At 61.4% G+C, this 461,373-nt stretch carries 406 protein-coding genes and 26 pseudogenes (2 of these 432 cut by a window edge); 238 read left to right on the top strand and 194 right to left on the bottom strand.

Translation table 11 applies throughout. The annotated features are described in order from the left end of the window. On the bottom strand, positions 1–505 hold the start of the coding sequence (locus OKW26_RS21935) for an efflux RND transporter permease subunit (protein WP_429355152.1). 2,555 nt of this gene lie to the left of the window's left edge; only the first 505 of its 3,060 coding nucleotides appear in the window; it begins with the start codon at positions 503–505; its stop codon lies beyond the left edge, outside the window. Continuing rightward, positions 502–1,476: an efflux RND transporter periplasmic adaptor subunit gene (locus OKW26_RS21930; RefSeq protein WP_429355151.1), complete on the bottom strand. Its 975-nt coding sequence runs from the start codon at positions 1,474–1,476 to the stop codon at positions 502–504. The genes OKW26_RS21935 and OKW26_RS21930 overlap by 4 nt, the downstream gene beginning before the upstream one ends. 1,105 nt (positions 1,477–2,581) lie before the next feature. On the opposite strand from OKW26_RS21930, the gene OKW26_RS21925 reads away from it, so the two are divergent. The 4 genes from OKW26_RS21925 to OKW26_RS21910 all read left to right on the top strand — a co-directional run bounded on the left by OKW26_RS21925 (position 2,582) and on the right by OKW26_RS21910 (position 4,298). Beyond that, complete coding sequence (locus OKW26_RS21925; RefSeq protein ID WP_429355150.1) at positions 2,582–3,175, top strand: hypothetical protein; 594 nt, start codon at positions 2,582–2,584, stop codon at positions 3,173–3,175. A gap of 154 nt (positions 3,176–3,329) precedes the next feature. Next, entirely contained in the window at positions 3,330–3,575 is a 246-nt protein-coding gene (locus OKW26_RS21920) for a hypothetical protein (RefSeq protein ID WP_429355149.1), read from the top strand. After that, positions 3,575–4,171, top strand: coding sequence for an esterase/lipase family protein (locus OKW26_RS21915; RefSeq protein WP_429355148.1), 597 nt, complete (start codon positions 3,575–3,577; stop codon positions 4,169–4,171). Before OKW26_RS21920 ends, OKW26_RS21915 begins: the two co-directional genes overlap by 1 nt. After that, the gene (locus OKW26_RS21910) at positions 4,164–4,298 is read left to right on the top strand and encodes a hypothetical protein (RefSeq protein ID WP_429355147.1); all 135 of its coding nucleotides are present in this window, start codon (positions 4,164–4,166) and stop codon (positions 4,296–4,298) included. The genes OKW26_RS21915 and OKW26_RS21910 overlap by 8 nt, the downstream gene beginning before the upstream one ends. 2,147 nt (positions 4,299–6,445) lie before the next feature. On the opposite strand, the gene OKW26_RS21905 is transcribed toward OKW26_RS21910, so the two are convergent. The 3 genes from OKW26_RS21905 to OKW26_RS21895 are packed head-to-tail and all read right to left on the bottom strand — an operon-like array spanning position 6,446 to position 8,935. Further along, positions 6,446–7,420 (bottom strand): ParB/RepB/Spo0J family partition protein, encoded by a 975-nt coding sequence (locus tag OKW26_RS21905; RefSeq protein ID WP_184061763.1) that lies wholly within the window; start codon positions 7,418–7,420, stop codon positions 6,446–6,448. Beyond that, positions 7,417–8,628 carry a ParA family protein gene (locus OKW26_RS21900; RefSeq protein ID WP_184061762.1) on the bottom strand — a complete coding sequence of 404 codons (1,212 nt, stop codon included), beginning with the start codon at positions 8,626–8,628 and terminating at the stop codon, positions 7,417–7,419. Before OKW26_RS21900 ends, OKW26_RS21905 begins: the two co-directional genes overlap by 4 nt. Positions 8,629–8,659: 31 nt before the next feature. Then, positions 8,660–8,935 (bottom strand): hypothetical protein, encoded by a 276-nt coding sequence (locus tag OKW26_RS21895; protein WP_429355146.1) that lies wholly within the window; start codon positions 8,933–8,935, stop codon positions 8,660–8,662. 738 nt (positions 8,936–9,673) lie between these two features. Here OKW26_RS21895 and OKW26_RS21890 point away from each other — a divergent pair. Continuing rightward, positions 9,674–11,077 (top strand): replication initiation protein, encoded by a 1,404-nt coding sequence (locus OKW26_RS21890; protein WP_167368809.1) that lies wholly within the window; start codon positions 9,674–9,676, stop codon positions 11,075–11,077. Between the two features lie 65 nt (positions 11,078–11,142). Here OKW26_RS21890 and OKW26_RS21885 read toward each other — a convergent pair whose 3' ends face one another. Beyond that, the gene (locus tag OKW26_RS21885; protein ID WP_429355145.1) at positions 11,143–12,639 is read right to left on the bottom strand and encodes a GntP family permease; all 1,497 of its coding nucleotides are present in this window, start codon (positions 12,637–12,639) and stop codon (positions 11,143–11,145) included. Positions 12,640–12,641: 2 nt separating this feature from the next. Further along, positions 12,642–13,685, bottom strand: a complete 1,044-nt coding sequence (locus tag OKW26_RS21880) for a patatin-like phospholipase family protein (RefSeq protein ID WP_184061761.1) — start codon at positions 13,683–13,685, stop codon at positions 12,642–12,644. A gap of 521 nt (positions 13,686–14,206) precedes the next feature. Here OKW26_RS21880 and OKW26_RS21875 point away from each other — a divergent pair. The 7 genes from OKW26_RS21875 (at position 14,207) to OKW26_RS21845 (ending at position 20,795) form a co-directional block, all read left to right on the top strand. Then, positions 14,207–14,578 (top strand): GFA family protein, encoded by a 372-nt coding sequence (locus tag OKW26_RS21875; protein ID WP_429355144.1) that lies wholly within the window; start codon positions 14,207–14,209, stop codon positions 14,576–14,578. Then, the gene (locus OKW26_RS21870) at positions 14,575–14,697 is read left to right on the top strand and encodes a hypothetical protein (protein WP_429355143.1); all 123 of its coding nucleotides are present in this window, start codon (positions 14,575–14,577) and stop codon (positions 14,695–14,697) included. Before OKW26_RS21875 ends, OKW26_RS21870 begins: the two co-directional genes overlap by 4 nt. Positions 14,698–14,704: 7 nt before the next feature. Beyond that, positions 14,705–15,445, top strand: a complete 741-nt coding sequence (locus tag OKW26_RS21865) for a response regulator (RefSeq protein ID WP_429355142.1) — start codon at positions 14,705–14,707, stop codon at positions 15,443–15,445. Then, positions 15,442–16,785: an ATP-binding protein gene (locus OKW26_RS21860; protein WP_090810663.1), complete on the top strand. Its 1,344-nt coding sequence runs from the start codon at positions 15,442–15,444 to the stop codon at positions 16,783–16,785. Before OKW26_RS21865 ends, OKW26_RS21860 begins: the two co-directional genes overlap by 4 nt. A 527-nt stretch (positions 16,786–17,312) precedes the next feature. After that, positions 17,313–18,734: a basic amino acid/polyamine antiporter gene (locus tag OKW26_RS21855; protein ID WP_429355141.1), complete on the top strand. Its 1,422-nt coding sequence runs from the start codon at positions 17,313–17,315 to the stop codon at positions 18,732–18,734. 56 nt (positions 18,735–18,790) lie between these two features. Then, positions 18,791–20,050, top strand: coding sequence for an arginine deiminase (arcA, locus tag OKW26_RS21850; RefSeq protein ID WP_184061759.1), 1,260 nt, complete (start codon positions 18,791–18,793; stop codon positions 20,048–20,050). 409 nt (positions 20,051–20,459) lie between these two features. Beyond that, positions 20,460–20,795 (top strand): RcnB family protein, encoded by a 336-nt coding sequence (locus OKW26_RS21845; RefSeq protein ID WP_184061758.1) that lies wholly within the window; start codon positions 20,460–20,462, stop codon positions 20,793–20,795. A 98-nt stretch (positions 20,796–20,893) separates the two neighbouring features. Here the strand turns inward: OKW26_RS21845 and OKW26_RS21840 are convergent, their stop codons facing one another. The 4 genes from OKW26_RS21840 to OKW26_RS21825 all read right to left on the bottom strand — a co-directional run bounded on the left by OKW26_RS21840 (position 20,894) and on the right by OKW26_RS21825 (position 26,030). Next, positions 20,894–22,150 carry an MFS transporter gene (locus OKW26_RS21840; RefSeq protein WP_429355140.1) on the bottom strand — a complete coding sequence of 419 codons (1,257 nt, stop codon included), beginning with the start codon at positions 22,148–22,150 and terminating at the stop codon, positions 20,894–20,896. Next, on the bottom strand, positions 22,147–22,710 hold the full coding sequence (locus OKW26_RS21835) for a GAF domain-containing protein (protein ID WP_429355139.1): 564 nt from the start codon (positions 22,708–22,710) through the stop codon (positions 22,147–22,149). The genes OKW26_RS21840 and OKW26_RS21835 overlap by 4 nt, the downstream gene beginning before the upstream one ends. 38 nt (positions 22,711–22,748) lie before the next feature. Then, complete coding sequence (locus tag OKW26_RS21830; protein WP_429355138.1) at positions 22,749–24,176, bottom strand: MFS transporter; 1,428 nt, start codon at positions 24,174–24,176, stop codon at positions 22,749–22,751. A gap of 69 nt (positions 24,177–24,245) precedes the next feature. Continuing rightward, a complete protein-coding gene (locus OKW26_RS21825; protein WP_429355137.1) occupies positions 24,246–26,030 on the bottom strand; it encodes a gamma-glutamyltransferase family protein in 1,785 nt (594 codons plus the stop codon). Positions 26,031–26,250: 220 nt separating this feature from the next. Here OKW26_RS21825 and OKW26_RS21820 point away from each other — a divergent pair, with 220 nt between their 5' ends. Continuing rightward, a complete protein-coding gene (locus OKW26_RS21820) occupies positions 26,251–26,961 on the top strand; it encodes a FadR/GntR family transcriptional regulator (RefSeq protein ID WP_429355136.1) in 711 nt (236 codons plus the stop codon). A gap of 320 nt (positions 26,962–27,281) precedes the next feature. Here the strand turns inward: OKW26_RS21820 and OKW26_RS21815 are convergent, their stop codons facing one another. Genes OKW26_RS21815 through OKW26_RS21805 form a run of 3 tightly spaced genes read right to left on the bottom strand, consistent with a single transcriptional unit; the run spans position 27,282 to position 29,082 of the window. Beyond that, positions 27,282–28,388 (bottom strand): tyrosine-type recombinase/integrase, encoded by a 1,107-nt coding sequence (locus OKW26_RS21815; protein ID WP_429355135.1) that lies wholly within the window; start codon positions 28,386–28,388, stop codon positions 27,282–27,284. A gap of 2 nt (positions 28,389–28,390) precedes the next feature. Continuing rightward, positions 28,391–28,615 carry a DUF4224 domain-containing protein gene (locus OKW26_RS21810; RefSeq protein ID WP_429355134.1) on the bottom strand — a complete coding sequence of 75 codons (225 nt, stop codon included), beginning with the start codon at positions 28,613–28,615 and terminating at the stop codon, positions 28,391–28,393. A gap of 26 nt (positions 28,616–28,641) precedes the next feature. Continuing rightward, on the bottom strand, positions 28,642–29,082 hold the full coding sequence (locus tag OKW26_RS21805) for a hypothetical protein (RefSeq protein WP_429355133.1): 441 nt from the start codon (positions 29,080–29,082) through the stop codon (positions 28,642–28,644). 32 nt (positions 29,083–29,114) lie between these two features. Between OKW26_RS21805 and OKW26_RS21800 the strand changes: the two genes are divergently transcribed. Next, a complete protein-coding gene (locus OKW26_RS21800) occupies positions 29,115–29,282 on the top strand; it encodes a hypothetical protein (protein ID WP_429355132.1) in 168 nt (55 codons plus the stop codon). A gap of 254 nt (positions 29,283–29,536) precedes the next feature. Here the strand turns inward: OKW26_RS21800 and OKW26_RS21795 are convergent, their stop codons facing one another. From OKW26_RS21795 to OKW26_RS21775, 5 genes are all read right to left on the bottom strand, one after another. Then, a complete protein-coding gene (locus OKW26_RS21795; RefSeq protein ID WP_429355131.1) occupies positions 29,537–30,055 on the bottom strand; it encodes a DUF1643 domain-containing protein in 519 nt (172 codons plus the stop codon). Positions 30,056–30,267: 212 nt separating this feature from the next. Further along, on the bottom strand, positions 30,268–30,699 hold the full coding sequence (locus OKW26_RS21790; RefSeq protein ID WP_429355130.1) for an antirestriction protein: 432 nt from the start codon (positions 30,697–30,699) through the stop codon (positions 30,268–30,270). Positions 30,700–30,804: 105 nt separating this feature from the next. Further along, entirely contained in the window at positions 30,805–31,245 is a 441-nt protein-coding gene (locus OKW26_RS21785) for a DUF6573 family protein (protein ID WP_429355129.1), read from the bottom strand. A gap of 128 nt (positions 31,246–31,373) precedes the next feature. Further along, positions 31,374–32,045: a hypothetical protein gene (locus tag OKW26_RS21780; protein WP_429355128.1), complete on the bottom strand. Its 672-nt coding sequence runs from the start codon at positions 32,043–32,045 to the stop codon at positions 31,374–31,376. 657 nt (positions 32,046–32,702) lie between these two features. Beyond that, positions 32,703–33,416: a DUF3577 domain-containing protein gene (locus OKW26_RS21775; protein ID WP_429355127.1), complete on the bottom strand. Its 714-nt coding sequence runs from the start codon at positions 33,414–33,416 to the stop codon at positions 32,703–32,705. 219 nt (positions 33,417–33,635) lie between these two features. Here OKW26_RS21775 and OKW26_RS21770 point away from each other — a divergent pair, with 219 nt between their 5' ends. From OKW26_RS21770 to OKW26_RS21740, 7 genes are all read left to right on the top strand, one after another. After that, a complete protein-coding gene (locus OKW26_RS21770) occupies positions 33,636–34,181 on the top strand; it encodes a hypothetical protein (RefSeq protein WP_429355126.1) in 546 nt (181 codons plus the stop codon). Positions 34,182–34,678: 497 nt separating this feature from the next. Then, entirely contained in the window at positions 34,679–35,410 is a 732-nt protein-coding gene (locus OKW26_RS21765; RefSeq protein ID WP_429354294.1) for an IS6 family transposase, read from the top strand. 59 nt (positions 35,411–35,469) lie between these two features. Further along, a complete protein-coding gene (locus OKW26_RS21760) occupies positions 35,470–36,666 on the top strand; it encodes a hypothetical protein (RefSeq protein ID WP_429355125.1) in 1,197 nt (398 codons plus the stop codon). Further along, the gene (locus OKW26_RS21755) at positions 36,666–36,914 is read left to right on the top strand and encodes a hypothetical protein (protein WP_429355124.1); all 249 of its coding nucleotides are present in this window, start codon (positions 36,666–36,668) and stop codon (positions 36,912–36,914) included. The genes OKW26_RS21760 and OKW26_RS21755 overlap by 1 nt, the downstream gene beginning before the upstream one ends. A gap of 40 nt (positions 36,915–36,954) precedes the next feature. Next, entirely contained in the window at positions 36,955–37,959 is a 1,005-nt protein-coding gene (locus OKW26_RS21750) for a polymorphic toxin type 46 domain-containing protein (RefSeq protein ID WP_184058933.1), read from the top strand. Beyond that, entirely contained in the window at positions 37,863–38,117 is a 255-nt protein-coding gene (locus OKW26_RS21745; protein ID WP_184058931.1) for a polymorphic toxin type 46 domain-containing protein, read from the top strand. Before OKW26_RS21750 ends, OKW26_RS21745 begins: the two co-directional genes overlap by 97 nt. 13 nt (positions 38,118–38,130) lie before the next feature. Beyond that, complete coding sequence (locus OKW26_RS21740; RefSeq protein ID WP_184058929.1) at positions 38,131–38,406, top strand: immunity protein Tsi6 family protein; 276 nt, start codon at positions 38,131–38,133, stop codon at positions 38,404–38,406. On the opposite strand, the gene OKW26_RS21735 is transcribed toward OKW26_RS21740, so the two are convergent. Beyond that, positions 38,396–38,758 (bottom strand): hypothetical protein, encoded by a 363-nt coding sequence (locus OKW26_RS21735; RefSeq protein ID WP_184058927.1) that lies wholly within the window; start codon positions 38,756–38,758, stop codon positions 38,396–38,398. The genes OKW26_RS21740 and OKW26_RS21735 overlap by 11 nt on opposite strands. A 290-nt stretch (positions 38,759–39,048) precedes the next feature. Between OKW26_RS21735 and OKW26_RS21730 the strand changes: the two genes are divergently transcribed. After that, complete coding sequence (locus OKW26_RS21730; RefSeq protein WP_429355123.1) at positions 39,049–39,810, top strand: hypothetical protein; 762 nt, start codon at positions 39,049–39,051, stop codon at positions 39,808–39,810. Positions 39,811–39,816: 6 nt separating this feature from the next. Then, positions 39,817–40,092, top strand: coding sequence for a hypothetical protein (locus OKW26_RS21725; protein WP_429355122.1), 276 nt, complete (start codon positions 39,817–39,819; stop codon positions 40,090–40,092). On the opposite strand, the gene OKW26_RS21720 is transcribed toward OKW26_RS21725, so the two are convergent. Further along, positions 40,089–40,241 carry a hypothetical protein gene (locus tag OKW26_RS21720; protein WP_429355121.1) on the bottom strand — a complete coding sequence of 51 codons (153 nt, stop codon included), beginning with the start codon at positions 40,239–40,241 and terminating at the stop codon, positions 40,089–40,091. The genes OKW26_RS21725 and OKW26_RS21720 overlap by 4 nt on opposite strands. A gap of 87 nt (positions 40,242–40,328) precedes the next feature. Further along, complete coding sequence (locus tag OKW26_RS21715) at positions 40,329–41,288, bottom strand: MBL fold metallo-hydrolase (protein WP_429355120.1); 960 nt, start codon at positions 41,286–41,288, stop codon at positions 40,329–40,331. A 205-nt stretch (positions 41,289–41,493) separates the two neighbouring features. On the opposite strand from OKW26_RS21715, the gene OKW26_RS21710 reads away from it, so the two are divergent. Further along, on the top strand, positions 41,494–42,297 hold the full coding sequence (locus OKW26_RS21710) for an IclR family transcriptional regulator (RefSeq protein WP_429355119.1): 804 nt from the start codon (positions 41,494–41,496) through the stop codon (positions 42,295–42,297). 5 nt (positions 42,298–42,302) lie between these two features. After that, a complete protein-coding gene (locus tag OKW26_RS21705; RefSeq protein ID WP_184073859.1) occupies positions 42,303–43,157 on the top strand; it encodes an IclR family transcriptional regulator in 855 nt (284 codons plus the stop codon). Positions 43,158–43,167: 10 nt separating this feature from the next. Here OKW26_RS21705 and OKW26_RS21700 read toward each other — a convergent pair whose 3' ends face one another. Further along, entirely contained in the window at positions 43,168–43,359 is a 192-nt protein-coding gene (locus OKW26_RS21700; RefSeq protein WP_013094246.1) for a DUF2783 domain-containing protein, read from the bottom strand. Positions 43,360–43,364: 5 nt separating this feature from the next. Next, on the bottom strand, positions 43,365–45,050 hold the full coding sequence (locus tag OKW26_RS21695; protein WP_429355118.1) for an FAD-dependent oxidoreductase: 1,686 nt from the start codon (positions 45,048–45,050) through the stop codon (positions 43,365–43,367). Positions 45,051–45,328: 278 nt separating this feature from the next. Here OKW26_RS21695 and OKW26_RS21690 point away from each other — a divergent pair, with 278 nt between their 5' ends. Continuing rightward, positions 45,329–46,483, top strand: coding sequence for a virginiamycin B lyase family protein (locus tag OKW26_RS21690; protein WP_429355117.1), 1,155 nt, complete (start codon positions 45,329–45,331; stop codon positions 46,481–46,483). Positions 46,484–46,556: 73 nt separating this feature from the next. Here the strand turns inward: OKW26_RS21690 and OKW26_RS21685 are convergent, their stop codons facing one another. Next, positions 46,557–46,976, bottom strand: coding sequence for a DUF1810 domain-containing protein (locus OKW26_RS21685; protein WP_184058913.1), 420 nt, complete (start codon positions 46,974–46,976; stop codon positions 46,557–46,559). 160 nt (positions 46,977–47,136) lie between these two features. Here OKW26_RS21685 and OKW26_RS21680 point away from each other — a divergent pair, with 160 nt between their 5' ends. Both OKW26_RS21680 and OKW26_RS21675 read left to right on the top strand, forming a co-directional pair. Continuing rightward, the gene (locus OKW26_RS21680; RefSeq protein ID WP_184058911.1) at positions 47,137–47,607 is read left to right on the top strand and encodes a ribonuclease; all 471 of its coding nucleotides are present in this window, start codon (positions 47,137–47,139) and stop codon (positions 47,605–47,607) included. Positions 47,608–48,189: 582 nt separating this feature from the next. Then, positions 48,190–49,536 carry an NAD(P)/FAD-dependent oxidoreductase gene (locus tag OKW26_RS21675; RefSeq protein ID WP_429355271.1) on the top strand — a complete coding sequence of 449 codons (1,347 nt, stop codon included), beginning with the start codon at positions 48,190–48,192 and terminating at the stop codon, positions 49,534–49,536. A gap of 144 nt (positions 49,537–49,680) precedes the next feature. Here OKW26_RS21675 and OKW26_RS21670 read toward each other — a convergent pair. After that, positions 49,681–49,842, bottom strand: a pseudogene (locus tag OKW26_RS21670) (cupin domain-containing protein); the annotation flags it as partial. A gap of 2 nt (positions 49,843–49,844) precedes the next feature. Then, positions 49,845–50,435 (bottom strand): LysE family translocator, encoded by a 591-nt coding sequence (locus OKW26_RS21665; protein ID WP_184058905.1) that lies wholly within the window; start codon positions 50,433–50,435, stop codon positions 49,845–49,847. Between the two features lie 100 nt (positions 50,436–50,535). On the opposite strand from OKW26_RS21665, the gene OKW26_RS21660 reads away from it, so the two are divergent. After that, positions 50,536–51,426, top strand: a complete 891-nt coding sequence (locus OKW26_RS21660; protein ID WP_184058903.1) for a LysR substrate-binding domain-containing protein — start codon at positions 50,536–50,538, stop codon at positions 51,424–51,426. An 87-nt stretch (positions 51,427–51,513) separates the two neighbouring features. Here OKW26_RS21660 and OKW26_RS21655 read toward each other — a convergent pair whose 3' ends face one another. Further along, positions 51,514–52,404, bottom strand: coding sequence for a LysR family transcriptional regulator (locus tag OKW26_RS21655; protein WP_429355116.1), 891 nt, complete (start codon positions 52,402–52,404; stop codon positions 51,514–51,516). 121 nt (positions 52,405–52,525) lie between these two features. Here OKW26_RS21655 and OKW26_RS21650 point away from each other — a divergent pair, with 121 nt between their 5' ends. Beyond that, the gene (locus OKW26_RS21650) at positions 52,526–53,266 is read left to right on the top strand and encodes an SDR family NAD(P)-dependent oxidoreductase (RefSeq protein WP_429355115.1); all 741 of its coding nucleotides are present in this window, start codon (positions 52,526–52,528) and stop codon (positions 53,264–53,266) included. Positions 53,267–53,302: 36 nt separating this feature from the next. Here the strand turns inward: OKW26_RS21650 and OKW26_RS21645 are convergent, their stop codons facing one another. After that, positions 53,303–54,052: an SDR family oxidoreductase gene (locus OKW26_RS21645; RefSeq protein ID WP_429355114.1), complete on the bottom strand. Its 750-nt coding sequence runs from the start codon at positions 54,050–54,052 to the stop codon at positions 53,303–53,305. 99 nt (positions 54,053–54,151) lie between these two features. Between OKW26_RS21645 and OKW26_RS21640 the strand changes: the two genes are divergently transcribed. Further along, complete coding sequence (locus tag OKW26_RS21640; RefSeq protein WP_184010480.1) at positions 54,152–55,066, top strand: AraC family transcriptional regulator; 915 nt, start codon at positions 54,152–54,154, stop codon at positions 55,064–55,066. An 8-nt stretch (positions 55,067–55,074) separates the two neighbouring features. Further along, positions 55,075–55,506 (top strand): annotated as a pseudogene (locus tag OKW26_RS21635) (glycine cleavage T C-terminal barrel domain-containing protein); the annotation flags it as partial. A gap of 105 nt (positions 55,507–55,611) precedes the next feature. Here the strand turns inward: OKW26_RS21635 and OKW26_RS21630 are convergent. From OKW26_RS21630 to OKW26_RS21600, 7 genes and pseudogenes are all read right to left on the bottom strand, one after another. Then, the gene (locus tag OKW26_RS21630; RefSeq protein WP_429355270.1) at positions 55,612–55,812 is read right to left on the bottom strand and encodes a BON domain-containing protein; all 201 of its coding nucleotides are present in this window, start codon (positions 55,810–55,812) and stop codon (positions 55,612–55,614) included. Between the two features lie 31 nt (positions 55,813–55,843). Beyond that, complete coding sequence (locus OKW26_RS21625) at positions 55,844–56,173, bottom strand: hypothetical protein (RefSeq protein WP_429355279.1); 330 nt, start codon at positions 56,171–56,173, stop codon at positions 55,844–55,846. 75 nt (positions 56,174–56,248) lie between these two features. Continuing rightward, positions 56,249–57,661, bottom strand: coding sequence for a DUF5939 domain-containing protein (locus OKW26_RS21620; RefSeq protein WP_429355113.1), 1,413 nt, complete (start codon positions 57,659–57,661; stop codon positions 56,249–56,251). 151 nt (positions 57,662–57,812) lie between these two features. Beyond that, positions 57,813–61,118 (bottom strand): adenylate/guanylate cyclase domain-containing protein, encoded by a 3,306-nt coding sequence (locus OKW26_RS21615; protein ID WP_429355112.1) that lies wholly within the window; start codon positions 61,116–61,118, stop codon positions 57,813–57,815. 303 nt (positions 61,119–61,421) lie between these two features. Then, positions 61,422–62,369 carry a pseudouridine-5'-phosphate glycosidase gene (locus OKW26_RS21610; protein ID WP_429355269.1) on the bottom strand — a complete coding sequence of 316 codons (948 nt, stop codon included), beginning with the start codon at positions 62,367–62,369 and terminating at the stop codon, positions 61,422–61,424. Between the two features lie 62 nt (positions 62,370–62,431). Further along, positions 62,432–63,094, bottom strand: a complete 663-nt coding sequence (locus tag OKW26_RS21605; RefSeq protein WP_429355111.1) for a dihydrofolate reductase family protein — start codon at positions 63,092–63,094, stop codon at positions 62,432–62,434. A 170-nt stretch (positions 63,095–63,264) separates the two neighbouring features. After that, positions 63,265–64,356 (bottom strand): annotated as a pseudogene (locus OKW26_RS21600) (ISL3 family transposase); the annotation flags it as partial. A 386-nt stretch (positions 64,357–64,742) separates the two neighbouring features. Here OKW26_RS21600 and OKW26_RS21595 point away from each other — a divergent pair. From OKW26_RS21595 to OKW26_RS21565, 7 genes and pseudogenes are all read left to right on the top strand, one after another. Further along, the gene (locus tag OKW26_RS21595; protein WP_090811604.1) at positions 64,743–65,252 is read left to right on the top strand and encodes a DUF1269 domain-containing protein; all 510 of its coding nucleotides are present in this window, start codon (positions 64,743–64,745) and stop codon (positions 65,250–65,252) included. 146 nt (positions 65,253–65,398) lie between these two features. Continuing rightward, positions 65,399–66,526: an aminotransferase class V-fold PLP-dependent enzyme gene (locus tag OKW26_RS21590; RefSeq protein WP_429355110.1), complete on the top strand. Its 1,128-nt coding sequence runs from the start codon at positions 65,399–65,401 to the stop codon at positions 66,524–66,526. A 459-nt stretch (positions 66,527–66,985) separates the two neighbouring features. After that, positions 66,986–67,240 (top strand): hypothetical protein, encoded by a 255-nt coding sequence (locus tag OKW26_RS21585; protein ID WP_260321093.1) that lies wholly within the window; start codon positions 66,986–66,988, stop codon positions 67,238–67,240. Positions 67,241–67,931: 691 nt separating this feature from the next. After that, a complete protein-coding gene (locus tag OKW26_RS21580) occupies positions 67,932–68,270 on the top strand; it encodes a P-II family nitrogen regulator (RefSeq protein WP_187618616.1) in 339 nt (112 codons plus the stop codon). Positions 68,271–68,298: 28 nt separating this feature from the next. Further along, positions 68,299–69,724 (top strand): annotated as a pseudogene (locus tag OKW26_RS21575) (ammonium transporter). Positions 69,725–69,775: 51 nt separating this feature from the next. Then, positions 69,776–70,147: a hypothetical protein gene (locus OKW26_RS21570; protein WP_260321070.1), complete on the top strand. Its 372-nt coding sequence runs from the start codon at positions 69,776–69,778 to the stop codon at positions 70,145–70,147. Positions 70,148–70,282: 135 nt separating this feature from the next. Continuing rightward, positions 70,283–71,449, top strand: a complete 1,167-nt coding sequence (locus OKW26_RS21565; RefSeq protein WP_429355109.1) for a porin — start codon at positions 70,283–70,285, stop codon at positions 71,447–71,449. Between the two features lie 217 nt (positions 71,450–71,666). On the opposite strand, the gene OKW26_RS21560 is transcribed toward OKW26_RS21565, so the two are convergent. Next, a complete protein-coding gene (locus OKW26_RS21560; protein WP_429355108.1) occupies positions 71,667–73,460 on the bottom strand; it encodes a hypothetical protein in 1,794 nt (597 codons plus the stop codon). Between the two features lie 326 nt (positions 73,461–73,786). Further along, positions 73,787–75,556 (bottom strand): annotated as a pseudogene (locus tag OKW26_RS21555) (sigma-54-dependent Fis family transcriptional regulator); the annotation flags it as partial. A 117-nt stretch (positions 75,557–75,673) separates the two neighbouring features. Between OKW26_RS21555 and OKW26_RS21550 the strand changes: the two are divergent. The 6 genes from OKW26_RS21550 (at position 75,674) to OKW26_RS21525 (ending at position 82,775) form a co-directional block, all read left to right on the top strand. Beyond that, the gene (locus OKW26_RS21550) at positions 75,674–76,015 is read left to right on the top strand and encodes a hypothetical protein (RefSeq protein WP_429355107.1); all 342 of its coding nucleotides are present in this window, start codon (positions 75,674–75,676) and stop codon (positions 76,013–76,015) included. A gap of 35 nt (positions 76,016–76,050) precedes the next feature. After that, complete coding sequence (locus OKW26_RS21545) at positions 76,051–76,854, top strand: IS5 family transposase (RefSeq protein WP_143037180.1); 804 nt, start codon at positions 76,051–76,053, stop codon at positions 76,852–76,854. 137 nt (positions 76,855–76,991) lie between these two features. After that, complete coding sequence (locus OKW26_RS21540) at positions 76,992–78,614, top strand: hypothetical protein (RefSeq protein WP_429355106.1); 1,623 nt, start codon at positions 76,992–76,994, stop codon at positions 78,612–78,614. A gap of 4 nt (positions 78,615–78,618) precedes the next feature. Continuing rightward, positions 78,619–80,427, top strand: a complete 1,809-nt coding sequence (locus OKW26_RS21535) for a hypothetical protein (RefSeq protein WP_429355105.1) — start codon at positions 78,619–78,621, stop codon at positions 80,425–80,427. 359 nt (positions 80,428–80,786) lie between these two features. Continuing rightward, on the top strand, positions 80,787–81,266 hold the full coding sequence (locus OKW26_RS21530) for a hypothetical protein (protein WP_429355104.1): 480 nt from the start codon (positions 80,787–80,789) through the stop codon (positions 81,264–81,266). A 48-nt stretch (positions 81,267–81,314) separates the two neighbouring features. Beyond that, a complete protein-coding gene (locus OKW26_RS21525) occupies positions 81,315–82,775 on the top strand; it encodes a tyrosine-type recombinase/integrase (RefSeq protein ID WP_429355103.1) in 1,461 nt (486 codons plus the stop codon). Between the two features lie 663 nt (positions 82,776–83,438). On the opposite strand, the pseudogene OKW26_RS21520 reads toward OKW26_RS21525, so the two are convergent. Beyond that, positions 83,439–84,451, bottom strand: a pseudogene (locus OKW26_RS21520) (IS110 family transposase). Between the two features lie 225 nt (positions 84,452–84,676). Here OKW26_RS21520 and OKW26_RS21515 point away from each other — a divergent pair. Then, positions 84,677–86,617, top strand: coding sequence for a sigma-54-dependent Fis family transcriptional regulator (locus tag OKW26_RS21515; RefSeq protein WP_429355102.1), 1,941 nt, complete (start codon positions 84,677–84,679; stop codon positions 86,615–86,617). A 180-nt stretch (positions 86,618–86,797) separates the two neighbouring features. Here OKW26_RS21515 and OKW26_RS21510 read toward each other — a convergent pair whose 3' ends face one another. Then, positions 86,798–87,055 (bottom strand): hypothetical protein, encoded by a 258-nt coding sequence (locus tag OKW26_RS21510; protein WP_429355101.1) that lies wholly within the window; start codon positions 87,053–87,055, stop codon positions 86,798–86,800. A 622-nt stretch (positions 87,056–87,677) separates the two neighbouring features. On the opposite strand from OKW26_RS21510, the gene OKW26_RS21505 reads away from it, so the two are divergent. Both OKW26_RS21505 and OKW26_RS21500 read left to right on the top strand, forming a co-directional pair. Next, positions 87,678–87,824 carry a hypothetical protein gene (locus OKW26_RS21505; protein ID WP_429355100.1) on the top strand — a complete coding sequence of 49 codons (147 nt, stop codon included), beginning with the start codon at positions 87,678–87,680 and terminating at the stop codon, positions 87,822–87,824. 127 nt (positions 87,825–87,951) lie between these two features. Beyond that, entirely contained in the window at positions 87,952–89,010 is a 1,059-nt protein-coding gene (locus tag OKW26_RS21500; RefSeq protein ID WP_429355099.1) for a hypothetical protein, read from the top strand. Positions 89,011–89,358: 348 nt separating this feature from the next. Here the strand turns inward: OKW26_RS21500 and ltrA (OKW26_RS21495) are convergent, their stop codons facing one another. The 25 genes and pseudogenes from ltrA (OKW26_RS21495) to OKW26_RS21375 all read right to left on the bottom strand — a co-directional run bounded on the left by ltrA (OKW26_RS21495) (position 89,359) and on the right by OKW26_RS21375 (position 125,524). Next, positions 89,359–91,062, bottom strand: a complete 1,704-nt coding sequence (gene ltrA, locus OKW26_RS21495; protein ID WP_429354262.1) for a group II intron reverse transcriptase/maturase — start codon at positions 91,060–91,062, stop codon at positions 89,359–89,361. A gap of 940 nt (positions 91,063–92,002) precedes the next feature. Further along, positions 92,003–92,167: pseudogene (locus tag OKW26_RS21490) on the bottom strand (IS110 family transposase); the annotation flags it as partial. Positions 92,168–92,427: 260 nt separating this feature from the next. Then, a complete protein-coding gene (locus OKW26_RS21485) occupies positions 92,428–93,285 on the bottom strand; it encodes a hypothetical protein (RefSeq protein WP_429355098.1) in 858 nt (285 codons plus the stop codon). Further along, positions 93,282–96,143 (bottom strand): DUF4157 domain-containing protein, encoded by a 2,862-nt coding sequence (locus OKW26_RS21480; RefSeq protein ID WP_429355097.1) that lies wholly within the window; start codon positions 96,141–96,143, stop codon positions 93,282–93,284. The genes OKW26_RS21485 and OKW26_RS21480 overlap by 4 nt, the downstream gene beginning before the upstream one ends. Further along, positions 96,140–98,158: an ATP-binding protein gene (locus tag OKW26_RS21475; protein ID WP_429355096.1), complete on the bottom strand. Its 2,019-nt coding sequence runs from the start codon at positions 98,156–98,158 to the stop codon at positions 96,140–96,142. The genes OKW26_RS21480 and OKW26_RS21475 overlap by 4 nt, the downstream gene beginning before the upstream one ends. Then, positions 98,155–99,696, bottom strand: coding sequence for a hypothetical protein (locus OKW26_RS21470; protein WP_429355095.1), 1,542 nt, complete (start codon positions 99,694–99,696; stop codon positions 98,155–98,157). The genes OKW26_RS21475 and OKW26_RS21470 overlap by 4 nt, the downstream gene beginning before the upstream one ends. Before the next feature lie 4 nt (positions 99,697–99,700). Continuing rightward, a complete protein-coding gene (locus OKW26_RS21465) occupies positions 99,701–101,920 on the bottom strand; it encodes a tail fiber domain-containing protein (protein ID WP_429355094.1) in 2,220 nt (739 codons plus the stop codon). A 21-nt stretch (positions 101,921–101,941) separates the two neighbouring features. Then, entirely contained in the window at positions 101,942–103,768 is a 1,827-nt protein-coding gene (locus OKW26_RS21460; RefSeq protein WP_429355093.1) for a hypothetical protein, read from the bottom strand. 19 nt (positions 103,769–103,787) lie between these two features. Further along, entirely contained in the window at positions 103,788–106,211 is a 2,424-nt protein-coding gene (locus tag OKW26_RS21455) for a hypothetical protein (protein WP_429355092.1), read from the bottom strand. A gap of 12 nt (positions 106,212–106,223) precedes the next feature. Next, a complete protein-coding gene (locus OKW26_RS21450) occupies positions 106,224–108,362 on the bottom strand; it encodes a hypothetical protein (protein ID WP_429355091.1) in 2,139 nt (712 codons plus the stop codon). After that, complete coding sequence (locus OKW26_RS21445; protein WP_429355090.1) at positions 108,359–110,350, bottom strand: putative baseplate assembly protein; 1,992 nt, start codon at positions 110,348–110,350, stop codon at positions 108,359–108,361. The genes OKW26_RS21450 and OKW26_RS21445 overlap by 4 nt, the downstream gene beginning before the upstream one ends. Before the next feature lie 3 nt (positions 110,351–110,353). After that, on the bottom strand, positions 110,354–110,776 hold the full coding sequence (locus OKW26_RS21440; RefSeq protein ID WP_429355089.1) for a GPW/gp25 family protein: 423 nt from the start codon (positions 110,774–110,776) through the stop codon (positions 110,354–110,356). Beyond that, entirely contained in the window at positions 110,770–111,540 is a 771-nt protein-coding gene (locus tag OKW26_RS21435) for a hypothetical protein (protein ID WP_429355088.1), read from the bottom strand. Before OKW26_RS21435 ends, OKW26_RS21440 begins: the two co-directional genes overlap by 7 nt. Positions 111,541–111,550: 10 nt before the next feature. Further along, a complete protein-coding gene (locus OKW26_RS21430; RefSeq protein WP_429355087.1) occupies positions 111,551–112,090 on the bottom strand; it encodes a phage baseplate assembly protein V in 540 nt (179 codons plus the stop codon). Beyond that, on the bottom strand, positions 112,087–113,286 hold the full coding sequence (locus OKW26_RS21425; RefSeq protein ID WP_429355086.1) for a phage late control D family protein: 1,200 nt from the start codon (positions 113,284–113,286) through the stop codon (positions 112,087–112,089). The genes OKW26_RS21430 and OKW26_RS21425 overlap by 4 nt, the downstream gene beginning before the upstream one ends. Before the next feature lie 4 nt (positions 113,287–113,290). Then, on the bottom strand, positions 113,291–113,992 hold the full coding sequence (locus OKW26_RS21420; protein ID WP_429355085.1) for a LysM peptidoglycan-binding domain-containing protein: 702 nt from the start codon (positions 113,990–113,992) through the stop codon (positions 113,291–113,293). 1 nt (position 113,993) lies between these two features. Further along, positions 113,994–114,200 (bottom strand): hypothetical protein, encoded by a 207-nt coding sequence (locus OKW26_RS21415; RefSeq protein ID WP_429355084.1) that lies wholly within the window; start codon positions 114,198–114,200, stop codon positions 113,994–113,996. A gap of 10 nt (positions 114,201–114,210) precedes the next feature. After that, positions 114,211–114,804 carry a phage tail protein gene (locus tag OKW26_RS21410; RefSeq protein ID WP_429355083.1) on the bottom strand — a complete coding sequence of 198 codons (594 nt, stop codon included), beginning with the start codon at positions 114,802–114,804 and terminating at the stop codon, positions 114,211–114,213. Beyond that, entirely contained in the window at positions 114,804–116,804 is a 2,001-nt protein-coding gene (locus tag OKW26_RS21405) for a phage tail sheath family protein (RefSeq protein ID WP_429355082.1), read from the bottom strand. Before OKW26_RS21405 ends, OKW26_RS21410 begins: the two co-directional genes overlap by 1 nt. Beyond that, entirely contained in the window at positions 116,801–117,253 is a 453-nt protein-coding gene (locus tag OKW26_RS21400) for a phage tail protein (RefSeq protein ID WP_429355081.1), read from the bottom strand. The genes OKW26_RS21405 and OKW26_RS21400 overlap by 4 nt, the downstream gene beginning before the upstream one ends. A gap of 12 nt (positions 117,254–117,265) precedes the next feature. Beyond that, positions 117,266–120,697 (bottom strand): phage tail sheath subtilisin-like domain-containing protein, encoded by a 3,432-nt coding sequence (locus tag OKW26_RS21395; RefSeq protein WP_429355080.1) that lies wholly within the window; start codon positions 120,695–120,697, stop codon positions 117,266–117,268. A gap of 33 nt (positions 120,698–120,730) precedes the next feature. Next, entirely contained in the window at positions 120,731–121,885 is a 1,155-nt protein-coding gene (locus OKW26_RS21390) for a hypothetical protein (protein ID WP_429355079.1), read from the bottom strand. After that, entirely contained in the window at positions 121,882–122,508 is a 627-nt protein-coding gene (locus OKW26_RS21385) for a DUF4255 domain-containing protein (RefSeq protein ID WP_429355078.1), read from the bottom strand. The genes OKW26_RS21390 and OKW26_RS21385 overlap by 4 nt, the downstream gene beginning before the upstream one ends. Positions 122,509–123,154: 646 nt before the next feature. Next, a complete protein-coding gene (locus tag OKW26_RS21380) occupies positions 123,155–123,871 on the bottom strand; it encodes a LuxR C-terminal-related transcriptional regulator (protein WP_429355077.1) in 717 nt (238 codons plus the stop codon). A 525-nt stretch (positions 123,872–124,396) separates the two neighbouring features. Then, complete coding sequence (locus tag OKW26_RS21375; protein ID WP_429355076.1) at positions 124,397–125,524, bottom strand: pepsin-like aspartic protease; 1,128 nt, start codon at positions 125,522–125,524, stop codon at positions 124,397–124,399. Between the two features lie 1,400 nt (positions 125,525–126,924). On the opposite strand from OKW26_RS21375, the gene OKW26_RS21370 reads away from it, so the two are divergent. Next, positions 126,925–128,394, top strand: coding sequence for a tetratricopeptide repeat protein (locus OKW26_RS21370; RefSeq protein WP_429355075.1), 1,470 nt, complete (start codon positions 126,925–126,927; stop codon positions 128,392–128,394). Positions 128,395–128,436: 42 nt separating this feature from the next. Here OKW26_RS21370 and OKW26_RS21365 read toward each other — a convergent pair whose 3' ends face one another. After that, positions 128,437–128,568, bottom strand: coding sequence for a hypothetical protein (locus OKW26_RS21365; RefSeq protein ID WP_429355074.1), 132 nt, complete (start codon positions 128,566–128,568; stop codon positions 128,437–128,439). A gap of 299 nt (positions 128,569–128,867) precedes the next feature. Between OKW26_RS21365 and OKW26_RS21360 the strand changes: the two genes are divergently transcribed. The 6 genes from OKW26_RS21360 (at position 128,868) to OKW26_RS21335 (ending at position 137,300) form a co-directional block, all read left to right on the top strand. After that, positions 128,868–129,263: a GAF domain-containing protein gene (locus tag OKW26_RS21360; protein WP_429355073.1), complete on the top strand. Its 396-nt coding sequence runs from the start codon at positions 128,868–128,870 to the stop codon at positions 129,261–129,263. Positions 129,264–129,538: 275 nt separating this feature from the next. Further along, complete coding sequence (locus OKW26_RS21355) at positions 129,539–130,003, top strand: hypothetical protein (protein WP_429355072.1); 465 nt, start codon at positions 129,539–129,541, stop codon at positions 130,001–130,003. After that, entirely contained in the window at positions 130,003–131,826 is a 1,824-nt protein-coding gene (locus OKW26_RS21350) for an alpha-amylase family glycosyl hydrolase (RefSeq protein WP_429355071.1), read from the top strand. The genes OKW26_RS21355 and OKW26_RS21350 overlap by 1 nt, the downstream gene beginning before the upstream one ends. Positions 131,827–131,836: 10 nt before the next feature. Beyond that, positions 131,837–134,560 carry a lectin-like domain-containing protein gene (locus OKW26_RS21345; RefSeq protein WP_429355070.1) on the top strand — a complete coding sequence of 908 codons (2,724 nt, stop codon included), beginning with the start codon at positions 131,837–131,839 and terminating at the stop codon, positions 134,558–134,560. Positions 134,561–134,594: 34 nt separating this feature from the next. After that, positions 134,595–136,364 (top strand): hypothetical protein, encoded by a 1,770-nt coding sequence (locus tag OKW26_RS21340; RefSeq protein ID WP_429355069.1) that lies wholly within the window; start codon positions 134,595–134,597, stop codon positions 136,362–136,364. A gap of 156 nt (positions 136,365–136,520) precedes the next feature. Then, positions 136,521–137,300 (top strand): hypothetical protein, encoded by a 780-nt coding sequence (locus OKW26_RS21335; RefSeq protein WP_429355068.1) that lies wholly within the window; start codon positions 136,521–136,523, stop codon positions 137,298–137,300. 693 nt (positions 137,301–137,993) lie between these two features. On the opposite strand, the gene OKW26_RS21330 is transcribed toward OKW26_RS21335, so the two are convergent. Beyond that, positions 137,994–138,239 carry a helix-turn-helix domain-containing protein gene (locus tag OKW26_RS21330; protein ID WP_187620005.1) on the bottom strand — a complete coding sequence of 82 codons (246 nt, stop codon included), beginning with the start codon at positions 138,237–138,239 and terminating at the stop codon, positions 137,994–137,996. 465 nt (positions 138,240–138,704) lie between these two features. Here OKW26_RS21330 and OKW26_RS21325 point away from each other — a divergent pair, with 465 nt between their 5' ends. From OKW26_RS21325 to OKW26_RS21290, 8 genes are all read left to right on the top strand, one after another. Next, on the top strand, positions 138,705–139,019 hold the full coding sequence (locus OKW26_RS21325; RefSeq protein ID WP_429353502.1) for a hypothetical protein: 315 nt from the start codon (positions 138,705–138,707) through the stop codon (positions 139,017–139,019). A gap of 43 nt (positions 139,020–139,062) precedes the next feature. Continuing rightward, the gene (locus tag OKW26_RS21320; RefSeq protein ID WP_429355067.1) at positions 139,063–139,383 is read left to right on the top strand and encodes a hypothetical protein; all 321 of its coding nucleotides are present in this window, start codon (positions 139,063–139,065) and stop codon (positions 139,381–139,383) included. Positions 139,384–139,451: 68 nt separating this feature from the next. Then, entirely contained in the window at positions 139,452–139,976 is a 525-nt protein-coding gene (locus tag OKW26_RS21315) for a hypothetical protein (protein ID WP_429355066.1), read from the top strand. After that, positions 139,973–140,923: a helix-turn-helix domain-containing protein gene (locus OKW26_RS21310; protein ID WP_429355065.1), complete on the top strand. Its 951-nt coding sequence runs from the start codon at positions 139,973–139,975 to the stop codon at positions 140,921–140,923. The genes OKW26_RS21315 and OKW26_RS21310 overlap by 4 nt, the downstream gene beginning before the upstream one ends. After that, entirely contained in the window at positions 140,913–141,179 is a 267-nt protein-coding gene (locus OKW26_RS21305) for a hypothetical protein (protein WP_429355064.1), read from the top strand. Before OKW26_RS21310 ends, OKW26_RS21305 begins: the two co-directional genes overlap by 11 nt. A gap of 250 nt (positions 141,180–141,429) precedes the next feature. Further along, complete coding sequence (locus OKW26_RS21300; protein ID WP_429355063.1) at positions 141,430–141,867, top strand: hypothetical protein; 438 nt, start codon at positions 141,430–141,432, stop codon at positions 141,865–141,867. Positions 141,868–142,255: 388 nt separating this feature from the next. Next, positions 142,256–142,507: a hypothetical protein gene (locus tag OKW26_RS21295; protein ID WP_090806453.1), complete on the top strand. Its 252-nt coding sequence runs from the start codon at positions 142,256–142,258 to the stop codon at positions 142,505–142,507. Between the two features lie 3 nt (positions 142,508–142,510). Then, on the top strand, positions 142,511–142,849 hold the full coding sequence (locus OKW26_RS21290; RefSeq protein ID WP_429353577.1) for a hypothetical protein: 339 nt from the start codon (positions 142,511–142,513) through the stop codon (positions 142,847–142,849). 491 nt (positions 142,850–143,340) lie between these two features. Here the strand turns inward: OKW26_RS21290 and OKW26_RS21285 are convergent, their stop codons facing one another. Next, entirely contained in the window at positions 143,341–144,249 is a 909-nt protein-coding gene (locus OKW26_RS21285) for a haloalkane dehalogenase (RefSeq protein WP_429355062.1), read from the bottom strand. Beyond that, positions 144,246–144,836 carry a TetR/AcrR family transcriptional regulator gene (locus OKW26_RS21280; protein ID WP_184040704.1) on the bottom strand — a complete coding sequence of 197 codons (591 nt, stop codon included), beginning with the start codon at positions 144,834–144,836 and terminating at the stop codon, positions 144,246–144,248. Before OKW26_RS21280 ends, OKW26_RS21285 begins: the two co-directional genes overlap by 4 nt. A gap of 952 nt (positions 144,837–145,788) precedes the next feature. Here OKW26_RS21280 and OKW26_RS21275 point away from each other — a divergent pair. The 3 genes from OKW26_RS21275 to OKW26_RS21265 all read left to right on the top strand — a co-directional run bounded on the left by OKW26_RS21275 (position 145,789) and on the right by OKW26_RS21265 (position 149,884). Next, entirely contained in the window at positions 145,789–147,246 is a 1,458-nt protein-coding gene (locus tag OKW26_RS21275) for an NCS1 family nucleobase:cation symporter-1 (protein WP_184054383.1), read from the top strand. 364 nt (positions 147,247–147,610) lie between these two features. After that, complete coding sequence (locus tag OKW26_RS21270) at positions 147,611–148,366, top strand: methyltransferase domain-containing protein (RefSeq protein ID WP_429355061.1); 756 nt, start codon at positions 147,611–147,613, stop codon at positions 148,364–148,366. 930 nt (positions 148,367–149,296) lie between these two features. Further along, entirely contained in the window at positions 149,297–149,884 is a 588-nt protein-coding gene (locus OKW26_RS21265; protein WP_184012141.1) for a winged helix DNA-binding protein, read from the top strand. A gap of 71 nt (positions 149,885–149,955) precedes the next feature. Here OKW26_RS21265 and OKW26_RS21260 read toward each other — a convergent pair whose 3' ends face one another. The 9 genes from OKW26_RS21260 to OKW26_RS21220 form a co-directional block, all read right to left on the bottom strand. Beyond that, a complete protein-coding gene (locus OKW26_RS21260; protein ID WP_187615623.1) occupies positions 149,956–151,269 on the bottom strand; it encodes a Rieske 2Fe-2S domain-containing protein in 1,314 nt (437 codons plus the stop codon). Between the two features lie 119 nt (positions 151,270–151,388). Continuing rightward, entirely contained in the window at positions 151,389–152,744 is a 1,356-nt protein-coding gene (locus OKW26_RS21255) for a purine-cytosine permease family protein (RefSeq protein ID WP_429355060.1), read from the bottom strand. Positions 152,745–152,869: 125 nt separating this feature from the next. Next, complete coding sequence (locus tag OKW26_RS21250) at positions 152,870–153,049, bottom strand: Tar ligand binding domain-containing protein (protein ID WP_429355059.1); 180 nt, start codon at positions 153,047–153,049, stop codon at positions 152,870–152,872. Between the two features lie 88 nt (positions 153,050–153,137). Continuing rightward, positions 153,138–153,503 (bottom strand): BON domain-containing protein, encoded by a 366-nt coding sequence (locus OKW26_RS21245; protein WP_184023965.1) that lies wholly within the window; start codon positions 153,501–153,503, stop codon positions 153,138–153,140. A 40-nt stretch (positions 153,504–153,543) separates the two neighbouring features. Further along, positions 153,544–154,287 (bottom strand): SDR family NAD(P)-dependent oxidoreductase, encoded by a 744-nt coding sequence (locus OKW26_RS21240; protein WP_184023962.1) that lies wholly within the window; start codon positions 154,285–154,287, stop codon positions 153,544–153,546. A 20-nt stretch (positions 154,288–154,307) separates the two neighbouring features. Continuing rightward, positions 154,308–154,907 carry a bacteriohemerythrin gene (locus OKW26_RS21235; RefSeq protein ID WP_429355058.1) on the bottom strand — a complete coding sequence of 200 codons (600 nt, stop codon included), beginning with the start codon at positions 154,905–154,907 and terminating at the stop codon, positions 154,308–154,310. Next, positions 154,832–155,377, bottom strand: a complete 546-nt coding sequence (locus OKW26_RS21230; RefSeq protein WP_429355057.1) for a cupin domain-containing protein — start codon at positions 155,375–155,377, stop codon at positions 154,832–154,834. The genes OKW26_RS21235 and OKW26_RS21230 overlap by 76 nt, the downstream gene beginning before the upstream one ends. Before the next feature lie 28 nt (positions 155,378–155,405). Continuing rightward, a complete protein-coding gene (locus OKW26_RS21225; RefSeq protein WP_429355056.1) occupies positions 155,406–156,521 on the bottom strand; it encodes an alcohol dehydrogenase catalytic domain-containing protein in 1,116 nt (371 codons plus the stop codon). A gap of 101 nt (positions 156,522–156,622) precedes the next feature. Then, positions 156,623–157,696 (bottom strand): porin, encoded by a 1,074-nt coding sequence (locus tag OKW26_RS21220; RefSeq protein WP_429355055.1) that lies wholly within the window; start codon positions 157,694–157,696, stop codon positions 156,623–156,625. Between the two features lie 475 nt (positions 157,697–158,171). On the opposite strand from OKW26_RS21220, the gene OKW26_RS21215 reads away from it, so the two are divergent. From OKW26_RS21215 to OKW26_RS21200, 4 genes are read left to right on the top strand one after another with little or no spacing between them, the layout of a single operon-like run. Further along, positions 158,172–159,521 carry a Rieske 2Fe-2S domain-containing protein gene (locus OKW26_RS21215; protein ID WP_184012158.1) on the top strand — a complete coding sequence of 450 codons (1,350 nt, stop codon included), beginning with the start codon at positions 158,172–158,174 and terminating at the stop codon, positions 159,519–159,521. Positions 159,522–159,546: 25 nt separating this feature from the next. Then, on the top strand, positions 159,547–160,569 hold the full coding sequence (locus tag OKW26_RS21210) for an FAD-binding oxidoreductase (RefSeq protein ID WP_429355054.1): 1,023 nt from the start codon (positions 159,547–159,549) through the stop codon (positions 160,567–160,569). Positions 160,570–160,603: 34 nt separating this feature from the next. Continuing rightward, positions 160,604–161,929 (top strand): M20 family metallopeptidase, encoded by a 1,326-nt coding sequence (locus tag OKW26_RS21205; RefSeq protein WP_429355053.1) that lies wholly within the window; start codon positions 160,604–160,606, stop codon positions 161,927–161,929. A 19-nt stretch (positions 161,930–161,948) separates the two neighbouring features. Next, complete coding sequence (locus OKW26_RS21200; protein ID WP_429355052.1) at positions 161,949–163,346, top strand: amidase; 1,398 nt, start codon at positions 161,949–161,951, stop codon at positions 163,344–163,346. 22 nt (positions 163,347–163,368) lie between these two features. On the opposite strand, the gene OKW26_RS21195 is transcribed toward OKW26_RS21200, so the two are convergent. After that, a complete protein-coding gene (locus tag OKW26_RS21195) occupies positions 163,369–163,941 on the bottom strand; it encodes a winged helix DNA-binding protein (RefSeq protein ID WP_184012166.1) in 573 nt (190 codons plus the stop codon). A gap of 503 nt (positions 163,942–164,444) precedes the next feature. Between OKW26_RS21195 and OKW26_RS21190 the strand changes: the two genes are divergently transcribed. Next, entirely contained in the window at positions 164,445–165,041 is a 597-nt protein-coding gene (locus OKW26_RS21190) for a tyrosine-type recombinase/integrase (protein ID WP_429355051.1), read from the top strand. Here OKW26_RS21190 and OKW26_RS21185 read toward each other — a convergent pair. The 3 genes from OKW26_RS21185 to OKW26_RS21175 form a co-directional block, all read right to left on the bottom strand. After that, positions 165,022–166,245, bottom strand: a complete 1,224-nt coding sequence (locus OKW26_RS21185; RefSeq protein ID WP_429355050.1) for an ISL3 family transposase — start codon at positions 166,243–166,245, stop codon at positions 165,022–165,024. The genes OKW26_RS21190 and OKW26_RS21185 overlap by 20 nt on opposite strands. 586 nt (positions 166,246–166,831) lie before the next feature. After that, a complete protein-coding gene (locus OKW26_RS21180; protein ID WP_429355049.1) occupies positions 166,832–167,080 on the bottom strand; it encodes a hypothetical protein in 249 nt (82 codons plus the stop codon). Then, a complete protein-coding gene (locus OKW26_RS21175) occupies positions 167,081–167,320 on the bottom strand; it encodes a hypothetical protein (RefSeq protein WP_429355048.1) in 240 nt (79 codons plus the stop codon). It lies immediately after the preceding gene. A gap of 934 nt (positions 167,321–168,254) precedes the next feature. Between OKW26_RS21175 and OKW26_RS21170 the strand changes: the two genes are divergently transcribed. Beyond that, positions 168,255–168,968, top strand: coding sequence for an SDR family NAD(P)-dependent oxidoreductase (locus OKW26_RS21170; protein WP_429355268.1), 714 nt, complete (start codon positions 168,255–168,257; stop codon positions 168,966–168,968). A gap of 449 nt (positions 168,969–169,417) precedes the next feature. Here OKW26_RS21170 and OKW26_RS21165 read toward each other — a convergent pair whose 3' ends face one another. Beyond that, positions 169,418–171,769: a filamentous hemagglutinin N-terminal domain-containing protein gene (locus tag OKW26_RS21165; RefSeq protein ID WP_429353583.1), complete on the bottom strand. Its 2,352-nt coding sequence runs from the start codon at positions 171,767–171,769 to the stop codon at positions 169,418–169,420. Between the two features lie 533 nt (positions 171,770–172,302). Between OKW26_RS21165 and OKW26_RS21160 the strand changes: the two genes are divergently transcribed. After that, positions 172,303–173,463: an IS30 family transposase gene (locus OKW26_RS21160; RefSeq protein ID WP_429353579.1), complete on the top strand. Its 1,161-nt coding sequence runs from the start codon at positions 172,303–172,305 to the stop codon at positions 173,461–173,463. Positions 173,464–173,721: 258 nt separating this feature from the next. Here OKW26_RS21160 and OKW26_RS21155 read toward each other — a convergent pair whose 3' ends face one another. Further along, positions 173,722–174,225 carry a DUF1993 domain-containing protein gene (locus OKW26_RS21155; RefSeq protein ID WP_429355047.1) on the bottom strand — a complete coding sequence of 168 codons (504 nt, stop codon included), beginning with the start codon at positions 174,223–174,225 and terminating at the stop codon, positions 173,722–173,724. A 150-nt stretch (positions 174,226–174,375) separates the two neighbouring features. Between OKW26_RS21155 and OKW26_RS21150 the strand changes: the two genes are divergently transcribed. Continuing rightward, complete coding sequence (locus tag OKW26_RS21150; protein WP_429355046.1) at positions 174,376–175,278, top strand: LysR family transcriptional regulator; 903 nt, start codon at positions 174,376–174,378, stop codon at positions 175,276–175,278. A gap of 21 nt (positions 175,279–175,299) precedes the next feature. On the opposite strand, the gene OKW26_RS21145 is transcribed toward OKW26_RS21150, so the two are convergent. Further along, positions 175,300–175,818 carry a winged helix-turn-helix transcriptional regulator gene (locus OKW26_RS21145; RefSeq protein WP_429355045.1) on the bottom strand — a complete coding sequence of 173 codons (519 nt, stop codon included), beginning with the start codon at positions 175,816–175,818 and terminating at the stop codon, positions 175,300–175,302. 273 nt (positions 175,819–176,091) lie between these two features. Here OKW26_RS21145 and OKW26_RS21140 point away from each other — a divergent pair, with 273 nt between their 5' ends. The 6 genes from OKW26_RS21140 (at position 176,092) to OKW26_RS21115 (ending at position 185,166) form a co-directional block, all read left to right on the top strand. Next, positions 176,092–177,342, top strand: a complete 1,251-nt coding sequence (locus tag OKW26_RS21140; protein WP_429355044.1) for an efflux RND transporter periplasmic adaptor subunit — start codon at positions 176,092–176,094, stop codon at positions 177,340–177,342. After that, complete coding sequence (locus OKW26_RS21135; RefSeq protein WP_429355043.1) at positions 177,339–180,530, top strand: efflux RND transporter permease subunit; 3,192 nt, start codon at positions 177,339–177,341, stop codon at positions 180,528–180,530. The genes OKW26_RS21140 and OKW26_RS21135 overlap by 4 nt, the downstream gene beginning before the upstream one ends. Beyond that, a complete protein-coding gene (locus OKW26_RS21130) occupies positions 180,527–182,005 on the top strand; it encodes an efflux transporter outer membrane subunit (RefSeq protein ID WP_429355042.1) in 1,479 nt (492 codons plus the stop codon). Before OKW26_RS21135 ends, OKW26_RS21130 begins: the two co-directional genes overlap by 4 nt. Positions 182,006–182,199: 194 nt before the next feature. Continuing rightward, entirely contained in the window at positions 182,200–183,375 is a 1,176-nt protein-coding gene (locus tag OKW26_RS21125; protein ID WP_429355041.1) for an MFS transporter, read from the top strand. A gap of 108 nt (positions 183,376–183,483) precedes the next feature. Further along, positions 183,484–184,287: an isocitrate lyase/PEP mutase family protein gene (locus OKW26_RS21120; RefSeq protein WP_429355040.1), complete on the top strand. Its 804-nt coding sequence runs from the start codon at positions 183,484–183,486 to the stop codon at positions 184,285–184,287. Positions 184,288–184,428: 141 nt separating this feature from the next. After that, complete coding sequence (locus OKW26_RS21115) at positions 184,429–185,166, top strand: SDR family oxidoreductase (RefSeq protein WP_429355039.1); 738 nt, start codon at positions 184,429–184,431, stop codon at positions 185,164–185,166. A 385-nt stretch (positions 185,167–185,551) separates the two neighbouring features. Here OKW26_RS21115 and OKW26_RS21110 read toward each other — a convergent pair whose 3' ends face one another. The 4 genes from OKW26_RS21110 to OKW26_RS21095 all read right to left on the bottom strand — a co-directional run bounded on the left by OKW26_RS21110 (position 185,552) and on the right by OKW26_RS21095 (position 190,326). Beyond that, positions 185,552–186,712, bottom strand: a complete 1,161-nt coding sequence (locus OKW26_RS21110; protein WP_429355038.1) for an IS30 family transposase — start codon at positions 186,710–186,712, stop codon at positions 185,552–185,554. Between the two features lie 504 nt (positions 186,713–187,216). Further along, positions 187,217–189,310, bottom strand: coding sequence for a tetratricopeptide repeat protein (locus OKW26_RS21105; protein ID WP_429355037.1), 2,094 nt, complete (start codon positions 189,308–189,310; stop codon positions 187,217–187,219). Between the two features lie 4 nt (positions 189,311–189,314). Further along, entirely contained in the window at positions 189,315–189,746 is a 432-nt protein-coding gene (locus tag OKW26_RS21100) for a hypothetical protein (protein ID WP_429355036.1), read from the bottom strand. Between the two features lie 298 nt (positions 189,747–190,044). After that, positions 190,045–190,326: a hypothetical protein gene (locus tag OKW26_RS21095; RefSeq protein WP_429355035.1), complete on the bottom strand. Its 282-nt coding sequence runs from the start codon at positions 190,324–190,326 to the stop codon at positions 190,045–190,047. Positions 190,327–191,354: 1,028 nt separating this feature from the next. Between OKW26_RS21095 and OKW26_RS21090 the strand changes: the two genes are divergently transcribed. After that, positions 191,355–193,088 (top strand): hypothetical protein, encoded by a 1,734-nt coding sequence (locus OKW26_RS21090; protein ID WP_429355034.1) that lies wholly within the window; start codon positions 191,355–191,357, stop codon positions 193,086–193,088. Positions 193,089–193,303: 215 nt separating this feature from the next. Here the strand turns inward: OKW26_RS21090 and OKW26_RS21085 are convergent, their stop codons facing one another. Then, entirely contained in the window at positions 193,304–194,569 is a 1,266-nt protein-coding gene (locus OKW26_RS21085; RefSeq protein ID WP_429355267.1) for an IS256 family transposase, read from the bottom strand. A gap of 380 nt (positions 194,570–194,949) precedes the next feature. Next, positions 194,950–195,984, bottom strand: a complete 1,035-nt coding sequence (locus OKW26_RS21080; RefSeq protein WP_429355266.1) for an IS110 family transposase — start codon at positions 195,982–195,984, stop codon at positions 194,950–194,952. Between the two features lie 222 nt (positions 195,985–196,206). Between OKW26_RS21080 and OKW26_RS21075 the strand changes: the two genes are divergently transcribed. After that, positions 196,207–196,956 carry a type II toxin-antitoxin system death-on-curing family toxin gene (locus OKW26_RS21075; RefSeq protein WP_429355033.1) on the top strand — a complete coding sequence of 250 codons (750 nt, stop codon included), beginning with the start codon at positions 196,207–196,209 and terminating at the stop codon, positions 196,954–196,956. A gap of 294 nt (positions 196,957–197,250) precedes the next feature. After that, a complete protein-coding gene (locus OKW26_RS21070) occupies positions 197,251–198,411 on the top strand; it encodes an IS30 family transposase (protein WP_429353579.1) in 1,161 nt (386 codons plus the stop codon). Between the two features lie 946 nt (positions 198,412–199,357). Here the strand turns inward: OKW26_RS21070 and OKW26_RS21065 are convergent. Continuing rightward, entirely contained in the window at positions 199,358–199,540 is a 183-nt protein-coding gene (locus OKW26_RS21065; protein ID WP_429355278.1) for a hypothetical protein, read from the bottom strand. A gap of 439 nt (positions 199,541–199,979) precedes the next feature. On the opposite strand from OKW26_RS21065, the gene OKW26_RS21060 reads away from it, so the two are divergent. From OKW26_RS21060 to OKW26_RS21035, 6 genes are all read left to right on the top strand, one after another. Continuing rightward, a complete protein-coding gene (locus tag OKW26_RS21060; RefSeq protein ID WP_429355032.1) occupies positions 199,980–201,035 on the top strand; it encodes an ATP-NAD kinase family protein in 1,056 nt (351 codons plus the stop codon). An 82-nt stretch (positions 201,036–201,117) separates the two neighbouring features. Next, the gene (locus OKW26_RS21055) at positions 201,118–202,101 is read left to right on the top strand and encodes a thiamine pyrophosphate-dependent dehydrogenase E1 component subunit alpha (RefSeq protein ID WP_429355031.1); all 984 of its coding nucleotides are present in this window, start codon (positions 201,118–201,120) and stop codon (positions 202,099–202,101) included. 136 nt (positions 202,102–202,237) lie between these two features. Beyond that, positions 202,238–203,242, top strand: a complete 1,005-nt coding sequence (locus OKW26_RS21050) for an alpha-ketoacid dehydrogenase subunit beta (protein WP_429355030.1) — start codon at positions 202,238–202,240, stop codon at positions 203,240–203,242. 3 nt (positions 203,243–203,245) lie between these two features. After that, positions 203,246–204,355, top strand: coding sequence for an acetoin dehydrogenase dihydrolipoyllysine-residue acetyltransferase subunit (locus OKW26_RS21045; protein WP_429355029.1), 1,110 nt, complete (start codon positions 203,246–203,248; stop codon positions 204,353–204,355). A 5-nt stretch (positions 204,356–204,360) separates the two neighbouring features. Beyond that, a complete protein-coding gene (lipA, locus tag OKW26_RS21040; protein WP_429355028.1) occupies positions 204,361–205,329 on the top strand; it encodes a lipoyl synthase in 969 nt (322 codons plus the stop codon). 188 nt (positions 205,330–205,517) lie between these two features. Continuing rightward, complete coding sequence (locus tag OKW26_RS21035) at positions 205,518–206,921, top strand: DNA-binding protein (RefSeq protein WP_429355027.1); 1,404 nt, start codon at positions 205,518–205,520, stop codon at positions 206,919–206,921. 157 nt (positions 206,922–207,078) lie between these two features. Here the strand turns inward: OKW26_RS21035 and OKW26_RS21030 are convergent, their stop codons facing one another. The 4 genes from OKW26_RS21030 to OKW26_RS21015 all read right to left on the bottom strand — a co-directional run bounded on the left by OKW26_RS21030 (position 207,079) and on the right by OKW26_RS21015 (position 210,725). Next, the gene (locus tag OKW26_RS21030) at positions 207,079–208,122 is read right to left on the bottom strand and encodes a porin (protein ID WP_429355026.1); all 1,044 of its coding nucleotides are present in this window, start codon (positions 208,120–208,122) and stop codon (positions 207,079–207,081) included. Positions 208,123–208,271: 149 nt separating this feature from the next. Beyond that, positions 208,272–209,579: an MFS transporter gene (locus OKW26_RS21025; RefSeq protein WP_187611877.1), complete on the bottom strand. Its 1,308-nt coding sequence runs from the start codon at positions 209,577–209,579 to the stop codon at positions 208,272–208,274. Between the two features lie 246 nt (positions 209,580–209,825). After that, positions 209,826–210,419, bottom strand: coding sequence for a TetR/AcrR family transcriptional regulator (locus tag OKW26_RS21020; RefSeq protein WP_018422052.1), 594 nt, complete (start codon positions 210,417–210,419; stop codon positions 209,826–209,828). Between the two features lie 48 nt (positions 210,420–210,467). Then, complete coding sequence (locus OKW26_RS21015) at positions 210,468–210,725, bottom strand: TetR family transcriptional regulator (protein WP_429355025.1); 258 nt, start codon at positions 210,723–210,725, stop codon at positions 210,468–210,470. 216 nt (positions 210,726–210,941) lie between these two features. Between OKW26_RS21015 and OKW26_RS21010 the strand changes: the two genes are divergently transcribed. Genes OKW26_RS21010 through OKW26_RS20955 form a run of 12 tightly spaced genes read left to right on the top strand, consistent with a single transcriptional unit; the run spans position 210,942 to position 220,239 of the window. After that, positions 210,942–212,255: an aromatic ring-hydroxylating oxygenase subunit alpha gene (locus OKW26_RS21010; RefSeq protein WP_429355024.1), complete on the top strand. Its 1,314-nt coding sequence runs from the start codon at positions 210,942–210,944 to the stop codon at positions 212,253–212,255. Between the two features lie 13 nt (positions 212,256–212,268). Next, on the top strand, positions 212,269–212,676 hold the full coding sequence (locus OKW26_RS21005; RefSeq protein WP_184058835.1) for a hypothetical protein: 408 nt from the start codon (positions 212,269–212,271) through the stop codon (positions 212,674–212,676). Positions 212,677–212,728: 52 nt separating this feature from the next. Further along, entirely contained in the window at positions 212,729–213,133 is a 405-nt protein-coding gene (locus tag OKW26_RS21000) for a cupin domain-containing protein (RefSeq protein ID WP_429355023.1), read from the top strand. Between the two features lie 12 nt (positions 213,134–213,145). Beyond that, the gene (locus OKW26_RS20995) at positions 213,146–213,496 is read left to right on the top strand and encodes a cupin domain-containing protein (RefSeq protein WP_187611878.1); all 351 of its coding nucleotides are present in this window, start codon (positions 213,146–213,148) and stop codon (positions 213,494–213,496) included. Between the two features lie 9 nt (positions 213,497–213,505). Beyond that, the gene (locus OKW26_RS20990; protein ID WP_429355022.1) at positions 213,506–214,837 is read left to right on the top strand and encodes an NAD(P)/FAD-dependent oxidoreductase; all 1,332 of its coding nucleotides are present in this window, start codon (positions 213,506–213,508) and stop codon (positions 214,835–214,837) included. After that, entirely contained in the window at positions 214,834–215,478 is a 645-nt protein-coding gene (locus tag OKW26_RS20985; protein ID WP_429355021.1) for a nuclear transport factor 2 family protein, read from the top strand. Before OKW26_RS20990 ends, OKW26_RS20985 begins: the two co-directional genes overlap by 4 nt. Continuing rightward, a complete protein-coding gene (locus OKW26_RS20980; RefSeq protein WP_429355020.1) occupies positions 215,475–216,344 on the top strand; it encodes a dihydroorotate dehydrogenase electron transfer subunit in 870 nt (289 codons plus the stop codon). Before OKW26_RS20985 ends, OKW26_RS20980 begins: the two co-directional genes overlap by 4 nt. Then, positions 216,338–217,276, top strand: coding sequence for a dihydroorotate dehydrogenase (locus tag OKW26_RS20975; protein WP_429355019.1), 939 nt, complete (start codon positions 216,338–216,340; stop codon positions 217,274–217,276). Before OKW26_RS20980 ends, OKW26_RS20975 begins: the two co-directional genes overlap by 7 nt. Next, positions 217,273–217,698, top strand: coding sequence for a non-heme iron oxygenase ferredoxin subunit (locus OKW26_RS20970; protein ID WP_429355018.1), 426 nt, complete (start codon positions 217,273–217,275; stop codon positions 217,696–217,698). Before OKW26_RS20975 ends, OKW26_RS20970 begins: the two co-directional genes overlap by 4 nt. Positions 217,699–217,702: 4 nt before the next feature. Then, positions 217,703–218,779, top strand: coding sequence for an asparaginase (locus tag OKW26_RS20965; RefSeq protein WP_429355017.1), 1,077 nt, complete (start codon positions 217,703–217,705; stop codon positions 218,777–218,779). A 32-nt stretch (positions 218,780–218,811) separates the two neighbouring features. Continuing rightward, positions 218,812–219,513: a hypothetical protein gene (locus OKW26_RS20960; protein WP_429355016.1), complete on the top strand. Its 702-nt coding sequence runs from the start codon at positions 218,812–218,814 to the stop codon at positions 219,511–219,513. A gap of 21 nt (positions 219,514–219,534) precedes the next feature. Further along, a complete protein-coding gene (locus OKW26_RS20955) occupies positions 219,535–220,239 on the top strand; it encodes a maleate cis-trans isomerase family protein (RefSeq protein ID WP_429355015.1) in 705 nt (234 codons plus the stop codon). 67 nt (positions 220,240–220,306) lie between these two features. On the opposite strand, the pseudogene OKW26_RS20950 reads toward OKW26_RS20955, so the two are convergent. Then, positions 220,307–220,622: pseudogene (locus tag OKW26_RS20950) on the bottom strand (transposase); the annotation flags it as partial. 91 nt (positions 220,623–220,713) lie between these two features. On the opposite strand from OKW26_RS20950, the gene OKW26_RS20945 reads away from it, so the two are divergent. The 5 genes from OKW26_RS20945 (at position 220,714) to OKW26_RS20925 (ending at position 227,218) form a co-directional block, all read left to right on the top strand. After that, positions 220,714–221,628 (top strand): LysR substrate-binding domain-containing protein, encoded by a 915-nt coding sequence (locus OKW26_RS20945; protein WP_184058820.1) that lies wholly within the window; start codon positions 220,714–220,716, stop codon positions 221,626–221,628. A gap of 122 nt (positions 221,629–221,750) precedes the next feature. Then, the gene (locus OKW26_RS20940) at positions 221,751–223,046 is read left to right on the top strand and encodes a dicarboxylate/amino acid:cation symporter (RefSeq protein WP_090811568.1); all 1,296 of its coding nucleotides are present in this window, start codon (positions 221,751–221,753) and stop codon (positions 223,044–223,046) included. After that, on the top strand, positions 223,043–224,509 hold the full coding sequence (locus tag OKW26_RS20935) for an aspartate/glutamate racemase family protein (protein ID WP_429355014.1): 1,467 nt from the start codon (positions 223,043–223,045) through the stop codon (positions 224,507–224,509). The genes OKW26_RS20940 and OKW26_RS20935 overlap by 4 nt, the downstream gene beginning before the upstream one ends. A gap of 95 nt (positions 224,510–224,604) precedes the next feature. Continuing rightward, positions 224,605–226,023 carry an aspartate ammonia-lyase gene (gene aspA / locus OKW26_RS20930; RefSeq protein WP_429355013.1) on the top strand — a complete coding sequence of 473 codons (1,419 nt, stop codon included), beginning with the start codon at positions 224,605–224,607 and terminating at the stop codon, positions 226,021–226,023. Positions 226,024–226,096: 73 nt separating this feature from the next. Then, positions 226,097–227,218 (top strand): asparaginase, encoded by a 1,122-nt coding sequence (locus tag OKW26_RS20925; RefSeq protein ID WP_429355012.1) that lies wholly within the window; start codon positions 226,097–226,099, stop codon positions 227,216–227,218. Positions 227,219–227,254: 36 nt separating this feature from the next. Here the strand turns inward: OKW26_RS20925 and OKW26_RS20920 are convergent, their stop codons facing one another. Beyond that, positions 227,255–229,483 (bottom strand): SLC26A/SulP transporter family protein, encoded by a 2,229-nt coding sequence (locus tag OKW26_RS20920; RefSeq protein WP_429355011.1) that lies wholly within the window; start codon positions 229,481–229,483, stop codon positions 227,255–227,257. A 251-nt stretch (positions 229,484–229,734) separates the two neighbouring features. Here OKW26_RS20920 and OKW26_RS20915 point away from each other — a divergent pair, with 251 nt between their 5' ends. Then, on the top strand, positions 229,735–233,031 hold the full coding sequence (locus OKW26_RS20915; RefSeq protein ID WP_429355010.1) for an adenylate/guanylate cyclase domain-containing protein: 3,297 nt from the start codon (positions 229,735–229,737) through the stop codon (positions 233,029–233,031). A gap of 20 nt (positions 233,032–233,051) precedes the next feature. Here OKW26_RS20915 and OKW26_RS20910 read toward each other — a convergent pair whose 3' ends face one another. Then, positions 233,052–233,354, bottom strand: coding sequence for a hypothetical protein (locus OKW26_RS20910; RefSeq protein WP_429355009.1), 303 nt, complete (start codon positions 233,352–233,354; stop codon positions 233,052–233,054). Positions 233,355–233,644: 290 nt separating this feature from the next. On the opposite strand from OKW26_RS20910, the gene OKW26_RS20905 reads away from it, so the two are divergent. Further along, complete coding sequence (locus OKW26_RS20905; RefSeq protein WP_429355008.1) at positions 233,645–234,433, top strand: class I SAM-dependent methyltransferase; 789 nt, start codon at positions 233,645–233,647, stop codon at positions 234,431–234,433. A 34-nt stretch (positions 234,434–234,467) separates the two neighbouring features. Here the strand turns inward: OKW26_RS20905 and OKW26_RS20900 are convergent, their stop codons facing one another. From OKW26_RS20900 to OKW26_RS20850, 11 genes are all read right to left on the bottom strand, one after another. Then, entirely contained in the window at positions 234,468–236,039 is a 1,572-nt protein-coding gene (locus OKW26_RS20900) for an efflux transporter outer membrane subunit (RefSeq protein WP_429355007.1), read from the bottom strand. Beyond that, positions 236,030–239,272, bottom strand: coding sequence for an efflux RND transporter permease subunit (locus OKW26_RS20895; protein ID WP_429355006.1), 3,243 nt, complete (start codon positions 239,270–239,272; stop codon positions 236,030–236,032). The genes OKW26_RS20900 and OKW26_RS20895 overlap by 10 nt, the downstream gene beginning before the upstream one ends. After that, a complete protein-coding gene (locus tag OKW26_RS20890) occupies positions 239,269–240,375 on the bottom strand; it encodes an efflux RND transporter periplasmic adaptor subunit (protein ID WP_429355265.1) in 1,107 nt (368 codons plus the stop codon). The genes OKW26_RS20895 and OKW26_RS20890 overlap by 4 nt, the downstream gene beginning before the upstream one ends. 2 nt (positions 240,376–240,377) lie before the next feature. Further along, the gene (locus OKW26_RS20885; RefSeq protein WP_429355005.1) at positions 240,378–242,048 is read right to left on the bottom strand and encodes a fatty acyl-AMP ligase; all 1,671 of its coding nucleotides are present in this window, start codon (positions 242,046–242,048) and stop codon (positions 240,378–240,380) included. 32 nt (positions 242,049–242,080) lie between these two features. Beyond that, positions 242,081–243,070: a fatty acid desaturase gene (locus tag OKW26_RS20880; protein WP_429355004.1), complete on the bottom strand. Its 990-nt coding sequence runs from the start codon at positions 243,068–243,070 to the stop codon at positions 242,081–242,083. A gap of 51 nt (positions 243,071–243,121) precedes the next feature. Next, positions 243,122–245,866, bottom strand: coding sequence for a phosphoenolpyruvate synthase (locus tag OKW26_RS20875; RefSeq protein ID WP_429355003.1), 2,745 nt, complete (start codon positions 245,864–245,866; stop codon positions 243,122–243,124). Between the two features lie 15 nt (positions 245,867–245,881). Then, complete coding sequence (locus OKW26_RS20870; RefSeq protein ID WP_429355002.1) at positions 245,882–247,543, bottom strand: nucleotidyltransferase domain-containing protein; 1,662 nt, start codon at positions 247,541–247,543, stop codon at positions 245,882–245,884. Between the two features lie 18 nt (positions 247,544–247,561). Then, positions 247,562–248,644 (bottom strand): SDR family oxidoreductase, encoded by a 1,083-nt coding sequence (locus OKW26_RS20865; RefSeq protein WP_429355001.1) that lies wholly within the window; start codon positions 248,642–248,644, stop codon positions 247,562–247,564. A gap of 26 nt (positions 248,645–248,670) precedes the next feature. Further along, positions 248,671–249,465 carry a hypothetical protein gene (locus OKW26_RS20860; protein WP_429355000.1) on the bottom strand — a complete coding sequence of 265 codons (795 nt, stop codon included), beginning with the start codon at positions 249,463–249,465 and terminating at the stop codon, positions 248,671–248,673. Between the two features lie 107 nt (positions 249,466–249,572). Continuing rightward, positions 249,573–249,902, bottom strand: coding sequence for an acyl carrier protein (locus OKW26_RS20855; RefSeq protein ID WP_184058795.1), 330 nt, complete (start codon positions 249,900–249,902; stop codon positions 249,573–249,575). Positions 249,903–249,919: 17 nt separating this feature from the next. Continuing rightward, positions 249,920–250,690 carry a Coq4 family protein gene (locus tag OKW26_RS20850; protein ID WP_429354999.1) on the bottom strand — a complete coding sequence of 257 codons (771 nt, stop codon included), beginning with the start codon at positions 250,688–250,690 and terminating at the stop codon, positions 249,920–249,922. Positions 250,691–251,282: 592 nt separating this feature from the next. On the opposite strand from OKW26_RS20850, the gene OKW26_RS20845 reads away from it, so the two are divergent. The 5 genes from OKW26_RS20845 to OKW26_RS20825 all read left to right on the top strand — a co-directional run bounded on the left by OKW26_RS20845 (position 251,283) and on the right by OKW26_RS20825 (position 256,575). Next, on the top strand, positions 251,283–252,392 hold the full coding sequence (locus tag OKW26_RS20845; protein WP_429354998.1) for a hypothetical protein: 1,110 nt from the start codon (positions 251,283–251,285) through the stop codon (positions 252,390–252,392). 49 nt (positions 252,393–252,441) lie between these two features. Then, positions 252,442–253,974, top strand: coding sequence for a B12-binding domain-containing radical SAM protein (locus OKW26_RS20840; protein WP_429354997.1), 1,533 nt, complete (start codon positions 252,442–252,444; stop codon positions 253,972–253,974). Between the two features lie 68 nt (positions 253,975–254,042). Continuing rightward, a complete protein-coding gene (locus OKW26_RS20835) occupies positions 254,043–255,470 on the top strand; it encodes a tryptophanase (RefSeq protein ID WP_187611898.1) in 1,428 nt (475 codons plus the stop codon). Positions 255,471–255,479: 9 nt separating this feature from the next. After that, a complete protein-coding gene (locus tag OKW26_RS20830) occupies positions 255,480–256,232 on the top strand; it encodes a dTMP kinase (protein WP_429354996.1) in 753 nt (250 codons plus the stop codon). Between the two features lie 136 nt (positions 256,233–256,368). Continuing rightward, a complete protein-coding gene (locus OKW26_RS20825) occupies positions 256,369–256,575 on the top strand; it encodes a hypothetical protein (RefSeq protein ID WP_429355264.1) in 207 nt (68 codons plus the stop codon). Positions 256,576–256,706: 131 nt separating this feature from the next. Here OKW26_RS20825 and OKW26_RS20820 read toward each other — a convergent pair whose 3' ends face one another. After that, positions 256,707–257,180: an Lrp/AsnC family transcriptional regulator gene (locus OKW26_RS20820; RefSeq protein WP_090811524.1), complete on the bottom strand. Its 474-nt coding sequence runs from the start codon at positions 257,178–257,180 to the stop codon at positions 256,707–256,709. Between the two features lie 270 nt (positions 257,181–257,450). Here OKW26_RS20820 and hppD point away from each other — a divergent pair, with 270 nt between their 5' ends. The 3 genes from hppD to OKW26_RS20805 all read left to right on the top strand — a co-directional run bounded on the left by hppD (position 257,451) and on the right by OKW26_RS20805 (position 261,251). Continuing rightward, complete coding sequence (gene hppD / locus OKW26_RS20815; protein WP_184011854.1) at positions 257,451–258,524, top strand: 4-hydroxyphenylpyruvate dioxygenase; 1,074 nt, start codon at positions 257,451–257,453, stop codon at positions 258,522–258,524. A 94-nt stretch (positions 258,525–258,618) separates the two neighbouring features. Continuing rightward, positions 258,619–260,001, top strand: a complete 1,383-nt coding sequence (locus OKW26_RS20810; RefSeq protein WP_409259263.1) for an amino acid permease — start codon at positions 258,619–258,621, stop codon at positions 259,999–260,001. A gap of 44 nt (positions 260,002–260,045) precedes the next feature. Further along, the gene (locus OKW26_RS20805; RefSeq protein ID WP_429354995.1) at positions 260,046–261,251 is read left to right on the top strand and encodes an amino acid aminotransferase; all 1,206 of its coding nucleotides are present in this window, start codon (positions 260,046–260,048) and stop codon (positions 261,249–261,251) included. A gap of 142 nt (positions 261,252–261,393) precedes the next feature. Here OKW26_RS20805 and OKW26_RS20800 read toward each other — a convergent pair whose 3' ends face one another. Continuing rightward, on the bottom strand, positions 261,394–262,512 hold the full coding sequence (locus tag OKW26_RS20800) for a patatin-like phospholipase family protein (protein ID WP_184058783.1): 1,119 nt from the start codon (positions 262,510–262,512) through the stop codon (positions 261,394–261,396). 260 nt (positions 262,513–262,772) lie between these two features. On the opposite strand from OKW26_RS20800, the gene OKW26_RS20795 reads away from it, so the two are divergent. Both OKW26_RS20795 and OKW26_RS20790 read left to right on the top strand, forming a co-directional pair. Next, positions 262,773–264,806: an ATP-binding protein gene (locus tag OKW26_RS20795; RefSeq protein ID WP_429354994.1), complete on the top strand. Its 2,034-nt coding sequence runs from the start codon at positions 262,773–262,775 to the stop codon at positions 264,804–264,806. Between the two features lie 151 nt (positions 264,807–264,957). Further along, entirely contained in the window at positions 264,958–265,947 is a 990-nt protein-coding gene (locus tag OKW26_RS20790; RefSeq protein ID WP_429354993.1) for a zinc-dependent alcohol dehydrogenase family protein, read from the top strand. A gap of 251 nt (positions 265,948–266,198) precedes the next feature. On the opposite strand, the gene OKW26_RS20785 is transcribed toward OKW26_RS20790, so the two are convergent. From OKW26_RS20785 to OKW26_RS20770, 4 genes and pseudogenes are all read right to left on the bottom strand, one after another. After that, on the bottom strand, positions 266,199–267,230 hold the full coding sequence (locus tag OKW26_RS20785; protein ID WP_429354992.1) for an Acg family FMN-binding oxidoreductase: 1,032 nt from the start codon (positions 267,228–267,230) through the stop codon (positions 266,199–266,201). A gap of 142 nt (positions 267,231–267,372) precedes the next feature. After that, positions 267,373–268,020, bottom strand: coding sequence for a response regulator (locus OKW26_RS20780; RefSeq protein WP_429332420.1), 648 nt, complete (start codon positions 268,018–268,020; stop codon positions 267,373–267,375). A 439-nt stretch (positions 268,021–268,459) separates the two neighbouring features. Continuing rightward, on the bottom strand, positions 268,460–269,287 hold the full coding sequence (locus OKW26_RS20775) for a universal stress protein (protein WP_429354991.1): 828 nt from the start codon (positions 269,285–269,287) through the stop codon (positions 268,460–268,462). After that, positions 269,284–269,538: pseudogene (locus OKW26_RS20770) on the bottom strand (universal stress protein); the annotation flags it as partial. The gene OKW26_RS20775 and the pseudogene OKW26_RS20770, both read right to left, overlap by 4 nt. A gap of 368 nt (positions 269,539–269,906) precedes the next feature. Between OKW26_RS20770 and OKW26_RS20765 the strand changes: the two are divergent. The 3 genes from OKW26_RS20765 to OKW26_RS20755 all read left to right on the top strand — a co-directional run bounded on the left by OKW26_RS20765 (position 269,907) and on the right by OKW26_RS20755 (position 272,149). Continuing rightward, complete coding sequence (locus tag OKW26_RS20765) at positions 269,907–270,551, top strand: flavodoxin family protein (RefSeq protein ID WP_429354990.1); 645 nt, start codon at positions 269,907–269,909, stop codon at positions 270,549–270,551. 225 nt (positions 270,552–270,776) lie between these two features. Beyond that, complete coding sequence (locus OKW26_RS20760) at positions 270,777–271,658, top strand: F0F1 ATP synthase subunit gamma (RefSeq protein WP_429354989.1); 882 nt, start codon at positions 270,777–270,779, stop codon at positions 271,656–271,658. A gap of 209 nt (positions 271,659–271,867) precedes the next feature. Then, positions 271,868–272,149 (top strand): hypothetical protein, encoded by a 282-nt coding sequence (locus OKW26_RS20755; protein ID WP_429332408.1) that lies wholly within the window; start codon positions 271,868–271,870, stop codon positions 272,147–272,149. A gap of 111 nt (positions 272,150–272,260) precedes the next feature. Here OKW26_RS20755 and OKW26_RS20750 read toward each other — a convergent pair whose 3' ends face one another. Together OKW26_RS20750 and OKW26_RS20745 are read right to left on the bottom strand one after the other, a co-directional pair. After that, positions 272,261–273,922, bottom strand: a complete 1,662-nt coding sequence (locus tag OKW26_RS20750) for an AAA family ATPase (RefSeq protein ID WP_429354988.1) — start codon at positions 273,920–273,922, stop codon at positions 272,261–272,263. Continuing rightward, entirely contained in the window at positions 273,919–274,227 is a 309-nt protein-coding gene (locus OKW26_RS20745; protein WP_429354987.1) for a hypothetical protein, read from the bottom strand. The genes OKW26_RS20750 and OKW26_RS20745 overlap by 4 nt, the downstream gene beginning before the upstream one ends. 174 nt (positions 274,228–274,401) lie before the next feature. On the opposite strand from OKW26_RS20745, the gene OKW26_RS20740 reads away from it, so the two are divergent. Further along, entirely contained in the window at positions 274,402–275,352 is a 951-nt protein-coding gene (locus OKW26_RS20740; protein ID WP_429354986.1) for an acetyltransferase, read from the top strand. A 231-nt stretch (positions 275,353–275,583) separates the two neighbouring features. Further along, positions 275,584–276,261, top strand: a complete 678-nt coding sequence (locus tag OKW26_RS20735; protein ID WP_184059222.1) for a phosphoribosyltransferase — start codon at positions 275,584–275,586, stop codon at positions 276,259–276,261. Positions 276,262–276,322: 61 nt separating this feature from the next. On the opposite strand, the gene OKW26_RS20730 is transcribed toward OKW26_RS20735, so the two are convergent. Next, entirely contained in the window at positions 276,323–278,044 is a 1,722-nt protein-coding gene (locus OKW26_RS20730) for a ShlB/FhaC/HecB family hemolysin secretion/activation protein (RefSeq protein WP_429355263.1), read from the bottom strand. A gap of 415 nt (positions 278,045–278,459) precedes the next feature. On the opposite strand from OKW26_RS20730, the gene OKW26_RS20725 reads away from it, so the two are divergent. After that, positions 278,460–280,493: a glycoside hydrolase family 28 protein gene (locus tag OKW26_RS20725; RefSeq protein WP_429354985.1), complete on the top strand. Its 2,034-nt coding sequence runs from the start codon at positions 278,460–278,462 to the stop codon at positions 280,491–280,493. Between the two features lie 78 nt (positions 280,494–280,571). On the opposite strand, the pseudogene OKW26_RS20720 reads toward OKW26_RS20725, so the two are convergent. After that, positions 280,572–281,821 (bottom strand): annotated as a pseudogene (locus OKW26_RS20720) (putative bifunctional diguanylate cyclase/phosphodiesterase). A 536-nt stretch (positions 281,822–282,357) separates the two neighbouring features. On the opposite strand from OKW26_RS20720, the gene OKW26_RS20715 reads away from it, so the two are divergent. Further along, entirely contained in the window at positions 282,358–282,873 is a 516-nt protein-coding gene (locus tag OKW26_RS20715) for a cytochrome b (RefSeq protein ID WP_429354984.1), read from the top strand. Between the two features lie 193 nt (positions 282,874–283,066). Here OKW26_RS20715 and OKW26_RS20710 read toward each other — a convergent pair whose 3' ends face one another. The 5 genes from OKW26_RS20710 to OKW26_RS20690 form a co-directional block, all read right to left on the bottom strand. Beyond that, positions 283,067–283,261, bottom strand: a complete 195-nt coding sequence (locus tag OKW26_RS20710; protein WP_260321064.1) for a hypothetical protein — start codon at positions 283,259–283,261, stop codon at positions 283,067–283,069. A gap of 101 nt (positions 283,262–283,362) precedes the next feature. Further along, positions 283,363–283,893, bottom strand: coding sequence for a cytochrome b (locus OKW26_RS20705; RefSeq protein WP_429354983.1), 531 nt, complete (start codon positions 283,891–283,893; stop codon positions 283,363–283,365). 63 nt (positions 283,894–283,956) lie between these two features. Continuing rightward, a complete protein-coding gene (locus tag OKW26_RS20700; protein WP_184058742.1) occupies positions 283,957–284,394 on the bottom strand; it encodes a YeeE/YedE family protein in 438 nt (145 codons plus the stop codon). A gap of 1 nt (position 284,395) precedes the next feature. Beyond that, the gene (locus OKW26_RS20695) at positions 284,396–284,827 is read right to left on the bottom strand and encodes a YeeE/YedE family protein (protein ID WP_429354982.1); all 432 of its coding nucleotides are present in this window, start codon (positions 284,825–284,827) and stop codon (positions 284,396–284,398) included. A 44-nt stretch (positions 284,828–284,871) separates the two neighbouring features. Then, the gene (locus tag OKW26_RS20690) at positions 284,872–285,681 is read right to left on the bottom strand and encodes a sulfite exporter TauE/SafE family protein (RefSeq protein WP_429354981.1); all 810 of its coding nucleotides are present in this window, start codon (positions 285,679–285,681) and stop codon (positions 284,872–284,874) included. On the opposite strand from OKW26_RS20690, the gene OKW26_RS20685 reads away from it, so the two are divergent. Together OKW26_RS20685 and OKW26_RS20680 are read left to right on the top strand one after the other, a co-directional pair. Continuing rightward, entirely contained in the window at positions 285,664–285,813 is a 150-nt protein-coding gene (locus OKW26_RS20685) for a hypothetical protein (RefSeq protein ID WP_429355277.1), read from the top strand. The genes OKW26_RS20690 and OKW26_RS20685 overlap by 18 nt on opposite strands. Then, complete coding sequence (locus tag OKW26_RS20680) at positions 285,767–285,892, top strand: helix-turn-helix domain-containing protein (protein WP_429354980.1); 126 nt, start codon at positions 285,767–285,769, stop codon at positions 285,890–285,892. The genes OKW26_RS20685 and OKW26_RS20680 overlap by 47 nt, the downstream gene beginning before the upstream one ends. Positions 285,893–285,952: 60 nt before the next feature. On the opposite strand, the gene OKW26_RS20675 is transcribed toward OKW26_RS20680, so the two are convergent. Together OKW26_RS20675 and OKW26_RS20670 are read right to left on the bottom strand one after the other, a co-directional pair. Next, on the bottom strand, positions 285,953–287,680 hold the full coding sequence (locus OKW26_RS20675; protein ID WP_429354979.1) for a tannase/feruloyl esterase family alpha/beta hydrolase: 1,728 nt from the start codon (positions 287,678–287,680) through the stop codon (positions 285,953–285,955). A gap of 12 nt (positions 287,681–287,692) precedes the next feature. Next, positions 287,693–288,835, bottom strand: a complete 1,143-nt coding sequence (locus tag OKW26_RS20670) for a porin (protein WP_184058736.1) — start codon at positions 288,833–288,835, stop codon at positions 287,693–287,695. A gap of 369 nt (positions 288,836–289,204) precedes the next feature. Here OKW26_RS20670 and OKW26_RS20665 point away from each other — a divergent pair. The 9 genes and pseudogenes from OKW26_RS20665 to nirD form a co-directional block, all read left to right on the top strand. After that, positions 289,205–289,626 (top strand): annotated as a pseudogene (locus OKW26_RS20665) (AraC family transcriptional regulator); the annotation flags it as partial. Between the two features lie 898 nt (positions 289,627–290,524). Further along, a complete protein-coding gene (locus OKW26_RS20660; protein WP_429354978.1) occupies positions 290,525–291,028 on the top strand; it encodes an SUF system Fe-S cluster assembly regulator in 504 nt (167 codons plus the stop codon). Continuing rightward, positions 291,025–292,473 (top strand): Fe-S cluster assembly protein SufB, encoded by a 1,449-nt coding sequence (gene sufB / locus OKW26_RS20655; RefSeq protein WP_429354977.1) that lies wholly within the window; start codon positions 291,025–291,027, stop codon positions 292,471–292,473. Before OKW26_RS20660 ends, sufB begins: the two co-directional genes overlap by 4 nt. A 29-nt stretch (positions 292,474–292,502) precedes the next feature. Further along, positions 292,503–293,273, top strand: a complete 771-nt coding sequence (gene sufC / locus OKW26_RS20650; protein ID WP_429354976.1) for a Fe-S cluster assembly ATPase SufC — start codon at positions 292,503–292,505, stop codon at positions 293,271–293,273. A gap of 17 nt (positions 293,274–293,290) precedes the next feature. Then, positions 293,291–294,613: a Fe-S cluster assembly protein SufD gene (sufD, locus tag OKW26_RS20645; RefSeq protein WP_429354975.1), complete on the top strand. Its 1,323-nt coding sequence runs from the start codon at positions 293,291–293,293 to the stop codon at positions 294,611–294,613. Next, positions 294,610–295,863 (top strand): cysteine desulfurase, encoded by a 1,254-nt coding sequence (locus tag OKW26_RS20640; protein ID WP_090811483.1) that lies wholly within the window; start codon positions 294,610–294,612, stop codon positions 295,861–295,863. Before sufD ends, OKW26_RS20640 begins: the two co-directional genes overlap by 4 nt. Further along, on the top strand, positions 295,860–296,315 hold the full coding sequence (gene sufU / locus OKW26_RS20635; protein ID WP_184058729.1) for a Fe-S cluster assembly sulfur transfer protein SufU: 456 nt from the start codon (positions 295,860–295,862) through the stop codon (positions 296,313–296,315). The genes OKW26_RS20640 and sufU overlap by 4 nt, the downstream gene beginning before the upstream one ends. 8 nt (positions 296,316–296,323) lie before the next feature. Beyond that, positions 296,324–296,692 (top strand): SUF system Fe-S cluster assembly protein, encoded by a 369-nt coding sequence (locus OKW26_RS20630; RefSeq protein ID WP_090811480.1) that lies wholly within the window; start codon positions 296,324–296,326, stop codon positions 296,690–296,692. 1 nt (position 296,693) lies between these two features. Continuing rightward, positions 296,694–297,014: a nitrite reductase small subunit NirD gene (nirD, locus tag OKW26_RS20625; protein WP_090811477.1), complete on the top strand. Its 321-nt coding sequence runs from the start codon at positions 296,694–296,696 to the stop codon at positions 297,012–297,014. 63 nt (positions 297,015–297,077) lie between these two features. Here the strand turns inward: nirD and OKW26_RS20620 are convergent. From OKW26_RS20620 to OKW26_RS20610, 3 genes and pseudogenes are all read right to left on the bottom strand, one after another. Then, positions 297,078–297,288: pseudogene (locus tag OKW26_RS20620) on the bottom strand (DDE-type integrase/transposase/recombinase); the annotation flags it as partial. 112 nt (positions 297,289–297,400) lie between these two features. Beyond that, on the bottom strand, positions 297,401–297,742 hold the full coding sequence (locus OKW26_RS20615; protein WP_429354974.1) for a hypothetical protein: 342 nt from the start codon (positions 297,740–297,742) through the stop codon (positions 297,401–297,403). 3 nt (positions 297,743–297,745) lie between these two features. Further along, on the bottom strand, positions 297,746–298,543 hold the full coding sequence (locus tag OKW26_RS20610) for an alpha/beta hydrolase (RefSeq protein WP_429354973.1): 798 nt from the start codon (positions 298,541–298,543) through the stop codon (positions 297,746–297,748). A gap of 543 nt (positions 298,544–299,086) precedes the next feature. On the opposite strand from OKW26_RS20610, the gene OKW26_RS20605 reads away from it, so the two are divergent. After that, complete coding sequence (locus tag OKW26_RS20605) at positions 299,087–299,260, top strand: hypothetical protein (protein WP_429354972.1); 174 nt, start codon at positions 299,087–299,089, stop codon at positions 299,258–299,260. Positions 299,261–299,591: 331 nt separating this feature from the next. On the opposite strand, the gene OKW26_RS20600 is transcribed toward OKW26_RS20605, so the two are convergent. The 3 genes from OKW26_RS20600 to OKW26_RS20590 all read right to left on the bottom strand — a co-directional run bounded on the left by OKW26_RS20600 (position 299,592) and on the right by OKW26_RS20590 (position 301,606). Next, a complete protein-coding gene (locus tag OKW26_RS20600) occupies positions 299,592–300,728 on the bottom strand; it encodes an IS110 family transposase (protein ID WP_090812128.1) in 1,137 nt (378 codons plus the stop codon). A gap of 154 nt (positions 300,729–300,882) precedes the next feature. After that, positions 300,883–301,191 carry a hypothetical protein gene (locus tag OKW26_RS20595; RefSeq protein WP_187611929.1) on the bottom strand — a complete coding sequence of 103 codons (309 nt, stop codon included), beginning with the start codon at positions 301,189–301,191 and terminating at the stop codon, positions 300,883–300,885. 196 nt (positions 301,192–301,387) lie between these two features. Next, positions 301,388–301,606, bottom strand: a complete 219-nt coding sequence (locus OKW26_RS20590) for a hypothetical protein (RefSeq protein WP_090811471.1) — start codon at positions 301,604–301,606, stop codon at positions 301,388–301,390. A gap of 75 nt (positions 301,607–301,681) precedes the next feature. Between OKW26_RS20590 and OKW26_RS20585 the strand changes: the two are divergent. After that, positions 301,682–301,807: pseudogene (locus tag OKW26_RS20585) on the top strand (IS30 family transposase); the annotation flags it as partial. Positions 301,808–302,038: 231 nt separating this feature from the next. On the opposite strand, the gene OKW26_RS20580 reads toward OKW26_RS20585, so the two are convergent. Beyond that, the gene (locus OKW26_RS20580; protein ID WP_429354971.1) at positions 302,039–303,118 is read right to left on the bottom strand and encodes an alcohol dehydrogenase catalytic domain-containing protein; all 1,080 of its coding nucleotides are present in this window, start codon (positions 303,116–303,118) and stop codon (positions 302,039–302,041) included. A 116-nt stretch (positions 303,119–303,234) separates the two neighbouring features. Here OKW26_RS20580 and OKW26_RS20575 point away from each other — a divergent pair, with 116 nt between their 5' ends. The 6 genes and pseudogenes from OKW26_RS20575 (at position 303,235) to OKW26_RS20550 (ending at position 310,078) form a co-directional block, all read left to right on the top strand. Further along, positions 303,235–304,008 (top strand): helix-turn-helix transcriptional regulator, encoded by a 774-nt coding sequence (locus tag OKW26_RS20575; RefSeq protein WP_429290722.1) that lies wholly within the window; start codon positions 303,235–303,237, stop codon positions 304,006–304,008. Between the two features lie 427 nt (positions 304,009–304,435). After that, positions 304,436–307,462 (top strand): ankyrin repeat domain-containing protein, encoded by a 3,027-nt coding sequence (locus tag OKW26_RS20570; protein WP_429354970.1) that lies wholly within the window; start codon positions 304,436–304,438, stop codon positions 307,460–307,462. A gap of 94 nt (positions 307,463–307,556) precedes the next feature. Continuing rightward, positions 307,557–307,739 (top strand): annotated as a pseudogene (locus tag OKW26_RS20565) (LysR family transcriptional regulator); the annotation flags it as partial. A gap of 470 nt (positions 307,740–308,209) precedes the next feature. Then, the gene (locus tag OKW26_RS20560; protein ID WP_184058717.1) at positions 308,210–308,446 is read left to right on the top strand and encodes a hypothetical protein; all 237 of its coding nucleotides are present in this window, start codon (positions 308,210–308,212) and stop codon (positions 308,444–308,446) included. A gap of 310 nt (positions 308,447–308,756) precedes the next feature. Continuing rightward, a complete protein-coding gene (locus tag OKW26_RS20555) occupies positions 308,757–309,560 on the top strand; it encodes a transglutaminase-like domain-containing protein (RefSeq protein ID WP_090811454.1) in 804 nt (267 codons plus the stop codon). Between the two features lie 269 nt (positions 309,561–309,829). Continuing rightward, complete coding sequence (locus tag OKW26_RS20550) at positions 309,830–310,078, top strand: hypothetical protein (RefSeq protein WP_429354969.1); 249 nt, start codon at positions 309,830–309,832, stop codon at positions 310,076–310,078. Here OKW26_RS20550 and OKW26_RS20545 read toward each other — a convergent pair. Further along, a complete protein-coding gene (locus OKW26_RS20545) occupies positions 310,075–312,525 on the bottom strand; it encodes a glycoside hydrolase family 15 protein (protein WP_429354968.1) in 2,451 nt (816 codons plus the stop codon). The genes OKW26_RS20550 and OKW26_RS20545 overlap by 4 nt on opposite strands. Then, positions 312,509–312,982: a TOTE conflict system archaeo-eukaryotic primase domain-containing protein gene (locus OKW26_RS20540; protein WP_429354967.1), complete on the bottom strand. Its 474-nt coding sequence runs from the start codon at positions 312,980–312,982 to the stop codon at positions 312,509–312,511. The genes OKW26_RS20545 and OKW26_RS20540 overlap by 17 nt, the downstream gene beginning before the upstream one ends. An 831-nt stretch (positions 312,983–313,813) precedes the next feature. On the opposite strand from OKW26_RS20540, the gene OKW26_RS20535 reads away from it, so the two are divergent. Further along, positions 313,814–314,149, top strand: coding sequence for a type II toxin-antitoxin system CcdA family antitoxin (locus OKW26_RS20535; protein WP_429354966.1), 336 nt, complete (start codon positions 313,814–313,816; stop codon positions 314,147–314,149). Further along, positions 314,149–314,466 carry a CcdB family protein gene (locus OKW26_RS20530; RefSeq protein ID WP_429354965.1) on the top strand — a complete coding sequence of 106 codons (318 nt, stop codon included), beginning with the start codon at positions 314,149–314,151 and terminating at the stop codon, positions 314,464–314,466. Before OKW26_RS20535 ends, OKW26_RS20530 begins: the two co-directional genes overlap by 1 nt. A 340-nt stretch (positions 314,467–314,806) precedes the next feature. Here OKW26_RS20530 and OKW26_RS20525 read toward each other — a convergent pair. After that, positions 314,807–315,016 (bottom strand): annotated as a pseudogene (locus OKW26_RS20525) (helix-turn-helix domain-containing protein); the annotation flags it as partial. 91 nt (positions 315,017–315,107) lie between these two features. On the opposite strand from OKW26_RS20525, the pseudogene OKW26_RS20520 reads away from it, so the two are divergent. Beyond that, positions 315,108–315,564: pseudogene (locus tag OKW26_RS20520) on the top strand (IS66 family transposase); the annotation flags it as partial. A gap of 348 nt (positions 315,565–315,912) precedes the next feature. Here OKW26_RS20520 and OKW26_RS20515 read toward each other — a convergent pair. From OKW26_RS20515 to OKW26_RS20495, 5 genes and pseudogenes are all read right to left on the bottom strand, one after another. Further along, positions 315,913–316,371: pseudogene (locus tag OKW26_RS20515) on the bottom strand (transposase); the annotation flags it as partial. A gap of 501 nt (positions 316,372–316,872) precedes the next feature. Continuing rightward, positions 316,873–318,024, bottom strand: a complete 1,152-nt coding sequence (locus OKW26_RS20510; RefSeq protein WP_429354964.1) for a porin — start codon at positions 318,022–318,024, stop codon at positions 316,873–316,875. A 96-nt stretch (positions 318,025–318,120) separates the two neighbouring features. Beyond that, complete coding sequence (locus OKW26_RS20505; RefSeq protein WP_429354963.1) at positions 318,121–318,444, bottom strand: transporter substrate-binding domain-containing protein; 324 nt, start codon at positions 318,442–318,444, stop codon at positions 318,121–318,123. Further along, the gene (locus OKW26_RS20500; RefSeq protein WP_429354962.1) at positions 318,395–318,784 is read right to left on the bottom strand and encodes a transporter substrate-binding domain-containing protein; all 390 of its coding nucleotides are present in this window, start codon (positions 318,782–318,784) and stop codon (positions 318,395–318,397) included. Before OKW26_RS20500 ends, OKW26_RS20505 begins: the two co-directional genes overlap by 50 nt. Before the next feature lie 114 nt (positions 318,785–318,898). Continuing rightward, a complete protein-coding gene (locus OKW26_RS20495; RefSeq protein WP_429354961.1) occupies positions 318,899–319,972 on the bottom strand; it encodes an NAD/NADP octopine/nopaline dehydrogenase family protein in 1,074 nt (357 codons plus the stop codon). A gap of 134 nt (positions 319,973–320,106) precedes the next feature. Here OKW26_RS20495 and OKW26_RS20490 point away from each other — a divergent pair, with 134 nt between their 5' ends. Continuing rightward, the gene (locus tag OKW26_RS20490; protein WP_429355262.1) at positions 320,107–321,207 is read left to right on the top strand and encodes an IS5 family transposase; all 1,101 of its coding nucleotides are present in this window, start codon (positions 320,107–320,109) and stop codon (positions 321,205–321,207) included. A gap of 218 nt (positions 321,208–321,425) precedes the next feature. Here the strand turns inward: OKW26_RS20490 and OKW26_RS20485 are convergent, their stop codons facing one another. From OKW26_RS20485 to OKW26_RS20475, 3 genes are all read right to left on the bottom strand, one after another. Then, positions 321,426–321,644, bottom strand: a complete 219-nt coding sequence (locus OKW26_RS20485) for a hypothetical protein (protein ID WP_429354960.1) — start codon at positions 321,642–321,644, stop codon at positions 321,426–321,428. Between the two features lie 526 nt (positions 321,645–322,170). Beyond that, entirely contained in the window at positions 322,171–322,413 is a 243-nt protein-coding gene (locus tag OKW26_RS20480) for a DUF6429 family protein (protein WP_429354959.1), read from the bottom strand. A 76-nt stretch (positions 322,414–322,489) separates the two neighbouring features. Further along, positions 322,490–322,861 carry a helix-turn-helix domain-containing protein gene (locus OKW26_RS20475; RefSeq protein WP_429354958.1) on the bottom strand — a complete coding sequence of 124 codons (372 nt, stop codon included), beginning with the start codon at positions 322,859–322,861 and terminating at the stop codon, positions 322,490–322,492. Between the two features lie 377 nt (positions 322,862–323,238). Here OKW26_RS20475 and OKW26_RS20470 point away from each other — a divergent pair, with 377 nt between their 5' ends. Beyond that, positions 323,239–323,634 carry a hypothetical protein gene (locus tag OKW26_RS20470; protein WP_429354957.1) on the top strand — a complete coding sequence of 132 codons (396 nt, stop codon included), beginning with the start codon at positions 323,239–323,241 and terminating at the stop codon, positions 323,632–323,634. A 297-nt stretch (positions 323,635–323,931) separates the two neighbouring features. Here the strand turns inward: OKW26_RS20470 and OKW26_RS20465 are convergent, their stop codons facing one another. Continuing rightward, on the bottom strand, positions 323,932–325,311 hold the full coding sequence (locus OKW26_RS20465) for a hypothetical protein (RefSeq protein ID WP_429354956.1): 1,380 nt from the start codon (positions 325,309–325,311) through the stop codon (positions 323,932–323,934). 27 nt (positions 325,312–325,338) lie between these two features. On the opposite strand from OKW26_RS20465, the gene OKW26_RS20460 reads away from it, so the two are divergent. After that, on the top strand, positions 325,339–325,557 hold the full coding sequence (locus tag OKW26_RS20460) for a hypothetical protein (protein WP_090812170.1): 219 nt from the start codon (positions 325,339–325,341) through the stop codon (positions 325,555–325,557). Between the two features lie 160 nt (positions 325,558–325,717). Further along, a complete protein-coding gene (locus OKW26_RS20455) occupies positions 325,718–325,987 on the top strand; it encodes a hypothetical protein (protein WP_429354955.1) in 270 nt (89 codons plus the stop codon). Between the two features lie 232 nt (positions 325,988–326,219). Here OKW26_RS20455 and OKW26_RS20450 read toward each other — a convergent pair whose 3' ends face one another. Then, a complete protein-coding gene (locus tag OKW26_RS20450) occupies positions 326,220–326,900 on the bottom strand; it encodes a sel1 repeat family protein (RefSeq protein ID WP_429354954.1) in 681 nt (226 codons plus the stop codon). Between the two features lie 353 nt (positions 326,901–327,253). On the opposite strand from OKW26_RS20450, the gene OKW26_RS20445 reads away from it, so the two are divergent. The 8 genes from OKW26_RS20445 (at position 327,254) to OKW26_RS20410 (ending at position 336,671) form a co-directional block, all read left to right on the top strand. Beyond that, positions 327,254–327,601 carry a hypothetical protein gene (locus OKW26_RS20445; RefSeq protein WP_090812171.1) on the top strand — a complete coding sequence of 116 codons (348 nt, stop codon included), beginning with the start codon at positions 327,254–327,256 and terminating at the stop codon, positions 327,599–327,601. 58 nt (positions 327,602–327,659) lie between these two features. Further along, positions 327,660–327,938, top strand: a complete 279-nt coding sequence (locus OKW26_RS20440; protein WP_429354953.1) for a hypothetical protein — start codon at positions 327,660–327,662, stop codon at positions 327,936–327,938. A gap of 1,093 nt (positions 327,939–329,031) precedes the next feature. Further along, positions 329,032–329,778 carry an IS4 family transposase gene (locus tag OKW26_RS20435; protein WP_184058604.1) on the top strand — a complete coding sequence of 249 codons (747 nt, stop codon included), beginning with the start codon at positions 329,032–329,034 and terminating at the stop codon, positions 329,776–329,778. 763 nt (positions 329,779–330,541) lie between these two features. Then, positions 330,542–331,894, top strand: a complete 1,353-nt coding sequence (locus tag OKW26_RS20430; RefSeq protein WP_429354952.1) for a hypothetical protein — start codon at positions 330,542–330,544, stop codon at positions 331,892–331,894. A gap of 657 nt (positions 331,895–332,551) precedes the next feature. Beyond that, positions 332,552–333,703: an acyl-CoA dehydrogenase family protein gene (locus tag OKW26_RS20425; RefSeq protein WP_090812173.1), complete on the top strand. Its 1,152-nt coding sequence runs from the start codon at positions 332,552–332,554 to the stop codon at positions 333,701–333,703. A gap of 8 nt (positions 333,704–333,711) precedes the next feature. Next, positions 333,712–335,286: an acyl CoA:acetate/3-ketoacid CoA transferase gene (locus tag OKW26_RS20420; RefSeq protein ID WP_429354951.1), complete on the top strand. Its 1,575-nt coding sequence runs from the start codon at positions 333,712–333,714 to the stop codon at positions 335,284–335,286. Continuing rightward, on the top strand, positions 335,283–335,735 hold the full coding sequence (locus OKW26_RS20415; protein ID WP_429354950.1) for a MaoC family dehydratase: 453 nt from the start codon (positions 335,283–335,285) through the stop codon (positions 335,733–335,735). Before OKW26_RS20420 ends, OKW26_RS20415 begins: the two co-directional genes overlap by 4 nt. A gap of 90 nt (positions 335,736–335,825) precedes the next feature. Continuing rightward, the gene (locus OKW26_RS20410) at positions 335,826–336,671 is read left to right on the top strand and encodes an ABC transporter substrate-binding protein (protein WP_429354949.1); all 846 of its coding nucleotides are present in this window, start codon (positions 335,826–335,828) and stop codon (positions 336,669–336,671) included. Positions 336,672–336,719: 48 nt separating this feature from the next. On the opposite strand, the gene OKW26_RS20405 is transcribed toward OKW26_RS20410, so the two are convergent. From OKW26_RS20405 to OKW26_RS20380, 6 genes are all read right to left on the bottom strand, one after another. Continuing rightward, on the bottom strand, positions 336,720–337,040 hold the full coding sequence (locus tag OKW26_RS20405; protein ID WP_090812590.1) for a DUF4286 family protein: 321 nt from the start codon (positions 337,038–337,040) through the stop codon (positions 336,720–336,722). A gap of 10 nt (positions 337,041–337,050) precedes the next feature. Then, entirely contained in the window at positions 337,051–337,488 is a 438-nt protein-coding gene (locus tag OKW26_RS20400) for a MaoC family dehydratase (protein WP_090812177.1), read from the bottom strand. 12 nt (positions 337,489–337,500) lie between these two features. After that, on the bottom strand, positions 337,501–337,920 hold the full coding sequence (locus tag OKW26_RS20395) for a MaoC/PaaZ C-terminal domain-containing protein (protein WP_090812178.1): 420 nt from the start codon (positions 337,918–337,920) through the stop codon (positions 337,501–337,503). Between the two features lie 22 nt (positions 337,921–337,942). Further along, the gene (locus OKW26_RS20390; RefSeq protein WP_429354948.1) at positions 337,943–339,106 is read right to left on the bottom strand and encodes an acyl-CoA dehydrogenase family protein; all 1,164 of its coding nucleotides are present in this window, start codon (positions 339,104–339,106) and stop codon (positions 337,943–337,945) included. 13 nt (positions 339,107–339,119) lie between these two features. Beyond that, a complete protein-coding gene (locus OKW26_RS20385; protein ID WP_429354947.1) occupies positions 339,120–340,334 on the bottom strand; it encodes a CaiB/BaiF CoA transferase family protein in 1,215 nt (404 codons plus the stop codon). Positions 340,335–340,517: 183 nt separating this feature from the next. Then, positions 340,518–341,483: a LysR family transcriptional regulator gene (locus tag OKW26_RS20380; protein WP_429354946.1), complete on the bottom strand. Its 966-nt coding sequence runs from the start codon at positions 341,481–341,483 to the stop codon at positions 340,518–340,520. A 303-nt stretch (positions 341,484–341,786) separates the two neighbouring features. Between OKW26_RS20380 and OKW26_RS20375 the strand changes: the two genes are divergently transcribed. The 9 genes and pseudogenes from OKW26_RS20375 (at position 341,787) to OKW26_RS20335 (ending at position 349,847) form a co-directional block, all read left to right on the top strand. Beyond that, positions 341,787–342,635 (top strand): ABC transporter substrate-binding protein, encoded by an 849-nt coding sequence (locus tag OKW26_RS20375; RefSeq protein WP_090812182.1) that lies wholly within the window; start codon positions 341,787–341,789, stop codon positions 342,633–342,635. Between the two features lie 16 nt (positions 342,636–342,651). Beyond that, positions 342,652–343,329: an amino acid ABC transporter permease gene (locus OKW26_RS20370; RefSeq protein ID WP_090812183.1), complete on the top strand. Its 678-nt coding sequence runs from the start codon at positions 342,652–342,654 to the stop codon at positions 343,327–343,329. Between the two features lie 24 nt (positions 343,330–343,353). After that, entirely contained in the window at positions 343,354–344,289 is a 936-nt protein-coding gene (locus OKW26_RS20365; protein WP_090812184.1) for a dihydrodipicolinate synthase family protein, read from the top strand. After that, positions 344,286–345,077: an amino acid ABC transporter ATP-binding protein gene (locus OKW26_RS20360; protein ID WP_090812185.1), complete on the top strand. Its 792-nt coding sequence runs from the start codon at positions 344,286–344,288 to the stop codon at positions 345,075–345,077. Before OKW26_RS20365 ends, OKW26_RS20360 begins: the two co-directional genes overlap by 4 nt. Next, positions 345,050–345,628 (top strand): hypothetical protein, encoded by a 579-nt coding sequence (locus OKW26_RS20355; RefSeq protein ID WP_090812186.1) that lies wholly within the window; start codon positions 345,050–345,052, stop codon positions 345,626–345,628. The genes OKW26_RS20360 and OKW26_RS20355 overlap by 28 nt, the downstream gene beginning before the upstream one ends. A 27-nt stretch (positions 345,629–345,655) precedes the next feature. Then, the gene (locus tag OKW26_RS20350; protein WP_090812187.1) at positions 345,656–346,051 is read left to right on the top strand and encodes a hypothetical protein; all 396 of its coding nucleotides are present in this window, start codon (positions 345,656–345,658) and stop codon (positions 346,049–346,051) included. A gap of 225 nt (positions 346,052–346,276) precedes the next feature. Then, complete coding sequence (locus tag OKW26_RS20345) at positions 346,277–346,690, top strand: hypothetical protein (RefSeq protein WP_429354945.1); 414 nt, start codon at positions 346,277–346,279, stop codon at positions 346,688–346,690. 584 nt (positions 346,691–347,274) lie between these two features. Further along, a complete protein-coding gene (locus tag OKW26_RS20340) occupies positions 347,275–347,616 on the top strand; it encodes a hypothetical protein (protein ID WP_429354944.1) in 342 nt (113 codons plus the stop codon). 958 nt (positions 347,617–348,574) lie between these two features. After that, positions 348,575–349,847, top strand: a pseudogene (locus tag OKW26_RS20335) (IS110 family transposase). A 503-nt stretch (positions 349,848–350,350) separates the two neighbouring features. On the opposite strand, the gene OKW26_RS20330 reads toward OKW26_RS20335, so the two are convergent. From OKW26_RS20330 to OKW26_RS20320, 3 genes are all read right to left on the bottom strand, one after another. Beyond that, complete coding sequence (locus OKW26_RS20330) at positions 350,351–351,523, bottom strand: MFS transporter (RefSeq protein ID WP_429354943.1); 1,173 nt, start codon at positions 351,521–351,523, stop codon at positions 350,351–350,353. Between the two features lie 53 nt (positions 351,524–351,576). Then, the gene (locus tag OKW26_RS20325; protein ID WP_090812191.1) at positions 351,577–352,722 is read right to left on the bottom strand and encodes a mandelate racemase/muconate lactonizing enzyme family protein; all 1,146 of its coding nucleotides are present in this window, start codon (positions 352,720–352,722) and stop codon (positions 351,577–351,579) included. A 933-nt stretch (positions 352,723–353,655) separates the two neighbouring features. After that, entirely contained in the window at positions 353,656–353,967 is a 312-nt protein-coding gene (locus tag OKW26_RS20320) for a DUF3303 family protein (RefSeq protein ID WP_208524333.1), read from the bottom strand. Between the two features lie 146 nt (positions 353,968–354,113). Between OKW26_RS20320 and OKW26_RS20315 the strand changes: the two genes are divergently transcribed. After that, positions 354,114–355,090 (top strand): IS5 family transposase gene (locus tag OKW26_RS20315; protein ID WP_429354942.1). Its coding sequence is split into 2 segments (ribosomal slippage): positions 354,114–354,630 and positions 354,630–355,090, totalling 978 coding nucleotides; the frame shifts between segments, so codons are not numbered across the junction. 414 nt (positions 355,091–355,504) lie between these two features. On the opposite strand, the gene OKW26_RS20310 is transcribed toward OKW26_RS20315, so the two are convergent. Together OKW26_RS20310 and OKW26_RS20305 are read right to left on the bottom strand one after the other, a co-directional pair. Beyond that, on the bottom strand, positions 355,505–355,942 hold the full coding sequence (locus tag OKW26_RS20310) for a VOC family protein (protein WP_429354941.1): 438 nt from the start codon (positions 355,940–355,942) through the stop codon (positions 355,505–355,507). A 98-nt stretch (positions 355,943–356,040) separates the two neighbouring features. Then, positions 356,041–356,295 (bottom strand): dihydrofolate reductase family protein, encoded by a 255-nt coding sequence (locus tag OKW26_RS20305; RefSeq protein WP_429355261.1) that lies wholly within the window; start codon positions 356,293–356,295, stop codon positions 356,041–356,043. A gap of 10 nt (positions 356,296–356,305) precedes the next feature. Between OKW26_RS20305 and OKW26_RS20300 the strand changes: the two genes are divergently transcribed. The 17 genes from OKW26_RS20300 to OKW26_RS20220 all read left to right on the top strand — a co-directional run bounded on the left by OKW26_RS20300 (position 356,306) and on the right by OKW26_RS20220 (position 370,806). Continuing rightward, positions 356,306–357,027 (top strand): IS6 family transposase gene (locus tag OKW26_RS20300; protein ID WP_429354940.1). Its coding sequence is split into 2 segments (ribosomal slippage): positions 356,306–356,821 and positions 356,824–357,027, totalling 720 coding nucleotides; the frame shifts between segments, so codons are not numbered across the junction. A gap of 121 nt (positions 357,028–357,148) precedes the next feature. Further along, positions 357,149–358,195: a TRAP transporter substrate-binding protein DctP gene (gene dctP / locus OKW26_RS20295; RefSeq protein ID WP_429354939.1), complete on the top strand. Its 1,047-nt coding sequence runs from the start codon at positions 357,149–357,151 to the stop codon at positions 358,193–358,195. Between the two features lie 11 nt (positions 358,196–358,206). Continuing rightward, positions 358,207–358,473 (top strand): hypothetical protein, encoded by a 267-nt coding sequence (locus tag OKW26_RS20290; protein ID WP_429354938.1) that lies wholly within the window; start codon positions 358,207–358,209, stop codon positions 358,471–358,473. A 294-nt stretch (positions 358,474–358,767) separates the two neighbouring features. Then, a complete protein-coding gene (locus OKW26_RS20285) occupies positions 358,768–359,124 on the top strand; it encodes a hypothetical protein (RefSeq protein WP_429354937.1) in 357 nt (118 codons plus the stop codon). 169 nt (positions 359,125–359,293) lie between these two features. Then, positions 359,294–360,172, top strand: coding sequence for a ParA family protein (locus OKW26_RS20280; protein WP_429354936.1), 879 nt, complete (start codon positions 359,294–359,296; stop codon positions 360,170–360,172). After that, the gene (locus tag OKW26_RS20275; protein WP_429354935.1) at positions 360,169–361,971 is read left to right on the top strand and encodes a chromosome partitioning protein ParB; all 1,803 of its coding nucleotides are present in this window, start codon (positions 360,169–360,171) and stop codon (positions 361,969–361,971) included. The genes OKW26_RS20280 and OKW26_RS20275 overlap by 4 nt, the downstream gene beginning before the upstream one ends. A gap of 3 nt (positions 361,972–361,974) precedes the next feature. Continuing rightward, positions 361,975–362,625, top strand: coding sequence for a hypothetical protein (locus tag OKW26_RS20270; RefSeq protein ID WP_429354934.1), 651 nt, complete (start codon positions 361,975–361,977; stop codon positions 362,623–362,625). 29 nt (positions 362,626–362,654) lie between these two features. After that, complete coding sequence (locus OKW26_RS20265; protein WP_429354933.1) at positions 362,655–362,918, top strand: hypothetical protein; 264 nt, start codon at positions 362,655–362,657, stop codon at positions 362,916–362,918. Further along, entirely contained in the window at positions 362,915–363,349 is a 435-nt protein-coding gene (locus OKW26_RS20260; RefSeq protein ID WP_429354932.1) for a hypothetical protein, read from the top strand. The genes OKW26_RS20265 and OKW26_RS20260 overlap by 4 nt, the downstream gene beginning before the upstream one ends. Positions 363,350–363,380: 31 nt before the next feature. After that, positions 363,381–364,394 (top strand): hypothetical protein, encoded by a 1,014-nt coding sequence (locus tag OKW26_RS20255; RefSeq protein WP_429354931.1) that lies wholly within the window; start codon positions 363,381–363,383, stop codon positions 364,392–364,394. 97 nt (positions 364,395–364,491) lie between these two features. Continuing rightward, on the top strand, positions 364,492–365,445 hold the full coding sequence (locus OKW26_RS20250; RefSeq protein WP_429354930.1) for a hypothetical protein: 954 nt from the start codon (positions 364,492–364,494) through the stop codon (positions 365,443–365,445). Between the two features lie 156 nt (positions 365,446–365,601). After that, positions 365,602–366,666 carry a PFL_4669 family integrating conjugative element protein gene (locus OKW26_RS20245; protein ID WP_429354929.1) on the top strand — a complete coding sequence of 355 codons (1,065 nt, stop codon included), beginning with the start codon at positions 365,602–365,604 and terminating at the stop codon, positions 366,664–366,666. Between the two features lie 255 nt (positions 366,667–366,921). Next, positions 366,922–367,350 carry a Rha family transcriptional regulator gene (locus tag OKW26_RS20240; protein ID WP_429354928.1) on the top strand — a complete coding sequence of 143 codons (429 nt, stop codon included), beginning with the start codon at positions 366,922–366,924 and terminating at the stop codon, positions 367,348–367,350. A 364-nt stretch (positions 367,351–367,714) separates the two neighbouring features. Next, complete coding sequence (locus OKW26_RS20235; protein ID WP_429354927.1) at positions 367,715–368,188, top strand: hypothetical protein; 474 nt, start codon at positions 367,715–367,717, stop codon at positions 368,186–368,188. Between the two features lie 180 nt (positions 368,189–368,368). After that, a complete protein-coding gene (locus OKW26_RS20230) occupies positions 368,369–368,866 on the top strand; it encodes a single-stranded DNA-binding protein (protein ID WP_429354926.1) in 498 nt (165 codons plus the stop codon). A gap of 158 nt (positions 368,867–369,024) precedes the next feature. After that, positions 369,025–369,285, top strand: coding sequence for a hypothetical protein (locus OKW26_RS20225; RefSeq protein ID WP_429354925.1), 261 nt, complete (start codon positions 369,025–369,027; stop codon positions 369,283–369,285). Between the two features lie 327 nt (positions 369,286–369,612). Further along, positions 369,613–370,806: a conjugal transfer protein TraB gene (locus OKW26_RS20220; RefSeq protein ID WP_429354924.1), complete on the top strand. Its 1,194-nt coding sequence runs from the start codon at positions 369,613–369,615 to the stop codon at positions 370,804–370,806. Between the two features lie 471 nt (positions 370,807–371,277). Here the strand turns inward: OKW26_RS20220 and ltrA (OKW26_RS20215) are convergent, their stop codons facing one another. Beyond that, on the bottom strand, positions 371,278–372,981 hold the full coding sequence (gene ltrA, locus OKW26_RS20215) for a group II intron reverse transcriptase/maturase (protein WP_429354262.1): 1,704 nt from the start codon (positions 372,979–372,981) through the stop codon (positions 371,278–371,280). Positions 372,982–373,997: 1,016 nt separating this feature from the next. Here ltrA (OKW26_RS20215) and OKW26_RS20210 point away from each other — a divergent pair. From OKW26_RS20210 to OKW26_RS20185, 6 genes are all read left to right on the top strand, one after another. Further along, positions 373,998–374,825 (top strand): transposase, encoded by an 828-nt coding sequence (locus tag OKW26_RS20210; RefSeq protein WP_429354923.1) that lies wholly within the window; start codon positions 373,998–374,000, stop codon positions 374,823–374,825. A 431-nt stretch (positions 374,826–375,256) separates the two neighbouring features. Beyond that, positions 375,257–376,312: a 3-keto-5-aminohexanoate cleavage protein gene (locus OKW26_RS20205; protein WP_429354922.1), complete on the top strand. Its 1,056-nt coding sequence runs from the start codon at positions 375,257–375,259 to the stop codon at positions 376,310–376,312. 42 nt (positions 376,313–376,354) lie between these two features. Next, positions 376,355–377,176: an SDR family NAD(P)-dependent oxidoreductase gene (locus tag OKW26_RS20200; RefSeq protein ID WP_429354921.1), complete on the top strand. Its 822-nt coding sequence runs from the start codon at positions 376,355–376,357 to the stop codon at positions 377,174–377,176. A gap of 31 nt (positions 377,177–377,207) precedes the next feature. Further along, on the top strand, positions 377,208–377,978 hold the full coding sequence (locus OKW26_RS20195) for a carboxymuconolactone decarboxylase family protein (RefSeq protein ID WP_429354920.1): 771 nt from the start codon (positions 377,208–377,210) through the stop codon (positions 377,976–377,978). Positions 377,979–378,087: 109 nt separating this feature from the next. Beyond that, positions 378,088–379,422, top strand: coding sequence for an MFS transporter (locus OKW26_RS20190; protein WP_429354919.1), 1,335 nt, complete (start codon positions 378,088–378,090; stop codon positions 379,420–379,422). 284 nt (positions 379,423–379,706) lie between these two features. After that, positions 379,707–380,939, top strand: a complete 1,233-nt coding sequence (locus tag OKW26_RS20185; protein WP_429354918.1) for a porin — start codon at positions 379,707–379,709, stop codon at positions 380,937–380,939. 115 nt (positions 380,940–381,054) lie between these two features. On the opposite strand, the gene OKW26_RS20180 is transcribed toward OKW26_RS20185, so the two are convergent. After that, positions 381,055–381,345, bottom strand: a complete 291-nt coding sequence (locus tag OKW26_RS20180) for a hypothetical protein (protein WP_429354917.1) — start codon at positions 381,343–381,345, stop codon at positions 381,055–381,057. Between the two features lie 13 nt (positions 381,346–381,358). Next, positions 381,359–382,436 (bottom strand): annotated as a pseudogene (locus OKW26_RS20175) (IS630 family transposase). Between the two features lie 258 nt (positions 382,437–382,694). On the opposite strand from OKW26_RS20175, the pseudogene OKW26_RS20170 reads away from it, so the two are divergent. Next, positions 382,695–384,086, top strand: a pseudogene (locus OKW26_RS20170) (transposase); the annotation flags it as partial. Between the two features lie 55 nt (positions 384,087–384,141). On the opposite strand, the gene OKW26_RS20165 reads toward OKW26_RS20170, so the two are convergent. Next, entirely contained in the window at positions 384,142–385,182 is a 1,041-nt protein-coding gene (locus tag OKW26_RS20165; protein ID WP_429354916.1) for an AraC family transcriptional regulator, read from the bottom strand. A 405-nt stretch (positions 385,183–385,587) separates the two neighbouring features. Between OKW26_RS20165 and OKW26_RS20160 the strand changes: the two are divergent. After that, positions 385,588–385,811 (top strand): annotated as a pseudogene (locus tag OKW26_RS20160) (IS5/IS1182 family transposase); the annotation flags it as partial. A gap of 220 nt (positions 385,812–386,031) precedes the next feature. On the opposite strand, the gene OKW26_RS20155 reads toward OKW26_RS20160, so the two are convergent. The 10 genes and pseudogenes from OKW26_RS20155 to OKW26_RS20110 form a co-directional block, all read right to left on the bottom strand. Beyond that, positions 386,032–387,234 carry a DUF445 domain-containing protein gene (locus OKW26_RS20155; RefSeq protein WP_429355260.1) on the bottom strand — a complete coding sequence of 401 codons (1,203 nt, stop codon included), beginning with the start codon at positions 387,232–387,234 and terminating at the stop codon, positions 386,032–386,034. Between the two features lie 83 nt (positions 387,235–387,317). Further along, positions 387,318–388,160 carry a poly(3-hydroxyalkanoate) depolymerase gene (gene phaZ, locus OKW26_RS20150; RefSeq protein WP_429354915.1) on the bottom strand — a complete coding sequence of 281 codons (843 nt, stop codon included), beginning with the start codon at positions 388,158–388,160 and terminating at the stop codon, positions 387,318–387,320. 58 nt (positions 388,161–388,218) lie between these two features. Continuing rightward, entirely contained in the window at positions 388,219–388,641 is a 423-nt protein-coding gene (locus tag OKW26_RS20145; protein WP_429354914.1) for a phasin family protein, read from the bottom strand. 62 nt (positions 388,642–388,703) lie between these two features. Beyond that, positions 388,704–390,410, bottom strand: a complete 1,707-nt coding sequence (locus OKW26_RS20140; protein WP_429354913.1) for an alpha/beta fold hydrolase — start codon at positions 390,408–390,410, stop codon at positions 388,704–388,706. A gap of 42 nt (positions 390,411–390,452) precedes the next feature. Further along, positions 390,453–390,917, bottom strand: coding sequence for a MaoC family dehydratase (locus OKW26_RS20135; protein WP_429354912.1), 465 nt, complete (start codon positions 390,915–390,917; stop codon positions 390,453–390,455). 22 nt (positions 390,918–390,939) lie between these two features. Further along, on the bottom strand, positions 390,940–392,586 hold the full coding sequence (locus OKW26_RS20130) for a fatty acid--CoA ligase (protein WP_429354911.1): 1,647 nt from the start codon (positions 392,584–392,586) through the stop codon (positions 390,940–390,942). 312 nt (positions 392,587–392,898) lie between these two features. Further along, positions 392,899–393,810, bottom strand: coding sequence for a LysR family transcriptional regulator (locus tag OKW26_RS20125; RefSeq protein WP_429354910.1), 912 nt, complete (start codon positions 393,808–393,810; stop codon positions 392,899–392,901). Positions 393,811–393,989: 179 nt separating this feature from the next. Beyond that, positions 393,990–395,687 (bottom strand): electron transfer flavoprotein-ubiquinone oxidoreductase, encoded by a 1,698-nt coding sequence (locus OKW26_RS20120; RefSeq protein ID WP_429354909.1) that lies wholly within the window; start codon positions 395,685–395,687, stop codon positions 393,990–393,992. Positions 395,688–395,703: 16 nt separating this feature from the next. After that, positions 395,704–396,297: pseudogene (locus tag OKW26_RS20115) on the bottom strand (acyl-CoA dehydrogenase C-terminal domain-containing protein); the annotation flags it as partial. Further along, positions 396,297–396,680 (bottom strand): acyl-CoA dehydrogenase N-terminal domain-containing protein, encoded by a 384-nt coding sequence (locus OKW26_RS20110; protein ID WP_429354908.1) that lies wholly within the window; start codon positions 396,678–396,680, stop codon positions 396,297–396,299. The pseudogene OKW26_RS20115 and the gene OKW26_RS20110, both read right to left, overlap by 1 nt. A gap of 698 nt (positions 396,681–397,378) precedes the next feature. Here OKW26_RS20110 and OKW26_RS20105 point away from each other — a divergent pair. The 5 genes from OKW26_RS20105 to OKW26_RS20085 all read left to right on the top strand — a co-directional run bounded on the left by OKW26_RS20105 (position 397,379) and on the right by OKW26_RS20085 (position 404,405). Further along, entirely contained in the window at positions 397,379–399,499 is a 2,121-nt protein-coding gene (locus OKW26_RS20105; RefSeq protein WP_429354907.1) for a 3-hydroxyacyl-CoA dehydrogenase NAD-binding domain-containing protein, read from the top strand. Between the two features lie 42 nt (positions 399,500–399,541). After that, entirely contained in the window at positions 399,542–400,723 is a 1,182-nt protein-coding gene (locus OKW26_RS20100; RefSeq protein WP_429355259.1) for an acetyl-CoA C-acyltransferase, read from the top strand. A 12-nt stretch (positions 400,724–400,735) separates the two neighbouring features. Beyond that, positions 400,736–401,944, top strand: a complete 1,209-nt coding sequence (locus tag OKW26_RS20095) for an acyl-CoA dehydrogenase family protein (RefSeq protein WP_429354906.1) — start codon at positions 400,736–400,738, stop codon at positions 401,942–401,944. Between the two features lie 10 nt (positions 401,945–401,954). Further along, entirely contained in the window at positions 401,955–403,088 is a 1,134-nt protein-coding gene (locus tag OKW26_RS20090; RefSeq protein WP_429354905.1) for an acyl-CoA dehydrogenase family protein, read from the top strand. A gap of 108 nt (positions 403,089–403,196) precedes the next feature. Next, positions 403,197–404,405, top strand: a complete 1,209-nt coding sequence (locus OKW26_RS20085; protein ID WP_429354904.1) for a CaiB/BaiF CoA transferase family protein — start codon at positions 403,197–403,199, stop codon at positions 404,403–404,405. A gap of 37 nt (positions 404,406–404,442) precedes the next feature. On the opposite strand, the gene OKW26_RS20080 is transcribed toward OKW26_RS20085, so the two are convergent. Further along, positions 404,443–404,709 (bottom strand): ISAzo13-like element transposase-related protein, encoded by a 267-nt coding sequence (locus OKW26_RS20080; RefSeq protein ID WP_429354903.1) that lies wholly within the window; start codon positions 404,707–404,709, stop codon positions 404,443–404,445. Positions 404,710–404,727: 18 nt separating this feature from the next. On the opposite strand from OKW26_RS20080, the gene OKW26_RS20075 reads away from it, so the two are divergent. Beyond that, positions 404,728–405,438: an IS6 family transposase gene (locus OKW26_RS20075; protein WP_429355258.1), complete on the top strand. Its 711-nt coding sequence runs from the start codon at positions 404,728–404,730 to the stop codon at positions 405,436–405,438. A 296-nt stretch (positions 405,439–405,734) separates the two neighbouring features. On the opposite strand, the gene OKW26_RS20070 is transcribed toward OKW26_RS20075, so the two are convergent. Together OKW26_RS20070 and galU are read right to left on the bottom strand one after the other, a co-directional pair. Then, positions 405,735–407,309: a diguanylate cyclase gene (locus tag OKW26_RS20070; protein WP_429354902.1), complete on the bottom strand. Its 1,575-nt coding sequence runs from the start codon at positions 407,307–407,309 to the stop codon at positions 405,735–405,737. A gap of 239 nt (positions 407,310–407,548) precedes the next feature. Next, positions 407,549–408,436, bottom strand: coding sequence for a UTP--glucose-1-phosphate uridylyltransferase GalU (gene galU, locus OKW26_RS20065; RefSeq protein WP_429354901.1), 888 nt, complete (start codon positions 408,434–408,436; stop codon positions 407,549–407,551). 437 nt (positions 408,437–408,873) lie between these two features. Between galU and OKW26_RS20060 the strand changes: the two genes are divergently transcribed. The 5 genes and pseudogenes from OKW26_RS20060 to tnpC (OKW26_RS20040) all read left to right on the top strand — a co-directional run. Beyond that, positions 408,874–409,149 (top strand): hypothetical protein, encoded by a 276-nt coding sequence (locus tag OKW26_RS20060; RefSeq protein ID WP_429354900.1) that lies wholly within the window; start codon positions 408,874–408,876, stop codon positions 409,147–409,149. A gap of 126 nt (positions 409,150–409,275) precedes the next feature. Then, a complete protein-coding gene (locus OKW26_RS20055) occupies positions 409,276–410,301 on the top strand; it encodes an IS630 family transposase (protein WP_429354899.1) in 1,026 nt (341 codons plus the stop codon). Then, positions 410,298–410,885 carry a transposase gene (locus tag OKW26_RS20050; protein WP_429354898.1) on the top strand — a complete coding sequence of 196 codons (588 nt, stop codon included), beginning with the start codon at positions 410,298–410,300 and terminating at the stop codon, positions 410,883–410,885. Before OKW26_RS20055 ends, OKW26_RS20050 begins: the two co-directional genes overlap by 4 nt. Continuing rightward, entirely contained in the window at positions 410,861–411,217 is a 357-nt protein-coding gene (gene tnpB / locus OKW26_RS20045) for an IS66 family insertion sequence element accessory protein TnpB (protein ID WP_090812713.1), read from the top strand. Before OKW26_RS20050 ends, tnpB (OKW26_RS20045) begins: the two co-directional genes overlap by 25 nt. A gap of 30 nt (positions 411,218–411,247) precedes the next feature. Then, a pseudogene (tnpC, locus tag OKW26_RS20040) lies at positions 411,248–412,606 on the top strand (IS66 family transposase); the annotation flags it as partial. Positions 412,607–412,621: 15 nt separating this feature from the next. Here tnpC (OKW26_RS20040) and tnpC (OKW26_RS20035) read toward each other — a convergent pair. From tnpC (OKW26_RS20035) to OKW26_RS20020, 4 genes and pseudogenes are all read right to left on the bottom strand, one after another. Beyond that, positions 412,622–413,962: pseudogene (tnpC, locus tag OKW26_RS20035) on the bottom strand (IS66 family transposase); the annotation flags it as partial. Positions 413,963–414,054: 92 nt separating this feature from the next. After that, positions 414,055–414,411 (bottom strand): IS66 family insertion sequence element accessory protein TnpB, encoded by a 357-nt coding sequence (gene tnpB, locus OKW26_RS20030; protein ID WP_165572787.1) that lies wholly within the window; start codon positions 414,409–414,411, stop codon positions 414,055–414,057. After that, positions 414,408–414,863 carry an IS66-like element accessory protein TnpA gene (tnpA, locus tag OKW26_RS20025; protein WP_429354897.1) on the bottom strand — a complete coding sequence of 152 codons (456 nt, stop codon included), beginning with the start codon at positions 414,861–414,863 and terminating at the stop codon, positions 414,408–414,410. The genes tnpB (OKW26_RS20030) and tnpA overlap by 4 nt, the downstream gene beginning before the upstream one ends. Before the next feature lie 81 nt (positions 414,864–414,944). After that, positions 414,945–415,544 carry a hypothetical protein gene (locus OKW26_RS20020; RefSeq protein WP_429354896.1) on the bottom strand — a complete coding sequence of 200 codons (600 nt, stop codon included), beginning with the start codon at positions 415,542–415,544 and terminating at the stop codon, positions 414,945–414,947. A 593-nt stretch (positions 415,545–416,137) separates the two neighbouring features. Here OKW26_RS20020 and OKW26_RS20015 point away from each other — a divergent pair. The 4 genes from OKW26_RS20015 to OKW26_RS20000 all read left to right on the top strand — a co-directional run bounded on the left by OKW26_RS20015 (position 416,138) and on the right by OKW26_RS20000 (position 420,653). Next, positions 416,138–417,049, top strand: coding sequence for a hypothetical protein (locus OKW26_RS20015; protein WP_429354895.1), 912 nt, complete (start codon positions 416,138–416,140; stop codon positions 417,047–417,049). A 370-nt stretch (positions 417,050–417,419) separates the two neighbouring features. Next, a complete protein-coding gene (locus OKW26_RS20010) occupies positions 417,420–418,673 on the top strand; it encodes a site-specific integrase (RefSeq protein ID WP_429353039.1) in 1,254 nt (417 codons plus the stop codon). After that, the gene (locus tag OKW26_RS20005; protein WP_429353038.1) at positions 418,670–419,647 is read left to right on the top strand and encodes a tyrosine-type recombinase/integrase; all 978 of its coding nucleotides are present in this window, start codon (positions 418,670–418,672) and stop codon (positions 419,645–419,647) included. The genes OKW26_RS20010 and OKW26_RS20005 overlap by 4 nt, the downstream gene beginning before the upstream one ends. Next, entirely contained in the window at positions 419,640–420,653 is a 1,014-nt protein-coding gene (locus tag OKW26_RS20000) for a tyrosine-type recombinase/integrase (RefSeq protein ID WP_429353037.1), read from the top strand. Before OKW26_RS20005 ends, OKW26_RS20000 begins: the two co-directional genes overlap by 8 nt. 259 nt (positions 420,654–420,912) lie before the next feature. Here the strand turns inward: OKW26_RS20000 and OKW26_RS19995 are convergent, their stop codons facing one another. Beyond that, positions 420,913–421,845 (bottom strand): LysR family transcriptional regulator, encoded by a 933-nt coding sequence (locus OKW26_RS19995; RefSeq protein WP_429354894.1) that lies wholly within the window; start codon positions 421,843–421,845, stop codon positions 420,913–420,915. Positions 421,846–421,924: 79 nt separating this feature from the next. Here OKW26_RS19995 and OKW26_RS19990 point away from each other — a divergent pair, with 79 nt between their 5' ends. From OKW26_RS19990 to OKW26_RS19975, 4 genes are all read left to right on the top strand, one after another. Next, a complete protein-coding gene (locus tag OKW26_RS19990) occupies positions 421,925–422,173 on the top strand; it encodes a hypothetical protein (RefSeq protein WP_429354893.1) in 249 nt (82 codons plus the stop codon). Further along, the gene (locus OKW26_RS19985) at positions 422,140–423,453 is read left to right on the top strand and encodes a serine hydrolase domain-containing protein (RefSeq protein ID WP_429354892.1); all 1,314 of its coding nucleotides are present in this window, start codon (positions 422,140–422,142) and stop codon (positions 423,451–423,453) included. The genes OKW26_RS19990 and OKW26_RS19985 overlap by 34 nt, the downstream gene beginning before the upstream one ends. 63 nt (positions 423,454–423,516) lie before the next feature. Then, the gene (locus tag OKW26_RS19980) at positions 423,517–424,383 is read left to right on the top strand and encodes an NmrA family NAD(P)-binding protein (RefSeq protein WP_429354891.1); all 867 of its coding nucleotides are present in this window, start codon (positions 423,517–423,519) and stop codon (positions 424,381–424,383) included. Between the two features lie 81 nt (positions 424,384–424,464). Then, on the top strand, positions 424,465–425,484 hold the full coding sequence (locus OKW26_RS19975; RefSeq protein WP_429354890.1) for an aldo/keto reductase: 1,020 nt from the start codon (positions 424,465–424,467) through the stop codon (positions 425,482–425,484). A gap of 331 nt (positions 425,485–425,815) precedes the next feature. On the opposite strand, the gene OKW26_RS19970 is transcribed toward OKW26_RS19975, so the two are convergent. Further along, the gene (locus OKW26_RS19970) at positions 425,816–426,733 is read right to left on the bottom strand and encodes an AraC family transcriptional regulator (RefSeq protein ID WP_429354889.1); all 918 of its coding nucleotides are present in this window, start codon (positions 426,731–426,733) and stop codon (positions 425,816–425,818) included. A gap of 94 nt (positions 426,734–426,827) precedes the next feature. Between OKW26_RS19970 and OKW26_RS19965 the strand changes: the two genes are divergently transcribed. Both OKW26_RS19965 and OKW26_RS19960 read left to right on the top strand, forming a co-directional pair. Continuing rightward, entirely contained in the window at positions 426,828–427,577 is a 750-nt protein-coding gene (locus OKW26_RS19965; RefSeq protein ID WP_429353983.1) for an SDR family oxidoreductase, read from the top strand. A gap of 81 nt (positions 427,578–427,658) precedes the next feature. Next, positions 427,659–428,417, top strand: coding sequence for an SDR family NAD(P)-dependent oxidoreductase (locus OKW26_RS19960; RefSeq protein WP_429354888.1), 759 nt, complete (start codon positions 427,659–427,661; stop codon positions 428,415–428,417). Between the two features lie 702 nt (positions 428,418–429,119). Here the strand turns inward: OKW26_RS19960 and OKW26_RS19955 are convergent. Continuing rightward, positions 429,120–430,256 carry an IS110 family transposase gene (locus OKW26_RS19955; protein WP_429354887.1) on the bottom strand — a complete coding sequence of 379 codons (1,137 nt, stop codon included), beginning with the start codon at positions 430,254–430,256 and terminating at the stop codon, positions 429,120–429,122. Positions 430,257–430,482: 226 nt separating this feature from the next. On the opposite strand from OKW26_RS19955, the gene OKW26_RS19950 reads away from it, so the two are divergent. Together OKW26_RS19950 and OKW26_RS19945 are read left to right on the top strand one after the other, a co-directional pair. Continuing rightward, positions 430,483–431,547 (top strand): hypothetical protein, encoded by a 1,065-nt coding sequence (locus OKW26_RS19950; RefSeq protein WP_429354886.1) that lies wholly within the window; start codon positions 430,483–430,485, stop codon positions 431,545–431,547. Between the two features lie 164 nt (positions 431,548–431,711). After that, positions 431,712–432,803: pseudogene (locus OKW26_RS19945) on the top strand (ISL3 family transposase); the annotation flags it as partial. Positions 432,804–433,098: 295 nt separating this feature from the next. Here OKW26_RS19945 and OKW26_RS19940 read toward each other — a convergent pair. Beyond that, the gene (locus tag OKW26_RS19940; RefSeq protein ID WP_429354885.1) at positions 433,099–433,449 is read right to left on the bottom strand and encodes a VOC family protein; all 351 of its coding nucleotides are present in this window, start codon (positions 433,447–433,449) and stop codon (positions 433,099–433,101) included. Between the two features lie 290 nt (positions 433,450–433,739). On the opposite strand from OKW26_RS19940, the gene OKW26_RS19935 reads away from it, so the two are divergent. From OKW26_RS19935 to OKW26_RS19925, 3 genes are all read left to right on the top strand, one after another. Continuing rightward, complete coding sequence (locus tag OKW26_RS19935) at positions 433,740–434,129, top strand: VOC family protein (protein WP_429354884.1); 390 nt, start codon at positions 433,740–433,742, stop codon at positions 434,127–434,129. A gap of 340 nt (positions 434,130–434,469) precedes the next feature. Continuing rightward, positions 434,470–435,879, top strand: coding sequence for a cysteine--tRNA ligase (gene cysS / locus OKW26_RS19930; RefSeq protein WP_429354883.1), 1,410 nt, complete (start codon positions 434,470–434,472; stop codon positions 435,877–435,879). A gap of 299 nt (positions 435,880–436,178) precedes the next feature. Then, positions 436,179–436,982, top strand: a complete 804-nt coding sequence (locus OKW26_RS19925; protein WP_429354882.1) for a lipid II flippase Amj family protein — start codon at positions 436,179–436,181, stop codon at positions 436,980–436,982. A 240-nt stretch (positions 436,983–437,222) separates the two neighbouring features. Here the strand turns inward: OKW26_RS19925 and OKW26_RS19920 are convergent, their stop codons facing one another. Next, complete coding sequence (locus tag OKW26_RS19920) at positions 437,223–437,762, bottom strand: GNAT family N-acetyltransferase (RefSeq protein WP_429354881.1); 540 nt, start codon at positions 437,760–437,762, stop codon at positions 437,223–437,225. A gap of 371 nt (positions 437,763–438,133) precedes the next feature. On the opposite strand from OKW26_RS19920, the gene OKW26_RS19915 reads away from it, so the two are divergent. Continuing rightward, positions 438,134–438,733, top strand: coding sequence for a tyrosine-type recombinase/integrase (locus OKW26_RS19915; protein WP_429354880.1), 600 nt, complete (start codon positions 438,134–438,136; stop codon positions 438,731–438,733). A gap of 45 nt (positions 438,734–438,778) precedes the next feature. Here the strand turns inward: OKW26_RS19915 and OKW26_RS19910 are convergent, their stop codons facing one another. From OKW26_RS19910 to OKW26_RS19900, 3 genes are read right to left on the bottom strand one after another with little or no spacing between them, the layout of a single operon-like run. Next, the gene (locus OKW26_RS19910) at positions 438,779–439,777 is read right to left on the bottom strand and encodes a site-specific integrase (RefSeq protein WP_429354879.1); all 999 of its coding nucleotides are present in this window, start codon (positions 439,775–439,777) and stop codon (positions 438,779–438,781) included. Next, positions 439,774–440,712, bottom strand: a complete 939-nt coding sequence (locus tag OKW26_RS19905; protein ID WP_429354878.1) for a tyrosine-type recombinase/integrase — start codon at positions 440,710–440,712, stop codon at positions 439,774–439,776. The genes OKW26_RS19910 and OKW26_RS19905 overlap by 4 nt, the downstream gene beginning before the upstream one ends. Beyond that, the gene (locus OKW26_RS19900) at positions 440,709–441,956 is read right to left on the bottom strand and encodes a site-specific integrase (RefSeq protein ID WP_429354877.1); all 1,248 of its coding nucleotides are present in this window, start codon (positions 441,954–441,956) and stop codon (positions 440,709–440,711) included. Before OKW26_RS19900 ends, OKW26_RS19905 begins: the two co-directional genes overlap by 4 nt. Before the next feature lie 149 nt (positions 441,957–442,105). On the opposite strand from OKW26_RS19900, the pseudogene OKW26_RS19895 reads away from it, so the two are divergent. The 6 genes and pseudogenes from OKW26_RS19895 to OKW26_RS19870 all read left to right on the top strand — a co-directional run. Beyond that, positions 442,106–442,183: pseudogene (locus OKW26_RS19895) on the top strand (integrase); the annotation flags it as partial. A gap of 14 nt (positions 442,184–442,197) precedes the next feature. Then, entirely contained in the window at positions 442,198–442,779 is a 582-nt protein-coding gene (locus tag OKW26_RS19890; protein ID WP_429354876.1) for an NUDIX domain-containing protein, read from the top strand. Between the two features lie 127 nt (positions 442,780–442,906). Continuing rightward, a complete protein-coding gene (locus OKW26_RS19885) occupies positions 442,907–443,365 on the top strand; it encodes an NUDIX domain-containing protein (protein WP_429354875.1) in 459 nt (152 codons plus the stop codon). A 129-nt stretch (positions 443,366–443,494) separates the two neighbouring features. Further along, complete coding sequence (locus OKW26_RS19880; RefSeq protein ID WP_121321066.1) at positions 443,495–443,746, top strand: hypothetical protein; 252 nt, start codon at positions 443,495–443,497, stop codon at positions 443,744–443,746. Positions 443,747–443,974: 228 nt separating this feature from the next. Beyond that, positions 443,975–444,778 (top strand): IS5 family transposase, encoded by an 804-nt coding sequence (locus tag OKW26_RS19875; protein WP_143037180.1) that lies wholly within the window; start codon positions 443,975–443,977, stop codon positions 444,776–444,778. Between the two features lie 259 nt (positions 444,779–445,037). Then, on the top strand, positions 445,038–445,496 hold the full coding sequence (locus OKW26_RS19870; RefSeq protein WP_429354874.1) for a class I SAM-dependent methyltransferase: 459 nt from the start codon (positions 445,038–445,040) through the stop codon (positions 445,494–445,496). 178 nt (positions 445,497–445,674) lie between these two features. Here OKW26_RS19870 and OKW26_RS19865 read toward each other — a convergent pair whose 3' ends face one another. Continuing rightward, positions 445,675–445,974 (bottom strand): helix-turn-helix domain-containing protein, encoded by a 300-nt coding sequence (locus OKW26_RS19865; protein WP_429354873.1) that lies wholly within the window; start codon positions 445,972–445,974, stop codon positions 445,675–445,677. A 272-nt stretch (positions 445,975–446,246) separates the two neighbouring features. On the opposite strand from OKW26_RS19865, the gene OKW26_RS19860 reads away from it, so the two are divergent. The 11 genes from OKW26_RS19860 (at position 446,247) to OKW26_RS19810 (ending at position 454,873) form a co-directional block, all read left to right on the top strand. Further along, positions 446,247–446,681 carry a hypothetical protein gene (locus tag OKW26_RS19860; RefSeq protein WP_429354872.1) on the top strand — a complete coding sequence of 145 codons (435 nt, stop codon included), beginning with the start codon at positions 446,247–446,249 and terminating at the stop codon, positions 446,679–446,681. A 4-nt stretch (positions 446,682–446,685) separates the two neighbouring features. Continuing rightward, the gene (locus tag OKW26_RS19855) at positions 446,686–447,471 is read left to right on the top strand and encodes a metallophosphoesterase (protein ID WP_429354871.1); all 786 of its coding nucleotides are present in this window, start codon (positions 446,686–446,688) and stop codon (positions 447,469–447,471) included. 259 nt (positions 447,472–447,730) lie between these two features. Beyond that, positions 447,731–448,126: a hypothetical protein gene (locus tag OKW26_RS19850; RefSeq protein WP_429354870.1), complete on the top strand. Its 396-nt coding sequence runs from the start codon at positions 447,731–447,733 to the stop codon at positions 448,124–448,126. Positions 448,127–448,206: 80 nt separating this feature from the next. After that, positions 448,207–449,034, top strand: a complete 828-nt coding sequence (locus tag OKW26_RS19845) for a hypothetical protein (RefSeq protein WP_429354869.1) — start codon at positions 448,207–448,209, stop codon at positions 449,032–449,034. A gap of 61 nt (positions 449,035–449,095) precedes the next feature. Beyond that, positions 449,096–449,767 carry a hypothetical protein gene (locus OKW26_RS19840; RefSeq protein WP_429354868.1) on the top strand — a complete coding sequence of 224 codons (672 nt, stop codon included), beginning with the start codon at positions 449,096–449,098 and terminating at the stop codon, positions 449,765–449,767. Between the two features lie 37 nt (positions 449,768–449,804). Further along, the gene (locus OKW26_RS19835) at positions 449,805–450,191 is read left to right on the top strand and encodes a hypothetical protein (RefSeq protein ID WP_429354867.1); all 387 of its coding nucleotides are present in this window, start codon (positions 449,805–449,807) and stop codon (positions 450,189–450,191) included. A gap of 3 nt (positions 450,192–450,194) precedes the next feature. Beyond that, the gene (locus tag OKW26_RS19830) at positions 450,195–450,743 is read left to right on the top strand and encodes an antitoxin Xre/MbcA/ParS toxin-binding domain-containing protein (RefSeq protein WP_429354866.1); all 549 of its coding nucleotides are present in this window, start codon (positions 450,195–450,197) and stop codon (positions 450,741–450,743) included. 416 nt (positions 450,744–451,159) lie between these two features. Beyond that, positions 451,160–451,615: a GNAT family N-acetyltransferase gene (locus OKW26_RS19825; protein WP_429354865.1), complete on the top strand. Its 456-nt coding sequence runs from the start codon at positions 451,160–451,162 to the stop codon at positions 451,613–451,615. A gap of 615 nt (positions 451,616–452,230) precedes the next feature. Next, positions 452,231–452,707, top strand: a complete 477-nt coding sequence (locus OKW26_RS19820) for a hypothetical protein (RefSeq protein ID WP_429354864.1) — start codon at positions 452,231–452,233, stop codon at positions 452,705–452,707. 189 nt (positions 452,708–452,896) lie between these two features. Further along, positions 452,897–453,868 carry an ornithine cyclodeaminase family protein gene (locus OKW26_RS19815; protein ID WP_429354863.1) on the top strand — a complete coding sequence of 324 codons (972 nt, stop codon included), beginning with the start codon at positions 452,897–452,899 and terminating at the stop codon, positions 453,866–453,868. Between the two features lie 216 nt (positions 453,869–454,084). Then, positions 454,085–454,873 carry an aldolase gene (locus OKW26_RS19810; protein ID WP_429355257.1) on the top strand — a complete coding sequence of 263 codons (789 nt, stop codon included), beginning with the start codon at positions 454,085–454,087 and terminating at the stop codon, positions 454,871–454,873. 51 nt (positions 454,874–454,924) lie between these two features. On the opposite strand, the gene OKW26_RS19805 is transcribed toward OKW26_RS19810, so the two are convergent. The 6 genes from OKW26_RS19805 to OKW26_RS19780 form a co-directional block, all read right to left on the bottom strand. After that, the gene (locus tag OKW26_RS19805; RefSeq protein ID WP_429354862.1) at positions 454,925–455,917 is read right to left on the bottom strand and encodes a LysR family transcriptional regulator; all 993 of its coding nucleotides are present in this window, start codon (positions 455,915–455,917) and stop codon (positions 454,925–454,927) included. Between the two features lie 327 nt (positions 455,918–456,244). Continuing rightward, positions 456,245–457,093 carry an ureidoglycolate lyase gene (locus tag OKW26_RS19800; RefSeq protein WP_429354861.1) on the bottom strand — a complete coding sequence of 283 codons (849 nt, stop codon included), beginning with the start codon at positions 457,091–457,093 and terminating at the stop codon, positions 456,245–456,247. Between the two features lie 175 nt (positions 457,094–457,268). After that, positions 457,269–458,027, bottom strand: a complete 759-nt coding sequence (locus tag OKW26_RS19795) for an amino acid ABC transporter ATP-binding protein (protein WP_429354860.1) — start codon at positions 458,025–458,027, stop codon at positions 457,269–457,271. Between the two features lie 71 nt (positions 458,028–458,098). Continuing rightward, positions 458,099–459,235 (bottom strand): amino acid ABC transporter permease, encoded by a 1,137-nt coding sequence (locus OKW26_RS19790; RefSeq protein WP_429354859.1) that lies wholly within the window; start codon positions 459,233–459,235, stop codon positions 458,099–458,101. Then, positions 459,235–460,467, bottom strand: coding sequence for an ABC transporter permease subunit (locus OKW26_RS19785; RefSeq protein WP_429354858.1), 1,233 nt, complete (start codon positions 460,465–460,467; stop codon positions 459,235–459,237). The genes OKW26_RS19790 and OKW26_RS19785 overlap by 1 nt, the downstream gene beginning before the upstream one ends. Positions 460,468–460,590: 123 nt before the next feature. Beyond that, positions 460,591–461,373, bottom strand: the 3' portion of a protein-coding gene (locus OKW26_RS19780; RefSeq protein WP_429354857.1) for a transporter substrate-binding domain-containing protein. 279 nt of this gene lie beyond the right edge of the window; 783 of the gene's 1,062 nt are visible here — the last part of the coding sequence; its start codon lies off the right edge, out of view — the gene reads right to left on this strand; its stop codon occupies positions 460,591–460,593.

Here is a 461,373-nt window from a genome sequence, read left to right as displayed (position 1 = left end):
GTGTCAGCAGTTGGCGGCGCAGTTCGCGCGCGTACTCATACAGTTGCGCCTGCGTGTAGCCCTCGCCGGTCAGCGCGTAGAACATCCCGTAGACGTCGCCGAAACGGTCGACCACGAGTGACGGTCCCGCACCCGGCGGAAGCCGCGGCTGTGCATCCGATACCGACTTGCGCACCTCGTCCCACACCTGCGGCAATTGCGCCGACGTGTACTGGTCGCGAATCTCGACGCGGACTTCAGAGTAGCCCGGTGTCGAACGCGAGGTCAGCTTGTCGACCTGCGGCATCTGCTGGATCGCGCTTTCGAGCCGGTCCGTCACTTCCTGCTCGACTTCGTGCGCACTCGCGCCCGGATACAGCGTCACGACGACCGCGGTCTTGATCGTGAACTTCGGGTCTTCGAGCCGCCCGATGTTGTAGTACGCGAAGATCCCGCCCAACAGCGAGATGAGCGTCAGAACCCACGCGATCAGCGGCTTTTCGATAAGGGGGCGCGCGAGATTCATTGAGGCGCATCCATTGGACGGACCGCCATTCCCTCTTTCATGAACTGTGAGCCGCCGGCCACCACGCGGTCGCCCGCCGCAACCGCCCCCGCGACGACCACATCGTCATTGCGAATTTCGCGCACGCTGACCGGCACCGCATGCACACGGCCGGACGCGGCGTCGTAGCGCCACAGACTGCGCTGACCGTCCGCGCCGATCGACACCGCGGCGATCGGAATCGCGAAGTACCCTTTGTTGTCGTTTTGCGCGACCTGACGCGCCGTTTCGGAAATCTGTACGCGCAGCGCCATGCCGGGGAACAGCATCGCGCTTTGCGGTCCTTCGATCGAGAACACGAGCCGGTAGGCCGCCGAAGTCGGCGAGGTCTGCGTGGTCCGTTCGCGGAACACGAGCGGGAAGCGGTTCTGCGGCCGCCCGGGCAGCCACGCCTCGGCTCTCAGCGTCTTGTCGACGAATAGCCGTTCGGCAATGCTCTGAGGCAGATCGACGCCGACATCGGCACGGCCGATGTTTTCCAGATTGAACGCGGGCGCCCCAGCCTGCACGACCTGCTGGATCTCGATGTTGCGGCGAGCGATCCGGCCGTCGAATGGCGCGACGAGCTGGGTATTGCGCAGGTCGCGGCTCGCCAGGTCGCGTGCCGCGCGTGCGGCATCGGTGGAAGCCGACAACTGCTCATAAGCAGCCTGAGACAGAATGCCGTCCTTGCGCAGCACCGCCTGGCGCTTCAGGTTGTCGCTCAGCTGCTGATACTGCGCGTTCGCGCGTTGCAGTTGCAGCCTGTAGGGTTCCTCGTCGATCCGCGCGATCAGCTGCCCGCGTTTCACCGACGCGCCTTCGAGCACCGCGATCTGCACGACGCGGCCCGATACTTCGAAGGCGAGCGGCGAGATGCTGGTCTGCTCGACCCGCCCGGTAAAAATGCGAATGGCGGAAGCGTCGGCCGGTTCGACCCTGGTGAGCTGCACGGCTGGCCTCGTATCGCCACTCTGTGTTTCGGTCTGCCGTTGGCAGCCCGACAGTGAAACGACAAGCGCGCAGGTCAACGCGCACGACAATGCGCCGGTCAGTGCGATTCCGCCTGATCGGCGAGGCCGCGGTGCATCGGAGCGGTTTGCATTCATGACGTTCTCGGCTGACTGCTGGCGCAACCCATGTCGTAAGCCCAGCGGCAACGTAGCTCACGGGCCGGCGAATACGAGACCCTACAGGTTGCTCAGCAATTCATAGGGGCCCATAACAGTGGACCGATGGGTGCATCCGCTTCGACTTCCACGGCCAGGTCAGACTCGAGGAACAGCGGCATCCCTTCTGTCGGACCGGCAACGTCGTTCAAACCAGTCTATCGGCGACAATGGTGTTGTGGCCGTCGGGACTACAGCCGCGACCCATGTGTCGTCATTCCGGCTCCGTTCGTCAGGCATCCTGTCGAACTGCCAAACTGCTTCGCCATGCCGAAGCAAGACTGAGGAAATTGACGAACCCGCCCTGTATGGAATGCACGACGATTCCGCAAAACCTGAAGACGAATGAATATGCGGGCGGATTGCAGCGTTGAATCAGATCGCTTCGATTGAACCTTGCTGCAAAATTATTAAAGTTCCCAAACAATTCGCTGTCAAGAGCCTCACAGGCGCAGCACGATCGTATCGATTGCTTACCTTAAGCGGTATATCAAAGCCGTCATAGGCGTTCATGACTTCGCGCAGTTCACTGGTGGTTTGCCCGTGTCATGCGTGCGTCATTGCCCCTTTCAGTTCGTCACAGGCATCATGGCCGAACAATGCGCAAGCCGTCAATCGATTCGCGACTTGCTACGGTCATACCGACTCGTTCTATGGTTGCTTCGGCTTCTGTTGATGAAATATAAGCATGGCTATTCTGCTGTACTAGTCACGAAATGCCATGGGGAAAAGTACTATAGGTTTCAAGGAATTTTTGTTTCGCCGATGGGTGACGCAACTCTGCGTGAAAAGAAAGTTGGCAATTGCGACGTCGCGGGCCGCCGCCAGCGTTCATCGCTTGCATCGGCGTAGCGCGGCTGCCCTCTCGCACGAACCGGTTCGACGCATCATGACGCGCTCGCTCGCATCGTGGACATCGCGGTGCGCGGCACTCGCGCTGCTCACTGGCAGTCTTCTGTGCGGTTGCGCGATGGTCACCGTCAGCTCGCAAGGCCCGGAGCAGTACATCGCGATGCGCCGCGGCGACATTCTATCGACCGGCCGTCTGAGCGCCGCGACGCGAGACACCCTGCACATCGAGGCACTCGATGGGAACACCTGCCAACGTGAGCCGCTCGCTTGCATCAATACGATCTCGACCGTCGGCGGAATCAATACCGACCGGCGATTGTCGAGCCTCGCTGAACTGTCGTTGCAGATGGCCATCACCAACACCCGGCCAACGCCAGCGATTGGAGCGACGCGCAATTCGATCTGTGGCTCAGGGCCGCGCGATTCGCGTATGCATTTCTGTTCCTCGGTGAACGCACTGCTGGCGAACGTGCATTCGAAGATCGTCAGACCCAGGTCCGTGACTACTACAACTACGCGGTGCAGGAACTTGCCCACGCGCTGTTTCTGCGTGGCGCGCTCGCTACCGATGCCGGCAACGGCGTGCCGGGCACGCAGTACATCGCAGGCTGGTCCATTCATCCCGACCTGAGCCGAACCCGGCTACCCGAAGGCGTGCGCGAACCGCGCGAAGTCATCCCGGCGTCGCGGCTGTCGTTCGCGGGGATACGTAGCATTTATCGACGCGATGGTTTGGGGGCGAAAGGCCGGCGTCGCGCTTTTTCCGCGAGATGCCGTCGCCGAACATGACCGCGTCGATCTGGTTCAGCCAGGGCACGCTCGAACAGGTGCTTGCCTCGCATGAGGTCGTGCTGTCCGTCTATGATCCGTATCGCGAAGACAGTGTCGAGCGACACGGCCAGACTGTGCCACTTTCGGCCAACTTCAGCGCGGGCTACGGCATCTGGCTCGCGCGCTCGGGCTTCGCCGGGCAATCGTTGCGCACGCTGTTTGGACGCGCACACGGTATCGATACGCCCGCATCTACATGATGCAACCGTTCGATCCCAATCGACGGATCATTCTGATGCTGCACGGCCTCGCGAGCAGCCCCGAGGCATGGGTCAACGTCGCCAACGATATTCAGGGCGATGAAGTGCTTCGCCAGCATTTCCAGGTGTGGCAGGTCTACTACCCGACCAACGTGCCGATTCTGGTCAACCTCGCGCGCATCCGCCGCGCCACGCAACAGACGCTCGCGCACTTCGATCCGGACGGTACGGTGCCGGCGTCGCATGGCATGGTGTTGATTGGTCATAGCATGGGCGGCGTTCTGGCGCGGCTACTCGTGTCGACTTCCGGCGACGCGCTTTGGGCGACGTTCGAGGACAAGTACGTGCCTGAGGGCACCGATATCGATCGCGAGGACGAGCGGCTCGATCGGCTACTGAACTTCACGCCGATGCCGCAAATCGAGCGCGCTATATTTATCGCGGCCCCCATCGAGGCACGCCTTCGCGAGCAACCGGCAGTCGCGCTGGGCGGCCAACCTCGTGCGTCTGCCGCTTGCCCTGCTGAACGAGATCGAGAAAGTGATGCAGACGGCGACGAACATCGAACCGCAGGGACGGACCTTCCATGTGCCTAACAGCATCGAACAGCTGCGCGAAAACGGGCCGCTCGAAGATTCCGATGATGGCGTGGTCCCTTATCGCAGCGCGCATCTTGTGGGCGCGCTGTCGGAGAAGGTGATTGTTGCTGGACACAGTGTCTAGGAGACGCCGCGGGCGATCCTCGAGATTCGGCGGATCTTGCATGAGGATCTTGCGCAGATCGATCAGCGCGGGAGGTTTGCGGAGAGGCTCGGATAGCGAAGTGATGGCGGCGGGGCCAGCTGTCTTTTGCGGCGGCTCGGACTTGGGCTCGGACTTGACGAGCTTGCTGTTGCTGGGCTCTGTTCGAATCACTGGTACAGCGTTCCGAATCAAGCCAGCGTGATCGAGGCAGGCGCGGAAGATTGGTTCGAATGAGCAGTCAGGTCAGCGGAACGCTCGAAATTCTTTCGCTACAAATTACGTATTGAATGTTACGGATTGGCGGGGCACGTGTGTTCATTCTGGCGTGTTGTCGCCGTTTGGTGGGAGTGATGGGGTATCGTGCACCAATTTGACTGATTGGCGTGAAACAATGGCCTGCATTGACGAAAAAAGTCTTTTAAAACAATAGGTTGACACGCATAGAAGACGTTTCGCTATGTTTCACGCCGTGTCGGTTGGCGAGATTGGCCGAAGAATCGAAAATTCTCGCTCGTATTGGCTAAGAGTCACTCGTTTTTCGATATTTAGTTCGCAAAAGTTGACCGTATGTTCGGGCCCCGTATATTGTTAGGTTGCCGATGCGCGACTGCTGCATCTGCTGAAGTTCAAGTTGGCCACACGCGTGGCGACTGACAGTCGCTCGCATTGCGGATGCGCGATCGTCCTGCTAATCAATATCACAGGGCGGGCCGGGAGAGACTCTTTACGTTCGCGAGATTTGCGCGCTTGCCCTCACCTATCCTGCCGTCCATCGTCCGACGGATTTCTTGCGGATGATCTGAGAGCAGCGATGTTGATTTCGCGCTGAACGAGTGGTCTGACGCAGGCCCATCCGGGTGGCGTGAGATCCGATCGGACGGAGATCATTCGTTGCGGTCGAGTCACTCATTACTCCGGTGCTTGCCCAAAAATGATCGGCGCGGTTGCGATGCATCCCTTCGAATACTTCTATCTGGGTGTCTCCCCGGCGGGTGGGTAGATCGGTAGGCGTGACGACCGACATCAACTACCTTTAGAGTGTCCTCTCTTGACGACGGTGGGATGTTGGTTTAACGCGATTACGACCAATTCATCGCGGCCGGCAGGCGTTCGCGATTGACTTTCAGGTCGTCGATCGAACACCGTTTGCGGAACGGCGACTGCACCGTTTGAGAGAACGCGCGATACATGATTCGGGGTCCCTTAACGCGACGTTCCAGTAATAACTGGCTCCCGCCGGATCTTGACGCATGTCGTCTGTTCGCTGAGGCAAGCCCCATTCACAGCGCTTCCTTTGCGCGTTTGTTCGTGCCGCTTTCATTGCTAATCGTACGGAACAGCTTTTCCGGCAGAACGACTGCCGACTTTGCGGTCGATAAGCGGTGGCCTCAACGCTGCGCGCGTTCATTGCCTGAGGTACACCGGGAGAGTGAAGCATTCTTGCGGGACGTCGACGATCTTCGCCGAGGTTTGCTGCGGCCGACAGCGCCATCATGAACACAGCTGTTCATGGACAACCATGTGCAATGCACGTCGCGCACTAAGGGCCGCGGCCTTTCTCATTGAGAAGATTGGGACCGACGATAGCGGAGTCGAGTCGTCTCGGGGAAACGCGCTGATGCGGCGTTGGGTTGAGAATGACCGTGGATGGTCTGCCGGAATAGAGTTTACGTTTATAGGACAGAGGGCTGGCCCTTCATCCCGTCCGTCATATGTCGCCTGTGCGATTTTGTATGTGCTCCGGGTAATGTGACCGTCAACGAAGCAGCCGAACCCGGCTCAATGGATGCATCAGAAATCCCCAGTCATTGGCTGTCTCGCTCATGGCGAGCGGCTGCCCCGCCGCAGGTGCCTGCGAGATCGCTGCGAACGCAATACTGCGTGAATCGCTCCACGGGTCGTGCAAGGCACGAACGATGTGCGTTCAGCGCGGACGCGGCACGCTTTCATCGGCATCGGGGGTGCGTCGTCAAGAGTGTCTAGAGTCTAGACACCGGATGGCGCAAAGGTAGGGCTGCGGGGTGAGTGTCTAGACTCTAGACACTCTTCGAGGTGGACCGATTTGATTGACCCAAAAAAAAAGCCCGCACTAAGCGGGCCTTTTAACACTACAACCGAACCACCGATTAGCTCGTCTTCGGCTGCGATTGGAACATCTGTCCGATCAACTGTCGTATCTGAACTTCTTGCGCCTCGGTGATCACTCCGGTCTTGATCTTGATCGTGAAGTTACTCACATCCTTGGTGATGCTCCCAGCGTGCTCTCGTCCCGCGAAAAATTTCTCGATGCTGCGTCCGCTGGTACCACCCGACGTCGTCTGCCGGGTCGCCAGGGCGGTGATTGCCGCCGCGACCTTGCCCTGATCCATTTCGCCTCTCACCAACAGAGGCCAAATTTCGCGAGCGGCTTTAACGCCATCCTCGCCATGCTTTTTGATAGCCGCTGCAATTGCTTGCGCCGCAGTCCCGCCCAATAGTCGCGGTTGAATATCGAGATCTTTCTTGATGAAGTCCGGCAGATTGTCGAACGACAAGAACTGATACAGACCTGCCCGCGACAATCCCATCGCTTCCGCCAGTCGCTTGCGATTCGGGAACTCTGTTTCCGATCGACGAATCGCCACGCCGATTTCATAGTCAGCAAGGTCGTCGCGGCTAATGTTTTCGACCATTGCGAGCACGGCCATATCCGAGTCGGAGCAATCCGCGACCACGGCCTTGATCGTGTCCAGCCCCAACATTTTGTGCGCACGCCAGCGTCGTTCGCCGGCGACGATCTGATAGTCGTCCGCGACACGACGGACCACGATCGGCTGCATCAGTCCAACTTCGCGGATCGACTCCGCGAGCTCGGCTAACTTTGCTTCGTTGAACACGCGACGCGGCTGCCAAGGGTTCGGCAAGATGCCTGCAACCGCCAGTTGCGATGCGACGCCAGTCGATTCCAGTTCCTGCACGCGAAGTTGCGCAACGGCCAGCGCGCCGGCAAGGCCGGGCGCCGTTTGCGTGCGGTTGCTGCGCTTCACCTCGTCCTCGTTGATCGACGAAGTTTTGCGAATGCCCGAGGTCTTGGCCAGCAACTGTTCTCGCATATTGCTCATTGCGCGTTCCTCCATTTTTCCGAATAGATCTCGTCGATCCAGCGACAGTAGTCGACGAGAGGTTGCCGCACGCGTTGCAACGACTTGGCCGCGCTGTGATTGCTGCTGATGTCGAAGACGGTCGAGAACGCCAACGCCCCGGTGCTCATCACCGAGCTCGCCGGTACCTCGATCGAATGCAGCCAGTTTTCGTACGCGCTTTGCGCCCACGCGCGCACGATCGGCGCCGACGAGTTCCGCCCATAATCGACCCGCGACAATACCAGCGACACGAAGTCGTACTTCTTGTCCGTCTCGAATTTGATAAAGCTTTTGGACACGTCCGAGAAAAGTCGCCAGAACGACAGCGAGCTGATGAAGTCCAGGTTTTCCGGCACCATCGGCATCACCATGGCATCCGCGGCCATCAGCGCGTTCAGATTGAGGTACGACAGCGACGGCGACGTATCCATGAGAATGTAGTCGTACTTCTTGCGCAGCGGCTCGAGACCTTGACGAAGCACGGTCCAGAAGCGAAAACCCGGTCGCATCTTTTGCATCGCCGGCAGATGGAACTCTGCTCCAATCAGTTCCGTGTGCGCAGGAATCACGTCGATGCCATCCCAGTACGTCGACTGGACCCGCCCCTCGAGGCCACCTTCGCTGTCCTGGTCGTAGACGTACGGCAATACTGTGTCTTCAGGCGTCACGTCTTTTTCCGCGTACAGTCCGCACAGTTCCGAAAGCGACGCCTGCGGGTCGAGATCAACCACCAACACTTTGCGTCCCCGCAGCGACAGCCCCTGGGCGAGGCACATCGTCGTCGTCGTCTTGGCGGAGCCACCTTTGAGCTGCGCGGTGATAATGATCTTCCCGTCTGGCTCCTTCAGGCGCGTGACCAGCGGAGTCTGGTAGATGTCGGAAATCTTTTGTACCCAGATCCGCGCCTCCTCCAGCGTGAAGGTCCGGGTACGGCCCGTGCCTGCCGCCGTGCCCGAAGGCAGTTCTCCGTCGCCTTTTGTCGCGAGATACTGAACCTGCGAGTGTGAGACGTTGCACATCTCGGCAATCTCGCCGGTCTTGAAAACGGGAGCCGTTTTTCGAGGACGCGGAGCCAGAATCGTGTCACGCAGCTCATTAGTGAAAATGGTGACCTTTTCTGCGAACTCACTGATCTGCTCAAAGTGAACGGTTCGGTCTACGGCAGGAAGTTGGCTCGTTCTGACCATTCTGAGGTTTTTCCATAAAATTATAGAAACCTCAGAATACAGGAAATACTTGAAAATAGCTTTTTAAATTACTGTTTTTATGCGGATTTTCTGCAAATTTCTGTATTTCCAGACCGTTTTCGGTGGCGGAATCGCCGTGGAAACCAAACGAGCCTCGAAACACTGCGTCCTCGAAGGCACAAATGACCTCACCTTTCTTCGCAATCTGGTAGCGGAGTCGGCACTCCTGCTCGAGACTTAGGCACTTGGTGAGGTCATTTGTGCACTTTCTCATTTCCTGAAAGACCGGTCCGGCGATCTTTGGCACAACCGACCTCACCATTGTTAGATTTTCGCCACCTCCCTGCGAGAGCTCCCCGCACTTAGAACGCAAATGCACAATCAACCTCACCCACAGAAGCGGCGATACACCGGCGCCAGGCCGTCAGCCAGAGGTTCAGCTCATGGCCAAGGGTTGCCAATCACCGTAGCAGCACAACCAACCTCACCTTGGCAAAGCTCTTCCAAACCCGCTCAACGTTTCGCACAATCAACCTCACCATGCTGCATCGCGCAATCTTCAGCCGCATTTATGTGTGTGTGCCGGGTTGGTAGGTTTTTTTAAAACCGAGAACAAACTCACAAACCAACGCAACCAAACACTATTCAATCCGTTCAAGCACTTAAGTTCCAAAAGGTGAGGTGCGTTGTGTCGAAGGTGAGGTTCGCTGTGCTCAAAGGTGCGGTTGGTTGTGCAGCAAGGTGAGACCGATTCCCCACCAAGGTGCGGTTCGATATGTTTGCCGCTGCGTCAAATCACGAAGGTGAGGTGGGTTGTGCAGCTACTGGGAACGAGGTTGAAAAGGGCCGTCGCATAAGGCCTTGCAGCGCGAACGCCCGCCCGCAAGGTGAGGTTCTTTGTGAACATGGTGAGGTTCTGTGTGCCGAAACGCGGAAGGGACGCCGAAACGGCCTCCGCCGCGGTCGTTTGATGGTGAGGTTCTGTGTGTTGACAGCTCACCACCGCATGCTTACAGTCCCGGGAGCGAAAAAGTGGATGAAGAACATGGCCGCGGACAATCCGGAAGAGGGCAGGTCGAAAGCGACGTCACGCCAGATGGCGCTCGCGCTGTTCGAAGACATGTTCGATCAGGGATTGCGCATCAACGAGGCCAATCGCGAGATCGGTTATCAGCGCAACGATTTCTTCACCGAAATCGTCAATATGGGGCTGCCGGCGCGGCGCTTTCTCGATGCCGCGTACTTCATCGTCGCACAGGAGCCCGAGCAGCGCGATCAGTACGACGTCGAACTCAACTACTTCAAGTGGCTGATGCGTTACGACAGCCGCAACCTGAAGCACTTGCGCACGATCGCCGACGAAGCTCAGAACGCGAAAGTCCGCGTGACGAATACGCCCGCGGACCGCGATCCCAACGAAAACGATCTGTGGGTGCAGGTTCAGTTGATCGGCATGGTCGGTTTTCATCGCGGACGTATGCGTTTCGACGTCCATCCGCGGCTCGTGCCGCATATCCGCGATCCGCAGAAATCGCATTGGCTGAGCTTGCGCATTTCCACCGCGTTCACGCGCAGTCTAGCGCGCGCGATCTACGACAAAGTTTTGCCCAACGTGCCCGCGGGACGCACCGACTGGATCCAGCTCGAGGAAATGCGCAACTGGCCCGGCAAAATGGGCGCGAATGCCGCCATCTTCAAATACTTCAAGCGCGATTGGCTCGAGCCGGCGGTGCGCGAGATCAACGAAGTGTCGGACGTCGAGATGTCCTATGAGACGCGGACTGCATCCACGACGTCGAAGAAAATCGACCGCATCCGTTTCCTGCTCAAGCGCAAGGACACAGCCGACGCGGTACTCGCAAGCCTCGCCGACGCGAGCCATCTGTACAAGATTCTCACCGACGAATTCGGGCTCTCGACCAAGCAGTTCAGCGAGATTTCGGAGAACCGCGAACTCTGGACCGACGAACGTATCCAGCAGGCCGTCGAATACACGCGCTTCAGGGTCAAGCGCGGCCAGGTCAAGAAGAGCCCCGCGGGCTACCTGATGCGCGCGCTACGCGACAACTGGAAGATCTCCGACGCCGAGCGCACGATGGTCGACGTACAGGCCAAACTGCTCGCCGACGAAACGCAGGAACAGGCGGTCAAGACCGAAACGAGAAAGACCGTGGCGCACAGCATCGCGACGCGCGAAGAAGAGGTGCGCGCGCGCATGAACGAGGATTCGCGCAAGGGCCGCGACCATTTCAACGCCGCCGATGCGAAGACGCGCAAGGAACTGATGCATGCGTGGACGACGTCGCGCGAAGGCAAGCTGATGCTGCGTCGGATGAAGCTCGAACCGTCGACGGTCACCGAAGATGCGATTTTCGCGAATACCGAACTGGTCTGGTATCTGGGGCAGTTCGTGTTCGGCCGGATGAATGCGGCGCGCGCGGCGGCGTGAAGTGAGCCGGAAATCGGCTGTAAAGCAGCCCTTGCTACTTCAGACGCTCAGAACGCTCAGAACGCTCAGAACGACCCGAACAGCGAGCCCAGCACGATCACCACCACCAGCGCGAGTAACGCGCCGAGAATCCCGACGATCACGATGTCGCGATAGCTTTCGCGGTGGTTCGACCCACACACGGCAAGCAGCGTCACGACCGCGCCGTTATGCGGCAGGCTGTCGAGTGTGCCTGAGGAAATCACGGCGACCCGATGCAGCAGCGCCGGGTCGATGCCGTATTGCGCAGCCAGTTGCAGATAGGTGCTGCCGAGCGCGTCGAGCGCAATGGTGAGACCGCCCGAGGCCGAGCCGGTCAGCGCCGCGAGCAGATTGGTGGCGACCGCGAGCGATACGAGCGGACCACCGCCGATACCCAGCACCCATTCGCGCACGAGCGCGAACGCTGGCAGCGCGGCGATCACCGCGCCATAGCCGACCAGACTGCCGACGCTGAGCACCGGCAGCACCGATGCATTCGCGCCCGCATCGATCGTCTCACGCAGCGCTGGCAGGCGATGCCGATTGAGCAGCACGAGCACGACGATCGCGACGGTGAGCGCCACGCACACGCCCCACACACCGCCGACCGCCGCAAGCGACGTCTCGCCCCAACGGACCTCGGCCAGATAGTCGGCGTCGATGCGCGGCAGCACGATCACGTTCATCACGAAGTTCGTCAGCACGACGAGCACGAGCGGCGTGAGCGCGACGCCGAACGAGGGCAGACTCTCGCTGACATGCCCGCGCTTCGCTTCCTCCGGATCGAAACTCTGCGATACGCTTGCGCGCTCGCGCACGAGGTTGTCGCTGGCCGGCGCCCCGATCGATTTCACCGCCGCCTCGAGTCCGTCGAATCCTTCATTGGCCGCCTTCGCGCGCGATTGCTGCAAGGACAACCACCAGAGCCCGAACACCACCATCACGATACTTGCGATGATGCCAAGCCCAGGCGCCGCAAACGGCGTCGTACCAAAGAACGGCATCGGGATCGCGTTCTGGATAGCCGGTGTGCCGGGCAGCGCGGACATCGTGAACGTCGACGTGCCGAGCGCGATCGCGGCCGGCATCAGACGGCGCGGAATATTGGCGGCCTGGAAGAGGGCGGTGGCCATCGGCGCGAGCACGAAGAACGCCACGAAGAGGCTGACGCCGCCATAGGTGACGAGTGCGCCACCGATCACGACCGCGAGAATCGCCCGATGCGCGCCAAGCTTCTCCGTCATGTAACTGGCGATCGCCTTCACGGAGCCGCTGTCTTCCATCAGCTTGCCGAACAGCGCGCCGAGCAGGAACAACGGAAAGAACTGCGCGAGAAAGCGCGCGGCGCTGAGCATGAAGGTCTGGGTCCAATGCGCGAGAATCGGTTCGCCCGAAATCGCGGCGGCCAGCATCGCGGCGAACGGCGCGAGCAGCAGCACGGTCCAGCCGCGGTACGCGAAGCCGATCAGCAGCGCGAGACTCGCGAGCATGCCGAAAAGCCCTAGACCGATCGCGAGCGGTGACAGGGTGATGACTTCCATGGTCAGACTCCGTCGAGCAACGCGTCGAGATCCAGCGAGGAGCGCACGCCGATCGAATCGCCGTGCTCGGCGAGGAACGCTTCGGCGGCACGCCGGCCTTCGTCGCGCAGCATCGTCAGAAAGCTCCACTCGGCGTTCAGCTTCGACGAGTAGCCGAGTTCGGTCATCAGCTCGCTCGCGATCCGATGGATGCGCATCGCCGCCCAATGGCGGCCTTCGTCGCTGCCGGGGTCCGCCGCGCGGCGCAGCAGCGCGATCATGCGCAGCTCTTTTAGCAGCGGCGCGTTGAAGGCAACTTCGTTCAGGCGACTGATGATGTCGCGCGCGGTGCGCGGGGTTTCGTCCCGCACGACGGGATTGACCTGGATCAGCAGCGTGTCGCTCGACGTGCATTCGCGTACCAGCGGCGTCATGGTCGGATTACCGGCATAGCCGCCGTCCCAGTAGTCTTCACCGTCGATCTGCACGGCCTGAAACAGCGTGGGCAGGCAGCCGGAGGCGAGCAGCACGTCAGGCGTCAGGTCGCCATTGCGAAACACACGCGCCTGGCCCGTGCGCACGCGCGTCGCGGTGATGAACAGCTTGATCGGCGCGTCGCGCAGATGCGCGAAATCGATCGAGTCCTGCAGAATCTTCGCCAGCGGATGTACGCCGCGCGGGTTCAGGTCGTAGGGAGAAAACACGCGCGCCGCGAGGTCCATCGCGATGAAGAGCGGCGAGTAGTCGAGCGTCCAGCGGCCCATCAACACGTCGAACGGGGTACGGCGAAACGGGCTGTACACCGATGCTTCGAATACTCGCCGCCAGAAGGCTTCGAGCGCGGCGCGCGCGCCGGCCGCGCCGTCTGCCTGATAGCCGCTCACCAGCACCGCGGCGTTCATCGCGCCAGCCGACGTACCCGATATTCCTTCGATCCGCAGCCACGACTCTTCGAGCAAACGGTCGAGGACGCCCCATGTAAAAGCACCGTGCGATCCGCCGCCTTGCAATGCGAGGTCGATAAGGGCGGGTTCGCGGTGGGTGGGTTGGTTTTTTGTTGCAGCCAAGACGACTCCGGTAGTGAGGAGTGCTCCATTTCGCGAGCTGACGCCGCATGCACGGCGGACGAATGAACTGCTGGCCAATGCTGTGAACTACCGAATGAGGTGAGGCGTGTTTCAAAGGCGAAACATCGCACTGCACCATTGGTATTGGAAGTGGCCGGTGACTAAAAGTCAAGCGTATTCAACTTGATTCACGGAGCTTGCGAGCAACCGGCTCGTGGCCGTCATCGCCCGCTTGCTGGTCACGCGCGATTGTGCCTGGCAATGCCGGCCATTCAAGCGGAATATAGAAAAGCCGATTGGTCACGCCGAGGTCAAAAACAGCGTGTAAGGAGGCCGGCCGGCGCGCCCCGTCGTGCCGCTTAAATGCTAACTCGCGTGTATATCTTCGCTGTTTCGCCTTGCGCTAATCGCCGCGGCGTATTGCAATGTAATGTATCGTCTCGGCCGCCGGATACATTACGACATAATTCGACTGATGAACCGGGCTATAAAGCAGGCATCGTCAAATCACGGAGAGCATCATGAACGCCGGGTTGCTGCAAGGGTCCTGCCACTGCGGGGCCGTCAAGTTCGAAGTTCGCACCGAAATCGTTCCGGCTGGTCGTTGCAACTGCAGCCTGTGCCGCCGCAAGGGCGCGCTGATGACGCCGCTCTTTCCCGCCAGTCAGTTGAAGATTCTGAGTGGCGAGGATTCGCTGACGCTATACCTGTTCAACACGAAGGTCGCGAAACACTACTTCTGCAAGCATTGCGGCATCTATCCTTTTCATCAGACGCGCAAGGATCCGCAGCAATGGCGCGTCAATATTGGCTGCCTCGACGGGGTCGATCCTTACGCGCTCGAAGCCGGCGTGGCCGATGGCGCGAGTCTTTCCGTGCTGGAGGACGCATGAGACGCCTGTTTGCCATCGCTGTGTTCGTGGCGGGCGGCTTCGCGGCCGAACTCGCGCATCCGTTGCAGTGTTCATTGATCCAATCGAGCGGCGTGCAACTCAAACGCCGCAGCAGATAATCCGTCGATGGAAACCTCCGACCACGTACTGATCGTCGATGACGATCGCGGTATCCGTGAACTGCTCGCGGGATACCTCGAGAAAAACGGCGTGCGTGTCTCGCTCGCGGCCAATGGCCGCCAGATGCGCGCCGCGCTCGAGAACGGCGCGCCCGACCTGATCGTGCTCGACCTGATGCTGCCCGGCGAAGACGGCCTCGTGCTGTGCCGTGAGTTGCGCGCGGGCAAGTTCCGCACAGTGCCGATCCTGATGCTGACGGCGCGCAGCGAGGAAGCGGACCGGATCGTCGGCCTCGAAATGGGCGCCGACGATTACCTGATCAAACCGTTCGCCGCACGCGAGTTGCTCGCGCGAATCCGTTCGGTGCTGCGCCGCGCGCGCATGCTGCCGCCCGGCATGGAGGTGACGGAGTCGGCGCCGATGCTGTGCTTCGGCGACTGGCGGCTCGACACGACCGCGCGCCATCTGCTCGACGCGGACGGAACCGAGGTGGCGTTGAGCGGCGCGGAGTACCGTCTGTTGCGTGTGTTTCTCGATCATCCGCAGCGCGTGCTCACGCGCGATCAGTTGCTGAACCTCACCCAGGGACGCCAGGCCGATCCGTTCGACCGCTCGATCGATCTGATGGTGAGCCGCCTGCGTCAACGCCTGCGGGACGGCGCGCGCGAGCCGCGCTACATCAAGACGCTGCGCAGCGAGGGCTATGTGTTTTCAGCGGCCGTGACCGCGATCGGAGATCCGCAATGAGCGCATCTCCATCACCGTCGTTGCTGCGCTGGCCGCATTGGCCGCGCACGCTGTTCGCGCGGCTCGCGGTGATTTTGTTCGTCGGGCTCGCGCTTGCGCAGGCGCTGTCGTTCTGGCTCACGATGACCGAGCGCGACCAGACGATGACCAACATCATGATGGGCTACATCGAGCGCGAGGTGGCGAGCTCGGTCGCGCTGCTCGATCATCTGCCGCCCGACGAGCGCGCCCAGTGGCTGCCGCGGCTCGCGCGGCGCAGCTATGAGTTCGTGCTCGGCCCGGGCGTGCCAGGCACCCCGGTCGACGCGAGCCTGTCGGCACGCGTCGCGCAGTCGATCGGCGATGGCATCGGCACGCGTTATCCGTTGACCGTCAACGCAGTGCCGGGCGATCGCGAGCGTCTGCAGGTGCACCTGAAACTGAGCGACGGCACGCCGCTCACCATCGACCTGCGGCCGATGCCCGGCGCCCCGTTGTCGCGCTGGCTGCCGCTCGTGCTGACGCTGCAGCTGCTCGTGCTCGCGGCCTGCTGCTGGCTGGCGGTACGGCTCGCGACGCGCCCGCTCAATCAGCTCGCAGTCGCGGCCGACACGCTCGGCCCCGACCTGAAGGCCGCGCGTCTGCGCGAAGCCGGTCCGTCCGAAGTGGCGCGCGCCGCGCGCGCGTTCAACGCGATGCAGGACCGGATCGCCACGTACATGACCGAGCGCATGCAGATTCTCGCGGCGATTTCGCACGATTTGCAGACGCCGATCACGCGCATGCGTCTGCGTGTCGACACGATGGACAACGACAGCGAGGCCGCAAAGCTGCGCCAGGATCTGCAGGAAATGGAGGCGCTGGTCAAGGAAGGGGTCACCTATGCGCGCACGATGCATGGCACGACCGAGGTGCCGCGCCGCATCGATCCCGATGCGCTGTTCGACAGCCTGGTCTGCGATTACGTCGACGCGGGTCAGCAAGTGTCACTGCAGGGCCATTTCGGCCAGTCGCTGACGATGCGTCCGCAGGCGTTGAAGCGCATCGTCGGCAATCTGGTCGATAACGCGCTGAGGTACGGCGGCGCCGCGCAGATCGATATCGGGGCGTTGCACGATGGCGAGGCTACCGTGTCGGTGCTCGATCGCGGTCCCGGCATTCCGGTCGAGTCGCTGGAGACGGTGTTCGAGCCGTTCGTGCGGCTCGAAGGGTCGCGCAATCGTCAAACGGGCGGCACGGGGCTGGGGCTCGCGATCGCGCGGCAACTCGCGCTCGCGATGGATGCGACGCTCACGCTGCACAACCGCGTCGGCGGCGGTCTCGAAGCGCGGCTGACGTTGAGGAAGTTGCGCGAGTCATAGTTGGACCTCTTGCGGCGCGGAGACGCGGGCGATTCCGTCAGAAAAATTCACAAAGCCCGCCATTATGAAATCGTCATCGGGTTTGGACTATTAATGACCCCCGCGCGCCATTTCGAGCTGTGGCTCTGATGCTTCTCAGTAGTTCTGAACGACCACCGGTTCAGCTCGCTTCAGCGATTCCCCATCATTTGAGAAAACCGCGGCGGTGATGCGGCAGGTCGCATCATTGTTAAATCATCGATATTCAAAGCGGCTTATCGATGCGAGCGATTCAGATGCGTGGTGAATTGTTAATTCGCAAATTCAACCAGATTCGGCAACGCAGCATCGATGGATTCGATCGCATAGCGAGCCACAGTCCGTTACCTTGTCTTCGATAAATTGACAAACGCCAACGGACAGACCATTCTTTTCGTGTGGTGGTTGCAGAGTAGCGCGGCTGATCAACAGCAAGATTGGCCGAGAGACACGTTTCGTTCGAATCTGATTAAAGATCCTTGTTAAAAAGGTAACTAAAAGGAATCCGAATGGCGTCCACTCCACAAAAGATGTCAAAAATGCAACTCACCGGGATGGTGGTGGGCGGCATGGTCGGAGCCGGGATCTTTTCCCTGCCGCGCACTTTTGCCAATGCCACCGGTCCGGTGGGTGCCGTGATTGCCTGGCTGATTGCGGGCACGGGCATGTATATGCTGGCGCGCGTATTTCAGGCGCTGGCCGAACGCAAGCCCGAACTGGACGCCGGCGTGTTTGCGTATGCGAAAGCGGGCTTTGGCGATTATCCGGGCTTTCTCTCCGCATTTGGCTATTGGATCGGTAGCTGTATCGGCAACGTTTCTTACTGGGTGCTGATCAAGTCGACACTCGGCGCGTTTTTTCCCGTGTTCGGCGACGGCAATACGGTCGTCGCGATCGTCGTTGCATCGATCGGCATCTGGCTATTTCATTTCATGATCCTGAAGGGCGTGCAGCAGGCGGCCTTCATCAACAGTATCGTCACGGTCGCCAAGATCATTCCGATTCTGGTGTTCATCTTGATCCTGATCTTCGGCTTCCGGTTGGACCTGTTCCAGGCCAACCTCTACGGCGGAGGACTCGAAGGCAATATCCTCGAGCAGGTGCGGGCCACGATGCTGGTCACGGTGTTCGTGTTCATCGGTATCGAAGGGGCGAGCGTTTATTCCCGTTATGCGAAGAAGCGTTCCGATGTCGGCCAGTCGACGATTCTCGGCTTCGTCGTCGTGACCTCGCTGATGGTACTCGTGACGATGCTGCCTTACGCAGTGCTCCAGCGCGCCGACATCGCGGCCATGCGGCAGCCGTCGATGGCGGCGGTGCTCGAAGCGGTGGTCGGTCATTGGGGCGCGGTTTTCGTCAGCATAGGTTTGCTGATTTCGGTACTGGGCGCTTATCTCGCCTGGTCGCTGATCTGCGCCGAAGTGTTGTTCACGGCGGCAAAGACCGAAGACATGCCCGCCGTATTCGCGAGGGAAAACGCCAACAAGGTACCTGCCAATGCATTGTGGCTGACCAACATCGTGGTGCAGCTGCTCGTCATCAGCACCTACTTCTCGCGCGATGCGTTCGCGCTGATGCTGAATCTGACGAGCGCGATGTCGTTGATTCCGTACCTCTTCGTCGCGGCGTTCGGCTGCATGAACGCGAATCGCGGCGACGGTTACGACGTGCGCGCCGACGAGCGCCGGCGTGACTTCATCATGGCCGCAATCGCCTCGATCTATACGGTCTTCATGATCTGGGCGGGTGGCCTGAAATTCATTCTGCTTTCCGCCGTGCTGTATGCGCCAGGAACGGCGCTTTATATCTGGGCTCGGCGCGAGCAGAACAAGAATGTCTTCATCGTTTCCGACTGGATCATTTTTATCGTTGCGATCATTGGCGCGATCATCGGCATCTATGGCCTCGTAACCGGAAGGATCGCGATTTAGCTTTAATGAAATCCGATTGAACAGAGCGGGCCAACATTGGCATTCAGGAGATCATCATGGCGAACACGGACGCGAAAGCGGGTGAATTGGGTGTCTACTCGGAAGTCGGGCAGCTGCGCAAAGTGATGGTCTGCGCACCGGGGCTCGCGCATCAGCGTCTTACCCCGAGCAATTGCGATGAACTGCTGTTCGACGACGTACTGTGGGTCGAGAACGCGAAGCGCGACCACTTCGACTTCGTCACGAAGATGCGCGACCGCGGCGTCGAAGTGGTGGAGATGCACAATCTGCTCGCCGAAACGGTCGCGGTGCCCGAAGGCAAGAAGTGGATTCTCGACAACCAGGTGGTGCCGAATCAGGTCGGCCTCGGCTTTATCGATGAATTGAGAAGCTATCTGGAAGGGCTCGACAATCGCAAGCTGGCCGAAACGCTGATTGGCGGGCTATCCACTCACGACTTCCCGGAAGCGCACGGCGGCAAGGCGCTGGAGGTCGCGAAAGAAGCGGCGGGCGGCACCGAATATCTGCTGCCGCCGCTGCCGAACACGCTGTACACGCGTGACACGACGTGCTGGATCTATGGCGGCGTCACGCTGAATGCGCTGTACTGGCCGGCCCGCCACGAGGAGACGATCCTGACCACGGCGATCTACAAGTTCCACCCCGATTTCGCGGGCAAGGTCAACGTGTGGTGGGGCGACCCGACTCAGGACCACGGTCTCGCCACGCTGGAAGGCGGCGATGTGATGCCGATCGGCAAGGGCGTCGTGCTGATCGGCATGAGCGAGCGCACCTCGCGGCAGGCCATCAGTCAACTGGCTGCAATGCTGTTCAAGAAGGGCGCGGCCGAGCGCGTGATCGTCGCGGCGATGCCGAAGATTCGCGCGGCAATGCACCTCGATACCGTGTTCACGTTCGCCGATCGCGATTGCGTACTGGTCGCCCCGGACTTCATGGCGAAGACGCGCACCTATTCGTATCGGCCGAGCAGCCATCCGAGCGGCGTCGAGTTGCACGCCGAAAACAAGCCGTTCACCGACGTCGTCGCCGAGGCGCTCGGGCTGAAGCATCTGCGCGTGGTCGAGGCGGGCGGCAGCGACTATCAACGCGAGCGCACGCAGTGGGATAGCGGTGCGAACCTCGTGTGCGCGTCCCCGGGCGTCGTCTATGCATACGACCGCAACACGTACACGAACACGCTGTTGCGCAAGCAGGGCATCGAGGTGATTACGATCGTCGGTGCGGAGCTGGGCCGTGGACGTGGCGGCGGTCACTGCATGACCTGCCCGATCATCCGCGATGCGGTCGACTATTGATCAGTCAAGCGAATCAATCTGGCCAGTGACTGGCAAAGTGTCGCCCGCTCGCTGAAGTGGCGAGCGGGCGACAGCGCCGCGCGCGCGTCCGCCGCCTCCAGGAACGGCGCGATCCGTCCAGACGATCGACGCGATGAATCGAATCGCCCCGCTACTCGCCGGGTTGACGCACGCGGTCGTGGTGGGCAGGTCCGGCTTGAAGTCGAACTTCCTTTTACTATACTTTTTAACGACTTCGCGCCTGAATTATCGAATTTGATATCTCGCGATTTGCAAGGATTACATTCGATAGACCAGCGATCGCTGCAATGAAGTTGGAGTTAATGAATCTGCGAGTAGCTGGACCATCACTTTTCACGTCAATCGCGTGAATGCTCGGAGCTTTCATCCACCGCACGGAGGTTCGAATATGAATAATCGCTTTGTTGCGCAACTCGTCGCCTTGTCGTTTGCCGGTATGTCCGCGCTCGCGATTGCGGCTGGGCCCATGAAGGACCAGGGCGGCGGCCAGATGGCCGGTACGGGCCGTCAGCAAGTGATGCCGACGATTCCGCACCGTGACTGGCATAAAGGTCAACGTGTGCCGGCCGAATACCGTAACTACAACTTCATGATGGACGACTGGCGCGGACATGGCCTCAATGCGCCGCCGCGTGGGCACAAATGGCTGGGTGTCAATGGCGACTATGTGCTCGTAACGACGAACAACTGGACCATTTCAGACATTGTCGCCGGAACGCAGTAATGCTTCCTCGTGGTGCCCGGGCTATCCGGCGACCAGTTTTAGCGCCGGAACCTGGGCCATTCATCGACACGACATGATTTCGTCATTTTCGCATCGATTTAATGCTGCGTGTCGTATAGCCGGTCGGGAACGAACAATGCAGTCACGCCGCTCAAAAAGAACACCGCGCCGACCACGAGAAAGCCAAGTCCGATCGAGAACTGCGTCGCGATAAAACCGATGACGATCGGCGCCGCCCCCGAACAGAAGCGCCCGAGATTATACGAGCCGCCCACCGCGGTGCCGCGCACCGACGTCGCAAAACTCTCCGACATGAATGTGCCGATCGTGCCGAGTGGCACGCCGTACAGAAAGCCGAAGACAAGCATCAGCGTGGAAATGTTGTCGTGGGTGTGCCAGAAAATGATCACGGGCAGAAAGAGCGCCGCACCGATACAGCCGAGCACGTACACGCCGCGCCGGCTCCAGCGGTCACCGAGCCAGCCCGCGAAGATCTTGCCGATGAAGGCGACCACGTATGTGCCGATCATATAGCCGGTCAGCGAGCTGAACTTGATGTGCAATTCCTTCTCGAGATACGTCGGCAGCCAGTTGTTCAGGCCGTAAAAGCCGGACAGCACGAAGACTGACGCGAAGGTCCACAGGATGAACATCGTGCGCGCCTGGCGGTCGCGGAAAATCTGCGCGTAGCGATTGTCGACGAGCCGCGTTTTGCTCGCACGGTCGGCAGCCCGGCTCGCGAGCCATGCCGCCGGTTCGGGCACCGCGAACTTGATCGCGAATGCGAGCAGCACCGGCACGGCAGACACGTAGTACAGCGTGCGCCAGCCGTACTGCGGCAGGATCCAGTTGCTGAGTGCGATCACGACGATATAGCCGGCCGAAATGCCGGTTTGCAGCATGCCGAGTACCAGCGAGCGCCGTTCGGTCGGCACATATTCGGCTACGAGCGTGGTGACCAGCACCATGCAGCCAATGCCGAGCGAACTGATAAAGCGCACCGCCGCGAATTCGACGAAGCTGTGCGTGAACCCGAGCATCCCCGCGCCGAGCGAGAACAGCGCGAGCGCCCATGCGATGACCCGCACGCGGCCGAGACGATCGCTCGCCCAGCCGCCGACAATGCCGCCGATCGCCATGCCGAGCAAGGTCAGACTGCCGAGCGCGCCCGCTTCGACATTGGTCAGCCCGAAGTCGTCCTTGATGCGCGACAGGGTGAGGCCGTACATCATCACGTCGGCGCCATCGGCGATCAGCGCGAGGTAGGCGAGCACGAAGACCAGCACCCAGCGGCCTTGCGAGACGGCGGAATGGGTCTCCGCTCGATAGTTTTGCAGGTCGGATGGTGTTTTCATGAACGGGCGGCGCAAGCGGGGGATGCCGTATTCTGCTTGAGCAGAGCGGGGACGAGGAAGGCGCCGATCAGGAGGCCTATGCTTTCATGACGGCTGGTGTACCAGCCTTCCTTGTGGGTCAGGTTCATCGTACCGATGCACACGCCATCATAGGCGATCGGAATGTTGAGGATCGAGCCGAGACCGATACCTGTCATCACCGCATGATCGTCGAAGGCCTCGCGAATGCCTTGCGACGTGGCGGCACGAAACGGCTTCAGATCCTGAAGTATCTGTCGCGCCCACGCGGTGCCTTGCTTCTTTTTGCGGCCGCCCAGTGGATAGATGTCCGGCAGGTTCGTGTAGACCCGTTCGACCTCGTGACGCCGCGCATCGTAGGACATGATCGTGAACAGGCTTAGGCCTATCGCCTTTGCCGCCACCGCGTGAACCGCGCGGAACAGCTCGAGCGGTTGGTTCTTCAGGCGCATCGCCAGCGCGAGACCCTCGAGGTCTGCGATATCCACCATCTGCGTATCGTGCAGTGCGGGTTCGGTCAGGTTGCCTTGCATCATTTGCATCGCGTTTGCATCGGAAAGTGTGAAAAGTTGCAGTGCGTTTAGCCGTGCATGCGCGTGGAGTTCAGCTGGCCTCGCGCGTCGCGAGCCGCTTCGAGTTCGCTCGCCTCGATATCTTCGAGCGAGCGGTTGCGCGTTTCGATGCCGAGGAAGAACACCACGCATGCGCCGATCACCAGCACCGTCGTGGTCATCGCGAATACACCGAGGAAACCGGACAGCGGATAAACGAGGCCGACGAGGATCGGCGCGCTGACCGAGCCGATGCGGCCGAACGATGACGACGAGCCTGTGCCCGTCGTGCGTACCGCGGTGGGAAACACTTCCGGCGTGTAAGCGTAGACGCCGGCGAATGCGCCGTTCATGAAGAACGACAGCGCGATGCCCGCGGTCATGATCTGTATGCCGGTATGAGAAAACGCGAGCGTGATCGCGGCGATGCCGCCGAACAGCATGTAGGAAGCGACCACCGCCTTGCGGCCGATCTTTTCGTTGAGCCACGCCGCCGAGAAGTAACCGGGAATCTGCGCGCCATAGATTGCAATCGAATAGCCGAAGCTCTTCGTCATCGTCAGCCCTTCCTTGACGAGCAGGCTCGGGATCCACGCGAAGAACGAGTAGTACGCGAACGCGACCGAGAACCACATCAGCCAGCTGACCGCGGTCGTGCGCGCGAGTCGCGGCGACCATAGCGTGAGCACGTTGCGCCACGCGTTGCCGCGCGCCGGCGTCGAGGCCGGCGTGGGCACCGCGTGAAGCGCGTGGTTCGCAGTCACGGGCGCAAGCGCAATGCCACGCACGACGAACGCCGCTTCGATGCGGCCGACGATGCCGTTCGCTTCGGCCGCGCGGCCCTGGCTTTCGAGCCAGCGCGGCGATTCCGGCAGCGTCCGGCGCCACCACAGCAGCATGACGACGGGCAGCGACGTGATCACGGCCAGATAGCGCCAGCCGTCGACGAAGTTGCGCACCACCGCGAAGCCGAGAATCGACGAGGTCAGATAGCCGAACGACATGAAGCCGACCAGCGCGCCGCAGAAAATGCCGCGATAGCGGCGCGGCACGAACTCGGCGAGAAACGGCGCGATCACGACCGTCTCCGCGCCCGAACCGAAGCCCGCGACGACGCGCAGCGCGAAGAACGTGTGCCAGTCGTGCGCGGTCGCGCTCGCGAGAGACGCGACGCAATAGATGGCGAGCGCGCTCATCATGATGCGGCGCCGGCCGATCACGTCGGCGAGCACACCCGACAGGAACGCGCCGAAAAAGTAGCCGATATAGGTGCTGCTCGCGACGAGCCCGGTCTCAGCGCTCGTCAATTGCCACAGCTTGCTGACGACCGGCAGCAGGAACGCGAGCGACGACGAATCGAGCCCGTCGAACATGTACCCGAGCCCGCCGATCAGCAGCAGTCTGCGGTGAAAGCTCGACAGGGGAAGTCTTTCAAGACGGGCGGCGACGGCGGACACGGCAACTTCTCCTGAAGGAAATGGCGCGGCGAGGCCGCGCGTTCTGCGCTGATGGATGCTTCGGGCCGCTTATCGGCCGATTGCGTAGGCCTGCATCTGACGCGGTGTAGCGGCGCCTCGCATCAAACCGTTGCGGATCGCGACCGCGCAGACCCGGCCGAGCGCCCACGGTTCCGCGACGGTGAGGTCGTGGCCCCGCGCGTGCAGTTCGGCGAGCGTGCTGTCCGGAAAGCGCGACTCGGCCGACATCTTGCCGAGCTGCATCGCGCGCGGATAGAACGAGCCGGGGAAGTGCGCGGTCTGGAACGAGGGCGCATCGGCGGCGGCCTGGAAGTTCATGCCGCCATGCACGTGCTTGAGGAACAGCTGCAGCGACCACTGATCCTGCTGGTCGCCACCCGGCGTGCCGAAGGCCGCGTACGGTTTGCCGTCGCGCGTGACGAGCGTCGGCGACAGCGTGGTGCGCGGCCGGCGGCCCGGGCCGAGTGACGAAGGCAGGCCTTCTTCCATCCAGAACATCTGCGCGCGCGTGGTGACGTTGAAGCCAAGCCCCGGCACCGCCGGCGACGCCTGCAGCCAGCCGCCCGACGGCGTAGCCGACACCATGTTGCCCCAGCGGTCGACCACGTCGAGATGCACGGTATCGCCGCGCAATTCGGGCAGCGGCGCGAAGGTCGGCTCACCCTGGCCAAAGCCGCCGGCCTGCTCGCGCCCGGCATTCGCGACGATGCGCGCGGCGCGCTGCTCGCTGTCGCCGAGCAGCCCGGGGCGGAATTCGAACGACGCGCGGCGCGGATCGATGAGGCGGCGCCGGTCGTCGTTGTACGCGTCGCCGAGCAGCACGTCCATCGGCACATGCGAAAACGCCGGGTCGCCGTAGAACACTTCGCGATCGGCGAATGCGAGCTTCGAGCACTCGATCACCGTGTGCACGAAATCGGGCCCGAGGGGGTCCATCGCGCCGAGATCGAAACCCTTCAGCAGCGCGAGCTGTTGCAGGAACATCGGGCCCTGGCCCCACGGGCCGGTTTTGTGCACGCGCATGCCCGCGTAGTCGTAAGACACCGGGTCTTCGTAGGTTGGCTCCCAGCGCGCGAGATCGCCCGCATCGAGCAGACCGCTATTGCGCAGGCCCGAGGTGTCGAGCACGGCGGTCGAACGGAAGTACTGGTCGATCGCGTCGGCGACGAAGCCGCGATAGAAGACATCACGCGCGCGTTCGCACTGCTCGGCGCGATCGCTGCGCGTATTCGCCTCGCGCAGGATGCGCTTGTAGGTTTCGGCGATCGCGGGATTCGCGAACAACTGGTTCGGCATCGGCGCCTCGCCGTTGCGCAGCCATTGCTCGGCCGAGGTCGTCCATTCGGTGCGGAAGAAGTCCTGAATCGCGAGAATCGACGATGCCATGCGTGGCAGCACCGGATAGCCGTTTTCCGCGTAGCCGATCGCATAGCTCAGCACTTCTTCGAGCGGCAACTGGCCATAGTCGCGCAGCAGCGCCATCCACGCGCCGAATGCGCCCGGCACGACCGCGGGCAGCAGGCCCGTGCCCGGCACCACGTCGAGCCCCATCTTGCGCATCCGCTCGATCGTCATGCGCGCGGGCGTCACGCCTTGTCCGCACAGCACGCGCACGCGTTCTTCGCGCGCGCTGTAGAACACCACCGGCAGCTCGCCACCCGGACCGTTCAGATGCGGCTCGACGATCTGCAGGACGAAGCCGGCTGCTGCGGCGGCGTCGAACGCATTGCCGCCTTTTTCGAGGACCGCCATCGCCGATGCGCTCGCGAGCCAGTGCGTCGAGGCCACCATGCCGAAGGTGCCGATCAGTTCTGGACGGGTTGTAAACGACATGGGCGACTCCTTGGCGACGACGGTCCGAATGGAAGAACCAATATGGAGTGGTTCAATTGGAGAAAATGAAAGCGTAAAACTAACGAAGCCGGGTTGCACCCGGTGTTAACCATCAACATGCGACCCAGTATAGCGAATCAAAAATCACCGGGTGCTGGTCTGTCATGCCGCCGCGATTCTGGTATCGTTGGGACCAATGCAAATTGGTTCAGTGGACAACATGGACAAACCGGTACTGGATGCGCTGCTCGACTACATCGCCGATCATCAGTTGAAGGACGGCGACGCGCTGCCGCCCGAACGAAAGCTCGCCGAGGAACTGGACCTGAGCCGCCGCGACCTGCGCGCGGCGCTCGCTTCGCTCGAGGCGTCGGGGCGCGTGTGGCGCGGCGTCGGCCGCGGCACCTATCTGGGCGCGCGGCCGCTGAAGTTTGCGCCGACGCTGCGCGGCTTGCGCGCCGGCACCAGTCCCGCGGATATCGCCGAAATGCGGCTGCTGTTCGAGCCGGCGCTGGCCGCGCTGGCCGCGACGAAAGCGAGTGGCGACGACCTGCAGGAACTGGAGAAATGCGCACGCAAAAATGCCGCCGCGAAAAACGACGACGAGTGGCAGCAATGGGATCATCGCTTTCATTTGCTGATCGGACATGCCACGCGTAATCCCGCGTTGATTGCGTTGATGGAGGTGATCAACGGTATGCGGGTGAAGCCGGAGGTGCGCGAGAAAACGTCCGCGCAGGAGACGCGGCAGTTTTTCGCGCAACAGCATCAGGCGATCGTCAATGCGCTGAAAGCGCGCGATGCGGATGCGGCCGCGCAATGCATGCGCGAGCATCTGCTGAGCGTGCAGGGATTCGGTGGTTCAAATCCTCTTGCTCCGAGCAAGACTGATAAGGCTCTCCGGGCTCTGCCCGGAGAGCCTTTTGTCTAACTTGGGTTGTATTGTCTAACTTGGCAGTGACGATCCGGGATGTCCTTCAAAGATGTCACAGACGCCAAAGTGCTCGGCATGAGATTTTTTCGGCCGTATTCTGATGTACCAGCGGAAATGGAACTGCGCCTTGATTACTTGCTCGCGGTTCAGCCTGAAGTTGGCAGAGACTACCTACCAATCCACAAACTATTCGAACAGCATGTCCATAAAGACGTTAAGCACCATCATATCGTCGGGAAGATTCTGAGGGCGCTGCCAAAAAGGATGGACCGGGTAGTTTGGAAGGGCCAGGGCGGCGTTATCCGGACACTGCGTCGTTACGAGGATATCCGCAACATTGCTACCGGCTTGACCCGCTCGACCTCGCGCGACTTCGTGTAGTGCGCCGTCATTTCTGCCGTCGTATGTCCTGCGAGTGCCTGCGCTGCTTCGGCGCCGGCGACGCGCTGCTTGTCAGTTAGAGCCTTCGCACGCAGATCATGGAAGTGCATGCCGCGTAGGTAGATCGCGCTGGCTTCGGTGCTGTCTTCCTTGCACTTCCTGTCATACGATTCCCGGGCGCGCTGACAGGCGCGCTTCCATGCCGACCGCGCTCCGCTGTAAGTGAACCTGCTCCCGGCCTGCGTGCAGATCACCGGTCCGATTCCCTTGACCTTGCCGGCCTTCGCAGCATCGAGTGTCTCGCGCAGGTCCGGTGTCATCTCGATGAGCAGGCGCACCCCGCTACTGTTCACGGTTTTCGCTGGCTTGAAGTAAATGCCTTCGTCGGACACGTCCAGCCAGTTGAGCGCGAGCAGATCACTGATGCGCTGCGCGGTCTGATAGGCCAGGTCGATCAGGCAGACTATCACCGGACCCGAATCCGTCGGCTTGCCGTCTCGCCCAGTGAGCGCCGCGGCACGCACGGCCGCGAACTCGTCGTCGGTGATGTATCGGTCGCGCTTCTTTTCCTCGGCACCGGAAATTTCCGATACAGGATTCGTCTCGCGCAGCCCCTTGCGGATCGCATGCGCGAAGATTAGCGAGAACACTGCGCGATACTTGTTGCTCGAGTTGGGCTTCGTCTCGAAGTGCTTGTCGAGGAACCGGGCAATGTTCACGGGCTTCACGTCGCTGATCAGCCATTCGTCGTCGAACTCACTCTTGATGAAAAGGGCCATACGTCGGTATTCTCCGCGCGTAGAGAGTGCGTACTTGTCGAACTTCTTCAGCATCCAGTCGTCGATCAGAGCGGGCATCGTGTTAGTCGGCTGCTCGTTTGACCCGCGCGTGCACTTCGCGAGTTCGGTATACAGCGCAGAGAGGCCTTCGGTGACGCGGCAGAGCTTGTGCCACTTGCGCGCCGCGTCGACGAACCAGTACGACCCGTGCTTTTCGTAGACACGCGCGGGCAGGGGGGACGCCTTTTTTCTTCTTCCGATCATGGTTATCTAGCCTCCCGGTCAGACTTGAGCTTCGGTTCGCGACGGCGCTGCTGCTGCGCGGCCTGTGAGGCGATGCCTGTAATGTGGTGGCGCCAGACACGTACGCTGCCATCTGGTCGGCGATCCGCAGGAATACCTACACGCTGAAGTGCAGCAAGCTGGCGACACGGTTGACGGTAGCCAGTGGCCTCAACGATTTCAGCTTCAGACAGGGTAAGCGATTGCATGATATACCTCGGCTCACGCAATGCGCTCAATTCGGCCAGTACGCGGGCAGGCCGCTGGGAACGATCGGTTGTCCGGACTCAGCGTTTCCCGTTCCAGTGAGTGGAAACACAAAGGCGTAGACACCGACAATCGTTCTCAATTTGATCAGAACTGCGATCTGTCTCGCCGCGCCGAGCGGAACGACGGCACAGCTCAGCACGCCAAATCCGCTGGCGTTCTGAATGGCGGGGGTACGATAGTGATCGGTATGATGATCGTCCGCGCACGCGGCGGCGAGGTGCTGTTCCGCGAGTTGCCGATCCGCATGCTTGCGGCAGGAGTTGAAATTGCCATCGAGCGCGCAATCGCGTACTGGTGTGACGATGCGCGCCGGCGCGTGGATGCCGCGATCAGTGACTGGCGACGTCCGGTGTGAGCGCCGATCCGTGCCCCGCTGGGCGCAGCGCAAACTGTCCGTCTCACTCATAGTATTGTTCCTTTGAATGTCAGGAGACGGACATGTGGAAGTGCATCCGTTGTCACGTCGAGATCCCTTTCGATGATGTTGAGCCGAGTATCGACGACTTTGCTGTCTACTTCATCTGCCCGCACTGTGGTCAACGGAACAGGCTTGTGAACGTCGGCAAGCCGAATGGGCCGATCGTGCTGGAGCAGACAGGTGATTGAAGTCACTGCGGCGTTCTTGCGTGTTTCAAGGTGCTCGTGCGCCGGCCTCTTCCACCTTCGGTCTGCCTGACGCCCCTTGGATGGATGTACGTGCATGGACGCCCCGGTTGCCACCTGAGCTTGAGGAAGGACTACGGCTTGACGGACAGCGCACTGTGGGCGGAAATCGTCGAGACCGGATCGAACGCGGCCTTCAGCGGGCAGCACGAATTCGCACCTGAGCCACCCGTCGAGGCGAGTCTTCATGATGGGCTTCACATGAATTGCATGGTCTGAGCACAAGCCGCGATGTACAGCGGGTGTTTTGGGCTGCCGTCCAGATTCAGGCCGAGATGGAACAGTTTGCCGTCCATGCTGGTGATGCGAAGGAGGTGCAGCACATCAGGCGCGCGCGTCGACACGGCTTTGTGCGAGCCCCATGCACAGATGACCATTGATGCACGATCGACCACATCGAGGATCGAGCCATTGGCCGGATTGCGGGGGCCAAGCGGGTCAGGGTGCGTGAGGAGCTCGTCAGAGTTGGTCGCACGCAGCGGGAACAGGTTGGCAACTTCAAGCCGGCCGAAGTTGTTCGCGACGGCGCGTGCAAAGCATCGGGTGACAGTGGGGTCGTCGACAAGGTGATCGGTCGTCGACGGGTTCAGCATCAGGAACGCCAGCGTGGGACGTGAGGCGTTCCACTCACGCCAGAGGCGGTAGCGGTACGTGCCGCAGTCGCTCAGATGCGCGCCGCGTTCGACCATCTGATGCGTTTCGGTCATGCATTTCATCCTTCCACCTCCTTTTCCACTTCGGCTTGCCTCTCTGCGTGATTCAACATCGCCGTTGCCATGTGTGTGACGTCGTGGACCGTCTCGCAGCTTCCCGTAGTCCGGCTTCCAGCGGACGTCGTGTGCGACCCCGTTTGCATCATTGGTCCGGCGCCCCGGAGTGGGGCGCCCTTCCAGCAGCTACTAAAACAAGAAGGCAGATGGTCAATGCGTCAATCAATGGCGGCGAAAATCGATTGCGCTTCCACGTGTTGTGCGGCAAAGTCGCGCAGCTGGTAGAAGAGCTCACCGAAGTGCGCCTCGCGGGTCTGCCAGGCAAGGGCATTGAAGGCCATCAGACAGGCGACGATGCCGGCGGCGTCGCACGACATCTCGCCATCGAAGCCATTGCCGGCGCACTGGATGCGCAGTGGCTCCTGCAGGCGAGGGACCATGTAGAAGCCCCCGTTGGACAGTTCGAAGAAGTCCCAGAAACCGCCTGAATAGCCATCACAGACGGATTGCAGCGACTGGTAAACCAGTGCCTCGCCCGTCATCAACCGCCGCCCCAAATAGCGTGGCAGCGTGTTCATCCGCTTTGATTCAGGAACACGCACGGCTTTGATGACGGCGCTCGAGGTCATGACTTCAGAATCAGGTTGCATGATGTTCTCCAGCAAGAAATTCGCGGAGCATGTCCCCTGGCGGGGAGGCATCCCCGCGACCGGTAAATAAGGCAAGCGGTCGGTCCGTTGCCGACCCCGATGTGGCTAGTCCTGGTCGGGCAGCAGGATCGTTGCGACCGGCCGGTCAGTGGTCCCCGCATCGATGACGAGTTTCAGATGAACCTCGGAGGCCGGTGCTGCATTGGCATCGTCTGACTCGAGGCGCGCACTGAAATAGACTGTCCTGTCTTCGTGCCGATGCATGACTTCGGCGGCTGCGGACCGCAGAACGGACCACATGCGCCGCGCTGCAACGCATGATGAGCACGGGGCGTGAATGGCATCGTGACCCGCGTCGGTAAGACCGGCGAGGCATGCACCCAACCCCTCTTTCGAAATCGCAACAGGTGCCCTGAAGCCGGCCTCACAGGCGATGCGCGACAGGTCCAGCAGCCTGCCGTCACGCAGACGTTGCTCGCGTGATGTCAGTCCAAGGTCCGGAGACGGCGTAGCTGAAGCAGGGACATCGTAGTAATAGACAGACATGACATGCTCCTTGAACGGGTGAAGGGGCATGTGCTCCCCAGGGGATGCAATGCCCCGGGGGGGAAATATCGGAATGGCCGGCCGTTGTTCCGCGGTGTAGATAAGGTCAACCGCGGATGACACGTGACCTAACAGATGCGGAATCCACCGCACACTCGAAGGAATCCAGCGAACTCGCGGACGTTGTCCTCGTCGAACGGATAGTGCCTCTCGAAATCGGGCACTTCGCCCTTGCCATCGCAGGAGTTACACAACAAAGGTCCAGGTCCGATTGCAGGTGGCTCGGCGCGATGACCTGTAGCGCCGCACACCGTACAGGGTTGATACGGTAAAGAGAGGAGCCGCTGGTGATACAGCTCGGCGTACCTGTGTGTGTGACCCGAGCGGAGGGCAAGCTCCAGTCGTTCTGCAAGCGCACTGGCCCCATCGTCGTCCAGACCCCAGCCATTGTTTGAATGACCGAGGTTACCGGTTGGGATGATGTCGGCCGCGACCGTCTCGCAGTAGTGCCAGAGCGGATGCCACCACCAGACGTTATTGCGGAAGTAAGTGCCCTTGTCGGAACGAGGGGTGTTTCCAAAGACGTCCATACCCATTTTAAAAACTCCAGAAAAAGAGGGGACGTCCCCTGAGGGAAGCATGCCCTCGGGGTGAAAAAACTGGACGATCAGATCGATGGCCGCCTGGTACATGCGGTGACGATCTGAAACAGCCAGGTCAGAGAACATTCCGAATGCCGATCCGTCTGGCACGCAGCCGCGCAGAAACAACGCGCCGGAAAAGAACTGCGGATACCGCAAGTCTGGTCACAGTGACGTCGTAACCTGACGGATCCGCAGCCGGCGGATCAACGGTGAAATGTCCATTGGCAGGTGTCCGTACAGCAGGGCGCCTGCCAATGTCCCCTGGCCGCGGGCGCGCGACCAGGGGCGTTTAGCGCAGCGAGCGCAAACGGCACGGCGTTTCGAGGCCGCCGTTGGCCCGGGAGATCAGGGAAGTCGGGACACGAAGAGGGAAGCCACGGGAAGCCAGCTTGCCGCAGCGTGACCCGGTGGTCGCGCTGGAGCAAGCCGACTGACGACGCAGTTCAGCACGTATCGCCCCGTGATGGGCGGTGGCAGGGGAGGGAGAAGTCGCAGCCGGTTTCGCGGCTGCGACGGGCGTCCTGTGACTCCTCAGGAGAGAAAAGCGCAAAGGCGCCTGAGGCAGGGATCAAGAAACCGCATGTTGATGCCGGCGAACCGGCATCGCACCTGGCCTTTTTAAAGCGGACGAACCAGGGATCGAGGCGTGTTTTAGAAGGGCGAACACGCAAACGCCCGAAAAGCTGGAAAGACACCTACATCTCAATATAGAGGATAACGAATCAAAAACTTTCCTCCTGTTGCATGTGAAAACCCGAGCACCAACACACGGAATGACCCGCGCAAGGCAGGGGGGCTGACGACAACCCGACTTCAAGCTGCAGTGCCTGTCCGACGGACAGCACGTCGCAGGAAGCCGGCTCCGCGGCGAGACCCGGCAGGGTTTCCTGCCGGGCGTCGATCGCGGAGGTCGTCGTGCTGACGATCCGACCGCTGAACCTGTGTCATGTCGCGAGTGGCAGGGGCGACTGGGTCGTCGAAGCCAGCATCACCCATCGCCGGCGGATCCAGTTGCTGATGCCCGTCAGGAAAGACAACGTCGTCAGGGTGATCGGCCAGGTCTTCGGACGGGTTTTCGGTCTGGTCTTCATGACGCTCGTCCTGCCGTTCGTCCTGATACACGAACGCTCCATCGACCTTGATCCAGAACACCTTGAGCAGTCGGCCTTTCAGGACTGTGCCCATCTGGCCGGCACGGTCCCCCTGCCTGATCTCATAGGTGCTGATGTAGTGATCACCGGCCCGAAAGCCGACCAGCACCTTGACGTCGCGATCATTGGCGTCATTCATCACCGACAGGATCGCATCTTTGGCCTTTTCGCCAAAGACGATCAGATCGAGATTCAGGTAGACGATCCCGTTCTGAACCTCGGGATCTCCGTGGAACGCGGCAATCGAACAGGCCAGAAACGGCCTGGCCCGGGCGCGACCCTGCCCAGCCGAGGTGACTTCGCGCACGCGCGAAAGGTAACCGAGGCCGGTCAGATGAAGGTCGAAATACTTTCTGGGTTGCTCAGTCTGGTTCATGGCGATTCTCCTAGAGAAAAAGGGGAATCGCGAGCCCCGGGCGGGAATCGTTGATTCCCCAACCGGGCAGACAGGAAACTCCGGGTCTACATCAGACCTGCGGCCATCCAGACATGGGACGGAGCAAAGCCGCAAGGGTGTACTGCAAAGGGCGCTGGACAAGCTCCAGCGGGCTACATCAGTTCTTTGTGATAGTCAGGCTTTGCGAGAAATCAAGCGATGCGCGTGGCCCTGCGGTTTGCATTGCTTTGCGGGCAGGCTCCTGTCAGCGCAAATCTCTTTCACCATGCAGTCGAAATGTATTTGAAGGGCGCTCCTGTGCGTAAGATGGGGCCAGTGTCTCTGGATGAGGCACGCGGCCAGTTGCGCAACCTTGGACATAACATGACGCGCGTGTGGAAGAGATTCAAGCGGGTGTTTCCTGGCGCGTCGCTCGACAACTCCAACGGCGTGGTTAAAAATCTCCACGAATTCGAGAAACTGCGTTATCCCGACCCGAGTGTTCTCGATGAGGGAATGGAGATTCAATTCGCGCGGAGGAGTGGCGAAGTTGTTCCGGACACGTTGTCGCGGCACGAGCCGTGCCTTGAGGCTGTCGACGCTTTGGTACAGGCCGTGTACAACACGGCCTGCGTCAACCCGACCTTTCGCCCCTGGCCTGACGAGGCAAAAGGCAATCTTGCTACGCGAGTACATGGACCCTTTGTTCCAGTCCCGCGCTCATGTGTCGCCAATTCCGTCATAGCACCCGACGAGCGCATATAGCGCCGTGAATGCGTGCCCGCATTGCTCGCAGATATATTCCTGGTGGACCGTCATCGCTCCGATGGCGCACGCTCCCATAGTCGGATGCGGAGCGCCGCATGCGCGGCACATTACCACGCCTTCCTTGACAACCTCTTTCTGCCAATCGTCCGAGTTGAGCATGTCATCCTCCGAACTGCAGCGGGATGTATGACGTTCACGTGTAGACGACATCCCTGTTTCGTCGCTTCACTCGGCCGGTGACCGGGAGAGAAGTCTGAAGTCTGGCGTGTCGGGGCAGACGACGACGTGTCGATCACAGTATAGGCGCGTGAGGATGATTGCCGCGTAATTGGTGTCTGGCCGGGGGCGTCCACCGTCGATCTTGATGATCTCGGCCCGCTCCAGGTAGAACTCCATTGGGTCCGACTCGTCCATGACGGGATGCCGCATTTCTATACGGTACAACGGGTTTTGTCGCATTAACGCGGTCAAGTAAAATCCGTGGACCGCAACGCATGATAAGCATCATGGCAAAGACGCAAACGCCGCGCAAGACGCTGCCCGCTGGCATTGGCAAGGTACTGAAGCGGCTGCACTACCCGTTGGACGTGATCCTGCTGTGCGTGCGGTGGTACGTGGCGTACTCACTGAGCCTACGTAACCTCGAGGAAATGATGGCCGAGCGGGGTATCGAGGTGGATCATTCGAGCGTGCACCGGTGGGTTATTAAGCTGCTGCCGGTGCTTGAAAAAGCATTCCGCAAACGCAAACGGCCTGTGGGCAAGAGCTGGCGGGTCGATGAGACCTACGTCAAGGTCAAAGGCCAATGGAAATACTTGTACCGTGCCGTCGACAAGACAGGTAATACGGTGGATTTCCTGCTGCGCGCCCATCGGGACAAGGCCGCGGCGCGCCGCTACTTCGAGAAGGCGATTGAACAGAACGGCGAGCCCGAGACAATCACCGTGGACAGGAGTGGCGCGAATCTGGCTGCGCTTGAAGCGCTCAATGCCGAGCGTTTAACACCGATCAAGGTCCGTCAAAACAAATACCTGAACAACGTCGTCGAGCAGGATCACCGTGCCATCAAACGCATCATCAAACCGATGCTGGGGTTCAAGGATTTCCGCTGTGCGCGCATCATCCTGTCTGGCATAGAAATCGCACACATGATCCGCAAGGGGCAGATGTGTGACGATGGCGTCGCCCCGACTGCAGCCGAACAATTCTACTCGTTGGTAGCGTGAGTAGTACTACCGATATCACGCTTTGCTCAAGCTGTAATCGTTAGCGCGACAGAACCAGCATGAGTGCGCTGTACGGTGTCGGTGGCAACTACGATGACCTGGTTCGACAGACGACGCAGCAGAGCTATAACGTCAGCGCTGGCGATCAGTTTGCGGGGACGGCGGGCTGGAGCCTAGCGTTGCAGGGGCCAGCGGCATCGACTGGTGCCGCCAGTGCAGCAGGCGGCTATGTGAGCGGTACGCCGAGTCCGTACGGTGGTGCTGCGTTCAACGCGCAGCAGGCACGCATCGCCCGTATCGCAGAGATGCAGTTGCAGGCGGCGAACCCGGCCGATGTTCGACCGGGATGGGGCGAACTGAACGTTCTGGTTACGGGTGTTGGGTCGCGCGGAGAAGCTGGTGAAATTCGTGCCTTGCCGCTGAGCATGCGCGAGCGGCTGTCTGATCCGAGCGTGGCGGATACGCCGGGCGGTGCCATCCTTGGGTTTGCATATAGTGCCGCTGAAAAGGCTGGCGACGTTGCTGCACTGTTCTCCCAGTTCGGCCTGAATCCGGTCACTGGCGAGATGCGTAGCCCGGGGCAACTTCAGCGGACAAAGGAAGACCTGGTGATTAACGCCGGTACGCTCGGCGTTGGTGCATTCGAAAGTGGAGCGGTAACGCTTGCAAGGCAGCAGGGCCAGGCAATGTTGCGGTCGGCGGGCGAGAGCTTTGGGCCGCAGATTGAAGGTATGTTCGAACGCGCGGCGCCGGGGCTTCGGATGTATGCACTACCCGAGGACATGGCGATCAGTTCACGGGTTGGACCTCCTATCCCACGGCTCGATGTTAGCGACCAATTCTCAATCAATAGATATGGTGGGGGAGTTAGCATTGACTATCTCGACGCAGAATACGGGAGCCATGGGCTGAACGCATACATCGATCAAAGCCAGCGTCTCTCGTTTGAGATTCGTGCTAACGGCGATGTAGCGAAACTCGGCTCTGGCAAAGATATGTTTGCCAGTATGATGCTGAGATTGGATAGAGAAGGAATTGAGGTTAATGGCATTACCGGTACATGGGTATCAGGAACGGACAGTGTCAATGCCGCTGAGTATGCGCGGAACTTGGCTGCAGGGATGAGCAAGGAAAATGCTGCGCTCAATACATGGACTGGCAGGTTAGCGTCGAGTTATGGATATACGTCAGTAATCGTGCCAGATCCAGTCATTTCCAATACTCAATTTGCTTACTTTATGAAGCTTGGTCGATGATGGATGAGCTAATCAAAGGCGTAGTCGCTTCAGATCTCTTTGGAGAGATCTTGTCTTCCAATCCAACGTTTACTTCACGGGATTTATGTCGTTTACTAGTTGATCGCTTCCCGGAAATTGATGGTGCCGCAATCCAACTCATTCGCCGCTGGAAGGGCGTAGGACGAGTAGACGGGATTTCAGATGCGGATTTGAATATTGGAATCGCACACTTCCTCAAGGAAGCCGGGTACTTGAACACGGATTAAATACCGTTTCAAAGATGGGCGCAATGTTGGCGCCATTGCGATGGATGCGATCGCATCGACGATTGGCAATATGGTGGTGGACCGCGTCGCAGCGAGTGACACGACGGCGCTGAGCACGCAGCAGGCGATCGATGGCGTGACCGGTCAGATTCTGCCGGGTGGTCTTGGTGGAGTGGGCATCGGGTTCGTCGCACCCGCATACAGCAGCAATGCGCCGCTGTTCGGTGTGTATGGTGGGCTGGTTGATAACAGTGAGTCGTCATATAGCGCATCGTCGACGCTGTTTGGCCCATCGATGGGGTTGCCGGATCGGCAGCGACCGATCATGCTGGCGGATACGGGCGGCAATCCGGACAATACGTTGCTCGCGTGGGAGTATGCGAAGCAGGCGGCATCGGACAGCGTCAACTTCGTGATGGGTCTGGCCAACACACCAATCCAGTTTGTGAATGGCGGGTTTGAACTGGATCATGTGGCAGTGGGTGGGCTTGAAGCGGTTGGAGTCTTCCCGCCGGGTGCGGCTAGTGGCAAGACGCCTCAGATTCCGTATTTCCAGGCTGAGGATACGTTCGCGGCGCGCTCGGGTAATGCGACGGGATTTGCGTTGAGCATGTTCGGGATGACGGAGCAACTCGCCATGAAGGGGACGGGACTGCTTGATGCGATGTTACCTGGGCAGGCTGTGAGGGACATTACATCTGATGCAACAGCATTGCGGCGTGCTTATCTAAATGACAAGTTTGATCGCACAGGAAATTTGAATCTTGACATTAACATTCGAGGGCGCCAAGAAACGGCAACTAACTTCTTCGTGTCGCAGGGTGTACCGGAAACCAGTATTCCATCGTATATGATGGGTATTGACTTCACTAAATGCGTTGAAATGCAGACCATCGGTACTGGACGGTCATTATGGCAATACCAGACGCCAGGAGCTCCACAAGGTAATTGGTACTCGTTTGTTCGTCCGCTCAGCCGGCCGAGCTTGGCATCAGTCCACTTGGTTTTAATCGGACGACACAAACTGTTGAGCCGAAAATCCTGAACTCCTACAGGACCGCAGAGCCGGTAACTATGCTGCGCAGTACATCGGCGGCCGTAGACGATTTCTGGTCGGTCAAGGGGCAGTCGTACCCGGCCGTTGGTGGGGCACGCCAATTGTTCTCTACGCAGAAACCAGTGTTTGTGCTGGTTCCACGATGATTTGGGGAAAGGTATGACCGCAATAGAAACAGTAGAGAAAGCGTTGGCTCTTGCGAGAGCAAGGTTGAATGCAGCCTCTGGGTTCGAGATATTTGCTTCGACTGTGGCCCAGTTAGAGTATTTGCTGTCCGTTCTGAGAGGGGACGATAAAGATCGCACGCGCCTGAAAAAAATAGTTGTGGGGCACTTTGCTGCACGGGAGTTCGAAGAGAACGATCCTGAGCTGGCAAAAGCATTGCATGCTGCACAAGCGATTGCATATAAAGCAGCAAAGGGGCTTAAGGTTTAGGCAGATTGAGTATCCTCAAGATGGGAGTTGCCGTACCGATCAAAATGGGAATCACCGCGCTCATCAACGGCGGGCGTGCAGCACTCGCGAGCGAAATGCTCGGCGGTGATGCACCGATCTTCAGGTCAGGTGGCTTGCTTGGTTCGCAGATGTGGGCCTCTTTTGCAGGCACAGGAGCGATTAGCGCGGGCGTCAACGCGGAAGCGCAGTACTCCTTGACGGTGGATGTCGATCCCGTTGATGTTGGTGTCTTTCCCCGCATATCGACCTTGCAGTTCAGATCGCGGTTGCGGCTGGCAACTCGGTCAAAGAGATCGCGGAAGGATGGTCCAAGGTGAAACAGGTCGTTCACATGACAAGCCGAATGTCCGCGGCAGTGCGCAATGACATACAAAGCCAAATTCCGTCATTGCGGTATTGGTCTTCGGATCGGACACCGCACAATCCGGCCGAGGATGGCTTTATCTGTGAAGAATACCAAGTGGGTTTGTCGTTTCCGCGAGCGTAGGCATTAGCCGGGCCTGCGTTCGGGTACCGGTGGTTTCTCGAAGGTTGTTTCCTCTATCACCAGCTTCACGGGCAGCAGCTCGCGCAGCCGATCGAGCTTGAATTTGTAATATAAATCAAAGAAAAGGGAGTATCTTGAAGAAAATCCGTGCTGTCGCAATGTTTGCGAGTCTCGTTGTTCTTACCGGGTGTGCTCGCCCGCCGCTCACCCAGTCTGTGGAGCACGATGTTCTGACAACCATGCAACCCGTCGAAGTTCGGGTGGGTATCGCGCAACCAGAGTTGTATGCGGCGTTCGTCCCGTCGACCACGGGCTTGGCTGCGGCCGCGACCTGTGGGGTGATTCCCGGCATTGGCATTCTACTGGCCGCTGCCTGTGGCGGTGCTCTCGGCGCGGTGGACGCAGGTATCAATGCTTCGCGTGCTAAGAGCGCTGAGGAAACGATCCATCCTCTAAAGGACCAACTGGTCGAGCTAAATTTCGACCAGCAGATGCGCGAATCGATATTGAATGCGCTTCGAGAAGCGCCGGAGATGCAAGTCGAGCGCGTTGAAGTGACTAAGGATGTAAAGGACCAAGACTATAATGAATTGTTCATCGCCTCGCAGTCAGGCTCTGTGATGTTCGTGACTGTTGACTATCACCTATCGCCTGATTTTTCCACATTTGAGCTTTCGACACGCAGTCTGCTGTTTCCGCGTAGCTCCAAGGCTCGCGCCGCGGCCAAACTGCAGCCAATCGTTCAAGCGACGGCACCCGACAACGGACTAGCGGTTGCCCCGAAGAACTCAGTGTACCGGGCCAGTATCACGTACCGCGCCAAGCTAGTGACCTCTGGCAAAGATTCGACGCAGAACGTCGCGATATGGAATGACAACAATGGCCGTCTGCTGTGAGCAAGCATGCATGATGGTATTGCGCAGATGGGCCGTTTGGTGGCCGAGAGCCTGCAGCGCAAGTATGAGATCAACGGAAACGACACTCAGGTCAAGGACGATAACGGCATTGCCGCGAGTCAAGTATCGATGGGGAACACAGGGTCGCTGCTGCGCTATCCTGATGGGTCCCTGCAATTTAACGCCAACCTCGAGGTAGCGCTGGCGAACTTCGACGTAGTGCGACAAGCGGCGAGTGTATCTGAGGCATCGGCGCAAGCGGTTACTCCCAATGCGGATTAGAGGTCACGGTAGGCGTTGCGCACATCGTATCCATTGCATTTTCGAAAGAGAAACGGCACGACGCGCCACGCGACCTTCTTGAACACCGAATCGTCACTCGCGACGGGCGCGGCGCAGCCAATAGCGTTGCCATCGAGGGAATGCTGCATGTCGCGCTCCGCGTGCGGAGCGCGCCTTCATGGTCTAAACGGAAGTGAGGAAAGACCGAACGGCCTTTCCCCGAATGCACAGTACGATCAGTTCTGCAGCGCGTCCCACATTTCCTTGTCGCGCTGCGCGGTCCAGATGCGCGGATGGCTGATGCCACTCGCTTCGTCGTAGGCTCGCGACACGTCGAACGGCAGGCAATGCTCGTAGATGAAGACGTTGCCGAACTTCGGGTCCATGGACTTGCGCGTGAGCGCCATCGCGCCCTTCAGATCGAGCTTGTCCTTGAATGCGTCACGGCCCGCCTGCAACAGCATGGTGACGAAGTCTTTCGTGTAATCGAGGCCCTTGTTCACTTCCGCCGGCGACAGCAGCGCGGGGCCGCGACCCGGCACCAGCTTCTCCGCGTTCAGGGCGCGCAGTGCTTCGAGCGTCGTCGGCCATTGTTCGAGTTGCGCGTCGCCGCAATAGCAGGCCGCTTCATACTCGACCAGGTCGCCGGAGAACAACACCTTCTGCGACGGCAGCCAGACGACCGTGTCGCCCTTCGTGTGGCCCGAGCCGAGATGCGCGATGCGCACTTCGAGCTTGCCGAGAAAGAGCGTCATTTCCTTTTCGAAAACCAGCGTCGGCCATGTCAGACCGGGTACCGTTTCGACGCCTGCAAAAAGACGCGGGAAGCGTTCGATCTCCGACTTCATATCGGCTTCGCCGCGCTCGACGATCATTTCGTAGGTGCCGCGGCTGGCGATCACCTGCTGTGCCCCTTCCTTGAAGTACGCCGACGCACCCAGCACGCGCACCGCGTGATAGTGCGACAGCACGACGTATTTGATCGGCTTGTCGGTGACGCTGCGGATCTTCGCGATCAGGTCTTGCGCCATGGCCGGCGTGGCGGTGGTGTCGACGATCAGCACGCCGTCGTCGCCGATGATCACGCCGGAGTTGGGGTCGCCCTCGGCCGTATACGCATACGCGTTTTCCGACAATTGGGTCCACGTGATCTTCTTTTCTTCCAGATCGGCCTGGGATGCGAAAGCCTTCGCCATTTCTGTCTCCGTCTCACGACTCGTTGGGGGATGACTAATAGTCGTTGTCATGTTGTGATTTGTCAATGACAAAATACCTTGTCATTCACTAAGCTAGGGTAAACTCCGTTGGTTGGTCGGCACGGTCCGATCGGATACCATCTAGGCCTTCCACGGGCGACACCGGACGGGCCGAATCTCCTTCGGGTCAAGGGCGGACAACACGATGGCTGATACGACAAGCGAAAAGAAACAGCGGGGGATTCAGAGCGTCGAGGTTGGCGGACGTCTGCTGCAGGCGCTGGCGCGACAGCGCGAACCGCTCGGGCTGACCGAACTGGCCGGCGAGGCGCAACTGTCGTCGGCGCAGGCGCATACCTATCTCGTGAGCCTGACGCGCCTCGGCCTCGTCAAGCGCGATGCCCTGACCGGCAACTACGAGCCGGGGCCACTGTCGTTGCGGCTTGGCCTCATGCATATCGAACAGCAGCCGGTCTATCGCATCGCGGCTGCCCACGCGGCTTCGCTCGCGGAGCGGATCGGTCTTAGCGTGGCGATCTGCGTGGCGGGCGTGCAGGGCCCGACCATCGTCCGATACGAGCGCAGCGGTGCGCCGCTGCATGTCAATCTGCACATCGGCACGGTGATGTCGCTCGAAGCGACATCGACGGGCCGCGTATTCTGCGCGTTCTGCGCGCCCGAGCAGGTCGCGCAAATGGCGCGAAGCCAGGCGCATTCGGCGGACCCGACGCCGGCGCGCGGCCGCGCCGCCAAAGGGCCGACTAGCGCGGAGTGGCGCAAACGCTTCGATGAGATCCGCGCGCGCGGCATCGAGCGAGGTATCGATGCGCCGAGTCCGGGCATCAGCAGTCTGAGCGTGCCGGTGTTCGATGGCGATCAACGGATGCAACTCGCGTTGACGGCGATCGGCTCGTCGGGCTCGATCGAAGTCGGGTGGGACGGTGTGGTCGCGCGTCAGTTGCTCGAAACTTCCCGACGTATCACCGAAGCGCTGGTCACACCCAGCTGAGAATCATGCAGATCGAAACCCCGGACGCGTCCGACGCGAACACGCCCCAACTCAACGACACGAAAGCTCAGCGCGGAATCAGCGCGCTCGACAACACCGGCGAACTCCTGCTGGCACTCGTTGCCGCCGGCCGTCCGCTGTCGCTGCGCGATCTGGCCGCGGCCGCCGATATGCCCGCCGCCAAGGCGTTTCCGCATCTGGTGAGTCTGCTCAAGGTCGGCTTGCTGAGCCGCGACGACGCCGGTCTTTTCAGTGCGGGACCGCTCGGCATGGAGCTCGGCCTGATCGCGTTGCAGCGCATGTCGCCGATTCGCGATGCCGAACCGGAGATCGTCACGCTTGCGGCGGAGTCCGGCATGAGCGTCGCGGTGGCGATTCTTGGACCTTTGGGTCCTACGGTAATCCGTTTCGAAGAATCGGCGAGACCACAACACGTGAGCCTGCGCGTGGGCACCGTGATGTCGCTCGTCAACACGGCGATAGGGCGCGTGTTCGCCGCGCATCTTGCGGACGACGTACTGGTCGGGCTGTTGTCGCAGGAATCGATCAGACTCGCGGGCGCGCCGGTTGCGGAAGTGCTCGTGGCGCCGAAAAAGGGCCCGCCGTCGTTGGCCCCGGCCTATCTGGCACGTCGTGCGAAGGTTGTCAGCGACGGCATCGATGACGCACTCGATGCGCCGGTGCCGGGCATCGGCGCGTTGGCCGCGCCCGTGTTCGATCATACGGGCAGCGTCAGTCTGGTGGTCGCGGTGATCGGTCCGTCGGGCGGCTTTGATTTCAGCACGCACGGCACGACCGCACAGAGGCTGCTCGCCACGACACGACGGCTGTCGTGGCGGTTCGGCTGGATCGGGCGCTGAGCCTGGGTCGTCAATCCGCGCGCGCCAGCGCCAGCGCTTCGAGCAGCACGTCGGCATCGCCGATGTGGTTCGCGAGCAGCAGCACGAGCTTTGCGTTCATGAAATGGCTTTGCTCGTCGGTCAGTCCATTGTGCGCGTCGATGAGCTTTTCATAGAACGCATCGGGATCGGCCATATTCGTTTCGATGTTCAGCTTGGTCATGATGGTTATCCGTTGCAGGTTGCGCGATCCACGGCCTTGGCGACCGATGCGGTGTCGAGGGCGCGCCAGCGCGCGCAGACATGCTGGTCCGGACGCAGCAGATAAAAGGTGCCGGGCCCCGCATCGAAGCGATGCGTGACGATGCCTTCGACGTCCTCGATCACCGTGACGTGAGGCATCTCCGGCAGCGCGGTCGCGGCCGCGCCACGCGGCACGACGATCAACGAGTGAACCGGCACCGCGAGGCATGCGAGCGCGCGAAGCCGTTCGGCGCATCTCGTCAGGTCGTCTCCCTGGCCGCAGAATTGCACACCCGTGAAGCCGCCATGTCCGGTCTGATTCAGGAACCAGGCGTCTTCGCCAGCGAGCTTGACCGGCGCGTCGGTGCTGGCCGCGCCGGGCACCATCGCACTGGTGAATGCGTCGGCGTCGGGCGTGTTCAGGGGCGAGTCGCGCAGAACCGCCGGCACCGACAGACGGCCGCTGTTGACGATGCGCCGCGCGAACGGACACTGTTTCGCGAGCTTAAGCGTGGCATCGCGGAACATCCGCGAAACCGCGCTTTTCGGCGTGATGAAGTCGGTGGCGCGCGATGAGTTCAGGATGTTTTCGTCCGCCGCATACTCGCGCTCGGATGCATAGGTATCGAGCAGCGCCGGCGGCGCGTCGCCGTTGACGACGAGCCGCAGCTTCCAGGCGAGATTGTCGGCATCCTGCACGCCGCTATTCGCGCCGCGCGCGCCGAACGGCGACACGCCATGCGCCGAATCGCCCGCGAACAGCACGCGGCCATGTCGGAAACTGTCCATCCGCAAACACGAAAACGTGTAGACGCTGACCCATTCGAGCTCGAACCCGGCATCGTCTCCGAGCAGCGCTTTCACGCGCGGAATCACTTTTTCAGGCTGTTTTTCGGCGACCGGATCGGCGTCCCAGCCGAGCTGGAAATCGATGCGCCAGACGTTGTCGGGCTGCCTGTGCAGCAGTACGGATTGATTGCGATGGAAGGGCGGATCGAACCAGAACCAGCGTTCGGTCGGAAACGGCGCCTTCATTTTCACATCCGCGATCAGGAAGCGGTCCTTGAAGGTGCGGCCATGACTGTCGAGACCGAGCGCCTTGCGCACCGCGCTGCGCGCGCCGTCGGAGGCGACCACGTATTGCGCGCGCATCGGATAAATGCCGTCGGGCGTTTCGACCCGCAACTCGACATGGTCGTCTTGCTGGGTCACACCGATCACATTGCTTTTCCAGCGCATCTGCAGATTCGCGGTTCGCTTCGCCTCGTCTACCAGATAGCCCTCGACGTAGTACTGCTGCAGATTGATGAATGCTGGGCGCGCGTGGCCTGTCTCGGGCAGCAGGTTGAACGTATAGATCAGTTCATCCTGCAGGAACACCTTGCCGACGTTCCAGCTCACGCCTTTGTCGACCATCTGCTTGCCGCAGCCGAGCCGATCGAAAATTTCCAGCGTCCGCTTCGCAAAACAGATTGCGCGCGAACCGCTCGACAGCGTGTCGTCATTGTCGAGCAGTACGGTGCGAACGCCCTGCTGGGCCAGATCGATGGCCGCTGACAACCCGACCGGGCCAGCGCCGATCACCACGACCGGATAGGTGAGCGGTGCACCGGCATCGTGGTCGGCGGCTCGCTCGTAGTCGAACCGCATCGTTTGGTAGTCGATCTGCATGGCGTCTCCGGGTTCTGCGGGGTATCTTTCATTAATCTATAGCAAGCAGTATTGCTCCTTGCTAATATTGGCCATTCTATAAAGCTTTTTGAGCGATCGAATCTGTATTTACCCTGGTGCGGTTCCGTTGCCCGCAAGCCCGGCAACGAATATCCCGTCGAATCGCACTTTCGACAACGTCGAAGAAGCGCGCGCCGCCAAGCATTGAAACGTCGGGTTGACCTTGGCAAGTGGCATTCGTGATACGTTAGCTGGCACAAGCAGCGATGGAGACCACCATGCTGATTCCTCTGCTGTTACTTGTGGGGCTTCTTTGGTGGATGTTCGCGATCCATCCGGGGCATGCGGCGCTCGAGCGACTTCGTGCGATGATGGAATTTGCCCGCTTGGACTTCAAACATTTTCCGAAGCTTGCCCCGCAATCGACTGCCCGGTCTGCGATTGCCCTGGCTCTGTACGCCATCGCCTGCGCGATCAGCACAGACAACCTTGGCGTCGCGCAGGCTCAAGCACAGCCGCCGTCGTTCGAGAGCTTCGCCGTCCCGGCCGGCAGCGCACCGCATGACGTCGCACCGGCGCATGACGGCACCGTGTGGTACACCGCGCAGGCGCGGGGAGCGGTCGGGCGGCTGGACCCGCGCAGCGGCAAAACCGACATGATCGCGCTCGGCGCCGGATCGGCGCCACATGGCGTGATCGTCGGCCCCGATCGTGCGGCGTGGGTCACTGACGGCGGCCAGAACGCAATCGTGCGTATCGATCCGAAGACGCTCGCCGTCACGCGTTTTCCGCTACCCAAGGACCGGCCAGACGCCAATCTGAATACCGCCGTGTTCGACAAACAGGGGCATCTGTGGTTTACGGGGCAAAGTGGTATCTACGGCGAACTTGATCCGCAGCGATCGCGCATGCGCGTCTTTGATGCCCCACGCGGCGCCGGGCCCTACGGTATCTGCGTGACCCGCTCCGGGGATCTGTATTTCGCTTCGCTGGCGGGAAATTACGTAGGTCGCATCGACCCGACCACGGGCGCGGCACAGGTCATCGAGCCACCAACGTCGAATCAGGGCGCGCGCCGCGTCTGGGCCGATTCCAGGGGGCGCATCTGGGTCAGCGAGTGGAACGCCGGAAAAGTCGGCGTGTACGATCCTGGCACGCATCATTGGCGCGAATGGCGACTGCCCGGCAACGATCCGCACGCGTATGCAATATTCGTCGACGACCAGGACATCGTCTGGCTCAGCGAATGGAGCGCTAATGCGCTGGTGCGCTTCGATCCGCGTGCCGAGCGGTTCGACGTGTTGCGGCTGCCGCGTGACCACGCGAACGTGCGTCAGATGATGGGTCGTCCGGGCGAGGTCTGGCTGTCCGAATCCGGCACGGATCACCTGCTGCTCTTTCGATCACGTGCAGCTGATGTGAGCGGGCAGTGACCACGCACTGCACCGGGAGCGGAATTGCGCGGTCCGCTGCGCCCCGCGTGCGCGGGACCGCTACCAAAATGGTCTAGAGCAGCTGGAGGGTCCGCGGATCGGCTTCTCCGCCGAAATACTTGCGCAAAGCTTCGATGAATACGTCGTTGTCGTTCGTGGCGCGCGCGAACAAGGTGACCGACGAGCGAAACTTCAGGTCATCCGGATACCCGAATATTTCCTCGACGGAGCGGTCGCTGACGACGTTGACCAGGTGCGTCGTTTCGCGCAGCCGTGGGCCGAGTATCGGGTGGCGCAGATAGGCTTGCGCTTCGTCCAGCGACGAAAGCGCGAATCGCTGAGCCATTGCGCTGGTTCCGAGCCCCTCGATTTGAGGAAACACGAACCACATCCAGTGGCTTCGCTTGCGTCCGTGCCTCAGTTCATCGCATACCTGGTCGTAGACCGGCTCTTGTGCATCGAGGAAGCGCTGAAGATCATAGGGATCGTCCATTTCGTACTCCGCTGCAGGCGTGGAAACCATCGTTAAACCACGATTCTCGCGCGCATGCAGGCACGGGTCTACGATGGATCGTTGATTCGCTCCGTCATTAGCGATACCTTTACGTCTATCCAGGTCGTCGGGTGCTGGTCAACGAAGGGAGAACCGTTTCGTGAAGAGAGCCTGGGCTGTCTCCTGCATCGTCGCATTGAGCGCGATCTTCGGCGGATGCGGCAAGCAGGGACCGCAAAGCGCCACTGAGGCATCGGGCGCATCCGCGAGCTCGGCGCCGGTTCAGCCAGCACAGGGTGCGAGCAATGCAACCGCTGCATCAGGCGCCCAAGGAACGGGCGCGCTGGTCACCGTCACCAAGGCGCAGTTGCCGGCGGAGGCGGCCGAAACTCTGCGACTGATCAAAGCGGGCGGCCCCTTCCCGTTTAGCGATGACGGCGTCTTGTTTCGTAACAGTGCGGCTTTGCTGCCGAAGCATCCGCGCGGTTACTACCACACCTATACGGTTCGCACACCAGGCGCGACGGATCGGGGGCAGCGTCGGATCGTATGTGGTGGGCCGCGCAAGCAAACCGGCGAGTGCTATTACACCGACGATTACTACGCCAGCTTCAAGCGCATTGGAGAATAAAGACGGAATGAACTGCATCAGCGACGCTATCTGCGAACTGGCGGCGGCGTCGCAAGGCACCTTTTGCTAGCTGCGATGGCGCCTGTTTCAGCGAGTTCGGCGACGCAGTCATCGTGCCATTGAGGTCCACAACGATGAGATACCTGCCGACGGTATCAATCCATCGACCAAAAAAAGTCTGAACGTTGATGGCTTCATCCTGATCACCACAGATCTGGCGAAGAACGACCCCCAGCCATCAGCGCGGCACCTACGATCACCCCTTTGACGACCACGCCGAGTGGAAGGGCGCCGAACTGCGTTCAGCAGTACGTTCGAGCGCCTGGCCATCGCGGCGAGCCGACTGCGCCGAAGTGAAGTCGCGCGTCGGGTCTCGGGCATCGTGCGTGTGAACCTGGAGGGGTTTCCAGACAGTGCGAGTACGCCGTTGGCGGCGAGGTCAGTAGGAGATCTCTCAATCAGAAAACCTGAAGGCAGCCATCAGAACTATGAGATTTTCCTGCCGTCGGGCTTCTGCGATAGTTGTTCTCAACCGTTGTGTTGGATTTCCGTACCGCGCGTCGTCGTCCAGGGAGAATCTGCATGCATCGTTTTGTGATCGTGGGAGGAGGGGCGGGTGGCATCGAACTCGCAACGAGGCTAGGCGATCGTTATGGTGGTCGGCGAAGCGGGGCGCAACGTGCCTCCATTACGTTGGTCGACCGCAACCCGACGCATATCTGGAAGCCCCTGTTGCACGAGGTCGCAGCAGGAAGTCTGGACCCATTCGCACAGGAACTGGCGTACGCCGCGCAAGCCCAGTGGCACGGCTTCGAGTTCATCCATGGCGAACTTGTCGGACTGGATCGTGGCTCGAGGCAGGTCCTGCTTGCGCCACTGCTCGATGACGACGGAACCGAACTGGTACCGCCGCGCCGAATCGGGTACGACTCGTTGATTCTTGCCATCGGTAGTACAACGCACTACTTCGGCGTGCCGGGCGCGTCGGAAAATTCGCTCGCGCTTGACAACGTCGCTCAAGCGGAACGCTTCAGAAAGCGCCTGATTTCAGCTTGCATTCGCGCCGAACAACAACGAGACGCCGGTGAGCGGAGTGCATGTGGAGTGCCGGTCGATCACGCGCCTCGTGTTCAGGTCGCGATCGTTGGCGGGGGCGCTACGGGCGTGGAATTGTCCGCCGAATTGCGCAATACGGCGAAGGTACTTTCATCATACGGCTTGCATCGGCTCGACCCCACACACGACGTCGGGATCGTGCTCATTGAAGCTGGGCCGCGGATTCTGCCGGCGTTGAAAGAACGCGTGTCCACCGCAGCTGCCGGACTGCTGGGCAAACTCAATGTCAAGTTGATGGTCGACGAGCGGGTCGCGGAGGTCGCGCCCGGACTCATCCGCACGAAAAACGGCAAGACGATACGTGCGGATCTCACGGTGTGGGCCGCGGGCATCAAGGCACCCGCCGTGCTTTCAACGCTCGATGGGCTGACCGTCAATCATCTGGGGCAACTCAATGTGCGTCGCACGCTTCAAACGGATCTCGACGACCATATATTCGCATTCGGCGATTGCGCGGCCTGTCCATGGTTGGGTTTCGAGCGCAATGTTCCACCGCGCGCCCAGGCGGCTCATCAGCAGGCATCGTTTTTCGTCAAGGCACTTGCGCGACGCATCGAGGGGAAAAAGCTTCCGGAGTTTGCCTATCGCGATCTCGGCTCGCTAGTGTCGCTCGGGCACGCGAATGCGGTAGGGAGTCTGATGGGAGGTCTTATCGGCGGCAGCATGCTCGTGGACGGACTGCTTGCTCGCTTCATGTATTTGTCGCTGTATCGGATGCACGTTGCAGCGCTGCATGGCTATGCCCGCATGATCGTCAATGCCCTCGCGCATCGGCTCCGTCGAAGCACCGCGCCGCACGTCAAACTGCACTGAGCACGCCTTTCAGCGTCGACTCGAGCGGAGGCGCCATGCACGCTCGAAACGGCACCTCGGCCAGACGATGCCGACGTCTCCGGCGTCTCGAATGGATTCATCCAGCAAGGTCTCGATATCGGGGTGCTCGTGTTCTTCGGCAAGCTCCTCGTGCTCATGGTCGTGCCACACGAGCTGCCCGCGCACTTTCGCGACCTTCACGTACTGATCGTTGACCTGTGCGACAACTTTCGGCGACCCATGATCCGACACATCGGCGAACGCGGCTTCAAGGTCGAACGATTCGGCGAACGGATGGGAAGACATGCTTATCTCCAGGTCGGAATGAGGGATGCGGCGAGCAGCACACCCATCGCGAGATTGAGAATGCGCCAGTGGCGCGGCGTCCGAAACAGCCGCGCGAATAGCACACCGAGCGCACACCACAGCGCGAGCGACGCGCACGCAGTCACCCCGAACGCTGCACCGAGCAGCATCGCGAGGCGGTTCGGATTGTTTGCGAGCAGCGCGAAAGACGCCGCCGCGCCAACCGTCATCGCCCAGCCTTTCGGGTTGAGCCAGAGCAGCAGGAAACCGTTGACGAGCGAAACCGGCCGCACGGGGCCGTTGCTCGCGTTTGGCGGCCCGCTGCGCGCGATGCGCCACGCGAGCCACAGCAGATACGCCGAGCCGAGCGCCCTCACCGCCGTTTGCAGCGACGGCAGCGTCAGAAGCAGGCCGCCAAGCCCGAGCGCGGCGACCGCGGCGAGCAAGGCGAGGCCCATCGCGATGCCGAGCATCAGCGGTATCGAGCGTACGAAGCCGAAGCGTGCGCCTGAGGCGGCGGCGAGCGTGGTCGCGCCGCCGGGCGTCACGGTCGCGACGGCGACGAAGAGCAGAAGCGGCAGAATCGAGGTCATCGGTGCACATTCGGATCAGTGAATTCGCACTGTACGGATCGTCAAGGCATCGTGAAAGCTAATAATATTGATGCGGTACATTACGTCGCATAATGCATAGATGAGCCGAAACCTCGACCTCGATCTTATCCGCACCTTCGTTGCCGTCGCCGATAGCGGCAGCATGACGGTCGCCGCGAATCTGCTGCACATGACGCAAGGCGCCGTGAGCCAACAGGTGAAGCGCCTCGAAGATGTGCTGGATTGCCTTCTGTTCGTTCGCAAGACGCGCCGGCTGGAACTGTCGCACCAGGGCGAGCAGTTTCTCGTGAAGGCGCGCAAGCTGCTGCGGCTGAACGATGAAATCTGGGCCGACATGACCGGCCAGCCGTTGCGCGGCGCCTTGCGTGTGGGCGTGCCTTACGATCTCGTGACGCGGCTCGCGCCCGCGATGAAGGCGTTCGCCGACGCGCATCCGCACGTCGAAATTTCGTTGGTGTGCGCCGCGTCGCCAGAGCTGAGCGAAGCGGTGAATAGCGGTCGCGTGGACGTGTCGTTGGTCGAATATGTCGCAAGCGAAGCCGAAGGTGAAGTGGTCTGCATCGAGCCGCTGGTGTGGGTCAAGGGGCGCGGCAGTGATGCATGGCAGAAGCGGCCGTTGCCGCTGTCGATGGTAGACGATCGTTGTGCTTTCCGTCCGGTGGTGCTCGGCGCGCTCGCGGACGAGGGCATTGCCTGGCGCACGGTGTTCGAGAGCGGAAACATCGAGGCGACGGCCGCAACGGTGCGCGCGGGCCTCGCGATCACGGCCTGGCTCGCCTCCACGGTGCCGGCCGATCTGGAGACGCTGACGCCTCGAGTAACCGGCTTGCCCGCACTGCCTGCGTTCGCGATCTGTCTGCGCTTGCCCGCGACGGTTCAGCCAGCGGCACAGGAATTCGCACGCCACGTACGCGAGTCGATGTCGAGCGACGCTGGCACTCGACGCGCGCCGCTCGCGAACATTGCGTGACGGACGGCGTTTGAAGTGCACGCCGGAATCGACTGATTCAGACGCACGCAGTGCCGCCAGCCATCTTTTAGTTCACGGACGTCGCTCCTACAAGCGCTGCGGCAGCGCAGCCGCAAAATAGTCAGTCGCCCGGCGCACGCGCGCAGGCACGAAACGACGCCTCGGCCAGATGATGCTTACATCACGGGCGTCGCGAATGAAGTCGTCCAGCACGGTCACAATGTCGGGATGCTTGAGTTCGTCGGCGAGCGAGAGCTTCGCGAAGAGGCCGATTCCCACGCCCGCGAGCACGGCCGATCGTATTGTCTCGACGCTATTCGACGACAGGTTGCCTCGCACCGGTACGCTGAATCGGCCTCGTGGCCCATGAAACGGCCAGTTTGCCGACTCCATCAGACCGCCGTAGAGCAGGCAATTGTGATTGGCGAGTTCGGTAGGATCCTTCGGTACACCGTATTGCTCGAAATAGCGACGCGATCCGACGCAGACCAGCGGGGTGCTCGCAATCCGCTTCACGACCGAATCCGGATCGTTGACGGAGCCCACTCGAATCGCGAGATCGATTCGATCCTCGACCATATCGCGTACGAAATCCGACAACACGAGATCGACCCGCAGACCAGGATAGCGCGACAGCAGCTCGGGAATGAGCGGAACAACGTGCAGGCGACCGAACGTAGAGGCAGAGGCGATCCGGACCAGCCCCGAGACATCCAGCGTGCTGCTGGTCAGTTCGCTGTCGGCCACCTCAATCTCGTCCAGCAACGGCTTGGTGCGTTCGTAGTATTTCTGCCCCTGATCCGTCAGGGTCACGCTGCGTGTGCTTCGGTTGAATAGCAGCACGCCCAGGCGCTTTTCCAGCGCGCCGATCGACTTACTGATCGCGGACTGTGACTCGCCGGTTCTGCGCGCCGCGGCGGAAAAGCCACCCGCTTCAACCACGGCGAAGAAGGCGTTCAATTCGTGAAACCGATCCATTGTATTTCTCTCGTGCGATCTATTCTCTCGGTGAATGGATCTTATGATAAATCCGCCGATTATCATTCGCAGTGGCCGCAATTACGATGTCACTTCCATTCACGAACAGGCAGAAGCTTCAATGTCTACTCTCACAGGGAAGTTCGCGGTTATTAGCGGCGGAACGACCGGTATCGGCCTGGCGATCGCCAGGCGATTCGTCGCCGAAGGTGCTCACGTCTTTATCTTCGGTCGGCGCCAAGGCCAGCTCGACGAGGCCGTCAAACTGCTCGGACGCAACGTTACCGCGCTTCAGGCCGACGCCGCGAATCTCGATGACCTCGACCGTGTCGCTGCGGCAGTCAGGGACGAAAAAGGTGTCGTCGACATCATCGTGTCGAACGCGGGCTTTACCGAGCAGGCTTCGATCGACACCATCACGCCTGAGCATTTCGACAAGGCATTCAACCTCATGGCGCGCGGCCCGGTATTTCTGGTGCAGAAGCTGCTGCCGATGATGACAGGTGGTGGGTCGATCATCCTGGTTTCGTCGGCCATGCACGTCATGGGCATCCCTGGTCATACCGCCTACGCGGCGACCAAGGCCGCGTTGCGTTCCTATGCCCGCACCTGGGCCGCCGAATTCAAGGATCGCGGCATTCGCGTCAACATGCTTAGCCCCGGTGTCACCGACACCCCGATTCTCGACTCCCAGTCGGCGACACGCGAGGATCTGGTGAGCATGTACAAGAGCATGGTCCCGATTGGTCGACTCGCCCGCGCCGAGGAGATGGCCAGCGCGGCGCTCTTTCTCGCCTCCGAACAGAGTTCCTATATGACGGGCGCGGATTTGATGAATGACGGCGGCATCGGCCAGGTCTGAGTCCCGAGGCGCTCACCTCCGCGATTTTTACTCGTGCTATTTAGCGGCCGCGTTGTACCACTCGACAGCGTCCTCGCCGGCGGGGATGTTGAACGGGCTCGATGAATCGGTCGCTGCGAGCCAAACCGCTTCGGCGACATCCGATGCGTGCGTGACGGCCGTTTCTTTCTGCCAGTTTGCGAAAATCTGCTCCACGAGCGCGCCGTACGGCTCGGCGAATCCGTCTTTCATACGTGCCTGCGCGTTCTCGCCGAAGCGGGTGGAAGGCGCGCGTCCCGGCAGCACGACACGCACGCGCACATTGAACTGCTCCAGTTCGAGCGCGAGCGATTCGCTGAACGCGTTGACCGCGGACTTGCTCGCGGTGTAGACCGACAGCAAATGCAGCGGTCTGCAGGTGACGGTCGACGTCACATTGATGATCACACCTTCGCGGCGCTCGCGGAACTGCGGCAACACGGCCTGCGCCATCGCGATGGTACCGAGCGTATTGGTCTCGAAGATATCGCGCACGGTGTCCATCGGCGTTCCTTCGAGCGCGTTCAGAAAACCGATACCCGCATTGTTGACGAGCACGTCGATCCGACCGGCGGCATCGATGACGGCGCGAATGCTTTGCGGGTCCTTCACGTCGAGGGCGAGAATCGAAAGACGATCGGAGCGCGGCAAGACGTCTTCGCGTGGCGCGCGCATCGTGGCGATAACGCGCCAGTCGCGATCCAGAAAATAACGCGCGATTTCGAGGCCAAAGCCGGACGAGCAACCGGTAATCAAGACGGTCTTCATGTCGAATCCTGTGGTTGGTGACAGTCCCAACACAATAAGTCCTGACCACCCGGACTCGCTACAATTGAGCGTCCAGGTTTCATTCGAAATCGTCCGATCATGATCGACCCGCTCGCCGAAATCGTCACATTGCTGAAGCCGACGCCCACGTTCTCGAAAGTGCTGAGCGGCGCCGGGCGCTGGCGCGCGAGCCGCACGGAAGTCGGCCAGCCGTTCTATTGCGTGGTGCTCGAAGGTTCCTTCCGTCTATCCGTCAATGGTTGCGAGCCGCTCATTCTTCAGGCCGATGACTTCGTGCTCGTGCCCGAAGTCTTTAGCTTCACGATGACGAGCATCAACCCGCCCGACGATGACGACGTCTCCGATATCGCGCCCGCGGCACTGCCCGACGGCAGCTTTCGTTTCGGCGATGCGTCGGTCGCGCCAGAAGCCCAATGGCTTGCGGGCCTCTGCGCGTTCGGTTCGCCGGATGCGGCCTTGCTTGTCTCGCTCTTGCCCAAGCTCGCGCACGTGCGCGGTGAACCCAGGCTGGCGACGCTCGTCAAGCTCGTGAGGGAAGAATCGCGCGCGCAGCGGCCCGCGCGCGAGGTCGTGCTGGCGCGACTGCTCGAGGTGCTCTTCATTGAAGCGTTGCGAGCCACGGGGACGGGGGCGTCGCCCGGACTCGTCCGCGGCCTCGCCGACGCCCGTCTCGCGCTCGCCATCCGTCATATGCACGAGAGTCCGCACAAGCCCTGGACGATCGCACAACTCGCAAAAACCGCCGCGCTTTCACGGTCCTCTTTCTTCGATCGATTCAGCCGCGCAGTCGGCGTGGCACCGATGGAGTATCTGTTGTCGTGGCGCATGGCCGTCGCGAGGAGCCTGCTGCGCCGGAACGAAGTCAGCATCGCAGTGATCGCGGAACGTGTCGGTTACGGCTCGGCGAGCGCATTCAGCGTCGCGTTCACGCGTCATGTCGGTCTGCCGCCCACGCAGTATGCTCGAGACGCAGCGAATGTCGTCGCTCGATAGCGTCATAAAAAGGCTATCGGGCCTGGGGCCGCGAGCTTTCGCCGGATTGCAATCCGTTCGAGGCAGGCCTGGCGTTCGCCTGCAAGCTCGACCAGGACATCGCCTTCCGCGGTCGCGACGCCCTTCTGCGTCTGCGCGAGGCGCCGCTGCGCCGGCGTCTCGTTACCCTGACGGTCGACGGAGCCGAACATCTGATGCTGTGCGGTGGCGAAGCAATCTTGCGCGACGGCAAGCCGGTAGGGGCGGTAACCTCAGCCGCGTTTGGGCATACATTGCGATGTCCGGTTGCAATGGGTTTCGTGAACCGTGCCGATGGTGCCGCCGATGCCGCGTGGCTCACGCAAGGCCGCTATACGATCGACGTGGCGGGCGAACAGGTGAGGGCAATCGTGCATCTTAGGGCGCCGTACGATCCGCGATCGGAACGCGTGAAGGGCTAAATGCAGCGAGCTGAGGCGAGAACGACCCCGAAATCAGGTTTTCGCGCAACAGTCGCGCGTTGCGTCTTCGTGGAGCTTCCCGAAGTGATGAGATCAACATCGAGCCTATCCGGCCGATGCCGCGAGACGTTGCTCAATGCTTGCTGCATTGCTCTTTCGCACTGTCAATCTGTTCGTCACCGACTTGACTCCCAGCACTGATCTTGATGCATTGCCAGCGCGCGAGATCTGCCAGCTTTCCGGCACCGACCCGGTGAGCGTGACGACGCCGTGGCTCGCCCTGATGTGAATCTCTGAATCATCCATATCCGGTACACGCCTGAGGGCGCGGCGAACGTCACGAACTATCGAAGTATCCGGCCTGGGTCGAGGCGGCGAGCCCGAGGCCGCCACCCTTTGTGCGACCGCGGCGGACGTCGCGCTCATACCTTGTTGCGCGTTCGCATAGGCCGCGCCGCTCGCGATGGCCGCAATTATCATTGCGCCGATTATTCTGCTCGCATTGCTTATGTTCATGCTGGCTCCTTTGGGTTCTGTCAACCTTGCAAAGTCCGCTGTCCGTGTCGAACGATTTCTTTGACCAGCAGATCCAGGTCGCGAGCGTTTCCTCGGAACGCGGCTGAACGCCGTGCATAGGGAGCAAACCGGCTGCGTCGTTCTTCTCCATCTCGGCACCTGTCGGGTTCGACGTTGAGCAAACAGGAATAGCCCCAGGAGGAGGCAAGATCGGCGCCGTAAGCCGTCACCACTCGGACACGATGCGATACACGCTTGCCCTGCCCTGGAGGCCGCGAAGCGGAGCCTCAAATTCGACGACAGTGCGGCCACCAAGGAGGTCGCGGACCCCAGGCGCACTATAGAGCGCTTCCGAAATGCAAATCTCCCCGGCGTCGGCGAGAGACTGCACGCGCGCGGCGACGTTGACGGCCTGGCCGAAATAATCGAGATTGTCGTTCAGTGTCACCGCAATCGACGGCCCGCAATGTGCCCCGATCTTCAGGATGATCGCCGGTTCTCCACGTTCGCGATTGAAGCGCCCGATTTCCTCCACGATATTCAACGACGCGGAAACCGCGTCCGTTGGTCGACAAAAGACGGCCATCACAGCGTCGCCAATCGTCTTTACGATAGCGCCGGAATACCGTTGTGCGATCATCTCGAGCAAGGCGAAATGCTGTCTGACGAGGCCGTACGCATTCAGATCACCGATGCGTTCATACATGGCCGTCGAACCCTTGAGATCCGTGAAAACGAACGTCACTTGCCGAATCCCAAGGCCTTCCTTCTCGTCAACGTTCTCCGAGCGGAACAGGCGCCGGAAGGTCTGTCGCGCCACCAGCGCCCCGCCGGAGAGATACGGTTCGAATTCGAGCGGGGGCTTGATGGCCTGAGCGACGACCTCTGGAGGCCAATTGATCAAGAGCAGCGACCCGCGCGTGCTCCCGGTATTCCTTACTTGAATGACGACAGGACCAGGCGGCACAACGGAGAGCGCCGGGGCAAACCGTTGACCGTCATAACCGACCTGCAACAGTGTCGGCGAGGTGGCGGGCTCACCAGCGACCGGAACAATGAGAGCGGCTTGTGTCTCGACATTCACACCCGTCAAGGCACCGGGGCCAAGAACAGCCTGCAGGGTCGTCGTCGAACCTGGCGGCAGGAACGTGAGGCCGCGCACGAGCCCCCGCAAGAAGTCGAGAAATCGGACCTGCTGGCCGGCGAACCGACCGTCACCGTTAAATCGCAGTTTCCAGTGGAAATCTTCCACGGAAAGCGACTCGGGATCGTGGAACGTCAGCCTCCGAAGTTCGGGCGATATTGAAAACGTGACCTGGATGAAATCGTCGAGGTCGGTTTCGCCCGTAACGTCGCATAGCCCACAGACGTAATGGGTCTTGAGAGTGCGCAATGATCCGAAGCTGTGGAGGACCATTCCCGACTGCGGACAAAGAACGTCCCAGTTCATCTCGAACAATCCGTATCGCGCCGCATGAAGAAAGAGGTCAATGCATTCAGCCTCGCTTATGCCGCGATCTCGCGCAAACGCCAGCGGATTGACCCGGTAGACGGACAGCTCGTCGCCGCTCCTGATCAGAGTCTCGAGCTTGGAAATGACGCGCGGACTCCATGATCTCGCCTGCTCGATCGCGATCATTTTGCTCTCGAGAAGCCGATCGTCAATGTTCATCGTCGTGGTCAGGTCAACGGAAAACAGTCAGACACAACTGCCGTGTCATGTCGCTTTACCTTGGATTGCAAGATACGGTGATGGTTGGACGGCGTCAACAGGAGTGAGCGCGGCGACCCTATCCTCCTCTATCGGTCTCGCCCGCAAGCGCGGCCTCGATCGCCTGGAGCGCATAAAGGAAACCCAGGCTGCTGCCCTCCTGCCGTAGCCGCTGGAGTTCCTTTAGCGACGCCGGATCGCGATTGCCGGTTCCATACGAGACAAGCGCCCGTGCGCGCGCCACGAAAAATCCGGAAAAGGGCGATGGCTCGCGGCGTGCGTAGTCTTCAAGGGCCGCAGCATGGTGCGCGGCCGCATCCCAGCGTTTGCGGTCGATGCATGCATCTATCGCATCACGTCGAAACAGAAAGTGGTTGTGGCTCACCGCTCCGGCCGCGAGCAAAGCTTCGCCTTCCGCGAGCGCCTGTGCGAAGACAACGGGGTCGTCCGTCGTGCGCGCGAGCACGCCGAGATAAGCGGGGCCCAGGTAGTTCATGCCGGTCTCCCGGCTGATCGACAGCGCCGCTTCGATATCGGCGCGCGCTTCGCGCGGACGGCCGGCGACACGATGCAATTCCGCGCGAAACGCGAGCGCTTCACCTTCGAAGCGCCTTGATTTCAGCTCGCGCGCGCACTGTAGCGCAGGAGCGACGTGCTCCCACGCGCGATCCCACTCCGCGCGATCGTGCAGGCAGTGCCAGGCAGCGTGATGGGCGACGGCGAGTGCGCGGGGATGCCCCACCTTCTGCGCCGCGGCGACGCTGGCAAGCGCGGCGTCGAGTGCGCGCGCGGCTTCGCCGGTAAACCACGTCGTGATCGCCCGCATCGGAAGGTTGGCCACCTCGATCCGTCCGAAGCCATGGCATTGGCAGAGTTCGATGCAGCGGCTGAAGGCCGCGTGGGCGCTGATCATCCGGCCGCGCATGTACTCGCCATCGCCAAGGCCGCCGAGTGCGGCCGCCTCCTGTTCGGGATCGCACGCGTCGCGCGCGAGGGCAAGGCTGCGCCCGTGCTCACGCACGCAGCCGTCGATATCGCCGCGTGGAAAACACAGATTGCCGCGCAGGAAGTGAATGCGCGCCTTTTCGCGCAACAGGCCTTGGGAAGCTTCAGCGGCGTAGTCGAGGTCGGCCCATGCACCGTCGAGATCGTCGATGATCCGCTTCACCGTGGCCCGCCCGATCCATGCGCGGCAACGCTCCGCGTCCGTCGTCGCATATTCGAGGGCGATTTCGAATGCATGGAGTGCCGACTTCATGTCGCCGAGGTCATGCAGGACGTTGCCATGTAGACACTCGAGTGCGGCGCGGTCGCTACGTTGATCCGCGAGATCGAGACCTCGTTCGACAAGCCGGAGCGCGGCTTCATGGCGGTGCCCCGACGCCTGCGAGCGCGCTGCTTCGCAATAGGCGAGCGCTGCCCCGGGTTCTCCCGCGCGATCGAGATGTTCGGCTCGCAGGACGAGGTCGCGCTCGCCGTACCACTGTGCGGCGCGACGATGCAAATCGCGGCGCCGGCTTTTCAGCAGCCCGTCATAAATGGCGTCGCGAATCAGTGCGTGATGGAAGATGAATCCGGTGCCCTGACGTCGTAACAGCAGACCGATTACAAGCGGTTCCAGCGCAACGCCGGCATCAGCATCGGCGCCAGCGCCATCGACGAGAAAATCGACCGCCTCCTTCTCGAACAACTGGCCGAGCACCGAGGCAGCCTGCAGCACTGTCTTATCGGCGGGATCAAGCCGATCGAGCCGCGCCTGTACGAGGCTTCGCACCGACCCCGGCACGCCGGTCCCTTCGCCGTCCTGCGCATCGTTCAGCAACTGCTCGAGAAACAGCGGATTGCCCGCCGCCCGTTCGATGCAGCGTCCCGCCAGACCTGCCTGCGTCCCGGGAAACGATCTGGCCATCGCATGCGCGTCGCCGGCGCTCAGCGGACCCAGATCGATCAGCGAATACGGTCCGCCGGTCGCCACGCGCCACGGCTCTTCACTCGAATCGCCGTGCGTCCGCACTGTCAGCACGAGTACGGCCGGACATCCCGCCATGGTTTCCGATAGTCCGGCGAGGTCGCGAAGCGTCGATTCGTCCGACCAGTGAATATCCTCGACGACCAGTACCCGAGGTTGCTGGCGGCTCGCGCGTTGGACGAGCCGGGTCAGGGCGTTGCGTCGGCCGCGAACGCGCATTTCATTGTCCATGGCGTCGTAGACCGCCCGGTCCTCGAACCCCATCGGTAAATCGACCAGATCTTCGAGAAAGAGTGCGTCGCCAGCGTCGATCAAACCGCTGGCGAGCGCGTGCTCGACGCCAGTGGCACTCGCAGCTCCGTCAGTTGAGCCGTCGGCTGCCAACAGGCCGCGCACGAGAGACTGGATTGCGCCACGTCCGGTTGACGCACCGAAGTCGAGCACGAGACCAGTATGAGAAAGGAATCCTGACTCCCGCGCCTCGCGTTCGAATTCCTCGACCAGGCGTGTTTTGCCGATCCCGGCCTCACCGCGCAGCAGAACGGTGCGTCCGCCTCCGGTGTCGCGGCAGGAATGGAGCACGGATCGAAACTGCCGCATCTCATGATGCCGGCCGACGAACGGCCGGCCCGGGCGTGCGCGCCGAAGGCCGGCAATACACCACGCCGTGACCGCTTGCGCGAAGCCTTTGACCGACAGCGCGCCGCGTTCGACACAGTCCAGGCGGTCAGCCAGCGGGCGTCGCACGCTTTCCGAGATCAGGATCTTCCCCGGCTCAGCCGCATCGGTGAGACGCGAGGCGAGGTTGACCGTGTCGCCGGTGACTGTGTATTCCCTGTGAGTCGCGCTACCGGTGCCGCTTGCGACGACTTCGCCGCCGGCTATGCCGATATGCACGGAGACCGGGCGGCCGAGCGCACGCGACAGGTCGGGCATCCCGTCCCTGATCGCGAGTGCCGCCCGCACGGCGCGTTCGACATCATTGCCATGCGAGACCGGCGCGCCGAATACTGCCATGACGCAGTCGCCGACGTGCTTGTCGACGTGCCCGCCATGCTGCTCGATGGTGCGGTCAACCTGCTCGAAGTAGCGATCGAGCACGGCGAGTACTTCCTCCGCGTCGACTTCACGGCTCATCCGCGTGAAGCCACACAGATCGGCGAACAGGACGGCGACCTGCCGTCGTTCGCCTTTCGCCTCGCCTGGGCTCGCGGCGCTATGCCGGGGCCCGGTTCGCGCCCGCAATTCAGTCAAGGCATCGAGCAGTTTGCGGCGATGACCGACCGACGCAATACCCAGTTCTTTCAGATCGTCCGCGGTGAGATCGCGAAGCACGTCGGCGTCGATGGCGTTCTCGCGAAACACCGGTTCATACCGCTCCATTCCGAGGCTGTGCAGCCACACGGCGACGTCCACGCGCCCTCCTGAGAGGAAGGTGTCGAATCCGTCAAAGATAGCACGGGGCTGGCTTCGTGGAGCCCTGCGCCCCGGGCGGCGGCCGACGCATCGCTGCCGCCCATGGGCGCGGTTGTCGACCGGTGGAAAGCAGCGGAGAAGGTGCGTCTCGCGCATTGCCGATTGGACGCTTGGGACTTCGGCGAGGCAGATATCGACGAGCCAGCGCCTCATATAGCGGCCGGGCGAACAGCTTCGGCACTGGCTCGAAATGAGCGCGGTGGCCGTCAAGGAAATCACCAGCCGCGCGAAACGGCAGTGAGGCTACACCGCGCCTGCGCTGGGCTTTGAGCGTGCCAACGCTAGCGCCAGCCTTGCGCCGACCTCGGCGTTGTGTTTTACGAGCGCGATGTTTGTCGCCAGGCTGCGCCCGCCTGTCAACGCCTTGATGCGCGCCAGCAGGAAGGGGGTGACGGCCTTGCCGGTGATTCCTTGTGCAGCGGCCTCGTCGAGCGCCTGCTGGGTCAGCGCGTCGATCTCTTCGAACGACATCGCTGCGGCTTCCGGCACCGGAGTGCTCAACACCACACCGCCGTCGAGGCCCAGGTCCCACTTGGTGCGAATGAACCGTGCCTGTTCCTCCGCATCGTCCAGCCTGAAGTCCGCGCGAAAGCCGCTGTCACGCGTGTAGAACGCCGCAAAATTGTCCTGTTCGCAACTGAGCACCGGCACGCCGTGGGTTTCCAGGTATTCCAATGTGAGCCCGATGTCCAGGATGGACTTCGCACCGGCACAGATCACCGCCACCGAGGTCTTCGCCAGTTCCTGCAGGTCGGCCGAGATGTCAAAGGTTTCATGCGCGCCTCGGTGTACGCCGCCAATGCCTCCGGTGACGAAGACCTCGATGCCGGCCAACGCCGCACATATCATCGTGCCAGCCACGGTCGTGGCGCCCAGCCCGCCGCCGGCCAGCACGGCCGGCAGGTCGCGGCGGCTGACCTTATGTACGCGGTCCGATCGGCCGATCGTTTCCAGTTCGTCATCCGAAAGGCCGATATGGATTCGCTTATCGATCAGCGCAATAGTCGCCGGCTCGGCACCCGCGTCACGGATCAAGGCTTCCACTTCGCGCGCGGTGCGAACGTTCTCCGGGTAGGGCATGCCGTGGGCGATGATGGTCGATTCCAGCGCCACGAGCGGGCGACCGGAGGCCTGCGCAGCAGCTGCAGGCGCGCTCCAGGTCAACCAGGAGCGTGCAAGGTCAGCAACCATGTCGATCCTTTCGGTGGTGTGATTCACTGAAGTATGCGGTACAAGAGGCCTTCAGCGAGTGCTTAGGCGTCCGTGTGCCCTTGGCGCCTTAGGACGACATGCGTGGCCTTCTCCGACGCTACGAATTCAACGCATTCGTATCCCAGAGCCCGCAAGTCGACCCCTTCGAACAGCGATTCTCCCCGGCCGAGCAGGACCGGCGCGACGGCAATGTGCAGATCATCGATGAGGCCCTCGCGAAGATACTGCTGAATTGTGTCCGGCCCACCGCCAATCCGCACGTCCATTCCGGCAGCGGCCTCGCGTGCACGGTCGAGCGCCTCGCGAATGCCTCCGGTTATGAAGTGGAACGTCGTGCCGCCTGCCATCTCGATGGGGAGACGAGCGTGATGGGTCAAGATGAAGACTGGAACGTGATACGGTGGATTGTCTCCCCACCAGCCTTTCCAGTTTGTGTCCGGCCAGTCCCCACGAATGGGTCCGAACATGTTGCGCCCAAGAATCCAGGCCCCGACATTCTGAAAGCCGCGGGCGGCGAAATCATCGTCAACCCCGGTCGTACCGCCGTCCTTGCCGAACAAGGCTTGCTGGAACGTGTGTGTTGGGACTAGCCACTGATGCAGTTCCGTCCCGCCAATGCCGAGCGGATTGTTGATGTCTTGATTCGGGCCTGCACCGTATCCGTCGAGCGAAATGGTGAAGCCCGCAACGCGAACGCGTGTCATCGTTTGCCTCCGTTTAGACGCCTAACGTAATGTGGACCGCAAAGCTGCAAGGTTTGCCGGAACTACGCGAAATAGTCTGGCAGCAGATTTTTGCTCAACCCTATGTCTCCAGGAGAAGTTTTCCGAATTTGGGGTCTTCGCGGAAAAGAGTGATGAAAAATCTCCATTTTTCAGATTCGAGGCAGCATGCAAGTGAGGATCTTCAGGCGCAGATACTGCTCATCTCGCAATCCGTACGCGCGTCGTTGGATGACCCGAATCTTGTTATTGAGTCCCTCAACGAAGCCGAGCGGCACCTTGTTTTCTGGCTTGCAATAGGAAGCAATCCCCTCCCAATGACGCTCGACCATCGCGGCAAACTTCTCATAGGGCTTCAAACGCTGCCACCTCAGGCTGGATTTCCAGTTCTCGAAGAAGCGACGTGCCCAGCCTTCGCGCTCGTAGTCCCACAACTGCCCGAACGACTCCTTGAGCAGGTACGCGGTATTCAGCCGTCGGTTCGCTGCGAGAAGCGTCTTCAACGAGTTCCTGCCTTCCATCGACAGGTTTTCGCGATGACTAAGCAGAACGTACTTCTGGCCTTTGATGTAGCGCCGCTGCTCGCCTTGCAGGCGAGCGTATTCGCTCTTGCGCACTTCATCCAGGGCTTCGTTGAGCTGCTTTATGACGTGGAATTTGTCGTACAGGATGGCCGCATGCGGCACGCGTTCCTGCGCGACGTTGTAAAACGGCCGCCACATGTCCATCACGACAAGCCGGATGCCGCGGGCCTTTTTCTCGCCCCGCCAGTCATAGAACTGATGCATGCTGGCCTCCTTTCGATCTTCGCCACCGAACCAGATCGCACGGCCCCGTATCAGGTCGCTCACAACAATGCGGTACGTCTGTCCCCTGCCAATCGAAATCTCGTCGATGCCGATGACCTTCGGCCCAGGCGTGCCGAACCGCTCCAGTTGCGCCCGCATGTACTGCATCTCGAGGTCCTTGACCGTGTGCCAGTGCAATCGCAGTTCGTCGGCCACGTCCTTGATCGTGCTCTCGCGACAGCGACGACCGACGTACCACGCGAAGCGCTTCGTGTAGTGAGGGTTGTCCGCCAGAAAGCTCAGTCGTTCGCCTTTCACGCTGCCATCGCATCGACAGCGGACCCGACGAGCTTCGAGTTCCAGGTAAATCCGTACGTCGCCGTTCGGCAGATCTCGAACGCGACGCACCGTGCGATCGTGGATCGAGCACCGTCGACCACATCCCTTGCAGGCCGTTTTTTTGAGCGCCGAACCAGCGTGACTACGCGTGCCATGCGATCACCGAAGACACCGCGCAGCGCTTCGCAAGGACGGAATCCGTCGAACCGGTATGCGTCAGAAAGACGCTTGAGTTTGCGTGAAGTAGCCATCGCGAAATCATGCCCGATTTCGCGAGGCCATCAAGACGCGCGAACCCTTACCCAGATTGGCTCTCCGACGTTTTCATCATGAAAAACCATCACACTTTTCCGCGAAGATCCCGAATTTGTAAGCTGGCATACAGCGGCGACCAGCCATCCAAACACGGCACGCACCTGCTAAGAGCCAACTTTTGCCTGCCGCAGGCGTACGATGAACGGCATAGTCCCGTTTGAGGACGGCTTGATTGATGGAGGGTCGAGATGAGACGTCTTTATTTCCTCGCATCTGACACGTCGACGGCGAAGGCGATCGTAGACGACTTGCTGCGGACGCGGATCACATGGCGACATCTCCATGTTCTCGCGAATCACAGCGTCGCACTCGAACAGTTACCCGAGGCAACTTTGCTGCAGAGCAGCGACGTCGTGCACTCGCTCGAACGCGGCGTGGCGCTCGGCGGTGCGACCGGAGCGCTCGTCGGCCTCGTGGCGCTGGCGTTTCCTCCCGCGGAGCTCGCTATTGCGGGCGGAGCCGTCGTCGCATTGACGTTGGCGGGTGCCGGCTTCGGGGCCTGGACGGCCGCGATGATCGGCGTCGCCGAACCGAATGCACGACTCGAGCGCTTCCGGGACGCCATCCGTGACGGCCAGCTCCTGATCATGGCCGACGTGCCTGGATCGCGCGAACAGGAGATCGAGCAGATGGTCGCGCAGCATTTTCCGAAGGCCGATATCGAGGGCGCGGAGCCCACGACACCGATCTTCCCCTGAGAAGCAGTCGGGACGAGGCGAGCGGCGCCACCTTTGGCGCGACTGCGATCGAATAAGGGCGGGGACGTCTCGGCCGATACCGTTGCAGGCAGCTTTCGTTAGAATCTGTCTTCGATTCTTTTACTCGTCAATTACCGGAGGCGAAGGTGCCAGGTTTACTTCCCGATGTCGACCGCGATGGACTCCTCGAATATTCGGTCGTCTACACCGACCGATCGATCAATCACATGTCGCAGCTCTTTCAAGGAGTCGTACGCGATATTTCCGGCGCCCTGAAAAAAGTCTACAACGCGAAGTCGGCCGTTATCGTCCCGGGCAGCGGGACTTTCGGCATGGAAGCCGTCGCCCGCCAGTTCGCGACGAACAGGAAGTGTCTGGTCATCCGCAATGGCTGGTTCAGTTTCCGCTGGTCGCAGATTTTCGACATGGGCGACATTCCGTCTGAATCGGTGGTGTTGAAGGCGCGTCCGGTCGAACGAGGTAGGCAGGCCGCATATGCACCGGCTCCGATCGAAGAAGTCGTCGCTGCGATCAAGGAAAACAAGCCGGATCTGGTCTTTGCGCCGCATGTCGAAACCGCATCCGGGATGATGCTGCCTGATGCCTACTTGCGCGCGGTGTCCGACGCGGTGCATGCCGTCGGCGGCATGTTTGTACTGGATTGCATCGCCTCCGGTACGATCTGGGTGGACATGCAGGCCAGCGGCATCGATGTCCTGATCAGCGCACCGCAAAAAGGATGGAGCGCATCACCCTGCTGCGCAATGGTCATGCTCAGCCCTCTCGCCCGCGAAAGAATCGACGCAACGACCAGCACCAGTTTCGCTTGTGATCTCGGGAAATGGCTGCAGATCATGGAAGCCTACGAGAACGGCGGGTTCGCCTATCACGCCACGATGCCCACGGACAGTCTCGCGACGCTGCGCGACGTCATGAAGGAAACCGAGGCATATGGCTTCGAGAAAGTCAGAGCCGAGCAGCTTGAACTCGGCAAGCGCATTCGCTCGCTCATGAGTGACAAAGGTTTCAAAAGCGTGGCGGCTGAAGGTTTTCAGGCTCCTGGCGTCGTGGTCTGCTATACGGACGATGACGGCATACGATCCGGCAAGAAATTCGCCGATGCCGGCTTGCAGATCGCGGCCGGTGTTCCCCTTCAATGCGACGAGCCGGGAGACTTTAAAACCTTCCGCGTCGGATTATTTGGCCTGGACAAACTGCATGACGTCGAAGGTGTGGTCGCCAGGCTCGCCAAGGCGTTGGACAGTATTCTTTAGAGCGTTTTTCCAAAGCACGTGCGCGTGGCTCGCTTTCGCGACCGACCGCCGCACGGCGCCGCGGATGGTGCGACTGGCTGCGCACCATCCGGTTGCAAGTGGCTGTGCGACAGGTCTCCCGCGCGATACAGAAACCGTTCCAAAGAAGAATGATGGGCTGCGTGCAGGCGATACGGCAGCAGCGGGAAAAGGCTTCCCGCTCAGCCGCCATGCGCGCGCAGAAACCGGCCAATGCGGACATGCCAAGGTCGCTCTACCGCGACACCCCACGCGTGCCGCAGAACTTCGACAATGCGCAGCCGTTCAAGTACACACCGGACGCGATAAGCGACGATGTGCAGAGCATCGCGGCGCGCGGAGTGAGCGAAGCGCACGAGGCAGAATGCCACGCGCAGTACGAACGAGACATGGACGAATGCACTGCCTATCGGATGGCAATGGGTGGGCAGAGATTCATGGATGTGTGCTCGCAGAGAGCATTTCAGAACCATCAACGATGCAGAAGATATTGAAGGCAACTCCTATACGCTTGACGTTGAAAAGGTGCTGGCGGTTACCACGCGACAGTTTCCTTTAGAACTGCCGGTGGCCGACTACAACAATACGCTGGACGATGAGTTCGCGCGTCGGTTCGGCGGGGCGACGCTCAATCTTCTCGCTCTCTCAAATCCTGAACTCAGGCCGTTCATCAAGATTACCTCGGCTAACGACTGACTTGCTGAGTGGAAGCCCTCGACGGGATCATCGGGGGTGACGAATGCCTCGGGAAGTCAACCGAATGTTAGGTTCACTGAACAGTAGCCGACCCGATCCCGTGGACCGCTCGCGCCGCCTCGACGGCAATTTTCAAGTCGAAGCGGGTACCGCTTCGAAAATAGGCCGGTGTATAGCGTGTTCGGGGCTTTGCGAATGCTACGGAGTCACGGGATCGTGACAACAAACGCAAATCCTGTTTCCCTCCGGGTCGCGGAAGTACGCCCCGTACTTTGCACGTTATTACGGCGGAGTTGCGCTCGACCTCTTGAACGCTCCGCGAGCGTCGGGCGTGCGAGTGGAAACCTGGAAGCTTCGATTAATGAATATGTAATGACAAGCGGCAGAACCGTGCACGCATGCCCCCGATTGGACGGACGACGGGAAAACGCGCTCGCACATGGTGCCTGGGTACATCCAGTCCGTACGCCGAATTCCGCTAAGAAGCCTTCTGACAGGTCAACTGCCCAATCCCGCTCCGTTCCTCACAATATCCATCCGAGCGCCATAGGACCCGAAGCGCGGCTCCTCCGATAACTCCCCGCTCCAGTACCCGCCGTGCAAATGGCATGACAGTTGCTTTGAACGTCTCCGCGCTGAGCCACGGTCATTCGCGGCCAACATCGGGATCGACGGTCAACGGAGAGGCAAATTGAAACTAATCAGTGCGGTCATCAAGCCATTCAAGCTTGATGAGGCTCGAGAAGCCTTGTCATCGCTTGGCGTCTCTGGAATCACGGTTACGGAGGTCAAGGGTTTTGGGCGTCAGAAAGGGCACACCGAACTGTATCGGGGCGCGGAGTACGTCGTCGATTTCCTGCCGAAAGTGAAGATCGAGGTCGCCGTCCCGGACGACATCGTCGATCAGGCTATCGAGGCGATCGAGCGTGCGGCGCGTACCGGAAAGATTGGTGACGGGAAGATCTTCGTGACGTCGATCGAACAGGTGATCCGGATCCGCACCGGCGAGACCGGCGCCGACGCCCTATAAAAAAACACTGGGATAAGAGGAAAGAAAAATGCGCAAACTGTTGATGACGTTTGTTGATGGCCGGCTCATTGCTCGCCGGCGGGCTGGGCTCCGCATTCGCGCAAGACGCCTCGGCGCCCGCGGCCGCCTCCGTGCCGGTCGCGCAAGCGTCCGCGGCTCCAGCGGCACCGGCCGCGGCGGATGCCGCTGCATCGGCACCGGCCGCCCCAACCGCACCGTTCTCGGTCGATTCATCGAAGATCAACTCCGGCGACACCGCGTGGATGCTGACCTCCACCGCGCTCGTGCTGTTCATGACGATCCCGGGTCTCGCGCTGTTCTACGGCGGCATGGTCCGCAAGAAGAACGTGCTCGCGACGCTGATGCAAAGCTTCGCGATCACCTGTGTCGTGACGATCGTCTGGACCGTGGTCGGCTACAGCCTCGCGTTCACGCCGGGCAGCTCGTTCATCGGCGGCTTCTCGCGCGTGTTCATGACGGGCATGAACTACATCAAGGGCGACAAGGCCACGACGCTGACCGTCAGCCACCTCGCGCCGACGATCCCCGAGACGGTCTACTTCGTCTACCAGATGACCTTCGCGATCATCACGCCGGCGCTGATCACCGGTGCGTTCGCGGACCGCATGAAGTTCTCGGCGATGCTGGTGTTCATGACGCTGTGGTCGATCATCGTCTACTCGCCGATCGCGCACATGGTGTGGGAGCCGAGCGGCTGGCTGGCTAGCGCGGGCATCCTCGACTTCGCGGGCGGCACGGTGGTGCACATCAACGCCGGTATCGCGGGCCTGGTCTGCTGTCTGGTGCTCGGCAAGCGCGTCGGCTATGGCAAGGAAGCGATGGCGCCGCACAACCTGACGCTCACGCTGATCGGTGGCGCGATGCTGTGGGTCGGCTGGTTCGGCTTCAACGCGGGTTCGGCCGTGGCAGCGGACGGCCGTGCCGGCTTCGCGATGTTCGCGACGCAGGTGGCGACCGCCGCGGCGGCGCTCGCGTGGATGTTCGCCGAATGGGCAGCCAAGGGCAAGCCGTCGGTGCTCGGTATCGTGTCGGGCGCGGTCGCGGGTCTGGTGGCGATTACGCCGGCGTCGGGCTTCGTCGGCACGCTCGGCGCGCTCGTGATCGGTATCGTCGCGGGTGTGGTCTGCTTCTGGGCGGCCACGTGGCTCAAGCACAAGCTCGGTTACGACGATTCGCTCGACGCGTTCGGCGTGCACTGCGTGGGCGGGATCGTCGGTGCGCTGCTGACCGGCGTGTTCGCGGTCAAGGACATCGGCGGCGCGGACGGTGACGTGATGCTGCAACTCAAGGGTGTCGCGACGACGCTGATCTACAGCGGGGTGGTCTCGTTTGTTCTGCTCAAGGCAATCGACGCAGTGATGGGGTTGCGTGTCGCCGAGGAAGAAGAGCGCGAAGGACTGGACCTGGTGCTGCATGGCGAGGCGGTCGAATAACGGTTGCGCCGCGGATGGAGCGGGTACGACGGTCACTTTCCGTTCGCGGGGGTGGCCGCCGGTACTGCCGAAGCTCGCCCGGACGAGCGAGGAGGTCGTGCCGGGTTCGAGCAACCGGATTTCCGCCAGCCGATGAAAAAGAATAATCAGCAGCATGTCGTCGTACTGGTTGTTCTCATATCGCAAATCGCCTTTTTGGCAATGTTCGCATTCGCCGAACCTGTCGTCAGGCATAACAGATGGCTCGCCGCAGGATTCGGATTCGACTTTTTATTCGGGCTGATTCTGTCGGTCGGCTTTGTCGGGATGTGGCGCACGCGCGCCGTCGATTCAGATTTTCTCGGATTTCTTCTGGCCAATCCGGTTGATCTGGCGATCGTGATTGCGACCGCCGGTCAGCTAGTGGCCATTCTGCTTGTTTGATGCGCTTGGAAAGCACATTTCGATTTAGAAGCAGATCGGCGCGAGCTGACCATCCCAGGTGGAATGTCCCGGGATGGAACTCCAATTAAGAAAAAGCTGTTCTATTTTTCTGTAATCGCAAATGGGGCATAAGACATGAAAAAAACCTTGCTGGCAATTGGGGTCCTCGGCGCATTTTCGGTTTCCGCGTATGCGCAAAACAGCGTGACCCTGTACGGTCTTATCGACACGGGACTCATCTATACCAACAACCAGGCCGGTCATAGCAATTGGCAAATGGCGACCAGCTCCACGCAGAATACGGTGTTTGGCCTCAAGGGTACCGAAGATCTGGGAGGTGGTGTTCGTACGATCTTCAAACTCGAGCAGGGCTTCAATCTAAACAACGGTAGCCAGGCCTTTCCGGGTGACGCCTTCGGTTCTCAGGCCTGGGTCGGGTTGCAAAGCGACAATCTCGGCACCGTGACGTTGGGCCGCCAGTTCGATGTGCTGAACGACCAGCTCGGACCGATCACCGCGGGGAGCAACACGTGGGGTGGCAACCTCGCCGCACACCCGTTCGAGAACGACAACCTGGCGGCTGATTCGGTGGTCGTCAACAACTCGGTCAAGTATGTGAGCCCGACCTATGCCGGCGTGACGTTCGAAGGCATGTATTCGTTCAGCAACAAGGCGGGAGGATTCGCTGACAATCGCGCGTACGGCTTTAGCGTAGGTTATGCGCAGGGCCCGGTGAATCTTGCTGGCGGGTACCTGCAGTTCAATAACGCAGGCGGTGGCGTATCGGCCACGAATCCGAATGGGGCAATCGCGCAGGGCGACGGCAGCGCGAACTTCATCGCGGAGCGCCAGCGTATCTGGGGCGCCGGCGGCAATTACACGTTCGGCCCCGCAACTGTCGGATTCGTGTGGAGCCATACTCAGATCGACAACATGGCGGGCGTCATCTCGCTGGGCCTCGGCAGCTATCTGCCGCTTGGCGGTAATCTGCGATTGGACAATTACGAGTTGAACGCACACTACTCGGTGACGTCTGCGTGGAGCGTATCCGGTGCCTATACGTTCACTGACGGTGCTTACAACCAGGGGGCCACGAAGGCCTCTCCAAAATGGAATTCGGTCATGCTGCAGACCGACTATTCGTTGAGCAAGCGTACCGACGTGTACCTGGAAGGGGTCTATCAGCATGTTCATGACGCGCCGGCGGATTCCGTGCTCGCAGATGCGATGATCAATACCCTCTCGCCATCGTCGACGGGCACGCAGGTCGCGGTCACCGTGGGACTGCGACACCAGTTCTGATCTTCTGATTGCACGAATCGTGCGCTGTAGCGATGCGGCTGTGGGCATAACTTGATGCGCGGACACAGCCGCGTTGCAACAGAGGTCGCCTGACTCGCAACTCGTCGCCCCGGGCTAGGAGACCTATCGCGGTCTCGGCCGGGACGGGTTATCCGTCAACGTCTCACGCAGGTCGGATCGACCGTAGGCAGCGCGCGGACTCAGCGAGTGCGGACGCTCAGCTATCGGGATGGCTCGCGACAAAACTCGCGAACGCATTGTACGGAAGCCCAAGCGCCGTGCCGTTGATCATCAGACCGTAAGTTGCGTCCCCGCTATCGAGCTCGTAATACATGGCCGATTGAATGTTCTTCGTCTTTCTCGCCTGATAGTAAGTGAGCAGGCTCGACGTGATGTAGTTGGCCCGGTACGCCTCGGTCTTCTCCGGTCCTGTGTTCCATTCCGAGATCACGAAGGGGACGCCATATCGGGCCTTGCAATAGGTGGGCAAATCGAAGCCCGGGCCGGACCCGTCGGAGCCGATATCGAAGATGTCGCCGTACACCTCGTAGTTGTGCCACGTAGTCAAGTCCCACCTGACGGTCGGATGGCCGCTCGTGCCATCGGGCTGCTTGCCATCCCACAGAGCGTCGGATGCGCCGGTGTCCGCGACGCAAAAGTTGACGCCGCATTTAGCATCCGCCTGCACCGACTTGACCCCGTCGATCATGCCGCGCATCACGCCGCGCATCAGCGGCCAGTTCGCATTGTTGAAGTCGACGACGCTCGTTCCTGCGTTGGTGGAGTCGAGGATGATCCCGTTCGCGCGCGTCAGTTCGTTGCCGCATTCATACAGGGTCACGCCGTGGGGTTGCAACGCCGTCGCGACAGTTACCGCGCAATTGAAGCCGCGTGTGTAGGCGGTCGATTCGCTCGTGAACAGGTTGCCGTTACCGTCGTAGATGCCGGCATCGATCAGCACGAAAAGGGTCAAGCCCGCTGGCTGGAATGCTTGTGCCAACGCCACGACCGCGGCGAGTTGCGGTGCGTAGTCGGTACAGCTGAGCCGGTACGTCGAGCAGCCCAGGGCTTGCATGATCGACACGAGTTGCGATGTGGAATACAAATAATCGTAATGCCCGTTGATACCGTGAAACGAGCCGGCCGGCGCCGCGGTCGCGATGCGCGGATCGTTGCACGGCAACCATTCATCCGCATCGGCGCACACGTAGAACTGACCGCCGGTCGATTGTGCCCAGAACTTGCCGCCGTACCACAGCAGAAGCGCAGCATTCGACATCGTGCCGACGGCACTCCGATTGCGGTACACGACACCGTTCACGACGGTCCATATCGTGCCGACCTTGTCGATCAGATACGACGCGGGCGGGATCATGGTGCCGTCGGCGGAGGTGCCGCCCAAACGTGGGTCATTGCACGACTGCCATCCCGAACCATTCCATCCGTAAAATTGGCCGCCGGTTCCCTCGTGATAGATCGTACCCCCGTACCAGAGTATCAACGAGACGTTGTAGGTGTTGCCCGCCGCGACACCGTTCCTGTAGACAGATCCGCCGACCAGGGTCCACGACGCGTTCTGACTGTCGATAATCACCGTCGCCGGGGGGATGGTCGTGTTCTGTGGCGAAGCGTTCGATGTGTTGCCGGGTGACCCCGAGTTCGGGTCCGATGGAGCGCCAGAACTGTCGCCCGAGGTCGAGCCGGACGTACCGGTGGAGGCCGTTCCAGTCGAGGCGGTCGGCGACGAGCCGTTCGCCACCGTCGTCGTGCCGCCAGTCGAAGTCGTAATGCCGGAACTGGTCGTGCCCGTCGAGGTCGCGATACCGGAGGTTGCCGTGCCCGTAGAGGGTGCCGCCGTCGTGCTCGACGGGTTCGTGGAATTGCCCGTGGAAGAGCCGCCGGCATCCGCAGTACCGCTATCACCACCACCACCACCACCGCCGCACGCGCTCAATACGACGCTTCCGCCGAGCGCAGTGAGACAACCAAGAAATTGACGTCGCGCAATCATGACAATAGCGCGAGCTGCCGCGAGGCGGCCCGCAAGGAATCCGGAGAGAAGTTGGGGAGTCCTTCGGGTCGCGAGTGCGTCGCGTGAGCCGTTCAGGACATTCGATGCGCGGTCGTGGGTGGTCTCGCGTTGCGACCGATCACTGAGTCCGGCAAGTCATGCCTGTCTGTCGGCACAAACTGCGCATGGGAGCAGGGTTGTGCCGAAATAAAATCTTTTCGCTCGCGATAGACGAACCGCGAAAAGATTTCACTCTGCGGGTGAGGGCGTGGGAATCGGACGCTGTCTGCACAGCGGCAGACTCAGACGGGCGATCGCAATGCCGCTTATGTGCGATGCGGCCCGACGATGCCCAGCCGCGCGATGCGCCGGTACAGCGTCGCGCGCGATATGCCTAATGCCAGCGCGGCCGCGTTAGGCCGCCACTGGCAACGCGTGAGTGCCGCGACGATCCGTGCCCGCTCGTCGTCGGCGCTGGCCGGCGACGTTGAGTTCGCCGCGAGCGCCGGCGTGACGGCGGGCGCGAGTTGCGCCGCGAAGTCCGGCGATACGTGCCGCAACTCGACGCGAGCCGAATCGCAGACCGCGCACGCATATCGCAGCACGTTGCGCAGTTGCCGGATGTTGCCGGGCCACGAAAAAGCGGCAAGACGCCCGGCGAATTGCGGATCGAGCATCAGCACATGCGTGGCCGCCTGGGCTTCCTCGTTGAACACCGTATCGATCACATCGCGGATATCGGTGCGCTCGCGCAGCGGCGGTATCCGCAGCGTCGCGCCGCTCAGGCGATAGTAGAGATCTTCGCGGAACGATCCAGCTTCGACCATCTGCATCGGATCGCGGTGCGTCGCGCAGATCACGTCGATATCGACGCGCACCGGCGTATCGCCGCCAAGCGGCACCACTTCGCCCTCGGCGAGTACACGCAGCAGGCGTGTTTGCAGGCCGAGCGGCATGTCGCCGATTTCGTCGAGAAACAGCGTGCCGCCATGCGCGAGGGCGATCTTGCCGCGCGCGCCGCGACTGCGCGCGCCGGTGAACGCGCCAGGCGCATAACCGAACAGCTCGCTCTCGATCAGCGGCTCCGGAATCGCGCCGCAATTCACGGCGACGAACGGCCGCGTGCGCCGCGAACCCGAGTCGTGCACCGCGCGCGCGAACACCTCCTTGCCGACGCCGGTTTCGCCGAGCAGCAGAACCGGGAGCCGCTTGCCGGCGATCCGCAATGCGACTTGCGCGTTGCGCGCGATCCGTTCGTCCGAGCTGTGCAAAAAGCGGCTCATCGCGCCGATGCTGCTGTCCGCATGCGGATCGGCCGGCCGTGTCGCGAGGAGCGGGCGAGCCGCGCGTCTCATCGGCGCGCGAATGCGGGCATACAGCATCGCGCCGGTCGCGCGCAGCCGCAGCGCCACGATCATGTCGGTGCGCGCGACGTCGTGCAGACGGACCTCGGACGTGTCGAATATCTCGTCGATGTGACGCGGCCCGTCGAGCCCCGCGATGCTCTCGTGCGCCTTGCGGTTCGCGGCGGCGATGTTGCCGCATTCGTCGAATGCGATCAGTGCTTCGGGCTGTGCTTCGACGAAATGGCGGCTTTGATGGCCGAACAGGATCCAGTGCTGCGCGGTCTGATTCAGAAAGTAGCCATCCTCGATCAAACTCGCGCTTTGCCGCACCAGCTGAAAAACCAGCCCTTGGCTGTCGCGGTTGTCGGGCGATCGAATCGCCGATGCATCGAGCACGCCGATCAATTCGCCGGTCGGCGCGAAGATCGGCGAAGCGCTGCACGTGAGCGTCGTGAACGCGGCCCGGAAGTGATCGGTCTTGTGCACGGTGATCGGCGCGAGATCGGTGAGTACGTTCGCGATGCCGCAGGTGCCTTCTTCGCGCTCGGACCAGCACGAGCCGATATACAGCCCCGCATGCTTGAAATCGTTGCGCCGGTCGCGGTCGATCCGATAGTCGATCGTGACGCCGTGCGCGTCGGACAGCATCACGCAATAGTCGGCGACACGAATCATTTCGTGCAGCCGCGTCAGGCACTGGCCCGAGGCGCGCAGAAAGGCTTCCTCCTTGCCCTGGACTTCGCGCAGTTCGCGAGGGTTTTCCAGACTAAAAAAATGTCAAAACGAATCATTGAATGCCATCAAACAAGAACTATAGTCAAGTTAGGATTGCATGGACACGATAGTTGATCCTCGGATATTGACACGATGGGCAAGATCGATCTTGTTCTTGAAGATGGCGAATTGTTCGCGGCTTACCGAAAGGGAAACGGCGCACTGACCCGAAAGAACCTATCGGTTTATTTGCCGATTTATGAAAACTGTAGCCAGTTACTTCATTCGATGTGCCGCTTTGTAGCGCGCTTAAGTCGGCGCAGCGCGCCTGGGTATTTGCATGTGATCGTCGAATTAGGCAAAACGCTGCGTCGTTTGGCGGTCGAAAGCTTGCCGTGCTGCGAAGCCGAGTGGCAGGCGCTCGTACTGAACATATGCAGAGACGTTATCGTCAATCCCGTCTCAAGAGCTTCGCTCTATTCTAGAGCGTGTTAGGCACTTTCTGTCAGACCTGGTAACCTGGCGGGATGATAGAACGCAAGCCATACCCGACAGATGTTTCGGACGAGGAATGGAGCTTCGCCGCTCCGTATCTGACCTTGATGAACGAAGATGCACCGCAGCGCCGATACGAACTGCGCGAAATGTTCAACGCGCTTCGCTGGATGGCGCGCGCGGGTGCATCGTGGCGCATGCTGCCGACCAACTTTCCGCCGTGGGAAATGGTCTACCAGCAAACGCAGCGCTGGCTGAACGCGGGTTGTTTCGAGGCGATGGTCAACGATTTGCGCTCGGTGCTGCGCGTGGCGCAACAGCGTCAGGGCCAGCCCAGTGCGGTCATTCTGGATGGACGCACATTGCAGTCCACGTGTGAAAGCGGGCCGCGTGCGGGCTACGACGGTTACAAGCGCAAGCGGGGCAGCAAGGTTCACATGGCTGTCGACACGCTGGGGATGCTGCTCGCGGTGCACATTACGCCGGCCAACGAGCAGGAGCGCGCGCAGGTGGCCGAGCTTGCGCGTCAGGTTCAGCACGTCACCGGTCAGACGGTGAAACTTGCGTTTGCTGACCAGGGCTATACGGGCGACACTGCTGCACAGGCCGCACGTGATGAAGGCATTGAACTGCAGGTCATCAAGCTGCCTGAGGCGAAGAAGGGCTTCGTGCTGCTGCCCCGCCGCTGGGTGGTCGAGCGCAGTTTCGGCTGGCTCAACCGCTTCCGGCGGTTGGCACGCGACTACGAGCGCCTGCCCGAAACCCTGGCAGGCCTGCACTTCGTCGTCTTCGCCATGCTTATGCTCGTTCATGCTGCACCGATTATGAAAAGTGCCTAACACGCTCTAGGGCCGGGATTGTGCTGCCGAAGCTTGAACAATTACTGTCGCATGTTCAAACAGAGGATTTAATTCCGGCTGGCGTAAGGCTTCCTGGCGCGGGGAGGCTGTACGGCAAGATATGTAAGGAATCGACGGTGGGCCAGGTTATCGGCCAAAAGCGGCCGATTATCGTCCGAAATTACGATTCGAAGCTTTTGTGTAGCATTTCACTCTCCCGCACTGACGCAAATTATCTGGATGAAATCTGCCGCGAGTTGGCCGCCCGGCGTGTTGTGTTGAGAGAGGTTCTGCTGAGCTACTGGGAGTCATTAAGAGCGCATGTCAGTTATGGACAAGCGCTCATGGCTACGGTGGACAAACGCCAATTGCTTAAGCGACTTGCTAAGTATGAGAGATCCATTTCAGGTCTCTCCAAGTTCGACAAGAACGCGATCGCTTTCTGCACTCCAGATACAGAAGCGCATCTCGCCGAATTTTTGGTAATCGTTCACCATCGCTTCGGCGGACTGCCTTCGATTGAGCAGTCCCGCAAGGACAAAAGCATCCCCACAACCATTAAATCAACGTTTCAGCTTCCTACACCGCCGGAGTTGAGGTTGCCCGGCGAATGGCGGGGCAGGGCCGGTGCGTACAGGACTCAGATTCGCTGGATGCTCGGACGGCTGTTGCCGCGCGATATAGCTGTACTGTCCGCGTTGTTGATCATGGAGTCGCCGAAATTCACGCCTGAAGCGATAACGTCGGCAAAGCTTTTTGATGAAAACGGTCAACGATTCGTTGAATTCACGGATTCGGGTGAGCGATTTTCGGTGGCGAAGCACCGGGCGAAGTCAGTCAAGACGGCGACACTGAGCATACTTAGTCGCGCCATCATCAAGTTCGCATCCGAGTGCTCTCCCGATATTCGCAGCCAGTTGCGCGCCGCCGGCTCGCCTATAGCAGACCTGATGTTTATTCCATGTGTCAGCAGGGGCGGCGGCGTGGCGGTACAGCCGGCGCACGAACCAATCGTCACTTTTCTCTCGGGGTTAGGCGGGGAATCCGTGAAGCCGTGGCTGGGCGACGTATTTCCCAAACTCGTCGACGCAGGCTTGACACGCGGCACGGTCAGTTTCAGCAGGATACGTAATACCGAGGGGGTTTTGGAGTGGTATCGGACCGGGAGCATCGGCGACATGTCGCGCAAGCTTGGCAATACAGATCGCACATGCATCGATCACTATCTGCCGCCGGCGCTTCTGCAGGCGTGGAACACCCGGCTGATTAGGAGGTTCCAGAACCTGTGGATTTGCGTTTCCGCAGCGAGCGAAGACTGGTTGCTCGAGGTGACAGACTTTTCGACGGTCGAGGAACTGCACGCTTTTATCAATGACATGCTTGTCCAGCACGATAGGTTTAGCTCACCGCTGGCTGCCCAACTGCATGAGCGGTTTGGTGGAGAAAAACTTCATGCAAATATGGCCGGGTCCGGCAGCGAAAAGACGTGGCTTGCCGTCGCGATCTCAAAAAATTCGTTAGCGGCGCTTTACTTGTATCTCGATATTTCTCTGACGCTTGAGCTAACGGACGACGTGCTGAATTACGAGGATAATGTCACGCACACCACGCCGAGGCAGTTCATCGATCTGGCTCTCCTCCTGAGCCAACGGCTTCCGAACGAAAACAATCCAATATTTGTACAACTACATAATGAAGCACGGCAGATTGCGAGGTCATTGGTGACCAAAGTGCGTTGGCGGACCATCCTATTCAGGTAAGCTCATGGAGACTGTACACCTTGAATTGCCTCAGTTCTATAGTTCGGCGCATCGGGAAATCGCAACGAGCCTGCTTGCGGCCATCGATCAAACCAACCGTCCATATTCTTCCGATTGGACCGCTCCTTGGCTGCTGACGTCGATCAAGTCGCCGGACTGGATTGTCGGTGACGATGATAGCTGGCTTGGGGATGATGGCGTTTGGCACGAAGCAAGCGTGTACCACTGGGCGTATCGGCTTCCGGATGGAACGTGTCTAACTGATGACGCTAACGAGCGAATGCTAATCGCTGCACAGCGGGTTGCCTTCCTGTGGCGTACTCTTCCAGACGGTCTTTGCACGACAAGTTCCGTGTTGCTAGGCTGTCTTTATGGTCTATCCGTGTTTATCAGATGGCTATATCTGCATGCCCCGGTCTTCGCTCCTGCAGAGCACGTCTTCCAGCGAGTTGATCACGCATCGTTATGTGATTTTGCGACCAGGTTTGTGACCGGCGGCGTTCCTTGGGTGCTCGATTATCCGCAGCAGGTTTTGGTGAGATGGTTTGATCGTTCCCTCGGCATGAAGCCACCTCGAAGCATACTCAACAATCCGTTCAGTGTGAGCCCAGAGTATAAGAAAGCGATTGCCGGCTGGCTGATGGGCGTAGGTTACTATCGTCCCGCGGTGAGAGATGGGGAAATGTACATTGATCGACGGAGACTTGCGGATGAGATGCACTTTGAGTTGAACTCGATTAAGTCGCATGCGCGATTTTCCGCGTTCTTACGACAGTTTGAACCGACTGTTAAAAGTTCTTTGCTAAAAGGACGGGAGACGCGTAGGGAATTCCCGTCACACAGAACGCCGCTATTGTCGGAAGCGTCGAGGATGGGTACACAGGCCGAGAGCAATTACAGCAGGATGCTGACGGGTTTATTCCAGTTGCGAACCCATTTGCCGAGTATCATCCCCGATACGACGAATTTCCGATTCGGCGAAATTTCGCGAATTTTTCAGCGCGGTAATGCACCCACGCATACCCCTTGGATACCACTAAATATCGCACTCAAGCTGACCCAGGAAGCGCTGAGGTGGGTATTTGTTTATGGTAGTGACCTAGTCGAGGCTTACCTTGACACATGTCAGAAACTGATTTTGCAAGGCTATTTTCATACCGGGAACCTATGGCGGGCGGGTATTCCTAGACGAGAACGTTTTGTTAGAGGTCTTGTCTTTTCGAACTCTCTCGTTCCTATCAGGATCGATGGATGGGCGACAAAGACCATTAGTTCCAATGATGCCCCGGCGTTCGCGGAATTTCGACGTGCACCTGGCCTCAATGATGCGCTTGCAGTGCTCGTCGGGGCGGTGATAGTTTTGCTAAGTTTTCTGAAACCAATTCGCGTGTGCGAGATCCGTGACCTAGCACGTGACTGTGTGATGTATGCCGAAGGCGACGGCTACTGGCTCAGCCAGCGGGCTGCAAAGAAGCTCCTTGCCGGAAAACGTCCCACGGACGAGCGGCCGATTCCGCGGATAGTATGCGTAGCCCTGTCGTTGATGGATCGGCTAGGCGAGGGGCTACGAAAGATGACGGGCGATTGCCCTGAAGCGCTGCGAGGCAGGCTTTTCTATCTGCCCGACCGTGATGTCTCTGATGCGCTATACGTCGGGCCGTTAACGCCCGCGCGTGAAAGGAGCTATCTGGATCGATTTTGCGATTGGGGTCAACTTGCCGTGCGACAAGTATGGACGGCGCTGGTATGTTCGCACTCACGAGTGCAGGAAGAGCTTTCTTATCACGTTCTTCTGGTGCTTTCGCTACGCTAGCCTTGATGCGGCGAGATGGATAGCGGGCCACCGCGACTCTCGAGATGTTTACGCCTATATCGAGGCGAACTTCCCTGGAATGGAAATGCCGAACATCGAGTCACAATACGCCTCAGAGCAATTGTGGCTTCATGAACATGGGTCTGAAGTCGAGGTCGACAATGTAGAAGATCTATACCGTGATGTCTGCAGGCACTTTCGGGTCCGTTCGATCAGTCTCCTGGAGGAGAGTGAATTGAATAGTTGGCTGGAGCTTGCGTTTTCCCGTAAAAGCTATCAGATCGAGCCATACTCTGTGCGGGTCGACGGTCAGATCGCGGACACTCGGATCTGCTTTCGGATCGACACAAGGAGCGATGATGCGTGAAGTATCAGAAAGTGGCGTTCTCGCGCGCCTCACCCTACTTGAACGGGTACTCGACGCGCCGCGTCGAACGGACGAGGCGGTGATACAGGCATGCGGTACGCAACGAGGTCTGGCAGCCTTAACGCTGCCGGACGAGAAGATTAGGCCCATGTCGTTGAACTGCATGAAATCAGTCGCCGCATTTGCTATTGAGGATGGTGGATGGCCCCGGCTTGACCGATTGCGGCGCACGGTCCACACGATGCGAAAACAAGGCACGAGGAAGAATCGGATGGGTAAGGATAGTAAAGAACGTCGAACAGAGACTGAACTTCTTGCGGAGGCAGATCGAGGTCGCCTTCGATTGGCTAGGGCTTATACCGAATTGCTCGCGCTTGCTGACAAGTATGTGAAGGACGAAGGACGAGAACCGTTCGCGCGACATCAGGCCACCTGGCGTGAACAACTCGGCATGTCAGTCGTCGAGAGCTAGTCGAAGATGGAAACATGCCAACTTTTTCGCGTCGTCAGGGATGTATGGATGCCCGATGTCACGGTGCGAGATGCGGCGACGGCAAGCTATCAGCCATCCACACAGATCCACCAGGCCGTGCTAGCGGTTTGCTGGCCGGATGGCCGTCCGTGTTTTCAGGTGGAGATGTTCCTGCTTGACGTGGCGAGCCGCTATACGGTGCGGCGACTGGATGGCGGCTCGCTGCGCGTACTTGCATCGCAACTTAGTCTTCTTGTACGGTTTTGCTGGAAGAAGCGTTTGCAATTATGGTCGATGGACGACGGGCACATGCGGGAAGCTGTTGCAGGCCTGCAATCGGAGAGTCATCCGCGCCGGCCGGGCAAGCAGCGAAGGAACAGTAACACCGTCAATCAAATCATTGCGACATGGGTCGCCTTCTTTATGTGGTTGCAGACGCAACCGGGCTACCCTCCACGCATCGTCGGTCTCATAGAGGAACAACCACAGATTCAACTGGTGTGGAGGCGAAGTATCGATCGCTTCGGTCGCGTAAGGCAGGTGCTGCGCTACCGCTACGGACCTGCTTCCAGTACTCCGGAAGAAGTAAAAGGACCTATTTCAAGGGTGCTAAAGCAGCGGCTGTGGGAGGGGAGCGCGCGCATGTCCGACCCGTTAACGAAGGACGAGCGCTACCGGCACCGGTTTGATTCTGAGAAAGAATTTTTGGCTGAATGTGAATATCTCCTCAAGCGGCGACAATTAATACTGGATCTTTTGGAGTGTACTGGGGCACGGCCAGGCGAATTAGTTCGCTTGACCGCCCTCGCGCATCGCCGATGTTCGGAAAATCGACACATAGTGCTGACGACACTCAAACGCAGGAAACTGATCGACCCTCAGCGCAGCGTGCCTGCGGATGCAGGGACAGCAGTCCGTGTGGAACTTTTCATACACAAATATCGGCAACCTTTGCTTGCAAGGCTTCGTCGTCAGGGGCTAAAGCCTGAACCAAAAAATCATCTGTTCCTTACGGTAAAGGGAAGCCCCATGACGGAGGCCGCTCTCGAAAGGGAGTTTCGTAGAATCGTAGAGTACGCGGGGCTTGAAGATGAGCGCGCGTGTATGTCGATGTTTCGTCACCGTTACATAACGAACATGGTAAAGCTGCACCTTCTAGCGTTCCTTGAGAACAATCCCGACAAGCGCCGATTTTCGATGCAGTTGCAGGACTACCGTGGCATTCTCAAGAGCGTCGCAACTCTGACCGGACATGGAGATGAGTTAAGCCTTTTGAGATACATTGATTTGGGATGGGAGGAACTCGGCGTATTTGATTACGTGCCCGCTGCGCGAACTCTCATCAACGCAGTTGAACAGGGGATGAACCGGCTTGCTGGGTTGGCGACAGCCCTCCGACCCCGACGAGACCGAGTCGATTCATCAGCGCTCCGCTCCATGTTGGAAGAACTCGAGTCAATTCGCCGAGAGGTTAGTGACGCTTTGGATGCAGTCACGTCCACCTGTTGAATGGCCCGTTGTTAGCGGCAGTTAAGCTGGTCGTTGATATTTGTGTGGGCAATGTTGTCACTGCTTGTGTTGCGGCGTGTATTGGACTCTCTGCAGACAAGATGGAAGGTCCAGCGTGCCTGCGTCACAACCGTGAGACACATGCGATTCAGAAATCGAAACGTACACCATGGGCGGGCATTGAAGTCAACGCCAAAGGAATGGTGCCTCCGGATGATTGTCCAAAGGGACGCTTCGATTTTGTTGCAAATCGTTGACACCCATTAGCGGGCCCGGTGTCAAGTGAGCGAAGAATACCGTCGACTGCCGGAGCAGCCGATTCCAATTTCGCTGACCGTATGCAGTAGCCGAACGCACCCGTTTCTTCGATTCATGGCTGCGACGGATCGCGCCAGACACCCATCAGGTTCAAGCGATCGGCGTACATCGGCTGCCTGTCGCCCTGGTGGCTCTGCCACCCCAGAAGAACTTTGGTGCCGCAACGCGTCCATCGGATTCGCACAATACTCGTGGTTGCCAGACGTCCTGCACCAATCCAGAGCTGGTTCGTGTTGCAGGCGATCCGCTTTGCTGCCCCTCGGGGACGGCGGCACGACATCCCATTCAATTTCGGTGGCTTATCGGCAGTCAACGATCAGGGCTTGCCGGTCGCCGTCGCAACTCTTATGCGAAGCAGCGGGTCACATCAAATGGTTTTTGCTCCTTCAGCATGTGGAAACACGCGCGGGCGAGCTTGTGGGCCAAGGCCTTGCGTGCAACCACTGGATTCGTCCGGGCTTTCTTGCGCTCGTAGAACTGCCTGGCTTCGGCGCTAAAGTGCATCGCGAAGTTGGCCGCCTCGATGAATGCCCAGCCCAGGTATGGATTTCCGTTCCTGGTATTGCCTTCGCCTTTCTTCTTTCTGTTGCTCATGCGTTGGCTGTCCATGCAGCGCGCGTAGGAGGCGAAGTTGCCAGCGCTGGCGAAACGTTCGATGGTCCCGGTTTCCAGCACGATCACGGTGGCAAGCGTCTGGCCAATGCCGGGCACCGTGGTCAGCAGGGCATAGTCTGAGTGCGGTGCGACCTTTTCCTGGAGACGCTTTTCCACGATGGCGATCTGTGCGGAGAGTGTCGTGATGACCGCGACGTTCGCGCGGACCGCGAGAGCCATGTCGTCTGGGAGATGCAGCTGGCCGACAGTAGCCTGGTCCAGTTTTTGACCTGATTGCTCGTGATTCGCGTGCCGGATTGACGGGCCGTTGTATTCTCGACGGCATGGATGTGGCTGGTGCGGCTGCGCACCAGTTGTATGGGTCTGCGGGCGAGGTCTCGCGCCTCACGCTGCTTCACCGGTAGGATAGTGCCGGTAGGAAGGATGCCCAGGCGCAGCAGATGGGCCAGATAGCGCGCGTCGGTCTCGTCACGACTGTGCTTGAGCCCGTCGTATTTTTTGACGGCCGTGGTGTTGGCAAGATGGACCACGAAACCGGCCGCCCGCAGGCCGTCGACAAGCCAATACCAGTTGTAAGTGGATTCGACCACGACGCCGGCCAGTCCGGCTTGCCACGGTGCGAGGAACGCAAGAACCTTTGCCAGGTCGTTCGGCAGCCGCCTTTCGGCGACCACGCGGTCCGTTTCGTCGATCACGCTCACCACGCTGTTGTTCGAATGCAGGTCAATGCCGCTATAGTTCATCATGGCCTCCTTCCGGTTAAAGTGGTTTGGCAAACTCACTTTAACCCCGTCGCCCGTGAGGGCGGCGGTGGGTGGCCCGCTAGATGATTTTCAATTTTCGCGATGCACTAAACGACTTCTTGGGTCGTGACGGGACTCGCGGTGCTGCACTGCGGTATGAATTGCGCGAGCAAATGTGCTACAAGGACCCACAGCATTCGATGCCTAGTGCATTTGGAGTTGGACATGTCTTATGTTGGTCGAAGCCAGCATCCCGATCGCGTACGTGCAGCGATCGAAGGACGCGTTCCCGCGCCCACAAATTCTCCGCGATTGGTGGCATCGTGGCAGCGTTCGTTCGAGCAGTACAACCTTGATCCTGGCTCGGTCGTTGGTCCGCGTGTATTGACTGCGGCTGAGCTGCGCGAGGTTCAATACAAGGAAGAAGCGTTCCTGCGCGCATCGGGCCAGTGCCTCGCACGGCTGCACGACATGATCCGCATGGCCGACTACTGCGTGATGCTCACCGATGCACACGGCGTCACGATCGACTACCGGATCGACCGCGAGCGGCGCGGCGATTTCAAGCACGCAGGTCTTTATATCGGCTCGTGCTGGTCCGAGCGCGAAGAAGGCACCTGCGGCATCGCGAACGTACTCACCGATCTCGCGCCGATCACCGTGCACAAGACCGATCACTTTCGCGCGGCATTTACGACGCTCACGTGCAGTGCATCGCCGATCTTCGCGCCGACGGGCGAACTGATCGGCGTGCTTGATGCGTCTGCCGTGCAGTCGCCCGACAACCGCGACAGCCAGCGGCTCGTGTTCCAGCTGGTGCGGCAGAGCGCGGCGCTGATCGAGGACGGCTACTTCCTGAATCAGACCGCGCAGCACTGGATGATCTTCGGCCACGCGAGCCGCCATTTCGTCGAAGTGCAGCCGGAAGTTCTGATCGCGTTCGACGAATGCGGCAACATCGCCGCCGCGAACCGCAAGGCGCACGAGAGCATCGCGGGGCTCGACGGGCCGCGTCACGTCGACGAGATATTCGACACGTCCGAGGTCCGTCTGCACGACGTCGCGCGCACCGACATGAGCGTGGCGCTGCGGCTGCGCGCGACCGGCGCGATGCTGTATGCACGCATTCGCGCGCCGATGAGACGCGCGGCTCGCCCGCTCCTCGCGACACGGCCGGCCGATCCGCATGCGGACAGCAGCATCGGCGCGATGAGCCGCTTTTTGCACAGCTCGGACGAACGGATCGCGCGCAACGCGCAAGTCGCATTGCGGATCGCCGGCAAGCGGCTCCCGGTTCTGCTGCTCGGCGAAACCGGCGTCGGCAAGGAGGTGTTCGCGCGCGCGGTGCACGACTCGGGTTCGCGGCGCACGCGGCCGTTCGTCGCCGTGAATTGCGGCGCGATTCCGGAGCCGCTGATCGAGAGCGAGCTATTCGGTTATGCGCCTGGCGCGTTCACCGGCGCGCGCAGTCGCGGCGCGCGCGGCAAGATCGCCCTCGCGCATGGCGGCACGCTGTTTCTCGACGAAATCGGCGACATGCCGCTCGGCCTGCAAACACGCCTGCTGCGTGTACTCGCCGAGGGCGAAGTGGTGCCGCTTGGCGGCGATACGCCGGTGCGCGTCGATATCGACGTGATCTGCGCGACGCACCGCGATCCGATGCAGATGGTCGAAGCTGGATCGTTCCGCGAAGATCTCTACTATCGCCTGAGCGGCGCGACGCTGCGCATACCGCCGCTGCGCGAGCGCACCGATATCCGCGCTGTGATCGATACGGTGTTCAACGAGGAAGCCCAGGCGGCCACGCATGTGCTGATGCTCGATCCGCAATTCGCCGGGCGTCTTGCCGCTTTTTCGTGGCCCGGCAACATCCGGCAACTGCGCAACGTGCTGCGCTATGCGTGCGCGGTCTGCGATTCGGCTCGCGTCGAGTTGCGGCACGTGTCGCCGGACTTCGCGGCGCAACTCGCGCCCGCCGTCACGCCGGCGCTCGCGGCGAACTCCACGTCGCCGGCCAGCGCCGACGACGAGCGGGCACGGATCGTCGCGGCACTCACGCGTTGCCAGTGGCGGCCTAACGCCGCCGCGCTGGCATTAGGCATATCGCGCGCGACGCTGTACCGGCGCATCGCACGGCTGGGAATCGTCGGACCTCATCGGGTTTAACGGGCGCCGTCGCTTAAGACATAGCGGACCTCGAGCAGGTCAAGAAATCTTGGTACCGTCAGACGTCTAAATCGCAGCAGGCGCGCTCGCTGCGCCCAGCAGTGCCAGCGTGTGCCGCTGCTCCTTCACCACCGTGGCGAGCGCGGCTGTTTCCGCGGCGTCGTGCTGCCGGCCATTGCGCTATTCTGCCAGTTCGGTGAGCAGGCGGTCGCGCAGCGACTCAAAGGCCGCTAGGCGCTCGGCCGTACGCGCGAATTCTCCCTCAAGACGCACGCGTTCGGTCCGAAACGTCTCGCGCTGGTGCGCCGTTTCGCGCAGCAGCCGCTTCGAGAGACCGTCATAGCCGGCGCGTTCGGTGGCGAGTCCGATGGCGTGCTGGCGGGCGGGTTCCGCCGCCGCTGTCACGACGTCCTTCAGTTGCGCCCGCAGCGCTGCCACGGCGTCCTCGGCGGCGGCGGACCGTTTTCCGGGCGCCGCGTATCCGGCGGGGGGCGACGGCCAGCTCCGTGCTCGCGGTTTCCAGCACGCGCGATCGCTCCTCGAGGGCGCGGCATTCTAGTCGGCGCTCCAGCAGTTCCCCGTCGCGCGCGGCTAGCTGGGTTCGCAGATCGGCAAGCTCGGTGCGGAGGAGCTCCGTGCGCAGTTCGGCCTCGTGCCGCGCGGCGTCCACGGATTCCCTGGCCTGGTCCGCGTCCTGCCGCAGCCGCACGACATCCCCGAGCTGGGTCGCGACCGCGGCGTCCCACAGCGCGCGCATTCGCGCGATCGCGGGGCGGCACGTCCGGGATGGCGAAGCCGGTGAGTCCCGCGTGGACGACTTCGGCCTCGATGGCTGGGGCCTCCGGCTGAAGAGTCCTGCTCGAGGCGGGGAGGTCGGAAAAAAGCCGGCCGCGCGAAGCGCAGGGCGGGATTTCCACATTAGATTACACACAGGCCTGACGCAAGACAACCCGGTTTGGCGCGGTTAAAAATGTCGCTGCCGTGATAAACGCCCTTATCACGGCTAGTTGCGCAAAACACGGACCGGCCAGCAAAGAGCCGCGTCAGCGCGACGGGGCGATTGGATCAGTCGTGGGAAGATGGTAAGGCGGTGTCGTGCCAGATCTTCGGCATGGCCGGCGGCCGGGATGCAGGTCGTGCTTTCAACGGTATGGCGTACGCTGCGTTGCTGCTGGTGTACAACATCCCCGTCTTGATCATCCATTGATGTGTCCCTATAATCGGCATGCCATCGTAAATCGCTGAAGGCTCAGGGTGAATCCCGGCGCTTTGCTAAAGCGTAAGGCCTGGGAGAAACGCCGCAGCTTGCCGGCGGCAATCGATCGGGACACACCATGATGAAAGATGAAAAGGCAACGGCGAAGGTCGAACGCAAGGTCAGTGGGATTGAGCGCCTGCCGACGTCGTCGCGGCGCAAGGAGGTTTCCGACACGATTAAGGGGGCCGGAGTTTTTATCGCGGGCGCCGCCATGCTGGCCCTGATAGCCCCTTCAGCGGTTGTTCCAGGCACGTTCCCGCTGCTTATCAAGCTGTTTGTGTTGGGGTTGATCCTGAGGATCGCCTACATCCATTTTCCACAGAGGGCAGTGCTGCACCGGCTCGGGTCGAAAACGGCCGCCGTCTACCGTTCACTGGCGACGTTCCAGAAGCTGTATGTCAATGTGGGCATAGTCTCGGTAGCGTGCTTCCTGCTGGGTTGGCTGGGTGGACCGTCAATATTTCGTGCGACCCTTGTGTTGATGCTCGTCTTCTGGGGCACCGTCGCTGTCTATGACGTGCTGCGCTGGTACCGGGCCCTGTCGGATCAACTGCTCGGCAAGGCTGCCATCGGTCTCGCATTCGTCGCGGCCTCGAATCTGGCCTACGCGCTGGCAGGGCAGGAAATCGCATCGGTGGTTCACGTTGTTCCGACGGGTTTCACTCATGCCACGCTTTTTATCGCGCTCGCGATGATTCCGGTTCTACTGATCTTTGCCGGCGGCTTCGTGTCGTTCGCGTGCCTTCTTCTGTCGGCGCTGGTGGCGCTTCCGGCTGCGCTGGGCAGGCACATTCCCCAGTTGCTGCACTGGCTGCTTGCCGGAACGATGCCGAAATTGGAATTCCGTCACGCCTTGGTGACGCGGATTTTCCAGGTGCTGTTTTACGGTGTGCTCGGAACGCTTCTTTACACGCAGGGCGAGCGCGGTATGCCGTGGTACGACAGGGAGATGTCGCGCGCAGCAACATGGCTGGTTTTCAATTTCGACATGTTTGAGGCAGAGGAATGCAAGATTGCTAGTGGCGACAGGCTGATGCCCTTGGGAGACGCTAAATTCCTCGTTGCGAAGAAGTCTGCCGGCGGCGATATCACTTTTGGGCACCCCGTCAAATGTGACGATCTGCCGTCGCCCTGATGCAGCCGGACGGGAGAGCCTGGATGCGTGTGTGAATCTCGAGCGCGTGCAATGCCGGATTCCAGGTGCGGGGCGTCGCCCAAACCAAAGAATGTCAGGACTGCGTACAAGATGGGGCTGAATCCGGTTGGCCGCATTGACACCGATGTACCATCGTGAACAGGTTAGAGGAAGATGAACCGAAGGGCGAAGGACGAGTTTTCGAAGTCCTGTCATTTCCGCCACGCAGTGGATGTCGCGCTTCGGGAGGGAGGGGCGGGCCGGCGGTCGGGTAGCAGCGGTGCATTACTGCACCGCCGCCCCCTAAGAACCGTGCATGCGAGTTTCCCAGCACACGGCTCAAGCCTTTCAAAGCCCCATTGCCGAGGCCGGTTTCACTACTGAGAGTCCGAGGGCACGCGCGGCCCGATGGCAATCCGGGTGAAGCATCGTCAGGTTGCTGATCGTGTCCTTACCGCCATCGATCTTTCGCTCCAGGTGGTACAGCCGCCAGCCACTGGATTTCGTGATCATTTGACGACAGACCGGACAGGACCTCTGCTGATCGAGCCACAACCGGATCAGCCGCATCCGGCCCTTGAGCGAGTCCATCATCGTGAAGCCCAACCGCTCTTCGAAATAACTTTCCCACTGCGGGTCGAACGGGTTTGCGGCACCCTTGATCTTGCGGTGCCGCCGGATCGACGTGCCGTCAATGTCGTACAGCGTCAGAAGTTCACGCTTTCCATTGCTGAGCACTTTGTCCGTCGCCGTACCAAAGACCCATTGGCGGGCGCCAACGGTTCGAAAGTACTTCCGACGTACCCAGTGCGAGTTCTTCTGCGGGTGTCGGCGCTTCGCCCAACGCCATAGACATTCCCAAATCGCATGAGCAACCTTGTTAAAGGTGCGCTTCGCCACGACATGCCGATAATAATCCGCCCAACCGCGAATCTTTGGGTTGAGCAGGCGGATCAGACGATCGTGTCTTAGCGTTGCATTGCCTTTCACGACGTCCCGAAGCTTCCGCATGAAGCGCTGAACGCTCGTTTTGGCCGGCTTGATCAACAACTTGCCGTCGTACTTGCGAACGTTCATGCCCAGGAAATCGAACCCATCGTTGATATGCGTGATCCGGGTCTTCTCCCGTGACAGCGATAATCCCCGCTGTGCAAGAAACTGCACGACCAGCGGCATGACTTCATCCTCCAGCACTTCTCGCGTCGCGCCAGTGATAACAAAGTCATCTGCATATCGAACGACGTTAACCTTCGACGGATTCCGGCCGCCTCTGCAGAACTTCGCAAGAAGTGTTCGTTCTAACCCATCGAGAGTCATGTTCATCAACGTGGGCGAGATAATACCGCCCTGAGGCGTACCCGCTTCCGTCGAGTGAAAGACACTGTTGTGAAGGTAGCCAGCCTTCAACCACTTTCGCAGTATCGCTTTGTCCGTTGGGATGTGGGCGACCAACCAATCATGCGAAATTTCATCAAAGCAGCTCCGGATGTCGGCCTCCAGAATCCACTGCGCGCGATTGCTGCTGGCCAGTGAGATAAAGCACTGTTCTATCGCGTCGGCCGTGGAGCGGGCGGCTCTGAACCCATAAGAGTTCGGATCCGCCATGGTTTCTGCAACAGGTTCGAGTGCAAGCAGATGAAGCGCCTGTTGCGCTCTGTCGACCATGCAGGGAATTCCAAGAGGTCTCAGCCGTTTCCCGTCGGCTTTCGGGATATATATTCGTCTCAGCGGCAGAGGGCGGTAGCCCCGCCGCTTTAGAGACTTCACTGCCTGGAGTCGGGACCTCGGCGTAGACCATGTGAGGCCGTCTACGCCGGGAGTCCGTCTACCCTGATTCTCAGTCACCCGTCTGACGGCGAGTGCCTTGCCGCTGAACGAGTGGGTCAGCAACCACTGCAAAGCCTTCACCTTGCCGTACTTGCCGTCCTGTGTCGCCTTCACGATGCGAGCCTGCAGCCTTCGAATCTCACGATAGCATCGGGCCCAATCGACATCGTTCCAATGCATTGCGCGATCGGAGGACGCACCGGTGCCGGCTTGCTGCACTGTCATTTGCTTCTCCTCCTTTGAAGGTTCGTCAGACTCTTTCGTGACGAAAGACCATGCGGAAGTCTGCCCGCTTTCGCGTAGGATGATGTTGCCTTGCGGCGCAATCCCTATCCGTCCGATTACAGGACGGCGTTCGCTTTCTCCGCACTCCTGTTCCCGCACCTCCAACAGCTTTCCTCACGGTCGGCTTGCCCGACTGGGCAGAGATACGGGGTTTCCGTGTTCCGCATCGTTCGCAGGAATGGTTTAGGCTCTGCTTCTCCACCGGTAGCACCATGTCCGCGCTGCCCCATCTTATAAAGGGCAGACCTGCTACGTTCCCGTTTTGGGTGGGGCCTATCAGTGTCTTTGGCCCGTCTAAGTTAACGATGTTTATCAGCAGTTCAAATACTTTAACCATGCCATCCAGTCTAGCGCCCCCTCCGCATTGACACTCGCAGGGGCACCGTCGTCTCACGACCACGGCTTAGCTTGCGCCGGGCTACATTGTCTCGGTGGCTTCACACGGCGCCGTTACCAGCCCCGCATGCACCAATAGACTACGAGCGACGGAACGCCCGGTTTCCTCCCGCCAGACATCGACGGTAAAACAACGAACGAAGCGACCTCACGTCGCACATAAGAAAACTTATCTCGATAGATCGGTTATGTTTTTCTTTTCCCGGAAAAACTCGCCGCCGCTCACGCAAGTAATTCTATGGTCCGCCCCAGTTTTGCAACCCCTGATCCTTGGTGTCATGGAGGCTTGCTCAAATCTATCCGGCGTCTTTGTGGGGACTGCTCCCCGCGCCGCGATGGAGTTCGCGCCCGCGATCCCCATAAAGTTGGGCGGCTTAAGGAGCCTCTTTAGTTGCCGGGGTGTTCCGCAGGCCGGTGTGCCGTTCACGTTATCAGGTTTCAGTCGTCCCAAAAGCAGAGAGGTTGTTGGTAAGTCTGCGTTGGTTCAAGCCAGCGCTATCGCGAATCCCGGATCGAAGGTGGTATGACGGGCAACGACCACCCAGGCGGTGCGAGCCAATTTGTTGGCCAGCGCGCACATCACCACGTTCGAGTGGCGTCGCGTCAGAATCGCGCGGGTCCAGTCGGCGAGGCGGCCGGTGCGCTTATCTGGGTAATCGTCCTTTTGGTGCGAATTCTGGCGGTTAGAATCGAAAAAATCCGATTTATCAATGACTTGAAAATCGCTCGATTCGGCGAGGTTCGCATATTGCAAAGCCTTGTCATAGTCGGCTCGGTGTCCTGCTACCGCCATTTTTCGCACCAAAAGGACGAATACCCCGATTTGCGTCTCCACGACCGGATCGTGGAGCGTCTCGACCAATTGAATACGACCCTTGGTGGAACGGTAACGATTGTCGCCTGTCAGCCTTACCACCCGTCTCGCTCCCCGATCCGAGCGGCTAAGGAACGCTGGGCGATGGCGACGTGCGCTGCGACTTCGATAATCCAACCGACCAGCCGTTCTGAAATCTCCAGATCGTCAGGAGAGAAGTCCCAGACATGCACGGCTCTGTTGGACGGACCCAGTACGACGCTACCCACCGGCAATCCGTTGTTCAAACTGCCCAGTGTCAACGCGTCGTGTGCAGTCCACACATCGGCGACCGTTTCAACCCGGATTAAGCCCTCGCACGGCGAGAAGGCAAGGGTGAACTGCAGCCCGTCCGGCGTGTGAAAACGCTGACAAAGTCCACCTGACGTGGTTACTGAGCCTGAATAGCCCATTGCGTGCAGCGCCGCACTTACGCGCTCCATCGCCGATGAGACGTCGCTATCAGGCCAACCCTCCCGCAATCCCGTAGCGATCTCGCTTAGCGTTTCCCAATCGGGGGTGTCTACGAGCCTAATCAGAACGCCAACAGTATAAATTCCGCCCAGCAGGCGTCGTAGCAGGGTGCTGTGCGAGCGGCGTGCGAAAATGGGATAACCGGCTGTTGTTTGGTAGCAGCCACTCGTCTCGACATATTGCGCACTGCCGGTGCCCCAGGCTTGGTTAAGCCCCGACAGCGCCGAAACATTGGGAAGACCGACTACCAGACTAGGGACGGGGACGGTCATCACCAAGGCGCCATGTTTGATTATTGCGCCGACCGCAAGCTCCGGCCCTCGAGCTTCGGAATAGCCGAAACTCGCGGAAGGCAAGTTTGGCGCCGCGCTTGGATGGTACGCGATTTCCATGGCGTCGAGTTCGCGCGCCAGAAGCGTCGCCAGGTCAGCGCGTATCATTGCGTTTCCGGTCGTGTAGTGGCTTGCCCGCCGGCGCTGCCTCCGACCGCGCCGATCGGAGGTGCGGGGGTGGGGCTCAGGAGGCCGGCAGGCACCTGGTTCAAGGGTATCTCGAACTGTGGCAGGTTGGCTGCGCCAGTGGGTCCATTGACGGCGAACGGGATGCGCCACGCGCGGATGGCGACGCCGTTCGGATCTGTTTGTACGAAGTACACGCCATCGGGGATAGGATTACCGCTGGTGGTCATGCGGGGCGCACCGCTGTAGAAATTCATCTGCCGGTATCCCCCCCCGTTGGGTCGGATCAACCGTCTGACGATGAAGTTGCGAAGGTACAAACCCCACCAAGCCGGCTCCGGCGTGTAGTTGGCCGGATCAGCGTTCGAATCCGGCACGTTTGGCAGATCATTGGTATCAGCGTAATCCACGTTATGGCCAACAATCCAGGTCTGGCCGGTGTTATCAGTGAAGTCCGCAGTATTGAACGGCATGTTGCCACGGCTGCCGGGCGGATACGTTGCCCCCGTTGGGCGGGCGACTGCGGACGACTGCACCAGTTCCGGCCCGGCCAAAATATTGTAGTTGTTCTTTCCTGCAGCATCGGGCCCGTATATGCGAAGTGTCAGTGGCCGCCGGTTCGGACCGACCAGATTGATCGGTTCCCACACATCATTGATGCGCACCCATCCATAATTTTCGGGAAGCGGCGGAAGTTCGGTCGCAGCCAGGTCGTTGAAATCCGGGGGGGGGTTCCAGTCTGATTGCAGCGGCGAATAAGGGCCGGCCATCATCCAGCGCGGCATTACCGGCTCGCCGCTGAAAGGATTGAGAGGTTGACCGCCGCTGCGGTAGAGGCCCTGTATCGGCAGCATGCCAAACACAGCGCCACCGGCAGCCCCACCTGCTGCTCCTATTCCGATGCTGACGAAATATTGCAGCGTCGTCATCCGCCCGTCGGAAAAGGCCTGAACGTTGTTGAGCGCCGCTGCCACCGCGCCTGACGGTGCACCCAAGACAAACCCGCTTGCCGCTCCGAGCGCGATTTGCTGGCCTACTGTCGGCGCTGCTCCTGCGGTAATTCCGAGGTGAGGTGCTATGGCGCCGGACACCGCGGGAGCGACCAGTGCGCCCGCAGCACCGATACCGCCTTGCACTGCGCCGCTCTTGAAGCCACTGACGAACCTCTGGCTGGCCGGACGGTCCGCCTGCATGCCCGGCAATGCGACATCCAATGAGCCGCGCACCACGCCTCCAGCCATTGCGCCGCCACCGATTGCTGCGCCCACGCCTAGCGCTCCGCCTCCGGCCGCGGCAAAGGCAAGCGGGGCGACCACAGCACCCGCTAATCCCGCCTCGATGGCGAAACACGAATCGCGCACGACCTCGAGGTCAGCTGCGGTTCGTTCAGCGCCCGAAATTGTTCCCTGAATGTAGGTGCTCCAGGTTTTTTCGCCGGCGCGGTATTCCTCCATGACGTTTCGCAGACGCCGCGACGCATCGATGATTAACTGCTGGGTCGGCTCGCCCCGGGCCAAGTCCGCGACGATTCCGGTTGCACGATCACGTGGTCCTGCATATATGGCCTCGTCAGGGACCGAGACCCCACCCATCCAGTCGCTGATGCCACGAATTACGTTGTTGCTTTTTTCGATGTGCTCCCGGCGCGTCTGCAGGTAGACCTCGCATAGGCCGTTGAGGCGACCGGCCTCGCTGCTGAGGTGCCAGGCCATTCCCCGCAGCATGCCTACAAACTGTGCATCGAGGAGGTTATATGTTTGGCCCGCGATCGACAGTTGATGTACCTTCGCGTCGGGGCTAAGAGGGGCGCCGTCGGGAATCCCGGCGGTGCGCAGTAGCTGACCGGTATCCAGCGCCCTTTGAAACGATTGACGGGCCGCCTGGGTTAGCGTGCCCGGGGCGAGCCGGAGCACAGCGCCGGGTGGCAAAAAGTCGGCTGCGCCAGGGTTGGTGTCGCGCAGCGCGGCCGCCGCCTCGGCGGAACCATAAACGAATGCTGCTACCGCTGTGAGCTCGCGACCTGGCGGCGGGATGGAAATATAGGGGCGGTGGCGCTCGCCGCTGGTGTCGAGTCCCCAATAGACCGTCGGCGCGCCAGCGACCGACATTGGAAGCGGCTGTGCTCCGGCTATTGTGTCGCGTCTTATTGTATTGGAGGCTTGGGCTACGTGTGCCAACTCATGTGCAAGAAGCCACTTGCCTTCGCGCTCCAGAGGTCGATACTCGCCGTTCGCGAACGCGATGCTTGTCCCAACCGTGTACGCGCGCGCACCGAGACCTCGCGCCGCGTCAGCCGCAGCAGCGTCCGTGTGTACGCGCACGCCGCCCAGGTCGAGCCCGAGGCGCATCTCGAAGTCGCGCCGCACGCTGCGTGGCAGCGCTTCTCCGTTGCCCATGTGCAAAGCGGAGAGCGCCTGCGTGGCACCGTGTGTTGGACCTGACGCACCTTCGGACTTGCACGACAGCGCTTCGTTATCGCGCGCGTCGCTTGCACCTGTGTCGCGGCCATGATTTATCGCCGGCACCGATGATCCATCGACGATCGCATCGGCGACGCTATCGGCCTCGCATTCTTCCGGGTCACCCGGTTGGCTCAGCGCCAACTTGGGGTGAATTCCGTTCCCCTGAAGCCAATGTTGCATGGCGAGATTGCCGGCTGCTGCCCAAGTCTGGAGGGCGGACGGTCTCAAAAGGGTCTGTATTGCCTGGTTACCCAGTTCAGGTTGCAGAATGGACGCACGGTCGCTGGACGCGTGCTGCGAGCGCAACGGGACGTGGTCCTTCCTTTTTCCGGGCTCCGCCGCAACGCTTCTCGACGCAGCTTTGGTCAGCGTTTTCATCGCGCTGCCATCCTAGGCTGAGGAGAAGCCAACAGCCCCTGATACTGCCGGAAATCACTTTCAGCTGGCACCTTTCCCTGCTTTAGCAATTGGCGCGACACAGCCTGACAGAGCCTTGCCATGTCGATCGGCGCCTCATCGGCCACGGCCGCGAACGCTGCATCCAGCGCTGCTACGCGGATGTCGCCTCCGGCGAGGGCAAACTGCCGTGCAAGAAACGCAAGGTCTACGTCGTGCGCCACGCGCGCGCCGCTTGGAATCGCCGCGCGCCACAGTCGTTCGCGCAACGATGCGTCTGGCAACGGGAACTCGATCACGAAGTGCATCCGACGACTGAATGCAGGGTCCACATTGCTTGCCAGGTTCGATGCGAGAATCACGACGCCCTCGAATGCTTCGAGCCGCTGAAGAAGATAGGCGACTTCGATGTTGGCGTAGCGGTCGTGTGCGTCTTTGACTTCACTGCGCTTGCCGAACAGCGCGTCGGCTTCGTCGAAGAACAGGATCGCATTGCCATCGCGGGCGAGCGCGAAGACCCGGTCGAGTTGTTTCTCCGTCTCGCCGATGTATTTGCTGACCATCGACGACAGATCGATCCGCCAAAGGTCGAGCCCCGCTTCGCGCGCCAGAGCCTCCACGCTCATCGACTTGCCCGTGCCGGGGCTTCCGCTGAACAACGCCGTGATGCCCGGGCCGCCGTCGAAGCCCCACTCGGAGAAGACTCGTTCGCGATAACGGATCGCACCGCTCAGGCGCCGCAGCTGTTTCAAGGTCGTGGGCGGCAGCACCAGATTGTCCCAGCCGCGCGTCTGCTTCACGCGCTGCGCGAGGCCGCCAAATTCAACCGAGGCCTGACGTCGCGCAGATTCAAGCAGTGCGTTGGCGCTGGCGCTCCCGTGTTCGTCGGGCCGCAGGCCGAGGCCCAATCGCAGGCTCTGGGCCGCAACCTCGATTTGCCGGGCAGACAGACGGAAACGCTGCCCCACATCGGTCAGCGCGGCGGAGTCCGTCAGTAGCCCGGCTCTTTGCAGAGCTGAAGCCCACAACCCTTGTCTCGCCGGACCGTCAGGCGCCGCGAAATCGACTTCGATCAGCGGCATACGGGCCAGGTGGTGACGCCATGCCGCTTCGACCGGCACGGGCAAAAACACCGGAACCGGGATATCGCGCAGCGCCGGGGCGAGCATAGGCAATGCGATGGAATCGGCTTCGATCAACAGCAGTGCGTCGGCAAGCCGCGCCATGAGGGCGCCATCCCGGAGCAGCGCCGATGGGTCGTCATCGGCCGTTATGGTCAGCCGCACGACGCCACGATCGAGCCGACGTGCAAGCGCACCGACGGCGGCGCAGCCGGCGTCCGGCTGCGTCCCTGTCATCGCCACAACGGGAGCTTCGCCTGATGAGATCAACGCGCCCAGCGACGCAAGCGGACCGCAGTCATCTGCTGTTGATGGGGGTTCAAGTGCGAGGCCCCGCCTGCTCACGACCATCGCGCCGAGGAGATGCGCACACAGTGCAGGGTTGGCGGCGAACTCCCGGAGCGGCAGCGGCGCGCGCGACTCTTCTGTGGCCAGCGGCAGTAGCAGCGCTGGCCGGAACAATGGTCCGTCTGCGGCAAGCGCGGCGTGCGCCGTGTCGCCGAACATGCGTTGCGCGAGATCGATGGTGGGCCACCGCCGGCGTACGTCGTCATTCAGGTACGCATAGATCCGCGCGTAAGACGGATCAACGTCAGGCGCAAGCGCGAAGAGCAGCATATCGATCGCCATCGCGTCGAGACGGAAACGCGCGGCGATCGCGTCGATGGCCGAGTGTGGTTCACGGACCGGCAAGCTCGCCCAGTCGGATGACGCTGTGCCGTGTCGAGCGAGCAGCGCATCCACCTGCTCGTCGCTGATGAACAGGCCACGGATCTCATCGAGCGACAACTGATAGCGCGCCCGCAGCCGCACGATCTCACGGGCGAGAGCCACGTCAAGCCTGTGCAGGGGAAGTTGCTTGCGAGCGGCCGTCACGGCGATATCCTGCTGATCGCGATGACCGCGCCGCACGGGGTTGGCACGCTGCCTTCGGCGACCCGCGCGAGAGACAGCAGCACGTCGAGCGGCGGTCGGCTGAGTTGCGCGCTCCACCCGCAAGGGCCACGCTCGAACGCGGCCGTGATGCCGAGCAGCTGGTCCCAAAGGAAGGGTGCCGAGGGATCGCCGAACCCCGGCAAGCGCCGTGCGAATCGTTTTAACGCTGCGCGGGCAAGCCCGGCCAGGGTCCGCGTGGCTGTCCGGGAACCCGTCAGGGTACGCTGCGCCAACAGGAAGCGGATATTGCACGGATGGTCCAACGGCGCGAGAAGCGGTACCAGGCTCGCCCAGGCATCCGCCGAGATAGCGCCAAGGCGCGACGTCAATGCGGCCGCAGGCGCGTCCAGGTCGAGGCCAAACAACTGACGCCAGAGCAAATCGTCGAGCCAGTCGGCGAAACGTTCGCGCCCAGCGCATAAGCCAAGCGTCGCATAACCGATCAAGGCAGCAGTATCTTGCTGCGCGTCCGGCCAACCGGCTGTGATGTTTTCGATGTCGGTCATTCCGAGGTCCGGCAGCAGCAACAGCAGACCGCCGAACCGACTGAAGTAATACGCGTTGGCGGCCTCGGTCGAGCGGCTTGCCGAAAGTGCAGGCGCCAGAGCGCGGCGCGCATCGGCAAGTGAAATCGAGCGGGTCGCCGTCTCGGCGACCGATGTCAACAGGCTGCGGACCAACTCGTCGGGAAGTTCGTCCAGCTTGCCGCGCTTCACCGCATCGTGCCTCGCTTCATCCAGCCTGGCCCACAGGCGTGCCGCGGCGGCCAGCGCGGGGCCCGCCAAACCGGGGCGCTGTGCGAACCCGCCGACGAATAGCTCTGGCGCGGATGCACCTTCAGGCAGTGCCGCGACGGCGGTGGCAATCGTGCTAACGCAGTCCGCGAGGCTGGCTGCGGGCGCACCTGTGCGAGCGAAGCCGTCCAGCACCCGGTCGGCCTCGAGCGGCGTGAGGGTGCGCAGTACGACCGCTCGTCTGAGCGGCGATAGGCTGGCGAGCGCTTCCAGCCCGAGCCTTGCTTCGGCAAGAAGCGTCGTCCGGATCGCCTGGGGCTGCGAAAGAAAGCGCAAGCCGTCTGCGTCGCCCAGCCACCAATGATCCGCCGCGGATTTCGCCGCCAGCGCCTCCAGCAGCGCAGCCAGATAGATCTGACGGCTCGCGTAGCAAACGATGCCGCTGCTGCCGCCGCCAGAACCTCCGCTTGCCTCGGCCCGATGCAACTCACGCGTGATCGCACGCGCGAGCGACGCCCCGAAAGCCTGCGGATCGAACGCAGTGTCGAGCGTGATATCCAGATCCAGGCGGCGTATTCGCAGCACGGCATCGCTGGACCATGCGCTCATCGCGTGCTCCAGCGCTTGCGGCAAATAGCAGCGGGCCGCGTCGATGAGCCGCTGCTCCAGTTCGGCCGGCGCGGGATAATCGCGCGGCGCCAAGCCACGGATTCGCAGGCGCCTGATGGTGATGCTCGTCGACATGGCTTCAGGCGCCGCCGGACGGAGGGCTTGGAGCCGCCGTACCGCCGCCGCAAGCCTCCAGCATCCGGCTGAGGCGCGCGTTCTTGTCTTCCAGCGCCTCGACGCGTTCGGTGAGCTGACGCAGCGCTTCGATCACCACCGCCTCGAAGCCTTGCAGCGTGAGCAGCTTCGTGTCGCTGCTAGGATCCTGGCGAACCCAGCCGGGAAACACCGCTTCGACTTCGTCGGCGATCAGCCCCGTTTGACGCCCTGGCCGAAGCTGGGCCAGATCCTCGCGGGCCCATTCGAATTCGACGCCGCGCAACGCGAGCAGCTTCCCTAGTGCGTCCCCGAGAGGCGCGATGTCGCGCTTAAGCCGAGCATCGCTAGGATAGAACACGCCACCGACAGTCATGCTGCCCGTGACGGTCGCATCGCCACGGACGACCGTGTTGCCGTTGACGTCGAGCCGCGCGGCCGGCGTTGCCGTGCCAATCCCCACGTTGTCGTTATTCGGACCATCGAACGCCACGATGCTTCCGCCGCTCTGGAGGTGCAGCTTACCGTTGTTGTCGTCGAATACTTTCGAGCCGAGCATCTGAACGAAGGCGGCGCCCGTGTTCGTGATGGTGAGGCCGCCGCCAAGATTCAGGCTGCCCGCCACGTTCGCATCGCCGTTGACGTCGAGCAGCCGCACAGGATTCGTCGTGCCGATGCCGACGTTGTCGTTGCCATCGAAAGTCACGATATCGCCGCCGCTGCGAATGCGCAGGGTGCCGTCGCCCTGATCGATCAATGCTGAGCCAAGCAGCCGCAGGAATGCATTCCCCGTATTGACGGCAATCCCGCCGCCACGCACGTCGAGCGCGGTGTCGGGCTGCGGCGACGCGGTGCCGATCCCGACGTGCGTGAGGCCACTGCCGGGGTTGAGCTCGATGTCGGGGCCGAGTTCGATCGTGCCGACGCGTGCCGTCAGCAGCAAACTGCCGTCATTTTCCCCGCCGATCGTGCAGCCGTTCAGATGAAGGGTCGTCGGCCCGCCGTCGTGACCGAAGTCGCCATTCACATCGAGCGTGAGCCCCGCTCCCGGCACGGCGACGCCGATGCCGACCCGTGAGTCGGTCCCGACCGACAGCGCCGGCGGAGCAATCAGCGTCGCCGGGGTGGTTGCCGTCGCCGGTTGCGACGCCGCGACCAGCAACCGGTTCACCAGTCCGCCCGCGGGCGCTTGTCCAATCGACACTTCGAGGTTCTGAACCGTCGGTGTGGTCGTGTCGGCATTGCGGCGCAGGAATAGCGAACCCGCTGGCTCGGTGCCGTCGGCCGCGCGCAGACTGAGCATGCCGCCCCACAGGCGCGCATCGCCGAGGACGCGCATGTTGCCCTCGACCCACACCAGCTCGTTGCCGACGAGGCGGGTCGCATTGTTGGGATCGCTCTGGACATCGGACGCCTGGATGCTGTTTTTCGCAGCAAGATCGTCATCCGTGAGGCCGCTCTGCTGATCGGTCTGCCGGTCGCGCAGCCTGAGCACGCCGTCTGCGGCGAGCACGCTTTCCGCCACGCAGTTGGCAAAGCGTCGCGCCACCCGGCTCAAGGCGAGCTGCGCTTCCGTTCGCGGACTGAAGCTGCCGGGCGACCCCGCGACATAGCTGACGATGCCGACGGGTACCAGCCAGGCGGCGCTGTCGTCGGGAAAAAGCTGATGCGGCGCCGATCCGTCGAGCACAACGGCGGCCGCCGCGTCGAAGGCGATCAGCATGTCGCGTGGATCGGCCACCGTCACGCCGTTCAGCACGACGCCACCGGTTTGCTGCGTGACGTTTTGCGTGCCTGTGACGATCGCGTAACTATCGGCGATGCGGGTCGCCGGATCGCCTGTGCCACAGGTCTGGAAGCCGGGCGAAGTCATCTGGGTGTCGAGCGCGCTGTACTTGAGCCAGACGGGCTGATTTCCGGGAGGCAGGCCCGCGAACAGATCGAGGGTGACGGGCGCAGGGGAAATCACGACGATGGGACGGCCATACCCGTCCCAAGCGATGCCGGGTTCGATATACATCTGTGTCGCGCCCGTGGCGTCGGTGATCTCGACCAGCGCGAGACCGCTGGCGATGCCCCAGGTGCGCCCGGACAGCGCCTGGCGTGCGATCTTGTCGCGATCGTAGGTTACGGCGGCGTTGAGGTCGTCGGCGCCAATATATTGGCCGTTCGAGAAAGTAGGGCGCTGCGGCAGCGTATCGGACATGGTTGGTGTCTCCCGACCGTTTTAGCGTTCCTCGGGCTTGCGTAGCGCATCGAGCGCGCTTTGATGCGCTGCCACCGTGGCGCGCAGCGAATCGAGTTCGGCTTGCATCGAAGCTACTGTTTCGGAATCCTTCAGACCTCTGGCGGCGCTCAGCAGGGGGCCGAAGCTGTCCACCAGGGGGCGCGCGATTTCCGCTAGTACCTTGGCGTGCGGCGTCTGCGCCAGACGCTCGGCGCTGCCCTGCTGGCCGGAGGTGCCTGGATCGACGGGATCGAACAGCGCTTGTGCGAGGTCGGCGACGGTGAGGGGGGTCGCGCCGCGCGCCAGATTGGCCACGATGGCTTCCGAGATCGGGTTGCTCGCCTGATAGCTGCGCCCGGCAAAACTGATCGGCTCATCGAACGTCTGATCGCCACGCTGAATGTCGGCGCGTTGGACATCGTCCGCGTTGCCGCCGGCGGCAGACACGTTCGTGCGAAATCCGAGTTGCCTGGGAAGCCCGAACACGGCGCAGCAGATCTCCTGCATCAGTTGCCGGATCATCGGCACGAAGGGCAGCCAGCCGAGCCAGTATCCCAGCGTCTTCGTCGTGACGACGTGCTTGCGCAGCGGCGTCCAGTCGCACACCGACACGATCGTGCAATCGCTGCTCCTCACGCGGACACGGGCGAGCGGCACACGGGGATCCCCTGGCGGCAGACACGCGGGCAGCGCCGCCAGGCAAAAGCATCCGAGCAGGATTTCGATCATCACGAGCGCTTCGGTCTCGAACGCGGCAGTGAGATCGGTGGTAAAGGTATTGCTGCCGGGGTTGGGACAGTTCACGGCCTGCAGCTTCGCAATCGCCTCGCAGTCCATGCCGCCCTGCGTCGTCAGATAGTTGATCAGCGCGAGCCGCAAGTTGCAGCAGAATGCAGACCAGCCGGCCTGGTCCTGGGCGGGTGGGTTCGCCGGGGCGGTAGGGATGATCTTCGCGAGCGTCTGATAGCAGCAACTCAGCCGCGCGAACAGGTCGCCGCCGAGCGTGCCCGCAAGTCCCGCAATGCCGCGCACGGTGCCTTCGGGCGGCGGTGTGGTCTGCGGGGCCTGGAACACCTCATAACGGTACGCCTCGCAGGTCACGGTCGGCTCGCACTCGGGCGGCGCTCCCCGTCGCGGTCCGTTGGTGCTGACCGGCGACGTATTGGCGACGGTCTGCCCGCAGCAGCTTGCGGCCGACTGCGTGCCGCCGCAGCCACAGGATCCGGCGGCGCCGCCACAGGCGCAGGCGCTTGCCCCACTGCCGCAACCGCATTGCGAGGAACCCGTCAGCGGTGTGGTGCCGTGCGATGGCGCTTCCTGATATCGGATCGCGAGTATCCACTCCTGCTCCAGATCCTTGCAGATGGTCGTATCCCGATAAGGTGAGCAATCGGGCGACGTGGAGGGCATGCAGGCGTTGATCAGCTTGCAGATATCAACCGTGTTCTGCGCGCACACGATGATGTCGCTGCCGCACGGGTCGATCGCATAGCCCGGCGAGACGGTGACGGTGTTCTGACACGGGCTGCACACGACCTCCAGCCCGCATACGACGCCATGGCCGACCAGATAGCGATTGTGCAAGCGGTTCTTCGCGACGATGTACTCTTCCAGCCGGTTCAGGTCCTGTTCCGTCAGCAACTGTCCGGCGAAGAAGCGTGGTCTGCACAAGCATTCGAGGCCACCGCAATCGGGACAGGGCTGACAGCCCGGTCCAGCCGGATAAAGGCTGCTAGCCTGTGCTGCGGAAGCGCCGCTTGACGTGCTTGTCCATGCCCGGCCTCGTGTGTAGGCGGTGAAGGGTGCGTTGACCGAGTCCTGTGGCATCGCGGTCTCCTCTGTCGCTTCAGGATGAAAGTGTGAACCAGCTCTCGAACAGGCCGCCCGGGATTCCGTCCCCTGTCTTTGGTACGTTCGGCAGCCAGGGTGGCAGGTGATTCCCGTCCAGTCCAAGGTTGTTTTCGTCACGGATCAGATCGCCGTGGACCTGCACACGCAGCGTAGAGTTATTCGCTCTCTTCATGATTTCCCGAAGCCCGTTCACCTGGCTGTCGGTTAACGTCATGCCGACGGCATTGCAGGTTGACTGATTCGTCGTGCGATTTTTGGGCTCGATCTTGCAGAGCGTGTCAAGGTTCAACGCGGTGAGCGTCACTGCAAGTTGGCACCAGCAGGTCACCCGAAGTTGTTCGAGTTGCGTGCTCGTCTGGGGAACCAGAAGCATGATCGATTGATCATGCAGATCCGCCGTCTGGACTGGCGCGCTGAACGCGATGACAAGGCCGGGGGCGATCAGATCCTGTGGCGACAGCGAACCGTTATGCGGCCAACTCACGGCGCAAATGCCCGTCAGGTCGGTCCGTAAGCCGGACGGCCCTACGGGACCTTGAGGACCGACGGGACCTTGCGCTCCCGCGGGCCCCGCCGGTCCCGGCTGGCCTTGCGGGCCGGCCGGTCCCTGTGGCCCTGTGGTTCCCGTGGTCCCCGTGCCTCCTGCACCGGCGTGATCCATCATGCAGGCGAGCGCCTGGGTGATCGCCTGGGTCGAAGCGAGCACGGTGCGGGCGCTGTTGTCGATCCGTGCGATGCCGTTCGTGGCGTCCGTGGCGGGATCCGTCGGCGGATCCTGCACGTCCTCAAGTTTGCGGCCTACGGACCAGCCACGCACCAGCGCCAGCGTCAGGCAATCGGGCACGCCGCAAGCCGGGCACGCGTGTCCGCGCAATGCGTCACGGCAGTCGGCGCTGCCGATGTCCACCACGGCAACGCCGCCTGACTCGGCGACGGTGGGATCGCCACTGCATGGCACGAAGAGCCGACGCCCGGAATTCGTCAGCGCGGCGCGTCCAATGGTTGCTTCGAGCGGATATTCGGCGCTCACGGCGTTCGACGTTCCGCTCGCCAGCACAACAAGGTTCACCGCCTGCAAAGCTTTCGCACTGGCAACAATCGCCGTGCCTCCGCCGGAGTCGATGAGCGCAAACAGAGGCGCACTCGTGAGCGGCGCGCTTTGAACTTGCGCAGGATTGGCCGGGTCGACCAGATGAAGCGAATTGTTCGTGCGGTCGATGATCGCCAGCCGATCGGCACCGGAGCCTGTCGAAACGAGCGACACGCCGTCGGCCGAGATGCCGGCGATAGCAACGGGTGTTGCGTTCAGCGTCGCTTGCGTGAGGTCGACCTTGTCGACGGAAGCGGCTGCGGATTGGCCGAGCCATGCCGTATTGCCATCCGATGAGAAGGCGGCGGGACTGCGCGCCCCGCCGAGCGCGACGGTGGCCGACGGGGTCGAAGGGTCCGGCACGCCCGCCGGAAAGAGCCACAGATGACCGCTCGTGGTCGCCACCACCAGCAGGCGGCCATCGCTCGCGACGGTGAGCGCGATGCCTGGCTCCGCCGCCGCGCCGAGGGGTGCCTTGCGCGCAGGACCGGCAGCGATGCCTGTTCCGGCATCGGGCGTGAAGATCCATAGCTCGGGCGGGTCGGTGGGCGCGGCGGCATCTGGTGCGACGGCCGCATAGAGCGTGTGGCCATCGGGCGAGAGCGCGAGATCGAGCACCGCTCGACCGGTCGAGACGCTCGCCTCGGTCAGCAGATGCTGTGTGCCCACCTGATAGAGCGTTTCCGCCGGCGTTCCCGCAGCGACGAAAGCTCTTTGCCCGCTCTCGTCGAGCGCCACCGCGGTGGCGTGCGCAATGTCGATGCTTCGCGCACCCCACTCGAACCTCGCACCGTACGAATGGATGGGTGGCGCGTAGCCGGGAGGATGGACACGCACCTCGAGCGCATACGATTCGAGGATGCGGTTCGGCGCACATTGCAGGTCGTTGCAGCCGCATTCATCGTAGAGGACGGGGATTTCCTCGGTCGGGCATTCACGCCACGCAATGCAGAACTCCAGCACGTGCTCGTCCGTATCCTTCGCCTGGATCAGTGCCTTCACCTCCGGCGCGGACGTGAAATCCCAGGTCTCCTTTTCGGCGACGAGTATGTCGTGACCGCAGCAGTCGATCGCGGAGCCCGGTTCGACGATAACGAGATGGTCCTGGCAATTCGCGTTCGGATGCTCGCTGATCTTCAACCCGCAGACGATGCCGGTGCCATGCAGGCGCTGGTGATGCAAGCGGATCTTCTCGCGAAAAAACCACTGCTCATCCGAGAAATCGCGTTCGACCAACAGCTTGCCGGTGAAGTAGTGGTTCCGGGCGAGCGCACGGGGCTTGCATTCCTCGCAACCGCAGGAAGCGTACGCCTGGTGATTCGTGGTCATCGTGTTCTCCCCTCATGCGGCACGCGTTGCGTTGCGAAGCCGGCTCTCGCCGACGCGCGGCCCAGGGTCGGAGTTGGCGGCACGGCCCAGAACGGTGGCGCGGCCGAGACGGGCGCTGTCGAGCAGCGTGGCCTCCGGCCAGCAGCCGACCACGCTGTCGAAACCGATGCTGGCCTGAATGCCGATGCGCATCCTTGGCAGTACGAACCGCAGTTGCGCCTGCGACCATGCGGGCTTTTGCTGATCGATGAACCGCTGCACCGATGCCTTGGCTGCCGTGCTGCGGGCAAGCGCCCCCGGCACGAATACGGTGAACGCATAGGCCTCGGCGTTGAACGGGTCCGTGACGGCGGCGCGCGACGTGTCCAGCCGTGTCGCACCGAGTTGCGCCGTGTTGCCGAGCTGGCTGCGTCCCATGATCGTCTCGCCCCACAGCACGGCGGCGTCGCCGAGACGTCCAGCGCCGAGGAATAACCAACGGCGAATCTTCCAGTGTTCGAGGATCAGCGGCGGCGGGCGCCACAGCGGCGGCGGCGGGGCGCAGCGCGGCGCGCATGGCGCCGGGCGGCGCGCAAGCTTCAGCGAATCGAGTCCAAGGTAAAGAAGCAGCGCGCTTCGTATGCCCGGCAAAGTGCCGCCGCAGGGATAGAGTTTCGCTGCCTGCATCAGATATTGCCGGCGCCTGGGCGTCGGCCAGGTACGGTCGAATGTGACGCCGATCCAGCCGGCAAGCCAGCTCAGCATATCCGGCGCGCCGGCCGCTTTGGGCTCGGCGGGGGCCGAGCGCGGATCGAACAGGTCGGCCTGTCGATCGATCTGCGACTCGATCGAGCGGAAACCGCGATCGAATATCGCGAGCAGCCGGTCGGTGAAGTCCGCGGAAACAGCATCGGGGGCGAAGGCGGCGGGCAGATAGCGGCGCAGGCTGATGCGCGGATATTCGATCTTGAGTTCATCGAGGCGTGGCGTTGCCTGCTGGTTGCCCGCGAGCGTCGCACGGAGGCAGAGGAAACGGCCCGGCCCGCTCAGGATCAAGGCCTCCCGTGGATGACCCGTGCCGGACGGAACCGTGCTCCATGCCGTCTGCGGCAGCGCCGCGATCAGGTCGATCGGCTGCTCGACTTCCGAGGTGTAGGTTTGCAGCGAGAGCGAGGTCCCTCGCGGCAACCGGATTTCCGGCACGATGCGATGCCACTGGCAGCGCCCGATGCGGCTGTCGAGCGCCGTCGACAGCCAGACGCCGGAGGCCGCAAACGCGGGCGATGCCGTGGGGATGAGCGCGGCCGGCTTGCCGGTGGCGTCGAACCATCCCGCTCCCGGGCAGCGGCCGCTGAGATTGATATCGCCTGCTGCGTTGCTGATGAAACCCGGAATGGGCGCGAAGCAGTCGCGCACCTCGTCGACCTCACGGGCTTGCGCGATCTCTTCACCTTTGTCGTTGGAGATGCGCACGGCGGTGTCGCCGCTGACGTAGGTATAAATGCGGCCGAAGCGGTCCACCGCCATCGCCGTGACGGCCCCAAATCCTGGCCATCCTACGCGCCACATTCCACCGCGGTCGAACACATGGATTGCGCCGTTCGCGACGTCGGCGACGAAGGTCCGTCCGTCCGGCGCGACGGCCACCGCCGACGGACGCCACGGCTGAGCGAGCGCGCCCAGCGGCGGCAGCCACACGCTGCGCAAGGCAAAGCCATGGCTCGTGAACACGAGCACGCGTCCGGGGGCCGCGCCGGCGCCGGCGTCCAGCAGCAGGATGTCGCTTCCGCGTAGCGCAATCGCGACGGGCGCGAGCAGTTGCCGGGCGCCGTGTCCCAAGCCGGCCGTGCAGCGGATGTCGACGAACGAGCAGGTGCAATCGTCGAAGCGGCGTAGCGTTCCGTGTGCGACATCCAGCAGCCATACAGTGCCATCCGACGCCAGTGCGACATTGGGCGGTGGCGTCAGACCGCCAAAGCGGCCGGACGGGTCCGTGAGCGCCGAGGGACCACCCGGGACGCTGCGTAGCACGAGCGCGCAATCCACCGGCGAGACATCGACGTCGCTCCAGGGCGTGGCCAGGGGCCAGCCATCCCGTCCGCGCAGGATCATCCAGGTCGGGTCGTCTGGCGGACCCGGCGGAGGATTGCGAAACGGTGCGGTGTTGGTCATGCCATCGCTCCCATTGCAGTCGCATCCGTGGTGACGGTCGCAACGACGGATTGCACCGACAACAGCGCGCCTGCCGGTACGGCCACATCGGTGCAGGCGGGCGCCAGTGCGCCGTTCAGCGTGATCGCGAGGTCCGCGACGCGGATCACGTCGGCAACCTGCGCGGCGACGCGAAGCACATCGACGAAGTAAATCGTTCCGCCGAACGGCCAGCCAGTGCCGGGCGTCGCCGCGTCCACCGATCCACCCGCAAGCGGATCGAGATACGCGCTCAGCGCGGACTCCACGGCCTGCTCGACGGCGGCCGTGTCGGCGTCCGGCTGGGCCAGCAGCTGCAGCGTGATCGACACGGGCACATAGGTCGGCGCGATGACGTACAACTCGGTGGCAATCAGGCGGCGCTGATCGAGATACGCGCAGACGGTGCGAAGCAGGCCTGGGCTTGGCATCGGCGCGGGCGACACGACGTCTGGCACGACGACGACGCTGACAACCCCGGGCACCTGCATGCCCGGAAAGTCGGGATGATAGAGCGGCAACGCCTTTGCGCGGGCGATGGGGCCGGCCTGCCGCGCCAGCATTTCGTAGTCTTCCAGCGTCACGGCACGGTCCTGGCTCTTCAACGCCTCCGGCGCGCGATTCATCGCGCTCTGCAAGGTCTCCTCGTCGCTGCCGCCGTATGCGTCGAAGGGTATGCCGATGTTGCCGGCGTCGATGCCGGAAATGCTGGTCATCAACGTCAACGTGGCGCCTGCCTGCAGATTGGTGTTCGCGCCGCCGCCGAACTGGTAGCTGACGGCGACGATGCTGCCGGACGGATCATTGAGATTGGCGACGGGAATGTGGCCCTGCACGCCGTCCCCGAGGGTGATCGTGCCCGTGGTCGGGTCCAGCAGATAGACGTTGTCGTTCGGGCCGCTGGCGGAGAAGTCGTCGACCTGTGTCCACGGTTCGGGACCGCTGCCTTCGTCGATCTGCAGATCGAGCGTTCCATCGAGTACTGGCGTGCTGGACAGCGTGAAGGTCTGATTGGGCGTCCCGTCGCTCCCGCCGACGACTTCGCCCTGCACGGTTTGCGCCGCGATGGCGGCAACGGCATTCGCGCTCACGAGAGACAAGGCCGGTGCCGATTCGTAAAAGGTCTCGACGAGGCGTGCCCGCAGCCATGCGCGGGGTGCGTCGACCTTGCCTGGCATCGTCGATAGTACGATCTGCCCGGCCGGGGGCAACATCACCTGCACGAAGCCTGGGAGCGTGAAAGCGACGGTGGTGTCCGACAGTACCTTCAGCGATTGCCAGGCGGTGCCCGCCCAGAATTCCCATCCGATCCGCGCGGGCGCATAGACGGGCGAAGCGTCGCCGCCGCAGGGCGACGGCGACGGTACACCGCGACTCGTGGACGGCCAGATGGCGAAGGACACCGCGACCCCTGCGGGCAACGGCTGCTTCGGATTGAAGCCGAGCAGCAAGGCCGAGCCCGCAGCGGCGAACGGACCGAACGGCTGGAAGCCGTCGGCGGATGTGACGTTGTCTGCCGTCACGTCCGAGTAGTAAGTGCCGTCGAACGCGAGCACGGCATCGAGCGGCGCCTGCAGCGCTGTGATGGCGGCCTGCGTCTCGAAGACGATGGGCGACCCGCCGCTGGGCGCCGCCGCGCTCACCTGCGTTCCCATCGACACGGGCACGCTCGTTTGTGCGAAGCCGCTTTGCATCGGAAACACCAGCACGGTCTGTGCAGGCTTGGCGGGGGTCAGCTCGATACCGATCAATTGAAGAAACTTGATGTAGTTGAGCTGCGGCATCTGGCCGAGCCGGTAGATCATCAGCTCGGTCATCCATGCGAACAGTTCGACCAGCGCGAAGCCGGCATCGCCGGCGTTGAAATCGGTCCATTCCTGCGTGTAGCGCGGAATGCGCGTTTGCGCCTCGGCGACGATGTCGTCGAACGTGCGGTTGTCGATCACCGGCAGTTGCGCAGAGAGCGGCATGGTTCAGCTTCCTTCCGTGATGAAGAACGGATAAACCACGTTCGCCAACGCATTATTGGCGCGAATCTGGTAGTCGATGCGCAACAGCAGCAGGTTGCTCTCGCCGGCCGGGATTTCGCCGGACACGTCCAACACGTCGATCCGCGGTTCTTGCGCAACGAGCGCGCCGCGAAGCTCGTCGACGATCTGGCCGATGCTTTGCGGCGAAGCGGGCGAGAACACGAGGTCGTGGATGCCGCAGCCGTATTCCGGCCGCATCACGCGCTCATTGTTCGCGGTCGACACGATGAGCCAGACCGATTGCTCGATTTTCGCGTTGTCGGATGCGGTGGCGAGCGCCCCCTGCGGGGTCACGGCAAGCGGAAAGGCGAGGCCGATTCCGCGAAACGCACGCGGGTTGGGCGCGCTCGGCAGCTGGATCAGCATGGCAGCGCCTGCGCAACTTGCTTGATCACCGTTGCGGCGGTCCCGAGGTCGTCGAGGAGCGTCTGCATTGCCTGCAGATCGCTGGCGGGGACGGCTGAAGGGATCGTGACGTCGAGGTTGATGTTGCCGATCTCCATGAATGGCGAAGCGAGCGAGAGCAGCACCATGACGGGCTGAAGGGACTGCATCGCGCCTTCGGCCGAGGTCGTGGCGTTCTGCTGCGCGCATTGCAACGCTGCGAGCAGGTCGCGGTTGCCGGATGCTTCGGCGATGGAAATCTGCAGCTGCAGGCCGCCCAAAATTTTCAGGAGGCTTTCCAGTTCCTTGACCACACACAGCAGCATGGTCGAGATCAGCAGCAGGAGATCCTTGACGAAGGTGCAGATCGGAAGGCCGGGGATCGCGATGTTCAGACACTGCAGCAGGTCTTCCGCCGCTTTCGTGATCTGGGATACAGCCGTCAGGAGCTGGGTCGGGGATGTGAGGTTCTTGAGTATATTGACCACGACCCCGATGAACTTGAGAACGCGCAGCAGGCATTCCATGCTTCCCATCAGCGGCGCGAGTTGCAGCATCAGGCTGAAATTCATCGAGCAGTCGGTGGGGATGCCGCGCGTGAAGTCGGCCATACCCTGGATGGTTTCGCCCATCGGCAAGGTCACGTTCGGCATCGCGCTGAGGGTCGGCAACGACAGGTCGATGCACTCCGGCGGCGAGAGCGCCTGGGTCAGCTCATCAGGAAGAACGATGTCGATCGTAGCCATGTGCAGTGCCTCAGATCGGATTGTTCGACGGGGTGACGGGACGGATCCACGGCGGCACACCGTCGACCGGACGGCCGGTGAGGACAATGTTGTCGGCTTCGATCATCAGCGTCGACTGTGCGGTCACGCGCATCACACCGTTGGTCATGACGATGCGATTGCCATGCGCATCCTCGATGATGACCGCGCCCAGGTTGCCGCCATTCGGAGTCGAATCGACGAAGCGGATCTTGTGCCCGTTCGTCGAGCAGATCATGCGCTGGCGCGGGTCCGGCGACGGCGGCGCGGCGACGCCGTTCCACATCGCGCCCAGCACATACGCATGTTCGAAATGTCCGTGCTCGAAAGCGACCACGACCTCGTCGCCGATTTCCGGCATGAAGTACAGGCCCCGGCCGTTCCCCGCGTAAGGCGCGACCATCGAGGCCCAGGTGCTTTGCAGCGTGTCGTCGAGCCAGGGAAAAGACACCTGGACGCGGCCCTGATTCTGCCCATCCTTCACGTTGACCACCTTGCCGATCACGATGCCCTGCATACGGTTTTGCGTCATGGTGAGCCTCCTGCGGCACCGAGATCTTCGCGGCGGCAGTCGAATTCGGTGACATAGCCGCTCTCGCCCAACGTATGTGTCGTCTTCGTCACGAAGTAAGTGCCGGACAGCCGCGCGCCGATTCCCTGAATGTTGACGAGCGTCCCCGCCCTGAGCTTCGGCAGGCCGACTGTTTTGCCGTGCGCCGTCACGATTTCTTTCGACCGTTCGAGCATGATCGCGAGCGCGCGCTGTTTGGCCTCGGCTGCGGTGAAGACGGGCAAGTCGACCTTCTGCTCCTGCCGGTCCGGCACGAGGCTTAGCAGGCCGCTGTTCAGTTTCTTGACCTGCGGATCGTTCTGGCTGACTGTCACGACGATCGGCTTCTGGGTCTGCCGGTCCCAGCCGCGCACGGTCACGGATTTCCATTGATTGGCGGTCGCAAGCGACGGCTTGAACGACATCAGCCCCTTGCCCCATTCGAGCAGGTAATTGGTGGGCGTCGAACTCTGGCTCGGGCCAAAGGAGAGCTCCTGCGCATCTTCGTCGGCCTCGAGCGTATAGCCCTGGCCATGCGCAAGCTGAAGCAGGAAATCGACGTCGTACTGATTGTCCTGTGCAACATAGTCGATCGGCGATTCCGCTTTCGCAGCCTGATCGTTCGTGACGACCCTCCATGGGGGCGGCAGCCTTGGCTGGCCGCCGTTGCGCAACGTGTTGAAATTGAGCGCGATGGCGCTGGGTGTCTGGTTGGTCCACGAGGTCGTGAACTGCTTCGAGCGCAGCCCCTTCAGAATGTTGAAGCCGCGCACGGTCAGCACGGGCGGTCCGCTCTCGGGAAAGTTCGGCTCCATGGTCGTGAAGCCCGCGCGCACCATGCTTTGAAAATGGCCCGAGTAGCCGAGTGCGAGTTCCGCGCTTTTGCCGCCAGGATCGAACAGCGTGAAAAACTGTGTCGATTTCGTGCCGCCGCTCAGTTGCGCCGCCGTCTCCGAGCCGATGTATTTGCAACAACGCGCCGAGTCGTCCCAGTTGTTGACGGTCAGCTCGAATCCATCGATCTCGTTGATGTCGTCGTGATAGGTGACCTCCATGACGTCGCGCAGTACGCCCTTGGGCAAGCCGACACCATCGATCCTGAGCTCGAAACCGGGCGCATAGAAATTCCCGTTCGTCGAAATGACGCTTTCGTCATAGAGGCTCATGAAGGCACGCATGGGCTCAACTCGCGGGCAATGAAGGGATGGTCAGTTCCGTGCCGGGTTTGAGGCGGCGCGGATCGTCGATACCGTTGGCCAGAGCAATCGGCCGCCAGTTGGTCGGATCGAAATAGAAGTTCGACGCGACGAGCGCGAGCGTGTCGCCGCGAGCGAGAACGTAGCTGTGGGTCTTGTTCGGTGACGCGAGATTCAGCGCCTCGAGCTGGTCCTTCAACGACGTATATTCCCGCAGCGACAGCGAGATCTTCGCCCGCACGGGCACGCCGCCGCTGCTCCACAGCGTGAAGGTCTGCCGGATGTTGGTCACCACGCCCTTGAAGCTGGTCCGGCGCTGGTTGCCTAGCGCGGGCGGCAATTCGTTGCCGGGGAAATCTTCGCCCCAGCCGAACGTGACGATAGGCGGCGCGTGCTGATCGGGGACGATGCGCGACAGCGCGTAGATCGTGTCCGTCAATGTCGCCACGCTGACGGCGGTCGCGCCCATGCCCTGATCTGAGGTATCGAAGAAGAGTTCGAGCTTCAGCGTTTCCGCCTCGCCGCGTACGAACTGCTGCAGGGGCGCGGTCAGTCCCGGAATGGCGATCTCGGCAAGATGGACGTTCTTCTCGAGAACGATCTCAGTCGGGTTGTACTGGAGCGCCACGGTGTCCCGTCTGCCCGGTCCCCAGTCGATCTTCAGAGAGGCTTGGCCGGCACTGGGCATGTCACCACCCCGCCTGTCCGTTGTCTGCGGGCGCGTCGCCGATCCGAGCGTCGTCGCGCCTGCGTCGTTCGCGATCGCGTCGTTCGTCGGTCCCCGCCAGCACCGCCTGCACGAGGTGACGCACGAGTTTCGGGTCGAGCAACGAAGCGCTGTCCACGGTGCGCACCGTAGCGACGATTTCTTCGACGATGACGTCTGTGACGGGCATGACCGAGCTCCTAGAGGAGTGAGCCGAGCGCCGCGGCCGCGCCCACGATTGCAATGCCGAGCGAGCCGCCCGTCACCAACGTCAGCCCCTCATGCGCGATTTCGAGCTGCTCGATGACGACCTGACTTTGCTGCGCGTTCAGCGACGCGCCCGTCCATTTGATCGGCAGGCCGCGCCGCCAGCTCCACGCGAGGGCGGGCGCGCCCGACTCGTCCATCAGCGTGATGACCCCGTCCTTGCGGACACACTGGCCATCGAGAAACTGTTGCAGCCAGGTCCAGACGTCGGAGGTATCGGAGATCGGCCGTTGCGCGACCATGCCGCGCTTGAACACGAGGTTCGACCACTTGACGCGGCCGGGAAATCGGAGCGTGCCGCCGTTGACGCCGCCGGCGTCGTAGTTTTCGACATCCATGCTCGCTTCCAGACCGGATATCTCCGAGAATCCGGCGGTTGCCTGCGCACCCGTAAGACTGACCGAGATTCCGGCGAGCGCGCTGCTGGCGGCCGGCTGGCTGTCGGAGATCGACACCTGGAAATTGAATCCGAGCAAAGGGTCGGTGCGTTGCGGATCGAATCCGAACAGTTGCGAAAGGTCTGGCATCAGCCGCCCCCAGCGGTGACTACGCCGCGTTCCTGAATGTCGAGGGAATCGTCGCTCAGGCCCAGGCGCAGCAGGACGAACTCGAACGGCGTCGACGGCGCGAGCGCGATATGCGCGATGAGCTGCCCAGCCGACTGCGTCATCGGTGTGTTGTTGGTGTCGTCGCAAATGATCGCGAAAGCAGCGGCCGCGGTGGGCCCGACGAGCGCCCCCTGCGTATACAGCTGTTGGAGGAAGTGGCCGATTCCCGAGGAGATCGTCGAGCGTGTTTGCGGAGTGTTCGGCTCGAACACCACCCAGCGCATCGACCGTTGCAGCGCAGTGCGGATCATGCAGAGCAGGCGGCGAACGTTGATGAACCGGAAAGTCGGATCCGATGAGACGGTTCGCGCACCCATCACGCGCAAGGGCCTTCCCATGTCGCTGCGAATGACATTGACGCCGAGCGTATTCAGCACGCCGTGGGTCGATAAATCGACGGGAACGGTGACGTCCTGCGCCCACGCGAGAGCGGCGTTGGCGGGCGCTTTGTGCACGCCGATCGCGATATCCGTGGACGCGAAAAGACCGGCCACGTGCCCGGAAGGCGGCAACGCACGCGTCGGTGCCAGCCGCAACGGGTCGGGCGCGGCGAGCCACGGGAAGTACAGGCCGCCGTATTCGCTGTCGAAGTTGTCGCGCCAGGCCTGTATCGGCGCGACACCGACGCTCGCGTCCGAGGCGGCATCCCATGGCGGATCGAGCAACGCGACGCGATCGCCTAGCGCTTCGCATTGAGCAAGCATCGCGGCCTGCACGGCGAGAATCGCCGAATCGGGAAAGAGGGGTGGCAGCTCTTCGGGAACGATCGGCACGACGGGGATGGCGCGCGCCGGTACCGGGGGGCATAGCGGGCAAGGGTCGACGGACACCGGCTGCCGGATGAACACCGGGGGTTCCACTGGACGGATCAGAATATCGGGCGCAGCCAGCATCGCCACGTCGCAGGCACAGGCGAGGGCGGCGAGGCCGCGCGGCGCCGGTTCGCCTGTCAGGTCGACTGGACCATCAGGCGAGCCGCCGATGAAATCGTCTTGCGTCAGCACGGCGACGCCGTCACGTCCCCCGTCGAGTGGGATGACGGCACCGGAGACGACCGAGAGCGGAGACGGCACATCGCTCGCTCCGATTGCGGGGGGAATCATCGTCACCAGCGGCAACGCGCCTGGCGGCGTGTCGAACTTCGAATAGTCGATCGGCGCGAGCAGGACGCCAGCGTAGGTCTGTGCCTCCGGCACCAGCGACAGTCCCTGATTCAGCGTCGTGACGCTGCCGAGGCGATACACCAAGAGGTCATAAGTGAGACTTTCCGCGAGCAGCGGCACGCCGGGATCGAAACCCGTCACCGGATATTGGCGCAGGCCTCGTTGGGCGGGATCGGGATCGAGCCAGTACAGACGCTTGAGCGCCGCATCGACGCCCGCCAGCACGCGAATCTGCGCCGGCGCGCCGGCTTGAGTCAGCCGCACCAGTGACTGGGCAGCGAAACCCGACGTCGACGCGACGGCGGCAAAGCTCGGCAGCGAGCGGGTCTGATCCACGAGTACCTGTCCGGGGGTGCGCTCGACCAGCGCGACGCTGACTCCATTGCCCCACGCACCGGGGCTCGAAGCGGCGACGATCCACGGCTCGCCTCCCCCCAGCACGGATACCTCGGATGCGGCTGCCGCCGTTCCTTGCCCGGGATCGTCGGAAGCGACGCGTACGACGCGCGCGCGCCGGCCGCCGTTTTCGAAAAAGGCCCGTAAGCTATAGGCGAGGAAGCCCCCGCCGATATATCCGCCGAACACCGCCTGGAACTGCCGCATGTTCTCGATCGCGACCGCCACGCCGAGCGGACCGCGCTCGGCGATCCCGACGAAGCCGGCGATATCCGTGCGCAGCGCGACCTCGGTGGGCGGCCGATCGTTGCGTTGCAGATAAGCGCCAGGCGCGGCTGGATGTTGGATCGACAGAGTCATTTCGCCAGCTTGATCGTGAGGCTTTCCACCACGAGTTCGGCGGTTTCTATGGCGACCTCGTTGCCGGCCGCCTTGAAGTCCGTACCATGGATCTTGTTGAGGATCCCGCCCGTGAAGTGAAAAAAGATCACGTCCTTCTGGGTTTCGTCGCGCAGGACGATGCTGCCGCTGCGGCGTGCATTGGTTGCGCCCGTCGCCACAGCCGAGTACCAGTCCCACAGCGTGGTGTCCTTCGTGTATCCGCGCTTGAGCGTGATGACGCTATATTTGCGCAGCCCGACCAGCTTGCGCACGCTGTTCGCCGTATCTTTGCCTTCGCGGTAGTCGACTGAGTCGCCGTCGGCCGTCAGTCCACTCACTTCGCTAAACGAAGCGACGTTCGTATTGTCGATCTCGATGCGGAAGTTGAAGCTGCGAAAGGGATCGGTTCTCACCGCTGTCTGTGCCATGTCGCGCTCCTGTTACTGGCTGCTGGTGGCAACCGTCAATGCGATCTGGATGATCACGAATTCCGCGGGCTTGGCGGGCGCCACGCCGACCAGAGCGATCAGTCGTCCGGCATCTATATCGTCCGGCGTCATGGTCGTCTGATCGCAACGCACGAAATACGAGGTCTCCGGCGTCGCGCCGGCAAAGGCGCCCGATGTAAATACGGTGTACAGGAAGTTGTCGATCAGCCGCTCCATCGTCGCCCACAGTTGCGGCGTATTCGGCTCGAACACCACGTCCTGCAGTCCGACGATCAGCGATTGTTCGATGAAGATCAGCAGGCGCCGCACGGGCACGTATTTGTAGTTGTCGTCCGACGTGATGACGCGCGCGCCCCACACACGGATGCCACGTCCCTGCGGGCGGAAGTCGCGAATCGCGTTGATATTGAAAGGCGCAGGATTGAGCACATCCTGATCTCCCGCGGTCACGGTGCGCGTGAGTCCGGTAATGCCTTGCACGACCTCGTTGGCTGGCGCCTTGAAGACTCCGCGCGCAACATCGACCCGTGCATAGATGCCGACTACGTATCCGGACGGCGGCAACGGGAAATCCGGCACCACGGACAGATTGCTCGGCATCGGGGACGGGATCGTCAGCCACGGATAATAGATCGCCGCGTATTTGGTATCGAACGCCTGGCGCTGCGCCTGAATGTCGGCGATTGCCGCATCCGGATATTGCGGATCGAGCACGGCGAAGATCGATGCCAACGTCTCGCAGAAATCGATCAGCTTCGCCTGGATCGCGGGAGAGCCCTGGCCGGGAATGGCAACGAGGCTGACCTGTGGCGCGTTCCTGATCGCATAGATGCCGGTGCGATCCGCAGGCTCGACGGCGTCGGCGCCGATGTACATGCTGTCGTCCACGGTCGCGAGCGAGTCGTCGCCGCCAATGTCCAGCTTGTGTTGCGCGGGCTTGATCAATCCGTTCGGCAGCACATCGACCAGCGGCTCCGGTCCCAGACGTGGCGACCACAGCTGCGCCTGGGTGGTCGCGGTATCCTGGACGCGGATCAGGGAGGACGAGCCTTCCGGCCGGCGATCAGACAGCCGCAATGGGCCATCGATAGCGCCGATCACCGACTGGAAATACAGGGCGCTGCGAGAGTCCATCGACAGATTGCGAAACGTCTCAGTCAGGATCACCTGGCTATTTCTCGACGGCACGGCCGGATCGGGATGACGATACAGGTAGACCGTCAAGCGGAATTCGCGCGACCGTATCGTGATCTGCGAGCCAGGCGCGTTGATCGCCGTCTGTTGCAGGCCGCTCAGCGCAGTATCGAGCGTGATCGTCGTCGTCGCGAGATTGACGGACGCCACTTTCAGCGGCGCGGACGCATCGACCTGCGTGCCGTCGGGATTGAGCAGTTCCAGATAGGAACCCGGCTGAATGCCGGTGAGCGATGAGAGCTTCAGTTGCGTTGGCCCGATCAGTGCCGCCACCTGTGTGCTCGACACCAGACCGGGTGATTCGTCCTGCACGGCCAACGCAACACGGCGGCCCCACGCGCCCCTGTCCAGCGCCTGTACCTCGATCAATGGGCTGCGCGACACGACAGGCGAACCTGCCTGATGCGTGCGCTGCAAGGGCGGGGCGACGGTGATTGCGCTGAGTTTCTGTGGGGCCGTCGTAGAACCGACCGTGTTGTAGACGATGGTGCCGTCGGACAGCGTGATCTGGACCGTATCCCCCCCGTTCCAGCCAGCCGACCACGTGGTATAGGCGACACTGCTGCCTGCCGGGGTGTCAAGCAGGAGTTGGGTCGCGCGATTGGTGCCCGGGCCAGGCGGCAACGCTGCCGGTTGTACGGTAAACGAAACGAGTGCCACGGATGCGTTCTTGATGTAGCCATTCGCCAGCGGCGCCTCCAACGCGACGGGACCGGGGTCGGCGCCCACGGCGCGGGTGCCTTGCACCGCTGCCACCACCGCATATTCCTGTGCTGGCGCGGTGCCTATCAACAGCACACTGCCCGAGTCAATGCCGACCCTGCCGGTCAGCGACAGCAACGTTGAGGCGGACAGCGCGGCGCCGCTCAGCGTCGAGACGATCGTGACGGGATCGCCGGAGTTATGCGGCGTCTTGGTTGCGCTCGTCAACGTGACGTTGCCCCCATCGAGACCGGGTACATGCGGCAGGACCACATTCTGGACCGTGACGGTCTCCTGCGATCCGCTCGGACCGATCGACAGGGTGCTGCCGGCGTAGATGCCGACACGGCTGGTCAGCGCTAACGTAAGCGTGCCTGGATTGGTCGCGGGCGTGGCGCTCAGTGAGTTGGCGACGGCCTGGACCTGCGCAAGCTGGGTCATGGGCGGCAGGTCGATCGTGGACGGCTGCACGAATTCGAGCTTCGTCAGCAGGCCGATGGTGCGCACCTCGCGGTTGGCGGGGGTGGTTGGCTCGATGTCGATGAAGTCGCCGTATGTCAGTCCCGCGCCCGTGGCGTAGACAATCAGGTCGCCGCCAGAGGCCGCGACGTCGAGTTGATTGGCGGGCGCGGGGGTTGTGTTAGGTGTCAGGGCCGTCACAGACGTGGCGCCCGTAGCGGAGGAAAACGATAGTGTCAGCGGCTGTGTCAGCGTGATCGTGAAAGTCGTGGGTCCCGTCTGCGTGACGCCGGTCGGGGCCGGAACGACCACAACGGCAACGCCGTTCGCAGCGAACTCCAGCAAACTCGCCGAGAGGATGGCAACCGTTGCGGTGCTGCTCAGCAAAATGACGGTGTCTCCCGCAGCGGCATCGCCTGCCAGCGAATAAGAAGCGCCGCTCGCTTCGACCGCGCGCGGGTAGATCAGGAAATTCGCGCCCGCGGCGTGGCTTAGCTGAAGCGGCAAATCGAGCGGGTAGGCATCCCCGAGAGCACTGACGCCCGTTACTTGCAGATATTCGCTGTCGCTTCCGCTACCTACGCGGATGAAGGAAGGCGTCCCGGCGACGCTCTTCGGCGGGGTAGGGTCGAGCATGATTAGCGCGCCCGTCGCAGCGCTATTGCCGGTGCCGTCGCCCACGGCTGCGTTGCGAACCAGGATGCTGTCGTTCGGAGAAATGCCGCTGCGGTCGTAGAGCGATTCAAATGCGGCGGTGGCCTCGTCGGGCAGTACGCGGATCACGTAGGCCAGCTGTCCCTGGTTGTTGAAGAAACCCGCCACCGAATAAGGCAGATAGCAATGAAAACGCTTGGGATCGACGGGATCCGCAAACTCGTCGGGCACCATCAGGCCGCCGAAAGCGCGCGTGTAGTCGCCCTGACTCGAGCAAAGAATCGGCACATTGACCGGGCCGCGCTCGGCCATGCCGATGAACGCAGCGATCGACGTGCTGACGCCCAGGATCGGCGCCGGCCCTTCGAGTTCCTGGATGTACACGCCAGGCGACAGGTAGTTTGTGTCAGACATCGTAGCGCTCCGGCTGACGAGAAGAGGTGCGCATCATGGGAAGACAAAATCGACCGTCAGGTTGCCGACGCCCAGCGGCAGCATGACGTTGCACACGAGATCGACGGGTTCGGCAGCGTGGTGCACGTTTAGCTCGAGTTGTGCAACCCGATGCACGGGCGGTAGCGTCATGTAGCCGTTGGCATCGCTGTCACTGTTCATCAGGCTTGCGACGTGATATTCGGCGGCCGAACCGGAACCCGTGATCACGATGGGCATGCTGGCGGCCGACATACCGATCATCGTCGAGGGCAGCAGCGTCGTGTCACCGACCTTGGCCGCTATCGATAAAACATTGGCTGCGCCCGTCGCGCCGGGAAGCATCGGTTGCACGGTCGCGCCTGCCGCGTGTTGGCGTGTCAGCGCGAAGGCCAGCGTGATCACCGAAGGGAAAGTGGGACCCGCGCCCAGAGCGGCAATCGCCGTCACTTCGAGATATTCCGCACGGGCGGCATCTTCCGGATCGATTGCGATGATGCTGCCGATCGTGAGACCGACCTGATTGGAGAGGCGTACCGTCGTATCACCGATATTCGCGGGCTGCAAAAGCTGCTTGGTCTGGGATGGTGGCGCTGGCGTCAGCGGCTGCGCCGCGAACGTAGCGGCCGTGCCGCGATCGGCATAGAGGGGCGACGCGAGTGTGATCAGATTCGGCGCCGTGGCTGGATTGACCAAATCCGCCAATGTCAGCCAGATGCCCACGACGCTGACGGCTGCGCCCGCACGAACGACGCCCGTGCGCGACACGGTGCGGCCGCTGATTGTGACCGGCTCGCGATGCAAGGCGAACGTTCCGAGGTCGATCGGCGTGAAAGTGTCGGGATAGCCCGCTTCGGCCCCCATCGTCGCGTTGAAAGTCACAGGCAGGAACCCCGCGCCAGACAGCGTAAGTTGCAACGGCGCGCCGGTGATGAATCCAGGCAGAAACGCATGCAATGGCTGACCGACGAGTCCAGCGAGATCTCCGCTCGCTCGAGCTTGCAAACCGGGAGTGGGGGTGCTGGCCATCGGAGTGACTCGCGGTGGCTGTCCGGTGACTTCATCGCTTATCGACAGCCATAACATCGCTTGAAGCCAACTGGCGGCTGGCGGTGCAGGTTCAGCAGCGAGCCGCCAGCCAGACACGGTATCCAGCACCGGGAGGGTCATGGCTGCGCTCCCGGTGCGCCAATCGCGACTTGCGGCATCACGACCTTGACGGTAGGCGCAGAGATTGGATGAAGCGCCGACCCGATTACCACTACAGCAACTTCATATGAGATCGAAAGCTGGTACGAGCGCTCCAGTCCCTCCCAGATGCGGCTCGTCTCGTCGAGTCCCAGCGTTTCCAGACGAACCGCGAGTTCGATGGCCGTGCCCTCGTACGAGCCAGCGAGGTCCGAGCCGGAGATGAGCGGCTCGTCGTGGAAGGTCTGGAGCACGCTGCCGATAATCAGTTGTTCGGCTTCCGGCGCAGGCATCTTCGCGTTGCCGGTAATGATGGGCGTCATCAGATAATGCGCGCGCACAGGAAGCGGCTGGCGTCGGACAAGGTTCGTCGGGATGCGGCGCGGCGGCTCGTTGAGTAACTGTTCGTCGCGGATCAGACGATAGAGCCACATGGAAAGACCTGTGTCGCCTGCCGTCTCCATGCCGTCGGGCGTCGCCAACGATATGATCGCCGTGCCGCCCATCATCGGATCGAACATCTGTGCGAGACCCGGATCGGCGCGAAAGCGTCGCTGTAACACGGATTGCAGTGTCAGGCTGGCCGCACGGATGTGAGTAAACATTCAGCGCTCTCGTCCAGAATATCAAGGAATCGAAAACAGCCAGACTTTAATTGGCAACGCTCAGCCAGTGAGTTTTTGTCGTTCCAATTCCGCAATACAGTCAGTATCGCAGGGATCTGCAGGCGCGAATCGCGCGGAAAGGATCTAACGAAGGTTCAGAGCAAGTGATGGATCCTGGATGGGGATTCGCTTCCTTGAGAAGCGGTCGTCATCTTGCACAAGCCATTGCGGTAAGTTCACGCGCGGTGGAACCAGCGCGTGCGCAAAAGAATTGCGGCGTCCCGCGCTTCCACGAGTTGAACCGGCGCCGCCGTGGTGAATGCATAGTGTCTTCCTGTGGCAGAACCGCGTACCACGATCGCGCTGGTCACGACGGATCGAACGGCCACCGTCCCACCTGATTGAACCGGCGATGCTGGTGACCGTTCCTTCGGAACGGTTGTGGCGATTTGACGCGCGCGCTGCGGTGGAGCGGCATGCAAAGTCGAATGTTTCCGGCCACAGCAGCTCATTTCTGCTACCTCCTGCCGACTATCGGCTTCGTGAAGTACAGGCGGCCAAGCGGTTTGACCTGTGCAGCCGTCCTTACAGATGGCAACGGAAACCGCCTGATCCGGAAGCAGGATCTAGAAAGCGATCTAGTTCTTCACATACCGGGGAGGGCAGATCCATCATGCTTCGGGCGCACTTGGCGCGCACGAGCGGCAGCTTGGTCGCGCCGCGCGACCTGCAGCTTTTCAAGAATGTTGTGCACATGATTCTTCACCGTGGAAACCTCGATACTGAGGTGGCGAGCGATTTCCTTGTTGGACTTGCCCTCATCGATGAAGCCAACGATTTCGCGCTCTCGAACAGTGAGCTTTTCGGAATCTGGTTCTGCTTTCGGTACCCGAGTCAGCGCCGCGAGATGTCGGAATAAAGCCGCCGCGACGCGTGGCGAGCACAGAAGTTCACCCCGTCCCGTGTGCTCGATCGCATCGAACAGATCCTGGGTCGAGGCCTCGCACGGGACAAAGCTCGTGACGCCGGCCCGCGCGTAGGCCAGCACGTCATGATCCTGCACACGCGCAGCGAAGCCAAGAATTTGCAAGCCATGCACCGCGTCGGCGAGGCGGCGTGCGGCCAGCAACCCATCTTCGGTACCTACGTCGAGCAAAATCAGGGTCGGCTCGAAATGGCTCAGCGCCAGCAGGGCGGCCTCCGCATTCGCGACGGCCAGGACGCTGCGAACGCTCAGCCGCCGCTCAAGAATGGACGATAACTCGTCGCGCAACAGGCGAACGGGGCTCACGATCAGGATTCGCCCCGCGCCTTCTCCAGACGCTTCGGGCAACCCACGATACTGCTCAGAGGCTGTTGTCATTTGGCTACTCCCCATGCACACCACGAGTCATCGTCCGCTTGCTTTCGTTGACAGATACTGCTCGGACTGACTCTGGTGACGCTCGTCCGGAGAGGAAGTCCGAGTTACGTTCCTCTTGCCGGGTCGAGTTTTATCGGCAGCTGTACAGGATGCCTAACTAAGGTTCAGGTTTATCTTTCCTGACCGATTAACGGTCGAGAGTGAATGAAACCTTTGGCAAGCACGGCTGAAATTGGCTGGCCATCAGTTGCATCACTCGAAGCGTGCCGAAATAGGGCTTTATTTGCTGCGCAAGCCGGCTGAATGCCGTGCCGCATTACCTTGAACAAGACGGATAGATATAGGCTAGGCTAGACCAGATCACGTACATTTCAAGCACATTTTTTACCCAACTCATCTTTTATGAAAGGTGCATATGTGCGCAGCCGTCGTCATGGCGGCGCGGTCGCTGTTGCCTCGTCGTTAATACAATGATCGATACAGCGCATGCGTGATGGCACGCGCTTGGTCCATCAGCTATTTGAGCTATTTGGCTTCAGCAAATTTGATTACGCCCAGTCCGGCTGTGCCGTCAAAAATCGTGAAGTAACCATTCATGAGAGGCAGACCTAGAATTGCGCCACCGTCCTGCCGAACCGGCGATATGGCTGCCATCGCCTGTCCCACAGCTGGTGCGTCAATTTGCCAATAAATCTGTGGAGGCAACGAGAGCGTTACATTCTGGCCGCCACTGATTCCCTGGAGCGTGAACGAAATGGGCGGCCACTGCGAGAGGTCGAGACTCGTCACGGAAACTGGCTGACCACTCATCGATGTCTTGAGCAACTCCTGCTGATTGACCTGAAGTCGAGAAAGGATTCCATTGATGATCGTCGGGCCGAGCACAAGCGTATTTGTGCCGCTATCGACGATCGAGTTGGATGGCATACCCGGTTGGGGGCGTGCCGAAATAGGGAATTGTTCGGTTCCGACACCTACCGACAATAAATTGGTGCTATACCACGCGTCCGCGAGGACGGCAGCAATCTGGAAGTCGCCGCTGTAGAGATCGGTCGCTTCTTCTCCTCCACCAAGTATCAGTACTCCCTGGTTCAGAGGATCGTTATCTGGATCGACGCCTGCCTTGCAAAACGAGCGACGCGTAAGAAAGGCCATCTTTTCCTGAAGCACTCCCTCATTGGCCAACTGCATCAGGCATGGAATAACCGAAGATCGCGTACCGTGCTCAACCTGAGATTTCGAATATTTCTTTGGCCAGGTGCTTTCGGGTAGCGAGTAGGCATCATCGAGCGCCTGATAGGCGAGCCCCAAAATTCCGTCCGCCTCGCGGAACATGTTGGCCGACTCCTGGTAAGTCACTGCAACGGCGACGCTCGACCCCGTCACATTGCCGATCTTGACCGTGTCTTTAAGAACCGATCCCAACCAGTTGCTTCCGTCGCCGTACGCATCGAACTGAGCGAGGTTGGTCGCCGTCGTTCCATTGCCCAGTTGTGGAGAATACTTGTCGCCGTTGACGGCAAGAGCGCTGCTCCCCGTGTCGAGGATCACATTCAGTGTCCTGGCCGCACTGCCAGTGCCTACAGTTATGGCTCCCGTATAGTCGCCGTCCATGTTGATGTTTGTGATGGGAATCCGAACCGACTGTGACATTGCTGTTCTCCGCGTTAATCGGAAAAAACTAATCCCGACTCTTTCCGGGAATAAGGTCTTTACCTCGATGGGCGAGCAAACGCGTCTACGTGTTCTTCCGAATTGAAAATTAAATCATGCTGACCAGCAAGAACCGCTTTGCGCTGCGATGAACGAGCTCCGCCGCCTTGCATGGCAACCGCCATACGTTTCGGACGATGTTTCTGCCGTTCGTGACTCCTTCAATACAACAGCTGAGATCAGAGTATTGGCCAGAATGAAGGCAAATCGCTTGATACTACCGTGCCTATGGGGCGCCTCACCTGCACGATAAGGTGCATGACCAGACACATGGAATCAACGATGGCCACAGTGAGACTTGGCTGCCGCCGCCTGAGAATAACCAGGTGATGAGAGGAGGACGACCGTCGTGCGGTCGGCTGTTCCCCAATCTGGCGGCGAGAGATCTCGGACGAGGGCCGAATTGATGAGTAAGGAAACGCAGCACCAGGCGATCGATCTTCGCTCGGTGTCGGCAGACACGTGCGGAAGGATGGCACGAAAATCTGCGCAGCTGTGACTTCGTGAGTCGGCCGCACGTTAAAGTGGTACGGCAAAGCTAGTGTAGTCAACGATATTCGCCGGTGCATGGCGAATATCCGACAAAACGAAGGCGAATTCCGAAACCCGGGAGCCAGTGATGCCACTATCGTTGGTCGCGCATAACTCCGAAGCCTCTCCGACTGGCTAGCTCGCAATGGCGGATGATGCTCGCGAAGCGACGCAAAATCCCCTTGGAATCGACGTGCGCTTTCCTATACTTCGCGACATTCCCGAAGAAAAAACTTCAAAAATCAAATCCGGGTCGCCCGGCGTTTGCCTCACCGGGAACTCGAAATCGGCGCTTCATGGATCGCCGCGGTCGGGGTAAAACCCTCCGCATCGCTCGATGCTCGTCCTGTCAGGGCAAAAAAGGGTACCGACGCGATCGATCGCCCACGGAAAACGGAGGACCGCGAACCGGCAGTTGGCAGCACTCAATCGACGCGAGTATGCACTTTCGACGACACCTGTCCTCCGGCGAACAAAGATGGTCAGTGGATAGATCAGCGAGTGGGAGAGCAGGGGACAGTTGAATGCAAGAACGTTAATAAACGTTCTAGATCGAAGCCCACCTTCGCATCACGCACTTTAGATGTGCGATGAGAAAAGATAAGAGGACTGTCGAGGATAGCGGTCCATCAGCTGCGTAAGTTTTGACACGCGATTATCAAGGTGTGGGACTCTGGCTGGCTCAATTCGATCGACAGTGATTTCGAGTCACCTTGTGGATGCCATAGGGTCTGAGTTTTCACCGGAATCGCTGCGCGAAAGCACGGGCGACTGCTTGAGTCGGATCACGCGAATTGAAGGGTGCAGGGATGAAACTTCCAGAGGTTTTCCAACGGGGGGGCCGGTTCATCGCGAAGGCTGGCAGTATCTTCAAACGCGCCGTGCAGTCCAGCTATCTCGGCCTAGGCTACCTGGAGAAAGGATTCATTGCGATTGGTGTTATCGGAGCGGTAGGCGTTGGCCTGGTCTATGCGAGCTCTGGATTGCGCTCGATCACGATAGTTGAGCCGATCGCAACGCCGAGCGATCTTGCCGAAAGGGGGTTCACCGCGTCCACGAGTCAAAGCAGGTTTAGCGAAGACATGCTTTCAATGATCAATTCCGCGTCTTCTGTCATGCCCACGGAGATCCACGAGACGCTTGAGGAAGAAGGAACCAAGGATCTGCATCTAGAGGTTCCGGGAACGGGAATGTCGGTGCAGGACGTGGCGAGCGCGATCAAGGACATTTTGCGGCGTGACGGTCGCATTACCGCGGAAATCGTCCGGGACGGAAACGCGCTGCGGATTTTCGGACGGGTTTTTCGCCCCGGCGGCGAAGTCTATCTATTTGATGCTTACAGTGAGAGCGGTGACGTCGATGAGGTAATTTCCCGAGGAGCGAGGGCGGCGATGCAGATCTACAGTCCCTACATACTCGCTTCGGCGGTGTTCGGCCAAGCGCAAAAAGAGTGCGATGAAGGGACATCCTGTCAATACACGGATGCCGCAAACGAGTTTGACATGGTTCTGAAAGGCGGATCGCCCAAAGACCAGGAAAAGCTTGCTGCATGGGCACGTCTCGGCCTGTCGAAAATTGCGGAAAACAACCTCGATTACCTGACAGAGATCGAGCATGCGCGGCGGGCGGCGGTGCTACGTCGAAAGTTCTATTGGGCTTACTACAATTGGGGTATCGCTCTTGAGAACATGGGCTGTGATAATGAAGCTCTCGAAAAATATCGGCGCGTGACAGTCCAGCGAGATCGTTTCGCCGCGGGACACAATGCGCTCGGACGCGAATACCTCAAATACGCAAACCGCGAATACATACCGACAGATTCATCGTTGCGACTAAACACTCGGCCGGCCGAGTTGGCCCAGCGCGAGTTCGAAACGGCGATTCGATACGACCCTCGCTACGCGGAGGCGTATGTCAATTTGGGCGAAGCGCTGGAACTGGAGGGAAAACATACGGAAGCGCTGGATGAATTGCGCAGGGCAATCGCGCTGGATGGGGAATTTTCGAGCAAGGCCTTCAAACAGATCGCGAAGATCGAGACTGAACTCAAAGAACCGGAAAGGGCTGCAAGCGCGATGGCAGAGGCCATGATCAGCGAAAAGCGCCATCCCCAATGCCGCGGCGATCTGGAATCGCTCGACGCCGCTGCCTGGCATAGCTGCCTCGCTGATCTGTCCACGGATGAACTACCGAAATTCGGACGGCACGCGGCAAATTGGCCAACGGCGCACTTTGAAGCTGCGGATTGCAGGAAGTACGCAATCGAGAACTGGCCCTGAGTCAGCGAGTGGGTTGTTGAAGTGGCCAGGTGTCGCACTCTATTAGCCAATTTCAAGCAGCTCGACTGTATCGGCCAGGGTCTGCTGCAGGTTCTCGGGATAATCCGTGCGCTCGGTGAGAATCAGCACCTTGCGTCCCTGCTCAAACTGTTCCCGAATCGCTGTAGCGATCATGTCGTGCGCGACTCGTCAATGCTTCATAGCAAGTCCCTGCGTTCGGGGCAGCCGGAAAACGGTCGTGTTACGAAATTGGAAGCTCGCTTTCCAAACCCGCGCATGTCGCAACCCATTCGGATACCGAAAAAACGCACGATGGTTCGGATCCGCCGCCGAAACTTGCGCAACGACCGCCGTTAAAATAGGTTGCTCACATTTGAAAGCCAATCAATGCAAGTCGCTCCGGCTGCGCGTATTGCGCCAACTAGGGATTCTCGACACCCCCTACGGAAAAAATACTCGATCGACTTACTCGTATGCTCGCGCAGATGTTGAACGTTCCAATAGCGCTTGTCTCGCTGATCGACGAGCATCAGCAGTGGTTCAGGTCGCGAGTCGGACTGGACGTCCGCGAGACCCCGCGTGATATCGCCTTTTGCGCGCATGCACTGCTGGAAGAAGACTTGCTGGTGGTCGAGGATGCTCGCAAGGATCCGCGCTTTTTCGACAACCCGCTCGTCACAGGGCCGATCCATGCCGGAGTGCAACTGAGTTCATCCATCGGTCTCGCGATCGGCACGTTGTGCGCGATAGACACCGCGCCGCGCGTTGTCCTCCGACGCGCGCGCCGCAATGCGCGATCTGGCTTGCACGGTCGAACGCGAACTGATGCGCTCCATCAAGCGGACCTGGAATGCAGTCCGGTCACCTAAAAAAACATCCGCAACTATATTAACTAATCGACTTTGCCGCCTATTTGCACCAGAGTCCTCTGCGGACATTTATTTCATGAAGATTCGCGACATTTTCATGTGGGCGGCACCACAGGCGAGATTGACATTGAACGCAAAACGTCATTAACTTGAAGTCTGCCTCGAGGCGGTATCCCCTTACGCGGGACACGAAGCATAGCTCAAACCACATGTCATGCGCACCAATGGTGAGCTTTACTTCTCTTCTAATCGAAGCTCACCTTCTGAGGTGCATGATGAATGCCACGAGTGCGATGATGCTCGATGCTTTTCGGCTGGGTGGAGACAGTCTGTTGGTCGGTCTGGGTGTTGGATTTGTCGTGTGGCACTTGCACGAGCGTTTCGCGTGGTCCATCGCATTCGGAGCATGCGACGGGGCAGCGAGCCTGCTCGGCGCTGCGTGCCTGCATCATTCAATCGATATCCCGGACCTTGCGTACATTTTTCTGATTGTCTTGATGGTGCCATTAGTTTTGCGCGGCAAACGTTGGGCATTGTGGTTCGCGCCCCTGATCTTCTCATTCGATAACTTTTTCGCATACTCACCACGCGACGAAACTGTCTTCCTCGCGGTGTCGAGTGGCCTGCTCGCGTTCGTAGGAATGTACGGCGCCAGGGCGCTTTCAAGAGCCGTTGGCGTTGTTGTGCGAAAAATTTCCTCGCGACGGTCGATGCTCCTGTCAAAGCACAGGGACGCGTAATGGATCCGCAAATCCTCCTGCAAGGGTTTTATAAGCGCGGGAAGTTCGTTGCAGTCGCAGCGCCCTCAGACCCGCACGATCCGCATGACTCGCCGTGGTGGTGGGATCACTTAGCCGAGAGCGCGATGGACCTCGCGCAGGTGGGCATCACTTCGGTCTGGTTGCCACCAGCTACGAAGGCTGCCCAAGGCAGCCAGGAGGCAGCGCTCGGTTATAGCGTATTCGACGACTACGACATCGGCTCGAAAGATCAAAAGGGTGCGGTCCACACCCGCTATGGCACGCGCGAACAATTGACTCGGCTCGCCGCGATATTGCGAGCCAATGGGCTCAATGTCGTGCTTGATCTGCAACTCAATCATCGCAAAGGCGGCGCGGGCCTCGATGAGATGACGTTCGAATATCGCGACGCGTTCGGCAACAGATCAGGCGGGCGCTTCCCTAAAAACAGGCAATGCTTTCATTCTCGCTATCCCGACAGTCCCGTTCCCAAGAGCTTCGTCCCCGAGATTCCGCAAGACCCCGGGGTTCCGGATGGCATCTGGGAACTGCAGATGAACTCGAACGTGTACTTCGGCCCTGATCTCGCACATATCAACGGCAAGCCTGAGGGTTACGTCTCACAAGGCCTCCTCGCGGCGGTGGAATGGCAGACCCGAGCGGTCGACGCCCAAGCCTATCGGCTGGACCACGTACAAGGGATATCCGTGCTCTATCTGCAAGCGCTCTTGAATGGCAACATCGCAGCGGGTAAATTCGCCGTGGGCGAGTATCGGGACGGCGACCGGGACAAGATCAACGACTGGATCACATCCAACGACTGGATGCGCAATCGCTGCAGCGCGTTCGACTTCCCGCTCTACTTCAAACTGCTGGCGATGTCGAACGATGCGAACTTTGACATGTCGACGCTCGATCACGCCGGGCTCGCAGGCGTGAATCCTTTTCGCGCGGTGACGTTCGTCGAGAATCACGACACCGAATCGCGCCGCGACCTCGTTCCGCGCAATATCCAGCCCGAAGACAAGCCGCTTGCGTATGCGTATATCCTGACCTCCGAGGGACTGCCGTGTGTGTTCTTCAAGGACTACAGTACCGCGCCCGGATGCCTCGGCGACATTCTGCGCCCGGCGCTCGTCAACCTCATGTGGATTCACCAGAACATCGCCGCAGGTCCGACAGAACAGCGATGGAAAAGCCAGGACGTGTTCATGTTCGAGCGCACGGGTGGCCCCGGTCTGCTCGTAGGACTGAACCGCAGCAAGACGCAGGCGCAGCACCTGACGGGCGTCGTCACGAACTTCCGACCTAACACGACACTACATGACTACGCTGGCCATGAGCCCGACATCACGACCGATGGACGAGGGCGCGTGGATGTAACCATTCCTTCCGGCAACAACGGGCAGGGATACGTCTGCTATTCGGTCCCGTCCATCGGGTCACGGAGCGCACCGGCGCCGCAGGATTCTCATCAGGTCTTCGAAGTCGCGGCGGACCTCGATATTCCGTGCGCCGCTGCAGGCAAGATGAGCGACATCACACGCACTTACTGCGAGCACGATACGACGATCGACGGCGTGCTGAGCTTTCATGCCGATGGCTTGACGCCGGACACGACGCTTATGCTTTCGTTATACGGACCGTCCGGTGCAGCGGTCGCTTCCCGGCTTTTCAGGCAGGCCGACACGGGCGCTGTGCCCACCGTAACGGCGACCGAGAAGGGCTTTTACCGCTGGACCATCCAGGCAAACGATTCACGCGCCGACTTTACCTGCCCGTTTAGCCTTGCCGTGCGTTATCGCGCGCCCACGACTCTTTAGGATGGTCGATATGAACGTTCTCATGCAGCGTAATGATTCTGGCCGCTCGGGCGTGAACGCCGCAGAGGACATCCTTACCCCGGGAAATGTCAACGTCAACTCATTCGGACTGGTGCGAAATATTCCGATCGGGCTGGGCTCCATCTACGCCCAGCCGCTTTACGTGGCGCAATTGAGGTTTCCGAATGGTCAGGTTTGCGACACGGTCTTCGTGGCGACCATGGAAAACTACGTCCTGGCGCTCGACGCGGAATCGGGCGCAATTCTCGCGCAAACCCATGTTGACAATAAGCCCGCCGTTGAAACGCACACATGGTTCGGTGCTCAATATAACGACATCGTCAATGCACAAGGCGAGAAGCCGCCGACCATCGGCATCCTGAGCACGCCCGTGATCGATCTTGCGCGTAACGAGCTGTTCCTCGTGCTTTTCACCGTAGACGAGACGAAGGCCAATGCGCTCAATACGTCCGGGGACGAGCGCGCCGCCGCGTTCGAGTACATCCTTTATGCGCTCGACCTCACTACGTTGCAGACCAAACGTTCAGCGGTCATAGGGGGTTCGGTTTCAGGAACGGGCTATGCGTCCTCGGCGCGGGCTGCGGCCACGCCCGATTTCAAGGAAACGCGCATGTCGGTCAGGAACGGTACGGTGCAGGTCACGACGAAAATGGGCAGCAAGGGCGGCCCGCTGGCGATGGTCGCCATCACGGACGCGACGGGGATTCAGTCGCACGATCCGCGCGTTCGTTTCAACGCCATGACGCTGCTACAGCGCCCCGCGTTGCTGCTCGATAACGGCGTGATCTTTATCGCGTTCGGCTCGCGCGGAGACAACGATCCCTGGCATGGCTGGATCTTCGCGTACAACGAGACTGATTTCACTCGCATCGATCTCCTGTGCACCACGCCCAACGGTGCGCAAGGTGGTATCTGGCAGGCCGGGCAGGGGTTGCTCGCCGACGCGCAGCATAATGTGTACGCCGGCACGGGCAACGGCGATTCGAACCAGCCAAAGGGCGTACCTGGCACGCCGAATATGGGCGAAAGCTTTCTCAACCTGCGCGTCACTGACGGCCGTCTGGATGTGGTCGGCTGGTACAACGCCTTCAACGACCTCGACTACCGCGACGCTGCAGGTGGCGACGAAGTGGTGGATAAGGACGACGATCTCGGCGCGTCGGCGCCCGCGTTGCTTCCGGACGGGCGCATCGTCGGCGGCGGCAAGGACGGGTACTTCTACCTGATCGACTCCGACGAGCTCATTGGCGACGCCGCCGCACGTCAGGAACAACCCACTGCGGACCGTGTGGTCCTGCAGTACTTTCTCGCCTCCTTCAACTATGCCCGCGGCACGCGGGGTGTGGCCCAGAACGTCATTCCCGAACCGGACGCGGACGACGTCACCCATCACATTCACGGCTCGCCGGTCGTCTGGCATGGCGACAACAATCACACGCTGGTGTATGTCTGGGGCGAAAATGATGTCACGCGAACCTATCGCTATGCGCTGCGTCCGGCCGGGCAGCCGTTGGGCGGGGGCTTTGCGGACCAGGGCGCGATCGCGGTCGCTCCGCTGATCACGTCGGACTGGCGTCATGTGATACCGGTTCATGGCATCGAAACCGCGCGCGGCATGACCATCGCATCGAACGAATATCCCGGGCGCAATGGCATGCCGGGCGGGTTTCTGTCGCTTTCATGGAATGGCCGCGATCGTGCCAGCGCCATCCTGTGGGGAATCTTTCCGCCTTTCAAGAATGGAAACGTGTTTCGTGTCGAGGGTGAACTGATTGCGTACGATGCATCGAACTTCGATACGCAGTCGAACTTCTCGCGGCTGCAAGCGGTCTGGCGAAGCCGACAGGACCCGGACGTGCGTTTCAAGCTGCCGAAGTTCTGCTGTCCGACCGTCGCGGGCGGAAAGGTATTTGTGCCGTCCGGTGATGGCGCTGTACTGTCCGTCTACGGACTGCGCAACCACGGCGGCGGCTATGACCTGGCGCGCGATGGGCACACCGCAGGCTTTGGGGGCACCGGCGAACTAACGCTAAACGGCACGTCACGCGTGAGTGCCGACAAAAAGATCATCCTGACGGACAACCCCATTCAGCCGAACCCCGGCGCCGACTCCAACGACAGGGTGGGACAAGCATTCATCCCCACCTTCCAGAGCGGTAGCGCATTCTGCACGCAACCGGTCGACGTCACGGATCTGGCGACGCGCTTTACGTTCAGCATGAAGGGGGTGGACCCGATGAACATGGCCGATGGCCTGACCTTCACGATCCAGGCAGCGGGTCCGCGCGCGCTCGGCAGCCCCGGCAGCGGGCTCGGCTACGCGATCGATCCACTTGACACGAGCAACACCGGGGCGCGTATCGCACGCAGTCTCGCGATCACTTTCGACGTGGTGGTCAACAAGTTGAGCCTTTGGCGCGATGGCGCAAATGGCGGACCGTGGATCTACGATCTGGGCGCAAACGGCATCGCACTCAATAGCGCGCATCCGATGCGCGTGAGCCTGACGTTCTCGGGCGCCGCGAAGACGCTCACGCTAAGCATCGAAGACCTCGACAATCCCCAGGCGAAGGTGGGGCCCCTGACGCTTGAGAACATCGACCTCATCGGATTTCTCAAGCTTGGCACGCCTGCGTTGGCCTACATCGGCTTCACGGGTGGGACAGGCGCCAAGAGTGCCGAACAGACCATTCTCGACTGGAGCGTGCCATGATTTACATCACTGACGTTGTGCCGGGAGAGCATTGATGGGCGTCGCCCTTATTGCATGGGGACGATTCACGGAAGGCGGCAACAAGGTGACCGTCCCGTCGCCCACCAGCGATGCCGGTGCGCCGTGGCTTTGGGACTTCATCACGAATGAGGCGGCGACGCTCGCCCGCGCGGGCTTCACGGCAGTGCAACTGCCTCCGGCGAGCAAGGCGCAAGGCGGCGACGGCGCACGCTGCGACGGCTACGGCGTATTCGACATTCGCGACCTCGGCTCCAAGCCGCAACAGGGCAGCACGCCGACTCGCTACGGCGGCGTGGATGCATTGCGCCGGCTGATCGGCACCTGTCATGCCGTCGGCATGGATGTCTATCTCGACATCGTGTTGCATCAATTGATGGGCGAGAACGGCGGCCCGGGCGTGTTCCGTTATCTTGGCGCGGACCAGCGGACACTGAACGGGCGGGGAGCCATGCAGCCGGGATGTTTTAGGGGCGGCACAGGAAACCAGGACCCGATTCCGCCGTTTCGGCCCGAAGACGGCGTGCCGAGCCCGAGCGACGACTTCCCTTTCGGTCGCGAGAAGGTATATCAGAACTGTATTCCGCAGGACTACACCATTCAGGATGCAATCGACTATGGCGACTGGCTCTTCAGAACCACGGACGCGGACGGCATGCGCTTCGACGATGTGAAGGGCACATGGGCGCCGTTCGTTTCGCAATTCATGCGCTCGAAGACGATGGGGTCGAAGTTCGCGTACTCCGAGTTTTTCGACGGAAATCTGGCATGGGTCAACAGCTGGGTCACTCAGGCGCCCATGCAGTCCCGCTCGCTGGTCGAGGACTTTGCGCTGCATTGGGCGCTGCAGGCCGCATGCGACAGCGGCAACGTGGCGGGACTCAATGGTGCGGGATACACGAGCTGGAACCCATACCTCTCATGCAGCTTCGTAGAAAACCCGGACACCGATTCGTCGCCCGGCGAGTCGATCGTCGCGAACAAGCTGCTCGCGTATGCGTTCATTCTCTCGGCAGAAGGATACCCGTTCATCTACGGCAAGGATTACTTCGGAGGCGACGTGTGGAAGGGGGCATATGGTCTCAAGCCGTGGATCGACAATCTGATCTGGATTCACGAGAATCTCGCTTTCGGAGCAACGGTCACGCGTTACCTGCGTGACGTGGCGATCGTACTGAACCGGACGGGCTATCCTGGTCTGCTGACCGCGCTCAATTTCGACACGATGAATGCGTACGCCATCACGTGCGACACGTCGTTCGGACCGAATGTGCGTCTGAAAGACTATACGGGCAAACACGCGGACATCTGGACCGATGCACAGGGACGCGCGAGCTTCACGGTTCCATCGAACGGCTACCAGAGCGGCCGCAGCTATCTGTGCTTCTCGTTGCCAGGATACGCAGCCGGCTTCGAGCCGAAGCCCCGCTCGACGACGCAGAATTTTTCCGGCGCCGACGATCTCGACCTTCCGGCGATGCGAAACGGCGCAGCCAATGTGGCTCGCGTCTACGCGGGCCCCAACAGCAAAATGAGTGCGGTCCTCGCGCCAAACGGCAAAGCGTGGAAGCGGGGAGCATCGATCGTGCTGGAGGCCGTCGGGCAGGACGAGCGCGTGCTCGGACGCAAAACCATCACCTATGGTGAACCGAATACGGCGCTCGATGTCCACACGGCCCGTGGTGGCTGGCAAACATTCCGAACCACCGCTTCGGGTCTCGTTGGCGTCGCGCCGTTCGACCTCAGTGTCAGTTACATGGGTACGCCGGGGCTTTCGGACACTTGATGTTCACGTGTGCGTGTGGCGCGAAAAGCGCGACTCGGGTCAGACAGCAGCGTGCGTCCATCGAAGATTGTCGCGCTGGGCCGGCCCTTAGAGTCGCAAATGTCTCGACCTCGGATCTCCTACAATCATTCGCAGATGCCCGAAAGCGGCGCACTTATGGACATGATCAAAACAGTCCTGAACACGCCCCGGTTGCGGGAGGGGGCGATTGGCGCGTTGGGTATCGCGCTGGGCGCATTGCTTTGCGCTGCGATCGTACATGCGCCTGGCGCATCGTCGGATTGGGCCGCATGGGTGCAGGCCATCGGCTCGATCGCGGCAATCATCGGTGCGTTTGCGATTGCGAACCAGCAGGCAATCGACGCTAGGAAACAGACGCACGAGGCGATGGCTTCGCGAACGAGACATTTACGGCTCGTTCTCAGGGAGATTTTCGCCGCGACAATGGAGCAGATCGAAAACATCAGGGGGATGTGCAGCATGGAGCCGGAGAGGTTCGCACTCTCCAACCGGCATCCAGTCCATACGTTACCCGAACTATCGGCATCGCTACTCACGATTCCCCTAATTGAACTCGAGCTTGCGGATTCTGCCAAGGAAATCGCCATTTTGTTATCGGCAATGAAAACGATCGATGTGGAACTGACGCGGTTCCGTACCTGCAGCGCAAATGTCGGGTTCCGTAGCCGCAACGGAAAGCACCTCAGGCCCCGTAACCGCAGCAAAAGTGACCTGAGGTTCCGTAATCGCAGCGATATAGAGCTGAAAGATGCACATCAGTGGTGCATTGACAGAATCCGAGCGTCGCATGACCTTGCGCAATCTGCGCAAGCCCGCATGAACGCATTGCTGGATCGCGCAGCGGCAGCGCAACCGGGGGGCGCTGGACGAGAAACGAAGGTGCCAGATGATTTAGGGCCGACTGAATTTAGATGACATAGGGGCACGTACACCGGCTTGCCGGCGTGGCTGAGAAAGAGGGCGGGACATTCAACGGATCGGCCAGGCGCGCAGTCTTGCGGATCTCCACAGGCGCTTCGCCGTTGGTGCCGCATCCTGAAGCAGGTCCATGCGGCGGCGCAGAATCCGAACGGTGAGGTCGGCGAGCGGCGTGATACCGCGCGCACACGGGGCACCTACACGGCACAAAACGGTGCGGATCCACGCGCGATTTCTCCTCGATCTGCGGCTCCGAAGGTTTGCAGTGGGCAGGGATTGCTGGCCGCGCGACCGCCGTTCGGGTGCCTCTGATTATCAAAAGATTCTCCGGTTAGGGGCAGTTAAGCCTAGCGCGGGGAGGCTGCCGGCTCGAGCCGATGTAGCAGGACGGCGGGGGCGATGGTCCGATCAATGGGTATTCCTATCAAATTTGACATAAAAGAAAAGAGCGAATTTTATATTTAGTACGCTTAACTAAATAACACAGAGAGCATTCATGTAGAGATGGACGTAAGACATGACCTGAATGTTGTGGCCTGTAGATTTCCCGGCGAGCTTCTTCGCGGCAGCAGGATCGGTGCCGCGTCGTCACTAGCTACTTCTGACGATTGAGGCTCATTTGATGTCTACACGAGACGGGAGGTAAATAGGGCTTCGCTCTGAACTGCAATCGATCGATTCAATTTTGCCTCAAAGACCAGCGCTTTTGAAAAGTTTCGACGGTGGAATGTGTAGGGCGTCAGCAATTCGAATGAGGTTTAGAACAGATAGGTTGCGTTCCCCTCGCTCGATTCGCCCCATATGGCTGCGGTCAATTCCCGTCGCGTGCGCAAGGGCCTCCTGTGAGACACCGAATTCCTGCCGACGAGCGCGAACCGTCGCGCCTATGGCGGCTAGGTGTCCCGCATCGTCCATTTTGACCGATACCCTTTGCATCCCATGATGGTCGCGGTATGATGGCCGTTTGGCCACGGCATTTACGCCCCATTTTTGAGGGCGATGGTCTTTTTACTTTGGGTCACGTTTCTAATGTCGGGTTGAAAGCGTCCTCCGCCTCAGTCGGCAACGGCTGGCGCAGTGCGGGCGTGGCGGCGAGCGTAGACGCGGGATAAGTGAATAAGGTGGCGGGAATTTTGTCGGTCGTCTGTCTGTGGGTTCTTTTTCGTCGACTCTTGTCGCGAAGACCACATGCTCGGCGAGCAGTTCGTTGGTAATGAAAGCGTTTGAGGTCGTAGCTGTATGTTTGTAACAAGCGAAATTAACCGTGTGCCTGCGTTGAACGTGCCTTTCGGCGGCTTGCCAGGCAGGGGCGTATGGTCAGCGGTTCAGCAACTGTTACCGCGGGACGTCCTGATTCTCAGGGTGTCGCGGGCGCGCTCGCGGGCCGTCCCGACGATCGTGATGCTGGACCTGCCCGCAACCGCTGCGACGCTCGAGCAGTTCGTCGGAGGGGATGTCGTTCTGCGCGACGCGGCCGTACTGAGTACGCGGCTGGCACGGGAGGTCGGCCAGTGGACGCTCGAACCGCTTTGCGAGATCCGGGTGGGCGCAACCGAGTACGAACATCGCGGCCAGGGCAAGCAACTGCTCACGGTGACCCGGTTCACGACCGCTGCGGGGCGGACGTTGTCGGTGCCGTATGCGCTGGCGACACAGCCCGCGCGCGGCAGGCGGCTCTGGCGCGCGAAGGCGCCAGCCGCACCGGCTAGTGCCTAATCCTGGCTCGAAGGGCGATGCACCGGTGAGGAGAGGGGGCGCCGTGATAATCCGCCTTATCGCGGCCAGCGCACCACCGGCGCATCGGCTGCGGCTTCAAACAGGGATCGGCATGAGCAGACGCAGGCGGGCGATCGAGCTTCCAGACGAAACCGCCGAAGCGCTGCGCGCGCGGCTGCGGCGCTTCGTGCGTGCGAGCCGCGACGAGTCGACCGGGGCCGTCCCGCTCCCGTTTCCCGCACACGTGACGGTGCTCGCCGGGCCGCTGCGGCGGATCCGCGGCGCGCGCGAACCCCGCATGGTGTCGGGGCCGGAGGTGCGGGCCGGGTCAGACGCGCGCAGGGAGGACGGCGACGAACCCTGATCAGCCTCGGGCGGGTTCGCGCTGGATGACACAGGGTGAGCCGACGGCAAAATGACGAAGTAACGGACATGACGGATACACACTTTCACGGCGCAATGCGGTGGCCACTGCCGGCTGAACCCGAGCCGCAGGCCGGCTGGAACAACCGGTATTTCCTCGACACGGAATTCACCGACTTCCGGCAGTGCCAGCTGCTCAGTCTCGCCCTCGTGGGCGAGAACGGGTACGAGTTCTACGGCGAGCGGACCGATTTCGATCCGGCGTGGTGCAGCGACTTTGTCCGTGCCGTGGTACTGCCGCAGCTCGGCCAGTCCGAGGGGCGCGCGATGCCGTTCGCAGCGCTGCGCGAGGCACTGCGCGCATGGCTCGTGGCGGTGCCGGGCGACTCCGGGCCGGTGCTGTGCTACGACTACGAGACGGACCTGGCCCTGTTGCGGTTCCTGCTGGGCGGCCCGCTGCCGCGCGGCTGGCGGCTCGTGAACATCGCCGGCACGCGCAATCCGGAGCGGCGCGCCGCCTACTATGCCCGCCATGGCAGCGAGCACCATGCGCTGCATGACGCGCGCGCCAATGCCTATGCGTGCACCGGATGAAGTCGGGAGACCGCCGGCCGGGCCGTCGTCCGGTTTCCGGACGGGTGGACGCATTTCTTCGCTCAAACAGAAACAGCCTCATGAAGGGGATCAGGATGGCCGGGTCGCGTGAGTGGATGCCACGATCCGAGGTGCCGCGGATAGCCCAGCGCCTGCGGACTCGACGCAAGGCGTCAGGGATGACACAACGCGATCTCGCGGTGAGGGCGGGGGTTGCGAGAGTGACCCTGCAGCGCTGGGAGAAGGGAAGGTGGCCGCGCACCGTCGCCGCCGCCACCGTGGACGCGCTGGAGGCGGCCCTGCAGGTGCCGCCGGGCTGGCTGCTCGGTCCTGGGACGCAACCGTTGCCGGACCCCGGGTTGCCTGCGGCGGATGCCGCCGCCCGCGCAGACGGCGATCCCCAGTCACGGATCCCCACCGCCCGGTGCTGCGAGATCGGCCCCCACGCGCGGCGGCTGCGCAGTGAACTGGGCCTGTGCGTTGCGGAGGTGGCGCGCGCCTGTCACGTGTCCGATGCCACGCTGTTGCGGTGGGAACAGGGGACGTTTCCGAAGGCGCTCACCGTGGCGCGCCTTCGCGGCTGGGAGCGCGCCCTGCTGCTCGCGCCCGGGCAACTGCTGGCGCCGCCGGCGTCGCATCCCGGGGTAGGCGATGGCCGCTGGCGCGTGACGATCGGCACTGAAACGCTCGAGGCTGCCATCCATCGCGTCGCGGCGTGCCTCGCCACCCGCGGACGCAACCTGCTCCAACCGGAGCAGCCGCTCGATGCAAAGGCCGCGCGCGATGCCGACCTGCTGGCCCACCGCTATGGGGTGGGCGCGCATCGGCGGCCACTGGTCGACCTCGGCCGTCTCATACGGGATCGATCCGTCGCACGCCCGCCAGACCGTGGCGCGCATGGTCGCGCGGGCAGCCGGGTTCGCCTTCAGGATTCCGGTGCTCGATGACATGCTGGCGGTGGACGCGGCGGGCTTTTCGTTCACGACCGCCGTTGCCGATGGTCGCATGCGTGACCTGCTGGGGCCCTCGCTGTCCATGGAACGCGCTGCGGCATTCGCCGGCGAAATACTGTCCCGGCGGATCACCGGTGCGGAACCTGGCAAGGCGGTGGCCGGCACCCGCAGGCCGGCGAAAGCGGCGAACCTTTCGCTGGCCGCGGACGTCGTCTGTATTGCGATGGAACATCGCCTCGACAGGTCGTAAGCGGCCCAACGGGGTGTACGCAGCGTCGCGCCCGGGCGGCAGGGCGGGGTATCGCGGAAGGGAGCAGCGGGGGCTTCCACTCGACGGGTACTGGAAGTTCTGACGGATCGTTCTGCTGTCCGGGCGGAGCCACCGGGACGGCCTGATTTGCTGGGGGGCAGGCGATCGCGGCGCAGGTTCGGGACCCCGACGCGATGCGCGCCCGCGCAACTGCGGCACCGGATGAGACAAACACCAGAAGGACAAGCGAATGCTTCGGGTCACCATTGAATTGCTGCCCGGTGGACGGGAAGACGGAAAGCGGGTCATCGCGACGGCGGACATTGCGCGCGTGAGGTCCGGGGCTCTTGCGGACTACAGGGTGGCCCTGGACGATGCGGTGCTCCGGCAGGTCGGCGAGCGGGCCACGGTGCGCGGCTATCCGAGATGGGCGGGCAGCGTATGGGATCTCGTTGCGCGCTGTGTTGCCGCTGCGCTGAATCAGGGCCGCGAAGCCCTGCCACCGCGACCCGCGTCACCGAGGGTGACGGTTCACGTGAATGACGCAGGCTACCGTTACGTGCGTCTGGATGAGATTCCCGAGCCGGCCAGAACGTACTTTGATAGGAAACTGGCCGGTTCGGGCATTCCTGACCACGGCTGTGCCTTTGCGCACGACTGGTTCGACTTTCTCAACGGCCAGCGCTGATGCCAGAGCGGTGCGCCGTGCTTTGTAGCAAGTTGCAGCCTCGCGCACAACATGTCGATCAGATCGAACCAGCCGTCGCCGCACTCGACATCCGACAGGGAGAAAACCGTTGGGATGGCATCCAGATCATCAGCGACTGTCGGGTTGACGTCGAAGATGAGCGGGTATTTTGCCCGCAGGATGCCTGACAGTCAGATCCGCTGCTTCATCCGGAAGAAGGGATAAGGCCGGAGCACCCGCGAACCTTTCTGGCCAACCGGGATCGCATGATGAACAGTGAAATGAGAGGCGGCTGTCAGTGACGCCGCGGACCGCATCCAGTATCTGCAGCGATTGGCCGCCGACAATCAGGGCATCGGCTAAACGCTCGCAAAAGGGACAGGGATTCATGAGTACCAGGAACCACATCAGGTATCAGGCGAAAGAGGGTGATCAGCCCGGCTGGGATCTCTACACCGAGATTCTTGAGCCGGACGACGTCGTGTATCTCGAGCTCGACGGTGTAGCCGCTGAGGTCACGATGCTCGGCAACATGGAGCGCGGCCCGGGCGCGGTGCTGTTGCGCCTGCCGGTCGACACCGCGAAGCAGCTTGGTCTGGTGCCGCCCGACTGGGAAAACTCGGACTGGGGAAAAGGATAGGCCATGCGCGAATACCGGGACAGGACGGTGCAGGAGGTCGCGGCCTGCACATGCGACCGCTGCGGCCGGCGCATGACGCCCGTTGACGACCAGTGGGAGTGGTACGAAAAGATGTCGCTCGATTGGCGTGGCGGCTTTGGCTCGATTTTCGGCGACGGCGCCCATGTGAGCCTTGACCTTTGCCAGCAGTGTGTCCGCGATACGCTGGGGCGTTGGCTTCGCGTCGATCCGCCGTCCGGACCGGATGGCTCAATGCAAGCCCTGAAGGGCGTCGTGCCCCGACCCAATGCGCCGGTATCTGTCGACAGGATGAATCCCTGGGAATTTCACGAGCGCGACTAGAGGGCTTACCGCCCCATGCGGCTCCGCGCGTCGCTCAGACTGCCGATCATGGATTGCCGTTTCTCACGGGGCATCCCGAACTCACCGTCGCGACACTCAGGCGGCTCGTTACCTTCGGTTGAACAAGTTTGCCTTATCGCTGAACGAGTCTTGTCGACCGCATCGCCGCCGGTGCGACGTTGGGAGTTCAAGCGCAGGTAACAAGATGGACCGGTCGTTCATGACGGCGCCTCAGAGGCAGCAGCTCGGCCATTGCCGACGTTGGGGCGGTCTGGGTCGTGCGTCAGCAATGTCGCGGATTGCTGACGGTGGCGGCATCGAGCAACCCGACGGCAGCTTCCTGCATCAGCGAATTCACACTCCCGACCCGGAGCGCTCTCTCGCACTTTGGCGGCGAATGTCCGCTGAGCTTCCACGGACCGGACGCTCACAGACGACGGTCCTTATCCGCTCATCGGCTTTTCATTCCGGCCCGCGCATCAGAGGAATGCCTATAATGTCAGCCTTTGTTTTGGGCTGGAGCCTACTCCCAGTCCGACTAGCCACTCATTGATAGTGGCGCCGATGACCTCAGGATGATCCTCCTGCAAGTAGTGAATTCCAGCGCCAAGCTCAACTACTCTGCAGTCCTTAAGTTTTTTCGAAAAACTCTCGGCGACGGTCGGCGAGACCAGAGAGCCTGGATTTGCGGTGAAAAGCAGCTTCGGATAAGACGACTGTGCTAGAGCACGATGTGCGTTCTCCAAGGTTAAGTACACATCCGCCGGTTCTCCAGCGATCGGCAGTTCATTCGGGAAACGCCAGGTTGGTCGACGCGACTCGGGAGTTGGAAATGGTGCTCTGTAAACCGACATTTCCTCATCCGTCAGTTTTCGTACGGTTGCAGCGGGAAGAACCTGCTCTACGAATGCATTTCCTTCAAGAATCATTTTTTCACCCACGCCAGGCGTCCTGAACTTCTGAAAGGTTTCGCGTGCATCCGCGTGAAAATCCTCCCAGGTAGGCATTGGCCAGGTGAACTCCATAAAAGCAAGCCCACGGATAAACTCCGGCCTTCGGGCAGCCAGGTGAAATGCCAGTGCGGTTCCCCAGTCCTGCGCTATGACAAATGTTGACGAGATTCCAGCGTTATCGAGGAACGCATCCAGGTATCGAACATGATCCGCAAACCGATACGCAATGTCCGGTTTTCCCGATTGACCAAACCCGATGAGATCCGGCGCGATGCAGTACGCCACGGGTGAGACCAGGGGAATGATGTTCCGCCATATGTACGACGACGTTGGGTTTCCGTGCAGAAAAAGCGCGACCGGTGCTTCGGGATTTCCCGCTTCCCGATAGGCCATGGTGGAACCCAGCACATTCACTCGCGGCAATACAACGTCAGAAAGGACGATCATTTCTGCTCCTTGAATATGGTTTGGAAAACGATGTTCTTGAAGCGATCGAGGGCGGCAGGGCCGCGTTCCACCTTCATGCGAAGAATTGCGCCTTCCCAGGAAGCCAGGAGAAATTCGGCGAGATCCACCGGATCGAACGTTGAATCGATTTCACCGGCGGCTTGAGCCTCGGCGATGCACGAGGCAAATGGAGCACGCCATTCTTGGAATATCGCCTCGAGCCTTTCGCGCAAGAGCTCGCTTTGAGAGGCGGTCTCAAGACTGAAATCGCCGATCAGGCAACCGCGATTCCATTTGTCGTCTGCCAGCACGCGGCTGATGATGTCCAGATACCGCTTCAGTCGCTGCCGGGGAGTAAGTGACTTGTCGTTCAAAGCCTCTTTGACTAATCCCTTGGTGTGAGCAAAATAGCGGTCCAGCACTTCCTCCGCAAACGCCTCCTTGGAGCGGAAGTGATTGGTGAAGGAGCCGTGCGGAGCACCTGCCGCTGCGCAGATATCGCGCACACTCGCCCCTTCGTATCCCGACCGAAGCATCACCTGGAGGCCGGCAGCGAGAATGTCTTCGCGAAATGATGGTTTGCTCATAATAGGAATACAGTCGTACGTATTCCAGTACAATACAGTCGTGCGTATTTACGTGTCAAGTTCTAATTTAACCGCCCGGAGCCTGCCCATTGCATGTACCGTCGTCGCCTGGATGGAGCCGCATTAATTTGACCGGCAGCTACGCGTGGCACGGCTAGCGGGGCTTCCGGCCGTAGCAGACGATAGATCGGGCACGCCAAAGCCTTAGCAGTGGCAAGGATTCGTACAAATTGGCCGGATAAGCCGCACCTTCATCTCCAAGACGATTGGCTTATCGACGCCCGTTTGTCAGCCGTGGAACGGGCATTGCGAAATCCTGAGCTTCGTCTCAACCAGAGAGTCAGCCAGGGCTGAGGAGTGGCTTCCATTACGGGATCAAACGGCGGCTCGGCAACTCTTGAGCAGACATTCGCCAATGAATTGCGGAGGACCGTAGATGGCCGAACCCGGTCCGACAGCAAACTTCGGTGAGGGGGCTGAGCATCGCCGGTTGCGTTCGGCGGCACCCATCCACTTCTGCCATTTGAGATCGCATCTGAACTGACGAACGCCAGCTGTCGCCCGATGCGGGACCATCGGAGGTCAATCGAACACGGCATTTGAATCGGGCTGCCCTCACATCGAACCCTTCGACGAGGGGCCTCCGGCCATCTCCACATCAACGGCCCCACAGATTGCGAGCGGGACGCCGCAACGGTAAGCGTCGCGCAATTTTATTGATTTACGCGGTCATACGGACAACAACGACCAACTTGCGATTGCGCTCATTGTGCGTGGGATCGCAGGGTTGGTTTGCGCCGGCATGCACTCGATCAGGGTTAACCCATTCAGAGCTGTGCCGCAAAGTACATACAGTTCTTGCATACGAGCTTGCTTTAGACGCGGGGGCATCGCGGCCCAAGGTCGTCTGGCGGTGTTTCCTCAGTTCCACGAAATCCAAAGGAGATGACAGATGGAAATCCGCAACCCTTCCCCCGGCCTCTACAACGAAGATCTCGCACCTGCCAGGGTGCGCAACTGGGGTGCCTTCAGCATTTTCAACGTCTGGACCTCGGACGTGCACAGCCTCTGGGGCTACTACCTCGCCGCCAGCCTGTTCTTGCTGTGCGGCAGCTTTACCAACTTTGTGCTGGCGATCGGGCTCGGCTCACTCGTGATCTTCGCGCTGATGAATCTGATCGGCTACGCCGGCGAGAAGACCGGCGTGCCATACCCGGTGCTGGCGCGCGCCTCTTTCGGCGTGTGGGGCGCCAACTTCGCCGCGCTGGTGCGCGCCGTGGTGGCCTGCTTCTGGTACGGCGCGCAGACGGCAGCGGCTTCGAGCGCGATAGTCGCGCTGTTGATCCGCAGCACCAGCCTGATGGAGTTCCACAAGGGCACACACTTCCTCGGCCATTCGGTGCTGGAAGTGATCTGCTACTTCATCGTCTGGGCGCTGCAGCTGCTCATCATTCAGAAGGGCATGGAAACGGTGCGCAAATTCCAGGACCTGGCCGGCCCGGCGGTGTGGATCGCGATGCTGATCCTGGCGATCGGCCTGTGCGTCAAGGCCGGCGGCTTTTCGTTCGAGCATGGCATTCCGATGGACGCGCTGCTCGAGAAGACCAAGGACGCCGGCGTCAGCGGCGAGCCCGGGTCGTTCTGGGCGCTGATGGCCGTGGGCGCGACCTGGATCACCTACTTCGCGGCGCTGTACCTGAACTTTTGCGACTTCTCGCGCTATGCGAAAAACCGCGACGCAGTCAAGAAAGGAAATCTGTGGGGCCTGCCGGTCAACCTGATTGCGTTCTCGCTGGTCGCCGGCGTCACCACCATCGCCGCCTTCAGGGTGTACGGCGAAGTGCTGCTGCACCCCGAGCAGATATCAGCCAAGTTCGACAGCTGGATACTGGCACTCATCGCGGCGGTGACCTTCGCAGTCGCCACGCTAGGCATCAACGTGGTGGCCAATTTCGTCTCGGCGGCGTTCGACATCTCCAACACGTTCCCCAGGCAGATCAGCTTCAAGAAGGGCGGTTTCATCGCTGCAGCCATCGCGCTGGTGCTCTACCCGTTTGCGCCGTGGGAAGGCAACGCCGCGCACTTCGTCAACGCCATCGGCGCCACGATGGGCCCGCTGCTGGGGATCATCCTGGTGGACTACTATCTGGTGGCCAAGGGGAACATCAACGTCGCGGCGCTCTACCAGGAGCACGGCGAGTATCGCTACGAAGGCGGCTGGAACGTCAACGCGCTGGCCGCGGCGGCGGTCGGCAGCGTGTTTTCGACCTTCCTGCCCAACTTCACCAACCTGCTGCCGGCCTGGTGGAATACGTATGGCTGGTTCTTCGGCGTAGTGATCGGCGGCGGCATTTACCTGATCATGGCGACGCTGCGGCCGCGTACCGCGATCGCCCCTACCCGCGTTTAAGGGTCTTTCCATCCCGATCAGGTAGGGTCAAGCACCGGCGCGGCACCGTCGGGTGCCTCCCGGAAGCGGGCGGTCGGTCACGATAGCCGCGTGCGGCTCGCGAATCGTAGATTTGGCCGACGATCCGCCTGATGGCATCGTTCAAAGAGGGGCACTTTCGGCCAGGAACGGCCCTCCGGACGCAACGAAGTTTGGACGTTCAGGTGACCGTTGCTCCTCGGAGGCGGTCATTGAGCAGCGGTTCGCGAACGGGCGCTGCTCGCCCTCATGCGGAATCTGGTAGGCTGACGGCCGTCTTGCTGGCTGCCTTGGAGATACGCGCTGGCAGCGACCTCCTTCTTCGAACTGAAACGGACCGACCGCAATGACAATCGCCAAAGCTGATTTCACTTCACGTCTCGTCGTCGATGCGGGGATTCGCGCGGGAATGAAAGTTCTCGATGTCGGCTGCGGGTCCGGTGACGTAGCATTTCTTCTGGCACAGCTGGTCGGCGCGAGCGGCACTATCGTAGGCGTCGATCATGACCCGAGCGCGCTCGCCGTCGCTCGGCAGCGGACTGTTGCCGATGGGGCGGCCATACCGACGTTCGTCCAGTGCGAACTGCTCGAACTGCCCGAATCTCTTGGTCTATTCGACGCCATCGTCGGACGGCGGGTGCTGATGTATCAGGCGGACGCAGTGGAAGCGGTGCGCGTTCTTACACGAAACTTGCGTCCGGGTGGGATCATCCTGTTTCAGGAGCATGACACGACAATGGTGCCCGCGAGTCTCGACGCCTTTCCGCTGCACCGGCAGGTCACGGGTTGGATTCAGGGAATGATTGAGCGCGAGGGCGCCGATCTGCACGTCGGGTTCAATCTTCATCGCAACTTGACGCAAGCGGGTCTCGTGGTTGAAGAGGTCCGCGCTGAATGTCTGTTACAAACACCCGATCGCCCGTACGGCCTCGGCCACATCGTACGGGCATGTTTGCCGCGTATCGTGGCGCACGGGGTTGCGACGGCCGACGAGATCGGCATCGAAACGCTACAGGGACGATTGGACGCGGAGCGTGTCGAGTCCTCTGGAATCTATGTCGGCGACATGGCGTTCGGAGCGTGGGCGCACAAACCTTTGTAAACCCGAAACGGTGAAGGTCATCGGCTTTCTTCTGCGGCGGACGTCTGCTTCGGTATCGATAGCGGCAGGTGCGGGACTGTCGGCACGACAGGCCGCTTGGGGTCGAGAGTGTGAGTTCGCTGATGCGGAAAGCTGCCGTAGGGTTGCTCGATGCTGCCACCGTCAGGAGTCCGCCATATTGCCGACGTAGAAACCAGAGCGCGCCAATGTCGGCATTGGCCGGCAAGCGCGCGTCGCGCATCGGGCGGGTTTCGAAGTGGAGCAGCCGTTCAAGTGACAACTGCATAGCGCAGGCGAACGGCAGAAAGTGGCCGGCTGTACGCATTCGGCCGGGTTGACTGTAAGCTGCCATCCAAAAGACCCCGCGTAGGCCAGCGGCAGCGTTGCGGCACTGCAACTCAGCAGGTGCAGTCGGCCATGAACGGTTCCATCGAACTATTGCATCAACCGGTTGACTCCGCTTCGAGAAGCGGTCTTTCGAACGCCATCGTCCGGGAGAAATCCTTTCTCGCGAGACGTTGCGCGGCGCGACCGTACCTAGGTGATACGCAATACCGTGGAGTTGGACTACGCAAAGCGTTCGCGTTCGCGTGCGCCTGATCTGTGTCCGGAACTTTCCATGGACTTTCAGCTGCGCGGTGATGCGCCCGCCGGGCAAGAGCACGAAAATCAATCGCCAGATCCAGATCCAACCTGACATTCAGGTTACGCATCCAACGCCAAGGCACCCGGACTTCGGCAGATTATTTTCGAATATTGGTAGATTATCCAGTGTTCTTCAATATATTGTCGATTGACAATCGACTTCGTGCACCCACCGCGGCAGGTAGCCACCGACTTGAAACTGCCTCGCGATGCCGGTGCTGAACGGTGGCCCGACCAACCGGGCCGCACTCCCCTATCGACAAACTTTGATAAGCGAGTCAAGCAATGGAACCCAGGTTCTACCGATCGTGGCATCTCGCAAAATCCGACGCCGAGTTCAAGATCGCGGAGTTCGAGTGGTCACTGATTCGTTTTTACGAGTCCTTCACCCGCTTCGTTCTGGCAACAGGCGTCGTTACGATCACAGCGAACGTCGAACTCAAACATCAGGAGCACGTGATCCTTCACGTCATTCGTATGCAGGACCGTCCAAAGACCAGCGCAATGATCGGACGATTGATGAACCGCGACGATATTCCCAACATCCAGTACAGCCTGAGAAAGCTGGAAGCCGCCGGGTTGATCGAAAAGCTACAGGACACGAGCAGCAAGACCTACCTGTATTGTGCGAGCGATCTGGGGATCCGATTGACGGACGAGTACTACAAGGTCCGAAAAGAGATACTGGTCCAGCGCCTCGGGGAAATCAGCGACACAGAGGAGAAATTCGAGCGCTACGCGCGCTTCATGTCTCTGCTTACCGGGATCTACGATGAAGCTGCTCGCGACGCCGCCACCATCACACCGCAGACTGAAAAAAGTGTGACAGCCACCGAATCGGCGCAAAGCGTGACAAAGCAAAAGGAAGCCTGAATCGGGTCTTATTTGACGAAAATAACCCCTCCCCCGGCGCAAAGTCCGAGGAGAGAGGTAGCAGGGGCGGATCAGTCTTCGATCTGCTCGGTCTTGTAGGTCATCCGCTTGCCGTCCGCAGCGCGCTTGAAGCGCAGGCTGCTGTCCTTTCGCGCGCCCGGCACGCCGCGCCCCGGTTTCGCGATGCCGCGATTCCAGCGCGAAGCAACCTTGCGCCAGGTGATGGCCGAGATGTCCGTTGCGACCATCTGCTCGCTCTCCCATCCGGTGCCGTCACCGTAGAAGTCTTCCATCGACTCCCGTGCGTAGATATCGCAGTCGTTGAAGCCATGCAGTGCCAGCGGCTCATAGACACGCTCGTAGCGATATTTGTGCGCCTCCAGTTCCTCCGGCGTGTTGCAGATGCGCACGATCACCTCCCAATACTCATGCGTGTCGTCGGTAATCGGCACGAACCACTCCAGCTGGGTCATATGTTCGCCCGGCCAGTTCTCGACCGCCACGAGTCCAGGCAACACGATCGAAGTCCGATAGGGGCGGCCTACGAGTCCAGGCACTTTCAGTCCCAGTTCCTTGTTTTCCAGCACCGGTTGCCACTTGTCAGTGCCGAGCCACTGCAGCATGCCCTTGGGACCGTCAGGGTCTTCGAGGGTCTCGACGCAGTCTTCGCCGCTCGGCAGCAGGCCAAGCGGAAGGACCCATTCCATCGCGTGAATGATGCTGTTGTCCTTGTGCAGCAGCAGATGAGCGTTGTCGATGCCGTTCTCGCACGCAATGCGCCAGTTCGTGAAGCCGATGCGATGAATGCCCATCGCCACCGCGTTCTCGTCGAGCAGACTGGGCACGGCCGGCCACAGCGGATGCGGGTAGCGGTCGCTTTGCTTCGGAAAGCGCACCGGCAGATCCTGTTCGAGCGACGGAACGTCCTCAAGCGGGAAATCGTCGTCGCGCACGAAGACGAAGATCATGCCCGCGACTTCGTGCACCGGATAGCTCGTAATGCCGACCGTGCCGATCAGCTTGTCCTCGGGGTTCGCGATGATGGTCGCAAGCTTGCCCGTTTCAAGGTCGAACGTGAAGCCGTGATACCAGCACGATATCGTCTTCTTGTTGAAGCACATCGGCTTTTCGGAAAGGCGAACGCCACGGTGCAGACATTGATCCTTGAGCGCATGAACCTTGCCGTTCGCGCGCCTCAATACAATCGGAATCCCGCATATCTGCACGCCTTCCACCTGGTCCTCCGTCAGTTCGTGGCTGAAAAGCGCCGGATACCAGTGATTGACGAAGCCCCACGCAGCGTCCTTATAGGGCTGGTATTGACTCGATGTACCACTATTGCCGCCACTCACCGTGCGGCGGCGGACGATCGTCGGGTCTGACATTACTTCGCTCCATGATGAAATCGGGCGCCGCGGACTTGCCGTTCGCACGGCCCCGTTGACCAAATCAGTGCGTAGGCCAGCCTGCAATGCCTGGCCGTTATCGAAGCCAAATAGGTGAATTACGTCGTGACGGAGATGGAGCGCTTGCCATGCATCGACACCATCAGGTACGCGGCGACCGAAACCACAAACGTTGCCGGCGCGGAAAACGTATGGAGCGATTCCGGTCCGCTCATCACGCCAATGCCCGCCGCGACGCCGACAAACCACGAAATCAGTCCGCCGGAGTTGAAGATCGGCACGTTGCGCAATGTCGATTCGAGTGCGTCGTCGGAAGTCCGCTCCGACTTGTGCGACAGGATATGGGCGAGCGCCACCGCCACCCACGCGACGACGAACACTCCTTGATAGGCGAGTGCGAGGAGCAGTTTCGAGAAGATGCCGGACAGCATCAGCGCGTACACGATCACGCCGACGACGATCGTCCAGACAAATTTCGGCAGCTTCAGACCGAGGCCTGCTTCGAACAGTGCCTGCGTATTGATGGTCGCGAGATAGTAGTTGGCGGTGTTGATGCGAGTCTGCGTGACGACGAGGAAGCCGAGTCCCCAGAGTCCCATCAACTTGAGCAGCGCGAGCACGACCGATACCTCGGACAGCGCGCCTTGTCCGGGGATCGTGCTGACGAGATAAATCCCGATCACGCCGTTGACGATAAACGTAACAAACCAGAACGGCATGCCGAAGTTGATCACGCTGTGATAGCGGACGTCCTGCTTCTTGCCGAAGCGCGCGAAGTCGAAAGCGGCGAGCATGAACAGCCACACGCCCATGTAGTAGACGAAGCAGTCCCACCAGCCGTTCGACACGACTGCCCCCTTCGTCTCGCCGAAATGCATCCAGGCCGAGCTGTAGCCGTGCGTGGACGTCGCCACTACCACAGCCGCGATCAGGCCGGCCGCGTAGAACGGCAGAAGCACGCCGTTGAGCTTGTCGAGCCAGTTCTGCACGCTGCCGAAAACGAGCGGCACGCTATAGGCGACCACGATCAGGCAAGCCAGTGGATAGGAAACGGATGGAAAAAGACTGTTCAGCGCGACCGCGATAACGGAACTCTCGAAGACGGCATAGTAGATGACGGTTGCCGCGAATATCAGCGTTGCCAATGCGGCGCCCGCACTGCCGAACAGCACGCGGGAGAAAAGCGACACGGAAAGACCCGTGCGGATCGCATAGTTCGTCAGCACGTAGTTCACGGCCGAATAAACGACCACGGACATCACCATCCCGATCAGCGCATTGGTCGTGCCGTAATAAAGCGCCAGCGTCGCGCCGATGATCAGATACACCATCGCGCTGCAGAGCCCCCACCAGGCCATGGTGAGCGCGAACTTAGGCATGCGCGAACTCTCCGGCACCCTGATGGTCGAGACATCGACTTCATCTTGCTGCGTCAATTCAATCGTGCTAGGCATGACTCTCTCCAAACGTTCCGCCATTCGGCGGACAATTAGTTAGTAAAGCAAACTGAAGTACATGAGGCTGATTCAACTTCGCTTTGGCCCCTCCACCGAACGGCTTTCTCCAACGCCGTCAAGCGTCAACCCAAACCGCCGCCGGCGCTTCCACGCTGAATGTAGACACGACCCGGGCCCGCTTTCAACGACGCGTTCACCCGGCCAATACTGCTCAGGCCGAGCATGCCTGTCCCGGTCAGGAGCAGACACAGGAAAGCCATCGCGATGGTCAATCGCGACTTGATGGTGATGCCGTCAAACATGCACGTCCTTCTTTTGGCTGATTCCGTATTGATTCGTCGTCCCGGGCGCGATCGTTCAACGTCCAATTGCTCGCGCCGGGACGACGTCTCACTGTCCCACCGGTCGTATGGTCAACTGGTTGTTCACCGACACGACACCGGGCACACCTTGGGCCGTGCGCAACGCAAGCTGGAGTTGGGACTGCTCCGGCACCCACCCCTGCAAGGTGAGCGCGCCGTCGTTCGCGCGTACTGCAATGCCCGACGCGTTGAGGCCCTTGGTGTGAGCCAGCGCGCGGCGCACTTTCTTCTGCAGTTGCCGGTTCGCCGCGCGCGTCGCGCTTTTGCTCTGGTCCGAAGCCGCGCTCGCGGCCGGCGTCGAAGCCGTTCCACCGCCGCCCTGAGCATTCGCACCGAAGGCAATCAGCGCGATAAGCGCGCCGCCGATATACCGTGCTGCACGATTCGATCTCATCGTTCTTTCTCCTTGTGTCCCGTGAGCCTGAAATGGTCGTTCAGGTTGTCATGCCGCCGTCGACGGAAAGGGTGGTGCCAGTCACATAGGCCGCCTTGTCGGACAGCAGCCAGAGCACCGCGTCGGCGACTTCATGAGGCTGGCCGATGCGGCGCATCGGAATCATGTCATCGAGCAGGTGCACGTCGCCGTCGGTCGAGCGCATGTAGTTCGGCGTCTCGGTTGCGCCCGGACACACGGCGTTAATGCGGATACCGCTACCGGCATATTCCTTCGCGACCGCACGCGTGAGGCCGACTACCGCGTGCTTGCTTGCAACGTAGTGAGCGATGCCGTTCATGCCGCGTAAGCCGAAGATGGACGCGTTGTTGACGATCGCGCCGCCGCCCGCGCGCAGCATCGCTTCAACCTGATACTTGACGCCGTAATAGACGCCCTTGAAGTTCAGATCGATCACCCATTCCGATTCTTCGACCGGTGTCTGGTCGATGGGCTTAAAGTCCGCGTGGCCGCCCGCGTTATTGAATGCGAAATCGAGCCTGCCGAAGCGCGACTCGACGAACGCGACGAGCGCCTCGTTATCCTCGCGACGCGATACGTCGGCCGAGCGGATTTCCGCCCGTCCTCCGGCTCGCTGGATCTCGTCGCGCACGCTCGCAAGCTTTTCTTCACCGCGTCCAGCGAGCACGACGATCGCACCCTCGCGCGCCAGCGCAAGCGCCGCCGCGCGCCCCATGCCCGAGCCGCCGCCCGTTACGAGTCCCACCTTGTCCTTCATGATCATGTTTAGCTCCGTCACTTCGTTCAGGCCGCCTCAGCCACTTGCAGATCGCGTCGCAACACGACGGGTGCGCCGCCATACATCTTCTTGTTGATCCACGCCGACAATGCCGAATCCATATAGTCGGCGTGACCTGGAAACCAGTCGACCAATGCCTGTGCGAGACGCTTGACGTCCTGCAGGCCGACCTGGCCAATGGCTGCGAGTGCGTTCACCTTTTGCACGGCCTCCATCACCCGTTGGTGCTCGTCGAGATGGCATTCGGCGGCGGGAAAATCGGTCTTGTCCATCCATTCCTGCTCGACTGCGAAGTGGGACAGCAGATGCGCCTCCACCGCCTGCAAGCAGGCCAGCGCCGTATGCTGCGTACAACCGGCGAGCGCCGTCACCACTTCGACAAACTCTTCATGCGCGGCGTCGATCGGCGCGTGACCGAGCAACATCGCGTCGCTCCATTCCAGCGTTTCGGCGCGTGGTGCCCTGGGCGGCCCGTCGTGGGGATGTTCTGCTCGCTGACTCATCGTTTGCTCTCTCACTTCGTTTGCCGTTACCGCGCTGCCTGCGTCTCGGCGCCGATCAATACCGCCACCATCACCGCCGGCATCGTGCTGCGATTGCGCCATGCGTGGCGCGTGCCGTTCTGGATCACGATGTCGCCTGCCTTCAGATGGCGAATCTCACCGTCGTCGAGTTCGAGCCACAGTTCGCCGGAAACGATGATGTCGTAGTCGACCGACGCGGTACGGTGCATGCCTGAACCATCGGGTTCGAACGCCTGGGCGAGGCCAGGCAGATGCGCTTCGTATTCCGCGCCAGCCGCAACCGGGTCGAAGTCCGCGGAATCGAGCGAGCTGTCCGGCGGGAACTGCACGACGAGCAGGCGTGTGCCATGCGGATCGGGCACCACCGACTGGATGCCGACCGCCGGGTCCTTGCCGTCATGCGGCAGGGGCGCCACGCCCTGCAGCGTCGCCCATGCCAGCGTGGTCTGGAAGCCGGGTACGGCTGCGTAGTCGTGCGTATTGGCGACGGGGCCATCGGAGACGATGACCGACTTGCCGTCTTTCTCGCCTGTCACGACGCGTCTTACCATGATGTTCTCCTGTTCGATTCGGGCTGTTTCATTGAACGATGACGACGTTGACGAAGCCGCCAGCGCGTTTTTCTGCTTCCGAGAGTGCTTCGTCGGCCTGATCGAGCGTGTAGCGGTGGTGTTCGAACACACCGAGATCGAGCGTGCCGGCCGCAGCCATCTTCGCCAGGTCCTGGCCTTCGGCAACCGAGAACCATAGCGAGCCGATCACGCTGACCTGCGCGCACATCATCTCGTGCAGGTTCAGCGGCAGCGGGTCAGTCATCGCGCCAATTTCGACGAGCCGGCCACCACGCCTGAGTGCCGCCATGCTGTCGAGCGTGACCTGATGCGAGGCGCCCGGCGCGATCGCGTCGATGACCGCGTCGACGCCCACACCGTCTGTCTGCTCGCGGGCCCAGTCGGCCAGCGAGCCGGTGCCGTACGAAAACGTGCGGATACGCTGCGGATCGAGTGCACGCACACGGGCGAGCAGCGCCTCGTTGCGCGCGACGCACAGGATGCGAGTCGCGCCCATCGCGCGTGCGATCTGCACGGCGCCCAGACCCAGCGTGCCGCTTGCGCCCACGATCAGCACGGTCCGGCCCGCGCCGACGCCTGCCTTGCGCAGACCAGAATACGCGGTGCCGAGGTAGCCGAAACGCGCGGCCTGCTCGAAGCTCACTGCTTCAGGCAGCTTGACGAGGCCGTCGGCGGGCGCCGTTGCGAACTCGCTGAAACCGCCGTATGGGTATTGCCGGTACATCGCCTTCGATTGCGGGCCAAAGCCGAAGTAGCCCTGAAACGTGAAGGCCACGCAGTTGATCGACTGACCTGTCCGGCACGCGTCGCACGATCCGCACGAGCGGCCCGGATTGATATAGACACGATCGCCCGGCACGAGGCCGGTCACGGCGCTGCCCACCTCGGCAACCACGCCGGCCGCATCCAGCCCGTAGATAGCGGGCAGATCCGGCACGGTGAGGTAAGCACGCTCGCCGTAATTGCTCATTACGTTGCGCAGATTCGGCACGACGCCGGACGCCTTCACGTCGACGAGGACGTCGGTCGGCCGCAGCAGTTCAGGGCGCGGGATCGTGTCGAGCACGAAGCGGCCGCCGGGTTCGTGTACACGCATCGCGCGCATGGTGCAGTGGTTGCTCATGGTGGTATCTCCTGTATGTATTTGGTGGGTCGTGACTGGCTTGCGCGGTGCCACAGCCTCGGTGTGTCGAGCGACGGGTTCCGCGTGGTCAGGTCATATCGTCAGAACACGTGCTGAAGACCGATGTCGACCGCCGTCTGCCGGCCTCCCGACGAGGGTCCCGGCACAAGCGAAATCCAGGCGGGGCCGCCCGAGGCCTGCTGCAGCGCCAGCGCTGAGTAGATGCTCGTGCGTTTGGAGAGCGAATACAGGACCGACAACGTCTCCTGACTGGCCTTCTGGCCTTTCAGGACGTCGTTACCTTTCATGTACTGGTAAGCGAGATTCGTGTGCAGGAATGGGGAAACCGTCCACGTCACGTCGGCCTCGTAGACACCGACACGCGCGCCGTTCTGCGTGTTCTGCGTGCTCGTGTACATCGCGGCGAGCTCGGTCGGCCCCACGACCCACGAAGCGGCCAGACCCATGTTGCGGATACCGTCGTTGCCGTTGTTCAACTCGGGATATTTGATGTATGTGTACGCGCCATTCAGCGCGACGGCGCCGATGTGATAGTTCAGGCCGAAGCTCTGCCCGCTATCCTGACCGAACGAACCAGCCTGTCCGCCGAAGCTGTACTGCGCGCCCATCGAGAGGCCGCCGACTGTCGGGCTCATGTACTTGACCGAGTTCGCGATCGGAGCGCCGAGCGTGCGGTCGAAGTCGAACGAACCGTTGCCCGGTGGCCCTGGAATATTCAGGCCCGAAAACGAGCCTTGCCGCAGCCCCAGAGAATTGACGAACGGGAAGGCCGGGCCCCAGTGATCGACCACGAGCGAATAGAACATGAAGTCGATCTGATTGCCGGCGGTCAGGGTGCCCCAACGGTCGTCACGCAATCCCACATAGGTTTCGTGCCCGAACAGCCCGTTGGTGGATTCGCCGTTGTTCAGGCTGAACATGCCTTCGAGCTTGAATATAGCCTTCAGGCCATTGCCGAGATCTTCGGTTCCGCGAAAGCCGAACAAATTCGGCGCCATCGTGTCGGGGTCGGCCAGCCAGTTACTGTGACCGCCCACGTTCGACACATACATCACGCCCGTATCGATGATCCCGTAGATTTCGACGCTGCTTTGCGCATGGGCGTTAGCGACCAGCGCGAGGCCGATCAGTAGTGCAGACTTCTTTATTTTCACCGGGTTCTCCTCTTCCTTTCGTCAATAGCCTTTGCTGCGCCCGCTGACCGGGCGAGTTGCCAGGCGGCGGCTTTTCAGCACACGTTTCGTGTTGTTTCTTTTTCCCTGCGCGTCGCTCTGCTCGGGTACCGGGTTCTCGTCCGGGACGCATTCTGGGCGGGAGCATCGCTAGGGACAACCCTCGGAAGATCGCCCACAGCGGCACCCGCCTCCAACCAGCACATCGCCCGCTCAGCGCCTTCCCACGGGCGTTCGCCGATTTCTATCGCGTTATGTTCAATCGATTTACGATCAATGTACGACTGAAGATTGATTGAAAATTAATTGACTGTCAATTTATGTTTCCGTAGTCTTCACTCACAGCATCGGATGAGACGCGCACGGCGAAGCGCATCGAGCCGCGACAAGCTGTACAGAAATCAGCGCTCGTGAGCAGTCACGAGACGCGCCCCAGCCCACACATCAGGAGCACTCCATGAGCGACACGCCCATCGTCCGCCGGCGCAGCACCGGTCAGCGACTCAACGAGATCAGCGATGCCCGCGTCAACGACGCGAAAGTCCAGAGCCAGTACCAGCCGTACAAGGACGCGGCATGGGGCTTTATCAACCACTGGTATCCGGCGCTCTTCAGCCATGAATTGCCGGAAGATGCCGTAGAAGGCATCCAGATCTGCGGGGTTCAGATCGTGTTGCGCCGCGTGAAGGGCAAGCTCTACGCGCTGAAGGACCAGTGCATTCACCGCGGCGTGCGGCTCTCCGCCAAGCCGATGTGTCTTACCGAGGACACGATCAGCTGCTGGTATCACGGGTTCACGTTCGACCTGGAAAGCGGCAAGCTCGCGACCATCGCCGGCAATCCGGACGACAAGCTGATCGGCACGACAGGTATCACAACCTATCCGGTCGAGGAAGTCGCGGGCATGATCTTCGTCTTCGTGCGCGAAGACGACTATCCGGATGAAGACGTGCCACCGCTCGCGCACGACCTGCCCATCCGCTTCCCGGAGAACGACGAACGCTTCCCGCATCCGCTGTGGCCGTCCGCGCCGAGCCTGCTGGACAAGGACGTCGTCGCGTACGGCATGCACCGCACGGGTTTCGCGAACTGGCGCATTGCCTGCGAAAACGGCTTCGATAACGCGCACATCCTCGTGCACAAGGACAACGCGATCATTCACGCGAAGGACTGGGTGCTGCCGCTTGGCATCGTGCCGACCGCGGACGACTGCATCGCGCCGGTCGAAGACGAGAACGGTCCCAAGGGCCTCGTGCAATGGCTCTTCACGGAGAAGTGGAACCCCGTCCTCGAGAACGAGAGAGTCGACCTCAAGGTCGAGAACGTCAATGCCCGCCCGTACCGCACTTCCGTGTTCATGCCTGGCGTGCTGATGGTCGAGAACTGGCCGGAAGAGCATGTCGTCCAGTTCGAATGGTATGTGCCGATCACTGACGACACCTACGAGTACTGGGAAATCCTCGCGCGCGTGTGCCCGACCGACAAGGAGCGCAAGGACTTCAAGTATCGCTACGACTATCTGTTCAAGCCGCTGTGCCTGCATGGCTTCAACAACTGCGACCTGTACGCACGCGAAGCGATGCAGGATTTTTATGCCGATGGCACCGGCTGGGACAACGAACAACTCGTTGCAACCGACGTATCGCCGATCACCTGGCGCAAGATTGCTTCGCGCTGGAATCGTGGCATCGCCAAACCAGGCAATGGTATCGACGGCACCATCAAGGCGTCGAGCATCCGCATGAAGCGAACCGCAGACGGCAAACGTCCTTCGTACTTCGTCGAGAAGATCGAAGAGGATCATTAATCACAGCAGTACTGAAGGTATCCGTATGTCTTCCGTTAAAAACGTCACATTGAGCTTTCGCGACGGGAAAGCGACATCGGTTGCCGTGCAGCAGGGCGAGAGCGTGCTGGACGCTGCTCTCGCCGCAGGTATCCCGGTCATCCACCAGTGCCGGTCGGGATCCTGTTCGAGCTGTATGGCGAAGCTTGTCGAGGGCCGCGCCGGCATGCGCGCGGGTGCCAGCTCGACGCTTCTGCGCAGCGAATACGAGGCCGGCGACCGGCTGCTGTGCCTGACCGAACCTGAAACCAACTGCGCGTTCACGCTGAACTATGCGAGCGATGCGGCCAACGTGCAGGCGGTCAAGGCGCACGCATTCGTCGACAGCGTCGCGAAGGTGGCGTCGAACGTCGTGCGCCTGCGGCTCGAACTGGCCGAAGGCGCGTGGCTCGACTTCAAGCCGGGGCAGTTCATTCAGGTACGCGTGCCGGGGACGAATGTCACGCGCAGCTATTCGCCCGCCAGCACGGCGGCCGATTTGCCGAAGCTCGAACTACTGATTCGTGTGCTTGAAGATGGCGTGATGTCGAAGTGGCTGGAGCAGGAGGCGAAACCCGATGACGTTCTCGAAATCGAAGGCCCGTTCGGCAGTTTCTTCCTGCGTGAGAAGGTGCCTGCGCCGCACATCATGGTGGCGGGCGGGACCGGCCTCGCACCCATCCTGTCGATGATCGACGCCCTGCGTCGCCAGCCCGGACGCAAGCCGCCGATCCTGCTGAGCTTTGGCTGTGCAACGCCCGAGCAGCTTTTCTGCCTCGACGATCTGGAGCTGCGTCGGCAATGGCTGCCGAATCTCAAAACGCGCATCTCGGTAGACCACCACGCGAGCGGCGAACTACTCGCCGGCAATCCCGTCGATGCGATCGGCGAGGCCGACGTGACGCACGAAAGCGCCGTCGCCTATCTGTGCGGTCCGCCACGCATGATCGAGGCGGCCACGACAAAGCTCGTGAATCTCGGCCTGCGCCCGGAAAACATCTACGCCGAACAGTTCGCGCCGTCGAACTGACCACGTATCGCAACGCAATCTGGAGGTATCCATCGTGGTCAGCACCACGTCACTGCCCTTTTCTTCCGAGCAACAGGCCTGGTACGACCGGGCCTGCGCAAAGCTCGACGCGCGGCGGCTGCAACAGCTGCTGTTCAAACTCACGGACATTCACAGCCCGACCGGCGCCGCGCGCGACGCGAGCCAGTTCATGGTCGGGCATCTGGCGAGCGTCGGCCTGAGCGCAAGCTATCGACCCATGAACGAGCGCACCGGCAACGTCGTCGCCGAGAAACGCGGCAGCGGCGGCGGTGCCGCGCTGATGCTCTACGCGCCCATCGACACCCATCTCGAGGGCGACGAAAGCGACGACCCGTGGATCGGTCCGCCCGATTTCGCGGACCTCAAGCCGCGCGCACGTATGGAAGGTGACTGGGTCTACGGCCTTGGCGCGTCGAACCCCAAAGGGATGATCGCCACGCTGATCGAAGTCGCGACCGCTCTGATCGAGGCCGACGTGCCGCTGGTCGGCGACCTGATCGTCGCGATGGCCGATGGCGGCATGCCCGTCGATCTCGCCGCGCGCGACCACGCGGGCATGTCCGCAGGCGTCACGCACCTGTTGAGCCGAGGCGTAGCGCCCGACTTCGCGATCGTGATGAAGCCCTGGAACTGGGTCTATCACGAAGAACCCGGCATGGGTTGGTTCAAGCTGAAGGTCAAGGGCACACTCGGTTACGCGGGCGTGCCGCGCGACACGCCGGGCTTTCGCAGCTCGGTCGTGCCGGCCGCGCACGTGATACTCGAACTCGAGCAATGGCTGATCGAGTACGCCGAGCGCAATACGTCCGGCGCGGTCAAGCCGCACGGCTGGATCTCGGGCGTGCGGGCGGGCTGGCCTGAGCGGCCGGCGTTTCCTTCGGCCGTCACCGAGATTTTCTTCGACGTGCGCATCAATCCCCGTACCTCACCGGGCGAAGTGAAGGCGCAGTTCGCCGCATTCGTCGCGGCACTACGGGAGCGTCATCCCGATTTCGATCTCGACTGGGAAATGTATGGCTCCGTGCCCGGCGGCACGACGTCCCCGTCGAACTGGATCGTGCAGTCCGCGCGGCGCGGCTGGGAGCATATCGAGCAGCGTGCGCATCCGACGCCCGACCTGCTCGGCGGCCAGACCGACGGTGCCGCGCTGCGCCGCTTCGGCATTCCGACCGCGCGCATCGGCTGGCCATGGCCCGCCGAAGGCTCGCCGGTGCCGGTGGCCGAGGGGCTGGGCGGCATGGGCGCGACCTACATTCCCGACCTGATGCCTTGCGCGCACAAGATCATGTACGCCGTGATCGATACGCTCACGCGGCAGCGCGCAGAGCTCGGACTTTGAGTACGGAGGCAGATTGACCATGTCCCATTCCGGACTGCACTACATGGAGGTGCGCGAGTTGGCGCGCCTGATCGCCACGCGCGAGATCTCCCCCGTGGAAGTCACGACCGCGATGCTAGAACGCATCGAGCGGCTCGACCCCACGCTGCACAGCTACGCACTCGTAATGCGTGACGAGGCGCTCGCATCCGCGCGCGAAGCCGAACGAAAAGTGCTGAATGGTGAGGCGCTCGGGCCGCTGCACGGCGTACCGCTGGCGGTGAAGGACCTGTACTGGTGCGCGGGTTCGCCGACTGCCGCCGGCACCACCATTCATCGCAACTTCGTGCCGACCGAAGACGCGACCGCCGTCAAGCGGCTGCGCGATGCCGGCGCGATCGTGCTCGGCAAACTTCAGCTCACGGAGGGCGCATTCGCAACGCATCACCCCGAGATCGCCGAGCCGGTCAATCCGTGGCATCCGGGGCACTGGGCGGGCGCGTCGTCGAGTGGCTCCGGCGTCGCGACGGCGGCGGGGCTATGCTACGCGTCGCTCGGTACCGATACGGGCGGCTCGATCCGTTTTCCCTCTGCAGCCAACGGTCTCACCGGCATCAAGCCGACGTGGGGACGGGTGAGTCGTCACGGTGTGTTCGCACTCGGCGCCAGTCTCGATCATCCGGGCCCCATGGCGCGCAGTGCAGCTGATGCCTCGCTGCTGCTTGGTGCGATTGCCGGGCACGATCCACTCGACCCAACCTCGTTGCCCGAGGCCAGACTCGTGTTGCCGGACGACGCGCACGATCTGGGCGGACTGCGAATCGGCATCGATGCCGAGTGGAACAGCAATGGCACCGACGACGTCATCGTGCACGCGCTCGCGCGGGTTGTGGAAGTGGTGAAGTCGCTCGGCGCTCAGGTGGACGAAGTGCGCGTTCCCGATGTGCGCACGGTAGTCGACGAGTGGCAGGTCAACTGTGGTGTGGAAGTGGCGGTGGCCCATGCCGACACCTATCCGCGGCTCGCGGCGCACTATGGGCCAGCGCTTACGCGCCTGATCGAGATTGGTCGCGAAACCAGTGGGATGGCGTATCAGCAGGTCCTGTTGAACCGTGCCGCGCTACGCGGAAAGATCAACCGGCTCATGAGCGGGATCGATCTGCTGCTCGTGCCGATGCAGCCGTTCGCCGCGCCCACACATGAACAGCTTGGCGCGCTCGCGCAGGACCCGGAACTCAATGCGCGCCTGATCCAGTTCACGGCACCGTTCAACTCCACCGGCCATCCCGCGATCGCACTGCCATGCGGGCTCACGCAGGGCGGCCTGCCAATTGGCTTCCAGTTCGTTGCGGCTCATGGCGCCGAAGCCCTGCTGTGCCGCGCCGGCATGGCGTACCAGAAGGCTAGCGACTGGCACAGGTTGCATCCGGCGCTGTGACTTGCGCGGCCGCGGTTGCCGGTTAAGCGGACTTGCGCGAAGCCTTCGGCTTCGGCGGCGGCTCGTCGGTTTGGGGCGTGATGGTCGCCGAATCGCGAGCCGCTTCCTCGTAAATGCCGGTCAGGAGAGACATGAAGCGCGCGCCGCGCTCGAACTTCTCGTCGACGTCGCTGATCTCCTCGAAACGCTTGACCAGAATCTCCTGCCGGACCTTGTTGTATTCGTCGGTCAGCTTGACGCCAAGCTCGCTCGCCGTATACGAGTAGGTCTTGCTGTTCTTGTCCTTGAGCTTTTCGATCAGGCCGGCCGATTCCAGCTTGCGCAAGCTGTATTGAATGTTCGGGATGTCATCCCGATTCATCAGCCGCGCGATGGTCGCGCTGTTCTTCGGACGATCCTGCATGCGGATCACGTGCAGGATCACATGCTCCTGATACTTGATATCAACGTCGGCCGCGATCGTGATCATGCCCGTGGTCAGCACAAAACGCGAAAACGACTCGTAAAAGCGGATCAACGCCCACTCGAACTCCGTAGCCTTGTACTCCGTGTCCGATTTGGCCAGGTGCCAGCCGCGGTAAAACTTGGGTTCCATACTTGGCTCAACCTTCCATGGTTTCAACAGCCAGTGCCGCCCGGCAAGGCTGGGAACGCTCCAATACGCGTCAATGTGCTGCGTGCGGCTCCGACAGCGGGCCACGGCCAAACTGCCCGCCACCAGACGCGAAAGATTGGCTGTCGATCTTTTATCAACTACCAATTGGTTTTGAAGCGATAGTATACCAACCCTCGGTTCGGCATGCCGGGGCGTCCGTCGTTACGCGCCTGCATGGGGGGACTCACTGGAGCGGGCAGTTTCGCTGAATCGACCTGTGGATGACAGGAAAGCGCCCCATACCCGTCTGACCGGCACCCATGCTCGAATGTCGGCTCAGGCCGAAACGCCTCTGCCACTCATCTGGTCAAATTTCGATGTGAACCAGCCGTTGAGTCACGATGGTTGGGAATGCGCTGGCGGCAACAATCGGCACGATTGTGAACAGTGGCGAGAGCGTAGTTTCACAATGGAACTCCCATCGTTCCCTGTGGGAGTCTGCCATGAAGACCGAACAATCCCGTGAAGCGTGGAATAAAGGCAAGCTGGTCGGCCAGAAGCCACCGCTCAGACCCAAAGACGTCTGGGCCATCCGGATCCACCTTCAGAACGCTCATGCTGTCCGCGATCTTGCCTTGTTCAACCTCGCAATCGACAGTAAACTGCGTGGCTGCGATCTTGTCAGTCTGCGAGTTCGCGATGTCACTCACATCAATCAGGTCTTGCCGCGGGCGCAAGTCGTTCAGCGAAAGACCCAGCGTCCCGTCCAATTTGAGCTGAGTGAGCCGACCCGGTCGGCAGTCCGCGCGTGGCTTGACAAGGCCGTCCTGCGATCGGAGCAGTACCTCTTCCCGAGTCGACTGTCGGCGTCCCCGCATCTTTCCACCCGGCAGTATGCCCGGATGATAAGTCGATGGGTGAGCGCAGCTGGACTTGATCCGACAGTCTACGGCACCCATTCGATGCGCCGTACGAAGGCGACCTTGATTTACAAACGGACCAAGAATCTCAGAGCCGTCCAGTTGTTGCTCGGCCATAGCAAGATTGAGGCTATTTCAAAAGTGGAGTGGCTAATGCGGCTTACGAGGCATGTGGGTTGAAGGCCGAGAAGTCGAGCTTGCCTGCGATGAGGAACAGCACGGTTCGCATGGTTTTGAAGCTGGCGTATCCGCGCGCCTTGCGCTTGGCAGCTTGAAACAGGCCATTGAAGGCTTCAATGAAACCGTTGGTCTGGCGTGTCTGCGCCCAGGCAACGATGTCGTCGAAATGACGAAGGATCATGCGTGCGACCTCCTTCATGGGTTCAACCTTTGAACGCATGACGTTGCTACACCACCGGCGCAACATCTTGGAGACCACATGGATTTGCTTGCGATCGAGAATCTCGCGCAGCTGCTCGCGGTACATCCAGGCACGGGCCGTGCGGTTGGTGGTGTACTGGCTGATCAGCGCCTCGAGATCGGTCAGTTGCGCGAGATTGAGCCTGTCGGCATCCTTGAGCAACGACCAGCGCATGCCCTTCAGTGCGGGATCGGTCTTCTGCTGCTCGCGGCGCACACCATCGAGCGCTTTGGACGCGTGCGCAACTACATGAAACTTGTCGAACGTCACGCGCGCATCGGGCAGATGCTCGTCCACACCCTTAATGAAGGCGGGCGACATGTCGATGCTCACCGATTTGATCTGCGCAGGCGTTGCGTTGTGTTCCTCCAGGTGACTGGCAAAGCGCTCGACAACGCCTGCATCCTTGCCTGGCGTGACGAAGACCACACGCCTGGCGTCCATGTCGGCGACCAGTGAGACATAGTCATGCCCCCGTCGGCACGAGGTTTCGTCAATGGCCACCGCGGTGACGTCGGACAAGTCAGTCGCGGCCACGGCCAAATCCACGTACCGATCACAGATGGCCTTCACGCGATACCACGACAGATTCACCAGACGAGCCACCGCCGCAAATGTCATCTCCCGGCACAGCGTCAGCACGAGCGCTTCAAACAGCAGCGTAAAGCCATCCAGCTTGCCCATCCAGTCAGGCTCTGCGAGCCGCACCGAGCCGTCCGGCAGGCGCACACGCGGCACGCGCACCTCCAGATAACAGTCGAACTGGAAAAAGTTGAGGTGCCGCAGCCGTTTGATGACCGTGTCGTGCACCGGGTGTTCGCCCGGCACCCCGGGGTAGGCAAACCGGCTGCCTGCGACAAAGTCCACGGCAATCGTCAGTTCCGTGCCGAAATCGACGCCTTGCACATACCACGGTGCCTTGATTCCCAAGGCGGCTTCAAACAGCTGGGTTTGGTTCGTCATAGTTCGCTTGGTCTTGCAGGGCTGATTACCGCATTCTGCCGCAACCAGCCTTGCACCAGCTTATTTACCCCACGCGCGTCAAGTGTTCGCTACGCCGGGCTTGCGCCCGCACTTGACCCGGCAGTCCACCCACTCGAGATTCGAAAGAGGCAAGATTAAAGCACAATCAGGTATCTTGGCATTGAAGTCGATGACGCGCTGGAGATTTCCGAACAAACTGAACTCTAGTGCAGTCAGCGCTGGTCGCACGACGTAATGTTGCACGCGCATTCGTGCGGCCACTTTCTGTCGCGCCTTTTTCCAGCGAAGCGGGCAAGTTGTCGCCGCTCACCCATCCTGCGAAACCGTCACCCGAATGAATGGCGTGCATCGGAAATCCGCCCGAGGACCGTCGAGTACAGTTCGCCCAATGCCGACCATAGGGCGGGCTGGATTCTACGTCGGCAATGTGATGGATTGCCGACGGTAGCGGTATCGAGCAGCCGGGCGACAGCTTCCGGCATCGCGAACTCACACTTCCGACCCTCAGCGGACCTTCAGGTTTACCGATAGCGGCCGTTCCCACGAGGGTCATCGGCCACGCTGTTCACGCAGCAAAGACGCTTGCAGAGTTATCGACATACAGCGGAAATCCATGATCGGCACACCACTTCACTAATTGCGAATGCAACGCTTGCCAATATGGCAATGCCCACGCTGGTGCGGAGTCTTGCCAAGCTTGTTCCGAGGGGATATAGACAGATGGAACACCCATTGGCATCTCAAGCACCAACTTCCCGAGCGGGCAGATGCAAACCAATTCTTCTTTCCATCTAGATTGAAAGGAAAAGTCCATTTAATTATCAGCGATACCTACAGGAGCTGCTTCATCGCTGGAAATCCAAGCTCGGACAACGACATCGACAGTGGCTACCACGGTGGGCCAATCATCAGGGTCAAGCCCATGTGCATCGATGCCATTAAGTGCAGCGGCAGCAAGCCGCTCGGAGTGTGTAATCGACGTGTGAAAACGTTCTTGGATAAGCACCACTGTCCCTTTCAAGGTTTCCACGCTGTAACGCTCATTCATCAGCATTAGTCCGCTCGTTGACTAGATTCTATAGTTTGGCACAGCCACGATGGTCGCTCTCAAAGCATCGCGCTGGATCGAATTGTCAGCAATCTGAGGCAGCCTGTCGAGTGGCCGAAAGTGGCCGAGATGTGTGAAAACGCGTGTTGAATGAGGTTCTCGAAAAAATCGGCCCTTCAGATCGCGCTGTATTGGCTTGGCAGTGACGTGGGAAGGGTAAAGCGACACCCGAAAACCGAGTACTTTTGCGTTTTCACACAACTCGGCCGGCTTCTGCCTGACGGGACGCGAATCTTGGCTCAAATATATTTCCGATGGCAGCCGACGCCCCCAAACGCGTGCGCTGACGGGACAACTGGCCTGCCCCTGTGGGTCAATCGCGCGGGCACGGACCGTGCCACCCCGGCATAGCCACCGGCCGCTGGCTTCTGAAAATTCACGTTTTTGCTCTGGTCGCCTGCATCTATACTCAATGGGATACTCGGCGCGATCGCGAACTAGTCCAAATAGACGGGTCCGGAAGACCAAACCGTTTGGATTGGCGAGAACAGATTCGGCTGCTGACGTAGTGCAGCGCAGAGTTCCGACTGTCGCTCGCGTCCGGCTGGGCGGTGACGGGGGCCGGCAGCGCCATAGGAGGGCGACACTCAAGAGCTCTCGTCCCCGCGCAAAAGCTACTTCACGCTCATCAGCCCAGCAAACTTCCCTTCCCTTAGCGGATCGAGGAACTCTGGCCCTACACGAGTTCCGTTATGGACGTGCAATTGCGTCGCCTGAATCGCACGGCGCGCCTGAGGACTAACCGGACGCAACACCACCGTGAAGGCGCTTGCTGCTGCCGTTCAGCCCGGATGGAGGCGGGCGACCGGGAAGCGATGACCATCGGCCATGGCGGTGTCGGGCCACTTTAGATACAGCCAATCAACTTGTTTCGAGGTGGATAATGAGCAACTCACAGAAAGTAGTTATTGTCACTGGTGCATCGCACGGTATCGGTGCAGAACTGGTCAAGGCATTTCGTCAGCGCGACTATCGCGTCGTCGCGACGGCGCGCTCCATCAAGCCATCCGACGATCCCAACATGGTGACGGTTGCCGGCAATATCGGCGACCGTGAAGTCGCAAAGCGCGTCGTATCCGAAGCCATCAGGCGTTTCGAGCGCATTGACACGCTCGTTAACAACGCGGGCATTTTCATCGCCAAGCCGTTCACGCAATACACGGCTGAAGACTATGCCGCCGTCCTGAACGTGAACCTGAACGGCTTCTTTCATATTTCGCAACTCGCGATCGCGGAAATGGAGAAGAACAGGAGTGGTCACGTCGTGCAGGTCACGACGAGCCTCGTGGACCATGCGATTTCCGGTGTGCCGTCCGTACTCGCATCGCTGACGAAGGGCGGCCTGAATGCGGCCACCAAGTCGCTCGCGATCGAATACGCAAAGGCTGGCATCCGCGTGAACGCGGTGTCGCCGGGCCTTATCAAAACGCCAATGCACGCGCCGGAAAACCACGAGGCGCTGGGCGCGCTGCACCCCGTCGGACACATGGGCGAAATGAGCGATATAGCCGACGCTGTGCTGTATCTCGACTCCGCGCCATTCGTGACTGGCGAGATCCTGCACGTCGACGGCGGCCAGAGCGCTGGCCACTAAACACGACGAGGCACCGGCAACGGTGCCCCTTTGTGTATGCATGACTTCACTAAACGCCGTGCATAAGGTCACCATTCAGGTGAATAGCCCGGTCGCTCAGAATCGCTGAATTCACGGGACACCTCGGCCGGGCACGAATGGCGCTTCACGACCCTTCTCGGCCGCTCGGGCTGTCGCCGACTGAATGGCGGTTCGCAGAGTATATCGGCCTTCCAATTGATCGGTGTCAGGCGGATCGTTGGCCGGATGTGCTTCGCCAACGAACGTTCGCGATTCCCGGCCATGCGTACGGGTAGCAAGACGGCTTTCGGTCGTACGCTCTGCGTGAATCGGTGCATGTCATCCGCCGGGAAGAACGACCACGGCAGGGCGAAACTCGCGAAAAATCTGTCTGCCGCGTCTCGCGACGCGGCAGACGCTCATGCAAGCGTCGGTACGGTGGCTAAGGTTCAGTGCCCGGTGACTTGCCAGGTCAGAACGGGGTGCGTCGCTCCGGGCGGCATCGTCCATGCGCCGTTCGGCCCGAAGTCCCAGCCAACAAAACTGGCCGGGTCGCTCATCTGGGCCGTAGTGAGCCCGTTCGACGCTGGCAGGTTGCCGCCGCTCGACGACTGTCCGGTTGTCTGTACGTTCCAGTAAACGTCGCTCCCAATGATGCCACCGCAAGCGGGTGCGCAGATGCCGCCGGTCGTGGTCGAACCGCCGGTCGTGCCCGAACTCACGGGACCCGCAACGAAAGACTGAGTGATCGTTCCTTGGTTGATCGTTTCTCCGTGTCCCACGTACGTTGCGCTTTCATTGTCCAACACAAGTCCTCCCGCGGAGACGTAGGAACGTTCAGATCCGGTGACCGATCCGGTTGTGTATGACTCAGTGATCGTGCCTCCGTTAGTGAGGGCCAGCCCGGCGGCACTGCCCCCCTGGAGGGTTGCGCTGCTGCCCGAGCGCGCGATCAGCCCGTCGTTCTCAGCGACAAGTCCGGCGATCTCGGTGTATGAATTGCTGACCTGTGTGCCAAAGGCCCCGGAGGTAAAGACGTTGGCGATCGTTCCGTAGTTATAAAAGGCCAGTATCCCGGCGCCGAGGGGTAAGGTTTCAAAGGGAGCCGTGAGGCTCACGTTCGAGTTGACGTTCACGTCGCGCACGACACCGGTTGCGCCAATATCACCAAATATCGCGACATCGCTTGGCAAGACGTTGGAAATCGTATGCCACATACCGTCGAACTGGCCCGTGAACATAACCGGAATGAACATAACCGGACTCCCAGGGAAGGGAGGACCAGCGAGCGTTACGAACGCGAAATTGCTCCCATCGATGTCCTTGCCGAGTGCGTAATTGCCGGCCAGATTGTTCTGGATGTTCTGCAAGTCCGTGATCGAATTGACGAGTTGATAACCAGTTATCTGTGTCACGAGCCCGCTGTAAAGCGGTGCGCTCCATACCGGATTGGCGACAAGCGTGCCGGGGCTGTAACTACCGTTCATATCGTAGAGCGCGCTGACGATGCCCGTACTCTTCGACCAGTCGATCGTGCCGTTGTTGATGACGCTGCCACCGTTGTCAGTTCCCGACGCGTCGGCGCGCAACGTCAGGTTGCCCGCACCGGAGTTCGCGATGGTCGTACCCGTCGCTACCGAGACATCGTGGTACGCGGCAAGCGTGAGCGAAGCCGGACCGGACCAGCGCAGGCTCGACGCGACGCCGAGGTCGCCCGTTGCGCCGTTCGCGCCCGTCGTGGTCACGTCGACCGAAGTGCCCGCGTTCAGACTGCGCTGCAACGCATGCGCTGCGACATCATCGATGGTGAAAGCGGGCGTCGAGAGATTCCATTGGCCTGCATCGACCACCGCGTGCCTGCCGAACGCCAGTTGTGCCGCGTCGGTATCGACCGTCCCGCCGCTGCCGTCGGCGTTCCTGGCCGTGATCACGCCCGACCGCTCGACCCGGCCGCTGTCGGCGACGAGCCACACATGTCCGTCGCGGTTCGCCGTGCCCGTCGCGCGGATGCGCGCGCCACCGCCGGCGAGCGCATACACGTTGCCATCGGCGGCCTGGAGGCTGATCTGGGCGGCTGCGATGCGTCCCCCGTTGACGACCAAACCATCGCTGCCCGTCTGCACGAAAACCTGTCTGCTGCTGGTCGAGTCCTGCAACAGCACCTGACCGCCTGCCGCCAGTTCCACCGTGCCGGCAGGCGCTTTGATAGTGCCCGCGTTGACGACCGCCTGTCGCGCGATCAGGAACACATCGCCGCCGCTCGAACTGATTTTGCCCAGGTTGATCACGCTCGCATTGGAATCTCCCGACAGCGTGAGCGCGCCACCCTTCATGAACGCACAGTTGCAGACATCGAGTGTAGACGCGACGAATCGGCCTCCCGTGCTGATCACGCCCGATGGCCCCACGACGATGCCCTGCGGATTGATCACATACACGCTGCCTGTTGCGCCGAGTCTGCCGAGGATGGCCGACGGCGAGCCGCCCGTGACCCTGTTCAAGGTCGCGCCCGTGCCGTTGACGAACGTAACGCTGTTGTTCCCGCCGACCGAAAAGCTGTTCCAGTCGATCACACCGCGGGTCGAACCGGGTTGGGTGATCACGAGGCTGTTGCCCGCGCCCGCTATCGTGCCCGTGCCGGCGACGTAACGGCCGCCCTGCGGCAGGCTGCCCGCCGCGAACGCCACGGGTGTCAGGCAAAGTCCAGTCAGCGAAATGCCAATGGCGAGCCAGATGCGTCCGTTTGACTGTTGACGATGCGGTGCGCGTCGCGCGGACCGCGGTGGTTCTGCACGTGACATACAGCCCCCTTTCCGCATGCATGCGGAATGGCCGCCAACGACCCGCGGAGCCGACCGGAGACGCGTGAGTCGCCGTGTCTGAAGAATAGCAGTTGGCGTCGCGCATGCATGCCGATATCTCAGCGTTTGGCACCTTCTTATGGGGACTTTTGTGCCACTTCGCCAGGTCAGAACGCGGTAACCATAAGGGAAACAAGGGAAGGTCCAAACCAAGGCTGTAGATATACCGAACCCGAAGAAGGCGGACCAGGAAGATCAGTTGTGTTCCGGTGGCCAATGGCCGCTGGCGGCTGCAGAACCGACGTCTAAATGTCTGGTCAACAGTAGCGGCGAATGACACTTCCTGGCCGGCTGCCGCCCGACGCGGTCGGCCGAATCCAACCCACTTCTGCCGGTCACGCTGTCCGGGCTCAACGGCGGGTAACTGAGTGGTCCGGTCATCCGAGCCGATTCCCCGGTGGCAGCGGTTCGGGGCGGATTCAACCGGTCGATGCAACACACTGAAGACTGCGCAAGCAGCAGGAGTGTTGCAAATGAAGCAGAGACGCCGGATTTATTACAGTGAGACGCAGAAAGCGCTGATGTGGGAACGTTGGCGCAACGGCGAATCTCTGCAGAAGATCGCCCAGCTCTTTGATCGTAACCACTCGTCGGTTCAGGGGATTCTGGCTGAGACAGGCGGGATCCAGCCGCCACAAAGGCACCGCTCGGGATTGGCGTTGACGCTGGAGGAGCGCGAAGAGATCTCGCGAGGGCTTGTGGCTGACGATTCGATCCAGTCAATTGCAAAACGACTTTCGCGAGCGCCTTCCACCATCTGTCGTGAGATCAAACGTAACAGCGGACCAGACGGTTATCGGGCGACCTACGCCGATCAGCTTGCATGGGATCGGGCACAGCGTCCCAAAGCCTGTAAACTGGTTGAGCACCGGATGCTGGCGCAGATGGTTGCAGGCAAGCTCCAGTTACAGTGGTCACCGCAGCAGATTGCCGGATGGCTCAGGCGGGCGTATCCAGATGACGAGGACCACCACGTGTCTCACGAGACGATCTATCGCAGTCTCTTCATCCAGGCCCGTGGTGCCCTGAAGAAGGAGTTGCTGGTGCATTTACGGCGTACCCGTGCCATGCGCCGGTCGCGCCACCACACACAGAAGACGGACGATCACGGCAGGATTCGGGACACCGTATCAATCAGCGAACGCCCCGCGAGTGTTAAAGACCGCGCGGTACCCGGGCATTGGGAAGGTGATCTGCTGTGCGGCAGCGGAAGCAGCCAGATAGCAACGCTTGTCGAGCGTCAGACACGCTATGTCATGCTGGTCAGGATCCCCTGCAAGGATAGCGAAACGGTCATCAATGCACTCATCAAACATGCCAGCAAGTTGCCCCAGGAACTCTATAGATCGCTGACATGGGATCGGGGAACAGAGATGGCCGGGCACAAACGCTTCACCGTCGCCACTGATATCCAGGTCTACTTCTGCGACCCCCAGCATCCATGGCAACGTGGATCGAACGAAAATACAAACGGGCTGTTAAGGCAGTACTTCCCGAAAGGCACCGACCTGTCAGCGTATTCGCAGGCTAAACTCAATGCCGTGGCAAGACGATTGAACGAGCGTCCGAGAAAGACACTGGGCTACGAAACGCCTGCCGAACGGTTCCAGCAAACTATTGCATCGACCGGTTGAATCCGCCGGCCTGAGCCGTCATTCGAGCATCGGTGCCGGTCAGGCGGGTATGGGGCGCTTTCCTGTCATTCACAGGTCTGTGGTCGCGAATGACTCGTCCCACGGAAAGCGAACGAGTACTTGCGACCCGAAGCGGGCGGTCAGCTCTTGCAGTTCAAAGTCCGCTTTCGATTGGATTGTGTTGAAAAAGTCTTGTTTGGGTCGGAGACGCAGGAGTTAGCGGCAGGTTTTCGAGTTGCGACCAAGGAAGAGTGTTGCTCAAAGATCAACAGAATTGACCGGACCGATGAAATCCATTTTCCCGAGGTCGACCCCATTCGTGCGCAAGATCGCGTAAGCCATAGATACATGGAAGTAGACATTCGGAATCACGATCTGCAGCAAATAGTTTTCACCCGTTAGCTTACTGGGCACCCACGACACCTGGACGATTCGATTCGCGGCGTCCGCGTACTGGTCCACAGCTACACTTTCGGCGAAGTCGATCGTCTTGCGAATGCGTGCACGCGCTTCGTCGAGCGTGTGTTCATTGTCCTCATGCCGCGGTGGCTGCTGTCCGGAAAGCCACGCGGCTCCGCCCTTCAAATAGTCGCAAGCGCTTTGTATCTGATAGAGCAACCCGCCCATGTCTGGGGCAAGGCGAGTCGATAGCAGAACCGCGACATCGAACTTCTTCGCATGTGCAGTGCGCTCGGCCTTGTCGAGGTAGGTCTCCATTGCTCTTACTGCCTGAACGCATTGCGCGATAGCCTGTGCATACATTGGCGTCTCCCATGAGTTGTGTTTCCGTGAACCGGCGCCGCACAACCGCCGCGAAGCGCCCGGTCATTGTGCAGCGAGGGATGTTTGTATCTCATACAATACTGCGACCTGAACCTTACGTGAGCAAGCGCCTTGGACCGACTTGAAGCGATGGAAATGTTGCTGACTGCTGTGGACGGAGGCAGCCTCTCGGCAGCAGCGCGTCAACTGAAAATACCTGTTAGCACGCTCACTCGCAAGGTGGCCGATCTCGAGGAGCTGCTCGGAACCCGCTTGCTCATACGCACCACCCGAAAGCTGACCCTGACCGAAGCGGGGATGTCGTATGTGGCGGCGGCCCGGCGCATCCTCGATCTCGTGCGTGAACAGGAGCATGAAGCCACGGGTGAGTTTTCGACGGCGAGAGGAGAACTCGTGGTGACGGCACCTGTGCAGCTGGGTCGCCTGCATGTCTTGCCTGTCATCAACCAGTTCCTCGCGCAATACCCGGACATCACCGTTCGACTGCTGCTTTCAGACCGGAACATCGACCTCATCGATTCGCACGCCGATCTCGCAGTGCGGATCGGAGAGCTTCCGGACAGCAATATGATCGCCACGCGTATTGGTTCATTGCGGCCGATCGTCTGCGGGAGTCCGGACTTCCTGGCAAAGCATTCACTCCCGCGCGAACCCGACGACCTCGTGAAGTATTCGTGTGTCGTCTTCAACAGCCCGTATCTGTCGCCGTGGCGCTTCCGTCTTCCTGCGAGCAACAAGATCTATATGCTCGAAGTGAAAGCCCGGCTCGAGGTCACGTCGCCGGACGCTGCCGTCAGCGCCGCGATGGACAATGCCGGCATCACCTTCGTCTTCGAACACGATGCCGATGAAGCGGTTCGAAACGGACAACTCGAGATACTCCTGTCCGAGTTTGAAATCGATCCGGTGCCGGTTCATCTGGTGCATGTGTCCAGAAACCTGATGGCGATAAAGCTACGTCACTTCATCGACTTTGCGGCGCCCAAACTCAGAGAGTCGCTTTCCAGATTCGGCAAGCAAAAGCGGTCATAGCATCTTTCCCGCTTTCGCCACTTATGATTCATCATCCTGATTGCCGAGTACCCGGTCGTTCCGGTTCTCGATGACCTCTCGCGTCGCCTTCGTCGCGCCTGGCCCGGGCGCAAACCGCACGTCCTGGTATTTCAATGCTTGCCCGCTAGGTGCGCGAACCTCCACGGCTTCTACGCGATGCCCGCTTGCATGTTCCACCAGTTCGATCGGCGGTTTGCCATTTCGCGCTAGCCACTTGTCGCCCCATTGCATGAGTGCGACCAGCACCGGGTACAGGTCTGCCCCTTTCGAGGTCAACCGGTAACCGAACGTATTCGCGCGTTCTGCAAGGGGGAAACGTTCGAGAATCTCCAGCTCGATCAAGCGCTCAAGGCGCGCCGTCAGGATATTGCGGGCGATACCGAGCCCGCTCTGAAACTCGTCGAAGCGCCTGCTGCCCTGCGTGCATTCGCGAACGATCAGCAGCGTCCACCACTCGCCGACCTCGTCGAGGGCGCGAGCGACCGAACAGTCCATTCCATCGAAGCGTTTTCTGTACATGATGGACCATATCGTAGCGCAAGTTGCGTCATGCAACTTAATCAGTTTATGGGGAACAGCTTCCCGATTTCGGCCAGTAGTGTGACGCAACTGCGTTACCTATAGTTGCGTCACGAAACTTAGCCGGTAGATGTCACGGGACATACCCGGAACGCGGCCAGCTTCCGGATTATTGGCGCTGCCTTCCTGCAAGACAGCAAGGAAGGATCACCTCACGGGCGAGTCAAGGCATACGACGCCGTTGTCCAGCCTGTATCCATACTTAGGAATACGATGAACATTCAAATCGATCAGTCCGAGACACGGAGCGCTGCTCCGGAACGCTCGGCAAACGCCGGCGCCGTTCGATGGGTCGGTAAAGGCGTCGCGGCCGTTGTCGTCATCGCCGTGGCCGCGACGGCGTTTCGCCTGCATTCGTCGAGTTCGGCTCCTGTTGCCGTGCCGTCGCCGCCGTCCGTTGCAGTCAGTGCGCCATTGCAGCGCGATATCGAAGGCCGGCTCGCGTTCTTTGGCCAGTTCTCAGCGGTGAACCGCGTCGAATTGCGTGCGCAGGTCGGTGGCACGCTTACCCAGATCAACTTCAGGGACGGCGACATCGTGCATAAAGGCGATCTGCTCTTCGAGATCGACCCAGAACCGTATCAGATCAAACTGAGTGAAGCGACAGCCGAACTGGAATCCGCGAATGCCCGACTGGCACTCGCAACGCGGCAGCTCGCCCGCGCTCAGGAATTGCAGCGCTCGGAGGCAGGCACGGTCGAGAACGTCGATCAGAAAGTCGCCGAGCAGCGTGCGGCTCAAGCGGCCGTCGACAATGCAAATGCGCTGGTTCGCGACGCCAGGTTCGACCTGGATCGCTGCAAGATCACGGCACCGTTCACCGGCCGCATCGGCACGCACCAGGTGTCGACCGGCAATCTGGTGTCCGGCAGCCGCGCAGGTAGCGGCCCAACGACGCTGCTCGCGACCATCGTTTCGCTCGATCCGGTCCATCTGGATTTCGATATCAGCGAAAACGACTACGCCGCATTCCAGCGCTCGCGTGGAACGCAGAGAGGGCCGCTGGCCGACACGGTGAATATTTCGCCGACCGGCGATAGCGGTTTCACCCGCACCGGCACTCTTAATTTCATCGACAACGCGCTCGACCGGTCGAGCGGGACCATCCACGCGCGCGCAACCATTCCCAATAGCGATCTGTCGTTGACGCCCGGAGGCTTTGCCCGTGTCCGGCTCGCAACGACTGCACCGCAACCGACATTGCTCGTGCCCGACGCCGCCGTACTCGAGGACCAGACGGACCACATGGTCTACGTCGTTGGAGACGACAACGTGGCCACGCCGAGGAAGGTCGAGACAGGCGATCTCCGCGGCGGTCTGCGAATCATCCGCTCTGGATTGAAGCCGACTGATCGCGTCGTGATCGACGGCATTGCGGCTGTCCATCCCGGCGCGAAGATTTCCCCGCAAGCCGGAACGATAAGGTTCTCGACGGAGCAGGGTAACGAAGGAGCGGCATCATGAAACTGACTCACTTCTTTATCGAGCACCCACGTTTTGCAGCGGTGCTCAACATATTCGTGGTTCTGATCGGTCTGGCAACCATGATGTCGTTGCCCGTGGCCCAATATCCGAACATCGTTCCCACGACGATCCAGATTACGACGTCGTATCCGGGTGCGTCGGCCGATACCATTGCCCGCACCGTTGCAACGCCGCTTGAACAGTCCATCAACGGCGTCGAGAACATGGACTACATTTCGAGCCAGTCGACGGGTAACGGTCAGCTGACGATCACGGTGATCTTCAAGGTCGGCACGAACCCGGACACTGCGCTGCTGCTGACACGTAGCCGCGTCGAAGATACCTTGTCGCGCTTGCCGCAGGACGTGCAGCTGCAAGGCGTCCAGGTGAAGAAGACGATTCAGGCCCTTCTGCTCGGCGTACACGTCTACTCGCCCGACGGATCACGCAGTCCTGAGTACATGTCGAACTATATGCTCAAGATCCGCGACCAGATCGCGCGTCTGCCGGGCGTGTCGGACTTCCAGCTATTCGGCGAGCGGCAGTACGCAATGCGGATCTGGATCGATCCGGACAAGGCTGCGTCGTACAACATCAGCGCCACCGAAATTCTGGCGGCACTTCGCTCACAGAACGCGCCCTTGTCGGCGGGCGTCCTCAATCAACCGCCCGTTTCGAATAAAGGCACCGGTGCTTACCAGATCAACGTCGATGCGCTGGGTCGTCTCAAGACGCCCAAGCAGTTCGGCGATATCGTCGTCAAGTCTGACTCGCAGGGTCGTGTTACCCGGATTCGCGATATCGGTCGCGCGGAACTGGGCTCGGTCGATTACGGTTCCAAGGCTTATGCAGACCGCTACGCGTCGACGCCCTGGTTCGTGATTGCTACGCCCGATGCGAACGTCGTGCAGGTCGAGCATGCCGTCTGGAAAAAGATGGCGGAACTAAGGAAGAGCTTCCCGCCCGGCATCGACTACATCAAGATCTACGACCCCACGACGTTCGTCGGTCAGTCCATCGAAGAAGTCGCCAAAACGATCGCCATTGCCGTGCTACTGGTGGTGGGGGTGGTGTATCTGTTCCTTCAGAACTGGCACGCCACGATCATTCCGGTCGTCGCGATTCCGGTTTCGCTGGTCGGAACCTTCACGATCCTTTCGCTGTTCGGCGCGTCGATTAACAACCTTTCACTGTTCGGACTGGTCCTCGCCGTTGGGATCGTCGTGGACGATGCAATCGTAGTGGTCGAGAACGTCGAACGGAATATGGCGCGTGGCATGTCACCACGAGAAGCGGCGCATCAAACGATGAACGAGGTCTCGACCGCGATCATTGCCATCGCGCTCACGCTGTGCGCAGTGTTCGGTCCCACGGCCTTGATGTCCGGCATCTCCGGTCTTTTCTTCAAGCAGTTCGCGATTACGATTGCGGCATCCACCGTCATCTCGTGCTTCGTTTCTCTCACGCTGAGTCCCGCACTTTGTGCCGTGCTTCTCAAGCCTCATGCGATGGAGAAACCTCACGGCGGAGCCAGTATGCTCGGCCGCCTTCACCATGCAGTCTTTGGACGATTCAACCTGTCGTTCGAATGGTTGTCGTCCAGGTATGGAAAGCTGACCGGCCGTTTCGTCCGCGCGACGACTGTGATGCTGATCGTCTATGCAGGGCTGATTGCTGCGACTGCATTCCAGATGTCGAGGATGCCAACGGGTTTTATTCCGGATCAGGACATCGGATATCAGGCCGTCATTGCATTCCTTCCGCCAGGTTCGAGCCTCGAGCGCACCGACAAGGTGATCCGGGAGATCAACGACATCGTTCTGAATACGCCGGGAATGAAGGGTGTCACGCATACGTCGCCGGTGGCAGGTTTCGATGTGACGACGGGCACCACCGCGCCTAACGTGGGTACGCTTTTCTATGGACTTCCCTCGCTCTATGGGAAGCACGTCCCAGGCGTCAACGCAGCATCGATGCTGGTCACGCTGCGCAAGCGGGTCTCGGTCGTCAAGGATGCGGTCGTCGTCGTGGTCAATCCACCGCCGGTTCAGGGACTGGGTTCAGCGGGTGGCTTCAAGCTGATGCTCGAAGATCGCGGTGGCGTGGGTCCGCAGGCACTCGCAAAGGCCGCTAATGTTCTGGTCGCAGCGGCTAACAAGGACAAGGTATTCGGCGGCGTCTTTACGCTATACAACGCCGGAGCACCGTCCGTGTTCACGGATATCGATCGCCTGAAAGCAGAGAAAGTCGGTCTCACGCCAACCGATGTGTTTTCGACGATGAACCTCTATCTCGGCTCCCAGTACGTGAACGATTTCAACTTCATGGGCCGCACGTATCAGGTTCGGGTGCAGGGCGATCAGGCATTCCGTCAGACGCCGGAGGATATCGGCCGTCTCAAGGTCCGCAATGCGGCCGGTGAAATGGTGCCTGTCAGCAGTGTCGCGACATTCCAGAACGTGACCGAACCCTATCGGGTGCCTCGCTACAACATTCATCCCGCCGCAGAAATCATGGGCGCGGCCGGGCCAGGCTACTCATCGGGAGACGCGATCGAGCATATGGAACATCTCGCGGATCAGGTGCTTCCGAACGGGGTCTCCTATGAGTGGACCGACCTGGCTCATCAGCAAAAAGAGCAGACCATGTCGCCGCTCGTGATCTTCGCGGCGTCTGCGTTGTTCGTCTTTCTGGTCCTTGCCGCGCAGTATGAAAGTTGGAAAACACCGCTCGCGATCGTTCTGATCGTTCCGATGTGTCTTCTCGCAGCCGCGATTGGACTGAACGTTAGAGGGATGCCGATCGACATCCTCGCGCAAATCGGTTTTGTCGTCCTTGTGGGGCTCGCGGCGAAGAACGCGATCCTGATTGTCGAGTTCGCGAAGCAGCGCCAGGAGGAGGACGGTGTCGGTGCGGAGGACGCGGCGGTCCATGCAGCCCACGTGCGACTGCGCCCGATCCTGATGACGTCGTTCGCGTTTATTGCAGGGGTCGCGCCACTTGCCATCGCAAGCGGGGCAGGCTCGGAAATGCGGCAGTCGCTCGGCACGACGGTGTTCTTCGGCATGCTCGGCGTGACGCTCTTCGGGCTTGCGTTCACGCCTGCGTTTTATGCCTTCGTTCGCAAGCTTGGCATCAAGGACACGCCAGCGTTGCCCCGGCAACTCGGTAGAGGAGAAGTGAAATGAACACCGTCATATCCAGAACATCGAAAGCGATCATGGGCAGTCTGATCGTCAGCGCTTTCCTTGCGGGCTGTGCCGTCGGACCGGACTATGTCGCGCCCGACATCGAGATGACATCGTTCCACAACGCGAAGACAGTCGCTGACCGCCAGACGACGCTGCCGGCACCGAAACTCGATAGCTGGTGGACCGGGTTCGACGACCCAGAACTGGTCAAGCTGGTACAGCGCGCGCTGGCTCAAAACCTGAGTATTCAGGCTTCGATCGCACGGGTTGCGCAGTCGCGCGCTGCGGCTCAGGCAGCGGGTGCGCAACTGCTTCCTACCGTCGATGCCAACGCGTCGTATTCGGCAGAGCATCAGAGTGTCCAGAGTCCTCTAGGCACGCTCGCGAGCGCATTCCCCAATTACAGTCGCAACCAGAAGGAATATGTCGCGGGTGCGACTGCAAGCTGGGAAATCGATCTGGCCGGCGGCTTGAGGCGCACGCATGCAGCCGCCACTGACGAAGAACAGGCCGCCGAGGCTGCGCAACTTGGAACGCGCGTAACAGTGGCGGCCGACGCCGCGGACGCGTATCTGCAAATCAGAGGACTGCAGGCGGCACTGGCAGTCACGCAGGATCAGGTGGATACCGATGCACATCTGCTCGAACTCGTGAAAGCGCGCAAGCAGGCCGGTGCCGCCGACGCGCGCGAAGTCGCACAGGCGGAAGCCCTGTTGCGTCAGGCACGGGCCACTGTCCCGAGTTTACGGGTGACGCTCGAAGCTCAATTGAATCGCCTCGATGTGCTGATGGGCGCGCAGCCGGGCACCTATGCGGTGGAACTCGGCGCGCACGCTGGCGCGATTCCGGAGGTTCCCGCGATCGGACGTATGGATCAGCCCGTCGATGTGCTGCGACGTCGCCCTGACATCATTGCTGCAGAGCGTCATCTGGCCGCCTCGAACGAAGCGATCGGCGCGGCACTTTCCGAGTATTACCCGAAGATTTCGCTCGCCGGCGCATTGGGATTCGACAGCATCACCGGCAGCGGCTTCCTCAGTGCGAAGTCGTTCCAGCCTGTCGGGACAGGCGCGCTGCAATGGCGTCTTTTCGATTTCGGCAAGGTCGATGCCGAGGTCAGGAATGCGCGCGGATCGTATGCGGAAGCACTCGCGCAGTATCGCGAGGCAGCGCTCAAGGCGACTGAGGACGTCGAAGACGCCTTGATGACGCTTTCTCAAACGGAGATCCGTTTGCAGGAAATCCAGCAGGAGGTCGACTCGTTGATGAAGGCGCGCGATCTCTCGGAGAAGGCGTATCGCGCAGGTTCGATCACGCTGACCGATGTGCTCGATGCCGATCGACAGCTTCTCGATGCCCGCAACGATCTCGATGCGACGAAGGCAGACGCTGCCCGCGCTGCGGTGAGAACGTTCCGTTCGCTGGGAGGCGGATGGGACGCTCCTGAGCAGCACGTCGCCCAGACGAACTGACTCGTAGGGGCGCGTTTTGTGCGCCTACGTGCGCCTACTTGCCGCTTCGTGCCGCGTAGCAGCAATGTGCGCGGCAATCCACCTGTCCGTTTTGTGGGGAACAGCTTCCCACTTCCGCCTGGTAGTGCGGCCCGCGCGACTTACCTATAGTTTCGTCAAGCAACTCTACTCGCCATCTTTACGGAGAAGTCCCCATGGATCGCCGCCTTCTAACACTCGCACTTGGCATGTTCGCGCTTGGCACCGACAGCTTTGTCTTCGCGGGCATCCTGCCGGAAATTGCTCACTCGTTCGGCGTTAGCATCGGCGCTTCCGGCCAGCTGATCAGTGTCTATGCACTGAGCTACGCACTACTCGGTCCGACCATCGCGGCGCTGGCTGCCAACGTTGCGCGCAAGCGTCTGTTGCTCAGCGGTATCGGGCTGTTCGTCATCGCCAATCTCGGTACCATCGTTGCGCCAAACTTCGGCATCGCGTTGGCCACGCGGGCTTTTGCCGGTCTTGGTGCAGCAATGTTCTCACCGACTGCCAGCGGAACCGGTGCATCGCTCGTGCCGCCCGAGCGTCGCGGATATGCGTTGTCGATCATCGTTGCCGGCCTGACGACGGCGACTGCGCTAGGCTCGCCGATCGGTGCGGTGATCGGCGGGCTTGCGGGCTGGCACTGGACTTTGGTGATGGTCGCCGTGCTGGGCGCTGCTGCGTTCGCCGGTATCCTGGCGTTTTTGCCCGAAGTCCCGCTGCCGCCCGCCATCTCGCTCACCGGGCGTCTGTCTCCGGTCACGGATTCCCGCGTCGGACTCACGCTTGCCACGACGGTGCTGGCGCAGATCGGTACCTTCATCATGTTCAGCTACTTCTCCGTCGTGTTCGACCGTGCGACGGGTCACAGCGCAGTGTTGCTCGGCGGACTGCTGGTGCTATGGGGGCTTGCGGGCACCTGTTCGAATCTGCTGACCGGACGCATTCTCGACAGGATCGGCTCGCACAAGGTCGTCGTGATCAAACTCTCTATCGTCGCCATCGTCATCCTCACGATGCCGATCACCGGCGCACACCTTTCGAGTGCGGCAATCGCGGTCACGATCTGGGGAGCCTGTGCATGGGGTGTACTGGTGCCGCAACAGTTTCGACTCGCGAGCCTCAATCCGCCGATGACCTCCGTGCTGGTCGGTCTGAATACGTCGGCGACCTACGTGGGTGTGTCGATCGCGGGCGCCCTCGGTGCAGCCATGATTCCGCTCATCGGCACTCACAACCTGGGCTACCTCGCCAGCGTTCCGGTGGTCATCGCAATCGTCGTGTCCGGGCTTGCAACGCGTCGCATTGCGTCGTTCTCAAATACGGCGAAGCGCGTTGTCGCTGCGTGAGCGTTGCCAGTTAATCATTGATGCAATCGCCGGACGAAGACTGTGCACGATGCCGGTATTTGGGCTCTCTTCGCGCTGGCCTTACCTGATCCGCAAGGAGGAACAACAATGTCTCACGCAAGCACATTTCATCAGTTGCACCGCAATGCATCGCCGCTACGGTTACCGAATGTGTGGGACGCCGGGAGTGCACGTCTTGTCGAAGCGCTAGGCGCTCCGGCAATCGCGACGACCAGCGCAGGGTTCGCATGGGCACTGGGTTATCCGGACGGACGGGTTCTTCCCTTCGATGAGGTTGTAGCCACTGTTCGACGCATCATCCGCGTTCTGAAGGTGCCACTGTCAGTCGATATTGAAAACGGCTATTCCGACGACCCGAAAACGGTTGCGGACCATGTCATGCGGCTGGTGGAGCTAGGAATTGCCGGCATCAATATCGAGGACGGCCCGGACGCAGCGTCGCTTCTCGCTTCCAAGATCGAGGCGATCAAGCGTGCCGTTGCGAAGTCCGGTTCGGAACTCTTCATTAACGCACGCAGCGACGTTTTTCTGGCAAGCCTTGTCGAGAAATCGACGCAGCCGGAAGAGTCGATCGCACGAGGGAAGCTGTATACATCGGCGGGCGCGGATGGTCTTTTTCTTCCTGCACTTGTGCATACGTCCGATATCGAGACGATAGCCGGCTCGATCCGGATACCGCTTAACGTCATGGCGGTTCCCGGGCTTGCCGATGCCGCGACGCTCGGTAAGCAAGGGGTTCGTCGGCTCAGTGCGGGCAGCGGCATCTCGCAAGTCGTGCTCGGTAAAGCGAAGGCCATCGCACGCGAATTCCTGGAGAGTGGTCGCTCTGAATCGCTCGATGACACGCCTGTGCCGTATGCCGAGGTTCAGGCTCTTTTTCGCCGGGGCTGACAAACCCGTGAAGGGCAAGGGTGCGCTTGATCAGATGGCGCCTTGAAGCGTCGCGTTTTGCGGCGATGAAATTTGATTGTTAACACAGGCAGACGGCAATTTATAACCGTCTGTATCGTTTTACACACCAAGGAGATTGTAATGACGCTGAGTGGAAAACGCGCTCTGGTAACGGGAGCAAGCAGGGGAATCGGGGCTGAAATCGCGAAGGCCTTGGCAGCAGCCGGCGCAGATGTGGCGATCACCTATGAAAAATCGGCGGAGCAGGCCGCTAGTGTCGTGAAGGCGATCGAAGCGGAAGGCCGACGTGGCGTTGCCATCCAGGCCGACAGCGCAGATGCATCGGCGATTCAAGCGTCGCTGCAGAAGACGGTCGAAACGCTGGGCGGGCTCGACATCCTGGTCAACAATGCCGGCATTCTTCGAATGGGTAACGTAAGAGATATTTCGATCGAAGACATCGATGCGACCCTCAACGTCAACGTGCGTGCGCCGATCATAACTGCAAAGGCGGCGATTCCTCATCTCAAGACCGGCGGGCGGATCATTTCGATCGGAAGCTACTTTGCCGATCGGGTTCCGGCGTCGGTGCTCGGAGTATATGCGGGTTCAAAATCCGCGCTCGTGGCCTTCACCCAAGGCCTTGCGAGAGAGCTAGGGCCACTGGGTATTACGGCGAATCTGGTTCAGCCGGGTTCGATCGATACCGACATGAACCCGGTCGAAGGTCCGTTTGCATCGACATTGAAATCGCTGACGGCGACGGGCGACTATGGCAAAGGCGCGGACATCGCGCAGGCGGTGGTATTCCTCGCGAGTGCCAGCGCAAGCTACGTCACCGGCTCGACGCTGACCGTCGATGGTGGTGCCAACGCTTAAAAGAAATCTGCGTGGCCGTGGACGAGGCATGCGCGAGAGTAAAGACCTGTTCCGGAAGGCGCGTGCGGAGTGCCTCATAGGGATCGCGCGGCCCAAAGTACTGATGCGCGGATCACCACCAGTTACGCGCCAAATCCGTCCTACCGATTCTCGATCCAAGGCGACACTGTTTTAGTCGAGAGATTGGAGTCTTCTCAACTCGCATTGCCTCGGAGGCAAGATGTTCTGTGGAAAAACGAGCTGACAAGAGCGATGATCAGGCGTCAAGCGACAAACGTGGAGAACTATAGTTCTGCCCTCTCGGCCGCTTCTGCGAGTAATGAAAAATCGCATAGTCCTGCGTCTCATTGGCCATCGATTGATGGTCCGATAGTAACGGGCGGATTCAACCGGTCGATGCAATAGTTTGCTGGAACCGTTCGGCAGGCGTTTCGTAGCCCAGTGTCTTTCTCGGACGCTCGTTCAATCGTCTTGACACGGCATTGAGTTTAGCCTGCGAATACGCTGACAGGTCGGTGCCTTTCGGGAAGTACTGCCTTAACAGCCCGTTTGTATTTTCGTTCGATCCACGTTGCCATGGATGCTGGGGGTCGCAGAAGTAGACCTGGATATCAGTGGCGACGGTGAAGCGTTTGTGCCCGGCCATCTCTGTTCCCCGATCCCATGTCAGCGATCTATAGAGTTCCTGGGGCAACTTGCTGGCATGTTTGATGAGTGCATTGATGACCGTTTCGCTATCCTTGCAGGGGATCCTGACCAGCATGACATAGCGTGTCTGACGCTCGACAAGCGTTGCTATCTGGCTGCTTCCGCTGCCGCACAGCAGATCACCTTCCCAATGCCCGGGTACCGCGCGGTCTTTAACACTCGCGGGGCGTTCGCTGATTGATACGGTGTCCCGAATCCTGCCGTGATCGTCCGTCTTCTGTGTGTGGTGGCGCGACCGGCGCATGGCACGGGTACGCCGTAAATGCACCAGCAACTCCTTCTTCAGGGCACCACGGGCCTGGATGAAGAGACTGCGATAGATCGTCTCGTGAGACACGTGGTGGTCCTCGTCATCTGGATACGCCCGCCTGAGCCATCCGGCAATCTGCTGCGGTGACCACTGTAACTGGAGCTTGCCTGCAACCATCTGCGCCAGCATCCGGTGCTCAACCAGTTTACAGGCTTTGGGACGCTGTGCCCGATCCCATGCAAGCTGATCGGCGTAGGTCGCCCGATAACCGTCTGGTCCGCTGTTACGTTTGATCTCACGACAGATGGTGGAAGGCGCTCGCGAAAGTCGTTTTGCAATTGACTGGATCGAATCGTCAGCCACAAGCCCTCGCGAGATCTCTTCGCGCTCCTCCAGCGTCAACGCCAATCCCGAGCGGTGCCTTTGTGGCGGCTGGATCCCGCCTGTCTCAGCCAGAATCCCCTGAACCGACGAGTGGTTACGATCAAAGAGCTGGGCGATCTTCTGCAGAGATTCGCCGTTGCGCCAACGTTCCCACATCAGCGCTTTCTGCGTCTCACTGTAATAAATCCGGCGTCTCTGCTTCATTTGCAACACTCCTGCTGCTTGCGCAGTCTTCAGTGTGTTGCATCGACCGGTTGAATCCGCCAATCGAAAGCCGTCGCCTTCGATCGATGCACTGAGCGGCCGAGGAGGGTCGCTCACGGCCTTCCGGCGTCGTCGGTAACGCTCGTCGGTGTAGAGAACAACAATTGGGAAGACCAGGGGCAGCGAAACGCGAAGACTTTGATGCAGATCCTCGGCGGCAGCGCAATCCAGCCTTGAGCGCCATCAGGCAGCAGCCGGCCACAAACGGTTCTTCAGAGTCGCATGGCGAAAGTCTCCTGATGAGCGACCAGTCGCCATTTGGCAAAGCGACGGGGTGACTCACGGTTCGTCGGTCGAGCCAGCTCCGTTTCCACACGTTGTGTACGGCGGCCTAGATTCCAAAGGAGAGCTCGTGCCCCCGGATCCGTATGGTTCAAGCGAATCGCGCCAATTGGCGTATCTATTCCGGTCTCGAAGGATCTCCGTCCGCAGGGGGCGAATCTCTTACTGCGACGAGCGCTGGCGTTCTGCAATCAATCTACCAAGCGCGCCCAATGACTCGTTGAAGTAGATATCGAGTTGACCGACGCCGGCACTTTGGTACGCAGTACGCGACGAGTCGATCGCTTTCTGCGCTTCCTGCAGGCGGCCCGTGCCACTCTCCCTCTCGCCCAGCTTCCAGAGCGCTCTTCCCAGGCTGAACTGGATCGTCGCAAAGCCCAGCGGGTCTCGCTCGCGCGTGCGTTCAGTTAGCGCCGCGTGGTAGGCTCCCACCGCTGCTTCCAGGCGGGCGGGGTCATTCTCGCGTTCGCCCAGCTTCCAGAGCGCAGTTCCGAGACTGAACTGGGTCGTCGCCCAGCCCAGCGGGTTTCGCTCGTGCGTGCATTCAGTCAGCGCCGCGTGGTAGGCCGCCAGCGCATCCTCCAGGCGGCCCGTGTCGATCTCCCGCTCTCCCAGCCACAAGAGCGCATTTCCGAGGTTGTTCTGGGTCGTCGCCCAGTCCATCGGGACGCGCACGCACGTGCGTTCAGTTAGCGCCTCGTTGTAGGCCGCCACCGCATCCTCCACGCGGGCGGGGTCATTCTCGCGTTCGCCCAGCGTCGCGAGCGCGTTTCCCAGGTTGGACTGAATCATCGCCCAGCCCAGTGGGTCTCGCTCGCGCGAGTATTCAGTCAGCGCCTCGTGGTAGGCCGCCACTCCTTGCTGCATGCGGTCCGTGCTTCCCTCGCGCTCGCCTAGCCTCACGAGCGCAGTCCCGAGGCTGGACTGAATCGTCGCCCAGAATAGCGGGGCTCGCTCGCGGGTGCGTCCAGTAATCGCCTCATGGTAGGCCGCCAGCGCATCCTCCAGGCGGCCCGTGCCGCTCTCCCGCTCGCTCAGCCTTAAGAGAGCATTTCCGAGATTGTGCTGGGCCGTCGCCCAGAACAGCGGGTCTCGCTCGCTCGTGTATTCAGTCAGCGCCTCATGGAAGGCCGTCACCGCTTCCTCCAGGCGACCCGTGTCGCTCTCGCGCTCGCTGAGGCTCAAGAGCGCATTTCCGAGATTGTTCTGGGTCGTCGCCCAGTCCAGCGGGACGCGTTCGCGCGTGCGTACAGTCAGCGCCTCGTGGTAGGCCGCCACTGCATCCTCCAGGCGGCCCTTGCCGCTCTCCCGCGCCCCCAGTCGAAAGAGCGCATTTCCGAGGTTATTCTGGATCGTCGCCCAGCCCAGCGAGTCTCGTTCGCGCGTGCATTCAGTCAGCGCCTCGAGGTAGGCCACCACCCCTTCCTGTAGGTGGTCCGTGCCTCCCTCCCGCTCGCCTAGCTTCGCGAGCGCAGTTCCGAGGTTGTTCTGGATCTTCGCCCATTCCAGCGGGAAGCGCTCCCGCGGTGCGTCGGCGAGTGCCCGGCGGCTGCCCGCGATCGCAGCGGCTAGTGCATCGTTGTTTCCGGAACGATCTCCGTAGTCGAACAGTGTTGCTGCAACGTTCAACGCGTATGAGAAGCGCGGCGCGGGATCATCAATGGGCGCAAGCACGCGCAAGCCTTCAAGGAACCGCGCATAGGCGTCCGCGACGTTGCGTTGCCCCAAGGCAGCCCGGCCGAGTAAGGCGCAAGTCTCGGCCTCTGACTGCAGCCCGGCGACCCACTCCTCGTGTGCCTCTTGCGCCCTGCGACGTCGTTGCTCAGAGATCACGCTCTTTTTTGCGCGGATGTCGGTCAGTAGGCTTGTCGCATTGTCGAAGTCACCTGCATCTAAAGCAGCAACCGCGCGCTGTCTCAGTTCTGCGGTCTCGCCGTCCTCATTGCCTGTCAGCGCCTGGCGCATGGCGCCGTATTGCGTAGCGATGGCGATCAACGTGTCTGTCCAGCGCTCCGGCGGGACGTCGTCGTGGCCAGCGATGTGGAGCGTCACCCGCACCGCTTCGCGGGTCATGCCAAGTTGCTCGGCTAATTCTTTGAGCTGCGGTGCATATTGCTGGACAAGTCCATCGCGCTCAGCTTCGATGAGTTGCGAGACCTGTGCAGCGCTGAAGCCGACAGAAAGATGCTCTCCCTGCAACACGACAGAATTGTTGCCAACATCGCCGACCCGGAATAGCGGCAGCTCGGAGGGCATGGCGCTATTTCACAAACGAGTCAATGGCCGCCTTGGTGGCCGCCTCGGACACCGTGCCGATGGTCTTTTGAGCCGCCTCGCTTTTGAGGATGTCGCCGATCGCGTTGCCCACCCAGGACGCAGTGCTACCGAACCAAGACCTGGCGTCCATCAGCGCGCGACGGAGCACGCCAGGTGATTCCTGAGCCTTGGCAAGGCCTTCGGCAACTGCCGCCGTCTTGTCCTTCGCAAGCGCGCGGGTGTCCTCATCGAATGACGTGTCTTTGTCGATCTGCCCCAACAGTGCGGCGAATTGCTTGGTGAGCGTATCGCCTTCTGGCAAGCCGGCGAGCCCTTCGACCCAAGAGATGTTCTCGCCCTGTGCAACGCGGGCGCCCGCGCCGACATCGCCAATATGATAGCTACGGTCCGGTGCTGGGTTCGGCTCGTCGGCCATGGGAACCTCCGTCGCGGAGGAGGAATACCCCCGCCAATGCAAAGATACTCGCTTTTGTAGCGCGGCTCACTTGCAAGGGGCAGAACGGCCGCTTTGGAGCGGCGGATTCAACCGGTCGATGCAACACTCCTGCTGCTTGCGCAGTCTTCAGTGTGTTGCATCGACCGGTTGAATCCGCCCCCACGAACCGGCCATTCAATTCGCAATGTTGAAGTGTTGCTTGTCGGCTATAGCTAACGCCTACGCGGCGCATTCGATGAGACAGCGGACTCGCTCGGTGAATGATCGGCAACCAGCGTCATGGATAGATCGTGGCCACGCGCTTGCCGCGCAGGTACACGTCCATGTCATCAGTGACGCCCATTTCCTGCATCACCGTCACGATGCGCGAGATCGACACGTCGAGCGCATCGATCTCGATGTACGCCCGCTCGCCATCCCTCGGCCTGCACACCTCGACCCGCATCCGCGTGCGCAGGTTCGCGCCCACGTAGTCGCCCAGCTGCACCATGCGGCTCTCCATGCGCGTCGTGCGCTGGTTCACCTCCCGCAGCAGCTTCATTTCGTCCGTATCGCTCACATCAATCTCCTGTCAAATGTGCAGCTCCACGCCACACCGGACCACACGTCACGCTGCGTCACTACTGTCTCTTTACGCGCTAGCGGGACGGTTACTTGCATTCAACGTTCATGGCGTACCGGCCGTCACGCATGCGTTCCGGGTTACCGACCAGCGAATAACCTCTTGGACATAGATTCGCCGCGCGATTGAATGCGATTTTCTGGCTATTCTCGGCTAGGAATAGGTGCGATTTCCGTTCAGGCGACGCGTGGCACCGGAGACTGACAGGCTGCAAGCATATTAAGAACCAAGAAGGCGAGCTTTTTCATTTTATTTTGAGAACCCGAAGTTTGCGGTTGCTATGGAAATTTCGCGTACCTTTATTCTGGGTAGTGAAGGCTTGTGCTGAAAGTTAGTTGATAGCAGGCTGATTGAATGTTCGGCGGCCAACAATGCTCCACCTTAGAGGCTGATGGTAATGTGAGGAATTTAACCCGATGCGCACGCCACCTATAAGGCAACCGAGCAGATGGGCTACCAACTAACAGCGACAGTCGACGGGCATGCGCGCATGTCCGTTGGACTTTCAGCAGCAGACGCTGCGGTCACGCTGACCCGAAGGACAGTTCAGGGTCGGTTTGGCGCATTCGCCGACCGGACGGCGGGGACCAGGAGCCAGCGTTCGCCAGCAGGCAGGACCCGGCCAATTTCGGACGGTGACTGGTGCTTCCACGGTGACGTTCGGCCGTCGGCTCCGCCCAACAAACGAACCTTCGCGCACCCGTTCTGTCCGCGAGCTCGACGGCGGTTGCTGGAGATCGCTGTCGGGCAAGATCGAAAAATTGTTCGACCATCGTGTGTGGAATGTCGAACTGTGCGACTCGACCTGGCGCCAACCGCCCCTGTTATTGACATTAGGTTTTCTCTTATCTATTTTTCGGATTGCGCAACGATGATCATGCCGTATGATAGCGAGCGGATACGGTATTATCGTGTGACTAAAAATACACCGCAGCCTCATGCAATCATAAGCACAAGAGGTTTCTATGATCAAGCGAATCGACAATATTGAAATCACCAACGTCAGGGGCATTGCGCAGGCCAATTTTAAGGTCGAACTCTTCCCGAACAAACCCACACTTATAGTTGCCCCAAACGGTTTCGGGAAAAGTTCAATGACGGCCGCCTTCGCATCACTGAATTCAAAACGGCTTGAATTGCACAAAGACAACAGTCACAAGGGAAACGAAAACCTTGCGCCTAGTCTGAAGTTAAGCTACACAATGATGGATGGCTCAAAAAATGAAAAAGAGGCGAACTCCAAGAAGAATGAAATGGCGGCAGTGTTTGATATTCATGTGATTAATAGCCAGTTAATCTCAAAAGTTAAAAAATTAAAAATAAGTGGCGCCATGGTGGCTACCTCTGCCATCGAGGTTCTGCCAGTCGTCCTTATCAAAACTATCCCTCCGGTAGCTAAATTCGCATATTCGTACTCCACTGCGAAGAACGATTATGGAAAAAACGGAAAAATTCTTCCAAACATCTCTGCATTGTTGACGGACGACGCCTTAATGGCCAAGATTGGAGCAGAGGCCGATTTCTCAAAGCAAGGCCAAGTGGGATTTGCCAAGGCGCTCGCGACTTTCAAAGAAAAAATAAACGCTGGCACGGGTACCGTAGAAGCCCTTTTGGCAAGTGTCTCCCAGGCAGACCGTCAGGCTGTTCTGAGCGTGCCATACATACGGGGGATTTTTGACGCAATCAAAGGTTCCAAAACCACATTCACCACAGACGTTGAATACTTTCTCTCGGCTCTACAAATTTCCGACGTTCATGCTAAGGATAAGACGGCTTTTAAGAAGGCCGTTGAATATGCTAGTTACAATGTCGAGAAGTCGGCATATATTCAGATGTTCTCCTCCCTGAAGGGGACCTGGAAAAATATCGGCCCCAAGGAAACAAAGGAGGGGCTTATCGTTGAATTCCCAAAGGCAAATCAAATTTCCAATGGCGAGCGCGACATTATATGTTTCGTGGCTCAGCTTAAGAAAGCAAAACTTAAATTCAAAAAAAATAAATGTATACTGGTAATAGATGAAATATTTGATTATTTGGACGACGCAAATCTTGTGGCTTGTCAGTATTATATGACCGAGATGATTCGCGGTATGAAAGCAGAGGGTCGCCAAATCTTCCCGCTAATAATGACCCATTTGAATCCGGGTGTTTTCAGAAATTTTACATTTAGTGATCAGAAAGTATGCTATTTGAACAAAAGCTCGGCGACAGACAGAGGGGTCGAGAAGATAATTATCAAACGAGTCGAAAAATCCATCGAAGAACCAGTTTCTAAGTATTTTCTGCATTTTCACCCCGAGGACAAAGATCTTTCTGCAGAGTTTCAAGCGCTGGGACTGCCTGCGGCGCTAGCGAAATCCTCGCGGTTTGCCGAGCACTGCAAGAAGCACTTGGAACAGTACCTCGAGGGAAAAACTTACGATCCGCTTGCCGTTTGCTGTGACGTTCGCCGACGGATTGAGGAGCGAGCCTATGACATGCTCAACGCTGGGGACCAGATTCAATTTCTTTCAACCCACAAGACCACACCGAAACTAGAATTTATGCAATCTAAAGGGATCGATGTTCCCGAAGTGTATTTCCTACTAGGTGTCGTCTACAACGATGCGCTCCACCTGAGAGAAAATCAGGATAACTTTTCGGCGCTCGGATCCAAGCTCGAAAACCTAACAATCAAACACATGATCAGTGGTCTCTAAACCGCCATACTATCGAGAGAGGGAGCGCAATTACACCGCATCGAGGGCGTTGCGTCGCCGAGCCGTGCTGAGCGCCCCGATTGTGAATCCGATAGAGTTTTTGCGACGAAGCGGCCGTTTACGCTTCTCAGCAAATTGTTCTCTCTAGGGGCACTGCTTCACACCCAGGAGCTAACGTCAATAGTGGTGTATGAGCAGCATCGTGACTGTCGATTTCAAGCGGCGAATTTCTGCTGAACCGGTCGATCGTCTTGCACCGGTTCGCCGTCCTTGAAGGCAATACCCTCAAGCAACAGCTTGATCTTTTCCGGGCCGTTGATACGGCGCCAGGTTTTCTCGGCTTCCTCGATCAGCTTGAATGCCAGACCCAGGAAAGTTGGTCGCGACACGCAGTTACGCGTACGTGTCGTACGGTGGCGCACCGTCGCGAACGTCGATTCGATCGCGTTGGTCGTGCGCAGGTGCTGCCAATGTTCGGCAGGGAACTCGTAGAACGCCAGCAAGCTCTCTCGGTCCTTCTTCAACGTTTCGGTCGCCTTCGGATATTTCGCTGCATAGATCGACACGAAACGATCGAACGCGGCGTGGGCTTCGGCGCGTGTTGCGGCCATCCAGATCGATTGCATGTCGGCCTTCGCGCGCGCCTGTTGCGACTTGGGCAGCGCGTTGAGTACGTTGCCCATTTTGTGAAACCAACAGCGCTGACCACGCGTCGCCGGAAACACCTCTTCCAGCGCAGCCCAGAAGCCCATCGCGCCATCGCCAATCGCCAGCCGCGGACCCCCCTGCAGGCCACGCTTTTTCAGGTCGAGCAGCAACTCCAGCCACGATGCTTTCGTCTCGCGATATCCATCACCGATCGCCACGCGCTCTTTACTCCCGTCCGGCCTCACGCCGATGACCACCAGCAGACATTGACCGGCCGAGTTCTCGCTGCGCAGCCCTGTATGAATGCCGTCGACCCACCAATAGACGTAGTGCGACTCGGACATATCACGCCGGCTCCAGGCTACGTGCTCGTCAGCCCATTGCGCCTTCAGCCGGCTCACCACGTTCGCCGATAAGCCCTTGGCGTCATCGCCCAGCAGCACGCTCAGCGCTTCGCCCATGTCGCCCGTTGAGATGCCCTTCAGATACAGCCACGGCAGTGCCGCGCTTACACGGGGCGATTTCCTCACATACGGTGGCACAATCGCCGAATTGAACTTCACGCCTGATCCTGATCGATCGCGCACCTTCGGCACCTTCACCGGAACCGGCCCGGCGGCCGTCAACACCTCGCGTTCCGGCAAGTAGCCGTTGCGCACCACGGCGCGTTGCCCGTGCAAAATCTTGACGTTTGCGAACCGCTCCATCAGCTCTGCCAACTCCGCCTCAATCGCTTGTTGAATCACCTGCCGTGCTCCGTGGCGGATCAATTCGTCCAACCCCAGGCCGGCGCCCGATAGACCGAAGACTGCTTTTTCCGTAGACTTGCTCATGGTGGATGGTTTGTTTGTTTGCTCGTTTCCGACTTCGACAATCAGATTCTCAGCTGAAACCTCCACCGCCTTCAACCTCTCGCCGCAACTCCCCCGTACACCATGCATGGACGCCCCCGGCTTGCCAAGCTCTCGTTTGTAACGGAGGGCAGGTAATGATTGCGGCCATGCATCCGGACTTCGCTGTCCGGCGCGAGGCCGGCGGTCCCTGATGGAATGCGCTGGCCGGACTCTCATCACTTTCGCGTGCTCTTGCGCACACTGGTGTACCCAGAGTTTCCCGGCCACGGTCTAACCTGTCTCGCCATCACGTCATGATCGCCTGAGCAATCGGCTGTAGTCTCCTGCTGGTAGTTACGCGGCAAGCATGCGGCTGACAGTTACGCAGTCGCTGCAGGCGCATGGTAATCAGGGTGAAACTCGCGGCCGTGGACCAATAGCGCCCAGACGATCCGCGCGTTCTTGTTCGCGAGCGCGACGGCGGCGACGTTCGCGTTTCGCCGCTGCAGCAGGCTAGTCAGCCAGCCGCTCTTGCATTCCTTGCATTTGGCAACCTGCAGAAGGGAGCGCGCGCCGTGGATCAGCAATGTTCGCAGGTAGGTATCACCGCGCTTGCTGATTCCCAGCAGCACGTTCTTGCCACCGCTGGAGTTCTGCCGGGGTACCAGACCGAGCCACGCTGCAAGTTGCCGGCCGCTCCTGAAGCTCTTTGCGTCGCCGACAGATGCGACGAGCGCGCTCGCGGTAAGTGGCCCGATGCCGGGGACGCGCGCGAGCCGTCGACTCGTTTCGTCACTGCGGTGCCAGGCCTGAATCTGCGCCTCGAACTCCCGGACCTGCCTGTCAAGCTCCTTCAGATGGTCCATGAGGCGCTGGATGAGCAATCGAAACGAGCCAGTGAGTTCGTTCTCTGCATCTTCGATCAGTTCGGGTACCTGACGCCCGAGATGCCCGATTCCTTTGGGAACAACGATCCCGAATTCGGCGAGCAGGCCGCGGATCTGGTTGGCCTGCGCGGTGCGGGCGCGCACAAAACCCTGGCGCACGCGATGCAACGACAGCACCGATTGCTGCTCGATGCTCTTGACCGGCACGAAACGCACGTTCGGCCGCGCGACTGCCTCGCAGATTGCCTCGGCATCCGCCGCGTCATTCTTGTTCGTCTTGACGTACGGTTTGACAAACTGCGGTGCAATCAGTCGGACCGTATGGCCCATGGCCTGCAGCGTGCGAGCCCAATAGTGCGCGCTGGCGCACGCTTCCATCCCGATCACGCAGGCCGGGAGGTTGGCGAAGAACTCCGCAACGCGATTTCGCTTGAGCACTTTCTTCAGCACCGTTCGACCATGCTCATTTACACCATGGACGGCAAAAACGTTCTTCGCCAGATCGATGCCAACTGTCGTAATCTTCATGATGGGCGCTCCCCCTCGGTCAGGTGGTTGCTTCGACACATCCACTTTGGCACATTGATGCCGCTTCGGGTGGGGGCGTCCATCCCATTACTTCCGACTTTAGCTCCACACCCAGTCGTCGGCAGGGTTCGACAATCATTTACGGTTCTCTGAACCACTGACTGGCGTCTGCTCGAAAGTCTGCTTCACACTATCCGCCTCGCGCGCCTTACCGGAGTCGTTTTGGTCCAGTACCTATCAGCCGAAGACATTCTTTACATCCATGATGTCCTCGTCGTCGTGTTCGAAAACGACGGCGATCCAATCTCCCCTGCCGGGGCGCGCAATGAGGGAAGCTTGGTCGAGTCTGCCGCTAATCGACCGAAAACGGCACTGGGCTCAACCGAGAAATATCGCACAGTGGTGGCGAAGGCCGCCGCGTTGTTCCACTCGCTGGTAAAGAATCACGCGTTTCACAACGGGAACAAGCGCACGGCACTTGTTTCAATGATTCGCTTTCTCGATCTGAATAACATGCGAATCATTGCAACGGATCAGGACTTGTTCGATCTAGTTACAAATGCCGCCAAAGGAAATCTCCCCGGTAGCGACAATCAGTTGACTTCGGACAATTTGGTTGCTGGTATTGAAGAATGGCTCGCGAAGCGTTGTGTCAGGACTGTAAGGGCCTCCGGCGACGTACGCGTCAAGAACTTCCTAGAAAAAGTGAAGTTAGCTGGCGGACGCGTAAAGGAAAGTGCCGACAAACATGCGTGGATAGTGTACGGGCCACTTGGAAAGCCTGAGAATGTTCGCATCCCGAAAAGCACGTCAAAAATCTCTGGCATGGTCGCACGCATCTATTCTCGACGCATCGGCTTTACTGATGGAAAATCCGGGATATCTTTTGACGACCTATCGGCGGGCGTTCAGCCGGAGCAGAGGATCATTGGCGACCTCATAGAAGTACTAAGATGGTTGGCCCACACGTAGCTCGCTCACGTGGCGCCGCGTAAGGCGTGGAGGTTCGCAAATGGCGCTCGAGAAGCCGCTTGTGGCCGAGGGCAAGCCAACTGGCCGTACCCGAGAGCGGATTTCGCCGTCTTGCCGTAACCGCAAAACGACCGCCCTGCCCGAGGGCCTGCAGACGCCACGCAAAAAAGGAATGGCCGTTGCACGTTGGTAGCTGCCGTTGCGGCAAGGGTGGATTGAGTGGCCGCTCCGGTGGCGGATTCAACCGGTCGATGCAACACACTGAAGACTGCGCAAGCAGCAGGAGTGTTGCAAATGAAGCAGAGACGCCGGATTTATTACAGTGAGACGCAGAAAGCGCTGATGTGGGAACGTTGGCGCAACGGCGAATCTCTGCAGAAGATCGCCCAGCTCTTTGATCGTAACCACTCGTCGGTTCAGGGGATTCTGGCTGAGACAGGCGGGATCCAGCCGCCACAAAGGCACCGCTCGGGATTGGCGTTGACGCTGGAGGAGCGCGAAGAGATCTCGCGAGGGCTTGTGGCTGACGATTCGATCCAGTCAATTGCAAAACGACTTTCGCGAGCGCCTTCCACCATCTGTCGTGAGATCAAACGTAACAGCGGACCAGACGGTTATCGGGCGACCTACGCCGATCAGCTTGCATGGGATCGGGCACAGCGTCCCAAAGCCTGTAAACTGGTTGAGCACCGGATGCTGGCGCAGATGGTTGCAGGCAAGCTCCAGTTACAGTGGTCACCGCAGCAGATTGCCGGATGGCTCAGGCGGGCGTATCCAGATGACGAGGACCACCACGTGTCTCACGAGACGATCTATCGCAGTCTCTTCATCCAGGCCCGTGGTGCCCTGAAGAAGGAGTTGCTGGTGCATTTACGGCGTACCCGTGCCATGCGCCGGTCGCGCCACCACACACAGAAGACGGACGATCACGGCAGGATTCGGGACACCGTATCAATCAGCGAACGCCCCGCGAGTGTTAAAGACCGCGCGGTACCCGGGCATTGGGAAGGTGATCTGCTGTGCGGCAGCGGAAGCAGCCAGATAGCAACGCTTGTCGAGCGTCAGACACGCTATGTCATGCTGGTCAGGATCCCCTGCAAGGATAGCGAAACGGTCATCAATGCACTCATCAAACATGCCAGCAAGTTGCCCCAGGAACTCTATAGATCGCTGACATGGGATCGGGGAACAGAGATGGCCGGGCACAAACGCTTCACCGTCGCCACTGATATCCAGGTCTACTTCTGCGACCCCCAGCATCCATGGCAACGTGGATCGAACGAAAATACAAACGGGCTGTTAAGGCAGTACTTCCCGAAAGGCACCGACCTGTCAGCGTATTCGCAGGCTAAACTCAATGCCGTGGCAAGACGATTGAACGAGCGTCCGAGAAAGACACTGGGCTACGAAACGCCTGCCGAACGGTTCCAGCAAACTATTGCATCGACCGGTTGAATCCGCCGTCGTGTGCTGTCCTCGCGCAGGCGAAAAGCTGTCATTCGAAGTGACCGGTGGTCCAACGACTGCAGCGCAACCCATAGCGGCCCTTGGCCGGCGATCGGCCCAACGACCGCAATGGCCGAATTTTTGTCATTGAGCGGGAGTACCGGGTGACTGCCGGACTCTGATGCCCGGCGTCTGACCTCTCGCGTCGCGAGGGGCGGCAGTGGGTCCGGCGCCCGCCTGATCAGTCCGGAGAAGAACGGGATAACCGCGTCGTCCGTGCGTACCGGCGCCCCCAAAGAAATCTATGGTCAGCCTGACTTTTGCAAGCGAGGTGGTGTTGACGTAAATTGGGCTTGCGCAAATCTATCCGGGGTCGTTGTGGGAACAGGTTCCCGCCCCATGATGAGAGCCGCGCCGGGGGACGGGCAGGCTCCAGTTGCGACCGCGGCAGCCACGCGATGCGGCGTTATCACGGGAATCAACGGGCGAGACAGCCGCGGTGTGTTCCGTTACGGGCGCCACACAGGCGCTACACGACATGGCAATAGCGGTCCGACAGATCCGTTCGTGCGGCCGCTGGTGGCGCCACCGGCTTCGGCCCGGCGCGCCGTGGTCCTATCCATTTCCGATCTAGGGTTCGTCTGTCAGAGGGCCCGGTTTTCTTCCAGTTCATTGAACGCGCTGCCTACATGTGCAGTCACGCGCTTGCGAACCCGCGAACTGGCGCAGGCGTCGAACAAACCGTCAGCAGATGCTTTCAACGAACATCCGGCAACTTGCGAAGTGGCTGTCAAAAAGCAGGTCACCATATTTGGGGCGTACGCCCACCGCGCCGAACCGGCCGAGCCCCGAGATCAGTTGTAACAAATGTAATTTTCGAAGCCGCGGTGGATTCTGTTACAGAAAATGTAACAGAATCGAAAAACCACACCGCTACGTTTTGACCATTTGGGTTTCAGTCTGGAAAAGCGGACGTCAGCACGCGCGGGCCGATCACCGAACTGGGGTCGAGCCGGTACTGCTCGTACGAACGCTGCCACGACGACACGAGGCGCGACGAATTGGCAGGAGCCGGCAAGCGTCCTTCGATGGCCCCGCGTACGCGATCGACGTGCTGCGTTTGAGAAACATAGGGCATGGCCGGCTCCAGGCGAGCGACACCGAGTAGGGCGCGTCCCTGTCTTGTAGCACATCCACACTGAGCGATCACATTGCGGCGCAGCACGTCAGGGGCGTGAGACGAACGTCTCAGCGATGAGCGAGACGCTGGTCGCATCGAGCAAACCCTTGTCTGGCGCGGGACCGCGCAAGCGTCGCGACGTGCTGTGAGTCTCGCACCACGTCGCGGGACGGGCCCGTGAGACACAGTGAACTGCGCGGCGCAGGTCTGATGAAAGCAGCCGCGAACGTTCGACCTCCGCGTCCACCCCGTGAATACGGCGCTTTCGGCGCGTGCGCACGACGCACAAGCAACTGGCCCGACCTTTGCAGTATCGCTGGCAGACAAGCAAACGCGAAAGCAAGCGCGCTTCATCACGGCAAGTCCGCTTCGCTACTCGCGCACAGGAGACAAGCCCGTGTCATCACCCATCACCGTCGGCGTGATCGCGAACCCGGCATCGGGCCGTGATATTCGACGCCTCACCACGCACGCTTCGGTGTTTCCGACCGCCGAGAAGGCGAACATGGTCGTGCGCCTGCTCGCGGGCCTCGGCATGCTCGGCGTCGCTCGCGTGCTGACCTTGCGCGACCGGACCGGTGTCGCTGCACTGGTACTGCGTGCGCTTGAAACGCACGCGGCCGTGGCCGAGCCGCAGCCTTGGCCGACCGTCGAATTTCTCGAACTGCCGATCACGGACAGCGCGGCCGACACCCATGCGGGTGTCGCGCGGATGGTCGGGTTGGGTGTCGATCTGATCGCGGTGCTCGGCGGCGACGGCACGCATCGCGCGGTTGCCGCGCATTGCGGCGAGGTGCCGCTGCTGACGCTTTCGACGGGTACCAACAACGCGTTTCCGGAACTGCGTGAAGCGACGGTGGCGGGCCTCGCGGGCGCGCTCGCCGCTTCGGGGCTCGTGCCGCCCGAGGTCGCGCTGACGCGCAACAAGCGTCTCGTGGTCCGTTGCGTCGCGGGCCCGAACAAGGGGCGCGAGGAAATCGCGCTGGTCGATGTGTGCGTGAGCCGGCAGCGTTTCGTCGGTGCGCGAGCCGTCTGCGAGCCGGCTGATATCGAAGCGCTGTTTCTGACCTTCGCGGCGCCGGATGGTATCGGCCTGTCGTCGATCGGCGGCGCGTGGGCGCCGGTCGAGCGCGGCGCGCCGTACGGGCTGCATCTGACGTTCGCGCGCGCGGGCGAATCCGGCGTGCCGATCTTCGCGCCGCTCGCGCCGGGCCGTGTCGATCGGGTGACGATGCGCACCTGCGAGCGCTTCGAAGCGGGCTGCTGGACGCCGCTGCATACCGAACAAGGGACGCTCGCCTTCGACGGCGAGCGCGAGATCGAGCTCGAACGCGACGACCGCTACGAGATCGCGCTCGACTGGGCGGGACCGCTCACCGTCGATGTCGGCCGCACGCTGCGCTATTGCGCGTCGCGGCAGTTGATGCGTGAAGCGGCGGCGCGTCGGAGGTAATCAACTCAGGAGGAAGCGAACGCCTGAAGCACAGCTGGCTGAAGTAGCAGTGACCATCGAGATCATTCCCTGGAGACACACCATGTCTGTATCGACGCAGTTGAGCAAGGAAAAGCTGCTGGAAGCGTACCGGATGATGCGCACGATCCGCGAGTTCGAGGAGCGCCTGCACGTCGAATTCGCCACCGGCGAGATACCCGGCTTCGTGCATCTGTATGCCGGCGAGGAAGCGTCGGCGGTCGGCACGATGATGCATCTGAACGACGCGGACTATGTCGCCACCACGCACCGTGGTCATGGCCACTGCATCGCGAAGGGCGTCGACGTGCCCGGCATGATGGCCGAAATCTACGGCCGTAGCACCGGCGTGTGCCGCGGCAAGGGCGGCTCGATGCATATCGCCGATCTGTCGAAAGGGATGCTCGGCGCCAACGGGATCGTCGGCGCGGGTGGTCCGCTCGTGTGCGGCGCCGCACTCGCCGCGAAGCTCAGGAAGACCGGCGGCGTCGGCGTGTGCTTCTTCGGCGACGGTGCGTCGAACCAGGGCGTGATCTTCGAATCGATGAATCTCGCTTCCGTCTGGCGTCTGCCGGCGATCTTCGTCGCGGAGAACAACGGCTATGCGGAGGCGACCTCGTCGACGTGGTCGGTCGCGGCCGACAACATCGCCGACCGCGCGAGCGGCTTTGGCATGCCCGGCGTGATCGTCGACGGCTTCGATTTCTTCGCGGTGCACGAGGCGCTCGGCGCCGCGATCGAGCGGGCGCGCGGCGGCGGTGGCCCGACGCTCGTCGAAGTGAAGCTGTCGCGCTATTTCGGTCACTTCGAGGGCGATGCGCAAACGTATCGCGCGCCCGGCGAAGTGCAAAAGCTGCGCGACGAAAAGGACTGCCTGAAGCGTTTCGAGGAGCGCGTGGTGCGCGCCGAAATGCTCAGCGCGGACGAACTGCGCGGCGTCGATGCCAAGGTGAAGCAGCTGATCGACGGAGCGGTGACCGAAGCGAAGGCCGCGCCTCTGCCGACGGCCGCCGACCTGCTGACCGACGTCTACGTGTCCTATCCGTAACCCGCGGCGCGAAACCATTCAATCTTCAGCTTTACATGGGATCGGAATAAGTGCGTTGCATGGGACCAGAGTAAGCGCTAAAGCGCCAACTCTGTTCGACAGCTAAAGCGCTAACTCCGATCGACAGGAGACAGTCATGGCAAGGAAGATCACGTTTTCTCAGGCGATCAACGAAGCGCTGAGCCAGGAGATGGCGCGCGACGAAACCGTCATCGTGATGGGCGAGGACAACGCGGGTGGCGCTGGGTCCCCGGGCGAACAGGATGCGTGGGGCGGTGTGCTCGGCGTGACGAAAGGACTCTTTCACAAGTTTCCGGGGCGCGTGCTCGACACGCCGCTGTCCGAAGGCGGCTTCATCGGCGCCGCGGTCGGCGCGGCCGCATGCGGCATGCGGCCCGTCGCCGAGCTGATGTTCATCGATTTCATGGGCGTGTGCTTCGACCAGATCTTCAATCAGGCCGCGAAGTTTCGCTATATGTTCGGCGGCAAGGCGCTGACGCCAGTCGTGATCCGCACGATGCAGGGCGCTGGCCTGCGCGCGGCCGCGCAGCACTCGCAGATGCTGACGTCGATGTTCACCCATATCCCCGGCCTGAAAGTGGTGTGCCCGTCGACGCCGTACGACGCGAAGGGCCTGTTGATCCAGGCGATTCGCGACAACGACCCGGTCATCTTCTGCGAGCACAAGCTGCTGTATGGCCGCGAGGGCGACGTGCCGGAAGAGTCGTATGCGATTCCGTTCGGCGAAGCGAACGTGGTGCGCGAAGGCGACGACGCGACCATCGTGACCTATGGCCGGATGGTTCACCACGCGACGGATGCCGCCGAAAAGCTCGCGAAAGAGGGCATCCAGGTCGAGGTGATCGATTTGCGCACGACCTCCCCGCTCGACGAGGAAACGATCCTGGAAAGCGCCGAGCGCACCGGGCGCGTCGTCGTGGTCGACGAGGCGAATCCGCGCTGCTCGATCGCGACCGATATCGCCGCGCTGGTCGCGCAGCGCGCGTTCCATTCGCTGAAGGCGCCGATCGAACTCGTGACCGCGCCGCATACGCCCGCGCCTTTCGCAGGCGTGCTCGAAGATCTGTATATCCCGTCGGCCGAGAACATCGCCGTGGCCGTGCGGAAAGTAAGGAGCTGAGCAATGCCGATTCACATGATCACGATGCCCAAGTGGGGGCTGTCGATGGAGCAGGGCCAGGTCAACGGCTGGCTGAAGGAGGTCGGCGAAAAAGTCGCGAAGGGCGACGAGATACTCGATGTCGAGACCGACAAGATTTCGTCGGGCGTCGAGTGCGCTTTCGACGGCACGCTGCGCAGGCAGATCGCGCAGCAGGGCGACACGCTGCCGATCGGCGCGCTGCTCGGCGTCGTCGCCGACGAAGCGAGCTCCGAGGCCGATATCGATGCGGCGGTCGAGGCGTTCCAGCGCGACTTCGTGCCGGCCACCGCGGACACGGCGGAGGCGGGACCGCAGCCGCAAAAGGCGCAGATCGGCGGGCGCACCGTGCGTTACCTGAAGATCGGCGACGGCGGCACGCCCGCGGTGCTGATCCACGGTTTCGGCGGTGATCTGAACAACTGGCTCTTCAATCATGCGGATCTCGCCGCGCACCGCGCCGTGTGGGCGCTCGATCTGCCGGGGCATGGCGAGTCGGGCAAGGCGGTCGACACGGGCAGCCTCGACGAACTGGCCGACAGCGTAATCGCGTTTCTCGACGACCGGGGCATCGAGCGCGCGCATCTCGTCGGCCATTCGATGGGTGGCGCCGTGTCGATGACGGTCGCCGCGAAGGCGCCCGAACGCGTCGCCTCGCTGGCATTGATCGCGGGCGCGGGGCTCGGCGACGAGATCAATCGCGAGTACATCGAAGGATTCGTCGAGGGCAGCAGCCGCAACGCGCTGAAGCCGCATCTGGCGAAGCTTTTTGCCGACGGGTCGCTGGTCACGCGGCAACTGATCGAAGACATCGTCAAGTACAAGCGGCTCGAAGGCGTGAACGACGCGCTGCGCAAGATTGCCGCGTCCGCGTTCGAAGGTGGCGTGCAAAGCCGCGTCTATCGCGAGCGGCTCGACACGCTCGCGCCGCGCACGCTGGTGATCTGGGGCGCGCAGGACCAGATCATTCCGGCCGCGCACGCGCAGGGGCTGCCCGCTCAGGTGCGTGTGCACGTGATCGACGGCAAAGGACACATGGTGCAGATGGAGGCTGCATCGGAGGTGAACCGCCTGCTCAACGAGTTCTTCGGATAACCGCGATGGACGCCGCTCCTCATACCGACAGCCTCACGGCGCTTGGCCAGCATGGCAAGCGCAACCGCGACAAGCTCGCCCGCATTCCGGTGAAGATCGTGCCGGCGGACCATTCGACCGTATTGCCGAAGCCGCCCTGGCTGCACGCGCGGCCGATGATGAGCGAAACCGTCGCGGGCATGGCGGCGGTGCTGCGCGAGCACAGCTTGCATTCGGTCTGCGAGGAGGCGATGTGTCCGAACATCGGCGAGTGTTTCGCGCAGCGCACGGCGACATTCATGATCATGGGAGGGATCTGCACGCGGCGCTGTGCGTTCTGCGACGTCGCGCACGGACGGCCGCAAGCGCTCGACGACGACGAGCCCGCGCGGCTTGCCGACGCCGTCGCGGCGCTCGGGCTGCGCTACGTCGTGATTACATCGGTGGACCGCGACGATCTGCGCGACGGCGGCGCCGCGCACTTCGCGCGTTGTATTGCGCTCGTGCGCGAGCGCGTGCCGGGCATTCGCGTGGAAATCCTGACGCCGGATTTTCGCGGGCGAATCGACCTCGCGCTCGATGCTCTGTCCGTGGCGTGGCCAGACGTTTTTAATCACAACCTCGAGACGGTGCCGTCGCTGTACCGGGCGGCGCGGGCAGGCGCGGACTACCTCGGCTCGCTCGAACTGCTATCGCGCGCGAAATGCCAGAACGCGGCGGTGTTGACCAAATCCGGCCTGATGGCCGGGCTCGGCGAGACCGACAGCGAACTGCTCGCGACGATGCGCGATCTGCGTGCCCATGACGTCGACGTGCTGACGATCGGCCAGTATCTCGCGCCGTCGCGGTTTCACATGGCGGTGCGGCGATACGTGCCGCCCGCGACGTTCGACATGCTACGCGACGAAGGTTTGAAGAGGGGGTTCATGGAAGTGGTGTCGGGGCCGCTCGTGCGTTCGTCGTATCACGCGGATCGGATCGCCGGGAAGCTCTGAATGTATGTGTGCCGGACCTTTGGTGGCGCAATCCGATGAATACCTCCCCCTAACCTCGGCTTTTCGAACGATTGACCGCCGGGGAAGTACTCGACAATTCGTAGGTATGCGAGGCGAGTCCCAGCGCGGGGCCGCCTCCCGAACGACGAAACGGTATTCGTCACCACGTGCACTTTGTCGAGGCAGGCATGTCAAGCAACATTACGATCACGGACGAACTCGTCGCTGAAATCGCAAACCGGTTGGCCGAAGAAGGCGAGAAGGTGTCTCCGGTAGCCATCTGGTCCGAAGTCCATACAGGCTCGGTGGTCGCGGTGGCCGCGGCATTGCGCAAGTGGCGTGAAACGCGCGCCCCGCGGGTGCCGCAGGTCGTCGAACGTCCGGCTTTGCCGGAGACCGTGACGGACACCATGCGCGATGCGCTCGACCGGCTGTGGAGCTCAGCGCAGGACGAAGCGGAACGCGCGGTGGCGCGACGCCTCGCCGCGATGCGCCAGCGCGTCGAGGACGCCAGCAACGAGCGCGACGACGCGCTCGCGGAACTGCAAACCACCGTCCAGGAACTCGATGCGCTGCAAGTCCAACTGGATAAGATGACGAGCGCCTACGACGAGAAAGTCGACGCAGTAGCCGGGCTCGAAGAGGACATTGCGCTCGCCGTGCAACGGACCGACGCGGCGGAGAAGCGCGCGCAGGAACTTGCCGAGCGCGTTTCGCTCCTCGAAGCGGAACTGCAGAGCGCGGAACTGGCCGCGGAGCGCCGACCGGTTTCGCACGAGGAGACCGACGCCGCGGGCGAGGGCGAGGTGGCGAACGAGTCGGCTGGGTCAGTCGTCGAAACGCCGGCCGACGAAACGGAGCGTGCGGCGCTGGAAGCGGCGCATTCCGAAGCGGTCGCTCGTCTTCAAAGCGAGCTCGAAGCGATTCGCGCAGAGCTGCAGGCCGAGCAGGAAGCGCACGCGGCCCGCCGGGAAGAGGTCGCGGGCGCGCAGGCTGAACGGAATGCCGCCGCACTTGAATTGCAGAATGTCCAGACGCAGATCGCCAGCCTGACCGATGAGCGTGACGCGGGCGCCTCCGAAATAGCGAGACTGTCGGCCAGCTTGTCCGAAGCGCAGGAGCGTGCCGACGCGGAGCAGCAGCGCGCGGCCGAACTGGCCGAAAGCTCGGTGGCGAGCGAGAACGTCGCGGGTCTGGAGTCGGCGTCGCCGGTGACTGCCGACTCTCAGCAGCTCGAGGTATTGAAGGCGCAGATGACGCGCGACGCGGACGCGCATGCCGCCGCTATTGCCGAAGCGCGGGAGACCGTCAGGAAATGGTCCGACTACTCGAACGCACTGAAGCAGCAACTGGCTCAGGCGAATGAAAAAATGGTCGTCGTCCTTGCCCGCGGCGCGGGCGAAGCGACATTGAGCCGCCGGCTTGCCGCTGAACTGGGCCAGCTCAAGCCGGAGCATGAATTGCTGCGCAAGGAGATTCAGCAGCAGGTGCTCGTCGAAACGATCAGCGCTCAACTCGAGAAACAAGGCTACCGCTACGACGAGAAGACGGGTGCGGTGTCGAAGCTGAACATCGAAACCTCGCCAGCGTGACGGGATCGTTGATGGGGTGGCGGCAGCGCCGATCGATTTTCTCTGTGCGCCGGGAGCCGGTGCCGTCGCATCGCGATGCAACCGTTCTCCCAGGTCGTTACCGGTGCACCCATATGCGACTTGCTGTCGTCGATCGAAGCACCGGTCGCAAGCTCAGTCAGAAGAAGTGCTGCACGCCAATGCGCACCGACGCCTGATCGCTGCGCGACGACGGCGACAACGAGAGCAGCGCCGCTTGCGCGCCGCCACCCGCGTGCTGATAAGTCAGTTCGGCGTAAAGCATGGTGCGCACCGAAAGGTGATACAGGTTCGAGAGACCGGCGGTCGTGTAGGTCTTTCCGTCGAACCACGTGCGGTAGCCGCCGAGCAGCACGGTGTCGAATGGCGTGACGTTCCAGTCCACGCCTAACTCAGTTGTCGTAGCACGCGTTGAATCCGTATCGCTGGCGATTTTCACCGTATCGACGACAGCGTGAAACGCCCATTGGCGATTGGGTATATACGTGCCGGCCACACCGAAGATCTCGGTATTGCGCGCCTTGAATGGCGTGCCGCCGGTAAGGTCCTGACCGAGGAAACTGGCGTAGCCAAGCGACGTATTGAAGGCGTACGACTTGTCGCGGGTGTCGCTATATACCGCGCCCAGTTGCAGCGCCGAGGACTTGTAGAGGAGCGCGCCGCCTACATAGCGGCCCTGTCCCGTCGAAGGATCGGTGAAGCCGTACATCGCGCGCGCCGACACTCCATGCCACGGATTGCTTGCGTACTTCACAGTGTTGTTCACGGGGGTGACCGCATCGTTATCGATGTTGGCGGGGCGGTACAGCAAGTAGTTGTACTGGACAGCGCCGTTCGCGTTGGGCAGAAGCACATCGTCGGTCAGATCCCACTGCCTGCCGAGTGTGAGCGTGCCCCAACGGTTGTCGGAAAGCCCGACGAAGGCCTTGCGGCTGAACAGTACGCCCGAAGTCGCGAAAGCGCCCGTATTCGAGAAGAAACCGTTCTCCAGCTGGAATACGGCTTTCGATCCACCCCCTAGATCTTCCGAGCCTTTGAAGCCGAACTGGTCGGGCACGCTGATCGGCCCCATGACGACTTGCGAGCTTCCCTTCGCATTGGTCACGTAGCCAACGCCTTCATCGATGCTGCCGTACAGCGTGACGCTGCTTTGCGCATGTGCGGACGATGCTGTCACACCCATGCACAACATCAGACAACTCAACGAAACGTAAGAGGTACTGATTGCGGATGCGAAAGGATTAGGTAACGGTCTCATGCCGATGGCAGGTAGGGGAAAAGAAGGAGGAGGAGATCAGGTCGCAGGCCGGTTTGCACCGGCTCTGCGGCGTGTCACGCGTGGCGCGGCCTGCACAGAGCGATGGCGAGCGCGGCGACGAGGGCCGATGCGGCGAAGGCGATGAAATTCAGGCGCACGTCGAGATGCGACGCGGCGAACCACGCGCCGAGCATCGGCCCCGCCATCGCGCCGATCCGGCCTATGCCGACTGCCCAGCCCGTCGCGCTCGCTCGTGCGAACGGCCGGTAGAAGCTTGCGATATAGCCGAGCTGCACCATCGCCACCCCGATACTGCCCAGCCCGGCGAGCGCCACCAGCGCGTAGTTCGTGAACACGCCGCCCCTCACCGTCAGTCCGCAGATCGCGAGCGCGCCGATCACGTAGCCGCCGACGATCGTCTTGCGCGGGCCGAGCCGATCACCGACGCGGCCGATCAGAATGCCGCCGATCGCCGAGGAGAGCATGAAGACCGCCAGAAACGACAGGCTCGAGCCGAGGTCGTAGCCGAGCTTGCGCATCAGTTGCGGCAGCCAGGTGCCGAGCCCGTAGATCACGAGTACCGCGGCGACTTGCGCGAGCCACAGACAAAGCGTCGACCACCAGTTGCCGTGCGAGAACACCTCGCCGAACACGACGCGCAGCGAAGGCTTGGCCACCGCCTCGACGGGAATGCTGTCGAGCGACGCGATCGACAGGCCGAGCCGTTGCGCGAGCTCATCGGCCTCGCGTCGCTTGCCGCTCGCCATCAGATAGGCGAGCGACTCGGGCAGCAGCTTGATCAGCACGGGAAGGGCGAGCAGCGGCAACGCGCCTACCGCGACGACGAAGCGCCAGCCATGCGACGCGAGAAACGCCATCCCGATCACAGCGGAAACCAACGCTCCGATCGCGTAGCCTGAATACATGATGGCGAAATTGAGGTTGCGCCTGGGCGCCGGCGAGTATTCGACCGTGAGCGCCGCCGCCGCGGAAATGACGCCGCCGAGGCCGAGTCCACCGATGAAGCGCATCACGCTGAAAATGAACGGCGTGGGCGCAACGGCCGCACCCAGCATCGACAGCGAGAACAGCGCCACGCACGCAATCAGCAGACGTTTGCGGCCCATCAGGTCGGTCAGAACGCTGATGAAATACGAGCCGAACAGCGTGCCGAACAGCGCCGCGCTACTCATCGCGCCGACTTCGATCGGCGTGAGCTTCCACACCGGGTCGGCGAGCATCGACGGAACGATAGTGCCCATGACGCCGATGTCATAGCCTTCGGTCACGATCGTAAGGAAACAAAGGGCCAGCACGCGGCGGGTGGTGCGCGCGGGCGGGTCGAGTGCGAGTGCGAGAGGACTTTCGGAGATGGCCGCCATGGGATGACTTTTTCGAACGAACTACCGGAAAGATCAGGCAAGCACGATGCCAGTCCCTCGTGGATGACCTCGTGGCCGAAAGCGCGGATCACGTGTCTATCCGCGCTTTGTGCGGCTTGCCCGCCCGGCGCAGGCTGTTGTCTGCGCTCGAATACAGAATGACATTCTATTTTCGAGGCGTCAAAGATTTCAAAATAAATTTAGGCGTGGTTCGGGAAAATCCTGGGTCGAGGCCGCGTCGCCTGCTCAGCTTACGTCATGTCGCGGCGCCTCGCCCAATAGCAGCGTGGTCATGAGCGCGGTGATGCGCTGGATGTCGCGGTGATCGCCGATACGCTGATTGATCACGAAGCCGTCGAACGCCATCCAGATCACGTGAGCGAACAGGTCGCCGCCGAGGGCCGCGACGCGCTCGGCGGGCAGCGCGTCTTTGAGGAGCTGCGTGAGGAAATTCTCGACCGATACGAGCAGATTGTTCGGTTTCGCGAGACCCGCGGGCGCGCTCGCGAGTGCGTCGATCAACGAGTTCGCGAAGGCGTTGTCGGCGGCCGGGATGTCGTCCCAGATGCCCGCCAGGATGCGCTCGATCTTTCTGCGCGGACCGTTGAGCAACGCCACTTCGCTGCGCAGCCGATGCAATTGCTCGATCAGCCAGGGCTCGTAGATTTCATAAAGGATGACGAGCTTGGAGTCGAAGTAGACATACAGATTGGCGACCGTGGTGCCCGCGAGACGGGCGATTTCGGTCATCGTCGTGGCCGAATAACCCTTTTCACTGAAGGCGTTGAACGCGGCCGTCAAAATGGCTTCCCGCTTGACGGCTTTTTTGATTTGCGGCACTTGAGGGCTCTCTATCGGAAGGGGCGGTGGTCGGTTCGGGGCATTCTATCAAGCCTCCACGCCCACGCCGATGCGTGTCGGACGCTGCCGACCGCGACTTCCATTTCGTTCAGAAAAGCGCGCAACGGCACGGCTCGGCCGTGCCGTTGCGCGAGAGCTTCGATGAGCGCATTGGCGAAGTTCGCGTCGGCGCCTGGAATGTCGCGCCAAAGACCGATACACCTCATAGAGGATCGCGAGCTTCGAGTCGAAGTACACGTACAGATTCGCCGCGGTCATGCCGGCGGCCGAGGCGATCTGCGCCATCTTCGTCGCCGTGAAGCCTTGCTGCTGAAAGAGCCTGCGTGCGGCTTGCGCGATCAACTCATGCTTCCCGTGTTTCATTACATCGCACCTGTTCGGATTCGCGCGGACATGCCCCCGCGTTTCGCGAAATCAACAAAAGACACTTGACGATCAAAATTTTTCAAAACAGAATACCGTTCATTAATAAACGACATTCGTTTTTGAGGTGAAGCTATCGTGTCCACGACCTTGCTGTCTCCCGAAGTCCCCGCGCCGGCAGGCACGCTGACCGGCCGGTATCCCGAACTCGGCTCCGGTCCGATCCCGGTCGAGCCGTACATTTCGCCGCAGTACTACGAGCGCGAGAAGCAACACATCTTCAAGAAGACGTGGCTGCAGGTCGGTCGGGTGGAGGAGATTCCGAAGCCGGGCGACTACTTCGTGAAGGACCTCGCCGCGTGCGACACGTCGATCATCGTGGTGCGCAATCGTCAGGGCGAGATCCGCGCCATGCACAACGTGTGCGCGCACCGCATGAACGAAATCGTCTACGACAAGTGCGGCAACACCCGCAAATTCTTCTGCAAGTTTCATGGCTGGGCCTACGACCTCGACGGCAAACTCACGGGTGTGCCCGACGAGAAGTGCTTCTTCGGTCTCGATCGCGAGCAGTTCGGCCTCTCGCGTGTGGCGTGCGAAGTGTGGCAAGGCTTCATCTTCGTGAACATGGACCCGAATCCGCCGGTCTCGCTCGCGGATTACATGAGGCCGATGTTCGGCGACATCGAGGGCTATCCGTTCGATAAGCTCACCGCTGGCTTCGGCTGGCAAACGGTCGTCAACTGCAACTGGAAGCTCGCGCTCGACGCGTTCCAGGAGGCGTATCACGTCGCCTATGTGCACGGCAATTCGATCGCGGACGCGATCGACAAAAGCGACAACGAAAGCATGCCGCCGCTCGACGCGCTGTGCGGCGAATTTCATCGGCGGCTCTCGCTGGCGGGCAACCAGAAGTCCGTCTATGGCAACCCGAAGGCGGTGACCGAGGGCGGCGCCGCCGCGCAGAACGCGTTGTCCGAGCAGGGACATAAACGCCCGATCGCGGCGGCGGCATTGCGCGCGGGCATCGGCAGCGCGAAGCACGCGTTTGCGCTCGACGCGCTGCCGTCAGGCGTGAACTGGACCGGGAGCCCGAACTGGCTGTTCGACATGAACATCGTGTTCCCGGACTTTTACGTTTCGCTGCGTCCGAACTATTGCCAGGCGTACAACTTCCGTCCGATCTCGCACAACCAGACGCTTGTCGACGCACGCGTGTACTACCCCGAAATGACGACGCCCGGCGGCCGCTTCTTCCTCGAATACATGAAAGTCGCGCTGCGCGACGTGCTGCTCGAAGACTTCAGCACGCTCGAACGCACGCAACGCGCGGCCGAAACGGGCGCGAAAAAAGTGATGGTGTTGCAGGACAACGAACTGCTGGTGCGCCACGCGTATCACGTCGTCGAACGGATGCTGGCGCAAGGCGTCGCGGCCGGTGCGACGGTTTAACCAGGAATCGAACATGAGCACCGCAATGCCTACCCAGCCGGTCAATTTCGTCAGCAGAAAAGCGCCCGTCGCCCGCACATTGCCCGCGGGTTTCGAGTCGCTCGCGCCGTTCGTCGACATCTGGGCGCTCGAGACCGAAACCGCACGCAACGCGCAACGCCACGCGGTCGGCATGGAAGCCATTCTTGCGTTTCGCGACGCGATCCTGCCGCAGGTCGACGACGTCGTCGCATATCTGAACGGCTACGCGCTCGCGACGCTCGACGAGCATCCCGAAGCGATGACCTTGATGTACCTGCTGCTGTCGCTGGCCGAGATCGCGCCTGCAATCGAGTTCTATAACCAGCCGGCCGTCATCGACGGATACGAGTCCGCGCGTTTTCGCGCCGACGAGACTTTTGTCATGCGTCCGCTGCCCTGAGCGTTGACGCGATCGGCCGGTGCGTCCGGTCTGAACCTGAAGGAGACAGCAAATGGCGAAATGCCGCGTGTTTGGCATCGGTCACGGCCTGAAGACCGTCGTCGAAAACGGCCTGTACATGAAGACGATGATCGGCGCGACGATGAGTGTTGCGGTGATCAAGTTCGTCGAGCAGGAGGGTACGAATCTGCCCGCGAAGGCGCACGATCACGGCGAGGAAGCGTCGCTGCAGGTGCTCGGTTCGTGCTCGATCTTCGAGGTGCGGCCGGACACGCCCGACGTCGAGCGCACGCTCGCGCAAGGCGACGCGATGATCATTCCCGCAGGCCTCAGTCACTACGGCAAGAACTGCTACGGCGCGCAAGGCGTGAGCATGCGCTTGAACGTGGTGTCGCCGCCGCGCGCGGAATATGGCGCGCAGGACGACACGCCGTATTACCCGCTCGCCAATCGATGATGAGGGATGCAAATGAATAATCGCGCTGACAATCTGGCCGGCGACATCGCGCAATGCACGGCAGTTCAGGCAGGTGAGCGCTGGCGCGATCCGCACGCGGAGAGCCAAACGGTGCGCGCGCAAGGCGCGCTGTTGAGCACGGAGTTCGCGGTGTTCGAGCCGAGCGAAGTGCGCGACGAGGTAGCGGGAGCGCGCGGCGAGGAAGTCGTCGCGATTCTCGAAGGCCAGTTCGATATCGATGCGGCCGGCGAGCATTACCGGCTCGTCGCGGGCGAGGCGATCCTGATTCCGCCGCGCGAGCCGCGTCGCTTTACGTGCATCGGCGCCAAGGGCGTGCTGTATCGCGCCGGGACCAGTGTGTGAGATCGAATCATGAAGCACGATCCATTTGAACCGGATGACGTGAAGCACGTCGTCGTCGTCGGCGCGGGCCATGCTGGCGGACGCGTCGTGCAGCATCTCGTGTCGCTGGGCTTCGCGGGGCGCATCACGCTCGTAGGCGACGAGCGTCATCCGCCCTACGAGCGGCCCGCGCTCTCGAAGGAATGGCTGACAAGCGAAACCGAGCCGACGCTCGCGGCGTCGCCGCTCGTTCTGGCGCCCGCAGCGTTCTGGGAGCCGTCGGCGTTGCGCGATGCGCGCATCGACCGCCTGCACGAACGTGCGGTCGCGCTCGATGCGACTGAGCGCGTGCTGACACTCGCGAGCGGCACCCAGGTGCGGTTCGATCGCCTGGTCGTGGCGACGGGCGGCGCGCCGCGCGACGGCGCGATTCCCGGCGCGAACCGGCCCGGCGTACACCTGCTGCGCACGGTCGACGATAGCCTCGCGCTGCGCCGCGCGCTGCGCGAGAGCCGTGGCCTCGCCATCATCGGGGCAGGCGTGATCGGCATGGAAGTGGCGTCGTCGGCGCTCGAGCTCGGCGTGCCGGTGACGGTGCTGGAAGCGGGCGAGCGCGTGCTCGCCCGCTGCCTGTCCCCCGTGATGTCCGAGTGGCTGCTGCGCGAGCATCGTGCGCGCGGCGTGCGGGTGGAACTGGGGGTCGCCGTCGAGTCGATCGCGGACGCAGCGCAAGCGGCGCAACTTGCCACCGACGGCACGCGCTATGTCGTGCGTTGCAAACTCGTCGACACCGCGCAAACGCGATCACGCGAAGCCTTCGACGTCGCCGCCGACACGATCCTGATCGCGATCGGCGTCGATTGCGCGCCGGCGTTTCTCGCGGGCACGGGGCTCGCGGGACGCCAGGGAGTCGACGTCGACGAAACCTGCCGCAGTCCGCATGCGCCGTGGCTTTACGCGGTCGGCGACGTCGCGCATGTGCTCGATGGCGAGAGCGAGCGCGGTGGTCTGCGTCAGGAAACGTGGCGCAATGCCGAGAACCAGGCGCTCGCGGTCGCGCAGACCCTGATCGGCCGCGCGCAGGCGTATCGCGAAACGCCATGGATGTGGACCGATCAGCTCGGCAACAACATCCAGGTCGTCGGCCAGCCCGATCCGCGCGACGAGGTCGTGCTGCGCGGCGAACCGGGCGCTGGACCCTGCGCGGCGCTGAGCATGCGCGACGGTTGCATCGTCGCGGGTGTGCTCGTCAACGCGGGCCGTGAGCGGCGCTTCCTCGAAAAGCTTGTCGCCAGCGCGATGCCCGTGGACGTCGCGCGCCTCGCGGACCCCGGCACGTCGCTCAAGGAGCTTGCCGGATGAGCGCGATTTCGATGGGAATGGCCGACGCACGTACCCGCAACGACACGCCCACATACAGCGGCGCGCAGATGGCAGCGCTTGCGGCACGCGTCGAACGGCTCGAAGCGATCGAAGCGATTCGCGCACTCAAGGCGCACTACGGCGCGCTCGCCGACGCGAAGTACGGTGGCGACTACCGCAAGCTCGACCGCGAAGCGCTCGCGGACATCGCACGCCAGCAAGCGGCCTGCTTCACCGGCGATGCCGTCTGGGCGGGCGGCAACGGTTTCGGCGGCGACCTCGTCGGACGTGAAGCGATCGAGCGCTGGTTTCTCGATTCGCCGTGGCGCTTCGCGATGCACTACTACGTCAGCGAGACCCTCAAGGTGGATGTCGCGCGCGGCGTGGCGCAGGCGAACTGGCGGCTGATGCAGGTGGCGCTGCGCGAGGACGCGGACACGCGCGCAGGCGCGGTGTGGCTGGGCGCGGTCACGACCGAACAGTACCGGCGCGACGCGGCGAGCGACCTCTGGTTGATCAGTTACATGAAATTCGAAGCGCTCCACATGATGACCCTGGCGGATGGGCCGCTGCCGATCGCCAGCAATTTCGCGGACCTCGACGCGCTGCGCGTCGACCGCACCGAGGACAATCAGTCATGACAGAAGTCATTGCGTCGCCCTGCGCGACCCATACGGATTCTTGCCGCGGTACTGTCGCGCTCGATATCGCCGAGCACGCGTGCCGCGTGCTGCAGAACATACCCGTCAACGCGGAGTATCGTCACATGATCGTCGCCGCGCCGATCGGGGCCGCGCTCGCGCAACCGGGCCAGTTCTTCCATCTCGCGTGCCCGCCGGGCGCCGCGGGCACGTCGTTTCTGCGCCGGCCGATGAGCGTCTACGGCGCCGATCCGCTGCGGCACACCGTCGAGTTTCTCTACAAGGTGCAGGGTATCGGCACGCAAGGGCTGGCGACGTTGCGGCCAGGCGACACGCTCGATGCGCTCGGACCGCTCGGTCGTGGCTTCGAATTGCCTGAAGAGACGCGCCATGTCTTGCTGCTGGCGCGCGGGGTAGGCCTTGCGACGCTCGCGCCACTCGCGGCGCATGCCACCGCGCGGGGCGCGTGCGTGAGCGCCGTGCTAAGCGCGCGCAGCCAGGCCGTGGTGATGTCCGCCGAGCGTTTGCGCGTGGCGGGCGCGACGGTTCATATCGTCACCGACGAAGACGGCAGCAGCGATGCCGCGCGCGTCGCAGCGCAACTCGAAGCGCTGCACGCCGAAGCGCCGTTCGACTTCCTGTCCACCTGCGGCTCGAACCGGCTTCTGATGCTGCTCCAGAAGCTCGGCAAGTCGTGGGGCGTGGCGGGACAAACCGCGATCGAGCAGCATATGGGTTGCGGAATCGGCTCGTGCTATGCGTGCGTGCGTCCATTCCGCGCGCATGCCGATTCCGACCGTCTGACCTTCCGGCGCGTGTGCTGGGAGGGCCCCGTGTTCGATTTGCAGGAAACGACATCATGGTAGATCTGAGCGTCAAGGTGGGCGGACTCACGCTCGCCAATCCCGTCATGCCCGCGTCCGGCACTTTCGCGGACGGCAACGCGCGCGTGTTCGATCTCAATTGCCTCGGCGCGATCGTCACCAAGACGATCACCGCCGACATTCGCGAAGGCGTACCGCCGCCGCGGGTTGCCGAGTTCAAGGACGCGACGCTGTTTTCGATCGGTATTCCGAGCAAGGGCGCCGACTATTACATCAATACGACGGTGCCGTTCTACCAGCGCTATACGCCGCCGATCGTGGGCAGCATCTCCGCGAATTCGGCGGCCGAGTTCGGCGAGTTGGCGGAGCGCATCGGTACGAGCGGCATTGCGGCGATCGAGGCGAACGTGTCGTGTCCGAACCTGAAAAAGAACGGCAAGGCGTTCGGCATGGACCCCGAGGCGACGTATCAGGTCGTGCGCGCGATGAAGTCGAGCACCCGCGTCCCCGTGTGGGTCAAGATGACGCCGAACGCCGGCAACCTGGTCGAAGTCGCGCTCGCCGCGCAAGCCGCCGGCGCCGATGCACTGGTGTGCTGCAACGCGATTCTGGCGATGGCGATCGACGTGCGGACCTTCAGGCCGCGCGTCGCGAACGTGATGGGTGGCCTGACCGGCGCCGCGACCAGGCCGATTCTGCTGCGCATGGCCCACCAGTGCGCCGAGGCCGTCGAGATTCCCGTGATCGGCTGCGGCGGCATCAGCACGGCGGAAGACGCGATCGAGTTCATGCTCGCGGGCTGCGCAGCGGTTCAGGTCGGCACCGCCAACTTCATTACGCCGAACGCGATGCCGTGCGTGATCGACGGGCTGCGTGCGTTCTGCGAGCAGCGCGGTCTCGCGCGCGTCGCGGACCTGATCGGCGCGATGCAGCGTCATGACGTGATCAATCTGCAAAAGGACTATGCGCTATGAAGGTCATTCCTATTGCCTCGGTATGCGGGCGCACGGTTCACGCGCCTGCGCACGCGGCTGAGGCGGCGCTCGCGAGCGGCGGGGCGCCGGCGCTATCGATGGCCGCCGACGCGTGGCATCTGGTCGGCGAGCTCGATCGGTGTTTTGACGGAAACGATTGTCTGGGCGTGACGATCGACACCGTGAAGGTCGGCTTGTTTCGCGTCGCCGGCGAAATCCATGCGCTCGACGATATCTGCACGCACGGCAACGCGTTGCTGAGCGAGGGCCTGCTCGACGGTCACGAGATCGAATGTCCGTTGCACGCTGGCCTCGTCGACGTGCGCACGGGCAAGGGCACGACCGCGCCGATCGTGCGCGATACGCGGCGCCATGAGGTCCGGATCGACGGCGGCAATCTCTACGTTCGGCTGCGCCGCTGAGACGATGAGCTTTTTATCGACTGCAACCAAAACCGCGCGCGGGCCGAAAATCGCCGTGATCGGTACGGGCGGCACATTTGCGATGCACGCGCGTGGCCCGTTCGACTGGGTCGAGTATTCGGAAAGCGGCGTCGTGCATCCGCTCGACACCCTGCTCGCGACGCTCGGCGAGCTCGCGCCCGACGTCGAACTGCTACCCGTCACGTTTCGCAGCCTCGGCAGCGTGGCGATCCAGCCGGCGGACTGGGTGGAACTCGCTCGGCTGATACGGCACACGGCGCTCGCCGATCCGTCCATCACAGGGTTCATCGTGACCCACGGAACGGCGACGCTCGAAGAAACCGCGTGGTTCCTGCAACTCGTGCTCGACATCGCGCGGCCGGTGATCGTCACGGGAGCGCAGAGGCCCGCAAACACCGCGGGCAGCGACGTGCTCGCGAACCTGCGCGGCGCGATTGCGGCAGCGCGCGATCCGCTGAGCGCGGCACACGGCGTGCTGGTCGCGATGGACGGCTGGCTGTTCTCGCCGCGCGACGTGACCAAGGCGGCCAGTTTCGAACTGAACGCGTTCGAGTCGCCGGGCTACGGTCCGCTCGCGCGCATCGAACCCGACGCGCGTATTGCGTGGCGGCGCGGTGCGATTGCAACGCGTCGCGGTAGCGAATCCGCATGGTTCTCACGAGCGCTGCTTGAAGTGGATGCGCCATTCGCGCTGCCGCGCGTCGATATCGCGATCTCGTATGCGGGTGCCGACGGTGTGGCGATCGACGCGCTGGTCGCGGCAGGCAGCGCCGGCATCATCAGCGCGGGACTGGTGCCGGGACGGCCGGCGGCAGCCGAGGCGGCCGCATATCGCAAGGCGGTTGAGGCCGGTGTCGTGGTCGTGCAATCGAGCCGCGCGGCGCGTGGCGTGGTGCCGCCTCAGGCGTTTCTGGCACGCGACGGCGTAGTCGCGGGCGGCGATCTCGCGCCGCACAAGTTGCGCATTGCGTTGATGCTCGCACTCACGTTCGATGGCGATTCGCGAGCCGATTTCGCGCAACGGCGCGAACGCATTCAAACCATTCTGCTCGCGTTGTGAACGCTTCGGCACGCAAGGAGGCATTTCGAATCATGCAGTTCTCTTACCTCGTGACCTGGGTGCATCCGGACCCGGCGGCATGCATCAGCGCCGACGACCTCGAACGCATCGCCGCGATCGTCAACTCGACGCCCGCGCTGCGCCGCTCCCGCCTTTACACGCCGGAATCCGCCGACGATTACTACACGCGGGACGGCGCGTCGCCGATCTTCGCGATGCAACTCGACTACGACTCGGTGTTCGATCTCGAAGCGCCGATCGCGGCAGGCGGCCATTTGCAGGCGCTCGCCGCGGCCAATCTCGCGAGCCTCGCCGGATGCCGCGTTGAGCAGCAGGCGATGCTGCGCCGTCCGTTTCCGGTGGCCGATGCCGACGCGCGCGTGCCAGCAGGCAGCCTGCCATGCCAGTTCCTCGTGCACTACCCGGGCCACGCGCTCGACTTCGACGAATGGATCAACTACTACCTCAGGCATCATCCGCAGATCATGTTCGACTTTCCGGGCGTGCGCGAGATCGAGATTTTCACGCGCATCGACTGGCTCGACGCGATGCCATGGACACGCGTGCACTACATGCAGCGCAACAAGCTGATGTTCGACAGCGCACGGGCGATCACCGAGGCGATGCACTCGCCGGTGCGCCACGCGATGCGGCAGGACTTCGAACGATTTCCGCCGTTCGAGGGCAGCAACATCCATCATCCGATGGCGGCGCGCACGACCTTCTTCGACTAACGCGATTCGCAAGGGGCAAGCATGAGCATCGGCTTCGGTCATCTCGCGCGTATCGGGCATCTGTACCCGTCGGGTGGACTGTGCGACTTCGAGATTCAGGCGATGGCGCCCGACGGCGTGCAATTCGTCACGACGCGTTTGCCGTTTCGCGACACGTCGATCGAATCCGATCGCACGTTGATCGACGATATCGAACAGCACGCGCAACTGCTCGCCGACGCGAAGGTCGACCTGATCGCGACCAATTGCACGGCCGCAGGCGTCGTGAACGGACCTGACGCGATCAATGCACGGGTGACGGCAGCGACGAACATCGCGGCGGTCACGACGATCGAGGCCGTGCTCGCCGCGTGCGACGCGCTGGGCGCGAAGAAGCTGGGACTCGTGACGGCTTACGGCGAACGCGTCGTCGCGGCGGAGCAGGCATTTTTCGAGCAACGCGGGCTGAGTGTCGTCGCCGAAGCGAGCCGCGCGTGCCGCACGCCTTTCGAGCAGGGCACGGTGCAGCCCGAGGTCTGGTTCGACATCGCGACGCGACTACCGGGCGATTTTGACGCGTTGCTGATCAGTTGCGCGGGCATTCGGGTGAGCAGCGTGATCGCTTCGATCGAGACGGAAGTCGGACGCCCGGTGATCAGCAGCAATTCCGCGCTGTTGTGGTACTGCTTGAGGAAGCTGAACATCACTGCGAAGTCGCCGGGATATGGCGTTCTGTTAAGCGATTGAGACGGTCCCTTTCCTGGCCGCAGGCTTGCCAAACGCGCCGCCGTTCTATAAAACTTGCTAGACGGTGTCAGGAACTCCGAAGTACTGGGATTGCATGGACAAGCATAAGCATGGCGAAGACAACAAAATGCAGACCTGCGAGTGTTTCGGGCAAGCGTTCGTAGTCCCGTGCGAGGCGTCGAAAGCGGTAGAGCCCCATCCGAAGCTGCGCTCGACTACCCATCGGCCTGCGCAGGAGCTTCGCCCGGGTAACCCTGATCGGCAAAGGCCACTTTCACGGTTTCTCCCGTTGCCTGCTGCATCTGGCGCGCCAGGGCGCGATATCGGCCGCATCTGGCGCGTGGCGGAGCAACTCGAAGTACCTGTGCATGGCGCTTTGACCCAGGTCCGATAGTCAGCGTGCGGCACGGCCAGGCGTAGAATTGCGGGCGCGGCGGCGAGTCCATTCGTCGCCGGACCGGAGACCGATGGCTGATGGAAATCAAGTGGATCGAAGACTTCATCGCGCTCGCCCGCTATCAGAGCTTTTCCCGGGCGGCGGAGTTTCGCAACGTCACGCAGTCGGGTTTCAGCAGACGGATCCAGTCGCTCGAACAATGGGTCGGCGCCGATCTCGTCGATCGCAGCGGCTTTCCGCCGACCCTTACCCCGGCAGGGCAACTGTTTCGTGACGCGGCCGAAGACATCCTCGACAAGCTGTTCGACACGCGCGCCATCATTCGCACCGAACAGCGCATCGCCGGCACGAGCCTGCAGATCGCAGCCGGCCACACGATCGCGCTCAACTTCCTGCCCGCGTGGCTGCGCACGCTGTCCAAGCATGTCGGCGAAGTGCGCGCGCGCGTGATTCCGGCGAACGTGCACGATTCGATACTGATGCTGGTCAACGGCAACTGCGAGCTGATGTTCGCTTATCACCATCCGCAGCTGCCGTTGCATCTCGATCCGACCAGGTATGAATGCGTGACCGTGGGCGTCGATACTTTCATGCCGGTATGCAGGCCCAATCAGCGGCTTGCGCACGTGTACCGTCTGCCCGGCGTGATCGAACATCCGATGCCGTTCATCGCCTATACGGAGACGAGCTACTTTGGGCGCTGCTTCGCGTTGCTGATGGAGCAGAGCAAAGCGTCGCCCGCCTTGCAACTTCACTATGAATCCGACATGGCCGAGGTCGTGAAGAAGCTCGTGCTGGAAGGCGAGGGTGTCGCCTGGCTGCCGAAGAGCTCGATCGCCGCCGAACTCGACAGCGGCCAGCTTGTCGCCGCCGGCCGCTCCGAATGGCAACTGGAGCTGGAGTTGCGCGTGTATCGCGACCTCACGAACCGCACTGAACTGCTCGATACGCTGTGGCGGCATCTGCGGGCCTCGTCGGGGTCAGCCGAATAGCGCCGCTAGGGTTATCCCGCGTTATGCGAAACTTGCATAGCCGTATGCAACACTAGCATTCACGTCTTTTCTGCCGTCTCTAGAATTCCGTCCAGTCGCAAATAATCTCAGGACGGAGACACATGAAGAATCGGCTTACCCTCTACATCCTCGCCGGCATGCTGCTCGGCGTGGCCGTCGGTTATGTCTGCCATCGCACGGCGGCCGATGCCGCGCAGGCGAAGGAGATCGCCGGCTACTTTTCCATCGTCACCGATATCTTCCTGCGGCTCGTGAAGATGATCATTGCGCCGCTGGTGTTCGCCACGCTCGTGTCAGGTCTCGCCGGCATGGAAGGCACGAGCGACGTGCGCCGCATCGGTCTGCGCTCGATCGCGTGGTTCCTGTGCGCGTCGCTGTTCTCGCTCGCGCTCGGCCTCGTGCTCGCGAACCTGCTGCAACCGGGCGCCGGCTTGCACATGTCCCAGACGAGCGCTGACGTGGCCACCGGCCTCAACACGTCGAGCCTGAACTTCAAGGACTTCGTCACACACGCGTTCCCCACCAGCATCGTCGATGCGATGGCGCGCAACGATATCCTCCAGATCCTCGTCTTCTCGGTGATGTTCGGCATCGTGCTCAGCGTGATCAAGTCCGACCCGCGCGTCGCGCCGCTGATCGCGGGCGTCGAAGGGCTCGTGCCCACCATGCTGAAACTGACCGACTATGTGATGCGTCTCGCGCCCGTCGGTGTATTCGGCGCGCTGGCATCGGCGATCACGGTGCATGGCCTCGACGTGCTGACGACCTACGGCAAGCTCGTCGCCAGCTTCTATACGGGGCTCGCGCTGCTGTGGGCGGCGCTGATCCTCGCCGGCTACGCGTTTCTCGGCAAGCCGGTCTGGGCCTTGCTCAAGGCGATCCGCGAACCCGCGATGCTGGCGTTCTCCACCGCGAGCAGCGAGGCGGCGTATCCGCGCCTGACGGAGAAGCTGGAGGAATTCGGCGTCGACAAGAAAGTGGTCGGCTTCACGTTGCCGCTCGGCTATGCGTTCAATCTCGACGGCTCGATGATGTATCAGGCCTTCGCCGCGATCTTCATCGCGCAGGCGTTCGGCATCGACATGCCGATCGGCACGCAGATCGTGATGCTGCTCGTGCTGATGGTGAGCAGCAAAGGCATGGCGGGTGTCGCGCGCGGCTCGGTGGTGGTCGTCGCGGCCGTGGCGCCGATGTTCCATTTGCCGCCATCGGGCGTCGTGCTGGTGCTCGCGATCGACCAGATTCTCGACATGGGGCGCACGGCGACCAACGTGATCGGCAACAGCATCGCGACGGCAGCCATCGCGAAGTGGGAGGGCCAGCGCGTGACGCGGCAGGAACGCCGCACGGCGATGGCGACGGCTTCGTTCGGCCAGCTCGAAGGCGAGACGAAATGAGCGGCATCGACGCAACGGCTGCCACGAGCGCGCGCAAGTTCGGCGTGGTGGGCGGGCTCGGCCCGCTCGCGAGCGCGGACGTGTTCTTCAAACTGATCAAATCGACGCCGGCCACGCGCGACGCCGAGCACTTCGATGCGATCTTCGAGCAGCAGCCGTTTCGCAGCGCCGATGCCGACAGCGAGACGTTGACGCAGCGCAAGCTGTACATCTTCGATCTGATCAGCAGCTTCGAGAAGCGCGGCGTGACGACGGTCGTGCTGCCGTGCTTCCTGAGTCACACGTTCATCGACGAACTGAAAGCCAATTCGCCGCTGCAGATCGTCGACATGATCGATGCGGTGCGCAGCCACGTGCGCAGAAGATTTCCCGCGGTGCGCCGCGTGGGCGTGCTCGCGTCGGCGCATACGCGGCGCAGGCGCCTGTTCGAGAAGTACTTCGCGGCGCCCGAGTTCGAAGTGATCCACCCGCGCATCGGCGACGGCATCGATTTCGTCACCGAGGCCGTTTATGGCGAGGATGGCGTGAAGAGCGGCAATCTGCGTGGCCGTCCGGCCGAGTTGCTGCGGGCGGCGTGCGAGGACCTGATCGAACAGGGCGCCAACGTCATCGTGCCGGGGCTCACCGAGATCGCGCTGGTCGCGGACGAACTCGGTGCGTTGCGCGTGCCGCTCGTCGATTCGAACCTGGCTTATGCGCAGTACGTGGTGTCCGGCCAGTACCACACGCCCGAGACGATCTTCAAGGTCGGCGTGGTGGGCGGCGTGGGTCCGGCGGCCACCGTCGATTTCATTCACAAGATCGTGCGCGCGACGCCCGCGCGGCGCGATCAGGACCACCTCAAGCTGCTCGTCGAGCAGAACCCGCAGATCCCGGATCGCACGGAGAATCTGATCGGCGATGGACCCGACCCGACCATCTCGCTCTATGCGACCTGCAAGAAACTCGAAACGGGCGGCGCGGATCTGATCGCGATCCCGTGCAATACGGCGCATGCCTTCGTCGAGCGGATACAGCCTTATCTCGGCGTGCCGATCGTCAATATGCTGACGGTGACGGTGCGTTATCTGCGCGAGTCGTTTCCCGCGCTGCGCTCGGTCGGCGTGCTCGCGACTTGCGGCACGCTCGCGAGCGGCGTCTACGAAAAGGCGCTCGAATCGGACGGCTTGCGGCAGGTCGTCCCGGCACCCGCGCTGCAGGCGCGCGTGATGGACGCGATCTACGGCAAGGAAGGCGTGAAGGCCGGATTCACGGCGGGGCAGTGCCAGCAAGATCTCGCCGCGGCGATCGACGGGCTTATCGCCGACGGCGTCGAAGTAATCGTTCTCGGCTGCACGGAACTGCCGCTGCTGATTCGCGAGCCGTATGTGATCGGCGCGAACGGCGCGCGCGTGAGCGTGGTCGATCCGACCGACGTGCTCGCGAAGCAGTGTGTCGCCTGCGCGACAGCGCCGCCTCGATAACCCAACCGCATCACCCAGTCAATGCGACGGACCTGCACACGAGGTGTGCCGGATGACCCCGCTCGCCTGTCGATTTCAGAACCTGAGAGGTAATCATGCTTGCACCGACCGAACGTATCGAACACGACCTTCTCGGCGATCTCGCCGTGCCCGCGACCGCGTACTACGGCGTACACACGCTGCGCGCGCTGCAAAACTTTCCCATCACGGGTATTCCGATCTCCGTGTATCCGAACCTCGTCAACGCGCTGGCGAGTGTGAAAGAAGCCGCCGCGCTCGCGAATTACGATCTCGGCCTATTGAGCGCAGTGAAGATGCAGGCCATCGTGCACGCATGCAGGCAGGTGCGCTCAGGCACCGCGCACGAGCATTTCGTCGTCGACGTGATTCAGGGCGGCGCGGGCACGTCGACCAACATGAACGCGAACGAGGTCATCGCCAATCTCGCGCTCGAACATCTCGGGCAACAGCGCGGCGAATACGCGGTTCTCCATCCGAACGAGGACGTGAATCTCGGCCAGAGCACCAACGACGTCTATCCGACCGCGCTCAAGATCGCCACGTACGCGGGCATCATGCAACTGGTCGACGCGATGGGCGTGTTGCGCGCATCGTTCGAACGCAAGGCGGTGGAATTCGGCAACGACCTGAAGATGGGCCGCACGCAGCTTCAGGACGCCGTACCGATGACGCTCGGCCAGGAGTTCAGCACCTTCGCTGTGATGCTCGGCGAAGACGAAGAACGGCTGAAGGAAGCGGCCCAGCTCATCTGCGAGATCAATCTCGGCGCGACGGCGATCGGCACCGGCATCAACACACATCCCGAATACGCGCAGCTTGCATGCAGGCACTTGGGCGAAATAACCGGTATCGCGTTGACCACGTCGCCGAATCTGATCGAAGCGACGCAGGATGTCGGTTCGTTCGTGCAGCTCTCCGGCGTACTGAAGCGCGTCGCCGTAAAACTCTCCAAGACCTGCAACGATCTTCGCCTGCTTTCGAGCGGTCCTCGCGCGGGCCTCGGCGAAATCAACCTGCCGCCGGTGCAGGCGGGTTCGAGCATCATGCCGGGCAAGGTGAATCCGGTGATTCCGGAGGTCGTCAACCAGATCGCGTTCGAAGTCATCGGCAACGATGTGACGGTGAGCTTCGCCGCCGAAGCGGGGCAGCTCCAGCTCAACGCGTTCGAGCCGATCATCGCGCACAGCCTGTTCAAGAGCGTCGCCCATTTACGCGCAGGGTGCCTCACGCTCGCGTCGAAATGCGTCGACGGCATTACCGCGAATCACGAGCGGCTGCGCGCGATCGTCGAGAGCTCGATCGGCATCGTGACCGCGCTGAACCCGTACATCGGCTATACGCACTCGACCGAAGTCGCGAAGGAAGCGCTGGCGTCGGGCAAAAGCGTCGCGCAGATCGTGATCGACAAAGGGCTGTTGAGTCAGGCGCAGCTCGACGAGATTCTTCAACCCGCCATGCTGACGCAACCAAGAAAGATGTCGTCGGCGGCGTGAGCGACGAAGGTTGTTCCGCTCACAGGTCGCGTGCATACGCACGCGACTCTTTTAAACGATGGAGGAGAGAAAAATGAACGGCAACACGATCGATCGAAAAGCAAGGCGGCTGTGCGGTTCGGCGGCACTGCTGATCGCGGCACTTGCCGCGGGTACCTGCGCACAGGCTGCCGGCGCGCCATCGCAACAGGCAAGCGCCGTCACGGCAACGCCGCGTGTGCTGGTGCTGGCCACCGGCGGCACCATCTCGGGAACCGCCGATCCCCGTTCGGCGATCGGCTACAACTCGGGCAACGTGAAGGGGCAGGAACTGGTGCGCGGCGTGCCGGGCATCGAGAAGCTCGCGAGCATCAGCGCGGAGCAGATCTCGAACGTCGGCTCGCAGGACATGAACGACAAGATCTGGTTGCAGCTTGCGCGGCGGATCGACGAGGTCTTCGCGCGGAACGAGGCCGACGCCATCGTGATTACGCACGGCACCGACACGATCGAGGAAACGGCGTTCTTCCTGAGCAACGTGCTGCGCTCCGACAAGCCGGTGGTGCTGGTCGGCTCGATGCGACCGGGCGGTTCCGCGAGCGCCGACGGTCCCGGCAATCTGTACGAAGCCGTCGAAGTGGCGGCGAGCCCGCAGTCGCGTGGCCGAGGCGTGATGGTCGTGATGAACGACCAGATTCACGCGCCGCGCTGGATCACCAAGACCAATACCACGGCAGTACAGGCGTTCGCGTCGCCGAATGCCGGCGCGATCGGTTATGTCGATCCGGCGAGCGTGCGCTTCGTGATGCCGGCGGTGCAATCGACGCGCGCTGCGCTGAGCCTGCCCGCGAGCGGGCAATTGCCGCGCGTCGATATCGTCTACGCGCATAGCAACATGGATGGCCGCCAGATCGATCATGCGATCGCCGATGGCGCGAAGGGCATCGTCGTCGCCGGCGAAGGCGATGGTGACATGTCGAAGGAAGCCCTCGCGGCGCTCGACCGCGCGGCGGCAAAAGGCATCGTGGTGGTTCGCTCGACGCGCCTGGTGTCGGGGTTCGTGAACCGCAACGTCGAGGTGGACGACGACAAGCGCGGATTCGTCGCATCGCTCGATCTGAATCCGCAGAAGGCGCGATTGCTGACGCAATTGCTGGTGGCCAACGGCGTGACCGATCCCGTCAAGGTACAGCAGGCATTCAGCGGGACGTGGTGACGGGTTGGGGGCGCCGCCGGTCAGGGGCGCTGCCGCTTACAACGCCGCGCGTAGTGCCTCATCGGCAACGGCAAGACGCAACGCAATGGTCTTCACGAGAAACCGATGCAACTGTTGCGCCGTCGCCGGATCCTGCTGTTCGAGTTCGAGCAGCCGGGAGATCGACAGGCGGTACACGCGCGTCGGTGCCTCGGCAATCACATCCGCGCTGCGCTGTTGCTGCGTGTACACCGCCATTTCCCCCACGACCGTGCCCGGGCCGAACGAGCGCAGACGCGCCGAGCGGCCATCGCCGAGCGGCAGCGAGATCGCGACACGTCCTTGCTCGACGAAATACAGCGCGTCGCCCGGCTCGCGATGACGAAACAGCGCCTGCCCCGAAAGCAGATCCTGCACCTCCAGACACGCGATCAAGCCGTTCAACGCGCCGGCCGTGAAATGCGGCTCGAGCATCGCCCGCAGATCGCCGCCATGCGCGATCGCGAGCGAGTTCGACGCGAGCAGTTTGTCTTCGATCCATTCGAGACCCGCATCGAGCGTATCGAATTCATGGATCTTCAGATTGAGCGTGCCGGTCTTCACGAGCAGATCGCGCGAGCGCGGCGGCAGCGCGGTCAACACGAGGTCCACGCTTCTTGCTGCGCAGAGCTGCCTGAGTTTGACGAAGCTGATGGATACGGATGCATCCATGCCATGTGTCGCCGCAAAGTCGAGCACGACGAAGCGGACCTGCGACGGATTCCCGGCGCCGAATCGCTCGCGAAGGCGCTGCAGAATCGAATTGGCCGTGCCGAAGAAGAGAAACCCTTGCAGGCACATTCCGCATACCTGGGGGCCGATTGCGCGCAGAGCCTGGGTGTCTTCGATGCTGCGCTCAACATTCGAGGTCCGCGCGCGCAGGTCGAACTCCATGCGTATGCAGCCGACCCGACCGTAGAGCAGCGTGAACATCACACACGCTGCAACGACGCCCACCCCTACGCCGACGATCACGCCATACGCCGCGATAGTGCCGAGAATCACGGGCACGAGCAGATACTCATACCAGTTGAGCTTGGTCCAGGCGCCCGCGAGCCAATGCACGAGCAAGCGCAGCCCCATGAAGAGCTGAAGGCCGACCAGCACCGGCACCGGAAAGAGCGCCACGACGTCCGGCGAAGTGGCGAGCACGACCACGCACGCGAGCGAGGCGAACACGCCCGCCACCCGGCTCGTCGCGCCCACCCGCGCGTTGAGCATCGAGCGATTGAACGACTGGTAGCCGACCATCCCGCCCAGCAGTCCGCTCGCGAGATTGGCGAGGCCGGCGGCGCGCATCTCGCGATTGAGGTCGACGTCCTCCCCGGTGGCCGCGCCGATCGCCGTTGAATTCATCAGGATCGTCACGGCCGACACCGAGGTCACCACCAGACTCTCGGGAAGATGCGCGCCGACCGCCGACCAGTCGATGCCGCCCCGTCCGAGCCTCGCGGCCAGGTGCAACTCCGGCAGCCCGGATAGGTGCAGCTTGACGCGCGGCAGCAGCAGACCCATGCCGCGCGCGTCGTCGATCGACACTCCGGCAACCTGCAGCAGAACGTAGAAAAGCACGACGCCGAAGGCCAGCGTGAGCGGCAGCGCGGCAATGTGCTGCCACGTGCGCATCAATACCGTGGCCAGCACGCCGACGACCAGCGCCGGAACCCATGTGAGCCAGTGAAGGTGCGCGAGCAACGCGAGCGTGTGCCACTGCAGCGGCTGGCCCGTCAGCACGCGGAACGCCCCGGCGAGCAGCAGGTAGCCCGTGCCCGCGAGAAAGCCGCCGAGCACCGGATAGGGCAGGAACTGCAAGGAGCGGCTGCGCTTCGACGAGCCGATCGCATAGAGCACGACGCCCGTCATGAGCGAACAGAGCGCGATGGCGATCAGCACAGTGAGGATCAGCGTCTGCGGTGAACCGCCGTCCGCGCGCACGCTGCTGGCCACCCCCGCCGCCACGCCGGCGAGAAAGGCGGCGGCGTTGCTGTCGGGGCCGCCAATGTTGACGCGCATCGAACTCGTCAAGGCGATCACGAGCGCCGTGACGACGCAGCTCACGAGCGCGGTGGGCACGCCCAGCATCGCGTAGCGGGCAAGATCGGCGCTAAAGATCATCGTGCCGAGGCTCATCGCATAGCACAGCATGACGAGCGTCGAAACGGCGCCCGCCGCCACGTCGCCTGGCAGACCCGCCAAACGCGAGCGCAGCGGGATCTCGGAGACGGAAACGGTCTTGCCCGGCTTCACGTGGATTCCCGGTCGAATGCAAGGGCGCCGTGAGGCGCGCAAGCCAGTATCCTGCGCGGCTCGAACGGCTGTCAAACGCGATGCAGCGTGCTTATCGGACACCTACACTGGTTATTCATCGGCCCCGTACCTGGCGAACTCCACGCAAAGGCCATGCAGCTCCGGAGCCGTTCACACCGGCGGCCGGCAGGCGCGCTATTCGTCTGAGCTTTTGCCCGCGGGGGCCACGCATCGGAGGCGGGGCGACGAACATGGATATCGAGAAATGGCTGCGGGACCTCGGGCTCGAGCAGTACGCCCACGCGTTCGCGGCAAACGACATCGACATGTCGCTGCTCGGGCAACTGACCGACGTGGACCTGAAAGAGCTGGGGGTACAGTCGCTCGGCCACCGTAAGCGCATTCTGGCCGCGGCGGCAGGCGCCCTAACGGCGGCCGCGCCGCTACCGTCCCAGACCTCCGCCGACAACGAGGTGCCCGCGGACGAGCGCAGGCAGGTCACGATTCTGTTCGCCGATCTCTGCGGCTACACGATGCTGTCGCGCTCGCTCGATCCCGAAGACTTGCGCGCGCTGATCGGACGCTACACGGCGCTGGTCGACGGGATCGTGCTCGCCTATGGCGGCACGATCGACAAGCACATCGGCGACGCGGTGATGGCGCTGTTCGGCGCGCCCCGCTCGCACGAGACGGACACGCTGCGCGCCGCCCGTGCCGCTCTCGACATTCACGACGGCCTGGCGCGGCTGGCCGCGCAGACCGGGCGGCCGTTGCAGGCGCATATCGGCATGGCGAGTGGCGAGGTCATCGCGGGCGCGCTGGGCCGCGCCGACGCGCAGGACTACACCGTGCATGGCGATCCGGTGAACCTGGCCGCTCGGCTCGTGGCAGCCGCGGCCGCCGGCGAAACCTGGATATCCGACGACGCGGCGCGCACGCTCGGCGACGCCGCCAGTTGCGAAGCAATCGGCGAGCGGCGCTTCAAGGGCATCGACACGCCGGTGCGGGCATGGCGGCTCGTCGCGCTTGGCAGCGAGCCCGTCAGGACGAGCCGCAGCCGCTTCGTCGGACGCGAAGCCGAGCTCGAACAGTTTCACGGCATCCTTCATGCGTGCATGGCAAGGCGCGCAGGGCATGTCGTTCATGTGCGAGGCGAAGCCGGGATCGGCAAGACGCGGCTCGTCGACGAGATGCGCCGCCATGCGCAGGCACAGGGCTTCACGCTCCATCGGAGCCTCGTGCTCGATTTCGGCGTCGGCAAGGGCCAGGATCCGGTGCGAACCATCATTGGAAGCCTGCTCGGCTTACCGGCCGGTGCATCGAGTGAAGCGCGGCAGGTCGCCGCCGCGCAGGTCGCGGCCCAAGGTATCGTCAAGGCCGAGCAGATCGTGTTTCTGCACGACTTCCTCGATCTTCCGCAGGCCGCCGAATGGCAAACCATCTACGAGGCCATGGACCACGGCGCGCGCAAGCGCGGCAAGCAGGCGCTCGCCGTGAGGCTGACCGAGGACGCTTGCGCCCGTGCGGCGACGCTCATCGTCGTCGAAGACATGCATTGGGCCGATGCCGAACTCATCGGCTACCTGTCGGCGTTCGCGTCAGGCATTGCCAACGGCACGGGCCTGCTGGTCACGACTTCGCGCGTGGAAGGCGATCCGATCGATGCAGGCTGGCGCGCACGTTGCCGCGACACCCCGTTCGCCACGATCGATCTCGGACCGCTTCGCAAGGACGAGGCCCTGAGCCTGGCGGGCAATTTCATCGATGCGACCCAGCGCGTCGCGCTCGCCTGCATCGAGCGCGCGGGCGGCAATCCGTTGTTTCTCGAACAACTGCTGCGCAACGCTGAAGAAGGCAGCGGCGGCAACGTGCCCGCGTCGATCCGCAGTCTCGTGCTCGCGCGGATGGACCGGCTCGCGCCCCGTGACCGCCTGGCGTTCCAGGCGGCCGCCGTGATCGGCCAGCGTTTCGACCTCGCGCTGCTGCGAGAACTGGTGGACGATCCTGGCTACGTCTGCGACGGCCTGCTCGTCAATGCACTCGTGCTGCCGGAAGGCGAGGACTTCCTGTTCGCCCACGCATTGATCCAGGAGAGCGCTTACTCGACGTTGTTGCGCGCGCGCCGCCGTGAACTTCATCTGCGCGCGGCCGAATGGTTCGCACAGAGCGATGTCACGCTGTACGCCCAGCACCTCGACCGCGCCGAAGACGAGCACGCGCCGCACGCCTACCTGGGCGCGGCGGCCGCACAGCGTGCCGCCCATCGTTTCGAAGCCGCGCTGCGGCTGGCCGAGCGCGGCATCGAAATCGCGCAGTCAGAGGCAGACCGCCATGCACTGAGCTGCTGCAAGGGCGAACTTCAGCGCGACCTGGGCGACATCGCAGGATCGATCGTGACGTACCGCACTGCACTCGCCGCCGCCGCCACCGACGACGCCGCCCGATGCGATTGCCAACTCGGGCTCGCGGAAGGTCTGCGTGTCAGCGAGGGTCTCGACGAAGCACTCGGCTTACTCGCGCAAGCGCAAAAGATCGCGGAGCGAGACAACCGGCTGGCGGAGCTTGCAAGCCTCCACTATCTGCGCGGCAACATTCTCTTTCCGCTCGGCAAGATCGACGCCTGCAGCGCCGAGCATGAGCGCGGTCTTGGCTACGCGCGGCGCCTCGGTCTGCCCGAGGCAGAGGCTCGCGCGCTCGGCGGCCTGGCGGATGCGGCGTATGCGCAGGGGCGCATGCGGACCGCGTTCCATCATTTCAGCGAATGCGTCGCGATGAGCCGCGAACACGGGTTCGGCCGCATCGAGGTTGCCAATCTGTCGATGCAGGGTTTCAGCCGCATTTATCTGAACGACGCAGGTCAGGCTCGCGAGGACGCAAGCGCCGCCGCCCGCGCCGCCGAGTTGATCGGGCAGCCTCGCGCGCAATTGCTGGGGGAGACGCTGGGGGTGTTCGCCTGCCAGGAACTAGGCGATGCGCAGGCGGCCGGCAAGCATCTGGTGCAGGAAATGCGTGTGATCCGGCAATTGGGTGCGCGCCGCTTCGAAGCGCAGAATCTGGAGATGCAGGGGCGCCTGTTACTGGACGAAGGATGCCGTAGTGAAGCAGTGGTGGCGCTGCGCGAAGCACTCGCCATCTCACGCGAGGTAGGGACTCAGTTTTCCGGGCCAAAGGCCTTGAGCGCACTGAGCCGTGCGGTTGACGATAACGGCGAGCGTACGCGGCTACTGGCTGAAGGCGAGGCGCTGTTGCGCCTCGGCGCGGTCGGCCACAATCACCTGTGGTTTTACCGCGACGCCGTCGAAGCGATGCTGGGGGCGGGCGATCCTGCTGGCATGCTGCACTACGTGGACGCACTCGAGGCCTATACACAGCGCGAACCGTTGCCGTGGTCCGAGCTTTTCGCGGCGCGCGGCCGTGCGCTTGCACTCGCGCTTCAGGCGCCGCTCAGCGAAGCCACGCGACATGAACTCCTGCGACTGCGAGAGGCGCTGCAGCAGGCCGGCTTTCGCAATTACGTAAGCGCGGTCGAAGCGGCCCTTGCGGCTTGAGGCACGCGCGTAGCCGATCCTCAGCGTGGCGCGGAATCGTCGTCGGGCGGGTCCTTGTGGACGACCTCCATGTCGATGGTGCGGTCGTCGCCATACGCGACCGTCTGCCGGCGCAACGCGCGCATCTTCCACCACAGATACCCGACGACGATCGTGCCGACCGCGAACAGCACGGCGAACAGCACGATCGACAGCATCGCGGCCACCACGAACAAGATCGCGCTCAGGGCGACGGCCAGCAACCGGCCGAACCAGCCGGGGCCGCCGATCCGGATCCCTTTCTCATATGTCACCCGCCGCGGCGGCGGTCTGTCGTTTTGCATCGCTCGTCTCCCGGCCGCCGTCCGGCGGATGATGCGGGTAAATCCTCATGCGTGGTCATTATGCAGGATGCGAACCGCTAACGTCGTCGGCGCGGCTCAGCGTATAGTCGACTGACGTCGTTAAGAAGCCCACGCGTTGGCTCGTTTAACTTCGGTAGTAAGTTGCCGCTCGCGAAGGCTGACAGGCGTGGTGTTTAGCGTGCAGGCCTTCTCTGTCTACCCGGTTGCACACTGCCAGGGCACGTTATGAAATCCGCCGGTTTTCAGTTACCTCGGTTGCCCGCGTGATCATGCGGCGCCTGCATCTGCTCGAAATCGAAGACCAGCCGTGGTGCCCACGGGCGATCCGTGACGGCGGGACGGACTGGCTGCATTTCCTGGCGAATACCCTCAAGGGCTTCAACGTCATCGCGGACAAGCTGCGCGAAGCGATGCGGCGGGTCGGCAACGACCGGATCGTCGATCTATGTTCGGGCGGCGGCGGCCCGTGGCTGACGCTTGCACCGTTGCTCGCGCAGTCCGGACGCGTGACGGTGCAGCTGACCGACTTCTATCCCAATCGCGCCGCGTACGAGCGCGTATCCGCCGGGGCAGCCGGCCGCGTCACCTATGTGAGCGAACCGGTGGACGCGATGGACGTGCCATCGGGATTCGACGGTGTGCGCACGATGTTCAACGCTTTCCACCATTTTCGGCCGGACGATGCGCGGGCGATCCTCGCCGACGCGGTGATGAAGCGCCGCGCGATCGTCGTCGTCGAGGGTGCCGACCACCGGCTGCTCGGTGTCGTGTTCATCCTGGTGATGCCGCTGATGATGCTCGCGCTGACTCCGCTGATCCGACCGTTTCGCTGGTCGCGACTAGCGCTCACCTATGTGCTGCCGGCTATCCCGCTGCTGTGTCTGTTCGACGGCATCGTGTCGATGCTGCGCATCTACAACCCCGACGAATTGCGTGAGATGGTGGCGCGTATCCCGGACCAGCAGAGCTTCGAATGGGACATCGGCACGCTGCCGGTGCAGGGCTCGCCGATCGGTCTGACTTACCTTGTGGGCGTTCCGCGCGGACGCGCCGGCTGAACGCAAGCGGGCGCCGTCGGCAGCGGCGGGCCGATCACTTGCCGGCCAGATGGTCAGGTGTCTGGCTGCTGCCCGCCGGCAGTTCGCCCATCGCCTGAAACAGCGTCGCCGTATCGGCCAGGCGCCGGCCGATCAGGCGGATTTCTTCGAGCCTCGCTGCTTCGTACTGCTGCTCGCCGCCGCGGGCGGATGCAGCGGGCAGCGCGCCGAGCCGGTGACGCGACGTGGCATCGTCGAACGACTCGCGTGCCTCACGGGCAGCGCCGCTCGCGGCGTCGAGCGCCTGCGCGTCGTGTTCGAGCGACGCAAGCGTGTCCGCGACGTTTTCGAACGCCGCCAGCACGGTCTGCTTGTACTCGAATACGGCGGCCTCGTAGGTGTCGATTGCCGCGCGCCGCTGTGCGACGAGCGCGCCGCCATGAAAAAGCGCTTGCGACATCGTCGCGGCGATGCTCCAGATCGCGCCTGCGCCCGACAGCGCGAGCGGCCAGTTGAACCCCCCTTGTCCCATCGAAGCGTTCAGCGTCAGGCTCGGAAACAGCTGTGCCGTCGCGACGCCGACGTCGTCTGCGGCGGCCTTCAGCGCCGACTCGGCGGCCGCGATATCGGGCCGCGCGCGCAACAGATCCGATGGCAGCACGACGGGCAGGTCCTCCGGCAAGTGCAGGCTCGCCAGCTCGGGCTCGGGCGGCGCCGCCTCGGGCGTGCGGCCGAGCAGCACCGCAAGCGCATGTCTCGTCACCGTCAGCCGTTGCCGCAGATCGGCCACGCTGACCTCGAGCGCGGCGATGCCTTGCCGGGCAGTCGACACGTCGCCGCGCGTCAGCGATCCGAGTTCGTAATGCCGTTCGGTATCGTGAGCCTGATCGCCCGCAAGCGCGATCAATCGCTCGGTCGCGTCGATCTCGGCGCGCAACATCGCCGCCTCGATCGTCGCCGTGACGATGTTGGTGGCCAGTGCGCGGCGCGCGGCTTCGCGTTGATACGCGTCGATGTCGACACGCGCTGATCGGGCCGCGTTGGCTTTACGCACCGCGCCGAACAGATCGAACGTATATTGCGCCTGGACTACGCCGATGAACTCGTTGTAAAGCAGCGTATTCGGGCCACCGGGGACCGGAATGCCGAGATCGCGTCCGCGCGAGGCCTGCCCGACCAGATCGACCGACGGCAGCAGCGAGGCGCCGATCTGCGCCCGCAGTTGTTCGTGCGCGGCGGCAAGGTGCCTGTCGGCGGCAGCGAGGGTTGGGCTGTTGCGCAAACCTTCTTCGACGAGGTCATTCAACGCTGTCGATTCGAACAGCCGCCACCATTGCGGCACAGGTTGCGCGCCGGTGGTGAAGTGCTGCGCGACACCGAGCGCGGCGACCGTTTGCGCGGGCTGAGGCTCGACGCCGTAATGGGCGGGAGAGGGCATCGCGGGCGGCTCGCCGTTCGGACCGAACGAGCATGCGCCAAGCGCGATCGTCGCGGCCGCGCCGAACGCCGCGCGCCAACCATGGATCGCCGCTGCCCGCGTTCGACCCGGCGCGCCGGCGAAATGCGGCGCGCTCGCGAGCGCCGGCCCGTCGACGGGGTTGCAGTCTGTGCCCACGATCAGCTCCACGTAGATTCGATTGTCGGGGTCGCGGTTCGCACACCGCGTTCGAAGTGCCGCACCTTGAATGCGGTCGCGTACAGAGCGGGAACGAAGAACAGCGTCAACACCGTGGCGCCCGTGATGCCGCCCATCAGTGCGGTCGCCATCGGTCCGAAGAAGGCCGATTGCAGCAGCGGGATCAGCGCGAGCACGGCTGCCGCGGCGGTCAGCATGATCGGGCGGAAGCGCCGGACCGTGGCACCCACGATCGCATCGAAGCGCCCCTGGCCCGCGGCGATATTGCGTTCGATCTGATCGACCAGAATCACCGAGTTGCGCATGATGATGCCGGACATCGCAATGACGCCGAGCATCGCCACGAAGCCGAACGGCTTGCCGAACAGCAGCAGTGCGGCGACCACGCCGATGAGCCCGAGCGGCGCGGTGAGCACGACCATCAGCACGCGCGCGAAGCTGCGCAGTTGAGTCATCAGCAGCGTCAGCACCACGACGAGCATCAGCGGAAGCTGCGCGATCACCGACGCCTGCGCCTTGCCGCTGATCTCGCCCGCGCCGCCGGTCTCGATCCGGTAGCCGATCGGCAGCGATGCGCGTAGCGGCGCGAGCGTCCGATCGATCGCCTGGGTCACGTCGATATCCAACGCGTTGCCGCGCACGTCGGCCTGGACCGTGATCGTCGGTTGACGGTCGCGGTCCCAGATCACCGCGTATTCGAGTTCGTTGTTGAGGTGGGCGAGCGCGCCGAGCGGCACCGGGCCGTTCGGCGTCGGCATCGCGAGGTTCACGATCTCGTCGGGGTCGACCCGCTCGCGCTGGGGCGCACGCAGATCGACACTGATCAAGCGGTCGCGGACCCGGTACTGCGTGAACGTATAGCCCGACAGCGTCATTGCGAGGAAGCTCGCCACGTCTTCCGACGTGACGCCGAGCTCGCGCGCCTTCTGCTGGTCGATCTCGAAGCGCACCGAGCGTTCGCCGGGTTCGTCCCAGTCGAAATGGACGCCCGTTGTGCGGGCATCGGCTTTCATCGTCGCCGCGACCTTTTCCGCGATCTCCCGCACGGTGGCGAGGTCGCTTCCGCTGACACGAAACTGCACCGGATAGCCGACCGAGGGGCCCGTCTGGAGCGGCGAAACGCGTGCGCGCACGGCGGGAAAGCTGTTTTGCAGCGTGCTCGCGAGCCAGCGTTCGAGCTTTGCGCGATCGTCGACGGACTTCGCGGTGATCACGAGCTGCGCGAAGTTGGGCTGGGGCAACTGCACGTCGAGCGGCAGGTAGAAGCGCGGTGCGCCCGCGCCGACGAAGTCGACCAGATGATCGATCTCGGGCCGGCCGGCCAGCGTCTTTTCGAGGCGCGCGGCTTCGCGCAGCGTCGCTTCGAACGACGCGCCTTCGGGCAGCCGCATGTCGACGAGCAGTTCGGGCCGTTCGGAGCTCGGGAAGAACTGTTGCGGCACGAACGCGAAGCCGGCCAACGCGGCAACGAACAAGGCGGCCGTGACGCCGAGCACGACGAGGCGCCGCTTCACGCACCACGCGATGCAGTCGCGCAGGCGGTCATGAAAGCGGCTGGCGCGCGGCGCCGCCACCGGGGTCCGGCGCGTCTGCGCGTCGGCGCGCCGGCGGAGCTTGCGAAGCGCGCGCCGAGGCGTCTCGCGTGCGGTGTCCTTGCGTTCGGGTAGCAGGTGATAGCCGAGCAACGGAATCAGCATGACCGCCGCGAACCACGAAGCGATCAGCGCAATCGCGGACACCTGAAAGATCGAGCGCGTGTATTCGCCGGTGGCCGATTTCGCCAGCGCGATCGGCAGGAATCCCGCCACCGTGACGAGGGTTCCCGTCAGCATCGGAAATGCGGTACTGCTGTAGGCGAACGCCGCGGCCCTCGCGCGGCCCCAGCCCTGCTCGAGCTTCACGGCCATCATCTCGACCGCGATGATCGCATCGTCGACGAGCAGGCCCAGCGCGAGGACCAGCGTGCCGAGCGAGATCTTGTGCAGGCCGATGTCGAAACCGTTCATGCATAGCGCGGTGACCGCGAGCACGACCGGGATCGAGATCGCCACCACCACGCCGGCGCGCCAGCCCAGTGAGATGAGGCTCACGGCCAGCACGATCACAATGGCTTCGGCGGCGGCCCGCAGAAAACCGTTGACCGAATGCGAGACCGCGTGCGGCATGCTCGACACCTCGACGAGTTCGAGCCCCGCGGGCAGACGCGCACGCAATTCCGCTGTCTGCGCATCGAGCCGCTTGCCGAGCTGAATCACATCGCCGCCTGCCTGCATCGTGATGCCGATGGCGAGCACCGCGCGGCCGCCGGTGCGAACCTGCGAGACCGGCGGATCGTCGTAGCCGCGCCTGATCGAGGCAATGTCACCGAGACGAACCAGGCGGTGATTGATGTCGATCAGCGTGTCGCCCATCGCCTTCAGGTCGGTGAACTGGCCGCTTGGACGCACGTACACGCGGTCGAACGCGGTGGTCAGCGTGCCGCTCGGCGTGACCGCGTTTTGCGCGTTGATCGCCCGCGCGAGCTGTTGCGGCGTGATACTGAGCCGCGTCAATTGCGCGTTGGGAATCTCGATCGTGATGTGCTCGTCGGGGTCGCCGAAATAATCGACTTTCGCGACCCCGGGCACGCGCAGCAGCACGCCGCGCAGTTCGTCGGCATAGTCGTGCAATTGCGCCGGCGAGAACCCGTCGCCGGCGAGCGTATAGATGTTCGTGTAGACGTCGCCGAACTCGTCGTCGAAGTACGGCCCCCGCACGCCGGGCGGAAGCGTATCCGCGATGTCGGCCATCTTCTTGCGTACCTGGTACCACGTCTCGCGCACTTCGTTCACCGGCGCGGAGTCTTTCATCGTGAAGACGATCAGCGATTCGCCGGGACGCGAGTAGCTGCGCAGATAGTCGAGATGAGGCGTTTCCTGCAGCTTGCGGCCGATCCGGTCGGTCACCTGTTCCTCGACCTGGCGTGCGGTCGCGCCGGGCCAGAAGGTCCGGATCACCATCGCGCGGAACGTGAACGGCGGGTCCTCGGATTGTCCGAGCCGGGCATAGGCGAGCACACCGAACAGCGTTGCGAGCACGACGGCGAAGATGACCAGCGCCTGGTTACGGATCGCCCACGCGGACAGATTGAAGCGGCCGGTATCGTCCGCTGCCGGCCGCCGCGGTCCGCCCGCTCCGCCGGGTCCGCCCGCTCCGTCGGGCCCCTGGCCGAACGGCGCTCTCATGATGCGAAGTCCTCGGGATGCAACGGCGCTACCGCGCGCACGGTTTCGCCGGCGCTGACGGTATGCACCCCTTGCAGCACGACGCGCTCGCCGTCGTTGAGGCCTCGCGCGACCGAGATCGTGCGGTCGTCGTAGCGGCCAACCTGGACCCGGCGCAGTTCCAGCGCCTGGTCGCCCGGCCGAACGACCCAGACGGCCGGCGCGTTGCCGTCGTGAAAGAGCGCGCTCGCGGGCAGCGTGATCGGGTCGTCCGCTTGCGCCTCGCCGGCCGCGGCGGCGAACGTGACGGTGGCCGTCATGCCGAGGCGGACCTCGGGGCCTGGCGCATCGAGCGTCAGTTTCGCGCGATAGGTGCGGCTGCCGGGCTCCGCGGCCGGCGACAGCTCCCGCACGTGTGCCGTGAAGCGTCTGCCCGTGGCGGCCGGCAGCGAGACGCTGGCCGCGCTGCCGACCGCCAGCGCGTTCAGCAGACTCTCGGGCACGTCGCAGAGAATATCGACCTCGCCGGACCAGGCGAGATGGTAGACCGCTTGTCCCGCCGCGACGTTCTGCCCGGTATCTGCGTCTTCGGCGGTGATGACGCCGGCATGGTCCGCCGTGAGGACCGTGTACTGCGTCTGATTCGTCAGCAGCGCGAACTGTTGTAGCGCCTGATCGCGCTGCGCGGCGGCCGCCACATACGCATCCTGGGTCTGCTCGAGCTGCGCTGTCGAGATCAGCTGTTCCTGCGCCTGCGCACGGTCGCGATCGAGTTGCTGCTCGGCGAAAGTGAGCCGATGCTGCGCCGCCATCAATTGGGCCTGCGCGCCCGCGAGGCTGCGTTGCGCGTCGTCGGCATCGAGCCGCGCGATCGCCTGGCCGGCCGTGACCGTATCGCCGAGCCGCACCTTCCGCTCGATCAGCTTGCCCGCGATGCGAAACGACAGCGGCGTCGCATAGCGTGCGTTGACTTCGCCCGGCAGCGTCGCGAGCACGGGCTTGCTGTCCCGATGCACGACCACGGCGATGACCGGGCGCGGTAGCGTCACCTCGGCTTCTTTCGCCTGACAGGCGGCGAGCGTGAGCGCGCCCGACAGCGTCAGCATGATCTCGCGCCAGCGCATGCTCACGAGTGTTCCTCCAACTCGCCGGCTTCGAACTGTGCCTTGGTCCGGCGGCGCTGTACCTTGCCGCTCGAGGTCCGCGGCAAGCTGCCCGCCTGCACGATCGCAACGTGACCGACCTGCAGGCCCGCGCATTCGGCGACCTTCTGCGCGATCGCACGCCGCAGCGCCGTGGCCTCCGCCGGCTTGCCCTCGGCACAGACGACCAGTGTCTCGTCGCCGTCGCGCATCACGCTGAACGCGATGACACCGCGGCTTTGCACGCTCGGCAACTCGGCCACCGCCCATTCGATGTCCTGCGGATAGAGGTTCGAGCCGTGAATGACGATCAGGTCCTTGCTGCGGCCGCAGATATACAGCTGGTCGCCGGCGAGGTAGCCGAGATCGCCGGTCTGCAGCCAGCCGTCGCGGTACGCGTCGGCGCTCGCGTCGGCCTGGCCGTAATAGCCCACGGTGATGCTGGGCCCGCGCGTGACGATTTCGCCGACACAGCGTTCGGGCAACGCGCGCCCGGATTCGTCGACGATCCGCAACTCGTGGCCGGGAAAGCAATGGCCGCAGCCGACCAGTTCGATCGTCCGTAAGCCGTTGTCACGCGCAGCCGGTATCGCTCGACCAAGCCCCAGCGCGGCCGCATAGACGACGTCGGTGACGAGCGGCTGGCCGTGGTCGTGAAACGTGATCGCGAGTGTTGCTTCGGCCATCCCGTAGCACGGCAGCAGCGCTTCGGCACGAAAACCGGCCGGCTCGAAGCGCGCGCAGAACTGGCGCAGCGCTTGCGCGTTGATCGGCTCGGCACCGCAGCCGGCGACGCGCAGCCGCCGCAGATCGAGGCCTTCGAGGTCCTGGTCGCGGCTACGGCGAGCGGCGAGCGCGAACGCGAAGTTCGGCGCGAAGCTGATGGTGCCGCGGTATTTCGTGATCGCCTCCATCCAGAGGCCGGGCCGGCGCACGAACGCTTCGGTTGCCAGCAGCACGCACGGCAAGTCGCAGATCAGCGCGCCCAGCACGCTGATGAGCCCCATGTCGTGGTGCAGCGGCAGCCAGCTGACATAGACGTCCTGCTCGCGCAGATCGATGCCGCGGGGTCCGAGGAACGCTGTCGCATTCGCGACCAGATTGCGATGCGTGACCATCACGCCTTTCGGCAGCGACGTGCTGCCCGACGTGTATTGCAGGAAGCACAGGTCATCGGGATGCAGCGTGGGCAAATCGCACGCGGGAGGCTCGCCGTCGAGCAGCGCTTCAATGGTCACGATACGTTCGAGACCGGTGTCGACGGCGAGCACGTCCTCGATGGTCTCTCTTGTCGAGTTCGACGTGAGCAGCATCCGGGCGCCTGCCGAGCGCACGATGTGACTGACGGTTTCGGCGTAACGTGTGCGGGTCCTGAAGTTCAGGCTTCCGCGCGGAAATATCGGTACCGGGACGAGACCGGCGAACGAGGCGCCGAGGAAGCTCAGGATGAACGCTTCCGGGTCGAGGATCACGAGCGCGACGCGGTCGCCCTTGTTCAGCCCCAGCGCCACGAGCTTTTTCGCGTGGTTGCGCGCCTCGCGTTCGAGCGCCTCGTAAGGATAGTAGTGCTCGTCACCGTGCGTGGAGACGAAGCGAAGGCCTCGAGCGTCGCCGCGCGGCAGCGCTGCAACGGCATCGACTAGCGTCTGGTTCATGGTGACGGGGTCCCCTGTCAGGTAATCGAGATTCAGCGATCGAGCGCAGCAGCGGGCGTCCGGTCGCGGATCGGCTGCAGACGGCGACGCAGCAGCGCGATCACCTCGTCGTCGCTGCGCACCGGCGCGCCCGGCAAGCGCACGAAATGCGTGGCGAGCTTGCGGTGCTGGCGCGTGACGAGCAGCAGCCAGATCTGCGCGATGTCGATGCGATCGAACACGACCGCGTCCTCGCGACCGTACTTCTCGAGGTTCGCCGCGAATTCCTTCGTGAGCTCACTGAAGTGCGTGCCTTTGCGGACGTGGTGGTAGATGTGATAACCGGCGTTGAAGACGCGCGCATTGAAACGCGAGTCGATCGTATTGGTGCTGCTCGTGTACGGGTTGTCAGGCTGATCGGGGTCGATGAACGCGTGCTGGACCCAGTTGCCGATCATCATCATCAGCCGCACGAACACAAACGGAAACACGAACACGACGAGCGTCGCCCGCAGGTTCCAGTACGCGGCGGCGGCAACCGCCGCGTAGAACGCGACCTCACCCACGAGCAGTTGCCTGATCAGCTTCGTATTGCGCGAGCGCCACAGATAGACGGACAGATCGAGCGGCACCAGCGCGGCGAAGCGCAGGTAGTAGTGCAGAAAGTCGATGACGCTATCGCGCTGAAACCGCATCGTGGAGCTCAGGTCGCGTGGCAGGTTGTCGTCGATGTGATGCATGCCCATGTGATGGACATAGAACGTGCCCGGCGTCTGACCGAAGAACGGACACAGCACCCACTCGAGCAGGATCTCGAGCGCCCGGTACTGCTTCCTGAAGAGCCGCCGATGCAGCGTGCAGTGGTAGCTCATCGTGAAACGGTCGCCGAACGCGTTCCAGACGAGCACGTATGCAACGCCGAGCCACCAGGGAAAGCGGCCGAGCCCAAACAGCACGGCTGCGGCGGGAATGAATATCAGCGCGCACTGGAGGTAGAGCCGCAGATGCGGCAGGTCGCGACGATCGTTGAGCAGGCGGTACATGGTGGCTTCCTTCAGGGGCGGTTTCAGTGGTCAACGGGCGGTCAATTCATGTCAGGTCGGCTCGGGCAGTTCGATCACGCCGCTATGGCCATCGACCTTGAGCTGCATGCCCGACTGCACGCGCGTGGTGAGGCCCGGAATCTGGACGACGGTCGGGATGCCGATTTCGCGGGCGACGATCGCGGCGTGGGTCAACGGACTGCCACGCTCGATCAGCAGCCCGGTCGCCGACGCGAATACGGGCACCCAGCCGGGGTCGGTCCGATAGGTGACGAGGATGCCGCCGTCGAACTCGTTCGCTTCGCGCACCACCTTCGCCGGTCCTTCGGCGAAGCCCGGCGAGCAGGGCGTGCCGCGCAGCGTCGCGCCGGCCGCGTGGGCAGGCGCCGCGCGCAACGCGGCCAGGTTCGCCGGGTTGCTGAGCCAGGCCGCTACCGGGCCATGCGTGACGAAGCGTGGCGGCAGGTCAGCCATGTCGCGATAGCTGGCATCGTCGCGCTTGCGCTGCTCGATGAGCGGGCGCAGTTCGCGGTGGGAGACGGTGCCTTCGAAGCACCCGCGAATTTCCTCGAGGCGCAGATGGAAGATGTCGCGGCCCGTCGCCAGCACGCCGTCGGCGGCGAGACCCTCGCCGATTGCGCGGAACATCCGGCGCGCGACCCCGAACGCGCGCGAACGGCAAAAGCGCACGGTCTCGCGCGCCCGGATCGCGGCGCGCACGCGGCCGCGCGCGCGTGCAAAAATCCAGCGCTGCAGCGGATTGAGCCGCTCACGCAACAACGCGTCGATGTGCGCTTCGGTGGCGCTGCGATCGATCGACGCGGCACCATGCGCGAGCGCGGCCTTCAACATATCGAACAGCACGCCCGGGTCTTCGCGCAGATCGGGCTCTTCGAGCTTCAGTTCGTTGTTGCTGCGGTACGCGAAGTCGGCGAGGTAGCGCTCGATGTCGGCGACGATCTCGGGCGCGCCGCATCCGCGCAGCGCCGCATACGCAACGGCAGACGGCGTGCTGCGGATCAGCGCTTCGACCTGAGGCTTCGCCCGCACGGCTTGCGCAATCGCGCTCAGCCTGCGGACCGGCTCGATCGACTCGAGGTCGTCCATGCCGCCGATCACCGCCACTTCGAGCCAGTCGGGCGCACCGGGCATCCACCGCTTGATCAGCCGCCGGACGACGCCGTAACTGAGACCGATCGCCGACTCGAGCACGATCATCATGCCCCAGCGTGCTAGCAGCGCCTGCTCGAAGCGGCAGTAGTGCGCATAGACTGCGTCGGCGGGAAGCGAGCGATAGTCGGGCGCATTGAACTCGTCGTAGACCGGATAGAAAAACGCGCGGAAGCGCTCGACGTTGCGCTCGAGACGCGCGAAGTGCCACGCGAACTTCGTGCCGCTCAACGCCCGGATGCAGGCGAGTCCGGCGCGCGAGCCGGTCTTGTACGGCGCGATCAGCGCGGCGAAGCTCGCCAGATCGAGCGGCTCGTCGACGCCCATCTGGACTTCCATCATCTTGCGCCCGAGGTTTTGGAACGGCGCGAGCCCGGAAAGCTTGTACCAGTGCAGCAGGTTGTAGTACACGCGCCCGTTCAGGAACGCGAGCGTCGAGCCGAGGAAGCCATCCATCTCGCGCCGCTGCTTGTGCGGAATCGCGAGCAACCGGCAGAACTCGCGGAACACCTGCGCATAGACGTACTGCGCGAAGGTGAAGGTCAGTTGCGTCGTCACGCCGGGATAGTTCTCGACGATGTTGGAGTTGTCCCACAGCTGAAATTCGCCGGTCCGCGATGGGGCCGGTGCGATCGGCGTGGTCACGGGGCGCGCCTGCAGAATCCACAGCTGGTGCTCCGCGATACACCATTCGATATCGAGCGGCTCGCCGAGCTCGCTTTCGAGCGTGCGGGCCGCCGCCACGACGCGCTCGATCTCGTCGTTAGAGAGGGCCGCTGCGTCGCGCAGCGCGGCCGGCACCTCGCGGATGTGGCGGCCGTCATGACGCTCGCGTTTTTCACCGATCACCACCTGCCTGGGCTGTCCGGTGTGGCGATCCACGGTGATCGTGTCGGCGTCGACCGCGCCCGACACGAGTCCCTCGCCGAGCCCGTAGACGGCGCTCAGCACGAGCTCGTCGCGGCTGCCGTTGGCCGGGTTGATCGTGAACACGACGCCGCTCGTGTCCGCCTGAACGAGGCGCTGCAGGATCACGGCCATACCGGCGCCGGCGATATCGAGTCCGTGCTGATGCCGGTAGCGCAGCGAGCGCTCGGAATACGCGGAAGCCCAGCACCGGCGTACGTGTTCGAGCGTCGAGTCGAGCCCGCGGACGTCGAGGAACGTGTCGAACTGGCCTGCGAACGAGAAGCTGGCGCTGTCTTCTTCGATGCCGGACGAGCGCACCGCGAGCGGTCCGTCTCCAATGATGTCGTGCGCGCGTACGATGTCGGTGCGCAACGCGGCGCTGATGTCGCACGTCAGCATGGCCTCGCGGATCGCGCTCGCGATCGCGGCGGCGTTCGCAGGCGTGAAGTCGCGCAATAGCGCGGCGATGGTCTGATCGAGGCCGCCGTCGCGGCGGAACTCCGCGAAGCAGTCGGTGCCGAGAATCGCCCAGTTCGGCACCGCCACGCCGAGGTTCGCAAGCCGATGGAGCGATCGTCCCTTGTTGCCGGCGAGCCGCTCGATCGTTTCGGCCGGACTCGCCGCGGTCAGGATCAGGCGTGGCGATGCTGTCGGGGCGGCGCAGCTTTCGGCCGATTCGAATTCGCCGCATGCGCGCGTAATGGTGTCGAAAGTCATTGAGGTCCCCGTTGCTCAGGTGCTCGACGAAGCGAGCAGGTCTCTTGCTTCCTCGGCTGTACCGCGCCCGCCGTGAGCGGTCTGCGGGAAGCGCGCGTGCAGATGCGCGCCGAGGTTGATCCAGTCGTAGGCGGCGTGGATCGTTCCGCGCCAGCCCGACGCCGTATCGAAGCTCGCCGGAAACTGCGGGTCGCCGCCGAGGTCGCGCAGACGCTGCGCGAGTTCATCGGCGAGCGCGACGGAGCGCTGTGCATCGCGAGCCGATCCGATCGAGCACTGTTCGAGTTCGCGGATGCCGTCGATCAGCGCCGCATCGAGCGGCAGCAGCCGGATCGCGTCGAGCGTCGCTTCTTCCATCGTCGACTGCGGCGTCACGCCATGTGCGCCGAGCGTGACCATGCAGGCGGTCTGCATCATCCGTTGCAGCGCGTACTCGAGCACCTTCCATTGGCCGCGCTGGAGTGCGCCCTGGGCATCCTCTCGCGCGTTCTCGAGACCGATGTTGGCCCAGATCATCTCGAGACCCGCTTCGGCGAAGCGCCCGGCGGGCATCGGCAGCAACTGGGCACCGCTCGCGCGGCCGCCCGCGAGGCGCGCGCCGTCGATCGAAATCAACGGCGCGCGCGACACCGGCGTCGACGTCGCCTGCTGACGTGCGTGGATTTCTCCGCTGCCCTTCCAGCGCAGGCTGACGAGACCCAGCCGGCTGAAGTCCGCGATCAGCGCGCGCTGCCGGCTCGCCGTTTGCGCGTCGCCACGGCTGGCGATGGCCTTGCATGGCGTGTCGAAGGTGATCGCTCGCCAGGCCTCGGCCGCTTCGTCGTCGAGCGCAAAGACGTCGCTACCTCGCAGCACGTGGACCCGTTCGCCGATCTGCCAGGTCGTCGTGTCCTTGCCAGGGCCAATCAGCACGTTGTCGGCCATGAGGCTCACACCGTTGACGCCGAACTCGCGGATCAGCGCGACCCCCGCCGCGAGGAACCCGCTTTCGGCGCCATGCTCGCGCGGCGCGTGCAGCAGGCTCCACAGACGGCCGACGCGGCCGGCGTCGACGGCCGCGCGTTCGAGTTGCAGCGACAGCCATTTCGGGCTCATGTAGCACTCGCCGAGGCGCGCCACGTGACTCTTCGCCGCATGAAACGCGGCGGTCCTGATCCAGGCGCGTGCGTAGTCGGGCTCGCCGAGCGCGAACATCGCCACCGCATAACGGCCGGTCTGACGCGCGAAATCCTCGAACCACAGCGCCACCGCCTCGCACAGCGCCTCGCGGCCAAGCGCCGCTTGCAGCGTCTCGATCAACGCCGGGTTGTCGATCGGCAGCGCGCCGATAAAGCGCTGGCACCGTTCGAGCAGATTCCACGACAGACGCGCGACCGCGCGCCGGCCTTTGCCGAGCGCTGCGCGAACCTGCGCGAGTTCGCGGCGCAGCCGCGCCGGACTCAGCAACCTGACCTCGACGCGGCGGCCGTCGATGAATAGGATGTACGGCATCGTGGCTGGCTCCAGCCCGCTATCGACGATCGCGACGAAGTCGACGTCGGAGCGCTCGTTGCCAAAGCCTTCGGCGATCGAGCCTTCGAGAAACACGGCGCTCGGTGCCCGCTGTTCGAACTGGGTGCCGAGCGCGGCCCGCGCTTTTTGCCAGAGTTCGGCGAGCATCGGATCAGTCATCAACATGGTTAGGCTCCCTGAGCGTCAAGCCGTGCGCGGCACGAAGTAGCCCGCCGCGATCCCGTAACGAAAGATCCTGCGCAGCAGCGTTTTGCCCGTCGCGCGAGGCAGGGCCGGCAGGATCGCGGCGGTCGCGTCGCGTGCAAAGCGCACCTGGCGCGTCAGGTACGACTCGTACAGTTTCACGACCTCGTCGTAGTAACGGCGCTCGAGCGGTTTCATTGCGGCGGCGTCGAACACATGCCGCGGCACATAGCGAGGCACGTGAAACGAGGGAAACTCCGCGCAGACGTCATTGATTTCGCGCAGCGTCGTCGGCGTGCCCGAGGTCAGATGCAGCGTGCGTCCGCGCACGAGCGGAAACTTCGCCAGCGCTTCGACGACGCAGTCCGCGACCCAGTCGATCGGCACGATGTTCAGCGTCGCCCCGTAGTCGCCCGGCATCGTGCGCACGAGGCCCGCGGCCGTCAGGCGCACGACGGTGTACAGCGTGTCGAACTTGCGGATCACGCCGCTCGCCGAGTCGCCGACGATGATCGACGGGCGCAGCACCGCCGCCGGCAGACCGCTGCGCATCGCCGCTCGCACCGACTGTTCCGCGCGGTACTTGCTCTGCTCATACGGGTTGCCCAGACGCTGACCGAGTTCGAGATCGTCCTCGCAGAACACGCCGGGGCGCTCGCCGCAGACATAGGCGGTGCTCACGTAGAGCAGCGGAATCGGCGCGTCGCCGCTACCTTGCGCGAACTCGACGATGCGCTCGGTGCCGCGAAAGTTGATCGCGTCGTAGACCTCGGGCTTGCGCCCGAAGCTGGTTAGCGCGGCACAGTGGACGATCGCGCCCGTTGCCGCGCGCAGTGCCTCGTAGGTGTGCGGATCGAGCCCAAGCCGGGGCTCGGCGACGTCGCCCCGCACACATGCGAAGGTTCCGGCAGCGGGTGTGTGGCCGCCGTACGGTGTTGCCGCGAGCGGTGTGCCGTCGTTGCGGACAACCGGTCCGTCGGAGCGCAAGAATGCGACGACCGGGTACCCCATTGCCGTCAGCCGGGCGATCACTTCGGCGCCCAACAGACCTCGCGCACCGGTGACGAGAACGTGCTTATCCATCGTGGGTGACCATCCAGGGTTGCGTGTCATTTGAGGAGAAGCCCGGCCAGCAGTCCGAGCTCGACGGCGACGATGAAGCGCGTGCCAGCCCAGCGTGGCCGGCCCTGCCTGCTCGCGGGGCCCGGCCAGCTCGCGTTGAACCAGACGAGCCACACGAGCGGCAGCGTTGCGGCATAGATCGAATACGTTTGCGACAGGCTTGCCAGGCGCGAGAGCGACACGTTGATGCCGAGCGCCAGAATCAGCAGGGCATTCAGCGCGACCCGAATGGCGCGCGCAGACAGGAGATAGGGCTGCAGTGCGGTGGTGCCGACCTTGCGCGAGAACTTCCAGAATTCGTAGCCGGTCCACATCGAACCCGCTACGCACACCACGACGTAGAAGCTCAGTTCGCGCCCAGCAACGTCGCGCCACAAGAAAAAGCCGTACATGAAGATGGCGAAGGGCGCGCCCTCGAAAACGGGTAGGCACAGCAGCGGGTGGGTCGGGAGCAGCCGCTTGAAGACGAACGGCGCAGCGAAGGCCAGTGCGGTGGCGGCAGCGGCGGCCGTTCGCGCGTGCCCCATGCCGGCGTTCAGCGCAACGAGCAGGATCGCGCTTGCCGCGAGGCTGGCGATGAGGCGTGCGCGTCGCGCCGACAGCGCGTGCCCGGTGGGGTAGTCGCGTTCGAGGTCGTCGAGGTCGTCGATCAGGCGAAGCTGGACGAACAGCAAAAAAAACGACGCAAGACCGGCCAGCAAGCGCCAGCCCGGTTCAATGGCGACGCCGGCTATCCGTCCGTATAGCAGCAGCGAGCAGACGAACGCGCCGGCGATCGGCACCGCGTCGGCCGCCAGAGGCAAGCGGCCGAGCGTGTGACCGAACGCGGCTGCCGCAGTGGCGAGCCGGCCACGTCTCGCATGCGGGGTGACCAGCGAAAGGCGCGGGCTCATGTGCGCATCCCCTCATTGGCGTCTATACGGACCGCCGCGTGCCGGATGCACAGGTCCACTAGCGAGCCGACCGTGAAATACGCTTCGGCGCGTTCTTCGTTCAACGCTTCCAGAGGCAGACGCTCGATGCCAAACGCCTGCTCGATTGCGACCACGGCTTCGACGAGCGACAGCGAGTCGAGGCCAAGATCTGCGATCAGCGAACTGTCGAGGCGAATCTCCGTGTTGAAGTCACGCTGATGCTCGCGGCAGACGCGCAGTAACTGCGTGCGTACGACTCCGAATACGGTGTTGCGCGTCGACGCATTTTTCGATGTGCTGGCCATGCTGGATCCCTTTCCGTTCACGCGTTGCTCGACGCGGCGTAGCGCCACGGCAGTGTCTGGCCGCCGGCCAGGATGCCCTGTGGATGCGCGAGCGCGACAGGCTCGATCGCCAGCTCCAGGCGGACGGCTTCGAGTGGCCGCTGCAACGCTTCTTCCCAGCGGTAGGAAAGGGGAATGCGCGCGCGCTTGCCACGCAGCCACGCGCGGCGCAGAAAACGATGGACCCAGAAGTTCGGCCACCACGGCGCAGTCAACGCGGTGCCGAGCAGACCGACGATGCGCGCGCGCATCGGTTCGAGCCCGCAGTCGAATGCGAGAAGCGAGGTCTCGCCGGCCCAGTCCTGGCCATAGCCCGTCAACACGTGCAGCAGGTCATGAATGCAGCCGCTGCGCTCGATGAACCACTGACGGTCCGGGCCGGGGAGGATTTCTTCGAGGCCCGCGGCCAGCCGGCTCGCCTGCAGCAGACCATCGGCGCTGTAGCCGCTGTGCTCCATCATCGCCATGTAAGCGCGGCCAAACGATCCCGGCGGCAAGCGCAGCAGCGTGTCGGAATCCGCGAGCGTGCCGAGCAGTGACGGCTGCTCGGCAAGCAGCGCGCCGGCGCCGGGCTCGCCGAGAAAACGCTGGTACATCGCCTCCATCTGGCCGCCGTCGAGCGCGATCATCACTTCGTAGGCATGCTGAATATCGTCTACGTTCGCCCTCAACGCCTTGATCGCCCGCAAGGCGCGCGGCCAATCGATGTGGCGTCGCGCCAGCGCGTCGTCCTTCAAGGTTGCTGTCATCTGCGGCTCCCGGCAAAGATCAAGAGGGCGAGTCACGAGTGGCAATCGACCGGTGCCTCGCGATTCGGGTTCGGCTACGGCGAGAAGGAATCGAGGCAGGCCGGCCACCAACTGTGGATGCTTTTTGCAGGGTTCATGCCAGTCGTGCGTCGGCAGCACGAAGGTCGTCCTCATTCCCTGCAAGAACGGACCGAAGTGCCCAGATCTCAAAAGGCCGCGCGGGTTTCGCGCCGATTGAAGCGGAGTCTGCGATTTGCCGACGCCCGTTCGGGGCGAGCCCGTCGCAGCCTGCTGGATGTCGGTGCCGGGCCAACACGTGAAGCGCATCTGTTGGTCGCGGATCGACTGCGGGACATTCGATACCGGCCCGGTACGCATGCCGACGTCCAAACATCTAAACGTGCGCATGTATCGCGCTGCCCTTTGAAATCTGGCTGCCCGCTTGCGTCATTGCTTCTGACGAGGACTCACGTCGCGCTGCAAGAGCGTGCCTGGCACGAACCGTGCGCCAGGAGCGCGAACAATGAGTGGTGCGTATTGATGGTCGCGAAACGTATCGCTTGGGAATACTCACGAGGATGGAGGTAGAGCAATGAATCAGGCATGGAAGGCGAAAGCGGGGCAGTTCCTGCCGGGTGCGAATCTGACTGTGCTGCCGCACTGGGAGCGCGACGCGGTACCGAGCTACGATCGTGCCGAGGTCTCGGTGCCAGGGCGCCTTCACTTCGCGGTATTCGACTTTATGCAAATGGCGCCCGGCTTCGGTGGCGGCGGACTCGGCGTATCGACGAGCACGGTCGGACACCGGATCACCGTCACGAAGAGGACCAACGGTGAGGGCGGCTGCGACGTGCCGAGCGGGCGGCACATGCTCGAGTTGTTCAAGCGAGCCGTCGGTTACGCACGTGACGACATCCGCGTCGATCGGGTGCGCAGCATCCAGCACCAGCACAGCGGCTTCGGCTCGAATGTCTCGTTCAATACCGCGACGCTCGCCGGCTTGAACGCGTTGTTCGGCTCACCGTTTTCGCCGCACGACATGTGGGAAATGATCACCCGCAACTACGTCGAGACCGCGAAGGATGACGAGCACGTGTATTTCGGACTGGAGACCGGCGTTGGCGAAGCGTGCCTGTTCTTCGGCGGTCTGGTCTGGGTCGACGAGAAGCACGGCAACGGCCGTTTTCTCGGCAACCTGAGTTCGGAAAACCTGTGGGTGACCACCGCCGTTGGCAACTACGACACGCTATCGACCGAAGCGCTGCGCGCCCATGGCGAAGGCGCGGACATGTCCGGCACCACCGAGGCGGGCTTCGTGCCGACGCATTTTGTCGAGTGGCAGAAGCGCTACGGCATCGCGTGGCGCAACTTCATCGAGCAGAAGTTGCGGCCAGCACTGCATCGCAACGACCTGTTCGCGTTTCTGAAGCACGGCTGGGAACTCAACAGCATGAGCAACATGAAGGTGCTCGAAGGCATTTTCCGGACCGACGTGATGCGTGAGTTCGACGAGACGATGCAACGCGAGGGCGCGGTGTACGCGGGGATGAGCAGCGCGGGTCCGGGCTTCTATGCATTCTCCGACTGCGAGGACAAGGCGAAGCACCTCGCGGCGGTGATGATGCATCGGTTCAGCGATTTCATGAGCGAGATGACGGTGGCCCGCGCGGGCCAGAAGCTGTCCATCGACGTCGCCGTCTAGGCGCATTCCTGCGAGCCCTCGCGAACCTTTCCACCGAGACCGATCGAACATGGCCAAGCGCGTCACCTTCGTCAACACGAACCAGATCAAACCGGCGATTGCGCCGATTGCGTTCGACTACCTGTCGGCGCCGATGGAGCGAGCCGGGTTCGCGCTCGATTTGCTCGACCTGTGCTTCTCCGACGATTGCGAGGCGGCCATTGCCGCGCACTGCCGCACCGCCGCGCCGGATTACTGGGGGGTGACGCTGCGAAATACCGACGACGTCTATTTTTCCAGCGGCTACAGCTTTCTCGACAGAATCAGGGACATCGTCGCGTTGCTTCGGCGCGCGCGCGCGGTTCCGGTCGTGATGGGCGGCGCGGGCTACTCGGTGATGCCGGAAAAACTGCTTGCTTACCTCGACGCCGACTTCGGCATCGTCAGGGAAGGCGAATTCAGCCTTCCCGAGCTGCTGACCTGCCTCGAAGAAGGCAGGAGTTTCACGCACATACCCGGCGTGGTCTACCGCGATACGGCCGGGGTGCGCGCTACGCCGCTCGCCCCGAACGCATGCGGACCGCTGGCCAGCATCGGGCCTCACAAACGCGAGCTGGTCGACAACCCCCACTACTTCGCCAAAGGCGGCCAGATCGGCATCGAAACGAAGCGCGGTTGCAATCGCTCCTGCATCTATTGCGTCGAGCCGCTGATCAAAGGCCGCACGGTGCGCATGCGCGAACCCGATGATGTCGTCGCCGAGATGGCATCGCTCGAAGAACGCGGGGTCAACGTCTTTCACATCAACGACTCGGAATTCAATCTGAGCGTCGCGCATCCTCTTGCGCTGTGCGCGGCCATCATCCGGCACGGGCTCGCCGGCAAAATCCAGTGGTATGCGTACGGTATGCCGCGGCCCTTTCCCGATGAACTCGCGGCCGCGATGAAAGCAGCCGGTTGCGTCGGCATGAACTTCGGCGTCGACACCGCCAGCGAAACGATGCTGAAGATACTGCGCCGCACCTTTAGCGCCCACGACATCGAGCATGCGGTCAATACGGCGAAGCGCCACGGCCTCGAGCACATCATCGAGCTGCTGTTCGGCGCGCCTGGCGAGACGCAGGAAACCGCGCGCGAGACGATCGAGTTCATCAAGCGGGTCGATCCGGAGCGCGTTTCGGTGACGGTCGGGCTGAGGATTTTCCCCGGCACCGAACTGGAGCAGATGATTCGCCGCGAAGGCCTGCACGTCGGAAATCCGAATCTTCACGGCCATATCGAAGGCAACGACGATCTGCTGCATCCGGTGTTCTATCTGCCGACCGCATTGGGCCCGGACCCGCAGCAATTCATTGCCGAACTGATCGGCAATGATCGGCGGTTCTTCGGGACCAACGCGAGTCTGTTCAACTACAACGCGAACGACGCGCTGGTCGAAGCGATCGCGCAAGGCGAACGGGGCGCGTATTGGTCGATCCTGAACCGGATCGAGAAACGCTTCGAAGCGGCCCACGACGCTCGCGGTTGTCACCGCACGTCCGCGGCCGGCGGCGATGCGGATTGGGCACCGATCGAGGTTGTGACGATCGAGCAAAGTGCCTGATGCGGTGTGCGATGCCCGAAGCGGCCAGTCATCCAGTGGCCTGCGTACTTTCAACCCAGGAGGAGTGCATGCTTTTAGAAAACAGCCAGCCTGAGCCGTACAGGATCAAGATGGTCGAGCCGATCAGGCTGATCGACCGCGAGCAACGGCAGGCGCGGCTTGTCGCCGCCGGGTACAACGTCTTTCGCCTCGAAGCAGACGACGTCTACATCGATCTGATGACGGACAGCGGCACCTCCGCGATGAGCGCGAACCAGTGGGCCGGCATCATGACCGGCGACGAATCATATGCCGGTTCCCGCAGTTTCACGAAGTTGACGCAGGCCGTGCGGGACATGCTCGGCTTCGACTACGTATTGCCAACCCATCAGGGCCGGCCGGCCGAGCACTTCCTGTTCCGGACCCTCGTGCGCCCAGGCCAGGTGGTGCCATTCAACGCGCCGTTCGATTCGACCGAGGCACACGTATCGATTGCCGGCGGGACCGCGATACCGTGCGTCGCCGAAATCGGCTACCAGCCCGCTGTCGAGCACCCGTTCAAGGGCGACGTGGATGTGCAGAAGCTGCGCAACGTGATCGAAAGCGAAGGGCGCGACAATATTCCGCTGATCATGGTCTCGCTGACGAACAACGCGGGCGGCGGCCAGCCGGTATCGATGGCGAACCTGCGCGCGGTGAGGGCGTTGGCCGATGAGTTTGCGATTCCGGTCTACTTCGATGCGGCGCGCTGCGCGGAGAATGCTTACTTCATCCAGCAGCGCGAGAGCGGCTATGCGAACCGGTCCGTGGCGGAAATTCTGAAGGAGCAGTTTTCCTATGCCGAGGGCTGCACGTTCAGCTGCAAGAAGGATGCGCTGGTCAACATCGGCGGCTTGCTCGCGACACGGTCGCGCACGCTCTATGAGCAGGTCGTGCCGCTGCTCGTTCTGTACGAAGGTTTCGTCACCTACGGAGGGATGGCGGGCCGCGATCTCGAGGCGCTCGCGATCGGTCTGCGCGAGATGGTCGACGACCGATACCTGCAACACCGCGTAGGTCAGGTCGAACGGCTAGGGGACACACTGCTTGCCGGCGGCGTTCCGATACTGAGGCCGACCGGTGGACACGCGGTGTACGTCGATGCGGCCGCCTTCCTGCCCCACCTGCCGCGCTCGCAGTTCCCGGCCGAGGCGCTGGCTGCCGAGCTTTATCTGGAGGGCGGCGTGCGCGCCGTCGGTCTGGGCTCGTTGGCGTTCCTGAAAGAAGATCCGTCGACGGGCACTGTCAGCGCCCCGAGGCTGGAACTGCTGAGGCTGGCCATTCCTCGCCGCGTCTACACCGATAGCCACCTCGCGGCGGTTGCCGCCGCGTTGATCCGGGTCTACCAACGACGCGATGCGATCCGGGGAATGCGCATCGTCTCGGCACCGTCGATGCTCAAGCACTTCACCGCGGTCCTCGCGCCGATCGAGGCCCGTGACGAGATGCTGGCGGAGTCTCGGGAAGTTATGGTCTGAGGTGATTTCATGTCGAATGGTGTTTTCGAAACGCTCGAGCTCAAACCGCATGCTTATCCGGGGGTTCTGGTCACGTTGTGCGGTGTGGATGGGGCGGGGAAGTCGTCACTGATGGAAAGGCTCGAAAGCGCGTGCACGCGTGCGGGGTTCAACTGCGTGACGACGTTTACGCCGACCCGTCGGATCCGCAAAGATGCGCTGTTCCGGGACATGGTGGACAGCTACTGGCATACATCGAGCGCCGGTTCCGGACTCGACGTAAACCGACGGCGCGTCGACATGCTGGGCATTCTGCTGTCCATCATGGGAGACCTCGTCCAGCATCTGACCGACACGGTCATACCGGCACTGGAACGCGGCGACGTCGTTTTCTGCGACCGCTACGTGTTCACCTCTCAGGCTGAAATCGGCACGCGTTCCGATCCCGCTGAGACTGCGCCTGTGCTCCGCAGCATCGCCGGTCATTTGCTGCGTCCCGACGTTGCCTTTGGTCTGAACGTTTCCGGCGCGACTTCACACCGTCGCGTGCGGGCAAGGAACGACGAGAACGACCAGCCGCCGCCGATGAGCTTTCTGACGCGTCAGGTGGCGGCCTATCGCGCCGTGTTCGAGGTCAACGGCGTTGTCGCGCTGGATGCGGAGCGCGGTCTCGACGAGACGTTCTGTCAGGCACTCAGTCATCTCGTGGCTATCGACCGTATTGCGGGGCGGTTGGGCTCTCTCGGGGCGGAATGTCCTACACGAAGCGTGGCGGCATGCTGAGGCTTCGACCTGCGCCCGGGAAGCCGGATTCGGGCATCGAGGTATGCGACAAAATGCGCGTCGACACGTTTTGATGAGCATCTATCCTTCGAGGAAGGACCATGATGCATGGAACATCAGAGCCAGGGAGACAACGATGCTTAGCCCACATGAGATCGCAACGCTCATGCTTCTCGAGACAAACCCCCGTCCAGAAAATTTCGATCCCGGCGATCTCGACGCGTTGTGCGGGCGCCAACTTGTATTTCTGGAAAAGCTCGCGTCTGGATGCGCGCGAGGGCGTCTGACCGCGCAAGGACGCTCGGTATTGCGGTCGGTCGGGAGGGTGAACTCGGGAGGGTGAACTAGTGCCTCGCTCTGCATCGCCTGGGAGCTGTGACCTTCAGGAGCAAAATGATCGTTGAAGCGCACGCACGCATGCGGGGAATAGTGGGCAGCACCGGAATGTGACGGACGACGCTCGCGCTCAGCGGGCTAGGCCGCCAACGGGACAGCGCCCGTACATTTGATTTCATCGAGGCAAACGCTGGACTTGACTCCGCTCACGCCCGGAATGCGCATCAGCGTATCCAGCAGAAACTCCGACAGCGCTTTCAGGTCTTGCGCCACGACCTTGAGCATGTAATCGATATCACCTGTTACGACGAAGCATTCCTGAACCTGGGTGAGTTCCGAGATCATTCGCTTGAACTTCGACAGGTCGCGGACATGGCCTCGCTCCATCGTCACCTGGATGAAGGCCACTACGCCAAAGCCCAGCAGCTGCGCGTCGAGCCGCGTCTCGTAGCGTTTGATCACACCCATTTCCTCGAGCCGGCGATGCCGCCTCAGCGTTTGCGCGGGCGACAGTTTGATCGCCTCCGCAAGTTCGAGATTGGAGATGCGCCCCTGGGACTGAAGAATCTCCAGTAGACGCACGTCGATACGGTCGATGTCGATTGCCTGCACTTTTATTTCCTCGTTCTCCAGTGAAATGAAATATTAATGCACAAATCAGGGTTTGTCTGCGTCTGCAAGGAAATCCAATTGCGTCGATAAAAACTTACACTGAATCCAAATGGCGCTGCGACGACGCCGGAAAATGCGTTGAGAGAGTGGTCCGAGGACGCTGCCTGCGTGGCGATTGGAGAAATTTGCTTTCATTTTTCCGACACCCGGCACCACTCGGTGCCGGTTGCTCGCCACAAATCATTCACCCTCTGCTGAACCTGAGAGATCATGGCCGACCTGTTTGACAATCCAATGCAACTGATGGGCTTCGAATTCGTTGAATTTGCCTCGCCCGTACCCAATGTCCTTGAACCGCTGTTCGAGCAGATGGGCTTCACACTGGTGGCTCGCCACCGTTCGAAGGACGTGCTGCTTTACCGCCAGGGCGAAATCAACTTCATCGTCAATCGCGAGCGCAACAGTGCGGCCGCTTACTTTGCCGCCGAGCATGGCCCGAGTGCGTGCGGCATGGCATTTCGCGTGAAGGATTCGCACAAGGCCTACGCCCGCGCGCTGTCGCTAGGGGCTCAGCCGATCGAAATCGCAACCGGTCCAATGGAGCTGAGATTGCCGGCAATCAAAGGCATTGGCGGCGCACCGCTTTATCTGATCGACCGCTTCGAGGACGGCAAGTCGATCTACGACATCGATTTCGAGTTCATCGAAGGTGTCGAGCGGCGGCCGGCCGGTCATGGCTTGCGCCTCGTCGACCACCTCACGCACAACGTCTATCGCGGCCGCATGACGTATTGGGCCAACTTCTACGAGACGCTGTTCAACTTCCGTGAGCTACGCTACTTCGACATCGAGGGCGAATACACGGGTCTCACGTCGAAGGCGATGACGGCGCCGGACGGCAAGATCCGCATTCCATTGAACGAGGAATCTGGCAAGGGGAGCGGGCAGATCGAGGAATTCCTGATGGCCTTCAATGGCGAGGGCATTCAACACATCGCGTTCCTGACGGACGATCTGATAACGGTTATCGACAACCTGCAGATGGCAGGCGTGCCGCTGATGACGGGGCCCAACAGCTACTACTACGATGCGCTCGAGACGCGCTTGCCGGGCCACGGTCAACCGGTGGGCGAATTGCAATCGCGCGGCATCCTTCTCGACGGAACGACGGCAGACGGGTCGCCGCGCCTGCTGCTGCAGATTTTTTCCAAGCCGCTGCTTGGCCCTGTCTTTTTCGAATTCATCCAGCGCAAGGGTGATGAAGGTTTCGGCGAAGGCAATTTCAAGGCGCTGTTCGAGTCGCTCGAACGCGATCAGATCGAGCGGGGCACGCTGAAGGTTTGACGCGCGTACAACCCCGTTGATAGCTCTCGACCAGAGCAGGCGAAAAGCGAGGCGTGGCGTCCAGAACCAACCGCAGGACAGAGGAGACAACATCGTGGCACACCAGCAACAGGGCACGCTACAGCGCGGCCTGAAGAATCGTCACATTCAGTTGATCGCGCTAGGAGGCGCAATCGGCACCGGCCTCTTTCTCGGCATCGCGCAGACCATCAAGACGGCAGGGCCGTCCGTGTTGCTCGGGTACGCGATCGCGGGCATCGTCGCCTTCTTCATCATGCGGCAGCTCGGCGAAATGGTCGTCGACGAGCCGGTTGCGGGATCCTTCAGCTACTTCGCAGGCAAATACTGCGGCCAATTCTCCGGCTTCGTGTCCGGCTGGAACTATTGGGTGCTGTACGTTCTCGTGTCAATGGCAGAACTGTCGGCCGTTGGCATCTACATGCAGTACTGGTGGCCCGGTCTGCCCACGTGGGTCTCCGCGCTCGTCTGCTTCTGCGTCATCAACGCGATCAACCTCACCAGCGTGAAGTCGTACGGCGAGCTCGAGTTCTGGTTCTCGATCGTCAAGGTCGCGGCGATCGTCGGCATGATCGGCTTCGGCGGCTACCTGTTGATTTCGGGCCACGCAGGCCCTGACGCGGGCGTGGCCAATCTCTGGCGCCACGGCGGCTTCTTTCCGAACGGCGTGTCGGGCCTCGTGATGGCGATGGCTGTCATCATGTTCTCGTTCGGTGGACTGGAACTCGTCGGCATTACGGCCGCCGAGGCGGAAGATCCTTCGCACACCATCCCGCGCGCAACCAACCAGGTGATCTACCGGATCCTGATTTTCTACGTCGGCGCACTCGGCGTGCTGCTGTCGCTGTATCCGTGGGAAAAAGTCGTTACGGGCGGTAGTCCGTTCGTGCTGATCTTTCACGCGATGAATAGTAACTTCGTCGCCAACGTGCTCAATGCGGTGGTGCTCACCGCCGCGCTGTCGGTGTACAACAGCGGCGTCTACTGCAACAGCCGCATGCTTTATGGCCTCGCAGGCCAGGGCAATGCGCCGCGCGCTCTGCTGAAGGTGAACGCCCGCGGGATTCCGCTCGTCGCGCTGGGTGTTTCCGCCGTGGCGACGGCCACCTGCGTGGTGATCAACTACCTGATGCCCGGCAAGGCATTTGAACTGCTGATGGGGCTCGTCGTCTCGGCGCTCATCATCAACTGGGCGATGATCAGCATCATTCATTTGCGCTTTCGCAGCGCTAAAGCGCGAGCCGGTGAGACGACCGTATTCCGCAGCCTGGGCTATCCGCTTACCAACTATCTGTGTCTGGTGTTCCTTGGCGGCATCCTGGTGGTGATGTGGCTGATACCGGATCTGCGCATGTCGGTCTACCTGATCCCCGTTTGGCTCGTTGCGCTGGGCGTCGGCTATCGCTTGCGCAATCGACGCGCGGACGCCTCGGTACCGGTTGGTGTGCCGATGCGCTAGACACCCCGTTTCTGCAACCATTTGGCCTAATCCAGGGAATCAGCATGTTTGAACACATCGATGCCTATGCGGGCGACCCGATCCTCACCTTGAACGAGAACTTCGCGAAGGATTCGCGCGACCATAAGGTCAATCTGAGCATCGGCATCTATTACGACGATCAAGGCCGCTTACCGGTGATGCAAGCCGTACGCGAGGCCGAAGGACAACTGCTCGCCGAGCTCGGTCCAAAGCCGTACCTGCCGATGGCGGGCTTCGCCCACTACCGCGATGCCGTGCAATCGTTGGTGTTCGGCGACGACTCGCCGGCACGTACCGAGGGGCGCATCGCGACTGTGCAGACCTTGGGCGGCTCGGGCGCGCTCAAGGTCGGTGCGGATTTCATCAAGCGCTATTTTGCGGGCTCACGGGTATGGGTCAGCGATCCGACGTGGGAAAACCACCGTTTCATCTTCGAGCGCGCGGGATTCGAAGTCGACACGTACCCGTACTACGACGAATCGAGCGGCGGGCTCAAGTTCGAAGAGATGCTATCGGCCATCGACGCGCTGCCGGCGCGCAGCGTCGTCCTGTTGCACGCGTGCTGTCACAACCCGACGGGCGTCGATCTGAACGACGCGCAATGGGTGCAACTGATCGAGGTCATCAGGAAGCGGACCCTGCTGCCCTTCATCGACATGGCGTATCAGGGCTTCGGCGCGGGCATCGACGCGGACGCATTTGCGATTCGTGAACTCGTGCGCCAGAACGTGCCGGCGTTGGTGGCCAATTCATTCTCGAAGAACTTCTCGCTGTATGGCGAGCGGTGCGGCGGACTGTCGGTGATTTGCGAGTCGCCGGACGTTGCCGGGCGCGTATTGGGTCAATTGACGAGCGCTGTGCGCGCGAACTACAGCAATCCGCCGACGCACGGCGCAAAGATCGTAGCGCGCGTGCTGACAACACCGGCAATGCGGCAATCATGGCAACAAGAGCTTGCATCGATGTGCCGGCGCATCATGCGTATGCGTGCGGAGATCCATGAACGCCTGCGCGGCAAGGTGCCGGACACGATGCTCGCGCGCTACCTCGAGCAGCGCGGTATGTTCACGTACACCGGGTTGTCGGCAGACCAGGTCGACACGCTGCGCGAACGGCACGGCGTCTACTTGATCCGGTCCGGGCGCATGTGCGTCGCCGCGCTCAATGACAACAACGTTGCGACGGCTGCGGAGGCCATCGCGAGGGTCATCTCGCGGGCAGGCGATTGAGACTACTGCCGCAAGCGTGGAGCCGCGGCTGGACACGCGATCAGTCCGGCTAAGGTGCGCGCGATGGCGGATCGGTTCCAGACCGACGTCGAAGCCGTCGCTAACGCTCTCGATGCGGTGCACGGCATGGAAATCGTCCTTTTCAGTTTCGTCGCGCGCTCGCGTTGCCGCTGTGCTTGAGCGTCGGATCGAGCAACGAACCCTTGACATCGAGCGAAGACGCTTGCCCGAGTTTCGCGTAGTCGTTCTCGAGCCATACGTTCGCCACTTCGCGGCCACGCTCGAAGAGCGTTTTGAGCAATGACCAGGACGTGCTGCTCTTGGAAACAAAACCGAACTTCGCGAGAAAATCGTCGTCGCGAATCAGGTGAAACCTGACGGGCTTGAAGCGGCTTTTGCGCGCCGCTTCCTCCCCGACCGAGTCGAGCACACGGTTGACCGCTTCGATCGCGTTGATCTCCAGTACGACGGACGCGTTGAAACCGATTTCATTGAGCCGGTCGAGAATGCCGCGCGCGTCTTTAGGCGGCATGTCGTGGCGCACGAACGGATTCGCGAGAACGAGAATCAGGTCCTGGGCATGGGCGATCAACGGCGCCAAAGGCGGGTTACCCAGATAGCCGCCATCCCAGTACGGTATGCCGCCCACGCTGATGGTGCGAAACTCGCTCGGCAGGCATGCGGAAGCGCGCAATACGTCAATGGAAATCTCGGGGCGGGTGAATATTGCGCGTTGGTTGGTTCGTACGTCGGTTGCGCAAATGAACAGTTGCGGGCCATCGCGCGTGGTATTGAGCGCGGCGAGATCCTGTTCGGGGAGGGCGGAACGAATCACCGGCCCGAGCGGATCGCGGTAAAACGGATTGCCGTAAGGCGAAGCGACGAGTCCCACGGCCTCCAGCATGATGGCGGCGGGATTCCAGTCGATATTCCAGCCGCCGAATGGGCCGGGTTCGGAAAAGCCGAGGAGCGCGTTGCCCGCCAGCGCGCCGGCGCGCGATACCGCTTCCCAGAAGGCGCGCAGCATCTCGCGTGCTTTCGGTGCGCCGCTGGTTGCGAGACCCGCCGCGCACAGCGTCGCATTGATTCCGCCCGCGCTTGCGCCGCTGATCGCCGCGATATCGAGCGGGGTTGCCTGCGACGAAGCCTCCAGCAGACGGTCGAGCACACCCCACGTGAAGGCGCCGTGCGAACCGCCGCCTTGCAGGGCAAACGCGACCTTGGGGCCGTTCTGTCGCGTCGGGTTCCGGGGTTCCTCCATCGCCATGGCTCCTTCGCGTCTTCATCGCGTTCCCGGCAATCTTACGCGCACGCGAGGATACTTGCGTCGGAAACCTCGAGCTTTTAATTGGTTCGTCCTGTCCCGCATGCCATGGCGGATCGCCTTGGATGCTGCGATACTATTTATAAGCGCGCGCTGCGTAACCTGCTAAAACGGTCCATGAGAAAGAGGTTGACTGACACAAACCGGTGTGCCGGGACGGCATCGCGGGCTCACAGCTTTCGTCCGGGGGTACCTGGATGAAACGGCATCTCGATCTGGATTCCCGAGGCGCGATCACGCTAAACGGGCTGGCGCACAGGCTGGGGCGTGCCCGTGAGCAACTGATGCATCGCTGGATCGCCGAGACCTCGGAGCAGGCCGCGCACACCGATGCGGACAGCGGGCAGGAACTCATTGGCTGTTTCGCCTATATGCTGGCCGAAGTATGCGCCGCCCTGCTGGTCGCCGAGAGCGACGCGTCACTATCCGCGCATGTTGCTGTCGCGTACCCCGGCAGGTTCTGGCCAGAGAGTTGGCGGGTCACGGATCTGTTTCGCAACATCGATCTGATGCAGCGCTTTCTGAAAGACGAGATCCGCGCGTATTTCGGTCCGGTTGCGGCTTCCGTCGACGTTCACATACGGGCACACGACATCGTCGAGCGCACGTTTCGCGCGATGATCGAAAACGCCATCGAGGCGCAAATGCAACGTCAGGCGGCCGAGGTGGCGGCGGCGCAGGACAGCCTGCACACGGTGCTGACCGCGCTGAAGCTCACCGAGGAGCGGCTGCGTGTCGCGACGAGCGCGGCCGGCATCGGCATCTTCGAGTGGTGTGGCGCCTCGCGACAAGGCGTGTGGGAAAACCGCCAGATGTACGACATCACCGGGCAGCCCGAGGAGAGGGGGCCGTTGACGGAAACCGAGTTCATGACGTCGGTCGTTCATCCCGACGATGTCGAACTGCTGAAATGCCATTTTCAGTCGCGGCTGGTCTCCGGCGAGCCGGTGCATGTCGCGTTCCGGCTGCACCGCGTAACCGACCACGCGCTCAGGACCGTCGAAATGTTCGGGTATCTGCGTCCGCCCGTTCAGCAGGACGATTACACGTTCATTGGCAGCTTGTGCGACGTGACGGAGCGGACCGACGCAGAGGCGAAATTGCAGGACGCCGATCGCCGCAAGGACATCTTTCTGGCCACGCTCGCGCACGAGCTGCGCAACCCGTTGGCGCCCGTGCGCAACGCCGCGCATCTGCTGGGTCACGGCGCGGGAGCCGATCCCGCCAAACGTGAATGGCTGCGCAATGTGATCGAACGCCAGACCGGCCACCTGTCGCATCTGATCGACGACCTGCTCGATGTATCGAGGATCACCACCGGCAAGATCGAGTTGAAGCGCGAGGTCTTCGATATCAGGCTGGCACTCGACCACGCTCTCGAGATCACGATGCCGGCTGCGTTGCAGCGGCATCACGACATCGTGCGTCTGCCGCTCGCGCACCCGGTGTACGTCCACGGTGACCCGGCGCGGATCACCCAGACATTTTCCAATCTGCTGGATAACGCGATCAAATACACCGACGAGGGTGGCCGGATCGTCGTATGCGCGACGCTCGTCGGTCAGGAGGTATCCGTTACCGTGTCGGACACGGGCACGGGTATTTCGGGCGACGCACTGCCTCACGTGTTCGATCTGTTCGTACAGGGTTCCTGCCACGGCGAGCCGTCCAGGGGCGGTCTCGGGATCGGGCTCTCGGTGTGCAAGACGCTGACCGAGATGCACGGCGGGACCATTGTCGCCAGGAGCGAAGGCAAGAACAGAGGCAGTGAATTCGAAATACGTCTACCCGTTTGCCAGGGCAGCAACCAGCAGGCGAAGGACGGTGCCGAAGCAGGTCGACCGCCGTCCGATCCATTGCGTGTTCTGATCGTCGACGATAACAGCGATGCCGCGCTGTCGCTCGCAATGATTCTCGACGCGCACGATGTGCGCACCGCACACAGCGGGGAAGAAGCGCTTCAGATTGCCGCTGCCTTCGAGCCGCAGATCGTTTTCCTTGATCTTGGTCTGCCGGGAATCAGCGGCTATGAGGTTGCGCGTCGGCTGAGGGACCGTCAGGCGGCCGGCAAGCGCCTTGAAATCGTCGCCGTGTCGGGCTACGGACAGCCTGAGGACGTGGCTCGCTCAGCGGGAGCGGGGTGTGATAGTCATCTCGTCAAACCCGTCGATATCGAAGAACTGCTCGCGATCATCAGGCGAATGACCAGCGAAAATCCGTCCACCGCGTAGTTTTCGATCGACCCTCTTTGTGCGAGGCGGCGTTCTGGGGCGACGACGAAAAGCACTGTTAGGATTTCCCCGCTTATCAGTCGAATTCCCTCGCGGGAACGACGTGGCAATTTTCGCAATGCTCTACCATCAATCCATCCAGGAGGTAGTGATGTCACGGACTGTCAGGTTTGCCGAGGCCGGTGGGCCGGAAGTGCTGCGATTCGTCGACGAATCGGTCCGCGGCCCCGGCCGCGGTGAAGTTCGCATCAACGTGAAAGCGATCGGTCTCAATCGCGCGGAATCGATGTGGCGCACCGACCAGTACATCGAGCCAGTCCGCTTTCCGGCCGGACTCGGGTACGAGGCGGCCGGCATTGTCGACGTGGTGGGCGAGGGCGTCGGCGGTTTCGCGCCCGGAGACGAGGTCAATGTGATCCCGTCGTTCTCGATGAATCAGTACTTCACCTACGGCGAAGTCATCATCGTGCCGGACCATGCAGTCGTCAGGCATCCGAAATCTCTTTCCTTCGCCGAGGCCGCGTCGGTGTGGATGATGTTCGTCACCGCATATGGCGCGCTGATCGAAGATGCGAAGGTGGGCGCCGGCGACTATGTCGTCATACCGGCCGCTTCGAGCAGCGTTGGACTGGCAGCGATCCAGCTAGCGAATTACGCGGGGGCGACGTCGATCGCGGTCACGCGCCATGCTGGCAAGCGACAGCAGTTGCTCGACGCGGGTGCCGCACACGTGGTCGTCACGGACGAGTCGGACCTTGTCGAAGCGATCATGCGGATCACGGATGGAAAGGGGGCTCGCGTCGCGTTCGATCCAGTCGGCGGCCCGAACTTCGCGAAACTGATCTCGGCGCTGTCCTTCCAGGGGATCGCGTATCTGTACGGCGCGCTAGACGAACGTGCCACGACGCTGCCCGTGCTGCCGATGATCGCCAAAATGATTTCCGTGAAGGCGCACAACATCTGGCTGACGAGTGGCGACCCGACGCGCCGAAAGGCTGCGGTGGAGTTCGTGCTCAAGGGGCTCGAAAGCGGCTCGCTGAAGCCGGTCATCGATCGCACCTTTGGGTTCGACGAGATCGTCGACGCGCACCGCTACCTCGAAACCAACGGGCAGTTCGGAAAGATCGTGGTAACGGTGTAGCCCGCGAACCGACATTGAGGTGAGGCAACGCGCTGCTTTTCCGCTTGATATTGTCGCTGGCCGCGTTCGCTCGAGCGCGGCCATCGCGAAGTGCTGAGGTCCAGTTCATGCAGCATGTGGCGGCATTGAGGTAGCGCATAACATGGCGATCCTTCGGTCGGATCGCGCATGCCGGCGTCGGTCTGGCTGTCGCGCGACCTTCATCACGGGCCCATCGGTACCGTTTCCACGCGTGCCCGGACCCACGCTTGTCAGGACACCACATCGGCCAGCGGCCGCCTCGGCGCATGACTGACGCGCGGGCCGCGGCCGACGCGGAGCAGAAGCTGCGGAATCGCCTCCGTTCCCAGCAGCGTCCGGAGCCGCTCGCGCAGCGGGTCCACTTCGATCGGCTGGTTCAGGTAGGAAGCGGTCAGTCCCACGGATGCCGCGACCAGCAGCATCCGCTCGAGCGCCTGTCCCGCGGCGAGCCATGCCTCGCGGTCGTCGCGCATCGTGGCGATGCCGACCATCAGCGGCGAGCCTTGCACGAGGTGCTGATGCGTGGCGGGCTGTCCCGCGCCCACATCGAATACGCGGACGGCCAGGCCGACGAGCGGCGCCGCGAAGTCGAGCAATGCTCCGAGAGCGGTACCGTAGGCCGGCATGCCATCGTCGCGCCGGCGCGGGTGGATCCAGCTGGCGAGCTCGCGACGGAAGCGTGGGTCCGCGAACTGCGCGTGATCGGCGTCGGCGATCAGTTGCGCAAGCGCCTCGCGCGCGCTCGTTTGCTCCACGCAACAGGCAATCGCGCCCTCGTCGTCGCAGGCGTCGCTGAGCTTGCGTTGCAGTGCCGCCGGAACGGCTTCGTCGGCGAACGGCGCACGCGTCGTCACGCGCGCCGTCAGCGCGTCGAATAGTTCGTGCAAGTGCGGGTCGCGGAGCCCGTCGCGCGACACGCGCACGAGCGCCACGATGTCGGGGTCGGCTTCCGATGGAAACAGCGTGATCGCATAAGCGAGACCGAGACGGCACAGCGCCACGCGAAGATTGAGCAACGCCGCGCCGCAGCTCATCAGAAGTTCGCGATCGAAAGGATCGACCACGGGAAGCGCGCGCATGCGGTCGGCGCAGATCTGTACGGTCTCGCCGTCGACGATGAACCGCCACGGTTGCGTGTTGTGATTCGACGGCGCGAGCACCGCATAATGCAGCGCAAAGCGCAGCTGCTGTTCCAGTGGCGTGGAGGCGTGGAAGTGCGGTTCGCCGATTTCCCACGCGTCATGTTGGGCGGCATCGTTCATCTCGAAGTCTCCTTTCGGATCGTTCCCGCGAGCACGCGGTTCGTGTCGTCATCGTGTCGCCGGGTACCGTGGCAGGTTTGTGGCAGGTCGACGTTTCAGATGTCTCGCGTACGCTTTGCGCGGGTCTCGCAGCGGAGAAGCGCTACAGGTCGTTTTCGTCGTCGAACAGCTTATGGCGGATCGCATAGCGAACCAGCCCGTTCTCGTTCGGCATCTGCATTTTTTCGAGGATGCGCGTCTTGTGCGTGCTGATCGTCTTCACGCTGACGCATAGTTCGTTGGCGATCTCGGTGATGCTCTCGCCTTCGACAAGGCGCCGGAACACGTCGAATTCGCGATCGGACAGCCGCTGGTGCGGCAGCGCGTCGGCAGGCTCGTTCAGGTTCTGGGCAAAGCGTTCGGCCATCGCGAGGCTGACATAAACGCCCCCTGACGCGACTTTCGTCACCGCGCCGACCAGTTCCGCGCTCGCGCTTTCCTTGGTCAGATAGCCGGACGCGCCCGCCTTGAACGCTCGCACCGCGTATTGCTGCTCGGCGTGCATCGTCAGCACCAGAATCCGCAGGCCGGGTTTTTCCTCCTTGATCTGCTTGATCAGTTCAATGCCATTGCGCCCCGGCATCGACAGGTCGAGCACGAGCACGTGGGCCTGGGTCGCGCGAATCAGCGCGATCGTCGTCGCGCTGTCGCAAGCTTCGCCGGCCACTTCGAAGCCGCTCGCCTGCTGCAGGATATGGCGCAGTCCGTCGCGCACGAGCGTGTGGTCGTCGGCCAGCAACACCTTGATCATGGGGTGATCTCTCCCGGTTGCATCCATTGCCAGGGAAACCTGACCGCAATCGCGAAATCGGCGCTTTGCGCTGTATCGATCCGCATGGAGTCGCCGAGCATAGGCGTGTTCGCGCACGTCGATCAATCCGAACGGCATTTCGTGACCGCTGGCTCCAACCGTCTCGCGATCGGCGTCTCGTTCACGATCCATTGTCCGCTATCCGTGGCGGGCAGTCGGGCCGTTTGTGTGAGATGTCACTTCGGCCGTGTTTCGCCTTCGCATGGCGGCGACCTTATTCAGCGCTTCCTGAACGAGGCGGAAGGACGGTGTCGCGTTTCGCCGTGAATGGTTCGCATTGAGCGGACCGAGGCGGCGCGGGAGTTGATGCGCGGCGCGCAGGCGCGCGGCGTGTACCGCCCCACGCCGCGCAGCAGCGTTCGTTCGGCACGGCGTCCTGTCAATGCGCCATTAGCACGGGCACCGTCATCGATTCGAGCATCGTCCGCGTAACGCCGCCCCACACGCGCTCACGCGCACGCGAATGGCCATACGCGCCCATCACGAGCAGATCGGCATGTAGATCCGACACCCGGTTCAGCAGCGTCGCGCCCGCGCCGGCGATGCCGAGGCGCGGCGTCGTCGAGAACGACGCGCGCACGCCGTGCGCTTCGAGCCATGCCGCGACGTCGATCGCGCTGGGTCCCGCTTCATGGTCGTGCGTGGGCTCGACGACGGCGACGCCAACGAAGCGCGGCCGTTCGAGCAGCGGCATCGCGTCGGCGATCGCTCGCGAGGCTTCGCGGCTGCCGTCCCACGCGATCAGCACGTTCTCGCCGAGCGTCGGCACGGCGCCCGCGCGCGGGATCACGAGCGCGGGACGCCCCGCGCCGAGCACGACCTCGCCGACGAAATGCCGGTCGACGTAGCTGGCGGGATCTCGCGGGTCGGGCTGGCCGAGCACCAGCAGGTCGGCGTGCCGCGCGTGAAGCGTGGTCACGGCGACGGGGGAGCCCTCCGGGGCGCGCCATTGCGCTGCGCGGCCGGCGCGCTCGGCCGGGACGAGAAATGCATGCCGCGCCGTCTCGCGGCGATCGGTCGTCAGTGCGGCGCGTTGGGCAACGAAACCGTCGTCGGTGCCGAACAGCGGTTTCGCGAGGCCCTCGCACACGACATACAGATCGATCAGGTGGGCATCCCAACGCTGCGCAAGATCGAGCGCGAGCGCGACGCGAGTGTCGCAGCGGCGGCTGTCGTCGATGTGAACGAGCAGGGTCTTATAGCTCATGTCAGTTCCTTTTCGGCTGAGGCCGGGACGGAATGGTCGGCTGGTTCGACGCCTGCATGGGCCGGGATCGTCAGAACCGGGCAGCGGGCACTGCGCAGCACGCGCTCGGCGACGCTGCCGAGCATCAGTCGTTGAACACGACGGCGGCCGTGCGTGCCCATCACAATCGCGTCGGCGTGCCATTCGAGCGCCGCCGCGACGATGCGCTTCGCGACGTCTTCGCCAGGTGTCGAGGCTTCCACCGTGCGTGGCTTGTAGCTCATCGCCAAAGCGCCGTGACAGAACGTGGGGACACCGGCGTAAGCCCGTTGTCAAATGGAGTCTATGGGCCGGCCCGGCGCGACTATTGACGCAGATCAAGCGCGCCGATGCCGCACGCCAGTTGATGTAGGTCAAGCGCTGCCGGCTGCGCGCAAATACAGTGATAGCAGCGGACGTCGCGCCGTAGCGGTGCCTGCAGTTGCGTGCCGTCTGTGGAGGGCAACGATCACGGCCAGGGAATGTTCCGGTTAATCCGGGCTGAGTCGACACCCCGGCTCGGCGTGCGCGCTTCGCGCACGCAACGAGTGACGCCCAATTGGCGGACGGAGCGCCCAGTGTCTGCTGCCGGAGAAGGAACATGACCGAGCGTTGCAGGATTCTGATCGTTTACTACTCGCGAACCGGCACCACGCGACGTGTTGCCGAACTGCTCGCGTCCGAACTCGACGCCGACATCGAACCGATCCGCGAACGCGCCGGGCCACGATCGCGTGATCGCGCACGCGGCTACGTCAGATCGGTGATCGATGCGCTGTGCCATCGGCGCGCCGCCGTGATGCCGGCGCTGCTCGACGTCGCCGCGTACGACCTGGTCGTCGTCGGCGCGCCCGTCTGGGCAGGCGGCGCGTGCGCGCCGGTTCGGGCGTGGCTGGAATCGAACGGAGGACAGATCCGTCACCTGGCGCTGTTCTGCTGCGAGGGCGCGCGCGGCAGCGGATCGGCGCTGAAGCAGATGTCGGAGGCGGCGGGCAAGACGTCGCTTGCGGCCTGCGCTGATCAGCGGCAGCGATCTGTACCGCCGCAGGGACGCCAACAAACGCGAAGCGTTCGCGCAGAAGATCAGGCAAAGAATGGCGGCGCGGCGGGAGACGGAGTGGCTGGTGTAGCTCGGGCGGTCGCACGCGCGGTCGGGAAGGATGCAACTAAACCCGCAGCGAACCACGCAACGCGCCGAAGTCGGTGCGTGGATGACGGTGCACCGGCGTTGCGTCCGGTACCGTGAAAGCCGGCTTGTCGAGCTCCGGACGAATGACATTCGCGAGGTCGAAAGGGAAACGGTGACGCGCCGCGTCGTAGCGCCGTGCCGCTTCGTCATAGCGCTCGCGCGCGCAGGCGATGGAGCAGCTTGCATGCTGGGCGGGCCGCTATCGTGAGGGAGTTGCGGAGCCGCTCGTCGAGCGCGCGATGCACGAACGTGCGCGCGCGGCGCAAGCAGCAGGGAGTCCCGATGAGCAGCAAGCTCAGTGAGATCGAAAGCCGCACCGCTTCGGCGAGGCAACTCGAAACGGTGATTGGCGCGATGCGCGGCATCGCCGCCGCGCGCGAGCGCGAGGCGCAGGCGCGGCTCGCGGGCATCCGCTCGACGGCGGCGATCGTCGGCGAGGCGATCGGGATGGTGCTGGCTGCCGCATCGTCGGCACATGCGGCGCAATACGCGCCACCGGAAGGCACCGCGCGCATTCTGATCGTGCTATGCACCGAGCAGGGTTTCGTCGGCGGCTTCAACGAGCATCTGCTGGCGCGCGTCGAACGATTGAAGGCGGACGAGCCGGGCGAGATTTTCATCGTCGGCACGCGCGGCGTGATGCTCGCCCAGGAACGCGCATTGCATTACGGCTGGTCCGTGGGAATGGCCTCGCACGCGGAGGTCGTGATGCGCGTGGCCAGTCAGCTCGCGGACGCGGTGTTCGCGCGCTTTCGCGATCAGGCGTCGTCGCAGGTGTGGCTCGTGCACGCGACGCCCGGCCCCGGACTCGACGAGCGCATCGTGACGCGGCGGCTGGTGCCGTTCGATTTCACGCGCTTCAGGGTGGCGTCGCGCGGGCAGGCGCCGCTTTTGAACCTGCCGCTCGACGGCTTGCTGAGGGGCCTCACCGAGCGCTACGTGTACCTCGAACTGTGCGAAGGCCTGATGCAGTCATTCGCGGCGGAAAGCGCGGCGCGCGTCGGGGCGATGCTGGCGGCGAGCCGTCATGTGAAGGACCGGCTGCAGGAACTCACGCGCGACTATCGGATCGTCCGGCAGGACGAGATCACCGCCGAAATCGCCGAACTGGCCGCGACGGGCGCCTGCGTGCCGCCGGCTACGTCGGCACGGGGGCAGTCGTGAAGCGCGCCGCGTGCTGGCTCTGCTTGTCGCTGCCCGGTTCGGTGACGTGCGTTTGAGCCTCGGCGGTGGAGCACGGACCGTGTCGTCCGATCGTTCAACTGGGGTCAGCCGATTCCTACGACCGGCGACGACGGACTAACCCCGTTTCCGCCGTCGCTGATTTAGATAACGCCAGCCGTTGCCGATAATAGATTCGACGACACGCCGCGATGTCCGGCGCCAAGGTCGGCGAGTCCAGGGAGGCGGCAATGAACGACACCATCATCCCGCTGCGCGCACTGGTCGAGAAATGGCTTGCGCCGACCGGCACGACACCGGCGCACGTGGTGCGCACGGGCCGCCTGGCGATCACCCGGGCGCGGTATGTCTGGCTCGAGGGCGCGATTTCTTCGAGACCGCTGACGATCGTATTTTTCCGGCACGGCAAGGGTTCGTGGGACGTGTTTCCGCCCGTTGAACAGGCACCGGCAATGAGCGCGCGCTACTTCTAAGCGCCCACCGGTATCAACGGATCTGGTGAAGCATCGGCCAGCCGTGATCGACGCGGACGCGACCTCGGTCACGCGCGCAGATCAATGACCCCGCTTCGCGTCGGAACACGATCAGCGGGTCGCAAACGGCGCTGACTGCATCAGTGCAAGCACGGGTCGCCAGAACGCGGGGGAGTCGAACGCCGCCATCGGTACCGCGGTGTCGAATGACAAGGTCGACGCCTGTTCCGCCGGCGTCAGTGCGTCGGCGCTCGCGAGTTGACGCGCGAGCGTCGCGGTGTCGGCGTCGGATAGATCGCGCGGACCATGCCGGCGCGCTTCGATGCGTTGCGCGAGCACCGTTGGTTCGGCACGAAAGTCGAGAATGCGGGCCGGTACGCCAAGCCGTTGGGCGAGCGCGAAAAACGTGTCGCGGTGACGGAACTCGAGAAAGGTCGCGTCGACGATCGCGCTGTGGCCGCTTTGCAGCACGCGGTGCGCGAGTCGAAGAAGGTGGTCGTAGATCGCGTGACGTGCAGCTGGCGTGTAGTGTTCGGCGCCAAGCGAGGTTTGCGCGTCGGGCGCCGGCCGCGGACGCTTGCGTTCGGCATCGCTCGACACTCGCACCGCGCCGCACAGGTCCGCAAGGGCCCGGCTCGCGACCGATTTTCCCGAACCGGAGTAGCCATGACACAGCAGCAAAACGGGTCCCGGCTTCTGCGTTTGCGCCCGTGCCACCTCGAGGTAGCGCAGGGCCGGATCCGGGATGGCGACGCTGCGGCCCGCTACGTATCCCGCTTTCAGGCACGCGACCCACGCCCGCACCAGCGCGCGATAGGCGACGTACAAAGGCATCAGCGACAGCGCCGCATAATCGCCCGACGTTTCCAGCCAACGGTTCAACAGTCGATTGGCCAGACGGGGCTCCGCTCGCGCGCACAGGTCCATCACGAGAAACGCGACGTCCGCTGCGACGTCGATCCAGCGTAGCGCATCGTCGAAGTCGATACAGTCGAACATCGCGATTGCGCCGCGCCAGCGAACCACGTTGTCCAGATGCAGATCGCCATGGCAGCCCCGCACGAAACCCTCGGCGCGGCGCCGCTCGATCAGCGGCGCGAGTTGGTCGAGCTTTCGCGCGCACCACGCGGCAATGCCGGGCAGCGCGGGATGGCTGCAATTGGCCAGCAGCGCCGCGTTGATCGTTTCGATCTGCGTTCGCACCAGCGTGGCGCTCCCGTAGCGCGACGACGGCGCGTTGCGGGGCGCCCTCAGGTGATAGTCGGCGAGCCGCTTCGCCGCGCCGTCGATGTCGCGCGGCGTCAGTGCTCCCTTCGCCGCGAGACTCGAAAAGAGCATCGCCTCGTCGAAGCGGCGCATCTTGACCGCGTGATCGACTGTCACGCCGCCGTCCCCGAGTGTCAGCACGCCGGCATGGCGCGCAATCGGCAGCACGCCGGCGTAAATACCTTGCGCGAGTGGCCGGTTCAGACGGAGCTGGGCTTCGCAGCAGCGCTTGCGGGCCGCGGTGGCGGTAAAGTCCGCGAAACCCGGGGCGACGGGTTTGATGATCTTGTACGCGAAGCGCCCGGCGAGATACACGACGGATATGTGCGTTTCGACCCGGACGATCCTGCCCGCCGGATGACGGTACGTGCCCGGCCTGCGCAGCGTCGCGTCGAGTCCGCGCACGCTGCGGCGCGCGGCGCGGACCCGGTTGGCGAGATGCTGGATGCCGCGCATGCCTGCATTGGCGCGTGGTGAAGAAAGCTTGCGGCTCCGTGGCGAACTCATGCCGCACTCCACCTCGCGGGCAGCTGCGCGCCCATTTCTCCGTGGCGACCGCTCAAGTCGACCGAGCCCGCGACAACCAGACCGGAATTCGCGAAGAGCGGCACGCCGGGCGCGCGTTCGACGATCACGCTGCGGCCGCCGAAACCAGGCATGACCTTGACGGCCTCGGCGAGCGCATTGATGCCATCGAGCAGCCATTGCCGGGCGTCATGGTGAAGCACGAGCGTCTCATTCGGCACGGTTGACCTCCGCGTGGTGGGACGGCCGGCGCCCGCCTTGCGCGCGAGCCGGAATCGTCTACTCATTTAAGCCATCGGGTATGGTAACCGGCTTGATCTGTATCAACGAGGCGGTAGCCGGGCATCGCCAGTCGGTCGGCAACTGCCTGTACGCTTCCATACGAAATGGAGCGTGGGTCACCGATTGACCGCAGTCAAGCGGCGTGCGATCGTGGCAGCAACGCGCCGGTGGAGCAGCGGATGAAGCGATTCGATATTTTCAATGGCGATGCCGACGGCATCTGCGCGCTGCATCAGTTGCGGCTCGCCGAGCCTGCCGACACCATCCTGATCACGGGAGCCAAGCGCGAGATAACGCTTCTGCAACGCGCGAACGCGCAGCCGGGCGACAGCGTGACCGTGCTGGATATTTCGCTCGACTCGAACCGCGAGCCACTCATCGCGTTGCTGGATCTTGGTGTAAAGATCGACTATTTCGATCATCATTTCCCCGGTCCCATCCCCGCACACGCGCTGCTGACGACGCATATCGATACGTCACCGGATAGGTGCACTGCGCTGATCGTGGACCGCCATCTTCAAGGCCGGTACACGCGATGGGCGGTGGTCGCGGCCTATGGCGACAACCTGCATCGGGCCGCGCATCGGGCCGCCAGTGCGTGCGCGGTGAACTCGTCCGATGAGCGCAAACTGCGCGAACTCGGCGAAGCGATCAACTACAACGCCTACGGGGACAGCGTCGTCGATCTTGCCGTCGATCCTGTCGAGATGTATCGCGCCATTCAACCCTATTCGGATCCGCTCGAGTTCATTGCGTCGACCGGCGTGCTGCCCGAACTGCAGGCGCGACGAACGGAAGACCTCGAACTGGCCTTGGGACTCGCGGTAACGCGGCGGCTCGCCAATGGAACGCTGCACATTCTTCCCGACGCGGCGTGGGCGCGGCGCGTGCGAGGCGATTTCGCCAATCTCGTCGCGCGACGCGACCCGGCGCGAGCGCACGCGGTGCTGACGGCCGGCGCCGATGGCCGATACACGGCGAGCGTACGGGCTCCGCTCGATTGTCCGCGAGGCGCCGACGTCCTTTGCAGGAAGTTCGGAGGAAACGGCAGGGTCGCTGCCGCCGGTATCGACGGGCTCGATCGCGCGCGGCTCGACGAATTCGTGACAGCGTTCAGCGTTGCGTTTTGACGCGACGTTCGTGGAGCGGGTGACCGGTAATTCACCGCCGCATCGCAGTCGGCAGTGCGAATTCGCCAGGTGGCGCATCGAGCGCGAGGTAGCGGCCATGGAAGCATGCCCCTGTATCGGCATCGCCGGCGAGACCCGTGAAAACTTCTCCGTTCAGGAGGACGCTTGATGCGGCCGATTGATGGCATAGTGGGTCTGGCAACGCGCACCAACGTTGCGGGAGGAAAAGCGATGGGCAACCTGTTTCGCGACCGCGCCGACGCTGGCAGACAACTGGCCCACGCACTGCGCGACTATCAGGGTCGCGGCGATCTGGTGGTGCTGGCTCTGCCGCGCGGCGGCGTTCCTGTCGCGTTCGAAGTTGCACGGGCATTGCATGCGAAGCTCGACGTTCTCGTCGTCAGAAAGCTTGGGGCGCCGCAAGACGAGGAACTGGCGATGGGCGCCATCGCGACGGGGGGCGCCCTTCATCTGGAAAGGTCGGTGCTTCGCGAACTGCAAATCAGTGACGCCGAATTGGCCGACGTGATCGCGCGCGAAACAGCCGAACTCGCGCGCAGGGAACTGGCGTACCGTGGGGAATGCCCGCCGGTGCCAGTACAGGGCAAGACGGTGATCGTGGTCGACGACGGCATCGCGACGGGGGCGTCGATGCATGCGGCGCTCGACGCACTCCGCAGCAGACATCCCGCTCGGATCGTGGTGGCGATCCCGGTGTCGCAATCCGATGCGTGCACGGCATTCGAAGGAATCGCGCACGCGTTCGTGAGCGTGCTGCAGCCGGATTGGTTGATGGGGATCGGCGGGTTCTATGTGAATTTCGACCAGACGACCGATGAAGAAGTCCGCGCCTGTCTCGCCGCCGCGCGCGATTGGGAGCCCGAGCAGGGCTCGGACTCGGCCGGATGACGGCGCAACGAAGGCAGACACGGCGGCGGGCCGTGTCGAACATGGGGCATCTATCGACGGCTCACGTTCCGACCGACACGTACAAGAGCACGATCGGCGCCTTCGAACCGTTTGGTGTCGCCGAGCGTAATGGCGCGCCATAGGTGCAGCGCAAATCCACGAATCTCGACCATTGGACGCGCACGCCCGCGCCGACGCCCGCGAGCAGACCGGGGTTAGTTTCGGCTGGCTGGTCGATCGTGCTCCATACGCGGCCCGCATCGAAAAACACAAAGGGTTGCACGACTGCGTTGCTCGCGCCGAGCGAGATCGCAGGCGTGCGCACCTCGGTCTGAATGTTCCAGCCGCGATCGCCGAGCGTGACGTATGGGTCGTAGCCTCGCACACTGGACTCCCCGCCGAACCCCATCTCCTCGCTCGGTAATAACGTGTTCGGCGTCCACTGGAACGTTCCGTTCGTGATCAGCGTGAAGCCAGCCCCAAGCGCGGTGGCACGAGACGCTGTCAACTGCATATAGACGTAGCGGGCCGTCGCGCCCTGCCGCGCGGCGTTAAATGCCGAATCCTGATTGTTGCCATCCAGTCCGCCCGGACTGGCGACGAGTGTCGCCGCGGCGTGCGCCGTGCCAGCCTCGGTCGGTTTGCTGATGTCGTAAGACAACACGAACTGATGTATGTGCGTATTCGAGTTGAAAACCTGGGAGCCGCCAAATTCCAGATCGTTGTTGCTGCGCTTGAAGTCGTATCCGATCTGGATCAACTGTGTCGTGTCCGTGATGGTCGGCAGACGCAAGTCGTAGCGAAAGCTGAGCTGCGCAGAAATGCCCGTTTGCCCATACGTGTCGGGCAACCGTGGCGTGCTCTGCGCGTAGACGCCGAACAACTCGATACTGTCGAGCCAAGGCAGCGGCGCCGTATAGTTCAGCGCGTGCGCGGTGAAGCGGGCGCGGTTCGGGCGGCCTTCGATATTCGGATTGCCGCTGAAAAAATCGTTGCTGGCCGTGAATTGATAGGCGATCTGCTGATCGAGACCAAGCAGGTTGCCGTAGCCTATGCCTGCAAAGAACCGATCACGACCGAGCTCCGGCACGCCTTCATTGTCATAACCCGCGCTTACGCGAAGCGGCAGCCGGTCTTCGGTTTGCAACACGACGTCGGTCGTGTCGGCGGCCTCACCGGGCGCAAAAACAGCATCGACCCGTCGGTAAGGATTCGCGTTGAGCACCGCAAGTCCCTTCGAGACCGCCGATTGCAGGATCGGTCCGCCGGGCTCGAGCGGCATTTCACGTTCGAGAAGCCTGCTCGAAAAGTAGGTGTTGCCGCTGGCGTGAACCCGACCCAGTTTGAATTCGGCAATGGCGATACGCACGACACCCGAGCTCACGTCCTGTTCCGGCACGTAGACGTCGACGAGCGGCTTTCCCGCCGCCCGATAACGCGCGACCACGGCGCGGCGTATCTCGGCGAGGCGGCCGAAGGTCAGCGGCTTGTCGAGGTCCGTGGCGAAGCTCTGCAGGAAGGCGGCGTCGAGTACGGGCAATCCTTGCGCGACGATACGACCTTGCTGCCTCGGCGATGCCGCCGCGGACGCGCCGGCTGGTTCGAAGACGAGCCCGGCAAGCCGCTCGACAGCGATCCGTGCGGACTCGGCCTGCGCTTCCGGGGAGGAGGGTGACGACGCGCTTCGCGGCGCCTGCGGTGCGGGTTGCGGCGCGAGGTCGCGCCATGCCTGTGCCGCTACTGGTGAGGTCTGCATGATGCCCGCAATGCACGTTGCGATCATCAGGACAGCAGTGCAGGCGGCGGATCGCGATTTCATCGATCGCTTATATGCAAAGCGCTGTGCCTATTGGCAGGCTGGCCGCAGGCTGCGGCGACCGGCAGGCCGCCGCCCTCAACCCGATGTCGCGCATGCAATACGAGCCTTCCGTCGTTCATGGCGATACCTATTAACGGGTGTGGTGCATCGAATCCGGAGCCGCACGTCGAAATTATTCTAGTCGAAGCGCCCGCGCCAGTTTCCAAAAGCGATCCGAACCCTCTTCACACCTCGCGAATGCTATCGAGGAAACATTTAGTAAGGGTTTCCACGATATGTACTGACCCGCGTCTTGTCTTTACTCTTCTAGACTTGTCATACAACATGCGCGATGACGATTCTCTCGTGCGCCTACAACTATTTATCCGGAGGGGACTCCATGTCCAAGCTGTCGTGCGATCCTGATAAAAATGCGCCCGCAACGGGCGACACCTTGCGCATTTCGCGCCGTGGCTTCATTGGCCTCGGAGGCGCGCTCGCCGGCAGCGCACTCCTGCAGGCTTGCGGCGGCGGAGTTTCCGCTTCCGCGGCAGGCGGAAGCAGTAGTTCCACGCCAGCGACGGGAAGCACGCCGTCAACGGCTGCGGCCGACCCGATCTGGGGTCCCAACGGCTCAGCGACGAACATCATTAATGCGCTGCAGAAGATCACGCAGAGCGCGTTCCCGGCCGTCGATTTCCAGGTCGAGCAGTACGGTGCGCAACCGTGCGCGGTCATTGCCCAGGCCAACCCCTACACCGGCAGTTCATCGCCCCTGAGTACGGGGGCCGGCGCGACCAACGCACCGGGATCGTTCGATTCACGTCCCGCTTTCCTCGCGGCAATCGCGGCCTGCAGTGCAGCCGGTGGCGGCCGGGTCGTGGTGCCGGCGGGCACGTGGTATTGCGCGGGTCCCATCGTGCTGCAGAGCAACGTCAACTTCCATCTGAGTGCGAACTGCACGATCTATTTCAGCCCGAATCCCGCCGACTATGCGAAGGACGGTCCGGTCAACTGCGGCGCCAACGGCAATCTTTACTACAGCCGCTGGCAGGCGAACGACTGCCTGAACTTCGGCTCGCCCGTGTACGCGCGAAATGCGAACAACATCGCGGTGACTGGCGAAGGCCCGACCTCGGTGCTGAACGGTCAGGCGATGACGCCGTTCGCCGGAAGCGGAAACACCGGCACTTGCTGGTGGACCTACAAGGGTTCCAGCGGCGCATACGGCTGCGCGGGGTCGACCACGCCGTCCCAGGCCTATACGAATCCGAATAACGTCGATCTGATGGTGGTCGCCCCTACCATTCCGGCCGCGCTCTACGCGATGTTGACCAATCCGGCTACGCCGTGGCAGCAAGACCAGAACTACCTGCCGGCGCTCTCCGAAGCGGGCGTGCCGGTCGCGCAGCGAATCTTTGGTCTCGGCCACTATCTGCGGCCGTGTATGGTTGAGTTCATCGGTTGCACGAACGTGCTGATGGAAAACTACCGAACCAACAACACGCCGTTCTGGCAGCATCATCCGACGGACTGCACGAACGTCGTGATCCGTGGCGTGACAGCCGACAGTATCGGACCGAACAACGACGGCTTCGACCCCGACGCCTGCAACACGGTGCTGTGCGACAGCGTAACGTTCAACACCGGCGACGACTGCATCGCGATCAAGTCAGGCAAGGATCTCGACACGGAGTACGGACCCGCGCAGAACCATGTGATCCAGAACTGCATGATGAATAGCGGTCACGGCGGCATTACGCTCGGCAGCGAGATGGGTGGCGGTGTGCAGAACATCTACGCGCGCAATCTGACCATGCTCAATCAGTTCTGGGCAACGAATTCGCTGAACATCGCGATCCGTATCAAGACGAACATGAACCGTGGAGGCTACGTCAAGAACTTCTACGTGAATGGCGTCACGCTTCCGCATGGCGTGAGCCTGACGGGTGGAGGCTACGGCAGCAAGATGCTGACGGGCAGTCCGATCAACGGCACCGTGCCCATCGGTGTGGCCACCGCAACAGCCGCCAACCCGTCCGCGTCTCAAGGCGGCCTGATCACGTTCGATTGCGATTACCAGCCTGCCGCCGATGCGATTCGCACACGCCCCGCGCTCATTGACAACGTCAACATCACGAACGTCAATGCTTCGAACGTGACTTTGGGCAGTACAACCGGCTCCTGTTTCCAGGCCATCGTTGCACAAGGTCCAGTTGCGTTCGACTACAACGGTCCGGCGCCTGCGCCGAGCGTACCGGCAATCACGGGAGTGACGATTTCCAACTGCGACTTCGGCACGCCTGTGGCCGCAGGCCCCGCGAGCGCCAGCACGCCGGGTCCGATCTACCTCTACAACGTGCACGACATTACGTTGCAGAACGTGATCATCGCTGGGCAGACGCTCAATCAGACGCTGTCGGATCCGCGTTAAATACGACGCACCAAAGAGCGGCGAGGCGCCGCTCTTTGGCGTCGCACAGCTAAAGTGAAGTCGTCGCGCGGGGGGCTCTCAAGACGAGCCACATTGCAGCTCGCTCATTAGGCTCGCCGCGTAGGCCGGAATATTCGCCGCTGGCTGTGGCGCGGCGAAGTAGTATCCCTGAACGATCTCGCAGCCGGCCTCGGCAAGAAAAGCCAATTGTTCCGCTCGTTCGACGCCTTCCGCGACGACTTAGAAACGCGGATTGCGGGCGAGTGCGATGATCGCACCGATAATCGTCTCATCCACGAGACTGCTGCCAATGCCGCGGCTGAACGGCATGTCGATCTTCAGACGGTCCGCGTGAAAGCTGCGCAGGTAAGCCAGGCTCGAGTAACCGGCGCCGAAGTTGTCGATCGCTATGGACACGCCAATGTCGTGCAGGGCGCGCAGGGTGGGCAGGGCGCCCGGTGCAACCAGGCCTCCTTCGGTAATCTCCAGTTCGAGCCGGTCCGCGGCCAATTGTGACGCCGCAAGAGCACGACGCACGACGGCGCCGAAATCACTCGAAGTAAGCTGGCTGGGCGACACGTTGACCGACATGCGCAGCCCCGGCAGCACTTCCTCCCAGCGCTTTGCCTGTGCACAGGCAGTTTGCAGTACCCATTCTCCGATTGACGCAATCAAACCGATGTCTTCGGCCAGGGGTATAAACGTCGTTGGGCTGACCGTGCCGAAGTCCGCGTCGTGCCATCGGATGAGCGCCTCGACTCCAGTCAGCCGGTAGCTGCGTATGTCCACTTGCGGCTGGTACGCCAGTTCAAAGCCGTTCTGCTCGACGGCGTTGCGTAGCTTATGCGATAGCGCGATACGCTGAGTCGCCGCATGCGCGAGCGAAGGGGCAAATCGCTCGACGCCGTTACGCCCGCCTGCCTTGACGCGATACATCGCAAGGTCTGCATGTTTCAGCAAAGTTTCGCACTCAGTGCCGTCTTGCGGATAGCAGCTGACCCCGATGCTCATCCGGACCCGCAGTTGCATGTCGTCGATTTGCACTGGCTTGTCCAGCGCTTGCGCACGCGCGTCAACAGCGCGGAGAGTTCGTCATCGTCGGTTGAACCCTTCAACATCGTCACGAACTCGTCGCCGCCATATCGCTTCACCACGCCATCCGTTCCGACCGATGTCGACAACCGCCGCGCAACTTCTTGCAACAGGCGATCGCCTGCGCCATGGCCCAGGCTGTCGTTGATGTCCTTGAAATGATCGAGGTCGATGAACAGCAGCGCGAATTCGTGACCATCGAGAATCGCCGTGTCAATCAGCTCACGCAGCGTCACGCGGTTCGGCAAATCCGTCAGCCCATCGCGACGTGCCTGCCTGACCAGTAGATCGCGCGACTCAATGAGTTCCGTCAGGTCGCTCACCACGCTGATGTGATGCGTAACCTTTTCCGCCTCGTCACTCACCGGTGCCACGTACAGCTGATACCAGAACTCTGTTCCGCTCGCGCGCCGGCTGTTCGTCAGCGTGGTTGCCTCGCGTTTCTCGGCAACAGCGGTACTGATCTGTTTCCACAATCCAGGTGTTTCCGGCCGCGCGGAATGATCTGCGATCTGCGGGCGCTCGCCACGCGACCGGCTGCACACCGCGCCGCCTGGCTGGACGGAGAAGATTTGAAACGTGAGCCGCCAACAGCTTGAGATTTCACCAAGAGTTTGCGCGTAGAATCCATTCACGAATCCAATACGCCAGCGTCCGGCCAGCCATGTATGCCACGTCACGATACGATGCAGCTGCGTGTGTTATCCACTGGCTTGCCGTTGTCGCGGTCGTGCCTACCGTTCGTCGATGGGCACACATCGGGAGCGCTATAGTGAAAAGCTCTGCCACACGCTACGGTTCAATTGCCCAATTCCTCCACTGGTGCACGGCAATTGTCGTGCTCGTGACGTTCATGTATGGGCCCGGCGGATCTGAACAGCGCGTCTACTCTTCGGTGCACGAGTTCGACCGGCGACTGCACGAGACTTTGGGTTTGTGCGTGTTCGCGCTCACCCTCGTCCGCCTGCTGTGGCGAGCATACGACGCGCGTCCCGAGACACCTCCAATTTCTCGCTGGATAGCTGTGATGGCAACAACCGTTCGATGGATGCTGTATCTGCTTCTCCTCGCGCTTCCGCTTACCGCCATCTCGGGCGCGTGGCTCGAAGGGCATCCGTTGACGCTGATCGGCGGTTACGATATTCCGCCTTTACTCAGTAGTTCGCATGGAGCAGGCTCAGCCCTCGCATCGCTGCACGCGTGGCTCGGCGACGCCATTATGTGGCTTGCGGGGTTGCACGCATTCGCGGCTATTTTCATCATGCCTTCCTTAAAGACGACGTCCTGATCGCGATGCTTCCACGCTGGTTTCCGGCGGGACGGGCACGTACTGGCCGATAAGCCCCGAATGCCACGAGGCGAGATTGGGCGACGATGGTCCTTGAACACCCGTGGTTGGCCCGCCAGCTTCACCGAGAATCAGGTCGCTTGCGTTCCCCAATGATCCTGTCGACACAACGGAAATCAATGTTGTCCGATGCTCAGTGGCCGATCCTGTCGGTGATCTTGCCGGCGAGGAAGATGCTGGCTGAATCGAAAATCGGCAGACCGTCTTTGGGAGAGACGATATTGCCGCTAGCATCATGGTTGAGCCTCGTCCTGGTCACGTCGAGCATCGCCATCACGGCCACTGGAATCGTACGTTCACCGAAGGTATATCCGTTCAGCTTGAACATTCGACCGTACGGCATCAGTTCGGGAAACTGTCCGCCCGCGTGACATGCCACGCAGCTTTGCCCTGTTTGACGGGCAAATATAGGCAGCGCTCGAACTACCGCTAGATCTTCATGCGCTGCAGAACGCGGTCGCCGGCGACGAACTGATGAAACATCGCCGCTGCGATATGCAAGCAGATCACGCCGAATAGAATCCAAGCGAGGACGCCGTGAACATCGCCCATCGCATGTCCGAATGACGAACCCGGTGCCGACAGTGAGGGCAACGAAGCAAGTCCGGCGAGGCGGACCGTCCACGTGCGCGACGAAGCGTTGATCCAGCCGAGCAGCGGCACCAGCACGAGCAGCACATACAGCGCGAGGTGCGTGAGCTTCGAAGCGGCGCGAAACAGCGGCGGCAGGCTGTCCGGCGGCGACCGATGAGTCACGCGCCACAGCACCCGCAACACCATCGCTGCGAGCAGTGCGGTGCCGACGCCAAGGTGCCAGGCGATTTCGCCGTCCGGCACGGTATCGCGGTGCACGTCCGGCATCGTCCAGCCGATCACGAACTGCGCGGCAACCAGCCCGACGACGAGCCAATGGAGCAAACGTGCGACGATGTCATAGCGGTGTTCAGTGGAGACCTGCATGGGGGAGCCTGTGAGTTGGATTCAGTCGAAACAGATCGTACACGGCCGCGCCTTAAGGCCAGGTTAAGGGGCAGTCGCCAAGGCCGCCTGTCTGCGCCGTTCCAACCACTCGAAGACCGCCATCCCCGCGATCATCGCCGCCACGAACACCCACGCTTTCACCGACCCGAGTCCGAGCGCAACGAGCGCCGGGCCGGGACAGAACCCTGCAATTCCCCAACCGACGCCGAACGCGAGGCTGCCCACCATCAGCCTTCGCGTGACGTGCGTTGACGCGGGAATCTGCATCGGCAATCCGAGCAGCGACTTGCCGCGGCGCTTCGCGATCGCGAAGCCGATTGCTGCGACAGCCACCGCGCCGATCATCACGAACGCGAGCGACGGGTCCCAGCGTCCTGCGAAATCGAGGAAGCCCAGCACTTTGGCGGGGTTGGCCATGCCCGACAACAGCAGGCCGAAGCCGAACAGCAGCCCGCATACGAATGAAACGACTGTTGCCATCCTATGCTCCGAGAAGATGTCGCGTGATATAGACGGTGACGAAACCGGCCGCCATGAACGTCGCCGTCGCTACGAGCGAGCGCGTGGCGCCGCGTGAAATGCCACACACGCCGTGTCCGCTCGTGCAACCGCTGCCATAGCGGGTGCCGATGCCGACCAGAAAGCCGGCCGCGATCACGGCCGGCCACGACGCGTCGACGGTGATCGCGACGGGCGCACCGACCGCGCGCGCGATTACCGCGGCAGCGACCAGCCCGGCAACGAAGGCGACGCGCCATGCGCCGTCTTGCCTGGTCCAGCGCAGCAGGCCGCCGACTATCCCGCTGATTCCGGCGATGCGGCCCAGCAAAAGCACCATCGCCGCAGCCACGGCGCCGATCAGCAGGCCTCCGCACAAGGACGCGAGCGGGGTGAAATGGTCGAGATCGATCATCGTTCAGGTTGACTGTTGCGTGGGTTGGAGGGAAGCGGCAGCGCTTACATCAGCGCCGCTTTGACCAGCAGGCCGAGCGCCACGCAGACGAGGATGCTCGCAAAGCCCAGTTGCACCTGACGCGCGGCGATGTGATGCGATGCAAGCCGTCCGCTGAGCATACCGGCGGCGGTGGCGCCAGTGAACCACAACGCGACTTCGAGTGGAAGCGTTGCGCCGTGCGTGGCCGTCGCGAGAACGCCGCCACTGTCGACGAGTGCGATCACCATCAGCGAAGTCGCGACGATACCGTGCATCGACAGGTCCGTCAGCTTGCGCATCATCGGCACGATGATGACGCCGCCGCCGACACCGAGCATCCCCGTCATCAATCCCGTCAGCGAACCGGTGGCCGCGAGCGCGGCTGCGGTCGGCCAGGTCCAGCGAAAGCGGCCGGTCGCAGGGTCGATATGCGCGACGCAGATTGACGATTGTGCCTCGCGAGACGCGCGGCGCGCGAGCGTCTGACGCAACAGCCGGAACGCGACCACCAGCATGACCGCGGCAAACAGCGCGAGCAGCACGCGTTGCGGCAACGCATGCGCGAGACGCGCGCCGGCGGCGGTCGCGGGCACCCCCGCGGCGGCCATCAGCAGCGCGGCGCGATAACGGACGAGCCGCTTGCGCAATGCCTCGAGCGCGCCCACCGCTGCGCCGCCGGCCACCGCGACGAGCGCGACCGGCGTGGCCTGCTGCAGCGGCCAGCCCATGCTGAACACGAGCCCGGGCACGGCAAGAATGCTGCCGCCCGCGCCAGTCAGCCCGAGAATCGCGCCGACCAGCGCGCCGACGGTGGCGTGATCCGCGCCGAACACTTGCCGCAGGCGGTCCGCGACAGGACTTCCGGCGGTGGTCAGGATTCGCTGGCGGTGGGCGTGGGTTTGCCGCGCAAGCTGACCGATGCGGAACTCGCGCGCAGCGGCGCAATTCCGCGGAAAACGCAGTGAGCTTGCCGCGCAGCTGGGATTGAGCGAGCGCACGCTTTATCGCCGGCTCAAAGCGATCGCGGGCGGTGAGGGAGCCTAACGTTTCCTCGGCGTAGTGGGGGAGCGTTCACATCTTCTCCCCCCTCGCACGGTCAGTGGCTTAGCTGCAAGTGAAACTGCTTGCCGAGTTCACGTCTCCGCTGGTATAGCGGGCCACCTTCGGATACGCGCAGAGCGGACGCGTGCGCCCGGCACCCCAGCTAGTCGGCACCTCGCTATTCGGTATCGCGTTGGTCGTGTCGCGAGCCGTTGCGATGACCCGGTTCGGCGCTTGCCCTTGCTCGACCCATGCCACCATAGGCGTCAGCATGTCGAACTGATCGGCCGTCGGACCGCCGCTGCAGTGGTTCATTCCTGCTACCGTGAAGAGCCGGGCGAAATTGCTCGCGTCACCACCACTAGCCGTGGACAGGCGCTGATACCAGTCGGTCGTATCGTTCGACGAGAACACTGGATCGCTCGTCCCGTGATAGACGATCAACTTCGCGCCCCGGCTCCTCAGACCGCTCAAATCAGTCTCGTTCGGCGGGGTCATGAATGACCACGAAGTCTCGGAATAGACACCGCTCGTTGCGAAGATCTTCGGCGCGTCACTGTCCATGTTGAAGTTCAGAGCGTAGGCGCCGATGGAGCTGAGCAGCGAAGCGCTCTGCGGCGGCGACGTAAATACGAAGGCCGCCGCAGCCGGGTCAAGGCTGATCGAATTGCCTTGCTTCCACGCGGCCCAGCCTGATCCGTTGACACCGACGTCATACGGAAAGCTCGCATAGAGCGCAGTGCCAGCGCTATTTTTCGCCCCAGAAAAAATATTTCCAACGGCTTGCTTTTGAGCCGCCGTAAGACAGGTGCCGTCGCGCCCATTGCTCGAACATGTCGGTACGTCCGTGGCCAGGTCGAAGTTCGCCTGGCACGCTTTGATGTCTTGCACCATCCCGTCCGCTACACCATCCAGCGAATCGCACTTCGCGATGACCTTCGACGCGATGAGCTGCCTTTCAGCAGTCGTCAAGCCGGTGGTGATATCGGCAATTCCGGCCGACGTTTTGGCGGTCGCGACGGTAGCTAGCTGTTGTGCGCTCCACATCTGCCCGATCGCCGCCTTTGGCAAATGGAAGCCGGGATCGCCGGCAATGATGCCGTCGTAATCCGCGAAAGACCTGGCTGCCGCCACCATCGCATGACGGCCGCCGTTCGAGCAACCTTCGAAGTAGCTGCGGTCGGGGCCCTTGCCATAGGCCAACTTGATCACCTGCCTGGCCATTGGCGTGAGCGTAGCAACGGCGTTATAGCCATAATCGAGGCGCGCCTGAGGATCGAGACCAAACAGCGGGTTTTGCGACCCGGAATGACCTGCATCCGAACTGATCACGGCGAAGCCCATGTTTAGAGCGTTGTTCAGCGGGCCCCCGCCACTGAGCACCCCCGTCGCCGGTGTCACACTACCGTCGAGACCACCGTTGGCCTGATAGAAAAAGCGACCATTCCACGCGATGGGTAGCCGCATTTCAAAACCAATCGCATAAGTTTGGCCGTCAACGGCGCTCGTGCGTTGATTCATTTTCCCTTCGATCACGCAATGTTCGGGCACGGACTTTCCTGCCACCGTGAGCGTTCCGGCCGGCACGTCGGTAACGGACGTGAACGTCGTGGCCGCAAACGTCAGCCTGGCGGCGAGCGCGCTGCAGTTTCCTGACAGCGTCGCGGGTTGTGCTGCGGAAAGCCGAGGCAATTGTGTCGCACTGGTGGAGAGCGAGTCGGAACCGCCGCCGCAGGCCGCCAGCATCGCGGACACTGCCGATACACACATAGCAATTGAAGTTCGTTTCATTCTCGCCCCCTATCAGAACATGTGTTTAATGCCGACCATCACGCCCGTTTGACCCATGCCCGCGCCTGGCGTGGTCCCACCGCCGCCACCGCTGACCGAATAGCGCGCCTTCGCGCTGTTCGCCAGATACGCAGCCTGCGCATAGACCGACGAACGCTTGCTCAGAAGATAGGTGGTGCGTAACGTTCCCATCGTGGCGCGGGTATCGTGGTCGCTATTGATGATCCGAAACACTTCGCCATCGAGGAGGAACGCAGGCGTGACCATGTACGAAGCGCCGAGGAAGAACAGATCCGAACGGATATTCGGTACTGTCGGCGACTGGGTCACTACGCGGCGTCCAATCCAACCTGCGCCGATCTTCGCGCCTGCGTACTGCGCATAGGCGCTCAGTTGGGTACGGGCGTCCTTGTCCGCGGCGTTGATGAGAGGTGTCGGCGCAATTCCGTCGAAGAAGTTGGCGGCTGCGGTCGCGCCGCCGCGTTGCTCCTCGTACGACGCAGCCGCGCCGAAATATTGAGAGTCGTACTTGAGCATTGCGGACCAGTCGCGGCATTCCGTGGCGTGGCCTGGAACCGAGCCGGTACAGGTTCCTTGTCCCGGCGAGTTGCCGGTACCCGCAGCGTCCCGTCCGAATGAATAGCCCGCGCCCAGCGTAAAGCCCTTGTACGAGCCAAGATAGGTGATGGAGTTGTCGGCGCGTGCGTTGGGCACATAGGCATCCAGGGAGCCCATGCCGTAAATGTCCGGACCGATGATGTCGGCGCCCTGAACCGCAAGATAGGTCATCGTGTACTGACGGCCGAACGCGAGCGTTCCGTACGGGCTTTTCATGCCGACGAATGCCTGGCGTCCGAACAGCCTCCCGCCCTGTCCAGAACTGCCGTCGCGCACGTTAAAGCCGCTTTCGAGCGTGAAGACAGCGCTGTAGCCGCCGCCTAGATCTTCGTTGCCGCGCAGCCCCCAGCGTGATGGGAACTCTCCGGTAACGGATGGCATGCGAAAGACGCTGTCGCCCTTCGCGTTCGCGTGCGAGACATACTCGATCCCCGTGTCCACGATGCCATACAACGTGACGCTCGATTGCGCAAAGGCTCCAGTGCTCAGCGCGCATAGCGCACCGAACATGAGAACGTGAGTCGACTTCAATTGCATGGTGATGTCTCCAGACCAGTTGTATGTTTTTTTGTTGAACTGCGATTGAGGGATCTTCGGTTTCAGGCGATTGCAGCGATGAGCGTGACGGGGATGCTGGCGCCGATCACCGTTGATGCAATATCAGGCAAGCTGATATAAAGAACAAAATAAAGCGCGTCCTGGAAGACGCGCCTGTCCGTCGCTATAGTTCCGTATTTGATATCAGGTATCCTGACAACGCAAGCATGAAATGTTCGGTAGATACCCTATGCAGCGGGATGGATGCGAGCCGAGCATTGATTGGTGACGGCCGCCCTTCCGACGAGCAGCGCAAACTGTACGAGCTCGCCTACGCGCAGGTCCACTTCAATATGGACGCTCGCCGGCTCGCTGGTGTCGCCCACGCTGGCGCTGCGCATGCGGCGGGGCGAAGCTTGCCCGCAGGCCATCCTGCGTATCGAGCGCGATGTGCTCGAGCGTCATGCACAGCGTCATTTCGGCGACGCGGCGGGTGGGGCAATCGAATTCGAGCCAGAATTCGCACTGACGTCGGCACAGGGGTGTGCCTGATGCAGTTGCTGCCGATGCTCGCGGAAATCATGAGTACGGAGGCGCATCCGCTGCGCTATCCACTCGCATTTGAGCAGTTCGAGTCGACACTGCTGAACGCGCTTATCTACGGTCAACCGAACAGCGTACGAAGCGGCATGACGCGCGAGCGCAGACCGCTTGCGCCGTTTTATGTACGACGGGTGGAGGAATACATCCGTGCGCATTTGCAGGAGCCGCTAACGATCGAGCGGCTCGCGCTGACGGAGTGTGGGCTGACGATGCATCCTGAAAAGTCAAAGATCGTGTATTGCAAGGACAGAAGTCGCACCCAAACCTACCCGAATGTGACCTCCTGGAGTTGACCCGCTTTCGTGGACATCTATCCTTTGGAACAGGAGGTGTCCATCATGGGTAAACGCCTACTTCGTAAAATACTTTTTCTGAAAATGAAATAATCAGAATTTATCGGCGCAAAATTGTTAATTGCCTGTACGCCTTGAAGAGCAATCTCATGCGGGCACGGACGAAAGGGGCCGTCATCGTTAGCGCACGTAAACGTCCGAATCTTGACGGGCGATTATTCATCCGACAGCGACAACTGGCAACGGTGACCGTGGATTCCGGGCTTTCATGTATGCGCTGAACACGTAGGCCGAGGGCAATGGGCGCGTTCGACATTCAGTCCGCGCACCTGCCCAACACTCCACACAACCACAATCACCAGAAAGATCGGGCAGTAGCCCCACTGGGTCCGGATGCCACAACAGCCCAAAGTACTATGCGGCGGGCCTCTCCCGAGATAGGCGATGCACATCGCGCATCCTTCACGCGGATTCCGGCTTTTAAATCAGTTTTCGATATTCTGGATATCAAACAATTGATGTCTCGTCGGGCGAGTGGGTATTCGCGGTCGATGGAGCGTGGCTCGCCAGAGCGGTCCGTCACGAAGACCAATACACTGACAAGGTTATATATACAGGTCTAGAATGAAATTGGCGTTGGGCCGTTCGCGAAATACTTCTCCCGAAACGGAAAGCGATTCGCGACGTGGCCAGGAATCCCCACACAGGACAGTGTCGCTCACTCCAAACGTGCGGTTTTCGTTTCGATGTAATCTGGACCAAAAGGGTCCTGATTAAAACGGGAGATGTTCCGATGTTGCGCATGAGCAAACTTGCCGATTACGGCACGGTGATCATGACTGCGATGGCGCGCGATCCCGATGCCGTCCACAGCGCAAGCAGTATTGCGGCGGCGACCGGGGTCGCGATGCCTACGGTGTCAAAGGTGCTGAAAGTGCTGACGCGCGGTGGTGTCGTCGAGTCGCTGCGCGGCACAAACGGCGGCTACCTGCTGCCGCGGCCGCCTGCACGGATCACGCTGGCGGAGGTGATCGCCGTCGTCGACGGCCCGATCGGGATGACCGAATGCAGCACTACGCCAGGCCTGTGTATCCAGGAGGCGGCGTGCGCGGTGCGCGCCAACTGGCAGAAGGTCAATCGCCTGATTTACGAAGCGTTGCAGCAGGTCACGCTGGCGGACATGGCGGGCCCCACCTTGCGCGCGGTCGATATCAGCGCGATCCGCGCGCGTAGTATCTCCACCCATCGCGCGGGCGCGACGCCTGCGCGCAAGTCGATTGACGGAGGCCACGCATGAGCGCATCCACAACCGGTTTCGATGAACTGATCAGCCGCGAATATCAGCACGGTTTCGTGACTGATCTGCAGGCCGATGCGCTTCCGCGCGGGCTGAGCGAGGATGTGGTCCGGCTCATTTCGGTGAAGAAAGACGAGCCGGCGTTCATGCTCGAATGGCGACTCGCGGCCTATCGCCACTGGCTCACGATGACCGAGCCGCATTGGGCGACGGTCGAACACCCGGCGATCGATTACCAGAACATCATCTATTATTCCGCGCCGATGACGCAGAAGAATCGTCCGAAGAGTCTCGATGAAGTCGATCCGGAACTGCTGCGTACCTACGAAAAGCTGGGTGTGCCGCTGAGGGAGCGCGAACTGCTGGCGGGCGTAGCGGTGGATGCGGTATTCGACAGCGTGTCGGTAGCGACTACGTTCCGCGAAAAGCTGGCGGAACTCGGCATTGTGTTCTGTTCATTCTCGGATGCCATACAGCATCATCCCGAACTGGTGCGAAAGTATCTCGGCTCGGTCGTGCCGCACACCGATAATTTCTTCGCCGCGCTTAATTCCGCCGTGTTCAGCGATGGCTCGTTCTGCTACATCCCGCCGGGCGTGCGCTGCCCGATGGAACTGTCGACCTACTTTCGTATCAACGCCCAGAATACCGGGCAGTTCGAGCGCACGCTGATCGTCGCGGACAAAGGCGCGTACGTGAGCTATCTGGAAGGCTGCACCGCGCCGATGCGCGACGAAAACCAGCTGCATGCCGCTGTGGTCGAGCTGGTCGCGCTGGAAGGGGCGCAGATCCGCTATTCGACCGTGCAGAACTGGTATCCGGGCGATGCGTCGGGCAAGGGCGGCATCTACAACTTCGTGACCAAACGTGGCGACTGCCGCGAGGCCAATTCGAAGATTTCATGGACTCAGGTGGAAACCGGTTCGGCAATTACGTGGAAGTATCCGAGCGTGATCCTGCAGGGCGATAACTCGGTCGGTGAATTCTATTCGGTGGCACTGACCAACCACTATCAACAGGCCGATACCGGGACGAAGATGATTCACCTCGGCCGCAATACGCGCAGCACGATTCTGTCGAAAGGCATTTCGGCGGGCCGCGGAAAGAACGCGTATCGCGGCCTCGTGAAGGTCGGCCGTGCGGCGGAAGGCGCGCGCAACTACACGCAGTGCGATTCGCTTTTGCTCGGAAACCGTTGCAGCGCTCACACATTCCCCTACATCGAGGTCAAGAACCCGACCGCGAAGGTCGAACACGAAGCATCGACATCACGCATCGGCGAAGACCAGTTGTTCTATTGCCGGCAGCGTGGGTTGTCGCCGGAAGATGCGGTGTCGATGATCGTGAACGGCTTCTGCAAGGAGGTCTTCAAGGAGCTGCCGATGGAGTTTGCAGTCGAGGCACAAAAGCTGCTCGGCGTCAGCCTGGAAGGCGCCGTGGGATAACCCACAGCGATTCGCGAGGGATTCGGACCATGCTTGAAATCAGTAATCTGCAGGTCGAAGTCGACGGCAAGAAAATTCTGCGTGGCATCGATCTGGATGTAAGGGCCGGCGAGGTGCACGCGATCATGGGTCCAAACGGCTCGGGCAAGAGCACGCTTGCCCAGGTGCTGGCCGGGCGCGAGGACTTTGCTGTCACGGGCGGCGAGGTCTCGTATCTCGGCCGCGACCTGCTGGCGCTCGCACCCGAGGAGCGCGCACACCAAGGACTGTTTCTCGCGTTCCAGTATCCCGTCGAGATACCCGGCGTGAGCAACGTTTATCTGCTGAAGGCGGCGCTGAATGCGCAGCGGCGGTATCGTGGCGAGCCGGAGTTCGATGCGATGGAGTTTCTGCAACGGGTCAAGGAGAGGATGACGCTGATGCGGATGGACGAGAGTCTGCTGTATCGCGCCGTGAACGAAGGGTTTTCCGGCGGAGAGAAGAAACGCAACGAGATTCTGCAGATGGTCGTGCTGGAGCCCCGGCTCGCCATTCTCGACGAAACGGATTCCGGACTCGACATCGACGCATTGCAGATTGTCGCGCAGGGCGTCAACAGCATGCGCAGTCCAGAACGGGCGATCGTGCTCGTGACGCACTATCAGCGGCTATTGGACTACGTCGTGCCGGATCGCGTGCATGTGCTGGCGAATGGCCGGATCGTGAAGTCGGGGTCCCGTGAACTGGCGCTGGAGCTGGAGCGTAAAGGCTATGGTTGGATCGACGATGAAGCGGTGCAACCAGAAAATACAGCAAGCTAGGAAAGTGCGGGGCATCCATGAAAAACGAATCTCTTGACTATTTCCATCAGTTTGGGCAACTCGCGAAGACGTTGCCCGGCGTCGAGTTTCCATGGCTGCGTGCCGCGCGCCGAAGCGCGTTCGACCAGTTCGACGCGCTGGGTTTGCCGACCACGCGGCACGAGGACTGGAAATACACGAACGTGTCGGCGATTGGCAAGCGTCCCTGGCATTTCAAGGCACAACGCACGGACGATAGCGACGTGCGGCACGTCATCGATGAACTCAAGCTGGACCCTGCCGCGCATCGACTGGTCTTTGTCAACGGTCGGCATGTGCCGCGGCCGTCGAAACTGAATGGTTTGCCACACGGGGTATTTGTGGGCTCGCTCACCCGGGCGTTGAGAGAAATGCCACAACAACTGGAATCGGCATTCGCTTCGCAGGCGTATTCAGATGGCTTTGCCGCGCTAAATACGGCGTTTATGACGGATGGGTTTGCCATCGTGCTGCCGCCTGGCGAGGTCATCGAACAACCGCTGCAGATCCTGTTCCTGACCGACGAAGCGGGTCTTGCGGTGCAGCCGTTCAATGTCGTGCTTGCAGGAGCACGCTCGGGCTGCACGATCGTCGAGCATTTTGTAGGGCTGAGCGGCGACGCGTACTGGACCAATGCGGTTACCCGCATCGTCGCAGACGAGCAGGCGGACGTGCAGCACTACCGGTTGCAGCGAGAGGGCCCGAAGGCTTTTCATATTGCGTCGGTCGCCGCTGCGCAGCAACGGGGCAGCTGTTTTACCTCACATGCGTTCGCGTTCGGCGCCGCGTTGTCGCGCACTGGTATCGGCACAAGCCTGAACGCCGCGAACGCGCAAGCGACGTTGAACGGTCTCTATTTTGTCGGGGGCCGGCAGCACGTCGATCACCACACGCGCATCGATCACACAGAGCCGCATGGCACGAGTCGCGAACATTACCGCGGGGTGCTCGACGGCGCAGCGCGCGGCGTGTTCAACGGGCGCGTCATCGTGCATCGCGATGCACAGCAAACGGACACGCATCAGGCGAATCACAACCTGCTGCTGTCACGCGATGCGGAAATCGACACGAAGCCGCAACTCGAGATCTACGCCGACGACGTGAAATGCACACACGGCGCGACGGTCGGTCAACTGGACGACAACCAGCTGTTCTATTTACGTGCACGAGGTGTCGAAGAGCGCATGGCACGGGCGCTACTGACATACGCATTTGCGCGCGACATTGTCGAAGGTGTGCGCATCGATTCGCTGCGTGGCCGGCTCGAAAACCTGCTGTTCGCGCGCACCCCGGAAGGCGAGCGCATCAGGGAGTTGCTATGAAGCCGATCGAACAGATGCAGACGCCCGATCCGCGCAATGTCGAGCACTGGCGAGCCGATTTTCCGATTCTGGGCGAGCGCGTGCATGGCCGGCCATTGGTCTATCTCGACAATGGCGCCACTACGCAAAAGCCTGCCTCGGTCATCTACGCGGAAAACGCTTACTACCGGCATAGCAACGCGAATGTGCACCGCGGCGTGCATCTGCTGTCTCAGCGCGCGACCGATTCATTCGAGGCCGCACGCGCAAAGATCGCACGCTTCATCAATGCGCAGCGTCCGGAGGAGATCGTGTTCGTGCGTGGCACGACCGAAGCGATCAATCTCGTCGCCCAGAGCTATGCTCGCCCGCGGATCAAGCCCGGCGACGAAATCCTGATTAGCGCGATGGAGCACCATTCGAACATTGTGCCGTGGCAGCTCGTCTGCGAGCAGACGGGCGCGGCGCTGAAAGTCGTGCCGATCGACGATACGGGCGCACTCGATGCCGGCGCGTACGAGCGCTTGTTAAGCGAACGTACGCGGCTGGTCGCGATGACGCACTTGGCCAACGCGCTCGGCAGCATCAATCCGGTGGAGCGCATCGTTGCAGCGGCACACGCGCGGGGCGTGCCGGTGCTGCTGGATGGTGCACAGGCAATCACGCATCTGCCGGTCGACGTCCGCGCGATAGATTGCGATTTCTACGCGTTGTCGGGGCATAAGGTGTACGGACCGACTGGCATTGGCGTGCTATACGCCAAGGCCGCACTGCTTGAAGCGATGCCGCCATGGCAGGGCGGCGGCGACATGATCCGATCGGTAACGTTCGAGAAAACGGAATACAACGCGATTCCGTGGAAGTTCGAAGCGGGTACGCCGAACATTGCCGGCGCGATTGCGCTGGGCGCGGCGCTCGACTATGTCGACAGCATCGGCATGGAAGTCATCGCCGCGCACGAGAACGAACTGCTCGCCTATGCGACGGCCGCCCTGCGGGTGATACCGGGCTTGCGTTTTATCGGTAGCGCACGCGACAAGGCAGGCATTCTGTCGTTCGTGCTCGACGGCGTGCATGCCCATGATGTCGGCACGATTCTCGATCATCACGGCATCGCGGTGCGTGCGGGCCATCATTGCGCGATGCCGGTGATGCAGCGCTTCGGCGTACCGGCGACCGTGCGCGCGTCGCTCGCCCTCTACAACACCCACCAGGATATCGACGCGCTGATCGAAGGTCTCGGAAAGGTCAGGGAGATATTCGGAAAATGAGCGATCTGCGCGATCTGTATCAGGAAGTCATCTTCGACCACTACCGGCGGCCGCGTAACTGTCATGGACTGTCCGGCGCCAATCACACGGCTGAGGGCTATAACCCGCTGTGCGGCGACCGAATTACGCTTTATCTGCGAATCGAGGACGGCATCGTCAAAGAAGCGAGTTTCGAAGGCGCGGGCTGTGCAATTGCGACAGCATCAGCGTCGCTGATGACCGAGGCGCTGAAAGGCAAAACGGAAGCAGAGGCCGAAGCGCTGTTCGGGCGCTTTCACGACATGGTGACAACGCCCGCTGCAGGGCAGGCGACAGCCGCGCCGGAGATGGGCAAGCTGGCGGTGCTGTCCGGTGTACGTGAATTTCCCGAGCGTGTGAAGTGCGCGACGCTGGCCTGGCATACGCTCCACGCCGCGCTGCACGACGAAGATCGCCCCGTTTCGACAGAGTGAGGCAGACGATGAGCACATTCGACTGGCTGAAGCGCGCTGAGGCCGCACAACCCGGCAGTGGCACGACAACAGAAGGTCTTGAAGAACGCGTGATCGATGCACTTCGCACCGTGTTCGACCCGGAGATTCCGGTCAACATCTACGATCTGGGGCTTGTTTATGGTCTTGACGTGGACGAAGCCGAAGGCCGCGTTGGGATCCGCATGACGCTGACCGCGCCCGGCTGCCCGGTCGCGCAGACCTTCCCGGCGACGGTGGAGGATGCGGTGTTCTCGGCGAGCGGAGTGAACGACGTGCACGTTGAACTGGTGTGGGATCCGCCGTGGTCGAGAGACCGGATGTCGGATGCGGCGCGCCTGCAATTGGGGATGCTTTGACATGTCAGACTGGGTCGACGTCGCTGCGATCGGGGATTTTCCGGCCGGGTCTGTTCGCAGCGTCGAGGTCGACGGCGCGCAGGTTGCTGTGTTCAACGTCGACGGCACCTGTTATGCAATCGAGGATGTCTGCCCGCACGACGGCGGCATCCTGACTGGCGGTGTGGTCGAAGGCGACGTGGTCGTCTGTCCGCGCCACGGTGCACGATTTTGCATCAGGACCGGAAAGGTGCTGGCGCCGCCGGCATATGAGGATGTGGTGGCGTTTCCGGTGCGGATCGAGGCGGGCGTCGTTCAGGTGCGTGACGAGCGGTGGGATTGAGGTGCGCTGTCGACCGGCTCTCGTTCTCAGTAAGCGGCTCCGCTGGGCCGTTCGTCCGTTCGCGCGCGCGTGAGGCGGCATAGCCATCCAGTGAGATGGTCTTCGGCGGCTTGCCCTGATGTTTGAGAGCTTTCCTGAAAAAGGCTTTGGCCGCCTTCACGTCGCGCTTTGCACGTAGCATGAAGTCAACTGTCTGGCCGGCCCGATTCACCGCCCGGCAGAGCTACACCCACCTGCCGCGGATCTTCAGCTACGTTTCATCGACACGCCACGACGGCTCTCTATTCGTTCAGCAGGACACTCTAACCGATTCGCTTGCGCCGTTTGCACCATGTATGGACGACTTCCTGGGGTTCCGGCTCCGCAGAATCGTCGTGCTGTGATGGTCACCGCCCTGTCATTATCCGGAGGATTTTCTGCACGATGCGCTCATGCTGCTCCAGCGCCTCATCGAGCGTACTTGCTCCGTAGCTCCTGTTGTCTTGCGCCTGCATTCCGGCGACGCGCGTCACGAACAGCAAAGCCTCCCCGGTTTTCGGTTTGGACACACCACGGAAGCGGGTCGTGACCGTTACACCGTAGTCGTCCAGCAGTGTGCGGCGGAAGATCAGTTCGTTTTCCGTCATCCAGCGCGACCACGCGCCGTGGTCGAACACCTCGACAGGCCTGTTCTTCGCATCGAGAACATAGATGCGCTCCGAGCTAAACGAGACCGGTGGCGTCTTCATATTTCAATGCAAAGGCGTGAGAAGGAAGTCGGTCGCCTCCCGCCACCAGGTTTCGTCGACGTGGCCAATCCAGTCGTTATGGTCAGCCGCCTTCACCACCACGAGTTTTCTCGGTGCGGACAGCGAGTTGTAAAGCGCCTCGCCGTAGCGCGTAGGGACGATGCTGTCGCGTTCCGCAACCACGACGAGAATCGGGCGGTCGAACGATGCCAGATGGGTCACGCTGTCGTACTGGTCGCGCAGCAGCCACTTCACGGGCAGCCACGGATAGTGGTAAGCGGCGACGTGCTCGAGCCGATCCCATGGCGTGATGAGCATCATGCCTGCGATCTTGTCGCGTTCACGCGAGCCGGCCGCAGCGACCACGCCGGCCCCAAGCGATTCGCCGATGAGCAGCAGCGGCGCTCCATAGAGGCGATGTGCGAGCGCGATGGTTTGTTGAGCATCGTCGACCAGACTCGCTTCGCCTAATGCACCGGTGCGCGGCCCGTAGCCTGGATATTCGGCGAGAATCACGCGCAGCCCGAGCCGGGTGAGCGCTGCCGCATAGAACGAGCGGTGGCCGGCATGCCCCGCATTGCCATGGAAGACGATGACCGTGGCGCGCGCGGACCCGGCCGGCTCCGCCACGAGACCCCGGTACGCCTCAGGTGTCGGCCAGGCGCGCAGTCCGCCGGAGGTGACCTCCTCGATTGCGGCTTTCTGAGGGAAGTAGAGAAAACGATCCTGCAAGATGGCGACTCCGGCTAACACGATCATGTACGCGACGGCGAGGCCGACCATCATTCGGGTGAATTTCATCGTCTTGCGCTCGACCCACCGAACTTTTCGATAGCACACACCCAGTTTAGCGCGCGGTCGCCACCGCTCATATTCAGGCGTGTCGTCAGGATGTGGGCGTCTAAGTTATGGTACGGAGAGTATCTCCCTGCCTTGTATCCTCGATATTTTCCGAGCGACGCGACCAGGCGCGGGGTTGGTCCGTACGAAGCAGCCCAGAACAGACTGAAATCGAGCGCGACCGACGCTAGCCGTGCGAAACAATGCTACGTCCCGGCTCGTGCGCCCGCTTTTTGGCGCACCTCGCATCGGACGAATCCGGACCCCTTATCCTCAAAGCCGTCATCCGCATGGCTGGTTCTCCAGAAGACCTGCCTGATAACCGTCGCGTACACTTCGGCCATAGCGGTCGGTTGCCGATCGGGCAGCGTGCGGCGGCAGCAGGTCGCTTTGCTGACCTTCGCAAGCCGGTGCCGATGAATGTCTGCTAAGTCATGGATGGATGAGTCTTGCCGACCCAGAGCCGACTTCCGGCATGTCGAAGCATCAATGGCTCTTTGAAGAGTGAAGCGGACTTTCGTCGCGGAAAGGCTGCTGGTGGGTCATCGGCCTGAGCCGACGTTCGCCGATCAAATTGGTGCGGCTGTCGCGTATCGCGTTGCTGACTTTTACAAACTGGCGTCGGCGAATGTCAGCTTCTATGGGGACTTGTATGTCAAGCCGTTTTTGATCACGTGAAGGGCTTGGATTTCATGGTGGCTCCTGTAGGTTGTTGAGCGCGTGATGCCTTGGCGCGACATGGCTGTGCCATCCTGGTCCGGGGTCGGGGTGTGATGAGCGTTCGAGCCAGTGCCCGAACGAACTTCTATCCGTGCAGGGCGCCAACACCCTGCACCTCATGCAGCATGCGCGCAAGGCGCGCTGGCAAACCCCGGTTATGGGCGCGCCCCATCTCTGCGAGACGGTCACGGGGTGCCGTGACCCGCCGACGTTCCGGGCGCGTCGACCCTGGATCATGATGACGTGTTGCGTGCGAAGGCGTTGCGTGGTACCCGTGCTGCCCGGAATTTCAGGCAGCTGCCGGCTTGAGCGAGGCGCCGGCCGGAATCTCGCCGTGCTCGAGGTAGTGCCACAGCGCGATAGCCAGGCGCCGCGCCAACGCCACGATGCCCACGCGCCGCATGCGCTTGCCGCCGCCGGCAAAGCGCCGGTTGAACCACTGGGTCAGGAGGCTGTCGGGCTGCAGCTGCAGCCAGCGCCAGGCGAGTTCGACCAGCATCGTGCGCGCTCGCTTGTTGCCCGCCTTGCTGATGCCTTGCTCGATCTGACTGCCGCCACTGTCGTAGGGTGTCGGCGTGAGCCCCAGGCTGCCGGCCAGCTCGCGCCGGTTGGCGAAACGTCGCCAGCCAAACACTTCCTTGACCAGCACCCAGGCGCCCTTGGGGCCGATCGCGCGCAGCCGTGCCAGTTGCGCCACCAGCGGATGCTTGCCCTCGGCCAGTTCCTGGCGCCGCGCCGCTTCCAGCACCTTGAGCTGCTGCCTGACCAGCGCCAGCCGCGCGCTCTCGCGCTCGATCTCGCCGCGCAACACCGGCGGCACCTGCTCGCGATGGCGCTCCCACCACGCCGCCCAGTCGCGCCCGCCGACGATGACCGGCACACGCAGGTTGTGCAGCACCAGCAGGGAGCGGATGCGGTTCGTGTGGGCGGTACGCTCCTGGCTCAGCCGGGCCAGTTCACGGTGCGTGCGGCGCGCGTCTTCCTGCTCGGGCGTGGGCTCGTGCACCACCGACCAGATGCGCTCGCCAGCGTGGTGGCGCCTGAGCATCACCAGCAGCTTATCGCCGTCGAGCCGGTCGGTCTTGGCCCGTCTGGCGCGTCGGTTCACTTCGATGCTCGCCGGGTCGACCACGAGGTTGTCAATGCCTTGCCCGCTCAACCAGCGATGCAGCCACCAGCCATCGCGGCCGGCCTCATAGCACGAATGCACCGGGGCCTGCGGTTCGAGCTGGCAGCGCTCCTTGGCGCGGCGCACGCAGTCGAGCACCGCAGCCGTGTCGCCGGCGTGCACGCTGAAACGGCTCGGGCCGCGCCGGCCATCGCTGGCCGTCAACTTCCACGACTTGTCGCCGAGTTCGAAGCTCATGTAGAGCTGGACTTGGATCGCCGTATCATTGCCTTGTGGGACTGTCTGGGTCGCCGACATTTCCGTCTCCTTTGCACAGGGTTGGAAATTCCGTTTTAGCTAAACGGGTCTGGCTTGGGTAGTCCCACATAGCATCTCTCTGTCCATCAACGCGTCTTACCGACCCGTCCAGACCTTTCACAGTCCGATCGCCGACGGCCTCAAAGGTATGCCGTCAAAGGTGCGGCAAATCGTCAATGCATTTTTCGACATGATCGCCAGGGACATCCGTGTCGATCCCGGCGGTTCCGTCGGTGTGAGAGACAGACACAATTTTTGGCCCGAGATACCGTGTGCCACCAAGCGTAAAAAGGGACCAAACAACATCTCCCCGACGGATCGCGGCGACGACTTCGACCACCTCCACAATCGCAGGGGGGGACAGCCATTCACGCGTCGACGGATCGACGGGAGCCCAACGCACATGGGTAAACCTGTCGTTCGTCGGGTTGATGCGAACGGCGTCGATAGCAAAAGTTGTCACATCTACCTCCATCATCCTGACAAAGGGATGTGTGCATTATGCGCCGCTTCTTTTGCCGGGGATCAGCAGGATCGGTCGTGAGGGCCGTTGTCAGCCCTTGCTGCACGTATCGCTCTCGCCTGACGCGTGCCCCCGAACTGGATGTCTGGTGCGTGCGGCGAATACTCCGGGACAGCCCGGACCTGGATAGTGAAGCCTAAGCGGAGTTCTCGTCGCACCACTGAATCGCCCAACGCTGCGCCGCCTCAATGGCATCCGCGTCGGAGGGGTAATCGCCGAGGTCGCCCGAATACTTTACCTCGACGGCATCGCCACTCGCCGAGGCGCGCCGGTAGATCTTTGCGCGAGCGTAATAGCGGCCGCCTTCATCAAGAGGTGACGCGTCGATGTGGAATTGTTGGTAGTCGAAATGCATGGCTGTCTCCAAACGATTGCCCTAATCGTCGTCGCGTTGGACGAGGTGGACCTCGTTGTCACCGCCAAGGTCGCTCTGTCAGTGTATTCGCAGGCCAAACTCAACGCTGTGGCAAGACGACTGAACGAGCGTCCAAGAAAGACACTGGACTACGAGACGCCCGCCGAACGATTCCAGCAAACTATTGCATCCACCGGTTGAATCCGCCGGGCGGACCCGCCGTCTGAATGTCTGCGCGACGGAACGGACGAATGACGCTTGATGGCCGGCAGTACGCGTTCACACCAACCACGGGAAAGCTGCCGTTGAGAATTCCAACGTCACCTCTGTAAAACGTTCATCGAACTGGTGCTATCGGCCATGACCGGTCACTCGACATTGGGGGCTGAATCGTCGACAAAGTATGTCCGGCGTGAGGCGAGAGTCCGCCGTCTAAGGACGGATCACCGTCATCCTGTATGGGCCGCCGTTCGCAGCTGCGTGAGCCACCGCGTCGTTAGCGTCATCAAGGGGGAAGGTTGTGACGTCAAAGTGGCCGAGATCCAGCAGCCCGGCACGGATCAAGCCCGTCATGCGCGTCACTGCTGCGGGCGGATACATCCATTTGCCGCGTATCGTGATGTCGTTGCGCATGATCCACGCATAAGGCAGGTCAAGCCCTTCGCCGCCGAGCATGCCGACGCCACCCATCAGCACGACTCGTCCATAAGCGCGGACGGTCGTGACCGCCGCGCGCACCGTGGTCGTGCTAACCGACGGCGGCATCAGATCAATCACGCAATCGATCGGACAGGGCGCCGCCAGCCGCATCCGTTCGCGGTCCTCTTCTTCACGACCCGAAAGCTTCACGGTCCGGATGCGCTTGCCGAAGCGGCGTTCCAGATCCGCGAGGGCCTGTTCGTTGCGTCCCGGCGCGACCACGCAGCGCGCGCCCATCGCGAGGGCGACGGCGACGCACGCGCTGCCGAAGTTGCCTGTCGCGCCGCTCACGAGCAACGTCTCACCTGCCTGCAAACCAGCTGCGAGCAGTCCGCCGTAGGGCACCAGCATGACATTGAGCGCACACCACCGGGCGACATCGGCCGGATCGATCTCCCCGATGCGAACGGCGTTTTCCGTCGGCACTCGCACCTGTTTGGCGAAGGGGCCATCGTGAAAATGCCGTTGCAGACGTTTGCCGCCGTCCCCGCGCGCGCTCCAGCCCTGTAGTGCGATGTCGGGGATCAGGGCGTCGTCGCGCGAGCGCACGGTCGGATCGCAGAACACCCAGTCACCCGGCTTCAGGTGCGTGGCGTCCGGGCCAATAGCACGCACGCGACCAATCGCGCCGCAGCCGGGAACCATCGGCAGGTCAATTGGGTATCGGCGTTCGCCGCTGAAGACTTCGTTCGCGTAGGGCAGCACGGGGGCGGCGGCGACATCGACAATGACCTCGCCTGTGCCGATCAAGGGGGCCGGCATGTGTTCGATCTCGAGTGGCATGCCGAGCGTCTTCAGAATCGCAGCTTTCATTGTCGGTCTCCGGTCAGGGTGATTGGACGAGACCATTCTGGCAGGCGTAGCATTCGTAACAAGGCCTAGCACTATCCTAGGGCTTCAGCGTGCCTCCCAAGGCGAAAACGACAATCATGACGACATCGAGTCGAAACGAATTTGGCGATTTCCTGCGCTCACGCAGGGAAAAACTGAGTCCGGACGCGGTCGGACTCAACGACGATCGGCGCCGCCGCACACCGGGCCTGCGACGGGAGGAAGTGGCGGAACTGGCGGGCATCGGCGTGGACTGGTATGTGCGGCTCGAGCAGGGCCGAACCGTCAGGCCGTCCGATACCACCCTCGACGCGCTCGCTCGCGCCCTGCGCCTCGGCAAGGTCGAAACAGCACATTTGCGGGCGCTCGCGGGCAACGGCGATCGGGTCGCGTTCACGCGCGAGAGCGTCCCTCCGGCGATCGAACGTCTGGTCGCGCGCCTTGATGTGCCGGCGTACGTAACCGGCAGGCGCTGGGACATCCTGACGTGGAACACCGCCGCTGCGGACCTCCTGGGCTTCGACCGTTTCGCCGAAGCGGACCGCAACATCCTGGTCTTCATGTTTATCGAGCCGGAATCGCGGCGGCTCTTCGGGGCCACCTGGTCCGATGAAGCCCGTCGAATGATTGCGCTCTTTCGCGCGACCCACGATCTCCATGCCGACGATCCGGCGTTTATCGAACTGGTCGAGCGCGTGCGTTCCCGTAGCCGGGAGTTCGCGCGGTGGTGGGACGCGCATGACATCCGCAGCAGCGTGGCCGGCCAGAAAGTGCTCGCGCACCCGCAGCGAGGCACGCAGCGCTACGAATACACGACGTTTCAGGCGAACGATGACCCTGCACTAAAGTTGGCGATCTACACGCCTGTCTGAGCGGTCGTGCGGCGGGAAGCTTGGTGCATTCCGGGGATGGCTCAGCGAGATGCGTCCGCCTTGCTCCTTCCTTTGACGCCACTGCGCCTGGCGCCAGGCAAGCCCATGGGCGAATGCGAATTTGTTGCCAGGTCGTTGCGATATCTGAAAGCTGGTCGCGTACCAGCTAAACAGTTCCGCACATAGCTTGGACGACCGTTATGGAGAAAGGGGACCGGCCCTTGTGGGTCGACATGAGCCAAAGCGTATCGGGCAGTAGACGGCCCGAACCGGTCATTCAGCATGAGGAAATACCCTGTCGTAGGGCGTCCGGTCCAGGTCGGATAACTGCCGTTCAGGAATGACCGGAAAACTTGCTATAGAGGTTGGCAGGCCAGACGGCCATGAGAGAATTCTTTCTTGCTCTTGCACTTGTCCTCATCGCCTCATGAAGATTCTCGAATACACAGGCCTCGACACTTCACGCGTCAAGGCCAGCTACGACAAGGTGTCCGCGGCCATCGCCCGCCACGACTTCCGTGCTGCCCAAGTCAAGAAGCTCGCCAATCTGAGCCACGGCAAGTTCTACCGGGCGAAGCTGGATGACGCCGACCGGCTGTTGTTCTCGCTGGTGCGCCACGGGGATGAAGTCTGCGCACTGATGCTGGAAGTGATCGCCAATCACGCCTACGATAAGTCACGTTTCCTGCGCGGCGCGGCGATTGACGAGAGCAAAATTCCAGACATCAGCGCTGATGACGCCATCAGGGAGGCGCAAGCTCTACGCTACCTTCATCCCGAGCGTACCGGCATTCATCTGCTCGACAAACCGATCTCGTTTGATGACACGCAGGAGACCATTTACCGACAGCCACCTCCCCTGGTTGTCGTCGGCAGCGCTGGCAGCGGCAAGACCGCACTGACGCTTGAAAAGCTCAAGCATGCCGAAGGTGAGGTCCTCTACGTCACTCACTCCGCCTTCCTGGCGCAGAGCGCCCGCGACCTTTATTACGCCAACGGTTTCGAGCATGGCGCTCAGGATGCCGTATTTCTGTCCTACCGGGAGTTTGTCGAGTCGATCCGCGTTCCGGCAGGACGCGAGGCTAGCTGGCGCGACTTTGCGGGCTGGTACTCGCGTATACGGCAGAACTTCAAGGATGTCGATGCCCACCAGGCTTTCGAGGAGATTCGCGGCGTGATTGCCGCCGGGTCGGGCGGTGTCCTGTCGCGCGACGAGTATCAAGCACTGGGGGTGCGTCAATCGATCTTTCCCGTAGAACGGCGCGACCAACTCTACAATCTGTTTGAGAAGTATCGCGCCTGGTTGGCCGAGGCAAAGCTCTACGACCTGAATCTGGTCGCCCAGGACTGGCAAGCGCTGGCTGCGCCGCGCTACGACTTCGTGGTTATTGACGAGGTGCAGGACATCACCACCGTGCAACTCGCGCTCGTGCTGAAAACCATGAAGAAGCCTGGCCATTTCATGCTCTGCGGGGATTCCAATCAGATTGTCCATCCCAATTTCTTTTCCTGGAGCCAAGTCAAGAGCCTGTTCTGGAAGGACCCGAAACTGGCCGAGCGGCAGGAATTACGCGTGCTAATGGCCAACTTTCGCAACGGGCTGGAGGCCACTCGCGTCGCCAATCAGTTGCTCAAGATCAAGCAGCGGCGCTTCGGCTCCATCGACCGGGAGAGCAACTTCCTGGTCCAGGCCGTCGGCGGCGAAACCGGCCAGGTTACGCTGATACCCGACAAGGACGCCACCAAGCGGGAACTGGACCAGAAGATTCGCCAATCCGCCCAGTTCGCCGTCCTGGTAATGCGCGATGAGGACAAGGCCGACGCCCGCAAGCACTTTGCCACGCCGCTGTTGTTCTCGATCCACGAAGCCAAGGGTCTCGAATACGAGAACATCGTGCTCTACCGTTTCATCTCGGATCACCGGGGCGAGTTCAACGACATTGTCGAGGGCATCGCCAAGACCGATCTGGCGGTCGAGACACTGGATTACAAACGCGCTAAAGACAAGAGTGACAAGTCGCTCGAAGTCTATAAATTCTTCGTCAATGCCCTGTATGTAGCGCTGACGCGCGCCATCAAGAACATCTACATGATCGAATCGGACACAGGGCATGATCTGTTCGGGTTGCTGGATCTGATCGTCGGCCAGACCAGGATCGAGGCCAGGCAATCCACGCTCGAAGACTGGCAGAAGGAAGCACGCAAACTTGAACTGCAGGGCAAGCAGGAGCAGGCGGAGGCCATCCGCCGCACCATCTTGAAGCAGGTCCCGGTGCCGTGGCCGGTGTTCGATGAGGCCAAGGTCAGGGAACTGCTGATCAAGGTCTTCCGCGAGCAGTCTCCGGGCAACAAGGGCAAGCAGCAACTCTTTGACTATGCCACCTGCTTCGATGAACCGCAGCTCGCCGAGTGGCTGGCAGTCGAGGCGAAATTCGAGCAGGCACGAACCTTTGATCAGCAGCGCGCGGTGTTCGCCCGCAAGAGCTACGTCCCTTTCTTCGCCAACCGCTTCAAGGACATCCTCAGGCAGTGTGACCAGCATGGCGTCGATCATCGTCTGCCAATGAACCAGACGCCGCTGATGGCCGCAGCGGCTGCAGGAAATGTGGCGCTGGTGGAAGCCCTGCTGGAGCGCGGTGCCGACCGCGATGCCGTCGATCACTATGGTCACAATGCCCTGCACTGGGCTTTGCGTCAGGCATTTGGCGATGCAAAGTTCGCTGCTGGCCCGCTGGCGGCAATCTATGAATGCCTGGCTCCGCCCTGCATTGATGTCAGAGCGGGCGATCGCTTGGTCCGCATCGACCGGCATCTGTCTGAATACTTTCTGTTCCAGACCCTGTGGGTATTGTTCAAAGCACGATTCAGCAAGATACGAGGCAATACAGACAGCGCGTTCCAGACCCAAATCATCCTCGATGCCTGGCAACACTTACCCGCTAACATCGCGCGGCCAGAGCGCAATAAGCGCCAGCATCTTTCTGGCGTGCTGGCGAGGAACGAAATCGACAGAGACTATGCCTACAATAGATCCCTGTTCCTGCGCGTATCCACCGGGCGGTACCAGTTCAATCCCAAACTCGCTGTGCGTCGCCGCCAGGGCGAAGAAGAAAACTGGGTCCCGATCTACACCGCACTCAACCTCCCGTTGATTAGCGAGTTTGCCTACAACGACGGCTGGATCAGCACCTGGGACAATATCGACAAGCTTGTGGTCCTTGCTGGACTGCCTGAACGAACCACACCCATCGCGGCTGAACGCTTCGCCGAACGGCAAGCGGCCAAAATGAGGGAGCTGGACGAACGCAGAGCCAATCAACTTGCTGCCAAAGCACGCATTCGTGCAGCCGCCGAAGCCACCCAGAACAGAGCGCCACGATGGGGAACAAAGGAAGCTAAACGGCTTGAAATCGAACGTGTGAAACAAGAAATCGAAAGACGAAAGAAGGGTTGACTTGCCGATATTTCTTTTGGGGCGGCTTTCGGCCCATCAACTGTCGTTCGCTCAGCGATCCGGGCGGACATTCGAAGATCCGCTTCGCTCAGTTATCGCAGCCGGCAGGCTTACGCATTGGGGTGACCTGGATGGCCCTGACATCGCACTATGGGCGCTTTATCCTTCGCGGCGCTTGCTAAGCCCTCGCGTTTCCGCCTTTCTCGATCACATTAAGGAAGCATTCCCCCTGGGAAAACCCGAGGAATTGGCTGGATTTATAGGATCGGAACCGTGAGACCGGTGCGGACCACAGGTCGCTCTTACGTTGAGTGCTAACGGCTGCGCGCCACCGCGTATGACCATCTCGTGTCATCGGGAAGCGCGCGGCAAGGCATGGGCTTCCCAGGACCGGGCCATCGGGCACAAGTCGGCCATCAAGCCGCCCTTCACGGGGCAAGCGAAAGTCGGGAATTGCGAATTCAGGTACCAGCGGCTCACGGCCGAAGGGTCGGGGAATCTTGAAGCATCTGGTGCAGCCGGAAGGAACGCATCTCGCGGCACCCGGTCCCTTCCCGACGCTCGGCACGTCTGTCAGGACCATCAGTACTCGGCGCGCAGTTCAACCAATAGGCAATTGCCGTCTCGAACGCCTCCGCAAGCAGAATTACGACGCCGGTTATCGACCTCGTACGGGATCAGCGCCTGTAGCCGGATGAACCATGCAACGTTCGCGTGTTAGTCTCCGATAACGACATGGAGGCTTTCATGCAACGAGTGATCACCTATCGTGGCTTCGAGATTCACGTCGAGTTGACTCCGGCTGCGGAGGACACGTTCAACGTGACTGTCCAGATCAAAGGCGGTACCAACCTCGAAGTGCTCGGCGCGCGGGGGGGCCGGATCGCGCTGCGCAACGGCCCTTTTACTGAACGATGGGCCTACCTGGTTGGGGAAGTCGCCGGTCAAGCCGCAATCGACCTGCTGCTTGGCCCGACTGGCTGATTCCATTCCTGTTTCGCCGCCTCGACACACTCACTCGTCCCGCCGAGTACGGTCACTAGCTGCGTTCGACGTCGCACGCACGACGGTCGTCGCCGTTGAGAGCATTGGCGTCAGGCCCAATCTCTCACCGGGAGACGGCGTTCATTTCATTTCAACAGACCATAGGGCCGCTCAGGCCAGGTAGCGGCGATTGTTTTTGAATGCGAGCGTGACGCCCGGCGTCGTGGGATCATCTGTTGTGGCTGTCTCGGGCCGCACGCCTTTGAGTTGCCAGCCCCAACCTCCGGGATCAGACGAACAGGATAAATATATGAAGCTTCGCGTCGGATACGAACTGTCGTACGAGTGCTCACAACCGACGCCGATGATGCTGATGCTGAACACGCACTTTTCGCATGCAAAGGATATTGTCGAGGCAGATCTCCTCGTTACCGATCCGCCGGTGGCGACGAGGCAGTACCGCGACTTGTTCGGCAACTTGTGCACGCGGATAATCGCGCCCGCCGGGCGTGTTGGCTTGAGCACGACCGCGCTTCTGAATGTGCCAAATGCGATGGAAACGCGTCCGAAAGACGGTCGGGGCCATCCAGTCGAGCAGTTGCCCGACGATACGCTCGTTTTCCTACTGGGTAGCCGCTATTGTGAAACCGATTTGATGGTCGACGTCGCGTGGAAGGTTTTTGGACAGTGCGCGCCGGGCCGCGAGACTGTTCTCGCAATCTGCGACTTCGTGCACCGGCATATCGCATTTGATTACCGGCACGCGCGGCCGACCAAAACCGCAGCGGACGTTTACCGCGAACGAAGAGGCGTCTGCCGGGACTTCGCCCATCTGGGCATCACGCTATGCCGCGCCATGAATATTCCGGCTCGCTACTGCACCGGTTATATCAGCGATGTCGGTTTGCCCCCCGTCGCAGCGCCGATGGATTTCGCGGCGTGGTTTGAGGCCTACGTAGGGGGTAGCTGGCAAACCTTCGATCCGCGTAACAACGCACCACGCATCGGGCGCGTTTTGATGGCATACGGTCGCGACGCCGCCGATGTTGCGATAAGCAATGCGTTTGGGGCCGCCGTGCTAACGCACTTCAAGGTGCATTGCGATCAGGAATAACCGCGCACAATTGGCCATTGCTGAGCCGACGGGGAATTTTTGAATCCCCTCCCGGTAACGTAAGCATTTTGGACCGCGCTGGCCTAATTGATTGCGCGCCTGAGCGTCACCGCGTCGTTCACCCGTTCCACGCGTCAGTCGTTCGGTGGACTTTGGGCGACCGGATGCGCGGCGGAGTATGTCCAGCAAAGTTACTCGGCGAATGAGCGCTGTGCTCCTGGACGGAGACGGCGAGGCCCCTCGAAACGCTTGACGGACTGACTCAGGGCGTGAAGTGGTTTAACCGGCTGGCCAGCGCCCGCAACTTCATCGCGCACATCGGCGCGTTCTATCTGGCCCTCGACATCACCGAGCCCGCTTGGGACCTGCTGCTCGTCAAAGGGAATACCAAACAGTTCGATGACCCGCGTACCTACGTGCGTTTCTCCAGCGTCATGGAGATCATGGACGGCTTAGATGAAGTCGTGTGTTTCTCCATGACGGAAGCAATTGTCTGCCGTTGGCGACGCATCGCTTAGGATTGGAGGGCGACGGAAAAATTCTGCCCTTGCCACGTCTGACTCGAGGTCCAGAAGAAGGTGAATGCAAGCGATGAACCGGCCTGGGCTGCTTGCGTGACCAGATCGACGTAGTAGATGCCGAGCGCCGTTGCGGTGGCTTCGCTGTCCTCCGACGTGGCCCAGTCGTCGATCGTCCAGCGCAGGCGGAAAGGCGCAGCCAAAGGGATCCGAATTGTCGTGGCGGCCGGAATCGACGGCAGCGGGCGGTTGAAGTTCCAGATTTCGATATTGCTGCGAGCGCGCGGCGCCTGGCCGGGCTGAGACTGATAACGGTCGGCGACGACTTTCAGGTGGTTAAAGACCTGACCGTCCGAAGCGGAGCGAACGAGCTTGATGTATTCGGCGTGGGCCCACGCGAGCGGCATGGCAGAGCCAGTCGGCCCGCCAGTCACGAAGGGCGGGTTTGCCAGATCGGGCAGATCCCACACTTGCTCGGGAAGCAGAGCGCGCGTTCCGGCGAACGCCTCGAGAGCGCGGATGTAGGGGGTGGGGTCGCCACCGGCGGCCAATTCGTAATGGCCGCGTTCGCCAGTGAGCAGCGGCCAGGGGCGACCAACGCCGAAGGTAGCGCCGTCGTACCAGTCCTCACCGAGATTGCCTTGACCATAACCGTCGTGGTTGTATCGGTAAAAGGCAGGCCCCTGCGGCAGAATTTTTCTGATTACTGCATCGACTACCTTGACCGAGTTGACGATGATCGGATCGTTCGCGGCCCGAATGCCATAGCGCACCAGTTCGAGAAAACCCGCGTCCACGATGGTGTTTGCGTTGTAGTCTTTGTTCCAGACGGTTACTTGGGCGGTATCTGGATCTTCTGGAAAATTAAAGACGCCATTGACGTGCGTCGGCAAGATTCGAATGTAGTGCTGCGTCACGCCCGGAACCGGTGAGCCTTCCGCAGCGACGCACCATGTCTCTAGATGCGATTCCAGAAAATCCGCGTATTCGAGCAGGAACTGGGCGGTACTGGCGTCCGCCCATTTAGTAGCCGCACAGACTAGCGCCGCGATGTTCGATGCCAGTGTCGAAGGGGAGTATCCTTCGAGTTCTTCCCATCGTTCCTGCTGAGTCATGGGGCCGTTCTTGATCAATGCGCCTGCTGCGGCCAGCACCATGCCGGTGGGATCGAACTGACGCAGCAGACCGGCTTCGCTCAAGTGATAGGCCAGAATGATTGGAAAGGAATATTCGTCGAGCTGCGAGGCATTGTCCCGCCAAGGCTCGCCGTCAATGAAAAACTTTTGCGGAAAGCTACCATCCGCCAATTGCGACGCAGCGAGAAACATCAGCCCGCGTAGGGGCACATCCTGCGCGCCCGCGGCCAGCAGCGCGAGTGCGCTTTGGCACATGTCACGCGGCCAGACCATGTGGTAGCCGGCAGCGAGGTCCCGCACCGTCTGTCCCCACGGGATGCTCAATGAAGCCACCAGTGCGCCGTCGGCCGTCTTGTCCTCATGCGCGAGCAACACGTTGCGGCTCATGTTGAAAAGCGCATTGCCATCGCCCGTAATGTTCGACTTGGGCTGGAACGGGTCGCGAACAGCGTCGTTCCAGCCCTGGATGAACGCTTGCTTGTGGCTGTATGGGTCGGCGGGTCCGTCGAAGGGGTAGGCCAGCGCCTCGGATACGGCGGTCAGCGCCTTGTTGGGCGTGCTCTGCGTAATCGGCGTCGGTTCGTCGACGCAAAACGCCAGTGCCAGAACGAATTGATTCTGCCCTGCGCGGTTGATCTCTGCCGTCACGGCGACGTATCCGTCCTTTGCTGCGTCGTAGCTCCAGACCGGCAAGCGCTTGTTTGCGATGATGTCGGTCCAGCCACCGTTCACTCCCACGAAGCCGCAACTCGTCGTGCCGAAGCCGCAGTCGGCGCCCAGCGCGAGCCAGTAATGGTCACGCGTCGCGACCAGGCGATCGCCATTTGCGGTGCTGACGCGATGCGCGGTGTTGCCAGCGCCGTATCCCGCCATGTGAGGCGTCAACAAGGCATAGACGTGCAGTTTATTAAGGAAATCCTGGTCCCCCTGCAGGGTCGTGCGAACCAGCACGCAGGCCGAACCCTTCTCGGCGATCACGTCCTGCACGACGGTGTAGGGTTGCCCTTTCGCCTGGGATGTGAGCCGGCAGGATAAGGCGGGCGGCTCCGGCCATTCGCATCGATGGTCGAAGTCCTTCTGCGCGTCGTGATAGAAGGTCGACCCGTCGGTAATGATCAGCTGGAAGTCTCGTACCTGAGGGGTGTCGACATCCGGGAAGTAGATTTCCGTGAGGATGCCGCCTGCTGTCGTGTACCAGACCTGGCTCGACAGCGAGTACGCCGTTCCGACGGCGTCTTTGTCCGCGCGGCTCCAGTTCAGCGGATTGCCAGGTGCGCCCGGAGCCGGATTCGATTCAAGCAGATTTGCCATCGCATCTCACTCCATATCTTTGCTTCGATCGATCAGAAATCCACGTGATGAGCAGAAGAGCGGGCATGCTACGCATTGTAGCTATCGAGGATAGCGCTTTTGACGTGCATAGAGAGGCACACGTGAGGCCGCTCAACTGCCGGAACGCCATCGCATCGTCCCGCCAACTCTCGTCGTCGAAGTCGACGGCGAGCAGGTAACAGGTACCGTCCGCCATTAGCGGGTAAAGGCCCACGGTACGATCGCCGGAAAGATGCGCATAGAAGACCTGATCGTCCAGTGACAGCAGCACCCGATGCGTGCAGTCCGCGCAGCGGATGCGGGGCTTTTCGCAGATGCCCGCGCGCCACTCGTTCGCGCACACCGGCGCGTAACCGGATTTTCCGGAATTGCGGCTTTCCCACCGAAGCGGATAGACGTCAGTTCGGCCGCGGAAAAGCCTCCGGAAAAGTTGCACTTTCTGTAGTGGGGAAGTGGGGAAAGCGAGGAAGTGCCTGCATTTTGCACAGCCGGCGGGGCATTACGCGGGATCGCTTGCCCCGGGTTGCCTGGTACCGGGCACGATGGCTCGCAGCATGGCAGCGAGCCGGCTGTTTTCGGCCTGCAGACGGGCGAGTTCTGCCCGCAACTCTTCGCGCGTGAGATCGTCCCACTCTGGGCGTGACAGGTTGCCGTCGTTCGTCGCCTCGTCCGTTGCTGTCCGAGGGGTAAGACATGGGCGACCGGGCTCTTGGCCGTGTCAGCCGCGCGGCCAGGCGGGGTCATCAAGATTCGGCTGAGACCTGGCCGCGTAGTCCCTGCCCGCCATAGTAGACGCCGAGCATCGCGACCGTCTCGCCCAAAACGCGGTATGCGATCACAGCACGGCCGCGGGGAGGGTATCGAGCTCGCAGAGTGTGACGATATGGCGTCGACGTATTCGGCCGCCTTCCGTGGGGCGCCTGCGGTCGCGATTGCTGCCTCCAACTCGCCAGTTGATCGCATGCGTCCGGCGCAAAAACCACACAGCTTCAAGTGCGGCAGCGACCAGCCCGACCGAATCGCGCAACCGGGCCTCGATAGCACGTTCACGTAAAGCGAGTTCGGGCAGGCCGTCGTGGATGACTTCTGACTCCGTCGCGTTTCACCGCTCCGGACGCGCCTGCGGATTTCCTCGGCCATTTCGTTCGGAAGCGTGATGCTCATTTGCCGGGTGGTTCGCATGGCGGCGCTTCACATTCCTATAGGATTAAGCCTGCACCTTGTGCCGACAGGCGTTGCGCACGAAAGGGAGGGCTTGCCTGCGCATATGACCGCAGCCTTCTCGACGCGACGGCACCAACTGCCAGATGCGGGTTATTATGTGGATAAACATGCGCATTGTTCGCGCGGAGAATTCACCATGGCACATGCAGCAACAGGCGGGGCGCGCAAGGCGACGAATGTCACGCTGCCCGTGGACGTGTATGAACGGGCGAGAAGTCTCGGCATCAACTTTTCCCGCACCTGCGAGCAGGCCTTGCGCGAGGCGATTCAGGCCGAAGAAGGCCGGCGCTGGGCTGAGGAACACGCCGAGTTCATCAGGCACACGAACCAGTGGGTCGAAGAGAACGGACTTCCCTTGGCGCAATACCGGATGTTCTGATGGCGCGATTCGACGTCTATGCCAATAGCGGTAGAGGCCGCGCCAGTACACCGTATCTTGTCGACGTGCAAAGCGACTTTCTAGAAGGTCTGTCGATCCGCGTCGTCGTACCGCTGATTCAGGCTGATGCTTTTCCGCCCGGGAAGCTCCCGGCGGACTTCACGCCATCATTCGATATCGGCGGCATCCGGTGCATCCTGCATCCGGCGTTTGTCGCGGCCGTGCCCTTAAGCGAACTGGGGCCGAAGACCGGTTCGCTTGTCGAACACCGTGAGCGGATCACGGCCGCGCTGGATCGCCTCTTGGGCGCTTACTAATTATTCTGGACGGTAGACACGCCGGGGCAGGACATTCCCGCTATCTCAGGCGGGCATACCAGAGTCGCCGAGCTGCGCCGTCTAGCTTGTCGAGAAGTGTGGCAGCGTGCGACCACGGTATTTATGCAACGGGCTGTTGCACAAATGCCCAACGGCGAAAGGCTTGCGCGCGCATGTACGCATGTACTTGAGGCCGCTGGGCGAGAACCCGCGCATGTTGGGAAACACTGCATCGAGATCGCGCGCGAGCCGCTCGACGGCACTGGCATCCTCAGCCTGGTTCCTTCTGCAGGTCGAGGATGTCCCGTCTGATCTCCCTGTACAGTGTGACCAGCTCACCGTTTGCGCCGGCCATGGCGCGCCGACCTGACACGAGTCCTTGCGGTCCGTGTTCACGCAGCCGGCCGACAAGACGACGGATTTGCCGCGTCGTCAGCCCAAGTCGCTTCGCAGCCCGCCACGGTCTGAGCACGCCATCGGCAACATCCTGAATCACTTTGTACCTGTCCAGTTCGCGCATCGTCATCGTGATCCGTTCGGTCGCAGCCATCGCAGGCTCCAGCGCCGAGGTACGGGCCGCTGGTCAGCTTACGCGCCACGGAAGCGGACATTTGAACCTGGCCAGAATCGGACATTACTGGCTCTGGGTGTATGTGCGCGATGATCGGCCCAGTGGTTCCGTCGAAGCTCCGGCGGTCTGGTTTGCCTATACACCGGATCGTCGCGGCGAACATCCGCAGCGGCATCTTGCCAACTTCAAGGGCATGCTACAGGCAGACGCGTTCGCGGGATACGCGGAGCTGTACGTGGGCGGTCAGATTCAGGAGGCAGCATGCATGGCGCACGCACGTCGAAAGCTGCACGATCTGCACGCTGTCCGGCCATCGTCGATCACCGGCGAAGCACTAAAGCGTATTGGCGCACTCTATCGCATCGAAGAGCACATTCGAGGCAAGCCGCCAGAAGAGCGACGGCGCATCCGCCAGGCACACGCCGTTGCGCTGCTTGATGAAATGAAGCGGTGGGTTCGAGGCGACGCTTCTCACACTCTCAGCGAAATCGGACACCACCAAAGCGATCCAGTACTCGTTGAATCGCGACACCGCTGATGCAGAGATCGCCTATCAGCACGACCGCGATCGACACGATCAGCAGTTTTTTCACTTGCTCTCCTGTTTCGATTTTGGTCGGAATCCCATACCGTTTACATCGGGTAGGTCTTGATGTTGATATCGGCTGCAGAGCGATGACGTGCTGATCATCTCGCACCGACTATCCGTAGTACTTGGCATTCTCTAGCAGGCTGTTGAAATATCCGTCGTTGATGCACTCAGGTGCATTGCGACGGACGCTGAGTTCGCACTTCTGAAACGCGGAACACGTTTCCGGGCGTTCGAGGCTGCTAACGGTTTCACCATATCGATGTTATCCATTGCATCCGGGCCCTCAACGGGCAAGTGTGCGCATACGCGTCAAGTTGTAGCCGACCTGCGTCAGCACGAAGAGCTGGTCTACGCGTTCAAGTCCTCGATACATCGCCTGTCGAATTCGTCCGACTGTCTTGCCCCATCCGAACACCTGCTCAATCCGCTTACGTTTTTGCTGGCTGACCGCGTAACCCGACCAACGCGTGGTTTGCTCGTCAATCGCTGAGCCTCCTGGACGCCCATCGTTTTGCGCCACATGAGGCGTGACGCGATTTGCTCGACAGGTGGCGACAAAGCCGGCCGTGTCGTAGTTCTTATCTGCCCCGACCGTAATGCCGCCCGGGGCCACCTTCGCGGCGTCAGCAAGCATTTGCGCGGCGCAGTCGCGCTCGGCGGTGCCCGTCACCAGCGTCACCTGCGCGTTGACTACCAGGCCGTGCCGGTTGTCAGTCAGTACATGGCCCATGTAGCAAATGATCCTTTGTGACAGAGCAATCTGCGCATGACCACGACCAGATACTGATATGACTTTCGCAGTCGAGTACCGCAAAGGTGACGACGCGAGCGACAGGACGCGCCGCTCAAGCTCGTCTTCTTCCAGATGTTCGACCGACGCCCAGCCCAGTCCTGCCGCTGTGGCAAGCTGAAGATACTGCGTGATCGTCCCCAGACCGACGCTGAGGGCGCCCTTGCAGCCGGCGCCGTAGGGCGACGCGTCGAACAGCGCCTGCACCTTGGGGGCCTGCAGAAATATTCGAAGGACATCACCCTCTTTCTGGCGCCCCACATCAACGCGCTGATGCGACGAGCGCGCGCCTACATGTGCAAGTGCAAACATCACTCGCAGGAGATCACCGCGGAGGGCCGGCATGTGGGTGCGCTTGTGAGGACGCTCTCCGCTTCTGTAGGAACTAAGGCGCCGCCCAACAGGTTCGCTCGGAACGTGGACGAACGTCAATCGAGCGATATCTGGCCCGGTTTAGAATTTATGACGCAGGCCGACGCGTGCAACCACCTGATTGCGATTCGACGATACGTCATCGGCCACCGGCACAAAGGCGAAGTCGAGGGCGCTGCCAGTACGGTCACCACCGACGTGCTGATACGCACTCTGTACATAGACGTCCGTGCGCTTTGACAGTGAGTAATCAGCCATCAGCCCCGCAGTTTCGTAATTCGGCTTTAACTTTCCAGTGGTGGCGTTGAAACCGCTCAGGGTGTACGTATACATCGCCCCGACGAAGAAGGCTGGCGTGAACTGGTACTTGCCGTTGATTTCGAAATTCTGGTAACGCAGGTTGGAAAGCGTGCCCGAGGCTGGCGTAATCTTGCCGACGTATCCCGAAGACACCGGATTGGCGACGAAGGTATTCGAATACGAGATGCCCACGTTGGCCGAACCAAACGTGTAGGTTGCCCCCGCGCCGAAGATGCGCAGTTTGTTCCCCAGAAAATTTTCATCCGCAGCGGGATTGTTCCCGATTGCACCACCGGCGGTGGACGACTGCTTGTTCGCCTGCAGATAGGCGGCTTCCAGCAGCAAGCCGCCTATGACGTATTGGACGCCCATGCTGTACGCGCGATTGTTGGCGAAGTTGGTGTCGTTGCTAAAGCTGTACGTGCCGCCAAATTTAAAGCCAGCAATCTCGGGGCTTGTGTACTTGACAGTATTGTTGACACGGAAGGTGTTGTCCGTGTTGTCGTTGTCGTACGGATGGGAGAACATGCCCCCGCCCCATGTGCCATTCGCCGTCGTTTGAGCCAGATAGTTGACGACGGAGTCGTACTGTCGACCGAGAGTAACCGTTCCGTATTGGTTGGATGCGACGCCGACCCACGCCTGTCGCCCAAACATCAGGCCGCCCTGACCGAGCTTGCCATTATTGACATTAAAGCCGCTCTCCAGCTGGAAAACTGCCTTGAGACCGCCGCCGAGATCCTCCGCTCCCTTCAAGCCCCAACGACTCCCTTGGACCGTACCGCTCTGGAGCTCGAACAGCTTGTTGCCACCGACGTTATTCGTATAGTTGATCCCTTCATCGATCAGACCGTAGAGTGTCACCGTACTTTGGGCCATTGCGGGAGCTGCGGCGGCTGACATCACGAAAGCTGCAAGAAGTTTGATTTTCATTGAGGTCTCCAAACCTTATATTGTGTGTCTCGATGCTTTTTTATGCGCAACCCTGGGTCGGGCACGCGGTCTGTTTTGCTGGGCAGTTGACGTCGATTAACCGCCGTAAATGTCGAACGTGAAGTACTTCTTTGCAATTCGGTCATACGTCCCGTCCTTGCGGAGACTGTCGATCGCATCGTTGATTGCTTCGAGCAGGGCTCTGTCACCCTTTCTCACACCGATGCTGACGCCGGGACCGAAGATGGCGGCGTCGTGGATGGCCGGACCTCGCGCGAAACCGAAATCACGACCCTGCGCAGTATTCAGGAATCCCGACTCAGCCGTCGGCCCCGAAACCAGTGCCGCATCGAGCCGCCCACCCGCGAGGTCATTCCACACCTGGGGCTTGCGAAGGGTAGGGCGCAATGTCAACTCCATTCGTCCAATGCTTCCGTGCATAGGTTTCCTGTGTGCTTCCCTGCAAGACTCCGATATGCTTTTCGTTGAGCGATTCGGGCATTGCCACCAGAGCCGAGCCGCCCCTTACAACCAGCGCTTCGAAGTTGGCGTATATCTTGTGGCTGAAACCGACTGCCTTCGCGAAAATTGCATTACCCAGATCGATGTCAAATCCAACGAGCTCGCCACTCGGGGTTTTCGACTCAAATGGCGGGTAAGCGCTGTCGACTCCGAACTTAAGTTCCTTTCCATCGTACGCGAATGCCGCAAATGGAATGGACGTTGCCCACAAGGCGACCAGTAGCGTTTTAATCTTCATTTTGGTTTCTCATAAACTCCAGGTCTGGATTTGCGGCATAGTACTTCTGCTTTTATTGCGTCGGTGGCGTCGGACTCGGACGCCCATCGAGCGCATCGCCGGATGTAATGGCATCTAGGTTGGAACGGCATAGCCGTCGACTACAAGCCTCTTGAGGGTGTCGATTTGAAGCGGTCCAATCTCGGGAAGAATGTCGTTGTCCGCCACAAAGTCCCGACCGTAACAAGCGCCGAGAATTACCACGCCGCCCTCGTGCAAGGGTGCTCTCACCCCAGCCAGTTCGGCGAGTCGAAGCGTCGGTACCAATCCGAACGGCACGTCTTCGAGCACGTAGCGTGTGGCGATGTCTCTCGGGCCGAGCGGATCACTCCCTTGCCGGACCAGTTGCTCCGATATTGCCGAAAGTGAGTCACCAACCACGCCAAAAGACAGCCTGCAATGATCAAAGGTCGTTCTCACTGACTTTCCGAATGCTGCTGCAATGGTAAGTCTCTCTTGGTCTAGAGCCTCAAGGAGCCTCCCGACTGTTGGTGTCAGATTGGAGTTTTGGCTCCAGCTTTCGCCCTTCTCAATACGGGTCAAGTTGGCTAGCGCAATACCCATGTGATCTTGCGGATTAACGTTGCTGAGCGTCAGCGTCAGCAGGTCGTCCTTCAGTGCGAACCGGTCTCCGAAGAGTGAAACGCAAGTGGTATGAATCCGGTGGATGTGGCGGGTTGGAAATGCGGCCATGTCGACCTTGGCGCGGATCGTGCCTACCGTGATAGCTCTCGCAGACTGAGTCTTGCACGTTAGCACCGTGGTGCTCCAAGCTGCTATGGGGATGACGAGCCCCCGCGCCGCAAGGCGCTGGGAAATGTAGAGAGCCGCGAATGAAAGATGAGCGCTGATGATTACGCTATGGTGTGCGCGGATATAAGGGATGATGCTGTCGAGGACGAATCGGTATCCGTAGGCCGGCAATGCCAAAATAATGACATCGGCGTCGCCAACATCTTCCGCTTTCCCGCAGACTTCCAAGTAGAACTGCCCCTCGACCGCTCCCTTCACGTGAAGGGGGAGTCCAGCAACGAAGTCTGCAGTCCGGGCTCCCGATGGAGACCAAACTTTCGGTTTATGTCCATTCTGTATGAGATACGCCGCATAACCCAAAGCGATTGCGCCGGCTCCCACGATTGTCACTTGCATGTACCTTCTACCTTGGAATAGTTTACTGGCCCTGCACGACCTAGCAGGCTGTTGAAATACCTCGTTTCTCCGTCATCCGGGACCAAGGGGCAAACGTTGAAGGTAATGTCGTGAATGTGAGCGGGATGAAACGGATGCGCGGTGCCGATGGTTTTACGGAGTCGATGTTCACGGTGTTGAAGCTGGATGATTTTGTGCCGAAAGACCATCCGTTGCGTCCGATTCGCACGTGGCTCAACGATGCGCTCAAACGCATGGACGACGTGTTTGCCCGGATGTACGAGGCTGATGCGAAAGGTGGGCGGCCGAGCATTGCACCGGAGAAGCTGGTGCGAGCGTTACTGCTTCAGGTGCTGTACTCGATTCGCAGCGAGCGCATGTTGATGGAACAGATTTCCTACAACATGCTCTTTCGCTGGTTCGTCGGCTTGTCGATGGATGGGACGGTGTGGGACCACTCGACATTCAGCAAGAACCGCGACCGACTGCTTGAACACGATGTGCTGGTATTGCTCTTCAACGAGACGGTTGAGACTGCGCGCGAGCGTGGGCATCTGTCGGGTGAGCACTTTAGCGTTGACGGCACGCTGATTCAGGCATGGGCGGGACACAAGAGCTTTGTGCCGAAGGCAAGTCCGGACGAAGACGATACGCCGCCCGACGAACCGCCGGCGCCCGATGACAACTGGCACGGTCAGAAGCGCAGTAACGCGACGCATCAGTCCACGACCGACGAGCAGGCGCGCCTGTTTCGCAAGAGCAAAGGAACCGGTGCGATGCTTTGCTACATGGGCCATGTACTGACTGACAATCGGCACGGCCTGGTAGTCAACGCGCAGGTGACGCTGGCGACGGGCACCGCCGAGCGCGACTGCGCCGCGCAAATGCTTGCTGACGCCGCGAAGGTGGCCCCGGGCGGCATTACGGTCGGGGCAGACAAGAACTACGACACGGCCGGCTTTGTTGCCACCTGTCGAGCAAATCGCGTCACGCCTCATGTCGCGCAAAACGATGGGCGTCCAGGAGGCTCAGCGATTGACGAGCGAACCACGCGTTGGCCGGGTTACGCGGTCAGCCAGCAAAAACGTAAGCGGATTGAGCAGGTGTTCGGATGGGGCAAGACAGTCGGACGAATTCGACAGGCGATGTATCGAGGACTTGAACGCGTGGACCAGCTCTTCGTGCTGACGCAGGTCGGCTACAACCTGACGCGTATGCGCACACTTGCCCGTTGAGGGCCGGGATGCAGTGGATAACATCGATATGGTGAAACCGTTAGCAGCCTCGAACGCCCGGAAACGCGTTCCGCGTTTCAGAAGTGCGAACTCAGCATCCGTCGCAATGCACCTGAGTGCATCAACGACGGATATTTCAACAGCCTGCTAGGACCGATCCGCCAAAGACCGCGACTCCAAACCGCTCTCAGACCCCGACCGATCGGGACGGCTTCGATTCAATCGACACTATCCACCCACGCGCGTGCCCATTGAATACCCGCCAGTTCCGCCTCTTCCTCTGTGTCGAATTCGCCGAGTACACCGGACGCTTCAAGGACCTTGTTGTCTTTCGTGATGGTGGCGCTTGCGGCGTAGCGTTCGGGGTGCAGGATTTCCTTCTGCTGCAGAATGGCACGACCCCATAGCATGTATCCCTGATGTTGTTCGCTTTGCATCAGCGTTCGATCTCGACGTATGCGCGACGCCCATCCACGCGAAGTACGTTACCCTCAGGCGTAACCTGACGCGGAATGTGGTCATAGCGTGGCTCCCCCGTACGGTGCCCGACCGCGGCGACAGATGCCTTTGGGCCGGGCGCTGCCGCAACGATGCGGTGCTGCAGCTGGCTACGTCCGGTGCGCATGCTCGCGCCCCGATGCTTCGGCGCCTTGCGGACCGGTTGGACCCGCCGCGTATCGCCTTGTGCCTCAGGCGGATTCCAAACTTCAATGTACCGGGCGCCGGCAAACGCGGGAAAAGCGATTGCCAGAAGGACCATGCCGTACCTGATTACTACCGTGGTCATTCCTTCTCCGATTCTAAGACGCTGCCATTGGACACGTAGTGCGTGCTCGCCCACGCAGGCCCACGGGGAACCCGTTCCGATGTCCGCCAATTTTCTCACGGCTGGATTACACGGCTGCGCTCCTGCGTCGCAATTCCCGTTCAGTCGCCACTGTCATTAGTTTGAAGTTCGTTACATTAGCCGTTCGGGCGCTCCGGGATAACGAAATGCTGCCGGAACAGGCGCTCGGACTCACATAACCCTTCCTCGGTAAAGACCACTGACTTCGTCTTGTTGACCGGGTCGCAGATGAGGCCCTTTTCGTAAAGGCGATTCAGCACGTCCCAGTCGAAGCCCTTCCAGGCGCGGCACTGATCGTGCAGCGTCAGGTATAGAAGTGCCAAGGCGACTTCGTCGATTGCGTCGGTATCGATGTTCATGACATACATCCCGCGGCCTTCTGAACCCGCACACGAAACCGCTCGGGACTACCCAGGATCTCGTCGGCCGACTTGCTCAGATGAACGGTTGGGGGTGAGCGTTGTAGACGTCAAGGTAGTGGCGGATTGCATCTTGGAGCTGGCGCGTCGAACCATGCGTGGCGCGACGAAGGTACCTTTCGGTAAGCGTAGCGAACCAGCGTTCGACCTCGTTGAGCCACCGCAATAACCCCGTCGACACCCGTGTTTCCATTGTCCTGGGTGCACCGGGGCTGGACGCGTGAAGCAGTCCGTCCACACGGTCAGCGACAAATCGCGCACGCCATCTAGAGACGGTTTTCTGGGCAAGTTGCGGTTTCGCCGCGACCGTGCTGTTGTCCACCCCTTCAGCACAGGCCAGCACAATGCACGCGCGCAACCCCAACGCGTGTGCTGTCCTGCGCCGCATCATCAGCGCCTTGTTGCTCGAATTCCGATTTGCTCAGCACGAGTTCCGCTTCTGGGCCGGCCGCTCATCGCCGCCTCCCCGTATCCGTGCCACACATAGCACGTTAGTACGCGGCGAAAATAATTCAATGAATTTGTAAATCACCACATTACGCCAGCGTCGTCGCCCGGATGAGATCTGCTCCGGTAGCACGGAGTATCGCGCATAGACGACGGAAGGTGAGGGGTTCGCGACGCCAGAATCGCCGATCGCGGAGAAGACCTCGTTAGAACAGTCGCACTGTCACACATACGTTTCCAGACGACATGAGTTCAAGGCGAGGCGGAGCAGGGGTTTCGCGCCCACGAAAACACCTCACAAAAGCGATGTTATTGCCGATGGACCAGGCGTCGGTTCGGGAGCAATCGTTGGTCTCCCATCTTGCGCTTGTTGCCTGCCGCGACGGTCATGTCAACGGCCACCTGTTCAATGAGCTAATGCGAACCGTGTACCTCGCATGGTTTCTCCAGCAGGACGGTTACGGAAACGAACCGGTCCGGCGTTTCAAGACCGCGGAACATGCCGTGGAGGCCGCACTGGAACTGGCCCATGCGGCAAACGAGTGGGTGCTCCCTGAAGATGCTGTTCCCGTTTTTGAGGGCCTGCTGGCTTTGCACGATGCGCAGCTCGCCACCGTTTCCCTGCACAAAATAATCAGCGCAGAGCGCCGCCTCAGGCAATTCCTCGCCGGCACTACTAGTTCGCCTGTTCCAGACGTAGATCCAACCTCATAATAGCCTTTGGCGGCGGCACCAAAAGATTGTAGGTATAAATTCAGGATAACTGATCGTTAATGGTCGTCTTCATCCCGGAGTGCGGTCGAGGAGAGGGCACAAAGTTCCGACCTGGCGTGCGGACCCTGCAGATAGAAAACAGGGTCCGGTCGACAAGCTACGGCAATTTTTCGACCATTGAGCTACGGTGCACCGTAGCTCAGGAACCGGGGCGATCATTCGCCCGCACCGTTGCCGGGCTCGGCCGATGTGCTTCCTGCGTCATTGCAGATCAGCTCATGGCACGCTACTACCGCCTCATAACAGCACTGCCTGCTGCAAAAGCTCCAGCGCTTTGAGTTCGTCCAATCGGCCCGTGCGTGCCTTGCCTGCCAGCGTCTTGAGCAATGCCTCCGCGATCGGTGCAATGCCGTGAAGATGGTCCAGGCTCGTCACGGACGGGGATAGCGACTCGCGCAATTGCGGAGGTGTTGCGGGGGCCGCGAGCGACTCAGCGGTTGCCGCCGTGGCTGCCGCCGGTTCACCATCACTTTCGCCAGATTTGCGACCGGCAGGCTCGTCAGGAGCATCAGCGACATGATGCGGCTGGCTGACGACGATCGTCGCTTTCTCTGAGGCATCGGCAGAACCGGACGCGCGGTCTTTCGCCCCGGTCCGAACGTCCGCCCGCGAGCGCCTCGCGTTCGCCGTCGCATCGGCGGGGTTCGCCGATGCGCGATCTTCCGTTGCGGCCGCGAGTGGCTCCTTCTGTTCAACGGATGCACGGCCGCGCGCGGCGGGCGTGAGCAAACGCGACACCGACTGCGGGATGTCGGCTTCCGAACGCGGCGTGTCCAGCCAGCCAGCTGGCAAACCAAGTCGTTCGGTGAAACGGTTTGCTTCAACACTGTCGAGCCGTTTTTTGCCATACAGCCGGTGGGCCATGTTGGATCCGCTCATCTTCATGACCACACCGAGTCTTGCTTTCGATCCGTTACGAGCCGTCAAAACAAGGAGGTTCGCGCGTCGAATTTTCTCTACGTCACCGCTGTCGTCTAACGCCAGTGGTCGCTGTTGGTTTCCCCCGACAGATGTCCTGGGTTTCGAAGGTAAACCTTTTCGCGGCGCACGTGGGGCAGGCGATTCGGCCATCTGGCTTCGACTGTTTCTGACGGCCCTGGGCGAGTCGCCCGTTGCTTTTTTCGGCATCTGCGCTTTCCCCGACAAACTGTCTTCAGGATATGGTTGCTGGCCGCCGTGAACGGCGGAAGGCGGCATGGGTGTTTGCGACACTGCCTCGGGTTCGTCGTCGGTCCGGACGAAATCGAGCGGTGATTTCAGGCGGGCGATGGTTTCGGGCGCAAGCGCAGGATTGGGCTGGTCAAAGAAACCGTGAGGCAATCCAAGCGTGGTTTCCATGTGAAAGGCGGTCTCGGGCGTGAACCTTTCACCCTTCGTCAGCTCGGCCACTCGCGCCATGTTCGATCCCAGTCCCAGCGCGATATTCTCCGCGCCTACCGTATCCACCAGAAACTGGAACGATCGTGTCTTGAAAATGGAGGCAGTGTGGGCAGAGTCCCGGGCAGGTGCATTGACGTACGGCGGTTTCGGCCGGTTCGGCTGGGACTGTTTGACGTGACGAGGTTGGCGCTGGCCGCTGTCCCGAGATCCCGCATATCGTCCGCGGGTTTGACTCATATAGTAGGGCTCCATGCGATCACTGGTGTGCTGAGTGCGATTATAGATGACGTGATGCTGGCATTGGATGCCGAACGACGCGATAGCGCGAAAACAGACGGGGGGAATCCGGCCATAGTGTGGTACTGGTTAACGTCCGCGCTCTCCGGTCGCGATCCGGTGATGCTGGCCTGCGAAGCAATGCACAGTCAGCCTTTTGCCGGTCACACGAAATCGTCAGATATCAGGCAGGCGATGGAAGACTGATGCGCCGGCTCTCTCTCGTTCAACGCAAAGCGCGGCCGGCGGTTGATGCGTCGGTGGTTAGCGAACCGGGGCTGGTCAGTCTGCCCCTCGAAAGTCCGGCCGAACATCTGCTGGCCAGAATGATTCGGTTTGCCAGGCATTTCTCGCGAACGTGCCATCAGTGATGCACGAGATCTGCCGATCTCCGAAGCACCGGGGCAGCGCATACACCACCTTGCCGATTCGCATCGCCGGTATCGATCAATCGATCAATCGGGAAAGCCTGCTCGCCGGTCGGCGCGGTTATTTTCTCGCTTTGCATTTCGCGAGGACCTGCATTCAGACAATGCGGGTCCTCGTATCACGAAGAACGGAGAGTTTCTGTGCTGCAATGTCGGCGCTAGCCATTGATGACAGCGTCCATCGAGTGGCGGATGTCGCCAATGCCTGACGCAAGTCCCAAGGGAAGAGGTCGCGATAGTGACACTTAGTGACGCTGCCTGCGTCATCACGAATGCGCCCGACAGAACGTGAGGTGCTGACTACGTATGGATCTGACCGCTTCGATCCGGGGACTGACACACGCGGCACCACTTTGCCTGCCGGCGTATCTGCGGCCAGCTCAACGCGGCTTCACCTCTTAACCTCGTCCTCCGAGTCGTCCGGCGGGCGGTAGGGCACCTTCACCGTAGCGCTGCCAGACGGCGTTGGCAACGCATGTCACCCCCGCCGCGCCGATAGCTCTGTATAGCCTTCGTGCGGTCCTGGGTAACGCTCTTCTCTTCGGCACCCCACGCGCCCTCCCAGTAAAGCCCGAGATTGTATCCTGAGGCCTTGTGGCCCAGCGTGATGGCCTGCTCGTAGAGCGTGAGCGCGCGGCTCGTATCGACCGGCATGCCCCGCCCAAGGCGTGCGCTATCGGCCAGCGCTGCAGCGGCCATGCCGCGAAGATGGCCGTCCGCGGTCTCATCCTTCATCACGTCTTCGAAGATCGCATTACCTCTCTCAAGGTCCGCCTCGCCTCCGGTTGGTGTGACGAGAGAAATGGCCATTGCCATCCGCCAGGCGGGATGCCGGTTAGCACCAATGCACTCAAGCAACCAGCGGCCGAGATGCGGCGCACGACTGAGCGTGCTGGTGAGAAGAGCATTGGCGATCGCGGCGAGCGACTCGGGCGACAGAAACCCGGTCTTGTTTGCCGCAATGACGTGACGGGAAAACTTCTCGACATCCAGAGTAGGGTCAGCGAGGCGCAACTGATGCCATTCACGCTCGATCGTTCCTACCCAGCTTTGCATTTGCATGGTGAGCAACACGTTGGTGAGGAATGCACCTGATTCTAGCTCACCTTTCGTGGAATGCAACTTTCTGAGTTCGTGCGTCCCGTTTGCATGCGTTCGCCAGATGGAGGGTTGCCACCGTTTCCCCGTCTCAGTCAGATGACGATTCTGAGCAAAGCTTCAATCTTTGTGCTGTGATCCAGCGGGGCGGTGAGTCGTGCACAGAGTTACGAAGCGTTGGCAGGCACTGGTGCCTCCTGCAACATCAAGGCGGTGGCGCAGACCGTAGTGGATTACCAGGCATGGATGGCGACGGTATTCATATCGCGACTTGTGGCAAGATCCGAACCGGATGGCAGAGACGGGTTCGCGAGCCCATAGGCAAGTCTGTTTGCCAGCCTGCTTCGCACGACGTTGGAGAAGGAGACTGTCCCACGATGGCTGATGCATTTGAACTCGTTGCCCTGGCGTTGCCCGGCGACGTCGCCCCCGAGTCACTGCCCGCCATCGTCCGCCAGTTCGTCGCGGATTGCTGGATGAGCCGCAGCCAGTTGATCGCCCGCGCCCGGCGCCTTGCGCTGCGGCCGTCGCTGCGCGCCTATCGCCCGAGCGCGCCGGGAGACATCGGACACTTTGCGCTCACACTTATGGCGGGCGCGCAGACCGTGTCCCTGATCGCGCATTTACGCCGCGTCGCACAGCGGCGCGCATCCGCACGCAATCGCAACGCGGCCACCGCCTCGCGACCGCCCGCGCGCGATCCGCGTCAGACGTCGCTGTTCTGAAAGGGCGCCGAACTCGACGACCTTCATCGAATGGGGTGCCACGCAGGTGCGCGAGTTCATGAGCACGATCGAGGCCACGACGCAAAAAATCTACGGCGGGCTTCTGCGCGATGCCGCGCACGGTCGCGTGCCGCTGGCGGCGAGGCACGTCGACGATCAGACTGGGGACGCCGTCCGCAACTTGTCGGAAGACAATTGGTTGCCGGGATTCGACGCTAGTCGGGAGGATCACCCTGGCTCCACACTCCCCATGCGGATGACCCCTGTTTCAAGCTTCATCCTGTCTTCACGAAAAGAGGCTCTTTTGCCCGTCTGTTTGCGTAAAAGCGGGTTCTAGCATGGGCGTATTCTTTCACACGTCACGAAACAACAGGCGTGATCGGGGTAGCGAGGAGAAGAGCGCGGCCCCGCGGCTTCGATATTGCCGCGGGGAATGCGTCGACTATTCGCCCAGCCACGAAACCGAGCAACCTCGTTGGTGCACGGTAGCGGACCTTTCCATGCTTCATCGGTTACGCAAACAAACGCACCCGGGTAAGGGTGGCAAAGCCGGTGACGGAAGACCGCCGGATGGCCGTAACTCTTTGTCAGCAGCGTGTGCACGTCCTCTCACGGACGGTCCCCGGCAACAGGGGTGCGCACGCCGATTGACAACGGTTCTGGTCTCTCAGATCTCTCGAAGTGCGCGCCACCTCCCGGCTAGTCGGTCGAACAACAAGTAATCGAGGAGCGACCATCAACCAGATGTTAAGTCAGCACTGCAGATGATGCTACGGAGTCGCTGGCAAATTTCGATCCGGCGAGTGGCATCCAACGCGTTGGCGCCTCACTACCTCGCGCAGCGGAAGCTACGGTTCATTCGATACCCACGAGAGCGCACCGCGCTTTTCATTAGCCGTGTTGATCGCATTGATTGCAGCGGACGACGTTTCTATCCCATTCTGTGCGGTGTGCAGCTTATGACACCTGGCCAGGTGATGACATCGGCTTCGCAACGGATAGGCCAGCTCGCATCTACCTGGGGGACCAGTTCGGCCGGCAAGTGGACACGTCCGTTAGAAGCGCACTCCAGCGTGCTGCCGGTGTTGGATGCCGAGGGTCTGTCGTGCGTGGTCTCAGCTCTGCGGCAAGGCAAACGTTGGCGAACTGCATCCCGACGATGTAGCCGCATGGCGCGAGGCTGAGGATGAGTGTCCCGTTTCCGCGCGCTGTCGAGTCGCTATGATAAGGCGTCGGTGCCGAGGACACCGACGTCGTGTTGTCGGCCATTCCCGACATTCAGGTATCGCATCTGTCAGGCAGCTACGAGTCGCTTTGCCGACGTTCGCACTTCGGCGGCGGCCAGCGTCTGCTGCCACTGCAACCGAATGCGTACTTGCGACCCACAACCGACGTTCGCCGGTACAGCGCGCCGGCGGCAGCTTTAAAAACTGTATCGGCCATTCGGTCGTTCCTTCGGGATCTGCAAAGGCGCGTATCCGCAGATCCGCTTTGTGGCGCTGGCCGAATGTGCGACGCACGCGCTGTGTGAGGTCCAGATGGGCGGGGTGCGCGAGAACAGCGAACAGGCGCTCACGCGGCAGCTGTTTCCGGCGTTCTCGAGCGAGATGCTGGTGCTGGCCGATCGCCTATTCTATGGGTATGACATGTGGCGCGACGCGGTGGCCACGGGAGCGAAGCTGCTGTGGCGGGTGAAGTCGAATGTGCGACTGCGGTGCGAGGTGCCGCTGGTAGACGGTTCGTACCTGAGTACCGTATATGCCAGCGACACCGACCGGCGACACCAGCGCAACGGCATGCAGGTGCGGGTCATCGAGTACCGCCTGGAAGGTGTGCCTGACGCCGAGCCGCAGTATTGTCTGGTCACCAATCTGCTGGACCCGGTAGTAGGACCTGCCGTCGAACTGGCGGCGCTGTATCACCGGCGCTGGAAAATAGAAGAAATGTTCGATGAGATCAAGACGCATCTGTGTGATGGGAAGAAGGTGCTGCGCAGCAAGACGCCTGATCTGGTACGTCAGGAGTTCTATGCGTTAATGCTCGCGCATGCGGCGATCCGCCGCCTGATGTACGAGGCTGCCCAGGACAGCGGGCAGCGACCTGAAGACCTGTCGTTTGTCCATGCCCTGCGTGTGCTAAACCGACGCCTGCCTGAGGCGGCGGCAATTTCCCCCTGAGCAGTGGCAAAGCTGGAAACAGAGTCTGCTGCGCGAACTCGCCAGCGGGCCCGTGGTGCAAAGCCGCGGCAAACGTAATCCCCGCGGTGTGAAGCGAAAGATGTCGAATTTCCGGATACGCAGACGATCGGAGCCGCTGAATCAGCGAATTTCACCGAAGGTGATCATCAAGTGAACAGTATTGGGCCTTGAGCGCGAACCGGCCGTGCGCCGATTCGGTGGACTCCGTGTGTTCGCTGGGGTAGCGGCGATTGCGGCAAGGACAGTCGCGAATGCACCGGCCCGCAAAGTGGTCATTCTGGAATCAACCATCCGGTTTCTTCAGTTGAATAGGCGAGAGTGAACGGCCTTACGCGAATGGGTCTGCGATCGCGGCGTCCGCTGCGGCGCCAATGACTCTCGCGGGCACGGTGGCCGATGCGTGAATGGGCGCACAGGCGGGTGGTTTCTCATGGAGCCCTGCGCAGCATGCACATCGATTGTCGATCGTTGTTGACCTTGTCAATCGCGGCGGCAGGACATACGCTTATCGCTAGTATGAAGAAGAGACGAATGAGAACGTCTTACGAGCGATGGCAGCAGGGAAAGGTTGACGTCTGACGCGGCATCCTGCGCAATTCCAGGTGCGCCGAAAAACAAAAATAAATGTAGAGAATCCCGTTCTCTCCTCGCGCAATGGCGCGACAAAGTACCAACCGAAAGAAAAATAATAATCTGCTCAGCTCGGCATCCCGTATCGAAAGCGCAATCGCGTGAGGGCACGATGAGTAAAAACTCATTTGAGAATCGGAACGAGACTTCACCTAAGAGCCGAGGAAGCGGACGGAACCTTGATCGGCTGATTCAACACTCTACTATTTCCCGCACCATGAGCGTACCTGACTATTGGCAACACCTGAAATGGACGAACGGCTGGGACAAGCAACAACCCACGGTCGTTGCGATCTCGGAACGCAAGGATGACAGCGGATCGCGAAAGATCAAGAACGGCACCAAGCACCGTCGTGCGAAGCCCCTGTCAGAAGTGGAATTGATAGCGGCGGTCGCTGATCGAGGGTCGTATGACACGGCGTTCCTCGATCCCGGCAGCGACCTGTTCCGCCGGATCGCTGAGTATCTGTGCGCCAACGCCGCTGCGCGGACCCTCGCACCGCCACAGGGGGAGCGCACACGCATGGTTCGGGCCCAGAACAAGATCGACGAGCTGATCCAAAAACCCGCTCTGTCGGACAATGAAAAGCTTGTGCTCAAAACCAACCTGAATACGCTGCGAGAAGACCCCTCATTCATCAAGGCCAACTATGGCACGTATTACACGAAGTACGGCATCCCGCAGAGTAAGCAGGCGCCACCAAAATCCGGCAACGTCGAGATTACCAAAATCCGGGTGATCCGCCATCAGGCACTGTGGGATCAATACGAGGCGGCGGCGGCGCGCATCAGGGACGACATCGCCAAAACACAGGATATCTACGACAAGGTCAACGCCGAAGCGGTAGAACTCAGGATGGGCACCTACATAACCCCGCCTCGGGCGCTCTCGACCGGCGGCAAGGTATTTGGACGTAGCGCGGTCAAATTTACCACGCAGTCAGACGAAGGGATCAGCGCTTCATCGACCGAACGGCTGCCCGTGCTGGACCGCAGCATCGGAGAGGTGCTGTTGATGCACGGAACGCTGCCCAACGTCATCAAGATCATTGTCGATAAAGGATTCGATCCTAACTTCAACAAGGGAGCACCATCGGGGAACGTCACGAAGTACGGCGCGCTGGGGCAGGGTACCTATTTCGGCGACTCGTTTGCGAAGGTGCAGACCTATACCGGCTGCCCAATCTGCAATGCGTTGAAATGCGATTGCACCGACCAGGACGATAAACCGGTGGACCGGATGCTGATTCTCGCGCGATGTCTACTGGGAATTCCTACGAAGGCCCGCACGCATGACAGCCACCGCACACAAGACACCTCCACGGTCAAGGCGGGCAAACATTCGGTGATCGGGCAGGAAAGGGGCTTCACCAAGAGCTGGACCTTCTTTGGCAGCAGTGAGTTCATGCTGAAACAGGCCGATCAGATGTACCCGGAATTCGTGGTTTACTGGCATCGGGTTTAGATCGGCCTAGACCCCTCAAGCCGTGCACGCTTACGTAGTTCAGTACGCACAGTTAGACTGGGTGGGCCTGCTGGCTTTGTAGCCTTAGGCGAGGTCGTTATTAAAACGGTGGCTCCAGCGTCGAACCCTGCGGTATTGATAACGGTCGCAGGGACAGGGGTAATGGTTCCGTCAATGTCGCATAAGGCCGGGTGCTCAAGGAGCGGGACCGCGACGCGAGGGTCCGTTGTCTGATGTGGTTCGGTCATCCGAATGTCCGCGCGAGTATGTTGGTCAGCGGCCGCTTGTGGCCGGTTTGACCCGTTCGACAATGACATCACAAAGCTGACGCTGGCGTTGACCGATGGGTTTGAACGGTGACTTACGGAGACGTCGGCGAGCGAGTACAGTCGGCCAATTCCAGCCGTTCGCGGTCACTGAGAAGTGTCGTTCAGACGACGGCGTTACCGCTAGCAGCGGCCCTTGGCAGTCCCACGGCGCGACGGATTGCAACGGAGGCGCCAGGAGACGAAACAAGTTCGGATTCGCATTATTTCAAGTCTATAAGAGCAGTGAATACTCAACGTCACGTTTGCGATAACCGTCGTTTTTTGCTCCACCCATACTGCTATCGAATGCTCGTCATCACGACGAGGTCGCAAAGCAACGACGGGACCCATGCAACTATTTCTTTCCGAAGAGCAGACTTCGCTGCGCGATACCACGCGCCGTTTCGCCGAGCGCGAAGTGCTGAAACGCGCCGCCGCGATCGATCGAGAAGACCGCTTCGATCGCACCTTGTATCGGCAAATGGCCGAACTCGGCCTGTTCGGCATCAGCCTGCCCGAAGCGGGCGGCGGCGCGGGTCTCGATACCGTGTCCGTCTGCATCGCAATGGAAGAGCTGGCGCGCTGCTCCGGCAGCATCGGCAACGCGTTCGCCATTCCCGTGGAAGCGGCGCTCTTCCTGTATCAGCACGGCAGCGAGGCTCAGAAGGAACGCATCGCGGGATTGCTTGACGGCAGCATCGTCGCGGCGACCGCCGTGTCGGAACCCGACCACGGTTCCGATGTCGCCAGTCTCAAGACGACCGCGCGTCGCACGGCGGACGGCTACGTGCTCAACGGGGTCAAGGCGTGGGTCACGCTCGGCGGCGCCGCGGATTTCGTCCTGGTGTTCGCGCGCACGCCGATCGAAAAAGGCCAGGACGGGCATCATGCGATCAGTTGCTTTCTCGTCGATATGAACCTGCCCGGCATCAGGCGCGGTAAGTCTGAGGAACTGCTCGGCATGCACGGTCTGGAAGACTGCCAGATCGCGTTCGATAACGTGAAGCTCGCAGCCGATGCGCTCGTCGGCGTAGAACATCGCGCGTTCAAAATGGCGATGGCGAACTTCAACTTCAGCCGCCTACTGATGTCCGCGATGGCGCTCGGCATGGCGCAGGCCGCGTTCGAAGACGCGCAGGCGTACGCATCGACGCGGCGTCAGTTCGGCAGCCCGATCGCATCGTTTCAGGCGATCCAGTTCATGCTCGCCGATATGTCTACGGATATTGCGGCGTCGCGTCTCCTGATCCATCACGCGGCGCGCGTGCATGACGCGGGCTTGGCCATCGCGAAGGAAGCGGCGCACGCGAAGCTCTTCACCACCGACATGGCCATGCGCCACGTCTCCAACGCGCTGCAAATCCACGGCGGCAACGGCTACTCGCGCGAATATCGCGTCGAGCGTCTGTTCCGCGACGTGCGCCTCGCGCAGATTTTCGAAGGCACGAATCAGATCCAGCGCCTCATCATCGCGCGGCAGATCGAGAAAGAACGGACATAAGGCGCATTATGATCAAGTGCATAACGGCAAAGGAAGCCGCCGCGCTGATCCGCGACGGCGACATGCTGATGACGGGCGGCAACGGCGGATCGGGCGTGCCCGAAGCGATCTTCGAAGCGATCGAGGCGCGTCATCTGTCGGGCGACGGTCCGCGCGATCTCACGCTCTTTCATGTGACGGGCGTCGGCGCGGTGCACGAGAAAGGCTTGTGCCGGCTGGCGTATCCGGAGCTGGTCAGGCGCGTGATCGGCGGCAACTATGGCATGCAGATGCCGTTCATGCGGCTGATCCGCGCGAACCGCATCGAGGCGTACAACTTTCCGCAAGGCGTGATGGCGCAGATGTGCCGCGCGATGGCGGGCCGTCAGCCGGGTCTCGTGTCGCACGTCGGCCTGCGTACGTATGTCGATCCGCGCCAGGACGGTGGACGCATGAATGATTGCACGACGGAACCGCTCGTCGACCTGCTGCATGTCGCGGGCGGCGAGTATCTGTTCTATCGCGCGCCGGGCGTGCCGAATGTCGCGATCATTCGCGGCACCTCTGCGGATGAAGACGGCTACGTCAGCATGGAGCACGAAGCCACGACGCGCGAAGACCTGTCGATCGCGCAGGCGGTGCATAACGCGGGCGGCATCGTCATCTGTCAGGTGAAGCGCATCGTGCAGCGCGGCAGCGTCAATCCGCACATGATCAAGATCCCCGGCTTCCTGATTGATTACTTCGTCGTCGAGCCGGAGCAGCTGCAGACCTACACGACGCGTTACGACCCCGCGCGAAGTGGTGAGACGCGTCTGCCGGCATCGCGCATCGTGCCTGATGCACTAACCGCGCGACGCGTGATCGCGCGGCGTGCCGCCTTCGAGCTGCGGCTGAACGATGTCGTGAATCTCGGCGTCGGCGTCTCCGCGATGATCCCCAACGTCGCCGCCGAAGAAGGCATCTCCGACATGATGACGCTGACGGTCGAATCGGGTGTCGTCGGCGGAGTGCCGGGCCATACGCGTGAGTTCGGCACGGCGGTGAATCCGCGCATGATCCTTGACCAGGCCTATCAGTTCGATTTCTACGATGGCGGCGGCCTCACGTGCGCGTTCCTGTCGTTTGCACAGGTCGATGCGCGCGGCAATGTCAACGTCACACGCTTCGGCGAGCGCGCGGACGGCTCGGGCGGTTTCATCGACATCACGCAGAACAGCAAGCGGCTTGTGTTCAACGGCTCCCTGACGGGCGGCGAGCTTGATATCGGCGTGAGCGATGGCGAGCTGCAAATTCGCCGCGACGGCGCCTTCGACAAGTTCTTGCCGCGCGTCGATCAGGTCAGCTTCTCCGGCGAACTCGCGCGCGAACGCGGCCAGCACGTCAAGTTCGTGACGGACCGCGCGGTCTTCGATCTCGAAGCGGACGGACTCGTGCTGAAGGAAATCGCGCCGGGTGCGCGGCTGAAGGAAGACGTGCTCGATCGCATCGCGTTCGATGTGCGCGTGAGCGAAGACCTCAAACGGATGGACGCACGCATCTTCCGTCCCGGCCCGATGAATCTGCGCGACACGCTGATCGCACGCGAGGCATCGCCACGATGAAAACCGATCTCTATTTCGAAGACGTCGTGATTGACGAAGTGATGACCAGCCCCGCGCGCACCATCACGCCCGACGATATCGCGGCGTTCTGCGCGCTGACCGAGGATTTTCACCCGCTGCACACGGACGCAGAGTATGCGAAAAGCCGCGGCTTCTCCGGGCTGATCGCGCACGGGCTTTATGGCCTTGCGTTGATGGAAGGGCTCAAGACATCGATGAAGCTCTACGAGAACACGTCGATCGCGTCGCTCGGCTGGGACGCGGTGCGCTTCAGGCAACCGGTACTCGCGGGCGACACGGTGCGCGTGAGCTTCAACGTCATCGACAAGCGGCTCAGTTCGAAGCCGGGGCGCGGCGTGCTGACCGAAGCCGTGCGGCTCCTCAATCAGTGCGATGAAGTCGTGATCGATGCACGGCACGCCGCGCTGGTTCTCTCGCGCGATGCGTAAGCACGCGCGCCCCGACGCCTTCTCCCGCGCGCGACACGAAGACACGCGCGGAATGACGCATTCAAACGATCGCAAACAGGGATACGAAAAATGATCAGGCAACTCTTACTAGGCACGGCCATGCTAGGCGTGCTTTCGTGTTCGATGAACACGGCGAACGCGGCATCGGCCGCCTGCACGCCGAAGCTCGCGGCGTCGCATCTCGTCGCCTCGGGCAAGTTTCAGATGGCGATCAATCCGACCTTGCCGCCGCAGCAATACGTCGACGACAAAGGCCAGCTTCAGGGCCTGAACGTCGAACTCGGCCGCGCGATTGCGGAGAAGCTCTGTCTCGAACCGGTGTTCGTGCGCATGGACATGCCGCCGATGATTCCCGGCCTGCGCACCGGCCAGTTCGATGCGATTAACACCGGTCTGTTCTGGACCGAAGAGCGTTCCAAGATGCTGTACATGGTGCCATACGGACAACAGGCGCTAAGCATCTACACGCTGCCCGGCAGCACGTTCCAGCCAAAGAGTTTCGCGGACCTGTCGGGACATTCTGTGGGCGTGGAATTGTCGACGTATCAGGAGCGCAAGGCGCGCGAGGTCAACGCGAAGCTCGTCGCGGACGGCAAGAAGAGCATCGATTTCCGCACCTTCATGACCGTCACCGATACATCGGCGGCACTGCGCGCGCGTCAGCTCGAAGCGGGCATCAATATCGACGAGACGGCGACATCGCTCGCGGATCGCGGTATTGTGAAAATCTGGACCCATGGACTCGAAGGCACCGACATCACGTTCGCGATGCGCGACAAGGCGACCGCCGAAGCCGTCGCGCGGGCGCTTGCGGAACTCAAAAGCGATGGCACCTACGACAAGCTCTTCAGCAAGTTTCACATGACGCCCTTGAAGGCCGCGAGCTTCGGGATTCGCGGGCCGGGTCCGCAATAAAGCTGCATGAGTCAGGGCCGTTCTCGAAAGCGAACGGCCCTTTCTGCTTTAGATCGGCGCGAGACGCAGGCGCATGAAATTGCTCACGTGCGCTTCGAACTCCATGAAGCCCTTCACCGCGAGAAACTCGGGCGTTTCGTACGCCCAGTCGCCCGCGATCGTATAGACGGCGGCATAACGCGGACCATCGTCGATGGCGATGTAGCGCGCGCCCGTCAGCCAGCCGGGACAGCCGAGAATCGCCGGAAGATGCACGTCGACGTACCAGCGGTTGAACGCTTCGTCGTGCTCGGGCGCCACATCGATGCGCACGATATGAATGAACGGCCCGCTTGAATTCACGGGCAAACGGTCGGCGGAAAATTTCATCGAGTTCATCTCAAGCGGCGACGGGTTTCGGGCGCGGAAATTTCAGCGTCGCTTCGGCCTTCAGCACTTCGTTGCCTTCTTCGTTTGTGGCGCTCGCTTTCCAGACGGCGGTGCGCGTGTCGGGCTGCATTGCATCGATCCAGATGCGAAAGCGCAGCGTATCGCCGTAAAAGACCGGACCCGTGAACCAGAAGCGGTCTTCGATCGACACGCCCAGCGTGCCGACCAGTTCCGCCGTCAGCACGCTCGTGCAGATGCCCGCCACCAGAATGCCCGGCGCGAGCCGCTGGCCGAAGCGCGTCTTGCCCGCATAACCTTCGTCGACGTGAACCGGCCCGAAGTCGCCCGTCGCGGCGATGTACATGGCGCCATCGGCTTCGGTGATGGTCTTGCAGATGCTCACTTCGTCGCCGACGGAAAGCGAATCGAATGGCTTGATGTCGTACATGGCGCGCTCCGCTCAGACCAATGCAGCCGATGCCACCAGCGGCACCATGGTCGCGTGGCCGCGAATGGCGCGTGCGCCGCCGTCGAGCGTGCAGGTCACGTCGAAGCGGATCGCCTGCGGATCGGCTTCGGTGACGGTCGCGGACGCCTCGATCGTGCTGCCGACCGCAACGGGTGCATCGAAGCGCATGTCGAGCGCGCCGATGCGCCACGCCGGTCCCGCCAGCCGGTTCAATGCCGAGGTCGCGAGTGACAGCACGGCCAGTTCGAAGCTCAGCATGTTGGGAAAGCCTGCCGCGCGCGCGGCGGCGGCATCGACATGAAGCGGCGCGAGATTGCCGCTGATGCCGGTAAACATCGCCTGCTCCGCGACGGTCATGGTCTTGCGAAACGATAGGCTGGCGCCGCGTTCGGGAATGGTCTCGGTCTGCATGAAAAGGTCCTAAAATAAGGGCTTAAAGCGTGAGGCCGCGCTTGATGACGCTGCGCGCGATGAGCATGCGATGAATCTCCGACGTGCCGTCGTAGATGCGCGTGACACGGCTGTCGCGATAGATGCGTTCGAGCGGCATTTCCTTCGTGTAGCCCATGCCGCCGAATACCTGAATGCCGCGATCCGCAACCCGTCCGATCATCTCCGATGCATAGAGCTTGACCATCGAAAGCTTGTCGCGCACGTCGTGGCCCTGATCGAGTTCCCACGCGGTGTTCATCACCATCATGCGGGTCGCGAAGATTTCAGTTGCGCTGTCGGCGATCATCTGCTGCACCATCTGGAAGTCGCCGATGGGCTGACCAAACTGCCTCCGCTCCGCAGCGTGATTGCGCATGAGTTCGAGCACGCGCTGCGCCATGCCGCACGCGCGCGCGCCGATATGCGCGAGACGGATCGACGACACGCTCTCCATGATGAGCTTGAACCCGCCGCCGATTTCGCCCAGCACGTTCGCGCGCGGAATGCGGCAGTTCTCGAACACGAGTTCGGCGTGACCATAGCCGCGATGCCCCATCATCGGCTGCTTGCCGGTGACTTCGAAGCCCGGCGTGCCCTTGTCCACGAGAAGCAGCGTGATGCCGCCGCGCGCGCGTTTCTCCTTGTCGGTGACGGCCATCACGATCACGTAATCGGCGATATCGCCGTCGCTGATGAAATGCTTGCGCCCGTCGATCACCCACTCGTCGCCGTCGAGCCGTGCGGTGGTGGAAATCGCCGCCGCGTCCGATCCCGCGCCGGGCTCGGTGATCGCCATCGCGCAGATCTTTTCGCCGCGCACCGTGGGCAGCAGATACTTGTCGCGCTGATCGCCCTGGCAGGCCATCAGCATCGGATACACCTGTCCGAAGATGCGGCGGATCAACGCGTCCGACGTCCTGCCCAACTCTTCCTCGACCAGGCACATATCGACGTTCGACAGACCGCCGCCGCCGACTTCGTCGGGCATGTTCATCGCGAAGAGGCCGAGTGTCTGCGCCTTGTGGCGCACGATGCGCAGCTTCCCGGGGGGCACGATGCCGGTCGCCTCGGTTTCGGCTTCGAGCGGCTGCACTTCGTTGGTCACGAACTTGCGCACCGTATCGACGAGTAACTGCGTTTCGGAGGGAATGGAGAAATCGATCATGACGTGCGTGCTTTTAGTGAGCGGTTGAAGAGGGCGTGTCGGCGGAACGCACGACGCCTTTCGCCTTGAAGGAGTCGATCTGTTCGCGCGTATAGCCGAGTTCGTCGAGGATTTCGTCGGTCTGCGCGCCTAGCGCCTGCGGCACGCGCGCGACGCCCGGCGCCTGTCCGTCGTAACGCGCGGGATGCATAACGAACGTGACCGCTTCGCCCGTCCCGCTCTCGGCGTTCTGGAACGTGCCGAGATGCTGAAGCTGTGGATCGGCCTGAAGGTCGTCATAGTCCTGAACGGGCGCGTGCCACACGTCGCTGTCGCGCAGGATGTCGAGCCATTCGGCAGTCGTCTTCTGCGCGATGCGGCGCGCAACCGCACGCGTGATCTCCTCTCGATGCGAGAAGCCCATGTCGTTCGTGAACGCATCCAGCGCGGGATCGTCGAGTACGCGTTTGAGCGCGTCGGGCGTTGCCATCGAAATGGCCATGTGACCGTCGGCGGTCGCGTGGATGCCGTACGCGCCCTGGCTGAACCAGTTCGCGAGTCCTTCCGCGCCGCGCGGCGAATCGCTGCGCGCGCCGTTGAGCCACGCGGTCAGCGATTCCGTTTGCAGATCGATCGCCGCCTGCAACAGACTCACTTCGACGAGACGCCCATCGCCCGTGCGTTCGCGGTTGAACAGCGCGGCGAGGATGCTCATCACATAGATCGTGGCCGCGTGTTGATCGACGATGACCGGGCCGACCGGCGTCGGTGGACCATCGGCGCGGCCAGTCCGCGCAGCCAGTCCCGACAGCGCCTGTAGCAGCAGATCCTGCCCAGGGCGTGCGGCATACGGACCCGAGCCGCCGTAGCCGCTCGCGCTCGCATAGATCACGCGCGGATTCGCCTCGCGCACTTGCTCGTAGCCCAGACCGAGCCGCGCCATCGCGCCGGGGCGGAAGTTCTCCATTACCACATCGGCGCGCGCGACGAGTTCACGCGCAAGCGCGCGTCCCGCTTCGCTTTTCATGTCGATGGACAGGCTGCGCTTGTTGCGTCCCGTCGTCAGGTGATTGACGCTTTGTCCGCCGACGAAGCGATTCGCGACCGCCCAATTGCGATGAAACGCGCCATCGATCGGCTCCACGGCGATGACGTCCGCGCCGAGATCGGCAAGCATCTGCGCGGCCATCGGTCCCGCATGAAAGTGATTGAAGCTGATGACACGAACGCCGTCGAGAAGTTTGAGCATGGCTATTCCGAAGGAAATTAACCGTTGCATCGGAGTCCTTTGAGCAGGCATCCGATGCAACGATCGAGGTCACATTCAGAATAACAATCGAGAAATGTTCGCTGCGCGCGCGGCGCTATTAAATGGATGCGACCGACTATAAGCCGGTCTCATTGTCTTGATCTACGATGCTTCGCGTGGCCGCTAAGACGCTTCGCGCGTCCCTTGACGCACCGCGGTGAATGCGGCGGCCGCGCGTTGCGCCTTGACGGCCTCGCGCGCATGATCGACGAAGCTCTGCGTGAGACGCTGACGCGGGCGGTCCTTCGGCGTCAGCGCGCAAAGCGTGACGGGCATGCCCGTCTTCAGCGGACGCACGACGACGCTGCCGGGCGGCTGCGCGAGCGCCGACAGTTCATCGACGACGGCAACGCCCAGCCCTTCGCTGACGAGCCTGCACGCGATGTTGGCAAAGCGCACTTCGATCTCGGGCACGAAGTAGTCGCCCGCCGCCTCGAAGGCGCGCTCGACGATCAGCCCGAGCGGACTGCCCGCGGGCGGGCCGATCACCCGCCGGCCCTTGAGGTCGGATGGCGCGACGACATCGAGCATGTCGATGGCATCGCCGGGCGGCGCGGCGCACATCACCGAGAATTCGGCCAGCAACTCGCTGACGAGGCTCGGGCGTGTGGGCGGCATCATCGAGAGGCCGACATCGGCCATGCCGGAGTCGAGGCTTTCGAGCAGCGCGTCCATGCGCATGGTTTCGAGGTGAATCTTCACGCGCGGATGATCGGCGCAAAAGCGCGCGAGCACTTTGGGCACGAGCCATTCGGACAGTTCCGCCGTGGCGAAAATGCGGATCACCCCCGCGCGGCCAGTGCGCAAATCCCACGCTTTCTGCTGAATGGCCTGATGCACGAGGAAGAGCGGTTCGGCGTCGTCGAACAGCATCTTCGCTTCTGACGTGGGAATGAGCCGGTTGCTGATGCGATCGAACAGCGCGAAGCCCAGCTTGGCTTCGGCCAGGCGGATGGCGTTGCTGACGGCGGGCTGCGACATGCCCAGCTCGTCGGCGGCGCCCGTCGTGGTCCGGTAGCGCATCACGGCGCGCAAGACTTCAAGCTGACGCAGGTTGATCAAGACCCGCGCGGTGCCGCCCCTGTTCATGATCGTCCCGTTTCGTCTCGTCTCGTATGTTCGCCATCGTTCCGATCGTCCCGATCGTGTGAGTCCGCCGGGCGACGTCTCCATCTTAAGTCGCCATATTAATGCGCGCACGCGCGTAAAAAAAACGTTTCTGCGACGCCGCAAGCGGCCGTCGCGGAGCCTTCGCCGTATAACGCGCCGTTATAGTTGGCCATTTTTTTTCACTGGCGCGTCCCATTGCGGCCACCGTAATGTCTCGTTACCGGGAGCCGCATCGTGCTGCTTACGCCGTGTTCATCGTCGTTCCGTCATTTCGGAGGTTCCATGTTTACAAGCCGCCCGGCGAAGGTGCTCGCCGCCGTCACGACCCTCTGCGCGGCGTGGTTCGCCGCGACCGGATCCGCCCATGCATGCACTTCCACGATTCCCTCGGGGACGCTGGTGAACCCGGGACACATACTGCTCTCGACGAACCCGACGCTGCCGCCCTTGCAATTCGTCGATGGCGACGGCGAGCTGAAAGGCATGAACATCGAACTTGGCCGTGAGCTCGCCAGGCGTCTGTGCGTGCAGGTCGACTTCATGCGCATGGATTTCCCTGCGATGATTCCCGCGCTCAAGGCAGGCCGCTTCGATGGCATCAACACGGGCATGTTCTGGACCGAAGAGCGTTCGCGCACGATGTACACGGTGCCGTATGCGCTTTCGACCATCGATATCGTCGCGAATCCGGACAGCAAGCTTACGCTCAAGGATGCGAAGGACCTGCGCGGACTCGCGATCGGCGTCGAGGCGGATTCGTATCAGGAGCGCTGGCTGCGCGAGCGGTCGAAGGAAAGCGAGAAGGAAGGCGGCAAGCCCATCACCATTCGCGCGTTCGCGACGGCGAGCGAAGTGATCGCGGCATTGCGCGCCGGTCAGTTCGATGCCGCCGCGCTGCCGAGCTACGCGGCGGGCGCCATCGTCAAGCGCAAGCAGGCCCGCATGGCGCTGCCCGGCCTCGGGGATGCGCAGACCACGCTCGCGTTCCGCCAGCGCGCGGTGGCCGAAGCCGTCGCACATGCGCTCGACGACATGCGCGCCGACGGCAGCTACGCCCGTCTGCTCGACAGCTACGGCATGACCAAGCTGCCCGATGCGCACATCACGGTGCGCGGAACCGGACCGGCATGAGCGGGCTGACTGAGCGATGAACCTGTTCAACGTACACGACTTCTTCGGCTATCTCGTCAACGGCTTCCTTCTGCGCGGCGTGTTCGTCACGCTCGGGCTGACGGTGGCGACGGTGATCGGCGGCATGGTGCTCGGCATGCTGATCGCGATGCTGCGCATGTCGGCGAGCAAGCCTTTGATCGGCATTGCGCGCTTCTATATCTGGGTGTTTCGCGGCACGCCGTTGCTGATTCAGCTCGTGATCATCTATACGGGTTTGCCGCAGTTGGGCGTGCGACTGTCGGTGATCGAGTCGTCGCTGCTGGCGCTGATTCTTAATGAAGCGGCCTATCTCGCCGAGATTATCCGCAGCGGTTTCATGGGCGTTGCGCGCGGCCAGTACGAAGCGGCGCAGGCGCTCGGACTGCCGCGCTGGCTCGTGATGTGGAAAGTCACGCTGCCGCAGGCGTTCCGCCTGATGATCCCGTCGTTCGGCAATTCGGTGAACGGGTTGCTGAAATCGACATCGATCACCTCTGTCATTTCGATGGAAGAACTCATGCGCCGCAGCCAGATGCTGATGCAGGAGAAATTCGAAGTGCTCGAAGTGTTCGGCGCGGCGGCGATCTTCTATCTGCTGATGACGACCGGCTGGGGTTTGATTCAGCGCGGCCTCGAAAAGCATTTCGGCGCTGGCCATGAGACCAGCCGATGACACCGCACGCATGAGGACCCACAGATGACGAAGACGATGCATTCTCCCGGCGACGTGGTGGTCGCAACCGTGCTGCCGTTCCACGAGGACCAGTCGATCGACTGGAAGAGCTACGAGCGCGTGCTGCGCTACTGCGGCCTCGCCGACGGCATTTCCGCGGTGTTCGTGAACGGTCACGCGGGCGAAGGCGGCGCGCTCGACCGCAAGGAGCGCATCGACGTGCTGCGCTTCACACGCGAAATGCTCGGCGATGGGCGTCCGCTGGTCGCGGGCATCATCGCGACTTCGACGCGCGAGGCGATCGACGAAGCGCTCGCCGCCCGCAATGCCGGCGCGAGCATGCTGACCGTTTTCCCGCCCGCGACGTTCGTGAACGCGAGCACGGCAATGGTCGTCGCGTACGTTCGCGCAATTGGCGAGGCATCGGGGCTGCCGCTTGCGATCTTTCAGTATCCGCTGGCGTCGGGCTACGGCTATTCGACCGCGACGCTCGTCGAGCTGGCGCGTCTGCCGTTCGTCGTCGCGATCAAGGAAGGCAGCGATTCGATGCGCGCCTACGAAGAAACTCGCGCGGCGGTGAAGGCGGTGCGTGCCGACCTGAAGATACTCGCATCGAATTTCGACTGGTTTCTCGCGCAGATTGCGGTGGGCAGCGACGGCATTCTGTCCGGACTCGCGAGTCTCGTGCCGCAGGACCTCGTCGCGTTGTGGCGCGCGGGCGAAGCCGAAGACCTCGCCGCGATGCGCCGCGCCGGCGAGCGCATGCTGCCACTCGTGCGCGCAATCTATGCCGCGCCGCGCAACGAAATGTATGCGCGCATCAAGGTCGCACTGGCGATGATGAACGTCATCGAATGCGAACGCGCGCGCGAGCCGTTTCTGCCCGTCTCGGCGGAGATGCGCGACGTCATTCGAAACGCGCTGGTGCAATCGGGCCTGATCAAAGGAGCAACGCCATGAGCGATGCCGTCATTCAACTCAACGACCACATGGTCGAATTCCGCGGCGTGCACACGTACTACGGCACGTATCACGCGTTGAACGACATCAACCTGCAAGTGGCACGCGGCGAGCGCATTGTGATTTGCGGGCCTTCCGGGTCGGGCAAATCGACGCTTATCCGCTGCATCAACCAGCTGGAGAAGCATCAGGAAGGCACCTTGATCGTCGATGGCATCGAACTCACGTCTGATACGCGCAACCTCGCTGCGATTCGGCGCGAAGTCGGCATGGTGTTTCAGCAGTTCAACCTGTTTCCGCACATGTCGGTGCTCGACAACCTGATTCTCGCGCCGATGTGGCTGCGCAAGCTCTCGAAGCACGATGCTACCGAACTCGCGATGCACTATCTGGGGCGTGTGAAGATTCCCGAGCACGCGCATAAGTATCCGGCGCAATTGTCGGGCGGCCAGCAGCAGCGCGTGGCCATTGCGCGGGCGCTGTGCATGAAGCCGCGCCTGATGCTGTTCGACGAGCCGACCTCCGCGCTCGATCCCGAGATGATCAAGGAAGTCCTCGACGTGATGGTGAGCCTTGCGCAGGACGGCATGACGATGATCTGCGTGACGCACGAGATGGCCTTCGCGCGCACGGTGGCGGATCGCATCGTGTTCATGGATCGCGGGCAAATTGCGGAGATCGCGCCGCCGGAGACGTTCTTTCATCGTCCGCAATGTGCTCGCGCGCAGAGTTTTCTTCAGCAAGTGGCCCGATCGCCGGAATGGGCCGAATCGGCGAAGGCGTGCTGATCGGCCGATGCGTGCGCGGCTTGCAGTTTCCGTTCGCCATCGAGGCGCACGTCATCGACCGCATGCATGCGCTCGCGTGCCGTCCCGGCGAAGCGCCGGTGCCGATGCCGATCCGCGGCATGCGCTACGTGCCCGCGCTGCGCCGCTTCGACTATCTGATGCAGCAGCGCACCGGCGCGCGTCAGGCGCTGTGCCGCATACTTCCCGCCGATGCCACCGCCGCGAGCATCGCGCAACTGCTCGCGCTCGAAGTGTTCGGGCGGCCGGATGCGGAATGGAATCGCGTGCAGGCAGCGCGGGCGCTGGACATCGATCCGCACGAACTGAGCGTGAAGCTGTTTCGCGAAGGCAGCGCGCTGACGGAGATCGTGCGCACGCAGCGTCTGATGCGCGCGTTCGTCGAGATCGCGGCGGGACGCATGTCCGCGCTTGCGTCGATGAATCACGCGGGCTTCGGTTCGGCCGCGCGTTTGCGTGCGTTCTTTCACGCGCGCTTCGGCTTTTGCGTCGATGCGCTCATCGTTACGCCGCGGCCTTCTCGCTCGCGGTGACATCCCTGAATCGGTATCGAACCCGCCATGCCTTATCTGGAAATTTTCGCGCGCCGCGAGCGTGCATCGAACGATGCGCGACTGAGCGCCTTCGTCAGCGAGGTGACGCGGTGCGTCTCATTGATCTTCGACGTAGATAGCACCGCAATCACGCTGTTTTTCTTACGGTTGGATGACGACGCCTATGCGCACGATGGTGCTCTCGCCACGGATCTGCCTCCTGGCGATGGTCGGGCTCAACGGGTGTTCGTCAAGGTGCATGCGTATGCGCGATCGGTCGAGCTGCGACGCGCGCTCGCGGCGGCCTTGACGCCGCTACTCGCAGCTTACTTCGATGTACCTCTGAAGCGCGTGGCCGTGTACTTCTTCGAGCGCAGCGCCGATGAAGTTGCGCACGGCGGCAAATTGTCCGCCGACAGCTGATCGCCCGGCCGAAGAAAGCGTACCACTTGCACTTCGTGAACGAACGCAGGCTGGTCAGCGCCGGCTAGCTCTGCGCCGTTCTGCATCAGCTGCAAAACCTTCGGCGACTACTGCGACATCACATGGACCAATCTGCCGCCGCCGCGTTGCCGATGACAGAAATTCCGTTCCGTTTGATGCGATAAGGGTCGACCGTCCAGCGCGCTCTTCGCGTAAGCGAACTGCTTGAAAGCTGGCTCGCCGAACGTGCAGCGGGTCATCGCGACGGCGAACATCGCGCGCGTGAGTGACGGCGCACTCGCGGACTACAGGGTGGCCCTGGACGATGCGGTGCTCCGGCAGGTCGGCGAGCGGGCCACGGTGCGCGGCTATCCGAGATGGGCGGGCAGCGTATGGGATCTCGTTGCGCGCTGTGTTGCCGCTGCGCTGAACCCGGGACGCGAAGCATTACCGCCGCGACCCGCGTCACCGCAGGTGACGGTTCACGTGAATGGCGCAGGCTACCGTTACGTGCGTCTGGATGAGATTCCGGAGCCGGCCAGAACGTACTTCGACAGGAAACTGGCCGGTTCGGGCATTCCTGACCACGGCTGTGCTTTCGCGCACGACTGGTTCGACTTTCTCAACGGCCAGCGCTGATGCCAGAGCGGTGCGCCGTGCTTTGTAGCAAGTTGCAGCCTCGCACAACATGTCGATCAGATCGAACCAGCCGTCGCCGCACTCGAAACCCGACAGGGAGAAAACCGTTGGGACGGTATCCAGATCATCAGCGACTGTCGGGTTGACGTCGAAGATGAGCGGGTATTTTGCCCGCAGGATGCCTGACAGTTCCTCACGCACCGTTCTCTCGCTCCCATTCCTGTACCGCCATTGCAGCAACGGGATCGATTGTCCCATAGTGAAAGGCTCTCCGGAACCCGAGTGCGGTGCACGGTCAGTGATGAGTGATGGTGGCGTTCTGGAATGCGCTGTAAATTTTATAAGCGTCAAGCAGCACGGCCGCTCGGCCAACCTGCTTCTCGCCAGACACCCTATACGCCGGGCATCGGAGATTGCGACAATGGCGCTCCCTGGAGCATATTGCGGTTATCGACTCGAGTCTGTCATGGCCGCATTCAGATCGGCTGCTCCATCGGGAAGAAGGAATAAGGCCGGAGCACCTCGCGAACCTGTCTGGCCAACCGGGATCGCATGATGAACAGTGAAATGAGAGGCGGCTGTCAGTGACGCCGCGGACTGCATCCAGTATCTGCAGCGATTGGCCGCCGACAATCAGGGCATCGGCGAAACGCTCGCAAAAGGGACAGGGATTCACGAGTACCAGGAACCACATCAGGTATCAGGCGAAAGAGGGTGATCAGCCCGGCTGGGATCTCTACACCGAGATTCTTGAGCCGGACGACGTCGTGTATCTCGAGCTCGACGGTGTAGCCGCTGAAGTCACGATGCTCGGCAACATGGAGCGAGGCCCGGGCACGGTGCTGTTGCGCCTGCCGGTCGACACTGCGAAGCAGCTTGGTCTCGTGCCGCCGGACTGGGAAAACTCGGACTGGGGAAAAGGGTAGGTCATGCGCAAATACCGGGGCAGGACAGTGCGGTAGGTCGCGGCCTGCACATGCGACCGCTGCGGCCGGCGCATGACGCCGATGACGACCAGTGGAAGTGGTACAAAACGTGTCGCTCGACTGGCGTGGCGGCTTTGGCTCGATTTTCGGCGACAGCGCCCATATGAGCGTTGACGTTTGCCAGCAGTGCGCCCGCAATACGCCGGGGCCATGGCTGCGTGTCGATCCGCCGTCCGCACCGGATGGCTCAATCAAGCCCTGAAGGCTGTCGTGCCCGGACTCGAAGCGCCGATATCTGTCGACAGGATGAACCTCTGTGGTTTCCACGAGAGCGACTCCCGATGCGGGTCTGCGCGTCGCTCAGACTGCCGATCATGGCTCGGCGCATGTCGCGCCGCATCCCGAACTCACCGTAGACACACCGGGGCGGCTGGCTGCCTTCGGTTGAACAAGTTATCGCTATCGCTGAATGGGTCTTCTTGACCGCATTGCCGCCGGTCGCGCAGTTGGGAGTTCAAGCGCAGATAACAAGATGGTCCGATCGTTCATGACGGCGCCTCAGAGACAGCAGTTCGGCCTTTGCCGCCATTCGGGCGGGCTGGGTTCTACGTCGGCAATGTGAAGGATTGCCGACGGTCGCGGCGTCGAGCAGCTGGGCTGCAGATTCCGGCATCGCGAACTCACACTCCCGACCCTGTATAGATAGTCCGTTCCGCTTTCACTGATACTGGTAGCACTGGCAGCTTGCTGCCAGCGCAAGCGGAACATGCACCCGCGGGCTACGAATATCTCGACCCAAACGCCTGGACGTTTGCGGCTTTAGCTTCGAGTCCGCGGGTGCGCTTGCGCTCGTCAACGAATACTCAGGGTTCGCCGTCGCACCGGCTCACTATATTGGCTTCGCAGAGCGCAAGCATGCATGTCCCTGCCAGACAATCTATCACTTGCAGAGGTTCACATGTCGCCTCTATCGGATCAGCAGTTTGCAGCGTATGTTGGCATCGACTGGGCGGATACGAAACACGATATCTGCCTGCAGGCTGCCGACGACACCAGGCGAGAGTTCAGTTGTGTTCCTCATCAGGTCGCATGCATTGATGAGTGGGCAAAGGGATTGCATCAGCGCTTTGACGGCATGATCGCAGTTGCCCTCGAGCTGGCAAGGGGACCAATCGTTTCCGCGCTTCAGAAGTATGATTTCCTGGTCCTCTTTCCGATTAATCCATCGACGCTCGCAAAATACCGCGAGGCGTTCAAACCGAGTCGGGCCAAAGACGATCCCACCGATGCCGAGCTGGCACTCGATCTGCTGCTTCGCCATCCCGAACGGTTCGCTCCACTGAGGCCGCAAAGCGCGGGCATGCGTTGTCTGACGAGCCTCATCGAGCAGCGCCGTGAAATGGTCGGCGACAAGACGCGATTCACTAACCGCCTATGCAATACGCTCAAGCAGTATTATCCGCAGGCACTGGAATGGTTCGCGCACATCGACACGGTACTGTTCTGCGACTTCATCGCGCGCTGGCCGACGCTTTCATCCGTCAAACGCGCCCACCGCAGTACCCTTGAGGCGTTCTTCCATGCGCACAATTGCCGCCGCCCCAGGGTGATCGAAATGCGTCTGGAGTCCATCCGCTCGGCCATCCCTCTGACCGAGGATCCCGGCATCCTCTCACCCTGCCGGCTGCACGCGCTGGCGCTGGTGTGCACAACTGCGAACGGCTCTCGCTGGGATCGATGTGTTCGACAGGGAGATTGCGACGGTCGCGCGAACGCTACCTGACTTCGCCCTGTTTGAATGCCTGCCGGGAGCGGGCCCACATCTGACACCGCGGCTGCTTGCCGCATTCGGCGAGCAGCGTGAGCGCTTCAGGCACGCTGCTGAACTGCAGAAGTATTCCGGCATTGCGCCGGTCACTGAGCGCAGTGGCAAGAAATGCTGGGTGCACTGGCGCTGGCAATGTCCGACGTTCCTGCGCCAGACATTCGTGGAATGGGCCGGCCAGACCATCAACAAATCGTTCTGGGCGGGCGCTTACTACCGGCAACAGCGAGCGAAGGGCAGTTCGTATCAGTCCGCCGTCAGGGCTTTGGCATTCAAGTGGATACGGATCCTCTACCGCTGCTGGCAAACACGGACACTGTACGACGAGAGTGTCTATCTGAATGCATTGAGGAAGCGCGGCTCGCCTCTCCTCGGAAGCCTCGCACTTCCCCCTCGAAATACTTGACGGACGGACTCAGGGCGTGAAGCCGACGTCCACCGTCTCTCTACCCGAATGTCCGTTCATCAAGGGTTAAGCAGTCGATCGAATGTCAAGATCCACGGACGGAATTGGTCTGCTCGTAGGCGCAGCAGATGTTGCAGCGGACGAAGCTAACGTTCCGACAGCGGGTGCCGACAAGCGCCCTGGTGACGAACTGACGGCGAATGCCCAAGTGGATCTGTTCTTGTATTGGTTAAGAGCGGTATGACTGACTGGGCGTCTGTACGCGACAGGCATCTGCATCCGGCACGCCGGGGATTGCAGCTGATGCCGGCGGCTCCCTCGGCGATTTATTGTTGCGGCCACGTGCACCGCGGTTAGACGTGCGGCGAGCTACGTCTAGACCGGTGCGCCGCGCAAGCGTGCGACTTGCGTCTGCCGTACGCAGAGCCACAGCACGATCATTCCGACGCAACCGAGTGCACTCGCGAGCACGAACGCTGACGAGTAGCCTGCGCCATACTGAATCAGGAAACCGGTGATGCTGGGCGACAGCACGCCGGCCAAGTTCGCCAGTAAGTGAACAAAGAGTGAACAAAGCCGCCGGTCGCACCGATACGCTCGCTCGGCACGATATCCTGAAGTAGCGACCAGCACGCCTGCGGCGTCATGAAAGCGAAGAGGCTCGCAATCGCGATGAGGGTCACAGCGGGCACGAGCGAACTCACTCGCGAGACGAGCAGCACGCTGAGCGCCGCAACGCCAAGACCCAGCATGATGACGGTCTTCCGAGCAAACAGCACGTCGCCGGTTTTTTTGTAAAGACCGTCAGAGAGCATCCCGCCCAGCACGAAGCCTGCGGTAGCGGCTAGCCAGGGCAGAATGCCGACGATGCTCATGTGCTTAATGTCGAGATGCTGATAGTCCGTAAAGTAACTCGGCAGCCACGAGAGGAAGAAGTACAGTACGTAGTTGAAGGCGAAGAACGCGACGGCCACGCCAAGCACCGGCAGCGATACCAGGTAGTGCATGACGCCTCCCGCGTTCGATGCAGCGGTCTCACCGTCGACCTGCACGCTCGCCTGTCGATCGGCGAGAATATGCGCCACTTCCTGGCGCGAGACCGCCGGGTGGTCCTTCGGATGATCGCGGAAGCAACGCCACCACACCGCGATCCACGCAAAACCCATGATGGCAATGGCAATGAAGGAGATTCGCCAGCCAAACCGGAGAGCGACAAGACCGACGATGGGCGCGGCGATCGCGGCGCCGAGCGGCTGCCCCGCGTTTGTCAATCCGACGGCCCTCCCCGCCTCACTACGCGGAAACCAGTTCGATATCGACTTGTTCGTGGTGGTGCCCATCGGTCCTTCGGCCACGCCGAATGCGACGCGCGCTACCATCAAGCTCGCGAAGCTGCCGACGAAAGCCGTCGCGCCGCAAAAGACCGACCAGAAACCCGCCGCCAGCGCGAAGACCTTGCGCGGCCCGTACTTGTCCGCCGCCCATCCGCCGACGAAACAGAACACGCAGTAGCCGATAAAGAAGCTGCTGAACAGGATGCCCAGCTGTGCATCGTTGATATGCAGCTCTGCCTTGACGAGCGGCGCGACGATCGACAGCGCTGCTCGATCGAGATAGTTCAACATGCCCGCGAAAAACAATAAAGCAGCAACTGCCCAGCGGTACTGAAAACGCATATTTCCTCCGGCTACAGCTCGTTGTCTATTCAGAAAGTCCGCGACGCATACGGTTACGCGACCGTGGCCGTATCGACGGCATGTCGGTTCAGGACGTCCGTGTCCGGCTGGAAGCCCAAGCCAGGCACAGCCGGCAGCGTGAAAGATGGTCCGAAGTCGTGTTGCGGATAAAGGCGGGTGGACCACTGAAGCCACGGGACTTCGAGCGCGACATCCCCGGGCAGAGTCGCGACAATGTGCGCCGTCGCGAGCAGGCCGGCTCCATAGTAGAAACAATGCGGTATGACGCGGACTCCGTTGTCGGCCGCGAGCCGAATGACATCGCGCATTCCGCTGATGCCGCCGATCTTGGCGACGCTCGGCTGCGCGATGTCGATCGCGCGGTGCTCGAAATACTGCCGAAAGCCCGCCACGCCGGAGGCGTTCTCGCCCGCGGCGATCGGAACACCGGCGCTACGTACCTGGGCAAGCCCAGCGGCATCATCAGGTGGCCACACCGGCTCTTCAATCCAGCCGAGCCCAGTTGCCTTCAGCGCGCTCACCCGCTTCTTCGCCTCTTCCACCGACCAAGGACAATTGACGTCTACCATCAAAGCGACTTCGTCGGGCAATGCGCCGCGAGCGGCCTCGATTGCGGCGCGCTGCGTCTCGTGCAGCTTCATCGCCCTGAAGCCCGCCTGATGTGCGCGCCGCACCTGCAACGCCACTTCCTCGGGATCGTTGTCGTAGCAAACAAGGCTTGCATAAACATCGACGGTATCGCGCATAGCGCCAAGCAACCGGTGCAACGGCTTTCCTGCCGCCTGGGCGCAAAGATCCCACATCGCAATGTCGATCGCAGATAGCGCGTAGAGCATTGGTCCGGTGCGCCCAAAAGCGTGAAACGCCTGATGCGCCGCTTCGACGCGTCCCGCGAAACTATCGGGATTCCCGCCGATCTCCGCCCCGATGAAGAAGCGGGCGACCGGCCCTGCTAGCGCGGCAAAAGTCGCAGGATTGCAGAGATGTCCAAACGCCTCGCCCCAACCTACCGAGCCGTCATCGGCAATGACTTTGACGAGCAGCGTCTCCATTTTCTGTAACGTCCGCGACGCGGCGTTGTACGCATCGGCAGGTCCATCGGCCCTCTGTGGGGATGCCATGCGTCCCGCGCTGAACGGCATGGCCACTCTGATGACTTCGATACGGCTGATTCGCATGTCGTCGCCTCTAATGTTCGTTGCCCGCTTCCAATGCAAACCGCCGATGGAAACGTCAGTTATCATATGACATTGCGCCGCTTGCCACCTCCGGAGTTTCCCTTACATTACGCGCCAAAGCGCCTGCGATGTGAGGCACCGAGGCATCACGGGATTAGTAGGAGGCACTGTGAAAGTAGCACGTCGTATGACAGTTACTTTCAAGGCGGTGAAAACGGGCGCGGGCATTTGCCAGTTCAAACCCGTCGCTGCGGCCTTGCGACAGGGACACTTTTTGTCACAGACGTTGACGTACGGCGAATGGGTCATCAGGAATCACTTAGCCATTCGGCACCTGGCGAGCCAACGTCTCCTGACGAGGCAGTCATGCCGTCTGAATGTCCTGCGCGAGCGAATGGCCAACGTGCCTTTCTGGCCGACTGCTGACTCATAAGCCTGCGTGTCGTCCAGTTGAAGCGTACTTCAGCCGGACGTCAGAGTCCGGCGGGGAACGCGTCAGATTAAGGGTATTTCCAACGTAAATTGACACCCTCGCTGCAAAGTCTCAGGACCAAATCTGACAGTTTCGCCGTTGACGTACGCAAACGTCCGAATCTTGACGGTACCCCGATTACGAAACGGCCGCCTTTGCCGATCGGCGCGGCTATGACGGCATCGGGCTATGACTGCATCGCCATGGTGCGGGGGATGGTGGAGCGCGGCCGGCAGATCCTCGGCCAGCTCGAGAAGCGCCTAGAACGCGCCAAGGAGGCCGTGCGTCTTCGCCATGAACCTCAACTACGACCCGACGTCGTGCCCGAGATCGTCGAGGCCGACTCGATCTTGCGCGGCGACCATCAGAAGCTGGCTCCTTTCCGGTGCTATGCCCGCTTATGGCTCGAGCGCGACTACGACGCGGCGGCCGGCAAGGGCGAGGTCATCGTCCAGGGGGACTCAGCCGTAGCGGCGGATCGTTTCCTGCACGCCCGCCAGACCTTTGCGCAGGTCATCGGCATTCATGACCGGCACGAGTTCGATCTTGGCGTTCAAACCAAAGAAGAGCCGCTCGGCGGTATCGGCAATCTGCGATGATTCCGCCATGTTCACGATGAAGAAGCCGCCCCGGTCGCCATTCTCGGCGTGGAAATAAGCGGCTTCGGGCTTCAGATCCTCGGTTAGCTGTTGGAAGACTTTTTCTAATTTGCCGGCGCGGATGGCGGAGTTGCCGGCATCAGCGGAAAACGAGAACTTCACCATAACACGCATGACTTACCTCCCTGACGGTTGCCGGGTCGCCCGGCGGCGGGCGCCCTCGGTGGATCATTCTGAGCCTAAGGCAGCGCTGATTAAGTCCACCGATCCGGCACCTCAAGCATTATAGAGCTCGGATTGAACGAAGAAGGCGAAACAGGATGAAGCAGCAGACGCTGGCGATGGCAGCCGATCAAGGTGCGGGTTTCGAGACGCACCGCAAACGCACGCGGCGCGACGAGTTTCTCGACACGATGAATGCGATCGTGCCATGGCCGCAGTTGTGCGCGGTGATCGAGCCGCATTATCCGAAGCGCGGCAATGGCCGCCCGCCAATTGGTCTGGAGCGCATGCTGAGGATTCATTTCGTGCAGCACTGGTTCAATCTGGCCGACTTTGCTTGCGAAGAGGCGCTCTACGACAGCGCGAACCTGCGTCGCTTTGCCGGAATTGACCTGGGTTGTGAAGCCGTACCGGACGCGACGACGCTGCTCAAATTCCGGCGCCTGCTGGAGACGCACAAACTGGGCGAGCAATTGTTTGCCGAAGTCGGTCGGGTGCTGCAGGCCAGCGGCATGAAGCTCAAAAGCGGCACCATCGTGGACGCGACGATCATCGGCGCGCCGAGCTCGACGAAGAACGAGCAGAAGGCGCGCGACCCCGAGATGCATCAGACCGCAAGGGCAAGCAATGGTACTTCGGTGCCGAGCTGCACATCGGTGTGGACAGCCAGAGCGGCCTGGCGCACAGCGCGGTGCTCACGCCGGCCAACGTGCATGACAAACACCCGCTACCGCAATTGCTGCACGGGAACGAGCGGCGCGTCTACGGCGATAGCGCCTATGCGAGCCAGAAGGAACTGATCCGCAGCAAGGCGCCCAGGGCGCGCGACTTTACCAATCAGCGCACGCGCCGTGCGGGCGGCGAAGTTGGCGAGGTGCAGCGTAGCAAGAACCGCAACAAGTCGAAGATTCGCGCCCGGGTGGAACATGTCTTCGCGGTGGTGAAGCGACTGTGGGGATTTACGAAGGTGCGCTATCGCGGGCTCGCAAAGAACGCCAACCGGGCGTTCGTCGCGCTCGCGCTGGCGAACGTCTACCTCTCACGAAAGAAACTGATGGCACCGGTACGCCCATAGTGGGCGAAAGGCGGGCAAAGTGCCCGCCAAACAGGCCTGCGAGGGCCGAAAAGCAATGGCTTCGGCTCGGCCTCATCACTTGGCGACGTTCAAGTCGCTGACCCGTCGCCGACTTAGTGGCTTGTTCAGCTAAGCCCTAAGCTCACCCGCCCGCAACCTGGATCGGCGGCAACCCCAGGCGGGGGATTTCGATCGCGGGGCAGCGGTTCATCACCTAAACGGACTTTTCGTACGCTAAGCGCGCTACGCTGGGCGTCTCGAACGTCTCTGCGCGACCCAAACCGGCCAGTGGCGAGCGTCCGCTATCAGGTAGGCTGGCCACCAACGCCTGAATTAAGCGGCGTGCCGAAGGCACGTCCGCTTGAATGAATGAATTATTAGGCGCCAATGTGACCATGCTCATCAGGTAGTCGGCTACCGGAGTTCTTGGGCAAGCCCGATGAGAATTCCTTCGGCATCACGAATGTAGCAGAGACGGTAGATGTTTTCGTAATTGACAACTTCATCGACCACCGACGCACCGAGCTTTCTGAGCCGGGCGAGGGTGTCGTCGATGTCCTCGACGGTGAACATGACGCGGAGGTATCCCAACGAGTTAACTGGAGCTCTGCGGTGATCGGACGAAATGGCAGGTGAGTCGAAGCGCGAGAGATCGAGGCGGCTGTGGCCGTCGGGGGTGCGCATCATTGCGACTTCAACGCGCTGACCATGCACTCCGGTGACGCGGCCGGCCCATTCGCCTTCAATGGGCATGCGGCCTTCGAGGGTAAGGCCAAGTTCGATAAAGAACTCAATGGCGGCATCGAGGTCGTTCACCACGATGCCGACGTTGTCCATCCGCTTGACTGCCACGATGTCTCCTTTGGCGCCTAATGCCTGAATTAAGCCGACCCGCGAAGTGGGTTCGGCGTTAATTAATTGTTAGCCCGCTTTTGCGAATGTGCCAATGGCTACCTTCTTGGCTCATACCGAATTGCCACCACCCCAGAGTCGAACTCCAGTCGGCTTACGAGCTTCAAGTCGACACGCTTCGATAGCCCCGCAAACAACGTCGGCCCGTGGCCTACTAGCCTGGGTTGCACTACGAACTCGTACTCATCGATCAATCCCAGCTCCGCCAACGCCAGCGGAAGCTTCACGCCTCCCACGAACAGCGGTTTTGTCGCATTAACGCGGTCAAGTAAAATCCGTGGACCGCAACGCATGATAAGCATCATGGCAAAGACGCAAACGCCGCGCAAGACGCTGCCCGCTGGCATTGGCAAGGTACTGAAGCGGCTGCACTACCCGTTGGACGTGATCCTGCTGTGCGTGCGGTGGTACGTGGCGTACTCACTGAGCCTACGTAACCTCGAGGAAATGATGGCCGAGCGGGGTATCGAGGTGGATCATTCGAGCGTGCACCGGTGGGTTATTAAGCTGCTGCCGGTGCTTGAAAAAGCATTCCGCAAACGCAAACGGCCTGTGGGCAAGAGCTGGCGGGTCGATGAGACCTACGTCAAGGTCAAAGGCCAATGGAAATACTTGTACCGTGCCGTCGACAAGACAGGTAATACGGTGGATTTCCTGCTGCGCGCCCATCGGGACAAGGCCGCGGCGCGCCGCTACTTCGAGAAGGCGATTGAACAGAACGGCGAGCCCGAGACAATCACCGTGGACAGGAGTGGCGCGAATCTGGCTGCGCTTGAAGCGCTCAATGCCGAGCGTTTAACACCGATCAAGGTCCGTCAAAAAACAAATACCTGAACAACGTCGTCGAGCAGGATCACCGTGCCATCAAACGCATCATCAAACCGATGCTGGGGTTCAAGGATTTCCGCTGTGCGCGCATCATCCTGTCTGGCATAGAAATCGCACACATGATCCGCAAGGGGCAGATGTGTGACGATGGCGTCGCCCCGACTGCAGCCGAACAATTCTACTCGTTGGTAGCGTGAGTAGTACTACCGATATCACGCTTTGCTCAAGCTGTAATCGTTAGCGCGACAGAACCGATCAGGGGCAGGTTACGTGAGGTTGTACGGCTTTTCCGCTGTTGGATGAATCGGTGGGCAGGACATGTTTTACGTTCGATATCCTGTTTTTCGTGCAGTCTGGTCTTGCGTACTGGCGGGCTGTGTCGTCGTCTTTTTGCTTCCCGGTGACCCGACAGGCGTGCAAGCGGTGCAGGTCTGGTACATCGCGACGCCTTACCCGCGCGATACCGTTTCCGGCTGCGGGATTGAACGCTTCGCGGAGCGCGTCGGGCAGCTGGACGGCGGGCGGATACAGATGCGCTCCGAGTTTCTCTCGGGTCGGTCGTCCGACGTGGTGCACTCGATCCAGTCTGGCCGGCTTGCTGTGGGCGACACACTCGCCAGCTCGCTCGTCGCGCTCGATCCGGCCTTTGAACTTTCCATGCTGCCATTCGAGGTGCGTTCGCTTGATGAGGCGAAGCGGCTCGCATTTCTCGCGCGGCCTGCCTATCAAAATGCCTTGATGCAACACGGTCTGCATCTGCTGTACGTTTCGCCGTGGCCGCCGTCGGGACTGTGGTCACGCAAGCCCGTCAATACGTTCGGCGACCTGTCAGGTTTGCGGATCCGTACGTACGACGATGCGTCGGCGGCTTTCCTGTCGTCGATTGGATCACGGGCGGTATCGCTCTCCGTCAGCGAAATCATTCCACGGCTTCAAGCCGGGTCACTCGATGGAGTCCTGTCATCGGGCGATGGCGAGGTGGGCAGGTTGCTGCGCAGAACGCTACAGCACTTCGTGGCCATCGACTATGCGTTTCCGCTGTCCTTCGCGCTGATGAGCGAGGCCCGTTATGACGCGCTTCCGCGAAGCGTGCGCGAGAGGATCGACGCGGCTGCGGCGGAGACCGAACAGCAGCAGTGGCTTTCGATGCCAGCGCGGATCGCGCGCAACCGTGATGACATGCAACGCAGCGGCGTGGCCGTCGCAATGTCGGGTGCTGGTGAACTGAGTGAGGGGCTGCGAAGGCGCGGTGAGGCATGGGTTGCGGCATGGCAGGCACGGGTGTCGCCCGAATACGCCGGCATTGTCAGGCAGTTGCGTGAGACGGATTCCGGGGCCGTTTCCGCGGAGCGGCGGGGTTTGTAGGAGAGCGTGTCATGTTCATCCAGCGCCCCCGTAGCGGAATGTTCGAGCGACTGGTGCTTGTCGCTGCGTATGTGCTGGCGGTTGTTGTAGGTGAGCGTGCGGCTGCTGCACCCGGTGAAGGTTGGGGTTTTATGCAAAACGGGTTTGTCGAGGCGATCAAACTGCGCGTCATCTTCCGCGACGAGGTGTGCATGTTTACGAACGTTTTTGTGGGCGACGGGGCGACCCGGGTTGCAGCGAGCTGCACCAAGGTCATGGGCAACGGAGGGAAGCCATGACGAAGAACGCCTATCGCGTGAGTGCCACTCCGGACCCATTGTTCCAGGACGGTGTTGTTCGGAGCCATGATTCCAGCGCGTCGAGTTGCCATCATCGAAGCGCGGCTTGCCGTTTGGGGTGGAAACAGGGTGCGTTGGCCGCCCTCATCCGCCGCCAGCGCAAGACACGCGTAGCGGCACGGGAGACCAGTACATTCGCAACGTGTGGCTGGGATATTGCATAGCAAATTCCAACTCTCATATTGCAAAACATTGATTGTGCAATGCGAATTCTTGGTATAGAGTTGCATTTGCATGAAATTGCAAACAAAAGGCGCTTGGGTCTTGGAAACTGTTTGTTGCCGTGGCATTACTTCGCTCTTTGAACAGCGAGAAGAGGAAGAAATGCTCACGTTGTCGACGCGGGAGCTGGCGGTCCTGTTTGATGCCCAGCGTGAATGCGAAATTTATCTGGTCGAGATGGTTACGGGGGCAGAGTCACAGTGGGAGATGGAGGTGAAGTTACCGGGGCAGGACAAGGTCTATCGGGTTCAGACGTTCCGCGGTCAATTCAAAACATGGAAGCACCTGAATAGTGCGGTCTCGTTCATCAAGGAGACTTGTCCGCAAGCAGAAATGTTCCATGTTGTACTTGCCAAGGCATCTCCGTAACTCTTAGGGCAGGCTGGATCCCGTGAAAGCGGGTCTCTGTTGTATTAATTTCGTACTGCAAAATTTAATTTGGAGTGGATAAGTGGATTCCTGATGCCGCGGATTCAACGGTGCTGGCGAGTATGAAATTTGTGCGATGCCAGCACCTGTGCTCAGAGAGAAAAGCGCAATGCCGACTGTCATATCGTTCGTTTCGACCAAGGGTGGGGTAGGTAAGACTACTCTCGCTGCCAATCTTGCGGGCATCCTCGCGGACTACGGGATGCGCGTGCTGGCGATCGATGGTGACATCCAGCCAAGCCTCTCGAAATTTTATCCACTGATCGAGCCGGCGTCCTGCGGCCTGAGCGCGGTCATCACGCGCGGCGGTAGCGTTCACGCCGACAGCATCAGTCGGACGGCAATTGCCAACCTCGATCTGATCTATTCAGACGCGCCCGACGGATCGCTGCAGAACTGGCTCAAGGACCGGGAAGACCGGCTGATGATCATGCGTCGTGCGATGGCGGGCCCGCTGGTCCAGCCATACAACGTCGTGGTCATCGATACCCAGGGCGCCGTCGGCGAGCTCCAGAAGACGGCGGCGATGGCCGCCGATTACATGATCTCGCCGATCAAGCCCGATACGCTCAGCGCGGGGGAGTTCTCGAGCGGCACGCTGGGGATGCTGGACGACCTGAACCGTCTCGCCGACTTTGGCGAAAAATTCCGCTCTGGTGACCTGTATGCGTTGATCAACGCTCAGGAACGTAACAACAACGCCCGCGTGCTGACCACGGTCATCCGCCAGAAATTTGCAGGCCACAGAAAGGTTCGGGTGCTCGATACGGTGGTGCCATCTGCCGCTGCCTATGCGGCCGCGGCGACCGCACAGCGGCCGGTCCACCGTTACGATCGCCGGCCGTCATTTGCAAATTCAGCGTGGCACGTCATGCATCAACTCGTGTGGGAGTTGTTTCCGAGCCTGAAGGATATTTATGTCGATGACGTAATCGCCGATGACGACGACGGGGCCGCGCTCAGTTCCGCCGAGGAAGGTCTCACATGACTACCATGGTGCGTCCGACAATGACAGCGGCTGAAATCCAGCAACTGGCGCAAATGAACCGCGAGCGGGCAGCGGCGCAGCGGCTTGATGTGAAGGCGCCGGTTGCCGGTACGTCGGGCCCCACACTGGTCTCGACCATCCGGCTCAAGGTGACCGATGTGGCGGTCTACGAACGTAATCCACGTCAGGCAAGCCATGAACGGATCATCGAACTGAAGGACTCGATCCGCGTCAATGGCATCGAACAGATCGTCACCGTCACCCGTCGACCGAAACAGGAAAAGTATGTCGTCGCGAAAGGCGGCAACACCCGTCTTCTGGCTGCTCAGGCGCTCTATGAAGAGACGCACGCCCCCGAGTTCCTGTATCGCGATTTTCTGTACATGGAGTATCCGGGCGAGGCCAGGCTCCTCGCCGCGCATCTGCGTGAAAACGATCAGCGAGCCGATCTGTGTTTCTGGGACAAGGCGAATGGCTATCTTGCGCTCAAGCTTGACTTGGAAGGCGAGTTCGGCAGAACGCTGTCGCTGCGCGAGTTTTCGAAGATGCTCGCCGATGATGGAACGCAGATTGGTCACACGCTACTCGCGCTGTTCAGATTCGCGGTGGAACGGCTAAGCGGATTGGGACCGGCAACTGCATCTCTCAGCGGTCGCGATGTTTCCGGCCGTATCCAGCCCAGGATCGGTGCCATTACACGGCTGGTCCAGAAGTTCGGTCACGACGAAAGCTGGATTCAGCATCAGGTGCTTGATCCGGAACTCGAGGCTGTCCGCGTGGATTTCGAGCAATCCGGGGTCCTTGATGTCGACCGCATGGTCGAGGCACTCCATGTGCGATGCGCCGAGCGACTTGATGTATCGCGCACGGGCCTCGACTCGATGCTGCTTCTGCTGGACAAGGTCCCCGACGCGAGCGCCGATGTGTTGCGTGCGTCGGACATTCAGGCGCGGCAATCGAAGCCGCCGCGAGCGGCCGGTGCATCCCGGTCTTCGATGAGCAATGACGATGCTCCGAGCGACAGGAGCGGAGGCGGCGAGGCCGCGGGCACGCCCGAGGCCAGGAACACAGGTCACGACAGCAATGAAGAATCCGACGGCGGCGATGACAGTGACTCGGGGCCGCCTGAGGGATCACTAGCTTTTCCTGAGGTAAGCCGCCTGAGGTCGACATTGCTGAGGGCAATGGGGGCGCCAAAAGCAGACGCCGGCGAACTCCGCGAAGGCATGACCCAGGGGTCAATGGAAAATCCGGCATCGGTGTCGGACATCCCGCCACGGATCGAAACCGGGATGGCATCCGGGTGCTTCTGGCAGGCGCTCACGCGTTTCGCCGAAATTTGCGGCCTGGACGGATGTCTGCGCGAGACGTCCGCGCTGCCCTATGGCTTCATGGTCGAGCCACCTTCGCTGGAGCCTCATGAACCTGCGCTGGATCGCCAGGCGATCGAGAGCGTGGCTGGCCGTTGCCGCTATCACGGCTGGTGGTGGCTGGTGAGCCTTTCACAGCAGAATTCTCCTGCCGGCGTGGCCGTCGTTCCCGACGGTGCATTCAGCAGAATGATCGAAACCGATGATACCTGGCAGGAGGCCTGTGATACGTGGATCGGTGAGCAGCTACTGACCGATCGCTTCTACCTGATGTTCTTCGCGATTCTCGACCCCGGCAATGAAGCGGGTGGCCTGTACCTCGACCTGATGGTGGCGGCGCGGGCCTTTCGCGAGTCGCACCCCGAGCGCTTTGTACGCCGGTTCTGGCTGGCGCAGGGCGTCGATGAACGCGTCGTGCAAGTGGGGTGAATGATGGATGAACATTTGACTCCTATTTCCGCTTCGAATGTGCAGCGCATGGCGCTGCTCGAGCTGATCGCGCGGACCCGTGCGGACAAAGCCAGCGATCCCGATTCGCTGCGCATCCAGCTCTGGGATGACATGAGTATGCTGCCGCCGTCGGTACGAAGCGTGTTGAGTGACCATCGCGCCGAGCAGTTGATCCCGCGGCTGATCGCATCCAACGCAATGCGCCTGAGGTTCGAGATGAATACTCTTGCGCACGCATGTGAGCAGATCGAGCGCCAGTGGTGGGAAGAGGCGTTGCTGCACTATTTCGTCGGGTCTCAGGCCAGCACGACGATGATCCAGGCGCTGTTCAAAGGTGTCACGCGTTCGCGGATCGAACGCATGCGGCGCGATCTCAACGCCCCACCGCCGACCAAGCCATGCGCGCTAAGCGTCGATGAGGCCACCCGGGTTTTTGATATCTGGAGCGATCTGTTGGGCGCGTCACTGGATCCGCGCGAACGATATGTCGAATTGCATCAGCGCTGTGCGGGCCGCTACACCCTTGCGACGCTTTTTGCTGCGCTGAACCTCGGCGAAGTACCAGCCGGACGGAACAGGGCCCGCGACCGAACCGGGCCTCGTCACGCCGGTGCGAACCACGCTTCTGACTGAGCTTTTTGAATCATGAGGAGGGCGGTGATATGAACGTTCTCGACAAGGCGCGGGAGGCCGGCATGGCCGTGTTTCTTGACGCATGCATCGGACAGAAGCAGTTTCACAGTGTGACGGGCTCCTGCGACGCGCTGGAGCGTTTTGCCGCAGCGTGCTGGACCCCAACACTTGATCGCGCAACGCTACAACGATGGGCCGAGTTGTGTGAGCGGGGTCATGGTCATGACGTCGCAACCGCAATTCGCAGCCTGCTCGAAGAACAGCCGGGTGATACAGCAGGGAGACTGCCATGACCTGGGACATGCGCCTCGATCCATTTGGCAACCTGCTGCCCGGGGCATCCTACGATGACTCGCCGGGCATGGATCCGGCCGAGCAGGAATTCCTGCTCTCGATGTTCGACACGCCGATCACGATTCACCGTTCTTTTGTCGAAGTGTGCGGGAACCTCGGCGCAGCCGCGCTCCTTACCGACCTGTCGACGCTCGGGCATGAATCCGGCCGCGAATGGATCGAAGTGCCGCAGCAAGACTGGATTCAGCGCCTGGGTCTATCCCGCAAACAGCAGGCGACCGCGCGCAGACATCTGGTCGCGAGGGGCCTGCTGGATGAGCGGCTTGTCGGAGTTCCGCCGCGCCTGCATTTTCGCATCGTATGGCCGGCTCTTGAGGCAGCGCTCAGGGAGCAGGCGGTGCGTCGTACGACACAGCGTATAGGTCACTAAGGGAAGCACCTGACGTCCTCCATCCATCGCCATGACCACCACCTATCATCGGGACTTCGATCGCCTCTGTGCGCTCCTGAAGGAGCGATGTCCGATTGCGTTCTCGATGCGTCTGGCGCAGATCACAGGACATCCGAAGGACGCGGTGCTGCTTTCACAACTTGTCTACTGGACGCGGCATGGGCGCGACGTGGTGGCCCGCCAGGGCTGGATTCACAAGACGCGCGAACAGTGGTTCGAGGAAACGGGTCTGTCGCGCGAAGAACAGGAGAACGCGCGCCGTCGCTTGCGCCGACTCAACCTCGCGCAGGAATGGCGGGGCGGTCGTCCGGCACGTCTGTATTTCCGGATTCACACAGGCACGCTGTCGGCTGTGCTGTCCCATGCGCATCGGCTCGAGCAGCCAGTGCATCTGTCGCTCGACTTCATGCGGGGCAACGAACACGCAATGCACGCGCTGTTCGGACCAAGCGTCGCGTTTCATCGGGTGCTCGCCGAGGTGACCGGGAGCGTCAACGCGGCGCTGATGCTTTCGCGCATGATCCAGTTGCAACGCCACATCCTCGATACAGATGGTCAGTGGTTCAGTCTTACTGCAAGTGATTGGGCACGGGATTGTGGGCTGAAACGCAGGCAGTTCGAGAATGCAAAGCACAAACTGCGCCAACTCGGGCTGGTTGAGGAGTTTGTCTCACATGAGCGGCACAGGCGGGTATTCAGTCGCGTCCACCCTGTGCGCCTGCTCGAACTGCAGCGGCCGATCATCCCGCGCCTGTCGTCTGCCGCTAACGTAACCACGTCCGCTTCTGGCAGCGGACAGACCGCCTCAACCCATAATGCGGCGAGTATTGTCCAGACGCTGGACAGGCGGAATGATGTGCGGCTTTCCCGGACTCTGGAACACATCGACGATTCTGTCCGGACGCTGGACACGCGGAAGTTTGTGCGAATGGTTGCAGTGCACGAAGCCAGCCGCCAATCCCGTTCGGAAGCTGACCCGGCAGGAAAGTGTATGGCCGTCTCGGACTCTGGAACACATCCATGATTCTGTCCAGACGCTGGACAGACAATATGGACTGCGAACATGTGCGATATTCGACAATTGCAGCGGTGCTGTCCAGACACCGGAAAGGCAGAATGGTGTGCCGCCGTGTCCGGCTCATGACCATGTCCGTGATGTTGTCCAGACGCTGGACACGCAATATGGTGGATGGCCAATCCCGGTTCACGAAGGCAGCAGCGATTCTGTCAAGACGCTTGACACGCACTACTGCACGCTGCCGTCCCCGGTTCACGACTCGTTCAACGCTCCTGTCCAGACGCTGGACAGGCAAAATCGTGTGCGGGCAATCCCGATTCACGACCGGATCGATGTACAAAAGTCCCTCACCAATTTCTCCCAACCGCAGAAATTGGACGGGGAGAAACGCACATTGCAGTCGGCGGGTTTCGTACATGGTAGTCGGCGGGAAACGTACATTGCCAACGCGCGCGCGTATACGACTACAAGTACGAATACACCTACGACTACAACGCATCACGCTGGCAGAACGGGCGGCGAACCTCTGTTACCCATCGACTTCGCCGGTGACGCCGAACCCGCTGTGGTGGTGGGGCGAGAAAAGAATGCGATTGCCGAACGGCAACCCTTGCGCCAAGCCGATGACCGCGACGAACGTGATAGCCCGGTTATCACTTTCGAACCCCCGAGTCTGATATGGCCCGGTTGCGTGCATGCCGCCGAACGACAGCCCATTTCGCAGCATCTGGCCCGTGTTCCCCAGGAAGCTCGCCAGATCATGCTCGACGAGATGGCTGCCTGCCACCGGCAGCACCCCGTGAAGTGGCCGGTCGCCTACGTCGGTAGCCTGGTCAAGCGCTATCAGGCGGGTGATTTCATTCCGGCCAAGGCGCATCTCGAACGCGAATATCGCCGACTCGCGGCCGCCCGACAACTGGCGCTTCGGGAGCGGGAAGAGCAGTTCACCGGCCAGCTGCCACCCGCGTCCTCGCCTGAAACTGCCCGACACAACCTGGCCGCGCTTCGCGATGCACTGCGCCGGCAATGGGGGCAATCAGGAGGGAAACATGACTAGCCTGCTTCAAACACAGCGTCAGGAAAATCCGCCCTGGCGGAGTCTGCCGCTACCGCGACAGAACCATCGATCCCAGAGCGATTACGGGGGCGGCACGGTCGACTGTTGCTGGTCAATGCCGCAACCGTTCAACCTTTTCACTCCCAGGAGTAGCTGATGGTCATCCTACGCCGAACCCAGGTCGATGCTGCGATCGATGCATTTGCCAGGACATCCTCCTCGCCGTTCGCCGACGGCTACGACCTTGATGGCGAACGTACGATCCTGGTGGACCTCATCTCCGATGGCGATCCCGATCCCGCCGATCCACTGTTCGCCCGCTACCAGTTGTACATGGAGCGCGAGCAGTCGCTGCAAAACATGCAGGACCTGCACACGATGCGCCAGGAGGCCGATGCGCTTGTTACCGTCTCGAATGCCCTCAAAATCAGGCAGATCGGCGGCCTGTCGAGCGATGGCGGCGACCGGATGAACCTGCATACGCGCGATGCGATGCGTATGTTCCTTGGTCGCTCCGTCAAACCGGGTGAACAGGGTTATTCGATGGCGGGCGGCAAACGCGTCGCCGCCGCCTTACGTGCACTGTGGTCGCTGTCAGCAAACGACAATCCGTACGCCGACTGGAAACTCATAGAAATCAGCGAGCGTATCACTGGCCTGCGCCATGCGATCGCTCTCGAGCAACGCAATATCCTTGCAAGACTTGATGCGATGAAACAGAAGGGACTCGACTACACGATCCTGCAATCGCGCGAGCCGGCCAGCCTTGTACTCGGCTTTGCGTCACCCTACGGCTACATGATCGCGACACTGCTGGTCGAACTCGATTACCTGGTGCGGGTCGTCAAGTCCGCCGTATTGCGCGACCTGATTACATCGCACAGCGGTTTTCATCGGGTCTCACTGGCCAAACATAAGTGTCTGTCGGTGTTCCACTTCGCCGTCACCTGTCAGCAGATCCTGACGCGACCCGAACTGATCAAGCTGTCACGCATCGACTTCCTGCCGGTCGGTGACAATACAGCTAAGCAGCGTGTCGAGGCGGTCAGGGCGCTGCTTGGGCCGGTGCCGAAAGACGTCTTCATCGGGCAGGTCCAGCCGAGACATAGCAGGCGGCGTGTGAAACAGCTCTCGGACGCGGAACTGCGACTGCTCGACAGCGTGCCGCTGTCCGACGATGCGGAAGAAGCGAACTCTGTGGCAAAGCCGCTGCTCCAATGAGGTGGTCCATGCGACAACGTCTTTTCAACATCGCGATCGATGCGGCAATCCACTGAGGCAATAACGCGGATACTGCGGCAGTCCTTCCGGTTCAGCGACGCGCCGACTGCGGCATCGCTCCTGGCGCAAGAGGGTGGTCACTGCAGCAACCAGTCTGATTGAGTGGATGATCTGAGCGCAACCTTGATCGTTGCATAAAGCCTTTAAGGGTAAGGGGACGCGGTGAATGCGGCATATTCTAGGACGGAACGCAAAATGGAACAGGCTCAGGTTCTCAAACCACGCGTCACGCTAATCGATGGTCAGGTCATGACGACCTCGCTAGTGATCACTGAACATTTTGGCAAACGACATGGCGATGTGCTCAAGGCGATTCGCAACGCGTTGCGGGAAGTACCGCGCGCTCTCGGTGCCCGCAATTTTGCGGAGACCTCGTATCGGGATCGTTCGAATCGGCTCAGACCGATGTATCGACTGACCCGCGACGGCTTCGCCTACAGCGCGATGAGTTTCACTGGCAAGGGCGCCGCACGCTGGAAGGTCGCCTACCTCGACACCTTCAACGCGATGGAGGCACGGCTGCGACAGTCGTCCATCTGTACCGAAAACGGCAATACCGCGCAACGCGAACACGGGACCATCAGCAATCCAATCCAACGCGGGCAGCCGCCGCTGTCCCCGTGACCATTTCCGGAAGCATATTACGCGTTGGGAAAAGCCTATGGATCGAGGTTATTTGCGACCTATCTCCTTTCGATGAAAGCGCATCAGCGTGTGTTGCGCGCCAGTTACCGCGAGATCAGTAAGGCGCTGGACAGGGCATTGAGCCGCGGGAGAGTGAGAGATTCGGCGTCGCCTGGCGGCCCAATAACTGCTGTGCCACGAGCCTGGTCAACCCATGGGCGAGCCGGGTCAGTTCCTGCTATTGCTCGATACGTTGAGTCAACGACTGGCCGATTCGCGAGCCCATCCGCACGTCGGCCTGGCAGAGAGCGATGACCATCGGCCGTTTCTGTTGCATTAAATTGTCCAGGTGCGAGTCGATTGAATGGACAGTCGAGACTTGAGCGTTGCAGAGCGCATTACCGGACTGCGAGCGTCGGAGCTGAAAGAACTCAGCGGCCGGGCAGCATTCCGCCGCCTGATACATCACCACCGGCAGATCGTGGAACTGACGGCGTTGGAAATGCGTTTACTGGCCCGGGAGACTGCCGCAGCCAACCTGCCTGTGACCCTGAAATTCTTTTCGGACCGACTCAGGAGCGGGGCAACACGGCAGCGTCTGTTCTGGCATATCCGGGGTGATCCAGGCATTGCCCGGTTCGAGCGGGTGAGGCTGCAATTCCCGAAGGTTCCAGCGCCCCTGCACCTCTACCTGGAACAGTGCCACGTCCGTGCACAGGAATTGAATGCGATTGAAGCCGTCTTCCGTTATTCGGCATGCCAGATCGAGATGTACCTGAAACATGGCACCGTGAAGCTTGCCGGCGGCGCACCGGGACGACGTCGAGCCGGAAGGTAGAGGATCGCCATAAGCCGGTGAACGCAGTACCGAAGGGGGCCTCGTCGGAAGCCTCTGAAATCAAAAGATAGCAGGACAGCGCGTTTGTAGCACCGGGGTATCCCGTCGTCAGGCAAGGTCGAGCATCAATCGGCCGGCATCTGTCGACTGATCTCAGCTTGTTTACGAACGGAGTCCGCAATGGGTATCTACGCAGAGCTGGTCGGTAACGTCCTGTCGTCGCCGATCATGAAAAAGGTCAATACGCCGAACGGCGCAAAGCGCATCGTCGAGCTTCGCGTCATGTCGGCGTCGTACCGGCGCCTCGAAGACGGTTCTCTGGAACAGAAAGCCGGGAGGACATTTCCGGTGGACGTGACGATCTGGAATGAGCGCCACACCGACCGAGTGATGGAGCACATCAGGACGGGTGCCAGTGTCGTCGTCAAGGGCGACCTGTACGTCAATCCGTGGATCACGCGCGAGAGCGAAGCATCGGCCGGCGTGCATATCGACGCGGAGTCGATAGCGCTCAACCTCGTGCGGGTCGATCAGGTGATCTTTCAGGCGCGGCAACGGCGTAGCGGTGATGAAGGTGACAGCGCGGACGCCGACCCGCCCCCGGACGAACCCGTCGTACCCACTGAATTCGATCGGCCTGGAGAGAAGAGGGACACGACATCCGGCTCAGCAGGCTAATAAATCCACGCGCTGTTACTGGCATGCACAACGGGTCATCGACGTCTCCTAAGCCGACATCGATGACCGGCGGCAGAGTTTTGTCTAACCGGCAGGCGGAACACGCACGACGTCACAGGGGCGCGTTAATTAGCGCGCACCACGATTTGGAGCGCACCATGCAGCAGATCACCTCATGTTTCAGATACCCGGATGCGGGCGAACTCAAGATGCTCGAGGGTCTGGTGGCCGATACGGTGTCGGCAGCGGTTGTCACGGGTCGGTCGCACGAACAGTTTCACGGCTGGGAAGTGCAAGCGTGGACCAGCGAAAGTCGGCTCGTGCGGCGCGCCCACCTACGCATCCTCTATCGCAATGCGTTGTGGCAGCAGTCGGACTGGATTCTCGATTGGCCCAGACCGAACGCAACCGTGCATTGAGGCGTTTCCATGGACTGCTCGTCTACGGCGCGTCCCGCGCGTCCTGATGAGCGGTTCCGGGAACGGGTTCCGGCCCGAAGGCTGGAGCTGGACCGCTCTCCGAGGCGCTGCGTCGACGTTGAACTGTCCGGTGAGGGCACGTCTTCTCTCATGACAAAGCTCCGGGGTCACGGTGAGGTTGGCGACGATCTCGACAGTGACAGATGCGCGCGGCCGCCTGAAGTCGCCACCCTCCCACTGAGCAAACGCTTGTGCTCCGGTTGTCGATCTGGTGATGATTTCCGGTCCCGGTGGCGCAACGGTTTGTGGTGTGGCCTCTACGGCGCAATGGGCGTCGTCGTCGCGTTGCTCGTCTGGTATCCCGGTCACTGGCTGATCGCGCTGCTTGTCCTGCCTATCATCTGGTCTTCTACGTGTAGCCGGTGGTCGGCATTGTCACTGTGGGCGGGCTACTATCTGACCGGTGCGCGCGATATTCCTCTCGTGTGTCAGCGCTTCTTTGTGGGTTACGGCGAGCTGCCAGCGCATGCGGCGCTTGCGCTTGGCGTTGCGTTCTGGCTGGCGCAGGCGCTTCTGTTGTCTGCACCATGGGTTACGTTGACGCCGACGACTGATGCGGCACGGCGCGCATGGAGGGCTGTACTCGCCACCTTGCTCGTGTCGGTTCCGCCGCTGGGTATCATCGGCTGGCTTTCGCCCGTCCATGTGGCCAGTGCCCTGTACCCAGGCTGGCAACTAGCGGGTGTCACGATGGGATTGTGCGCGCTGGCCTCGGCCGCGTGTGTCCGACAGTCAAAAGTTGCGTTGGCTGTCGCGATTCTGTTGGCGGCAGCTGCCGTCGTTGCCCATGTCATGGTTCAAGATACCGAGGTGCCGGCTGGATGGATGTCGGTCAATACGTTCTTCGGACGGCTCGACCAGAAAGACTATGCTGCACTCTACGCCCGTACTGAGGCAGCGCAGGAAGCGGCCAGGCGGCAATTCGAGGATGGTGCAACGGTGGTTGTCTTGCCGGAGGAAGTGATCGGGATATGGCGACCCGCCATGCAATACTGGTGGGACGGTTATCTGAATCAGCTGGTCAGGACCAACCGGACTCTGATCTTGGGGGTGGACCTGGCGGATCATGATTCCGCACGCGAACTCCCGCGAAATGAAGATCGTTTCCTGAGATACACCGACAGCGCTGTAATTGTCGGTGTGGAAGGCGGGCGGTTTGATAGCCGTCAGCCAGTACCAGCCGGATTGTGGCGCCCATGGGAGCAGGTGAGTGCGAGCCGGGGCGGTGTGACGCAGCGATACCTGGATATCGGAGGCCGGCGGGCGTCTTTCTCGATCTGCTATGAAGACTTCCTGTGGTGGCCGCATTGGCGTCTGCTGGTTGACAGACCCGATGTCCTCGTCGGGATGTCCAACGACTGGTTCAGTGCTGATCTCGCACTAGCGAACATTCAATGGCAAAGTGTGCAGTCGATTGTGAAGCTTGCCGGCGTGCCCTTGCTAAGAGCCGTGAATCGATGACCCTGAGCATGTCGCGGTACGTCAACACGTCGATGCCGACGCTTTTGGTGTGACCTCACGTAAGGCCGTAACGCTTGCCGGCGGCAGATGCGTCGGAGGAGGCCGCCTACCGACTGGCCGTCCGTTTTCCTGTGCGAGAGGTAGTGCTCGACTGCGCCGCGCGCCGCGAGCCCCGCGTGTCAGGCGCGTAGCGCGGCGAGCGACGCGACGTCGGGCACGGCAGCGTACTGTTCCCCTGCCCGACAAGACGACAAGGAGGCAGGTTTGAAGGGCACAGCTTAGGTCGCAGATGGTGTCCTCGCGATAAGGGTATTTGAGACGGCGCGGCAGCTTGGCTCACTGATCACTAGCGGCGGGACCAAGTTATGCAGCCAAATCTTGCTCTTGCGGTCGGGTAGCAGCGGTGCATTACTGCACCGCCGCCCCCTAAGAACCGTGCATGCGAGTTTCCCAGCACACGGCTCAAGCCTTTCAAAGCCCCATTGCCGAGGCCGGTTTCACTACTGAGAGTCCGAGGGCACGCGCGGCCCGATGGCAATCCGGGTGAAGCATCGTCAGGTTGCTGATCGTGTCCTTACCGCCATCGATCTTTCGCTCCAGGTGGTACAGCCGCCAGCCACTGGATTTCGTGATCATTTGACGACAGACCGGACAGGACCTCTGCTGATCGAGCCACAACCGGATCAGCCGCATCCGGCCCTTGAGCGAGTCCATCATCGTGAAGCCCAACCGCTCTTCGAAATAACTTTCCCACTGCGGGTCGAACGGGTTTGCGGCACCCTTGATCTTGCGGTGCCGCCGGATCGACGTGCCGTCAATGTCGTACAGCGTCAGAAGTTCACGCTTTCCATTGCTGAGCACTTTGTCCGTCGCCGTACCAAAGACCCATTGGCGGGCGCCAACGGTTCGAAAGTACTTCCGACGTACCCAGTGCGAGTTCTTCTGCGGGTGTCGGCGCTTCGCCCAACGCCATAGACATTCCCAAATCGCATGAGCAACCTTGTTAAAGGTGCGCTTCGCCACGACATGCCGATAATAATCCGCCCAACCGCGAATCTTTGGGTTGAGCAGGCGGATCAGACGATCGTGTCTTAGCGTTGCATTGCCTTTCACGACGTCCCGAAGCTTCCGCATGAAGCGCTGAACGCTCGTTTTGGCCGGCTTGATCAACAACTTGCCGTCGTACTTGCGAACGTTCATGCCCAGGAAATCGAACCCATCGTTGATATGCGTGATCCGGGTCTTCTCCCGTGACAGCGATAATCCCCGCTGTGCAAGAAACTGCACGACCAGCGGCATGACTTCATCCTCCAGCACTTCTCGCGTCGCGCCAGTGATAACAAAGTCATCTGCATATCGAACGACGTTAACCTTCGACGGATTCCGGCCGCCTCTGCAGAACTTCGCAAGAAGTGTTCGTTCTAACCCATCGAGAGTCATGTTCATCAACGTGGGCGAGATAATACCGCCCTGAGGCGTACCCGCTTCCGTCGAGTGAAAGACACTGTTGTGAAGGTAGCCAGCCTTCAACCACTTTCGCAGTATCGCTTTGTCCGTTGGGATGTGGGCGACCAACCAATCATGCGAAATTTCATCAAAGCAGCTCCGGATGTCGGCCTCCAGAATCCACTGCGCGCGATTGCTGCTGGCCAGTGAGATAAAGCACTGTTCTATCGCGTCGGCCGTGGAGCGGGCGGCTCTGAACCCATAAGAGTTCGGATCCGCCATGGTTTCTGCAACAGGTTCGAGTGCAAGCAGATGAAGCGCCTGTTGCGCTCTGTCGACCATGCAGGGAATTCCAAGAGGTCTCAGCCGTTTCCCGTCGGCTTTCGGGATATATATTCGTCTCAGCGGCAGAGGGCGGTAGCCCCGCCGCTTTAGAGACTTCACTGCCTGGAGTCGGGACCTCGGCGTAGACCATGTGAGGCCGTCTACGCCGGGAGTCCGTCTACCCTGATTCTCAGTCACCCGTCTGACGGCGAGTGCCTTGCCGCTGAACGAGTGGGTCAGCAACCACTGCAAAGCCTTCACCTTGCCGTACTTGCCGTCCTGTGTCGCCTTCACGATGCGAGCCTGCAGCCTTCGAATCTCACGATAGCATCGGGCCCAATCGACATCGTTCCAATGCATTGCGCGATCGGAGGACGCACCGGTGCCGGCTTGCTGCACTGTCATTTGCTTCTCCTCCTTTGAAGGTTCGTCAGACTCTTTCGTGACGAAAGACCATGCGGAAGTCTGCCCGCTTTCGCGTAGGATGATGTTGCCTTGCGGCGCAATCCCTATCCGTCCGATTACAGGACGGCGTTCGCTTTCTCCGCACTCCTGTTCCCGCACCTCCAACAGCTTTCCTCACGGTCGGCTTGCCCGACTGGGCAGAGATACGGGGTTTCCGTGTTCCGCATCGTTCGCAGGAATGGTTTAGGCTCTGCTTCTCCACCGGTAGCACCATGTCCGCGCTGCCCCATCTTATAAAGGGCAGACCTGCTACGTTCCCGTTTTGGGTGGGGCCTATCAGTGTCTTTGGCCCGTCTAAGTTAACGATGTTTATCAGCAGTTCAAATACTTTAACCATGCCATCCAGTCTAGCGCCCCCTCCGCATTGACACTCGCAGGGGCACCGTCGTCTCACGACCACGGCTTAGCTTGCGCCGGGCTACATTGTCTCGGTGGCTTCACACGGCGCCGTTACCAGCCCCGCATGCACCAATAGACTACGAGCGACGGAACGCCCGGTTTCCTCCCGCCAGACATCGACGGTAAAACAACGAACGAAGCGACCTCACGTCGCACAAAAGAAAACTTATCTTAATAGCGCGCGATGTCTGCCTGATTTTGGAGCAGCCGAGGTTTCGTGAAACCGCCCAAGGGGAACGTCATTCGCAAGCGCTGCGTTGCTCGGCCTTGCAATCAAATGGCCCGGAGCGGAAGTCGAAATCAGAGGGTTGATAGTGACCACTTTCCCTGTCATTTGCGGACATTAATCAACTTGGCAACGGAATCCGATGGCGCTATCAAATCTGAAGTGCAACACCGTTTCTTACAACTGGTTGCGGGTTTTTTCAAGCCGGCGGAATCGGTTGAAAGGCCACCCGGGCTTGGGTTCTACCCGCCTGGCACGAATCGGCTAGAATCCCGATGCTTTGAAGGTCGAAATGGCCGAAAGTCAGTCGTAGCAAGAGATTCCAACGAAATTGAGCGTCGACAAGTTCGAGCAATTTGTCTGGCTGCATCTGAGCAAGGGCCGTCGCGGACCCGCGCGAAAGCTCAGCGCGCATGCGATTTTCAACTACCTTCTGAAGGCGCTCTATCTCGGCTGCCAGTGGAAGGAGTTGCCCATCGAGAAGGATTGGCATGGCCGTCCCGAGATTCATTACACCCGCATTTATCGCGCCTTCCGGCGCTGGGAATCGGACGGATGCCTTGATGCCATTTTCGAGGCTTCGGTGTTCAGGCTTCATGGCGATCACCGCCTGGACACGCGCATCATCCATGGCGATGGCACCACAACCGCCGCGAAGAAAGGCGGCGACAATCTCGGCTTCAGCGGCCACAAGAAGCTCAAGGGCTGCAAGGTCGTTGCCCTGTGTGACCGGAATTGCAACGTCATCGCGCCGTTCGTCAGAACACCGGGCAATCGGAATGAATCGCCGCTGTTACGAGAAGCGCTGCCGCGGCTCACGAGCATCGCCCGTGCGGTGGGGCTGGATCTGCGGGGCACGGTCATGAGCCTGGATGGCGTGTACGATTGCCGGCCCAACCGCAAAGCCATTTTCAATCGCGGCATGGTGCCTAACATCAACGCTAATTCGCGCGCCAGAAAAGGACCGAAGCGCGGGCGCAAGCCGCTGTTCGATCCGGCCATCTTTGAAGAACGGTTCAGGACAATCGAGCGGGTGTTCGCGTGGGAAGATAAGTTCCGGCGCCTGCTGCTGCGCTTCGAGCGACTCAGCCACCTACACTACGCATTGAAAACCCTCGCGTACACGATGATCAATCTTCGGCACTACTGCCGAAGCTGATCACTTGCTTCGAGACCTTTGTTTTCATCGCCGGCCATCGCGCCGTGGTCACGCTCGCCCGCACCATGCCGATACCTTCGCACAACAACACACATGGTCGCATCGCAGGCCTAGCCGCCGCGATTCCTTCCCATCCCATGGGCTTGTCCAACCGCGCTGCGCCGAGCCTGCTTGAAACGCGCAACCAGTTGTTTGCTTGTCCCGCTTGCCTTACTGCGACAGAACCTCTGCGCCTGCCCCCAAGCAGCAATCGCCGTCTCTGCGGACCCCGAAGGCCCGGTCTCCGGAAGGGTAAATCCTGATGGCAATAGTAACAAAATGACAAGTTTTGGTGACAATATGATAAATCGACAGTTGCGCGTTTCCTTAAAGTTCAATGGACGGACCAGCCTAATCACGGCCGGTCATCCCTACCTTGCCGGAGATGCCTTGTGAATTTTCTCGACGATAGCCTTTTCCCCGAAGTTCAAGAAAAACTCGTGATTCAGGTGGCGCCGTTCGGCCCTCAGTGGATTCCGAGCGACTCGGACGACATCCCCGTGAACATGGACGCCCAGATCCAGAAGGCGGTGGACTGCTACAACGCCGGCGCCACGGTGCTGCACGTGCATGTGCGCGAGGAAGACGGTAAGGGCTCCAAGCGCATGTCCAAGTTCAACGAGAGTCTCGCCCGGCTGCGCGAGGCGGTGCCCGATATGGTCCTACAGGTGGGCGGCTCGATTTCCTTCGCGCCGGAAGGCGAGGGGCAGGAAGCCCAGTGGCTCGACTACGACACGCGGCACATGCTGGCGGAGCTCGATCCGAAGCCTGATCAGGTCACGATCGCGATCAACACCAGCCAGATGAACATCTGTGAGTTGCTCACGCCGGACGACGTGATGGGCACCATTCTCGAGAAGCCTGAATACTTCAATGCCTATTCGGAAATGGTCGTCGATGCGAAGCCGTCGTTCTTCATCGAACACCTGCGCCGCCTGCAGGCGGCCGGCATTCAGCCTCACTTCATGCTGGGTCACGTGCACCAACTCGAGAGCGTCGAGCGCCTGATCCGCCGTGGTCTCTACACCGGTCCGCTGGTGCTCAATTATGTTGCGATCGGCGGCGGCGCAGCGGGTCTACACCCGGCCGATCTGATTGAATTCGTTCGCCGGACCCCCGACGGCGCGGTGCTGACGATCGAAAGCGCGATGCGCGCGGTGCTGCCGATGAACGCGATGGCCATCGCGATGGGCCTGCACGTGCGTGTGGGGATCGAGGACAACCTGTGGGGCCGCAAGGGCGAGCGCATGACGTCGGTACAGCAGATCGAGCAGACCGTGCGGATCGCGCGCGAACTGGGCCGCGATATCGCGACCGGGACGGACGCGAAGCGCATCTATCAGATCGGGGAGCAGTACAAGAGCGCCGACGAAACGATCGCCGCCCTCGGTATGGCACCGAATCGCAAATCCGCGCAGCGCGGCTTTACGGTGCCTGGCCACGCCTGACACCCGGGCGCGCGTTTCCTCATCAGTCTGATCGAAATGAACATGAAACTACGTAACAGAATTGCCTTGGTAACGGGCGTAGGCCCCGGTCTCGGACTCGGGTGTGCGGTAGCACTCGCCGCCGAGGGCGCGACGGTCGTCGTATGCGACGTGGACGAGAAGGCGCTGGCGACAGCCCGCGCCGCCGTCGAGGCATTCGGTGCTGAATGTCTTGCGGTGCGGTGCGACGTATCCTCCAGTGCGGACGTCAAGAGCATGTTCGCGCAGATAGTCGCGCGTTTCGGCACCTTGCATATCCTGGTCAACAACGCCGCGCTGACTCCTAATCGCGCCATTGATACCGAGCGCCGCAACAAACTGTACGCGTACATGCAGACGCCCATGCCGCGCCAGTCACTGGGCTTCACCAGCGAGATCAGCGATGAAGAGTGGCATCGCTACTGGGGCGTGAACGTGCACGGCGTGTTCTATTGCACGCGCGAAGCATTAAAGCTGATGGAACCGCAACGCGACGGGAAAATCATCAACATCGCGTCGATTGCCGGGATCTCGACCAGAAGCGCACATAGCCCGCACTACTGCGCCACCAAGGGCGCGGTGATCGCCTTCACCAGGTCTGTCGCATTCGAAGTGGCCGGCGCCAATATCTTCGTTAACGCCATGGCACCCGGCGGCGTGGCTACCCCGGCATTTAATGAATACCTCGACAGAATTGGCGAAGACGGCCGAAATCGTCTGTGGCAGGGCTGTCCGCTGGGCCGCTTCGGCACGGTGGAAGAGTATGCATCGACGGTCGTCTATCTGGCGGGCGAGCATTACCTGGTTGGCCAGATCATCAGCCCCAACGGCGGCACGGTAATCTAAGGCCCAAATACCTTCCAGTACAACAGTCCAAATGAACGCAAGACAACCTACACCCAATTTCGACACGATGCGTGCAGCGGGCCTCGCTGACTCTAAGCTCGATCCGCTCGCGCAGTGGGACCCGGCATGGACCGAGTCCTTTATGGCGCTTAGCCAGAGCGCACAGACGAGCGACGTCCTCGATCCGAAGCTGGTCGCGCTAATTCGCCTGAACATCGACGTGACGGCGACGCATCTGTACGGTCCCGGTGTTCGCCGCCACGTGCGCGCCGCGCTGCGCCTTGGGGTGAAGCGTGCGCAAATTATGGAGGTGTTCAAGCTCGCAAGCGTGGTCGGCATTCACGCCTGCGCGCTGGGGGTACCGATCCTCGCCGAAGAACTGGCCCATGCAGGTATTGCCGACGATGCCACGCCCGCCCCGGCCACGCCCGTATGCGACAAGGTCCGCGCGAGCGGCATGTTCAATCCGCTATGGGAGACGATCTATCGCTGGGATCCACAGTATCTGGAGAATTTCCTCGCGATGGGGTTGGGGTTGTGGACCGACAACATCCTGCCGCCGCTGTGGATCGAATTTCTCTGTATCGCGGGGGATGCCGCCATTACTCATCTGTATGCGCACGGCACCCGCCGGCACATCAGGGCAGCGCTCGAACTGGGCGCGACCCGCGAGCAGATTCTCGAGGTGCTGAAGATCGTCAGTCTGCAAGGCATCGAAGCCTGTGAACTCGGCGTTCCGCTGCTGCAAGCCGAATGCGAAGAGTTCGAACGGGCTCGAACGAAATCTTCTTCGACCACATAGCCGTGCACTGTCTGCCGACGTGTCGTATAAGGCACGCGCGCAGAACCTGTAACAACCTGATGCCCAGCGCCCGAGCGTTGCGGCATCGAATGCAGTACGTGGAGACACCATGAGTCACGCCGTATCGCAGGCAGAGGTCATCATCGACACACGCGCGTCGCCCGAGGTCCGGCAGACGTACCGCAAAATTGCCTGGCACCTGCTGCCGTTCCTGTTTCTGGCGTATGCCGTCAACTCGATCGACCGGATCAATATCTCGTTTGCCAAATTACGCATGGCGCACGACCTTGGCCTGAGCGATGGAGCGTACGCGTTCGGTGCGACCGCGTTTTTCATCGGCTACATCCTGTTCGAGATTCCGGGCAACCTGTACATGCAACGGGTGGGTGCGCGCGCCACGCTGACCCGCATCATGGTCCTGTGGGGCGTGGTCACCGCGCTGACGAGCTTCGTTAATACACCAACGCAACTGTATATCGCCCGCTTTGCGCTCGGCGTCGCCGAGGCAGGCTTTTTCCCCGGCGTCATCCTTTACCTTACATACTGGTTTCCGTCATGGAAACGCGGCCGTGTGACTGCGATCTTTTTCATGGCGGGATTTGTCGCGGGGATGGTCAGCGGGCCGCTTGCGGGTGCAATCATGACCGGTCTTGAAGGCTGGCAGGGCATGAAGGGCTGGCAGATGCTTTTCGTACTCGAAGGTCTTCCCGCTGTCGCGCTTGGCGCATTCGCCTGGTTCTGGCTCGACGATAGCCCTGCGCGCGTCACGTGGCTCACCGATCGACAAAAGGCCATCGTTGTCGAGAATCTTCGCCTGGATCAGTCCTCACGAGTTACCGAAAGCAAGTCATTTAGACAAGTCATACGAGACCCGCGCGCCTATCTCCCCGGCATTGTGTTCTTCACGCTCTATTCCGGGACCAACACGGTGGCGTACTGGATGCCCTCGTTGCTGCAAAGCGTGGGAATCACAGACTTGCGCCGCATTGGCGTGATCGCGAGTTGCCCGTACATGCTCGCCATGGCGGCGATGTATCTGCTCGGGCGCAGTTCTGACAGACACCTCGAGCGCCGCTGGCACCTGGCGGCGACCATGCTGACAGCCGCGGCCTCGTTCTGGATGATGCATGTACTGCAAGCCAACGTCCTGCTCTCGACGGTGTTCATGACCATCGGCGCGGCTGCGTGCCTGGCGGCGGTACCGCTCTTCTGGACGATTCCACCCGCGTTTTTCAGCGCGAGCGCGGCAGCGGGGGGCATCGCGTTCGTCAGTAGCATCGGCTCCCTGGCCGCGGTGCTCAGCCCGGTCACTGTTGGCGCCGTGAAGGCGCATACGGGCAGCCTGTATGTCGCGTTCGACGTGATCGGCGGCATGTTGCTGATCGGCACCGTCATCCTGCTGGTTGGCATACCGGCGACCCGGCTTCACGAACGCCAAACGTAAAGCCGCGCACCAACAAGACCCGCGATACCACGACGCACTGTGACCGCCTCTGTCCGTCTCGCACGGGCAGGGCGGCGGCCGATCTGTAACCAGGGTAGCAGGTCGGGACTATGCTCCACATCGCCTGATATAACGCGACGTCACAGGATTAGTACTGCAGATTTGTTGATTAAAGAACGTGATCAAAAGAGAAGGATCGCGACGTCGTGTGGCCGAAGAACGCGACGCGAGCGTTCCCGAGGCAGTTGTAGGTTTAGCAAAAAAATTGACAACAAGGAGACGGTATGAAGTTGAAACTGGTAGCCGCAGCCGCGGTGGCCGTAATCGGGAATGCTGCGTATGCGGACTCGTCAGTGACGCTGTACGGCGTCCTTGACTCGGGCCTTCTGTATCAGAGCACCTCGGCGGCAGTCGTCAGTGCCAACCCATCGACGTTGACGGGGCTTCCGCCGGGTACGAAATTGCCTCCGGCTGCGGCGGCATCGGTAGCAAACGCCCTGAAGAATCTTGGAGCAGTCTATCGCTTCAAGGACGGCGGCATCTACTCAAGTATCTGGGGCATGAAGGGAACCGAGGATCTCGGTGGTGGCTACGCCGCAAACTTCAGGCTGCAAGGCACGTTCGACACCGGCACCGGAAAGTCTGGCCAGTCCGATACGGCTGGCGTTCCAGGCTTCTTCAACCAGATCTCGACAGTTGGCGTGAGCGGACCGTTCGGCTCGATCGACGCGGGTCGCCAGCTAGCGCCGATGATCTACGCGATGGGGGAGACGGACGCTCGCCACGCACAGTATTTCGGCAGTATCCTCGGTGCCTGGATCGGCCTGAACTCAGCAGCGGGCTGGCCTGGAACCAGCACTAACGGGCCAGTTGGCGCACTGTACGACAGCAACGCAATTGTCTACAGGTCTCCAAAGTTTTACGGTGTGAGCGCCGATCTGGAATACGCGCCGGGCGGCGTCGGGGGGCATTTTCAAGGGGGCACGCGCGAGTCGGCGGTGCTGAAATATTCGGGTTACGGTTTGCGGCTCTCCGCGGTTTACTACAACGCGCACGATACGAATCCCTTCACAACAGTCACGTCGACGACAGCCGTGCCAGCTACCGGCCTGAACAACAACCGCTACTGGTACCTGGGCGCCCTCTACACAATAAAGGACTTCACCGTTTCGGCGTCGTACAGCAACGGCGCGAATCCCGCTCCCAGAAGCGCGACGAATCCGAATGGCGGCATCAGTCTGGACCTGTATTCGGTCGGCCTCGGTTACCGGTTTACGCCTGCGTTCAAGATCTCGAGCGGCCTTTATTACATCAAGGACAGAAACAATTCGAAAAACACCTCACTTGAGGCGGCGGGCGGCGTCGAATACAGCCTTTCCAAGGCCACCCTGGTCTATGCTCAGGTGGGTTGGGTCAACAACCACGGAGATATGACTCAAGGCATTACCTACGGGGCGCTGGTTGCGCCTGGCATGGGTACGGCGGCGGTCAATATCGGTCTGCGTCACAACTTCTGATCGACTGAGAAACTGTGGCTCGTGTGACAGTCCCGGGCGAGCCGGCTTTCTGACCGAGGCGTCAGTGCGCGTCTTCGACAGAGCTAGTACAGCATCCTGTAAATGTCTTTAATAATTATCGTGCTGCAAATAAGGCCGTAGGAGTGACGACGACCTCGGCCATTTCGTCGAGTGAGCCTGTGCCCGGCAGCGGTTCCCATCGGCCGGTGCGGCTGCGAAAGGCGGCACTGTAACGATTGCGGGCGAGCTCGGTAAGGCGCGCCACAACAGTCGGTTCCTCATCATCGAGACGTTTGATGAGCAGGTGCCGCCCGTAGGCTTGTGTGACGATCTGCTCATGGCCGAGCAAGCTGCGCAGTTGACGCTGAAGTTCAGTCGCGTAATGTTTAGTGGGTATGGCTGGCATGTCTGTCGCTCGATTACGATGTGCCCGTTTGCAACGGATAGCCCCGGAAAGTCCATTTGAAGGGGCGTGCTGCCTGATTATGCTCGTGCATAAACTGCTCGGTGCGCTCGCGCAGATGCGCCGTGCTGGTATGGCTGGCGTGGCATAGCACTCGGCGCGTGTAGCGGGTAAACCGCAGTTCGATCTGATTGACCCAGCTCGCGTGCAGCGGGGTGAAGTGGAAGTGAAACCGCTCATCATGCCGCTCGTTGAACGGCTGCCAGACGGCCTGAGCGCGATGCGTATTGAGGTTGTCCCAAATCACGTGCACCTGTTTGCCCGGGTGCGCAGCCGCCACGCGCTTCATGAAGGCGACCAGGTCGTCCTGGCTGCGCCGCTCGTGGCGGTCTGCCAGCACCTGACCGGTATGCACATCAAGCGCGGCAATCAGCGCCTGAGTGCCGTGCCGGATATATTCAGACTTCCGACGACGCAGCCGTCCCGGTGCCGGCGTGCACCCCGGATGCTTGCGCTCGACGGCAGCCCGTCTTCTCGTCGATGCTGAGCACCACCGCGTTTTTGGGCGCCTTGCGGTACAGCTTGCAAATCACATTGACCTTCTCGCGAAAGACCGGGTCGGGAGTGTGTAGCCATTGCTGGACCCGGTGCGGTCGAACGTCGCCAGCCTGCCGAATGCGCTGCACATGGCTGCGGCTGATCTGCTCGACAATGCCACGCTCGATCGCGCGCGCCACTGTCTCGTCCAGTGTCGGCATAACCCCTCCCACGGGTTCGTGTGCTTCACATGCCAACGCAATCAACTGCAGTCGCGTTTCTTGCGTGATGCGTGGCGGACGGCCGCTACGCTCACCCTCGCGCAGGCCCTGCGCACCGTGCTGTGCGATGCGCTTGCGCCACGTGCAGACCGTCCGCACCGATACGCGCAGCTCTCGAGCAATCACCGTATTCGGGTGTCCTTCGTGCGCCCACAGCGCGATGCGTGCCCGCCTCACCTCGCACTGAGTCGCGGCCTTCCGATCGATTAGCGACAGGAGTTCTTCTCGTTCTTCCTTCGCCAACTTCACTGGCGTTGCATGACGACCTTGGCTCATCCCGAAATGATAGCCAAGACAATTATTTACTCGTGAGTGACGAGTTCGCGCCTGTTTTTCACGGGTTCGCGCTGGCGTTCGTCAGTGCCAATCCGCCCATCAGCAAGCTAATCCGCTTCGTCTAGTTTCCTCCCATCACCAATCTCGTCTTCAGGCGGTGACGCCTCGATGCGGCTTTCGGCTTGAGCAGGCCGTTTGCACACCCGATACACGCATCCATGTGATACTTCGTAGTACATAATAATTTAAAGGACGATCATGGCGCTCTGGACTGCATGGTGGGACGCGATCTGGCTGTTGCGCCCCGCGTTCTCCCGCCTGCGCAGCTTCATGTGGTTCGCCACTGTCGTGGCTGGATTGACGGTGCGCACCGACTTGCTTGGCGTGAGCAGCATCGTGCGAGCCCTCAAGCTGCGACCGGCCCTCTACGGAAAGCTGCTCGGCAGCCTGCACAGCGATGCCGTCCAGCTCGACAGGCTCACGGCGCTGTGGACCCAGATCGTGCTGCGGCTGTTCCCTGACCCGCTACGCGTCAATGGCCGACCGGTCCTCGTCGGGGACGGCATCAAGGTGGCCAGGAGCGGCAGGAAGATGCCTGGCGTCAAGCTGCTGCATCAACAGTCCGACTCAAACACCAAGCCCGAATACATCATGGGACACTCGATGCAGGCGGCGAGCCCGCTCGTGCGGGCCGCCAACAGCGTCTTCGCCGTACCGCTGGCTGTGCGCATTCACGAAGGCCTGGTGTGGACCAATCGCGATCGACGTACCTTGCTCGACAAGATGATCTCGCTACTGGGTATCGCCTCAGTGCAGGAGCCGTTCTACTTCGTGGCCGATGCCTTCTACGCCGCGGGCAAGATCGTCAAAGGCCTTCGCGAGAACGACAACCACCTGGTCACGCGCGTGAAGACAAACGCGGTTGCCTGTGCCCCGTTCGTGCACGAAGGCGCGCGCAAACGCGGGCGTCCCAGGCGCTATGGCGAGAAGGTCAAACTCAGATCGCTACTGGATGATCCCCAGGCCATGCAATGCGCCCCCAGCCCGGTTTATGGGGAGCACAATGTCACCATCCACTATCGGGTCTGCGATCTGCTGTGGCCGGCGTGCGGCCAGCTGGTTCGCTTCGTCGCCGTGATTCACCCCGGCAGGGGTTCATGCCTGCTGATGTGCACCGACCTCAATCTCGACGCCATCGAGATCATTCGCCTGTATGGATTGCGCTTCAAGATCGAGTACAGTTTCAAACAGGCGGTGCACCGGATCGGCACATTCGCGTACCACTTCTGGATGCAGGACATGAAGCCGCTTGCCCGCCGTAGCGGCGATCAATACATGCATCGCGAGTCGCTCGATTACCGCAACGCCGTCAAGCGAAAGATCCACGCTTATCACGTTTTCATGCAAGCCAGCATCGTCTGCCAGGGACTGCTCCAGTATCTGGCCGCCGTGTTTCCGTCGCTCGTCTGGAACTCGTTTGGATCCTGGTTGCGCACCATCCGCCCCGGCATCCCGCCATCGGAGCTCGTCGTCGCCAACGCACTACGCCAGTGCCTACCGGAATTTCTCGTGAATAGCACCGGAACCCATTTCTTCGCAAAATTCATCGCCGAAAGGCAGGACCCCGAGACATTCGAGATGTTCCGACTGGGAACATCGCCGAAAATGGGCCCGAATTCGGCACTCACGAGATTATTTAATAAAGCTATTTACGGGATGTTGTACTAGTCTGTGCGCGGGCCTCGGTCCTGCGCCATTCGCTGGGTGTTCGGCCATGCCAACGCCGGAAGGCACGGGTGAAGTTACCCTGATTCTCGTACCCCAGGCGCGTCGCGATATCGGCGATCAGCAGATCAGTTTGTGCCAGCAACTGGTTTGCCAGATTGCGTCTAGCAGCTTCGAGCAATGACTCGTAGCTCGTGCCCTGTTTGTCAAGATGGCGATACAGGGTGAAGCGGTGTATCGCAAAGAACTCAGCTACTTTCTGCGACGTGCAGCCGTGCGGCAACAACTTTTCGATTACTTCTCTCACACGCGAACTAAAATCCTCGCCCTGGCGAGCTTGCAACTCGCTCATGTGCTGGTGAAGGAAGCGTCCCAGTTGCTGGTCGTGACTCGACCTCGGCTGATCGAGCAACGACTGTGGAAACAGGACCTCGTATTGAGCCTGCCCGAACCAGACCGGCGCCTGGAAATATTGCTCGTACAAGGCGCTCGTTTTCGGCTTTCGAAACGCGACCCGAACGAGCGTCGGCCGCCACGACCGGCCGAGGATGATTTCTAGAATCCGGACATTGGCCGCCAGGTAAGCTGTGAGCAAATGCTGCGCGCCAGGAATGTTCGAGTCGATCGAAACTGACATGCAGGCGTAGCCTTCGTCTTCCGTCATGCGCACATGCAGGCCGCGATACCAGAGCCCGCAGAAACGAATGAGGCTTTCGATCGCCTCCCGTACCGTTGGCGCATTGAGGACAAGAAAGCGCAACGGCCCCGCGTTGTCGAGTGTTGCCCTTTGCCCGAGGAGCAATCCTACGTGTTCGCAGTGAATCTTTTTCGCTGCGGCTTCGAGGATGCGGCCATGCGTTACGGTAGATAGGGGACTCAAGCGTGAAGCCAATGCTTCGCGGGTCACGCCGAAAGATTCCAGAAGTTGCCACGGGTCGGCGCCGTGCTCGATCATGACAAACGGCAACGAACCGAGCGCACCGACCGGGATCGACTTTTCCGCTGTTGATGCGCGCTTCATGTTTCTGGCTCTAGCAAAAAATCCTTTCACGGACGGGTATGCGATCTTTTTGAAGTCCAGATATTTTACCTCCACTTAGCCAGCTATTTGGCGGTTCGTTGATGATTTCCGTCGGCGAAGCAGCGGTGTTTTTTTGCAAGTCGTCGGCTTTGGAATGTGTTCGAGCGCAGGATCGTTGCGATCGAAGCGCCTGGCAAGCCTCTCATGCCTGCGAACGGAGATTACGCTAGCAAATCACGGTCATCCGGTATGAACAGCCCCCGTCCTCCAGAGTAACGCACGCGTGAAAGCCGGGACCTTGCCGCGAATCGAAGTTAAGGCGCAATCGGCCGACATGTATTTTTGCTCATCCGGGCATCGCGTTTAACGTGAATGGATGAGCCAGTCCACTGAGAGAGCCCATAGATGAGTCGCTTTATGCCCGTTGATCGTCAGACGGACTATCTGTGTGTACCGACTATCTGTTGGAGCCGTCGGTTGAGGACCGGTTGCCGGAAGACCATCTGGCGTGATTCGTCGCGGAAGTCATCGAGCAGATGGACGTCTCGGAGGTGAGTGGGAAGTACGCGGGTCGAGGCATGGCGGCGCATCAACCCGAGGTGCTACTGGGTTTGCTGGTGTACGGGTACCGGCCGATGGGAGCCGCTGCCGGGCACAGGTTGTCTTGATGGAATGCCCGAGGTCGTCGTGACACTCTTGTAGCCTTACTTGCAGCTCGATAATTATTAAATCTATTCGAAGGGACGTCGTACCAGGTTGCGTCAACGGAGATAGACTGATTGCGGTGCAGCGTTTCTTGATCGGGAGGCAGATCGACGCTATGTGCGCATGGTCAACACAAGGGAGGGATCACCGGGCCACGAGAAGGACCGCAGCGTGAAGCAAGACGCCGACCGTGCCACCGACAAATGTGCCGTTTATCCGAATGTATTGCAGGTCGCGCCCGATTTCCGCTTCGATCTTTCGACTGACTTCTCCGGCGCCCCAGCTTTTCACTACTTCGGTAATCAGCGCCGCGACCTGGTGTTGAGCGCGCGGTACCAATGTTTGGGCGAGATTCAGCAACCATGCGTTCAGCTTAAGCTGAACCGTGGCGTCGTCCTTCAAGGCTTCGGAGAGTGATATGAGAGCACCCGCGATCGCGTGCCGGACAAACGAACGTTCGCGATCGACGTCTGCCGTCACGCGCGTGCGAAGTTGGTTCCACAGCACACGGTAGCAGCCCTCATTCTTGAGATGCCGGACGCAGTCACGCATCAATGTCCGGCCGACGCGCTGGTACCTGCCGGATGTTTTCAATTTGACCGCCAGGTCTCTAATCGCGCCATCGAACTGACGACGAAGTTCATGCTGAGGATTTGCAACGACTTCATGAAGTAAGGCGACAATACCTTCAACGAATTTATCGACGATGTAGCTGTCCAGGCGCGCGGGCGTATATCTCGATGCCGCGCTGAATCTCGCCTTGAGCACACCTTCGTTGACCAGAAGCCACTGTTTCAGCGCCCGCAGTGCTCGGTCCAGTAGCGGCTGATGACGATTATTTTGGGTGACGATCTTCAGAACATTGCCAGCGAGGCTAGACGCATCAAGCGTGCGCAGTTGCGGGACGAGTACGCGTTCTAAGAATCGCGCCACTTTCCTGGCGTCGAGCTCCTTCAGCAAGCCGGGGAGAGTGTCGGAGACAGATTCAGCGATGCTTTGGCTATTGTCCGAATTGGCCAGCCACGCGGCTATTGCCTTCGCCGTGTTGCACGCCCGCAGCTTGCCGATCGCGACCTCTGGCGTCAGAAAATGCTCTTGGACGAAGTTGCCAAGTCCCTCGCCGATTCGCTCATGGCTGCGCGGGATGATTGCCGTATGCGGGATTCGAAGGCCAAGCGGATGGCGAAACAGCACCACCACCGCGTACCAGTCAGCTATCGCGCCAACTGTTCCGGCCTCGGCAAATGCCCGCACCCAGTGTAACCAGGGGTAGGCGGCCTGGCAGGCAGCGCACGCTAACAACAGCACCAGCATGACGGCGAGCAGACAGGTCGCTGTGGTACGCATGCGGTTCAATGCCGCATGCCTCGCATTAGCTCGGAAAGCGGACGTTGCTCGTCGGTTACTGGTCCAGTCGTCCTCCAAGGGCATCAGGACGATTCCTGTCGCAGAAATGCCCGCACCGTTGGCGCGACGTCTTTAACGCGTGCGACCAGAAACAGGTGACCGTCGTCGATCACATGGAGTGTCGCATTACGAATGCGAGCGGCGAGGATTTTAGCGTTACTCAGCGGCACGATCGGGTCGTCGTTACCGTGCATGACGAGAGTTTGCTGGCGCAGGGTTCCGAGCCAGGGGAGGCTACTCCAGCCCCACGCAGCCAGCAACTGATAGACGTACCCACGGCCTCGCGGCGGCCGAATATGGCGGCTGTGTTCCGCGAGCAAGGTGGGATCGTACCGGTAGGCTCCGCCGTAAATTTCGGCACCGATCCTCTGAAGATACGTCGGATCGGTGTATCGGCGTGGCCGGATCAGCTTTGACAGCACGGAGAGCTTGGCTGGCACCATGATGACGCCCGGCGAGGTGGCCGCCAGCACTAGACGGCGGCAACGAACTGGATACAGGTGGGCGAACTGCTGCGCGAGGGCGCCGCCCCAGGAAATACCCAGCACATCGACTTGCTCGACATAACCTAGCTGCGAGAGAAGCTTGTCGGCAAGCACCGCAAGGGTCGAGAAGCGGTAGGGCACGACCGGCGCGGGCGAGCCGCCCACACCGGGGATGTCGAAAATAATGACCTCCACATCCCCGAGGGCGTCCGCGAACGGCTCGACAAGTTCGAGATTGGCACCGATACCATTAAACATAAGCAGCGGCGGGGTTGCGCTGTTGCCTGGCCGAACGCCGACACGCAAAGTCTGACCATCGACGTCGACGGTGCGGATGTGCATTCTGTGACCAGACTCAGCGCGTGTATCGGTTACTTTCATCAACGTGTCCTCGAGACAGTTACCCTACAAAGGCTGTATCGCCCAACGGAATACAAAACTATTTTTTGACTTGCAAGAGTGCTTTCATCTCCTCGACGTTCTCCGCGACGCGCCTGCTAACGATGGCAAGGCTATCGGAGTGAGCCTTATAAAGGGTGTCTGCCATCTCAAGGAAGTTCGTCAGGGTGAGGCGCAAGGCTGGCGGAACGAGTTCATGGGTGTCCGCAACAGGCTTGCTCTGTGTCGCTGTCGATCGCGCCATAAGCGATTGCAATCCGGTCGTCGTCGTGCTCAGAATGGCGGCCTGTTTCTCCCCGAGCGACTGAAAGCACCCGAGCGCCTTCATGTTGGCGGCCGTCAGCGCCTCGATGTCCTTGCGGCGAGATTCTAGAATCGCAGCCAGGTCAACGTGGGGAAGCTTGAGCAGGTCGATCACCTTGGCGTATTGCGAGAAAAAGCTATTGGAAGTGGTTGATTCCATAAAATCTCCAAACAAACTGCGTTAAAGAAAACAGTGGCACCCTCAGCTTGCGAGACGCGAGCTCATGCTTCAGTGACATACATTCCGGGCGCGCTGCCGCATACCTGCAGTCGCTCACTGCCGAGTGACTTCGGTGCCGCTCGGCTTTTACCGGAACGCTCCGCGAGCCACTCTCGCCAGTGGGTCCACCAGGAATCCGGTGCCGTTTGCGCGCCGGCCAGCCATTCGTCAGGGTTCGGCGGCAGTTCGGGGTTAAGAAAGAACTTCGCCTTTGGATTGCCGGGCGGGTTGATCAGGCTCTGGATGTGGCCGCTCGAACTGAGGACGAACTGCGTGTTGCCGCCGAAACACCGCGCCGACTCGTAGACGGCCTTCCAGGGCGTGATGTGATCGGTGACGCCGGCCACCACGTACTTGTCGCATGTCACCTCAGTCAGGTCGATGGGCGTACCCAGGACAGTGAGTGCGCGCGGTTTCGCGAACAGGTTCCCGGAAAAGACGTCGATCAACTGGCCGTGGAGCCTGGCCGGCAACCGGGTCGTGTCGTTATTCCAATAGAGGATGTCGAAGACCGGAGGCGGATTGCCCATTAGGTAATTGTTGACCCAATAGTTCCATACCAGGTCGTTGGGCCGCATCCACGCGAACACACGGCCCATGTCGTCGCCTGCCAGCACGCCCTTGGTCATACTGCTGTGCTTGGCTGCCGAAATTGTTTCCGGCGTGGCAAAGAGACCGAGTTGCGACTCGTTCGTAATGCCGAAGACCGAGACCATCAGCGTTGCAGCGTTCACCCAACTCTCTCCGCGACTCGCCAGATGGCCGAGCAGGGCCGAGATCGTCATCGCGCCAGAACATGCGCCGTGCAGATTCACGTCCTCGCAGCCCGTAATGTCCCGGACTGCCTGAATGGCATCGATCAGCGCGGCGACATAAGTGTCCAGATCCCAGTCACGTTGCTCAGAGGTAGGATTGCGCCAACTCACCGCAAACACCTGAAACTCGTTGTTGACCAGATACTCGACGAAGCTCTTGCCTTTGGATAGATCGAAGATGTAGAACTTGTTGATCTGTGGCGGCACGATCAGTTGCGGGCGTGCATAGACCTTTCGCGTGGCTGGCGTGTACTGGATAAGTTCCAGCACCTCGTTGCAGAACACCACCGCGCCCGCGGAGGTTGCCAAATTCCTACCGACTTCGAACGCACTCTTGTCAACTTGAGCGGGCATGCCTTGGTTGCTCCACGTGTCCGCTAAAAGGTTCTGGAAGCCTGCCAACAGGCTTGTCCCGCCGGAGTCGGAGACCTTCCTGAGCGCCGCCGGGTTCCCGAGGAGCGAGTTCGTCGGCGCCATTGCGTCGGTGAAGGCCGAGATGACAAACTGTGCGCGCTCTTTGCTCCGGTGGTCCAGGGCTGAGCGGTCGACGAAGCCCGTCAACGCGTTGCGCCAGGCGAGATAGCTTTGCAGCGACATGCGATACAACGGGTTGTCACGCCAGGCAGAATCGGTAAAGCGCTTGTCGCCCTTGGGCGGCGCAGATGCCGCCGTGCCAGAGAGCACCGAGAACAACGCGCTTGCCAGCGACGCTTTCTGCTCGAGCAGAAGGGCGGGATGCTGAAACGCCTGCACGCCGATCTGCTGAGCGGTGGCGAGAATGTCCTGCGCACGCAGCCCGACGAACGGGTTGGGCCCCAGCACCGTTTCAGCGGCGCCTGCCGAAAGGTCCTCGGGCGTGCTATTCGTTGACGTGTCCTGTTTGGTTATAACCATCGTACTGTTCCCAACGCAACTTCTTCAATGAGGTTCGGTGCTTCACGCCACCAGCATCGCCAGGGATTCCGCGATCAGCGCCGGCTTATTCTCGCCGTCGATCTCCAGCGTGTTTTCGGTTTTCAGGAGTACCCGACCACCGCCTTTGTTTTCCGCCGACAGCAACACCACGCGGTTGCGAACCCGTGCTCCGGCTTTCACCGGCGCGACAAAGCGCGTCTTGTCCAGTCCGTAGTTCACCCCGGCCTTGGCATCCACGGGAATCAGTCCCATCTCGATGGTCAGCGCCGCCAGCAACGACAAGCTCAGATATCCGTGCGCGACCGTGCCGCCGTACGGACTCTCACGCCCCGCGCGCTCCTCGTCGACGTGGATCCATTGGTTGTCGCCCGTGCAGTGCGCGAACGCGTTGATGCGCGCCTGGTCGACAACGACCCATTCCGAAACGCCGAGCTCACGGCCGACAAAATCGCCGAGTGTTGCCACGCTATATCCCGGGATCTTCATAGTGTCACCTCCTGGTTATCAATCAGACGAACTGTTCGCGCAGTCGCTTTTTGTTGATCTTGCCGACGCTCGTTTTCTCCAGCGAATCGACGATCCTGACGATCTGTGGTACCGCATACTTGGAGATCACCCCTTGGTCACTGAACGCGAGAACGTGCTTCGTAATTTCGTCCTCGGCGAGAGGGGGGGTGTGGTCTTCTGCAAGCACCACGAGCGCCGCCGGGCGTTCGCCCCACTTCGAATCCTTGATCCCTATCACTGCCACCTCGGCTACGCCCGGGTGCTGAGAGATCAGGCTTTCGATTTCGAGGGAGGAGACCCACTCGCCGCCAGACTTGATTACATCCTTGAGACGATCGGTGATTTGCAGATAGCCCGCAGCGTCGATGTTGGCAATGTCCTGGGTATGTAGATAGCCGCCATCCCACAGTTGCGCTGAGGCCTCCGGGTTTTTCAGATAACCCTGAGTCAGCCAGGGCGCACGCGCGACGATCTCGCCCGCTGTATGGCCGTCGTGCGGAAGGTCGTTCATATGCTCGTCGACCACGCGCAGTTCAACCAGCGGTAGCGGCAGGCCAGTTGTGCAGCGTAAGCGCAGCTCTTCTGCGGCATCGCGTGGAGCGCCGCCAGGTTTGAGTTGCGCGAGGCTGAGAGCTGGGCAGGTCTCGGACATACCGTAACCCGCGAAAATATCGATGCCCCGGTCGAGCGCTGCTCGCGCTAATCCGTGCGGCAAGGCACCCCCGCCGATCACAACCTTCCAACTGCTTAGATCGATGGATTTGGCCGAGGGCGAACTGAGCAACATGTGAAGGATAGTGCCGACGCAATGCGAGAACGTAACGCTTTCATCGCGCACCAGCTCCAGGAGCCGGTCGGGTACGTAGCGGCCCGGATAGACCTGCTTCACTCCGAGCATGGTGGCGATGTAGGGCATACCCCAAGCGTGCACGTGAAACATCGGCGTGAGCGGCATGTAGACGTCGCCGCGATGAAAACGCTGACCGGTTACGGGGCTCGCCAGCGCACCCATCATCGTGATGGTGTGCAGGACCAGTTGCCGATGGGTGAAATAGACGCCCTTCGGCAATCCGGTGGTACCCGTCGTGTAGAACGTGGTGGCGCAAGTGTTCTCATCGAAATCCGGGAAATCGAAACCGGTAGGGCTCGCGGCGAGCATGGTCTCGTATTCGGCGCAGATCGGAATCGTGTGCGCGCATGGCGCGCCGTCGTCGTCGATCCAGATGAATGTGTGCACCGTTTCGAACTGGTCCTTGATCGCATCGATCACCGGCAAGAAATCCGTATGGACCAGCAGCACCTGCGCGCCCGCATGGTTGATCGTGTACAGAATCTCCGCTTGCGACAACCGTACATTGACCGTCTGCAACACCGCTCCCATCATCGGCACGGCAAAGTAACATTCGAGGTAGCGATGGCTGTCCCAGTCCATCATCGCTACCGTGCTGCCGTGCTTCAGCCCCAGCGCGCTCAGACCGTTCGCAAGCTGCGCAATGCGTTCGCGCAGCATCGAGTAAGTTAGCCTTTTCTTGCCGCGATAGACGATTTCCTGATCGGGCGCATGCGCGAGCGGGGTGTGCAGCAAGTGTTTGATCAACAACGGGTAGGCATAGGCCGAAGACGTCGTATCCGTTACATGGTTTTGCATGGCTTGTTCCTTCAACTGCGTTACTTGATACCTGCCGGCGTGCACAATCGATCCTCGACCACTGTCGGTAGGGTTCTGACAGCCGTGGTGGCTTGTTGACCACACGGAGGTCTTCCCCCGGTGACGTAGCGGTGCCGCGCGGTTAGAGCATGACGACGTCAGCGGACCTTTCTGGGTTGACTGTCTCAGCCAAATTTGTAGCCATCCGGTCTTCGCGTGGACTCATTGTCGAGCACCCAAACCGTTTTGACAATTCCACTGGGAATTGACGAACTGTTGAACGACGATTGACAGGTATCCTGAATATGATCGTCACATCCATGCCTGGGAGAGCGAGCCGATGGCGTCGCGCAGGTAGTCGACCACGGCTTGCGTCGCTGGTGCCGGATATCGATTTGGCAGCGTCATGATGTACAACGAGTCTTGCTGGCCAACCACATGGTAGTCAGGCAAAACGGACAGCGTTGTGTGATTGGTTGGTGCATGCGATACGTAGGCCGGCATAAGCCCAACCCCGATGCCGTGAGACACTGCGTCGGCTAAAAATGAATAGTCCGATGACTGTAAAGCCGGTTGAAGCGTGACCGTTTGGCTATCGGTGGCATCCAACTTGTGCGTGAGCTTGAGCGCGACACGGCGGCCCGGATAAGGCGACGCAATGAGGGTGTGTCGTTCGAGGTCGGCGGGGCAGTTGATCGGACCGTGCTGCTCAAGATAGCCGACCGACGCATACAGCCTCCAGTCGATCGTGCATATATGCCGCGCCACATAATCGAGCGGCGGAGTGGAGGTGATTCGTAGCGCCACGTCAACTTCAGAAGAGATCAAATTATCGACGCGGTTGTTGAAGCTGACGGTGAGCGCGATCTTGGGCTGCGCCCGAGCAAATTCAAGCAACATCGCGCCAACGAAGATTCTTCCGAAGCCGGTCGGTATGCTTATTCGCACCCGTCCCTGAAGGGTGTGTCCGAGACCGTCCATTGATGCGCGCGCAGCGGCCAAGTCGTCGAGCATGCGCTGGCCGCACTCGTACAAGGTCTGTCCGGCTTGCGTCAGTTCAAGGCTGCGTGTGGAACGGCGCAGCAGCTGCGTGCCAGTTTTGGATTCGAGAACTTTCAGTCGCTGGCTGATATTCGAACGTGTCATGCCGAGCTTGCGCGCGGCTGCGCTAAGGCTGTGCGAATCGACGATCGCGACGAAGAGACTAATGAGATTCAGATCCATTGGAGCGATTGTCGACTCGGAATTGTGGGGATTGCTATGGCGGCCGCTGATTTGTGTCACTCGTACTGAATGCGTTTCATCAGTGTCGACGATCTCGATGGACGGACGGCCGTGGTCAAGCAAAACTCAACCGTTGCAAGAAACCGGAAGAATAGGTTTCGCGGATATGGGGACTCCGATTACATGTTCGGATAATTCGGACCACCACCACCTTCGGGCGCCACCCAAACGACGTTCTGCGTTGGGTCCTTGATGTCGCAAGTCTTGCAGTGCACGCAGTTCTGAGCGTTGATCTGTAGGCGATTGCCGCCCTCGTCCGTTGACACGAACTCGTACACGCCAGCCGGGCAGTAGCGGCTCTCTGGGCCGGCATACGTTGAGAGATTCACATTTACCGGCACCGACGGGTCTTTCAGCGTCAGGTGCACGGGCTGATTCTCTTCGTGATTCGTGTTCGAGATGAAGACCGACGACAACCTGTCGAACGTCAGCTTCCCGTCCGGCTTCGGGTACACGATCGGCTTGCATTGCGATGCGGGCTTGAGCATCTCGTGGTCCCAGTGCCGGTGATGCAGCGACCATGGCACGTTGCCGCCGAGCAGCTTTTGCTCGATGCCGACCATCACCGTGCCCAGGTACAGGCCCTTGCTCATCCACTGCTTGAAGTTGCGGGCGCGATGAAGCTCGGCGTGCAGCCACGATTGTTTGAACGCTTGCGGATATGCCGTGAGTTCGTCGGATTGGCGCCCAGAGTTCAACGCATCGAACGCGGCGTCAGCGGCGAGCATGCCGGTCTTGATTGCCGCGTGGCTGCCCTTGATCCGCGAGGCGTTCAGAAAACCCGCGTCGTCGCCGACGAGCGCTCCGCCCGGAAACACCAGTTTCGGCAGCGACATAAGGCCCCCGGCGATGATCGCACGTGCGCCGTATGAAAGTCGCTTTCCGCCTTCGAGGAAAGCGCGGACCGACGGATGCGTCTTGTAACGTTGGAACTCCTCAAATGGCGACAAGTACGGGTTAGTGTAGCCAAGGCCGACTACGAAGCCGACCATCACCTGGTTGTTGTCGATGTGATAGAGGAACGAGCCGCCGTAGGTGTCGTTTTGCAACGGCCATCCAGCCGTGTGGATCACCAGGCCAGGCTTGTGCTTGGCGGGGTCGATTTCCCACAGCTCCTTGATGCCAAGTCCGTAGACCTGCGGATCGGTGTTTTCGCGAAGCTTGAATCGGTCGGAAAGCTGGCGCCCCAGATGCCCGCGTGCGCCTTCGCAGAAGAGCGTATATTTCGCGTGCAGTTCCATGCCGAGCTGGAAATTCTCGGTCGGCTGTCCGTCGCGGCCGACACCCATGTTGCCGGTGGCGACGCCCTTGACCGAGCCATCGTCGTGGTAGAGCACTTCCGCGGCCGCAAAGCCCGGGAAAATCTCGACGCCGAGCGCTTCCGCCTGCTGGCCGAGCCAGCGGGTGACCTTCGCGAGGCTGATCACGTAGTTGCCGTGGTTCTTGAAATTCTTCGGCAGCGCCCAGTTCGGCACGGCCGTGGCGCCAGTTTCGGACAGGAACAGGAAGCGGTCCTCGGTGACGGGCACGTCAAGCGGCGCGCCTTGCTCTTTCCAGTCGGGAATCAGCTCGTTGAGCGCGCGCGGATCCATCACGGCGCCGGAGAGCACGTGCGCACCGATCTCAGAGCCCTTTTCCAGCACGCAGACAGCGATCTCGGTTCCTTTTTCATTAGCAAGCTGCGTGAGTCGGATCGCCGCTGACAGGCCAGCCGGGCCGCCGCCAACAATCACGACGTCATATTCCATCGATTCGCGGGGACCATACGGACTCGCGGATGACTCGTCGAGGTTAATGCATTGGTTGGTTACGTCCATGTCTACAATCGTTCCTTCAGAACTGCGATTCGCTCAACGCGAGGATGCCTTCCTCACCGCTTGCGCTGGTAATCGACGCTTCAATGCCCGGTGCCTGCGACAAAACGTGATCGGCGAAGAAGTGTGCGGTTGCGATCTTGGCGCCGTAGAACAACGGATCGTCGGCGCGCAGTTGCTTTGCGGCGATCAACGCGCGTGCCAGCTGCCAGCCCGTTAGCACGATGCCTGCGACCTTCAGATATGGCACGCTGCCCGCGAATACAGCATTCGGATCGCGCTTCGCGTTCTGCAGGATGAACTCGACGACGCGCGCCAGCGCCGCGCGTCCCGCTTTTAGGCGGCGATGCATCGCGTCGAACGCAGCGCCATCGTGCTGTTCGAGTTCGGCGAGCGTCGCGTCGACCTGCGCGAGGATCGCGCGCGCGGCCGCGCCGCCGTCGCGCAGCGTCTTGCGGCCGATCAGGTCGTTAGCCTGTATCGCGGTCGTGCCTTCGTAGATCGTCAGAATGCGTGCGTCGCGGTAATGCTGCGCAGCGCCCGTTTCCTCGATGAAGCCCATGCCGCCATGTACCTGCACGCCGAGGCTCGTGACGTCGATCGACATCTCCGTCACGGTGCGGCGATCAGCTTTCGCAAGCCCTGGCCACCGAATTCAGCTGGATGCACAACGCCTTGCCAGCCGCCCTCGCCGAACTGGCGGAACGCTTCCTTGAAGCCGGGCGTGGTCGTGACAACGCCCCCCAACCATGCGCTCGGGTTCCTGTCGCCCTCGAAGTTCCGTGGGGCGAGCATCTCGCTGTTGAACTTCGCGGCTTCACCGAGCACGGCCTGCGCAGTGTCGATGCTTGCTTCCTCGAAACCGGGTAGTTTGGCAATTTCTGCAATGTCAGCGAGTTCGTTGATTACGAACAGCATGTCCTTAAGCGGTGCGGTATAACTCATTTCGCCACGAAAATTGATCTGCAATGGATGTTTAGAGCTTTCGGGCCGCATTGCTGCCGACGATTTGCTCTGCTGCAGTCCAACTTTAGAGAAATTGCCCCATACGAATTGATCATCGTGTCACCGATGTTTATCATTTCGGCACTCGATGCACTGGGGATTACCCGATTGGCTCGGCGGGTACGGTTCGATGTCACCCTCGTTCGGACAATGGTTTTCGGTGTGGATCATGACGCCGGAAGGGCGACAGATCACCGCCCGCGATCTCGAATTCGGCGAATGCTCGGAGGTCAGGCTGAAGCGACTCACGCAGTCGCACGAAGGGCGCAGCGGCACGCGACCGAGCTTGTGCTATTGCGTCCCCCTGGGGGGGCTTGCGACAAGGCGCACCTAATCGACCTCTGAACACCTGGTAAAGGCCACATCGAAGTCAACGCAATCGGCAAACGCGCGACCGATCTCAGGCAACAAGCAACAGATGCTCGCTCAAGACGAGTCCGCAGTTGGATAACAGCACGCGATTTGAGGGTGCGCGCGATGCGCCGCCCCGACAATGCGGCGCCGTTGAGCATGAGCGCAAGACACGCCTATTTCGCATAGCAAACCAACCGCTACGGGCGTCCTCGAGAGCTCAGTCAAATTTCGATTAACAGTTCGTCAACTCTCACTGGGATTGTCAACGAGGTAGTTGGGCTCGACAATCGGCCCCATGCAAAAAGCCATTCGGCTTAATACCCGGAGACAAGACAGTGAATCCCGAAGTGTCCGTTGACGTTGTCACGCGCGAATTGCGTGGCGATATTCTTGTCGTGACCCTCGACAACCCGCCGGTCAACGCTCTGGGCGTGCACGTCCGGCGTGGCCTGCTCGCCGCGATCAAAGCTGCCGAGGTTGATACTGCCATTGCGGCCGTCCTGATTGTCGGCGCGGGACGCAACTTCATCGGCGGCGCCGATATTCGTGAATTCGGCAAGCTGCCTATGCCGCCTTCACTGACCAATGTCTGCAACCTCATCGAATCGTGCTCCAAACCGGTCGTTGCCTCAATTCGCGGCGCGGCACTCGGCGGCGGGCTCGAAGTCGCGCTCGCGGCGCATTACCGGCTGGCCGTCTCCGGCGCGAAGCTCGGGCTGCCCGAAGTGACGCTCGGCCTGTTGCCCGGGGCGGGCGGCACGCAACGCGCGCCGCGCCTTATCGGCGCCGCCGCCGCGCTCGATCTGCTCCTGAGCGGCCGCCACGTTGGCGCCGACGAAGCGACCAAGCTCGGCCTCGTCGACCGCGTCGGCGCATCGGGTGACGCGCTCGCCGACGGCCTCGCCTACGCACGCGAACTGCTCGCCGCGCACGCGCCGGTGCGCCGCACACGCGACGCCGCCGGTCTCGGCGACCGCAAGGCAAGCCGTGCCGCCATCGAAGCGGCACGGGAGCAGACGTCGAAGAAATCGCGCGGTCTCTTCGCGCCGCTGAAAATCGTCGACGCGGTACAGGCCGCGCTCGAACTTTCCTTCGACGACGGCCTGGGCCACGAGCACCAGCTTTTCTTGCAATGCATAGACAGCCCGCAGCACGCCGGCCTGATCCACGCGTTCTTTGCCGAGCGCGAAGTGCTGAAGGCGCCGGAAATCCGCACGGCGAAGCCGCGCGCAATCGCGAGCGTCGGCGTGATCGGCGGCGGCACGATGGGCGCGGGCATCGCGGTGGCCACGCTCGACGCCGGCCTGCCGGTGACAATGATCGAGCGCGACGACGCGTCGCTCGCGCGCGGCCGCGCGCATATCGAGAAGGTCTATGACGGACAGATCGCGAAGGGCCGCATGACGCCGGACGGGAAAGCAACCGTGATGAGCCGCCTTTCCGGCGGCACGTCCTACGACGCGCTCGTCAGCGTCGACGTGGCGATCGAAGCGGTTTTCGAAGATCTCGACGTGAAAAAGGCCGTATTCGCGGAACTCGATCGCGTCTGCAAGCCGGGCGCGGTGCTCGCGACCAACACCTCGTATCTCGATATCGATGCGATCGCCGCCAGCGTCTCGCGTCCCGCCGACGTGATCGGCCTGCACTTCTTCTCGCCCGCGAACCTGATGAAGCTGCTCGAAACCGTCGTGCCGGAGAAGGTTGGCGCGGATGTCGTCGCGAGCGCGTTCGAGTTCGCGAAGAAGCTGCACAAGGTGCCGGTGCACGCGGGCGTGTGCGACGGTTTCATCGGCAATCGCGTGCTCGCGGTGTACCGCACGGCTGCCGATCACATGATGGAAGACGGCGCGTCGCCGTATCAGATCGACCGCGCGGTGCGCGAGTTCGGCTTCCCGATGGGGCCGTTGCAGGTCGTGGACCTCGCGGGCGGCGACATCGGCTGGGCAACCCGCAAGCGCCGCGCCGCCACGCGCGATCCGAACGCGCGCTACGTGCAGATCGCCGACCGGCTCTGCGAGCGCGGCTGGTTCGGGCAGAAGACCGGGCGCGGCTTTTATCTGTATCCGGACGGCGCGAGAAGCGGCACGCCGGACCCGGAAGTCGAGGCGATCGTCGACGCGGAGCGCGAGCGCGCGGGCGTCACGCCGCGCGAATTCACCGACGGCGAAATCATCCGACGCTACATGGCCGCGATGATCAACGAAGGCGCGAACGTCGTGCACGAAGGCATCGCGCTGCGGCCGCTCGATGTGGACGTCGTGTTTCTCTACGGCTACGGCTTCCCGCGCCATCGCGGCGGCCCGATGAAATATGCCGATACCGAAGGCCTCGCGAACGTGCTCGCCGACATCCGCGCGTTCGCGAAGGAAGATCCGCAGTTCTGGCAGCCGTCGCCGCTGATCGTCGATCTGGTCGAACGCGGCGCCGATTTTGCCAGCCTGAATTACTCCGCCTGAATCCACATCTCTCCCGTTTCGGGAATCGAGGAACCCATGACCATGCGCGAAGCCGTCATCGTCTCAACCGCCCGTACGCCCATGACCAAGGCGCATCGCGGCGAATTCAACATCACCCCCGGTCCGACGCTCGCGTCGTTTGCGGTGCGCGCCGCCGTGGAGCGCTCGGGCATCGACCCGCAACTGATCGAGGACGCGATCCTCGGGTGCGGCTATCCGGAAGGCATCACCGGCCGCAATGTCGCGCGCCAGGCGGTGGTCCGCGCGGGATTGCCGCTCGGAATCGCCGGCACCACCGTCAACCGGTTCTGCGCGTCGGGCCTGCAAGCGATCTCGTTCGCCGCCGGCCGCATTGTGGTCGACGGTGCGCCGGCGATGATCGCGGGCGGCGTGGAAAGCATCTCCGGCATCCGCTCGCGTGATGACGGCGCGAGCGGGCTGGACCCGTGGATCGTCGAGCACAAGCCCGCGCTCTATCTCGCGATGATCGACACCGCCGATATCGTCGCGCAACGCTACGGCATCAGCCGAGAGGCCCAGGACCGCTTCTCGGCGGAAAGCCAGCGCCGCACGGAAGAGGCGCAGCTTGCCGGACGTTTCGCCGACGAGATCGTGTCCGTCAGGACGACGATGGCCGTCACCGACAAGGAAACGGGCGCGGTTAGCCAGCGCGAGGCGACAATCGCTGCCGACACCTGCAACCGGCGGGGCACGACTTACGATGCCCTCGCGAAGCTCGCCGCGGTGAAGGGGCCGGAGAAGTTCGTGACGGCGGGCAACGCGTCGCAACTCTCCGACGGCGCCTCCGCCTGCGTGATGATGGAAGCGAAGGACGCCGAGCGCGCCAACCTCACGCCGCTCGGCGCGTTCCGCGGCCTCGCGCTGGCAGGCTGCGAGCCGGACGAGATGGGCATCGGCCCGGTTTTCGCAGTGCCGAAGCTGCTCGCCCGCCACGGGCTGACGATGGACGATATCGGCCTGTGGGAACTGAACGAAGCGTTCGCCTCGCAGGCGATCTACTGCCAGCAGAGGCTCGGCATTCCGTCCGAGCGTCTGAACGTGAACGGCGGCGCGATTTCGATCGGCCATCCGTTCGGCATGACCGGCTCGCGCCTGGCTGGACACGTCCTGATCGAAGGCCGTCGACGCGGGGTGAGGTACGCCGTCGTCACGATGTGTATCGCCGGCGGCATGGGTGCCGCGGGTCTCTTCGAAATCTACTAAAGAAGCTAAGTCATGGATCTCAACTTCACCCCCGAAGAAGAAGCGTTTCGCGAGCGCGTCATGCGCTTCCTGCAAGAAAAACTCCCTCAGCGCCTGTCGGACAAGGTCAACCACGGCCACCAGCTGACCCGCGCCGACATGGCCGAGTGGCACGCGATCCTGAACGAACAGGGCTGGCTCGCGAACCACTGGCCGGAGCAGCACGGCGGCCCGGGCTGGAACGCCGTGCAGAAGTTCATCTTCGAAAACGAATGCGCGCTCGCCGCCGCGCCGCGCATCGTGCCGTTCGGCGTGAACATGCTCGGGCCGGTGCTCATCAAGTACGGCAGCGAGGCGCAGAAGCGCTACTGGTTGCCGCGCATTCTCGACGGTTCCGACTGGTGGTGCCAGGGTTACTCGGAGCCGGGCGCCGGGTCGGACCTGGCGGCGGTGAAGACCACCGCCGTGCGCGGTTCGGATGAAAACGGTGCCTACTACATCGTCAACGGCCAGAAGACCTGGACGACGCTCGGCCAGCACGCGAACATGATCTTCTGCCTCGTGCGCACCGCCTCCGACGTTCGCAAGCAAGAGGGCATCAGCTTCCTGCTCGTGGACATGAACACGCCGGGCGTCGAAGTGCGCCCGATCATTACTCTCGAAGGCGAACACGAGATCAACGAAGTGTTCTTCACCGACGTGCGCGTGCCGGCGGCCAATCTGGTGGGTGAGGAGAACAAGGGCTGGACTTACGCGAAGTATTTGCTGACATACGAGCGCACCAACATCGCGGGCGTCGGGTTCTCGGTCGCGGCGCTCGCGCGCTTGCAGCGTGTCGCGGCGAAGGTCACGCGCAACGGCCGTCCGCTCGCCGACGATCCGCTCTTCGCGGCGCGGCTCGCTCGCGTCGAGATCGACCTGGAGAACATGAAGACGACCAACCTGCGCGTGATCGCGGCGGTCGTGGGCGGCGGCGTGCCGGGGGCGGAAAGCTCGATGCTCAAGATTCGCGGCACGGAGATCCGCCAGGAGATCTCGTCGCTGATGCGCCGCGCGATGGGACCGTACGCGCAGCCATTCATCGAAGAAGCGCTGATCGAAGGCCATGACGAGGCGCCAGTCGGCCCCGAAGAAGCCGCGAGTGCCGCCGCGACGTATTTCAACAACCGCAAGCTGTCGATCTTCGGCGGCTCCAACGAAATCCAGAAGAACATCATCTCCAAGATGATCCTGGGACTGTAAGGGGGATCACATGAACTTCCAGCACACCGAAGACCGCCGCATGCTGGCGGATACGCTGAACCGCTTCGTCAGCGAGCAGTATGGTTTCGAGACCCGCGACCGTCTCGCGCGCTCCACCGACGGTTTCAGCCGAGAGATGTGGGGCCGCTTCGCCGAACTGGGCATCATCGGCGCGCTATTCGGCGAGGCGGACGGCGGCTTTGGCGGCGAGGCTTTCGATATCGCCGTCGTGTTCGAAAGTCTCGGACGCGGACTCGTGGTCGAGCCGTTTCTCGGCGCGCTGGTGGTCGGCCGGGCGGTGGCGCTCGCAGGCAGCGACACGCAGAAAGAGCTCATTGCGCAGCTGATCGAAGGGGGCGCCGTCACGGCGCTCGCGCATGACGAGCCGGGTTCGCATTACGAACTCGCGCAGGTAGCGACGCGCGCCGTGCGCCGTGCGGACGGCGGCTGGACCTTGACCGGTGCTAAGGCCGTCGTACAGCAGGGGGAAGCCGCCAGCGTCTTCCTCGTCTCCGCGCGCACAAGCGGCGACGACGACACCGACGACGGCATCTCGCTCTTCCTCGTTCCGCGCGAGGCTGCGGGCCTCTCCTTGCGCGGCTATCGCAACATCGACGGAGGCCGCGCGGCCGAAGTCGTCCTGAACGAAGTACGCCTCGAAGGCGAAGCCCTTCTCGGCAAGCAGGACGCCGGGTTCGCTACGCTCGAACGCAGCATCGGGTGCGGCGTGCTCGCGCTCTGCGCGGAAGCGCTCGGCGCGATGGACGTCGCAAAGGACTTCACGCTCGAATACCTGCGCACGCGCAAGCAGTTCGGCGTCGCGATCGGCAGCTTCCAGGCCCTGCAGCATCGCATGGCGGACCTGCTGCTCGAGATCGAACAGGCGCGCTCGGCGCTCATCAACGCGGCCGCCGCGCTCGGCTCGGACCGCATCGCGCGCGAGCGCGCGCTGTCGGCAGCGAAAGCCAGCATCGGACGCATCGGCGCGCGGGTCGCGGAAGAGTGCATCCAGTTACACGGCGGCATCGGCATGACGTGGGAATTGCCGCTCGCGCACTACGCGAAGCGGCTCGTGATGATCGACCATCAGTTCGGCGACGAAGACCACCACCTCGAACGCTATATCGCGCTCGGCCGGAGCTGATGCAATGAACGAAGCGATTCTCACCCATTGCGTTGGCAAGGAAGCAGTGCTGTTGCTGTCGATCAACCACGCGGGTGCGTGCAACCCGCCCGACAATCTGGAACTGCCATGTCAAAGCTAAGCCCCTCACTGCCGCTTGCGGGCGTTCGTGTCCTTGATCTTTCCCGGATTCTGGCGGGTCCATGGTGCGCCATGGTGCTCGGCGATCTCGGCGCAGAAGTGATCAAGGTCGAGCATCCTGAGCGCGGCGACGACACGCGCGATTGGGGATTGCGCGTCGGCTCGACGGAGACGGCCTATTTCAATAGCGTCAACCGCAATAAGCGTTCGGTTAGCCTTGACCTGCAGACCGTCGAGGGCCAGCAGATCGCACGCGACCTGGCACAGCAATGCGACGTCGTGATCCAGAACTTTAAGTTCGGTGGAGCGGAAAAGCTTGGCCTTGGCTATGAGCAATTGAAACAGGACCGCGCGGATCTGATCTACTGCTCAATCTCGGGTTACGACCGCGCGGGTCCTGAGGCCGCGCGTCCCGGCTACGATTTGGTTGTTCAGGGCGAGGCAGGACTGATGGCGCTCAACGGTGAAGCGCAGCAGCCGCCGCTCAAGTTCGGCGTGGCCGCCGTCGACATGTTCACTGGCATGTACTCCGCACAGGCGGTGCTAGCGGCGCTATTCGAGCGCCAGAAGACCGGCAACGGGCGCCACATCGAAATGGCGCTCTTCGATTGTGGCCTGATGATCACGGCGTACTACGGACTGGAAGCGTTGATTATGGGCGAAGACCCACCGCGTTATGGTAACGCGCATCCGTCGATCGTTCCATATGGCGTGTTCGACGCTTACGACGGGCCGCTCGTCATCACGGTCGGCAATAACAGCCAGTTTGTGCGCTTTTGCCGCGAGGTGATTGATCGGCCCGACCTGGCCGAGGACAACAGGTTCCAGACGAACATTGGTCGCGCCGCGAATCGGGCGGTGCTGGTGCCCGAGCTGAACAGTGAGATCGGACGAAGAAAGCGTCAGGAGCTGCTTGAGCGTCTGATCCAGGCCGGTATTCCATGTGGCGAAGTGCTCGGCCTTCACGAGGCGCTGAACTCGAAGCGAGCGACAGATGCCGGTCTCGTGACGATGCAGGCGCATTCGGAGGTTGGCAGTACGCATGTGCTCGCGCCGCCCTACCGCTTCGATGGTGCACGTTTGCCGGTGCGAAGGGCACCGCCGACACTGGGCGAAGGCACGAACGACGTTTTTCGGACGTTGCTGGGGTTGTCCGAGGAGCAACTCTCGAAGTTGAAGGCCGGAGGCATAATTTGAGGTTTTGTCGCAGTAAGAATCTGTCAAAAAATTACTTTTACAACCTGGCGCGCAATGCTCTGGGCTGCTTCCGCGGCGTGAAAGTGCTGGTCGGGGCGATGGAGTAGTTCCAGTCGCCGTGGAATTTGTCTGGTGTCAGTCGCACGGCAGCCAACGCTGCGTCGTCGATCTTGATGCCCGTTGGGTACTGCCGCGTGTCGAGTGCCGCGCGCACGTGCAGCGCCTTACTCGTGGTCGTGCTGGCGATGGTTCTGGTGCAAGTAGTGAAGTTGACTCGGTTAGACTGGGGCCTTCGCAACCTCATCCTTCGATAATGCGCAAGCTGAAAAGCGTGGACGATCTGTTCTCGGGTCGTCACTTCAACCGCGAGGTGATCATTCAGTGCGTGCGCTGGTACCTGCGCTACAAGCTCAGCCTGCGTGATCTGGTTGAGATGATGGCCGAGCGCGGTTTGTCGTTGGTGCACACCACGATTATGCGTTGGGTGAAGCGCTTCACGCCGGAGTTCATCAAGCGCTGGAATCGTTTTGGCATGCCCGCAGGGCGGTCATGGCGTGTTGACGAAACCTACCTGAAGGTTCGTGGCAAATGGGTTTATCTGTACCGTGCGGTAGATCGAGCCGGCCAGACGGTGGACTTCATGCTCAGAGCGAAGCGCGACGTGGCCTCGGCCAAAGCCTTTTTCAGCAAGGCAATCAAACATCAGGGCCAACCGCCGGAGACGATCACGCTCGATCGGTATGCCGCCTCACACCGGGCGGTGCGTGAGATGAAGACCGATGGCCTGCTGCCAGGTGACACGAAGATCCGGTCCTCAAAGTACCTGAACAATCTGATCGAGCAGGACCATCGAAACATCAAGTCCAGAACGAACGTAATGCTCGGCTTCAAACGATTCAGGAATGCCGTGACCACAATTTCAGGCATCGAACTGATGCATCGCATTCGCAAGGGACAGTTCCACGTCTCCATACTCGGGCTCAAAGATACCTCTGCCCTCGCTGCCTGGAATGCTGTCCTGTCCTATCGATGAGGTATCCATATCAATAGGAAAAATGTCGGTCTGACCAATTATTTGCACCAGAGCCTCCGATAATTGGCCGGTGATGGCCGGCAGTACGCGTTCACACAATCCGCCGGAAAGTTGCCGTCGACGATTCCAAGGTCCGGTCTATAGAAGTTCAGCGAACTGGTGCAATCGGCCAACTCCAGCCGGTCGCCCGTGCCTCGATGCGGACGTTCGAGCGTCGCTTGGGCCCGGAGAGCGGTCTTTCACGCGTCGGCCGCGCGAGTCATGTCGTCGGTCTTACCAGCGCCCCCCATCGCGGACTACGGAAGGGAACTCAAGGACGATGATATGTCCGGCAACGCTGACGCCTTTACCTGGTTTCGACCGGCCGACTTGGCGACGTACATTTGTTCATCCGCGGCGGCGACCAGGTCAGCCCAATCCCGGCCTTCTGCAGAGATGCATGTCGCACAGCCGACACTTACGGTGACGGCTCCATGCTCGCTTTGCCCGTGCGCGAGACGCATGCCCTGGACCTTTCGCCGGATCTTCTCTGCCACCTTGACTGCCTCATCTGCAGATGTGTCGGGCAGCACCACCGCAAACTCCTCACCGCCGTATCGTGCGACCACATCGATTGACCGCCGGGCGACCGACGCGATGCACTCAGCGACTGCGGCGAGCACTTCATCACCGGCGGCATGGCCGTACAGGTCGTTAAATCGCTTGAAGTAGTCGATGTCAATAAAGAGCGCCGACATGAGATGGCCTTTACGCAATGCGCGTCGCCACTCCTGGTCGAGCCGGGTGTCCAGCGTGCGGCGGTTGCTCAGCCCGGTCAATGGGTCCGTGGAAGCAAGTCGAACCAGTTCACTCTGCGCCCTCACCTTGTCGCGTAACACGAACGCGAACAACCACGAAATGATGACCACAATGGCCCCAAACGCCATGGTCAGCGCACCGGCCACGATAGTGCGCCTTCGCCAGTCTGCGAGCACAGAATCTACCGCTGGCGCGACGATAGCAATGAGCGGGGTGCCTGGCACATGTGCAAAGGTATACAGGCGCGTGACGCCATCTACCCCAGACGTGGCAACGTACGAACCGGTCATGCGCGCGGCCATTGCCCGGGCTATCGGCAGCTGTGGGGCGGTGGCCTCGATCTCGTTCCCGGGAATCGGCTTTCTGGCGAGCGACGTTCCGTCGCCGAGGACAATATAGGCCGAACCCGACTCTCCTGTATCGATCCTGTCGAGCACCTGTTGGAAGTATCCGATTTGAATCGCCAGGAGCGCGACGCCAGCAAAAGAGCCGTCTGGCGAATCGATGCGCCGTGACAGGCCAATTACCGGTACTCCGCCACTCAGCCGGGAGCGGTACGGATGAGAAATGAACAGGCCCGCTGTCGGACTGCGCTTATGAGCGACAAAATAGTCCCGATCGCCAAGCCAGATGGATGGGTCGACGCCACCGCGCTGCGACGCGATCACATGCCCGTTTGAATCCAGCACGTAGGCGCCGTTCAGATATGCCGCCTCAGTCGCACGGTCAAACAACACCCTCTGCCTCAAGTCGGGCGGAAGCTTCCAGGTGTTAGCCCGTTGGGCGCCGTCCGCCATGGCGCCCAAGGAAAGGTTATAGCTTTCGACATTCCTTTTCAGATCGTCAGAGATAACCGACACCAGATTAGCTGACGTTTCGTGCGCAGGACGGAGCGTATCGCCTCGGCCGCCGTACAATGTCAGAAAAGTCACAGTGGCCATGGCCGTGGCGACGATCGTCCCCGCCATGCCCACGAGAATCGGATGATTGCCGACAGCGAACGAAATAGCCGCTCCGAAAGCGCGCAGCGCCTTGCGCACACGTCGGCGCAAGGAAAAAACCTGATGCGGCACGTGCGCCCCCTCTATGTCGATTTATCGCCAAGTTCGTAGCGGGCCCCTTCGGGCCATTGCGCCGGCTCGCCAGACTCAACGGACAGGCAAAAATACAGGCTCATGCCTACTGCGTCGATCCGACCGTTTCGACACTCAATTTTCGCGTCGAACCGACATTCATGAGGCACTCCTCAGGTTGCCAGTCATCCGAACTGCGGGCGAACGTCCACTGTCCAGACAAGGCTTTCTTTCATTGCCTAAAGCGCCCGATTCGCGCCGCAGACCCGTTCGCGCAGCCATGCACCGAAGTCCTCTTTCACTTCCCGATGGCGCAACGCAAGTTCAACCGTTGCCTTCACGTAGCCAAGCTTGCTGCCACAGTCGAAGCGGGTGCCGTGGAACTGATAGGCGAGCACCTGCTCGTCCCTGAGCATCGACTGGATTGCATCGGTTAGCTGAATCTCGCCGTTCGCGCCCGGCTGTTGCGACCGCAAATTCTCGAAGATGCCCGGCATGAGTACATAGCGACCCGCCACGCCGAGGCTTGAAGATGCCGTGTCTGGTGAAGGCTTCTCCACAATTCCGGACACGCTGATGACCCGATCGTCCCAATACCGGCCAGCGACCACGCCGTAAGCCATCGAATCGCGCGCCTCGATCTCCTCGACCGCGACGATCGAGCAGTCGTAGTGACTGAAGAGTCGCACCATTTGCGTGAGGACCGGCGGCTCGCCATCAAGCAGATCATCGGCAAGTACAACCGCAAACGGCTCGTCTCCCACCAGCTTCTCAGCACAAAGGACCGCGTGACCGAGTCCGAGCGGCTCCGGTTGCCGCACATAAACACATTCCACGTGACTCGGCTTGATGCCTTGCACCAGATCGAGCAAGGACTGTTCGCCCCTTGCCTTTAGCACGTGTTCAATTTCGTATGATTTATCGAAATGATCTTCGATGACCCGCTTACCGCGGCCGGTCACGAAAATCAGTTGGGTGATGCCAGCTGCGATCGCTTCCTCGACCGCATACTGGATCAGCGGTTTGTCGACGACCGACAGCATCTCCGTTGGAGCGGCTTTCGTGGCAGGAAGAAAGTGTGTGCCGAGGCCCGCGACAGGAAACACAGCCTTGTGCACGCTGAGCATGTTCGCACCTGTCCGACGAAATGATGGTGGCTTTCAAAGTGTAGTGTATCGGTGCAAATCTCGGGTCTGACTCGGGACGTTTTGTCAGGTATGAATGGTTCACGCGCTTCGTTCGGCGGTCCAGCCTTCGACCGAATAGCACAGAAAGCTACAAGGGGGTCACCTTGGGCAATCGTCTGCTTCACCTTGGAAGCGGCCGCCAGAGCCACGCTGCGTTGAACGACGGCAACGGGTCGCGCAGAGACGTTCGAGACGCCCAGCGTAGCGCGCTTAGCGTACGAAAAGTCCGTTTAGGTGATGAACCGCTGCCCCGCGATCGAAATCCCCCGCCTGGGGTTGCCGCCGATCCAGGTTGCGGGCGGGTCAGCTTAGGCTCAGAATGATCCGCCGAGGGTGCCCGTCGCCGGGCGACCCGGCAACCGTCAGGGAGGTCAGTCATGCGTGTTATGGTGAAGTTCTCGTTTTCCGCTGATGCCGGCAACTCCGCCATCCGCGCCGGCAAATTAGAAAAAGTCTTCCAACAGCTAACCGAGGATCTGAAGCCCGAAGCCGCTTATTTCCACGCCGAGAATGGCGACCGGGGCGGCTTCTTCATCGTGAACATGGCGGAAACATCGCAGATTGCCGATACCGCCGAGCGGCTCTTCTTTGGTTTGAACGTAAGCGATCCATTTTCGGCATCTAGCCGCTGGGGACAGGAGCGAGGAGCATAGGTGTCCACCTATCCGGAGGTGGACACCTATGGCTGACAAAGATCCAGAGTTACTAACCAGTGCGTAAGTAAGCGAACATAAATCGACGCCATGGTCTAAGCTTTAAGGGGTTTAGGGAGAGGCGAGATGCGAGAGGACGACGGCCGGCAGCTTTCACATGCAACGCTGGAAGAGATCCGCATTCGGGCGGTCAAGCGTGTCGAAGCTGGCGAGTCGCCGGAGGACGTGATCCGCACGCTGGGATTCTCAAGAGCGCGTATTTACGAGTGGTTGGCGGCCTGGCGCGAAGGGGGCATCGAGGCGTTACGAGCCAAGGCAATCCCTGGTCGACCGATGAAGCTGCCGTCCGAGGCTATCCGCTTCGTCTATCAGACGGTCACAACGAAGAACCCAATGCAGATGAAGTTTGAGTTTGCATTGTGGACGCGAGACATGGTGCGGGAGTTGATTCGCGATCATTTCAACGTCAGGCTCTCCGAGGTGTCTGTCGGTCGACTGCTGCGCAAGCTCGGGCTTTCACCCCAGCGGCCGCTTGCGCGTGCTTACCAACGCGACCCTGAACTGGTCGAGTCATGGATGCGGAACGAATACCCGGCCATTGTCGGGCAGGCCAAACGCTGCGGGGCACAGATATTCTTCGTCGACGAATCGACGGTGCGATCGGACTATCACAGCGGCACGACCTGGGCACCGGTCGGTCAAACACCGGTAGTCGAAGTCACTGGCGCGCGCTTCAAGGTGAACCTGATCTCAGCGATCAGCCCGCGTGGTCAACTTCGTTTCATGTGTTTCGAAGGCAGCTTCACGATCCCCGTGTACGTCGACTTCGTCAAACGGCTGATGCTCACCGCTAATGCGCCTGTCTTCCTGATTGCCGATGGTCATCCGGTACATCGTTGCAAAGCGATCCGGCAGCTTGCCGCAGAATCAGATGGGCGCCTTTGTCTGTTCTTCCTTCCTGCTTACTCGCCAGATCTGAACCCGGACGAGTTGGTATGGGGTTGTCTCAAACATCACAGGATCGGCAAGCTTGCCATCAAAGGTCCGGGGCATCTCAAGCAGCGTGTTCGAGCGGTTCTGCGCTCGCTGCAGAAGATTCCGGCCTTGGTCCGATCCATGTTTCAACATCCGTCAGTCCGCTACGCGGCTTGACCCATGTTCGGTTACTTTGTTTCGGCTTAGTAAGAGTAGTTCGACGCAGCAGCGACGGTCGCCGTCGTTACGACGATAAAGGCAAGCGTGCGCTCGTTGAGGAAGCGCTGCGTTCTGGCGTGTCGGTTGCCCGCCTGGCGCAGGAGCACGGGATCAACGCCAACCTGCTACGCAAGTGGATCACGAAGTACCTGCTGGAGCGCGAGAAAGGCATCTCGCCGGCATCGCAGGATGATGCTACCGGCGAACAGGAACGTCCGCATGCCCCGGAGGAAATCGTACTGGAGGGCGCGCTCGCGGTGATTGATGGCGCGCCCATTGACATCCCAGGTTCGCGCAAACGCTCCCCACCTGTCGCCTCGCCCACGGCATTCGTGCCTGTCGTTGCAGCACCACCAGCACTGCCAATCGCACCGCCGTCACCATCACCATCACCATCGCCATCGCCATCGCTGACGCTCGCACTGCATGTGCGACTGTCCAACGGCGTCGAGTTTGATCTCGGCGAGGCGAGCATCGACGAACTGACCACCGTGGTCCAGATGCTGGGGAGGATGCCGTGTTCCGGTTCGACGAAGGCCTGAAGGTCTACCTGCATCGGGAACCCGTCGACTTCCGGTATGGCATGAACAGCCTGTCGATTCTCGTGGAGCAGGCCATGCATTTGAACCCGATGGATTCCTCGCTCTATGTGTTTACCAACCGGAGATGCGATCGCATCAAGATCCTGGGCTGGCAGGGCAACGGTTTCTGGCTCATGCTCAAGAGACTCGAGGCAAACGATCGCTTCGTGTGGCCTGACAGCGCGAACCGGGTCGCGACACTGAGCGTCGAGCAGTTGCACTGGCTTATCGAGGGCATCGACATTGCCGCAGTCCAGCGACATCCCAGTCGAAATTATGCACGCGTGAGCTGAACACGTCACCGGCGTGCCGGTCTAAGCGGTATGCCGATCAACGTGATCATCGACGCCGACGAACTCAAGGCACTGCTCGCGATGCGAGAGGCCTATGGTTCGCTTCAGCGCGATCATGAGGAGGTTCGCAGCGCACTGCGCCTCGTGACAGCTGAGCGCGATCTCGCCGAGGAACGACTGCGCGCTTACCGTCGCGAACTGTTTGGCGCGAAAAGCGAAGCGCGCGCCTCGGACCAGTTCGGCCTGTTCAACGAAGCCGAAGCGCTCGGCGCGAACGCCACTCCCGCGCAGGAAGATACCCCCGGAACCGAGGTCGCGGCCCACAAGCGCAAGAAGCGCGGCCACCGCAAGCCTCTCGATCCCAATCTGCCGCGTGATGTCGTGCGACACGAACTCCCTGAGGCAGAGCGCTTCTGCGATCACGACGGACACGCGCTCGTCGAGATCGGCGTCGAGATCAGTGAGCAGCTCAATGTCATTCCCGAGCAGTTGCGAGTCACCCAGCATCAGCGTATCAAGTACGCCTGCCCATGTTGCGATCTCGGCATCAAGGTTACGCCGGCACCGCCCCGTATCATCCCGCGTGGGCTGCTGAGTGAATCGGCGCTCGCGTGGATCGCCACCGGCAAGTACCAGTTCGGCATGCCGCTCTATCGCCAGGCCGGTCTGCTGCGTCGCTTCGGCGGCGACATCTCGTCGAACACGATTGCCGCGAGCATCGTCCGCGTCGGTCTTGCGACGCAACCCGTCATCAACCTGATGCGCGATGCGCTGCTCGATGCCGAACTGATCTACGGCGACGAGACGACGTTCCAGGTCCTGAAGGAGCAAGGGCGAAAGCCGCAAACGAAAAGCTATCTGTGGGCGCAGATGACCGGTTCGGGCATCCCCATCCGTTGCTTCACCTATACGCCAGGTCGTGGCGCCAGGCTGGCTGACCGGCTGTTTGCCGGTGTCCGTAAAGGTGCCGCCCTGATGACCGATGGATACGAACCCTACAACGGCATCGCTGAACAGTACCAGCTCGTGCACCTCGGATGCTGGACGCACGCAAGACGGTACTTTGTGAAGGCGGAAGACAATGTCCCCAAAGCAGCGCGCCCGCCCGATCTGCTCGCGACACGCTTCATCAGCCTGATCGGAAAACTGTTCGCGGCCGAAGCGCGAAGCCAGACGTGGACGGCTGGGCGACGACAGCGATTGCGACGACGATACAGCGCGTGCGTACTCGATGTTATCGAAAAGCTGATGCTTGAGCACTCGCCTGGCGTCGTCCCCAACAGTCTGCTCGGCAAGGCGCTGACCTATCTGCACGGGCAGTGGCCGAAGCTGATCCGTTACGTTGAAGACGGCAACTGGCCCATATCGAACAATCCCTGTCATGCCGCTAGCGGCATGACAAGGGTTGTTGTCGACGGCGGCACGCCCGTCGCTCACGTAGCGGCAGAGATACGTCCACTGGTTGCGTGTATATGAGATTGCCTTGCCCAGCAGGCTTTCTGGCAGAACCTGCGGCGCCTGTTCGTCCAGCCACTTTCTGAACGCTTCAAGTAGTGGCACGCTGTGCTGCTGGCGCAGCCGGTATGTGTAGTCAACGCGCGTCTCGCCTTCGGGCATATCGGCTTTGGCCAGCGCCTCGACCTGATACAGCGCCTTGAAGTATTCCAATGCCTGCCCGGCCCGGCCGCCGGGCTTTTTCATGCCCTTGAGCGCGTCGACGAAGGCCCGACGGGCGTGAGCCAGGCAGCCGAAGTGGGTTGGTCCTTCGAGCGTACGCCAGGCGGCGTATCCGTCCGTCATCAGCAGATCTTCATAGCCGGCGAGGAATGCCTGAGGATATGCCTGCCCCCGCCCCGGCTGATAGTCGAACAGTACGACCGGCTCCGCACAGTCTTCGGTACTGCGGTAGACCCACATATACGATGTGCTCTGCGCGGTCTTGCCGGGCTCCTTGAGCACCTGCACCGTTGTCTCGTCGCCATGGATCAACGGCTGCGACAGCAGCGTCTTGCGCAATGCCTCATAGAGCCGGCGGTAATGCAGTTCAGCGGGCCGGATGATCCAGTTTGCCAGCGTGCCACGTCCGACTTCGATGTCTGCGCGCGCCAGTGCGTGAGCCATCCGGTATAGCGGTGTCCCGTCGACATACTTGCCGGCAGTAACGGTGGCGATCATCGCCGCACTGGCATTGCTGCCCGGCAATGGCTGCGCTGGCATCGGTGCGGTGATCACCGGCGTGCGTACGGCATGGCGTTCGCAGTGGCGGCACGCGTACTTGAAGCGCACGTGCTGCAGCACGGACGCCTTCACCTCGATATGCAACTGTTCGCTGACCTCTTCGCCCATGCGGTGAAGTGCGTGTGCGCAGCATGGACAGATCTTCTGTTCTTCGGGCAGGTCGTATTCGATGCGCTGACGTGGCAGGTGCGCCGGCAGTGGTTTGCGTCCGGGCCTGTTCCGTGCCGCCCCGGGTACATCTGGCAGGCCAGTATCGGGCAGCGCGAACGTGCCTTCGGCATCGCCGGCGTCATCGTCGTCGTGGTCGGTGGCGGCGATCTGTTCGGCCTCGTCGAAGACACGATCCCCGAGCTTCTCGCTACTCGGCGCGAAGCGCTTGCTCTGCGCCAGGCGGAACTGCTCCTCCAACTGGGCAATCCGTTCGCCCAGCTGCCGGTTGCGTGCCTCGAGTTCACGGATATAGGCCTGGGCGGCCGACGGCAATCGGGAGAAGTCGTCTTCGTTCATGCTCCCAGGATAGCGAATGATTGCGCGCGACGGGTTTACGGGAATTTGTAACCGTCCACCCGCCCGTTGTTTTTACTGGGAACGCCCGGCGTTCAGCTCGCGTGACGGTACCGCCGTGCCGGATGGCGGCGCACTGCGTCAACGTCAATGCCCTCAAGGAGCCAATGCAGCTGTTCGGTCGTCAACTCGATCACAGCCTGTTGCCGACGTGGCCAGACGAAGTGGTCCTGCTCGAGGCGCCGCAGCATCAGCCAGAAGCCGGTGCGCTCGTAGAACAGTAACTTGACCCGGTTGCGTCTGCGATTGTGGAAGGCAAACACGGCACGTGCAAATGGGTCGAGTTGCATGGACTGCTCGACCAGTGCCACGAGGCTATTGATACCGGCACGGAAATCGATCGGCTCACGATGCAGGAAGACCTTAATGTTCGCCTCGAACCGGAACATCATTGGGCTCTCAGTGCGGCAATCATCGCGCTCACCAGTGCGGCGTCGCGCCCTGAGCATTCGAGCTCAAGCTTTACACCGTTGGGCAATCTGGCCGACAGGCGCGCAGCTTGTGTCGCCGGTGGCGACAGATCTGCGCGATCCAGTTCAGGCGTCGGCTGCGCAACATGTGTCGTCGGCGCCGCGTCGTCGATCGCGACGACCGGCACGAAGGCCGACAACCCGACAGCAGTGTTGAATCTCGCGGAGGAAGTCGACTGTTCGCGCAGCCGAACCCATTTGCGCAACTGGTTGGCGTTCACCCCAGCCTTCAGGGCGAGGCCAGACAGCGATGCGCCTGGCTGTAGGCAGGCGTCGACCAGTCGTCGCTTGTCTGACGGGTGGAAACTGCGCTTGCCGCCGACACCAACGCGTGTCACCCGCAAGGGCAAAAAGGTCAGGTCATTCTCGGTCATGGATTGCGTCCGCAAGTTTGGGTTGCGGACGAAATCGTGGACCTTCTCAAAGGCAGAAGCTAGGTGCGTGAAAACTAGCGCTTACAGATTTCCCACCGGAGGTTCCACTGTCAGAAAGCGACTCGCGGAAACGTCATCGCCATCGTGGACCAGTTTCGCGGAAACCGACACCTTGCTGCCGAGCGGCAGCACGATTCCCCTAGCATCGTCAAAATCGGCGCCGGGAGCGAACACGTAGCCTTCTTTCGGGAGAAGGTTTATTTCCTTTATTAGATCGCGCGTGTTGGAATCGTCGTCAGGATTAATGACGCTACTGGCCGCCAAACCGTCTGGAATCCGCTTTATCTTCAGCTTGAAACTGTCATCGGGTGGTTCAACATCGACTTCACTGCCGCGTGCGTTCTTCGACCGCACATGCACTACAAGCAATCCGAGATTGTCGCTGTATGGAAAGACCTCGGTAGACAGGGATAAATTGATCGCCCAGTCTGAACCGCCAGCGAGGTCGAACTGGTAATACGCGAATATTGCCCCGCCGATCACGGCGACGGTTCCGAGCGTGGTTGCCCATTTCGACACGGGGTCCGCGTTTCTCCACAGCCATGCGAACACTGAACGAAGCCAACCACCTGCGCGCACGGCGAAGTGCCGGAATCGCAACCCCACGTTCCCGCTACGCATGGAGTCTCTCCTAACCTGTTTTCATTCAAGGCGCCATCCGGCGCTCGTAGTACGGCCTGTCGCTACCGCAGAAACTCGTAGCGTTCGATGTCAGGGCATATGCTAACAGCCGGCACCATTGAACATACTGCGGACGGTCGTGAGTCGCTCCCAGATGTCTCCAGTGGGTCAACATGAGTCAAAACGCATCGGACAGCGCGCGGCCAATTCCCGCCTTTGCTGACGCTGCTAAGGCATAGATTCATACGTCGGCTGCTTTGCAGACAACCGACGTTCGCGCAGGACCCTGTCTCGTGCATTGTCGTGGAGCAGCCGACGCCGTGCAGCCGAGCCTGTTACCTGACTCACTCCGTACTCGTTCGGCATGTGCAAGCGCCAGGTGAGGCCAGCGCCTGGTTCACGGCCGAGCGTACTTTTGATTCGGTACGCGTGAAATACAAGCTTTTCGGGGCTGCTGCGCGGCGGCTTGACGGAATGACGCTCGTCGAGTATTGATGTTCCCGAGTTGTGCACCACGCCGCTAATGGATTGGAAATTAATTCAACCCAAAATCAATTAATGATGGCAAACATCAATTGGGATGATTGAACATCGTGAAAATATATCTGATAGTGCTTTTTTTATTTTTTAATGTTGCCTTCGCTAAGCCACAAGATAATCTTGCGCCAACAATCATTAATCCCGGCAGCGTCGAGGTGCCGCGCTCAGTAACATCCACCGCTAGCGGTAGCCACGAAATCGAAGGATTGAAAAAATCCAAAGTGGAAATTTCGCGTGACAGTCCGCAGTCCCTAGACTCCACGAGTGCGGATAAAGATTTCGTAGGATTGAAGGCGTGGCTTCTGAAGTTAATCAATGATCCTATTGCCCTATTCACGTTAGTTCTCGCAATTTATACGTTTCAGCTATCCCGAACGACCACTCGGCTTTGGCGTGAGGCAAAATCTGCCGGAAAGACTGCGGACGAATCCGCTCAGGCCGCAAAAATCGCAGCCGACTCTGCTAAACGTACTGTCGATGCCTACATGATGGCCGAACGGGCCTGGGTCTCACTTGTTGGTACACAGACAATCCAGTTCGAGAATGCGATCGATATTAATAATCAGCTCCACAGCGGCACCCAATTTCATTTGCAGTGGAAAAACACTGGAAAGACACCCGCGAGGAACGTTATTTTGCACTCCAACAAAAAGATCATATTACCTGATGAAGGTGAGCCAAGTTTCCAGTTTGATGCAACGGGCGAAAATATGAAGCAAGGAGTCTTATTTCCGGAGGCTCTTGTTACTACACCCCCTCAACAGTTCGTGCTGGCTGATATTGAGCGGCTTAAAAAGAGAGAGATTCGTATATTCGTGTATGGCTACGCAGAATATTCCGATGTGTACAGCGAGCAGCACACGAGACATACGGAGGTTTGCCTTGAAATCCGGTACGACGGGGTTGAAAACGGCCGCAACAGATTTGTGTTAACGCAGTCGACCTCACACAATTCGGTGCTCTAACCCACCCGGACATTCCTAACGCTAATTGCCCAATGTGCCATAACGGCGCCACCGCGACCAGAAACGGGACAGGTTCGAAACGTTTTCTGACCCGAACGCCTGAAAAGTGGCATGGCCGGCAATCAAATCGGGCGACCGGTTTACCCTTGAGACCCGTCGTCCAGAGGTCATTGCAGCAAATGGCCGGAAAGGGTCGCTATGTAAAGCTTTGCATAGCGACCCCTATGTATAGATCTCAACTATGTATAGTTTGCTGGCTTCGAATTCGCGTAATGTAGGCGCAGCGCGGCTGGTGGCAGGCCGGTCAGCGATCTTCTAGACATAGTTTTGGTATCGGAGTCCAGTGGTGGTTCCACTTCAGGAGACCGTCATGGGAAACGTCCGACTGCCTCAACACAGCTTCACCAACTGGCTCGACGTGGGGCCCTTGGCGCCTCATGTCGATGCGTTCGTGCAATATCTGGCGGACCGTGGTTACGCCAAGAACAGTTTTGCCACTTACGTGCGCAGCATCGATCATTTTGCGCAATGGATTCATCGCCGTCGTGTGGATGTTTGTCGCATCGACGAATCAGTGCTCGCCGAGTTTCTGAACGAGCACCTTCCGTCCTGCCGTTGCGACGGTGTCGTTCAACGCCATCGACCCAGTCTGAGCGCTGCACCAGGGCATCTGCTGGTAGTGCTACGCGCTCGAGGAGTGATCACCCCACCGGTCGTGAGCAAAGCGCCGGTAAGCGAAGAACTACGCCAGTACGACGAGTACATGGATCATGTTCGTGGCCTCGCTCCGAAGACCCGGGAGTCGGCACTACGCATCGTAGGTCGGTTCCTGACCTCGCGGTTCGGCGACTACGTCATCGACATCCCGATGGTCAGGCCTGAGCACGTGCGCCGCTTCTTCGCCCAAGAGGCAAAGCTCTACAGCAAGCCGGCGAGTGCCGGCGCAGTGGTGGCCGCGCTGCGCGGCTACTTCCGCTACCGCGCGTCACTCGGCGATCTTGTACATGGGCTCATCGGCGCGCTCTCGTATCCTGCCAACTGGCAATTGGCTTCGCTGCCCAAGACCCTGACGACCGAAGAAGTCGAGCGGCTGATCGGGTCTCTCGGCCAAGCCGGCCGCTGCCCGATGCGGCGTACCGCCATCGTACGATGTGCCCTTGATCTTGGGCTTCGCAGCGGTGAAGTTGCGCGGCTCGGCCTTGATGACATCGACTGGCGCGCCGGTACGATCACACTCCGGCACACCAAGGGGCGTCGGGAAGACGTACTGCCGCTGCCATCGACCACCGGCGCAGCGATTGCCGCGTACCTGAAGGATGAACGTCCCAAGACCCGCAATCGCGCTGTCTTCGTACGTCACGTCGCCCCACGCGGCGAGCCCGCAGGCCCCGATCTCGTGCGCAAGACGATTCGCCAGGCCTACGCTCGCGCTGGGCTGCCATACACAGGCTCACACCTGCTTCGCCACACCATGGCAAACCGACTGCTGGCAAGCGGCTCCTCCCTCAAGGAGGTGGCCGACGTGCTGCGCCATCGGTCCCTGAACACGACACTAACCTACGCCAAGCTCGACAGCCGTAAATTGGTCGAGGTGGCGCTGCCGTGGCCGGGGAGCCCATCATGAGCGCCGTCCTCTCTCTGCACGCGTACGTTGAGCGCTACCTTACTGAGCGCCGCGGCCTCGGGTTTGGTCTACGCAGCCCGGCTTATGCCTTACGCAGCTTCGCACGGCACGTTCAGTCCATCGGTCACCGCGGACCGTTGACTGTGGAGGTCATGGCCGATTGGGCGCGACGCGACAGCCACGGCAGCAGCGACCCGCACACGTGGGCGAGACGACTCAAACAGTTGCGCCCGTTCATGCGCTGGCTGCAACAGTTCGAGCCGCGTACCGAGGTTCCCGACGATGCGATCTTCGGTCGCCTGCCGGAGCGACAGGCACCGCATATCTATAGCGAGAGCGAGATCGTTGATCTGCTGGCTGCCGCTCGACAGCTTGGGCCGGCCCCGGGCTTGCGCGGAATCATCTTCGAGACACTGTTCGGACTGGTCGCCAGCACGGGGCTGCGAATCTCAGAAGCGCTGGCGCTGCGCATCGAGGATGTCGACCTCACGCGCGGCATGCTCACCATCCACCAGACCAAGTTCGGCAAGTCGCGTCAGGTACCTATGCACCCCACCACGATCGAAACCCTGCGTCGCTATCGGTTGACGCGTGAGCTGTCTGGCGAGTCCGTGCAGGAGGACGCACCGTTCTTCGTCGGCACGCGCGGTCAACGCCGGGGACTGCCGCTGGGCGAGCGCCAGGTACATCGCGTCTTCAAAGGGCTACGCGAGAACCTGAACTGGCGCAACCGCGGGACCCATCACGCCCCGCGTATCCACGATCTGCGTCACACCTTCGTCGTGCACCGCATCATGCGATGGCACACGCAGGGTGTTGATATCGATCAGGCGATGCTGTCGCTGTCGACCTACGTCGGGCACGCCATGGTGACCAACACGTATTGGTACCTCTCGGCGGTTCCGGAGTTGATGGGTTTGGCTGCAGAGCGATTCGAGTCGTTCATGCCCCAGGTGGAGGTGCCCGATGCGTAATGCCGTCGCACCCAAGCCGCCTTCATTCGCTTCGCTCGTGCAGCAGTTCTTTACCGAATACCTGGTCACACAGCGCGCGCTCAGCTCGCGCACGGTAGCGTGTTACCGCGACGCCCTGGTGCTGTTTCTGGACTTCGCCGGGCGCAAGCTGGGCAAGGAGCCGACCGCGATGCAACTCGTGGACATCCAGCCCGATCTGATCCTGGCATTCCTGGATCATCTGGAGCGCGAGCGGAACAACTCGGTTCGCAGCCGCAATCTGCGGCTGACCGGGCTGCGCGCATTCCTGAAGTTTGCCGGCCGACGCGATGTCGCCTCGCTACATGTTGTAGAGCGAGCCTTGGCGGTGCCGATGAAGCGCTTCGAACGCCCGATGCTGGGTTTCCTCACTCGCGAAGAGATGGCGGCAGTCCTGGGGCAACCCGGACCGACCTGGTCCTCGCAGCGCGACCATCTACTCATGGCGATGCTCTACAACACCGGCGCTCGTGTGTCCGAGATTATCGGCGTGCGCGTGAGCGATGTCGTACTCGACGGAGCGGCTTGCGTGCACCTGCAGGGCAAGGGTCGCAAACAACGATCGGTACCGCTGTGGAAGACGACTGTGCAGGAAATCCGCGCATGGCTGCGCCTCAACCCACAACTGCGAACTGAAGCAGCCTTGCTTCCTAATCGCGACGGGCGCGCGATGACTCGCTGTAATGTTGGGCAACGCTTGGATCTTGCCGTCGCCCGCGCCGCGACCAGCCTGCTGAGCCTTGCCAACAAGCAGGTTTCACCGCATACGTTGCGTCACACCACGGCGATGCACCTGCTGCAATCGGGCGTGCCCTTCAACGTGATCGCACTCTGGCTCGGACATGAGAGCACCAATACCACTCACCGCTACGTTGAGGCAGACCTCGCCATCAAGGAGAAGGCACTCGCTCGGCTGGAAGCTCCCGCGACCAAGATGCGGCGATTTCGTGCGCCGGATTCGCTCATCCGCTTCTTACAGACGCTATAACTATGTAAAGATCCGTCGGCCCCTCAAGCCCTGCGGAACAGGGGCCGATGCCCGCCTTCGAGCCAACCTATACATAGTTGAGATCTATACATAGGGGTCGACTACGGAAGTTCGACGCGGCGGTGCGGCCGACGATCACCGGAGGCCGCTCGATTTCCGGAATCGGCCAAAACTGAACGTTCGCAATCTGATCATGGCGGACCGCAACGCATACGTAACCGGCCGTTCGATGTTGCCTCACCGGTCCGCTGCGACAGCATCAACGCGTGGCGGCGCGCTGGTGATTGCCCGTCAGCTCCACTACGAAGTCAAGAAAAGCGCGGGTCTTTGCCGGCACGTGGTGCCGGGATGCGTAGTAGACGTATAACGGATACCGTTCGTCTACCCATTCGGGAAAGAGATTGATCAATCGGCCGTCGGCAATCAGGGGCTCGGCACCGAGCAGCAACATCTGAGCAATTCCGGAACCGGCGAGACATGCGTTGAGCAAGGCACCCGGATCGTTGACCGTGAGTCGTCCCTGAGTGTCGACCACAATGCGTTTTCGCTTGCGATGAAATTCCCACTGGAACGGCTTGCCTGTCTCCGGGTTGCGAAATTCAAGGCATCTGTGGCGTCGACTTTCGAGGTCCTCGGGTTTTGCCGGCCGTCCCCAGCGAGCAACATACGAGGGCGCTGCGACCGTCACGATGCGGGTGTCGAGCAGCTTTCTCGCAATCAGGGTAGACGCTTTGGGTTCGCCGAATCGCACGGCGAGGTCGAAGCCGTCCATGACGAGGTCGCCAAGACTGTCTCGCGCGATGAACTCGATTTCGAGTTCGGGGTGGGCGTCCATGAACGCATCGAGTTGTTGCCCGAGAATGGTCCGATAGACGACAGGATCCAGATTGATTCTCAGCTTTCCACGCACAGAGGACGCGCCACCTGCCGCAGCGGCCGCTGCTTCCTCAAGCCCGGCGAGATGGGGCATGACCTGCTCGTAAAAGCGGCGGCCCTCTTCAGTCAGGGAAACGGAGCGCGTTGTTCGGCTGAAGAGCCGGATGTTCAACCTTTTTTCCAGCCGCGCAATCGCCCGACTGACGCCCGGCGGCGTCATTCCTATCACCTCCGAAGCGGCCACAAACGTTCCCGCATCCACTACGGCGGCGAACACGCTAATGCTGCCGGAAAGCTTCTCGCTACTGGATCTCATGGTTGCTCAAGTTAATACGTGTGGCGGAGCGCGATCGACCGAGTGAAGGCGAACGCTGCGCCGCTCAGCAGTGCTGGGCATGTCCGTTGATGATGCCAAATCGGTGACGCATTGTCACTTATCTGATGACATCCATGTCATTTTGTTTCGTTTGGTGCTTGTCCAGAATACGTCTCACCGAGACATCCGCTGGACGCATCAACGGGAACCGGTCGCGGCGCGCGTTTTTCGCCAATCACTGAAGCACTGTAATGCCGCGATCCATTCATTCATTCATTCGGGAAGAAACGAAAAATGGCAGTTCAAACAGATCGTCGTCGTCTTCTGAAGGGAGCGTCGAGCCTGCTGGCTCTTGCGACACTTGGTGGCGTCGCAAGCCGCGACGCGCGGGCAGTACCGCGGCGTCCGCGTGGCGACGCCGCGCTGGCCCATCACCCGGCCTACAGTTCGATCGATCAATGCCTGCAACGGGCGGTGGACGACGGCACGGTTGCCGCTGTTGTCGCCATGGGCGCAACCGACCGCGGACTGGTTTACGAAGGAGCATGTGGCCGGGCGAACGCCCGCACTGGCGAGGCCATTAGTCCTGACACAGTCTTCTGGCTCCTGTCGATGACAAAGGCGATTACCGCAACCGCGTGCATGCAGCTCATCGAACAGGGCAGACTGCGGCTGGATCAACCTGCGGGCGAGATCCTGCCGCAATTGAAGTCGCCTCAAATTCTCGACGGATTCGATGTCGCCGGGCAGCCCAAGCTGCGTCCTGCGCGCAATGCGATCACGGTGCGCCATCTCCTCACGCATACCTCCGGCTTTACCTACAGCATCTGGAGCGACAAGCTCAGCCGGTACGAGACGGTGACAGGCATGCCGGACATCGGCTATTCGATTAACGGTGCATTCGCGGCGCCGCTCGAGTTCGAGCCGGGCGAGCGCTGGGAGTACGGCATCAGCATGGACTGGGTCGGCAAACTGGTCGAGGCCGTGACCGATCAGTCGCTGGAAGTCTACTTCCGCGAGCGCATCTTCGATCCGCTGGGCATGCGCAACACGGGCTTTCTCATCGGTAGCAATCAGAAGCAGCGCGTCGCGACCATGCACAGGCGTCAGGCGGACGGCTCACTCGCGCCCGAGCCGTTCGAGATCAACCAGCGCCCCGAATTTTTCATGGGCGGAGGCGGACTCTTCAGCACGCCGCGCGACTACATGGCGTTCCTGCAGATGCTGTTGAACGGCGGCACGTATCGGGGCGAACGCGTGCTACGCGCCGACACCGTTGCGACGATGTTCCGCAATCACATTGGCGATCTGCAGGTCGCGGAAATGAGAACGGCGCAGCCGTCGTGGTCGAACAGCTTCGATCAGTTTCCGGGTACGGCGCACAAGTGGGGGCTGTCGTTCGACATCAATACAGAGCACGGACCTCACGGACGAAGCGCAGGCAGCGTGAGCTGGGCCGGGTTGTTGAACACCTACTTCTGGGTGGATCCGGTCAAGCGGGTCGCCGGATCACTCTTTACGCAGATGCTGCCCTTCTACGATGCGCGCGTCGTGAACCTGTACGGACAGTTCGAGCAGGCGTTTTACGACGGTTTGCGTCGCGCCTGAGCGATTGACCGTCGACACATTCACGCTGCGTCAACCGATATATCCACACATGGAGAACGAGTAATGTATGCAATCACAGGAATCACCGGCAAGGTGGGCGGCGCACTGGCCCGCGAACTGCTGGCTACTGGTCAGCCGGTGCGCGCAGTCGTGCGCGATGCGACGCGGGCCGAGGCTTGGGCAGAGCGAGGTTGCGAGATCGCGACGGCTTTCATGGAAGACTCTTCGTCGCTCGCCGCCGCGTTCGAAGGCGCGACGGGCGTTTTCATCCTGCCGCCTTCGGAGTTCGATCCGGAGCCCGGGTTTCCTGAAGCGCGCACAGTGATTGAGGCTGTGTCCGCAGCACTCCTGAAGGCACGGCCCGGCAAGGTCGTTTGCCTCTCGACGATCGGCGCGCAGGCCGACGAGGTCAACCTGCTCACTCAACGCACGCTGATGGAGCAGGCGCTGCGCGAGATGCCGATGCCCGTGACATTCCTGCGGCCTGGCTGGTTCATGGAGAACGCCGCATGGGATGTTGCGTCTGCAAGCGACGATGGCGTCATTGCGAGTTACCTGCAGCCGCTCGACAAGCCGGTGCCGATGGTCGCCACCGCGGACGTAGGCCGCGTTGCTGCTGAACTGCTTCAGCAGACGTGGCGCGGTGTGCGCGTCGTCGAGCTTGAAGGGCCACGCCGGGTGAGTCCTAACGATCTCGCAGCGGCTTTTGCCGGCGTGTTGCGTCGTCGGGTACGTGCGGAAGTCGTCGAAAGGCAGACGTGGGAGGCGCTGTTCCGCACGCAGGGCATGAAGCATCCTCTACCTCGCATGCGCATGCTGGACGGCTTCAACGAAGGCTGGATCGATTTCGAAAGCAGTTCTGACGAAATGTTGCGCGGCCACGTCGAACTGGAGACCGTTCTGGGCGAGCTTGTATCGCGTCGAACCTGACCAGAGCCGATAGCGCGACGCGTGGACTCTGGGTCTTTCTCTACCGATGCATCAGGTTTTCGTTCAAACAAGGAATACGCGATGGAATACAGCACGCTTGGCAGAACTGGTCTACGCGTTTCACGGCTGAGCCTGGGCGCAATGACTTTCGGTGCTGGCACGGGCATCTGGGGCAATATTGCCCGCTTGAACAGCGATCAGGCCGCCCGGCTCGTCGCGATGGCCGTGGAACGCGGCGTCAACCTGATCGACACAGCGGACGCCTATTCGCAAGGTCGCTCAGAAGAGGTCGTGGGTCATGTGCTGAAAGCGCTGGGGCTGGACGAAGATCGAATGCTCGTCGCGACCAAGGTTCGGCTACGCACCGGTACCGGCCAGAACGAAGTGGGATTGGGCCGCTCGCACATCATGCGCTCGGTCGAGACAAGCCTGAAGAGACTCGGTCGCGATCACATCGACCTGTTCCAGTTGCATGACCGTGACGCGCTCGTTCCGCTCGACGAGACGCTTCGTGTGCTGGACGATCTCGTTACCCAAGGCAAGGTCCGCCACATTGGCGTGTGTAATTTCAGTGCAGCCGATCTCGAGCGGGCCGTCGGCATAACGTCCCGTACCGATCGGGCTCATGTTGTGAGCAATCAGGTGCACTATTCGCTGACGAGTCGCGATATCGAACACGAAATCATGCCGGTTGCAGCGACAAACAGAATGGGCCTTCTGGTCTGGAGTCCGCTCGCAGGTGGCTACTTGAGCGGCAAGTACTCGCAGAATGGCGAAGCTGCCGGGCGGCGTGCCAAAGTCGACTTTCCCCCGGTCGATACAGTCAGGGCGGAGCCGATCCTCGCAGTATTGCGTGAAGTCGCCGACGAACTAGGGGCCACGCCGGCTCAAGTCTCATTGGGCTGGTTGCTCGCGCGTGAGCAGATCACTTCCGTCATCGTCGGAGCCCGCACGTGCGAGCAACTCGCAGCTAACCTCGACGCACAAGATCTCGCACTAACCTCCGAACAGTGCGGACGGCTCGATAAAGTATCTGAACCGTCAGTTCCCTTCCCCTACTGGATGCAACGCTTCCATGACGGGGATCGCACCTGCGGATGAGTGGCGGGGAGTTCGGAATCTTGCCTGCGCAAGGCGGTTGAATGGGGAATGCCTGTGGCCATGTGCGACAGCTCATCCTCGGATAGCCGCCGTTCGAAGTCTGCGGCTGGCCGACCGGAATGGGTCGGCACATGCCTTTTGCATTGCACGCGCGGCCAGGATGAGCGTCGCGCTCGGTCGTCGGGCGCGGATTGGCCACCTGCGGTCATACATCGGCCGTAGACGCCAGACATTCGATGGGCTGTAGCGGTCTCGATAACGGATATTCCTGGTGAGTGCGGATCGCATAGGGACGCGCGTCCGCATCTGAGAACAGCCGATTTGAGCCGCCTCATGCGCCGTTCGCGACCGCCTGCACCTCGCGCGCATACTGCGTGGGCGGCCGACCGACGTGCCGCGTGAAGGCGACGCTGAAGGTGCTCGCTGAACTGTAGCCGATGCGCTGCGCAATCTCGGCGATGCGGCCTTCATTGCGACGCAGCAGGTCCTTCGCGAGTGCCATGCGCCAAGTGAGCAGGTATTCCATCGGCGCGATGCCGACCGTGCGACTGAAGCGCTCGAAAAAGGCCGAGCGCGAGAGTGCGGCCTCCTTCGCGAGTTCAGCAACGGTCCAGGCGCGTGTCGGATGTTCGTGCATCCCGCGGATCGCGGCCGCGAGGCGGCCATCGGAAAGCCCGCGCACCAGGCCCGGCGACGCATTAGTCTGTGCCGCGGACCGCAGCGCTTCGATGAGCAGCACTTCCAGCAGTCGTGCGAGCACGACCTCGCGCGCGGGCCGCTGCTCCCGTGTTTCCTCTCGCACCAGTTGCACGAGCGTGGCCAGCCGCTGTTCGCCGCGCACATGCACGAGTTGCGGGAGCAGCGAGACCAGCAGCGATGCATCCGGTGAGCCGAAACTGCAGTGGCCGGCCACCATGTGCGCGTCGATGGGGCGATCGGGGTCGCCGATTCTGAACTCGCCGTCGCCCAGCGCGACGGGCGGCCGCGTCTCGACGCCCGGCGGTGGCGGCTCGAGGCTCGACATCGCTACGCCGTAAGCCGCCGGAATCAGGACAAAGTCGCCTGACAGGAGCTCGATGGCCTCATGTCCGTCGATCGCGATGCGGCAGCCGCCCTCGAGAATCACGCAATAGAACGGCTGGCCCGCGTCCGAGCGGCTGACGCGCCACGGACTCGCGCCGTGGACGAGCTTGGAGAATCGGGCGCCGGGCTGCAGCAGCGTCACGACTTCGGCCAACGGGTCGATCATCGCCGGACTCCTGCAAATGAAATTCGGATGATCGATTGTAGCGGGTACGACCTTGGCGATCTATCGTACGGACACCTTGCCCACAGGAGTCCCCATGAAAACCGTACTGATCACCGGCTGCTCTTCCGGATTCGGCCTTGAGATCGCCCGTTACTTCCTCGCGCGCGACTGGCAGGTCATCGCCACGATGCGCACGCCGCGTGCGGATGTGCTGCCGCCAGCCGACAGTCTGCGCGTGCTCGCGCTCGACGTCACGAACCCGGACAGCATTCGTGCGACTGTCGAGGCCACAGGGCCGATCGACGTCCTCGTCAACAACGCGGGGTTTGGCGCGGCCGCCCCGGTCGAGCTCATCCCGATCACGACGGTGCGCGAAATTTTTGAAACCAACACCTTCGGCACGATCGCATTGACGCAAGCGGTGCTGCCCCAATTCCGCCAGCGCAGGGCCGGTGTGATCGTGAATGTCACATCGAGCGTGACGCTGAAGGCCCTGCCCCTGATTGCCGCATACCGTGCGAGCAAGGCGGCGGTGAACGCATTCACCGAGTCGATGGCGCTGGAGCTCGAGCAGTTCGGCATACGGGCGCGCCTGGTGCTGCCGGGACGTGCGCCCGACACCCGCTTCGGAGACAACGCGCGCGCGCACATGAGCGGCCTCGACCACGAAGCCTATACCGATCTGGTCAAGGAGGTTTTCGCGCGGGTCCTCGATACGTCTGCCCCGATCACCCGGGCGCACGACGTCGCCGAAGCGGTGTGGCGCGCAGCGACCGATCCGTCGGCGCCGATGCGCATTCCGGCCGGCGCCGACGCCGAAGCCTGGGCGGCCGAGGCTCACTAACCAGCCAGCGGCATCGCCCTGAGCTGAACTGAAAAACGGAACTGGCTTTTGCGCGCTACAGCGCAACACAAGGAGATTGCCATGCAGGACAAACCCGTCGCCCTGGTCACCGGGGCCAATCAAGGCATCGGCCTTCAGATCGCCAAGGATCTCGCGGCACACGGCTTCACTGTGCTGGTCGGATCGCGCAATCTCGAGCGCGGCGAGGCTGCGGCCAAGGAGGTGGGGCCGGACGGCCACGCGCTCCAGCTCGACGTGACGGATCAGGCTTCGGTCACAGCCGCGGCGGAGCGCGTAAGCAACGCGTTCGGCCGCCTCGACGTGCTGATCCAGAACGCCGCCATTTCGAACACGAAAAAGCGGTCCGGTCAGTCCGTCGAGGAGTACGCGAAGACGACCCGCCCGGGCAACGTATCCCCCGATGAAATGCGCGCGGTGTGGGACACCAACGTGTTCGGCGTGCTCGCCGTTTATCAGGCGATGCTGCCGCATCTGCGCGCGACGCCGGGCGCCCGCATCGTCAACGTGTCGAGCGGCGTTGGGTCGCTAACGACGAACTCGGACCCGGCCTTCGCCTACCGTGCGATCTTCGGCCCCGTCTATCCGGCGTCCAAAACGGCTCTCAACGCATTGACGGTCGCCATGGCGATCGAGCTGGAACCGCACGGGATCAAGGTCAACGCTGTCTCCCCGGGCTTTACCAAAACGAACCTCAACGGCTATTTGGGCACCGAGACCGTCGAGGAAGGCGCTCGCGAAGTGGTGCGCGTCGCGCTGCTGGGCCCGGACAGCCCAACAGGGACGTTCACGCGCTGGGAGAATGAAACGATCCCGTGGTGAGGGAGTCGCGGGCGATCGGAGGGATTGATGGATCAGGCCAGGGCGGTTGCAAATCGGCCGTTCGCCTGAACAATCGGTCACTGCGCTGCGTTTGGCCGTCATCGGATTGATGTCGGCTGAGGGCCACTCGGCAAATTCGATGAGGCGACTGGCAGTTGCACCTCGGAAGCAGCCGTTGCTGTGGCGCGAGTTCGAGCGGCGGCTCGGGGTCGCGTGCTGTCGATCGCTGGCTGACGTGGTTTAACCTGCATATGCAAAATCGCATGGGTCGGCACCCGGCCATGAAGCGACATTCGGCCGTCCCGGCGCCTGGACGTTCGAATGTCGGCTTCTATGGGGACTTGTATGTCAAGCCGTTTTTGATCACGTGAAGGGCTTGGATTTCATGGTGGCTCCTGTAGGTTGTTGAGCGCGTGATGCCTTGGCGCGACATGGCTGTGCCATCCTGGTCCGGGGTCGGGGTGTGATGAGCGTTCGAGCCAGTGCCCGAACGAACTTCTATCCGTGCAGGGCGCCAACACCCTGCACCTCATGCAGCATGCGCGCAAGGCGCGCTGGCAAACCCCGGTTATGGGCGCGCCCCATCTCTGCGAGACGGTCACGGGGTGCCGTGACCCGCCGACGTTCCGGGCGCGTCGACCCTGGATCATGATGACGTGTTGCGTGCGAAGGCGTTGCGTGGTACCCGTGCTGCCCGGAATTTCAGGCAGCTGCCGGCTTGAGCGAGGCTCCGGCCGGAATCTCGCCGTGCTCGAGGTAGTGCCACAGCGCGATAGCCAGGCGCCGCGCCAACGCCACGATGCCCACGCGCCGCATGCGCTTGCCGCCGCCGGCAAAGCGCCGGTTGAACCACTGGGTCAGGAGGCTGTCGGGCTGCAGCTGCAGCCAGCGCCAGGCGAGTTCGACCAGCATCGTGCGCGCTCGCTTGTTGCCCGCCTTGCTGATGCCTTGCTCGATCTGACTGCCGCCACTGTCGTAGGGTGTCGGCGTGAGCCCCAGGCTGCCGGCCAGCTCGCGCCGGTTGGCGAAACGTCGCCAGCCAAACACTTCCTTGACCAGCACCCAGGCGCCCTTGGGGCCGATCGCGCGCAGCCGTGCCATTTGCGCCACCAGCGGATGCTTGCCCTCGGCCAGTTCCTGGCGCCGCGCCGCTTCCAGCACCTTGAGCTGCTGCCTGACCAGCGCCAGCCGCGCGCTCTCGCGCTCGATCTCGCCGCGCAACACCGGCGGCACCTGCTCGCGATGGCGCTCCCACCACGCCGCCCAGTCGCGCCCGCCGACGATGACCGGCACACGCAGGTTGTGCAGCACCAGCAGGGAGCGGATGCGGTTCGTGTGGGCGGTACGCTCCTGGCTCAGCCGGGCCAGTTCACGGTGCGTGCGGCGCGCGTCTTCCTGCTCGGGCGTGGGCTCGTGCACCACCGACCAGATGCGCTCGCCAGCGTGGTGGCGCCTGAGCATCACCAGCAGCTTATCGCCGTCGAGCCGGTCGGTCTTGGCCCGTCTGGCGCGTCGGTTCACTTCGATGCTCGCCGGGTCGACCACGAGGTTGTCAATGCCTTGCCCGCTCAACCAGCGATGCAGCCACCAGCCATCGCGGCCGGCCTCATAGCACGAATGCACCGGGGCCTGCGGTTCGAGCTGGCAGCGCTCCTTGGCGCGGCGCACGCAGTCGAGCACCGCAGCCGTGTCGCCGGCGTGCACGCTGAAACGGCTCGGGCCGCGCCGGCCATCGCTGGCCGTCAACTTCCACGACTTGTCGCCGAGTTCGAAGCTCATGTAGAGCTGGACTTGGATCGCCGTATCATTGCCTTGTGGGACTGTCTGGGTCGCCGACATTTCCGTCTCCTTTGCACAGGGTTGGAAATTCCGTTTTAGCTAAACGGGTCTGGCTTGGGTAGTCCCACATAGCATCTCCGCCTTGGCAAACGGCCGCTTGATTGGCAAGGGTGAACCCCGGTTCCTAGCCCAATGGGAAAGCTTCGTATAAGAGTGAGATAGCGACAAGTGGCGCAGCATCTCATCGTAGAATTTAGCCATATGCAACGAGGTGTTAAATCCACACATGGCCCTCTACGAGTTGACCAGCGACTCTCTGGTTGTGAGACCTGTGGCGACCTACGCGGAACTAAAGCTACGCGAACGGCAAGATCTGCAGCGCGTTTTCCGTGATCACATTGACGCCATATCGCCCGATCTGATGGTGTTGGCCGAGGAATATGGTGAATGGGAAGGTAGCAAGCGACGCATCGATTTGCTTTGTATCGACCGCGACTCGCAACTAGTGGTAGTCGAATTGAAGCGGTCCGACGATGGCGGCCATATGGAACTGCAGGCCCTGCGATACGCCGCTATGGTGTCAACTATGCGATTTGAGCAAGCGGTGACTGCTCATCGCCAGTATCTTCTCTCACGCTCGCTGCCGTCCGAAAAAGCGGAAGCTGCGATACGGGAGTTCCTGGCCGCTCCCGAAGGCCCGGTATCGTTGGCTGGGCAGGTACGCATCGTTCTCGTATCCGCGAATTTCTCGAAAGAGATAACGTCCACGGTGCTGTGGCTAAACGCTCAGGGGCTTAACCTTACATGTGTGAAAGCGGTTCCATACGCATTTAGAGATAGCGTTTTGCTGGATGTCCAGCAGGTAATGCCGCTTCCCGAAGCTGCTGAATTTCAGATTGCGATTCGAGAGAAGACGCTTGAAGCGGCTGCAGTTGAGACTGGCGGGCGGGATTTCACCCGCTTTCGCGTGCAAACCAAGTCTGGCGAAGTTTTCGAGCGGTTGCCCAAACGTTGGCTGATGTACCGCGCCGTACGGGAGGCGATCGAGCAAGGGGTCACTCCCGACGAGATACGCAGCGCTGTCGCGTGGCGGGGAAACGGTATGTTCATAAGCGCGGGGGGGCGCCTGTCAGGGCAGGAGTTGATGGCCCTGTTTCCGACGAAAGATTCCGAGCGCTTCTTTTGTGCGGATGATGAGGTCTTTTACGCCAATGGCACAACGTACGCCCTCACCAATCAGTGGGGGAACCGTACGTTGGAAGCTGTAAAGGGATCTTCGCGGAAAAGTGTGATGGTTTTTCATGATGAAAACGTCGGAGAGCCAATCTGGGTAAGGGTTCGCGCGTCTTGATGGCCTCGCGAAATCGGGCATGATTTCGCGATGGCTACTTCACGCAAACTCAAGCGTCTTTCTGACGCATACCGGTTCGACGGATTCCGTCCTTGCGAAGCGCTGCGCGGTGTCTTCGGTGATCGCATGGCACGCGTAGTCACGCTGGTTCGGCGCTCAAAAAAACGGCCTGCAAGGGATGTGGTCGACGGTGCTCGATCCACGATCGCACGGTGCGTCGCGTTCGAGATCTGCCGAACGGCGACGTACGGATTTACCTGGAACTCGAAGCTCGTCGGGTCCGCTGTCGATGCGATGGCAGCGTGAAAGGCGAACGACTGAGCTTTCTGGCGGACAACCCTCACTACACGAAGCGCTTCGCGTGGTACGTCGGTCGTCGCTGTCGCGAGAGCACGATCAAGGACGTGGCCGACGAACTGCGATTGCACTGGCACACGGTCAAGGACCTCGAGATGCAGTACATGCGGGCGCAACTGGAGCGGTTCGGCACGCCTGGGCCGAAGGTCATCGGCATCGACGAGATTTCGATTGGCAGGGGACAGACGTACCGCATTGTTGTGAGCGACCTGATACGGGGCCGTGCGATCTGGTTCGGTGGCGAAGATCGAAAGGAGGCCAGCATGCATCAGTTCTATGACTGGCTGGGCGAGAAAAAGGCCCGCGGCATCCGGCTTGTCGTGATGGACATGTGGCGGCCGTTTTACAACGTCGCGCAGGAACGCGTGCCGCATGCGGCCATCCTGTACGACAAATTCCACGTCATAAAGCAGCTCAACGAAGCCCTGGATGAAGTGCGCAAGAGCGAATACGCTCGCCTGCAAGGCGAGCAGCGGCGCTACATCAAAGGCCAGAAGTACGTTCTGCTTAGTCATCGCGAAAACCTGTCGATGGAAGGCAGGAACTCGTTGAAGACGCTTCTCGCAGCGAACCGACGGCTGAATACCGCGTACCTGCTCAAGGAGTCGTTCGGGCAGTTGTGGGACTACGAGCGCGAAGGCTGGGCACGTCGCTTCTTCGAGAACTGGAAATCCAGCCTGAGGTGGCAGCGTTTGAAGCCCTATGAGAAGTTTGCCGCGATGGTCGAGCGTCATTGGGAGGGGATTGCTTCCTATTGCAAGCCAGAAAACAAGGTGCCGCTCGGCTTCGTTGAGGGACTCAATAACAAGATTCGGGTCATCCAACGACGCGCGTACGGATTGCGAGATGAGCAGTATCTGCGCCTGAAGATCCTCACTTGCATGCTGCCTCGAATCTGAAAAATGGAGATTTTTCATCACTCTTTTCCGCGAAGACCCCTGTAAAGAATATCGTCTCTCGCATGCCTGACGGCCACGGCTTCATCTACGAAGCCGGCGAATAAGAGGGTGGCGGGCTGGATGCGCGCCTGTGCCGAACCGATCGGGAGCGCGGCCGTCGTAAATCAAGAACTGCCGTCCGTAAGCGGATCAGTCAAATGGCAAAACTGGGGCGGGTGCGGCCTTCCGTGTCGGGCGGCGATCGGCCAAAAGCAGCCTGTCGAAATGGCCACGCAGATCGTCGACAATATTCGGGTTAGCCGTAGAGCCCAACGCAATTTTCCCAAGGGTCGCGCAGCATGCACATCCGCTTTCCATCTTCCACTTGGCCTGGACCACGATAAAGCGTGGCACCTATGTTCAGAAAATGCTTTAGAGATTCATCGAAGTCATCGACGGTCCAGTAGACGACTGTGCCCGCCGATCCCGCCGATAATTTTGCATCGGCGGGAACAATTTCGAGTCTGATGCCATTGAATTCGAGGTATGTCAGATTGAACTCGTCAAGAAAGCGCCTTTCAGCGCCTCGAAAAGCTGACTGGTACCAGTCCAATGCGGCCGGCACGTCTGGCACATACACAAGCACTGCACATATTTGCGAGTTCATGCGGGTTCTCTTTTGTGTCGTCGCTGAACGAGGTGAGGAAGATCGCGATTCGAGATATTGGTCGAAAAATCTGCTTTAGCAAAGTGGGCGACCTAATTGTTGAACCGTGAGAGCGCTTTGTCGGTACCCATTTGTCCGCTACGGTCGAGGCATGCAACTCGCATAGGGCTGTGGCCGGCCACAACCGGTCCCTCGGCAAAGCGGCGAGAATTGGCGACACTTTTCGTTCGACGTATCCTTGAGGATCGATGTTCTGACACTCTTGGCCAACGACCCGATAACAAAGCCCGATGCAATCACATCTCAGAATCGCCAGGCCTGTCAGTGATCTTTCGCGGGCAGAAAGCATGTATTGCGCCGCGCTCAGCCTGGTTGTGCTGGCAAAATTTCAAGACCATCAGGGGTTTGATGGGGTAATGCTCGGACGTTCCGGCATGGACTATCACTTCGAGTTCACACAGTGCCGCGAACATCCGGTAGCGCCAACACCGACACGTGAGGATTTGCTGGTGTTTTACGCCCCGGATCGAGTTGAGTGGCGGTCGACTTGCGATCGCCTCGCCGAGAGCGGATTTGTTTGCGTGACGTCGCTCAACCCTTATTGGGATGTGTCAGGTGGAACATTTGAGGATCACGACGGCTATCGAATCGTTTTGCAAAACTCGGCATGGTCCTCATGATGCATGCGCAATGCAATTCGACGCCAGCTCGACCGCTTTGCAACAAGTCGCCCGGTCGCGTAAAAGGCAAACTCCGGCCACAAGCCGTCACTCGACAGTGGCTCTCGAAAGCGGCCGCTCACTGACATTGACCTAAGGAGCGGCAGGCTCTAACATGCCTTTCATGCTCGCTTACGCCCATTCCCCCTTCCGCCTTGTCCACGCATGCTGTCACGGCCTGCCAGGGGGAGCTTGCGTCTAGCGCGCCAATCTGCGTCACGTCCAAGCCTCAACTGGCCACCCGTTGCGAAACCGGTGGCCTTTTTGTTTTTCACGATCGCTCCACCACGCGAAAATTCCAATGCCACTCGTCCTGTATGACACCTGGTCGCGCGCCGTGCGCCCCTTCATGCCGATACAACCCGATCACGTCGGCCTGTATTGCTGCGGGCCTACGGTGTACGACCACGCGCATATCGGCAATCTGCGGACCTATGTGTTTGAAGACGTGCTCCGACGCGTCCTGATGCGAAACGGCTACCCCGTACAGCACGTCGTCAATATCACCGATGTCGGTCATTTGGTCTCCGATGCCGATGAGGGCGAAGACAAGATGGAGAAAGGAAGCCGGCGAACAGGAGAGTCGGCATGGGCGATCGCCGAGCGTTATACAGAGGCTTTCCTGGCCGACTGGCGAGCGCTCAACTTGCTGGAGCCTTCGGTCTGGTGCCGCGCAACCGACCATATCGCGGATCAGGTCGCCTTCATTGTCACCCTTGAACGCGCCGGTTACACGTACCGGACCGCAGATGGCGTGTACTTCGACACCAGCAAGCAGGACGATTACGGCTTTCTGGCTCGCCTCGACCATGAGGGCCTGCAAGCCGGCAAGCGGGTTGCACTAGGCGAGAAAAAGCGCGCCATGGATTTCGCGCTATGGAAATTCAGCCCGGCTGATTCCCGGCGCCAGATGGAATGGGACAGCCCTTGGGGACGCGGCTTTCCCGGCTGGCACATCGAGTGCTCGGCGATGTCGGCCAGGTACCTGGGGGCCTGGTTCGATATCCACTGCGGAGGTGAAGACCACATCGCCGTGCATCACAGCAACGAAATTGCGCAGACGCAAGCCGCGCACGGTACCCGGCTCGCCAACTTCTGGATGCACGGCCATTTCCTTACACTGGACGCCACGAAAATGTCCAAGGCGGGCGGTGACTTCCTCCGCCTGCAGACACTGGTCGACCGCGGAGTCGATCCGCTGGCGTATCGCTACCTGTGCTTGACGGCGCACTACAGAAGCTCCCTGCGTTTCAACTGGGATGCGCTTGAAGCCGCAAGGGTCGCGCTCGACCGGCTACGCAACGTCTATGCGAGTTGGCCCACCGGTGGTACGGCGGATGAGCGTTTTGTCGCCCGGTTCAACGCTGAGGTCAATCAGGATCTGAATCTACCGCGCGCACTAGCCGTGCTGTGGGATCTGGTGAGGAGCGATTTGCCTCCTGCCACGCGACGGGCCACCGTTGACAGCTTCGATTCGGTACTTGGGTTACGACTGCCCGATTGGCAGCCGGACAAGCGGGACATTCCCGCAAACATTGCTGCCTTGGCCGAGCAGCGTGAGAAGGCGCGCGCCAACAGCGATTGGGTCCAAGCCGACCGCCTACGTGACACGTTGAGAGCCTTGGGATGGCAAATCGAAGACGGTGAGCGCGGGCTACGACTGATCCGGACTGTCAAAGGAATGACGACACTTGGGGATGGCTGCCGGTGACGCTCGAAAGATTGGCGGCTGAGCGTCCTATGTCCTTGTGGGGCGCACAACCGCAGGCGAGATGGCAACGGCTCGGCGCGACCGGTTGAACGTCTGCTTCGCGTGCGATCGACGGCCCGCTCCTGGTCGCTTTATGCCTTTTGCATGGGGCGCACACCGCAGACGATCGTCGTGCTATGTCGCGGGACGCAGTGCGGCAAATTTCGGACTTTCGGTATCGACCGTCAATTCGGTGACAATCGAATCGGGTGGTGGCGCTCCGGTAGACTTCATCTCCTGCCCAACCTTGCCGGGATTGCATGGACACCCAGCTTTTTATCATCTGCGGACTTACATTCGTAATTCACGTCATCGCGACACTGGCTTACGCCGTGCGGATCGCGGGTGTTCGCACTCGGCGTATCGCTGTGTCGTTTTCTCTGTTCGGAATCATCGCCCTCGTCTCCCGCACGGCGAACTCCTTTCAAGGGCCGTTCATAGCTAAGCGCGTCGAGCTTGATATCGCTCGGCATCTTGAGGGGGGCCTGCTCGGTGACTTTCGGCTCTTCCTGATTACCGCGACGGCGGCAAGCATAATCGGCGCGTTACTGATCCCAACGTTCCAGCGCTATTTCAGTCGCGCCGTCGAGCACTTCCAGGCTAATCGTTCATTGTCACGCCTGTTGCTCCACATTTTTAGCCGTGGCGGCATCAACTATCTGCGGGACGGCGCGCGGGTTCCGTCGCGCCAAAACATCGCCCAGCTAGCGAGCGGTACCGGTGTCTCCGCGACGGTGATAGCTCTCAATATCTTCGCCATGGCGATCTGGACTGTCGGCGTTTTCGCGTCGCTCTACGCGGGATACCTCAAGCCAGATTTGCGCGTGACGTGCGCCAATCTATCGTCGGTCATTAATGGCTTTGCGACCGTAGTGTTAGCGGTGGTCATTGACCCGCAGGTTTCCGTCATGACGGACGACGTCATCGAAGGCCGAATCCCCGAAAACACCTTCCGGCGAGCGATCACTACCCTTGCCGGGGCGCGTGTTCTCGGGACCGTGTGTGCACAAATAATGCTCGTACCGGCCGCGCTCACTATCGTACGCGTCGCCGAGCTGATTTAGAGCGCAGTGTGCCATCCTCGGACGCGGTGATTGACCGATCACGGCGATAGTAAGGCCGCTCCGGGATTCGTTAGCGCCGGCATCAGTCAGGCTCGATCCGGCCAATTCCAGCCGCTCGACATCACCGCCGAGATTATCGACGATCTAGTTCGCGACTCGGACGCTGGGTAATTAGACAGAAATCATATGGGCAGTGTCCGCCCATCACTCTCCGCCCCGTATTACGCCACCAATTTTGGCCTAGTCAAGATCGTCCGGGTTGACCAGTGACGTAAGTACGTGATCGGCCCAAGAGCCATTGATCTTCAAGTACGATCGAGCCACGCCTTCCTTCTCGAAGCCGAGTCGAGCCAGCAAGTGTCTGCTGCGGACGTTCTCCGGTCGATAGTTCGCCATGATTCGGTGCAGTCTCAAACCGCTGAACACATGCTCGATTGCGGCCGTCAGGCCCTCTCGCATCAGTCCTTTCCCTTCGAACATCGTTGCAACAGAGAACCCGAGATGACACGCTTGGAACGGTCCTCGAACGATATTGGTGAAGTTGCAGTCTCCGATCAACTGACCGCCTTCCCGTTCAAACAGCATAAGATGGAGAGCCGTACCCAATGCGGTTTGATGAGCCATCGCGCGGAGTCGGTCAGCGATGGTGTCCAATTCAAAAAACCTCTCTGGCCTCGACGGCTCCCAAGGCTGGAGATGCATTCGATTAACCGTGTGATACTTCTGTAGTTCGCTCGCGTAATCTTCACTAACGGCGCGCAATATCGTACGTTCGGTCACCAATCCATCGACGGGATACGTTGTAGCAGGCGTCATTGTTGTACTTAGCAGTTCGTGTGAAATTCAAGGCGGCATTGTATCGGAGCCGAAATTGGCGTGATCAGCGCCTTCGATGTCGAATGACCATGTGTTTTCGACCCGACGACGGTTGGGCGCGCAATCAACGGGCGAATGGCGAGCGCAAAAAGCAATGAACAGAACGGGGCGCATGAAATTTCGCTGCTGCCAGCGCCCAAATTGTCAACGTGCGGTCGCGCTGTCAGTTAAATGAACGTCCGCTTACCGGCATCGCGACTGGCTCGAACGGGTCGGACAGCGCCCGATGTCGGCCGGTGCAGACTAGCTCTCCGTTCACTTGAAAGGAGATAGTCATGAAAGCCACTGACGAAGCAACGGCCGCCAGGATACCTTGGAACAAAGGCAAGCTCACTGGTCAGAAGCCTCCGCTGAAGCTCAAGGAAATCTGGGCGATCCGTATCCGCCTTCAGCTTTCGGCAAGCGTTCGCGACCTCGCGATGTTCAATCTGGCAATCGACAGCAAACTACGTGCATGCGATCTGACGAGGCTGCGGGTTTGTGACGTTTGCCATGGGCAGCACGTCGCCAGCCGGGCAACAATCATGCAGCAAAAAACTCAACGGCCGGTTCAGTTCGAGATTACAGAGCAGACCCAGGACAGCGTCGAGGCGTGGATCAAGTCGGCAGCGCTGGCGCCGACTGACTTCCTGTTCCCGAGCCGGCTCCGCGAATCACCGCACATCTCGACGCGCCAGTATTCACGCGTGGTGCATCGGTGGATTGCATCGATCGGGCTGGATGACACCGCGTACGGCACCCACACGATGCGCCGGACAAAAGCGTCACTGATTTATCGCCGCACGAAGAACCTCCGCGCCGTTCAATTGCTCCTTGGCCATACCAAACTTGACTATCTCCCGCGCGGAACTATGTCCCGTGACGCACGAGACTGACGGGACGACATCAGCCGGCCGTGCGCAGCGGGACATAGGCATGGCCTACAGGCCCTTCAAGAACGCCAGCAATCGGTCATCGGGTCGATACCGTCCCGGCTTGCCTTCAGGGGGTGTGGTCCTGTCCAGAACCGCCTGCTTTAATGTGAGGTTGGCGTCCAGGTAGACCTGTGTGGTTTCCACCGATTCGTGACCGAGCCAGAGTGTGATGACTGAGGGTTCGACGCCTTCTTGCAGCAGATCCATCGCTGTCGTGTGTCGCAACACATGCGGGCTCACGCGCTTGTTCTTCAGCGAAGAGCATTTCTCCGAGGCCGCGAACACATACTTGTGAAGCAGGTAATGGACGCCGTGTGCGCTCAGCCGGCCGCCGCGCGCATTTGGGAACAGTGGCTGATTCCCGGCCCGCGGTGGCTCTCGAACCCACGCGACCAATACGGAGCGGGTGCTCTTGCTCAATGGCGTGCAACGCTCCTTGCGCCCCTTGCCAAACACGCGTACGTGCGCGCCGGCGCCAACGTGCAGGTCCTCGCGCCGAAGGCCGGTCAGCTCAGACAGGCGTAACCCCGTCTGCACCGCCAACAACAATAGAGCGTGATCGCGGCGACCTGCCCAAGTCTGCTGGTCCGGCGCGGCCAGCAACGCATCGACCTCTTGTCGGCTCAGGAATGGGACCAATGCGCGGCTAAAGCGCTTGGCCGGGATGGCCAGCACGCGCTGGATGTGCGCTGAGTGTGACGGCATCTCGAAGGCCGCATACCGGAAGAATGAGTGCACTGCCGTCAAGCGCAGGTTACGCGTTCGAGCTGTGACGCCGCGAACCTGCTCCTGTTCATCGAGGAAGTCCGCGACCAGCGGCGCATCGATGTCTTCCAGTGCCAGAGTGGATGGCGCTTTATGCAGGCGTCGCTGTACAAATTCCAGCAGTAACCGGAATGTGTCGCGGTACGATGCGATCGTATGCACACTGGCCTGGCGCTGGTGCATCAGACGCTGGATGAAGAACTTCTCCAGCAAGGCGGCGAAGCTGGGCTCCCTAATCATGATGACTCTCCCCAACGGCGTTCCAGGAGATCCATCGCTTGTGCCATCAACTCGGGCGACCCGCTCAGATACCAGTATGTGCCGGCCACATAGATGTGCCCAAGATAGGTCGACAGCACCGGCAACAAGCGCCAGGCGTCCTCTCCAGACTGATACCAACGGATCAGCACTTCAACGGCGAAGCGATGCCGGAAGTCATGCAACCGTGGTCCCTTGCTTGCGCCTTCGGCACGCAGTCCCGTTTGCCGTGACAGCGCGTAGAACGTCCGATGAACGCGACCTATGTCGAGCCGGGTGCCGCGACTCGTGACGAACACGTTGGACGAGACCTGGCGACCGAGGAACTGTTTGCGGCGCCTGAGGTAGTCAGCCAGGACGGTACAGGTGGTCGGATGAATTGGGACCAGGCGCGATCGACCGAGCTTGGCACCGCGAATCGTCAGGACGGCGTCTTCGAGGTCCACGTCACCAAGCTCGAGGTTTAGCGCTTCGCTAATACGCAGGCCGGTAACGCTGAGCAAGCCGATGAGGCAATGGAACACCCTGGGCCGCAGCGGCGTCGACGGCCACGCCACCGGCAACTCCAATGCCGCGTCCAGCAAGCGCCGTACTTCCTCCTCCCTGTATAGATAAGGTCTGGCTCGCGTAGACCGATGGGGCAACATGCCGACCGGTGGAATTTCTGTGCGGGTGTCGGTGGCACTGCGGTGGCGGGCAAAGCCGCGCACGAAGCAAAGGCGTCTAGCCCATTCTGCGGGTTGAACCGACGGATTTTGCGCCCACTCCAGAGCGAGGCCGGTGCTGATATGCTCGACATGCCGCGTCTCCATGAAACTGACGAACCGGGGCAACAGCAAACCGGCATCGTGCATCTTGAAGCCCAGGCTGCGTCGCAGGTCGAGATATTCTTGGAGCGCCTCTCGAATCGAGTTCATCGTGCACCTCCTGGCCAGGCCATAGCCAACTTCCGAAGTGCGCTGACATCCACCTTCGCATAAACGCCCGTGGACTGCGGGCTACGATGGCGAAGAACCTGGCCGATCTCCGGGAACGACGCACCGAGTTGCAACATGCGAACAGCCAAGGCGTGCCGGAACTGGTGCGAGCCGCGGTGCGGCGCGTCGACTTTGGCGCGATTGAGCGCGTGGCGCACAATCGTGCCGATACCGTCCGACCCTTCCATCAGCCCGCGTATCGGTGCCAGGGATCGAAGGAAGAGGTGCCGATCTGGACTGGCAGGACGCCCGCGCTCGAGATAGGCGGCGATCGCCTCGCCCACGTCGGCGGTCAATGGCAGGAGACTCTCGCGGCCACCCTTGCCACGCACACGCAATTGAGCGCAGTCCCAGTCGACGTCGTTCAGCGTCAACCTGACGATCTCGCAGGCTCGAAGTCCCAGTCTTGCCAGAAGCAGCAGCACGGCTCGATCGCGTCGGCCCACCGCGCTCCGGCGGTCGCAGCTGTCGATTGCGCGCTGCGCGTGCTCGGCTGCAATGGCTCTGGGGATGGGAGGTGTGCTTGCCCAACTGGCTACCGCTGGCACGCTTGCAGCAAGTCCCGCGGTAACCTCCCCGCGAAACTGGGCGTAACGAAGGAAGGACCGCAGTGCCGTGACAACGTTCTTCAGGGCGGCTGGCGCCATGCGCTTTGCCTCGCTCTTAACGAAAGCGCTGGCGTCGGTCACGCGAACGTCCCGCAAGCAGACTTCTCCCTGGCCGAACCGCCACACCAGAAATTTGCGTGTCCACCTTGCATAGGACTCAACGGTCACAACGGCCAAACCCTGATCGCGTTTTAAGGATTGCGCAAACCCCTCGACAACGTCGTCAGCGGCAATAGCGTGCGTTTGAGCGACATGACACACACCGCGATCGCGCAAGAAACGCGTCAACAGTTTCAATGCGTGCAGTTCCCGGCGTCTCGTCTCGAAGCATCGCGATCGACGTCGCGAACGAAGGCGCTGATACCGCACGATGTCATCGTCCTTCAAGGCATGGAAGGAAATGCAGCTATCCTCGCACCAGTGCCCAAACGCAAGCGCGTGTTGTGCCAACTGGCATACATAACTGACCGAGTATTGCTGCCCGATCAGAGAACCGACGAACGCATTAAGGTACTCCCCAGTTGCGCCTCTGATGGTGCAGGCCAGCGCGGCAGCGCTCTCATAAGAATCACCCATGGTCTTCTCCTATCAGGCGAAAGTGCCTGCAAAGGGAGAATGCCAATGTCTAGCGTCGATGCGGGAAAGCCACGCCAGACAGGGGTTCTCAGTGAGCACCGGACATAGTTCCGCGCGGGAGATAGTCAAGTCTATTGACTGCAGTCAATAGATTGGAAAGCACAGTGCGATACCTTGGCATCGAGGTCGATGATGCGCTCGAGATGGCCGAGCAGACTGAAGTTTGAGGTACCTCCGGACGGTGGTCTGCATCGGGCGCTGTCCGGCCACTTTCGGCCGTTCGACAAGGCCGTTCAGATCCGCGACAATCGCCTCCGATGCCGAGGTTCGGTTTTCCATCTCAACGGTTCGACTTTCCTATGCGGGTGGCATTTTGAATGACGAGAGCTACATCGGTTGGTTGAGACAGAAGGTCGGTAATGGTTTGATACTAAGCCCGTCGGTTGGGGCCGTGATTCACGATCACGAGGACAGACTTCTCTTGCAAGAGAAATTTTCGGATGAGGCTTGGAGTTTGCCAGCTGGGGGAATTGAACTGGGTGAAAGCCCCCAAGAAGCAATTGCCCGGGAGGTGATGGAAGAGACCGGATACGCCATCCGCATTCATGGCATTCTCGGCGTCTTCGGCGGCCGAGCATTCCGGTACACGTATCCCAATGGCGATCAGGTTGAATACGTTGCGACGTTGTTTCAGTGCAAGATCACTGGCGGTTCCGGAATTCCTACCGACACCGAAACCAAGGACACCCGGTATTTCAAAAGGCACGAAATGCCCGAACTGGCATTACCGTATTCGATCGACGATTTGTTCCTCAAGTTCTAAAAGCTGATGGCAAGCCAGGTACGCGTGATCGGCAGCGGCCGGCCATCGACGCCGGCCGACATACGCCTCGGAATTGCCGACAATCGCTATCCTGAGCAAGATCAAACGCTGCCTAAACTACGGTTCCATGATCATCGACTTTGTCTGGCGTATGGCGCTTCGCATCGGATATCCGCTTGCTCGTGTCTGGTGGCACCTTCGACGACCCAGCCATCAGGGCGCGCTTGTCGCAATCTATGTCGGGCAGTCGCTGTTGCTCGTGAAAGCATCGTACCGGACCGCTTGGAATCTTCCGGGAGGAAGTGTCCATCCCGAAGAGACGCCCGAGGCAGCCGCGCAGCGCGAAATGGAAGAGGAAATTGGTCTGTCGTCGTACACATTGCTCCCGGTGGGCAGCGTCTGCGGCGCCTGGGACGGACGACGAGACCGGGTGCATTTCTTCGAATTACACCTCGATCGCCTACCCGAGCTGCGGATCGATAATCGCGAGATTGTCGCCGCGCATCTGGCAACGCCGGAGGAATTGCATGGCTTCGGACTGACAGCGCCAGTGGCTGCGTATCTGAGCGGAGATCTTTGCCGTTAGATGTCGACCGGGTGGCATCCCGGCTGCCCGGAGCTTGAGAACGCCGCTCGCATCCAGTATGACCGCGCCCCGCCCGCTTGTCCGGCTGACTATCGTGCGCACCAATCTTATGTGGGAAAACCCAAAGTGATGAAGAAGACGAGAATTTCGATCATTCTGTTCGTGTTGGCCGTGCTCAGCCCGCTGGCGCATGCGAGCCTGGCTACTGGTGCCCACGAGTTCAAGAACGATGTCAAGACGGCAGTAAAGAAGAGCGGGCATGCTGTGCGCGACGCCGCGCACGCGGTCGGCCACGGTGCGAAGGAGGCCGGCCATGCCGTTGCCGATGCAACAAGGCACGGCTATCACGCGACGAAAAAGTTCGTGACAGGGCACGGATAAGGGTCGCTTCGCGGCAACTGAGGCGGCGACTGCGGATCCAGAGCGCCACAGCAGGCTGCTCGAGTCATGGACGATCGCCGCTCTTGGCTGAGTCGTATCAACTGCGACAGCGCGGTCGTTCTGCCGCCAATCTGTGATGTCCAGACGGTGGCCGGCGCTTGCCTAGCCGTTTTCCCACCCTAGAGCGTGTTAGGCACTTTCTGTCAGACCTGGTAACCTGGCGGGATGATAGAACGCAAGCCATACCCGACAGATGTTTCGGACGAGGAATGGAGCTTCGCCGCTCCGTATCTGACCTTGATGAACGAAGATGCACCGCAGCGCCGATACGAACTGCGCGAAATGTTCAACGCGCTTCGCTGGATGGCGCGCGCGGGTGCATCGTGGCGCATGCTGCCGACCAACTTTCCGCCGTGGGAAATGGTCTACCAGCAAACGCAGCGCTGGCTGAACGCGGGTTGTTTCGAGGCGATGGTCAACGATTTGCGCTCGGTGCTGCGCGTGGCGCAACAGCGTCAGGGCCAGCCCAGTGCGGTCATTCTGGATGGACGCACATTGCAGTCCACGTGTGAAAGCGGGCCGCGTGCGGGCTACGACGGTTACAAGCGCAAGCGGGGCAGCAAGGTTCACATGGCTGTCGACACGCTGGGGATGCTGCTCGCGGTGCACATTACGCCGGCCAACGAGCAGGAGCGCGCGCAGGTGGCCGAGCTTGCGCGTCAGGTTCAGCACGTCACCGGTCAGACGGTGAAACTTGCGTTTGCTGACCAGGGCTATACGGGCGACACTGCTGCACAGGCCGCACGTGATGAAGGCATTGAACTGCAGGTCATCAAGCTGCCTGAGGCGAAGAAGGGCTTCGTGCTGCTGCCCCGCCGCTGGGTGGTCGAGCGCAGTTTCGGCTGGCTCAACCGCTTCCGGCGGTTGGCACGCGACTACGAGCGCCTGCCCGAAACCCTGGCAGGCCTGCACTTCGTCGTCTTCGCCATGCTTATGCTCGTTCATGCTGCACCGATTATGAAAAGTGCCTAACACGCTCTAACTGCCGTTACCGCAGCCTTGCAGCGAGGGGGAGAATTGTCGCCGGACGACCCGCCGGCCACAACCGCCCGACCGCATCCAGCTTTCGTGGCATTAGGGGTTCAGCTGCTACGTCACGTGGGGTTGGACGCCCGGCAGTTTGCATGTGGCGTCATCGGGCAGAAGCCGGCCACGAACGGACGTTGGACGTCGCGGGCTAGATTGGCGACAATCGGGCAACCTTGCGAGAACGCGACATGTGGAGTCGGTGGTGTCCATCAACGTAAGCGGGACGGAAGGCTACGCTGAGAACGCTCAATCTCTCATCGAGCAATGGCAGGACATCTCATTTGAGAACAGCCATAGGCCTGTCATGCATCTCTTGCCGATGCCCCCGGCCCACATTCTTGACGTTGGCGCCGGTATCGGAACCGATGCAGCTGCGTTAGCAGCTATGGGGCATACAGTTGTGGCCGTAGAACCAGTGGACGCGTTGCGCGTCGCAGGAATCGGGCTGCATTCGTCTTCCCGGATTGAATGGGTGGACGACAGTCTGCCGGATCTCATGTCTGTACGTTCGCGACGAAGAGAATTCGACTTGGTGATGCTCTCCGCTGTTTGGATGCCTCTGGACGAAGACGCCCTTATCACGGGAAAGCATGCGCGGAGACCCAAGGCGCAATGCCAGGCACCTGAAGCGCCGGGCCAATGTTCTGAAGGCAAGCCATGATGTGGTGCGCAAACGCACGCTCGACGATTCGTGGGACGCATTGGAAGCTGGGGTAATGAGGGATTCGGTATGCAGGCGTAATCACAACGAATTTCGCGTCATTCGAAAAGGGCGGCGCGCAACACGGAAGGGCGCTGCTCATGCGTTCCGCCTGGAATACCTCACCCAATACGCATGTTTATTTTGGAAGCTTCCCGCTTGCCCTAGCGCGCTGGCGTCTAGGCTCAAGTCCCGATTTCTTTTTCGAGTGGGCGTTCGCGATATGTTGCTCGACAGCAGCAACCAGTTCGCTGGCCGCACAATCAAGCGCCCTTGCCAGAGTAAGCAGCATTGCAAGTGTCGGTTGGGCGCGGCCCAATTCCAGCTTGCTTACATATACCCGTTGAATATCAGCCTCAAATGCCAACTGTTCCTGAGTCAGGTTTGCCTCAAGCCGGCGTGCACGCAGTACAGTTCCGAAGGCTTCCGCTGCTTCCAAATTTGCTCCCGTGAAATGGGAGCACTGTCCTTTTACCGCTATAATTTGTCTTCATACTCGAGTATGAATTATCGTGTCATCACCACTCTTTTTAGCGCGGCGATAGCGGCTTCGGCGGCGTCCCAGCGCAGGAGTTGAAAGCGGCATTCTGCGAACCCACGGCCGCCGAACTGTTTTCAAAAGCGGCGGTGGGTGGCCTGTAGAGATAGGAATCTAGACTTATGTTTTTGACTTCTGACCAGAACCGTCTGCCTACATGGCACGGAATGGCGTTGTGGGCCGTTGCCGAGATGGCGGGTTGTGGGGACGTGCTCATCCTGCAATTTGCCGCTGGAAAACGCGACCTGCCCCGGGTTGTCATGGTGGAATTCGCGTCGGGTGCCGCGAAGACGCTGCTACAACTGACGGCAGACGGCCAGACCGTACGGGGCGCGGCAGTGCTGAGCGCGAAGCCGCACAAGGACTCGGCACAATGGAGTCTGGAGCCGCTGAGCGAAATTCACATCGGCGCAACGGCAGCCTATGACGAGCAGCATCCGCTGGTCTCGTTTGCGCGGTTCACGACAGCAGCGGGCGAGGAATTCTCGATGCCTGTCGGTATCGCGGAGAAACACTCTCCCGGAAAGCGCATCTACCCGTCCACGCCGGCGCGTTCGTCGAAGGCTGGCCGCCGGAAACCGACGGTTGATGTCGCAGGTATGAGTTGACGGCATGCGTATCCAGATCGCCTCGGATCTGCATCTGGAGATCGTGCACCAGAGTTTTCCGGATCACAACCCCGTCAGGCTGACGAATGCGGACGTGCTGGTGCTCGCGGGCGACATTGCGAAAGGGGCCGATGCGATTGAGCTGTTTGCGCGCTGGCCGGTGCCCGTCATCTACGTGCATGGCAACCATGAAGCGTATGGCACGGAGTACGACACGCTTGCCAACTCCATCCGTATGCGCGCGGCCGGTACTGCGATTCATTACCTTGAGCGCGACACGTTTTTCATGGGTGATGTGCGGTTTCTCGGTTGTTGCCTCTGGACAGACTATGCGCTCAGTGGCGTGCGCGACCGGAGTATGGCGCTGGCCGGGCGTATGTTGCATGACCATCGTGTTATCCGCACTAGCGATGGCGGACGGTTTCGGCCAGAGCATGCGCTGGCCGAGCACGAAAAGACAGTGAAGTGGCTGCGGACCGAGCTGGCAAAGCCCTTCGACGGGCGCACGGTCGTCGTGACCCATCACGGCGTTGCTCCGCCGTCGGTGCATCCGCGCTATGCGAACGACCCGGTCAACGCTGCATTCGTGAGTGACCTGCGACCTGTGCTCGAGCTGGCCGACGTGTGGATTCACGGTCACGTGCATGACTCGTTCGATTATCGCGTTGGCCAGTCGCGGGTGATTGCCAACCCGCGCGGCTATGCGACGAACCGTCTGATGGCGGGTGCGCCGACCGACCTGAAATGGGAAAACCCGGCGTTTGATCCGGCGCTGATGATCGAGTTGTGAGCAGCTGTGCCGTGGCGCGCTGAGGCGGCGCAAACGTTCTGGCGGTGCGCATGGGCGCTGCCGCGAGGAGATCGCCTGCAAAAAAATGGTTGACCCCCAAGACTACGGACTCGAGGGAGCATCCCGACATGGAGCGCGCTTGACCAGGGCGAACCGGCGAAAAAGACGGCGACAGTCATTGCCGCCTGACGGGAGCAGCGCACAGTTACGGGCGCGCCTGAAGGCCTTTGCGCTCGCCACGCGTAAAACAGGAACAGCGATGACTACAGCCCTCCACCGTCTTCAGGTTCAGCGGGAAGACACGATCCTGAAAATCCTGGCCGAGGGCGAGTGGATCGGGGCAGACACCGTTCCCGCGGACGTAGCCGGATGGCAGCAACGCGGCTGGATCTTTGGCGTGGAAGCTGGAGGTCAGCGGTACTTTGCCCGATACCAGTTCGATGATCGTGATCAGCCGCTGCCGGTCATCCGGGAAATTCTGGCAGAGCTCGGACCCGCCACGGACCCGTGGACAATTGCCGCCTGGTTTCACTTTCCCAACGGCTGGATTGTGGAGGAGGGTTGTACCGCCCCGATCGCGCCCAAGGATGCGCTTGATCACCACGTTGCGGTCGTTGATGCCGCACGCCGGTTCCGCGGAACATTCGGAGCATAACGTCCAGTGACGTGATCATCTTCTTACCGGGTCAATCCCTCTCCGAACACGTCGACTGATTCTTGCACGGGAAACCCATCATGGGCACCAGAGACACTATCCGGTTTCAGGACAAGACCGGCGATCTGCCGGGCTGGACGCCTTACACCGAAATGTTCGGGAAGGAAGACACCGTCTATCTGGAGCTCGAAGGCGTGCAGGCCGATGTGACCATGATCAACAGTGTATGGGGACATCCCTCCGGCACTGTCGTGCTGCGTATGCCGACGGCCACGGCACGGCAGTCGGGGCTGGTTCCACAAGAGTGGACAAGGGATGCGTCGCGATTCAGGGAGCAGGGCATGCCCGAATTCCTGGGGAAAGGGGTGTACGAGGTCTCGGGGTGCACGTGCGATCGCTGCGGACGACGCATGACCCCGGATGAGGCCGACCGGGATTGGCATGAGCGGGTTTCGATTGCCTACTATGTGGATTTCATTCTATTTTCGGCGATGGCTGCGCAATCAGTATCGACCTGTGCCAGCACTGTGTGCGGGACACTATGGGTGAATGGTTGCGGATCTCATCCACAGGCATCTACGACCTCGAACCATCCTCGGATTCAGATCCCGCTGAGTTCGCTGCGAGGCATCCCCCGGCATGATGCTGATGCTGCGCTGTCTGCTGAGCAGGTGAATGCCGCGATCGCCACCGACGCGACTGTCCCGATGACGCGTGACCTATCTTTAGATACTGGCCAGACGGACCTCAGTGATATCGACCGGATCGTGATGAAACTGGACGCAACACGTGCCGCGGCGTCGTTGATTCTAAACGGGCTGGAAAACCTTGGTAGTGCGACCCCACAGGATGCCAGAGCAGGGCTGACGCGTCAGGTGTGGGCAGCAAACAAACGGGCTGGAACATAGTGCCCTGCAGGGACTCGTCGATGCTTCGCCCGTCCGGCTGTTGCCGCATTCGCACGCCGGGATGGAGGCGAAGGCAATTGCGGCCGTGCTTGAGGAAATGATGTGGCTGACTGCTCAAACGGTCTGCAGGCGGCAGACTCTGGGGGCCACGAATCTGTTAGCCGTGGCTGTTCATCCCGAGAACGAGCCGGGTCGCGCAGGCGGCCGCGGTGCATATGGCTGTCCGGGCGACTGCGGATCTGCACGCCTGCTGCACCCGATGAAAGGTCAACAGAAGGAGAAGCGGATGCTTCGAATCACCATTGAGTTGCTGCCCGGTGGGCAGGAGGAGGGAAAGCGTGTCATCGCGACGGCGGATATCGCACGGGCGAGTGACGGGCCGACCGGCGCACTCGGCGACTACAGGGTCGCCCTGAGCGACGCAATACTCGGCGAGGTTGGCGAACCGACGGTCGTGCGCCGCTATCCGAGATGGGCGAGCAGCGTATGGGATCTCGTTGCCCGCTGTCTTGCCACCGCGCTGAATCAGGGGCGCGAAGCGTTGCCGCCGCGACCTGCACGGCCGGAGGTAACGGTTCGCACGAACGATGCGGGCTACCGTTACGTGCGTCTGGATGAAATTCCCGAGCCGACCAGAACGTTCTTCGACCGGAAGCTGGCCGGCTCGGGGATTCCGGATCACGGCTGCGCTTTCGCGCACGACTGGTTCGACTTTCTCAACGGTCACCGCTGATGCCAGGATGCAAGTGTCAGCTCGATCTGATGGGCACATGTCCGAACGCGCGACCGCCGCGTTGCAGAAAAAGGCTTATGTCATTGACGACGCGGATTGCGTCCAGTATCTGAAGCGACTGCCCGTGACACGTGGCGCGTCGGCTAAACGCCCGCAAAAGGAACAGCGATTTATGAGCAGCAAGGACCACATCCGGTATCAGGCGAAAGAGGGCGGTCAGCCCGGCTGGGATCTTTACGCCGAGATTTTTGAGCCAGAGGACGTCGTGTATCTGGAACTTGACGGTGTAGACGCTGAAGTCACGATGCTCGGGAACCTGGAGCGCGGGCCGGGCACGGTGCTGTTGCGCCTGCCGGTCGCCACCGCGAAGCAGCTCGGTCTCGTGCCTCCGGGCTGGAAAAAGTCGGGCTGGGAAAGGGAGTAGGTCATGCGCGAATACCGTGACAGGATGGTGCAGGAGATCGCCGCCTGTACATGCGACCGCTGCAGCCAGCGCATGTCGCCCGATGATGACCAGAGGGAGTGGTATGAAAAAGTGTCGCTCGACTGGCGCGGCGGCTTTGGCTCGGTTTTTGGCGACGGCGCCCATCTGAGCATTGACCTTTGTCAGCAGTGTCTCCGCGATACGCTCGGGTCATGGCTGCGGGTCGATCCGCCGTCCGCAACGGATAACGTGATTGAAGCCTTGAAGGGCGTCGTTTCCCGACCCGACGTGCGGGTAACTGTGGACCAGATGAATCCACTGCTGTTCGGCGAGCAAGACGAGTCCCGTGGCACGTTACTCTTTGCGACACGTCTCGCGAAAATAGTCGCGCAGGCGATAGCCGTCTTCCGGGAGCAGGATAAAGCGATCCGGTGGCTGGTCATGCCGCACAAGCAGTTTGCCGGCCGAACTGCGCTCGAAATGGCGAAGACCGAGGATGACGCACGGCTGGTTGAGGAAGCGCTGGTGCGGATTGACGAAGGGTACGGATAGCAAAAGGCCGGACCTTGGGGGCGCGACTGAAGAACTTGTTGCCCGATTGCGCATCCGCACATCGCCTAAAGCCGACGATCATCCGATGCGATAACTTGTATGTTGTCGCTGGGCATCCCCTTGAGCAAGCCTTTTCGCCGCGCAGTTTCGGACGCAACCGGAAAAACGGTCTTTAGCCCCGACATCCGGCTGACCGGTGCGCTCGGGTTGCGCTCACTGAGCTATCAAGCCACGAAGCGGCCGGTGGCATCGTGCGAGCCTGCGAATGGCTGATCAAGGTTCCGTTGCTGAACGCGTACAGTCGGCCATGAGCGGACCTTCGGCCCCAAAGTGCAAATTGGTGACGATCGATTCGGCGCGATAGTATTCGCACAAGAAGTAAGCCTCGCGAATCCTTTGACCGGAAGCCGTTCCCAATGAACATCGCCTTTTCTGATACAACCGAGTCCGACGCCGACATACTGGTCGCCATCCGTATCGCCGCGATGCGCGAGAGTCTGGAGCGCATCAGTCGTTTCGACCCGCAGCGTGCCCGCGAGCGCTTCCTCGCGTCATTCGACCCTGCGCGGTGTCGATTCATAGAGGTCGATGGCGTTCGGTCCGGCTTTATCCTCATTCGCCCACAGGCAGACTACTGGCTACTGGACCACCTTTACATTCTGCCGGCGCACCAAGGGAAAGGAATCGGCGCAGCCGTCTTGCGGGACGTCTTCGCGAACGCCGACGCGCAACGCATGCCAATCCGCCTCGGTGCTCTACGCGGCAGTGATTCAAACCGCTTCTACCAGCGGTATGGATTTGTAAAGACTGACGAAGGAGAATGGGATATCTACTATGTGCGTCAGCCAATCGAAACACAGGAAGAAAGCTAGGCTGCATTGGTATTCATAGGACGCGGCCCATCGCTGGAGTCGGCGACAGAAGTTCGAGCGTCCCGACGCCCAACCATGTACTGCCGAGTTCGGCCATGATGGGTCATTCGCGTCGTGACGGCGAATGGCTGCTCGCCGGACCCATACCGGCCATCCACACTACAGAGATTGACGAAACGGCAATGCGTGTTATCGGTTGTAGTCGTGCAGCACTCGTCCGTAAGGCAGTGTCAGGTCGGCAATGAAGTGAACGGAGCGACGATGCGCCTGACCGGCAAGTCCGACACAGGCGCATTGACGTGTGGTAGCAGAGCAAGCCGCGCTGGTCCTGACGATGCTCCTGGATGCCCATCAGGTTGCCCTGCGACGTACGCCGGACCGGCTACTCGCTTGCGAGACGTCATTAATCCACAAGTTAACTAATCAGTCAGACTGCCTTAACCCCAACGGCTTTTTGGCAACTAATACTTTTCAAACGGCAGGCGAACACACCTGCCGTCACGCACGTCGGCAGTCTCCCGCCGAGCCGCAGAAAGTAACGCCACTACCCGTCGATACTCCGTTGGGCAGATACGCGTCCGATGCCATTGAGGGTGACCCAGGAACGAGTACTTGATGAAAAGTCTGCGCATCGGCACTCTTGGTTTCGCGATCAAGTCGAACCGAGTTGCGCCCCGTGTTCGCTGGGAAGTATTCAGTTTCCACGCCCGGCTGATCACCGCAGTTCCATTTGCGGTATCGGCAGTGATGTTTCTGTTGTGGGGACAATATGCCCGACGTTCCTCGTTCAGCGCCTGGCACGTCGCAATTCCCACGGCGTTGGGCGGCTTGTTGTTCGCCGCTGCGCTGGATTTTTCGTTGCGTTATGAGGTGATGGCCGCTTTCACCCTCTGGGGCGGTTGGCGTCGATACCCACATGCATCGTTCTGGCAGTTGCCGCCTCGCTATCTGAACAACGCGGCGGCTGCGTCCGGCATCGGCCTTGTCAATATCATCGGCACGCTGGCCGGCATCCTCGGACCTTACGCAACGGGCTGGCTGCACAGCCTTACCGGCCCCGATCGCGTTCGATGCTCGGTGTTGCCGCGCTGATGTGCGTCTCGGCAACCACAGTAGTATTCGCGGACCGCGCCAACCGCGCGGCGGCCCGCCAGCAGCCGCGCCCCGGCGCAGTACTCCTTGAGCCCGGCCGCGCTCTGACTCTCCGGCTGGCACACGCTGGTTAGCGCACGTGCGAAACGCTCGCAGGATTGAACTATTCACAAACAGAGGTTTAATACGATGCGAAATGATGTCAAGCTGATTCTTCTCGACAAACACCAAGTCGAGGCGTTGTTAAAGCCTGACGATGTCGTCGAAGCGGTACGGGAGGCGTTTGCTCTGCACAGCGCGGGCGAAGGGCGTGTCTTTCCTGTTGTCAGGGAGGCGCTCGTGACGGGTGGCGTATTTGGAATCAAATCGGGCGACGTACAGTCGCAAGGCCTGCTCGGCTTTAAGGCTGCGGGTTTCTGGCCGGCAAACCGCGGCGTGGGCGGCGAACCGCACCAGGCCACCATCATGTTGATCGATCCCAAGACCGGCCGGCCTGTATGCGTGATCGACGGTAACGCAATCACGACGATGCGCACGGGTGCGGCAGGTGCTTTGGGATTGACACTCTTCGCGCGTGCGGACAGCACCCGCCTGTGCGTTTTTGGCACGGGCGTACAGGCGCGAGTTCAGGTCACATTCGCGCTGCGTGTGCTAAAGCAGCTTTCCTCCATTCGCTATGTCACCGTGGACGCTCAGCGCGATGCTTCGTTTGAAGCGCATTTCACCGGACACTGCGAAGTGTCGCATGCGACCGACCATAACGCCGCAGTTGCCGAAAGCGATGTGGTGATCACCGCGACTCCAGGCTTCGGGCCGCTCTTCAACGCGGCGGCGGTTCGACCCGGGACTCACCTCAACTGCGTCGGTGCCGACACCAAAGGCAAACGTGAACTTCCCGAAGGCTTGCTGATGCGCAGTCGCGTTTTCGTCGACGACCGGTCCCAGGCGCGAGAAATCGGCGAGACTCAATGGGCGCCGGGCACCGTATCTATCGAGATCGGCGATGTGATCACCGGCCGGGTCCAGACAAACCGGCAGCCGGACGACATCACGCTGTTCGACATGACGGGTATTGCCCTGCAAGACCTGACGGTGGCACGCCTGCTTCATCAGCGCGCCTGCGAAACAAGCACGGCAACGTCGTTGGCGTGGCCCTGGTAATATCATTGGGTCATAGACCACAAGCACAGGCCGTCAGCCCAAGTCCAGCACCGATCCGGCCGATTAGTTCGTCGATGGACAATACGGTTAGGCGGCCACACTCAACTTTCCAAAGGAGCGGTACGTCGAACGCTTGCGCAATGTCGTTGAGCCTGCCCTGCGACTCAATTGCACACCTCGCAACTGAGAGACGTCCGGGTAAAGAATATGGATGACGTGACTTCCACACATTCCACGATAGGTTCAAATTCACGCCAGACGTCTGATGAATTGAAATCTCCTGCCATCCAGCAGGCGCGTCTCGATCTCGCTGCGTGCTTTCGCATGGCCGCGCGGCTCGGCCTTCATGAAGGCATTTGCAACCACTTCTCCGCGCTCGTGCCGGGACACCCGAGGCTCTTTCTGGTCAACCCGCTCGGTTACGCATTCGATGAAATCACCGCTTCCAGCCTGCTGATCTGCAATTTTGACGGTGAGGTTCTCGCTGGAAAAGGGGAGCCCGAAAGCACGGCTTTTCATATTCATGGGCAGGTGCATCTGCACCATCCACATGCCGTTGCATGCTTTCATACGCACATGCCGAACGCAACCGCCCTGTCGATGCTCGAAGGGCCGCCGTTGCGATGGGCAGGTCAGACATCACTGAGGTTTTACGGCCGGCTCGCGGTGGAGGAGCGTTTCGGCGGCCTCGCGTTGGACAACCGTGAAGGCGAACGCATCGCAGCCGCACTCGGGAGCGCGAACGTGATCTTTTTGAAGAATCATGGCGTCATGGTCGCTGCCCGAAGCATCGCGCAAGCCTGGGACGACCTCTACTATCTCGAACGGGTTTGCGAAGTGGAACGCCTCGCGCTTTCAACGGGCGTGCCTCTGAAACCGGTCGATCCACAGATCGCGCGATTGACCTTCGAACAAATGGAGTCCGGCGCCGAGGAAGCCAGTCAGCTACATCTTGAGAGCATCAAACGCAGGCTCGATAAGCTGGAACCTGACTACCGGGACTGACCCGAGTCATGGGTGCTTGAGAGTGACGGCATACCGTTGCGGTCACTCCCGTCAGACGGCAGTCGCGCGAGCGCCCGAGCCATCGGCACCCGGGTCCTTTGCACACTTGCCGCGCTCGGGATGCTCGCTGCCATTTCGCGGGAGCCAAGGCTGTTGCAACACCGAGGCATGGAGAAGCTCAAGAAAACGAGTTGCGCGCAGCGAGCGCCCATGCCGCGAACTGATCAGCGCGACGATATCCGCGTCCGGTTGCGTCCATGCACCGAGCAGTGGGACAAGTCGTCCCGCGTTCAGATGTTCGGCGACATCCCACTCGGAACGCGAAATGATCCCGAGTCCGGCCAGTGCCCAATCGCGCACGGTGCCACCATCATTGCTCGTCATGACCGGTTCGATACGGACGTTCGCCGGTGCACCATGATCTTTCGGCGTGAAGCGCCACATCGTCACGTCTTCATCGTTTTCACGCAGCGCGATACAGTCATGCGCGCGCAGATCGTCCGGATACCGCAGTTCGCCGCGTCGGGCCAGATAGCAGGGCGCGGCGCACAGGATGCGGCGGTTAGGTGCAAGGCGCCGGCTGACAAGCGACGAATCGCGCAATTCGCCGATATGTACCATTACGTCCCACATATCGTCTGAGATGCTCGCGGGACGATCGGATAGCATGAGGCTTGCGTTGACTTCCGGATAAAGGGTGCGAAATTCAGCAATGGCAGGCGCGACATAGCGCTGCCCGAAACCGAGCGGCGCGATCACCCGCAGATGTCCAGCCACCGAGCCGCGTCGCGATGCCAGCGTGTCCGCCAGATTGCCGATGTCATCGCAGATCCGGCGGGCATTCCTCGCAAGCAGTTCGCCCTCATCGGTGAGCACCATGCGCCGCCCCGATCGGTCGATCAACCGCATGCCCAAGCGCGCTTCGAGAAGACGCAGTCGCTGCGTGACCGCGGGCGGCGTGACGTCGAGCTTGCGCGCGGCGTCAGCGAGTGACGCCGCGTTCGTAAGCATAATGAAAAAATGCAGGTCCTCGGTCGAGATCATTGACTTGAGTGTGAGCGCAACAATCCGAGGATGGTAGTCTCAGGGTTTTTTGACCGCCATTGCTATTTGCGTTTGACACGAGAGATTCCTTGCGATCCGCCTGCGGAGTCGCAGCGTTTATGTCCGCTCAGCCCAGCCGACCCTCAGTCACCCGAGTTCCGCAAGACCATCGACCCGCACTGACACATTCGCGCGAGTGACTGCAGAGCGCGCGAGGCCGTGTCCCGGCTCAATGGCGCACGGCCTCTGATATGACTTCGGGTGCGGCCACCTCACGAAAACAACCTCGCCGCCGCGTTGTTCGCGAAAATGCAAGCGGCGAGCGTGTTATTCGGCCGCGTACGTGGTCTGCTGCTGTTCGCCAAGACCATCAATGCCAAGGCGCATCGTCTGCCCCGGCTTCAGAAACACTGGCGACGGTTTCACACCCATGCCGACTCCCGGCGGCGTACCGGTAGAGATCACATCACCCGGCTGCAGGCTCATGCACTGGGACAAATACGAAACCAGCTTCGCGACGCTGAACACCATCGTGCGCGTATTGCCGTTTTGGTAGCGATGCCCGTCGACCTCGAGCCACAGATCGAGTGCCTGCGGATCGGCCACTTCGTCGCGAGTCACGAGCCAGGGGCCGATTGGTCCGAATGTGTCGCAGCCCTTTCCCTTGTCCCACGTGCCGCCGCGTTCAATCTGCCACTCGCGCTCCGACAGATCGTTGATCACGCAATAGCCCGCTACGTACTCGAGCGCATCTACTTCGTCGACGTACTTGCAAGACTTGCCGATGACGACGCCGAGTTCGGCTTCCCAGTCGGTCTTCGCGGAGCCGCGCGGGATTTCAATGCCGTCATTCGGGCCGCAGACGGCGCTCGTCCACTTGTTGAAAACGATCGGCTCCATCGGCACTGGCAAATTGGATTCGGCCGCATGGTCGACGTAGTTCAGGCCGATACAGACAAACTTACCAATGTTGCCAACGCATGGTCCGATGCGCGGTTCGCCCTGCACGACGGGCAACGACGCAGGACCGATGGCGCGCAGCCGTGCAAGCCCTGCGTCTGTTAGCACGTCACCAGCGATGTCGTCCACGACAGCAGACAGATCACGAATCTTGCCGTCACTATCCAGCAACCCTGGTTTTTCATGCCCTTTCGGCCCATAACGAAGCAGTTTCATTGTTTGACTTCCTAAGGTTTTCTATTGAAAATCGGGCTTCTTCGGGCCAGCCGTTTAGCCCGGTCGGACGCTACTCGCGCGTCAGCTCAACTCATCTCGGCGCCTGTCCTCTCCGTCCTGCCCCATTCGTGCGCCGGCTGGACGGGTTCGTGGCTCGGCGAGCGTCGCTGCGGCATTAATGCTTGAGTACCCGTGACAGGAACGTACGCGTGCGGTCGTGCATGGGATTGTCGAAGATGGCGGCCGGCTCCCCTTGCTCAAGCACCTTGCCGTGGTCCATGTAGATGACCCGGTCCGCCACCTCGCGCGCGAAGGCCATTTCATGGGTAACGATCATCATCGTCATTCCAGAACTGGCGAGCTCGCGCATCACTTCAAGCACCTCGCCTACCATTTCCGGATCAAGCGCCGAGGTCGGCTCGTCAAACAGCATCACCCGCGGCTCCATCGCCAGCGAACGCGCAATCGCGACTCGCTGCTGCTGTCCGCCGGAAAGCTGGGATGGGTACTTGTTGACATGGTCTCGTAGTCCAACGCGCTCGAGCAGCTTGCGGGCAATCGTCTCGGCGCGCGCACGCGGCCATCTGCGTACGCGGATCGGTGCGAGCATCACGTTTTCCAGAACGGTCTTGTGCGGAAACAGGTTGAAGTGCTGGAAGACCATGCCGACTTCCTTACGGATAGCCGCCAGTTCCTTCCTTGAAGTGCCGAACCCATCCTCCGACGGTGCCAGCTCGATTCCATCGACAATCAGTTGGCCATCGCCGAAATTCTCCAGTCCGTTGACGCAACGAATCAGGGTCGACTTGCCGGAGCCGCTCGCACCGATAATGACCACCACCTCGCCGCTCTGTACTTGCAGATCTATGTCTTTCAACACGTGAAATGCACCGTACGATTTGTTCAGCCTGTGCATTTGGACAATCGCGGACATATCCACTCCTTCGTCAAAAATATCTTCACCCAGCAAAGAAGCTGGCCATCCATCTTGTTCGAGGCGGCAGCCTAGCGCGCACCCTCGCTCATTTTCAGTTCAATCCGGCGAGCGCCGTACGATATGAGCGAGCCGATCGCGAGGTAAGCAGCGAAAAGAAAGGCATAAACCTCGTCTTGCGAGCCGCTGTACTGCGGATTGGCGAGCACGGTTTGTCCTGCCTTCAGAAAATCGGTAAGCCCGATAATGAACAGCGCGGGTACGTTGTTGAACAGGTCAAGCACGTTCCCCACGAGCGCGGGAATCACGGCCTTCAATGCCTGCGGAAGAACGATGACGAAACTCTCGTCCCGCTTGCTGAAGCCCAAAGACTGAGCCGCCTCCGATTGCCCCCGCGGCACGCTCTGAATACCCGAGCGAACATACTCGGCGGCATAGGCCGCGTAGAAGAGCACGAAACCCGCGATGCCCCGCGCAAGGTCCGGAATATGAACCTGAGGTGGAAAGACCAGCGGAATAATGATCCATGACCAGTAGACGGTACAGACAAGCGGCACGGAACGCATCAATTCAATGTACCCCGAACACGCCAGTCGCAGGCTCGAAAATCGGCTATTTCTGCCGAACGCGAGCAGGATGCCTACCGGCAGGCTGAGCAAGGTGGCAATCACCGTGACGAGGACACTCAGGAGCAGTCCACCCCATCGGTCGACGCCGGCCGGTGCCAGCAACGCGCAGATGATGCCCACGCCCAGCAGCCACAACAAGCCCATCCCGCGGCCGATCTGGGGCCAGCGGCTCGTAGCGGCGCATGCGACCAGCGCGATGGAAAGACAGCCGAACACACCGGCGAGCCAATGAAGCTGAATACCGTAAGTCACCGCCGCGGCCGCCGCCAGACCAGCGCCGCTCACGACATGGCGCTTCCAGCGCTTCGCTATCAATACAAGGCCGATCGTCATGCCGAATAGCGCGCTCAGTCCGGCACCAGTGACGAGCGCACGCCAGATCTGGTCTGCCGGGAACGTCCCGACCAGCAATACGGTCAGGTTGTCCACCACGACCGACCAATGTGCGGTGAACAAGACCCAGCGCGCGGCAAGGACCGCAATATAAAGCGTCAGCGGAATCGACACCAGCGAGAGCAGCGAACTGGATGAAGTCGGGAACAGGTTGTGCCGCGCCCAACGACCAATAGTCATTGCCATTACCGAGCTCCTTTCTTCATGACACGCCGGTTGTACAGGTTCGCGATCGCACTAATGGACAAGCTGATGAGCATGTAGACGACCATGACAATAATGATGCCCTCCAGTGCACGACCGGTCTGGTTGGCGACCGTCCCGTACACACTGAACATATCGGGAAAACCGATCGCAATCGCAAAGGAAGTGCTCTTCGCGATGGTGACGTACAGGTTGCCAAGGGAAGGCAGGATGACGCGCACCGCTTGCGGCAAGACGACGACCCAGAGGGATTCACGATGGCCGAGACCTAGTGCAGCGGCTGCCTCCCACTGCCCTCGGTCGATCGATTGCACCGAACCGCGCACCACTTCGGCAACGTACGCGGCGAAGTTCACGCCAAGACCGATGATCAGGGCGGCCATCTCCGGAGAAAAGCCCGCGCCACCCGACACTGAGAAAGCGCTGGCCTGCGGCATGTCGATGCTGAACGGCCGCCCAGCGACCGCAGCGCCGAGCGCCAATATCCCGGCACTCACCGCGAAGGCTAAGCGACGCTGGCCTCGCGTTCTCACCAGCACACCCGCGGCAAACACGGCCACGGCCAATCCTGCAATCCACGCGTAGCGGGACGCCGCCGGTGTAGCAATCAGCCACGGAATGAACACACCTTGCCGGCTTGCGATCAACGCACCATGCAGCAGCGTGGCATCTGACAGGCTCGGCAGTTGTAACAGCACAGCGAAATACCAGAAGATGATCTGGATGAGTAGCGGCGTATTGCGAATGAGTTCGACAAACGCCCACGCCCAGTTTTTGACGACCCAATTCCTCGACATGCGCCCGACGCCGACCATCACGCCAACAACGGTGGCGAGCACGATCGAGATGAGTGTGACTATGAGGGTGTTATAAAGACCCGCAATCAGCGCCTGGGCGTAGGTCTGCTGGGAATTGAACGGCACCAGCGACAGACCGTGCAGACCTTTCGCTACCGTCAGGCCCTCACTGATGTCGAAGCCTGCAGGCTGCTTGAGAAAATCGAGGCTAAACCCGATGCCATGGCGTTGAAGACCACCCCATACCGTCGCTAAGAAGGCCAAAACGACCGAAATAATGGCCGCAAGGATTAGCGCCTGGATCGCCGCTGCACGCGTACGTGCCGCTCGCCGCCGCTTCGATTGGGACTGTGAAGCGGGTGAAGGAGGAGGTCCGAACGGTCGATTTTCCGTACTGGACAGTTTTAATTGCGACACTCTTCCTTCTCCACTGACGTCAAAATTCCAATGCGGGCGGACAGTTGATCTCGTTTCATATCCGGACTCTGCCGAAGCCGGCGGCAGGTTGCCGGCCGCCCGCTTCAGTGCGACTTGCGCTGCTTAGTACCAGGGCGGCGAATACATCATGCCGCCGTCATTCCATGCCGCGTTCAGAGAACCCTTGCGTTCAATTGCGTAGGGTGTCCGTGGGCCGATATTGCGGTCGTAGATCTCACCGTAATTGCCGACCGACGCGATCACCTTCTGCACAAACTCAGGTTGCAGCCCGAAATCCTTGCTGAGCGTACCGTTCACACCCAAGAATTTTTGCAGGTACGGGTCTGTCGTCTTGACGAAGGTCGGCAAATTCTTCGAGGTGATGCCGTGCTCTTCGGCTTCGAAGGTCGCATAGATCACCCATGTCAACGCAGCGTGCCAGCGAGGGTCGTCCTCAGACACAAACCCTGCGAGCGGCGATTTGTCGAACGCCTCAGGAAGAATCTGGAAGGCAGCCGGATTGCTCGCGTTGCCGCGCCAGCCCGCCAAAGCCGACTTGTCCGTCACCATCGCGTCACAACGTCCGGAATTCAGCGCGTCAAACAGTTTGTTCGTGTCCTGATAGGTCAGCGCCTTGGTTGACGTTTTCCAGTTGTGAGCCTTGAAGTAACCGGCCAGCATCTGCTCCGTTTCCGAACCCTGCGTCGTGCAGAATGTCGCACCGTTCAGGTCGCTGATGTGCTTGACCTTCAGCGCGGTCTTGACGAGAACACCGGTACCGTCATAAAAATTGGTGGGCAGGAAGGAAATGCTGAGCGCTGCCGACTCGCGCGTCGGCGTGACCGTACTATGGGCGAAAACGACGTCGGCCTGCCCCGTGCGAAGCGCGTTAAAGCGGCTGCGGTC

The sequence above is a fragment of the Paraburkholderia sp. 32 genome, from assembly GCF_050435345.1.
Lineage (GTDB): Bacteria > Pseudomonadota > Gammaproteobacteria > Burkholderiales > Burkholderiaceae > Paraburkholderia > Paraburkholderia tuberum.
Note: the sequence above shows the minus strand (reverse complement) of the source record. Positions and strands in the feature narration are given on the sequence as shown.

What these genes read in the sequence shown, in the direction of transcription:
- OKW26_RS21925 (WP_429355150.1), top strand. Translation starts at nt 2,582, where the DNA reads ATGACGCGCTCGCTCGCATCGTGGACATCGCGGTGCGCGGCACTCGCG.
- OKW26_RS21920 (WP_429355149.1), top strand. Translation starts at nt 3,330, where the DNA reads ATGACCGCGTCGATCTGGTTCAGCCAGGGCACGCTCGAACAGGTGCTT.
- OKW26_RS21915 (WP_429355148.1), top strand. Translation starts at nt 3,575, where the DNA reads ATGCAACCGTTCGATCCCAATCGACGGATCATTCTGATGCTGCACGGC.
- OKW26_RS21905 (WP_184061763.1), bottom strand. Translation starts at nt 7,420, where the DNA reads ATGAGCAATATGCGAGAACAGTTGCTGGCCAAGACCTCGGGCATTCGC.
- OKW26_RS21900 (WP_184061762.1), bottom strand. Translation starts at nt 8,628, where the DNA reads ATGGTCAGAACGAGCCAACTTCCTGCCGTAGACCGAACCGTTCACTTT.
- OKW26_RS21890 (WP_167368809.1), top strand. Translation starts at nt 9,674, where the DNA reads ATGGCCGCGGACAATCCGGAAGAGGGCAGGTCGAAAGCGACGTCACGC.
- OKW26_RS21885 (WP_429355145.1), bottom strand. Translation starts at nt 12,639, where the DNA reads ATGGAAGTCATCACCCTGTCACCGCTCGCGATCGGTCTAGGGCTTTTC.
- OKW26_RS21875 (WP_429355144.1), top strand. Translation starts at nt 14,207, where the DNA reads ATGAACGCCGGGTTGCTGCAAGGGTCCTGCCACTGCGGGGCCGTCAAG.
- OKW26_RS21870 (WP_429355143.1), top strand. Translation starts at nt 14,575, where the DNA reads ATGAGACGCCTGTTTGCCATCGCTGTGTTCGTGGCGGGCGGCTTCGCG.
- OKW26_RS21865 (WP_429355142.1), top strand. Translation starts at nt 14,705, where the DNA reads ATGGAAACCTCCGACCACGTACTGATCGTCGATGACGATCGCGGTATC.
- OKW26_RS21860 (WP_090810663.1), top strand. Translation starts at nt 15,442, where the DNA reads ATGAGCGCATCTCCATCACCGTCGTTGCTGCGCTGGCCGCATTGGCCG.
- OKW26_RS21855 (WP_429355141.1), top strand. Translation starts at nt 17,313, where the DNA reads ATGGCGTCCACTCCACAAAAGATGTCAAAAATGCAACTCACCGGGATG.
- arcA (WP_184061759.1), top strand. Translation starts at nt 18,791, where the DNA reads ATGGCGAACACGGACGCGAAAGCGGGTGAATTGGGTGTCTACTCGGAA.
- OKW26_RS21845 (WP_184061758.1), top strand. Translation starts at nt 20,460, where the DNA reads ATGAATAATCGCTTTGTTGCGCAACTCGTCGCCTTGTCGTTTGCCGGT.
- OKW26_RS21840 (WP_429355140.1), bottom strand. Translation starts at nt 22,150, where the DNA reads ATGAAAACACCATCCGACCTGCAAAACTATCGAGCGGAGACCCATTCC.
- OKW26_RS21835 (WP_429355139.1), bottom strand. Translation starts at nt 22,710, where the DNA reads ATGCAAATGATGCAAGGCAACCTGACCGAACCCGCACTGCACGATACG.
- OKW26_RS21825 (WP_429355137.1), bottom strand. Translation starts at nt 26,030, where the DNA reads ATGTCGTTTACAACCCGTCCAGAACTGATCGGCACCTTCGGCATGGTG.
- OKW26_RS21820 (WP_429355136.1), top strand. Translation starts at nt 26,251, where the DNA reads ATGGACAAACCGGTACTGGATGCGCTGCTCGACTACATCGCCGATCAT.
- OKW26_RS21815 (WP_429355135.1), bottom strand. Translation starts at nt 28,388, where the DNA reads ATGATCGGAAGAAGAAAAAAGGCGTCCCCCCTGCCCGCGCGTGTCTAC.
- OKW26_RS21810 (WP_429355134.1), bottom strand. Translation starts at nt 28,615, where the DNA reads ATGCAATCGCTTACCCTGTCTGAAGCTGAAATCGTTGAGGCCACTGGC.
- OKW26_RS21805 (WP_429355133.1), bottom strand. Translation starts at nt 29,082, where the DNA reads ATGAGTGAGACGGACAGTTTGCGCTGCGCCCAGCGGGGCACGGATCGG.
- OKW26_RS21800 (WP_429355132.1), top strand. Translation starts at nt 29,115, where the DNA reads ATGTGGAAGTGCATCCGTTGTCACGTCGAGATCCCTTTCGATGATGTT.
- OKW26_RS21795 (WP_429355131.1), bottom strand. Translation starts at nt 30,055, where the DNA reads ATGAAATGCATGACCGAAACGCATCAGATGGTCGAACGCGGCGCGCAT.
- OKW26_RS21790 (WP_429355130.1), bottom strand. Translation starts at nt 30,699, where the DNA reads ATGCAACCTGATTCTGAAGTCATGACCTCGAGCGCCGTCATCAAAGCC.
- OKW26_RS21785 (WP_429355129.1), bottom strand. Translation starts at nt 31,245, where the DNA reads ATGTCTGTCTATTACTACGATGTCCCTGCTTCAGCTACGCCGTCTCCG.
- OKW26_RS21775 (WP_429355127.1), bottom strand. Translation starts at nt 33,416, where the DNA reads ATGAACCAGACTGAGCAACCCAGAAAGTATTTCGACCTTCATCTGACC.
- OKW26_RS21770 (WP_429355126.1), top strand. Translation starts at nt 33,636, where the DNA reads ATGCGCGTGGCCCTGCGGTTTGCATTGCTTTGCGGGCAGGCTCCTGTC.
- OKW26_RS21765 (WP_429354294.1), top strand. Translation starts at nt 34,679, where the DNA reads ATGATAAGCATCATGGCAAAGACGCAAACGCCGCGCAAGACGCTGCCC.
- OKW26_RS21760 (WP_429355125.1), top strand. Translation starts at nt 35,470, where the DNA reads ATGAGTGCGCTGTACGGTGTCGGTGGCAACTACGATGACCTGGTTCGA.
- OKW26_RS21755 (WP_429355124.1), top strand. Translation starts at nt 36,666, where the DNA reads ATGGATGAGCTAATCAAAGGCGTAGTCGCTTCAGATCTCTTTGGAGAG.
- OKW26_RS21750 (WP_184058933.1), top strand. Translation starts at nt 36,955, where the DNA reads ATGGATGCGATCGCATCGACGATTGGCAATATGGTGGTGGACCGCGTC.
- OKW26_RS21740 (WP_184058929.1), top strand. Translation starts at nt 38,131, where the DNA reads ATGACCGCAATAGAAACAGTAGAGAAAGCGTTGGCTCTTGCGAGAGCA.
- OKW26_RS21725 (WP_429355122.1), top strand. Translation starts at nt 39,817, where the DNA reads ATGCATGATGGTATTGCGCAGATGGGCCGTTTGGTGGCCGAGAGCCTG.
- OKW26_RS21720 (WP_429355121.1), bottom strand. Translation starts at nt 40,241, where the DNA reads ATGCAGCATTCCCTCGATGGCAACGCTATTGGCTGCGCCGCGCCCGTC.
- OKW26_RS21715 (WP_429355120.1), bottom strand. Translation starts at nt 41,288, where the DNA reads ATGGCGAAGGCTTTCGCATCCCAGGCCGATCTGGAAGAAAAGAAGATC.
- OKW26_RS21710 (WP_429355119.1), top strand. Translation starts at nt 41,494, where the DNA reads ATGGCTGATACGACAAGCGAAAAGAAACAGCGGGGGATTCAGAGCGTC.
- OKW26_RS21705 (WP_184073859.1), top strand. Translation starts at nt 42,303, where the DNA reads ATGCAGATCGAAACCCCGGACGCGTCCGACGCGAACACGCCCCAACTC.
- OKW26_RS21700 (WP_013094246.1), bottom strand. Translation starts at nt 43,359, where the DNA reads ATGACCAAGCTGAACATCGAAACGAATATGGCCGATCCCGATGCGTTC.
- OKW26_RS21695 (WP_429355118.1), bottom strand. Translation starts at nt 45,050, where the DNA reads ATGCAGATCGACTACCAAACGATGCGGTTCGACTACGAGCGAGCCGCC.
- OKW26_RS21690 (WP_429355117.1), top strand. Translation starts at nt 45,329, where the DNA reads ATGCTGATTCCTCTGCTGTTACTTGTGGGGCTTCTTTGGTGGATGTTC.
- OKW26_RS21685 (WP_184058913.1), bottom strand. Translation starts at nt 46,976, where the DNA reads ATGGACGATCCCTATGATCTTCAGCGCTTCCTCGATGCACAAGAGCCG.
- OKW26_RS21675 (WP_429355271.1), top strand. Translation starts at nt 48,190, where the DNA reads ATGCATCGTTTTGTGATCGTGGGAGGAGGGGCGGGTGGCATCGAACTC.
- OKW26_RS21665 (WP_184058905.1), bottom strand. Translation starts at nt 50,435, where the DNA reads ATGACCTCGATTCTGCCGCTTCTGCTCTTCGTCGCCGTCGCGACCGTG.
- OKW26_RS21660 (WP_184058903.1), top strand. Translation starts at nt 50,536, where the DNA reads ATGAGCCGAAACCTCGACCTCGATCTTATCCGCACCTTCGTTGCCGTC.
- OKW26_RS21655 (WP_429355116.1), bottom strand. Translation starts at nt 52,404, where the DNA reads ATGGATCGGTTTCACGAATTGAACGCCTTCTTCGCCGTGGTTGAAGCG.
- OKW26_RS21650 (WP_429355115.1), top strand. Translation starts at nt 52,526, where the DNA reads ATGTCTACTCTCACAGGGAAGTTCGCGGTTATTAGCGGCGGAACGACC.
- OKW26_RS21645 (WP_429355114.1), bottom strand. Translation starts at nt 54,052, where the DNA reads ATGAAGACCGTCTTGATTACCGGTTGCTCGTCCGGCTTTGGCCTCGAA.
- OKW26_RS21640 (WP_184010480.1), top strand. Translation starts at nt 54,152, where the DNA reads ATGATCGACCCGCTCGCCGAAATCGTCACATTGCTGAAGCCGACGCCC.
- OKW26_RS21630 (WP_429355270.1), bottom strand. Translation starts at nt 55,812, where the DNA reads ATGGATGATTCAGAGATTCACATCAGGGCGAGCCACGGCGTCGTCACG.
- OKW26_RS21625 (WP_429355279.1), bottom strand. Translation starts at nt 56,173, where the DNA reads ATGGAGAAGAACGACGCAGCCGGTTTGCTCCCTATGCACGGCGTTCAG.
- OKW26_RS21620 (WP_429355113.1), bottom strand. Translation starts at nt 57,661, where the DNA reads ATGATCGCGATCGAGCAGGCGAGATCATGGAGTCCGCGCGTCATTTCC.
- OKW26_RS21610 (WP_429355269.1), bottom strand. Translation starts at nt 62,369, where the DNA reads ATGGTTGCTGACCTTGCACGCTCCTGGTTGACCTGGAGCGCGCCTGCA.
- OKW26_RS21605 (WP_429355111.1), bottom strand. Translation starts at nt 63,094, where the DNA reads ATGACACGCGTTCGCGTTGCGGGCTTCACCATTTCGCTCGACGGATAC.
- OKW26_RS21595 (WP_090811604.1), top strand. Translation starts at nt 64,743, where the DNA reads ATGAGACGTCTTTATTTCCTCGCATCTGACACGTCGACGGCGAAGGCG.
- OKW26_RS21585 (WP_260321093.1), top strand. Translation starts at nt 66,986, where the DNA reads ATGTGTGCTCGCAGAGAGCATTTCAGAACCATCAACGATGCAGAAGAT.
- OKW26_RS21565 (WP_429355109.1), top strand. Translation starts at nt 70,283, where the DNA reads ATGAAAAAAACCTTGCTGGCAATTGGGGTCCTCGGCGCATTTTCGGTT.
- OKW26_RS21560 (WP_429355108.1), bottom strand. Translation starts at nt 73,460, where the DNA reads ATGATTGCGCGACGTCAATTTCTTGGTTGTCTCACTGCGCTCGGCGGA.
- OKW26_RS21550 (WP_429355107.1), top strand. Translation starts at nt 75,674, where the DNA reads ATGGGCAAGATCGATCTTGTTCTTGAAGATGGCGAATTGTTCGCGGCT.
- OKW26_RS21535 (WP_429355105.1), top strand. Translation starts at nt 78,619, where the DNA reads ATGGAGACTGTACACCTTGAATTGCCTCAGTTCTATAGTTCGGCGCAT.
- OKW26_RS21530 (WP_429355104.1), top strand. Translation starts at nt 80,787, where the DNA reads ATGCGTGAAGTATCAGAAAGTGGCGTTCTCGCGCGCCTCACCCTACTT.
- OKW26_RS21525 (WP_429355103.1), top strand. Translation starts at nt 81,315, where the DNA reads ATGCCCGATGTCACGGTGCGAGATGCGGCGACGGCAAGCTATCAGCCA.
- OKW26_RS21515 (WP_429355102.1), top strand. Translation starts at nt 84,677, where the DNA reads ATGTCTTATGTTGGTCGAAGCCAGCATCCCGATCGCGTACGTGCAGCG.
- OKW26_RS21500 (WP_429355099.1), top strand. Translation starts at nt 87,952, where the DNA reads ATGATGAAAGATGAAAAGGCAACGGCGAAGGTCGAACGCAAGGTCAGT.
- ltrA (WP_429354262.1), bottom strand. Translation starts at nt 91,062, where the DNA reads ATGACAGTGCAGCAAGCCGGCACCGGTGCGTCCTCCGATCGCGCAATG.
- OKW26_RS21485 (WP_429355098.1), bottom strand. Translation starts at nt 93,285, where the DNA reads ATGATACGCGCTGACCTGGCGACGCTTCTGGCGCGCGAACTCGACGCC.
- OKW26_RS21480 (WP_429355097.1), bottom strand. Translation starts at nt 96,143, where the DNA reads ATGAAAACGCTGACCAAAGCTGCGTCGAGAAGCGTTGCGGCGGAGCCC.
- OKW26_RS21470 (WP_429355095.1), bottom strand. Translation starts at nt 99,696, where the DNA reads ATGTCGACGAGCATCACCATCAGGCGCCTGCGAATCCGTGGCTTGGCG.
- OKW26_RS21465 (WP_429355094.1), bottom strand. Translation starts at nt 101,920, where the DNA reads ATGTCCGATACGCTGCCGCAGCGCCCTACTTTCTCGAACGGCCAATAT.
- OKW26_RS21460 (WP_429355093.1), bottom strand. Translation starts at nt 103,768, where the DNA reads ATGCCACAGGACTCGGTCAACGCACCCTTCACCGCCTACACACGAGGC.
- OKW26_RS21455 (WP_429355092.1), bottom strand. Translation starts at nt 106,211, where the DNA reads ATGACCACGAATCACCAGGCGTACGCTTCCTGCGGTTGCGAGGAATGC.
- OKW26_RS21450 (WP_429355091.1), bottom strand. Translation starts at nt 108,362, where the DNA reads ATGACCAACACCGCACCGTTTCGCAATCCTCCGCCGGGTCCGCCAGAC.
- OKW26_RS21445 (WP_429355090.1), bottom strand. Translation starts at nt 110,350, where the DNA reads ATGCCGCTCTCTGCGCAACTGCCGGTGATCGACAACCGCACGTTCGAC.
- OKW26_RS21440 (WP_429355089.1), bottom strand. Translation starts at nt 110,776, where the DNA reads ATGCTGATCCAGCTGCCGAGCGCGCCCAACCCGCGTGCGTTTCGCGGA.
- OKW26_RS21435 (WP_429355088.1), bottom strand. Translation starts at nt 111,540, where the DNA reads ATGGCTACGATCGACATCGTTCTTCCTGATGAGCTGACCCAGGCGCTC.
- OKW26_RS21430 (WP_429355087.1), bottom strand. Translation starts at nt 112,090, where the DNA reads ATGACGCAAAACCGTATGCAGGGCATCGTGATCGGCAAGGTGGTCAAC.
- OKW26_RS21425 (WP_429355086.1), bottom strand. Translation starts at nt 113,286, where the DNA reads ATGCGTGCCTTCATGAGCCTCTATGACGAAAGCGTCATTTCGACGAAC.
- OKW26_RS21420 (WP_429355085.1), bottom strand. Translation starts at nt 113,992, where the DNA reads ATGCCCAGTGCCGGCCAAGCCTCTCTGAAGATCGACTGGGGACCGGGC.
- OKW26_RS21415 (WP_429355084.1), bottom strand. Translation starts at nt 114,200, where the DNA reads ATGCCCGTCACAGACGTCATCGTCGAAGAAATCGTCGCTACGGTGCGC.
- OKW26_RS21410 (WP_429355083.1), bottom strand. Translation starts at nt 114,804, where the DNA reads ATGCCAGACCTTTCGCAACTGTTCGGATTCGATCCGCAACGCACCGAC.
- OKW26_RS21405 (WP_429355082.1), bottom strand. Translation starts at nt 116,804, where the DNA reads ATGACTCTGTCGATCCAACATCCAGCCGCGCCTGGCGCTTATCTGCAA.
- OKW26_RS21400 (WP_429355081.1), bottom strand. Translation starts at nt 117,253, where the DNA reads ATGGCACAGACAGCGGTGAGAACCGATCCCTTTCGCAGCTTCAACTTC.
- OKW26_RS21395 (WP_429355080.1), bottom strand. Translation starts at nt 120,697, where the DNA reads ATGTCTGACACAAACTACCTGTCGCCTGGCGTGTACATCCAGGAACTC.
- OKW26_RS21390 (WP_429355079.1), bottom strand. Translation starts at nt 121,885, where the DNA reads ATGACCCTCCCGGTGCTGGATACCGTGTCTGGCTGGCGGCTCGCTGCT.
- OKW26_RS21385 (WP_429355078.1), bottom strand. Translation starts at nt 122,508, where the DNA reads ATGTTTACTCACATCCGTGCGGCCAGCCTGACACTGCAATCCGTGTTA.
- OKW26_RS21380 (WP_429355077.1), bottom strand. Translation starts at nt 123,871, where the DNA reads ATGACAACAGCCTCTGAGCAGTATCGTGGGTTGCCCGAAGCGTCTGGA.
- OKW26_RS21375 (WP_429355076.1), bottom strand. Translation starts at nt 125,524, where the DNA reads ATGTCACAGTCGGTTCGGATTCCCATCACAAACATCAACATGGACGGC.
- OKW26_RS21370 (WP_429355075.1), top strand. Translation starts at nt 126,925, where the DNA reads ATGAAACTTCCAGAGGTTTTCCAACGGGGGGGCCGGTTCATCGCGAAG.
- OKW26_RS21365 (WP_429355074.1), bottom strand. Translation starts at nt 128,568, where the DNA reads ATGATCGCTACAGCGATTCGGGAACAGTTTGAGCAGGGACGCAAGGTG.
- OKW26_RS21360 (WP_429355073.1), top strand. Translation starts at nt 128,868, where the DNA reads ATGCTCGCGCAGATGTTGAACGTTCCAATAGCGCTTGTCTCGCTGATC.
- OKW26_RS21355 (WP_429355072.1), top strand. Translation starts at nt 129,539, where the DNA reads ATGAATGCCACGAGTGCGATGATGCTCGATGCTTTTCGGCTGGGTGGA.
- OKW26_RS21350 (WP_429355071.1), top strand. Translation starts at nt 130,003, where the DNA reads ATGGATCCGCAAATCCTCCTGCAAGGGTTTTATAAGCGCGGGAAGTTC.
- OKW26_RS21345 (WP_429355070.1), top strand. Translation starts at nt 131,837, where the DNA reads ATGAACGTTCTCATGCAGCGTAATGATTCTGGCCGCTCGGGCGTGAAC.
- OKW26_RS21340 (WP_429355069.1), top strand. Translation starts at nt 134,595, where the DNA reads ATGGGCGTCGCCCTTATTGCATGGGGACGATTCACGGAAGGCGGCAAC.
- OKW26_RS21335 (WP_429355068.1), top strand. Translation starts at nt 136,521, where the DNA reads ATGGACATGATCAAAACAGTCCTGAACACGCCCCGGTTGCGGGAGGGG.
- OKW26_RS21330 (WP_187620005.1), bottom strand. Translation starts at nt 138,239, where the DNA reads ATGCAAAGGGTATCGGTCAAAATGGACGATGCGGGACACCTAGCCGCC.
- OKW26_RS21325 (WP_429353502.1), top strand. Translation starts at nt 138,705, where the DNA reads ATGCTGGACCTGCCCGCAACCGCTGCGACGCTCGAGCAGTTCGTCGGA.
- OKW26_RS21315 (WP_429355066.1), top strand. Translation starts at nt 139,452, where the DNA reads ATGACGGATACACACTTTCACGGCGCAATGCGGTGGCCACTGCCGGCT.
- OKW26_RS21310 (WP_429355065.1), top strand. Translation starts at nt 139,973, where the DNA reads ATGAAGTCGGGAGACCGCCGGCCGGGCCGTCGTCCGGTTTCCGGACGG.
- OKW26_RS21300 (WP_429355063.1), top strand. Translation starts at nt 141,430, where the DNA reads ATGCTTCGGGTCACCATTGAATTGCTGCCCGGTGGACGGGAAGACGGA.
- OKW26_RS21295 (WP_090806453.1), top strand. Translation starts at nt 142,256, where the DNA reads ATGAGTACCAGGAACCACATCAGGTATCAGGCGAAAGAGGGTGATCAG.
- OKW26_RS21290 (WP_429353577.1), top strand. Translation starts at nt 142,511, where the DNA reads ATGCGCGAATACCGGGACAGGACGGTGCAGGAGGTCGCGGCCTGCACA.
- OKW26_RS21285 (WP_429355062.1), bottom strand. Translation starts at nt 144,249, where the DNA reads ATGATCGTCCTTTCTGACGTTGTATTGCCGCGAGTGAATGTGCTGGGT.
- OKW26_RS21280 (WP_184040704.1), bottom strand. Translation starts at nt 144,836, where the DNA reads ATGAGCAAACCATCATTTCGCGAAGACATTCTCGCTGCCGGCCTCCAG.
- OKW26_RS21275 (WP_184054383.1), top strand. Translation starts at nt 145,789, where the DNA reads ATGGAAATCCGCAACCCTTCCCCCGGCCTCTACAACGAAGATCTCGCA.
- OKW26_RS21270 (WP_429355061.1), top strand. Translation starts at nt 147,611, where the DNA reads ATGACAATCGCCAAAGCTGATTTCACTTCACGTCTCGTCGTCGATGCG.
- OKW26_RS21265 (WP_184012141.1), top strand. Translation starts at nt 149,297, where the DNA reads ATGGAACCCAGGTTCTACCGATCGTGGCATCTCGCAAAATCCGACGCC.
- OKW26_RS21260 (WP_187615623.1), bottom strand. Translation starts at nt 151,269, where the DNA reads ATGTCAGACCCGACGATCGTCCGCCGCCGCACGGTGAGTGGCGGCAAT.
- OKW26_RS21255 (WP_429355060.1), bottom strand. Translation starts at nt 152,744, where the DNA reads ATGCCTAGCACGATTGAATTGACGCAGCAAGATGAAGTCGATGTCTCG.
- OKW26_RS21250 (WP_429355059.1), bottom strand. Translation starts at nt 153,049, where the DNA reads ATGTTTGACGGCATCACCATCAAGTCGCGATTGACCATCGCGATGGCT.
- OKW26_RS21245 (WP_184023965.1), bottom strand. Translation starts at nt 153,503, where the DNA reads ATGAGATCGAATCGTGCAGCACGGTATATCGGCGGCGCGCTTATCGCG.
- OKW26_RS21240 (WP_184023962.1), bottom strand. Translation starts at nt 154,287, where the DNA reads ATGATCATGAAGGACAAGGTGGGACTCGTAACGGGCGGCGGCTCGGGC.
- OKW26_RS21235 (WP_429355058.1), bottom strand. Translation starts at nt 154,907, where the DNA reads ATGGCGCAATCGCAGCACGATGCCGGCGGTGATGGTGGCGGTATTGAT.
- OKW26_RS21230 (WP_429355057.1), bottom strand. Translation starts at nt 155,377, where the DNA reads ATGGTAAGACGCGTCGTGACAGGCGAGAAAGACGGCAAGTCGGTCATC.
- OKW26_RS21225 (WP_429355056.1), bottom strand. Translation starts at nt 156,521, where the DNA reads ATGAGCAACCACTGCACCATGCGCGCGATGCGTGTACACGAACCCGGC.
- OKW26_RS21215 (WP_184012158.1), top strand. Translation starts at nt 158,172, where the DNA reads ATGAGCGACACGCCCATCGTCCGCCGGCGCAGCACCGGTCAGCGACTC.
- OKW26_RS21210 (WP_429355054.1), top strand. Translation starts at nt 159,547, where the DNA reads ATGTCTTCCGTTAAAAACGTCACATTGAGCTTTCGCGACGGGAAAGCG.
- OKW26_RS21200 (WP_429355052.1), top strand. Translation starts at nt 161,949, where the DNA reads ATGTCCCATTCCGGACTGCACTACATGGAGGTGCGCGAGTTGGCGCGC.
- OKW26_RS21195 (WP_184012166.1), bottom strand. Translation starts at nt 163,941, where the DNA reads ATGGAACCCAAGTTTTACCGCGGCTGGCACCTGGCCAAATCGGACACG.
- OKW26_RS21190 (WP_429355051.1), top strand. Translation starts at nt 164,445, where the DNA reads ATGAAGACCGAACAATCCCGTGAAGCGTGGAATAAAGGCAAGCTGGTC.
- OKW26_RS21185 (WP_429355050.1), bottom strand. Translation starts at nt 166,245, where the DNA reads ATGACGAACCAAACCCAGCTGTTTGAAGCCGCCTTGGGAATCAAGGCA.
- OKW26_RS21180 (WP_429355049.1), bottom strand. Translation starts at nt 167,080, where the DNA reads ATGGACTTTTCCTTTCAATCTAGATGGAAAGAAGAATTGGTTTGCATC.
- OKW26_RS21175 (WP_429355048.1), bottom strand. Translation starts at nt 167,320, where the DNA reads ATGCTGATGAATGAGCGTTACAGCGTGGAAACCTTGAAAGGGACAGTG.
- OKW26_RS21165 (WP_429353583.1), bottom strand. Translation starts at nt 171,769, where the DNA reads ATGTCACGTGCAGAACCACCGCGGTCCGCGCGACGCGCACCGCATCGT.
- OKW26_RS21160 (WP_429353579.1), top strand. Translation starts at nt 172,303, where the DNA reads ATGAAGCAGAGACGCCGGATTTATTACAGTGAGACGCAGAAAGCGCTG.
- OKW26_RS21155 (WP_429355047.1), bottom strand. Translation starts at nt 174,225, where the DNA reads ATGTATGCACAGGCTATCGCGCAATGCGTTCAGGCAGTAAGAGCAATG.
- OKW26_RS21150 (WP_429355046.1), top strand. Translation starts at nt 174,376, where the DNA reads ATGGAAATGTTGCTGACTGCTGTGGACGGAGGCAGCCTCTCGGCAGCA.
- OKW26_RS21145 (WP_429355045.1), bottom strand. Translation starts at nt 175,818, where the DNA reads ATGTACAGAAAACGCTTCGATGGAATGGACTGTTCGGTCGCTCGCGCC.
- OKW26_RS21140 (WP_429355044.1), top strand. Translation starts at nt 176,092, where the DNA reads ATGAACATTCAAATCGATCAGTCCGAGACACGGAGCGCTGCTCCGGAA.
- OKW26_RS21135 (WP_429355043.1), top strand. Translation starts at nt 177,339, where the DNA reads ATGAAACTGACTCACTTCTTTATCGAGCACCCACGTTTTGCAGCGGTG.
- OKW26_RS21130 (WP_429355042.1), top strand. Translation starts at nt 180,527, where the DNA reads ATGAACACCGTCATATCCAGAACATCGAAAGCGATCATGGGCAGTCTG.
- OKW26_RS21125 (WP_429355041.1), top strand. Translation starts at nt 182,200, where the DNA reads ATGGATCGCCGCCTTCTAACACTCGCACTTGGCATGTTCGCGCTTGGC.
- OKW26_RS21120 (WP_429355040.1), top strand. Translation starts at nt 183,484, where the DNA reads ATGTCTCACGCAAGCACATTTCATCAGTTGCACCGCAATGCATCGCCG.
- OKW26_RS21115 (WP_429355039.1), top strand. Translation starts at nt 184,429, where the DNA reads ATGACGCTGAGTGGAAAACGCGCTCTGGTAACGGGAGCAAGCAGGGGA.
- OKW26_RS21110 (WP_429355038.1), bottom strand. Translation starts at nt 186,712, where the DNA reads ATGAAGCAGAGACGCCGGATTTATTACAGTGAGACGCAGAAAGCGCTG.
- OKW26_RS21105 (WP_429355037.1), bottom strand. Translation starts at nt 189,310, where the DNA reads ATGCCCTCCGAGCTGCCGCTATTCCGGGTCGGCGATGTTGGCAACAAT.
- OKW26_RS21100 (WP_429355036.1), bottom strand. Translation starts at nt 189,746, where the DNA reads ATGGCCGACGAGCCGAACCCAGCACCGGACCGTAGCTATCATATTGGC.
- OKW26_RS21090 (WP_429355034.1), top strand. Translation starts at nt 191,355, where the DNA reads ATGATCAAGCGAATCGACAATATTGAAATCACCAACGTCAGGGGCATT.
- OKW26_RS21085 (WP_429355267.1), bottom strand. Translation starts at nt 194,569, where the DNA reads ATGAGCAAGTCTACGGAAAAAGCAGTCTTCGGTCTATCGGGCGCCGGC.
- OKW26_RS21080 (WP_429355266.1), bottom strand. Translation starts at nt 195,984, where the DNA reads ATGAAGATTACGACAGTTGGCATCGATCTGGCGAAGAACGTTTTTGCC.
- OKW26_RS21070 (WP_429353579.1), top strand. Translation starts at nt 197,251, where the DNA reads ATGAAGCAGAGACGCCGGATTTATTACAGTGAGACGCAGAAAGCGCTG.
- OKW26_RS21065 (WP_429355278.1), bottom strand. Translation starts at nt 199,540, where the DNA reads ATGCCCTATGTTTCTCAAACGCAGCACGTCGATCGCGTACGCGGGGCC.
- OKW26_RS21055 (WP_429355031.1), top strand. Translation starts at nt 201,118, where the DNA reads ATGTCTGTATCGACGCAGTTGAGCAAGGAAAAGCTGCTGGAAGCGTAC.
- OKW26_RS21050 (WP_429355030.1), top strand. Translation starts at nt 202,238, where the DNA reads ATGGCAAGGAAGATCACGTTTTCTCAGGCGATCAACGAAGCGCTGAGC.
- OKW26_RS21045 (WP_429355029.1), top strand. Translation starts at nt 203,246, where the DNA reads ATGCCGATTCACATGATCACGATGCCCAAGTGGGGGCTGTCGATGGAG.
- lipA (WP_429355028.1), top strand. Translation starts at nt 204,361, where the DNA reads ATGGACGCCGCTCCTCATACCGACAGCCTCACGGCGCTTGGCCAGCAT.
- OKW26_RS21035 (WP_429355027.1), top strand. Translation starts at nt 205,518, where the DNA reads ATGTCAAGCAACATTACGATCACGGACGAACTCGTCGCTGAAATCGCA.
- OKW26_RS21030 (WP_429355026.1), bottom strand. Translation starts at nt 208,122, where the DNA reads ATGGGTGTGACAGCATCGTCCGCACATGCGCAAAGCAGCGTCACGCTG.
- OKW26_RS21025 (WP_187611877.1), bottom strand. Translation starts at nt 209,579, where the DNA reads ATGGCGGCCATCTCCGAAAGTCCTCTCGCACTCGCACTCGACCCGCCC.
- OKW26_RS21015 (WP_429355025.1), bottom strand. Translation starts at nt 210,725, where the DNA reads ATGGCGCAGATCGCCTCGGCCGCCGGCATGACCGCGGCGAATCTGTAC.
- OKW26_RS21005 (WP_184058835.1), top strand. Translation starts at nt 212,269, where the DNA reads ATGAGCACCGCAATGCCTACCCAGCCGGTCAATTTCGTCAGCAGAAAA.
- OKW26_RS21000 (WP_429355023.1), top strand. Translation starts at nt 212,729, where the DNA reads ATGGCGAAATGCCGCGTGTTTGGCATCGGTCACGGCCTGAAGACCGTC.
- OKW26_RS20995 (WP_187611878.1), top strand. Translation starts at nt 213,146, where the DNA reads ATGAATAATCGCGCTGACAATCTGGCCGGCGACATCGCGCAATGCACG.
- OKW26_RS20990 (WP_429355022.1), top strand. Translation starts at nt 213,506, where the DNA reads ATGAAGCACGATCCATTTGAACCGGATGACGTGAAGCACGTCGTCGTC.
- OKW26_RS20985 (WP_429355021.1), top strand. Translation starts at nt 214,834, where the DNA reads ATGAGCGCGATTTCGATGGGAATGGCCGACGCACGTACCCGCAACGAC.
- OKW26_RS20980 (WP_429355020.1), top strand. Translation starts at nt 215,475, where the DNA reads ATGACAGAAGTCATTGCGTCGCCCTGCGCGACCCATACGGATTCTTGC.
- OKW26_RS20975 (WP_429355019.1), top strand. Translation starts at nt 216,338, where the DNA reads ATGGTAGATCTGAGCGTCAAGGTGGGCGGACTCACGCTCGCCAATCCC.
- OKW26_RS20970 (WP_429355018.1), top strand. Translation starts at nt 217,273, where the DNA reads ATGAAGGTCATTCCTATTGCCTCGGTATGCGGGCGCACGGTTCACGCG.
- OKW26_RS20965 (WP_429355017.1), top strand. Translation starts at nt 217,703, where the DNA reads ATGAGCTTTTTATCGACTGCAACCAAAACCGCGCGCGGGCCGAAAATC.
- OKW26_RS20960 (WP_429355016.1), top strand. Translation starts at nt 218,812, where the DNA reads ATGCAGTTCTCTTACCTCGTGACCTGGGTGCATCCGGACCCGGCGGCA.
- OKW26_RS20955 (WP_429355015.1), top strand. Translation starts at nt 219,535, where the DNA reads ATGAGCATCGGCTTCGGTCATCTCGCGCGTATCGGGCATCTGTACCCG.
- OKW26_RS20945 (WP_184058820.1), top strand. Translation starts at nt 220,714, where the DNA reads ATGGAAATCAAGTGGATCGAAGACTTCATCGCGCTCGCCCGCTATCAG.
- OKW26_RS20940 (WP_090811568.1), top strand. Translation starts at nt 221,751, where the DNA reads ATGAAGAATCGGCTTACCCTCTACATCCTCGCCGGCATGCTGCTCGGC.
- OKW26_RS20935 (WP_429355014.1), top strand. Translation starts at nt 223,043, where the DNA reads ATGAGCGGCATCGACGCAACGGCTGCCACGAGCGCGCGCAAGTTCGGC.
- aspA (WP_429355013.1), top strand. Translation starts at nt 224,605, where the DNA reads ATGCTTGCACCGACCGAACGTATCGAACACGACCTTCTCGGCGATCTC.
- OKW26_RS20925 (WP_429355012.1), top strand. Translation starts at nt 226,097, where the DNA reads ATGAACGGCAACACGATCGATCGAAAAGCAAGGCGGCTGTGCGGTTCG.
- OKW26_RS20915 (WP_429355010.1), top strand. Translation starts at nt 229,735, where the DNA reads ATGGATATCGAGAAATGGCTGCGGGACCTCGGGCTCGAGCAGTACGCC.
- OKW26_RS20910 (WP_429355009.1), bottom strand. Translation starts at nt 233,354, where the DNA reads ATGCAAAACGACAGACCGCCGCCGCGGCGGGTGACATATGAGAAAGGG.
- OKW26_RS20905 (WP_429355008.1), top strand. Translation starts at nt 233,645, where the DNA reads ATGCGGCGCCTGCATCTGCTCGAAATCGAAGACCAGCCGTGGTGCCCA.
- OKW26_RS20895 (WP_429355006.1), bottom strand. Translation starts at nt 239,272, where the DNA reads ATGAGAGCGCCGTTCGGCCAGGGGCCCGACGGAGCGGGCGGACCCGGC.
- OKW26_RS20890 (WP_429355265.1), bottom strand. Translation starts at nt 240,375, where the DNA reads ATGCGCTGGCGCGAGATCATGCTGACGCTGTCGGGCGCGCTCACGCTC.
- OKW26_RS20885 (WP_429355005.1), bottom strand. Translation starts at nt 242,048, where the DNA reads ATGAACCAGACGCTAGTCGATGCCGTTGCAGCGCTGCCGCGCGGCGAC.
- OKW26_RS20880 (WP_429355004.1), bottom strand. Translation starts at nt 243,070, where the DNA reads ATGTACCGCCTGCTCAACGATCGTCGCGACCTGCCGCATCTGCGGCTC.
- OKW26_RS20875 (WP_429355003.1), bottom strand. Translation starts at nt 245,866, where the DNA reads ATGACTTTCGACACCATTACGCGCGCATGCGGCGAATTCGAATCGGCC.
- OKW26_RS20870 (WP_429355002.1), bottom strand. Translation starts at nt 247,543, where the DNA reads ATGTTGATGACTGATCCGATGCTCGCCGAACTCTGGCAAAAAGCGCGG.
- OKW26_RS20865 (WP_429355001.1), bottom strand. Translation starts at nt 248,644, where the DNA reads ATGGATAAGCACGTTCTCGTCACCGGTGCGCGAGGTCTGTTGGGCGCC.
- OKW26_RS20855 (WP_184058795.1), bottom strand. Translation starts at nt 249,902, where the DNA reads ATGGCCAGCACATCGAAAAATGCGTCGACGCGCAACACCGTATTCGGA.
- OKW26_RS20850 (WP_429354999.1), bottom strand. Translation starts at nt 250,690, where the DNA reads ATGACAGCAACCTTGAAGGACGACGCGCTGGCGCGACGCCACATCGAT.
- OKW26_RS20845 (WP_429354998.1), top strand. Translation starts at nt 251,283, where the DNA reads ATGAATCAGGCATGGAAGGCGAAAGCGGGGCAGTTCCTGCCGGGTGCG.
- OKW26_RS20840 (WP_429354997.1), top strand. Translation starts at nt 252,442, where the DNA reads ATGGCCAAGCGCGTCACCTTCGTCAACACGAACCAGATCAAACCGGCG.
- OKW26_RS20835 (WP_187611898.1), top strand. Translation starts at nt 254,043, where the DNA reads ATGCTTTTAGAAAACAGCCAGCCTGAGCCGTACAGGATCAAGATGGTC.
- OKW26_RS20830 (WP_429354996.1), top strand. Translation starts at nt 255,480, where the DNA reads ATGTCGAATGGTGTTTTCGAAACGCTCGAGCTCAAACCGCATGCTTAT.
- OKW26_RS20825 (WP_429355264.1), top strand. Translation starts at nt 256,369, where the DNA reads ATGCTTAGCCCACATGAGATCGCAACGCTCATGCTTCTCGAGACAAAC.
- hppD (WP_184011854.1), top strand. Translation starts at nt 257,451, where the DNA reads ATGGCCGACCTGTTTGACAATCCAATGCAACTGATGGGCTTCGAATTC.
- OKW26_RS20805 (WP_429354995.1), top strand. Translation starts at nt 260,046, where the DNA reads ATGTTTGAACACATCGATGCCTATGCGGGCGACCCGATCCTCACCTTG.
- OKW26_RS20800 (WP_184058783.1), bottom strand. Translation starts at nt 262,512, where the DNA reads ATGGAGGAACCCCGGAACCCGACGCGACAGAACGGCCCCAAGGTCGCG.
- OKW26_RS20795 (WP_429354994.1), top strand. Translation starts at nt 262,773, where the DNA reads ATGAAACGGCATCTCGATCTGGATTCCCGAGGCGCGATCACGCTAAAC.
- OKW26_RS20790 (WP_429354993.1), top strand. Translation starts at nt 264,958, where the DNA reads ATGTCACGGACTGTCAGGTTTGCCGAGGCCGGTGGGCCGGAAGTGCTG.
- OKW26_RS20785 (WP_429354992.1), bottom strand. Translation starts at nt 267,230, where the DNA reads ATGAACGATGCCGCCCAACATGACGCGTGGGAAATCGGCGAACCGCAC.
- OKW26_RS20780 (WP_429332420.1), bottom strand. Translation starts at nt 268,020, where the DNA reads ATGATCAAGGTGTTGCTGGCCGACGACCACACGCTCGTGCGCGACGGA.
- OKW26_RS20775 (WP_429354991.1), bottom strand. Translation starts at nt 269,287, where the DNA reads ATGAGCTATAAGACCCTGCTCGTTCACATCGACGACAGCCGCCGCTGC.
- OKW26_RS20765 (WP_429354990.1), top strand. Translation starts at nt 269,907, where the DNA reads ATGACCGAGCGTTGCAGGATTCTGATCGTTTACTACTCGCGAACCGGC.
- OKW26_RS20760 (WP_429354989.1), top strand. Translation starts at nt 270,777, where the DNA reads ATGAGCAGCAAGCTCAGTGAGATCGAAAGCCGCACCGCTTCGGCGAGG.
- OKW26_RS20755 (WP_429332408.1), top strand. Translation starts at nt 271,868, where the DNA reads ATGTCCGGCGCCAAGGTCGGCGAGTCCAGGGAGGCGGCAATGAACGAC.
- OKW26_RS20750 (WP_429354988.1), bottom strand. Translation starts at nt 273,922, where the DNA reads ATGAGTTCGCCACGGAGCCGCAAGCTTTCTTCACCACGCGCCAATGCA.
- OKW26_RS20745 (WP_429354987.1), bottom strand. Translation starts at nt 274,227, where the DNA reads ATGAGTAGACGATTCCGGCTCGCGCGCAAGGCGGGCGCCGGCCGTCCC.
- OKW26_RS20740 (WP_429354986.1), top strand. Translation starts at nt 274,402, where the DNA reads ATGAAGCGATTCGATATTTTCAATGGCGATGCCGACGGCATCTGCGCG.
- OKW26_RS20735 (WP_184059222.1), top strand. Translation starts at nt 275,584, where the DNA reads ATGGGCAACCTGTTTCGCGACCGCGCCGACGCTGGCAGACAACTGGCC.
- OKW26_RS20730 (WP_429355263.1), bottom strand. Translation starts at nt 278,044, where the DNA reads ATGATCGCAACGTGCATTGCGGGCATCATGCAGACCTCACCAGTAGCG.
- OKW26_RS20725 (WP_429354985.1), top strand. Translation starts at nt 278,460, where the DNA reads ATGTCCAAGCTGTCGTGCGATCCTGATAAAAATGCGCCCGCAACGGGC.
- OKW26_RS20710 (WP_260321064.1), bottom strand. Translation starts at nt 283,261, where the DNA reads ATGTTCAAGCTGAACGGATATACCTTCGGTGAACGTACGATTCCAGTG.
- OKW26_RS20705 (WP_429354983.1), bottom strand. Translation starts at nt 283,893, where the DNA reads ATGCAGGTCTCCACTGAACACCGCTATGACATCGTCGCACGTTTGCTC.
- OKW26_RS20700 (WP_184058742.1), bottom strand. Translation starts at nt 284,394, where the DNA reads ATGGCAACAGTCGTTTCATTCGTATGCGGGCTGCTGTTCGGCTTCGGC.
- OKW26_RS20695 (WP_429354982.1), bottom strand. Translation starts at nt 284,827, where the DNA reads ATGATCGATCTCGACCATTTCACCCCGCTCGCGTCCTTGTGCGGAGGC.
- OKW26_RS20680 (WP_429354980.1), top strand. Translation starts at nt 285,767, where the DNA reads ATGCGGAACTCGCGCGCAGCGGCGCAATTCCGCGGAAAACGCAGTGAG.
- OKW26_RS20675 (WP_429354979.1), bottom strand. Translation starts at nt 287,680, where the DNA reads ATGAAACGAACTTCAATTGCTATGTGTGTATCGGCAGTGTCCGCGATG.
- OKW26_RS20670 (WP_184058736.1), bottom strand. Translation starts at nt 288,835, where the DNA reads ATGCAATTGAAGTCGACTCACGTTCTCATGTTCGGTGCGCTATGCGCG.
- OKW26_RS20660 (WP_429354978.1), top strand. Translation starts at nt 290,525, where the DNA reads ATGTTGCGCATGAGCAAACTTGCCGATTACGGCACGGTGATCATGACT.
- sufB (WP_429354977.1), top strand. Translation starts at nt 291,025, where the DNA reads ATGAGCGCATCCACAACCGGTTTCGATGAACTGATCAGCCGCGAATAT.
- sufC (WP_429354976.1), top strand. Translation starts at nt 292,503, where the DNA reads ATGCTTGAAATCAGTAATCTGCAGGTCGAAGTCGACGGCAAGAAAATT.
- sufD (WP_429354975.1), top strand. Translation starts at nt 293,291, where the DNA reads ATGAAAAACGAATCTCTTGACTATTTCCATCAGTTTGGGCAACTCGCG.
- OKW26_RS20640 (WP_090811483.1), top strand. Translation starts at nt 294,610, where the DNA reads ATGAAGCCGATCGAACAGATGCAGACGCCCGATCCGCGCAATGTCGAG.
- sufU (WP_184058729.1), top strand. Translation starts at nt 295,860, where the DNA reads ATGAGCGATCTGCGCGATCTGTATCAGGAAGTCATCTTCGACCACTAC.
- OKW26_RS20630 (WP_090811480.1), top strand. Translation starts at nt 296,324, where the DNA reads ATGAGCACATTCGACTGGCTGAAGCGCGCTGAGGCCGCACAACCCGGC.
- nirD (WP_090811477.1), top strand. Translation starts at nt 296,694, where the DNA reads ATGTCAGACTGGGTCGACGTCGCTGCGATCGGGGATTTTCCGGCCGGG.
- OKW26_RS20615 (WP_429354974.1), bottom strand. Translation starts at nt 297,742, where the DNA reads ATGAAGACGCCACCGGTCTCGTTTAGCTCGGAGCGCATCTATGTTCTC.
- OKW26_RS20610 (WP_429354973.1), bottom strand. Translation starts at nt 298,543, where the DNA reads ATGAAATTCACCCGAATGATGGTCGGCCTCGCCGTCGCGTACATGATC.
- OKW26_RS20600 (WP_090812128.1), bottom strand. Translation starts at nt 300,728, where the DNA reads ATGTCGGCGACCCAGACAGTCCCACAAGGCAATGATACGGCGATCCAA.
- OKW26_RS20590 (WP_090811471.1), bottom strand. Translation starts at nt 301,606, where the DNA reads ATGCATTTCGACTACCAACAATTCCACATCGACGCGTCACCTCTTGAT.
- OKW26_RS20580 (WP_429354971.1), bottom strand. Translation starts at nt 303,118, where the DNA reads ATGAAAGCTGCGATTCTGAAGACGCTCGGCATGCCACTCGAGATCGAA.
- OKW26_RS20575 (WP_429290722.1), top strand. Translation starts at nt 303,235, where the DNA reads ATGACGACATCGAGTCGAAACGAATTTGGCGATTTCCTGCGCTCACGC.
- OKW26_RS20570 (WP_429354970.1), top strand. Translation starts at nt 304,436, where the DNA reads ATGAAGATTCTCGAATACACAGGCCTCGACACTTCACGCGTCAAGGCC.
- OKW26_RS20560 (WP_184058717.1), top strand. Translation starts at nt 308,210, where the DNA reads ATGCAACGAGTGATCACCTATCGTGGCTTCGAGATTCACGTCGAGTTG.
- OKW26_RS20555 (WP_090811454.1), top strand. Translation starts at nt 308,757, where the DNA reads ATGAAGCTTCGCGTCGGATACGAACTGTCGTACGAGTGCTCACAACCG.
- OKW26_RS20545 (WP_429354968.1), bottom strand. Translation starts at nt 312,525, where the DNA reads ATGGCAAATCTGCTTGAATCGAATCCGGCTCCGGGCGCACCTGGCAAT.
- OKW26_RS20535 (WP_429354966.1), top strand. Translation starts at nt 313,814, where the DNA reads ATGACCGCAGCCTTCTCGACGCGACGGCACCAACTGCCAGATGCGGGT.
- OKW26_RS20530 (WP_429354965.1), top strand. Translation starts at nt 314,149, where the DNA reads ATGGCGCGATTCGACGTCTATGCCAATAGCGGTAGAGGCCGCGCCAGT.
- OKW26_RS20510 (WP_429354964.1), bottom strand. Translation starts at nt 318,024, where the DNA reads ATGAAAATCAAACTTCTTGCAGCTTTCGTGATGTCAGCCGCCGCAGCT.
- OKW26_RS20505 (WP_429354963.1), bottom strand. Translation starts at nt 318,444, where the DNA reads ATGGAGTTGACATTGCGCCCTACCCTTCGCAAGCCCCAGGTGTGGAAT.
- OKW26_RS20500 (WP_429354962.1), bottom strand. Translation starts at nt 318,784, where the DNA reads ATGAAGATTAAAACGCTACTGGTCGCCTTGTGGGCAACGTCCATTCCA.
- OKW26_RS20495 (WP_429354961.1), bottom strand. Translation starts at nt 319,972, where the DNA reads ATGCAAGTGACAATCGTGGGAGCCGGCGCAATCGCTTTGGGTTATGCG.
- OKW26_RS20490 (WP_429355262.1), top strand. Translation starts at nt 320,107, where the DNA reads ATGCGCGGTGCCGATGGTTTTACGGAGTCGATGTTCACGGTGTTGAAG.
- OKW26_RS20485 (WP_429354960.1), bottom strand. Translation starts at nt 321,644, where the DNA reads ATGCAAAGCGAACAACATCAGGGATACATGCTATGGGGTCGTGCCATT.
- OKW26_RS20480 (WP_429354959.1), bottom strand. Translation starts at nt 322,413, where the DNA reads ATGAACATCGATACCGACGCAATCGACGAAGTCGCCTTGGCACTTCTA.
- OKW26_RS20475 (WP_429354958.1), bottom strand. Translation starts at nt 322,861, where the DNA reads ATGCGGCGCAGGACAGCACACGCGTTGGGGTTGCGCGCGTGCATTGTG.
- OKW26_RS20470 (WP_429354957.1), top strand. Translation starts at nt 323,239, where the DNA reads ATGGACCAGGCGTCGGTTCGGGAGCAATCGTTGGTCTCCCATCTTGCG.
- OKW26_RS20465 (WP_429354956.1), bottom strand. Translation starts at nt 325,311, where the DNA reads ATGAGTCAAACCCGCGGACGATATGCGGGATCTCGGGACAGCGGCCAG.
- OKW26_RS20445 (WP_090812171.1), top strand. Translation starts at nt 327,254, where the DNA reads ATGGCTGATGCATTTGAACTCGTTGCCCTGGCGTTGCCCGGCGACGTC.
- OKW26_RS20440 (WP_429354953.1), top strand. Translation starts at nt 327,660, where the DNA reads ATGAGCACGATCGAGGCCACGACGCAAAAAATCTACGGCGGGCTTCTG.
- OKW26_RS20430 (WP_429354952.1), top strand. Translation starts at nt 330,542, where the DNA reads ATGAGTAAAAACTCATTTGAGAATCGGAACGAGACTTCACCTAAGAGC.
- OKW26_RS20425 (WP_090812173.1), top strand. Translation starts at nt 332,552, where the DNA reads ATGCAACTATTTCTTTCCGAAGAGCAGACTTCGCTGCGCGATACCACG.
- OKW26_RS20420 (WP_429354951.1), top strand. Translation starts at nt 333,712, where the DNA reads ATGATCAAGTGCATAACGGCAAAGGAAGCCGCCGCGCTGATCCGCGAC.
- OKW26_RS20415 (WP_429354950.1), top strand. Translation starts at nt 335,283, where the DNA reads ATGAAAACCGATCTCTATTTCGAAGACGTCGTGATTGACGAAGTGATG.
- OKW26_RS20410 (WP_429354949.1), top strand. Translation starts at nt 335,826, where the DNA reads ATGATCAGGCAACTCTTACTAGGCACGGCCATGCTAGGCGTGCTTTCG.
- OKW26_RS20405 (WP_090812590.1), bottom strand. Translation starts at nt 337,040, where the DNA reads ATGAAATTTTCCGCCGACCGTTTGCCCGTGAATTCAAGCGGGCCGTTC.
- OKW26_RS20400 (WP_090812177.1), bottom strand. Translation starts at nt 337,488, where the DNA reads ATGTACGACATCAAGCCATTCGATTCGCTTTCCGTCGGCGACGAAGTG.
- OKW26_RS20395 (WP_090812178.1), bottom strand. Translation starts at nt 337,920, where the DNA reads ATGCAGACCGAGACCATTCCCGAACGCGGCGCCAGCCTATCGTTTCGC.
- OKW26_RS20390 (WP_429354948.1), bottom strand. Translation starts at nt 339,106, where the DNA reads ATGATCGATTTCTCCATTCCCTCCGAAACGCAGTTACTCGTCGATACG.
- OKW26_RS20385 (WP_429354947.1), bottom strand. Translation starts at nt 340,334, where the DNA reads ATGCTCAAACTTCTCGACGGCGTTCGTGTCATCAGCTTCAATCACTTT.
- OKW26_RS20380 (WP_429354946.1), bottom strand. Translation starts at nt 341,483, where the DNA reads ATGAACAGGGGCGGCACCGCGCGGGTCTTGATCAACCTGCGTCAGCTT.
- OKW26_RS20375 (WP_090812182.1), top strand. Translation starts at nt 341,787, where the DNA reads ATGTTTACAAGCCGCCCGGCGAAGGTGCTCGCCGCCGTCACGACCCTC.
- OKW26_RS20370 (WP_090812183.1), top strand. Translation starts at nt 342,652, where the DNA reads ATGAACCTGTTCAACGTACACGACTTCTTCGGCTATCTCGTCAACGGC.
- OKW26_RS20365 (WP_090812184.1), top strand. Translation starts at nt 343,354, where the DNA reads ATGACGAAGACGATGCATTCTCCCGGCGACGTGGTGGTCGCAACCGTG.
- OKW26_RS20360 (WP_090812185.1), top strand. Translation starts at nt 344,286, where the DNA reads ATGAGCGATGCCGTCATTCAACTCAACGACCACATGGTCGAATTCCGC.
- OKW26_RS20355 (WP_090812186.1), top strand. Translation starts at nt 345,050, where the DNA reads ATGGGCCGAATCGGCGAAGGCGTGCTGATCGGCCGATGCGTGCGCGGC.
- OKW26_RS20350 (WP_090812187.1), top strand. Translation starts at nt 345,656, where the DNA reads ATGCCTTATCTGGAAATTTTCGCGCGCCGCGAGCGTGCATCGAACGAT.
- OKW26_RS20330 (WP_429354943.1), bottom strand. Translation starts at nt 351,523, where the DNA reads ATGCGTTTTCAGTACCGCTGGGCAGTTGCTGCTTTATTGTTTTTCGCG.
- OKW26_RS20325 (WP_090812191.1), bottom strand. Translation starts at nt 352,722, where the DNA reads ATGCGAATCAGCCGTATCGAAGTCATCAGAGTGGCCATGCCGTTCAGC.
- OKW26_RS20320 (WP_208524333.1), bottom strand. Translation starts at nt 353,967, where the DNA reads ATGCGTGTTATGGTGAAGTTCTCGTTTTCCGCTGATGCCGGCAACTCC.
- OKW26_RS20305 (WP_429355261.1), bottom strand. Translation starts at nt 356,295, where the DNA reads ATGCGTTGCGGTCCACGGATTTTACTTGACCGCGTTAATGCGACAAAA.
- dctP (WP_429354939.1), top strand. Translation starts at nt 357,149, where the DNA reads ATGTTTTACGTTCGATATCCTGTTTTTCGTGCAGTCTGGTCTTGCGTA.
- OKW26_RS20290 (WP_429354938.1), top strand. Translation starts at nt 358,207, where the DNA reads ATGTTCATCCAGCGCCCCCGTAGCGGAATGTTCGAGCGACTGGTGCTT.
- OKW26_RS20285 (WP_429354937.1), top strand. Translation starts at nt 358,768, where the DNA reads ATGAAATTGCAAACAAAAGGCGCTTGGGTCTTGGAAACTGTTTGTTGC.
- OKW26_RS20280 (WP_429354936.1), top strand. Translation starts at nt 359,294, where the DNA reads ATGCCGACTGTCATATCGTTCGTTTCGACCAAGGGTGGGGTAGGTAAG.
- OKW26_RS20275 (WP_429354935.1), top strand. Translation starts at nt 360,169, where the DNA reads ATGACTACCATGGTGCGTCCGACAATGACAGCGGCTGAAATCCAGCAA.
- OKW26_RS20270 (WP_429354934.1), top strand. Translation starts at nt 361,975, where the DNA reads ATGGATGAACATTTGACTCCTATTTCCGCTTCGAATGTGCAGCGCATG.
- OKW26_RS20265 (WP_429354933.1), top strand. Translation starts at nt 362,655, where the DNA reads ATGAACGTTCTCGACAAGGCGCGGGAGGCCGGCATGGCCGTGTTTCTT.
- OKW26_RS20260 (WP_429354932.1), top strand. Translation starts at nt 362,915, where the DNA reads ATGACCTGGGACATGCGCCTCGATCCATTTGGCAACCTGCTGCCCGGG.
- OKW26_RS20255 (WP_429354931.1), top strand. Translation starts at nt 363,381, where the DNA reads ATGACCACCACCTATCATCGGGACTTCGATCGCCTCTGTGCGCTCCTG.
- OKW26_RS20245 (WP_429354929.1), top strand. Translation starts at nt 365,602, where the DNA reads ATGGTCATCCTACGCCGAACCCAGGTCGATGCTGCGATCGATGCATTT.
- OKW26_RS20240 (WP_429354928.1), top strand. Translation starts at nt 366,922, where the DNA reads ATGGAACAGGCTCAGGTTCTCAAACCACGCGTCACGCTAATCGATGGT.
- OKW26_RS20235 (WP_429354927.1), top strand. Translation starts at nt 367,715, where the DNA reads ATGGACAGTCGAGACTTGAGCGTTGCAGAGCGCATTACCGGACTGCGA.
- OKW26_RS20230 (WP_429354926.1), top strand. Translation starts at nt 368,369, where the DNA reads ATGGGTATCTACGCAGAGCTGGTCGGTAACGTCCTGTCGTCGCCGATC.
- OKW26_RS20225 (WP_429354925.1), top strand. Translation starts at nt 369,025, where the DNA reads ATGCAGCAGATCACCTCATGTTTCAGATACCCGGATGCGGGCGAACTC.
- OKW26_RS20220 (WP_429354924.1), top strand. Translation starts at nt 369,613, where the DNA reads ATGGGCGTCGTCGTCGCGTTGCTCGTCTGGTATCCCGGTCACTGGCTG.
- ltrA (WP_429354262.1), bottom strand. Translation starts at nt 372,981, where the DNA reads ATGACAGTGCAGCAAGCCGGCACCGGTGCGTCCTCCGATCGCGCAATG.
- OKW26_RS20200 (WP_429354921.1), top strand. Translation starts at nt 376,355, where the DNA reads ATGAAACTACGTAACAGAATTGCCTTGGTAACGGGCGTAGGCCCCGGT.
- OKW26_RS20195 (WP_429354920.1), top strand. Translation starts at nt 377,208, where the DNA reads ATGAACGCAAGACAACCTACACCCAATTTCGACACGATGCGTGCAGCG.
- OKW26_RS20190 (WP_429354919.1), top strand. Translation starts at nt 378,088, where the DNA reads ATGAGTCACGCCGTATCGCAGGCAGAGGTCATCATCGACACACGCGCG.
- OKW26_RS20185 (WP_429354918.1), top strand. Translation starts at nt 379,707, where the DNA reads ATGAAGTTGAAACTGGTAGCCGCAGCCGCGGTGGCCGTAATCGGGAAT.
- OKW26_RS20180 (WP_429354917.1), bottom strand. Translation starts at nt 381,345, where the DNA reads ATGCCAGCCATACCCACTAAACATTACGCGACTGAACTTCAGCGTCAA.
- OKW26_RS20165 (WP_429354916.1), bottom strand. Translation starts at nt 385,182, where the DNA reads ATGAAGCGCGCATCAACAGCGGAAAAGTCGATCCCGGTCGGTGCGCTC.
- OKW26_RS20155 (WP_429355260.1), bottom strand. Translation starts at nt 387,234, where the DNA reads ATGCGTACCACAGCGACCTGTCTGCTCGCCGTCATGCTGGTGCTGTTG.
- phaZ (WP_429354915.1), bottom strand. Translation starts at nt 388,160, where the DNA reads ATGAAAGTAACCGATACACGCGCTGAGTCTGGTCACAGAATGCACATC.
- OKW26_RS20145 (WP_429354914.1), bottom strand. Translation starts at nt 388,641, where the DNA reads ATGGAATCAACCACTTCCAATAGCTTTTTCTCGCAATACGCCAAGGTG.
- OKW26_RS20140 (WP_429354913.1), bottom strand. Translation starts at nt 390,410, where the DNA reads ATGGTTATAACCAAACAGGACACGTCAACGAATAGCACGCCCGAGGAC.
- OKW26_RS20135 (WP_429354912.1), bottom strand. Translation starts at nt 390,917, where the DNA reads ATGAAGATCCCGGGATATAGCGTGGCAACACTCGGCGATTTTGTCGGC.
- OKW26_RS20130 (WP_429354911.1), bottom strand. Translation starts at nt 392,586, where the DNA reads ATGCAAAACCATGTAACGGATACGACGTCTTCGGCCTATGCCTACCCG.
- OKW26_RS20125 (WP_429354910.1), bottom strand. Translation starts at nt 393,810, where the DNA reads ATGGATCTGAATCTCATTAGTCTCTTCGTCGCGATCGTCGATTCGCAC.
- OKW26_RS20120 (WP_429354909.1), bottom strand. Translation starts at nt 395,687, where the DNA reads ATGGACGTAACCAACCAATGCATTAACCTCGACGAGTCATCCGCGAGT.
- OKW26_RS20110 (WP_429354908.1), bottom strand. Translation starts at nt 396,680, where the DNA reads ATGCGGCCCGAAAGCTCTAAACATCCATTGCAGATCAATTTTCGTGGC.
- OKW26_RS20100 (WP_429355259.1), top strand. Translation starts at nt 399,542, where the DNA reads ATGCGCGAAGCCGTCATCGTCTCAACCGCCCGTACGCCCATGACCAAG.
- OKW26_RS20095 (WP_429354906.1), top strand. Translation starts at nt 400,736, where the DNA reads ATGGATCTCAACTTCACCCCCGAAGAAGAAGCGTTTCGCGAGCGCGTC.
- OKW26_RS20090 (WP_429354905.1), top strand. Translation starts at nt 401,955, where the DNA reads ATGAACTTCCAGCACACCGAAGACCGCCGCATGCTGGCGGATACGCTG.
- OKW26_RS20085 (WP_429354904.1), top strand. Translation starts at nt 403,197, where the DNA reads ATGTCAAAGCTAAGCCCCTCACTGCCGCTTGCGGGCGTTCGTGTCCTT.
- OKW26_RS20080 (WP_429354903.1), bottom strand. Translation starts at nt 404,709, where the DNA reads ATGAGGTTGCGAAGGCCCCAGTCTAACCGAGTCAACTTCACTACTTGC.
- galU (WP_429354901.1), bottom strand. Translation starts at nt 408,436, where the DNA reads ATGCTCAGCGTGCACAAGGCTGTGTTTCCTGTCGCGGGCCTCGGCACA.
- OKW26_RS20060 (WP_429354900.1), top strand. Translation starts at nt 408,874, where the DNA reads ATGCGTGTTATGGTGAAGTTCTCGTTTTCCGCTGATGCCGGCAACTCC.
- OKW26_RS20055 (WP_429354899.1), top strand. Translation starts at nt 409,276, where the DNA reads ATGCGAGAGGACGACGGCCGGCAGCTTTCACATGCAACGCTGGAAGAG.
- tnpB (WP_165572787.1), bottom strand. Translation starts at nt 414,411, where the DNA reads ATGATGTTCCGGTTCGAGGCGAACATTAAGGTCTTCCTGCATCGTGAG.
- tnpA (WP_429354897.1), bottom strand. Translation starts at nt 414,863, where the DNA reads ATGACCGAGAATGACCTGACCTTTTTGCCCTTGCGGGTGACACGCGTT.
- OKW26_RS20020 (WP_429354896.1), bottom strand. Translation starts at nt 415,544, where the DNA reads ATGCGTAGCGGGAACGTGGGGTTGCGATTCCGGCACTTCGCCGTGCGC.
- OKW26_RS20010 (WP_429353039.1), top strand. Translation starts at nt 417,420, where the DNA reads ATGGGAAACGTCCGACTGCCTCAACACAGCTTCACCAACTGGCTCGAC.
- OKW26_RS20005 (WP_429353038.1), top strand. Translation starts at nt 418,670, where the DNA reads ATGAGCGCCGTCCTCTCTCTGCACGCGTACGTTGAGCGCTACCTTACT.
- OKW26_RS20000 (WP_429353037.1), top strand. Translation starts at nt 419,640, where the DNA reads ATGCGTAATGCCGTCGCACCCAAGCCGCCTTCATTCGCTTCGCTCGTG.
- OKW26_RS19995 (WP_429354894.1), bottom strand. Translation starts at nt 421,845, where the DNA reads ATGAGATCCAGTAGCGAGAAGCTTTCCGGCAGCATTAGCGTGTTCGCC.
- OKW26_RS19990 (WP_429354893.1), top strand. Translation starts at nt 421,925, where the DNA reads ATGTCCGTTGATGATGCCAAATCGGTGACGCATTGTCACTTATCTGAT.
- OKW26_RS19985 (WP_429354892.1), top strand. Translation starts at nt 422,140, where the DNA reads ATGGCAGTTCAAACAGATCGTCGTCGTCTTCTGAAGGGAGCGTCGAGC.
- OKW26_RS19980 (WP_429354891.1), top strand. Translation starts at nt 423,517, where the DNA reads ATGTATGCAATCACAGGAATCACCGGCAAGGTGGGCGGCGCACTGGCC.
- OKW26_RS19975 (WP_429354890.1), top strand. Translation starts at nt 424,465, where the DNA reads ATGGAATACAGCACGCTTGGCAGAACTGGTCTACGCGTTTCACGGCTG.
- OKW26_RS19970 (WP_429354889.1), bottom strand. Translation starts at nt 426,733, where the DNA reads ATGATCGACCCGTTGGCCGAAGTCGTGACGCTGCTGCAGCCCGGCGCC.
- OKW26_RS19965 (WP_429353983.1), top strand. Translation starts at nt 426,828, where the DNA reads ATGAAAACCGTACTGATCACCGGCTGCTCTTCCGGATTCGGCCTTGAG.
- OKW26_RS19960 (WP_429354888.1), top strand. Translation starts at nt 427,659, where the DNA reads ATGCAGGACAAACCCGTCGCCCTGGTCACCGGGGCCAATCAAGGCATC.
- OKW26_RS19955 (WP_429354887.1), bottom strand. Translation starts at nt 430,256, where the DNA reads ATGTCGGCGACCCAGACAGTCCCACAAGGCAATGATACGGCGATCCAA.
- OKW26_RS19950 (WP_429354886.1), top strand. Translation starts at nt 430,483, where the DNA reads ATGGCCCTCTACGAGTTGACCAGCGACTCTCTGGTTGTGAGACCTGTG.
- OKW26_RS19940 (WP_429354885.1), bottom strand. Translation starts at nt 433,449, where the DNA reads ATGAACTCGCAAATATGTGCAGTGCTTGTGTATGTGCCAGACGTGCCG.
- OKW26_RS19935 (WP_429354884.1), top strand. Translation starts at nt 433,740, where the DNA reads ATGCAATCACATCTCAGAATCGCCAGGCCTGTCAGTGATCTTTCGCGG.
- cysS (WP_429354883.1), top strand. Translation starts at nt 434,470, where the DNA reads ATGCCACTCGTCCTGTATGACACCTGGTCGCGCGCCGTGCGCCCCTTC.
- OKW26_RS19925 (WP_429354882.1), top strand. Translation starts at nt 436,179, where the DNA reads ATGGACACCCAGCTTTTTATCATCTGCGGACTTACATTCGTAATTCAC.
- OKW26_RS19915 (WP_429354880.1), top strand. Translation starts at nt 438,134, where the DNA reads ATGAAAGCCACTGACGAAGCAACGGCCGCCAGGATACCTTGGAACAAA.
- OKW26_RS19910 (WP_429354879.1), bottom strand. Translation starts at nt 439,777, where the DNA reads ATGATTAGGGAGCCCAGCTTCGCCGCCTTGCTGGAGAAGTTCTTCATC.
- OKW26_RS19905 (WP_429354878.1), bottom strand. Translation starts at nt 440,712, where the DNA reads ATGAACTCGATTCGAGAGGCGCTCCAAGAATATCTCGACCTGCGACGC.
- OKW26_RS19900 (WP_429354877.1), bottom strand. Translation starts at nt 441,956, where the DNA reads ATGGGTGATTCTTATGAGAGCGCTGCCGCGCTGGCCTGCACCATCAGA.
- OKW26_RS19885 (WP_429354875.1), top strand. Translation starts at nt 442,907, where the DNA reads ATGATCATCGACTTTGTCTGGCGTATGGCGCTTCGCATCGGATATCCG.
- OKW26_RS19880 (WP_121321066.1), top strand. Translation starts at nt 443,495, where the DNA reads ATGAAGAAGACGAGAATTTCGATCATTCTGTTCGTGTTGGCCGTGCTC.
- OKW26_RS19855 (WP_429354871.1), top strand. Translation starts at nt 446,686, where the DNA reads ATGCGTATCCAGATCGCCTCGGATCTGCATCTGGAGATCGTGCACCAG.
- OKW26_RS19850 (WP_429354870.1), top strand. Translation starts at nt 447,731, where the DNA reads ATGACTACAGCCCTCCACCGTCTTCAGGTTCAGCGGGAAGACACGATC.
- OKW26_RS19845 (WP_429354869.1), top strand. Translation starts at nt 448,207, where the DNA reads ATGGGCACCAGAGACACTATCCGGTTTCAGGACAAGACCGGCGATCTG.
- OKW26_RS19840 (WP_429354868.1), top strand. Translation starts at nt 449,096, where the DNA reads ATGGAGGCGAAGGCAATTGCGGCCGTGCTTGAGGAAATGATGTGGCTG.
- OKW26_RS19835 (WP_429354867.1), top strand. Translation starts at nt 449,805, where the DNA reads ATGTCCGAACGCGCGACCGCCGCGTTGCAGAAAAAGGCTTATGTCATT.
- OKW26_RS19830 (WP_429354866.1), top strand. Translation starts at nt 450,195, where the DNA reads ATGCGCGAATACCGTGACAGGATGGTGCAGGAGATCGCCGCCTGTACA.
- OKW26_RS19825 (WP_429354865.1), top strand. Translation starts at nt 451,160, where the DNA reads ATGAACATCGCCTTTTCTGATACAACCGAGTCCGACGCCGACATACTG.
- OKW26_RS19820 (WP_429354864.1), top strand. Translation starts at nt 452,231, where the DNA reads ATGAAAAGTCTGCGCATCGGCACTCTTGGTTTCGCGATCAAGTCGAAC.
- OKW26_RS19815 (WP_429354863.1), top strand. Translation starts at nt 452,897, where the DNA reads ATGCGAAATGATGTCAAGCTGATTCTTCTCGACAAACACCAAGTCGAG.
- OKW26_RS19805 (WP_429354862.1), bottom strand. Translation starts at nt 455,917, where the DNA reads ATGATCTCGACCGAGGACCTGCATTTTTTCATTATGCTTACGAACGCG.
- OKW26_RS19800 (WP_429354861.1), bottom strand. Translation starts at nt 457,093, where the DNA reads ATGAAACTGCTTCGTTATGGGCCGAAAGGGCATGAAAAACCAGGGTTG.
- OKW26_RS19795 (WP_429354860.1), bottom strand. Translation starts at nt 458,027, where the DNA reads ATGTCCGCGATTGTCCAAATGCACAGGCTGAACAAATCGTACGGTGCA.
- OKW26_RS19790 (WP_429354859.1), bottom strand. Translation starts at nt 459,235, where the DNA reads ATGGCAATGACTATTGGTCGTTGGGCGCGGCACAACCTGTTCCCGACT.